This is a genomic window from Albimonas pacifica (assembly GCF_900113695.1).
Classification (GTDB): domain Bacteria; phylum Pseudomonadota; class Alphaproteobacteria; order Rhodobacterales; family Rhodobacteraceae; genus Albimonas; species Albimonas pacifica.
The window spans coordinates 1-407194 of record NZ_FOQH01000006.1 but is presented as its reverse complement, the minus strand read 5'-3'; the positions used below and the strand labels follow the sequence as shown (position 1 = coordinate 407194).

Sequence of the window (407194 nt, the reverse complement as noted above, 5' to 3'; positions counted from 1 at the left end):
CGAGGCGCCCCCCGCCCCCCCGCGTGAGACGCCGCCGGCGCCCCCCCCGGAGATTCCCGCGGAGGTCCCCCCCCCGCCCGCCGAGCCCCGGCGCGGCTTCTTCGCCCGCCTGCGCGGCGGCGAGACGGCGCCCGCCCCCGCGGCCCCTGCGCCCTCCGTCCCCGCACCCGCCCCCGTGGCCGCCCTGCTGATCGAAAAGCGCCGCGTCCTCGACGACGCGCTGCTCGAGAACCTCGAGGAGCTGCTGATCGCCGCCGACCTCGGCGTCGAGGCCTCGCTGCGCATCTCCGCCAACCTCGCCGAGGGCCGCTACGGCCGGAAGGTCGGCGCGAGCGAGATCAAGCGCCTGCTCGCCGCCGAGGTGGCCCGCGTGCTCGAACCCGTGGCGCGGCCCCTGCCGCTGACCGGCCAGAAGCCGCAGGTGGTGCTGGTGGTGGGCGTCAACGGCTCGGGCAAGACCACGACCATCGGCAAGCTCGCCTCCCAGCTCCGCGGCGCCGGCAAGAAGGTGGTGATCGCCGCCGGCGACACCTTCCGCGCGGCCGCCGTCGAACAGCTCCAGGTCTGGGGCGAGCGGGCGGGCGTGCCGGTGCTGACCGCCCCCCAGGGCTCCGACCCCGCCTCCCTCGCCTTCGACGCGCTGACCAAGGCCCAGGCCGAGGGCGCGGACCTGCTGATGATCGACACCGCCGGGCGCCTGCAGAACCGCGCCGACCTGATGGCCGAGCTCGAGAAGATCGTGCGCGTGATCCGCAAGAAGGACCCCACCGCGCCCCACAACACCCTGCTGGTGCTGGACGCGACCGTGGGCCAGAACGCGCTGAGCCAGGTGGAGCTGTTCCGCAAGGCCGCCGACGTCTCGGGCCTGGTGATGACCAAGCTCGACGGCACGGCGAAGGGCGGCGTGCTGGTGGCGCTCGCCGATCGCTTCGGCCTGCCGATCCACGCCATCGGCGTGGGCGAGACCATCGAGGACCTGGCCCCCTTCGACCCCGACGAGTTCGCCCGCGCCCTCACCGGGGCCGACGCGTGAGGCATCCCTCGGCCGCGTCCGGCGCGCCGCGCCCGACAGCCCGCAGCCGGCCGACCCGGGGCGGCCCCGCCGCCCGCGCTCCCGATCCGGCCTCCGCCGCCACGCCCGCCGCCGGCCCCGCCCGCCCCGCGCCCGACCTCGCCCCGCCGCCGCGGGCGCCCGGCCCGCCCCTGGCGCGCCCGTCGCGCGGCGGCGCCCGGCGTCAGCCGGGCCCGGGCCGGCCCCGGGCCTCGCGCCCGCATGCCGGGGGAGCCGCCGCGCCGCCCGCCCGCCCGGGGCCGGCGGGGCGCCCGCGGCGGCAGGCCGGCGGCGCGCCCGGGGCGGATGGGGCGAGCGGCGGGGCCTGCGCGTGACCGACTGGATCCTCTCCGTCGAGGGCACGCCCCTCGCCGGCAGCGTCGCGCTGGGGCTGGCGCTGGTCTCGGCCGTGGCGCACGCGATCTTCGGGGCCCTGCAGAAGTCGCGCTACGGCCCCTGGGACAGCCGCGGGGCGATCGACTTCTTCGTCTTCACGATCTCGCTGACCGCCGGCCTCTTCGTCCTGCCCTGGCCGCAGCCCGGGCTCTGGCCGATCCTGCTCGGCGTCTGGGTGATCCACACCGTCTACAAATGCGTGCAGGCCATGGCATACACGCGGGGCGCCTACACCGTGGTCTACCCCGTCGCCCGCGGCGCCGCGCCGATCTGCACGGTGATCTTCGCCTCCCTCGCGCTGGGCGAGCGTTTCACGCCCGGCCAGTGGGCCGGCGTCGCCCTGCTCTCGGGGGGGATCATGGCGCTCTCGGGCCTCAACCTGCGCGGAAAATCGCTGCAGTCCGAGACGATGCTCGCCGCCATCGGCCTGGCGCTTCTGACCGGCGTCCTGATCGCCGCCTACACCACCTACGACGCCTGGGGCATCCGCCAGTCGGCCGACCCGCTGGTATTCCTCGCCTGGTTCTTCGTGGCCGACGGCTGGACCTTCCCGATCCTCGCGATCCGCCGCCGCCTGCGCATGGCGCCCGCCGACCGCCTGCCCCTGCCGCCGCTGCTGCTGCGCGGCTTCATCGGCGCGCTGATCGCCTTCGTCTCCTTCGGCGCGGTGATGCTCGCCACCCGGCTCGACAAGGTCGGCGAGGCGGTGGCGATGCGCGAGACCTCGGTGATCTTCGCCGCCCTCATCGGCTGGGCGATCCTGCGCGAGCCGGTGGGCCCCGCCCGCGCCGGCCTGATGGCCCTGATCGCCGCCGGCGCGGCGCTGGTCCAGATCGCCGCCTGAGGCCCGCGCTCCCGCGCCCCTCCCGGCATCGTGACGCGACCGCGCTGGACCGGGCGGGCGGAACGCCCGACCTTCTCCCCCACCGTCCCCACGACCCACCGGCCCCGGGAGATCCGCCATGCACGCCCTCCGCCTGCCCCTCGGCGCGGCGCTCGTCGCCGCCCTCGCCCTGCCCGCGCTCGCCCACCACGGCTGGCGCTGGACCACGGGCGACAACATCGAGCTCACCGGCGTGATCCGCGAGGCGCGGCTGGGCAACCCCCACGGCGTGCTGACCGTCGAGGCCGGGGACGAGACCTGGACCGTCGAGGTCGGCCAGCCCTGGCGCAACGAGCGCGCGGGCCTGACCGAGGCGATGCTCGCCCCCGGCGTCGAGGCGACCTTCGTCGGCGAGCCCTCCGCCGACGTCGGCGACCGGCTGATGAAGGCCGAGCGCATCGTGATCGACGGCCGCACCCACGACCTCTACCCCGACCGCACCTGAGCCGCGGCCCATGTGGGACTGGCTCGCCGCCCTCCCCCCGGCCGAGGCGATGCGCAGCGGGCGCTGGCTCTACGCCTGGGTCAGCGCGGCGCATGTGGCGGGGCTGGCGCTGCTGGTGGGCGCGATCGCGCCCCTGGACCTGCGCCTGATCGGCCTGCGGCGGGACCTGCCGCTGGCGCCGCTCGCGGCGCTGCTGGTCCCCGCGGCGGCGACGGGGCTGGCGCTCGCGCTCGTCTCCGGCGCGCTGCTGTTCCTGGCCGCGCCCGCGGACTACGCCGCGCAGCCGCTGTTCTGGGGGAAGCTGGCGCTGGTGGCGCTCGGCGCCGGCTCGGCGCTGGCGATGCACCTCGGGCCGGGACTGGCGCTCGCCTCGCCGGCGAGCCTGCGGCGGGCGGGCGCGATCTCCCTCGCCTGCTGGGCGCCGGCGCTGGTCGCGGGGCGGATGCTGGCCTTCGTGGACTGAGCGCCGCGCGCGACCGCCTCCGTCCCCGGCCGCCCGCGCGGCTTCGGAAACAGGCGCGGCCGGCGCCGGGGGAGACGCCGGCCGCTTCCCCGGACCCCGCCATGCGGGAGTGGGTGCGAGCGAAGACCGGTAGGACGGGCTCCGGGGTTTGCGGGACGCGGGCTCAGCCCTTGGGCAGCAGCACCGTGTCGATCACGTGGATCACGCCGTTCGACTGCACGACGTCTGCGATGGTGACCGAGGCGACGTCGCCCCGCTCGTCCTCGATCATGATCATGCCGTCGTTGTTCCACACCCGCAGGGTGCAGCCGCCCAGGGTCGGCACCGGGTGCACGCCGCCGTCGTCGGCGATCATCCCCTTGATCGCCTCCGACATGGCCTTGGCCGAGACCACGTGGCAGGCGAGGATCTTCTGCAGCGTCGCCTTGTTCCCCGGCTCGAGCAGGGTCTGCACCGTGCCCGCGGGCAGCGCCTCGAAGGCGGCGTCGGTGGGGGCGAAGACGGTGAACGGCCCCTCCCCCGACAGGACCTCGACCAGGCCCGCGGCCTTCACCGCGGCGACCAGCGTCTCGTGGTCCTGGCTGTTCACGGCGTTCTGCACGATGGTCTTGTCGGCGTACATCGGCGCGCCGCCCACCATCGGGTTCTCGCCCGCCATGTCGGAGGAGGCGAGCGCCGCCGCCCCCATCGAGGCGACGAAGGCGAAGGCGGTCAGCGCCGAGGCGCGGCGGATGTCGGTCATCGAACCTCTCCTGTCTTGCGCGGCCCCGTGCATGCGGCGCCGGTCGAGGAGAGCTACGCCCCCGGATTGGAAAGGTTTCCCATTCACGCAGCCGTGATCGGAACCCCGCCCCTCAGGGCTGCACAGGTCCGGTCAGGAACGACACGCCGGCCTTCTTCAGCTTCGCGGTCACGTCGCTGCGCCGCGGCTCGGTCGGCCGGGCGTTGGTCACCGCGAGGCGGATGTCGTAGAAGGCCATCAGCCGCGCCAGCCGGGGCCCGTGCCGCTCGAGGTCGAAGCTCTCCGGCGAGAACTGGTCGCGCACCGCCGCCGCCGCCTCGCGCAGGCGGCGGGGCACGTCGGCGACCACCGGGTCCACCTCCACGTCCGCGTCGCGCAGCGCCTGCAACTGGAGGTCGAGCGCGTCGGCGTCGTCCTCCATGTTCTGCGCCAGGGTGCGGGTCAGGGCGGGGACCTCGTCGATCTCGGTCTCGCCGCCCCGCACCGACCAGGCCTTGTCGTCCACGTAGAGGATCTCGCCCGTCTCCCGGTTCACCCCCAGCAGGTCCGAGCCGGGGGCGTTGGGCTCGTTGCGGGTGGCGTGCGGGCCGCGGTCGGGGTCGGGCTCCTGCGCCCATTTCAGCACCGCGAAGGGGGCGTCGACGGGATGCACGTCGCCGTCGATGGGCACGCCGAAGGTCTGGAAGGCGCTCTCCACCTCCGAGACGCGGGGAAGCTGGGTGCGCCGCTGGTGGCCGCGCATGTAGCCCAGGAAGCCCTCGGCGGTGATCTCGCGCGGGGTCGCGCCCGCCTCCAGCCCGCGGTTGTGGGCGGCGACGTGGTCGCGATAGGCGCGCCACTGGGCGAGGAGGTCCCACTCCCCCGCCGCATCGGGAGGCATGGTGGCGTAGGCGAAGCGGCGCAGCGCCTCGCCGTCGGGGTGGTCGAGGGCGCGGGCCAGCTCCTCGCGCCCCTCCACCTGCACGGCGGGATCGTCCAGCCGCTCGCGCGCGGCGGCGAGCACGGGGGCCTCGGCCTCCGCCATCTCGTCGCGCCGCAGGCGGCCGTAGCCGTAGCGCTTCGTCGCCCCGTCGAGCTGCGCCGAGGGATCGTCGTAGAGCCGCGCATCCGCCGCCAGCATCGCCTCGACCTCGTCCGCGCCCATGCCGTGCTCGGACCAGCGGGCGAGCCGCTCGGCCGCCTCGCGCCGGAGCTCGGCCTCGGGCGCGTCGGGGCGGTCGTCGCGGGCGCGGGCGACCAGCACCTCGGCCAGCGCCTCCGCCTCCGTCTGCGACAGCCGCCGGCCCAGCGGTTCGGCCAGCCGCTCGGCCAGGCGCTCGCGGGCGCGCAGCCGGCCGTCATGCGTCTCGGCCAGCAGCATCCGGCGCATGTCGTCGCCGCCGACCAGCAGCAGCTCGTCGAGGCGCCGGGCGGCGGCGGGGCCCATGCGCGCCTCGATCATCTCGCGCACGCGGGCGACGGCGGCGTCGCCGGCGGCGCGCATCTCGGGCGTCTGGGCGGCCGGCTCGGCGGGCGGCGGCGCGCGGGGGCGTTCGTCGACGCTCCAGTCGATCTCGGCGAAGGCCCGGTCGACGGGCGACATCGCCTCGCGCGCCGCCGCGCCCGGGGCCGCGCCCGCCGCATCCGCCGCCGCCGCCAAGGCCTCGGCGGAGGCCTCGGGCGCCGGACGCCGCGCGGCCTCGGCCGCCTCCGCCTCGGCCAGCGCCCCGCGGGCGGCGGGCGCCGCCGCTGCAGCGTCGGGCTGCGGGCCGGGCGGGCGCGGCCCCGCCTCCGCCGGCGCGGGCGGGCCGTTCCCGGCGTCGCCCGCAGGCGTGCGGGGGAGGTCGGGGGGCAGCGGCGCCTCGCGCGTGGCCGGCCCCGCCTCCAGCGCCCGCGAGACCCGCCGCGCGGCGCGGGGCGAGCGGATCATCACCTGGTCCCCGGTCCCCGTCCCCGTGGTCCCCAGCCCGCCCAGGTCCCCCACCACCACGTCGGGGTCGAGGCCATGGGCCCGGAGGAAGGCGTTGAAGGCCTCGGACCGGTCGCCCCGCGTGGTCACGTGCACCCAGTGCGAGGGATAGCCCCCCGGATCGGCGATCACCGCCTCGATCTGCGCGCGGGTCATCGCGGCGCCGATCGGCAGCAGCGGCCGGCCGAGGAACTCGATCCACAGCTCCCGGTGCGCGCCCCCCGGCCGCACGTCCACCACCGAGCCGAGCTCGGAGAGCGGCAGGCGCGCGCGCATCACCTCCGGCGCCGCCGTATGGCGGGGGTCGTCGGGGCCGCGCGCCTCCGCCTGCGCGAGGCCGCGCGCGCTTCGCGTGGTGCGCTCGGCATAGGCGAGGCCGTCGGCCTCGGTGCGCGCCATGTAGAAGCCCTGCCCGAAGTCCTGCTCCGCCGCCGCCGCCCGGGCCACGTCCACGCCCTCGCGCCGGATGGTCCCGGCGTGGCCGGAGTGGGTGCCGTGCAGCAGCGTCTGCGCCGGGCCCTCGTCGAAGGCGGTGGGCATGGCGCGGCCCGTCTCGGCCATGAACCAGCGGGCGTAGGCGTCGAGCGTGGGGAAGGCGTGCGCCTCCGTGCGCCCGGTGCGGGGGTCGTGGAACTCGACCCGGAAGCGGGCGTCGGGGCTGTCGGGGTCGTAGGCGAAGCGGGTCGAGGGCTGGAGCTCCCCGCCCACGTTGATCTCGGAGACGCGCGCCCCGCCGCCCGCGGCCCGGCTCTCGCCCATCAGCACCCCGAAGTCGCCGTCGGCGCCCGAGGGCAGACGGTGCGCGCCGAGCCGCCCGTCGGTCGGGTCCACGCCCGGCTGGTGGTGCGCCTCCAGCTCCCAGCGCCCGGCGTCGGCGTCCAGCAGCTCCTTCCAGCGCTGGGCCATGCCGGCGGCGGCGGGACCGGCGAGCCCCTCCTCCCCGGTTCCGACCGAGACCACCCGTTCCTCGCCCTGCACCACGATGTATTCGCCGGTCTCGGCGTTGCGGTAGATCGCGGCCTCGCGGGCGGGGTCCTCGCCGATGCTGGCGCGGTACATGGTCAGGTGGTCGTCGAGCGAGGTCGCGTCCGCCGACTGCATCACCGTGCCCTCGGGCATCGGGTCGTGGCGGGTCAGCGGGCGGGGCGGGCCGCCCATCGCTTCGGGCAGCGGCGGGGGACCGCGGCGGCCCGGGGGCGCGCCCTCGCCCGCCATCCGCGGGGCGGCGGGCGCCTCCGCCGGCAGGCGCGGGGACGCAGGCGCCTCCGCGGCGGCGCCTGCGGCCGCGGGCGGCGCCTCGGCCTGCGGGCGCGGCGCCGGCGGGACCGGGGCGGCCTCCGGCTCGGGCCCGGGGATGCGGACGGGGGCGACCTCCTCCGGGCTCAGGCCCAGCTCCATGCCCACGCTCATCGCGTCGAGCGTCTCCGCAAGCTCGCGCGATTCCGAGCTGGTGGGCGGCCTGCGCGCCGGGGGCGGCGCCGCCTCGCCCTCCGGGCGCGGGCGCGGCGCGGCCTCCACCGGGGGCGCCTCCGCCGCCGCGGGCGGACGGGGGGCCGCGGGCGCGAGCTCGGGCGCCGCTTCGCCCGCCCCCGTGGGCCCCGAGGGGCCGGAGGGCCGGCGCACCCGCCGCGGCACGATCCGGCGGTGCATGGCGCGCGCAAGCCCGCTGTCGTCGCCGTAGCGCTCCGCATGGGCCTCGCCCCAGCCCTGCACCGCCGCCTGCCCCCCGGCCTGCAGCACCGCCGTCACCCCGTCGTGAAAACTGCCCACGTCCTTCCCGCGGGAGTGGTCGTAGGCCCGCTCGAACGCCGCCGTGCCAGAGCCGGTCACGCCCGAGCCCACGCCCCGGATCAGCGCCTGCGCGCCGACCCCGTAGCGCTCGGCCCCGCCGGCGGCGGCCGAGAACGGGCGCATCGTCCCGGCCGAGATCCCCCCCGACATGAAGCCGCGCAGCATGGCATGGGTGAATTCCTCGCCGAAGCGCCCCTCCTCCCAGGCCTTGTCGTCCAGCAGCGCCTGCCCGCCCGAGCCCATCGCCCCCGAGATGCCCCCCACCAGCACCTCGTCCATCAGCCCCAGCGAGCCCGCGAAACGCCCCCCCTGGGACACCACGAAGCGCTCCAGCGCCTTCTCCCCGACCGAGAGCCGGCCCGAGAGCGCGCGCACCGCCGTGCCGCCGCCGCGCATCCCCGCGCCGATGGCCGCCCCCGCCCCCGCGGTCGCGGCCTGAACCACGGTCATGGCGAAGTCCTGGGCCATCTCCTCGTGCCCGTAGCGGTTGCCCTTGATCGCGGCGTTGACGCCCATCGCGGCGACGCCCGCCCCCATCGTCACCAGCACCGGCAGCCAGATCGAGGCCGCAGCCCCCCCGGTCAGCGCCGTGGTCGCCACCGCCGCGGTCAGCACGATCGCCGTCGAGATCACGTTGGCGACGCTGTCGACGGCCTGCTTGTAGCCCTCGGCCGCGCCCTTGGCGCCGATCATCGCCTGCGCCAGCGCGGTGGCGTCCGTCCCCGGCGGCGGCCGGAAGCCGCCCGTCTCGTCGAAATTCCCCAGCGTGACCGTGCCGCCGTCGCCGTCGGGGATGCGCAGGCGGCCGTGGGCGTCGAAGTCGCCCTCCTCCACCCCCGCCGCGTCCAGAAGCGCCCGGTAGTTGGCGCCCAGCCGCTCGTACTGCTCGCCCCCCGCGGTCGGCCCGAACCAGGAGCTGTCGGCGCTTTCCTGCTGCTGGCGGGCGGTCAGGGCCGCCGCCTCCATCCGCTCGCGGTCGTTGCGGGGCACGCCGAGGCTCAGCACCTCCAGCTCGTTGGCCGCGTCGCCGGAAGTCTCGGAGTCCCACCAGTTCCCCTCGTCGAAGAGCCCGATGCGCTCGTAGAGCGGCGGGCCCCCCGGGTGGGCCGCGTCGTAGGCGCGGGTCGCCGCGTCCACCTGCTCGCGCGACATCGAGCCGAACTGGGCCCTGAGCACCTCGACGCGCGTGCCGGCGCCGTCCATGGCGTAGTTGAAGGCGGCGACCGCCACCGCGGGGTCGTGCAGCTCGCCCGTGGCCATCGCGCGCAGGTACTCCCCGCGGGAGGGGTCGTCGGTCCCCTCGGCGAGGCTGTCGCCCAGCTCCCGCCGGATCTCCTCGGGGTCGCGGTCGGGGGCGTCGGGGCCGTTGCGGTAGAGGTTCAGGAGGCGGAAGGTGTAGTCGCGCCGGGCCCGCGCCTCGGCCGCCCGGTCGCCGGCCGCGGCCACCGCCTCGGGGTCGAGCGGGTTGGCGAGCCCCGCGTTCAGCTCCGGATCGTCCAGCGCCTGGCGCACCCGCTCGTCCTTGGCGCCGCCGGCGCGGCTGTCCTCGACCAGCAGGGTCGCGGCGCGGACCTCGGGGCTGTCGGAGGGGAACTCGGCGAGGTTGCGGATCAGCAGCCGCTGCTCGTCGCGCACCCGGTCGACGCGCCGCTCGTAGCCGCCGCCGCCTTCGGGGCCGCCGGTGTTCTCGTAATAGACCACGTCGCGCGTGGCGTAGGCGATCAGCGCCTCGCGCCCGGTCAGCGGCTCGCCGTCGGCGCCGCGCTGGACGGGGGCGGCGTTTCCCGCGGCGGTCAGGATCTCCTGCCAGGCGGCCTCGCGGCGGGCCTCGGTCTCCTCGGCGGTGTCGAACTCGGTCGCGCCGGCCAGCGCCGAGCTTCCCGCCCGCCCCTCCGCCTGACGCATCAGGTCCACCGTCGCGTCCGCACGCCGGTCGCCGCGCTGGCGGGCGAGCTCGGCCATGCGGTCCTGCATCCGCAGCCCCTCGGCGGCATTGACGTCGCCCTCGAGCAGCAGGTCGAAGACCTCCCGGTCCTCCTCGTCGAGATCCTCCGCCACCTCCGTCAGCAGGCCCGAGGCCTCGGCGCTCTCGCGGAAGGCGGCCATCTGCACGGGGTCGAGGGAGGCCATCACCTCGTCCACCCGCTCGGAGTCGTTCCACAGCACCACCGCCGCCTCCAGCTCCTGGCGCACGGCGTCCTGCGGGCGGCCGTCGAGCCAGGCCATGGCGGCGGCGATGTTGCGCCGGATGGTGGCGCCGGTGTGCAGGCCGTTCCACATCTCGCGCCGGATCTTGGCGCGCAGGTCGCCCGAGTGCTGCTCCTCCACCGCCGCGCCCCGCGCCGCGGTCAGGCCGCGCAGGGGGCGCAGGATGGTCTCGCCGTCGGGGAACACCGGCGCGAAGGCGGAGCGCAGCTCGTTGTAGCGCTGGGCGACGTTCGAGGTGACCGTGTCCCGCCCTTGCGTGATGCGCGCGCCGACCGGGGCGTCGCCGGTCTTCGCGTCCTCCCCGGTCGCGCGGGCGCGCGCGGCGAAGACGCTGGGCGCCTCGACGGTGGCGGCGGGCTGCGGGGGGCCGGCGGGGGTGGTCTCGGCCCCCTCCCCCTCGCCGCCACCGCCGCCCTGGGTGGGCTCGGTGCTCCAGGCGCCTTCCAGCGTGGTCCAGGCGTCGCGCAGGTCCGCCTCCAGCGCCAGCACCATCGCGTCGAAGCTCTCGCTCGGCTCCTCGGGATAGCGCGCCAGCACGGCGGCGACGGGCTCGGCCATCCGCCGCACGCCGGGGCGGGAGGACTCGGCGGCCTCTGTCAGCCCCTGCGCGGTCTCGGACCCCATGGTCGCCAGCGCCTGCGCCGCGCGCGAGGCGGCCTCGACCAGCCCCGCCGCCGCCTCCGCCGTCTGCGCCCGGGCGCGGTCGAGCGCCCCGGTCGCGCCGCGGTCGAGGGTCGAGGTCTGGTCGTGCACCTTGCGCGCCGCGGTCTCGGCGGCGGTCCGCACCGTCTCGCGCACGATGCGCGCGAAGACCTCGGGCGGCTGGCCGCGGTTGGCGAGCAGGCTCTCGCGCAGCATCCGCAGCGTCGCCGGCTGCGCCTCGGCGAGGCCCCGGCGCGCCTCCAGCGACGCCTGCCCCGCGGCCTCCAGCGCCCCGGTCTGGGCGCGCGCCGCGCCGCGGGCGGTGGCGACGAGCCCGTCGCGCTGGGCCGCGTGCTGCGCGGCCATCGCCTCGCGGGCCGCCCCGGCGCTCTCGCGCAGGCTCCGCTTCAGGCGCTTCTCCGCCGTCTCCAGCCCGCCGAGCGCCGCCGTCTCCTGGCGCGCCACGTCCGCGGGCCCGCGGGTGCGGAAGCCCGCGAGCAGTTCGTCGAAGGGCGCCAGCGCCGCGATCAGGTCCTGCTGGAGCTGCAGGCCCGCGTTCAGCAGCCGCGCCGCATGGGCGTCGCGGTCGATCCCCATCTTCTCCGAGCGGGTCTCGGCGACCGGCGGCACCCGGGTCTGCAGCACCTCGTCGACCGCGCCGCGCATCGCCTCGCCGCGGATGTTTCCCGGCCAGGGCGGCGCGGGCGCCTCGGCGAGCCCGGTCAGCGCCGCCTCCCCGTCGTCGCCGGTGTCGGAGATCTCGTCGCCGCGCTCGGCGGCCCAGGTCTCCATCGTCGCGCCCTCGTCGCGGTGGTCCCGGGTGGCCGTCTCCACCGCCTCGGCGCGCTCGCGCAGCACGTCGCGCACGTGCTGGGCGGCGCCGGCGATGCGCCTGCGCCCCGCCGTCGCGATCCGCCCGGCGAGCGCCTTCGCCGCGGTCTCGCCCGCGTCGACCTCGGCCAGAGCCGCCTCCAGCCCCCGGTCCGTGGTTTCCAGCGCCGCGTCGAGCGTCGCCTGCCGCCGGTCCGCGAGCGTCTCGGCCAGCGCCCGGAACCGGGCCTGATCGGCCTGGGCCTGGGCGCCGATGCGCCCGTGCAGGCGGGCGAGCTCCGCCGCCGCCCGCTCCCAGACCTGCGCCGGATCGGGGCCCCGGTCCTCCGCCGGCGGGGCCTCGCCCTCCTGGCGCGGGATCGTCCGGGGCGCGACGTCCAGCCGCCGGGGCGCGTCGAAGCCCGCCACCGAGGCGTCGAGCGACAGCCGCCGGCGGGCGAGCGGCACGCTCCCCCGCGCCGCGGCGACGACCGTCCCGCCGCCGCCGCCCGCCGCGCCGCCGCCGCCCCGTCCGCGCCGGCGCCCCCCGGGCCGAGCCCGTTCCTCCGGCGACGCCTCCTCCTCCCCGTCCGAGCCCGCCGCCCCGTCGCCTTCCGCCGCCGCTTCTCCGTCGCCTTCCGCCGCCGCCTCCGACCCATCCGCGCCCGCGGCGCCCGCCTCGCCGCCCCCGGCGGCCGCGTCTCCGCCCTCGGCAACCGCCTCTCCGGCATCCTCGCCCGGGGTCTCCGCGGCGTCCGTCGCCGCCTCGGCCACGGTCCCATCCCCGGAGACCGGCGCCGCCGTCTCCCCGGCCGCGGGCGTCTCGGCCGTGGCGGCGGCCGGCGCCCGCAGCCCCGTCGCCGACGCGCCGTCCGGCGGCGCCGGGTCCTCCCGCGCCTCGCCGAGCGCGCTTCCCGCCCGCGCCTCCGCCGGCCCCCGCGCGATGCCGCGCGGCGCCGGCGTTCCCCGCTCCCGCTCCCCGTGGCGCGCCTCGCGGCGGGCGAGCGCGCGGGGATCGCTCTCGGGCGGGGCGCCGGGGCCCTCGGGCGGGCGCAGGTAGGCGGGGCGCGGCAGGCGGCCGCCGGCCTCCGCCCCGCCGGCCCCGAGCCCCGCGTCCAGCGTCGCCGCGATCCGCGCGTCGAGCCGCGCGTCCGTCCCCGCCGCCAGCCGCCCGGGCTCTGCGCGCGCCTCGAGCCGCGCCTCCAGCGCCGCCGCCCCCTGCAGGCGCGGGACCGGCGGGCCGGACGCCTCCCGGCGGCGGGTCAGAAGCGGCGGCCGGCTCATCTCCCGCCTCCCCGTGCGCGGGGCGCGATGCGGGCGGGCGCCGGGCGGCCCAGCTTGGCGTATTCCTCCGCGATCCCCTGCCAGAGGTCCGCGGTCTCGATCCCCCGCTCCGCCGCGGCGGCCCGTGCGGCGGCGGCGAAGACCGCGTTGCGGATGTGCCCGCCCGCAAGGTCCGCCCCGATCGCCAGCGCGTCGATCTCTGCCGCGGGGACCGCGCAGGCCTCGCCCAGGTGCGCGCGCCACAGCGCGGCGCGGGCCGGCGCCTCGGGCATCGGGAAATCCAGGATCGCGTCCAGCCTGCGGGTGAAGGCCGGATCGAACCGCTCGCGGTTGTTGCTGGCCAGGATCGCCACGCCCTCGAAGCTCTCGATGCGCTGCAGCAGGTAGTTGGTCTGCGCGTTCGCGTGCCGGTCATGGGCGTCGCCCACGTCGGTGCGCGCGGCGAAGAGCGCATCCGCCTCGTCGAATAACAGCACCGCGTCCGCCCGCGCCGCGGCCGTGAACAGCCCGTCGAGGTTCTTCTCCGTCTCCCCGATCCACTTCGAGGTCAGCGCCGCCAGATCCGCGCGGTAGAGCGGCAGCCCCAGCCGGGCGGCGAACCAGCTCGCGGCCAGCGTCTTGCCGGTGCCGCTCTCGCCCGAGAACAGCGCCGCGAGCCCGGTCCGCGGCCGCGCCGCCGCCGCGGGGCCGAGCCCGAGATGCAGCCGGTCGCGCACCCGCGCCCGCGCCACCAGCGCGGCCATCGCCTCGCGCAGGGCGGCGGGCAGCACCAGCGCCGCGTCCGAGGGCGAGCCGGGGACCAGCCGGGCGGCCGGCGCCAGCCCCGCGGCCCCGCCGGCGGCCGCGAGACGCAGGTCCTCCCACCCCGGCGCGTCGGCGCCGCGGGCCTGCGCGCGCGCCCGGGCCCCCGCCGCCACCTCGGCGATGCGGGCGGGGCCCTGCCGGAACCCCTGCGCCGCGCGCAGGGCGTCGTCGGGCGCGAGGCCCGCGCCGCGCCACAGCCGCGCCCGCTCCCCGGTCGAGAGCGCGGGGGGCGTCCAGTCGACGGGGGGCGGGTCGGCCTCGACCAGCCCCTCGCTCCCCGCCAGCGCGACCCAGGGGCCGGCGTAGCCCGCAAGCGCGGGGGGCGACCAGCTCTCGCCCGCCGCGAGGGCGGGGGAATAGACCGGCGCGAGACCGCTCGCCAGCAGCCAGGGGCCGAGACCCGCGGGCGGCGGCGCGTCGGCGGGGACCTCCGCCCCCGCCAGCCCCGCCGCGCGCAGCGCCACGGAGGCCAGGCGCAGCCCCTCCGCCCGGGCGCCGGCGCGGATCACGAGGCCGGGCGTCCCCGCCATCGCCGCCCCGCGCCCGGCGGCGGAGGCGAGCGTCGCCTCGGGCAGCGCCAGGCGCGTCTCGGCCAGGCGGCGCGCGCCCGGCGGGGCCAGCGGGCCGCCGCGCAGGGCCGAGACCACCGGCAGCGGGATCGAGAGGCTGCGCTCCGGCAGGGCCGCGGGCTCGTCGCCCGGCACGATCAGGCCTGCGGCGGCGGCGCGGCCGGCGGCCAGCCCCTCCGGCGTCGCCCCCAGCGCCTGGAAGCAGCGCGCCGCCAGCCCCGCCAGCGGGCGCGAGCCGCCCAGCGGCGCCTGCGCCTCGGCCACCGCGCGGGCGGCCTCGGCGTCGGTCTCGGCGGCGAGGATCAGGGCCGCCGCCATCAGCTCCGCGTCCGACAGCCCCAGCGCGTCGGCGAGGCGCGCCAGCGCCCGGTCCCCCGGCTCCGGCTCGGCCCGCAGCGCCGCGACCGCGGCCGGCAGCGCCAGATCCGAGAACGGCTGCACCGCCGCCGTGACCGCGCCGAGCGCCGCCAGCGCCAGCTCCGGCAGGGCGGCGCGGGAGATGGGGGCGGGGGCGTTCATCGGCGTCTCCGGAAGAGGATGCAGGTCATGGGGCGGGCGCGTCGTCGAAGCGGTAGCGCAGGCTGCGCCCCAGCCAGGGGACCCAGCCCGGATCGGCGTCGAGCCCCCGGCGGCGCAGCGCGAGGTCGGCGGCGGCGGCGGGATAGCGCGCCTCGATCCGCCCCTCGGTCCAGGTCAGCCAGCCGCCCCGCCCGGCGAGGTCGTGCAGACGCCGCCCCGCCCGCCGCCGCAGCCAGCTGTCGAGCCCGCGCCGCCAGGCCCGCGCCCAGCCCGGGTCCGCCGCCGGCGCCCCCGCCCAGGGCGCGAGGCAGTCGAGCAGCGGATCCGCCGCGTCCCGCGCCTGGACCCGCGCGAGATGCCACAGGAACGCCGGCCCGAAGCCCGCGGCCGCGAGATCGCCCCGCCCCGCCAGCCAGTCCGCGAACCCCGCCTTGCGCAGCGGCGTCGCCGCCAGCAGCAGCCCGGCGGAGGGGCTGAAGACCTCCGCATCCGGCGGCGGCGCCGGCTCGGGCGCCGGCGACGGGGTCGCGTCGCTCTCCGTCGCCTCTCCGTCCGTCCGGCGCGCGGGGCGCCCCCGGTCCGGCGCCGCGGCAGGCGCGCCCGGCGGCGCAGGCGGCGCCGGATCGGCGCGCGCTCCGGCTCCGCCCACCGCCGGCGCCGCCCGCGGGCCGCGCTCCGGCCCCCTGGGCGCGGCGGGGAGGGTCAGCGCCCCGGCCAGCGTCTCCAGCCGCCGCGGCGCCGCGGCGAGCCCCGGCGCGGCCGCCAGCAGGGCCGCGCGGCGCAGCCAGGCCGGCGGCGCGGACGTTCCCGGCGGGCGGCGCAGAAGCCGCCGCAGCGGCCCGGCGACCGCCTCGGGAGCGGCGTCGAGAAGGCGGCGCGCCTCGGCCTGCGCCTCCACCGAAGCCGTCGGCGCCGCGGAGGGCGCCTGCGGCCCGGCCGCGCCGACGGCGGCCGGGGTCTCGGCCGCGCCGCCCCGGGCGGCGAGCAGCAGCGCGACGAGGGCCGGCGCGGCGCCCTGCCCGGCGGCCTCGCGGAGCAGGCGGGCGAGCTCCTGCTCGGCCTCCGCCGAGCGCGCGGCCTCGCCCAGCAGCGCGGCGGCGGCGGCCGGCGCCGGATCGGCGCCGCGCGCGGCGCCGGGCACGGCGAGGCGCCAGAACCAGGCGTCGGTCGGCGCGCCCCGGGCCCGGCGCAGCAGCAGCAACCGGCGGGCCTCGGCGAGGTCGCGGAACCACACCGCCCCGGCGGCGCCCGCATGGGGCGCGCCGCCATGCACGGCGGTCAACGCCGCGCGGCGCAGCGCCTCGTCGGCGCGGCGGGCGAGGGCCGCGCGGGCCGGATCCCCGCCCGCGCCCCGCGGCGCGGCGAGGCCCAGGTCCAGCCGGCGCAGCAGCAGCAGCCGCCCCCCCGGATCGGGCGCCGTGCGCAGCGCATCCGCCGCCAGCGCCGTGAGCCGCCCGGCCGAGCCCTGCGGCCCCCGCACCCGGCAGCGCGCCGCACGCGCCTCGGCCATCAGGCCCTCCCCCCGGAAAGCGGCCCCGGCCTCGATCCCGAGACCGCGCGTCCCCGCCCGCGACGCCCGGCCCCCCCGACCGTCCGCGACGATCGCCCGCGCCGGCCGTGCGCGCGTGGGCGACGCTCGCTCCCGTCTGGAGGACAGCGCAGGCGCGCGGGCCGGCCGGCCGCGCGCGGCGGGCGGCCGGGCCGGGCCTGCGTGCGCGGCGGGCGCGCCGGCGGCGGGACGCCGGCGGCGCTCACGACGGCCCCTCGCCCAGCAGCTCCAGCCGCATCCCCGCGGCGGCGACGGAGGGGGCGCCGCGGGCGACCCGGACCACCTCGGCCCGGGCGCCGTCGTCGCCCAGGTCCACGATCCGCGCCCGCATCACCTCCTGCCCGCCCGCGTCGCGCATCACCGCGGCCATGCCGGCGCGGGCGCGCGAGAGATCCACCGCCAGCACCCAGATCGCCCCGGGCTTCAGCGGCGCCGGCGCCGCCAGCCGCGCCGGGACCAGCGCCCCCGCCGGCGCCAGCGACGCGGTCAGCGCGCAGATCCGCACCAGATCGTCCATCGCCGCGCGGGCCTCCGCCTCGCCGGGCGCGAGCCGGGCGTAGAGCCAGTCGGCCACGTCCTGCAACGCCCGGCGCAGCTCCAGCGGCAGCGCCCCCCAGCCGGGCAGCGTCGAGAGATCGCGCATCGGCGCGGGATCGTCGAAGGCGCTCAGCGCCTGCGCCCAGCCCAGCCGCACCGCCGGCGAGGCCTGCGCGAAGCCCGCGTGCAGGCAGGCGGCCGCGTCGCCGATCCGCTCCACCTCCTCGGCCACCCGCCGGGCGAGACCCGCCCGCCGCACCGCCGCCTGCGCCAGATCGGCCAGCGCCGCGCGCGCCAGCAGGCTCGCCTGCGCGGCGGCGAGGTCGAGGCGCGCGGCGGCGGCGAGGTCGATCTCCGCCGCCTTCGTCCGCCGCGTCTCCGCCCCCGCGCGCCGCGCCTTCAGCGCCCCGCGCACGGCGCGTCCGCCCGGCGTCTCCTGCGCGGCGATCCAGCCCGAGGCCGCGGCCGCCATCGGCATCGCGGCGCGGGCCTGGACCATGACCAGCGCCTCGCGCGCGGCCTGCAGGCGGTCGAGCCGCGCGATCTCGGCCACGCCCGCCTTCCACCAGCCGGCCGGCGTCTCGGCCAGCAGGGCGAGGTAGTCGCGGATCTCCTCGGGGGCCGAGCCGTCGTCGGGCGGGCAGATCAGGTCCCGCGCCCGGCTCGCCGCGGCCGAGACGGCGGCCACGGGAACCTCCCGCACCAGCGGCGCCCGGCGGGGGCGGCGGAAGACGAAGCCCGCCACATGGCGCTCGATCACCGCGGCGCGGCGGGCGTTGACGGCGTCCACGCGCGCCTGCTCCTCGGCCAGCAGCGCCGCGGCCACGGCGGCGTCGTGGCGGGCCTCGGCCACCTCCACGTCGATGGCGGTCAGGCGGGCGTCGGCCCGGCCGATCAGCGCCCGCAGCGCCTTGCGCACCGCGGTCGCGTCCGCGAGCGCCTTGCGGTAGACGGCCACCCGCGCCTCGATCAGCCGCAGCAGCGAGACGGTGCTGTCGATCGAGGCCGCGCCCGAGGCGAAATACGACGCCTCGTGCCGCCCCGCCGCCGCGTCCCGGTCGCGGAAGGCGGTGGGGTTGGCGAGCACCGCGGCCACGCTCGCCTCGCCCTCGCCCGAGGCGGGGACCCAGCCCGGGGCCGCGAGGTCGCCCAGCGCCACGCCCTCGCGCTCCGCCCCGCCGCCGATCAGGGCGCCGACGACGCCCAGCGCCTCCATCTTGCCGGCGACGGCGTATTGCTGCGCCTCGACGGCGGGGGCGATCTCCAGCCGCTCGGCCACCGTCGCGGTGCGCTCCACCGCGCCCGGCAGCGGCGCCTGGTCGAGCACGTCGTCGGTCCCGAAGTCGACGCCCGCGAAGCTCGCCTGCAGCCCCGCGAGGCCGAGCGTCGGCTCGCGCAGGGCGAAGGTCCCCTCGGCCAGGGTGAAGTCGCGCTCGAAGAGCATCCCCTCGAAGGCGCCCGCCGAGATCGCGGAGAGGCTGGCGCCCGAGGACAGCGCCGCCCGCGCCGAGGCCAGCGCGTCGCCCGCGCCCGCGGTCCCGCCCGGCGCCGCCGTGCGGGCGGCGGCCGTGATCACCCCGTCGTCGGGGATCGGCTGGCGGCTCAGCGGATCGTCGGGATCGCGCAGCGGGCTCGCCACATAGGCGGCCTTGAGGAACTCCGACAGGTTCTCGGCGGTGGCGCGCGCACCCTCCTCGCGGGTGGCGAGATCGGCGAGCGCGGGCGAGGTCACCAGCTTCGCCGCCGCGTCCCCGCCCAGCATGAAGCGCCGCAGCCGGTAGATGTCGGCGCGCGCCCGCACGAAGCCGAAGTCGACCCGGTCGTTGGTGCGGTCGATGCGCCGCTTCATCAGGTCGAGGAAGGCGTCGAGCCCCTGCGCGCGCAGCACCGCGAACTCGTCGGCGAGATAGGGCTGCGGCCAGCGGGCGACCAGCGCCTCGACCGCCTGCACCGCGGGCTCCCCGGCCGCGTCGGGGGCGATGCCGAAGCCGTCCTCCTCGGGCGGCGTGCGCAGGGCGGTCCACTCCCAGACCTCGTCGCCGTCGATCCAGCTCTGCACCGCGCCCGCGGGGACCGCGTCGCGCAGCCAGACGCGCATCCGGCCCGCGGCGTCGATCACCCCCGCGGGCCCCCACTCCACCGCCGTCCCCGCCGACTGGGAGAAGCCAAGCCCCCCGAGCCGGAGCGAGGCCACGTCCGGCCCCGCCGCCGCCCAGAGGGCCGCCGCCGGCGCCTCCAGCCGCAGCCATTCGCCCGTGGCGGGCATCGCCCCCAGCCGGAAGGCGGGGTTCTGGCGCAGCCAGTTCAGCCCCTCGGGCGCGCCCCAGCCGAAGCCGAGCACGCCCTCGTGGTTGTCGGCGCGCATCTGCACGCCCAGCGCCGGGGCGGGGCCGCCCGCCGAGACGCGCACCCAGCAGAACAGGCGCTCGCCCGGGCCGAAGGGGAACGCGCGGCCCGCGTCGCGGAAGCTGTGGCCCTGCTCGCCCTCGGCCGCGGGCACGCGGCGGATGCGGTTCGCCGACAGCGGCGCCCCGTCCTGCACCATCTCGGCGGGGGGCGAGAGCGCCTCGTCCCAGCCCGGGATCTCGCCCGAGATCTCGGCGGCCAGCCGGTCGCGGCGGGCGCGCACCGTCTCGCGCCGCGCCAGCCACTCGGAGCGGTCGCGCTCGATCGCGCGGATCGCGGCGGCGAAGGCCGGGTCGACGGCCTCGATCTCGAAGAGCCTCGGCTCGTAGACCGCGGCCGGCACCGGGGCCAGCAGCTCCACCGTCTCGGGCCGGTCGAGGCGCAGGGGGGCGAGCGGCGCGGACTCCGCCACCGCCATCTCGATCTCCTCCGCCGGCGCCGGGCGCAGCGAGACGCGGGCGGTCGCGGGGAACAGGCTGCGTCGCCGGGTGGCGAGGTCGATCGCATCCCGCGGCAGCCCCCCCGCCGGGGGCAGCGTGCGGAAGGCGCTCGCGAAGGCCTCGGCGGTCAGCTCGGGCAGGTCGGCCAGATGCTCGGCGAACTGGGCGACGCGGGCCTGGTGGAGGGCGGGGCTCCCCTGCCCCTCCAGCGCCGCCGTGCGCGGCGCGGGCGTGCCCCCCATGCGGCGCACCGCGGCGCGGTCGACGAATTCCAGCGTCCAGTCCGGCGCGAAGCCGACCAGCGCCAGCGGCAGGCCCAGCCCCTCCCACGGGTGGGCGCCGCGGGGGCCGAGGCGCGCCTCCATGGCGAAGACCCGGTGGGCCAGCGCGTTGCGCTTCAGGGGCCCCTCCGGCACGGCGCCGTAGTCGGGCCCGCCGTCGCCCGCCAGCATCTCCGACGGCCAGAAGGCGAGCGCGAGGCGCGCGCCGTCGATCAGCTGCAGGTCGTCGTAGGGGTCGTTGCGCGGATCCGGCGGGCAGTCGTCCACGCCGCTCGCCAGGATCGCGACGGTGGCGGGCTCCAGCACCAGCACGGCGGCGCGGGGCAGCGCCTCGGCGGCCGGCGCGGCCAGCGCGTCGGCGAGCGACGGCCCGAGACGGCGCGGCAGCGGCGGGCGCAGGCCGGGAAAGGCGGGATCGTCCGGGCCGGGCGCGGGGAGCGGCGGCGGCGGCGCCCCGTCGGCGACGGCGTCCAGCAGGTCCGCCCAGGCCCAGACCGGCAGCGCCCCCAGCGCCGCCCGGCGGTCGGCGGGAACCCGCAGGTCCTCGCCCGAACGGGCGAGGCCCGCGCCCGCGGCCAGCCGCAGCCAGGCCTCGCCCGGCGGCGCGCCCAGCGCCTCGATCTCGGCGACCGCCTCCAGCCCGTCGATCACGCCGGGAAAGACCGAGCGCCCGCGCAGGCGCTGCACGCCCGCGTTGGCGGCCTGCTCGGCGGTCAGGGCGCGGTGGCCCAGCGCCCGGCCAGGAAAGGCGTTGATCCGCCGCCGCCAGACGTCGGCCACGGGGGCCAGCGGCGGGTCCGCGGCCAGCACATGCTCGTCGCGGAGCGGGGCGTCGATCGGAACCGTCACGCGCATCGGGGCGCCCTCCTGCTGTCCGGGCCGCTCACAGGGCCTGGTCGATCAGTTTCGCGAGCGCCTCGGCGTCGCGGGCCTTGGCATGGTCGAAGACCCCGGCGGCGGTCTTCTCGAGCACCTCGCCCGACAGCCGCAGCCCCAGCCGGTCGAGGTCGAGCGCATGGCCCGCCTCCCCGATCCAGGCGGCGTCGAGCGGGGCCAGCGGATCGTCCATCGCCGCCTCCAGCCGGGCGAGGCCCAGCCCGAGGTCCGCGAGGTCGAAGTCCGAGGCCACGTCCAGGACGTCCGCCTCGGTCAGCACCGCGGGCCCGTCGTCCGCCTCCGCCGCGACCAGGATGCGCGAGACGGCGATCCGCTCCGCCCCCGTGCGCAGCGTGAGGGCGGAGCGGCGCAGCTCCATCGGGTCGTGGCCCGCGGTCACCGCGGCCGGCGCCGTGGCGCCGCGCAGGTCTGCGACCGGCGCCGCCACGGCGACCCGCGCCGGCGACGCCCCCCCCGCGCCCCGCAGGGCCGAGAGCGCATCGATCCGGCTCGCCAGACTGCTTCCCGAGGCGGCCTCGCGCAGCGCGCCGGCCGCGCTCTCGCGCAGGGCGCCCGCCGCGCTCTCGCGCACCGAGGCCGTGTCGCCCGTGTCCCCCCGGGTGGGGGGCGTGGTCCCCTCCCGCTCGGGCGTCGCGGCTTCCAGCAGGCTCACCGCCTCCCCGGTCAGGGGCGCGCTGGCGAGCATCGCCGGGGCCGAGAGGAAGGCCGAGATCCGGTAGCGCGCGGCGGAGGTGGCGCGCTCGGCCACCGCCTCCAGCCGCTCGCGCAGGCCCAGCGCCTCGGCCCGGTCGCGCACCGCCGCGTCGGCGCGGGCGTCGTCGCCGGCGATGGGGACCGCCACGCCGGTCAGCGCCGCCTCGCGCGGGACCGCGCGGCGGCGCGCATACCACACCGTCGGGGCGCCGCCCTCGGGCGTCGGCAGGGCGGCCACCGCCTCCTCCCAGGCGGCGATCCAGGCGTTGAGCTCGGCGCGCTCGGCCGCGGTCAGCCCGTCGGGCGCGGTCGTGGGCGTCAGCCGGCGCGCCCGCCGCCCCAGCAGGGCCGTCAGCCCGTCGGCGGGCGTGCGCGTCCCCGCCGCCTCCGCCCCCGGCGCGGCCTTCACGCTCAGCCCCGCCAGCGCCGCCTCGAACCGCGCCAGCCGCGCGCGGGAGACCGGCGCGATCACGCTCACCCCCACCCCCTCCAGCGCCCCCTCGGCCACCAGGTCGAGGGGCGGCAGGGCGAGGCTCTCCTCGGCGATGGCGGCGAGCTCGTCCTCCGGCGCGAAGGCGAGCGTCACCTCCACCTCCGGCGGGAACCACAGCTGCCGGAACCCGTCGGCCAGCGGCAGGATCGCGGCGGCCGGCATCGGCCCCGACGGCGGCAGCGCCGCGAAGGACTGGGAGGCGGCGAAGGCCCCGCCCCGCCCCGCGTCCCCCCGCGCCGCCATCACCTCGGCGAGGTGGTCGCGATGCTGGATCAGGAACGCCTCCGCCAGCGCCCGCGGCCGGGCCCCGAGGCTGACCTGCAGGGGCGTGTCCGCCCCCGTCTCGCGGCGCACCATCGCCCGGTCGATCCAGCGCAGCGATCCCCGGTCCAGCGCCACCATGGCGATGGGCAGGATGTCCTGGGGCATCCCCGCAGGCTCGCCCAGGAAGATCTCGCGCGCCGCCAGCCGGCGCGCCTCGGCGAGCCCCGCGGTCTCGCCGATCTTCCACGGGACCAGCGTGATGGCGGTCGCCTCGATCACGTCCCCGTCCTCGACCTTGCGCCGCCCGCCGATCGAGGTCGGATAGGCCGCGATCTCGTTCGCCGTCCACTCCACCGGCCGCAGCCCCAGCACGAAGAGGCCCGAGCGGCGGCCCAGCGGCTGGCGCGGCTCGAGGTTCAGCCCCAGCACCGCGTTCAGCCGGCGCACCTCGCCCAGGTCCAGCAGCGCCACCTCGCGCCGCGTCCCGATCATCACCAGCTCGCCCGAAGGCGTGATCCCGTGCCCGGGCTCGATCACCAGCCCCGCCCCGCGGCTGTCGGAGGAGGCCGAGACCTCCAGCCCCTCCGTCACCCCGGTCCCCGAGGCGCGGGCGAGGTCCGCCTGGCGCTGGCGGACATAGTCCTGGTCGCGCGTCAGGTCGGCGCCGGTCAGGAACCGCCCGTCGAACCAGCGCGGCCGACGCCGCAGGCCGTCGAGCAGCAGCGCCCCCTCGCCCAGCGCGTCCTCCAGCGCCCCGCGCTCCATCAGGTCGGGGTCGTCGGGGCGGGCGAGGCGGGCGATCTCGCGCGCCTCGGCGGCCTCGATCAGGGTGCGGGCTCCGGCCTTCGTCAGGTCCGCCATGGCGCGTCCTCCTTCACGGCTCGATCAGGGCCGAGGTTGCGAGCCCCGCCCCCTGCCACCGCCCCGGCAGGGCGACGAAGGGGCGGAGCGAGTTGTCCACCTGCGTGCGCAGGGTCAGGTCCAGCTGCGGGCGGGCGCCGGGCTCCTCGCCCACCGTCACCGGGATCGCCACGCGGGCGAGCAGCGCGGCGGTCGGATCCTCGCCCGGCACGTGCTCGGCCAGCGGCTCGGGCACGCCGAGGGGCGTCCAGGCGGCGAGCACCGCCTGCAGCCGCTCCTCGGCCGTCGCCTCCGCCCCGGGCCAGAAGTTCTGCGGCGCCGGGATCGGGTCGGCCTCGGCCCGCGGGACCACCGTCAGGCGCGGCGTCTCGGCGAGGCGGGCGGGCGCGGTCGCGTCCCGCCCCTCGAACGGTCCGGTGGCGAAGCTGGGCGTCAGGCCGGTGGCGCAGGCGCGGGCCGAGATGAACACGTCCACCACCACGCAGGGATCCAGCGGGGCGCTGTGCAGGATCGAGCGCAGCGCCGCCGTCTCCTGCCCGTCGAACCAGCGGGTCAGGCGCAGGCACCAGGGCGCCGGCAGCTCCATCAGCCGCCCGGCGCGGTCGAGCGCGAGGCCCGGCTCCACCCGGATCTCCAGCTCGCCGTCGCCCTCCGCGGGCGCACGCACCCGCAGGCCCGCCAGCGTGCCGAACCCGTGCAGCGCGCGCAGCGCCGCGGCGAGGCGGCCGCGATGATAGGTCTGCTCGTCGCGGAAATCCGCGGCGTCGAGCAGGATGCCGGTCTCGTAGTTCACCCGCTCCGCCGCGGGGGCGGCCTCGAGCGGGTCGGCGGGGACCAGGGGATCGTCCAGGCTCATCGGGTCCTCCAGGCGTTACAGGCGGCGGGGGAAGCGGGTCGAGAAATCGCCCAGGCGCAGCAGGCGCAGGCGCTCGTTGAGCAGCGGCTCGGGGTCGTCGGCGACCTGCACCACCAGCTCGGCGGGCCTGCTCTCGTTCCCGGCCCCGTCGACCACCGTCAGGCGGAAGCGCCAGCGGCCGACCTTCAGGCGGTTCTCCACCAGCAGGTCGGGCGACTTCTGCGCCAGGGTCTTGCCGGGAACGAGCTCGGCCATGGCTCAGCCCTCGACCAGGGTGAAGCGGTATTCCACCACCCCCGAGCCGCCCGCCGGCAGGTCGGTCGAGCGCGCGCCCGAGAGGATGAAGTTCGACCCGAAGCCCACCACCGGCTCGATCCGCACCCCATCCGCGTTGCGGATGTCGAGCACGGCCGTCGGGGCCTGGTCGTCCTGCACGATCACCTCGAGGAAGGCGGGGGCGGAGGCGTTGCCCGCCTCGTCCACCACCACCAGCCGGAAGCGGTGGCGCCCGATGGGCAGCGCGCCGTCGCCGGAGGACTCGACGAGGACGTCCGTCTCCTTCTGGACGACGGGCTCGTTGGGCTTGAACACGGGCATGGGAGGTCTCCTTCAGTCCCAGAGGAAGATGCTGCGGGCGAGGCCGCGCCCGCCGAAGGCGGCGGAGCGGGCGGACGAGAGCCGGAACTCCCGCCCCAGCCCCACGAAGGCGGGGCCGTCGAGCACGGCGACGGGCGGGCGCGGCGCCGGCCCCTCGGCGCGGGCGTCGAGCCGCCCTGCGCCGGCGATCACGTCCCCGTCCGCGAGGCGCGTGCGATGGTCGAGCCGGGCCGGTTTCACGGCCTCGGGCGGGCTCAGATAGGTGTCGACCCCCACCAGCGAGGCGACGGCGACGCGCAGGGGTCGGTCGGCGCGCAGCACCTCGACCTCGACATGGGCGGGCGCCTCGGCGCGGGCGACCTCGGCCAGCCGCTCGAGGTCGCGGGTCGGCGCGCTCTCGCGCACCAGCACCAGCGCGCGGTGGGCGAGCCCGTCGAGGAACGCCTCCACCTGCCGCCGGCCCCGCGGGGTCGAAGAGGTCAGCGCGTTCAGCAGCCGCTTCGCCCGCCGGGTCCCCAGGATCAGCGTGTCGCCGACGATGGAGTTGCCCGACGGCTCGCCCCCCAGCGTCAGCGGGTCGTCGCGGTCGCTCAGGTCGGCCCCCAGGATCGTCGCGAAGCTGCGGCGCAGGCGGAAGCCCTCGACCATCACGATCTCGCCCCCCGTCACCCCGCCCCCGAAGAGGAACGCCGCCTCCCCCCCGTTGCGCGGGTCGGCGAGGCCGAGCGTCAGCACCCGGTGCGCCACGTCCCCGTCGCGGGCCAGCGCCAGGGCGCCGGGGGCCGGGGTTTCTCCAAGCGGATCGACGGGCGCGCCGGCGACGGCGACGCCCCCGGTCGCCAGCTCCAGCGCCGCCAGCACCCCGCCGGCGGTCCCGTGCAGCCGCGCGGTCCAGGGGGCGGCCTTCAGGCGCTCGCGCATCCGGGCGGGGGCCTCGCCGGGGATTTCCGCGATGCCCACCCAGGAGGCGAGCCAGGGCAGCGCCTCGTCCGGGGTGGAGGCGGGATCGGTCAGCAGCCAGGCGGCGGCGATGCGGTCCTCGATCTCGGTGAAGCGGGATTCGAAGAGCGCCAGCAGCCGCTCCATGAAATCGGGCGGCGTCGCGGGCCCGGGCGCCGCGGCCTCGGCGCCCGAGAGCGTCTCGTGGAACATCGCCGGCAGGTAGCGGTCGCGGTAGGAGAACCGCCCGCCGAGCATCCGCAGCGAGGCGATCCGCGGCGTCGAGCGCCCGTCGCCGATCAGCTCCAGATGCAGATGCAGGAACCGCCCCGCCAGCCGCCGCACCGCCCGGCCGGGGCGTTGCAGCAGCAGGGAATGGGGAAGGCCGTCCTCCAGCACGCCCTGATGAAACTCCGGCTCCGAGGCGCGCGAGGTCGCCGCCGCCCGCGCGGCGTCCACCGCGACCTCCGCCGCTCCGGCCCGGCCGAGCAGGTGGGGCGCCCAGTCGGGCGCCTCCGGCTCTCCGGGCGCGGGGGGCGGGGTGGGGTCCTCGGAGGCGTGCGCCCAGAGGATCGCGCCGGCGCCGTCCGGAACCTCCGCCTCGAAGGCCGCACGGTGCCAGACGAACCCGTCCGAGCCCCCGTCCATCACCGAGGCGCGCGTGGCGCCCCGCCTGGCGAATGTCGCGAAGGAGAGCGGACGCAGGGCGCGCAGCGAGGCGGGCTCCTCGGCGCCGGCCTCGGCGGCGAGATACCGGGGCGTCGCGTCCAACGCATTGCAGAAGGCCGGCAGGAACGGCGACAGCACCCGGTGCACCGCCCCCAGCGGGCGGGCGAGCCCGTCGCCCGACAGGGCCGCGTCCACCTCGTAGACCAGCGCCTGCGGCCCCACGGCCTCGCCCTGCGAGACCATCACCGCCACCGAGGCCTCCCCCACCCAGGCCATCGAGAACGGCCGGCGCACCCCCTCCATCGCGAAGCGCAGCACCAGGCGGCCCTCCGAGAGTTCCCACAGTTCTGCCGGCCGTCCCTCGTCGCGCCAGGCGACCACGGCGAGGCGGCCGGCGGGGGAGCCTGCGATCAGCGCGGCCTCGCGGCCCGCAGGCAGGCGGGCCTCGGGCAGCGGGACCAGGCGCGGCGGGTCGGGATTGGGCTCGACCGGCTGGAAGATCTCCTCCGAGGGGCCGGGGCGGGCGCCCGTCACCCGCAGCGGCCGGCCCAGCAGGCGGGCGACCTGCCCGCGGGCGCGGTCCAGCGCCCAGGCCCCGCCGTCCGGCGCCGGCGACAGGCGGCGCACGTCGAAGGCGGGGTGGGCGACGCGGGCCGGCCGCCACCGCTCGCGCCGGTCCACCAGCGTCACGGCGCCGTTGCGCGCCACGTAGAGGACGTCGTCGGTCCCGAAGGCGAGGTCGTGCGGGCGCAGCACGCCGGGCGGGATCTCCTCCGGCACGACCAGCGGCGCCGAGCCGGGGCGGAACCCGCCCGAGCGCAGCATCTCCCCGTCCCACCACGCCCAGGACCCCGCCGGATCGCAGACCGGCGAGGGCCCCGCGGCGGCGCTGCGCGCCCAGGCGAGGTCCTCGGAGAGCACGGGCGCCGCCTGCCGGCGCGCCAGCCTCAGCCCCGCGCAGTCCGCCTCCCAGGCGACGTCGCGCGGCGCGAGCTCGCCCTCCCGCGCCATCCCTAGGGCGGCGCGGTCCATCAGGGGCCAGGTGCGCAGGCCGTTGACGTCCATCAGCAGAGCTCCGGCACGACGGGCACGGCGATCGAGTCATCCCCCGCCGACGAGGCCGGCGGCAGGGTCGACGAGGCCGCGTCGCCCTCGGCCACCGCCAGCATGGCGAGTTCCGGCAGCTGCCAGCGCTCCAGCCGCAGGCGGGCGCGGCCGGTGGCGTCCTCGGGCACGGGGCGCCAGGCGCCGCCGGCGGCGGGGTCGCGGACGAAGAGGCGGGCGGGAGCCACGGCGCGCACGCCCGGCACCCGGCCGACGGCGACCTCGATCTCGCGGTCGTCGAGCGCCCGGCCCAAAGGCCAGCCGCGGCCGTCCGGCCCTCCGGGCGCCAGCGCCCACAGATGCGCGCGGATGGCGGTGGAGACGGCGTCGAGCACCGCCTCGCGGTTTTCGGAGTCGCTCAGTTCCACGGCGGCCGAGACGCCCACGGGCACGTAGTCGGTCCCCACCACGAAGAGCTGGGTGGCCAGCGGCCGGCGGGCGTCGAGCCAGTCGTGCACCGCCTCCAGCGTCGGCCGGTCGGCGCGGGGCGCAGGGCCCAGCAGGCCGGCCCGGCGCGGGATCGCCATCACCGACACGGCGCCGGGGGCGGAGACGAAACGCTCGTTGGGATCGAAGCGCTCCAGCACCTCCACCCGCCCGATGCCCGCGCCGGGGGTGGCCAGCGCCAGCTCGCGATAATCGTCGGCCGTCACCGCGCGGTCGGAATGGCGCAGGACCGCCGGAAGCCGGCGCTCGGCCTCGGCCAGGCTCTCGGCGTCGGCGCCGCCCAGGGTGGGCAGCGGCTGGGTGACCTTCAGACGGGGCGCGCCGCCGGGCCGGGTCACGGCCGTGATCGCCCCCGCCGGCAGGTTCCCCGCCGCCCCGCCGCCGGAGCGCATGTAGGCCGCCTGAACCTGACGCCCGGCCGCGGGCGCCATGCCGCGCACCCCGCCGCCGAAGCGGATCGTCCCGGCCTCGGCGTCCAGCGCATAGACCCGGGCGCCGGCGGGGGCCGAGCCCACGTCGGCGACCTGGCGCCAGGGGCGCATCCCCTCCTCCTCCTCGACCTCGATGCGCAGGGTGGAGGGTTCGACGGAGGTGGCGCCCAGCGACAGCTCCAGGTCCGAGGCGCCGGTCCCCTGCCCCAGGGTGCGGCGGCCGTGGGCGCGAAGCTGCTCGATCTCGACCGCGTTGATCCCCGCCCAGGCCAGCGGCAGCGAGGTCAGGCGCAGGGCCGGATCGGGGGTCATCTTCAACCAGCACACGAGACGCGCGGCCGCGTCCTCGTCGTCGAGCCGCGGCGGCCGGCCGCCCACGCCGGCCTGGTGATCGGCCAGCACGTCGTTGGTCGGCGCGCCGATATCGTCCGCGCCCGGCAGCAGCAGCCGGATCACGCCCGTCCTGCGCAGCTCCGAGGCGCCGTCCGACAGCACCTCCAGCGGCAGGCGGCCGCCGTCGGGCGTGGTGACCTCCCAGCGGTGGGGGATGCGGCGCCCGGGGCCGACCTCCTCCAGCGGGCCGGGAGGCGTGGGGACGGGCGCGACGCCCACCGAGATCGCCCGGCGGCGGCCGTCGGCGCCGCCGCCCAGTTCCAGCCGCACGGCGTCGAGATGCGCCGGCGCGGGCGACGCCGCCAGCAGCGCGATCCACAGCGCGCCGTCGGTGGTCTCGGCGGCGATGTCGCGGGCGCCCGCCCCCTCCTGGAACACCGGCGTGGAGACGTAGCCGGAGGGGCGCGTCGCCAGGCCGTAAAGCTCCTGCAGATCGGGCAGCAGCTCGTCCAGCGCCGCCTGCTCGTCGGGGTCGGGACGGCGCTTGAGCACGCACATACCCTCGACGGCGTGGACCAGCGTCTCGGTGCGGGCGGCGAAGGGGACCGGCTTCTCCGCGATCGGGCCGGAGGGGACCAGCGCCGGGGCGACCGCCGCGCGGTCCTCCAGCGACAGGGCCAGCAGGCCGGAGGCGGGGGCGGCGGGGCGCAGGCCGGCGCCGATCAGGCGCAGGAAGGCCAGCCGCTGACGCTCGGGGATCAGGTTGGCGCGGTAGAGGATCGTGTCCGCGAGCCACGCGAACAGGTCGATCATCACCCGGCCCGGATCGCCCTCGCGGGCATGGGTCCACTCGGGCGTATGGGCCGGGATCCGGCGCAGCAGGTCGGCGACGAGATCGTCGAAGCCGCGGTCGTCGAGGGCGGGGGGACGGATCGGCATCAGGCTCCTCCGACGGGCGCGCGCGCGGTCAGGGTCACGGGCGTTCCCGTGGGCCGCAGGCGATAGGACAGGGTGATCAGCAATTCGCGCGCGTCCTGGCCGGGATCGACCGCGACGGCGTCGAGCAGGATGCGCGGCTCATGCCGGCGCAGGGCCTCCACGATCGCGGCCTGCGCCCGGGCGCGGGTCTCGAGCGTGTTGGGCTGGTGGACCAGCGCCTCCAGCCCCGCCCCGAAGGCGGGCCGCATCAGCCGCTCCCCGGGCGTGACGCGCAGGATCATCTCGATCGACTGGCGCACCGAGGCGTCGAGCGAGGGCCAGCCCAGCCCGCCGTCCGCATCGGGAACCGGCAGCAGCGGCCAGCCGATCGAGGGACGCGGACCCACGGGCCGCGACAGGGTGGGACGCGGGCCGCTCATCCTCCGCTCCTCGGCTTGGGGAAGGGCAGGCAGATGCGGATCCACAGCAGCCACTGGAAGATGATGTTGAAGAGGCTGAGGAAGATGTTGAGCACGATGAAGGCGCAGATCGTGATGATCGGGATCGAGAAGCAGCACAGCCACCCGATCTCCATGCCGCCGCCGCCGGACTTCTCCCCGTCCTTGAGCTTCTTCATGTCCGCCTGCAGCAGGTTCGCCAGCGCCGGCGGCATGGCGAAGGCCACGCCCGGCTTCACCTGCCGGGCCTGCGCGACGTCGGGCAGCGAGATCCGGGTCGGCGGCGCGTCCGAGTCCCACCATGGCCGGATCCGGAACGGCTCCGACTCGGCGCTCCACACCAGCTTCGGCGGGCAATCCTCGTGCCCCGTCACCCGGCAGAAGGCGCGCACGCGGTAGCGGGCGGCGTCGTCGTCGAACTTGGGCTGCTCGGGCGCCACCTCGGCGAAGCGCTCGCTCAGGCAGGCCCGGGCGAGGGAGAGCAGCGCGTCCTCCTCCGCCTGCGTGATCTCGGGCCAGCGCCAGGGCATCGTCAGGCCGGAGGGGTTGGGCGCCTCGCCCACCAGGATCTCCACCGCCTGCGCGCAGTATTCTGCGGCGCCCATCGTCTCCGTCGCCTCGCCGTCGTCGTCCAGGCGCATCGGCAGGCGCAGCCGGTCGAGGCGCGCGCGCAGCCGCCCCGCGGCCTCGCCCTCGCCGAAGGCCCCCAGCTCGGTCGAGAGCTGCCGCAGAAGCTGCGCGAAGCGGAACAGCGTGCGGTCGTCCCCCTCCGCGTCCGAGAGGTCGAGCGGCCGCCACGCCGGGTCCAGCGCCTGGCCGCGCCGGGGCAGCCGGCGCGCGGCGCGCTTCTTGAGGAAGGGCGAGAAATGGTCGGTCAGCCGCCGGTTCTCGGCGGTCGACAGGTTCTCCAGCGGCGGCGGCGCGGCGGTGGTCTCGGCCGAGGTCACCGGCACGAGGCCATAGAGGATCGTGCGCCGCCGCGCGGCGCAGATCTCGGGCGGCGCGACGAACAGGGGCGCGATCTCCTCCGTCAGCCGCGGCGCCGTCCCGCGGCGCTCGGCCAGCGCCCGCTCCAGCGCGCGCGTGGCCCGCGGCGCGCCGTCGGGGACGAGGGCCGCGGCCGCCGCGGGATCGGGGTCGAGCGCCTCGGTCCCCGCCAGCGGCAGCCAGCCCCGGCCCTGCCCGCGCTCGCGCATCCAGCCGCGCGGTCCGTTGCGCGTCTCGCGCCGCAGCACCAGGCCCATCCCCGCCAGCTTGTCGGGATCGACCCGCGGAAAGCCCGGCTCGCGGCACACGGCCTCCAGCAGCACCAGGTGGAAGCGGCGGTGGAGGGGCTGCGACAGCTCCATCACCCCGTCCGCGCGCCCGCGGCGGGTGGAGCGGCGGGCGGCGAGCCGGTCGCGCCAGTCCTCGGCCCCCAGGTCGGCCAGCAGCGCCGGCAGGAAATCCGCCTCCGCCACGTCCACGATCAGGGTCTGGTCCGCCCCGCCCAGCGGGCGCAGGACCACCGAATGGGGCGGCGCGGGGGGCCGCTCGGCCGCGCGGGCGCGCCGCGCGGCGCGGCCCGAGGCGCGGGCGACCCGGCGGGCCTCGCGCGCCTCGCGGCGCGCGGCGGGGGCCTCGGCCCGGCTCACCAGATGTTCCCCGCGCCGGGCGAGTAGCTCGCCGACATCACCGCGGTCGAGGTGAGCGTCTGGCAGTTCACCACGCCCGAGAAATTCACATAGGGGCAGTCCACCGTCATCATCGAGGCCGAGATCGCGACGCTCGAGGCGTCGACCGTCACCCGCGCCCCGGTCTGGACGCTGACGCCGGAGGGCGAGAGCTTCACCGTCGCCCCGCCCGCCTTGATCGTCGCGCGCCCGCCGCCCTGGTCGGAGAGGGTGATCTTCGCGCCGCCGGGCGTCTCGATCTCCACCCGCTCCGATCCGCCCTGGTCCTCCAGGATCGCGAGCCGGGTGCCGGCCTTGCCGGTGAAGGACCAGCGGTCGACGGCGCCGGCCACCTCGTCGGGCGGCAGGTCGCGGCCGTTCCAAAGGCTCCCCGCCACGATGGGCGCGCGCAGGTCGCCGCCGACGAAGACCACCAGCACCTCGTCGCCCACGTCGGGGATCAGGAAGGCGCCGCGGTCGCCGCCGGCGAAGGGCACGGCCACGCGCGCCCAGCTCTCGGCCTCGCCGTCGGGGTCGGCGCCGTGCAGGCGCACGCGCACCCGGGCCAGCCCCTCGGGGTCGTCGACCGAGGTCACCTGCCCCAGCCGCGGCTGGGCGGCGCGGGCGGCGGCGAGCGAGATCGTCTGCTGGAAGCTCATGCGCCCGCCCCCAGGTATGCGCATTCGGCGATGAACTCGGTCACGTATCCGTCCTCCCGGTCGAAGCGGTGGATGGCCGAGGTCACGCAATAGGCGTTCTCGAACATCGGGTTGACGCCCACGAGCGCGACGCGCGAGCCGACCCGGATCCCCGGGTCCCCCATCGCCAGGCCGTCGGCGGTGACGAAGCCGCGCGCCGAGGCGCCCTGCGCGGCGCGGGCGAGCGCGTCGGCCTCGGCCTGGCTGAGCGCGCCGAGGTCGCCCAGGTGGGCCTGCCAGCCCTCGAACTCGGCGGCGAGGATGTCGGCGGCCCCGCGCCCCTCCCCCGGCCCGAGCTCGGGGTCGGCCGAGGTCGCGCTCACCGCCTCCCCGGTCAGGGGGTCGAAGCCCGCGGCGGTGGTCTCGGCGGCCTGGCGCGCAAGGTCGGCGGTGATGCGCACGCGCAGCAGGTCGCGGGGATAGGCCAGCTCCCGCTCCGTGCGCCGGTCCCGCGCCCGGGGCCCGGCCTGCAGAGTCTGCGCCACCGCCTGCGCGTCCGCGTCGACCGAGGCGAGCACCCGGCGCAGGAAGGCGAGGTCCGTCTCGTCCACCTGCGCCCAGGCGGCGAGCGGCGCGTCCAGCCCGTCGCGGATCTCCGGCGTCAGGCCGTGGTCCTGGGCGACGGCGCGCACGATGTCGGCGGGGCTCGCGTCCTCGAACAGGCGCCGGCGGCGGATGCGGCGGGCGGGGAACAGGGCGTCCTCGGCGAGGATCGTGATCCGCGGCGGCCCCTGGCGCGGGCTCTCGGCCTCCAGCGCGGTGATCCGGCCGGCGAAGATCTGCTGGGGGGAGCGGACGTCGCCGCAATAGATCTCGATCGGCGCGCCCAGCTTCAGCGGATTGTCGGAACCGGCCGCTGCATACCCCGCCCGCCCGTCGGGGGCCGAGGACCAGTCGACCAGCGTCAGCTCCAGGCTGGCGAGCCCGCCCACCTGCTCGCGCGCCGTCATCGCCAGGATGGCGCGGTCGAGCACCGGCATCTCCAGCCCGCGGATGCGGACGGTGGGGCGCAGGTTCGAGAGGGCCTCGTCGCGGGGCATGGCTCAGTCCGCCTCCAGCCGGGCGCGGCGGTGATCCTCGCGCCGCAGCATCTCGCGGAACTCATGGCGCGAGAGCGGGCGCTGCGGGCCGGGCGCGCGGGGGGCCGCCTCGCCCTCGCCCCTCGGCCGGGCCGCCTCCACCTGCACTTCGTCGATCACCACGGGCATCGCCTATCCTTTCGTCGTCGAGAAGCTGACCGAGCGCCGGACCCCGGCGTTCAGCCCCGAAGAGCCGCCGGCCGTCGCCCGCCCCGTCACGTCGAACCCCGCCGTGCCCGAAGGCGGCGGCGGCAGCAGGCGCGAGGGGTCGAGCGTGCTCGCCAGCGGCGTCTTCGACCCGCCCAAGCCCGAGAACGCCCCCGCCGAGGCCGAGGCCCCCGCCGACGCCGAACTCCCGAACGCCGCCCCCGCCGTCGCGCCGAAACTCCCCCCGGCCGAGGCCCCGAAGCCCCCGCCCGCCGACGCCCCGAACCCACCGCCGGCGGACGCCCCGAACCCGCCTCCAGCCGAAGCTCCGAACCCGCCTCCGGCGGAGGCGCCGAACCCGCCTCCGGCCGACGCTCCAAAGCCTCCGCCCGCGGAGGCGCCGATCCCGCCGCCGAAGCCGCCGGAGACGCCGGCCGAGGCGCGCGCGCCCACGCCGAAACCCACGCCCGCGGTCGCCGAGGCGCCGAAGCCCGCGCCCGCGGACGCCCCGAACCCCGCGCCGGCCGAGGCGCCGAACCCGGCCCCCGCCCCGGCCGAGGCCCCGAAGCCCGCCGAGACCCCCGCCCCCACGGAGGCCGAGGCCTGGAACCCCGCCGCGGCCCGCAGCGTCACCCCGCCGCCGACGCCCACGGCCCCGCCGCCGGGCATCCGCATGCTCTCGAGCCCGTTGTCGGCCGCCACCCTGCGCCCCGCGCCGGGGTCGCCCGCGTCGGTCGCCACCTGCGCCGCGCCGAAGCCGCCCTCGGGCGCCGTGCGCACCGCCGCGCTCTCGGGCGAGCCGGGGGCGACCTGGTCGCCCACCTCCGCCTCGCCCACCTGCTGCATCACGATCTGGACGGCGGCGCGCAGGGGCACGCCCTCGGCCGACCAGAACTCCAGCGTCTCGTTGAGGCTCTCGATCACGCCCGCGAACAGGAACCGCCCCCAGGTGAACGACACCCGCGGCGGCTGGGTGGGACTGGCCGTCGCCACCACCGCCATCGCCTTGATCGCGCCGGTCTTGTCGCGCACGTCGGCGCCGTCCTCGGTGGAGTCGAAGACCAGCTCCATCTCCAGCTTGGCGGTGGTCGAGCGGGTGTGCTGCGCGGCCGTCCCCTCGCCCCCGCCCTGCCCCTCCTCCTGGAGCTTGTTGGTCAGCGAGACCTTCAGCGTCGCGGGGTTGAAGTCGACCGCCTGCTCCGCGCCCCCGTCGAGGTTGCGGAACTTGCCGAGCGCGAGGTCGGTCATGACGCGACCTCCATCTCCAGCCCCTCGTGGACGAGGTGCAGCTCCTCCACCGCCAGGTCCGCCGACTGGGCGTTGAGGTCGCCCGCGCGGAACTTCACCGGCATCGCCCGGCGGAGCGTCCAGCCGAACACCGGCTCGGCGCCGCGCAGCATGGTCACGGTCACGTCGCCCCGCATCCCCCAGGCCCCGTTGAGGGCGGCCGCCTCGCCCGACGCCCCCGGCGCGGGCGGCGCGCCGGCGAAGGCCGCGAACCACGACCACAGGTGCCGGCTCTCGACCACGCCGCGCTTGAGCACCACGGTCGCGAAGGTCACCGGCCCCGCCTTCTGCACCGGCCCGTAGTTGCGCCCCCCCGCCGGGATCGCGCGCGCCTCCATCGTGGCCTCGAGCCCGGTCACGTCCGAGAACCCGCCCAGCAGCGGCCCGTCGACCCGGGCGAAGGCCGGCAGGTCGAAGCTGACGTGGAACTGGAAGGCCAGCAGCGGGACCGAGCGGTCCTCCCCCGAGGGCGCGACGACGGCCATCAGACCAGCCCCTCCCGGGCGCGCGAGAGGGCGAGCGAGACCGTCACCTGCTGGATCGGCTGGGCGGCGCGGAAGGTCACCTCCGCGATCACCCGGCCCTGGTCGAGATCGGCCTGGGTCATCGTCTCCCGCCCGCAGCGCACGGTCCAGGCGGGGGCGCCGGCGAAGGCGCCGGCCTCGCGCAGCCGCTCCATCAGCGATCCCAGCGCGGCGCGGGTCTCGGCCCACAGCGCCTCGCCCGAGGGCTCGAAGAGGTGGTCGTGGCCAAGCTCGCGCGCCGCCCGCTCGATCACCCCGATCAGGCGCGAGACGCCGCCCGCCCGCCCCTCGCGCGCCACCGCCGCGGTGGCGTCGGAGACGAGCTTGAAGCCGGAGGTTCCGCGCGCCAGCAGCGTCAGCCGGTCGCCCGCCCAGTCCGCCCCGCCCGCGGCCCCGGGCGCCAGCCCGCGGGCCAGCTCCCCCGAGCCCAGCTCGGGCGAAAGCCGGCTCGCCTGCAGCGCCTCGCGCCCCGCGGCCGAGCGATGCGCGCCCAGCGCCAGGGCGGAGCGGGCGATGAGCCCCGCCGCGATCCCCTCCGCCCCCTCCAGCCCCTCGGGACCGGAGGCGGCGCCGGGGGTGGCGACCCAGGGGTAGGCGAGCTGCAGCCGGCGCGAGCCCAGCCAGCTTTCCGACAGCGCCGAGGTCCCGTCGCCGATCGGCTCGACGGCCGCCAGCACCTCGAGCGGGGCCAGCGGATCGCCCGCGCCCGGCGCGGGGCGCGGCAGGCTCGCGACCAGGATCGCGTCGCGGCGGTGATGGGCGCCGCCCGGCGCCTCGGCCAGCGCCAGCGCGTGGCGCAGGGCGCGGGCCCAGGTGGCGAAACCGTCGGCGTCGAGGCGCGGCGCCTCCAGCGGCAGGGGCGCGGGCGTGGCGGCCTCCTCCGATACCAGCGGCCCGCAGGGGCGGAAGGCCTCGGGCGGGGGCGGCGGCGCGGGGATCACGGCGGCGGGGGCCGGGGGGCCGGCGCAGAGCTCCGGCAGGTCCGGCAGCAGCAGCATCGCCGCCTCGTCGATCCCCAGCAGATGCGCCGCGCCCCGCCAGGTCCCGGGGTCCTGGGCGGAGACCGGCATCCCGATCCCCTCGAACCCCGGCAGCAGGGGCGCGAACTCGGCGGTCAGCTCGTCGATGGCGGCGAGCGACAGGCGCCGCCGACGCACGAGGCGATGGGCGGCCGCGTCCTCGCCCGGCACGACGACCGGCAAGGGATCGCCGGTGCGCACGATCCAGGCCTTTCGCCCGCCCTGCGCGAAGAAGCTGCGCACCGCGAGGCCCATCGGGCTCGGAACCGGCCGCGCATCCCCCGGCGAGGCCGTGCGCCCCCGCCAGTCGAACAGCGCGTCGAAAGCGTCCCAGCTCTCCACCGGCACGGGGCAGTCGAGCAGCGCCTCGACCGCCGCGGGGCCGCGGGCGAAGGGGCCGGCGCCGGCCCAGCCGGCCTCTTCCAGCAGGGCCAGGAGAGCCTCGGGCACGGGGGCCTCGCGCCGCGCCAGCAGCCCTGCGAACAGGGCCACGTCGGCGCGCGCGCTCAGCCCCGCGCCGGGGGCGGGGAGGTGGGAGAAGAAGACGCCCGGGCGCGGCATGGTCTCAGACGTCCGCCCACTCGAAGCCCTCGGCGGCGATGACCAGCTCCTCCATCGCCACGTCGGAGCCGCCCTTGGCCGCGAAGGTCGGGCCGGTCCACTTCATCGGCCGCGCATTGATCAACTTCCAGCGCAGCACCGGCTCCTGCATCTCGTCCATCATGGTGATCAGCACCGGGCGGGCGGTGAACGGGCTGGTGCGGGTCGCCTTCACCCAGTCCCAGAAGTTGGTCAGTCCCATCACGCCGCGCTTGAGCGTCACGTCCGAGACCTTGTGGAGCCCGGGCAGCTTCCGCACCCGGTTCTCCTTGTCGTTGCCCTGCCGGTACTCGATCAGGGTGATCTCGGTGCCGAGGCCCGAGACGTCGGTGAACCCGCCCAGCGCCGAGCTTTCGTCCGGCCCGTCGCCGATGTTCACCAGGAAATTCGTCGCCGCCCAGGGCGTCTCGCGAACAGCCATCTCTCAGCCCTTTCTCAGCCGTCCGCTCCGGCCGTCTTCTGGCCGATGCGGAAGATCACGAACTCGGCGGGCTTCAGCGCAGCCACGCCGACGAGGCAGACCAGCCGCCCGTTGTCGATGTCGTTCTGGGTCATGGTGTCCCGGCCGCAGCGCACGAAGAACGCCTCCGCGGGCGTCGCGCCCAGCAGCGCGCCCGAGACCCATTCGTTGTAGAGGAAGTCGGCGACGGTCGTGCGGACGTTGTCCCACAGCCGCTCGCCGTTGGGCTCGAACACCGCCCACTGCGTGCCCCGGTCGATCGAGGCCTCGAGGTAGAGGAAGTAGCGCCGCACCGGCACGTATTTCCACTCGGGGTCGGACGACGCGGTGCGCGCCCCCCACACCCGGATGCCGCGGTTGGGCAGCGCCCGGATGCAGTTGATCCCCAGCGGGTTCAGCACCTCCTGCTCGCCGAAGCGCACGTGGCGCTGCAGGCCCACGGCGCCGGTGACGGTCTCGTTCGCCGGCGCCTTCCACACGCCCCGCTCGATGTCGGTGCGCGCGTAGATCCCGCAGACCGCCCCCGCCGGCGGCACGTCGATGCGCCCCGGGGCCAGCGGATCGGTCGCCGCCAGCGGATTGGAGATGGTGATCCACGGGTAATAGAGCGCGGCGTGGGAGCTATCGAGCCCGCTCTTGGTCGTCCGCACCTGGGCGATGGTCTGCTGGGAGGCCGTCTCCAGCACCGCGATGCGGTAGGAGCGCCGGGTCTCGGCCGAGGCGATCAGCGCCTGGTTGATGCCCGCCGCGCTGCCGATCTCGGCTCCACCGGGGGCCGCGATGATCGACACGTCCTCCAGCGCCAGCAGGGTGTTCAGCGCCTCGGTGTAGACCGCGGGCGTGGGGGCGGCGTTGCCGTCCGTGCCCCCGCTCAGCGCCACCGTGCGCCCGGAGCCGTTCGCCCGGCACAGCGCCTGGCGCAGCACCGGGGCGGTGGTGTCGTCCTCGACGTCGAGGCGCACCGGATTGGCCAGCGCGTCGTCGCCGTTGGGCGGGCTCGCCCCCATCACCGTGCCCGCATAGCGCGGATGCAGCGGGTGGAAGCCGAGGTCCGCGGCCTCCCAGATCACGCCCGAGGGATCCTCGACCGTGACCGCGCAGCTCACCAGCGACAGCGCGCCCGCGTCGGCCAGCCCGTCGAAGGCGGTGGCGTCGGCGGCCGAGGTCACCATCGGGTTGGTGCCGATCACGTAGTAGTCGTCCGCGATCCGCACCATCGTTCCCGCCGGCTTGCGCAGGGCGATGGCCTTGGTGGACTCGGTCTGCACCTGGGCGAAGGCCACGCGGAAGTTGGCCTCCGACCCCGCGATCCGGGCCCCGCCGGGCGCGCGCGCGCTCAGCGACACGCCCGAGTCCGCCGGCCCGAACTCGCCCGAGGCCGCGGTCGCCGCCGCCGCCCCCGCGATCCGCGCGACGTAGAGCCGCCCGCCCCCGTTGGCGAAGAACGCCTGCACGGCGAGCGCGAGGTAGTTGGGCGTCGCCGCCCCGTTGATCCTCAGCGGATCGGGCCCGCCGTAGACCCGCTCGAAATCCGAGACCGAGGTCAGCAGCGGCGGGACCACGGCGTTCGCGCCCGAGCTGATCGGGCCCCGCGCGCAGGGCCCGACGAAGGCGGCGGTCGAGGTGCCGACCCCCGCGATGGATTTTGCGCGGAAGCTGGTCTCTTCCACGTAGACGGCAGGAGCGAGATATTCCGGCATCGGGCGCCTCCAGGCGGTGGTCGTCAGGGCGCTCGGGCCCAGGGGTTGCAGGTCAGGCGGTCAGGCGGGGGTCCAGGTCAGGGCGGCGGTCGCGAGCCGCCCGGGGCGGAGCTCGACGGTCGCGGTCGGCGTGGTCTCGATCGCGGGGTCCGCGATCAGCAGGGCGGCGAGGATCGCGTCGGGGTCCGGGAACCCCGTCCGCCGGGCCGCGAAGGCGGCGCGGGCGGCGGCGATCTCCCCGGGCGCGTGCAGCCGCACGCCGGGCCCGTCGATCGCCGCATCCACGTCCACCTCGAGATCCGCGAGCACCGTGGCCCCCGGCCCGGGCGAGGCGATGGGCAGGCCCGCGAGGCGCACCAGCGCCTCGCCCGCGGGCCCGGTGATCCCGAGCGCCTCGGCATGGGGCCCGCCGGGACGCACGCGCACCACCGCGCCCTCGACCGCGCGGCCGTCGACATGGCGCACCGCGACCAGCAGCGCGGCCTCCAGCCCCTCCGCCCGGGCGCGCTGGCCGGGAAGCAGGCGGATCTCGGCGGGGCTGAGCAGGCTCTCGCCCGCCTCCGGGTCCGGGTCGCGCGGCAGGGCCAGCGCGGCGCGGCGCGGGGCGAGCGCCGGGTCCACCGGGCGCAGGTCGAGCGTCAGGATCTCCGCGCCGACCGCCGGGGCGCCGGGCAGGACGTCGAAGGCCGCGGCGTGCTCTTCCAGACCCGGCGCGCGCAGCAGCAGCAGCGCGCCGTCGCGCTTGCGCGACCAGCGCAGGGACCGCGGATCCAGCCCCTCGGCCCGCGCCTCGACGGGCGAGGTCACCGGGGCCCCGACGGCGTCCACGAAGCGCAGGGCGGCCAGCAGTCGGCGGTCGAGCAGCTCGAAGACCGTCATGGCGTCCCCTCCGTCAGGGGGTCCGCGTCGGCGAAGCCGAAACGGGTGGCGACCACCGGCGGGCCCGTCTCCGGCCGGCCGTAGCTCAGCCGGATCACCCGGGCGCGGAAAGTGGCCGACAGGCGATAGCGCAGCTGCAGCGCCGACCAGATCCGGAACAGGTCGTCGGTCGCGAGGCTCTCGGGCACGATCTGGAGGGTCTCGTCGCGCTCCCACGCGTCGCCGGCCAGCAGGGACCGGTCGAGCAGCGAATAGCGGCTCAGCTCCAGCATCGCCCAGGCGAGCACCCCGTGCTCCTCGGCGGCCGAGGACGCCCAGGGCACCACCAGATACCCCAGCTCGACGGCGATCGAGACGCGGTCGGCCTTCTCGCGCGCCGGCAGGCGGGCCACCGGCTGCTCGGAGCGTGTCACGCTGTAACAGCAGATCGTCAGCCCCGCGTTCGGCGGCTGGGCCGAGGTCAGCCGCGCGGTGCCGACCTGGGAGATGTCGAGCCCAGCCGGCACCGGCCCCAGCACGTCCTGCTCGGCCATCAGGTCGCGGCGCGCGCGCAGCAGCTGCACGACGCTCTCGCCCGCCTGGTGGATCGCGGCGAGGCCGGCCATCAGCCCTCCCCCCCCTGCGGTCCCAGCGCGCCGTAGCGGCGTTCGTAGTCGGCGATGGCGGCGGCGAGCGCGTCGCGGAACAGCGGCATGTTCGCCGGCGCCGTCACCAGCCGCGCCCCGGCCACGGGGACGGGCCCGCCGAAGGCCTGCAGGAAGTCGAGCGTGAACTCGGCCAGCGTGAACTCCACCGCGAGCGCGTTGACATAGGCGCGGGGGGCCGCGTCCTGCGTCTCGTTGCGTCCATGTTCGGTGGTCTGGGCCATGCCATGCTCCGATCCGGTGTCGGAGGATGAAATGGCAAGCGCCGTGCCAAGGGCGCAAAGCTTTGAAATCGCTGAGAAAGAAATTTCGGTGCGGGCCGGGCGTTACAGCCCGGCGTTACAGGTGCGTCTCGCGGGCGTAACGGGAGTTACGCAGGGTGAGACAGGGGGCGGGAGAGGGGCCGCCGGACGGGATCCGGCGCCCTGCCCCGCGGCGCTCAGACCGGCAGCGCGGCGGCCTCGGCGGCGAGCGTCTCGATCCCCGCCCAGTCCCCCGCCGCCATCAGCTTCGCGGGCGCGACCCAGGATCCGCCCACGCAGACCACGTTGGACAGGCCGAGGTAATCCTTCGCATTGCCCAGCCCGATCCCCCCGGTGGGGCAGAAGGAGACGCCGGCGAGCGGGCTCGCCCAGGCCTTCAGCACCGGCGCGCCGCCATTGGCCTCGGCGGGGAAGAACTTCAGATGGGTCAGCCCCCGCTCCATCCCCGCCATCGCCTCGGAGGGCGTGGCGACGCCGGGCAGCATCGGCAGGCCCGCATCCTCCGCCGCGTCCAGCACCCGGTTCGAGAGGCCCGGCGAGACGCCGAACCGCGCCCCCGCCTCGACCGCCGCGTAGACGTCGGCCGGCGTCATCAGCGTGCCCGCGCCGACCACGGCGTCGGGGGCGGCGTCGACCATGGCGCGGATCGCGTCCAGCGCGCAGGGGGTGCGCAGGGTCACCTCCAGCGCCTTCAGCCCCCCGGCCGAGAGCGCCCTGGCCAGCGGCGCGGCATGGGCCAGCTCCTCGACGATCAGCACCGGGACGACGGGGGCGAGGCGGCAGACGTCCTCGATCTTCATGGCGTTTCCTTTCGATCCGCGGGGCGCGCGGGGGACGGCGCCCGATGTTCAGGCCCGCGCCCGGCCCGGGGGGCGGGGGCGCCCCGGGGCCTGACCCGGGACCTCCCGCGGTCCGCCGCCGGGCGCCCTCCCCGCCGGGTCGCCGGAGGCCCCGGGTCAGGCCCGGGGCCCGCAAGGGGCGCGCAGGCCTCGCTCAGACCACCACCGCCGCGCCGGTCTCGGCGGCGCCGACCGAGGCGCGGAAGGCGGCGAAGAGCTCGCGCCCGATGCCCTCGTGATTGGCGCTCAGGTCCGGGCGGGCGGGCTCGCGCGCTTCGAATTCCTCGGCGGGGACCAGCACTTCCAGCGTGCCGGCGGTCGCGTCCAGCCGGATCATGTCGCCGTCGCGGATGCGCGCGATCGGGCCGCCGTCGGCCGCCTCCGGCGAGAGGTGGATCGCCGCGGGCACCTTGCCCGAGGCGCCCGACATCCGCCCGTCGGTCACCAGCGCCACCTTGTGCCCGCGATCCAGCGTGACGCCCAGCGGCGGGGTCAGCGAATGCAGCTCGGGCATGCCGTTGGCCCTGGGCCCCTGGAAGCGGACCACCACGATCAGGTCGCGGTCGAACTCGCCGGCCTTGAAGGCGGCCTTCACCGCCTCCTGGTCGTGGAAGACGCGGGCCGGCGCCTCGATCACATGGTTCTCGGGCTTCACCGCCGAGACCTTGATCACCGCCTTGCCCAGGTTCCCCCCCAGCAGCCGCAGCCCGCCGGTCTTCTGGAAGGGCTCCGAGGCGGGGCGCAGGATGTCGCGGTTCAGGCTCTCGCCCGCGCCCGCCTCCCAGGCCACCCGCTCGCCCGCCAGCTTCGGCTCGGCGGTGTAGCGGCTCAGGCCCGGGCCGGCGACGGTCTTCACGTCCTCGTGCAGCAGGCCGGCCGAGAGCAGCTCGCCGATCATGCAGCCCAGGCCCCCGGCGGCGTGGAAGTGGTTCACGTCGGCGATCCCGTTGGGATAGACGCGCGCCATCAGCGGCGTGACGGCGCTGATCTCGGCCATGTCCGACCAGTCGATCAGCACCCCCGCCGCGCGCGCCATCGCCACCAGGTGCAGCACCAGGTTGGTCGAGCCGCCGGTGGCGTTCAGCCCCACCATGCCGTTGACGAAGGCCTTCTCGTCCAGCACCTCGGAAACCGGGGTGAATTCGTTCCCCTTCGCCGTGATCGCCAGCGCCCGGCGGGCGGCCTCGGCGGTCAGCGCGTCGCGCAGCGGCGTGTTGGGGTTCACGAAGCTCGCGCCCGGCAGGTGCAGGCCCATGAACTCCATCAGCATCTGGTTGGTGTTGGCGGTGCCGTAGAAGGTGCAGGTGCCGGGACCGTGGTAGGAGGCCATCTCGGCCTTCAAGAGCTCGTCCCGCCCGATCTCGCCCGCGGCGAAGAGCTGGCGGATGCGCGACTTCTCGTCGTTGGGCAGGCCCGAGGGCATCGGGCCTGCAGGCGCGAAGATCGCCGGCAGGTGGCCGAAGGTGGCGGCCGCGATCACCAGGCCCGGCACGATCTTGTCGCACACGCCCAGGTACATCGCCGCATCGTAGCAGTTGTGGCTCAGCGCCACCCCGGCCGCCAGCGCGATCACGTCGCGCGAGAAGAGCGACAGCTCCATCCCCGGCTGGCCCTGGGTGACCCCGTCGCACATCGCCGGCACCCCGCCCGCGACCTGCGCCGTGCCGCCGGCCTCGCGCGCGGCGGCCTTGATCAGGTCGGGGAACCGCTCGAACGGCTGATGGGCCGAGAGCATGTCGTTGTAGGCGGTGACGATGCCGATGTTGCCGCCCCGCTCCTCGGCGATGGGCGCCTTGTCGGGGCCCATGGCGGCGGTGACATGGGCCATGTTCCCGCAGCTGAGATGCGCGCGGGCGGGGCCCGCCTCCACCGCCCGCTCGACGCGGGCGAGATAGGCGCCCCGCGCGGCGGCGGATCGGGCGCGGATACGGTCGGTGACGGCCTCGATGGTCGGGTTCATGACGTCCTCCTGCCGGCCGGGTCCGATGTCCGAGGGGGCCCCCGGCCTGGTGGGTCTCTAGTCGGCGTAATGCACCGTCGCGCCCTCCAGCACGGCGCAGATCGGGGCGCGGGTCGGGTCGCCCAGCGCCACGGCGCGCTCCAGCGCGCGCATCTTGTCGTGGCCCTGGATCAGGATGTGCCGCTCGGCGGCGCGCAGCACGCGGGCCGAGAGGGTGATGCGCGGCTCCTCCGCCCCCGGCGCGCGGATCGCGACGGCGGGGGGCGCGTCGGGCGACAGCGCCTCCTCCAGCCCCAGCGCATCGGGGAACATCGAGGCGGTGTGCATGTCGTCGCCCATGCCCAGCACGGCGACGTCGAGCGGCAGCGCCACCTGCTCGAGCGTCAGGTTGACCGCATGCAGCGCCTGCGCGGGCTCCGCCCCGCCGCCGTAGAGGGGCACGAACTCGGCCGCCGCGGCGGCGCCGTGGAACAGCGTCTCCCCCAACAGCTTCTGGTTCGAGCGGGCCGAGATCGGCGGCACCCAGCGCTCGTCCGTCAGGGTCACCGCGACCAGGCCCCAGGGCGCGTCGCTCTCGCCCAGCAGCTTGAGCATCAGGCCCGGCGTGGTCCCGCCGGGCACGGCGAGGCTGGCGGAGTTCTTCGCCTTGACCGCCGCGCTCAGCCGCCCCGCCACCAGGTCGGCGAGGCCGCCCGCCTGGTCGTCGCGGCTGTCGTAGGCGATGATCTGGGGCATGGTCATGGCATCGGGCCGGGCCTCGGTCATGTGGCGATCTCCCTCCAGCGCCGCCCGTCGCGATGCAGCAGCATCAGCGCGTCCTCGGGACCCGACGAGCCGGGATCGTAGGAAACGGGGCGGTCCCCCCTTTCTTCCCATCCCGCGATGATCGGGTCGACCCATTCCCACGCCGCCTCGACCTCGTCGCCGCGCATGAACAGGGTCTGGTCGCCGCGGATCACGTCCATCACCAGCCGCTCGTAGGCGTCGGGCATCCGCAGCTTCGACGACGACATGGCGTCGGCGAAGGTCATGTCCAAGACCGCGGGCGCAAGGCGCATGCCCCCCGGGCCCGGGTCCTTGATGGTCATGCCCAGGGTGATGCCCTCGTCGGGCTGCAGGCGGATCGCCAGCACGTTCTGCGCCCAGCGCCCGGAGGCGGCGGGGAAGATCGAGTGCGGCGCCTCCTTGAACACCACCGCGATCTCCGAGACGCGGGTGCGCAGGCGCTTGCCGGTGCGCAGGTAGAAGGGCACGCCCGACCAGCGCCAGTTGGCGACCTCGGCCTTGAGCGCCACGTAGCTCTCGGTGCGGCTGTCGGGGGATTCCGCGTCCTCGCGGTAGCTCGCCGTGCCGTTGGCCGCCGCATACTGGCCGCGCACCACGTCCTCGGGGTGGTCGTGGGGGGCGAGCGCGCGGAGCACCTTGAGCTTCTCGTCGCGCACCGCGTCCGGCTCGAAACGGCCCGGCGGCTCCATGGCGATCAGGCACAGAAGCTGGAGCATGTGGTTCTGCACCATGTCGCGCATCGCGCCGACGCCGTCGTAATAGGGGCCGCGCCCCTCGACGCCCACGGATTCAGCCACCGTGATCTGCACGTGGTCGATGTGGCGGGCGTTCCACAGCGGCTCGAACAGCGCGTTGGCGAAGCGCAGCGCCATCAGGTTCTGGACCGTCTCCTTCCCCAGGTAATGGTCGATCCGGTAGACCTGATGTTCGTGGAAATGGGCGGCCAGCGTGGCGTTGAGCTCGCGGGCCGAGGCGAGGTCGTGGCCCAGCGGCTTCTCGATCACGATGCGGCTGTCGGCGCCCGACAGGCCGGCCTCGTGGATGCGCTCGGCCATCGGGCCGAAGAAGCGGGGCGCGACCGAGAGATAGAAGGCCCGCGGCCGCCCCTCGCGCGGGGGCATGGCGGCGGCGAGGTCCGACCAGCCCTCCGACGAGGTGGCGTCGACCTGGGCGTAGTCGATGCAGGACAGGAACCGCTTCTGCGTCTGCGCGTCGAGATCGGCGGGGCGCACGAACTCCTCCAGCGCCTCGGCGGCCATGTTGCGGAACGCGTCGGCCGAGAGGTCCGAGCGGGCGGCCCCGACGATGCGGGCCGCGTCGGGCATCTGGCCGTCGTGCAGGCGGTGGTAGAGCGCCGGGATCAGCTTGCGCCGCGCGAGGTCTCCGGTGGCGCCGAAGACCACCAGGTCGAAGGGATCGACGGGAACGACGCGGGCGACCATCAGCGGTCCTCCGTGCGGGGGGCTGGAGAGGCGAGCTCGGCGCGCCGCGGCAGGTCCGCGCCGCGGCGCGAACAGGTGACGGCGGCGGCGCGCACCGCGAAGTCGAGCAGCGCCGAGACGTCGTCCGCCCCAAGGGCTTCGACGGCGGCGCGGGCGGTGGCGCCGCGCTCGGCCAGCCCCGCGATCAGGGCGGCCTGGAAGGTGTCGCCGGCGCCCACGGTGTCGATCACCTCGACCCGGCGCCCGGGCGCCTCGATCCGCCCGGCGGGGCCGAAGGCGACCGCGCCCTGCGCGCCCCGCGTGACCACGACCAGCGCCGCGCCCTTCGCGCGCCAGTCCGCGGCGATCTCGTCGATGGTGCGGCCGGGATGGAGCAGGCCCAGGTCCTCGTCCGAGACCTTCACCACGTCCGCGCAGGCGAGGAACGACTCGAGCCGCGCCAGCCAGACGCCGATCTCCGGCTCGATGGTCAGGCGCACGTTGGGGTCGAGGGTCAGCAGGCGGCGGCCGCGCTCGCGCTCGAACAGCGCCAGCAGCGTCGAGCCGACGGGCTCGACCACCAGCGAATAGCTGCCCGCGTGCAGGCCCCAGGTCTCCGGTCCCGGCGTCGGCAGGTCGGAGAGGGTCAGCGCGCGGTCGGCGGCGCCCTCGCCATAGAACGCATAGCGCGGGGAGCCGTCGGCGCCGAGGTCCACCAGGCTGATCGTGCTGGGATTCGCGGTGCGCACCAGGGCCGAGGTCCCCACGCCCTCGCGCTCCAGCGCCGCCGTCAGCCGCTCGCCCAGGCGGTCGGTCGACAGGCCCGTGAACAGCGCGACGCCCTGCTCCAGCCGCGCCAGACCGACGGCCACGTTGAACGGCGAGCCGCCCACGCGCGCATCGAAGGAAAGCCCCGCGCCCTCCCCCGCGCCTTCGATCGCGAACAGGTCCCACAGGGCCTCGCCGCAGACGAGAAACATCGACCGTCGCCTCCCTGACCAGCGCCTCCCCGAACCCTCGCCGCGCCCGCCGCCGCGCGCAAGCCTGTTGCAGGCGCGACCGGTCCGCGGCCCCGCGGCAAGAGCGCAGGAGCCGGCGGACCCGGCCACACAGCCCCTCGATTCGTCAACAAATAAATCAGATCGGTTGATTTAATCGAACTCCTGCGGATAGCGTTCGGTCGACGGGATGGAGAGGGGGGACGGAGCGATGCGGGGGGGGGATGCGGGCGGGCTGAGGGCCTTCAACGAGCGGCGGGTGATCGACGCCGTGCTGCGCGCCGGCGCCCTGTCGAAGGCGGAGGTCGCGCGCGCCACGGGGCTCAGCGGGCAGTCCGCCTCGGTGATCGTCGAGCGGCTGGTCGAGCAGGGGCTGCTCGCCAAGGGCGACAAGGTCCGGGGACGGGGGCAGCCCTCGACCCCGGTCTCGGTCGCGGGCTCGGGGGCGTTCTCGCTGGGGGTGAAGATCGGACGACGCTCGGTCGAGGCGCGGCTGATCGACCTGACCGGCGAGACGGTGGCCGAGCGCGCGACCCGGCTCGAGGCCCCCCTGCCCGGCCCGGTGATGGAGGCCGCCACCGGCCAGGCGCGCGAGCTGCTGGAGGCGATGAGCCCCGCCCACCGCGCGCGCCTGTGCGGCGTGGGCCTGGCCCTGCCCGGCGAGATGGACGCCTGGGCGGACGAGCTGGGCGCCCCCAAGGCCGCGCTCGCCGGCTGGCGGGCGGTCGACCCCGGCGCGATGCTGGCGGCGGCGACGGGGGCCGAGGTCTCGGTCTTCAACGACGCCGCGGCGGCCTGCGCGGCCGAGATGCTGACCGGCGAGGCGCTGGAGGCGGGCTGCGCGCTCTACGTCCATGTGGGCGCCTTCATCGGCGCGGGCGTGGTGCTCGACGGGCGGCTCTACCGCGGGGCGCGGCTGAACGCGGGGGCGCTGGGCTCGATGCCGCTGGCCGGGCGGGTCCCGGGGGCGAAGGGGCGCCAGCTGATCCACGCGGCCTCGGGCGTCGGGCTGGCGCGGCGGCTGCGCGCGGCGGGGATCGACGTCACCCGCGCCATGGCGGGCCTCGGCGGGGCGGAGGCGGATGCGCAGTTCGCCGACTGGCTGGCGGGCGCCGCGCCGGCGCTGGCGCGCGCGGTGGTCTCGGCGATGGCGGTGATCGACTTCGAGGCGGTGGCGATCGACGGCGTGCTGCCCCCCGCCTGGCGGCTGCGGCTGCTGGACGCGACCCACGAGGCGGTGCTGCGTTTCGACCGCACCGGGCTGAGCCCGGCGGAGCTGCGCGAGGGCACGATCGGGGGCGAGGCGCGGGTGCTGGGCGCGGCGCTTCTGCCCCTGCAGGCGCGGTTCTCGCCGGAGCCGGACCTGCTGATCAACCGCCGCCGCGCACGGGCCGCCGCGGGGCCGACGGCGCTGGACCCGGCGCCGGGCTTCGAAGCGCCCTCGCCCCATCTCGACCGGTGGAGGAGCTAGGCGCATGGGCCCGGGATTGCTAAGACACCGCCCGTCCAGGCCGGGAGGGGGCGCGATGCGGCGGATCGATCTGGTGATCTTCGACTGCGACGGGGTGTTGATCGACTCCGAGGCGATCAGCGCGCGGATGCTGGTCGAGGAGATGCGCACGCGCGGCATCGAGATCGACCTGGAATACGTCGCCCGCCACTTCCTCGGCCGCAGCTACCCGGTGGTGCTGAAGGTGATCCGCGAGGATTTCGGCGTCGACCTGCCCGAGGCCTTCGAGGCCGACTACCGCCGCCGCCTGCTGGCCGCCTTCGAGGCGGAGCTGACCGTCATGCCCGGGGTCGAGGCGGCGCTGGACCGCCTGGCGCGGCCCTACTGCCTCGCGACCTCGTCGAGCCCCGCGCGGCTGGCGCGCAGCCTCGAGATCACCGGGCTGAGCGGGCGGTTCGCGGGGCGGATCTCGACCGCCTCGGAGGTCGCGCGGGGCAAGCCCGCGCCGGACCTGTTCCTGCTGGCGGCCGAGCGCGCCGGCGTCGCGCCGGAGAACTGCCTGGTGATCGAGGACAGCCTGAACGGGGTCAAGGCGGCGCTGGCCGCGGGGATGGAGGCGTGGCGCTTCACCGGGGGCGCGCATTTCCGCGACATCGCCCTGCCCGACCCCGGCGAGCTGCGCGCGCACCGCGACTTCGCCCGATTCGAGGACTTCTTCGACCCCCGCCCCGAGCTCGCCCGCCCGGAGCGCGCGGCATGAGCGGCCGGCGCGAGGAGGAGACCGCGACGCCGCTCGACCAGGCGGCGCGGGCGGCGTGGCTCTACTACGTCGGCGGGGCCACGCAGGACCAGATCGCCGCCGAGATGGGGATCTCGCGCCAGCGGGCGCAGCGGCTGGTGGCCAAGGCCGTGGCCGAGGGGCTGATCCACGTGCGCCTCGAGCATCGGGTCAGCCGCTGCATGGAGCTGGAGCGGGCGCTGACCCGCAAATACGGGCTGAAGCGGGCGCGGGTGGCGCTGAGCCTCGGCAAGGGCGCCGATCCGGTGAAGGCGATCGCCCCGGTGGCGGCCGAGGAATTGGAAAGAATCTTCGCGACGCCGGAGCCGCTGGTGGTGGCGCTGGGGACCGGGCGCACGCTGCGCGCGATGGTCGAGGAGATGCGGGCCATCGACTGCCCGCAGCACCGCATCGCCTCGCTGAACGGGAACATGGCGCCGGACGGCACCGCCTCGGCCTTCGACGTGATCATGCGGGTCGCCGACAAGGTGCGCGCGCGCCACTACCCCATGCCCCTGCCGCTGGTGGCGGCGACGCCGGAGGAGCGGGACCTGTTCATCTCGCTGCCCCCCGTGGTCCGCGCCCGGGCGCTGGCCGAGAACGCCGACGTGGCCTTCGTGGGGGTCGGCGAGATGGGGGGCGAGCCGCCGCTGCTGAAGGACGGGTTCCTGACCGCCGAGGAGATCGGGGAGCTGCGCGCGCAGGGCGCGGTCGGCGAAATCACCGGCTGGGCCTACGACGATTCGGGGACCTACCTGCAGACCGGGGCCAACGCGCGCATCGCCGGCGTGCGGCTGGAGCGGGTCGCGGAAAAACTGATCGTGGCCATCGCTGCGGGCGCGAAGAAGCGCGCCGCGATCAAGGCCGCCCTGAAAGGCGGGCTGGTCAACGGGTTGATCACCGACGAGATCACCGCCGAGGCGCTGCTGTCCTGAGACGGCGCGTCCGGCCCTGAAATCATGCTGCACCGCAAAAGGCCCAAGGCCTTGACAGCGCTCGGCCGCATATGAGCAATTATTCGCAACCTAAGCAAGTTCTCATCCAGGGAGGAACACATGAGCTTGCGGACCAGCGCCCTCATGGGCGCCTGCGCGGTCATGGCTCTGGCCACGGCGGCGTCGGCCGAGACGACCATCACCGTGGCCACCGTGAACAACGGCGACATGATCCGGATGCAGGGGCTGACCTCGGACTTCGAGGCCAAGCACCCCGACATCAAGGTCGAGTGGGTGACGCTGGAGGAGAACGTGCTGCGCCAGCGCGTGACCACCGACGTCGCCACCAAGGGCGGCCAGTACGACGTGATGACCATCGGCACCTACGAGGTCCCGATCTGGGGCAAGCAGGGCTGGCTGGTGGGCCTGAACGACCTGCCCGAGAGCTATGACGTCGACGACCTGCTGCCCGCGATCCGGGGCGGCCTGACGGTGGACGGCACGCTTTACGCGGCGCCGTTCTACGGCGAGTCCTCGATGGTGATGTACCGCAAGGACCTGGTGGAGGCGGCCGGCCTGGAGATGCCCGAGGCGCCGACCTGGGACCAGGTGCGCGAGATCGCGGCGGCCACGACGGACAAGGCCAACGAGGTCTACGGCATCTGCCTGCGCGGCAAGGCCGGCTGGGGCGAGAACATGGCCTTCCTGACCGCCATGTCGAACTCCTTCGGCGCGAAGTGGTTCGACATGGAGTGGACCCCCCAGTTCGACAGCCCCGAGTGGAAGCGGACGCTGACCTTCTACCTCGACCTGATGGAGAACTACGGGCCTCCGGGCGCGTCTTCCAACGGGTTCAACGAGAACCTGGCCCTGTTCCAGACCGGCAAGTGCGCGATGTGGATCGACGCCACGGTGGCCGCGTCCTTCGTGACCAACCCCGACGAGTCCGAGGTCGCCGACCAGGTGGGCTTCGCGCTGGCGCCGGACAACGGCCTGGGCAAGCGCGGCAACTGGCTGTGGGCCTGGAACCTCGGCATCCCCGCGGGGACCGAGAAGGAGGAGGCCGCGAAGGCCTTCGTCGAGTGGGCGACCTCGAAGGAATACACCGAGCTGGTGGCCGAGAAGGAGGGCTGGGCGAACGTGCCGCCGGGCACGCGCACCTCGCTCTACGAGAACCCCGCCTACCTGGAGGCGGCGCCCTTCGCGCAGATGACGCTCGAGTCGATCGAGGCGGCCGATCCGCAGAACCCCACCGTGGACGAGGTTCCCTACGTGGGCGTGCAGTTCGTGGCGATCCCGGAGTTCCAGGGGCTGGGCACCGCGGTCGGGCAGCAGTTCTCGGCCGCCCTGGCGGGCCAGGTGACGGCGGAACAGGCGCTGGCCAACGCCCAGACCCTGACCGAGCGCGAGATGAAGCGGGCCGGCTACTGACCCGCTGAGGTCGGCGCCGCGGTTCCGGCCCACACCCGGACCGCCCGCTTCGGGGACCGGCGCGCGCTTCCTCGGCGCCGGTCCCCCAGCCCCAGGGACGGGGCTGGCGTCCTTCCCCCGAGGGCCGGCCCCGACCGCTCCCCCCCTTCGCCCCGCCGGGCGCGCGACGCGCCCGGCCGGACGGCGGGAGGACCCCCCGCGACGCGACCCCCTGTTCGCGCCCCCTCCCCGGCCGAGGCCGGGCGGCGGCGCACCAACCGGAGACCCCGGGCCATGGCGACCCAGCATTCCCGCGCCGCCGCGCGGACGATGATCTCGCCGGCGGTGATCCTGCTCCTGGGATGGATGCTGATCCCGCTGGGGCTGACGATCTACTTCTCGTTCCTGCGCTACAACCTGCTGATGCCCGGCGCGAACCCGTTCGTGGGGTTCGAGAACTACGCCTATTTCTTCACCGACCCCGCCTTCTGGCCGGCGGTGATCAACACGCTGCTGCTGGTGGGAGGCGTTCTGCTGATCACCATCGTCGGCGGGGTGCTGCTGGCGCTGCTGCTGGACCAGCCGATCTGGGGCCGCGGGATCGTGCGCATCCTGGTGATCGCGCCGTTCTTCGTGATGCCCACCGTCTCGGCGCTGGTGTGGAAGAACATGTTCTTCCATCCGGTCAACGGGCTGTTCGGGCAGCTCGCCAAGGGACTGGGGTTCGAGCCGTTCGACTTCCTCGCCCAGGCGCCGCTGGCCTCGATCATCCTGATCGTCAGCTGGCAGTGGCTGCCCTTCGCCACCCTGATCCTGCTGACCGCGCTGCAGAGCCTCGACAGCGAGCAGCTGGAGGCGGCCGAGATGGACGGGGCGGGCGCGCTCTCGCGGTTCCGGCACATCGCGCTGCCGCATCTGGCGCGCGCGATCACCGTGGTGATCCTGATCCAGACCATCTTCCTGCTGTCGGTCTTCGCCGAGATCCTGGTGACCACCAACGGGGGCCCGGGCAACGCCTCGACCAACCTCACCTACCTGATCTACGCGCAGTCGCTCCTGCAGTTCGACGTGGGCCTCGGCTCGGCCGGGGGCGTCTTCGCCATCCTCCTCGCCAACATCGTCGCATTCTTCCTGATGCGGATGATCGGCAAGAACCTGGACCTCTGACCATGGCCCGCGCCGTCACCACCAACCGCAAGGTCGTCTCGACCGTCTTCGGATGGGCGATCGCGATCCTGATCTTCTTCCCGATCCTGTGGACCATCCTGACCAGCTTCAAGACCGAGGCGGAGGCGATCGCCTCGCCCCCCTCGTTCCTGGTCTTCGACTGGACGCTGGAGAACTATTCGACCGTGCAAGAGCGGTCGGACTACTTCCTGCACTTCATGAACTCGGTGATCCTGTCGCTGGGCTCGACCGTGCTGGGGCTGCTGATCGCCATCCCGGCCGCCTGGTCGATGGCCTTCGTGCCCGCCAAGCGGACGAAGGACGTGCTGATGTGGATGCTCAGCACCAAGATGCTGCCGCCCGTGGGCGTGCTGGTGCCGATCTACCTGATCTTCCGCGACATCGGCCTGCTGGATACGCGGCTGGGTCTGGTGATCGTGCTGACGCTGATCAACCTGCCGATCATCATCTGGATGCTGTTCACCTACTTCCGCGAGATCCCGGGCGACATCCTGGAGGCCGCGCGGATGGACGGCGCGTCCCTGCGCGACGAGATCATCCACGTGCTGACGCCGATGGCGGTGCCGGGGATCGCCTCGACGCTGCTGCTGAACGTGATCCTGGCGTGGAACGAGGCGTTCTGGACCCTGAACCTGACGGCGGCGAACGCCGCGCCGCTGACCGCCTTCATCGCCTCCTACTCCAGCCCCGAGGGGCTGTTCTACGCCAAGCTTTCGGCCGCCTCGACCATGGCCATCGCGCCGATCCTGATCCTGGGCTGGTTCTCCCAGAAGCAGCTGGTGCGCGGGCTGACCTTCGGCGCCGTGAAATAAGAACAAGGGACGGAGAAACCCCATGGGACGCATCGTTCTGAAGGACGTGGCCAAGAGCTTCGGGGACGTCCACGTCATCCCGCCCCTGAACCTCGAGATCGAGGATGGGGAGTTCGTGGTCTTCGTCGGCCCCTCGGGCTGCGGGAAGTCCACGCTGCTGCGCCTGATCGCGGGGCTGGAGGACGTCTCGGGCGGCGTGATCGAGATCGACGGCGAGGACGCGACGGGGATGCCGCCCGCCAAGCGCAGGCTGGCGATGGTGTTCCAGAGCTATGCTCTGTATCCGCACATGACCGTGCGCAAGAACATCGCCTTTCCGCTGAAGATGGCGGGCATGGACAAGGCCGAGCAGGCGCGGCGGATCGAGAACGCGGCGAAGGTTCTGAACCTGACCGACTATCTCGACCGCCGGCCGGGGCAGCTTTCGGGCGGCCAGCGCCAGCGCGTCGCCATCGGGCGGGCCATCGTGCGCGAGCCTGCGGCGTTCCTCTTCGACGAGCCGCTGTCGAACCTCGACGCGGCGCTGCGCGTGGGGATGCGGCTGGAGATCTCGGAGCTGCATGAGCGGCTGGAGACCACGATGATCTACGTCACCCACGACCAGGTCGAGGCGATGACCATGGCCGACAAGATCGTGGTGCTGCAGGCGGGGCGGATCGAGCAGGTGGGCTCGCCGCTGGAGCTTTATCACACGCCCCGCAACCGCTTCGTGGCGGGGTTCATCGGCAGCCCCAAGATGAACATCCTGGAGGGGGCCGAGGCCGAGAAGCGCGGCGGTCATGCCATCGGGATCCGGCCGGAGCATATCGCGCCCTCGGCCACGACAGGGACCTGGAAGGGCGTGGTGGGGGTGTCGGAGCATCTGGGCTCGGACACGTTCTTCCACGTGCACATGGACGGCCGGCGCGAGCCGCTGACCGTGCGCGCGGGCGGCGAGGTCAGCCTTCACCACGGCGACGCGATCTTCCTGACGCCGGACGAGGAGAAGATCCACCGCTTCGACCACGAGGGGCTCAGGATCGCATGAGCGGCGCGGGGCGGCTGCAGGGCCGGCGCGCGGTGATCACCGGCGCCGCACGGGGCATCGGGCTGGCCTTCGCGGAGGCCTATCTGGCCGAGGGCGCGCAGGTGGTGCTGGCCGATCTCGACCAGGCCCGCGCCTCGGCCGAGGCGGCGCGGCTGGGCGAGGGCGCCCATGCCGTCGCGCTGGACGTGACCCGGCAGGAGAGCATCGAGGAGGCGATGGACGTCTCGGCCGCCCTGATGGGGGGGATCGACGTGCTGGTCAACAACGCCGCCCTGTTCACCGCCGCCCCGATCGTGGAGATCGAGCGGGCGGATTACGAGCGCATCTTCGCGGTGAACGTGGCGGGGGTGCTGTTCTGCCTGCAGGCGGCGGCCCGGCGGATGATCGCGCAGGGGACCGGCGGGCGGATCATCAACATGGCCTCCCAGGCGGGGCGGCGGGGCGAGGCGCTGGTGGGGGTCTACTGCGCGTCCAAGGCGGCGGTGATCTCGATCACGCAGTCGGCGGGGCTCGACCTGATCCGCCATCGCATCAACGTCAACGCCATCGCGCCGGGCGTGGTGGACGGCGAGCACTGGGACGGGGTCGACGCCTTCTTCGCGCGCTACGAGGGCAAGGCCCCCGGGCAGAAGAAGCGCGAGGTCGGCGCGGCCGTGCCCTACGGCCGGATGGGGACCGCGCGGGACCTGACCGGCATGGCCGTGTTCCTGGCCTCGGACGAGGCCGACTACGTCGTCGCCCAGACCTACAACGTCGACGGCGGAAACTGGATGAGCTGAGGCGGGCCCGGCGCCTGGCGCCGCCCGCCTTGTTTTCGTGATCGACCAACCGAAAGGGCCTGCTCCCGTGTCGACGCGCCTATCGAACGCTTCTCTGGCCTCCCTGCCCGCGGGGGTCTCGGCGCCCGCCTACGACCGATCGGCCTTGCGGCCGGGGATCCTGCATGTGGGGATGGGAAATTTCCATCGCGCCCACCAGGCGGTCTATGCCGACGATCTGCTGCGGGCCGGGGGGGACCCGGCCTGGGGGATCCTCGGGGCCGGGGTGATGCCGGCCGACGAGCAGATGCGCGCGGGGCTGGCGGCGCAGGACCACCTCTACTCGGTGACCGAGATGGGGCCGGAGGGCGACGCCGTGCGCGTGATCGGCGCCATGGCGGGGTTCCTGCCGGTCGCCGAGGGGCATGGGCCGATGATCGCGGCGATGGCGGATCCGGGCGTGCGGATCGTGTCGCTGACGGTGACGGAGGGCGGGTATTTCGTGTCCGCCGAGACGGGCGGGTTCAATCCGGAGCATCCCTCGATCCGCGCGGACATCGCGAGCCCCGACCGGCCGAGGACCGTGTTCGGGGCGATCGTGGCGGGGCTGCGCGCGCGCCGCGCGGCCGGCGTGCAGCCCTTCACCGTGATGTGCTGCGACAACCTCCCCCACAACGGGGCCGTCACGCGCGCCGCCGTGGTGGGGGTGGCGAGAGGCCAGGACCCCGAGCTGGCGGCCTGGATCGAGGCGGAGGTGGCGTTCCCCAACGGCATGGTCGACCGGATCACCCCGGCGACGACGGAGGCCAGGCGCGCGCATCTGGCGAAGGCCCACGGGCTCGACGACGCCCGGCCGGTGTTCTGCGAGCCGTTCCGGCAGTGGGTGCTGGAGGACCGGTTCCCCGCCGGCCGGCCGGCGTTCGAGGACGTCGGCGTGCAGTTCGTCGACGACGTCACCCCCTACGAGCACATGAAGATCCGGATGCTCAACGGCGGACATGCGATGATCGCCTATCCCTCCGGCCTGCTGGGGCTGGAGTTCGCGCACGATGCGATGGGGGACGCGCAGGTTTCGGCCTTCTTCGAGAAGGTGGAGCGGGACGAGGTTTTCGGCGTGGTCGAGGCGGTGCCCGGCGCCACGCAGGAGCAGTATCTCGCGAGCCTCAAGGAGCGGTTCGGGAACCCGCGGATCGAGGACACGATCCGGCGGCTGTGCCTGGACGGCTCGAACCGGCAGCCGAAGTTCATCGTGCCCTCGATCGAGGACAATCTCGCCGCCGGGCGGACGGTCGAGGGGCTGGCGCTGGAGAGCGCGCTGTGGGCCCGCTACTGCCTGGGCGTGGACGAGGCGGGCGCCGAGATCGCGCCGAACGATCCCGACTGGGACCGGCTGGTCGCCCACGCCCGGCGGGCGAAGGACGCGCCCGAGGCCTGGCTGGAGCTGCGCGACGTCTACGGCGCCGTCGCCGATCATCCGGGCTTCCGCGAGCCCTTCGTGCGGTGGCTGAGCGCCCTGCACGCGCACGGAGTCCGCAAGGTCCTGGCCGACTATCTCGGCCGGGACTGAGCGGGCGGCGGCCCGGACACGTCTCCTCCCCCCAGGTCGCTGCGCCTTGCCCCGCCGGTCCCTCCGGCGGGGCTTTTTCATGGGCCGGCGGCCCGGGCCCGGGCCCTCTCGCATTCACGAACCGCGATCCGATGCTGCGGCTTGAGGCACGTCAAGGCGGGCGCGGGGACGCGCGCGCAGGATCGGCGCACGCGGCGCGGGATCGGGAGAGGGCGGATGCGGAATCGGATCGGGTTGGCGGCCCTGCTGGCGCTGGGCGCGGCGGGGGCTGCGGCGGCGCAGGGCTGGGAGGTGCGGCCGGTCGAGATCGCCGACCGCCGCCCCGTCTTCGGCCAGGTCGAGAGCGTGAAGCGCGCCTATGCCCGCGCCCGCCTCACCGGCGAGCTGGCGGAGCTGAGCGTCACCGAGGGCGACGCGGTGGCCGCCGGACAGGTGATCGCGCGGGTTCGCGACGACAAGCTGGATCTCCAGATCGCGGCGCTGGACGCGGGGCTGCGGGCGCTGGAGGCGCAGGCGGCGCAGGCGCGCATCGACCTCGACCGGGCGCGGGAGCTGCGGGAGCGGGGCGCGGTCGCGGCCGCGACGCTCGACCAGGCGCGCACGGCGATGAACGTGATCGAGGAGACCCGCGCCGCCCGCGAGGCCGAGCGCGCGGCGCTGGTCCGGCGGCGGGACGAGGGCGCGGTGCTGGCCCCCGAGGCCGGCCGGGTGCTCTCGGTCCCCGTGGTGCAGGGGATGACCGTGACCCCCGGCGAGACCGTGGCCGAGATCGCCGCCGAGCGCTTCGTCCTGCGCGCCCGCCTGCCCGAGCGCCATGCGCGCTTCCTGGGCGAGGGCGACGTCGTGCAGATCGCCGAACGCGGCCCCCTGACCGGCGGCGAGGCCGGCGAGGGGCGCATTGCGAAGGTCTATCCGGAGCTGGAGGCGGGCCAGGTGGTGGTGGACATCGCCGCCGCGGGCCTGGGCGATTTCTTCGTGGGCGAGCGGGTGAGGCTCTCGGTCGCGACCGGGGTGCGGGAGGCGCTGGTGGTTCCGCCGGCCTATCTGCGGCTGCGTCACGGGGTGGCCTTCGTGCGGCTGGAGGGCGGGGGCGCTCCGGTCGAGGTGGTGGTGCAGCCGGGGGGGCCGGTGGACGGGGGCGTCGAGGTGCTGGCGGGCCTGAAGCCGGGCGACGTGCTGGCCGCCTGGGAGGCGGGGGAATGAGCGCGCGCGAGCCGGGGCCGGGGATCGCGGGCGCGATCAGCCGGGCCTTCATCGCCTCGCCGCTGGCGCCGCTGCTGCTGGTGGCGGCGATGGCGCTGGGCGCCGTGGCGCTGGCGCTGCTGCCGCGGGAGGAGGAGCCGCAGATCTCGGTTCCCATGGTCGACGTGTTCGTCGAGGCGAACGGGCTGGCGGCGGACGATGCGGTGGAGCTGGTGGCGAAGCCTCTGGAATTGCTTCTGCAGCGGCTGCCGGGGGTGGAGCATGTGTATTCCCAGACGCTCGACGACCGGGTGATGGCGACGGCGCGCTTCGAGGTGGGCGTGCCGGAGGACGACGCGGTGGTGCGGGTGCATGCCGAGATCCGGGCGAACCTCGACCGGCTGCCGGTGGGGATACCGGAGCCGCTGATCGTCGGGCGCGGGATCAACGACGTGGCGATCCTGGTGCTGACGTTGTCGCCTCGGGCGGACCTGGCCCCGGAGGCGGCGGGGCGCTGGGACCGGGCGACGCTCGGCGAGGTGGCGAGCCAGCTGCTGGCGGAGCTGGCGAAGACGCCGGAGGTGGGGCGGACCTACCTGGTGGGCGACAGCCGGGCGGAGATCCGCATCCAGCCCGACCCCGCCGCGCTGGCGCTTTATGGGGTCACGCTGGAGCAGCTGGTTGGAAAAGTGCGGAGCGCCAATCGCTCGGCGCTGCTGGGCAAGGTGCGGCGGGAGGGGGAGAGCCTGGACATTCTGGCCGGGCGGAGCCTGGTGGGGGTTCCGGACGTCGGGCTGCTGGTGGTGACCACGCGGGATGGGCGCCCCGTTTACGTAAAGGACGTGGCGCAGGTGATCTCGGCGCCGGCGGATGCGGATCGGCGGGCCTGGACGATGCGGGCGGGCGCCCTGCCCCGGCCCGCGGTCTCGGTGGCGCTGGCCAAGCGCGAGGGGGCCAATGCGGTCGACGTGGCGGCGGGGATTCTTGCAAGGCTGGAGGCGGCGCGGGGGGAGCTGGTGCCGGAGGCCCTGGAGGTCGAGGTCGCCCGCAACTACGGGGAGACGGCGAAGCGCAAGTCGGACGAGCTGTTCAGCCATCTGACGGGGGCGAGCCTGTCGATCTTCGCGATGATCGTGGTGTTCATCGGCTGGCGCGAGGGGGTGGTGACGCTGGTCATCATTCCGGCGACCATCCTGCTGACCTTCGCGGCCAGCTACGCGATGGGCTACACGATCAACCGGGTGTCGCTGTTCGCGCTGATCTTCTCGATCGGGATCCTGGTGGACGACGCCATCGTGGTGGTGGAGAACATCGCCCGCCACTGGCGGCTGGATCCCGAGGGCGACCGGATGGCGGTGGCGCTGAGGGGGGTGGCCGAGGTCGGCAACCCCACGATCGTCGCCACGCTGACCATCGTCACGGCGCTGCTGCCGATGCTGTTCGTCTCGGGGATGATGGGGCCGTACATGAGCCCGATCCCGGTGAACGCCTCCGCCGCGATGATCCTGAGCTTCTTCGTGGCGGTGATCTTCGCGCCGTGGATCATGCTGAGGTTGCAGCGGGTCGCGCCCTCGCGCGGGGGGCATGACCCCGAGAAGCCGGGGCGGATGGCGCGGATCTACCGGGCGGCGGCCTCGCCGGTGCTGGCCTCGCGCGGGCGGGCGCTGGGGTTCCTGCTGGTCGTGTTCGCGGCGACGGTGGGGTCGGTCGGGCTGTTCGCCACGCAGGACGTGACGGTGAAGCTGCTGCCCTTCGACGACAAGTCGGAGCTGCAGGTGGTGGTGGACCTGCCCGAGGGCGCGACCCTGGAAGACACCGAGCGGGCGCTGTTCGCGCTGGCGCGGGTGGCGGGGGAGCTGGCGGAGGTCGAGAGCGTCCAGGCCTATGCCGGGACCGCGGCGCCCTTCAATTTCAACGGGTTGGTGCGGCACTACTATGTGCGCGCGAACCCGGAGATGGGGGATCTTCAGGTCAATCTCGCCCCCGTGGAGGCGCGGGAGCGGCAGAGCCACGCGGTCGCGCTGGAGCTGCGGGAGCGGCTGGCGGGGGTCTCCGTCCCCGAGGGGACCGCGATCCGGGTGGTCGAGGCGCCTCCCGGCCCGCCGGTGCTCGCGACGCTGCTGGCGGAGGTCTACGGGCCGGATGCGGAGGTGCGGCGGGCGGTGGCCTCGAAGCTGGTGGAGATCTTCCGGGGGATCGATTTCATCGTGGACGTGGACGACAGCTTCGGCACGCCGCCGAAGCGGCTGCGGGTGGAGATCGACCAGGCGAACCTCGACTATCACGGGGTGGAGCAGTCGGCGGTGCATGACACGCTGGCGTTGCTGTTCCGGGGGACCACGGTGGGCTACTCGCAGCGGGGCGAGGGCGTGCGGCCGATCCCCATCGCGGTGCGGCTGGACGAGAGCCAGAGGCAGGTGACCGAGGCGCTGCTGGCCGTCCCCGTGCCCGCCCGCGGGCCGGCGGGGGTCGGCGAGGGGAACGTCGAGCTGGGCGAGGTGGTGACCGCGCAGGTCGTGCCGGGCTCCTGGCCGGTGTTCCGCAAGAACGGGCATGCGATCGAGATGGCGACGGCCGAGCTCGCCGGGCGCTTCGAGGCGCCGATCTACGGGATGATCGCGGTGCAAGACGCGATCGAGGCCGAGGACTGGGGAGACCTTCCGAAGCCGGAGATCAGGCTCTACGGGCAGCCGGAGGACAGCCGGAACCCGGTCCTGCTTTGGGACGGGGAGTGGGAGGTGACCTACGTCACCTTCCGCGACATGGGGGCGGCCTTCGGGGCGGCGCTGCTGGGGATCTACCTGCTGATCGTGGGGCAGTTCCGCAGCTTCACCCTGCCGCTCGCGATCATGGCGCCGATCCCGCTGACGCTGATCGGGATCGCGCTGGGGCACTGGGCCTTGGGGGCGCCGTTCACGGCGACCTCGATGATCGGGTTCATCAGCCTCGCGGGGATCATCGTGCGCAACTCGATCCTGCTGGTGGATTTCATCAGGCGCGAGCAGGCGCAGGGGCGGCCGCTGCATGACGCGCTGCTGGCGGCGGGGGCGGTGCGGTTCCTGCCGATCTTCCTGACCGCGATCACCGCCATGTCGGGGGCGGCCTTCATCCTGGTCGACCCGATCTTCCAGGGCCTGGGCATCTCGCTGCTGTTCGGGCTGGCGAGCTCGACCGCGCTGACATTGCTGGTGATCCCCGCCATATACAAGGTGATGCGCGGCGGCAGGGAGGGCGCGGCATGACCGACGACGGAGGGGCGGAGCGACCGGGCTCCACCATCGGCGACCTCGCCGAGGAGGAGGGGCCCGCCAGCCCGCCGCCCGGCGCGCCGGGCTGCTCGCCGAAGGCGGCCTGCGACGATCCCGCGGCGCCGGCGCGGGTCGCGGCGCTGATGGCCTCGCCCGGCTACCGGCTGGCGGACGAGGACCTGGGCTTCCTGCAGTCGGACCTCGCCCGCGGCGTGCGGCTGGAGCTGGAATACTTCAAGGCCGAGGCCGCGCTGCGGGCCGAGGGCATCGCGCATTCGATCGTGGTCTTCGGCTCCTCGCGCATCCCCGAGCCGGCGGCGGCCCTGCGCGCGCTGGAGGCCGCGCGCGCCGCCGCCGCCGCGGCGCCGGGCGACCGGGCGGGGCGCAGGGCGCTGCGGGTGGCGGAGCGGATGGTCTCGGCGTCCCGCTGGTACACGGTCGCGCGGGAGTTCGCGGCCCTGCTCGCCGAGGCGGCCGAGCGCCCCCACGGCCAGCGCGTCGCCATCGTCACCGGCGGCGGCCCGGGGCTGATGGAGGCGGCGAACCGGGGGAGCTTCGAGGCGGGCGCGATCTCGGTCGGGCTGAACATCGACCTGCCGCACGAGCAGTATCCCAACCCCTATCTCTCCGACGGGCTGGCGCTGCGCTTCCGGTATTTCGCGCTGCGCAAGATGCACTTCCTGCAGCGGGCCCGGGCGCTGGTGGCGTTCCCCGGCGGCTTCGGCACCTTCGACGAGCTGTTCGAGACGCTGACCCTGCTGCAGACCCGCAAGGCCGAGCCCCTGCCCGTGGTGCTGGTGGGGCGCGCGTTCTGGTCGCGCGCCGTCGATTTCGAGTTCCTCGCCGAGGAGGGCGTGATCGCGCCCGAGGACCTCGAGCTTTTCGTCTACGCCGAGACCGCGGCGGAGATCCGCGATCACATCGCCCGCTGGCACGCCGCCCGGCGTCTGCCGCTGCTGGACTGAGCGGGCGGCGCGGCCACAGGACCGCCGGGGAACGGCGGCGCAGGAGGAGGCAAGCATGCGCATCACCTTTCACGGGGCGGCGGGGGGCGAGGTCACCGGCTCGTGCCACATGGTCGAGGTCGCGGGACGGCGGATCCTGATCGACTGCGGGCTGTTCCAGGGCTCGCACGAGCTCGACGAGGACAACGCCGACGGCTTCGGCTTCGAGCCGTCCCGGGTCGACGCGCTGCTGCTGACGCATGCGCATCTCGACCACTGCGGGCGGATCCCGCTGCTGGTGAAGCGGGGCTTCGCGGGCGAGATCGTGGCCACCCCGCCGACGCGGGACCTGGCGCGGCTGGTGATGCTCGACAGCGCCCATCTGCAGGAGGAGGAGGCCGCCCGCCGCGCCCGCCATCGCGGGCGGGGGGAGACCAGGCCCGCGCCCCTCTACGACTCGCTCGACGTGATGGACGCGATCGAGCGCTTCGGGCGCACGGCGCGCTACGCCAGGCCATTCGTGCTGTTTCCCGGCGTGCGGGTCACGTTCTTCGACGCGGGGCACATCCTGGGATCGGCCTCGATCCTGCTGGAGCTGGAGGAGGGGGGCGAGCGGCGCTCGGTCCTGTTCTCGGGCGACGTCGGACGGCCGGACAGCCCGCTGATCGGGCCGGCCGCGCCGCCCTCGGACGTGGACGTGGTGGTGATGGAGACCACCTACGGCGACCGCGACCACCGCTCGCGCGCGGAGTCGGTGGCGGAGTTCGAGGCGGCGGTGGGCGAGGCGGCGGCGCGGGGCGGCAACATCGTGATCCCCACCTTCGCGCTGGAGCGGGCGCAGGAGCTGCTGTGGCATCTGCTGGACGGGATGAGCTCGGGGCGGATCCCGCGGGAGATGGAGATCTTTCTCGACTCGCCCATGGCGATCTCGGCGACCCGGATCTTCGCCCGGCATCCGGGGTTCTTCCGCGAGGAGATCCGGGGGATGATCGCGCATCACGACGACCCGTTCGCGCCGCCCAACCTGCATTTCGTGCACGAGGCGGCGGAGTCGATGCTGCTGAACCGGGTGCGCTCGGGGGCGGTGCTGATGGCGGGCTCGGGGATGTGCACCGGCGGGCGGGTGAGGCATCACCTGCGCTACAACCTGCCCCATGCGGACTGTTCGGTGATCTTCGTGGGGTTCGCGGCGCGGGGGACGCCGGCGCGCAAGGTGATCGACGGGGCGAAGACGCTGCGGCTGTTCGGCGAGGACGTGCCGGTGCGCGCGGCGATCCACACGATCAACGGCTTCTCGGCCCATGCCGACGCGACCGAGCTGGCGGCCTGGCATGCCGCGGCGGCCGGCCCGCGGACCCGCACCTTCCTGGTGCATGGCGAGGACGAGGAGCGCGCCGCCTTCGCCCGCCGCCTGACCCAGGGCCGCCGCGACGCGCCGCAGGTGGAGACGCCGGCGATGCACGAGAGCTTCGAGCTTTAGGCGGGGGCCGGGCCTGGGCCGGCGGGGATGCGGGGCTCCGACCCGCGGAGATGCGGGGGGGGCGCCGAGCTTCCGGCCTTGCCCTTCCGCCGGCCCGGCCGCGGGGCGCCGGGCCGGCGGCGCGGCGGCAGGGCCGGCGGCGGGGCCCGGCTTCGGGGCGGCGCGGGCGGCGGGCGTTGACCGGCCGGTCGGTCGCTTCTACTCCTGCGGTCCCTGTTCCTGGCCCGGAGGCTCCCCCGATGACCCGCGCGATCGTGCTGCGCCGCCAAGGCGGCCCCGAGGTGCTGGCGGAGGAGGATCACGACCCCGGCCGCCCCGGCCCGGGGGAGATCCGCGCGCGGGTGACCGCGGCGGGGGTGAATTTCCATGACGTCTACGTGCGCTCGGGCCTCTACCGGACGCTGCCGCTGCCGGGGGTTCCGGGGATCGAGGCGGCGGGCGTGGTCGAGGCGGTGGGCGAGGGGGTCGCAGGCTGGGCGCCGGGCGACCGGCTGGCCTGGGTGACGCGGGGCTACGGGGGCTATGCGCAGGCCGCGGTGATCCCGGCGGCGCTGGCCCTGCGGCTGCCGGAGGGGGTGAGCGACGTGGAGGCGGCGGCGCTGACGCTGAAGGGGCTGACGGCGCGGATGCTGGTGAAGGACGCCTGGCCGCTGGAGGCGGGCCAGGTCGCGCTGGTGCATGCCGGCGCGGGCGGCGTCGGGCAGATCCTGGTGCGCTGGGCCAGGGCGCTGGGGGCGGAGGTGATCGCGACCGTGGGCTCGCCGGCCAAGGCCGAGGTGGCGCGGGCCTGCGGGGCGGACCACGTGGTGCTTTATCGCGAGGAGGATTTCGTCGCGCGGGTGCGCGAGATCACCGGCGGGCGCGGGGTGGACGTGGCCTATGACTCGGTGGGCAAGGACACGTTCGAGGGCTCGCTGGACTGTCTGGCGCGGCTGGGGCGGCTGGTGAACTTCGGGCAGAGCTCGGGGGCGGTGGCGCCGCTGGAGGTGTCGCGGCTGTTCAAGGGCTCGAACTCGCTGGCGCGGCCGTCGGTCTTCGCCTATCTCGCCGATCCCTGGCGGGCGGAGGCGATGGCCGCCGATCTCTTCGCGGCGATCGAGGCGGGGGTGGCGCGGACGCGGGTGGAGCGGGAGCTGCCGCTGGCCGAGGCCGCCGAGGCGCACCGGCTGCTGGAGAGCCGGACGCTGGCGGGGGCGGTGGTGCTGCGGCCCTGACGGCGCGAGGCCCCCGGGCGTTGCGAGGGGACGCGGGCGCCCCGGCGCGTCCGCTGCGCGGCCGCGACCGCCCCGCCCTGCGTCCCCGTCGACGGCGGGGCGACCGCGCGGGGCCGCTGGGGCGTCGGCTCAGGCGTCGACCTTCGCGTTCTCCTTGAAGAAGCGGGCGATGCGGGCGCCCAGCGCGGGGGAGGTCAGCGGCTCGGACATGCGCGAGAGGGCGGCGTCGGCCAGCGCGTCGTCGTAGGTCGCGCCGCGGCGCATCTCGATCAGCTGGGAGGTGAAGGCGGGGCTCATCTCGGGGTGGGGCTGCCAGGAGATCGCGGGGGTCTCGGTCCAGGCGAGGCCGGCGATCGGGCAATGGTCGGTCTGGGCGATGATCCGCGTCGCGGGGGGCTGCGTCGTCACCTGGTCCTGGTGGACGGCGATGATGCGCATCGGCTCGCCGATCTCGAGGTCGCGGTAGTCGACGGGGCCGAGGCCCCAGCCGCGGTCGGATTTCTCGACATGCCCGCCCAGCGCCTGCGCCATCAGCTGGTGGCCGAAGCAGATGCCCACCATCGGCAGCTTCGCCGCCGCGATCTCGCGCACCAGGTCCATGGAGCGGGCGATCCAGGGCTCGTCCTCGTAGACCCCGAAGCGCGAGCCGGTGATCAGCCAGCCGTCGGCCTCCTGCGGGCCCGCGGGGAACTCGTCCTTCAGGACGGGCCAGGCCCGGAACGCGAAGCCGTGGCCGGCGAGCAGCCGCGCGAACATGTCGGGGTAGGTCCCGTGCGCGTCCTGGAGCTCGCGCGGGGGGAAGCCGGTCTCGAGGATGCCGATGCGCATGAAGAGGTCCTGTCCGCTTTCCTTCGCCGTCAGGGCAGGCAATATAGGGGTTCGACGCGCCGGCGAAAGCCCCGGACGAACCGGGGGCGTTGCGGGCGCGGCCTCACGCGGACCCGAACCCTCGGACCGGATTTCATGACCAAGCTCACGCCCGAGATCTCGCTCTCGGTCTCGCCCGACCTCGCCTCGCCGGACCTCGAATCCCTGCGCGACTGGATCCGCGCCCACCGGGTCGAGGAGATCGAGTGCGTCACCCCCGACTTCGCCGGCATCGCCCGCGGCAAGGTGATGCCCGCCGCCAAGTTCCTTCGCGAAAGCGAGATCCGGCTGCCGGTCTCGATCTTCTTCGCGGGCATCACCGGCGAGTACGCCGACGTCGACCACCCCGAGCTCTACTCGGACGGCGACATCACCCTGATCCCCGACCTGACCACGGCGCGCGCGGTGCCCTGGGCGGGGGAGGCCAGCCTGCAGATCATCCACGACGTGGCCGACCGCCACGGCGAGCCGATCCCCTTCGCGCCCCGCGAGGTCCTGCGCCGGGTGCTGCGCGCCTACGAGGAGAAGGGCTGGACGCCGGTGGTGGCGCCGGAGCTCGAGTTCTACCTCACCAAGCCCAACACCGACCCCGACTATCCGCTGGAGCCGCCGGTGGGCCGCTCGGGCCGCCAGTCGACGGGCAGCCAGGCGTTCTCGCTGTCGGCGGTGGACGAATACGACTCGGTCATCGAGCACATCTACGACTACGCCGAGGCGCAGGGGCTGGAGATCGACACGATCATCCAGGAGGCCGGCGCGGCGCAGCTGGAGGTGAACATGATGCACGGGGACGCGATGAAGCTCGCGGACCAGGTGTTCCTGTTCAAGCGGCTGATCCGCGAGGCGGCGCTGCGCTGCGGCTCCTACGCCACCTTCATGGCCAAGCCCATGGCGCGCCAGCCGGGATCGGCGATGCACGTCCACCAGTCGGTGCTGGACGCGCAGGGGCGCAACATCTTCAGCGCCGAGGACGGGGAGCCCACCGCGCTGTTCGGCCATTTCATCGGCGGGCAGCAGAAATACCTGCCGGCCTGCTCGGCGCTGAGCGCGCCCTACGTGAACTCCTACCGGCGGCTGATCAAGTACATGTCGGCGCCGGTGAACCTGGAGTGGGGCTACGACAACCGCTCGACCGGGCTGCGGGCGCCGCGCTCGGATCCGCGCGCGCGGCGGGTGGAGAACCGGGTGACCGGGGCGGACGCCAACCCCTACCTCGCGCTGGCGGGCTCGCTGGCGGCGGGGTTCCTGGGGATGGTCGAGGAGGTCGAGCCGCGGCCCGCCGTCTCCGGCGGGGCCTACGACAACGAGCGCGACCTGCCCTATTCGCTGCTCGAGGCGGTGGACCTGCTGACCGAGTGCGCGCCGCTGACCGCCCTGCTGGGCGAGGACTTCGTGAAGATCTACGGGACGCTGAAGCAGTTCGAATACGATCAGTTCATGACCGTGATCAGCCCCTGGGAGCGCGAGCACCTGCTGCTGAACGTCTGAGCCCGCGGCCGGCGGCGGGACGCCCCCGCGCGCCCGCCGTCGACCGCGCCCCACCCGCCCGCCCCGGCGCGGCCGACGACGGGCGCGCGGGGGCGGGCGCGCGGGGGCGGACCGGGCGGCGGGGCCTCGGCTTCGCCTGTCCGCGCCCCGCCCCCCTGTCCGGCGGCGGGGAGGGCGGGCGGGAGCCGCCGGACAGGGGGGCGGCCGGGCCCCCGGCCCGGCCCTGCGGCCGCCCCCGCCGCCCCGACCTGCGCCGGCCTGCGGCGCCGGCGGCCCGACCCTCCTGCCGGAGCGCCCGATGAACCTGCTCTACGCCAACGAGACCCCAGGCGCCCTGCCGCCCAGCTGGTACGCCGAGAGCGCCGCCCCCTTCCCCCCCCAGCCGCCGCTGGCGGGCGAGACGCGGGCCGACGTCTGCGTGATCGGGGGCGGGTTCACCGGCCTCTCGGCCGCGCTGCATCTCGCCGAGCGGGGCGTGCGCGTGGTCCTGCTGGAGGCGCACCGGGTGGGCTGGGGCGCCTCGGGGCGCAACGGCGGCCAGATCGGCGTGGGCCAGCGGGTGGACCCGGAGACGATCGCCAGGCTCTCGGACCCGGGGCTGGCGCGCGAGGCGTTCGGGATCGGCCGCGACGCCGCCCTGATGGTGCGCGAGCGGGTCGCCCGCCACGCCATCGACTGCGCGCTGAAGCCCGGGGTGATGTATGTGAACCACCGCGCCCGCTACGACGCGGGCACGCGAAAGCATGTCGAGCACCTGGCGCAGGCCTACGGCCACGACGCCGTCTACCTGACGCCCGAGGAGGTCTCGGCCCGGCTCGGCGCCCGGGGCGTCTCGGGGGGGATGCTGGAGCCCTCGGGCGGGCATCTGCATCCGCTGGCCTATGCGCGCGGGCTGGCCCGGGCGGCGCTGGCCGCCGGGGCGACGCTCCACGAGATGAGCGAGGCGACCGCCATCGAGGGCACGCGCGTGCGCACCGCGGCCGGCGGGGTCGTCGCCGACCAGGTGATCGTCGCCTGCAACGGCTACCTGGGCGCGCTGCTGCCCGAGGCGGCGGCCAAGGTCATGCCGATCAACAACTTCGTGCTCGCCACCGAACCGATGGGCGAGCGGCGCGCCCGCGCCCTGATCCGCGACGACGTGGCCGTCGCCGACAGCCGCTTCGTGGTGAACTACTACCGCCTGTCGGAGGACCGCCGGATGCTGTTCGGCGGCGGCGAGAGCTACGGGTGGATCTTCCCCAGGGACCTCAAGGGCTTCGTGCGCAGGCGGATGCTGGAGGTGTTCCCCCAGCTCGAGGACCTGAAGGTCACCCACGCCTGGGGCGGCACGCTGGCGATCACGCCGACCCGCCTGCCGGTCTGGCGCGAGCTGCGGCCGGGGGTGTTCAACGCCTCGGGCTACTCGGGCTCGGGCGTGGCGCTGGCGACGATGGCGGGGGCGGTGCTGTCGGAGGCGATCGCCGGCGACCGGCGGCGGCTGGAGGTCATGGCCCGCCTGCCGGTCCCCGACTTCCCCGGCGGCGCGCGCCTGCGCCAGCCGATCCTGGTGGCGGCGATGCTGCTCGCGCGGCTGCGCGACGCGCTGTGATCCGCCCGCCTGCGACGCGCTGACAGGGGCGCCGGGGGGCCGCTTGACCCGCGGGCGCGGCCTCGCCAGAAGGGCCGCGTCCCTGACCCCGGCGCCGGAGCCTCCCATGCAACCCTCCTCCCGCATTCGCGCGATCCTCGGCGGCGGCGCCTCGGGCTGGGAGGTGGTGCACCGGGCGCGGAAGATGCAGCGGCAGGGCGTGCGGATCATCGACCTGACCGTCGGCCAGCACGAGGACCCGACCCCCGCCCCGATCCTGGAGGCGATGCACGCCTCGGCGATGGGCGGGAACACGCGCTATTCGGACGTGGCGGGCTCTTCCGAGCTGCGCGCCGCGATCGCCGAGCGCGCGGCGGCGCGCACCGGCGCCCCGGCGGGGCCGGAGAACGTGGTGGTCACCGCCGGCGGCCAGGCGGCGCTGCTGCACGCCTTCATGGCGACGCTGGACGCGGGCGACGCGGCGGTGATGATCGACCCCTATTACGTGACCTACCCCGGCACGATCCGCGCCACCGGCGGCGTGCCGCGGATCACGCCGGCGCGGGCCGAGGCGGGGTTCCAGCCCGATCTCGACGCGCTGGAGGCGGCCTGCGCGGGGGCGCGGGTGCTGCTGGTGAATTCGCCCAACAACCCCGCCGGGGCGATCTATTCGGACGAGACGCTCGACGGCGTCGCCGAGATCTGCCGCCGCCACGACCTGTGGCTGATCTCGGACGAGGTCTACGACGGCATGGCCTGGGACCAGCCCCACCGCTCGCCCCGCGCGCTGCCGGGGATGGCGGAGCGCACGGTGGTCATCGGCTCGCTGTCGAAGAGCCACGGCATGACCGGCTCGCGCATCGGCTGGACGCTGGCGCCCGAGGAGATCAGCGCGCTGATCGCCACCTATGCGCTGAACGCGACCTACGGGATCCCGGGCTTCATCCAGGACGCGGGCCTGTGGGCGCTGCGCGAGGGCGAGGCGATCGAGGCCGATCTCGCCGGGACCTTCCACCGCCGCCGCGACATCGCGATGCGCGCGCTGGCGGGGCGCCAGGCGGTGCGGCTGTCGCCGCCGCAGGGGGCGATGTACGTGATGGTGGACGTGCGGGCGACCGGCCTCTCGGGCCGCGACTTCGCCGAGCGGCTGCTGGAGGAGGCCCATATCGCGGTGATGCCGGGCGAGAGCTTCGGCGCCTCGGCCGCGGGCCATCTGCGCATCGCGCTGACGGTGGCGGACGCGGATCTCGCGACCGCGCTGACCCGCATCGCCGACCTGGCCGAGACGCTGGCCGCCGAGCGCGCCGCCGCGGGCTGAGGCGGGCTGAGGCGGGGAGGGCCCTCCCCCGGTCTACGCGACGGCCCGACCCACGGGCGCCCCGGGCTTGACCCGGGGCCTCTCCCCCACCTGCGCGGCGCGCGATGCGGCGGGGCCCCTGTCGCGGCCCGCGCCTCGCTCCCGACCCGCAGCGCCGGGGTCGCGCGGGGGCCCCGGGTCGCGCGGGGGCGCCGGGGGCTTCACGCGCGGTCCGCGTCGATCTGCCATTGCCCCGCGGGCTTCGGCCTCCTTATGTTCAGCCCGACAGATCCGGCCCCCATGGAGTCCCCGCCGATGCCCCTGCCCGTCGCGCTCGCCCCGCTCGCCAGTCCCTGGGCGATGAAGGCCGTCGCCGGCGCGGCGACGGCGCTGGCGGTCTACCAGGCCGCCCGCCGCGCCCGCTGGTCCGACGCCCGCCCCGCCGCGGCCGAGGCCACGCTCGACGCCGTCCCCGAGGGGATCGAGTGGGGCTGGTCGCGCGACGCCGGCCGCGCGCGGGCCGACGCCCGCGCCGGCCTGCGCGGCCAGCTGCGCTGGGGCGAGGACGGGCCGGGGATCGCCATGGACCTCTCGGCGCTGGCGCGCCTGAGGCTCGGCCTGCTCAAGGCCCGTTCGAAACCGTTCCGGAACCCCGCCCGATGATGAAGCTCCGCCACGCCGCCGCCTCGCCCTTCGTGCGCAAGGTGATGGTCCTGCTGCACGAGACCGGACAGGTCGACGACGTGGAGCTCGAGAACGGCTCCACCTCGCCGCTCGATCCCAACCCGGGCAACCTGGCGGTCAACCCGCTGGGCAAGATCCCCTGCCTGGTGCTGGAGGACGGAAGCTCGATCTACGACAGCCGGGTGATCACCCGCTATCTCGACACGCTGCACGCGGGCGCGAAGCTCTACCCCGAGGGGGAGGCGCTGTGGCCCGCCCTGGTGATGGAGGCGACCGGCGACGCGATGATGGAGGCCGGCGTCGGCATCATCTACGAGCGGCGCCTGCGCGAGGAGGCCAAGCGCTCGGAGGCCTGGATGGCCGCCCAGCGGGGCAAGATCGCCCAGGCGATGGACAAGCTCGAGACCGTTCGCTTCGCCGAGAGCCTGGACATGGGCCAGGTCTCGGTCGCCTGCGCGCTGGGCTACATCGATTTCCGCTTCCCCGAGTGGGACTGGCGCAGCGGGCGGAGCGCGCTGGCGGCCTTCGCCAGGCGGATGGAGAAGCGTCCCTCCTTCCAGGCGACGGCGCCGGCATGACGCGGCTGAACGCGCTGGGCCAGCCGATCGGCGAGGCGCTGCCCGACTGGACGCCGCCGCCCGTCCCCGCCCGCGCGCCGCTGGTCGGCCGCTGGGCGAGCCTCGAGCCGCTGGACCCCGCGCGCCATGGCGACGAGCTGTGGGACGCGGCCCTGCAGGACCCCGAGGGGCGCAGCTGGACCTGGCTCGGCGACGGGCCCTTCGGGAGCCGGGCCGAGTTCGACGCGCTGCTGGCGCGCAACGCGGCCTCGGCCGATCCGATGTTCTTCGCCCTGCGCTCGGCCGCGACGGGGCGGGCGGAGGGCTGGTGCTCGCTGATGCGCATCGCGCCCGCCGCCGGAACCATCGAGGTCGGCTGGATCTGGTGGGGGCCGCGGATGCAGCGCACCCCGGCGGCCACCGAGGCGATCTTCCTGCTGATGCGGGAGGTGTTCCGCCTGGGCTACCGCCGGTTCGAGTGGAAATGCGACACGCTCAACGCCGCCTCGCGCGCGGCGGCGATGCGCTTCGGCTTCTCCTACGAGGGGGTGTTCCGCCAGGCCGTGGTCTACAAGGGCCGCAGCCGCGACACCGCCTGGTATGCGATGATCGACAAGGAGGCGCCGCAGCTCGAGGCCGCCTACGCCGCCTGGCTCGACCCCGCCAACTTCGACGCCGAGGGGCGCCAGAAGACCCGGCTTGCGGACCTGACCGCGCCGGTGCTGGTCGCCCGCGGCTGAGCCGTCGCGCCCGGCCGCGCCGGGCGCGAACCTTGACTTGCCAGGCCCGGGGGCCGATCTGCGGACCCTGCCCAGCGCTCCCCCCCATACGCCCCCCGAGGACCGTTTTGACCGACGCAACCGCCCCGCTGATCTCCGCCGATCCCGCCGCGCTCGAATTCCTGCTCACGCGGCGTTCGCGGATCGCCAAGACCCTGACCTTCCCCGGCCCCGACCGCGCGACGGTCGAGACGATGCTGACCGCCGCCGCCCGCTCGCCCGACCATGGCAAGATGGAGCCCTGGCGCTTCATCGTGCTGGCGGGGGAGGAGGCCGCGAAGCTGGGCGCGCTGACCCGCAGCCTGGGGGCCGCGCGCGGCATCGACCCCGACCGGCTGGAGAAGCACGCCGAGCCCTTCGAGCTGACGCCGCTGACCCTCGCCGTGGTCGCGGCCCCCAGGGAGTCGGAGAAGGTGCCGGAGGTGGAGCAGACCCTGTCGGCGGGCGCGGTGTGCCTGGCGCTGGTGAACGCCGCGCTCGCCTCGGGCTGGGGCGCCAACTGGCTGACCGCCTGGATGGCCCGGGACCGGGAGTTCCTGGAGACGGGGCTCGGCCTCGCGCCCACCGAGTGGGTGGCGGGCTTCATCCATATCGGGACCCCGACCCGCCCGGTGACCGAGCGGCCGCGCCCGGACATGGAGGCGAAGGTCGAGTGGCGGGGGATGTGAGCCGATGATCGGGGATTTCCTGAGGGCCGTCGGGCAGATCGGCGACCCGCGCTTCCGCCGCGTGTTCCTGCTCTCGATCGGCCTGACGGTCGCCCTGCTGGTCGCGGCCATGTTCGGCTGGGGCCAGCTGGTGGCGATGATCCCCGACAACGGGCTGAGCGCCTTCGGCCAGGACCTGTCGTTCCTGGACGGGGCGGTGGACATCCTCGCCTGGACGGCGGGGGCGCTGGGGGCCGTGTTCCTGATGTTCCCGGTGGCCGCGCTCTTCATCGGCCTCTTCCTCGAGGAGATCGCCGAGGCGGTGGAGGCGAAGTTCTACCCCCACCTGCCGCCCGCGCGCTCGATGACCTGGCTCGAGATCCTGGCGGACGGGCTGATCTTCGCCGCCGCGCTGATCGGTCTGAACCTGGTGGGGCTGGTGATCTACTTCGCCGTGCCTCCCGCGGCGCCCTTCGTCTTCGTGGCGATCAACGGCTGGCTGCTGGGGCGGCAGTATTTCGAGCTCGCCGCCGCCCGGCGGGTGGGCGCGAAGGAGGCCCGCCTGCTGCGCAAGCGGATGGGCGGGCGCATCTTCGCGGCCGGCGTGCTGATGGCGCTGGCGCTGTCGATCCCGCTGGTGGCGCTGGCGATCCCGGTGCTGGCGGTGTCGACCTTCACCCACATGTTCCACCGTGCCCACGGGGAGATCCCCGCGGGCTGAGGTGTGGGTTCGGGCGCCTGGGCCCGGCGTCGCCGTCCGGAGGACGCCCCTCGGGCGCCTCCGGTCCGGCGGGGCCGCCTGGGCCGCGCGGGCGGCCCGGGTCAGGCGGGGTCCGTCAGGACCCTGCCGTCACGACCCGACGGTCGGCGTCGGCTTCGAGGCGGAGCCGCAGTCGCCGCCCCCTTCGGCCATGGCCGGGGCGGCGGAGAAGGCCGCCGCGCCCAGGACGAGCGTGGCGAGAACGGCGGCGAGGCGAAGTCGGATCATCGAGGAACTCCCTGAACCGGAGGATGGTTGACGGGAGCCTATCATGACGCCGCGTCGGGACCTCATCACGCGCGCGTGACGCAACGGCCGCCTGCGCTTCGGCGCGAGGCGGCCGTTTCGTGGTCGGATTTCGGGGGCGGCGTTTCGGGGGCGGCTTTTCGGAGGTCGGGGCCCGCGGAGCGGCCGGGGGTCAGTTGAACCGCACCGGCAGCAGGAAGCTGCGCCGCTGGTCGCCGAGGCCTGCGGGCGCCGAGGGGAAGGGCGCGGCGGCGGCGACGGCGCGCAGCGCGGCACGGTCGAGCGCGGCGCCGGCGCTGCGCTGGATGGCGTGGGAGAGCAGCGCCCCGTCGGCGGAGACCACCAGCTTGACCAGCGCCTCGCCCTGCCCGTCGCCGCGGTCGAGCTCGCGCCGGCCCTGCACCTGGTTGCGGATCCGGGCGCCCCATTCCATCACCAGCTGGCGCGCCGCGTCGGGGTCGGCGCCGGCCGCCTCGGGCCCCTGGCCGGACCCGGCGACCGCGCCGCCGCCGGCGCCGGCCGCGCGGCGCTCCTCGCTCGCGGCGCCGGCGGAGGGGGCGTCGGACTCGGACGCGGACTCGGACCGGGCCGCGGCGGTCTCCCGCGCGGCCTTGGCGGCGCTGGCGGCGGGGCGCTCGGGCTTGGGCTGCGGCTTGGGTTCGGGTTTGGGTTCGGGGCGCGTCTCGGCGACCTGCTGGCGGCGGACGGGGCGGGCCGGCGCCTCCGGGCGGACCGGGGGCGGGGGGACGGCGGCGGTTTCGGTTTCAGGCTCGGGCGCGGCCTCCGGCGCGGGCGGCGGCGGCGCGGGCGCCTGCGCGGCGGGGGGCTCGGCCGCGGGGGGCGCGGCGGGGGCCTCGGGGCGCGGGGCCTCGGCGCGCTCGGGCGGGGTCTCGGGCGCCCGGCTCGGCGCGGGCAGGTCTGCGGGCAGGCTGGGGGCGAGGCTCGGCGGCGCGGTCGGCGAGGGCATGGCCGTGCGCGCCGGCGCCTCGGCCGCGGGCGGCGGGGCCTCGGCGGGCTGCGGGGCGGGCGCAGGGGCGCGCGGCGCGCTCTGGGTCGGGGGGGCGTCGGCGGTCACGGGACGGGGCGGCGTCTCGGGGGCGAGGTCGGGCGCCTCGGCCTCGGGCGCCTCCGCGGTCTCGGGCGGGCGGTCCCAGTCCTCGACCAGGGCGGCGAGCCGGGGGGAGGCGGCGGCGACCGACAGGGCCTCGGTCCCGCCGGCGCCGGAGGCGGAGGCGGCGCCCTCGTCGTCCTGCCGGAAGCTTGCGAAGGCCGCCAGGTGCAGCGCCGCCGCCAGCGCCAGGAACAGGAGGAAGGAGCCCGTCCGCCGCATCGCGCTCAGCGTCCCGAGACGACGATGTCGGCGCGCGCCACGCCCCGTTCGCCCAGGCGGGTCAGCACGCGGGCGAGGGCCGCGGCCTCCATGCCCGCGTCGGCGCGCAGCGACAGGGGGGAGGCGCCCTGCCCGGCCCCGCCCACGGCTGCGGCGGCGGCGTCGAGCGCGGCCTCGCCCCGGGCCTCGCCGAAGGCCATGCGGCCGTCGGCGGCGAGGTGGAGGGTATCGGGCGTCTCGGTCGAGGCGGGCTCGGCCTCGGCGCGGGGGGGATCGACCTCGAAGGGGGCGGGGGGCGCGATGGTGGCGGTCATCAGGAAGAAGATCAGCAGCAGGAACACCACGTTGATCATCGGCGTGGCCGATTCGACGGGCGGTTTCGGCTGGGGGGCGTCGAGGCGCATCGGGCTCACTCCGCCAGGATCACGGGGCGCAGGCCGCCGCCCGAGGCGGCGCGGGCGACGTCGGCGAGGCGCTGCAGGGTGGCCCCGTCGCGGCCGCGCAGCACCACCGGGTCGGAGGGGGAGGCCGACAGGCGGTCGAGCGCGCCCGCCAGCGCCTCGGGCGCGATCGGGGTTCCGTTGAGGGTCACGCCCTCGGGGCGCACGTCCACGAGGCGGGGCGGGCCGCTCCAGCTCCCCCCGCCGCCGGCGGGGGAGACGGGCAGCACCCCCTCGACCCCGAAGCGGGCCGCGAGCATGAAGAACACCAGCAGCAGGAACACCACGTCGATCATCGGCGTGAGGCTGATGCGGCGGGGTCTGCGCGGGGCCTCGTCAAGCAGCATCGGCGCGGGTCCCGGGGGCGTCGGGGGCGAAGGCGGCGGGACGCGCGGCGGCGGCGGGGGCGAGGAACAGGCGGGCGCCGAGATCCTCCATGTCCTGTCGGGCGCGGTCGGCGACGCTCTCGAACCAGGTCAGGGCGGCGGAGGCGGGGATCGCCACGGCCATGCCGGCGGCGGTGGTCAGCAGCGCCTCCCAGATGCCGCCTGCGAGCATGGCGGGGTCGGCGCGCCCGCCGGCCTCCTGCAGGGTGCGGAAGGCGGCGATCATGCCCAGCACGGTGCCCAGCAGGCCCAGCAGGGGGGCGGCGGTGGCGATCAGCTCCAGCGCGCGCAGGCCGGTGCGGGCGTCGGCGAGCTCGCGTTTGGCGACGCGGGCGGTCTCCTCGCGGGCGGCCTCGGGGGGGAGGGCGGCGACCGCGGCGAAGCCGGTGCGCAGCATCCGCCCGCGCAGGCCGGGGCGGCGGCGCAGGGCGGCGAGACCGGCCTCGGGCCCGCCGGCCATGAAGGCGGCCATCGCCCGCTCGGAGCGCGCGCGCGACCAGGCGCCGAGCCGGATCAGCGTCCAGGTCTTCCACAGGATCAGCGCCACGGTGACGACCGAGAGCGCGGCGATCGCCCAGACCGCCGGCCCGCCGTCGTGGAGCATCTGGAAGGCGGAGTCGAAGGCGCCCCCGAAGAGCCCCGTCGCAGGCTCGGCGATCCCGTCGGGCGAGAGCGCCTCGCCCCCCGCCGGCAGGCCCGCGGCGTCCACGGGCGGCGCGACGGCGTCGGGGGAGGGCATGGTCCCGGCGGGCGCGGGGGTCCCGGCGCCGGCGGGGGCGTCCGCGGGCGGCGCCTCCGCGGCGGGCGCGGCGGGGGTTCCGGCGGCGGGGGCGTCGGCGGGGGGCGCGGCGGGCGCGGGGGCCTCGGGGCTGCCGGGCGCTTCGGCGGCGGGCGCGGGCGTGCCCGGAGCGGCCGGCGCCTGGGGCGCGGCGGGGGCCTGGGGCGCCACGCCCTGCGCGGGCGCGGTCGCGGCCTGGGCGAGGGAGATCTCGGCCATGCCGGTCATCGCGCGGCCCTCCGGCAGGGCATGGCGGCGCGGCGGGGCGTCTGGCGGAGGCGGCGGACGAGGCGCGGGGCGAGCATGCGGACCTCCTGGTTCTGGGATGTCGCGGATGGCTCGCGGCGGGGCCGCTGGCTGCGGGGGAGATCGCTTCTCCGACGAAACTTGTCAAGCATTCCGCCGCGCCGCGGGACGCACCGCCGCGCGAACGGATCGTTTCGGGCCGCCCCGGCGCAGGCTATGCTGGACGCGCGGGGGCGGCCGGCGTGAGGGACGAACGAGCATGCGTGCAGGAACGGGAACCTTGGCGCTGGCGCTCGTCGCCGGCCTGCTGGCGGGGAGCGGGGCGGAGGCGGGCGAACGCCGGGGCAGGCTCGGCACGGCGGTGCTGCGCCTGATCGACGCCGACGTCTCCGAGCGCGCCACCGGGGCGCTGGCGATGCTGGGGGTGACGGCGGTCCCCTCGGAGACGGCGAGCACGCTGCATCTCGATTCGAACGTGGGCGAGGGCAACCAGTTCTTCGCCTCGCAGCTCGGCGGCGCCTTCACGATCTCGGACGGGTTCCCGCTCTATCTCGAGGGGTTCGTGGGCTATTCGCGCTACGACCCGGTGTTCGTGTTCTCGGACGGGACCTCGCGCTCGCGCCTGCCGACGAAGTGGACGACGGTGGGGGCCGAGGGGGGGATCGGCTGGGACTTCCACCTGACCGACACGCTGGTGTTCCGCCCGATCGTCAACGTGGCGCTGGGGCATGTGGAGAGCGACGCCTCGCTGCTGGGGCGGATCGTGAACCGGCGCTACGGGCTGGACCTGAAGTTCCTCGAGGACGGGCGGCTGACGGCGGGGGGCTTCGGCGGCTCGCTGATGCTGGACTACGAGTATCATTCCGACGCCTACGACGCGGACGTGGAGCTGCGCTACACCCACCTGCACCTGGAGCCGATCGCGGGCTCGAAGGCGATCGACGCGAGCTCGACCGCCGCCACCCTGGGCACGTGGTCTCGGCTGCGCGTGCCCACGGGGGTGGAGATGTTCGGCGGCCCGCTGCGGGCGGTGTTCGAGGCCTCGGGCTCCTGGCTGCCGGGCGACCAGGGCGAGGTGCTGCAGACGCGCTGGCTGGCGCAGGCGGGGCTGGGGATCGAGTTCGACACCGAAAAGACCTGGGTGCCGCTGAGCCGGGTGCGCATCGTCGCCCGCCAGACCATCGGGCGGAACCTGACCGGCTACTCGCTGGGCCTGTCGGCGAGCTTCTGAGGGGCGCCGTCCCGATGCCCGCTCCGGCCGCCCCGGCGTTCCCGCCCCTGCGGCGGCGCGTCTGCGCCGCCTGCCCGCCGCGAAACGGCGCCGGCCCCCTGCGAGGGCGGCTTCGGCGTCTTCCTCCCCAGCCCGCAGGCATTCGTGGATCTCGAGGCGCGCCGTCCCGACCGGCGCCTGCCCGTCCCCGACGGCCTCTGACGCCGACCGGACGCGCCCTTCCCTGCCGCCTCCGGCCCCTGGACGCCGGGCGGCCGGCCCGGAGCGGGGTCGGCGGGCGGGCGTCCCGGCCGCGCAGCGGACGGCAGAGCCGTCCCGCCGGCCCCGGATCTCGTCGCCGTGTCGCTTGCGCGCTTGCATCCTGCGCAGACCTGCGCCATGCCGCGCAGATGCCCCGCCTCGCCCCGCCCGAAGCCCCGCTCTCGCCGCTCCAGAAAGTCCTGCGCTTTCACTGGGGGCTGGCGCTGCTGATCGCGGCGGTGGCCTGCGTGGGCTTCCTGATGCTCTATTCGGTGGCGGGCGGCGACCTCGACCCCTGGGCGTCTCGCCAGATGGTGCGCTTCGCCGCCGGCATGGCGCTGATGTTCGGCGTGGCGATGATCCACATCCGCTACTGGCGCACGCTGGCCCCGCTGAGCTACGTCGGCTCGCTCACCCTGCTGGCGGCGGTGGAGGTCGCGGGGCACACCGGCATGGGCGCGACCCGCTGGATCGCCATCGGCCCCCTGCAGCTGCAGCCCTCCGAGCTGATGAAGATCGCCGTCGTGCTGGCGCTGGCGCGCTACTACGACTGGCTGGGCGAGGGCCGCGTCTCCCGTCCCCTCTGGCTGCTCCCGCCGCTGCTGCTGATCCTGGTCCCCATGGCGCTGGTCCTCAAGCAGCCCGACCTCGGCACCGCGCTGCTGCTGGCGCTGGGCGGGGGCGCGGTGATGTGGCTGGCCGGCGTGCACTGGGGGTATTTCCTGGCCGCCATCGCGCTGGGCGCCGGCCTGGTGACGGCGGTGCTCGAGAGCCGGGGCACGGACTGGCAGCTCCTCAAGGACTACCAGTACCGCCGGATCGAGACCTTCCTGAACCCCGAGTCCGACCCTCTGGGCGCGGGCTACCACATCACCCAGTCGAAGATCGCCTTCGGCTCGGGGGGGCTGTCGGGCCGTGGCTTCATGCAGGGCACCCAGACCCGGCTGAACTTCCTGCCCGAGAAGCACACCGACTTCATCTTCACCACGCTCGCCGAGGAGTTCGGCTTCGTCGGCGCCCTGTCGCTGCTGATCCTCTACGGGCTGATCACGCTGTTCTGCATCGTCTCGGCGATGGCCAACCGGGACCGGTTCGGCGCGCTGCTGACCGGGGGCATCGGCGCCACGTTCTTCCTGTTCTTCTCGGTGAACATGGCGATGGTGACGGGGCTCGCGCCGGTGGTCGGCGTGCCGCTGCCGCTGGTCTCCTACGGCGGTTCGGCGATGCTGGTGCTGCTGCTGGCCTTCGGCCTCGCCCAGTCCGCCCACGTCCACCGCCCGCGCGGCTGACCGGGCCCCGCCCCGCCGCGCCGCCCCGCCGCAAGCGCCCCCGGCAGCGCCTGTTCTCCGGAGCCGTCCATCGCGGATGCCGATCAGAGCGACTCGTCCGCCCCGGTCAAGGATCGCGAAGCGACCCCCGAAGGGGGCTTGTCCTTGACCGGGGCGGACGAGTCGCTCAGGCGATCCAAGCGATGGACGGCTCCGGAGGACAGGCGCGGGCTTGTTCTTCGGTGAGTCAGGAGCCCGCCGGAGGCTCCCCCGTCGGCCCCCCTGGCCACCCCCCTGCCCCGGATGCGCCCCAGCTTGGCCCGCCCGCAGGGCGCCTGCAGACCGCGGCTCAGCCGAACGTGCCCTTGTAGCTCTCCCGCAGCACGTTCTTCTGCACCTTGCCCATGGTGTTTCGGGGCAGCTCGTCGACGATGAACACCGCCTTGGGCTGCTTGTATTTCGCCACCCGGTCGGCCAGCGCCGCCTTCACCGCGGCCTCGTCGACCGCGCCCGCGGCCTCGGGCACCACCACCGCGGCGACGCCTTCGCCGAAGTCGGGATGCGGCAGGCCGATCACCGCGCTCTCCTTCACGCCGGGCAGGTCGTCGATCAGGCCCTCGATCTCCTTGGGATAGACGTTGTAGCCGCCCGTGATCACCAGGTCCTTGGCGCGCCCCACGATGGTCACGTAGCCGTCCGGGGACCGGCTCGCGAGGTCGCCGGTGATGAAGAACCCGTCGGCGCGCTTCTCCTCGGCGGTCTTCTCGGGCATGCGCCAGTAGCCGAGGAACACGTTGGGGCCCCGCACCTCGAGGGTCCCGGTCTCCCCGTCGGGAAGCTCGGCGCCCGTCTCGGGATGGGTGATCTTCACCTCGACCCCCGGCAGCGGGAAGCCCACCGTGCCCGGCCGCCGCTCGCCCTCGTAGGGGTTGGAGCAGTTCATCGAGGTCTCGGTCATCCCGTAGCGCTCGAGGATGGTCTGCCCGGTGGCCGCGCGCCATTTCTCGTGGGTGTCGGTCAGCATCGGGGCCGAGCCGGAGACGAAGAGGCGCATGTCGGCCGCGGCCTCCGCCAGCCCCGGCAGCTCCAGCAGGCGGGTGTAGAAGGTCGGCACGCCCATCAGCGCGGTCGCCCGGGGCATCGCCTCCAGCACCGCCTCGGCCCTGAAGCCCGGCATGAAGATCAGCGAGCCGCCCGCGACCAGCGTCACGTTCAGCGCCACGTAGAGCCCGTGGGCATGGAAGATCGGCAGCGCGTGGATCAGCCGGTCCTGCGCGGTGAACCGCCAATAGTCCTTCAGCGTCTGCGCGTTGGACAGCAGGTTGCCATGGCTCAGCATCGCCCCCTTGGAGCGCCCGGTGGTCCCCGAGGTGTAGAGGATGCAGGCGAGGTCCCCCGCCGCCCGCGCCGCCGCCTGGAACCCGGGCGCCTGCCCCGCCGCCGCCTCGGCCATCGAGCCCCGGCCCTGCGCGTCGAGCGTCAGCGCCACGGCGCCGGCCTTCTGCGCCAGCGGCGCCAGCGCCTCCAGCCGGCCCGGATCGCAGACGAAGACGGCGGGCTCGGCGTCGGTGAGGAAATACTCGATCTCGGCGGGCACGTAGGCGGTGTTGAGCGGCAGGAAGGCGGCCCCCGCCAGCACCGCGCCGAGGTAGAGCTGCACCGCCTCGAGCGTCTTTTCGGTCTGCACCGCCACCCGGTCGCCGGGCTTCACGCCGGCGGCGACGAGGGCGGCGGCCATCTTCTCGGCCCCCTGCCAGAGCTCGCCGTAGCTCATCGAGGCCCGCCCCGCCTGCTCGGCGAACAGCCTCCCGTCGTCGCCCGCCGAGGGCGCGCGCAGGGCGGAGGCGAGCGTGTTTCCGGCGTAGGGCGAGGTCATGAGCGGGCTCCCGTCACGTTTCTGGCGTCGTCCCGTTTCCTGCCCCCTCTCCGCCCCCGGCGCAAGCGTCCCCCTGCCCCCGGGTTCGCGCGCGCCTCCGCGCCGCCGCCCGGGCCCTTCCCCCCGGCCCGCCCCATGCACCCCTGGCCCCATGCGCCCCCGGGAGCGCCTGTTCTCCGGAGCCGTCCATCGCGGGCGCCGATCAGAGCGACTCGCCCCCCGGGGTCAAGGATCGCGCAGCGACCGGCGAAGCCGGCTTGTCCTTGACCCCGGGGGGCGAGTCGCTCAGGCAGCCCAAGCGATGGACGGCTCCGGAGAACAGGCGCGGGCGCTTTGTTCTTGGGTGAGTCCGGAGCCCGCCGGAGGCTCCCCCCAACCCCATCCGTCCCGACGCCCCCGCAAGCGCGTCCCGGCCAAGCCCGCCCGCAGGGCGCCTGTAGACCGCCTCCTTGCCGCAAACGAAAGGGGCGGCCCGCAGGCCGCCCCTCGCAAGATCCCCGGTCGCGCCCGCCGTCAGGCCGCGCCGCCCGCCGCCGCGCCCAGCGGCTGGGGCTCGACGCCCAGCGCGCGGCAGACGTCGTAGGGCAGGTCGGGGTTGTTGAGCGTGTAGAAATGGATGTGCTCCACGCCCTCCGAGCGCAGGGCGTCGCACTGCTCGGCGCAGATCGCGCGGCTCAGGGTCTCGGTCATGCCCTGCTCGTCGGCGTTGGCGTAGGCGGTCTCGAGGCTCTCGGGCACCGAGGCGCCGCAGCCGGCGGCGAAGCGCTTCATCTTGGCGAAGTTCTCGATCGGCAGGATGCCCGGGTGGATCGGCGCGTCGATGCCGGCCTTCGCGGCCAGGTCGCGGAAGCGCAGGAAGTGGGCGTTGTCGAAGAAGAACTGGGTGATGGCGCTGTCGGCGCCCGCGTCGAGCTTGCGCTTGAGGTTGTCGAGGTCCGCCGCGGGCGAGGCGCTCTCGGGGTGGAACTCGGGGTAGGCCGCGACCGAGATGCGGTCGTGGCCGGCCTCGCGCAGGGCGCGGGTCAGCTCGGCGGCGTTGCGGAAGCCGTCGGGGTGGGGCTCGAAGCGCTCGGCCCCCCTGGGCGGGTCGCCGCGCAGCGCCACGATGCGCCGGGCGCCGAGGCGGCGGTAGCCGTCGGCCTCGGCCAGGGTCTCGGCGCGGGTGGCGCCGACGCAGGTCAGGTGGCCGGCGACCTGCAGGCGCGCGCGCTCGAGGATCGCCTTGATCGCGTTGCGGGTGCGGTCGCGGGTGGTGCCCCCGGCGCCGTAGGTCACGGACACGTAGTCGGGCGCCAGCGGGGCCAGACGTTCGACGGACCGCCACAGCCGCATCGCCCCCTCCGGCGTGGCCGGGGGGAAGAACTCGAAGGAAATCGACAGGCGTCGGCCGGTCTTGTCCGTCACGATGCAGCTCCTCTGGCAGGGGCGCGGCGAAGCGCGGCCTTCCCGCGCCCCGGATGGGCGCAAGGCGTCCGACCTTCTTACGATCTGGGAGGCGACGCTTCAACGGCCGTTTGCGGCGCCGCGGGGAACGGACCGTCGCGGGGGCGGGGCCGAATCCCTGCCGCGCGCAGCCCGGGCCGCGGGGCGGCGGCGGGGGCGGAGCCCGGGCGGCGGGCGCGGGGCCGGCCGGGTTTCGCGACGCCTTGCGCGCCGTTCGCGACATCCGCCCGCAGGTGCGGCAAGCCGTTGCGCCCGCGGCGTGTTTGCGACGCGAACCGATGTCGCGTTTCAGCTTCGCCCAGTCGCTCCCAAGATGCGCCCGCGCCCGGCGAGGGCGTATCCGGGGCCTTGCAGGCGGGCTGGTTCCGGAGCGGAACGCCCCGCCGGAAGGAGACGGGTTTGACGCAGGTGACGGTGGTCTGGTGGCGGGACATCCCCGCCCAGGTGATCGCGGGCAAGGGCCGGCGCGGCGGCGCGAAACGCCCGCTGCCCGAGCGCTTCGAGCAGGCGATCGACCGCTGCGCGATGAAGGTCGGGGCGAAGGACTCCGACGCCTACCTGGCCGAGTGGCGGCGCGCGGCGCCCTACGAGGTCGAGGCCGAGAGCGACGCGGCGGCGGCCGAGGCGGAGGCCGCGCGGCTCGAGGCCGAGTACGACGCCGGGCGGATCCGGGCGCTGATCGCCAACGACGGCTGGGAGCCGGCCTGAGGCGCCCGCCGCGGGCGGAAACCACATCGCTGAACCGGGCGGAAACCCCGGCGAGGCATCATCGGGCCGGCGCAGGGAGCGTCGGCCGCCATCGGAAGGGAGACGGGCATGTCGAAGGTCATCGATTTCTTCGCGCGGCGCACGCGCCAGGCGTCCAGGGCTCCGCTGTCCGAGGCGGCGCGGATCGCCGACATGATCCGCGGCTTCTCGATCGAGGTGATGCCGCGCACCGCCGCCAGGGTCGAGAGCTTCGCCGAGATCCTGCCCCGCGGCACCCGGGTCTACGTCGCCCATATCGACGGCACGCCCATCGAGGACATGGTCGAGACCGCGCGCCGCATCACGGCCGAGGGCTTCGAGGCGATGCCGCATTTCCCCGCCCGCTCGATCCCCTCGAAGGCGGCGCTGGCCGACTGGATCGCGCGCTACCGCGACGAGGCGGGCGTGCGCTCGGCCCTGCTGCTGGGCGGGGGCGTGGCGCAGCCGCGCGGCGCGTTCCACTGCTCGATGCAGCTGATGGAGACGGGGCTGTTCGACGCCGCGGGCTTCACGCGCCTGCATGTCGCCGGCCACCCCGAGGGCAACAGGGACATCGACGCCGACGGGTCGGAGGCCAACGTCATGGCCGCGCTGAAGTGGAAGCAGGCCTTCTCCGAGCGGACCGACGCCACGATGGCGATCGCCACCCAGTTCGTCTTCGAGGCGGGCCCGGTTGTCGCCTGGGCCGGGCGCCTGCGGGAGGCGGGCGTGGACCTGCCGATCCACGTGGGCGTCGCCGGCCCCGCCAAGCTGCAGACCCTGATCAAGTACGCCCTGACCTGCGGCGTGGGCCCCTCGGTCCAGGTGCTGCAGAAGCGGGCCGCGGACGTGACCAAGCTGATGCTGCCCTTCACCCCCGACCGGGTGCTGGCCGACATCGCCGCCGCCCGGGCCGCCGACCCCGCCCTGCAGATCGAGCAGGTGCATTTCTTCCCGCTGGGCGGCATCGGCAAGACCGCCGAATACACCACCGAGGCCGGCGCCTCGGGCCGCTCGGCCGCCTACGCCTGAGCGGCCGCGCGCGGGGGCGGGGGCTGACGCCTGCCGCGCCGTCGTGCTAACCGTCCCCCTCCGACGCGCGGGGGACCGCCCTCCCCTGCCCAGCCCTGACGCAACGCCCCGCCCGGGGCCTGTCCGAGGACGCCCCATGACCCGCACCGTCGTCGAGTCCCAGTCGAAGACCGTCGTGATCGGCTTCGACGAGCCGTTCTGCGTGATCGGCGAGCGGATCAATCCCACCGGCCGCAAGAAGCTGGCGGCCGAGCTGGAGATGGACGACTTCACCACCGTCGAGAAGGACGCGCTGGAGCAGGTGGCCTGCGGGGCGATGGTGCTCGACATCAACTCGGGGGCGGTGTTCTCCAACAAGATGGAGGCGGACCCGCGCTACGCCGACAACAACTTCGTCGAGCCGATGCTGATGACGGCGCTGATCGAGAAGGTGCAGGCGGTGGTGGACGTGCCGCTGTGCATCGACAGCTCGGTCCCCGGCGCGCTGGAGAACGGGCTGAAGGCCGCCAACGGCCGGCCGCTGCTGAACTCGGTCACCGGCGAGGAGGAGCGGCTGGAGCTGGTGCTGCCGCTGGTCAAGAAATACAACGTGCCGGTGGTGGCGATCTCCAACGACGACACCGGCATCTCCGAGGATCCGGAGGTGCGCTTCGCGGTGGCGAAGAAGATCGTCGAGCGGGCGGCGGATTTCGGCATTCCCGCCCATGACATCGTGGTCGATCCGCTGGTGATGCCGATCGGGGCGATGGCGACCGCGGGCCAGCAGGTGTTCGCGCTGGTGCGCCGGCTGCGGGCGGAGCTGGGGGTGAACACCACCTGCGGGGCGTCCAACGTCAGCTTCGGCCTGCCCAACCGCCACGGGATCAACGCGGCGTTTCTGCCGATGGCGATCGGGGCGGGGATGACCTCGGCGATCATGAACCCGGTGCGACCGCAGGAGATGGAGGCGATCCGCGCCGCCAACCTGCTGATGAACCACGACCCGCACGGCATGGCCTGGATCCGCGCCAACCGCGAGCCGACGCCCGAGGGCGAGGCCCCCGCCGGCGCCCGCGCCGGCCGCGAGGGCCGCCGCCGCCGCCGCGGCTGAGCCTCGCCCCGGCGTCGGCCGGGACCCGCCGCCGCGCACGCCCGCCGCGCCGCGCAGAGGCGCCCTGCCCCCCCGCCCCGGACCTCGGGGCCGGGAGGGGCGCCGGCCTGCCGGCGCGGGGCGCGCGGATCGACGCGACGTGCCGAACGCCCCGGTCCCCGGCCGGGGCGTTCGGCGTTTCGGAGCATGGGCGCGGGCGCGGGAACGAAGGACTCGCGCGGGCCCGCCCCCCTCGTTAGGCTGACGTTACGTGACACGATGAGGGGGGAGATCGGCGTGGCGACCAGCAAGCCCGGCCCGGAGACGTCCGAGGGAGAGGCGGCCCCGTCCGGCGCAGGCCCGGAGGCGCCCGGCGCAGGCCCGGAGACGCCCGGCGCAGGCCCGGAGACGCCCGGCGCAGGCCTGCAGGCGTCCGGCGACGGCGCGGGCCGGGGGGCGCCCGGCGCGGCGCCTCCCAGCCCGGCGGCGGCGGTCGCGGCGACGGCGGCGGCGGCGCGGCGGCGGCCGCGGCTCGACCCCTCCAACCTCGCGATGCTGCGCCAGCTCTACGTGAACCTCTGCGTCCAGCACGGGATGTGCGCGCCGGGCCCCGACGACGCGCCGGGCCTGGCCGCCCACCGGGAGGCGGAGGCGATCCTCGCCGCCGGGCGCGACCCCGACGCCCCCGACGAGGCGCTGAGCTGGGCGGCCGCCTACCGGGCCGAGCAGCTGATCGTGCGCAACCTGCCCACCTCGGAGCTGCGGGCCGAGCTCGCGCGGCGCGCCGCCGGCCAGGCGGGGTCAGACGACCCCGAGCGGCAGGCGCTGGCGAAGGCGGCCGAGACCCTGCTCGGCGCCGCCCCCTTCGACGAGCCGGAGGCGCGCGGGGTGCTGCTGCGCCTGGTCTCCGCGCGCCAGTGGGACAAGACCGAGCGCACCCAGATCCGCGAGCTCGCCGCGCTCTACCGCGAGCGGCTGAATCTGGTGTGCGTGGGGGCGCTGGGGGTGTTCCTGCTGGCGCTGTTCCTCAACATCGGCGTGGTGATGCCGATGGGCTGGACCTATGGCGTGGGGGGCGGCTACTCGGGCCTGGTGACGGCGATCGCGGCGGGGCTGTTCGGCGCCTCGTTCTCGGCGCTGGTCGGCTCGCGCAAGGTGACGGCGGTCAGCATCGAGGCGATGAAGACGATGGCCTCCGTCTCCCAGATCGCGGCGCGGCTGATGGTCGGCGGCGGCGGGGCGGCGATCGTCTATTTCTTCTTCGAGACGGGGCTGATCCAGGGCGTGGCGATCCCCGACCTCGACAACCTGGCCTTCGCGCGGATCGGCGCCGGCGCCGGGGGCGAGGGCGGGGGCGAGGGCCATGCCCGGACCTTCGGCGAGCTGATCCCCAACGCCGACGTCTCGTTGCTGATGATCTGGAGCTTCCTGGCCGGCTTCTCGGAGTCCTTCGTGCCGCGGATGCTGACCCAGGTCGAGGGCGCGGCGGCGGCCGGGGAGCGGCGCGCGGGCTGAGCTTGACCCCCGGCCCCCGCGCGCCCAGCCTGCACGGGCGAGACGCGGAACGGGAGGTCGAGATGCGCGCAACGATCCTGGCGGGCCTGGCGGCGCTGGCGGCGCCCGCGGCGCTGGCCGGCCCCGCCGACGGGACCTGGCGGACCGAGGCCAACGCGGACGGGGCCTATCTCGAGGTCGGGATCGGCCCCTGCGCCGACGATCCGGCCCGCACCTGCGGCGAGATCCTGCGCGCGATCACGCCCGAGGGGCCGAGGCCCGACTATCCCCACATCGGCCGGCTGATCATCGCCGACATGGTCCCTCAGGGCGAGGCGGCCTGGGAGGACGGCACGATCTGGGCCCCCGACGACGACAAGACCTACGACTCGACGATGGCCCTGACCCCCGCGGGGCTGACGGTCGAGGGCTGCGTGCTGGTGTTCTGCCGCGCCCAGGTCTGGACCCGGGCGGAGTGACCGCTGCGCCGCGCCCGCGGGTCGCGGCCCGGAGGCTCAGGCGCGGCGCGGCGGCGCTTGGCGGGGGCGGCGGGGCGATCTATGAGGGGCGGCCATGGTCGCCTCATCCTCTCCCGACTCCGTTCCCGACGATCGCCGCGCCAAGCGCAACGTCGCGGTCCTGTTCCTCGCCCAGGCGATCCTGGGCGCGCAGATGCCCGTGAACTTCGTGCTGGGCGGGCTGGCGGGGCAGATGCTGACCCCGATCGCCTGCCTCGCCACGCTGCCGATCTCGCTGATCGTGCTGGGCTCGATGATCTCGGCGCCCAACGTCTCGGCGCTGATGGGGCGGTTCGGGCGGCGGGCGGGGTTCTTCGCGGGCGCGGCGGGGGGCGCGGTCGGCTCGAGCCTCTGCGCGCTGGCGCTGTTTCTCGACAGCTTCGCGCTGTTCCTCGCCGGCGCGCTGTGCACGGGCGTCTACATGTCGGCGCAGGCCTTCTACCGCTTCGCCGCCGCGGACGCGGCCAGCGAGACCTTCCGGCCCAAGGCGATCTCCTGGGTGATGGCGGGGGGGCTGGCGGCGGCGGTGCTGGGGCCGCAGCTGGTCAAGGCCACCTCCGACGCGCTGGCGCCGGTGCCCTTCGCGGGGGCCTATGTGGTGGTGATCGGGCTGAACCTGGTCGGGTCGCTGCTGTTCCTCGCGCTCGACGCGCCGCGGCCTGCGCCGCGGGCGGCGGACGCGCCCCGCGGGCGCAGCGTGCCGCAGCTGCTGCGCACGCCGCGCATCCTGGTGGCGATGATCTGCGGCATGGTCAGCTACGCGCTGATGAACCTGGTGATGACCTCCACCCCGCTGGCGGTCGTGGGCTGCGGCTTCGGCCAGGGGGACGCGGCCGACGTGGTGATGGTGCACGTGCTGGCGATGTTCCTGCCCAGCTTCTTCACCGGCCACGTCATCAACCGCTTCGGGGTCGAGAAGGTGATCGCCGCGGGTCTCGTGATCCTCGCCGGCGCGGGCCTCGCGGGGCTGGCGGGGGTGGAGCTGGCGAACTTCTACGTGGCGCTGTTCCTGCTCGGGATCGGCTGGAACTTCGGCTACATCGGCGCGACCACGATGCTGGCGGGGGCGCATTCGGTCGAGGAACGCTCGCGCGTGCAGGGGATGAACGACTTCTGCGTCTTCGGGCTGGTGACGCTGGCCTCGCTGAGCTCGGGCGGGCTGATGAACTGCCTGGGCGGGGATCCGCAGACCGGTTGGGCGGCGGTGAACGTGGCGATGATCCCGTTCCTGACGCTGGCCGGCGGCGCGCTGATCTGGTTCGCCCTGCGCCGGCCGGAGGCGGGCTGAGCGGGCCCGGCCCCCGGCGGCGGCCCGCCTCCCGGACAGGCGAAAGGCGCGCCCCCTGCGGAGCGCGCCTTTTTTCGTGCCGGCGCCGCCTGCGGGCGGGCGGCTATTCGTTGAAGCCCTCGGCCAGCGTCGAGCCGACGTTGGAGATGTTGCCGAAGAGCTGCTCGAGCACCGTCAGCTCGCGCCCGAAGGTGGGCGTGGTGCGGGTGGCGAGGTTGATCACCCGCCCGTCCTCGAGCCCGTAGACGTCCACGCCCTCGACCAGCGCGTCGTCGCTGAAATGCACCGCCACCACGCGGCGCTCGACGATCTCGGGCGAGTTGTAGGCCATCGCCTCGGTCCGGGCGGAGACGTAGTACCAGGTGTTGTCGCGCACCACGCCGCCGGTCGAGGGGCGGCCGATCTTCTGGGCGACCGCGCCGGGGCCGTCCACGCCGACCTGGATCTGCTCGATCTGGGCGTCCTGGGGGGCGTAGCCGTGCACGCGCACGATCGGCTCGCAGGCGGCCAGGACGGCGAGCGCGGCGGCGCCCGCCAGCAGGGCGCGCGCGCGGCGCGGCGCTTTGGCTTCGAGGCGGTTCAGATGTGCGCGGCGCATGCTCGACAGCTCTCCCGACGACCCGGCGGTGGGCCAGACTTCGCAAGCCCGCGCGCCGGGACCCGGGGCCGGCCTTCCGCAGGGGCCTCGGAAATCGGCGCGCTCGCCGCTTGCAGCCACTGCCTAGCGCGCGCATGTTTGCAGTTCAAGCGGCCCCGCCGCGACGCGTCCCGCCCGAGGCCGCGACAGGCTCCGCGAAGGCTCCCCCGACGGTCCCGGATTTTCCGGGCCGGCCGGAGGGGTCCCCGCCGGGCGCCTGGCGCCGGACCGGGCCGCGCGGCCCGATGCGCGAGTGCGAAGGATCTCTTCCGACATGCGACCCCCCGCCTCCCCGCCCCTGTCCCAGTCCGCTCCCGGCGCCGGTCCCGCGCCGGAGTTCTCGCGTCCCGTGCGGATCGCCGATCTGGGGACCGAGGGGATCACGCTGGCCCAGAAGGCCGACTCGGCCGAGCGCGCGGCGCTGGCCCGCCGCTTCGGCGTCGCCGCCGTGGGCCGGATGTCCTTCGAGGCGCAGATCCGCCCCGCCGGCGACGGCTGGCGCGTCTCCGGCCTCGCGCGGGCGCGGGTGACGCAGCCCTGCGTGGTGACGCTGGTCGACATCGCCCAGGAGATCGAGGAGCCGTTCTCGCGCCTGTTCCTGCCCGGCGTCGAGCCCGCGGGCATCGGCGACATCGCCCCCAACGAGGACGAGGATCCGCCCGAGCCGCTGGGCACGCGGCTGGACCCGGCCGAGATGGCCTCGGAGGCGGTGGCGCTGGCGATCGACCCCTATCCGCGCGCGCCCGGCGCGCGCTTCGAGGGGGTCGGCGGGGCGCCGGCTGAGGAGGAGGAGACCGCGGGCGAGAAGAAGAAGCCCTTCTCCGCCCTCGCCGCCCTGCGCGAGCGCATGGAGCGCGACGAGGACAAGTGAGGGGCCGAGCCCCTGGCGCGGAGACGACGACGCCCGGGCCTCGCGGCCCGGGCGTCTCGCGTTCCGGGGGGGGCGGCCTGCCCCCGCCCCTGTCCTTGTCCCGGCGCTAGCCCGCGACCACCCGGCCGCCGTCGAGGCGCAGCACCCGGTCCATGCGGGCGGCGAGCTCGAGGTTGTGGGTGGCGACCAGCGCGCCGAGGCCCTCGGTCCGGGCGAGGCCGGCGAGCAGCTCGAACACCATCTCGGAGGTGCCGGGGTCGAGGTTGCCGGTGGGCTCGTCGGCCAGCAGCAGGCGCGGGCGGTTGACCAGCGCCCGGCAGATCGCGACGCGCTGCTGCTCGCCCCCCGAGAGCTCGGCGGGGCGGTGGGAGGCGCGGGGCGAGAGGCCCACCGCCTCCAGCAGCTCGGCCGCGCGGGCGTCGGCGGCGCGGCGCGAGGCGCCGGCGGCGCGCATCGGCAGGGCCACGTTCTCGGCGGCCGAGAACTCCCGCAGCAGGTGGTGGAACTGGTAGACGAAGCCGACGTCGCGCCGACGGATCGCCGTGCGGCGGCCGTCGGAGAGGCCCGCCGTCTCGGTCCCCGCGATGCGCACCGCGCCGCCGTCGGCCCGGTCCAGCAGCCCCGCGATATGCAGGAGCGTGGACTTGCCCGAGCCGGAGGGGGCGACGAGCGCCACCACCTCGCCGGCCGCGATGCGCAGGGAGGCGCCGTGGAGGACGCGGACCTCCTCGGCGAGGCCCTGGGAGTAGACGCGCTCGACGTCGGTCAGTTCCAGCGCGGCGGGTCCGGGGGCGGTTTCGGAGTTGGTTTCGGGGGCGGCTCCGGGGGTGGGGTCACTCATAGCGCAGCGCCTCCACCGGATGCAGGCGCGCGGCCTTGCGCGCCGGGAAGAAGGTGATGAACCAGCTCAGCGCCAGGGCGAGGCCGGCGGCCGAGGCCACGTCCTCCCAGCGCAGGACGGCGGGGAACTTGGTCAGCATGCGGATCTCGGGGTCCCAGATGCCGCCGCCGGCGAAGAAGTTCACCACGTCGAAGATCGGGTCGATGTAGATCACGAAGAGGATGCCGAGGCCGACGCCGATCAGCGTGCCCAGCGTGCCGATGCCCGCGCCGCAGAGGAAGAAGACCCGCAGGATCGCCCCCTGCGTCAGGCCCACGGTGCGCAGGATGCCGATGTCGCGGCCCTTGTTCTTCACCAGCATCACCAGGCCGGAGATGATGTTGAGCGCCGCGATCAGCACCACGAGCGAGAGGATCATGAACATCACCGCCCGCTCGGTATCCAGCGCCGAGAGGAAGGCGCCGTTGGCGTCCTTCCAGCTCCACACGATCGCGCGGGGGCCGGCGGCGGCGGCGAGGCGCTGGTCGAATTCGGAGCGCGAGGCGCGCGAGCCCAGGGCCTGGGGGTCCTCGACGATGGCCTCCACCTGGTCGGCCGCGTCGCCGCGGTTGAAGAAGTCCTGGGCCGCCTCGAAGGTCATGTAGACGCGGGTCTTGTCGACGTCGGTGCGCCCGATGCGGAAGATGTAGACGACCTCGAACCCCTTCACCTTCGGCGCGGTGCCGAAGGGGGTGGTCTGGCCGCCGGGCAGGATCATCGAGACGCGGTCGCCCACGTCCACGCCCAGCTCCTGCGCCACGCCCCAGCCGATGGCGATGCCGCGGGGAAGGTCGTCGAGCGCGCCGAGCGCCTCCTCGGGGTTCGCCACGTAGGGAAGGTCGCGCAGGTCCTCCAGCCGCTCGCCGCGGACCAGCGCGCCGGCGTTGGCGGAGCCCTTGGAGACCAGCGCCTGCGCCTCGACCATCGGGGCGGCGCGGATCACGCCCGGGACCTCGGCCACGCGGGCGGTCATGGCGTCGTAGTCCTCGATGGAGCGGATCACGTTCCCGTTCGCGTCGCGCACGGGGGCCGCGTAGAACTTCACGTGGCCCTCGGCGCCGAGGATGCGGTCGGTGAACTCGGCGCGGAAGCCGACCATCACCGCCATCACCACGATCAGCGTGCCCACCGCCAGCGCCACGCCGACGAGCGCGTACCACACGATCACCGAGATGCCGCCCTCGCGCCTGCGCGCGCGCATGTAGCGCCAGGCGATCATCCATTCGTGGGCGGCGAACGGGGGCGCGCCCCTCGGCCGGCCGCGGTCTGCGGCGTCGCTCATCGGGTTCTCCCGTCTGCGTCCGTGAACCCCGCCGGGCGCAGGCCCGGCCCGGGCGGCGAGGGGGTTCCCCCCCTCGTCGGCCGGAACCCCGTCCCGCAGGACAGGCGTCGGAGGATCAGAGAGCGCTCCAGATTTCCGCCAGTTTCGAGGCGGCGGCCTGCGGCGAAAGCGCCTCGGTCTCGCCGGTGCGGCGGCAGGTGAGCTCGACCTTGCCCTCGGCGAGGCCGCGCGGGCCCACGGTGATCCGCCAGGGCAGGCCGATCAGCTCCATGGTGGCGAACTTGGCGCCCGCCCGCTCGTCGCGGTCGTCGAGCAGCGGGTCGACGCCGGCCGCGGTCAGGGCCTGGTAGAGCTCGCCGCAGGTCGCGTCCACCGCGGCGTCGCCGGGCTTCATGTTGACGATGCCCGCGCCGAAGGGGGCGACGCTCTCGGGCCAGATGATGCCCTTGTCGTCGTGGTTCGCCTCGATCAGCGCGCCGACCAGGCGGGAGACGCCGATGCCGTGGGAGCCCATGTGGACCGGCACCCGCGCGCCGCTCTCGTCGGTGACCACGGCGCCCATCGGCTCGGAGTACTTGGTGCCGAAGTAGAAGATCTGGCCGACCTCGATGCCCCGGCCCTTCACGCGGCGGTCTTCGGGGATCTGGGTGTAGAGCGCTTCGTCGTGGGTCTCGTCGGTGCGGGCGTAGGGGGTGGTCCACTCGGCCTTGATCGCCTCGAGCTGGGCGCGGTCGTTCCAGTCGATCTCGCGACGGCCCAGCGTCAGGTCGGTGACGGCGCGGTCGTAGAAGACCTCGGACTCGCCGGTGTCGGCCAGCACCAGGAACTCATGCGTGTCGTCGCCGCCGATGGGGCCGCTGTCGGCGCGCATCGGGATCGCCTTCAGCCCCATGCGCTCGTAGGTGCGCAGGTAGGAGACCATGTGCCGGTTGTAGGCGTGCATGGCGTCCTCGTAGGTGAGGTCGAAGTTGTAGCCGTCCTTCATCAGGAACTCGCGCCCGCGCATGACGCCGAAGCGGGGGCGGACCTCGTCGCGGAACTTCCACTGGATGTGGTAGAGCGTCAGCGGCAGCGCCTTGTAGGAGCCGACGTAGCCGCGGAAGATGTCGGTGATCATCTCCTCGTTGGTCGGCCCGTAGAGCATGTCGCGGTCGTGGCGGTCGCGGATGCGCAGGAGCTCCTTGCCGTAGGCGTCGTAGCGGCCGCTCTCCAGCCACAGGTCGGCGGGCTGGAGGGTGGGCATCAGCAGGGGGATGTGCCCGGCGCGCTGCTGCTCCTCGTGCACGATCTGCTCGAGGCGGCGGAGCACCTTGAAGCCCATCGGCAGCCACGAGTAGATGCCGGCGGCCTGCTGGCGGATCATGCCCGCGCGCAGCATCAGCCGGTGCGAGGCGATCTGCGCGTCGGCAGGCGTTTCCTTGAGAACGGGCAGGAAGTAGCGGCTCAGGCGCATCGGGGTCCCTTCGACGACGGCGTCGCGCGGAACTCGCCCGCGCGCGGGAGCATCAGGGCGCGCGGAGCGCGCGCAGGGCGGATGACTAGGGGATGCGGGCGGTCCGCGCAATGGCGCGCCTGCGCAGGGGCGCGGGGCGCGGGGCGAATCGTCGGGCCCGCCGGAAGGCCCGCAGGGCGGGCCGCGGGCGCGCTGCAGGCGCGAAGAGCGGGGGCGGAAGCGGGGCGCTCCCTTCGCGCCCGCAGCGGACACATGTGGAACATTCTTTCGAGAGGCGTCCGAAATCGCAATTTTGTTGCGCGGGCCGTCCCTGTTGATAAAATCGCCACCAGAACGACACCGGCGCAAGTCTGGGGAGGAGAGCAAAGGCCCGCGATTCGCGGGCCTTTGGTTTTTCCGACGCGGCGGCAAGGGCTTGGGCTGACGCGCACGGCGCCCGGCGGGGGCGCGGCGGTCGTCGGAAACGCCTGTCGAAGCCCGGCCGGCGGGGCGTCGGCGCGCGGGACGGCTCGGCGCGGCGTCAGCCCGCGGCGGCGGCGGCGTCGTCCTCGATCAGCAGGCGCGGCGGGCGGCCGACGGTGTCGGCGACCGAGGCGAGGCGCTTCTCGACCACCTCGCCCGCCAGCGCCCCGGCGGCGCCGCGCAGGCGCAGGGTCAGGGCGTCGGGGTCGAGCGAGAGCGAGCACAGCGGCAGCACCCCGGGCGCGGAGCCGGTCAGCATCGCGCCCAGCCGGATGGTGCGGCCCAGCAGGCGCGCCTCGGCCTGCTCCGATTCCGAGAGCAGCGCCAGCGCCGGCGCCGCGGGCCGGCCCCCGCCCCCGGACTTGTAGCGATAGCGCAGCGCCGCCCCGATCCAGGCGCGCTCGGCATGGCCGATGCCCGAGAGGTTGGCGCGGTAGACGCTCTCGAACACCGCCTGGTCGCGGTAGTCGGGGTGGGCGTTCCAGGCGACGTCGTTGAGCACGCAGGCCGCCTCGATCAGGCGGCGGCGGGCGAGCGAGGCGTTGGGGAACAGCGGCCACACGAAGGCCGCGAGCTCGGCGCCGAAGCCGGGGAAGCGCGACAGCCGCCGCTCCATCTGCCGGGAGGCGGAGAGCAGCGGGTCCTGGTGGCGCAGCGCCTCGGGGAGGTGTTCGTAGAGCACCCCCTCCCGCAGGCCGAAGGCGGAGACGGCGACGCGGGCGGGCTTCGCGGCCCGGATCAGGCCGGCGAGCACCCGCGCGCCCATCGGCGTCACGGCGATGCGGTCGCGCGAGGAGGACATCTCCTTGAACAGGGTCTCGGGCGACATGGCGGCGACTTCCTCGGCGAGGCCCAGCATCTCCTCCGAGCTGAGCTCGAACTCGTGCAGCACCTGGATCGGGTAGCCGATGCGGGTCATGTGCAGCTTGGCGAGCGCGCGCCAGGAGCCGCCGACGAGGTAGATCCGCCCCCCCGGCGCGCCGAGGATGCCGCGCACCGAGGAGAAGGAGGCGTCGATCAGCGCGTCCTGCGCGGGCGCCCCGCCCTCGATCCCGATCAGGCGCAGGGGGCCGAGCGGCAGGGTCACCCCGCGGCCCACCTGCCCCAGCCCGACGCGCGAGAGCTCCAGCGAGGCGCCGCCGAGGTCGGCGACCAGCCCGTCGGCCTCCGGCCAGCCCATCAGCACGCCCTGGGAGGCGAGGCGGGCCTCGTCCTCGCCGGTGGCCACCCGCAGACGCAGGCCGGTCTCGCGCTCCACCTGCTCGACGAACTCGGCGCCGTCGGCGGCCTCGCGCACCGCGGCGGTGGCGACGCCGTCGAGCACGTCGATGTCCATCGCCCGCGCCAGCGCCGCGAAGCGGGCCAGGGCCTTGAGCGCGCGCTCCTTGCCCGGGGCCGAGAGCAGGCCGGTGGAGCCGAGGTCGGCGCCGAGGCCGCAGAGCACCTTCTCGTTGAAGAAATAGGCGGGCGAGCGCGAGAGCGCCTCGTAGACCACCAGCCGCACGGAGTTCGAGCCGACGTCGACCACGCCTACCCGGGCGTGTCCGCGCTTGGCCGATCCGACGCTCGCCACGCCCGCCTGGGCGCCCGAACGGGACTGTCGCCTGGGCTCGCTCATGCGCGCTCCTCCGCCGCCGTCGCGTTCCGTCGCTCGCACGGCGCGGGCGATGGGTCAAGGGAGAACGGTCCCGCCTGCGCTGCGGCGCCGCAATCGGGGCGCCCGGCCGGGCGGCGCGGGTTCCGCTTGCGCGACAGGGGCTTGCAGGCGGGACCGCAGACGGCGCGCGAAGCGCCGGCCCGCGCCGCGTGGCGGCGGGCGTTGCGGCGGGTTTCCGATTTATCGGGCAATGGCTTGCCGGCCGATCTTCAGACAGGACGCGAAGCGGCGGTCACTCGGCCGCCGCCACGTCCCCGGCCTTGCCCAACGCCGTTTCGCCCGGGGCGGGGAGCAGGCGGGGCGCATCCTCGGCGCCCGCCCGGCCCCGGCCGGAGAGGGAGGGGTGGGTCATGAAGAACTCGTGCGCCGAGAACGGCTCGCCCCCCTCGGGCGTGACCGCGCGCAGCCAGTGGCCGTCGGGCTGGAGGACCCAGCTCTGCGCCTCGTCGCGCAGGTTGGCGGCCATCACCTGCTCGAGGATCTGGGCGTGGACGGTGGGGTTGAGGATCGGGACCAGCGTCTCGACCCGGCGGTTGAGGTTGCGGCCCATCCAGTCGGCGGACGAGATCCAGACCTCCGCCTCGCGGGACGGCAGGCCGTGGCCGTTGCCGAAGCACACGATGCGGGAGTGTTCGAGGAACCGGCCGATGATCGACTTGACGCGGATGTTCTCCGACAGGCCCGGGACGCCGGGGCGCAGGCCGCAGATGCCGCGGGCGACGATGTCGATCTTCACGCCCGCGCGGGAGGCGGCGTAGAGCGCGTCGATCACCTCGGGGTCGATGATCGAGTTGACCTTGACCCAGACATGGGCGGGGCGGCCGGCGCGGGCGTGCTCGATCTCGCGCTCCAGGGCGTGGAGGATGTGCTGCTTGAGCGAGCGGGGGGAGAGCTTCAGCGCCTCCAGCCCTTCGGGCTCGGCGTAGCCGGTGACGAAGTTGAAGAGCCGCGCCGCGTCGCGGCCCAGCGTCGGCTCGCAGGTGAAGAGCGAGAGGTCGGTGTAGATGTTGGCCGTGATCGGGTGGTAGTTGCCGGTCCCGAAGTGGGTGTAGGTGACCAGCTGGTCGCCCTCCCGGCGCACCACCATCGAGACCTTGGCGTGGGTCTTCCAGTCGATGAAGCCGTAGACGACCTGGGCGCCCGCGCGCTCCAGCTGGCGGGACTGGCGGATGTTGGCGGCCTCGTCGAAGCGGGCCTTGAGCTCGACCAGCGCGGTGACGGATTTCCCATCTTCCGCGGCTTCGCAAAGCGCGGCGACGATCGGAGAATCCTTGGAGGTCCGGTAGAGGGTCTGCTTGATCGCCACCACGTCGGGGTCGCGGGCGGCCTGCTGGAGGAAGCGCACCACGATCTCGAAGGACTCGTAGGGGTGGTGGAGCAGCATGTCCTTCTGGCGGATCGCCGCGAAGATGTCGCCCTGGAAGTCCTTCACCCGCTCCGGCATCCGCTGGGTGTAGGGGTGGAAGAGCAGCTCGGGGCGGTCCTTGGTGACCAGCTCGGAGAGGTCCTTGATGCCGATGACGCCGTCGACGTCCACGACCTCGTGGCGGGCGACGCCGAGCTCGTCGGCGATCATCGCCTTGAGGTCGGCGGGCGCCCCGGCGGCGATCTTGAGGCGGATCACCTCGCCGCGGCGGCGGCGTTTGAGCGCCGTCTCGAACTCGCGCACCAGGTCCTCGGCCTCTTCCTCCACTTCGAGGTCGCTGTCGCGCAGGACCTTGAAGAGGGCGTGGCCGGCGAGACGGTAGCCGGGGAACAGGCGGTCGATGAAGAGCTTGAGCAGTTCCTCGAGGGGGAGGTAGCGCGTCTCGCCCTTGCGGCCGTCGTCGAGGCGGATGAAGCGGCGGACCTGCTGGGGGACCGGCAGGAGCGCGTCCAGCGGCTCGTCGTCCGAGAGACGACGGAGCTGGAGGGCCAGGGCGAAGCCCTCGTTGGGGATGAAGGGGAACGGGTGGGCGGGGTCGATCGCCAGAGGGGTGACGACCGGGAACACCTGCTCGAGGAAGTGCTTCTCGACCAGCGCCACGTCGGCCCTGGTCAGCGCGCGGCGGTCGAGGACCAGGATGCCTTCGGCCTTCAGGGCTTTCACAAGCTCGCCCCAGACCACCTGCTGGCGGGCCATCAGGGCGCGGGCGTCCTCGTCGATGCGCTCGAGCTGCTGGGCGGCGGTGAGGCCGTCGGCGGACTGGGTCTCGAGGCCCCCGCGCACCAGGCCGCGCAGGCCGGCGACGCGCACGGTGTAGAACTCGTCGAGGTTGCCGCCGGAGATCGACAGGAACCGCAGACGCTCCAGCAGCGGGTGGTTGGGGTTCTCCGCCTCCTGCAGCACACGCCAGTTGAAGCCCAGCCAGCTGAGCTCGCGGTTGATGAACCGCTCCGGCCCCTCGGGGTCGAAGGTCAGGCGGTGGTCTTCGGCGGGCGCGCAGGGCGCGTTGAGGAAATCGGCTCGCATGATGCGCAGTCTAGCGGATCTCGATGACGGTTTCATGCGGCGGGGCCCTGGGTTTCGGCCTCGCGCAGCACCTTGGCGGCGAGGCGCAGGCTGGGGCGCGAGCGGGCGGCCAGCGCGGCGCGGTCGATGGCGGCCACCGTCTCGGCGAGCCCGCGGTGCGAGCGGGGGCCGCGGGTGGCGAGATAGCGCGGCAGGCCCGCGTCGGCGGAGGCCAGCAGTTGGCGGTCGGCCAGCAGCTTCATCGCCAGCCCCTCCAGCAGGCGGTCGTCGGGGGGCGAGATGCGCGCGATGGGAAGGGCGGCGAGGCGGGTGGCGAGGTCGGGCAGCGCCACCGGCCAGCGGGCGGGGGGCGTGCGGCCGGTCAGCAGCAGGGCCGCCCCCTGCGCGGCGGCGAGGTTCACGAGGTGGAAGAGCGCGCGCTCGGCCTCGTCGAGGCCCGCGAGCCGGTCGGCGTCCTCGACCGCCAGCGCGCCGTGGGTCAGGAGCGCGCGCAGGTCGGCGCCGGGCAGCTCGGCGGCGGCGATGCGCGGGGCCCCGGTCTCCTGCGACCACACCGCGGCGAGGTGGGTCTTGCCCGCGCCCTCGGGGCCGACGAGGGCGAGGCGGCCGTCGGGCCACTCGCGCCAGCGGTCGAGCGCGGCGAGGGCGAGCGCGTTGGAGTCGGAGACGAAGAAGCTCTCGCGGTCGCGCGCGGCGCGCACCGGCAGGTCGAGGGGGAGCTGGCGGACCGGCGGCGTCACGGACCGAACCTCCGCTCGTCGGGGTCGAGGGGGGCGCCGGAGAGGTCGTCGGGGGCGGCGGGGGCGGGGGCGGGGCCCTGCTCGCGCTCGTAGATGGTGTGGCCGCGGTAGAGGCGGCCCTCCATGTATTCCTCGATGGCGAAGCGGCCGATGACGCCGATGGCGGCGGCGAGCGGCACGGCGATCAGCAGGCCGGTGAAGCCCAGCAGCGAGCCGAAGGCCGACAGCGCGAACATCAGCGCCACCGGGTGCAGCCCGACCGAGCCGCCGACCAGCTTGGGGGTCAGGAAGTTGCCCTCGACCGTCTGGCCGATCAGGAAGATGCCGGCGACGGCGAGGATCATGATCGGATCGTCCCAGAACTGGAACAGGGCGACCCCGATCGAGAGCGCGCCGCCCAGGATCGAGCCGATGAAGGGGATGAAGGAGATCAGCCCGGCGAAGAGCCCGATCACCAGCCCGAACTGGAGGCCCACGACCATCAGCGCGGTGGCGTAGAAGGCCCCCAGGATCACGCAGACGGTGAGCTGGCCGCGCACGAAGCCCGCCAGCACGCCGTCGATGCGCGAGGCGAGCTCGCGCACCGTGCCGACGTGGTCGCGGGGCACCCATGAATCGATCTTGGCGGTCAGCCGGTCCCAGTCCATCAGCAGGTAGAAGGCGACGACCGGGGTGATCACCAGCAGGGTCACGAAGTCGATCACCGCGAGGCCGCCGGTCCAGGCGGATTTCAGGGCCGCGACCGACCATTCCTCGGCCCGGCCCTTGAACGTCTCCAGCGCCTGCTCGACCGCGCCGCCCTGGTCGAGCACCTCGGGGAAGCGCCGCTCGACGAAGCCGCGGATGGCGTCGGCGTAGACGGGGGCCTGCTCGATGAACTCGCGGGCCTGCTCGATGAAGGCGGGGATCAGGACCAGCATGGCGACGATGAACAGCGTCGCCATCAGGATGGTGATGGTGGCGGTGGCGAGCGTGCGCGAGAAGCCGCGCGCCTCCAGCCGGTCGGCCAGCGGATCGAGGAAATAGGCCAGCGCGGCGCCGGCGAGGAAGGGCAGCAGCACCCCCGCCATGGCCCACATGAAGAGGAGCAGCGCGGCGAGCCCCACCAGCCACCATCTGACCTGTTCGCCGTGGCTCAGAGCCATGCCGTTCTCCCTGTCTCCGGAGCCTTGGGTTTGCGGCCTCGCGGGCGCGCTTGCAACCCCGGCGTGGCGCGAGGGGGGGATCGCGGGGCGGCGGGGCTCAGGGGCGCAGGGTCATGTCCACCCGGTCGAGGCCGGGTCCGTAGCCGTCGGGCGTGACGGCGACGACCTCGAAGCCGAGGCCCGCGTAGAAGCCGCGGCTCGCCGGCGTGGTGTCGAGCTTGAGGAGCGCCACCCCCGGCGCCCGCCGCATCGCCGCGAGCCGGGCGAGCGTCAGGCGGCGGCCGAGGCCCTGGCGGTGCAGCGCGGGCGCGACCATGCCCCAGCACAGGACCGCCGCCTCGCCCTCGCGCATCCAGCCGCCGCAGGCGAGGACGTCGCCCTCGCGCGCGATCACGAGGTGGTCGGCGCCGGGGGGCGGGGCGTCGAGCCAGGCCGTGAAGGCCGGGCGCTCGGAGGGGTCGAAGAAGCGGGGCGTGCAGGCGTCGAAGATCGCGAGGCAGGCGGCGCGGTCGGCGGGCGCATAGGGGCGAAGGGCGTCCACCTGCCCTGCCCCGCGCTCAGGCCCGCCGGCCGAAGGCGAGCCAGGCGGCGCCGCCGACCAGCGCCGCGGCCGAGCCGCGCGCCGTCCAGGCGCGCGCGCCGGCGCCGAGCCCCCGGCCGCCGGCGGCGCCGAGGCAGGCCCAGCCCGAGTCGAGGACCAGCGCCACGACCAGGTAGACCGCGCCGAGCAGCGCGAGCTGCGGGCCCGCGGGGGCGGCGGCGTCGACGAACTGCGGCAGGAAGGCCGCGTGAAAGGCGAGGCTCTTGGGATTGGCGAGGCCGGTCAGCAGGCCCCGGCGCGCGGCGCGCAGCGCGGCCTGACGGGGGGCCTGTGGCGCGGGGCGGCGCGCCTCGCGCCACAGGCCCACGCCGAGATACAGCAGCCAGGCGACGCCGAGCCAGCGCAGGACCTCGAAGGCCGCGCCCCAGGCTTCGGCGATCCAGGCGAGCCCGAAGACCACCAGCGCGATCTGCCCGGCGTGCGCCAGCGTCGTGCCGGCCGCCGCCGCCAGCCCCGCGCGCAGCCCCTCGCGGGCCGAGAGCGCCAGGATCAGCGCCACGTTGGGCCCCGGCACCGCGATGGACAGCGCCGAGACCGCGACGAATCCCGCCAGCAGGCCGGGATCGGGGACCAGCGCGGGGCCGGCGAGGGTCACGCGAACTGCTCGCGAATCAGCCGCTCCTCGAGGCCGTGGCCGGGGTCGAAGAGCAGGGTGTGGGAGATCGAGGGATCGAGCTCGACATGCACCTTCAGGGCGCCGCGCACCTCGACGTTGTCGGCGGTGGCCGAGACGGGGCGGCGCTCGGGGTCGAGGCACTCCAGCGTCACGCGGGCGTGGCGGGGCAGCAGCGCGCCGCGCCAGCGCCGGGGGCGGAAGGCGGAGATCGGCGTCAGGGCCAGGATCTCGGCCCCGATGGGCAGGATCGGGCCATGGGCGGAGTAGTTGTAGGCGGTGGAGCCGGCGGGGGTCGCGACCATCACGCCGTCGCAGACCAGCTCGGACATCCGCTCCTTGCCGTCGATCAGGATCCGGATCTTGGCGGCCTGGTGACGCTCGCGCAGCAGGCTGACCTCGTTGATCGCGTGGGCCTGGCGGACCTCGCCGTCGTCGCACTCGACCGTCATCTTCAGGGGATTGATGACGGCGGCCTCGGCGGCCATCAGCCGCTCCATCAGCCCGTCCTCGATGTAGTCGTTCATCAGGAAGCCGACGGTGCCGCGGTGCATGCCGTAGACCGGGCGCGGATCGCGGCGGGAGGCCTGCAGGACCTCGAGCATCAGCCCGTCGCCGCCCAGCGCCACGATCACGTCGGCGTCGTGCAGCATGGTCTGGCCGAAGCGGGCGACCAGCCCCTCATAGGCCGCGACCGCCTGCGGCGCGTCGGAGCGCACGAAGTGGATGCGGGGCTGCAGCAGCATCGGGTCCATGGTCGGGGGGCTCGGACATGGCGGAGAGGGGATGGGGGGCGGGCCCCCGGGGCCCGAGGGAGGCCGACCATGACCCCCCGCGCCCCGGCGCGCAAGCGCCACGGGCGGACCCGCCCTGCGGCGAGAGGGCGCCGCAGGGCGGGTCGCGGGCCGGGCGCGGGGCGCAGGGCCCGGGGCGCGGGGCGCAGGGCCCGGGGCGCGGGGCGCAGGGCCCGGGGCGCAGGGCCCCGGGGCGCGGAAACCCGACGCGGCGGCGCCCCCGCGACGCCGGGCGCGCGCGAAGCGTCGCCTCCGGGACGGGACAAACCCGTCGCAGGGGTGTATGGACGCCGGGAACCCTGAACCCCCGGCCGCAGGTGCCCCCAGAAGCGGGGCCCCGAGACAGGAGACGCGACATGGACGCCAGCACGCGCGATTCCGGCTTCTTCACCCAGGCGCTCGCCGAGCGCGACCCCGAGATCTTCAAGGCCATCGGTCTGGAGCTCGGTCGTCAGCGCGAGGAGATCGAGCTGATCGCCTCCGAGAACATCGTCAGCTACGCGGTCCTGCAGGCGCAGGGCTCGGTCCTGACCAACAAGTACGCCGAGGGCTACCCGGGCAAGCGCTACTACGGCGGCTGCCAGTTCGTGGACATCGCCGAGGAGCTGGCGATCGAGCGCGCCAAGGCCCTGTTCGGCGCGAAGTTCGCCAACGTGCAGCCCAACTCCGGCAGCCAGATGAACCAGGCGGTGTTCCTGGCGCTGCTGAAGCCGGGCGACACGTTCATGGGGCTGGACCTGAACTCGGGCGGCCACCTGACCCACGGCTCGCCGGTCAACATGTCGGGCAAGTGGTTCAACGTGATCTCCTACGGCGTGCGCGCCCAGGACAACCTGCTCGACATGGACGACATCCGCGCCAAGGCGCACGAGCACAAGCCCAAGCTGATCGTGGCCGGCGGCACCGCCTATTCGCGCGTCTGGGACTGGGCCGAGTTCCGCAAGATCGCCGACGAGGTCGGGGCGTATCTGATGGTCGACATGGCCCATATCGCGGGCCTGGTCGCGGGCGGGGCGCATCCCTCGCCGGTGCCCCATGCCGACGTGGTGACCACGACGACGCACAAGTCGCTGCGCGGCCCGCGCGGCGGCATGATCCTGTGCAATGACGAGGCGATCGCCAAGAAGATCAACTCGGCCGTGTTCCCCGGCCTGCAGGGCGGCCCGCTGATGCACGTGATCGCCGCCAAGGCCGTGGCCTTCGGCGAGGCGCAGCGGCCGGAGTTCCGCGCCTATGCCCACCAGGTCGTGGCCAACGCGCGCGCCATGGCCGACGAGCTGATGAAGGGCGGGATCGACATCGTCTCGGGCGGCACCGACAACCACCTGATGCTGGCCGACCTGCGGCCCAAGAAGGTGACCGGCAAGGCCGCCGAGATCGCGCTGGGCCGCGCCCACGTGACCTGCAACAAGAACGGCGTGCCCTTCGATCCGGAGAAGCCGATGGTGACCTCGGGCATCCGCCTGGGCGCCCCCGCCGGCACCACCCGCGGCTTCGGCGAGGAGGAGTTCCGCCAGGTCGCGCGGATGATCGTGAAGGTGGTCGACGGGCTGGCCGCGGCCGGCGAGGGCGGCGACGCCGAGATCGAGGCCGCGGTGCGCGAGGAGGCGATCGCGCTGTGCCGTCGCTTCCCGATCTACCCCGCGCTGTGATCCCCGCGCCCTGACCCCGCCCGCGCCGCTTCCGCGGCGGCGCGCAGGCGGGCGGGGCGGCGGGCGGCCGGCAGGCGAAGGGCGGCGCAGGACATCCCTGCGCCGCCCTCTTTGGGTCTCGGCGCGCCCGGCTGGGGTCGGGCGGGCGCCTTCCGAGGGAACGGGCCATGGCCGCTGGGGACGACCATGGCCCTTCCCGGCAAGTCCTCGGACGCTGACGAACGCTGCGTCCCCAACGGACGACGCTACGCGTATCCGCCTTGCCAGTGCGTCAATCTGGAACGCAGATTGCGGCAAGATCGTGATCGGCCCCGAACGGTTTTGCGGCGCAATTCATTGTAATGCATCCTTTCTCCGATGGGATTTCATCGTCGGAGCCCCGCCCGCGCAGGCGCGTGGAGGCCCCGGGGCGCCGGGATCCGCGCCACGATCCGGGCGCAATCGTTCCATGGGTCGGGCCGCGCTCCCGCAGGGTCGGCGCGGCGCGCGCGCGTCGGCGCGGGGCGGGGCGCCTGAGTCGGGCGGGACACGCATATCTCGCGCCGACCCGCAGGGCCTACCCAACCGCTGGGGGCGCCCCTATAATGACGGCGTCCGATGCGCGAGAGGGACCGATATGCGCTGCCCGTTCTGCGGAAACACCGAAACCCAGGTGAAGGACAGCCGTCCGGCCGAGGATCACGTCGCGATCCGCCGCCGTCGCTTCTGTCCCGCCTGCGGCGGCCGCTTCACCACCTACGAGCGCGTGCAGCTGCGCGACCTGGTGGTGGTGAAGAAGAACGGCCGGCGCGAGGATTTCGACCGCGACAAGCTCGCCCGCTCGATCCGCATCGCGCTGCAGAAACGCCCCATCGAGATCGAGCGCATCGAGCAGATGATCTCGGGCATCGTCCGCCGCCTCGAGAGCAAGGGCGACGTCGACATCGCCTCGGACGAGATCGGGCAGATCGTGATGGAGGCGCTGGCGCGCATCGACACGGTGGCCTACGTGCGCTTCGCCTCGGTCTACAAGAACTTCCAGGAGGCCGACGACTTCGAGGAGTTCGTCGCCGAACTGCGCCCCGTCGCCAAGGGCGAGGAGCCCTGACGCCCTCCTGACGCCGCCCCGGCGCCGACACGGAAACGACCATGGCCGACGAGCAGGACCTGCGCTGGATGCGCGCCGCGCTGAGCATGGCGCGCCGCGCGGTGGGGCGCACCGCGCCCAACCCCGCAGTGGGCTGCGTGATCGTGAAGGGGGGCGTGGCGCTGGGGCGGGGCTTCACCCAGCCCTCGGGCCGCCCCCATGCCGAGACCGTGGCGCTGGCCCAGGCCGAGGCGCTGTTCGGACCGGGCGCGGCGCGCGGCGCCGACGTCTACGTGACGCTCGAGCCCTGCGCCCACCACGGCCGCACGCCGCCCTGCGCCGATGCGCTCGCCGCGGCGGGCGTGGCGCGCGTGGTCTGCGCGGCGGGCGACCCCGACCCGCGGGTCGACGGGCGCGGCTTCGCCCGCCTGCGCGAGGCGGGGGTGGCGGTCGAGACCGGGGTGCTGGCCGCCGAGGCCGAGGCGATGAACGCCGGCTTCCTGTCGCGCCACCGCCGCGGGCGGCCCTGGCTGACGCTGAAGCTCGCGACCTCGCTCGACGGGCGCATCGCCACCGCCTCGGGGGATTCGAAGTGGATCACCGGCGAGGCGGCCCGCGCCCGGGTGCACCTGATGCGCGCCGAGCATGACGCGATCCTGGCGGGGATCGGCACGGTGCGCGCCGACGACCCCGCGCTGGACGTGCGCCTGCCGGGGATGGCGGACCGCTCCCCCCTGCCCGTCGTCTTCGACCCGCGCCTGACCCTGGCCGCGGCCACGCGGCTGGGCTCGGGCGCGCGGCCGGCGCTGGTGCTGCACCTGCCGGTGGGCGCGCCCGACGGCCCCGAGGCGCACCGCGAGACCGAGATGCGCGAGCGCGGCCTGACCCTGCAGGCGATCCCCCCCGCCCCCGGCGGCGGCGGCGGGCCGGCGCTGCTCGATCCGCGCGCCGCGCTCGAGGCGCTGGCCGAGGCGGGGATCACCCGCGCCTTCTGCGAGGGGGGCGGGCGGCTGGCGGGCGCTCTGCTGGCGGCCGGGCTGGTGGACGAGCTGGCGCTGTTCTCCGGCGGCGCGGCCATCGGGGCCGAGGGGCTGCCGGCGCTGGGGCCGCTGGGGCTGGGGCGGCTGGCCGAGGCCGCGCGCCTGCGCTGCGTGGAGACGCGCCGGCTGGGTCCGGACGCGCTGAGCCTGTGGCGGCCCGACCATGCTTGACCGAGGCCGCCCGCGAGGCCCCGCGCTCGCCTCCCCTGCCGCAGGAGCCCCGACGTGACCGAGAGAGCGGTCTCCGCCGAGACGCCGGACTGGACGCGCGAGCGGCCGCGGCGGTTCTGGGACCCTGCCCGGCGGCTGCTGCGCGCGATCCGCCGCTGGCAGGCCTGCGGGACCGGGCCGCTGGGGCGGCTGGCGAAGAAGCGCTGGGCGCTGTCGCACCGGTTCTGGTCGGCGGTGACCTCGGTCGAGGTGCCGCTGAAGACGCCGATCGCGGGGGGGCTGATGCTGCCGCATCCGACCGGGGTGGTGGTGCATCCCGACACGGTGATCGGGCCGAACTGCATCCTGTTCCAGAACGTGACGCTGGGCACCAACTACGGCCGCCGCGGCGCGCCGCGGCTGGGCGGGCATGTGGACGTCGGCCCCGGCGCGGTGGTGCTGGGGCCGGTGACGATCGGCGACCATGCGCTGATCGCGGCCAACGCGGTGGTGCTCTCCGACGTGCCCCCCGGCGCGGTGGTGGCGGGCGCGCCCGCGCGGGTGATCCGCTACCGCGCCGGCGCCGGCCCCGAGACCGGCCCGACCGGCGCGCCCTGACCCGCTCGACGGCGAGGGCGGCGAGGCGGCGAAGGGCCCCCGCCCGCCCCGGCGCGCGGGCGCCCCGGGCATGACCCGGGGCCTCTCGCGGCCCGCCGCCTGGGCGCCCCTTCGGCGCGAGGCGTGACGCCCGGTTCGGGCGCCCTGCCCCCGGCCGCCGGGCTCAGAGAATGAGCTGCGTCTGGGTGACGAGGGCGACGTTCTTCCCGTCCTCGCGGGTGATCTTCGTCTGCCAGACGCTGGTGCGCCCGCCCTTGTGGATCGGCGTGGCGGTTCCGGTGACGGTGGTCCCCTCCTTGGCGGCACCGAGGAAGTTGGTCTTGCTCTCGATGGTGGTGGTGCCCTTGGCGTCCCTGGGCATCGACAGCACCGTGCCCAGCGCGCCGAGCGCGTCGGCGAAGGCCATGATCGCGCCCCCGTGCAGGATGTGGCCGGCGGTGCACAGGTCCGGTCGGACCTCCAGCGTGGCGACCACCTCGTCGGGGCCGGCCGCGACCACCTTCACCCCCATCAGCTTCGAGAAGGGCATGCGGTCGGCCATGTTCTCGCTCATCTGTCGTCTCCTCCGGTTCGGCCCGCTCATCCTCGCCGGGCCCGGCGCGGAGCATCAACGACCCGGGAGGTAATCGGAACCGCAAAAAGGGGGCCCGCAGGCCCCCTTTCGCCGTCCCTCGCGAAGACGGGGCCCCTCAGGCGCTTTCGGCCTGCTTGTGGGCGGAGTTGGCGACCAGGTCGTCGACCACGGCGGGGTCGGCCAGCGTCGAGGTGTCGCCCAGGGCGCCGGTGTCGTTCTCGGCGATCTTGCGCAGGATCCGGCGCATGATCTTTCCGCTGCGGGTCTTGGGGAGCCCCGGCGCCCACTGGATGACGTCCGGTTTCGCGATGGGCCCGATCTCGGTGCGCACCCAGTCCGAGAGCTCCTTGCGAAGCGCCTCGGTGGGCTCGACCCCCTCCATCAGCGTCACGTAGCAGTAGATGCCCTGGCCCTTGATGTCGTGGGGGTAGCCGACGACCGCGGCCTCGGCGACCTTCTCGTGGGCGACGAGGGCGCTTTCGACCTCCGCCGTGCCCATGCGGTGGCCGGAGACGTTGATCACGTCGTCCACGCGGCCCGTGATCCAGTAGTAGCCGTCCGCGTCCCGCCGGCAGCCGTCGCCGGAGAAGTAGTAGCCCTTGAACATCTCGAAATAGGTCGAGACGAACCGCGCGTGATCGCCCCAGACGGTGCGCATCTGGCCGGGCCAGCTGTCCTTGATCGCCAGCACGCCGGTGGCCTCGCCCTCGAGCTCGTTGCCCTGGTCGTCGAGCACCACCGGGTTCACGCCGAAGAAGGGCCGGGTGGCGGAGCCGGGCTTGAGCGGGGTGGCGCCGGGGAGGGGCGAGATCAGGATGCCCCCCGTCTCGGTCTGCCACCAGGTGTCGACGATGGGGCATTTCCCCTTGCCGACGACGCGGTGATACCAGTTCCAGGCCTCGGGGTTGATCGGCTCCCCGACCGTGCCGAGGATGCGCAGGGTGCTCAGATCGCACTTGGTGATCCACTGGTCGCCCTTGCCCATCAGGGCGCGCAGCGCGGTGGGGGCGGTGTAGAAGATCGAGACCTTGTGCTTGTCGACCACCTGCCAGAAGCGCGAGGCGTCGGGCCAGGTGGGCACGCCCTCGAACATCAGCGTGGTCGCGCCGTTGGCGAGGGGCCCATAGACGATGTAGCTGTGGCCCGTGACCCAGCCCACGTCGGCGGTGCACCAGTAGACCTCGCCGTCGCGGTAGTCGAAGACGTGCTCATGGGTCATCGAGGCGTAGACGAGATACCCCGCCGAGGTGTGCACCACCCCCTTGGGTTTGCCCGTGGAGCCGGAGGTGTAGAGGATGAAGAGCGGGTCTTCCGCGTTCATCTCCTCGGGCTTGCACTCGGGCTCGACGATGGCGGCGAGCGTCTCGTAGTGGAAGTCGCGGCCCTCGACCCAGGTGGTCTGCTCGCCGGTGCGGCGCACCACCAGCAGCTTCACGTCGTCGCCGCAGCGGCGCAGGGCCTTGTCGGCGTTGGTCTTGAGCGGGGTCGAGCGGCCGCCTCGCGGAGCGTGGTCGGCGGTGATCACCAGCTTCGCGCCGCAGTCGTTCACCCGGTCGGCGAGCGCGTCGGGCGAGAAGCCCGCGAAGACCACCGAGTGGATGGCGCCGATGCGCGCGCAGGCGAGCATGGCGTAGGCGGCGGCGGGGATCATCGGCAGGTAGATCACCACCCGGTCGCCCTTGCGCACGCCCAGGGTCTTGAGGACGTTGGCGAACTTCGAGACCTCGGCGTGGAGCTGGGCGTAGCTGATATGCTGCGCCTCCTCCTCGGGGTCGTCGGGCTCGAACAGGATCGCGGTCTGCTCGGCGCGGTTCTCGAGGTGGCGGTCGATGCAGTTGGCGGCCACGTTCATCGTGCCGTCGCCGAACCACTCGATCTGCACGTCGGGGTAGGAATAGGAGACGTTCCTGACCGTCGAGTAGGGCCGGATCCAGTCCAGCCGGCGGCCGTGATCGTCCCAGAACTTCACCGGGTCCTGGATCGAGGCCTTGTACATGGCCTCGTATTTTTCGGCGTCGATGGAGGCGCCGTTGGCGACCTCCGGCGGCACGGGAACGACGGTGTCGGACATGGGCGTCCTCCTCCTGGACTGTCCGGGGCGCGCTTCGACCGCCAGACCTCCCTGCGGCGGCGCGCCCGCGATGATGGGGCCAGAGAAACTTAGGGCGGGGCGCGCGCATGTCGCCCCGTCCCAAGGTCTCAGATCGCCAGGTACTCCTGCCGCAGCGCGGCGTCATCGAGAACCTCCTGAGCGGTCCCGTCGAAGACCACCTGGCCCATGTCCAAGATGATCGCCCGGTCGGCAAGCTGCAAGGCGGCGATGGCGTTCTGCTCGACGATCACCGTGGTGATGCCGAGTTTCTTGATCTCGGCCAGCGTCTTCTCGATCTCCTGGACGATCACCGGGGCGAGGCCCTCGTAGGGCTCGTCGAGCAGCAGGAGCTTGATGTCGCGCGCCAGCGCCCGGCCGATGGCGAGCATCTGCTGCTCGCCGCCCGAGAGGGTGACCCCCTCCTGCTTGCGGCGTTCGCCGAGCCGCGGGAACAGCTCGTAGATGCGCTCGATCGACCAGCCGTGGGGCGGCTCGATCTGCGCGAGCTGCAGGTTCTCCTCCACCGTCAGGCCGGGGATGATGCGCCGGTCCTCGGGCACGAGCTGGATGCCGTTCTTGGCGGCGTCGTGGCTCTTCATCTCGTGGATCGGCTTGTGGTCGAGCCAGATCTCGCCGTGCTTGAGCTCGGGGTTTCCGGCGCGCGCGATGGTGCGCAGCGTCGAGGTCTTGCCCGCGCCGTTGCGGCCCAGGAGGGCCAGGATCTCGCCCTCGTGGATGTTGAAGCTGACGCCCTGGACGATGTAGCTCTCGCCATAATAGGCGTGCAGGTCCCAGGCGGAGAAATAGGCCGGCGGCGTGCCCGCGTTGCGCGGGTTGGGCGTCTTCTTGACCTTGGCGTAGGGATCGTCGGTCAGGGTCACAGGTGCGCTCCTCCGAGATAGGCTTCCTGAACTTTCGGGTTGCCCTTGATGTGCTGCGGCGCGTCCTCGACGATCACGTGGCCCTGGGCGAGGACCGAGATCCGGTCCGCCAGGGAGAACACCACGTGCATGTCGTGCTCGATCACCGCGAGCGTGATGCTCTTGGCGGCCACGATCTGCTTGAGCAGATCGATGGTGTTGTTGGTGTCGGCGCGCGACATGCCCGCCGTAGGCTCGTCGAGCAGCAGGAGCTTGGGCTCCTGCACCAGGCACATGGCCATCTCCAGCCGGCGCTTGTCGCCGCGCGAGAGGTTCTTGGCGAGCATCGCGCGCCGGTCGGCCATGTTGACGTCCTCGAGACAGGCGAGCGCCCGGTCGCGGATCTCGGCCTCGCGCGACATGCTCTCCCAGCCGTGCAGGCGGAAGGCGCCGTCGCGCTTGGCGAAGGCGGGGATCATCACGTTCTCGGCGACGGTGAGATCCTCGAAGATCTCGGGGGTCTGGAACACGCGGGAGACGCCGAGCTGGTTGATCTCGTGCGGCTTGCGCCCGATCAGGGACTGGCCGTCGAAGGTGACGGTGCCGGTGTCGGGGATCAGGCGGCCGACGAAGGTGTTGAGCAGCGTCGACTTGCCCGCGCCGTTGGGGCCGATGATGGCGTGGACGGTGTTTTCCATCACCGTGAGATTGACGTCGTCGAGCGCCTTGAGCCCGCCGAACCGCTTGTTGACGTTCTGGACCTGGAGGATGGGGGTTCCCATGGCGTGCTCCCTCACTCGGCCGGCGCGGGCGCGGGGCGCGCGGCCCCGTTCTCGCCCTTGCCGCGGTTGGTGACGAGGCGGCCGAGGCGCGAGGCGCCCTCGATCAGGCCGCCGGGCAGGAAGGTGACGATCACCATGAAGATCAGCCCCAGCGTCAGGTGCCAGCCCTCGCCCACGAAGAGCGAGGAGACCGAGACGACGGCGTGCTGCAGCGTCTCGGGGAGGAAGGACCAGAAGTCCATCAGCACGCCCTCGTTGATCGCGGAGAAGATGTTCTCGAAATACTTGATCAGGCCTGCGCCCAGCACCGGGCCCAGCAGGGTGCCGGCGCCGCCGAGGATGGTCATCAGGACGACCTCGCCCGAGGCGGTCCACTGCATCCGCTCGGCCCCCGCCAGCGGGTCCATCGCCGCCAGCAGCCCGCCCGCGAGCCCCGCGAACATGCCCGAGATCACGAAGGCCGCCAGCGTGTAGGGGCGGGTGTTGAGGCCGGTGTAGCTCATCCGGTTCTGGTTGGACTTCACCGCCTTCAGCATCATCCCGAAGGGCGAGCGGAACAGGCGCAGGGAGATGTAGAAGCAGCCGATCAGGATCGCGGCGCAGACGTAGAAGCCCGCGTTGAACTGCACCGCCATGCCCAGGATCGAGACTTCGGTCGTCTCGATCATGTTCAGGCCGAAGAGGTTGGAGAAGGGCTGCCCCGCGGCGCCGCCGTCGAGGATGCGGGGATCGTCCAGCGTCACCTGCAGGCCGGTCTCGCCGTTGGTGATCGGGGTCAGCACCGAATAGGCGAGGTTGTAGCTCATCTGCGCGAAGGCGAGCGTGAGGATCGAGAAGTAGATGCCCGAGCGGCGCAGCGAGATGTAGCCGATCAGCAGGCTGAACAGCCCGCCCACGATCACCGCGAAGACGATGGCGGGGATCACGTTCATCGACAGCAGCTTGAACATCCACACGGCGGCGTAGGAGCCGACGCCGAGGAAGGCCGCGTGGCCGAAGGAGAGGTAGCCGGTCAGCCCGAACAGGATGTTGAAGCCGATGGCGAAGATCCCGTAGATCGCGAACTTCTGCAGCAGGTCCGGATAGCCCGCCCCGAAGGGCGCGAGGATGATCGGTCCGGCGAGCACCAGCACGGAGAAGACCGCCAGCAGGATCCGGTCGTTGGTCTTGGAGCTGGTCATGGATCAGGCCTCCATCACGCCCTTGCGGCCCAGCAGGCCCCGCGGGCGGGTGAGCAGGATGACGACGGCGACCAGGTAGATGATGATCTGGTCGATGCCCGGGAGGAGCTGCTTGACCTCGTTCATCGAGGCGAAGCTCTGCAGGATCCCCAGCAGGAAGCCGGCCGCGACCGCGCCGGGCAGCGAGCCCATGCCGCCGACCACGACCACGACGAAGCTGAGCACCAGGAAATCCATCCCCAGGTGGTAGTCGGGCGAAAGGATGGGCGTGTACATCACCCCCGCGAGCCCCGCGACGCAGGCGGCGAGCCCGAACATCATGGTGAAGCGGCGGTCGATGTTGATGCCCAGCAGGCCCACCGTCTCGCGGTCGGCCATGCCGGCGCGCACGACCATGCCGAAGGTGGTGAACTGCAGGAAGGAGAACACCGCGCCGATCACGGCGGCGGCGAAGAGGAAGTAGACCAGCCGCCACATCGGGTAGACGACCGCGCCGGCCTGCATCCCCACCGCCGCCCCGAAGTCGGCCATGCCCGACAGCGCGTCGGGGGCGGGCTGGGGGATCGGGTTGGCGCCGAAGAAGGCCTTGATGATCTCCTGCAGCACGATGGCGAGGCCGAAGGTCACCAGGATCTGGTCGGCGTGGGGGCGCTTGTAGAAGTGGCGGATCAGCCCGCGCTCCATCACCAGGCCGACGAGCAGCATGAAGGGGATGGCGAGCAGGATCGAGACCAGCACCGACCACTCGTTCAGCCACTGGCCGAAATCGCCGAACCAGGCCTCGACGTAGAGGGTGCGGATCTCGAGCGGGGTGCCCCAGGCGGTGGTCTCGGTGGCGGAGAGGGCGACCATCTCCATCGAGAAGAGCTTGTCGATCGACACGGCGCAGAACGCGCCCAGCATGAACAGCGCGCCATGGGCGAAGTTCACGACGCCCAGCGTGCCGAAGATGAGCGTCAGACCCAGGGCGATCATCGCGTAGGCCGAGCCCTTGTCGAGACCGTTCAGAATCTGGAGGAGGATCGCGTCCATCGCGCCGGCTCCCATTGCAGGCGGCCCCGGGGGCAGGCCTTCGGATGTGAGACAAGGGTGGGGACCGTCGCGCCCGGGGAGGAGAGATCCAGGCGGGACGGCCCCCGGTGTCGTCGCCGGAAAGAGGGCTTCCGGCGACGTCTCCTCGGGCGCGCCCCGACCCCCGGGGCGCGCCCGTCGGGCCGCGCGCTGCGGCGCGCAGGCCCGGTGCGGTCAGGCGCGGATCACGCGCCCGGGTTGCACTGCCCCAGCTCGCCGCCCGCGAACATCGGGTGATCGGGGGCGTAGGTGACCTGCTCGGCCGGGGTGACGTCCACCACCTCGAGAAGGTCGAACTGGGAGGTCGGGTTCTCCTTGCCGCGCACCACCAGCACGTCCTTGAAGCACTGGTGATCCTCGGCCCGGTAGAGGGTCGGGCCGTTGCCCATGCCGTCGAACTCGAACCCCTCCAGCGCCGCGACGATGTCGCAGGGGTTGAACGAGCCCGCGCGCTGGGCGGCGTCGGCGTAGAGCAGCGCCTGCACGTAGCAGGTGTGGGCGGCCTGGCTGGGCGGGAAGCCGTACTTCTGGCCGAAGGACTTCACGAAGGCCTTCGAGCCCTCGTCCTGCAGCGACCAGTGCCAGTTGGTCGAGCCGTAGATGCCCTTCACCGCCTCGCCTGCGCCCTGCGCCATCAGGCGGGAGTAGAGGGGGACCACGATCTCGAAGTTCTTGCCGTTGACCTGCTTGCCCTTCAGGCCGAACTGCACCGCCTGGGTCAGCGAGTTGACCATGTCGCGGCCGTAGTGGTTGAGGATCAGCACGTCGGCGCCCGAGTTCAGGACCGGCGTGAGATACTGCGAGAAGTCGCCCGCGCCCAGCGGCGTGCGCACCTTCTCGACCGTCTGCCAGCCGAGCGCCTCGGTGGCGGCGGCGATCGACTCCTCCTGGGTCCAGCCCCAGGTGTAGTCGGCGGTCAGGTGATAGGCCTTGCGGTCGGAGCCGTAGTTGGACTTCAGCACCGGCGCCAGCGCCGCGCCCGACATGTAGGCGTTGAAGAAGTGGCGGAAGCCGTTGGCCTTCTTGTCCTTGCCGGTGGTGTCGTTGGAGTGGGTGAGACCGGCCATGAAGATGACGCCCATCTCCTGGCACAGACCCTGCACCGCCACCGCCACGCCCGAGGACGAGCCGCCGGTGATCATCGAGGCGCCGTCGCGCTCGATCATGCGCTTGGCCGAGGCGCGGGCGGCGTCGGACTTGGTCTGGGTGTCGCCGGTGACGAACTCGACCTTCTTGCCGTTGACGCCGGCGCCCGAGAGGGCCTTGGAGGAGAAGGTGGCGAGCATGCCCCCGTCGCCGCCGCCGTTGAGATGCTCGACCGCCAGCTCGTAGGCGCGCAGCTCGTCGGCGCCCTCGTCGGCATAGGCGCCCGTCTGGGGCACGTTGAAGCCCAGGATCACCGACGAGCCGGTCGGCTCGTTGGTGTAGGCGTAGGCCGGCCGGCGCCAGACCATCGGGGCCGCGAGGCCCGCGCCGGCGACCGCCGAGGTCTTCAGCAGCCCGCGGCGGCTGATGGTGAAGTTCGCCATGAATACCTCCCGAAGCATTGATTGCGCCGGTCGACGTCGCTCGCCCTCCCGAAGGCCTCCCTGGCGCGCGACGTCGACCGGACTGGGCTTGTGCGCCCTCCATGAACCCTGGGTCAGGTTCGTCAAGAAGTCAACAAGTCATTGTTATCGCTGGATTATTTTGTAAGTTTTTGACGTTGTGCAGGTGCGAGATTGTAAATAGTCTACAAGCGGCCCCGAAAGCGCCATGATCCCAGAGCCTTGCATGGGGTGCATGGCGGCTTTGCGCGCAGGTGCAGCATGGAGGAACCCGCATGCCGTCCACGATGATCGGTCTGCGCATCCGCGAGCGTCGACGCGCCGCCGGCATCCGCCAGGCGGAGCTCGCCGAGGCGATGGGAATCTCCGCCAGCTACCTCAACCTGATCGAGCGCGAGAAGCGCCGCGCCAGCCCCGAGCTGGTCTCGCGCGCCGCCCGGGCGCTCGGGGTGCCGGCCGCGGAGCTCGACGGCGCGATGGAGCGCAGGCTCGCCGATCGCCTGTCGGAGATCGCCGCCGAGCCGGAGTTCGCCGACCTCAGGCTCGACCCCGACGACGCGCGCGACCTGCTGGGCCGGCATCCCGACTGGGGCCGCGCCCTGACCCGCGCCTGGTCCGCGCGGCGCGAGGCCGCCCGCCTGGTGGAGGCGCTGTCGGACCGGCTGACCCACGACCCGGTGCTGTCCGATCACCTGCACCGGATGCTGACCCATGTCGCCGCCCTGCGCTCGACCTCCGAGATCCTGGAGGACGTCGACGACATCGACGACGCCCAGCGCCGGCGCTTCCACGAGATCCTGCTCAGCGAATCCACCCGCGCCTCGGAAGTGGCCGAGGGGCTGGCGCGGTTCTTCGACGAGGCCCATTCCGAGGCCCCCTCCACCCCCGTCGAGGACGTGGAGGACGCCTTCCTCGAGGCCGGCAACCGCTTCGAGACGCTGGAGATCCCGCAGGAGGAGGCGCCCGCCGACATGCACCCCGAGGCGATCTACGGGGCCCTGCGCGCGGCCCTGCCCGGGGGCGGCGCCTCGGTCGCGCCGCCCGAGGCGCCGCCGGTGATCCGGCGCCGCGCCCTCTCCACCGCCGTCGCGCGGCGGCGCTTCGCCGAGGCGATCGCGGCCGAGATCGAGGCCCGCCCGCGCCTGCACGACGGCGCGCCCCGCCGCCGGGCCGAGGCCGCTTTCGAGCAATACGCCGCCGACGCGCTGATGATGCCCCGCTCGCCCTTCGAGGCGGCGGGCGCGGCGCTGGGCTGGGACCTCGACGCGCTGGCCGCGAGCTTCGGGGTCGACTTCGACGCCGCCGCGCGCCGGCTGACCTCGCTCGCCCGCCCCGGCGGGCCCGCGCCGCGGGCGGCCTATGCGCGGATCAACGCGGCCGGGGTGACCCTGCAGCGGCGGCTTGCGGCCGAGATCACCCTGCCCCGCCACGGCGCGGCCTGCCCGCTGTGGGCGCTCTACGGCGCGCTCTCCTCCCCCGGGCGCACCCTGCGCCAGCTCGCCGAGTTCCCGGCGGGCGAGCGCGCGGTCTTCGTGGCCCGCGCCGAGCCCGCCGACCCGCCCGCCTGGGGACGGCCGGCGGTGCATCTCGCCTCGGTGCTGGTGCTGCCGGGCGAGGCCTCGGCCGCCACGGTCTACGCCCCCCGCCCGCGCGAGGCGCCCGAGCCCGTGGGCCCCAACTGCCGCGTCTGCGCCCGCGTCGACTGCCGCCACCGGGCCGAGGACCCGGTGGTCGGCTGACCCGGCCGGCCGCCCGGCGCCGCGCGCGCCCCGAGCCGCGCCCGCCGCCCCCCGCCCTGCCCCGCCCCATGCCTCGCCCCATGCCCCGCCCGTCGCCCCTTGCGGAACGCGACCCGCCCCGGGGTCTGGCGAAGGGGACGGCAGGGCGGGGCGATGCGGAGGCGCAGCCGACGCGAGGGCCGCCCGGCCGTCCTGCGCGCGTCCTTCGTCCGCCCGTCCCGGACGGATATTCCCTTCCCCCCCGTTCCGCTCTAGAGACGCCCCATGACCGACGCCGAAGACGCCGCCCGACTCGTCCTAGCCACCCCGCCGCGCGGGGAGCTCGACGCCATCGCCGCCGCCCTGCCCGGGGCGCTGGCCACGGGGCTCGTGGCCACCGTCCGCCTCGACATGCCCGGCGCCGCCGAGCCCGAGCTGCGCCGCGCCGCCGACCGGCTGCGCGAGATCTGCCACGCCGCCGACGTCGCCATCGTGATCCGCGACCACGTCGGCCTGGTCGAGCCGCTGGGGCTCGACGGCGTGCAGGTCTCCCTGCCCGGCGCCAACCTCAAGAAGGTGCGCGCCGCCATCGGCCCGGACGCGATCCTGGGCGTCGACTGCGGCGCCTCGCGCCACGACGGCATGACCGCGGGCGAGGCCGGAGCCGACTACGTGCTGTTCGGCCCGCTGGTCCCCGACCCCGCCGCGGGCCCGGTGGTGGAGCCCGCGCCCCTCGAGCTCTTCGAGTGGTGGGCGCAGATGATCGAGGTCCCCGTGGTCGCCGAGGGCGGCGTCGATGCGGCCCGGGCCGCGACCCTCGCCCCCTACGCCGATTTCGCCGTGCCCCCGGCCTCGGTCTGGGAGGGCGACCTCGTCGCCAACCTCAAGGCCATCGACGCCGCACTGCGCGGCTGATCCCCCCGACCCCCGCAGGCGAAACGGCCCCGGGCGCGCGCCCGGGGCCGTTTCGCTTGCGGGGGTCGCCTGCGGGGGCGGATGCGCCCGCTCAGACCTCGCGGTCGCGGTAGACGTCCTCGTGCCCGTGGCGGTGGTGAGGCAGGCGCGAGACCACGCCGTCGTGCACCGCCTGCCAGCTCGCATGAGCCAGCTTCTTGCGGTCGGGCATCTCGGCCACGCGGATCGGGTCGTGGAAGATCACCTCCGCCTCGCCCCCGAAGCTGAGCGTCAGCAGCGACCACACATGGGGGCCGAACTCCATGTCCGCCCACCAGCCGTAGAAGGTGTCGGGCAGCGTGCTCGCCGGGTTCACGTGGTAGACGACGGAGACGGGCTGCACCCAGGCGACGTCGCGCAGCTCCTCCGCCGTCAGGGCGGCGAAGAGGGTCGAGCGGAACTGCAGCACCCGGCGGTTGTCGGTCGAGGTGCCCTCGGGGAAGAACAGCAGCCGCTCGCCCGCCAGCATCCGGCGGCGCAGCTCCTCCTCCTGGGCGCGGGCGGCGGAGCGCTTGCGCTCCACGAAGACCGTGCCGCAGACCGCCGCGATCCAGCCCACCACCGGCCAGGACCGCACCTCGGCCTTGGAGACGAAGGTCATCCGCGCCGCCCCCACCAGCACGAAGATGTCGGACCAGGAGCTGTGGTTGGCGACCAGCGCGCCGCCGTGGGGCATCGGCTGGCCGGTGGCGCGCACGCTCAGGCCCACCAGGGTCCCCATCGCCCGCGCCCACAGGCGCTGCACCCGCTCGCGCGCGCGGAAGGCGGGGACCAGGCGCTCGATCGCCTTGAACAGCAGGTAGACCGAGAGCAGGACCACGGTGGTCAGCGCCGCCAGCCCCAGCCGCACGTAGGCCGCGATCACGCCCCAGGCGCTGGGGCGCGGCAGGGGCGGCGGCGGCGGGCCGGTCCAGGAGAAATCCGAGACCGGATCGCTCACCCGCCGGACCTCTCCGCGGCGCTCCCGTCCCCGGGGGTCCGGGCGGCGGGGGCGGCGGGCTTGCCCTCCTTCCCGTAGAAGTCGCGGTAGCGCGAGACCATCCGGGAGGTGTCCATCAGCAGGCAGACGTCGACGGTGTTGAAGTCGTGGTCCACCCAGGCGCCCTCGCCCACGAAGCCGCCCAGCCGCAGGTAGGCCTTGATCAGCGCCGGGATCTGGCGCGCGGCCTGCTTGCGGTCGACCTGCTCGGGGGGGAGCCGGTCCATGGCCGCGAAGTTCTCGGGCCGCGCGCGCACGCGCAGGTCCTCGGGCGCCAGGTGGTTGTAGTGCAGGAAGCTCAGCGCGTGGGCCAGCGGCGCGGGATCGGCGCCGTGGAACGAGGCCACGCCGAACATGATCTCGATCTTGCGCGCCGTGACGAACTCGCCCAGCCCCGTCCACAGCAGGTGCATCGCCGCCCCGCCCCGCACTTCCGAGCCCACGCAGGAGCGGCCGAGCTCCACCGCCGGCCGCCCGCAGGTCTCGATCAGGGTCAGGTCGTATTCGGTCGATCCGTAGAAGCCGATCCCCGCCTTCGCCCGGTCGTTGGTCATCAGGCGATAGGCGCCCGCGACCCGGTCGAGCGGGTCGGACGACTCGGTCTCCTTGTCGATCAGGATCAGGTGTTCGAAGTGGGGATCGTACTCGTCGATCTCCCGCCGAAGGGCGCGCTCCTCGTCGCTGGCCGAGGCGCCCAGTTCCTCCACGAACACGCGGTAGCGCAGGCGCTGGGCGGCGGCGATGTCCTGCTCGTCCCGCGCCAGGCGGACCGTGAACCGACCCGCGTCGATCTCCATTCCGAAGCTCCAGCCGGCGCGCCCGGTTCGGCGCGCGCGGCGGACCATATGCATTGCGCCGGATAGGCGCAACGGGGGGCGGACGCGCGATGTCGTGCGGGCGTCATCGAACCGTCGCACGGCGCGCAGGCGTTGACAGGGGCGCGCGCGGCGGCCGACGCTGGGTCAGTCGTGGACCTGTTCGAGCTCCACGCGGGAGCCGTCGATGACCTGCTTGCCGGCGTTTTCGAAGTTCACGGTGATCCGGCGCCCGATCACCGACTGCACCTGTCCCACGCCCCAGTCCGGGGCGGCGGGCAGGCGCACGCGGTCGCCGGGCTCGAGAAATTCATTCATTGTTAACCCTGTCCCTTCACCCTCGCAGCCCCGGATCCTGCTCCCGCACCCGCTCCAGCGAAGAGGCGCCCCATGACGGACCCCTGGTCGACGGACCCCTTCGCGCAGCCCGCGGCCTCGCCGGGCGGCGCCGGCGCGCCGCGGGCGGCGCCCGCCGCCGCCTCGCCCGCCCCGGGATCGGAGGCGCTGGGGGGCCTGGGGGCGGAGGATTTCGCGGCCCTGCTGTGCTCGCGCATCTGTCACGACCTGATATCGCCGGTGGGGGCCATCGGCAACGGCGTCGAGCTGCTGCGCGAGATCGACCGCGGGGCGGAGGGGACCGAGCTGCAGCTGATCTCGCGCAGCGCCGACATGGCCTCGGCCTACCTGCAGTTCCTGCGCATCGCCTTCGGGGCGGCGCCGCCGGGGGACCTGATGGGCCTGCCCGCCGCCCAGCGCACGGCGCGGGCGTGGTTCGAGTTCCAGCGCCCCGACCTCGACTGGGCCGTGCAGGGGACCGAGATCACCCGCGCCGGCGTCCGGCTGATGTTCAACTTCATGCAGATCGCGGTCTCGTCCCTGCCCCGCGGCGGCCTGGTGCGGGTCGAGACGGCGCCGGCCGAGGCCCGGGGCCTGACCATCGCGCTCGCGGCCGAGGGGCCGACGGCCGCCCCCGCCCCCGGCGCCGCCGACTGGCTCGCCGGCCGCGCGTCCGAGACCGCGCCCGCCCCGCGGGAGGTCCATTACATCGCCGCCGCCGCCCATGCCCGCGCCTGCGGCGCGCAGGTCGCCTTCGCCTCGCAGGACGGCGGCCTGACCCTGCGCGCGACCCTGCCTGCGGGGATCTGACGCCGCCCGCCCCGGGGCGCCCCCAAGGGGGACGGCCGGGCGGGGCGATGCGGAGGCGCAGCCGACGCGAGGGCCGCCCGCGCCGTCAGAGCGGGGTCAGGGTCTCGCGGAAATGGCGGCCGTTCTCGCGGTAGCGGCGGGCCGAGTCGAGCAGGCCGGCCTTCTCCGCCTCGGTCAGCTCGCGCACGGGCTTGGCGGGCGAGCCCACGGCCATCCAGCCGTCTGGGATCTCCTTGCCCTCGGTGACCAGGGCGTTGGCGCCGATCAGGCAGCCGCGGCCGATCTTCGCCCCGTTCAGCACCGTCGCCCCCATCCCGATCAGCGAGCCGTCGCCGATCGTGCAGCCGTGGATGATGGCGTTGTGGCCCACCGTCACGTTCGCTCCCACGCTCAGCGGCACGCCCGGGTCGGCATGGCAGATGGTCCCGTCCTGGATGTTCGAGCCCTCGCCGACCGACAGCCATTCCTTGTCGCCGCGCAGCACCGCCCCGAACCAGATCGAGACGCCCCGCCCCAGCCGCACCGAGCCCATCACATGGGCCCCGGGGGCCACCCAGACGTCGCCGTCCTCGGGCAGTTCGGGCACGCGGTCGCCAAGGGCGTAGACGGTCATCGCATTCTCTCCTGGAATTCCCGGTTCAGCGCCTGGACGAAGCCCACCAGCCCCGGGCGGCGCGCGCGGGCCAGCCGCTCGGCCGCGAGGATGCCGCGGATCTCCGCCTCGCAGCGGTCCAGGTCGTCGTTGATCAGCACGTAGTCGTAGGCGTCCCAGTGGCTGATCTCGTCCATCGCGCGGGCCATGCGCCCGCCGATCACCTCGGCCGAATCCTGGCCCCGCGCGCGCAGCCGCCGCTCCAGCTCCGCGATCGAGGGCGGCAGGATGAACACCGAGACCACCGCGTCCTTCAGGACCGAGTTGCGCAGCTGCTGGCCGCCCTGCCAGTCGACGTCGAAGATCACGTCGCGGCCCGAGGCCAGCGCCGCCTCCACCGGGGCGCGGGGCGTGCCGTAGAGGTTGCCGAAGACCTCGGCATGTTCGAGGAACTCGCCCGCCTCGATCATCGCCTCGAAGCGGGCGCGGTCGAGGAAGTGGTATTCCCGCCCGTCCTCCTCGCCGGGCCGCGGCGGGCGGGTGGTGGCCGAGACCGAGAACTCGAAGGCCCCGTCGTTGGCCAGGATCCGCCGCGAGAGCGTGGATTTCCCCGCGCCCGAGGGCGAGGAGAGGATGAACAGCAGCCCGCGGCGCGCATCCGCGCCGCGCCGGGCCCGGGCCACCGGGCCGTCGGCCGCGCGCGGCCCCTTGGTGTCGGTCATGTCCGCCGTGCCGGTCATGGTCGCGTCCCGCGGCCTCCCGTGACTGTCCCCGCGCCCCCGCCCCCGGGGGCCGCGCGCGGCGCGACCGCCGCGCGCCCTCTCATTCGATGTTCTGCGCCTGCTCGCGCATCTGGTCGATCACCGTCTTCAGCTCCAGCCCCGCCGCGGTCAGCGCGGTGAAATCGGCCTTGGAGCACAGCGTGTTGGCCTCGCGGTTGAACTCCTGCACCAGGAATTCCAGCCGCCGCCCCGAGGGGCCCTGGGCGTCCAGCAGGTCGCGCGCGGCGGCCACATGGGCGCGCAGGCGGTCGAGCTCCTCGCGCACGTCGCCCTTCACCGCCAGCAGCGCCAGCTCCTGGGCGAGGCGCTCGGACCCGACCTCGGCGGGCGCGCCGGCGGCGATCAGCGCCTCGACCTTGCGGCTCAGGGCGGGGCCGGCCTCGGCGGCGCGCAGGCGGGCGGCGTCCTCGGCCTGCCCGGTCAGCGCGGCGATGCGGTCCACCTGGGCCGAGAGGATGGCGTGCAGGCGCGCGCCCTCCTCGTCGCGCGAGGCGATCAGCGCCTCGAGCGCCAGCTCCCCGTCCGCCAGGATCGCGGCGTCCTGGGCCACGCGGCGGGCGGGATCCTCCTCCTCGATCTCGGTGGCCTCGATCACGCCGGGGCGCGCCATCAGCGCCTCGACCGAGAGGGGCGAGACGGCGAATCCCGCCTCGCGCGCCGCGGCCGAGACCCGGGCGGCGGCGTCGAGGGCCGCGGCCAGCGCCGCCTCGTTCACCTGGGCCGGGACCGCGCCGGGGCGGCGCGACAGGCGCAGCGAGGCCGAGACCGAGCCGCGCGCCAGCCTCGCCTTGACCGCCTCGCGGAAGGCGCGCTCGATGGCGTCGCGCCCCTCGGGTCCGCGCCAGCGCAGGTCCAGCCCGCGCCCGTTCACCGAGCGGAGCTCCCACCGCCAGGCGAGCTGCGCGTCGCCTCCCTCGGCGGCGGCGAAGCCGGTCATGCTCTGCATCGCGATCCCCTGGAACTGCACGCGCCCGGCGCGTCGGGGCCGGGCGCGCGGACCATAGCCGCGGGCCGCCGGCCGGGCAACCGACCCGCGTCCCGATCCGCCGCGCGCCGCCCCCGCGACGGCGCCGCCCCGCGCCGCGCGGCGCATCCGGGCATCTCCCGGCGCATCCGGGCGGGGCCCTGTCGCGGATGCGCCGGCGGCGGCGCGGATGCGTTAACGACGATTAGGATTTCGTTAACCTTCTCGTCTCTCCCGTTGATCGAAGATTCGAGGCAATTTGCGCATATGGACGACGGGGCGCCGACGCATTGCCGCGCACCGGACCGTTGGAGCGGGCGTCTTTCGCGGTGGGGACCGTGAATTCCTCTGGGACTGGCATGGGACGGGTGGAAATGATAAGAAATTATCGCAAAATCGAAAGCGTCATGGACCATCCGAACACCCAGGCCCTGTTTCGATACTGGAACGACCTTCGGGCCGGGCGCGACGCGCCGTCCCGGTCGGAAGTCGATCCGCGCCGGATCTCCGGCTGTCTTGAGACCATGTTCATCCTCGAAGCGCTCGAGAACGGGCAGCTCCGCTTCCGCCTCGCCGGCACGCGGCTGTGCGAGTGGCTGGGCATGGAGGCGCGCGGCTGCGTCGCCGAGACGGTGATGGCCCGGGGGCACGAGAGCGAGATGCCCGACCTCGCCCGCCGCGTGCTGCGCACGCCGGGCATCGGGGTGATGCGGGTGCGCGCCCTGGACGGCGCCGGGACCGACTGGCCGGGCGAGGCGCTGCTGCTGCCGCTGCGCTCCGAGATCGGGGACCTGGCGCGGGTGATCGGCTGCGTGAACCTCGAGGCCGAGGGCCCGCGCCGCCGGGTGGCGCCGCCGCTGCGCCTGCGCTGCCTGGGCGCGCGGCTGACGCCCATCGAGACCGACCCCGCGCTCGCCCGCAAGGATCCCGAGCGCCGCTTCGCCGACCCGCTGGGCGGCCTGGACTTCACCGAGGCGAGCGGCTTCGCCGCCCCCGCCCCGGTGTTCTCGCGGAGCCTCGGCGCGCAGGACGCGCGGCCCCGGCTGACCGCGATCGAGGGCGACGCGAGCGCCTCCCGCCCCCGCGGCGGGGGCCGTCGCCCCAATCTCCGCATCGTCAAGGACTGACGGGCGCGGAGCGGGGCCGGGGATCCTGGCCGCCGCCCGCCGTTCCCGATCGCCGAGGCCGGGTCGCTCCCGGCGCGCAGGACCGCGCGTGGGACGCGGTTCGTCGGCGAGGCGCCAGAAGGGCGCGGGAGAGGCGGGCCGCGCCGGCGCGCTTGGGGGCGCGCCGAGGTCCCCGGCTCCACCCGATCCGCGGCCGGATCGGACGGCGCCCGCAGGCGTGCCGGCCTGCGGGCGCATCTTTTTCCGACGGAGAGGCGGCCGAGCCCCCTGCCCTTCCGCCGCGCGGCCTGCCCCGTCGCGGGCGTCGGCGGCCGGGCTCGGGCCCGGGGATCAGGCGGGGATCATGCCCGGGGCTCGGGCCCGGGATCAGCCGCGGGGCGCGAGGGGGTCGTCCTCCGCGGGCGCGTCCCCGCGCTCGTCCCCGTCGCGGTCGTCGTCCTCGAACGGGGCGTCGTCGTCCTGCGCATAGGGCTCGTCGGGCGCGTCGGCGTCGAGGAAGGCGGCGGAGGGCGCGTCATCGGACGCCTCCGGCGCGGGGGCGTCGTCCTCGGCCAGGTCGTCGGCCAGGTCGTCGTCGAGCGCGCCGTCGAGATCCTCGTCGGGCTCGCCCGCGTCGTCGTCCTCGGCCTCTTCCTCGTCCGCCTCGTCGTCGTCCAGCGCCTCGCCCTCGGCGATCTCGCCGGCCAGGGCGCGGATCCGCTCGGCGGCCTCCTCCAGCGCGGCGAGGGCGGCGAGCTCGCTGTCGCGGGCGGCGGCGAGCGCGGCCTCCAGCTCGGCGATGCGCGCGGTCTGCACGGGGTCGTCGAAGAAGCCGGACTGCGAGGGGCCCCCGGTCTCCGCGCGCACGGCCTCCGCGCCGGCGGGGGCGTCGCCGAAGGCCGCGGCCTCCTCGGCCAGGTGCGCGCGGAAGCGGTCGCCCAGCATCAGCGAGGCCATCAGCAGCATCCGCGTCTCGGGCAGCGCGGCGAAGCGGGTCCCGAACTGCTCGCGCAGGCTCTCGGCCTCGGCGGCGACCAGGCGGGCGGCCTCGGTCAGGTTCTCCTCCTCGCCATCGGCGCAGGCGACGCGATAGCTGCGTCCGGCGATGGCGATGTCCAGGTCGGCCATGTCAGCGGGTCTCCTCGGGCGGGACGGCGGGGGCGGCGCAGGCGGGGGCGGTCGTCAGACCACGTCGCGCAGCTCGGCCAGCGCCTCCTCGATCATCGCGGCGTCTTCCTCGCGGGCGGCCTTCAGCGCGGCCACCTCGGCCTTCAGCGCGTCGACCTCGCCGGCGGCGGCGTCGCGCTCGGCCAGCGCCTTGTCGCGCGCGGCGCGCGCCGCCTCGCGCTCGGCCGCGGCGGCGTCATGGGCGGCCTCGGTTTCCGCAAGGCGGGATTCCATTTCCGCAACCCGCGCGAGCGCGGCGCGCGCGGTCGCCTGCGCCTCCTCCAGCCGCGGGTCGTCGTCGCCGAGCGGGGCCTGCGTCCGCGCCGCGGCCACCGCCGCCTCCAGTTCGCCCATGGCGGCGGACAAGGCCCGCCTCGCCGCCGCGATCTCCATGCTGCGCGCCTGCAATCGCCCGTGCTCCTCGATCCTGCCCCGTTACAGAAGCTTGGTCCCGATCCGACCACCGCGGCGCGGCCCCGTCAAGCGGCGCCGGCGCGGCGCGGGCGCCCGTTCGCAGGCGCCGAAACGCCCCAAGGCGGCTTGACCCCCCCGCGCGCGCGTTGCATAGCGCGCGCGCCCGTTCCCCTACGCCCCCAGCGACGAAAGGCGACGCCAGTGGACATCGCTACCCTCCGCGCCTCGCACCCCGAGCACTGGATGAAGGCCGCCGCGATCCGCGTGCTGGCCATGGACGCCGTCCAGGCGGCCAACTCCGGCCACCCCGGCATGCCGATGGGCATGGCCGACGTGGCCACCGTCCTGTTCGAGAAGCACCTGAAGTTCGACGCCGCCCACCCCGAGTGGGCCGACCGCGACCGCTTCGTGCTGTCGGCGGGCCACGGCTCGATGCTGCTCTACGCGCTGCTGCACCTGACCGGCTATCCGGGCATGGACCTGGAGCAGGTGAAGCATTTCCGCCAGCTGGGCTCGAAGACCGCGGGCCACCCGGAATTCGGCCATGCGCCGGGGATCGAGACCACCACCGGCCCGCTGGGCCAGGGCATCGCCACCGCCGTGGGCATGGCGATGGCCGAGGAGTCGATGGCCGCCCGCTTCGGGCGCAAGATCGTCGACCACCGCACCTGGGTGATCGCCGGCGACGGCTGCCTGATGGAGGGCGTCAGCCAGGAGGCGATCGGCCTCGCCGGGCGCCAGAAGCTCAACCGGCTGATCGTGCTGTGGGACGACAACGGCATCTCGATCGACGGCAAGGTCTCGATGTCCGACGCCACCGACCAGCTGGCGCGCTTCGCCGCCTCGGGCTGGGAGGTGCTGTCGTGCGACGGCCATGACCCCGAGGACATCGACCGCGCCCTGACCGCGGCCGCCAGGGCCGACCGCCCGGTGCTGGTCGCCTGCAAGACCCACATCGGCTTCGGCTCGCCCAAGAAGCAGGACACCGCCGGCGCCCACGGCTCGCCGCTGGGCGACGAGGAGATCGCCAAGGTCCGCGAGATCTACGGCTGGTCGCACGCGCCCTTCGTGATCCCCAACGAGGTCGCCGCCCAGTGGGCCGAGATCGGCAAGCGCGGCGCGGCCGAGCGCTACCAGTGGGAGGTCCGCCTCGACCAGCTCCCGGCCGCGAAGAAGGCGGAGTTCGAGCGGGTGATCGCGGGCGAGGCCCCCAAGAAGCTCGCCGGCGCGATCCGCAAGCTCAAGAAGCAGCTCGCCGAGGACGCGCCCAAGGTCGCGACCCGCAAGGCCTCGGAGATGGCGCTGGCCGCGATCAACCCGGTGATGCCCGAGACGATCGGCGGCTCGGCGGACCTCACGGGGTCGAACAACACGCTGACCGCGGATCTGGGGACCTTCGACGTCGACAGCCGCAAGGGCCGCTACGTCTACTACGGCATCCGCGAGCATGGCATGGCGGCGGCCATGAACGGGCTGGCGCTGCACGGGGGCTGCATGCCCTACGGCGGCACCTTCCTGTGCTTCGCCGACTACGCGCGGGGCGCGATGCGCCTGTCGGCGCTGATGGGGGCGCAGGTCACCTACGTGATGACCCATGACTCCATCGGCCTGGGCGAGGACGGCCCGACCCACCAGCCGGTCGAGCATGTGGCGATGCTGCGCGCGACGCCGAACATGAACGTGTTCCGCCCCGCCGACGCGGTCGAGACCGCCGAGGCCTGGGAGATCGCGCTGACCACCGCCGGCACGCCCTCGGTCCTGGCCCTGTCGCGCCAGAACCTGCCGACGGTGCGCACCAAGCATTCCTCGAAGAACCTCACCGCGCAGGGCGCCTATGTCCTGGCCGAGGCCGAGGGCAAGCGCCGGGTGATCCTGATGGCCACCGGCTCGGAGGTCGAGATCGCGCTCGCCGCCCGGGACCTGCTGCAGGCCGAGGGGATCGGCGCCCGCGTCGTCTCGATGCCCTGCTGGGAGCTGTTCGAGGCCCAGGACGAGGCCTATCGCAAGAAGGTCCTGCCCGCCGGCCCCGTGCGCGTCGCCATCGAGGCGCTGTCGGGCTTCGGCTGGGACAAGTGGCTGTCGGGCGAGCGCGGCGCCTCGAAGAAGGCGGGCTTCGTGGGGATGGAGGGCTTCGGCGCCTCGGCCCCCGCGCCCGAGCTCTACAAGCACTTCGGGATCACCGCCGAGGCGGCGGCCGAGAAGGCCCGGTCGCTGCTCTGAGAGCTTCGGACCCGGAGATGAGAAGGGCGCGGACCTGGCGGTCCGCGCCCTTTCTCTTTGCGCCCGGGCGGGGCCGGGGCCCCTGCCCTCTCAGGTGCGGAACAGGCGGTTGGCGATCGTGCCGACGACGAGGCCCAGCAGCACCACGCCGACGGGGGCGGCGATGAAGAAGCCGGGGCCCTCGAAGCCCGCCACCTCGGGCAGGATCACCAGCGCGGCGGCGGCGGGGACGGCGATCGCGGCGCCCAGAAGCAGCGCCGGGGTGGTCCGGGTGAGGGGAGGTCTCGACGCGGCCACGGCGGTCGCGCTCGACTCGGGGTGCGAAGCGCTCATCGGTCGTCCTTTCGGATCAGCATGCAGGGAAGGTTGCAGGGCTGATATAATAAGGTCGCCGAACCGCAACAGGCGCTGCGGCGCCCCGACGCGGAGGCCGGGGCGGCCGGATCAGTGCAGGGCCGCGCCGCAGTCCAGCCAGGCGCGGCCGAAGCTGCGCAGGGCGCCCATCAGGCCGGTCTCGCCGGCGGTCGGGGGCGCGTCCACGTCGGGGCGGCCGGCCAGCAGGGCGCGGGCGTCGCCGCGCAGGCGGCGGGCGGCGTCGCGGCGGCCGGAGAGCTCCTCGCGGCGCATCTGGGCGGCGGTCTCGCGGTCGAAGCGGTCGTAGGCGTCGAAACGATGAGCGTACATGGCTCGGCGTCTCCATCGGGCTCGGGTCGCGCCGGGGTGCGTCGACCCTTCGAGCGTGATCACCTTGCGTCAAGCTGCGTGACGGCTGCGTGACAGGGTGGAGCGGGCGACAAGCCTTTGAAAACGCGAACGCGCCGCCCCGGGTTCCGGGGCGGCGCGTCGATTCGTGCGGGTCGCGGCCGGGGCCGCGAAGGGTCAGCCGAGGGCCTGGTCGCAGCGGCCGCAGACGGCCTCGTGCCTGTGGGACCCGACGTCGGGGAGCACTTTCCAGCAGCGGGCGCATTTCTCGCCCTCCGCCTCGGCGAAGACCACCGCCACGCCGGGGACGTCCGGCAGGCGGAAGCCCTCGGCCGGGGCCGGGTCGCCGGTGACCTCGATGGCGGAGGTGATGCAGACGTCGGCGAAGTCGATCGTGGCCAGCGCCTCGCGCACCTCCGCATCGTCCACGTGCACCGAGGGGGCGGCCTCGAGGCTCGCGCCGATGCGCTTCTCGCGCCGCTCGATCTCCAGCGCGCCGGTGACCACGCGGCGGACCTGGCGGATCGTCTCCCACTTCGCGGCCAGCGCGGGGTCGCGCCAGTCGGGGGTGGCGGGGAAGTCGACCAGGTGGACCGAGCTGTCGGCGCCCGGGAACCGCTCCAGCCAGGCCTCTTCCATGGTGAAGACCAGCATGGGGGCGAGCCAGGTGACGAGGCGGTGGAAGAGCAGATCCATCACCGTGCGGCAGGCGCGGCGGCGCAGCCCGTCGGCGGGGTCGCAGTAGAGCGCGTCCTTGCGGATGTCGAAATAGACCGCCGAGAGGTCGACCGTGCAGAACTGGAACAGGCTCTGGAACACCTGGGAGTAGGCGTAGCGGCCGTAGCCCTCGCGCACCTCCTGGTCGAGCTCCGACAGGCGGTGCAGGACCCAGCGCTCCAGCTCCGGCATCTGCGCGGGGTCGACCCGCTCGGCCTCGTCGAACCCGTCGAGGGCGCCGAGGATGAAGCGCAGGGTGTTGCGCAGGCGGCGGTAGGAATCCGCCGTGCCTTTAAGGATTTCCGGGCCGATCCTCTGATCCGCCGTGAAGTCCGTCTGGGCCACCCACAGGCGCAGGATGTCGGCGCCGTACTGCTTGATGACATCCTCGGGGGCGATGGTGTTGCCCAGCGACTTGGACATCTTCATGCCCTTCTCGTCGAGCGTGAAGCCGTGCGTCAGCACGCCCTCATAGGGCGCGCGCCCCCGCGTCCCGCAGCCCTGCAGCAGGGAGGAGTGGAACCAGCCGCGATGCTGGTCGGTGCCCTCGAGATAGAGGGACGCCGGCCACAGCCCGTCGGGCCGGTCGCGCATCACGAAGGCATGGGTCGAGCCGCTGTCGAACCACACGTCGAGCACGTCGTCGACCTTGGTCCACGCTTCAATATCGTCCACCAAGCCGTTGAGGAAGCGCTGTTTCGCACCCTCCTTGAACCAGGCGTCGGCGCCCTCCTCGCGGAAGGCGGCCTCGATGCGGGCGTTGACCTCGGGGTTCTTGAGGACCTCGACCTGGCCGGGGCCGGTCTCGCGCATGAAGCAGGTCAGCGGCACGCCCCAGGCGCGCTGGCGCGAGAGCACCCAGTCGGGGCGCGCCTCGATCATCGAATGCAGGCGGTTTCGGCCGGATTTCGGCGTGAACTCAACCAGTTCGTCGATGGACTTCAGAGCCCGCTCGCGGATCGTCTCGCCATACTGGTCCTGCCCGTCGCCCAGCTTCACGTCGATGGCGGCGAACCACTGCGGCGTGTTGCGGAAGATCAGCGGGGCCTTGGAGCGCCAGGAATGCGGGTAGGAGTGCTTCAGCCGCCCGCGCGCGGCCATCGCCCCGACGCCGGCCAGCGCGTCGATGACCCGCTTGTTGGCGTCCTTTTCCTTGCCCTTGTGATCGAAGATCACGGCCCCGCCGAACAGCGGCAGGTCGGCGCGGAAGCTGCCGTCCTCGAGCACGTTGTAGGTCATCGGCAGGCCGAACCTGCGGCCCAGCTCGTAGTCGTCCGCGCCGTGGGAGGGCGCGGTGTGCACGAAGCCGGTGCCCGCGTCCTCGGTCACGTGATCGCCGGGCAGCATGGGCACGTCGTAGTCCCATTCGCCCTGCCCGTCCGCGACCTCGCGCAGGGGATGGGCGAGGGTGACGTCCTTGAGCTCCTCGGCCGGCACGTCGCGCACGCGCTCGAAGCCGGTGACCTTGGCCTGCGCCATCACCGCCTCGGCCAGGGCGTCGCCCAGCATCAGCAGTTCGCCGGCCGCGACCCAGTTGCCCTCGGGCGCCTCGGTGACGCGGTAGAGGCCGTAGGACAGCGTCGGGTTGTAGGCGACCGCACGGTTCTGCGGGATCGTCCAGGGCGTGGTGGTCCAGATCACCACCGAGGCGCGCAGCGCCTGGTGGCCGTCCACGAAGGATTTCGCGTCGGGCGCGGCGGGATCGTCGTCCCACTCCACACGGCTGGCGAAGGTTCGCACCACCGGGAATTTCACCCAGATCTGGTGGGACTGGTGCTCGTGGTATTCGACCTCGGCCTCGGCGAGGGCGGTCTTTTCGACCACGGACCACATCACCGGCTTCGACCCGCGATAGAGGGACCCGTTCATCACGAACTTCATGAACTCGGCCGCGATCACCGCCTCGGCGTCGTAGTCCATGGTGAGGTAGGGGTCGTCCCAGTTGCCGGTCACGCCCATGCGCTGGAACTCCTCGCGCTGGACGTCGATCCAGCCCTCGGCGAACTTGCGGCACTCGGCGCGGAACTCGTTGATCTCGACCTTGTCCTTGTCGAGGCCCTTGGCGCGGTACTGCTCCTCGATCTTCCACTCGATGGGAAGGCCGTGGCAGTCCCAGCCGGGGACGTAGCGGCTGTCGTGGCCCAGCATCTGCTGCGAGCGGACCACGAAGTCCTTGAGGATCTTGTTCAGCGCGTGGCCGATGTGCAGGTGGCCGTTGGCGTAGGGCGGGCCGTCATGCAGCACGAAGGGCGGGCGGCCCTGCGCCGTCTCGCGCAGGCGGTGGTAGATGCGCTGTTCGGCCCAGCGGGCGAGCCACTCCGGCTCGCGCTTGGGCAGGCCCGCGCGCATCGGGAAGTCGGTTTTCGGCAGGAACAGGGTGTCTCGATAGTCGACGGTCGCGTCGGTCGAGGTTGCGTCGGCGCACATGAGGGGCGCTCCAAGGCTGTCGATCCCCTGGTGGGATCCGGATCCGGGAGGGTGGGCGAACGGGTGCCGGCGGCGCTCCTGCTTTCAGGAGGCCGCGCCGGTAATTCGCCGGGACCGCAGGGGTCTGGAAAGGGCGCGCAGGTCGCTCATGGGCCCGGGTCTTACACCCCGCGCGGCAGGTTGGGAAGGCCTGCGAACGGGCCCGGGGCGGGCCGGCGGACCGCCCCGGAGGCCGGGGCCGCGCGGCGGCGCCGGGCGGGGGCGCGGGCCCTCCCCCGCCGGGCGGCGGAGGCGGGCGCAGGCGCGGTCTCAGGCGGCCTTGCGCATCGCCCGGCCGAGCGACTGCGCGGCGGCGGCGAGGCCGGGGCCGTGGGGCACCTCCATCGCCTCAAGCGCGCTCTCGACCGCGCCCAGCACGCCCATCACCATCGGCGGGTTCAGCCAGCCCATGTGGCCGATGCGGAACGAGGTCTGCGCGAAGCGGCCGAGCCCGATGCCCAGCGTCACGTTCATCTCGCTCTCGCACAGGGCGCGGAGCTTCTTGGGCTCGAAGCCGCGGGTGAGGATGGTGGTGACGGCGTTGGAGCGCGCGGCGGGGTCGACCACGTTGAACTCCATCGGGCCGTCGTTCATCCCCTCCGACCAGCCGGCGACGGCGGCGCGCACGGCGTCGCCCATGGCGCGGTGGCGGGCCCAGGCGGTCTCGATCCCCTCCTCCAGCAGCATGTCCAGCGCCTCGCGCAGGCCGAAGAGGTGGTGGGTGGGCGCGGTGCCGCCGAAGCGCTGGTAGGGCATCTCGGGGCGGATGCGCGGGCGCCAGTCCCAGTAGACCGAGACCAGCTCGCCCCGGTGCTCCCAGGCCTTCGGCCCGACGAAGCAGAAGGCGAGGCCCGGGGGCGTCATCAGGCCCTTCTGGGAGCCGGCGACCATCACGTCCACGCCCCAGTCGTCGAACTCGAAGGGCTCGGAGCCCAGCGAGGCGATGCAGTCGACCATGAACAGGGCCGGGTGGCCGGCGGCGTCGATGGCGCGGCGCAGGGCCGGGATGTCGTTGCAGGCCGAGGAGGCGGTGTCGACCTGCACCACCATCACCGCCTTGATCTCGTGGGCCTTGTCGGCGCGCAGCAGGGCCTCGAGCTGCTCGGGCGGCACCGGGCCGCGGTCGCCGGTCATCACCACCTGGGCGTCGACGCCCATGCCCTGCGCGGTCTGGGCCCAGCCTTCGGCGAAGCGGCCGCAGTCCAGCGTCAGGATCCGGTCGCCTTTCGAGAACAGGTTGGCGATCGCCGCCTCCCAGGCGCCGTGGCCGTTGCAGGTGTAGATGGCGACGCCCGCGTCCTTCGAGCGGGCCACCTTGCGCAGGTCGTCCGCCAGCCCGTCGACGAGGGAGACGATGGCGCCCTCGTAGATGTTGGGAGCGCCGCGGTGCATGGCGTTCAGCACCCGGTCGGGCATCACGGAGGGGCCGGGAATGGCCAGGAAATGCCGACCGTTGGCGAGCGACATGGCGGGTCTCCTGAGACAGGGGCGACCGCCGGATGTCTCGGCGGCGGCGACGAGGGACGGGCGCCGGGGCGGATGACGCGGCGCAGCGGGAATCGCTAGCGTCAAAACGCGGGCGCCGGAAGGGCCGCCGCCGCCGCGGGGCGCGGCGCGGGGCGGCCCGGCGCGGGCGCGGGGAGCGGGCGGAGGCGCCAGCCCCTTGGAATGGCGGGGCTTTCCGCGCCACCCATGACGGAACGTGATCGGCCTCACAAAGAAATGCGATGCGCCGTTTCGTGCCGCGCCCCCCCACGCGCTGCGGGCGACCGGCCCGCAGGCGCCGCGTCGGCCGTGGCGCCCGGCCCCAGGCTTCCGCCCGCGGCGCGCGGCGGGCGGGGCGACCGGCGCGACCGTCTCCCGGCGGCGGCCGCCTACGCGCTCGGCGCCGCGCGGCGCGCGCGGCGGGTCGGGACTCTCGCCGCCTCCCACGCGGCGCCCGGCGCTGCGCCCGCGACCGGGGCGAACGACAGGTCAGGAGCCAGATTCACCACAATATCTAGAGCCTTGATTGTTGACGCATTTTCCGGCGTAGTCTCCTAGAGCACTGTTTTTTCGAAGCTATCCGGCGCGACCGCCTGTTACTCGCCGCCAGCCAACGACAAAAACAGCCATATGATGTGTTGACACAGTGTTGACATGAGGAGCGCCGAGATGCCGGAGAAACTGACCGAAGCCGCCGCCCGGAAGGCCCTGCCGCCGGTGCGCGGGCAGAGCATGCTGTGGGACGCGGAGGTGAAGGGGTTCGCCCTGCGGGTGACGCCGGGCGGGGCCAAGTCCTTCGTCCTGGACTACCGCGCGGAGGGGCGGCAGCGCCGGATCACCATTGGCGCCTGGCCCGACTGGACCGTGGCCGCCGCGCGCCAGACCGCGAAGGACATGAAGCGCGAGGTCGATCTCGGGCACGATCCGATGGGCGAGCGGCAGGCGCAGCGCGAGGCGCCGACGGTGCAGGAGATGTGGGAGCGCTACGCCCGCGAGCACCTGCCCAAGAAGGCCGAGCGCAGTCAGGCCGACGAGCGCATGATGTGGGAGAAGATCATCCTGCCGCGCTTCGGCAAGATGAAGGTCGCGCAGATCACCCATGACGATGTGGACGCGCTCCACCGCGACATCACCGAGATCCGCGGCACGCCCGTCCGCGCCAACCGCACCGTCGAGGTGCTGCGCAAGGCGTTCAACCTCGCGATCCGCTGGAAATGGCGCGACGACAATCCCGCCTCGGGCGTGCGCCGCAATCAGGAGGAAAAGCGGAACCGCTATCTTAACCGCACCGAGATCGCGGCGCTGGCGCAGGCGCTGAACGACCATTCGGAGCCCATGTCCGCGAACGCGATCAAGCTCCTGATGCTGACCGGCGCGCGGCGCGGCGAGGTGCTGGGCGCGACATGGGAGATGTTCGACCTCGAGAACGGCGTCTGGACCAAGCCCTCGGCGCACACCAAGCAGCGCAAGCTGCACCGCGTCCCGCTCTCGGGCCCGGCCGTGCAGCTGCTGGTCGAGATGAAAGCCGCCGCCAAGGCGAAGGCGGAGGCCGAGGGCGTCCCGCCCAGCCCCTATGTCTTCCCCGGCCCGACCGGCAAACCGCTCACCGAGATCAAGCGCACATGGGTCTCGGTCTGCCGCCGGGCGGGGCTCGGCGCGGAGGTGCCGGTTCTGGACGCGAAGGGCAAGCCGGTCCTCGACCGCAAGGGCGAGCCCAAGACCGAGTTCAAGCCGAATGTCCGAATCCACGACATCCGCCATTCCTTCGCCAGCATCCTCGTGTCGGCGGGGGCATCGCTGCCCTTGATCGGCCAGATGCTCGGCCATACGCAGGTCCAGACCACCCAGCGATATGCCCATCTGTTCGACGATCCGCTGCGCAAGGCCGCCGAGACGGTGGGCGCCTTCGTGTTGCAGCGCTCGCCAGAGGAGTTCAGCGCAAACGAGGCAGAGCAGAAATGACCGACCAGAAGCCCTACGGGCCACCGCCCGACGCCATCCCGCTGTCCGACGCGATGAAGGAATACCTGCCCGCCGAGATGTGGGAGGAACATGCCCGCGCGACGGAGGCCCGCAAGAATGCGCCGAAGCGGCCGAGCTACCTCAGCATGTCGGTGCGGGAATGGGAGGCCGCGAACGCCTCCTACGAGGCCGCCAACCGGACGCGCTCGGCGCGGGCCGATCTGCACCGCGTCTGGAACGGCATGCTCGCCGCGATGAAGGCGAAGCTGGAGGCGGGCGAGCTGACCGCGTTCGGTCAGGAAGATCCGCCCTTCGGCCCCTGGCACGCGATCCCTGCGCCCGCGTGGCGGCAGCTGCGCATCACCAATGTCCGGAAGGGCGAGGCGAGCGTCGGCGCGAACATCGTGCACGACATCCACATCCTGCCGCCCGAAGCCGAAGAAATCACGCGCACCGGCATGCCGGGCTGCCCGACCAAGGGACGGGACATCATCGGCTACGAGTTTCAGCGCCGCGCAGAGGCTGGCGAGATCGCTGACAGTCTCGCCGCCGAAGCACGGGCGCTGCAGGCATGGTATCGCGAGACCTATCCGCGGCGGGATTGTCCCACCACCAAGACCATCGAGAACAACCTTCGCGACTCTTGGCGCGCAGTTCGTCTAAGGACTGCGTAATCCCCTGAAATTATTGCTCCGGGGGCATTTTCGGGGCGGTTTTTCGGGGGGCTGAACGTCGGCATCTCTCGGGCATCGGCGGCGCGTTGCGTCGCCTGGCACGAAGGAGACGCCGATGAACCAACCCCTTGCATCCGGAGGCGCCGAGAGGGCCGCCACCGTCGCCCCGCCCGCCGATTTCCTCGACGGTTTCATCTCGGAGGAGGAATACGCCGCTCGCCGCGGGGTCAGCTTGCGCACCTGCCAGCGCGACCGCCAGCTGCGCCAATCCCCGCCCTTCGTTGTGATCGGCCGGCGCGTCTACTACCGCATCGAGGCGGTGCGCGACTGGCTGCTCGCCCGCGAGCAGGAGGCCTCCCGCAAGCCGAGCGCCCCGCGTGCCGGGAGGGGCCGATGACCGCGCCCGCCACCCTTGCGCCCGACATGATGGTGGGCGCCGCCGAGATCGCCCGCTTCCTCTTCGACTCCGACGAGTTCCGGTTCCAGCGCCGCGTCTACTACCTCTGCACGCGCTCGAAGCGTCCGCTGCCGCATTTTCGGCTGGGCCACCGCATCGCCACGCGCCGCTCCACGCTGATGGACTGGATCGCCCTGCAGGAGGGCTTCGCCAATGCCTGACACTCCCATCCAGTTCACCGGCTCGATCCTCGAGCGTTTCGAAACCAAGGTCGCTGCGGATGCGCCGCACCTGCTGCCCATCGTCCACGCCATCCGCGATCATGGTGTCGGCTTCCTGGTGATCCCCCAGCACGCGACCGGGCTCGACCGCGGCATCAAGCTACTGCAACGGCCATTCATCGTCATGGTGGGCGACGAGACCGACTGTGCGCTCGGCCCCGATCAATTTGATAGCAAGGCGCTCGACCGGCTGATCGGCATGGCGGATGGCGTCGCGATCATCTCCTGCGCCCCGCCGCCCGAGGCCTATTCGAGCATCGCCCTGATGGCCATGGCGCAGCGCAACGGGCTGATCATCGAAACCCGGCCCGAGCAAGAGATCGCCTGGACCAACCGCGTGCAGGCGGTCTGCCCCGAAATGCCGATCCTGCTCTGCACCGTGAAGGGGCCGCGCCAATGACAGTGCAGGGGCAGCCTCTCGACTTCAACGGCACGCCGCCCGGCGGCCGCGCCGGTGCCGCCACCCGCATGTCCGTCGCCCAGCTGGCCGACATGCTGAAGGACCGCATCGCGGACCTGGCCCGCGAGTTGTTGGGCGAGCCGAACCGGGAGCTTTCCAGCGCGCAGACACTGCGCTTCGGCACCAAGGGCAGCGTCGCCGTGGAAATCGACGGCGCGAACAAGGGCCGTTGGTATGATCACGAGCACGGCGCCGGGGGCGCGGGGCTGGAACTGATCGGCGATCGCCTCGGACTGGACGACAAGGCCGCATGGAACTGGGCGCGGTCCTGGCTGGGCGAACCCGACGCCGGTCCGTCCTGGACGGCAACGCCGCCCGCGGCACCCTTGCGGTCCGCCTCGGGCTCGGGCAGGCCGAAGGAGCCGACGCCCGAGGAACGCGCCGAGAAGGTGGCCGAGATCGTGCGCCGCACGGAGACCCTCGTCTCCACGCCGGTCCTGGCCTACCTGCGCCATCGCGGGATCACCGCCACGCCGCCGGACTGCCTCCGCTATCGCCAGTACGCCTACCGCCAGTTCAGCGCCATGGTCGCGCTCGCCACCGACGAGGCGGGCGAGGTGCTGGCGCTCCAGCAGGTCTATCTGACGGCCGAGGGGCGGAAGGCCCCGGTCAAGGTGGTCAAGCGCACCAACAAGGCCGTCGATGGCTGGGCCGCGAAGGCCGCGGTGCGTCTCCCCGGTCGGGAACCGCTGATCCTCTGCGAGGGGGTCGAGACCGCGCTCTCGGTCTGGCAGGCGACCGGACAGGAAACCTGGGCCTGCCTCGGCATCTCGAACATCGGCCGCGCGCCGGTCCCCGAGAACGCCACGGTCATCATCGCCCGCGACGGCGACCTGCCCGGCAGCAAGGCCGAGGGTCAGATGACTCGCGCCGCGAGCCAGCTCGCGCATCGCGGCATGACCGTGCTGATCGCCACCCCGCCCGAGGAGCAGGATTTCAACGATGTGCTGGTCCGCGAGGGCGAAGCGGCCGTGCGCGACCGCATCGAGGCCGCCGAACGCTTCAGCGCCGATGAGGTCGACACCGAACGGAAGCGGCTTTTCATCGGCTCGGACGTCGAGATGTCCAAGCGTGTGCGCGAGGATCTGACCGAACGCCTCGGGCGCATCGTCCATGCCGAGGGCGAGTTCTGGCGCTACGGCGGCACGCATTGGGAGGCGATCCCCGATCACGAGTTGCGCCTGCCGGTCCACGCCTATGACGGCGCCGGGTTCCTCACGCCCGCGGGCGAGCCCTCGAACGTCAAGCTGACTAAGACCCGTGTCGACTCGGTCCTGCACGAATGCGCCGCGCTCTGCGCCGAGCCGGAATACTTTGAGAAGCCACCCGCGGGCATCAACTGCGCCTCTGGATTCATCCGCTTCGATGCGGAGGGCGTGCCGCACCTCGAGCCGCATCACCGCGAGCATCGCTGCCGCCACACGCTGCCCGGCCATTGGCAGCCCGGCGCCTCGGGCACGCCGCCCGCGGGCTCGCTGCTGGCACGACTGCTCGCCGGCAGCTTCAAGGGCGACCCGGACGCCGAGGCGAAGTGCGCGCTGCTGGCGGAGGTCTGCGGCGCGGCGGCGCTCGGCTACGCCACAAGGCTGATGCAGCCGCGTGCGGTGGTGCTGCACGGCAAGACCGCCGAGAACGGCAAGAGCCAGGTTCTCGAACTGGCCCGCGGCCTCCTGCCCGAAAGCGCGATCTGCTCGGTCCCCGCCTCGAAGATGGGCGACGAGCGGCATGTCATCGGGCTCGTCGGCAAGCTGCTCAACGCCTCCGACGAGCTCTCGGCCGAGGCCATCGCGTCCGATACCTTCAAGGCGGTCGTCACCGGCGATCCCATCGAGGGGCGCGACGTCTACAAGAGCCGGGTCGAGTTCCGCTCGGTCGCGCAGAACCTCTTCGCCGCGAACCAGCTGCCGAGCTTCAAGGGCGGCGTAGACCGGGGCGTGCAGCGCCGCCTGCTGCTGATCACCTTCACCCGCACCATCCCGCTGGAGGAGCGCGTCGAGGACATCGGCAAACGCATCGCCGCCGAGGAACCGGACCTGCTGCTGGCGTGGGCGGTGGAGGGCGCGTCACGCCTGATCCGCCAGCGCAACTACGCAATCCCGCAGAGCTGCCACGAGGAACTCCTCGAATGGGTGCTGAGCGAGGATCCCATCGCCGCCTGGGTGGATGCCTGCGTGAAGGTCGTGCCCATCGTGAACGGCGGGCCCACCATAGCCACGCGCGACGCCCATCTCCGCTTCCAGAACTGGGCGCTGGCCGAGGGCTACAAGCCCGAGAAGCTGCCCGCCATCAACGGCTTCGTGCAGCGCGTGCAGGCCCGCGTGGCCGGGATCCAGCACAAGCGCACCAGCTCCGGGCGGTTCTTCGTCGGGCTGACAGTGACGCAATGGTGACGCAAGAATGACGGACTTTGACGTGCAACCCATTGAAAGTGTTGAGATGACGCACTTGGCTTCAACCTTTTTGATAAGGGGGAAATCCCTCTCCCCCTTCTTCATCCCGTTCCCCCTATTGAAAAGGATGGCGGGGGAGGTGCGTCATCCCAACACTTTCAAGGACTTGCACCGGAAACCCCGTCATTCCTGCGTCACCGCTGCGTCATTCGAGGCGCCGAGCGTACCCGCCCGAGGCGCGGTCAAGCCGGAAGGATCGGGAACGCGGCGGTTCCTCCCGGGCCGATCCGTATGTGGGGACCCGCAGCGCATAAGCCCGCCAGCGTCAGGGGGCTGATATGACTAAACTCGACAGCCATGAGACCAAGACCGCCTTCGCCGCCCGCGTCGGTCTGACCAAGGGGCGCATCTCGCAGCTGGTGGCCGAGGGGCTGCCGGTGCGCGCGGACGGGCGGATCGACGTAGCGGTGGGGCTCGCCTGGATCGAGGACAACCTCGACCCCGCCCGGCGCAACAAGGGTGGCACTGCCATCCCGGCACGCGCCGCGACCACGCTGGCCGAGGCCAAGCGGCTGCATGAGATCGTCAAGGTCCAACGCGCCAAGCTGGCGTTCGAGCGTGAACAGGGCCAGCTGGTCGAAACCGCCGCCGCCACCAGGACCGTGTTCGCGCGCGCCCGTGCCGAACGCGACGCGCACATGGCGTGGGTGCAGCGCACGGCGCCGCTGCTGGCGGCCGAGCTTGGCGCCGATCCCCGCGCCACTTTCGCCGCGCTCGACCGGATGATGCGCGAGCATCTCGAACATCTGGCCGACCTGCCGCTCGGGAGCTTCGGTGATGGTGCCTGACATCGACCTCGCCTGGCGGCGCGGCATCCGCCCCGAACCGCCGATCCCGGTCTCGGACTGGGCCAACCGGCATCGCATCCTGCCGCCCACATCTGCGGAACCGGGCCGCTGGCGCACCGACCGCACGCCCCACCTGCGCGCGGTGATGGACGCGCTCTCAACAGCCAGCCCCTACGAGCGCGTCGTGCTGATGAAGGGCGCGCAGACGGGCGGCTCCGAGGCGGGGCTGAACTGGCTCGGCTACATCATCCAGAACGCGCCCGGCATCGCCATGCTGGTGATGCCCTCGCTCGACATGGTGCGCCGGAACACCACCGTGCGCATCGACCCGCTGATCGAGGCGACGCCGGCGCTCCGCGAACTGGTCGCTGCGCCCCGCTCGCGCGACGCCGGGAACAGCCTGTTCCGCAAGTCCTTCCCCGGCGGCCAGCTGGTGATGACCGGGGCGAACAGCGCGGTGGGGCTGCGATCCACGCCCGTCCGCTACCTGTTCCTCGACGAGGTGGACGGCTATCCGGGCGACGCCGATGGCGAGGGCGATCCGGTCGATCTCGCGATCCAGCGCACGGCCACCTTCCGCGGGCGGCGCAAGATCTACATGGTCTCCACGCCAACGCTGAAGGGCCATTCCCGCATCGAGGCCGCCTTCGAGCATAGCGACCAGCGCTTCTACCACGTCCCTTGCCTGCATTGCGGCGACATGGCGCCGATCGCCTGGGCGCGCATCCGCTGGCCCGAGGGGCGGCGCGACCAGGCGCATCTGGTCTGCGAGGCCTGCGGCGGCGTCCACCACGAGCACGAGAAACCCCGCCTGCTGGCGGCAGGAGAATGGCGCGCGACCGCCGAAGGCGACGGCCGCACCGCGGGTTTCCACCTCTCCGCGCTCTATTCCCCGTGGGAGACATGGGCCGAGATCGCCGCCGAACACGGCCGCGTCCGCAAGGATCCCGCCCGCCTGCAGGTCTGGGTCAACACCAAGCTGGGCGAATCCTGGGAGGACCAGGCGGGCGACACCGTGCCAGCCGACCCGCTGATGGCGCGGCGCGAGGACTGGGGCGAGGCGCTGCCCGCCTCCGTCGCCGTGCTGACCGCCGGCGTCGACGTGCAGGGCGACCGGGTCGAGGTGCAGATCCTCGGCTGGGGCCGCGACGAGGAGGCGTGGGTGATCGACTACCGCGTGCTCTGGGGCGACCCGTCCGGCCCGCGGCTCTGGTCCGATCTCGACATGGTGCTGCAGGCGACGTTCCCGCATCCCGCGGGGCTCGATCTGCCCGTGCGCGCGGCGGCCATCGACACCGGCGGCCACCACACCAAGATGGCCTACGAGTTCTGCCGCACCCGCCTCGCCCGCCGCATCTGGGCGATCAAGGGCCGCGGCGGGCCCGGCATTCCCGTCTGGCCACGCCGCCCGACGCGAACGAACAAGGGCAAGATCCCGCTGTTCATCGTCGGCGTGGATGCGGTGAAGGACGCCGTCTACGCCCGCCTGCGCCTGACCGAGCCCGGCCCCGGCGCGATCCACTTCCCCCGGCGCCTCGACGCCGACTACTTCCGCCAGCTGACCGCCGAGCGCGTGGTCACCCGCTTCGAGCGCGGCCGTCCGATCCGCTCCTGGCAACCCAAGCGCGACGGCGAGCGCAACGAGGCCCTCGACACCTTCGTCTACGCCCACGCCGCCCTGCACGGGCTGATCAGCATGGGGCTCAGACTGAACGAGGAGGTGGAGGGGGTGGCTGGCCAAGCTACGGCGCCAGCGCGCGAGGCAAATAGCGTGATCCGGTCGGCCTGGATGCGATGACGCAACAGGCCTAAGGCGATGAAACGTGCATCACTTTGTTGCGTCTCGATGCTGCAGAACATAACGTGATGGAAGGCCGAAGCGGAGTAATCGATGGCAGAGCGCCGTAAGAAAGCAACCAGGCTGACAGTCAGCATCGATGATGATGACTATGCCGTCCTGAATGCCATTGCGGCGAGGAGCGACGTTTCGCTCTCTTGGGTCATACGACAGGCAATTCACCGCTTCATTCAAGAGCACAGTGCCCATCCGGAGTTGCCGCTGACGCTTGCAGGGCAGGGCAACAAACGTGAAGGGTCAAAGGGATGAGTAAGCAGGAACCCAAGAAACGCGGTCGCAAGCCGAAGACTGGCTGCACCCAACTGACCCCGATGCCAGTACCCGATGCCGAAGAGCGCCCGACGGTGTATGCCGACCGTGTCGGCGAATGGTACGTGGCGCAGAAATCGGATGTCCACCGCAAGGGACACGGTCTCTATCTGACGCCGATCCTAGCCGCTGATTTCATGGCAGAGCAGATTCGAGCCGCTGGCGAAAGGCTCCGTCTCCTCGACCCGGCCGCCGGTGCGGGTATCCTCGCTTGTGCGGCCGTGGAAGAGCTTGTCTCACGCACGGCGAAACCGGCGGCCATCGAACTGGTTGCGTACGAGGTTGATGCCGAGCTGATCGCGCCGCTGCGTGCTGTGCTCGATTACCTTGTGGAATGGTGCAGTAGCGACCATGACGTGGCACTGAAGATCCGGATCGAGGTCAAGGATTTCATCCTAGCTCATGCCGAGGCGCTTCGCCTTTTTGGTGGCCTAATTCCCTACGATGGCGATGACAGCGATTTCGATGTCGTGATTTCCAACCCGCCCTATTTCAAGATTAGCAAGGCCGATCCACGCGCCGTCGCCGCATCAAGCGTCGTTCATGGGCAGCCCAACATCTACGGCCTTTTCATGGCAGTTAGCGCGGCCATCCTGAAGCCTGACGGGGACTTTGTCTTCATCGTACCGCGCAGCTTCGCGTCGGGACCCTACTTTAGGCAGTTCCGGTCCGTGTTTTTTGACATGATCTGTCCCACGGAGGTGCACGTCTTCGGGTCACGCCGCGATGCGTTCAGTCGGGACGAGGTTCTACAGGAGAACATCATCTTTTCTGGTCTGCGGAACGACCACTGGCATGCGCGCCAGCCAGAGGCGACCTTGACAGTATCCTCCAGTCGCGGCGTCCGCGACATCAGCAAGCCCGATCGGCGAGTGCTGCCGATGCCAACAGCCCTCGACCTCACGACTGCCGACAGGGTCCTGCGTCTGCCTCTGACCGAAGAAGACGATGCGGTGCTAGCGTTGATTGATTGTTGGCCGAGCAACCTGCACGACCTCGGCCTGAATATCTCCACCGGCCCTGTAGTGCCCTTCCGCGCCACCGAGCTGATCAGCACGGACGGAGACGTGCCAACGACCCACGTTCCGCATCTGTGGATGAACCATGTAAAGCCCATGGCAGTGACTTGGCCGCTCGATCGCCACAAACCAGAATATATTAAACGATCAGGTGCCGAAGCTCTCCTTGTCCCCAACAAGAATTATGTGCTGTTGCGTCGTTTTAGCGCCAAAGAAGAAGCCCGGCGCCTGACGGCTGCCCCATACGTCGCGGCGCGCTTTGATATTCCCGAGGTCGGCTTCGAGAACCATCTCAATTACATTCATCGGCCGGCCGGTTCGCTAACCGAAGACGAAGCTTGGGGCCTCGCGGCTCTCTACAACAGTCGGCTCCTCGACACATACTTCCGCGCCGTGAACGGCAACACGCAGGTCAGCGCGACCGAGCTGCGAGCAATGCCCCTGCCGCCGCGTGACACCATCATCGCGCTTGGGCGGAGGGTGAAGAACCTCCCCGACCCGCTCGACGGGCTCGACGACCTTGTGATGCGGCTGGTTGCCCATCCAGAGATGAAGGAGGCAGCCGTTGGCTAGCGTTGAAGAAGCCCAGGATATCCTCAAAGCCCTCGGGATGCCGCCCGCCCAATACAATCAGATGTCCGGCATGACGCTGATCGCGCTGTGCGGTCTGACCCCGGACAAACCGTGGTCGGATGCCAAGAGGGACCGCTGCACCGTGACCAAGGGCGTGATGGACTATCTGCGGGAGCACTACGGGACAGAGTATGCACCGAACACCCGTGAGACCTTCCGGCGCCAAGTCCTGCATCAGTTCGTGCAGGGGCGTATCGCCGACTACAATCCCTTCGACCCGGATCTGCCAACGAACAGTCCACGCGCCCACTACGCCATCACCGAAGCTGCCCTTGAGGCAGTTCGCCTCTACGGCACCAAGGGCTGGGAATCGGCAGTGGACAAGTTCAAGCGCGAGCAGGGTGCACTTGTCGAACGTTATGACCGCGAACGAAACCACAACATGGTCCCGATCAGGCTTCCTGACGGGCAAGAACTCCAGCTCTCGCCTGGCAAACACAATGAGGTTCAGAAAGCTATTGTAGAAGACTTTGCTCCTCGATTTTCTCCTGGCGCAAACCTCCTCTACCTCGGCGATACCGCCAAAAAGAACCTCTTTGTTGACAAGGACGGTCTTGCACGCCTAGGCATCCCCATTACTGACCACGACAAGTTGCCAGACGTGGTACTGTATGACAGCAAGCGGAACTGGCTGTTTCTTGTCGAGGCCGTTACCTCGCATGGCCCTATGTCGCCAAAGCGCATCGTCGAACTTGAGGAAATGCTGAAGCGTTGTGACGTCGGTCCAGTCTATGTCAGCGCGTTCCCAGATTTCGCCGAGTTCCGAAAGCACATGAAGGCCATTGCTTGGGAAACGGAAGTCTGGCTCAGCGATACGCCAGACCATATGATACATTACAACGGAGATCGCTTCTTGGGTCCAAGAAGTTAGCGATTTGGCTTTGGCCATTCCGCATTCTGTGCTGGTGGTCAACTAGCAACAAAAGATTCCCAATCTCTCTGAATAGCCATTCCATTGTCGCCGCGCGAAAATCGGTGGCATGCGGACCTTCCTCCATCGCCTTCTCGGCCTCGCGCGCGCTCGCGGCTTCGACGCTGCGGGTGGCGGGCGGCGTTGGGAGGGGGCGCGGACGGTCGACGGGCTGAACGCAGCGATCCTGGCGGGCGCGACCACGGCGGCGCGGCGGGCCGGGTGGTATGCGCGCAACAACCCGTGGGTCGCGGCGGCGGTGGACAGCCTGGTCGGCAATGTCGTCGGCGCCGGGATCAAGCCGCAGTCCACCCATCCTGACAGGGTGGTGCGCGAGCGGCTGCAGGCGCTCTGGCTGCGCTGGACAGATTACGCCGCCCCGGATGGGCTTGCGGATTTCTACGGGCTGCAGGCCATGGCCGTGCGCGCGATGGTCGAGAGCGGCGAGAGCTTCGCCCGGCTGCGCGTCGAAAGCGACGCCGCCGCCATTCCTCTCCACCTCGAGCTTCTGGATCGCGAGCAGGTTCCCATGGACCTGCACCGCGAGATCGGCGGCGGGGCGCGGATCCGCGCGGGCATCGAGTTCGATGCCGCGGGTCGCCGGGTCGCCACCTGGGTCTTGTCCTCCCGCCCGGGCGATCCGCTGGGGTCTCTCCGCATGGACCCGCTCCGCGTTCCTGCCGCCGATTGCCTGCACCTGTTCAAGCCGCTCGCGGCGGGCCAGCTGCGCGGCATCACCTGGCTCGCACCGGTGCTGCTCAGGCTGCACGAACTCGACCAGTTCGAGGATGCGGCCCTTGTGAAGGCCAAGGTCGCGGCCCTGTTCACCGGCTTCATCACCGATCCGGACGGCACGGCGGGCGGGCTCTCGGGCACCAACACCGGCGGCGCGCTGACAGTGGGCATGGAGCCCGGTAGCCTGATCCCGCTGCCGCCTGGCACGGACATCCGGTTTTCCAATCCGACCGAGCACGACGCCTACGCCCCCTTCGTGAAGAACCATCTGCGCGCCGTCGCGGCCGGGCTGGGCCTGCCCTACGAGTTGGTCTCGGGCGACCTCGAAGGCGTCACCTATTCCTCGATCCGCGCCGGGCTCATCGAGTTCCGCCGCCGCGTCGAGCAGCTGCAGCACAACGTGGTGGTGCATCTGTTCTGCCGGCCGGTCTGGGAGCGGTTCGTGCGGCTGGCGGTGCTGACCGGCGATCTGCCCGCGCGCGACTTCGACCGGAACCCGGACGCCTATCTCGGCTGCGAATGGCTGCCGCCGAAGTTCGACTACGTCGATCCGATGAAGGACGTGCAGGCCGAGATCATGGCGATCGGCGCGGGGCTCAAGAGCCGGTCCCAGGCGATCTCCGAGCGCGGCTACGACGCCGAACAGGTGGATGCCGAGATTGCCGCCGACCGCGAGCGCGCCGAGGGGCTGGGGCTCTCCTTCGGGCAGACGGCCGGGCCGCAGCAGAAGGAGGCCGCCGATGGCTGACACACAGGAATTGCTCACCCGCCGCGCGACGCTTGCGCCCGCGACCGCCGATCCGGAAGCCCGCACCGTCGAGGTGGTCTGGTCCACCGGCGCGCCCGTACGCCGCCGCGACATGGCCGGGCAATACATCGAGCGGCTCAGCCTCGCGCCCGAGGCGGTGGACCTGTCGCGCCTCGAAGGCGCCAGCGTCCTCGATGCACACCGCCAGACTGCCGTGCGCGACGTTCTGGGTTCCGTCCGCAGCGCCGCCGTCGACGGCAAGCGCGGCACGGCGCTCATCCAGTTCTCGGCCCGGCCCGAGGTGGAGCCGGTCTGGCAGGACGTGCTGGCGGGCATCCTGCGCCACGTCTCGGTCGGCTACTCGGTCGAGGACTGGGCCGAGACCGCTGAGAACGGCGCGCGCGTGCTGACCGCGGTGCGCTGGACTCCTCACGAGATTTCCCTGGTGCCGACGCCCGCCGACCCCGGCGCCCACATTCGCATGGAGATAGAGATGACCGAGACGACCACCCGAGAGGCCGCCGACACGGCGCCCACCACCGAGACCCGCGCCGCAGCGAATGCCGAGATCCGATCCATCGCCCGCATCGCCGGGCTCGACCAGACGTGGATCGACAGCCAGATCGACGGCGGCGCTGATCCCGACACCGCCCGCCGCGCGGCCTTCGAGGCGCTTGCCAATCGCAGCGCGCCCGCGATCCGCACCGAACAGGTCCGCGTCGATATGGGCGAAAGCCAGGACGACCCCTCCCTCCGCGCCCGGCAGATGGGCGAGGCGCTCTATGCCCGGATCAACCCGCGCCACGAGCTCTCCGAGCCCGCCCGCCGCTACGCCTATGCGACCCCTGTCGACATGGCGAAGGAACTGCTGACGCTCCGCGGCGAGTCCACCATGGCGCTGTCGCCCGCGAGCCTCGTGACCCGTGCGCTGCACACCACCTCGGACTTCCCGATCATCCTCGGGGACACGGTGGGCCGCGTCCTGCGCGACGCCTACCAGGCCGCGCCCTCAGGCATCCGCCGCCTCGGCCGCCAGACCACGGCACGGGACTTCCGTGCGGTGAACAAGATCATGCTGGGTGAGGCGCCGCTGCTGGAGAAGCTGAACGAGCACGGCGAGATCAAGGCCGGGACCATGGCCGAGGCGCGGGAGGCCTACAAGGTCGAGACCTGGGCGCGGAAGATCGGCATCACCCGGCAGGTGCTGGTGAACGACGACCTCGGCGCCTTCGCGGACCTCGCCCGCCGCATGGGCCAGGCCGCGGCCGAGACCGAAGCGCGGATCCTCGTCACCCTTCTCGAGGCGGGCAGTGGGAACGGGCCGACCATGTCGGACGGCAAGACGCTGTTCCACGCCGATCACGGCAACAAGGCGGGCACCGGCGCGGCCATCTCGGACGCCACCCTCTCGGCCGCCCGGCTGGCGCTGCGCACCCAGAAGGGCATCGAGGATCGCACGATCCGCGTGACGCCGCGCAACCTGCTGGTGCCGCCAGCACTGGAGACCACGGCCGAGAAGTGGCTGGCCAGCATCGCACCGGCGACGGCGGCTGACGTGAACCCGTTCTCGGGCTCGCTGTCGCTGGTGGTCGAGCCGCGCCTGTCCTCGGCCACGCGCTGGTACGTCACCGCGGATCCCGGCGAGATCGATGGCCTGGAATTCGCCTATCTCTCGGGCGCGGAAGGCCCGCAGGTCGAGAGCCGTTCGGGCTGGGATGTCGATGGCGTGGAGATCCGGGTGATCCTCGATTTCGGAGCCGGGTTCATCGACCATCGCGGCTGGTTCATGAATGCGGGCGCGTGATGGCCGACCTCGTCCAGCTCACCGTCTGGCGCGACGCCCTGATGGCCGCGCGCTACCGGGGCGTCCGCACCGTCGAATACGACGGCAAGCGCGTCACCTACGCGAGCGACGGCGAGATGGCCGCCGCGCTCGCGGACCTCAACCGGCAGATCACAGGGGCGACCGACCGAATCTCGGTCGTCCGCATCCAATCCTCGAAAGGGCTCTGAGATGAAGAACTACCTCCAGAACGGCCACATCGTCCGCGTCACCACGCCCGCGGGCGGCATCGCCTCGGGCGACGCGCTGATCGTCGGCAGCATCTTCGGCATCGCCGCCTACTCCTCGGCCGAGGGCGACCCGGTCGAGCTCTCCACCACAGGCGTGTTCCAGCTGCCGAAGGCCAGCGCGGCGGTACTCGCGGTCGGCGCGCGGGTGGCGTGGGACAACACGGCGAAGGCAGTGACCACCCCGGCCGCGGGGCGCTTTCCCATCGGCGTCGCGGTCGAGGCCGCCGGGAGCGGCATCACAAGCGTCGCGGTGCGGCTCGACGGCGTCGCGACGGCGGCGGCGTGAGGATCAGTATCTCGCAGATCAGTCGTTGTTCCGCGTTGTTCCGCTGCCATTGACGGACATCCTTCGGGGTGATATCCAGATCGGGCACCGGAACAACACGGAACAACGCTATGCCCCACCAGCTCTATACAGCATCAAAGTCACGCTCGAATCGCCCAGGGTGGTCGGTGACTTTTCGGCACCCCCTCCGCAATGACGCAAGAGGTAAGCCGGGCCTCAAAATGCGTCGTGGTCTCGGCACGACCGACGAGGCTGAGGCCGACCAGCTTGTTGCCGAAATGAATACCCTTCTTTCTGATTCATCTTGGTGGAACGCGGCCAAGCGTGCCGAGGCGGAGCGCAAGTTCTCGGTCGTTGTTGTCGGCGCCTTCTATGACGAAATCCAGGCCGGTCGCGACGACCCGGAAGCATTGCGTGAAGCGCTTATCCCACTGCCTGGCATGTCCGACGGATACTCGCGGGTGATGTTCGTGGGAACGACAGGCGCCGGGAAAACCTCTCTGCTGCGTCACCTGATCGGATCGGATCCGGACAGAGACCGCTTCCCATCAACAGCTCCGGCGAAAACGACCATCGCGGATATCGAGATCGTCCAAGCCGACGGAGATTACGAAGCCGTAGTCACCTTTTTCAGCGAGTTCCAGACCCAGGCAAGCATCGAGGAGTGCATCGTCGATGCCTGCCTCGCCGCGTATGAGGACGCGCCGATAGAGAAGGTGGCCGACAGATTTCTGAACCACCGCGATCAAAAGTTCCGGCTGAGCTATGTGTTGGGCGGCTGGCGAAAGGAAGTGGACAACGCTGAATCTGATGACAGTGAGGATGATTTCTCTTTCGACGGCGAAGGGCCGGTAGACGTCGCCGAAGAAGAGGCCGAACTGCCTGATACTGAGAGGGCCAAAAACCACGAGGTACTGCGCGGTTTCATCGACCGAGTGGTTCGGCTGAAGGAGAGGGTTGCAGGCCGGTTGTCCGCGGACCTAGGCATTGACGCACGGAAGCCTGAGGGTCCTGACCGTGAGGCAGCTGAGCAACTGATCGAGGAGAATCTTGAGGCCTACGTCATCGCCGACGAGGGCTTCCACGAACTCGTTCAGGATGTGCTAGACGCCGTTCGGTCGCGGTTCGACCTGATAGACTCAGGGGAAATCGATCGGCACCGCTCGGGCTGGCCGAGGCTTTGGACTCTGCGCACGGGCGACCGGGACGAATTTGTGCGGCAGATCCGTTGGTTCTCAAGCAACTTCTGGCCCCAGTTCGGGCGTCTCCTCACGCCCCTCGTATGTGGAATACGTGTTAAGGGCCCACTGTTCCCCACGTTCACCGATAAGGTACCGCGGCTCGTCCTAGTCGACGGTGAGGGCCTCGGCCACACGCCGGACACTGCGTCTAGCGTGACGACGCGAGTCACAAAACGGTTCGAGCAAGTGGACGTGATCCTTCTCGTCGACAACGCGAAACAGCCGATGCAACCGGCACCATTATCTGTTCTCAAGGCTGTTGCTGCGAGCGGGCACAATGCGAAACTAGCGGTCGCCTTCACCCACTTCGATCATATCAAGGGGAACAATCTACGGACGTCTGGCGACAAGCGGGCCCATGTAATGGCGTCGGTTTTGAATGCCCTTTCCAGCCTCCAAGACGTGCTCGGAGCCCCAGTCGTCAGAAGCGTTGAGCACGGCATCGACGATAGGTGCTTTATGCTTGGCGGCATCGACCAGACGCTAGCGCGTCTGCCGGCACGCGCGGCCGATTATATGCGTGGAGAGCTGGCGCGTCTGGTCGATTTCTGTGAGCGCGCGATCCTACCCCCACCCCCACCAAAGGCGGGACCTGTCTATGACCCCACGGGCGTCTCCTTTGCCGTGAGGGAAGCCGTCACCAAGTTCCAAGGCCCTTGGGGAGCCAGGCTCGGACAGGGAAGGCCCTACGAAGGCATTGGCAGGGAGCACTGGACCAGGGTTAAAGCACTGAACCGGCGCATCGCCGGAGAGTTGAGTGACGAATATGATAGACTACGCCCGGTAGCTGACCTGGTCGCCCGCCTCACGGAGTCCGTGTCGCGCTTTCTCGATGAGCCAATCGAATGGGAAGGTGATGCGGACGACGAAGAGGAAAGACAGGCCGCAATAGCGCGCATTCGTCGTGCAGTGTCAGCAGCAGTGCACGAACTTGCCAAGCGTCGACTGGTGGAAGAGCATCTGGGCGAGTGGCGTACGGCCTATGACTATCGGGGGGCCGGCTCAACTTTCGAGCGGGCTCGGGCAATCCACCGGATCTGCAACGAGGCTGCGCCAATGCCGGATGCCGTGATGCCGCCACCCTCGAAGCAGTTCCTCATCGAGGTGCGTCGAATTGTGAACGGAGCAATTGAGGCCAACGGCGGGCACGTACGCTTGAGCGACGTAGCCTAATCCTGATGTCGGCGCCGACTCGCGGAGATTGGCAGGCTCCCGGTCGGCGCCATTCGTTGACACGGGGCGTCGGGGTTTTGTTGACACAGTGTTGACACGGGCGCGGAACGCAAAAAGCCTCCCGTTTGGGAGGCTCTTAAGCGGCTGTATTCTTTGGGGATTTTGGTTGCGGGGGCAGGATTTGAACCTGCGACCTTCAGGTTATGAGACAGACGGTCCGCCCCGGGGCGGCGGCAGGTCCGGGCGCGCCCCTCGCCGCCGCGCCGCGGACGGGACCTCGGGATCGTCGCCACGCCCGACGCGGCGCCTGGCGCCGCGGCCGCCCCCGGGGGGCGGCAGGTCAGGAGACCGACCGCCCGCCCCGGGGCGGCGGCAGGTCCGGGCGCGAGCCTCGCCGCCGCGCCGCGGGCGAGCGCCCGGGGTCTTCGCCACGCCCGACGCGGCGCCTCCGACCCGGGGGCCGGGGGCGCCGCGGGCGGGCTCAGCGGCCCTTGAAGTTGGGCAGCTCGCGCGCCGCGGTGGCGCGCACGCCCTCGGCGAAGTCCTCGGTGTGGCGCAGCTCCTCCTGCACCGCGAGCTCCCGCGCGGTCGCCTTCTTCACCGCCTCGGCCAGGCCCTGGCGCAGGGTCTCGCGGGTGGTGTCGAGGCCCAGCGGCGAGTTCTCGGCGATCTCCCGCGCGAGGTCCCAGGCGACCTTGCGCTCCTCGCCCACGGGAGCCAGCACGTCGGCCAGGCCCCATTCCACCGCCTCGTCGCCCTTCACCCGGCGCGAGGTGTAGAACATCAGCCAGGCGCGCTGCTGGCCGATGGCGCGCGGCAGCACGTGGGTCAGGCCGAAGCCCGGGTGGAAGCCCAGCCGGGTGAAGTTGGCCGCGAAGCGCGAGGCCTCCGAGCAGACCCGGAAATCCGCCGACATCGCCAGCCCCAGCCCGCCGCCGATGGCCGCGCCGTGCACGGCGGCCACGATCGGCTTGCGGCAGGCGAAGATCCGCGTCGCCTCCTCGTAGAGGTTGCCCACGCCCAGCCGGTCGACCGCGTCGTCGTCCTCGCCCGAGGAGGAGAAATCCGCGCCTGCGCAGAACGCCTTGCCGTTGGCGCACAGCACCACCGAGCGGCACTCGGGGTCCTTGTCGAGCGCTTCGAGCGTGTCGGCGATCTGCTTGATCAGGTTGAAGTCGAAGAAGTTCAGCGGCGGGCGCTGGATCTCGATGGTGGCGACGAAATCCTTCAGCTCGATGCCGAGCTCGGGCTGCGAATAGGCGGTCATGGCGTCTCCTCTCCTGCCGGCGCGCGGGGCGCGGCGGATCGGGGCCGCCGTCCGCCCGGGCCGGTTCGCCGGCGACCTTACGGCCGGCAGGTCGGGGATGCCAGAGGGCGCGCGCGGGACCGTCCGCGGCGTCGCGGCGGCCTCGCCGCGCCGCCCGCGCGCGCCATATCGCCCTCGAGGGGGTCCCGTCCGCGGGCCCGCGCCCGCAGGAGCCCGCCGATGAGCCAAGCCGAAGCCGAGGACGAAACCGAGGACGAGATCCACCTCGACCGCCAGGAGCGCCAGCTGGTCGAGGAGCATTCCGAGGTGCCCTCGGAAGTGGTCTACGAAGCCATCCGCCGCGCCGGGCTGCACGAGCTCGACCGCCCGGTCTCGGGCCTGTGGTGGTCGGGGGTGGCGGCGGGGATCGCGCTGAGCCTGTCGGTGCTGGCCGAGGGGGCGCTGCACAGCCTGCTGCCCGACCAGCCCTGGCGCCCGCTGGTGGCGGCCTTCGGCTATTCGATCGGCTTCCTGGTGGTGGTGCAGGCGCGCATGCAGCTGTTCACCGAGAACACCATCACCCCGATCCTGCCGGTGTTCCTCAACCCCGGCTGGACGGTGCTGGGCCGGCTGCTGCGGTTGTGGGCGGTGGTGCTGGCGGCCAATCTCGCCGGCTGCGCGGTGGCGGCCGGGGTGATGAGCCTTCCGGAGGTGGTCTCGGCCGAGATCGCGCAGGGCGTGCACGAGATCGCCACCGGCTATGCCGAGCTGACCGCCGCCGAGCAGTTCCTGCGCGGCATCCCCGCGGGCTTCATGATCGCGGCGATGGTCTGGATCCTGCCCCGCCAGGACGGCGCGGGGGAGATCCTGGTGATCGTGCTGCTGACCTGGACGATCGCGGCGACGGAGATGTCGCACGTGGTCGCGGGCTCGACCAAGCTGTTCCTGCTGGCCTTCGCGGGCGAGCTGGAGCTGGGAGCGGCGCTGCTCGACGACACCGCGCCGGCGCTGGCGGGCAATGTGCTGGGGGGCACGGGGATCTTCTCGGCGCTGGCCTATGCGCAGGTGCGCGAGCGGGTCTGAGGCGCGCGCGGCGCTTGACGGCGGCGCGCGGAACGGGTCTAGGAGGGCGCATGACGACCTCCGCCGCCCGCTTCGCTTCGGTCTATCGCCCGCTGCCCTAGGCAGCGGAGCTCGTCGTCGTGCTCGCCGCCGCCTTCGCGCCAGCGGTCGAGCTCCAGCCCTTCCCGACCCCTGGCCCCTCTTTCCGGACCAGGATCATGGACGCCCCCCTTCCCGTTGCGACCGCCCGCCGCCTGCCGGCGGGGCCCGCCCCTTCCGTCGACGCGCCGCCCGCCGATGCGCGCCCCGCCGATTCTCCCCCCGCCGATGCGCGCCCCGTCGATGCGCGCCCTGTCGAGGCCTCTCGCCTCGACGCGCCGCCCGGCGACGCGCCCTCGGTCGCCCTCATCGGCTTCGGGGCCTTCGGACGGCTGCTCGCCGCCGCGCTGTCGCCCCACGCGCGGATCTCGGTGCTCGATCCCCGCGCCGGGGCCGAGGCGGCGCGGCTGGGCCATGCCGCGCTCGACCACCCGCGGCAGGCGACGGCGGAGATCGTGATCCTCGCAGTCCCCCTGCCGGCGCTGGAGGGGGCGTTGCGCGGGCTCGCCCCGCACCTGCGGCCGGGGCAGCTGGTGGTGGACGTGTGCTCGGTGAAGGAGGAGCCCGCCCGCCTGATGCGCGAGCTCCTGCCCGAGGGGGTGGAGCTGCTGGCCAGCCACCCGATGTTCGGCCCCGCCAGCGCGCGCGACGGCATGGCGGGGCGCCAGGTGGTGCTGTGCCCGCTGCGGGGCCGGCGCTGGCGGCGGCTGGCGGCGTTCCTGCGCGGGCGACTGGGGCTGGAGGTGATCGTGACCACGCCCGAGGCGCATGACCGCGAGGCGGCGCTGACCCAGGGCCTGACCCACCTTCTGGCCCGCGCGGTGGCGAGCCTCGAGGGCGTCTCGCGCGACGCCGCCCGCCCGCGGCCCCGCCCCCGGATCCGCACCCGCAGCTTCGAGCTGATCGCCGAGGCGCTGGCGATGGTCGCCGACGACGCGCCCGAGGTCTACGAGGCGGTCACCCGCGCCAACCGCCACGTGCCCCCCCTGCGCGAGGCGCTGCTGCGCGCCCTCTCCGCCGAGCCGCCCCCCGACCCGGGCCGCTGACCCGCCCGCCCGCCGCCCCCGCACGACGTCCCGCCGCCTTCGGGCAACCGCCGGCCGCGCGCCGCTCACCGCCTGCCCACCCCCGGCCCACCGCCGGCCGCTCCTTCCTTCGCCCGCCTCCCTCCCTTCGGCGCCGCCCACGCGCCCGCCTCGCCGCGCGGGCCGCCCCCCTGCTCCGCCCCCTGCCCCGTCCCGCGCCCCGCCGTCCGCCCCGCCTGCCCCGCCCGCCTCCACCCGTCGTCGCGGAGCGCCGCCCGCCCCACGTCCGCCTCACGCGCCCCGGGGAGCGCCTGTTCTCCGGAGCCGTCTCTCGCGGATGCCGAAAAGAGCGACTCGTCCGAAGGGGTCAAGGATCGCGCAGCGACCCCGCGAAGCGGGGCTTGTCCTTGACCCCTTCGGGCGAGTCGCTCAGGCATCCATCAGCGAGAGACGGATCCGGAGGACAGGCGCGGGCGCTTTGTTCTTGGGTGAGTCAGGAGCCCGCCGGACGCTCCCCCGCCAGCCGCTCCCTCGTCTCCTGTCCCCCCATGCGCGCGCCAGCCAAGCCCGCCCGCAGGGCGCCTGTAGTCCGCTGGCCAATGCGTCGTCGCCCTCGGCCCCGCCGACACCTTGGGGCCTCAATGGAAGTCGCGGGACGGAAAGAGCTTCCGGGCCTGGTGGCGCGGGTGGCGGGCGGGAGAGCCGGGGCTGGGGGCGTCGCGGCGCGGGTCGCGGGGCGGCGCGGCGGCCTTGCCGCGGGCGGCGCCGTGGACCGGGCGGCGGACCTCGTCGACGGGCCCGGCGGGGTCGGGCATGTCGCGCGCCCCGCGGGCGAGGTCGTCGAGCATCGGCGAGAGGTCCTCGATGGTCTCGGCCACCACGTGGATCACCGCGCCGTCGCGCTGCATCCGCCCCGTGACCCGCAGCAGCCGGCCGGCGATGACCTGGCGGCGGAAGGTCTCGTAGACGCGGGCCCAGACCACGATGTTGGCGACCCCCGTCTCGTCCTCGAGCGTGATGAAGATCACGCCCCCCGCGCTGCCCGGGCGCTGGCGCACGATCACCAGCCCCGCCACCGAGACGCGCGCCTTCTCGGGCGGCGCCTCGAGCTGGGCGGCGGTCAGGCAGGCGGGCGGGCGCGGCCAGGGGGCGCCGGCGCGGCCGTCGAGCGTGAGGGCCCCGGGCGGGGTCAGGCGCGCGCGCAGCAGGGCCACGGGGTGGGCGCGCAGGGTCAGGCGGGCGGCGACGTAGTCCTCGACCACCTCCTCGCCCTCGGTCATCGGGGGGAGGGGGGTGGGCGGCTCCTCGATCCCCTCGCCTTCCAGCAGGCCCGCGAAGAGCGGCAGCGGATCGCCGCCGGGCACGGCCCTGGCCTGCCACAGCGCCTGGCGGCGGTCGAGACCGAGCGCCGCGAAGGCGTCGGCCTCGGCCAGCGTGGCGAGCGTCGAGGCGGCCAGCCCCGCCTTGCGCCACAGGTCGTCGACCGAGCGGTAGCCGTTGCCCCGCGCGCCGGTCAGCCACAGGGCGTCCTCCTCCTTCATCGCGCGCAGCTGGCGGAAGCCGAGCCGGAGCGCCAGCCCGCCGGTGGAGCGGGGATCGGGCTCGAGCGTATTGTCCCAGTATGAGGCGTTCACGCAGACCGGCCGCACCGCGACCCCGTGGGCGCGGGCGTCGCGCACGATCTGGGCGGGGGCGTAGAAGCCCATGGGCTGCGAGTTCAGCAGCGCGCAGGCGAAGGCCGCGGGGTGGCGGCGCTTGATCCAGGCCGAGGCGTAGACCAGCAGGGCGAAGGAGGCGGCGTGGCTTTCCGGGAACCCGTATTCGCCGAAGCCCTCGATCTGGGAGAAGCAGCGCTCGGCGAACCCGGCCTCGTAGCCGTTGCGGGCCATGCCGGCGAGGAAGCGGTCCCGGAAATTGTGGATCGTGCCGGACTTGCGGAAGGTCGCCAGCGCCCGGCGCAGGAGGTCGGCCTCCTCCGGGGAGAAGCCCGCGCCGATGATGGCGATCTGCATCGCCTGCTCCTGGAAGAGCGGCACGCCGAGGGTCTTGCCCAGCACCTTGCCGAGTTCGTCGGAGGGGAAGGAGACCTGCTCCTCCCCCCGCCTTCGGCGCAGGTAGGGGTGGACCATGTCGCCCTGGATGGGGCCGGGGCGGACGATGGCGACCTCGATCACCAGGTCGTAGAAGCAGCGCGGGCGCATCCGCGGCAGGAAGTTCATCTGCGCGCGGCTCTCGACCTGGAAGACGCCGATGCTGTCGGCCTCGCACAGCATGTCGTAGACGGCGGGGTCCTCGGGGGGGAGGGTGGCGAGGCTCCAGCGCTCGCCGGCGTGGCGCTCGATCAGCTCGAAGGCCTTGCGGATGCAGGTGAGCATCCCCAGCGAGAGGACGTCGACCTTCAGGATGCCCAGCGCGTCGATGTCGTCCTTGTCCCACTCGATGACCGTGCGGTCCTCCATGGCGGCGTTCTCGATGGGGACCAGTTCGTCGAGCCGCCCCTTGGTGATGATGAAGCCGCCGACGTGCTGGGAGAGGTGCCTCGGAAAACCGATCAGCTCGGCGACCAGCTCGAGGGTGCGGCGCAGGCGCGGCTCGGTGGGGTCGAGGCCGATCTCGCGGATTCTTTCTTCGCGGATGGATTCCGACGACCAGCCCCAGATCTGGGAGGCGAGGGCGTTGATGGCGTCGGCCGAGAGGCCCATGGCCTTGCCGACCTCGCGCACCGCCCGGCGGGCGCGGTAGTGGATCACGGTCGCGCAGAGGCCGGCGCGGTGGCGGCCGTAGCGCTGGTAGATGTGCTGGATGACCTCCTCGCGGCGCTCGTGCTCGAAGTCGACGTCGATGTCGGGGGGCTCGTCGCGGGCCTCGGAGACGAAGCGCTCGAAGACCATCGAGGCGACCTCGGGGCCGATGGCGGTGACGCGCAGGGCGTAGCAGACGATGGAGTTGGCGGCCGAGCCGCGGCCCTGGCAGAGGATGCCGCGGGACTCGGCGAAGGCCACCAGGTCGCGGACCGTCAGGAAATAGGGCGCGTAGTTCAGGCGCGAGATCAGGGCGAGCTCGTGGGCCGCCTGGTCGCGCACCCGCGCGGGCACGCCGTCGGGGTAGCGGGCGCGCAGGCCCTCGGCGGTCAGACGCTCGAGCCGGGCCTGGGGGTCTTCGCCGCCGGCGACCTCGTCGGGGTATTCGTAGCGCAGCTCGTCGAGGGAGAAGCGGCAGCGTTCGGCGATCTCCCGGGCGCGGGCCAGGGCGTCGGGGTGGTCGGCGAAGAGGCGGCGCAGTTCGGGTTCGGCGCGCAGGCGACGCTCGGCGTTGGGCTGGGCGCGGCGGCCGAGCTGGTCGATCGTGGTCCCCTCGCGGATGCAGGCGAGCACGTCGGCGAGGCGGCGGCGGGCGCCGACGTGCATGATCGGGGCGGCGGAGGCGACCATGGGGGCGCCGGCGGCCCCGGCCAGCCTCGCCAGCGCGGCGAAGCGGGCGGCGTCGCGGCCGTCGTAGGCCGGCGCGGCCAGCACGAAGACCTGGCCGGGGAGGCGGCGCGTCCACCGTCGCAAGGTCCGCAAGGTCCCGCCCGCGCCGCGCGGCGGGCGCGGCGCCGGCTGGCGGGCGGACGCGGGCCGGCCGGATGCGGCGGCGGTCGGCAGGCGCTCGGCCGCGGCCTGCGGCGCGCCGGGGGACGGGGCGGGGGCGTGGGCCGCGGGCGCGGCTCGCCCGGGGGGGCCGGGGGGAGCGGCCTGCGGCGGGGCGGCGGGGGCCCGGCGGGCCGCGGGGCGCGCGTCTGCGGCGGGAGAACGGGCGTCGGGCGAGGGGGCGGCAGGGGGCGAGCTGCGGGCGGCAGGGGGCGAGCTGCGGGCGGCGGGCGCGGTGGCAGACGCGGGCGAGGGGGCGGAGGCGGGGGCGCCGGGGTCGAGGTCCTCGGGGTCGGCCTCGGGCGAGGGGCGCCACAGCAGGATCAGCCCCTCGGCATGGTCGACGACGTCGGCGGGGTCGAGCCAGCACTCGCCCTTCGGCGCCCGGCGCTTGCCCAGCGTCAGCAGGCGGGTCAGGCGCGCCCAGGCGGGGCGGTCGGTGGGCAGGGCCACCAGCTCCTGCCCGTCGCGCAGGACCAGCAGCGCGCCGGGGATCAGGCGAGGCAGCGTCAGCGGGGCCACGGGGGCGAAGACCGGCGGCTCGGGCTTGGTGGGCCCGTCGGGCGTGTCGTGGCCGAGCGGGCGGGGCGGAGCGGGAGCATGGCCGGGATCCGCGAGGGCTGCGTCCAGGGACGTCTCGGGGGCCCCCTCGGGCGGCGCGCCTGGGGTCGCGCCTGGGGTCGCCTCCGGGGCCGCGTCCCGTTCCCCTGCCCCGGAGGCGGCGGGGCGAGGGCCGGGCCGGCCGGCGGCGCGGGCGGCGGCGAGGCGCAGGGCCTCCTGGCGGCGGGCGTGGTCCTGGGCGCTGTCGTCATGGGCGTCGCGCGCGTCCCCCTCGCGGCGGGCGAGAGCGCGGGCGACCACGTCGCCATGGCCGATGCGGTCGGTGGCGCGCACCGCGCCCAGCCCCGCGCGGGCGAGGTCCCGCAAGGCCTGGTGCGCGCGCACCACCCCGGCCACCGAGTTGCGGTCCGCCACCGCCAGCGCCGACAGGCCCAGGGCCGCGGCTTCGCGGGCGAACTCCTCGGGGTGGGAGGCGCCTTCGAGAAAGCTGAAGTTGGTGGTGACGTGAAGCTCGGGGATCGGCATCTCTGCGGGACGGCTGCCAGGGGCTGCGGGGGAGTCGGGGCCGGAGGCCTCCGCCCAGAATATTCCCCTTTTGTTCTCTTTTCCATCCGCGTGCGACCCTCTCCCGCAGGCCGCAGGCCGGCGCCGCGCGGAGGGGGGTCGATCCCCCCTTCGCACGGCCCGTGGACCGCTCGCGCGGGGGGTCAGCGGCCCTCGAACCGGGCGGGGCGGCCCTCGGCCTCGGCGAGCGCGGCGGAGAGGAAGTCGCGGGTGCGGCCGGCCTGGGCCTGGAGGTCGGCCTCGCGCTCCAGCTGCTCGGACCAGGAGAGCTCGAGGCCCGAGCGCAGCGCCTCGCGCGTCAGGCGGTGGCCCTGGGTGGGGCCGGAGGCGAGGGCGCGGGCGCGGGCCTCGATCCGCTCGGCGAAGGCGGCGTCGGGGACGGCCTCCCAGATCAGGCCCCAGTCGGCGGCCTGGCGGGCGGAGATCGGCTCGCCCAGCATCGCGAGGCCGCGGGCGCGGGCGGGGCCGACCAGGCGCGGCAGCCAGAACGACAGGCCCGCGTCGGGGATCACGCCGACGCGCGAGGAGGTGACGGCGAAGCTCGCGCCCTCGGCCGCCACCGCGACGTCGGCGGCGAGGACCAGCGCCAGCCCCGCGCCGGCGGCGACCCCGTTGACGGCGGCGAGGATGGGCAGCGGCGAGGCGGCCATCGCCTCCAGCAGGGGGCGGGTCTCCTCGCGCATGGTGCGGCCGAGGTCGAGTTCGCGGATCCGCGGCGCGTCGCCGAGCGCGTGGCCCGCGCAGAACGCCTCGCCGAGCCCGGTCAGCACCACCGCGCGCGCCTCCGAGCCGGCGCGGCGCAGGGCGTGGATCAGGTCCGCCTTGGCCTGCGCGTCAAGGACGTTGAGCCGCTCGGGCCGCGCGAAGGCGAGGGTGGCCACGTCGTCGCGCAGGTCGTAGCGCAGCGTCTCGTAGGGGGAGCGGCCGGGGGCGTCGCCGCCCGGCGCGGCGGCCGCGAAGGCGGGCTGGGGGGCGGGGGTCATCGGCGGGGCCTCCGGCTGAATCGGGCGGAGGCCGGATGCGCGCCCCCGCCTTTCGCAGCTAGGGGGCGCGAGCGGCGGACGCAAGCGTCAGGGACGCCGGGCCGCATCCGGGCGCAGGCCCGCCCGCCTCAGGCCCCGCCCTGCTTCGGTCGCCGTCCTGCTTCAGGCCCGCCCGCCTCAGGCTCCGTCCTGCTTCATCAGGGCGTCGAGGCGGGCCTTCTCCTCGGCGGAGAGGGGGGCGGCCGTGGCGGCGGCCTCGGGGCGGGCGCGTCGGATCCAGAAGAAGGCGAGGACCCCGCCCCCGATCAGCAGCGCGGGCCCCCCGAACCACAGCACCGCGTTGCCCGCCGAGAAGGTGGGCTTGAGCAGCACGTATTCGCCGTAGCGCTCGACCAGATAGGCCTTCACCTCAGCGTCGCTGTCGCCGGCGACCAGCCGCTCGCGCACCAGCACCCGCAGGTCGCGGGCGAGGTCGGCGTTCGACTCGTCGATGCTCTCCGAGCGGCAGACCAGGCAGCGGATCTCGGCCGAGAGCGCGCGGGCCCGGGCTTCGAGCGCGGGGTCGGCCAGCACCTCGTCGGGCTGCACCGCGGGGGCGGCGAGCGGCGCCAGCAGGGCCAGCGCCAGCAGGAGGGGGCGGAGGGCCCTCATTCCGCGGGGACCGCGGCTGCGGGGGCGCGGCGGGCGGCGGCGCCGACCCGGTAGCGGCGGTCCGAGAGCGAGGTCAGCCCGCCGAGCGCCATCACCAGCGCCCCGATCCAGATCCAGTTGGCGAAGGGCTTCACGTAGATGCGCACCGCCCAGGCGCCGGCGCCGGCCTGCTGTCGGTCGCCCAGCACCACGTAGAGGTCGCGGGTCAGGCCCGCATCGATGGCGGCCTCGGTCGTGGGCATCCGCTGCACGGGGTAGAAGCGCTTCTCGGGGCGCAGGACGGCGACCTCCTCCCCGTCCCGGAAGACGGTGAAGGCGCCGCGCTCGATCGAGTAGTTGGGGCCCTGGGCGCGGTCGACCGCGTCGAAGCGGAAGGCGTAGCCGCCGGTCTCGACCGTCTCGCCGGGGTGCAGGGCGCGGACGGCCTCGGTCTCCCACGCGGTCAGGGAGGCGATGCCGAAGATGGTCAGCGCGAGGCCCGAGTGGGCGATGGCCTTGCCCCAGTCGGCCCGCGGCAGGCCCGACAGGCGCCGCCAGCGTCCGGGACGCGAGAGGCCCGCACGCTCCCAGATCTCGACGGCCACGCCGGCGAGGATCCAGACCGTCAGCGCGATGCCCACGGGCGCCAGCGCGCTGCGCCCGGTCTGCAGCGCCCAGACCAGGGCCGCGACGGCGAAGGCGAGCGCGGCCGCGGGCCAGAGGCGGCGGATCACCCGGCCCAGGCGCGCGCGCTTCCACGGCGCCAGCGCGCCGATGGGCAGCAGGACCGCGAGCGCGACCATGAAGGGCGTGAAGGCGAGATCGAAGAAGGGCGCCCCGACCGAGATGCGCCCGCCGTCCCAGGCCTCGCGGATCAGGGGCATCAGGGTCCCCAGCAGGACCACGGCGCAGGCGACGGTCAGCAGCAGGTTGTTGGCCACCAGCAGGGATTCGCGGCTGACCATGGCGAAGACCCCGCCCGGCGCCAGCTTCGGCGCCCGCCAGGCGTAGAGGGCGAGAGAGCCGCCCACGGCGACCACCAGGATCCCCAGCACCACCACCCCGCGGGTGGGGTCGGAAGCGAAGGCGTGGACCGAGGTCAGCAGGCCCGAGCGGACGATGAACGTGCCCAGCAGCGAGAGCGAAAAGCCCAGGATCGCCAGCAGGATGGTCCAGGATTTCAGGCTGTCGCGCTTCTCGACCACGATGGCGCAATGCAGGAGCGCGGCGGAGGCGAGCCAGGGCATGAACGAGGCGTTCTCCACCGGGTCCCAGAACCACCAGCCGCCCCAGCCGAGCTCGTAATAGGCCCAGTAGCTGCCCAGTGCGATGCCCACGGTCAGGAACATCCACGCGGTCAGCGCCCAGGGCCGCACCCAGCGCGCCCAGGCGGCGTCGACCCGGCCCTCGATCAGCGCGGCGACGGCGAAGGAATAGGCGGTCGAGAGGCCGACGTAGCCGAGGTAGAGGAACGGCGGGTGGAAGGCGAGGCCGGGGTCCTGCAGCAGCGGGTTCAGGTCGGCCCCGTCCAGCGGCGGCCGGGCCAGGCGCAGGAACGGGTTCGAGGTGAACAGCATGAAGCCCAGGAAGGCCGCCCCGATCGCGCCCTGCACCGCCAGGGTGCGGGCTTTCAGCGACTCGGGCAGGTTGCCGCCCAGCCCCGCGATCATCGCGCCGAAGAGGGTCAGCATCAGCGTCCACAGCAGGAGCGAGCCCTCGTGGTTCCCCCAGACGCCGGAGACCTTGTAGAGCATGGGCTTGGCGGAGTGCGAGTTCTCGGCCACCAGCGCCACCGAGAAGTCGGAGGTGACGAAGGCGACCGTCAGCGCGACGAAGGCCAGCAGGGTGAGGACGAAGGCGATGCCGGCCGCGGGCGTCGCCAGACGCATCCAGTCCGACCAGCCCTTGCCGGCGCCCACCAGCGGCACGACGGTCTGGGCGAGGCTCGCCACCAGGGCGAGGATCAGGGCGAAGTGGCCCAGTTCGGCGGTCATGGTCGGCCTCCCCCGATCGTATTCGGCGTCATGCACGCGTATCCCCGGACCATGCCGCGGACGGGCGGGTGGTGCAATTCAGGACCTCGCGAGGCCATCCCGCCATTGGTCGCGGCGCCCTTTTCGCCCGGCCCGGGCCGGTTTTTCCCCGGGCGCCCGCCGGGGCAATCGTTTTTGCGGAGTCCGGGCAACAGTCTTTGTCACGGCCCTGTCACGCGGCGAGGGCGAAACCGGAGGGGCGAGAGCGGCGATCCCCGCCGCTGCGCCATTCGAGGCAGACCGATGTTCGACCGCAGCTCCAGACTGCCGCAACTGACCGGCGCGCCCTTCCTGACGGATGCCGGCGTGGAGACCGATCTGATTTTCAACCGCGGCGTGCCGATCCGGGCCCTCGCCGCCCATACCCTGCTGCCCGACCCCGAGGGGCGCGCGGCGCTGGCCGACTATTTCCGCGGCTTCCTGGCGCTGGCCCGCGAGACGGGCTCGGGCTTCATCCTCGACGCGCCGACCTGGAAGGCCCACCCGTGCTGGAGCGCGGAGCTGGGCGAGGACGCCTCCGCCCTGCGCCGCGCCAACCACGAGGCGGTGGCCTTCGTCGCCGCCCTGCGCGACGAGTTCGCCGGGCGCGAGTCCTTCCCGATCCTGCTCAACGCCCCCGTCGGGCCGCGCGCCGGCGCCCGCGGGCGGCCGGGCGAGATGACCGCCTCGGAGGCGCGCGACTACCATTCCGTGCAGCTCGAGTGGCTGGCCGAGACCGACGTCGACATGGTCACCGCGACCACGCATGTCTCCTCGCAGGAGGCGACGGGCTTCTCGCGCGCGGCCTCCGACGCCTGGCTGCGCCACGTGATCAGCTTCACGGTGGAGAGCGACGGCCGCCTGCCCTCGGGCGAGACGCTGGCCGAGGCGATCCGCAAGGTCGACGTCGCGACCAACAAGGCCCCGGCCTACTTCATGGTGAACTGCGCCCATCCGGACCATTTCGCCGGCCGGCTGGAGGACGCGGACTGGGCGCGGCGGATCCGGGGCGTGCGCTGCGACGCCTCGCGCCGCCGCCGCGCCGGGGGCGAGGGCTGCGATCATGCCGGCGACGACGACCCGGAGGCCTTCGCCCGGCTCGCCGCGGAACTGAAGGCGCGGATGCCGTGGATGAACGTGTTCGGCGGCTGCTGCGGCTCGGACCTGCGCCACGTGACCGAGCTGGCCCGCGCGCTGCGGGTTCCCGCCTGAGGCGCTCCCGGTCCGCGCCGCGCGGGCGACGGGCCGTCGGCGCCCTCCCGGGCCGGGGGGGGGCGCCGAGGGTCCGTGCCACGGCGCCGACGCCCGGGGGCCGCGCGCCGGCCGCCGGCCCCGGGCTCAGACCCGCAGTTCGCCGCGCATCAGCACCACGCCCGAGCCCGCCACCCGCACGCCCGAGACGTCGTCGCGCGGCCCCAGCGCCTCGACCTCGGCCCGGCCGGGACGGCCGAGCCAGTGGCCCTGTTCGGCGGTGAAGCGGGGCTCGGGGATCAGACCCTCGGACCACAGGTAGGCGCCCATGCAGCCGGTGGCCGAGCCGGTGAACGGGTCCTCCGCCGGGCTGGGGGGCGCGAGCAGCAGGCGCGAGAAGACGTCGCCCGCCGGCGTCTCGCCGCCCAGCGTGACCAGGAACGGCTCCATCAGGCCAGCATCGGGGCGCCCGGTGGAGGCGCGCCAGTCCTCCAGCCTGCCGAGGTCGAGGCGCGCCCGGCGCAGGGCGTCCTTCGAGCGCAGGAGCGTGATGCAGAAGGGCGTGCCGGTGGAGACGATGCGTGGCGGGTGGGCGACGTCCTGCGGCGACAGGCCGTAGATCGCGGCGATGGGGGCGGGGTCCAGGGGCTCGCCGATCGCGGGGCGGGCCTGGGTCATGGCGACCCGGATCCGGCCGGCCGCGTCGCGGGCGGCCTCGATGGGCAGCACCCCCGCGCCCACCTCCAGCGTGAAGCGGGCGCGTCCGGCGGAGACGTCGACCAGGCCGCGGTCGACGAGGCTCGCGACCGTGGCGACGGTGGGGTGGCCGGCCATCGGGATCTCGCGATGCGCGAGGTAGTAGCGGGCGCCGAAGTCGGCCCGCTCCGAGGGGACCAGGTAGGCGCATTCGCTGAGGCTGGTCTCGCGCACCAGGGCGAGGCGGGTCTCGACGGGCAGGTCGCCCGCGTCATGGACCACGGCGCAGGCGTTGCCGCCGAAGGGGGCGTCGGCGAAGGCGTCGACCCAGTCGAAGCTGTAGGGCATGGGAGATCCTGCGGGCGGAGGGAGACGGGCGAGCGCGCCCCGGGGCGGGCGGCGCCGGGGGCGCTCGCCGCTCCGGGCGTCCGGCGCGGCGCGGCGCAGGCGTCAGCCGTCGGCGTCGGCTGCGGTGGCCTTGCCGGCGCCTTCGGGGGCGTTGGCGCCGTAGTCGCCCTTGAAATGCCCTTCGGTCTTCAGGGTCTCGGCGATCTCCTTGGGCATGTACTTCTCGTCATGCTTGGCGAGGACTTCCTCGGCCACGAAGATCCCGCCGGGCTGCAGGCGGCCCTCGGCGATGATGCCCTGCCCCTCGCGGAACAGGTCGGGGAGGATGCCGGCGAAGGCGATGCGCTGCTCCATCGCGCCGTCGGTGACGGTGAAGGCGACCGAGCCGTCGTCCTCGCGCGTCACCGAGCCCTCGACCACCAGCCCGCCGACGCGCAGGCGCTGGTCGGGGCCCGGCGCCTTCTCGGCGATCTCGGAGGGGGAGAAGAAGAACACGATCTGGTCGCGCATCCCCACGCCCACCAGCAGCGAGGCGGCCAGCACGAAGCCGGCGCCGATGCCGATCAGGATGATGCGCCGCCGTTTGCGGGTCATGGCCATGGCCGGTCTCCGTCCCTCGTCCTCAGGGCGCGGCCGGGCCCTCCCGCTCGGCCTGCGCCTTCGCCATCGCCTCGGCCTCGCGCCGGTGGATGGCCGCGTTGATCTCCGCCCCGAAGAGGATCACCGCCCCCGACAGGTAGAAGAACAGGAGCGTGACGATCACGCCCGCGAGCCCGCCGTAGGTGACCGTGTAGGTCGGGAACCGCGCGAGGTAGACCGAGAAGGCCGAGGCCGCGACGGTCCACAGCAGGATCGTGGCGGTGATCCCCGGCCAGAGCCGGCGCGCGCGCGGCCGCCCGGAGGGCAGGATCGCGTGCATCATGTAGAGGAAGAGCGCGAAGGCCACCAGCGCGATGATGTAGCGCAGCACGCCCATGCCGAAGGGCGGCGCGCGGCCGAACAGCATCTCCGAGACCTCGATGATCAGCGGCGCGAGCACGACGGCGAAGCCCATGATCAGCGCGGCCCCGGCCCCGATCAGCACGAAGACCAGGCCCACCGCCCGGCTGATCACGAAGTTGCGCACCGAGGGCGGCTGGTAGGCGCGGTCGAAGCCCAGCCGGAAGGCCTCGACCCCGTTGGAGGCGGCCCAGATCGCGCCGAGCCCCGAGATGGTCAGCAGGCCGCGGCGCTCGACCCCCAGCGCCTGCTCGAGGATCGGGCGCATGGCGTCGGCGACCTGGGCGGGGGCGATGTCGAACATCAGGTCGATCAGCGCCTGCAGCTCGGCCGGGCCGATGGTCGCCGCGGCGACGGAGGTGCAGAAGATGAGGAAGGGGAACAGCGCCAGCAGCGCCGAGTAGGCGATGTGGCCCGAGAGCATGAAGCCCTCGTGCGCCTGGAAGCGGTTGATCGCGTCCCAGAAGACCTTGAGCGCGGCGAGCGAGAACACCAGCCCCAGCGAGCGGCCGGCCCAGATGAAGAAGCGCTCGACCTTGGTTCGGCGGCGGGCGAACGGGTCCTCGGGCGCGTCGGCCCAGAACTCGCGGGCGACGGGGTCGCGGCGCTCGGGGTCGGAGGGCAGATGCGAGCGGCTGGGCGGGGGGCCGGCGCGGGGGGCGCGCTGGCCGGCGAGGGCGGCGTCGGCGTCCTCGCCCCGCGGCGAGGCGCCCAGGGGCCGCGCCGGCGGGGCGCCGCGGCGGGCGGGGGCGCTCCGGCTTTCGGGCGGGGAACGGGGCGTCGACGCGGCCTCGCGCTCCTCCGCGGCCTCGGCGGCCGCGATGGGATCGGGGGCGCCGCCGGGCAGGCGCGCGCGGAAGAAGGCGCCGACGTTCATGGACCTTCAAGGTATCGGGCGGCGACGAGGAGGCAACCCGCAGCGCCCCCGGGCGCGGAGGTCACGCCCGCGTGAGGCGCCGGCGCCGCAGGCGCCGCCGCGGCGCCCGCCTGCCATACGCGCCCCCCTGCCCCCTCCCGCGCCTCCGCCGCCGCGGCCCCCCGACGCCCGCGGCCTGCGCGCGCGTCGGGCGCGCCGCGACCCCGGTCGCGCCCGGCGCGGGCGTCCGGCCCGCGGCGCGGGGCGAGGGTCGGCGCCCGGCCCGACGGTCGCCCGAGGCCCGCGGCGCGCCGGGCGCCCGGCCTGCCGCGCGCCGCGGGCGGAACGCCGGGCCTCGCGCCACGCCCGACGCGGCGCCTGTGGGCAGCGGGTGGCGGGCGACGCCGAGGAGGCTGGAACGCGCGCGGCCGGCGCCCGTCTCCGGGCGCCGGCCGCGGCGGGCCGTCCTGGCGGACGGATCAGGGGAACATGGGGGCGAGCTCGAGGCCCGCGGTCTCCGGCTGGCCCAGCATCAGGTTGGCGCACTGCACCGCCTGGCCCGAGGCGCCCTTCACCAGGTTGTCGATCACCGAGACGATCACCGCCCGCCCCTTGCGCCGGTCCGGCGTCACGCCGATGCGGCAGAGGTTCGAGCCGGTCACGTGCTGGGTCAGCGGCGCCGAGCCCATCGGCAGCACCTGCACGAAGGGCTCGTCGGCGTAGCGCGTCGCCAGCGTCGCCTGGATCTCGTCCGCGTCGCCCTTCACGTAGATCGTGCCCAGGATGCCCCGGTTCATCGGCAGCAGGTGGGGGGTGAACATCACCGTCACCTCGCGGCCCGCGGCCTTCGTCAGCTCCTGGTCGAACTCGGAGGTGTGGCGGTGCGTGCCGCCGAGGCCGTAGGCCTTGGTCCCCGCCGTCACCTCGGAGAACAGCTTCCACTCGGCCGACGAGCGCCCCGCCCCGGTGATCCCGGTCTTGGAATCGATCACGATCTCGTCGAGGTCGATCACCCCCTTCTCGACCAGCGGCACCAGCGGCAGCAGGCCGTTGACCACGAAGCAGCCGGTGCCGGCGCACAGGCGCGTGGCCCGGATCTCCTCACGGTAGAACTCGGGCAGGCCGTAGACCGCCTCCGCCTGGAGGTCGAGCGCGTGGTGCTCGTGGCCATACCACGTCTCGTAGATCTTGGGATCGCGCAGCCGGAAGTCGGCCGAGAGGTCCACCACCTTGAGGTCCCGCGGCAAGCCGCCGATCACCGCCTGGGCGGTGGCATGCGGCAGACCGCAGAAGGCGAGATCGATGCCGGCGAAGTCGATCTCCTCGGTCTTCACCACCGTCGGCAGGTCGAGGTGGGAAAGATGCGGGTAGATCTCGGCCAGCGGCTTGCCGGCGTTCCGGTCGGCCGCCAGGGCCGCGATTCGCATCCCCGGGTGCGTCGTGACGAGACGCACGAGCTCGGCGCCCGTGTACCCGCTGGCCCCGATGATCGCGATGCGCGCCTTGTCCATGATCCCGTCTCCGCTGGAGGAAGTGCCGGCCGCCCTTACACCCGGCGGCCCCGCCGCGCAACGGAGCGTCGGGGGACGCGGCGCATCGGGCCCGCGGCCGTGGCCGCGATCCCCCCGCGGCGGCGGTCGCGCCCCAGGGGCCGCCCCTGCCGGAGGACCCGCGCACGAAAACGCCCCGCGCCGGGGGCGCGGGGCGTGTCTTTCGGCTCCAGTCGGGCGCGGCGCGGAGCCGGCCCGAGCGCGATCAGCGCTTGGAGAACTGGAAGGAGCGGCGGGCCTTGCGGCGGCCGTACTTCTTGCGCTCGACCACGCGGCTGTCGCGGGTCAGGAAGCCGGCGGCCTTCAGCGCGGGGCGCAGGGACGGATCCCACAGCGTCAGCGCCTTGGAGATGCCGTGCTTCACGGCGCCCGCCTGGCCCGACAGGCCGCCGCCCTTGACGGTGCACATCACGTCGAACTGGCCGTCCACGCCGGCCACGCCGAAGGGCTGCGCGATCACCATCTGCAGCACCGGGCGGGCGAAGTAGGCGTCGGCCTCCTTGCCGTTGACGGTGATCTTGCCGGTGCCGGGCTTCACCCACACGCGGGAGACGGCGTCCTTGCGCTTGCCGGTCGCGTAGGAGCGGTTCAGCGCGTCGCGCACCGGCTCGCGCGGGGCGGCGGGCTCGATCGAGGTCGCGTCGCCGTCCACGGTCAGGTCGGCCAGGTCGTCGAGGGTCTTAACGTCGTCGGCCATCGTCAGGCGCTCCGGGTGTTCTTGGAGTTCAGGGCGGCCACGTCGATCGCCTCGGGGGTCTGGGCCTCATGCGGGTGCTCGGCGCCCGCATAGACGCGCAGGTTCGACAGCTGCTTGCGGGTCAGCGGACCGCCTGGCATCATGCGCTGCACGGCTTTCTCGATCACCCGCTCGGGGAACTTGCCCTCGAGGATCTGGCCGGCGGTGCGGGACTTGATCCCGCCCGGGTAGCCGGTGTGCCAGTAGTAGTTCTTGTCGGTGCGCTTGCGCCCCGTCAGCTGAACTTTCTCGGCGTTGATCACGATCACGTTGTCGCCCATGTCCATGTGCGGCGTGAACGAGGGCTTGTGCTTGCCACGCAGGCGCATGGCGATCAGGGACGCGAGGCGGCCCAGCACCAGCCCCTCGGCGTCGATCACGACCCACTTCTTGTCGATGTCGGCCGGCTTGGCGGAAAAGGTCTTCATCGGTTCGTCGTCTCTTTCATCTCCGGGCCCAGACGCTCCCGGAGGAACGGGGCGGCCGGCGGCGTCAGGGGCGAGGCGCGATGGCTTCGCCGGACGGATGCGCGCCTTCTAAGCGATCCCACGGCCGAGTCAACCGCTTCGACGCCGGACCTTCCCAGAATTTCGCCCTGTTTTCAGGCGGTTCGCAATGGGGTGTATGGATACCCCAAAAATCGCAAGGCCGAACCGGCGCCTGCTCCGACGCGACGGAAGGCGGCGGAGCGCCGGGCGTCGGCTAAGGCTCTGGAAAATCAGGGGTGGGGTCGGCGCCGCGGGAGAAGGGCGCGCCCGTCCGTCGACGGCGCGCCGCTCCTCCCGCTCGACCGCGGCGCGGATCGCCCGCCCCAGCAGGGCGACCGCGAGGGTCGGGAACGGGCGCGACCTGCGCAGCGCCGTGCCGGGCGTTCCGGCGGTCGGCGTCCCGTCCGCGAAGCGGCCGGGCGACAAGTCCGGCGGCGACGCGCTGCGATGTGGACTCCCCGCCGTCCCGACGGCAATCTGCGTTTCGCGAACCGCGGCCGCCTTTTCGCAGATGACGATCGATATATGAGCCTTTCCAGAACCATGCATCTGGCGCTTCGTGAACTGCGGACGCGCCTGAGAAGCGGCAGGCTGTGGATGACCTTCGCCTGCACGGTGGCGCTGTTCTGCGTGGCGAAGCCGTTCGGCACGGGCGACCAGCTCCCCCCCGCCGCGCTGATCGCATTCTGGACCCTGCTGCACGCCGGCTGCTGGAGCGTGGGGATCCTGTGCGGCGCTCTGGTCGGCGCCCTGCGCCCGCAGTCGCAGCTCGTCGAGCGGGTGGCGCTGACCGTCGCGATCGCCGCCCTGCCGATTTCGTCCGTGGTGGCGGGGATGCGGTCGCTGTTCCTCGATTCGCCGTTCACGCCGTCGGCGGTGCTCGCGGTGCTGCCGATCTCGGCGGGGCTGACGCTGATCCTGGCGGTGAACGCCCGCGCCGCGACCACCCTGTTGGGCGACGCCGGCGGCCTGGGCCCGCGGGAGGCGTCCGCGCCCCCTGCCCCGCCGCCCCCGGTTCCGCTCCCCGCCGCGGCCGCCGCGCCCCCGCCGGAGGCCCCGCCAGCCCCCGACGCGCCCGCCGCCCGCATCCTCGAGCGGCTGTCGCCCGAGCGGCGCGGCGCCCTGCGCCGGCTGTCGATGCAGGACCACTACGTCCAGGTCGCCACCGACCGCGGGACCGAGCTGGTCCTGCTGCGCCTGGGCGACGCCATCGCCGAGTGCGACCCGGTCGAAGGCCTGCAGGTGCACCGGTCGCACTGGGTCGCGCGCGCGGCGGTGGTCGCCGCCTGGCGCGACGGCGACCGCGCGGTGCTGGAGCTGGCGGGGGGCGAGCGCATCCCCGTCAGCCGCGGGCGGGTGCAGGCGCTGCGCGAGGCGGGCTGGCTGCCGGGCCGCGCGGGCGGACCCGGCGCGGGCGCCGCCGGCGGGCTCAGCGGGCCGGAGGGATCGAGTAGGTGAGCGTGGCGTGCGCCACCGGCCCCTCGACCCCTGGCGAGAAGATCGTGCAGTCCCCCACCGCCAGCGCCCGGCCCAGCTTGAGGATCCGCGCCTCGCAGGTCAGGTCCCTGGGCTCGGGCTTGCGCATGAAGTTGATCGCGCACGAGGTGGTCACCGCCAGCGCCTGCCGCCCGATCATCGCCAGCGTCACCGCGTAGAAGGCGCAGTCCGCGAGGCTGAACATCGTGGGACCCGAGACGGTGCCCCCCGGGCGCAGGTCGTCGGGCGTGACCCTGCGCCGGACGCGGGCGAACATCGGGCTCACCTCCTCGATGACGAACTTGCCCTTCATCTCGGGGAAGACCTCGTCGAGATAGGTCGCAAGCTCGGTCTCGGTCATCAGCGGCTGCATTCGGTTCCTCCCCTTCGGCGCTGGACGCTCTCGGGGGGGATTGATCGCGGGCGCGGCGGGCGGGGTCAAGCGCGGGGCTTGGGCGCGGGGCCGGGCGGCGTTATGGTCGCGCCCGAAACCCCAGGACCCGGGAGGCCCGCCATGACCGCGCAGACCCAGATCGCCGCCGCCGAGACGCTCGTGCTCCGCGAGGATCTCGGCCCCGTGGCGCGGCTGACGCTGAACCAGCCCGCGAAGATCAACGCGCTCTCCGAGGCGATGCTGACCCGCCTGCAGGCGGAGCTCGACCGGCTGGCGGGCGACGGGTCGGTGAAGGCGGTGGTGCTGCGCGGCGCCGGCAAGGCCTTCTGCGCCGGCCACGACCTGCGCGAGATGCAGGGCGCGCGCCAGGCGCCCGACGGCGGCCGGGCCTATTACACCGCGCTGTTCGCGCAGTGCGCGCGGATGATGACCTCGATCACCCGGCTGCCGCAGCCGGTGATCGCCGAGGTGCACGGGGTGGCGACGGCCGCCGGCTGCCAGCTGGTGGCGACCTGCGACATGGCGGTGGCGGCGGAGACGACGCGCTTCGGGGTCAACGGGGTGAACATCGGCCTGTTCTGCTCGACGCCGATGGTGGCGCTGACCCGCAACGCGCCGGCCAAGCACGCCTTCGAGATGCTGACCACGGGCGAGTTCATCGACGCCGCCCGCGCCCGTGAGATCGGCCTGGTGAACCGGGTGGTCCCCGAGGGCGAGCAGTCCGAGGCGGCGCTGGCGCTCGCCCGCACGGTGGCCGACAAGCTCGGCGTCGCGGTGCGCATCGGCAAGGAGGCGTTCTACGCCCAGGCCGGCATGAGCCTCGAGGCGGCCTACGCCTACACCGGCCGGGTGATGGCCGAGAACATGCTCCACCGCGACACGGCCGAGGGCGTGCAGGCCTTCCTCGAGAAGCGCGACCCCGACTGGAAGGCCTGACCCCCGCCCCGCCCGCGAGGGCGGTGCGTCGGGGGGGCCAGGCGGCGCCCCTCGCTCCCGGCTCCCGATGCGGAGCGGCGCGGGCCCGTCCCGGCGCAGGCCCGTCCTGGCGCAGGCTCGTCCCGGCGCGGGCCCGTCTCAGCGGAGGCTCGTCTCGGCTCGGCGCACGTGCATCGCCCCGCAGAGCACGCTCCTCTCGGCGAGGCGGAGGCGCCGACCGTCCCTGCGTCGGCCCAGAGCAGCGCGACGCGCGCGCCGGACGGGCCCGGCTGCAAACAGGTCCTGAGGGCTCGGAGGTCGGGTGTTGCGGGCCGGGACCCCGATCCTCGCGGGAGGGGCGCGGGGGCGCCGCCTGGCGGCTTCGGGCCGCGGGGGCGGGCCGAGCGCTGAGCCCGTCTTCGCGCGGCCCGCTCAGCCGGCGGCGCGAAGGCGGGCCCGAAGCTCTGGCGGGCCGGCGCGCAGCGAGGCGCGGTCGGAGGAGGCGCGCGCGGCCGGCTCGGCGGGCGGGAGCGCGGCGTCCCCCTGCCCGAGCGCGCGGGCGCGCTTGACGCGCAGGTGGTCGGCGAAGGCCAGCATGTCGTTGAGGTCGGAGGTCTTGCGGAACACCGCGACGATGTTGGTCGACATCCCGAACAGCTCCCCATGGGGGTAGTCGGCCTGGCCGGTGACCACGATCACCGCCGCGCCCGGGGCGCGGATCGCCGCGCTCTGCGCCACCGTCAGACCGGAGCCGTCGGGCAGACCGAGGTCGGCGATCACCAGGTCGAACGGGGTCAGCAGCATATGGGCGAAAGCGGCTTCGGCGGAATGCACCGCCACCGCCTCGAACCCGAGGTCCGCCAGCTCGAGCCGCCAGAGCTCGGCCAGTTCGACATAGTCCTCTACGATCAGACACCGCATCGCTGTTCCCATCGGCCCGCTCTTCGCCTCGTCTTCAGGTTATGTCCGCCTTGGTTGAAGAAGCGTTGCCCCGGCGGCCAGGCAGGGCGGCCGCGACCGCCCGTTCGTTTCGAATTTTCGCGGAATGCGACGCTTCAGGCGCCCACCGCATCGCCCAGAATCGGTCCCGGACGCAGGTTCGCCCGGGTCCAGTAGCGGCGCACCTCCGCCAGCAGCGCCTCGAGCGCGGAGAAGTCGGCGGTCTTGCACACATAGGAATTGGCGTGGCCGTCGAGCGCGCGCGCCACGTCCTGGCGTGCGCGCGAGGTGGTCAGGATCACCACCGGGATCCGGCGCATGCGCGGATCGGACTTGATCGCCGAGAGCGTCTGGAACCCGTCCATGCGCGGCATGTCGAGGTCCAGCAGCACCAGGTCGGGCAGATGCGCCGCGGGATCCTGGCGCGCGCCGGCGAGATGGGCCAGCGCCGCCTCCCCGTCGCAGCAGCGGCGCACGTCGACGCGCGCGGACGCATCCTCGAGGATCTCCATGATCAGCTCGGCATGGTCCTCGTTGTCCTCGACGAGGAGGATGCGGAAGGGGGTCTCTTCGGTCACGCCGCGCTCCTTTCTTCCGCGCCCTGGCCGCCGCCGGGCGGCGGGGGGTCCTGCGGATCCGGAGAAGGGGTCCCGGCCGACCCGGAGGCGGCCCCGCCGCCCGGGGCCTGCGCGGGCGCGGACCGGTCGGCCGGGGGCTCGCCGCCGGGGGCCGCGAAGGCGAAGGGGCGCGCCTCGAAGCTCTGGCCGGGGGGAAGCCCGGCGGCGCCGGCGGCATGTTCGGCGAGCGTCGCGTCGGGGCCCACGGGGAGCCCGATCCAGAAGGTCACGCCGCGGCCGGGGCGCGAGTCGAGCCCGACCCGCCCGCCATGCCGCTCGGCGATCTTGCGCACGGTGGCGAGGCCGAGACCCGCGCCCTCCTCGCTCGCGGCCGAGGCGCCGAGGCCGCGGCGGTAGAGGTCGAAGATCCGCTCGCGGTCCTTCTCCGGCACGCCCGGCCCCTCGTCGCGCACGCCGATCTCGACCAGGCCGCCGCGGCTGCGGGAGATGATCTCGACCGTCATCCCCGGCTCGAGGCAGCCGTAGCGCAGCGCGTTCTCGACCAGGTTCTGCAGGGCCTGGCGCAGCAGGACCTCGTCGGCGCGCACCACCGGCAGGGGGCGCATCACGATCAGGCGGGCGCGCGCCCGCTCCAGCCGGCCGGCGAGCGCCTCGGCGACGGAGTCGGCCACGCGGTCCACCTCGACCCAGTCGAGCCGCGCCTCCCCCGCGCCGGCGCGCCCGAGGCGCAGGATGCCCTCGATCAGCTCCGACATCGCCTGGACGTTGCGCGAGATCCGCTCGGCGGCGGAGCGGGCCTTCTCCGGGTCCCCCTGCTCGAGATGCCGGTCGAGGCGGCGCGCGAAGCCGCCGATCGAGACCAGCGGGCTCTTGAGATCGTGGGAGACCACGTAGAGCAGCCGCTCCATGTCGCGCGAGCGCGACTCGAGCTCGGCGTTCTTGAAGGCCAGCGCCTCGGCGAGGCGCGCCTGCTCGGCGCCGAAGCGTCGCGCCTCGGCCAGGCGGCCGGCGCGCTCGCGCTCGCGCACCTGCCACAGCAGGCCCGCGCCCAGGACCAGCGCGCCCGCGAGCGTCGCGGCGGAGACCCAGGCGATGCGGGCGCGGGTCCACCAGGAGGGGGGCGCGCCGAACCAGCGGTCCTCGATCTCGGCGAGGCGGCCGCCGGCCTGCATCCCCTCGATCGCCTGGTCGAACCGGCGGGCGAGACCCGGCAGGCGGCGGTCGACGGCGATGGCCATGGGCGTCACCCGCAGCCAGGGCCCGACGCGCGCGAAACGGCCCTGCTGGTCGAGCGCGAAGACCCCGCGGTCGAACGCCTCCTCGAGCAGGACCACGGCGTCGACCCGGCCGGAGGCGAGCTGCTCCATCAGGTTGGAGAAGCCCACGATCGAGCGCGGCTCGGCCCCCGGCAGCGCCTCGGCCAGGCTGCGGCCGAGGCCGCCGGCCTGGTAGCCCACGCGCGCGCCCTGCAGGTCGCCCGCCGCCCGCGCGGCGGCGAGCGTCTCGGCCATGCGCGCGGAGGAGAACAGGCCGCTGCGCACCTCGACGAACGGGCGGGTGTATTCCACCGTCGCCAGACGCTCCTGCGAGACGCCGAAGACGGCGAGCGCCTGCACCCGCCCGTCGCGCAGCGCCTCCAGCGCCTCCGCGGGGCCGGAGAGGGCGCGGAACGCCGGACGCAGGCCCGCGTCGCGCGCGGCCTGCGACAGGACCTCGGCGCCGAAGCCGCTGGGCGGCCCGTCCTCGGTCGCGATGATGTAGGGGGGGAGCGGGAACCAGCCGACCGCCACCTCCGCCGCGGCGGGGCCGAGGGCGCCGGCCTGCGTCGTCCCCGCCTCCTGCGCCGGGGCGGGGCGGGGCCAGGCGATCGCGGCCAGCAGCGCCAGCGCCAGCGCCGCCCCGAGCGCCGCGCGCAGCGCGGCGGCCGGGGGGCCGGGCGCCCGGCGTCGCGCCAGGGCGCGTCCGGACCGGTCGAGGGGGGCGCGGGACATGGCGGCTCCTTCCGGTTCGCCCGCGGGGCTCCCCGCCGGCGCCGCAGCCTGGCGCCGGGAGCGTTGACAAGCGGTAAACGAGGCGACAAGGCGCGAGCCGCAAGGGCGAAATTCAACCAAGGGTTGCTCTCGCCACGCCGAATTCGGTTGGACTTTCGCGGCGCCGCATCCTAAGCCATCCTTATGGCGATCATGACCACCGACCCCTCTCCCCGGCCCCGCCGCCTGTTCGACCGACGGACCCCGCCCACGCTGCTCACGCTGGTCGCGATGGCCGGCATGGGCGCGCTGAGCATGAACATCTTCCTGCCCTCGATGCCGGGGATGGCGAAGGACTTCGGGGTCGCCTACTCGGACATGCAGCTGGCCGTGTCGGCCTATCTGCTGGTGATGGGCGCGCTGCAGCTGGTCATCGGGCCGCTGTCGGACCGGCTGGGCCGTCGGCCGGTGCTGCTGGGGGGGATCGCGATCTTCGCGCTGGCCACCGTGGGCTGCCTGCAGGCCGAGTCGATCGAGAGCTTCATGGCCTTCCGGATGCTGCAGACCGCCTCCTCGGCGGGGCTGGTGCTGTCGCGGGCGATGGTGCGGGACATGTCCACGCAGGAGACCGCGGCCCAGATGATGGGCTATCTCGCGATGTGCATGGCGGTGGTGCCGATGATCGGCCCGCTGATCGGCGGCTGGCTGCAGGAGCTCTACGGCTGGCACGCCAACTTCACCGTGCTGCTGGTCGCCTCGCTGTCGGTGTTCGCGCTGTGCTGGGCGGACGCGGGCGAGACCAACATGAACCGCACCGCCTCCTTCGGCGAGCAGTTCCGGGCCTATCCCGAGCTGGTGCGCTCGCATCGCTTCTGGGGCTACGCGCTGGCCTGCGCCTGCGCCTCGGGCGCCTTCTTCGCCTTCCTGGGCGGCGCGCCCTACGTGGCGAGCGAGGTGCTGGGCCTGAGCCCCAGGGAGCTGGGCGCCAATTTCATGTTCATGGCCGGCGGCTACATGGCCGGCAACTTCCTGACCACGCAGCTGGGCGCGCGGCTGGGGATCGACCGGATGATCGTGATCGGGGCGGTGATGACCGTGGCGGCGATGTCGGTCTCGACGCTGCTGTTCCTGGCGGGGGTGATGCATCCGCTGGCGCTGTTCGGCCCGACCGCCTTCGTGGGCATCGGCTGCGGCATGGCGATGCCCAACGCCATGGCCGGCCAGCTCTCGGTGCGTCCGCATCTGGCGGGCAGCGCCTCGGGGCTGGGCTCCACGCTGATGCTGACCGGGGGCGCGGCGCTGTCGTGGGTGACCGGCTGGCTGCTCGACGTCTCCGGGAGCGCGCTGCCGCTGCCGCTGATGCTGGTGGGCACGGGGCTGGCGATGCTGGGCTCGATGATGTTCGTGTTCTCCGCGAACCGCCGCCGCGGCCCCCTGCCCGGCAGCGAGCCCCGACGGAGCGACGAGCCCGGCGGCCCGCTCTGAGCCCGGCCCCGCCCCCCTGACCGGGCGGCGCGCGGGGCCTGCGGCGCGCGAAAGCCGTTCATCGCGATATTGCGCCGCGGCGCCGGCATGACTAGCTTCCGGCGGTCCCGCGCGCGCATCGCGCGGGGCGCCCGACGTTCGCCCTCCCGGTCCGCCCCTGCGGCCCGTTCGCCCTCGCGGCCGCCCGCCCGTCGGGACCGCCCTCGACCTTCAGGACACGCTCCTCCATGGCCGTTTCGCCGCGCAGCTCCAGCAAACGTTCGTCCCGGCGCGGGCTGTTCCAGCGCTGGCGGGCGAATTTCCTCACCGGGCTGGTGATCGTCGCCCCGGTGACGCTGACGCTCTACCTGGTGTGGACGGTCATCACCTTCGTCGACGACAAGATCGTCCCGCTGGTGCCGGACCTCTACAACCCCTCCACCTGGATCGGGGTCGACGTGCCGGGCTTCGGGCTGGTGGTGTTCCTGGTGTTCACGGCCGTCGTGGGCGCGCTGACCAAGAACCTGTTCGGCCGCCAGCTGGTGCTGCTGGCCGAGCGCTGGGTCGACCGGATGCCCATCGTGCGCTCGGTCTACAACGGCGTGAAGCAGATCATCGAGACGGTGCTGACCCAGAGCTCGGGCGCCTCGTTCAAGCAGTCCTGCCTGATCGAGTATCCGCGCCGCGGCCTGTGGGCGATCGCCTTCGTCTCCACCGAGGCCCGCGGCGAGGTCCCCGCCCGCGTCGCCGCCTTCAACGGCGACGACGCGCCGCAGGCCGGCACGATGATGTCGGTGTTCCTGCCGACCACGCCCAACCCGACCTCGGGCTTCCTGCTGTTCGTCCCGCGCGAGGACGTGGTGATCCTGGACATGACCGTCGAGGAGGCCGCCAAGCTGGTGATCTCCGCCGGCCTCGTCGTCCCCCCCACGCCCGAGGAGCGCGCCGCCGGCCAGGCCCGCCGCCTGCCCAACGGCAAGCCCCGCGCCGGGGCGCCGCGCACCGGGGCCGCGCGCCCGCCGGCCGCGGCCCGGCGCGACTGAGCCCTCCCCCGCCACGGAGTTTCCCGCCATGACCGCCGCCGGCGCCTGGGCGGCCGGCGCGACCGGCTTCGCCACGGGCTTCTCGCTGATCCTCGCCATCGGGGCGCAGAACGCCTTCGTGCTCCGCCAGGGGCTGCGGGGGCGGCATGTGTTCTGGGTGTGCCTGACCTGCGCCGTCTCGGACGCGGCGCTGATCGCGGCGGGGGTGGCGGGGTTCGGGGCGGCGGCCGGGCGCTGGCCCTGGCTGGGCCCTGCGATGGCGCTGGCGGGGGCCGCGTTCCTCGCGGTCTACGGGGCCCTGCGCCTGCGCGCGGCGATGGGCCCGGCCGAGACGCTCGCGACGGGCGGCGGGGCGGATCTGGGGCTGCGGGCGGCGCTGCTCCAGACGCTCGCCTTCACCTGGCTGAACCCGCATGTCTACCTCGACACGCTGGCGCTGGTGGGGGCGGTGGGGGCGCCGTTCCAGGGGGTCGAGAAGCTCGGCTACGGGATCGGGGCCGCGGGCGCGTCCTTCGTGTTCTTCTTCGGGCTGGGCTATGGCGCGCGGCTGCTGGCGCCGGTCTTCGCGCGGCCCGCGGCCTGGCGGGCGCTGGACGCGGGCATCGCGGTGGTGATGTGGGCGATCGCGGCGAGCCTGGTCCTGCACGCGCTGGGCTGAGCGCTCAGTCGGCCGGCCGGACCACCAGCCGCGCCACCAGCCGGCGGGTCAGCGGCGCCACCACCAGCACCGCCGGGAAGGCCACCGCCCAGGACGACAGCCACGCCCCGAGCCAGAGCATCGGAAAGCCCGCGTCCACCGCCTCGGCCGCGCGGAACGTGGCGATGCCCGAGACCATGCAGGACATCAGCCCGCTGAGGATCAGGCCGAACAGGACGTTTGCGTAGCGGGCCGGGATCATGGCGGGGCTCCGTCGGGGGAGCCTGAAGCCTAGCGAGGGTCGCCCGCGGCGCCAGTGCGACGCGGCGCCTCCGGCCGCTACGTCAGTTGGGCGCGCCTCCGGTGGTTCAGCGGGGCGCGAGCGCGGCCAGCAGCGCGTCGTGCCCGGGCAGCTCGGCGGCGAGGCGGCGGGCCTCGGCCGCGAGCTCGGGATCGGGGGCGAGGGGCGGCCCCCCGGCCGGCCCCAGCGCCCGCGGCCGCCAGCCGAGACCGTGGAGGATGAACTCCCAGTTGCGGTGGTTGAAGGCCTGCAGGCTGCTGGGGAAATCGGCCGCGACGGGAGGGCGCGCCTCCCACAGCTCGAGCAGATGGGCCACCCGGTCGGTGCGCCGGGCGGGGTCGGCGGCGTCGCGCCAGAAGGGCGTGTCGCGGCGGGGCGAGGCCGCGTAGTGCAGGTTCACGAAGTCCACCACCTCGTCATGCGCCGCCGCCAGCAGGGCGTTGTAGGCGCGCGCCAGGCCCGGGTTGGGGCCGGCGAGCGGCGCGTTCTCGGCCAGCAGCCCCGCGGCGAGGTCGGCGAGATGCAGGCCGGTGGACTCCAGCGGCTCGACGAAGCCGGCCGCGAGGCCGACCGCCACGACGTTCGCCTGCCAGGGCTGCGCGAGGCGGCCCACCTGGAAGCGCAGGCGCCGGGCCTCGCCGGCGCCGGGGGTCTCGGCGCGCAGGGCGTCCTCGGCGGCCTCGGGCGCAAGATGCGCGGTGGCGTGGACGTAGCCCCGCCCGCGGCGCGTGCGCAGCGGGATGTCCCAGGTCCAGCCGCCCTCGCGGGCGGCGGCGACGGTGAAGGGGCGCGTGGGACCGGGGGCGCAGGGCGCGCGCAGGGCCACGGCCGCGTCGCAGATCAGGTGGCGCGACTGGTCGAGAAAGCCCCCCTGCCCGATCAGCAGCCGCCGGAAGCCGGTGGCGTCGACGAAGAGATCGGCGGCGAAGCGCCGGCCGTCCGTCGCCTCGACCGCCTCCAGCGGCCGGTCCGGCGCGCGCTCGGGCGGGCGCAGGTGGGCGGAGACGCGCGCCACCCCGCGGGTCACGGCGCGGGCGGCCAGCAGCTCGGCGAAGGCCTCGGCGTCCATGTGGTAGGCGTAGGGCAGCGGGCCGACGTAGTCGGCGTCCCCGGCCCGGCGCGGCCCGCGGAAGGCGGCGGCGAGCGCCGGCTGCGGGGTCACCAGGTCGGCGAAGGGCGTGCGCCCGTCGGAGCGCAGGAAGCGGGCCGCGGCCTGCTCGGCCCCGTCGCCGGGGCGGGTGTGGAACGGGTGGGCGAAGCCCGAGCCCGGCCCCGACCAGTCGGCGAAGACGATGGCCTGCTTGAAGGTCGCCTCGGCGGCGGCGAGGAACTCCGCCTCCGGGATCCGCAGCCGGCGCAGGGTCCGGCGGATCGTGGGGATGGTCGCCTCTCCGACGCCGATGCGGGGCGTGTCGGGGCTTTCGACCACGGTGATCGCCACGGCGCGCGCGCCGCCGCGGTTCAGCGCGGCGTCGAGCGTCGCCGCCGCCATCCAGCCGGCGGAGCCGCCGCCGGCGACCAGCACGCGAAGGGGATCCGGGCCCCCGGACATGGCCGTCATGGGGCCCGGACCTGTCCGCTCAGCCCTCGACGGGCTCGGGCGCGGTCTCGGGCGCCGCCGCGGGCGCCGCGGCCGCCAGCCGCTGGGCCATCGGCGTGATGTTGGCCAGCGAGTGCAGGTGGGCGTGGATGAGCTCCAGCTCGTCCGAGCGCGCCAGCTGCAGCAGCGTCTCGTCGGGCAGCTTCTTCAGCCGCTCGCGGTCCACCGTCATGAAGCCCGAGAGCGAGGGCGTCTGCCCGCCCGGCAGGCGGAACTGCGCGGTCGCCGGCTGCAGCAGGTCCAGCTCCTTCAGGCGCTGGCAGAAGCGGCCGGTGGCGGCGAACTGGGTCTGATACTGGGTCACGAACTCCAGGATCGTGTTCAGGTACTGGGTCCGGTTCCCCTCGGAGTCGAAGAGACGCTCGCCCCTTCCGTCCTGGTTCAGGCCCTCGAACTCCTCGTCGATGCACAGCGAGAAGGTCTTGCCGTCGGCCGAGCGCGAGAACACGAACGGATAGCGGCGCAGGAAGGCGGGGATGTAGCGCCCGCCCCAGGAGCCGTCCTGCGCGACGAAGCTGTTCTCCTCGCCGCGCACGCCCAGCAGGGCCGAGGGCATGATCGCGTCGCCCTCGCCGGCGAAGACGATGGCGTATTCGAGCGACGCCGGCAGGAACTCCGCCGCCACCAGCGGCGCCGCGTTGATGCCGCGGGCGAAGGCGTAGGAGCGGCCCGTCGCCACCGACCAGTCGCGATGACGCTGCGCCGAGACGCTGACCGCCCGTTCGTAGATGAGAAGCTGCTTGGCCATGGACACCGGCCCTTTCGTTCAGGTTTCGTTCACGCTTTTTGCCGGATCCCCCCCGGCGATCGTCGTTCACGCTACGGGCTTGGTTTCCCAAGAGGCAAGAGAGAATCCCCCTCCCATCCGAAGCGGTCGACATAGGCGGCGTTCAACCCCAGGCACTGCTGCGAGGCGCAGCGCTCGCGGTGAACGCATTGGTGGAATCCGTTGCGCTCGAACTCGGTCCAGAAGGCCGGATCGATCAGCAGCAACGGCTGGTCGTTGACCAGCGCATCGCCCAGCCCCTCGGCGACGAGCAGGCAATGCGGGAAGTTCTTCACCTCGACGAAGCGGCCCAAGGCGCGCGCCCGCCGGATCGCGGCGGCGAGGTCCGGCAGGATCGCGGCATGGGGGGCGCAGAGGGATTTCTCGTCGGTCTCGGACATCGGCCAGTAGACCCAGAACTCCATCTGGACCAGGCGCTCGAGGTGCGAGAGCGCGTCCACGAGATCCACGAGCAGCGGATGCGACAGCCGCGTGACCACGGTGTTGGTGAACAGCCGCGCGCGGGGATCGGCGTCGAGCCGCTCGAGCCCGCGCATCATCCGCGACCAGGCGCCCGGGACGGCGGTGATGCGGTCGTGGCTCTCGGCGTCGGAGCCGGCGACGGAGACGAAGAACTCGTCCACCCCCGCGTCCAGCAGCCGGTCGGCGAAATCGGGCTTGGCGAGCGCCATGCCGTGGGTCTGGATGCGCACATGCTCGAACCCCGCGGCGCGGGCGCGCCGCGCGAGGTCGGGGAGGTCGCGGCGCAGCGTGATCTCCGAGCCGGTCAGGATCAGCCCCTTCCAGCGTCGGTTGCGGCTCTGCTCGTCGAGCACCGCCTGGAACTCGCTGTCGGGCTGCGGGGTCAGGCGGTCCATGGTCCCCTCGATCATGCAGTGCACGCAGGCGAGGTTGCAGCGGAACTCCATGGTCAGGGAGACGTAGTCGGCGTGGTCGCGCAGCGAGATGCGCGGCTGGTCGGGGACCTGCGCGGGGGCGTCAGAGAAGGCCATAGACGCTCCCCTTCTCGACCGTCACGGCGCCGTCGGGGCCGATGGAATGGTCGTAGCCCGCATCGAACAGGTGATGCGAGAGGGCGGGCAGATGCGCCTGCGTCCACGCCGCCAGCGCCGGCGGGAAGCCCGCGCGGCGCAGGAAGGCGAGCAGGGCGTCGGCCTCGATGCGCGAGAAATAGATCCCGTCGAACAGGCGCTTCTGCGCGACGACGAGGGTGGCGGCGCGCATCTCGGGCCAGAACAGCGCCTCGGGCGCCACCCGGCGGGCGTCGAAGCGCGGCGAGGCGAGGGCCTTGGCCAGGGCGTCCTGCGCCTGGGTCGCCGCGTCGTGGAACCAGTAGAGGTTGCGCAGCTCCAGCCCCTCCGGCCCCAGCCCGTGGCAGATGCCGGCCGAGATCCCGTCCGAGGGCAGCCCGGTGTAGAGGTCGAGCCGGTCCAGCGGCGCCCGGCCGCGCGCGATGGCCTCGTCGATCTCGAAGGAGAACATGAACCACGGCGCGTCGTCGGCGGTGGGGGCCGTGACCTCGATCAGCGGGCGCAGGGCGTCGAGCACCGCGGCCGAGGGGTGCGCCCGCTCCCGCCGCGCGTAGTCGTAGACGTAGAACTCCCACGACAGCCGGCCGGCCATGTGCTTGAGCCCCCAGACGGTGGCGAAGCGGCCGAGGCGGGCGCGGATCGCCTCGACGATGGGGGGCATCACGTCGCCGACCCCGGCCAGCGCGAAGGAGGCGTCGAGCAGCGCCTCGGTCCGCAGCGCCCCGGGGGCGGGCGGGCGCGGCCGCGCATAGGGCCAGAGGCAGAAGTCGAGCGCGGGGTCCGACGGCTTGGCGGCCAGCGCCGGGGCGAGGGGGGCGTGCAGGGTCATCCCGGGCCGCCCCCGAAGTAGATCGTCGCGAAGGGCGCGCCGTCCCGCGACACGCCGGCGGCGACATGGCCCAGCGGCTCGGCCCCGTGGGCCGCGAGCAGCGCGTCCGCGCCGGGGGCGGACAGGGCCGCGTGCAGGGCGCGGATCTCCGCCGCGGCCTCGGCCAGCGTCAGATCTGCGTCGTAGACATTGAGGTCGAGGGAGAGACGGGGCGAGGGCGGCTCGGCCACCTCCAGCGCCCGCGGCGGGGTCTGCGTCCGCGCGGCGAGGGCGCGGAGCGGCGCGTGCAGGGGTGCGGGGGCGAGGCGCGCCAGCAGGCTCTCCAGCGGCTCGTCCCGGCGGGAATAGGTGGCGAGCGCCCGCGGCGCGGCCCCGTCCACCCGCCACTTGGCGGCGAGGAACACGAGGTCCGCGCGCCGCGGCGGCGGGGCCGCGAACTCGAGATAGAGCTTCGCGGTCGCCGGCGGCTCGGCCCCCACATGCAGGTGCGAGGCGGCGCCGGCCCAGGGGAGCAGCGGCGCCACGGCGGCCTGCGGGGCCCCGAGCGCCTCGGCGGCGGCGAGGAGCTGGCCGCGCGGGTCGGGCCCGAGCGCAAGCGAGAAGAGGGCGCGGCCGTGGCGCGCCTCGCCCGCGCGGAGTTTCACCGACCGCTCGGCCCCGAAGGGGAGGCCGAAGCCCGCCACGACCGCGCGCAGCCGCTCGGCGAGTTCGTCGCCGGGGGCAAGCGCGTGCGCGAGGGGGGCGTGCGCGGTCATGGTCAGTTCGACGGCGGGCCGGGGAACACCACCTTGCAGCGGTGGCCGCCGGGCAAGGCGCCGTCGGGGTTGGGCAACTCCAGCCGCACGCCGAAGGTGCCCGAGGCCGCGTCGAAGACCCGGTCGACCACCTTCACGGTGGCGGTGTGGGCGCCTTCGACCGGGGCGGCCGGGAGCACCGTCGCCTCGTCCCCGATGGCGATGGAGCCGTAGAGCTCCACCGGCACGAAGGTCTCGACATGCAGGGGGTCGAGCTGGACCACCACGGCCACGTGGCTCTCCTGGTGCATGTATTCGCCGGGCGAGAGCGTGCGCTCCTGCACGATGCCGTCGATGGGGCTGTGGATCTCGCGCAGGGCCACCGCGGCCTCGGCGCGGGCGAGCTCCTGGACGGCGATGGCCTGCTCGGTCTCCACCTCGTTGAGGATCGAGCGGGCCTCGATCACGGCGCTGTCGATCTCGTCCAGCGTCTCCTGGGTGGCGACGCCGCGGGCGAAGAGCTCGCGCACCCTCTGCTGCCGGCTCTCGATGAAGGCGAGGCGGGCGGACTGGGCCTCGATCGCGGCGGTGGAGGCGACGCGGGTGCGCAAGAGGTCGCGGGTGGCGCGCTCGAGCGTCGAGTCCAGCCGGGCGACGAGCTGGCCGGCCCTCACATGGTCCCCGCGGGAGACCGCGACCTCGGTCAGCAGGCCCGGCACGGAGGAGGCGAGCGCGATGACCACCGGCGGGTCGATGACGCAGTCGTGCCGCTCCCCCTCCTGCGCCGGCGACGCGAGGGGGGCGAGAGCCAGAAACGCAGCGGCCGCCATGGGTTTCATACGCAGGGATCCTATTCCATCTGGCCCGAGAGCGCGAGCATGTCGGCCAGCCGCTTGTCGGTCTCGAGCAGGTCGCGGCGCATCACGGCGTGGGCGTGCTCGACCGCCTTCTGCCGCCGGCGGATGCAGGCGGCCGCCGCCCGCTCCCCCGCCGCGCCGGGCAGCAGGGCGAGCGCGAGGCTCGCCAGCGCGCGGGAGGGGGCGGCCGCCCTGCCCTGCAGCAGCTCGTCGTCGAGGCTGAGGAAGGTGGCGACGCGCCCCGGGTCTCCCTGGCGCCCGCAGCGCCCGGCGAGCTGGAGGTCGACGCGCCGGCTGTCGTGACGCTCGGCGATGATCACGTGCAGGCCGCCGCGCTCGGGCACGCCCGGCCCGAGGCGGATGTCGGTGCCGCGCCCGGCCATGGCGGTGGCCACCGTCACCGCCCCCGGCGCGCCGGCGCGGGAGATCTTCTCGGCCTCGTCGGCGTCCTGCGCGGCGGAGAGGACCTGGTGGGGGACGTTCAGCGAAGCGAGGCGGGCCGAGGCCTCCTCGGCCGCGGCGACCGAGCGGACGCCGAGCAGGACGGCGCGGCCGTCGGCCTGGAGCCGCGCGATCTCCTCGGCCAGCGCCTGCCAGCGGCGGTCGCCCGCGCGCCAGACGCGGGCGCGCGCGAAGCGGCGGGCGTCGGGGCGATGGGTGGGGATGCGCGCCACGGCGAGGCGGTAGACCGACCAGAACTCCCAGGCCGAATCCCGGCCGGTGCCGGTCATCCCGCACAGGCGGTCGTAGCGGCGGAAGAAGCGCTGGAAGGTGATGCGCGCCTCGGTGCGGTGGGGGGGCGTCGGCTCCAGCCCCTCCTTCAGCTCGATCATCTGGTGCAGGCCGTCGGACCAGGTGCGGTCGGGCTGCGGGCGGCCGGTGAACTCGTCGACGATGGCGACCTTGTCGTCGCGCACGATGTAGTGCTCGTCGCGCCGGAACACGAGATCGGCGGCCAGCGCCTGGACCACGGCGTGCTCGCGGATCACGGGGATGCGGAAGGCGCGCGGGGCGTCTTCCTCCTCGGCCAGGTCCTCGAGCCGGTCGCGGCCCTTCTCGGTCAGCTCCACCCGGTCGCGGCGGGGCGAGAGGCGGTAGTCGCGCCGCTCCTCCAGCGTGCCCGCCACGGCGCGGGCGTGGCGGAAGAGAGCGAGGTCGGCGGGCTCGGAGCCCTTGCCGGAGATGATCAGGGGCGTGCGCGCCTCGTCGATCATCACGCTGTCGGCCTCGTCCACGACGGCCACATGCAGGCCGCGCATCCGCAGGTCGCCGCGGGCGTCGGTTCCCAGCAGCCGCTCGGCCTTGCGGCGCAGGTTGCCGGGGCGCCGGCGTAGATGGATGCGGTCGCGCAGGTAGTCGAAGGCGAGATCCTTGCCCGACGCATGCACCACGTCCGCCGCATAGGCCCGCTGGCGCGCGTCGGGGGGCTGGTCGGGGACGATGACGCCGACGCTCAGCCCCATGCGGGCGTACAGCGGCGCCAGCTCCTCCCCGTCGCGGGCGGCGAGGTATTCGTTGGCGGTCACCACATGCACCGGGCGGCCGGCGAGCGCGTGGACGGTGGCGGCGAGGGCGGCGACCAGGGTCTTGCCCTCGCCCGTGCGCATCTCCGCCACGCAGCCGCGCAGGAGGGCGCGGGCCCCCTGCATCTGCACGTCGTAGGGGCGGCGGCCGAGGCTGCGCCAGGCGGCCTCGCGCACCTGGGCGAGCGCCAGCGCGAGATCGGCGTCCGACAGCCGGTCCCGCGCCCGCAGGCGCTGGCGCAGGGCGGGGAGGCGGGCGTCGAGCGCCGCGTCCGACAGCCCCTCGAACTCCGGCGCGAGGGCCGCGGCGCGGGCGAGGAAGCGCGAGGCGCCGGCGGCGCGCAACCGGGCGATGCGGCCGGTGACGGGGGCGGCGACGCGCCGGCCCCAGCGGTCGAGGGATTCGTCGATCTCGTCGCCCCGCTCGGCATAGGCGACCGGGTGCGGCAGGCGCAGGGGGCGCAGGGGGCGCCGGACGGGGATCGCCGCGTCAGACATTGAAGCGGGCCAGGAACAGCTGCCGGGCGGCGCGCCAGATGCGCGGCGCCAGCGGCTCGTAGCCATGGTCGAAGCGGATCAGCGCCCGCTCGCCCACCATCTCGACCGGCAGGGGGTCGAGGGGCGCCACGTCGAAGCGGAAGGCGACGTCGAGCGTGGTCAGCCCGTCGGGGTCGTTGGGCAGCGTCGCGAACGGCCCGCCGGCGGCGGTGGAGAGGGCGCGCGACGGCAGCCGCGCCTCGCCCTCGGGCGCGGCGCGAAGGATGGCGGCGGGGATCTCGCGGTCAAGCCGCCGCTCGAACCGAAGGGAGACGGCGCGGGTGTCGCCGCGCACCAGCTCCGCCTCGGTCTCCGGCACGGCGACGGAAAGGACGGCGGGCTCGTCCGACAGCAGCCAGCCCACCGTCTCGCCCTTGGCGAGCCACTTGCCCTGCAGGCGGTCGGCGTCGCGCAGCACCACCCGGCCGGCGGCGGGGGCCAGCAGCTCGAGGGCGGCGGCCTTCTCGCGGATGTCGACGACGCGGGCCTCGAGATGGGCGACCTGCACGCGGAAGAGCTCGGCCTGCACCCGGTCGAGCACCAGGACCGAGCGCAGGCGCAGGCGCATCTCGGCGAGCCGCGCCTCCAGCAGGCGGGTCTCGGCGGCGAGCGCCGGGTCTTCGAGCGTCAGGATCGGGGCCTGCGGGCCGACCTCGCCCGAGGGGGCGTGGACGGCGGCGACGAAGCCCGCCGCGCCGGCGCGCAGGATCCGCTCCTCCTCGATGCGCACGACGCCCTGGGCGATGGAGCTGTGGGGCAGCGGCACGGCGAAGAGCGCCCCCGCGATCAGCGCCAGCAGCAGCCCCACGGCCGAGACCGCGCGCACCCGCCGCCCGCGCAGGTGGGGCGAGGCGATCACGTGCCAGCCCCCCTTCAGGAGCGGCCACAGGAAGGCGTTCGACAGCGACCAGATCGCCAGCGCCACGCCGATGAAGAAGAACTTGGTGGCCACGAAAAGGCTGATCGCGACGGCGATGAACAGCCGGTAGACGAAGGCCGCGACGGCGTAGACGACGAACCACGCCGCCTCGCCCCGCGCGGTCACCACCGAGTCGACGTCGCGCCGCCCGAAGGCGTAGCGCTGCACCAGGTTCAGGAAATGCCGGTTGGCGCGGGTGCCGAGGTTGGGGATCTCGACCAGGTCGCAGAGCACGAAGTAGCCGTCGAAGCGCAGCAGCGGGTTGCCGTTGAAGAACAGGGTCGAGACGCCCCCGATCAGCATCACGTTGAAGCAGAAGGCGCGCAGCAGGCCCGGCTCCGCCTCGACCCAGACCAGCGCGGCGAGGGAGGCGAGCGCCAGCTCCACCATGATCCCCGCGCCCCCCACCACCGCGCGCCGCCACTTGGAGGCGAAGGCGGAGGAGGCGGAGGCGTCCACGTAGGGCACCGGGATGAACACCAGGAACATCACGCCCACCTCGTGCACCTCGCCCCCCCAGACCTTGGAGGCGTAGGCGTGGCCCAGCTCGTGGATCATCTTGATCAGCGGGTAGGCGATGGCGACGAGGGCCAGGTTCTCGACCGTCAGCACCCGGTCGGCGAGGCCGGAGGTCAGCGGCTCCCAGTTCAGGGCGACCGCGACGCCGCCCCAGACCAGCAGCGCCAGCCAGGCGAGGAAGCCCCAGACCGTGAAGATCGGCCGCGCCAGCCAGGCGGTCGCCCCGAGGAAGGCGTCGGGGTCGAGCAGCGGGATCCGCATCGCCATGGGATTGCGGATGCGCATCAGGAGGTTGCGACGCGCCTGGCTCTCGGCCCGGCGGGCCAGTTCGTCGAGGTCGGGCGTGGCCCCGCCCGCCACCAGGTCGGAGTTGTGGAGCTGCGAGAGCAGCCGGATCACCTCGTCCTGGGTGGGGGGATCGTCCTCGAACCGCTCGCAGGCGGTCTCCCAGATCTCGGCCACGGTGCGGCGGCCGTTCATCAGGTTGAGCATCAGGTTCCCGGCCGGCCCGACGCGGTGATAGCGGCCGTTGTGGCGGTCCTGGACGATGTGCCAGACGCCGCCGCGGAACACCTGGCGGTGGATCTCCACGTGGGCGGCGAGGCGCGGCGTCAGGTCGGCCACGCGATACCAGTCGGACGAGAGGAACCCTTTCGGCATCTCAGAACGTCCAGGGCGACCAGCGCCAGGCGGTCAGCCGGGCCCAGTCGATCAGCGGGCGCATCCAGATCGCGATCAGGCGGCGCTCGTCCACCGCGATGCGCCCGGCGCCCGCCATGCCCGGCGCCAGCCGCGAGGCGTCGCCGAGCACGCGGGCCTCGACCTCGAAGGTGGTGGCGCCTTCCGCGTAGCGGGCGACGGGGGTGACGGCGACCACCTCGATCTCGAAGGGCTGCTCGGGCAGCGCGGCGACCAGCAGGCTGCCGCCCTGCCCGGGCGCGATGTCGGCGATGCGGCGCTCGTCGACCTGCATCACCACCCGCCAGCTGTCCAGGGGCGCGACGTCGAGCAGGCTCTCGCCCCGCGCCACGGCGCCGCCGATGGACTGGGAGAGGTCGCCCGACACCACCACCCCGTCGAAGGGGGCGCGCAGCTCCGAACGGGCGATGCGGGCGTCGATCAGCTCGATCTGCGCCTCGGCCTGGTCGATCTGGGTGGACTTGATGCGCGCCTCGGCCCGGTCGCGGCGGGCCAGCGCCTGCTCGTATTCGCGCACCCGGCGCTGGCGCTCGGTGACGAGGCGCAGGCGCTCGAGCGCGAGGTCGCGGTCGTCGAGCTTGGCCAGCAGGTCGCCCTCCGCCACCCGGTCGCCGGCGCGCACCGGCGCTTCGGCGAGGAAGCCCTCGAAGGGGGCGACGACGGCGCGCTGCACCTCGCCCTCGACCACCGCGTCGGCCGAGACGCGGTAGGGCGCCTTCGCGACCCAGAAGAAGGCGACCACGGCCAGCAGCGCAAGCACCGTCAGCTTGCGCGCCAGCCGCCCCGGCCCCAGCAGGCGGCCGAGATGGGCGAGGGTCACGTCGCCGGCCCGCTGGATCAGCCAGCGGTCGTTGGCGCGCTTCTCCTCCAGCACCGGGGCGAGGACGGTGACCGAGGCCTCCAGCGTCTCCGCCTCCGCCTGGCTGAAGGGACGGTCGGCGGGACGCTCGAAGGTGACGGCGCCGACGTAGCGGTCGACGGCGTAGAGGGGCACGGTCAGCACGTGGCCGGCGCCATGGGCGCGGGCCAGCGCCTCGGCCGCGCGGGTGGCGAGGGGGGCCTCGGCGGTCGCCTCGGGGTGGAGGGTGACGGCGCGCTGGTCGATCGCCTCGTCCATCGCGGCGGCGATCAGGCGGACGAGGTCCATGCGCCGTCCGAACTGGGCGGCGTGGGAGATCGCGCGCACCCGCGTCGCGCGCCCGCGGCGCACGCCGATGGCGACCCGGTCGCAGGCGAAGCGGGCGGCGAGATCGGTGGCGGCCGCGCGGGCGGCGCTCTCGAACCCCTCCCGCTCGGCGGCGGCGACGACGACGTGGAGCGCGTGGCCGACCTGCTCGTATCGGGTGCGCTCGGCCGCGGCGGCGTCGGCGCGGGCCGCGTCGCGCAGCCAGGCGCAGGCCCATTGCAGGGAGCGCATGGCGCGGCGCATCCCCTCGGGCCCCTGGGGCGACATCTCCAGCACCCCGGCGCCCAGCGCCCTGCCGTCGACGAGGATCGGCACGGCCATGGCGACAGGCTGGTCGGCCGCGTCGGGGCCGGCGGCGCCGCGGATCACGCCGCGCGCCTGGGCGAGGGCGCTCTCGGCCGCGGCCAGCGCCTCGCCCGAGGGCAGTCGGGTCGCGGGATGGGCGGCGGCGACGCGCAGCGGGCGCCCGTCGCCGGGATCGAGCATCACCGCCGCCGCCTGCGCGCCGCGGATGCGCGCGCAGGCCATCGGCGCCCAGGCCTGCGCCGTGGCGGCGAGGCCCTCGGCCGCCGAGAGCTGCGCCCAGAGCGCCCGCTCGGACGCGTCGAGGCCCGAAGGCGGAGGGGACTGCGGCTCTGCCGGGCCGTCCATGGCGGCCCGCCTCAGCCGCCGTCGACCTTGAGCGCGCCGTGGCGCTGCTCGTACTCGCGCAGCACGCGGGTCAGGATCGCGTGCAGCCGCTTGGCGGCCAGCGGCGTGAGGATCATGCGGTTGGTCAGCTCGACCCGCAGCGCCGCGTCGTCCTTGATGTTCCAGGTGCGGTTGGTGCCGAAGAACAGCTCGATCTGCTCCCGCGTGCCCTGGATGTTCACCACGTTGGCGAAGTTCGTCGCCATGCCGGCGTCGTCCCACTCGATGGTGGAGTCGCGTCGGGCGGCCTCGCCCTGCGGCCCCGCCGACGCGTCCGCGTCGCCGTTCTTCATCTCTGCCCCCTGCCCGCCTTCATGGCGGTTCCTGTCGTTGTCGCGCGATGCCCGGCCGCCGCGGGCGGCCAGGTCCCGGCCGCCCGCGGCGGCTCAGTCATCGTACCAAGGCTTGCCTTTCCCGTCATCGATGGGCGGGGTCGGCACCACGCCCTCGTAGATCCAGGCGTCGTCGGCGTCGTCGGCCCAGCCGCCCGGCGGGCGCTGCTCGAGATCGTCGATCACCCAGATCCCGCCCAGCTTGTCGACATAGGCGAAGACCGACCCGTCGGCGTCGAGCAGCGTGTAGAGCGCATCCTCGCGCGGCGGCGCGGTCGGAGAGGCCGCCGCCGCGACGAAGCTGTCGCTCGCCTCGTCGTAGACGTAGGTCCCGCCGGAGGGGGGCGTGTAGCTCTTCTTCCAGCCGTGGCCGCTCCAGGTCCCTTCCAGGCTGATCACGATCTCGCTCGACTGGATCGCCGCGATGATCTCGTGAACCGAGGCGCGCTCGGCCGTGGTGGCGGTGATCGGCGGCTCGAGCCGGTCGTCGCGGGTCTCGGGCGGCGCGGCGCGGCCGGCCTCGTGGAGCATCTCGCCCACCCAGGCGGCCGGGTCGAGATCGTCCGCGGTCCCGGCCGGATCCACGATCCGCGAGCCGGCGCGGTCGAGATCCGCGCCCCAGGCGCTGAACCAGGGCCCGAGGTTGAAGTCCGGCGGCGGGCCGTCGTAGTCGACGTCGTCGTGATGATGCTCGCGCAGGCGGTCGTGGCCCGGTCCGCCGAACAGCACGTCGTCGCCGCTGTTCCCGTCCAGGTCGTCGTCGCCGAGCCCGCCCATCAGGATGTCGTCGTCGTTGCCGCCGTCGAGCTCGTCGTCGCCCTCGCCGCCGGCCAGCAGGTCGTCGTCCTTGCCGCCGTCGAGCTCGTCGTTCCCGAGGCCGCCGAGCAGCAGGTCGCGGCCGTACTCGCCCTCGAGCTCGTCGTCGCCCTCGCCGCCGTCGAGAAGGTCGTCGCCGTGGTCGCCGCGCAGGTGGTCGTTCCCGGCCTCGCCCAGCAGCACGTCGTCGCCGTCCTCGCCGTCGATGACGTCGTCGCCGCCGCGCCCGGCGAGCGCGTTGGCCCGGTCGTTGCCGTCGATCACGTCGGCGAACTCGGAGCCGGTGACGTCCTCGAACCCTTCGTCGGTGTAGAGCTGCAGGGCGAGGTTCAGGTCCCCGTCGGTGCGCTCGCCGTTCACCACCTGCAGCCCGCCGTCGTCGAGGTCGATCTCCACGCCCGCGCCGAACTGCGAGAAGTCGAGCCGGTCGTGGGGATCGTTGACGCCCGGGTCGTAGGGACCGGATTCGATCAGCCGGTCGGTCCCGAGCCCGAGACCCTCGAACCCGAACGCGTCGTTGCCGAACTGGCCGTAGATCACGTCCTCGTCCTGGTCGCCGAACAGATGGTCGTTGTCGCCGATGTCCTCGTCCAGCAGCTCCAGCCCGAACAGCTCCCACGGGGAGAAGTGGTTGTGGCCGTAGCCGTAGCCGTTGCCGTGGCTGATGTGGCCGTTTCCGTTGTCCTTGTCGGCGTCGTTGTGGCCGATGCCCTTGTCGTCCCACTCGACCCCCACGAGGCCGATGGGCTCGATCCCGGTCAGCAGCACCCGGGCGCCGTCGGCCAGGATCAGGTCGCGGCCCTCGCCGCCCCGGATCACGTCGCCCAGCACGTCGTCGAGGTCAGAGCCGCCGTCGCTGTCGCGGCCCGTGGTGCCGCCGATCAGCAGGTCCCGGTCGGCGCCGCCGCGGATCACGTCGTCGCCGCCCATGCCGGGATCGGTGGTGAAGACCTCGTAGGTCAGCCCCCCGAACCGGCGGCCGACGCCGTCGTCGCCCAGCACCACGTCGCGGTCCCAGTCGCCGCCCGTCGCAGGCCCGTCCACCACGGCGTCCTTGTCCGGCCCGCCGACCACCTGGATGCCCGCGATCGAGGGCACGGCGTCGTACTTGTGACCCGGATCCTCGACCCGCACCGAGAAGGCGTCGCCCGTCACGTTGCGGAACACCACGTAGTTGCCCGCGGCCGGCGCGTTCGGGTCGGTCGAGCCGCCCTCGACGAAGGTCCCGGCGAAGGTCTGCCCCTCCGGATCGTCGAGGTAGTAGGTCACCCCGCCGCCGGTGATCGCGCGGACCGAGTCGTCGTGGCGCGAGGCGTCGCGGTCGTCCGCGTCGAGGTAGACGTAGACGTCGTAGACCCCCGGGAACACCTCCGAGAGGCCCGTGAGCTTCGCGTCCAGCACGTCGCGGCCGGAGGCGGAGGCGTAGCCCTCGAAGAGGCGCGCGTTCTGGGTGTCGGGGTCCACGATCTCGTCGTGGCCGTCGACGTCGGCCGCGTCGGGGCGGTGGCCGTCGAGGTCGACGCCCCACTCCAGCGTCACGCCGGTCGCCTCGCCGCCGCCGTCGAGCTTGAAGCCCGTGGCCTTCTGCGCGCCGTCATGCTTGCCGCCGAAGAGCCAGTCGAACAGGCCCCAGTCCGCGTAGCCGTCGGACTTGCCGGTGGTCTTCTGCTCGCCGGGCAGGTTGTTCCAGTCGCCCGCCTGGACGACGCCGGCGACGCCGGTGACCTGGCCCTTGTCGACGTCGGCCCCGAAGTTGAAGCTCAGCACCGTGACGTCGCCGAGGTCGTAGGCCTGCTCGACCCCCGCCCCGATGTCGTCGTCGCCGGCGCCGCCGATCACGAGGTCGTTGCCGTTGCCGGTCAGGATCGCGTCGTTCCCGCCGATGCCCGCGAAGATCGAGCGGATCTCGCGCAGCTCGCCGCCCATGATCGTGCCGCGGCCGTGGTCGCCCACCACCACGTCGTCGTCGACGGCCCCGCGGCTGGGCGCCCCGAAGGCGTCGATGCGGTCGTCGCCCAGCCCGCCGATCACCACGTCGCCGCCGCCGCCCGTGAGGATCACGTCGTCGCCGCCGAACGCGGGGTCGGTGCTCTCGATCCGGTCGACCGGCAGGGACTGGCCCACCACCTGGATCGCCGAGATCGCGGCCTGGGTGAAGCGCGAGCCGTCGGCGGTCGCGATGCGCAGGTCGAAGACGTCGCCCGTCACGTTGCGGAACACCACGTAGGAGCCGGTCTGCGCCCCGCCCGCCGCGGTCGAGGTGACCTCGACGAAGGTCCCCTCGAAGGTGTTCCCGTCGGGATCGTTCAGGAAGAACGTCGTGGTCCCGTCCGAGAGGCTGCGGATCGAGGATCCGCCGCGCGAGTCATGGTCGTCGGCGTCGAGGTAGACGTAGACGTCGGCGCTGGTGAAATGCGCCGCCAGGCCGGAGATCGTGACCGCGACCTCCTCGTCGTCGCCGGCCGCGAGGTAGCCCTCGAACATCCGCTCGTCCTCGGTGGAGGGGTAGCGGATTTCCGAGTGCGTCTCGGCGTCGAGGTCGTCCTCGTAGCCGCCGGCCCGCACTCCGCGCCAGGCGATCGCCACGCCCGCGGCGATGGCGCCGTCGTCGAACGAGATCAGCTCGGTCGGGGCGTCGCCCCAGGTGGTCGGCCCGTCGCCCTCGAGGTTGTTCCAGTTCCCGACCTTCACGACCCCGGCCTCGCCGGTCACGTTGCGGTCGGGATGGCCCGCGCCGAAGTTGAAGGACAGGATCCGCTCGCTCTCGCCCGCGTCGTATTCGGCGGTGCCGAGGAAGGTGAGGAAGCCGTTGTCGCCCAGCACCGTGTCCTGCGCGTCGTCGTCGGCGGTGGTGGTCAGCGAGGCCACCAGCACGTCGTCGCCCGAGCCGCCCAGCACGATGTCGGGGCCCGAGCCGGTGACGGCCACGTCGTCCCCGCCATGCTCGGGGTCGGTGGTCTCGATCCGGATCAGCTCGCCCTCTTGCGTGAAGGTCGCGCGCCCGTTGTCGCCCACCACCACGTCGGCGGCGGAGTCGCCCGGGTCGATGGCGTTGTAGTCGCCGGCAGCCACCAGGGCCACGATCACGGCCACGTCGGCCGCGCCCCCGGCGGAGGCCGCCAGGATGACGTCGTCGCCCACGCCGCCGATGACGATGTCGGTCCCGAGCCCGGTGGTGATCACGTCGTCGCCGCCGAAGGCGGGGTCGATGCTCTGGATCAGGGTCAGGACGCCGGCGGCGTTGAACACCGCCTCGCCGTTGTCGCCGACCACGATGTCGAGCGCCGCGTCGTCGCCGCCCGCCAGCACCAGGTCGTCGCCCGAGCCCGCCAGCACGATGTCCGCGCCATTGCCGGTCAGGATCCGGTCGTCGCCGCCATCCGCGGGATCGGTGGTGAAGACATGGCGCAGCAGGCTCTCGGGGGAGGCGGGGTCGAAGATCGCCGCGCCGTTGTCGCCGATCACCACGTCGCGGTCGTTGGTCGAGTTGGCCCCGCCCGCCGCCGCGATCACGTCGTCGCCGACGCCGCCCAGCACGATGTCCGGGCCGTCGCCGGTGACGATCACGTCGTCGCCGCCGTCGGCCGGCGCGGTCGTCTCGATGCGCATCAGCTCGCGGGCGTCGGTGAAGAACGCCCGGCCGTTGTCGCCCACCACCACGTCGGCGGCGTCGTCGCCGGGGTCGATCGCCTCGAGCTCGCCGGCGAGCGCCAGCGCCACGATGGCGTCGACGTCCGCCGTGTCGCCGGCGGTGGCCGCCAGGATCACGTCGTCCCCGGCGCCGCCGATCACCACGTCCGGCCCGCGGCCGGTGGTGATCACGTCGTCCCCGCCCGAGGCGGGAACCGTGCTCTCGATGAAGGTCAGGATCCCGGCGGCGTTGAACACCGCCCGGCCGTTGTCGCCCACCGCCACGTCGGCGGCGGCATCTTCGCCGCCGGCGAGGATCAGGTCGTCGCCCAGGCCGCCGATCACCACGTCGGCGCCGCCGCCGGTGAGGATCAGGTCGTCGTCGCCGTATTCCGGCTCGCCAGGGATCGCGGGGTCGGTCGACCGGATCTCGCGCAGCACGCTCTCGGGGCTGGCCGGGTCGAAGACCGCCACGCCGTTGTCGCCCAGAACCACGTCATTGTCCGCGCCGCCGGCGGCCGCGATCAGGTCCTTGCCCGAGCCGCCCAGCACGATGTCCGCGCCGTCGCCCGAGATCAGGATGTCGTCGCCGCCATGCTCGGCGTCCGAGGTCTCGATCCGGATCAGCTCGCGCGCGTCGGTGAAGGCGGCGCGGCCGTTGTCGCCCACGATCACGTCGGCGGCGTCGTCGCCCACGTCGATCGCCTCGATCTCGCCGGCCTCGACCAGGGCCACGACCGCGGCCACGTCCGCCTCGGAGCCGCCGACGGCGGCGAGCACGATGTCCTCGCCCGCGCCGCCGATGACCACGTCGGCGCCCGCGCCGGTGGTGATCACGTCGTTCCCGCCCGAGCCGGGGACCGTGCTCTCGATCAGGGTCAGCACGCCGGCGGCGTTGAACACCGCCCGCCCGTTGTCGCCGACCGCGACGTCGGCGGCGGCGTCTTCGCCGCCCGCCAGGATCAGGTCGTCGCCCAGGCCGCCGATGACGATGTCCGCCCCGCCGCCGGTGAGGATCACGTCGTCGTCGCCGTATTCGGCCTCGCCCTGGACCTCGGGGTCGGTGGACCGGATCTCGCGCAGGACCGACTGCGGGGAGGCCGGGTCGAAGACCGCCTCGCCGTTGTCGCCCAGCACCACGTCCGCGTCGGCGCCGCCGCCGGCCACGATCACGTCCGCGCCCGAGCCGCCCAGCACCACGTCCGCGCCGTCGCCGGTCACGATCAGGTCCGAGGCGCCGAACTCGGGAGAGGTCGTGCGCACCCGCACGATCTCGCCCGCTTCGGTGAAGAAGGCCTCGCCGTCGTCGCCGACCACCACGTCGGCGGCCGCGTCGCCCACGTCGACGCCCTCGTAGTCGCCCGCCAGCAGCTGGGCCACGATCGCGTCCACGTCCGCCGTCTCGCCGGCGGTGGCCGCGAGCACCACGTCCTCGCCCGCGCCGCCCAGCACCACGTCGGCGCCGCCGCCCGCGGTGATCACGTCGCCCGCCCCCTGGTCGGGGTGGGTGGTGCGGATCTCGACCAGCACGCCGGCGGCCGAGAAGATCGCCTCGCCGTCGTCGCCCACCACCACGTCGATGGCGTCGTCCGAGCCGCCCGCGAGGATGCGGTCCGCGGCCCCGCCGCCGAAGGCGATGTCGCGCCCGTCGCCGCCGCGCAGGTCGTCCTCGCCCGAGCGGGTCGGGGCGAGCGTCACCACGCGGTCGACGAAGGCGATGTCGCCGTCGATGACCCCGAACTGGGCCATGCCGTGGTCGCCGATCAGGATGTCGGCGCCGGTCCCGGCGTCGGCCGTGTCGTCGCCGAGCCCCAGGATCACGATGTCGTCGCCCGCCCCGGAATTCACCCGGTCGTTGGCGCCGTCGTCGAAGCTGGTGCTCTCGACCTGGGTCACGTTCCCGGTGTTGGCCAGCCGCAGCGTGCCCTCGACCTGGGTGATGATGCCGAAGTCGCCGAGGATGATGTCGCGGCCCTCGCCGCCCTCGATGCTGTCCTCGCCCGGCAGGCGCTGGTCGGCGCTGTCGAGGCTGGGGGTCAGGTCGACGAAGTCGACGACCGTCAGCTCGCGGGTCACGAGATCGACGATGAAGCCGCCGTCGCCGTAGATGTGGTCGTCGCCGCCGAGCCCGAGGATCAGGTCGTCGCCGCCGCCGCCGGCGAGCTGGTCCGCCGCCGCCGAGCCGATGATCGTGTCGTCGCCGGCCCCGCCGTAGGCCGCGAAGCCCACCGCCGCGTCGGGATCGATGTCGAGCGCAGAGGCGTCGATCGTGTCGTTCCCGCCGCCGTCGAAGACATAGGCCCCGCCGGTGGGCGTGCCGCCGGAGAAGTCGTACTTGCCGCCGTCGGCGTCGGTGTCGCCGTGCACCACCAGCAGGCTGTCGGGGCCCGCGCCGCCGGTGACGGTGATCGCGTCGTCGCCGCCGCCGCCGTGGATCACGGTGATCGGCGCCACCGCCTCGCCGGTCCCGTTCGGGCCGGTGGTGCGGTCGGAGTCGTCGGTCGTCGTCTCGACGTAGAACGTGTCGTTCCCCGAGCCCAGCAGCAGGTCCACCGTCTCGATCCCCGAGAAGGCGATGCCCTCGGCGAAGGTGCTCAGCTCGGAGCCGTCCTGTGCCTCGGAGATGTCGAAGGTCCGCACGCCGGTGCCCATGCCCAGGCCGTTGACCAGGGTGAAGCCGGCCCCGTTGGGGTTCTGCTCGGCGGCGACGCCGTTGGCGTCATAGGCCGCGCCGGCGGTGGTCATCCAGCCGACGTCCGGGGTCTCGGAGCTGTCGTTGAAGATCTCCAGGCTGTCGAGCGACTGGCTCTCGTCCAGGGTCGCGTCGACGTCGACCGGGGCCTCCGGCGTCTCGGTCGGCAGCATGATCGCCACCTCGAGGCTGCGGTCGGCGTCGGTCGCCCCGCCCTCGATCACCAGCGGGCCGTTGAGCTTCGAGAGCAGGTGCGGCTCGCCCGGGAAGGCCTTGGTCACGTAGGAGCGGTCGCCGGCCACGAAGTCCGTGTCGGCCTCGATCTGCACCTCGACGTCCTGGTCCCAGTTGGAGGCGTCGAAGACCACCACGCCCACCTCGGCGAAGAGGCGGCCCGAGGTCATCGCGCCGGCCGCGAACTCCACCCCGCCCGCGAAGGTCAGGGTCCGCCCGTCGGAGGAGATCGCGAGGATCTGGTAGCGGCCGTCGTTGCCGGCCGAGCCCTCGATCTCGATCACCAGGCCGACCGAGAAGCCGTCCGCCCGCCAGTCGCCCGAGGCGCGCGACAGCGTCGGCGTCTCGGCGTCGGGGGCGAAGGTCAGCGGCGTGACCGCGGCGTCGGTCGCCGCGATCTCCTGCAGCGAGACGCGCGCGTCCTCGATGAAGCGGGTCTGGCCGTCGGCGAAGAGGCGCACCTCGACCGGGTCGGTCGGCGCCGAGGTCAGGCGCACGAGGTAGCTGTCGGACTTGCCCCCCGCCCCGTCGACCGGGGCGTAGACCACGGTGTCGCCGTCGGTCTCGCGGATCACCACGCCGGCGCCGTCGCCGTCGAGCGTCTCGACGCGCACCGTCTCCTCGGCCACGCCGGCGAAGGCGCCGCCGGTGGAGGTGGTGGCGTGGACCAGCTTCAGCCGCTCGGGGTTCTCGCGCAGGCCGTCGGCGTCGGCCGAGACCACGACCGTCTGCGCCACGTCCCAGTTCGAGGCGTCGAAGGTCAGCACCAGCCCGTCGCCGGACTGCGCGCCCGAGGCCAGCGTCAGCTCGCCCGCCTGGGCCGCGACGCTCGCGTCGTCGAGGTCGATGGCGACGCTGACCGTCTCGCCCGCGTTGGGCGTGCGGCTGAGGCGGACCGTGTAGTCGTCGGAGAAGCCCGAGGCCCCCTCCAGCACCTCGGTGGCGCCCTCGCTTTCCTCGATGATCAGGTAGGCGCGGTCGTTGTCGTCCACCGTCACCTCGACGTTCGCCACGTCCGCGCCGTCGAAGCGGGCGTCGTCCGAGGCGACCGAGTGGTTGATGAACACCGTGCGCCGGCCCTCGTCCGCGGCGTCGTCGACGGCGCGGATCTCGACCGTCTGCTCGATGTTCCAGTTCGAGGCGTCGAACTCCAGCACCAGCGCGTCGGTCCAGGCGCCGCCGTTCGCGCGCACCAGCACGGTGTCGGCGGGCAGAGCCTCGATCGTGATGCCCGAGAGGCCCGCGGCCGCGGTCAGCGCCACGTCCTCGGCGCCCGAGGCGAGGGTGAGCTGGCCCGCGGTCACGGCCGTGACCTTGTAGACGCCGTCCTGCCCGTCGGTCCCGCTCAGGCGCACCGACATGAAGCGGTCGAAGCCGTCGGCGATGAAGCTGCCGCCGTCGTTGCGCGCGATCCCGTAGGCCGAGAGGCTGACGGAGGCCGGCGAGGCCGAGGGCAGGACCTGGTCGCGGTCCTCGGTCGAGGACCGCGCGGCCGAGACGGTCACGAAGACCGGCCCCGCCACCGGCGCCACCGCGAGCGCGACGGTGTAGTCGTCGAGGGTGCGTCCCTCCTCGGAGACCGCGGCGAAGCCGTCGGAGGCCTCCTGGCTGATCTGGACCACGCCGAGGGTCTCGTCGGCGATGGTGGTGCCCAGGCCCTCGATCGGCACGCCGTCGTAGGCGTCGTCGTCGCTGGCCGCGGCGTGGTTGATCAGGCCGGAGCGGCCGTCGACCTCGGCCGAGTCGATCTCGGCCGTCACGTCGCCGGCGACCTTGAAGCTGTCGGAGCCGAGGCCGCCGATGATCCGGGTCACCGCCTGCTCGGGCGTGGAGAGGATGAAGAAGGTGTCGTCGCCCTCGAGCCCGTCGATCTCGAGCGACTCCTCGGCGCCGGAGATGGTGACGTTGAGGCCGGTGCCGAAGACGCCGTCCTCGGTGATCACGAACTCGTCCCCGAACTCGGAGCCCAGCGCCACGACTGTGTCGAAGCCCGTGCCGCCGTCGATGTCGACGGGGGCGTTGATGTTGTACTCGATCTGGTCGTCGCCGGCGCCGGCGGCGATCTGGGCGCGGATCTGCGCCGTGGTCTGGCCGTCGGCGAGCTTGACGAAGGCGCGCACCACGAAGGTGTCGTTGCCGGCCTCGCCCTCCATCCGCAGCACGGCCTGGTTGGAGTAGACGTTGAAGATGTCCTGGCCAGAGCCGCCGTAGATCACGGTGGCGTAGGAGATGCCCTTCGAGAGCCACCCGCGGGTGATCCGGGTCGCGTCGATATCGTCGCCCGGCGCGATCCCCATGATGCCCGCGATGGGCTCCAGCCCGAACACCTGGCCGATCTGGAAGTCGTCGTTCCCGGCGCCGCCGTCGAGGGTCATGATCGTGGCGTTGTCGTCGGAGATGAACACGTCGTCCCCGTCGAGGCCTTCCAGCGTCAGGCGGCCGTTGACGGTGCGGTCGTAGTTGATCCGCTCGACCGTCGTGGGCCGGGCGCCGGCGCCCTCAAGGCCGCGGGCCTGGTCGGGGGTGCCGTGCATCAGCGCCACGAAGTTGGCGCGCGAGAGGAAAATGTCCGCCTCGGTCGTGCCGCGGACCACCATCGTGTCGGCCCCGTCGCCGCGCGCGCCGCTGTCGGAGACGTCGATCACGTAGTCGATCGCGTCGTCGCGCCCGGTCAGCGAGCCGTGGGTCAGGATCAGGATGTCGTCCGCCCCGGCCCCGCCGTCGAGGCGCAGGCTGTCGTCGGCGTCCTGGGTGGACAGCCGGTCGATGAAGATCAGGTCGTCGCCGGTCCCGCCGAAGACGGTGGCGGCGCCGTCGACGTCGGCCATCTCGTCGAGCTCGATCAGGTCGTCGCCCGCGTCGCCGCCGATGGCGATGACCGGGGCCGAGAGCGCCGCCTGCGTGAAGGTCAGGCGATCCTCGCCCGCCCCGCCGGAGACGGTGATCGCGTCGCCCGCCTCGATCTCGCCGGTGACGTCGAGCGTGTCGTCGGCGTTCCCGAGCGCCATCGAGACCTCGCCGTTCACCGCCACGATGGAGCCCGCGACGATCACCGCGTCCTCGTCGCCGCGGGTGGAGACGGAGACGTCGCGCGCCGCCGTGATCGAGGCGGCGGCCGCCACCAGCACCACGTCCGCGGCCGAGCCCGTCAGCAGGTCCACGTCGCCCGCCGAGGTCAGGATGTCGCCGAAGATCGAGAGCGCGTCGCCCGTGGAGGGATCGGCGTCGCCCGCGTCGGTCTCGATCGAGACGTCGTCGCGCGCCAGGATCCGCGCCCCGGCCGAGAGGGTGAAGTCGTCGCCCGCCTCGATGCGGACCGAGCCGCTGTCGGCCTCGACCGTCACGCCGGGCGCGATCAGGACGAAGTCGGCCTCTGGGTCGGCGTCGTCGTTGGCGGTGATCAGGATGTCGCCGCCCAGGGTGGTCACGCCCGCGGCCGGGGCCGAGGTCGAGGTCTGGTCGGCCGAGATGGTGATCGGCGAGGAGGCCGAGATCACGATGTCCCCGCCCGCGATCTGCCCGACCGCGGTGGGATCGGCGAAGGCCGAGACGGTCAGCCCGCCCAGCGCCCAGTCGTCGACCTCCAGCGCCTGGTCGTTGTCGAGATGGGTCGAGCCCTGGACCGAGCGGGTCTGCAGCAGGTCGATGCGCGCCAGGATCGGAGCGCCCTCGGCGCCGATGTCCTGGGCGGCCACCAGGTAGAAGGCGTCGCCGATGATGTTGCGCCCGCCCCAGGTGGGGGTCCCGGCGTTGATCGAGCCGGTGGTCGCCACGATGAAGGCGCCCAGCGAGCCGGTCCCCGTCAGCTCCACCGAGCCCAGCGTCAGGTCGCCGTTGGTCTCGATCAGGTAGAGGTTCTCGTCCACCAGCACGTCGAGCACGCCGCCCTGGCCGGAGCGGGTGTTCACGTCGAGCGGGTTGCCCGCCGCGCCGATCTGGCCCGCCAGCGAGGTCAGGAAGATCGACCGGCCGGAGACGTCCGCCCGCGGCAGGGTCGAGGGGCCCGTGAGCTCGGCGCTGTCGGGATCGGTCGGGTCGCTGAGGTCGACCGCGTCGAGGATCGAGCCGAAGGCCAGCAGGCTGACGTCGCCGCCCGAGGAGTGGACGGTGCGGATGTTCATCGCGCTCTCGGTCTCGGCGAGCGCGATGTCCCCGACCGCGACCGCGGTCAGCAGGCCGATCTCGCCCGGCGCGACGTCGCCGCGCGTCTCGATCTCCAGCGGATTGAGGAAGGTGCCGATCGAGCCGCCGGCCCGCAGGTCGAGGTTGGTGGCCTTGATGTTGATCAGCTCGTTGCCGATGGCGTCCAGGATCGAGCCCTGCGCCACCAGCTTGATGTCGTCCTCCAGCGAGAAGGCGGTGAACAGGTTGATGTCGCCGTCCAGCTCCTCGACGAAGATGTCGTCCTGGGCGCGCAGGGTCAGGGTCGCGTCGGACTGCAGGTCGAGCAGGATCGGCGCGTCCTCGGTCCCGATGCCGCCCGAGCCGGACTCGAGCACCAGGTCGCCGGTGTCGAGGTTCCAGGTCCCGTCGTCGGTGCCGTTGGTCAGGTCGCCCGCGGCCTTGACCCGCGCGCTCTCGCCCGCCGTGAGCTCGCCGAGGTCGATGGCCCCCTCGGAGCCGATGTAGAATTCGCCGCCCGCCGAGCCGGAGATCTGGCCGGAGACGGTGACGTCGAGGTCCTCGCGCTGCTGGATCTGCAGGAAGGTCAGCTCGACGAACTGGTCGACGGTGAAGATCTCGGCCGCGCCGAAGTTGGACAGCGGCGAGCCGACGAGGGTCAGCGTCGAGCCGTCCGCCGAGACGGAGTCCACCTGATAGAGGGATTCCGAGTCGTTCTCGTTGGCCTCCGGACCGCCGACGATCAGCACCTTCATGCCCGCGGCGAAGGCGGAGAAGTCGCCCGCCTGGCCCACGATGGCGTCGCCGCCCGTGACCGTCGCCTCGACCTCGGCCGAGACGCCGCGCGGGTCGAGGGCGATGCCCGAGATGGTCACGTCGACGATGTCGAAGCCCGCGATCCGGGTGCGCGTCTCGTCGAGCGTGATGACCGAGCCCGCGACCGACTTGATCGTGTAGAACGGCCCCTCTTCGGTGGCGTTGGCCGTGGGGCCCTCCACCTGGATCACCGTGCCGGGGGTCAGGTCCGCGGCCCAGCCCAGCCCGTCGGTGCGGGTGATCGTGTCCACGCCGCCGACCGTGCGGAACACGACCTCGGTCGTGTAGCGCCCGGTGGTCCCGTAGAACAGGTCGTTGCGCTCGGCGGCGCCCAGCAGGATGCGCTGTTCGTCGGTCAGGGTCGCGCCGGGCACGATGTCGATGACCTGCGAGCCCGAGGTGCGCCCGATGTCGTCGCCCGCCTCGATGTAGACATTGCGCCCGACGATGTTGGCGTCCTCGATGGTGGTCGCGGTGTCCGAGATCTCGGCCAGCAGGCCCGCGCCGATGGCGTTGACCAGCTCCTGCTCGCTCCACAGGCGCACGCCGCCCTCGAGCTCGGCGATCTCGTCCGCGGTCAGCGTGTAGGCGTAGTCGGGATCGTAGGCCGCGGTCTCGTCGCCGTAGGTCTCCAGCAGCACCCGGTAGCGCTGGGTGCGGGATTCCCGCAGCGTCTCGATGGCGGTCGCCACATAGGCCTGCACGGCCGCCGGATCGGTGATCGGCTCGTCGAGGTCGGCGGCCTGCTCGGCGTAGAACGCCTCCAGCGAGGCGAGCTCGGCGGGGTCGATCGCCAGCAGCGCGGCCGCGTCGTAGGACGGGTGCGAGGGGTCGAAGACGTCGGGATCGGCCTGCTCGCCGCGCCACTTCCAGTAGGTGCGGTACTCGTCGGTCTTGGCCGCCGCCTTGGCCGCGATCAGCACGTCGACCTTGTCGTTGCGCTCGTCCCCGTCCACGTCCGTGGTCAGGTCCAGCGCGCCCCAGACGGTGGAGCGCAGGGTCTCGACCGCGCGGTCGTCGACCTCGATCGAGTCGTCGCCGTCGAAGATCGAGGCCGGCGCGATCAGCTCCACGTCGCCGCCCGCGATCAGGTTCTCGACCGTCAGGTCGCCCGCGACCTCCTCGAGATAGGCGCCGCCGGCCGCGTCCACGTTCAGCTTGGAGGCCGCCGAGGTCCCGGCGTCGATCTCCAGCCGGTTGCCGTCGCCCGAGGCGCCGATGTCGCCCGCCTCGGTCGCCAGGGTGATGGCCTGGCCGGTGACCCGGCCGCCCGCCGCCGCCTGGATGTCGCCCTGCGAGACCAGCACCGCGTCGCCCGCGGCGGTGATCTCGGCGACGCGCGCGCCGCCGATCTCGCCGTCCAGCGACAGGGCCAGCTCGTAGATCGCCACGTCGCCGAACTCGGAGGTGGCGATCAGCGCGCCCGGGCCGCCGTCGGTGACGTCGGTGCGCAGCAGGGGCGTGACGGCCGCGTCGGCCTTGGGGGACTCGATCCCCAGCGCCTGCAGCAGCGTGCGGTTGGGCGCGGTGCCCACGCCCAGCTTGCCGTGCAGCTCGACGTTCTCGCCGCCCACCCGGGCCTCCTCGCCCTCGGAGGTGATGTAGCGGTCGGACGAGATGTAGGTGTCGCCGGTGGCGTTGGCGATCGGGCCGCGCACGATCACGTCGGCCTCGTTGCCGTAGATCGTCACCCGGCCGCGGTCGTAGCCGATGAAGTCGATGTCGATCGGGTAGTCGGCCTTGATCGAGTGGGTGTCGACCGTCGAGGTGAACCGGGTCTCGGTCGTCTCGGTGTAGTAGGTCTTCTTGCCGTACCAGGTGGAGGTGGTCCAGCGACGCTCGGTCTCGATGGGATCCTCGAGGTCGGACTCGGTCTCCGAGTGGATGTAGGGATCCGCGACCTGATCGGGCTTGTAGGAGAAGTAGTTCGAGTTCGGCACCAGCGTCGCCGGCCCGAGCGGCGTGACCGAGGGGCCCGAGACGATGTCGTCGGGGTCGGGCACCAGGAAGTCGATGTCGAGCCAGGTGGCGGTGGCGTAGGTGGTCACCGTGCGCTCGCGCGCCTCCAGCGCCACCGACCAGCCGTAGCGCCAGCCGGCCTTGGGATCGTAGTCGGGGATCGCGCCGCGCGCGTAGTCGGTCGAGCCCGGGTTCTGGGTCTCGTTGACGTTGATCGTGCCGTCGTCCTGGAGCTGGTAGATCGTGGTGAAGGGAACCGTGGCCTCCTGGGTCTGCACCACGCCCTCGTCGTCGATGTACTCGACGTCGGCGGTGATCTCGCCCTTGGCCTTGTCCTTGATGATCAGGGCGCCCTGCCCGCCCTTCTCGATGTCGAGCCGCTGGATCACCAGGTCGACGTCGGGCTCGGCGCCGAATTCCATGTCGTTGGTGATCAGCACGTCGGCATAGCCGCCGAACACCCGGATCTCGCCGCGATGGGTGTTGAGGATGTGGCCGGTCAGGTCCACGTAGCCGCCCGAGGGGGTCAGCTCCTCGATCAGCACCTCTTCGGTGGCGGTGTCGTAGCGCACCAGGAAGTCGTCGCTGTCGACGTCGAGCACCTTGATGCCCGTGGCCCCGGCGGCGCGGTAGTCGAGGATCTGCTGCTTGACGTCGTCGGTCAGGGTCAGGGCGTAGTCCGCCTTGCCCGACTGCATGATGCCGTTGATGTTGATGTATTCGGCGTCGATGGTGATCCGGTCGGCCAGCAGGTCGGGCTCGGCGTCCGCGCCGTAGCCCGGGCCGTTGATCTCGGAAATGTAGGCGTTGAACTCCGCGAGCTGGGCCGAGATGAAGGCCGCCTTCTGCACCGAGGTCAGCGAGGTGTTCGCCGCCGCCTGCGCCGGCTCGCCCAGCACCACCAGCAGGAAGTCCTCGTAGCTGTAGCCGTATTCCTGGCCCAGCGAGGCGAGCAGCGCCACCATCCCGTCGTAGAGCGCGCGGTTCGTGGCAGTGTCCGCCGCCGGCGAGGCCGGCGTGCCGGTGAAGGCGAGGTATTCGTCCGTCGACAGCCCCTGCCCGTCCGCCGGGATCGTCCCCGCCAGCGTGGTGGCGAAGAGCCCGTCGGGCGAGGTCAGCGGCAGCCAGTTCGAGGACGGCTCGCCCTCGACCGAGAAGGAGGTGACCCCCTCGAGGAAGAAGCTGCCGCCCGCCGAGATCGACAGGTTCGCCGCCACGATCGGCGCGGTGACCACGATGTCGCCGTTGCCGCCCGGGATCGCGGTGGACAGGATCACGTCGCCGCGCAGGTTGCGGATGCCCTCGATCTGGGTCAGCCCGTCCTCGTCGGTGACCTCCAGCCCCTCGACGATGATGTCGGGCCAGGGCGGCAGGGTCGCCGGCTGCGGGTCGAGGGTGGCGAGGTTGAGCGTGTTGCGCACCGAGATGACGGGCGCGCCCGAGTCCGCGGTCGGCGCGTTCACCGCCGAGAAGTCCGCCTCCTCCTGCACCTGGTTCGCCTCGCCGGCGAGGTTCAGGCGGTTGTCCTGCGTGACCGCGGCCTCGTTGATCGCGTCGATGGCGAGGTTCATCGCGGCGAGCCCGCCGGCGCGGCTGACCTCGGCGCCCATGAAGAACACGCCGCCGTTGACCTCGGGGATCTCCAGCGTGGTGATCTTCAGGAAGGCGGTGGTGTCGTTGATGATCTCGATGGACGCGTCGCCGGGCGTGTCGAAGGATCCGGCGCCGTAGAGCTGGTCGCCGAAGATCTGCACCGTGCCCGCCTGGGCCACGGTCGGATCGACCACGATGGTCAGCGCATACTGCTCGATGGGCTGGATCACGGTGCCGGCGCCGGTGGTCACCTCCTCGGCGACGCCCTCGGCCAGCATCCGCGCCTCGAGCCGGGCGATCTCGGCCTCGTAGAAGTCCACCAGGTCCTGGTCGACGTAGTCGTTGGGATCGGCGGTGTTGGTGTTGGGGATCTTGTAGCGGTTGAGGTTCTCGATCGCGTCGCGCCAGGACTTCTCCAGGCTCGACTGCACGGCCTCGACCTCGACGGTGAAGCCGATCTCGGTCTCGCCGTTGGTCGGCGCCTCGGTCACCACGGTGACGTTGGCCGCCGCCGCCTCGGCCGAGGCCGCGTCCTCGGAGAAGGCGCCCGAGGACGACCCGCCCGAGCCGTTGTCGACGATGTCGGTCAGCTTGAGGTACTTGGCCCGCTGCGCGCCGGTCTTCAGCTCGCCGTCGTTGCGCACCTTGCCGTAGGCTTCGTAGGTGGCGGTCCCGGAGAACAGCTCCTCGGTGCCCGAGAGGCTGTTGATCCCGTCGGCGATGGAGGAGGCCCAGTTCACGCCCTTGGCGCGGCCGACCAGATCGGCGATGCCGGTGTCCTCGGCCACGATGCGGATGTTGCGGTAGCTCTCGATGGTCGAGTCCGCGCCGATGTCGACCACGTTGTCGGTCAGTAGGAAGGCGTTCGCGGTCAGCTTGTTGATCGGGATCGCCGAGCCCGCGAAGTTGTCGGTGCGCACCTCCATCTTGTGGGAGTCCGCGCGCAGGTCCACGTCGCCGCCGGTCGAGACGTTCAGGTTCCCGCCCGCGATCAGGTCGACGTCGGTCCCGAAGATCACCTCGTTCAGCGGGCGGATGTCGGACTCGCCGATGCCCTTGGCCACGGTGGCCGCGCCGTAGGTCTCGGAGTTCGACTTGATGTAGACGTCGGAGGAGGCGTTGGCCGTCAGGTCGACGTCGCCCTCCACCTCCACGTCGGCGCTGTTGGCGATCTTCACCCGCGCCTGGAAGGCCTTGGTCTCCAGCGTCGAGAAGGCGCCCGCGCCCGACAGCGCGCCCGCGGTCCACAGGTTGACCGAGTCGTGATGCACGACCTCGTTGTAGGCGCTCATCGTCAGCGTGCCGGGGTCGAAGGCGCTGTTGAACACGTCGACCTCGGCGTCGGTCCCGATCACCGACTTGGTCACGAAGGTCAGGTCGGTGTCACTGTCGGCCGAGGCGCCCGCGGCCAGGCCGCCGGTGTCGCCCTCGATGTTGTCGCCCACGTCGGGCTTGTCGGCCTTGTTGGCCGAGGTGATCTCGACCGACTTGGCGTCCACGTCCGCATTCGCGCCGATCTTGGCGACCACGGTGGAGACCACGTCGTGCTCCACCTCCGCGCCCGCGCCGGCGAGGATGCCGACGGAGAGCGCGTCGATCTCCGCCGAGAAGTAGGAGCCGTGGTCCGCCCCGATGATCAGCGCGCCCGAGCCGCCGCCGGTCAGGTCGATGTCGGCGTCGCCGATCTCGGCCCGGGTCTCGGCGAGCGTGTCGCTCTCGGCCGAGCCGGCGGCGCCGGCGACGAGGCCGCCAGAGCCGGTGACCACCTCGAGAAGCTGGGAGTCGTCGCCGGTCGCCGCGATCTCGAGCGAGTCCGCGGTCACGCTCGAGCCGTCGGCGACGCGGGCGAAGGTGTCCACCTCGGCCCGGGTCTGCGCGTCGGCCGAGCCAGCGCCGATCAGGCCGAAGGCGGCCGCCCTGGCCTCGGCCCAGAGGTCGACGTCGGACTTCGCGATGATCCGCACGTCGCCCGCCGTCATCGTGCCGCCGGCGTAGGTGGCGACCGCCTCGCCGATCACCCGGGCGTCGGCCTCGGTCGAGCTCGCGCCCAGCAGCAGGCCGCCGGCCGAGGCGGTGGAGATCGCCGAGGCGTTCTCCCCCTCGAAGGAGCTCAGCAGGCGCGCGCGCACCTCGACGTCGCCGCCGGTCACCGTGCCGCCGAGCGTGGCGACGGCGTCGGACTCCACGTCCACGTCCGCCAGCGAGCCCGCCATCGACAGGCCCGAGGAGACCGAGAACCCGTAGGCCTCGGCCGCGCCGCCGGCGCGGCTGTCGGCGTGGACCGTCAGCGTGTCGTCGACCCGGAAGGTCGCGTCGATCGCCTCGGCGGTCACGTCGCCCAGCACGTCGACCTCGACCTCCGAGCCGCTCTCGGCCGCCGAGATCAGGCCCAGCGAGACGGAGGCGACGCCGGTGTAGCCCTCGGCCCAGGCCCGGCTCTCGGCGTCGACCAGCATGTCGCGGCTCAGGTCGATCAGCTTGCCGTCGCCGTCCACAGAGGCGGTGACGTCGGTGTCCGAGGTGGCCGTGATCCGCGCGCCGCCGCCGGCGATGGACAGGCCCAGGCTGATCGCCACGGCGACCGCGGCCGCCTCGCCCGCGCCGGAGATCGAGCCTTCGTCGAGGGCTGCGACCGTCAGGTCGCGGGCCTCGATCTTCACGTTCTTGACCGTGGCGTCGACCGCGTTCTCGACCGTGTTGGTGGCCTCGGCGGCGCTGATCGCGATGGAGCCGGTGAAGGCGCCCGCCGAGCCCGCGATGGAGGCGGCGCCGACGTAGGAGTCGATCTGCGCGTCGTCCATCGCCTCGACCGTCACGTCGCGCGCGTCGATGCCGTCGCCGAGCTGGCCGGCGATGGACGCCTCGACCCCGTAGGCGATGGCGTTGGTCGCCTCGGTGATCTGCGCGGCCACGGCCGCGCCCACGAAGCCGCCGGCGATGGCGACCGAGAAGCCCGCCACGTCCGCGTCGATGACCGCGTCCGCCTCGGCGCGCACGGTCAGGTCGCGGGCCGCATCGACCCGGCTGCCGGAGATGCGCGCGAAGACGCCCGAGGTGGCCGCGCCGTCGCCGATCTCGTTGCGCGCCTGCGAGGAGCCGATGGAGATCCCGAGCCCCGCGAGCCCGACGCCCAGCGACACCGCCGCCGAGACGACCAGCGCCTCGATGGTGGCCTCTCCGGTGGCCTCGACCAGCACGTCGCCCGCGCCCAGCGCGCCGCCGTCGGCGGTCAGCGTCGAGGCGATCAGGTCGGCCGTGACCGTGGTGACGATGGTGTTGGAGGCGAAGGCGCCCGCCCCCGCCACCCCGATCCCCGCGCCCAGCGAGAAGCCGGCGGCGAAGGAGGCGGCCGCGGTGAAGGCCCGCACTGTGGAGCTGTCGTCGGCCGTGACCGCGATGCCGCCGGCGTCGGCGGTGACGGTCGCGTTGGAGATCGAGGCATGGGCCCCGCCGGAAATCTCGTTCTCCGCCAGCGCGATGGCGATGGAGAAGGAGGCGCCGGCGGTGTAGCCGATGGTCGCCGCGACGGCGACCGCGGCGGTCGCCGCCTCGATGCGCGAGGTCTCCTCGGCCGAGACCTCGACCGCGCCGGCGGTCACGCCCTGCGCGAAGCCGTAGGCGCCGTCGCCGTCGCCGTCGATCCAGGCGTCGACGCTGGAGGCGATGCGGTTGGCGCCGCCGACGCCCGCGCCGGCCCCGCCGACGCCGAAGCCGCCGCCCGCCACCGCCGCGGCGCCCGCAAACAGCACCGTGCGGATGGTCCGCTCGGCCTCGGCATGGACCAGCAGGCCGCCGACCGCGTCGAGGCTGGTGTCCGCGACATAGGCGGTCACGTCGCCCGCGCCGGTCACCAGGTTCCCGGAGAGATCGCGGCCCAGGAAGTTGCGCGCGACGCCCACGCCGATCGAGACGCCGACCGCCCCGCCGCCGGCCGCGACCGAGACCGCCGCCGCCAGCACCGCGGCGTTGATCGCGCTGGCGCTTTCGGCGGTCACGCTCACCCCCGCGCCGCTGTCCACGCGGCCCACGTCGGCGATATGCGCGTCCACCGTCGAAAGCACCGAGTTCAGCGACACAGCGCCCGCGCCGGCCACCGAGACCCCGATGGCCCCGACCGAGATCGCCAGGGCGGCGGCGGCGGAGATCGCGTTGATCGAGGCGCGCTCGGCGGTGAAGGAACTCCCGTCGCGGAACAGATTCCACGCGTGGCCCATCTCGTCGACCGCGACCCAGGCCGCGCCCTTCTCGATGACCGCGAGGCGGATCTCGCCCACCACCTCGGCGCCGGCCGCGGTCAGCAGGTCGCGCACCGCGCCCAGCACGATGGCGTCGCGGGTGGCGTCGGCGGCGGTCTGCTCGCCCTCGACCGCGCCGGCGATGGTGGCGCCGGAGCCGTCCTGCACGCCGGCCGCATCGTCGTCCTGGTCGGCGTAGACCTCCTGCGTGGCGGCGTTGTCGAGGTAGTCGGCGGCCGTCGGGTTCTCCGGCAGGCGGCCGTCGTCCTCGTCGGGATCGTCCGAGTAGGTCGGCGCGACCAGGCCGTAGCCCGTCGGCAGGTCCGCGAGATCCGAGAGGTCGAAGGGCGTCGCCCCCGCCTCGGGGCTCCTGGCCGCGACCGTGACGCCCTGCGCCCCGGCGTCCACATGGCGCACGCCCACGATTTCGGCGGTCACGTCGTTGGCGATCTCGTTGATCGAGACCGCGATGCCCAGCGACACCGCGACGCCCACGCCCGCGAAGGAGGCCGAGACGGCGGCCGCCCCGGTGAAGCTGTCGATGGTCGAGTCGTCGTTCGCCTGAACGAAGACCCCGTCGGCCTCGATGGTGGTGGTCCCGTCGCGCGTCTCCGTCTCGCCGACATAGCCGTCGATGGAGGCCAGAACCTCGGTCGCGATCCGGTTCTCCGACCCCGCGCCGGCGCCCGAGACGCCCACGCCCACGGTCCCGCCGGAGACGGCCGCGGTCGCCGCCAGCACCGCCGAGACGATGCCCTGCTCGCTGTCCGCCTCGACGCTCAGCGTTCCGCCCGCGTCGATGGAGGAATTCTTCACGACCGCCGAGACCTCGCCCGGGGCGGCGCCGCGGCTGACCAGCTTCCACACGTCCGGGTTGCCGAAGTCGAGGTCCTGCAGGCGCACCACGTCGTTGCGCGCGTCGTAGAGGTCGGGGTTGTCCGGATCCTCCACGTCGTAGTCGGCGCCTACGTATTCGTAGACGTCGCCCTCGCGCACGCCGTCGGAGATCTCGACCAGCGTCGGGGTCGGCCCGCCCGCGTGATCGGCCGCGGCGAGGTCGCCCAGCCGGATCGTCGTCGCCTCCATCTCGAAGGTCAGCAGGTTGAAGGTCGAGGTGCCCACGGGCGTGCCCGCCACCGTGCGCTCGCCATAGCCGATGAAGTTGCGCGCGACCGAGAGGCCCAGCGCCGGGGCCACGCCCGCGGTGCCGCCCACGCCCAGCGCGAAGGCGACCGAGGCGACCAGCGCCGAGACGTCGCCCGAGGATTCCGCGCGCACCGTCACGTCGCCGGCCGCGTCCACGTCCGAGCCGTCGACCCGCGCCCGCACGTCCGAGAGGATGGTGTTCTCCGACCAGGCGCCCGCGCCCGCGATCGAGACGCCCGCCGTGCCGCCGACCGCGAAGGCCACCGCCGCCGCCGCCGAGAGCGCCGAGATGTCGCCCGCGTCCGTCGACTCGACCCGCACCAGGCCGGTCTCGGCGTCGACGCCGTTCACGTCCTCGATCACCGCCTCGGTCACGCCCTCGATGGTGTTCATCGCCACCGAGACGCCCAGCGACACCGCCACCGAGGCGCTGCCCGAGAAGGCGCCCGAGACCGCGACCGCCGCCGCCAGCGCCGAGATCGAGGCCGCGTCGTCCGCGTCCACCGTCACGCTGTCGGCCGTGATCGCCGGCGCGGCGCCGCCGTCGTCGCCCGAGATGGCGGCGCGCACGTCGGTGTCGATCTCGTTGATCACCACCACGCCGGAGCCCGCGACGCCGATGCCGTTGCCCCCGCCCGCCGCGATGGCGACCGAGCCCGCCACGACCAGCGACTCGATGGTCTGGGTCGAGGTCGCGAGCACCGCCAGCGCCCCCTCGGCGTCCACGCGGCTGTCCACGATCTGCGCCGAGACGCCCGCGTCGGCGGAGGTCCCGTCGCGCTCCTTGCCCATGAAGTTGCGCGCGACCGAGATGCCGATCGAGGCCCCGATGGCGTTGCCCGAGCCGCCCGCGAAGGACAGCGAGGCCGCGACCACCAGCGCCTGGATCGAGGCGGCGTTGGTCGCCGTCACGCTCACGTCGCCCTCGACGTCGAGGCCGCTGCCCGAGACCAGCGCCGAGGTGGTGGAGTTGATCACGTTCTCCGAATAGGCGCCCGCGCCGGCCACGGCGACCGAGTTGCCCCCCGAGATCGCCGCCGCGAAGGCCGCCGCCGCGGAGACCGAGGAGATGGTCGCCCGCTCGATCTCCAGGTCGCCGGCCTCGGTCAGGCCCAGGCGATGCACCACGCCGTCGAGGGTGATCAGGGTCCAGCCTTCGCCGTCCGCGGCGCCGGAGAAGCGCAGGATGTCGGAGGTCTCGATGTCGAGCCCCGCCGCGCGCAGGTCGGCGGTCAGCGCGTCGAGGATCGCCTGGTCCTGGGCGCGGTCGTCCTCGAACTCGTTCGCGGGCGAGGTCGAGGCGTCGTCCGGCGTCTCCTCGGCGGCGTCGTCGAGGTCGGCGGCGGTCACGCTCAGGTCGCCCGCGGCGACGGTGGTCAGCTCGCCGCCCGAGGTCGTGGCGGTGACGCTGACGTCGTCCTCCGCGTCCGTGCCGGTGGAGGCGAAGGAGGCGACGCCCACGATCTCGGCGGCGACGTCGTTCTCGATCTCGTTCATCGCGATCGAGAGGCCGATGGCGACCGAGGTGGCGTTGCCCGTGCCGATGGCGACCGAAATCGCCGCGGCCCCGGCCAGCGAGCCGATGGTCGAGCCGTCCTCGGCGTTCACCGTGGCCGACGAGACCACGATCCCGTCCGTGGCGCCGCCCGGCGCATCGGCGCCCGAGACCCGGGCCGAGACGTCCGTGCCGATGCGGTTGCGCGCGAAGACGCCCGCGGCCGAGATCGCCGCGGCGTTGCCGCCCAGCCCCACCGCGACCGCGCCCGCGGCCGCCAGCACCGAGGCGGAGATCGACTGCTCGCCCGTCGCCTCGACCAGCAGGTCGGCGTCGTTCGCGCCGTTGTCGAGGATCGCGGTGTTCTCCATCAGCGCCTGGACGACGAAGCCGTCGCGCGCGATGTCGAGCCGCTTCCACAGGTCGGGGTTCGAGTAGTCCTGCAGCGACAGGTCCACGTCCTCGGGCGGGGTCTCGCCCACGAACTCGAAGACCTGGCCCAGGCGCAGGAAGTCGCCGACGATGCGCACCACGTCGCCGGTCTGCAGCGCCACGGTTTCGGAGCTTTCGAAGATCTCGGCCGGGGCGAGGATGTCGGACTCCTCCACCGCGACCGTGCCGAAGCCGATGTCGTTCTCCGCGATGGAGAGGCCCACGGCGACCGCCGTGGTGTTGTTGAGCGCGCCCGCCGCGGTGACCGCGGCCGCCAGCACGTCGGCGTCGATGGCGGCCAGGCTGGTCGCGTCGACCGTGACTGCGCCCGCCTGCACCACGCTGTCGATCAGCCGCGCCGTGGTCGAGCCCTGGATGGAGTTGGCCGAGATCGCGCCCCCGCCCGAGGCCCCGAAGGCCCCGCCGCCGCCGACCGAGACCGAGGCCGCGACCGCGCGCACGATCGCCTCGATCGTGGCGTTCTGGGAGGCGAGGACCGAGACCCCGCCCGCGACCGCCGAGACCGGAACCGCGTCCGTCCCCGTGCCGAGGATCGCCGCGTCCACGATGGCGTCGATCTGGTTGCGCGCGATGGAGGCCGCGATGGCGAAGCTGAGCGACTTGCCCGAGCCCAGGTTCAGCGAGACCGAGGCCGAGGCCGCCAGCACCTCCGCCCGGATCGTCGCCGTGTCGGCGGCCGAGACGGTGATCGAGCCGCCGGTCGAGCGCAGTTCGTCCGCGTCCACCACGTTGGCGACCGCGCCGGAGGCGACGCGGTTGAGGGTGACGATGGGGGCGACGGAGATCGCCTTCTCGTCCTCCTCCGAGCCGATGGAGATCGAGGTGACGACGACGGTGTTCTCCACCTCCGCCGTGATCGCGCCGGCGTTGGTCGCGGTCACGCTCAGCGCGTCGTCGGCGACGGCCGAGCCGCCCTCGACGCCCGCGTAGGCGCGGGCCCGGTCGACGTCGCCGATGCCGGTGCCCAGCAGCGCGTCGACGCTGTTGAACAGGATGTTCTGCGGCTCGACCCCCACCGAGTTGAAGGCCAGCGCCACGCCGATGCCGATGGAGCTGCCGCCCCCGCCCTGCACGCGGGTGGTGGTGGTGGTGGTCGCGTCGATGGTGGCGGAGTTGTCGGCCGCGACCGTCAGGTCGCCCCCGTCGACGCCCCCGGCCGCGTCCAGCGCGGTCAGGTCGGCGTCGCGGGCGACCGCGCGGGCCTCGGCCAGCACGGTGTTGGTGGCGATGATCGCGTTGACCGCGAGCACCGTGCTCGACTCCTCGCCCGCCCCGAAGACCGAGCCGCCGTCGGCCTCCACGATGCCGGTGTTGGTCGAGGCGATATGCGCCGTCTCGCCGGCCGTGATGGCGATCGAGCCGTCGGTCGTGTCCACGTCCGAGCGCCCGACGATGGCGTCGGTGGCGGCGCGCAGGTCGTTCAGCGCGATCAGCCCGCCGGCGGCGGTCGCGTCGCTCTCGGTGATGTTGAAGTTGAAGCCGACGTCGTTGAGGATCCCGAAAAGACCCGCCAGATCAAGCGGATCGATCTCGATCCACAGGCTGTCGTCGCTGAAGTCGGTGGTCGAGAGATCGACGGTCACGTAGCCGTCGATGTCGTCGAGCAGGCTGTCGGGGTCGTCGCCCACGAAGACGTAGAGCTTGTCGTCCGCGGCGTCCGCGGTGCCGCCCGCGTCCAGCACCTTCTGGCCGAAGCGGATCCGCCGCTCGCCCGAGTTCTGGGTGAACTGGTACTCGTTGGCCATGGCGTCGAGCGCGCCGAGCGCGGTCGAGATGCCGCCGTCGTTGGAGACGGTGGTGATCGCCTCCATGGTGTTGTCGGCCTCGAGCGTGGCCGCGTCGGTGGCCGAGACGCTCACGCCCTGGGCGCCGTCGACGTCGTTGCGCTGCGCGAGGCCGCCCGCGACCAGGCTCCAGCCGCCTTCGACGGCGGGGTCGAAGTCGTCGTCGAAGTCGACGCGGCGGTCGTCGCCGGTCAGCTCGTAGATCGCGCCGGCCTCGGTCTCGAACCGGTCGCCGGTGCGCGCCCAGCGCTTGCCGTCGCCCTCGCGCCAGTCGGCGACGTCGACGATCGCCCGGCTCTCGGACGACAGGCGGTTGTAGGCGATCACGCCGCCGAAGGCCTTGCCCGAGGCGCCCTTCAGCGCGCTCGCCGAGGAGGTCGTGTCGCCCGACGTGTCGGCGTCGATCAGCGAGGTGTTGGTCGCCGTCACCTCGACCGACCCGGTGGCCGTGAGGTCGGAGTTGATCACCCGCGCGGTGGCCGAGACCGGCTCCTCCCCCGCGAAGCTGTCGGTGAACTCGGCGTCCGAAACCTCGGGCGAGCCGATCAGCGCCTCCAGCGCCAGCAGGTAGCGCGAGGTCGGCGACCAGCCGGCGCTGTTGAAGGCCATGACCACGCCCACGCCGGTGTCGCCGGAGGAGGTGTCGGCCCTGGTCTCGGCGATCAGCTCGCCGGTGTTGGAGGCGCGCACCGAGATGTCGCCGCCGCCGCCGCCGCCGGCCTCGAGGTCGCTGTCGACCACCGTCGCCTCGGCCGAGGCCAGAAGCAGGTTGGTCGCGATCACGCCGTTGACCGCGAGCGAGGTGCCCTCGCCCAGCGCGCTGCCGCCCGAGGAGGAGGCGACGGAGTCGGTCTTCGCCTCCATCCGCGCGTTCTCGACCGCCTCGACCAGGATCGCGCCGTCGGCCGCGTCCACGTCCGCCTTCACGATCCGCGCGCTCGCCCCGCCGCGCAGCTCGTTGTAGACGAGCAGGCCGGCCGCGCCGGTGGAATCCGAGTCCGAGACGTTGAAGCCCGTGGGCACGATCGACGAGAGCAGGAACTCCTTCCAGAAGTTCAGGTCGGTGTAGTCGGCCGTGGCCAGGTCCGTCTCGACGTCGTCGTCGCCGAGCCAGACGTAGACCTTGCCCGCCTCGCCCGAGCCCGCGAAATCGTCGGACAGGCGCACGATCTGGCCGTGCTGGAGGAACACCTCCTGCGCGTCGTTGGTGGCGACCCAGTCGGCCGGCGTCAGGTCGTTCAGCGTCTCCTGGAAGACCGCCGCGCCGCCGTCGTTGGAGGTCGAGCTGTCGGAGGTCAGCTTGGTGTTGGCGAAGGCGCGGATGTCGTCGCGCGCCACCACCGAGACGCCCAGCGCGCCCGAGACCTCGGTCCCCGGCGCCGCGCCCGAATTGTCGATCTCGGCGACCGCCTTGCCGGCGATCTTGTTGGAGGCGATGGCGAAGCCGATCGACTTGCCGTTCGCGCCCTTGAGGGCGGAGGCCTCGGAGACGGTGGAGTTGGAGAGCGTGGCGTTGAGCAGCTCGTCCGAATCCGCGGTCACCGAGATCGCGCCCGTCGCCTCGACGTCGGTGTTCGTCACCAGCGCCCGGGCGGAGGAATAGGTCAGCCCGTCGAGCAGCTCCTCGGAGATCAGCGGATCGGTGAGGACCGTCTCGATCAGGTTGAAGAGGACGTTCGAGGACTCCCAGCCCAGCGTGTTGAAGGCCAGCGTCACCGAGATCGCCGTGTCGCCCGACTTGGTCGAGGGCGCGAGCGTGGCGTCGAGCGTGGCGGCGTTCGTCGCCGAGATGTCGACGTTCCCCAGCGCGCCGACGCCGGTGGTGACGATGTCGCTGTCCGTGACCTCGGTCAGCGCCTGGCTCTGCACCAGGTTGGTCGCGATCTGGCCGTTGTAGGCGATCGAGTCGCCCGTGCCCCAGGCGCTGCCGCCCGAGGAGGAGACGTTCGACAGCAGCGTCGACAGGATCGCCGTCTGCGCCTCGGACGTGACCGAGACCGGCCCGCCCGCCTCGACGTCCATGCCCAGCACGCCGGCGTAGACCTCGCCCCGCGCGTCGTTCAGCGCGATCAGCCCGCCCACCGCGCGCGAGTTGCTGTCCGCGAGGTTGCCCAGGTTGGGGAAGGCGTCGGCGATCACGTCGTCGAGCGTGGTGACGTCGACCCAGCCGATCTCGGAGAAGGTCACCGCGTCCCAGTCGGTCACGACGGTCGGCAGGCCCGCGCCCATCCACTGGAACACCCGGCCCTTGATCGCGTCGTCGCCCGCATGTTCGGCCGCCACCCGCACCCGCTGGCCGTCGAGCACGATCTGCTCGCCGGAGTTGGTGGTGTAGTCGTAGTCCGCCGTCAGCAGGTCGACCGCCACCGCCACCAGCCCGTCGGCGTTGTTGGAGACCGACGAGGAGACGTCGAGCGAGACCTCGGCCACGATGTTGGCGCTGTCGACCGCGTCGACGTTCAGCGCGCCGCCCGCCTCGACCGTGCCGCCGCCGAAGGCGGAGGCCGCGCGCCAGTCGGCGCTGGCGGCGTAGCCCTGCACGGCGTCGGAGAGATCGACCGCGATCGGCGTGTTGATCACCGTCCAGTCGCCGGGGACGCCCGCGATCAGGTCGACCAGCGCCTCGCCGTCGTAGGTCTGGAAATCCTCGGGCGCCGAGACCAGCAGCGCGGCGATGTCGGGCGCGGCGACCGTCTCGCCCACGTAGCGCAGCAGCTCGCCCGCGACGAAGCCGCCGACGTCCGCCGCGACCTCGACGATGGCCTCCGTCGCCAGGCTCGCGGGGCTCGCGTCGCTCGCGATCCGGGGCTGGGCGGCGATGCCGGCGCCGTCGTAGCGCAGGATGTCGCCTTCCGAGAATCCGCCCGCGTCCTCGTGCAGGCGCACGGTGATCGGGCCGTCGACCTCGATCAGGCGGGTGCGGGAGGTGTACTCGAAGCTTTCGACCGGGGCCTGGTCGTCGCCGACGTACTCGTAGACCGCGCCGTCGTGCAGCACCCGGTCGCCCTCGCGCAGGGCGCCCACGGTCTCGGTCGACTCGTAGTCATGGGACGTCGCGGAGATCACCGCGGAGGTCGAGGAGTTGATCCGGTTCGTCGCCAGCGCCCCGCCCGAGGCCTGGCCGTCCGCGCCGTACTTCAGCTTCTTGTCGGTGTCCTTGGACTTCTCCAGCTTCTGCTGGGCGAGCACCCGGTCCACGATCACCTTGTTGTTGGTGACCGACTGGGCGACCTCGTTGCCCACGCGGGCGTTCACGAGGTTGACCAGCGCCACCTCGAGCACGTCGTCGGAGGCGTCGCCCGAGAGGTCCCCGAAGTCGCGCTTCACCTGCCAGGCCCGGCCCTCGGCGTCGGTGACGAACCAGAAGGCGCCCGTCTCCACCGTCTCGACCTTCAGGCCGGCGACGGCGTCGAACTCGATCCCCTCGGTCGTGAAGCGGTCGGCCAGGGCCTGCAGGATCGCGGCGTCGCCGTCCTCGTCGTCGCTGTCGCCGTCCTCGGTCCCGGCGTCGTCCAACGCCTGGGCCATCGCCTCGACCTCGGTCGAGTCGAATTCGAACAGCACTTCGCGGCTGTCGGCGGTCACCGCCACGTCGCCGCTCGCCAGCAGGTCGGTGTTGAGCGCCGAGGCGGAGGCGGAGGCGGGGGTCTTCTCGAGCAGGTAGTCGGAGCCGAGCAGCGCGTCGAAGACCTGGAAATAGAGGATCGAGCTGTCGAAGCCGACCGCGTTCAGGGCGATGGTGGCCGCGGCGCCCTCGGTGGTCGCCGCCATGGTGGTCATCACCTTGGCGTCGAGCGCGGCGAGGTTCAGGGCCGAGATCTCGATGTCGGCGTCGACGCCGGCGGTGGTGTCGAGGGAGCTGTCGATCACCGTCGCCTCGGCGGACGAATTCAGCTCGTTCATCGCCAGGATGCCGCCGGTCGCCTTCACGGCCGAGATCGAGGAGGTCTCGATCGCCGAGAGGGTCGCGCGCTCGGTCGCGGTCACCGTGATCGGGCCGGTCGCCTGGACGTCGATGTTCTCGACGCGGGCCACGGCGCCGCCGCGGGCCTCGTTGCGGGTGACGAGGCCGGTCAGCGCCTCGGAATCGCCGGCCGAGAGCTCCAGCTTCTTCATCAGCGAGGAGGCGATCACGCTGGGCACGATGTTGGTGGCGTCGATCGGCTTCCACCAGTCGGCGTCGCTGTAGGCCCGGTCCGCCGGCAGCGCGCCGAGGTCGAGGACGGTCCCGTCCGGGCCCATCCAGCGATACATCTGGCCGGTGTTCTCCTCGCCCGGCACGTCGGAGCCGACCCAGACGCGGTCGCCGAACTGCAGGCTCTGCAGCCCGGATTCGTCGGTGTACTCGTAGGTGTCGAGCAGGCTCTGGGCGTAGTCGTTGATCAGCCCGGCGCCGAGGTCGTTGGTCTTCTTGACCTGGGTGTCGAGGTCGGTGCGCGTCTTCAGCAGCACCTGGTCGGAGGCCGAGACGGTCACGGAATCCAGGAAGTCCGCGTCCGGCGCATCCTCGGTCCGGCTGCCGATCACGCCGCGGGTGGAGCCGTCGAGCTCCTCGACCACCGCGACCGCGGAAGCGGAGATGCGGTTCGAGGCCATCACGCCCGTCGCCGCGAAGCCGGAGGCGCCCCAGAAGGCGGCCGCGTCGGCCTTGGCCCTGGTGTCGATGGTCGCGTCGATGGTCGCCGCGTTCTGCGCGGTGACCGCCACGTCGCCGTCGGCGTGGATCGCGAAGCCCGAGACCTTCGCGGTCACGTCCGAGGGATCCTCGGAGGCGATGTCGGTCTTGTAGTAGGTGTCGAGCGCCTGGGTGACGATGTCGCCCGGCTTGTAGCCCACGGTGTTGAAGGCGACCACGATGCCCACCGCGTCGCCGCCGGTGGTGGTGGCGTTGTGGACCTCGGCGTCGAGCAGCCCGGTGTTCTTCGCCGCCACCGTGACGTGGCGCCCGGCTGTGGCCGAGCCGTCCTCGACCCGCGCCGTCGCCTCGTTCTGCACCGAGTTGAAGGCGAGGATGCCGTTGCCCGCCACGGACTCGCCCGTGCCCCAGACGCTGCCGCCCGAGGACTCGACCGAGGTGTCGAGGATCGCCGAGATCTCGGCGCCCTGGGTGGCCGAGACTTTCACGTCGCGCTCCGCCACCAGGTCGGAGCGCAGCGCGCGCGCCTCGGTCTCGACGTCGAGCAGGTTGCGCGACAGCGTGGCGCCCAGCGCGATGGAGTCCGAAGTGGTCAGGTTGTAACCCGTGGGAATCGTGGAGGTCTCGGGAACCTCCTGCCACAGGTCGAGATTGGTGAAGTCGGTCTCGTCCAGGTTCACGCCGGTGGCGGCGTCGCCCATGAACTTGTAGATCAGCCCCTCGGTCCCGGCGCCGGCGCCGGCGGGCACGTAGCCCCGCGTCAGCCGCACCCGGTCGCCGTATTCGAGGTCGACCGAGGTCACGTCCGCGGTCCCGCCGCCGCCGAACGTGTCCGGCGCCCCGTCGCCCGCGACCACGAAGTCGCTGGGCAGGAACAGGCCCAGCGTCTCGTTGATCTGCGTCAGCCCGCCGTCCGAGGAGGTGGCCGAGCTCGCCACCAGCGTCACCTCGGACAGGATCTTCGAGAGGTCCTCGGCGGCGATCGACAGGTCGCGCCCGGCGCGGATCCCGGTGGTTCCGTCGTCGTCGAGGTCGACCGCGGCGGTCCGCGCGTCCTCGACATAGGCCTCGGTCTGCGCCTCGAGCACGTTGAACGCGATCACCGCGCTCGCGCCCATGCCCTGCGCGCCGTAGAGGTAGTCGCCGTCCGTGCCGCCGGCGCTGGACTCGGCGGCGTTCGAGGTCACCGCGTCGATCAGCATCTCCGAGGTGGCCGCGACCGTCACATGGCGGGCGGCCTCGACGTCGGAGTCCTCGATATAGGCGCGCGTCGCGGTCGGGTCGCCCGAGAGGCCGAGGTCGGTGCCGAAGAAGAAGTCCACCGCCTGCCCGGCGATGTTGGTCACGTCGCGGCCCAGCACGTTCACCGCCACCGCGATGCCGCCCGCCACGTTGGAGCCGCCGATCGCCTTCTGCGTCGCCTCGGTGCGCGCGGCGATCAGCTGGGAGTTGGTCGCCTTGACCCGCACGTCGGCGCCGGTCCCCAGCGCCCGCACGCCGGAGGCGGCGATGAACGCCACCACGTCGCCGCGCATCTCGTTCGAGGCCAGCACGCCCCCGAAGGCGAGCCCGATGTTGGGCGCGGTCAGGTCGACGTCGGAGTTGTTGGAGATCGCCAGCACCTCGGTGACGGCGACGAGCATCATGTCGTTGGAGGCCTCGATCTCAACCGAGCCGTCCTGGGCCAGCACCTCGGAGCCGGAGACCGAGGCCTCGACGTCGCGGGCGATCTCGTTGATCGAGGCGGCGACCTCGAAGGTGATGTCGGGGAAGCCGACCACGACCTCGAACACGGTGTCGAGGATGGTGTCGACGTCCTCCTCGAGCCCGGCCGAGGTGGCGAAGAAGCTCGCGGAATCCGTCGCCGTCGCCGAGACGCCGGCGCCCGAGACCACGTCCGAATTCACGATCCGGGCCCGCGTCTCGCCGGCCACGTCGTTGCTGGCGATCTTGGATTCGCTGTAGAACTGGGTGGCGTTGGCCGCGATCAGCGTGACCGAGGACATGTCGACGTCGGCCCGCACCAGCCGGGCGATGGCCGCGTCGTCGGTCACGGTGATCGAGGTCACGCCCACGAAGTTCGAGACGACCGTCGCCCCGAGCGTGCCGCTGTTGGTCGCCGAGATCGTAAGCCCGCCGCCCAGCGCCGCGCCGGGGCCGCCGACCACCACGTCGGCCGAGGCGTCGCCGACCCGCGCCACCGTGCGCCGGTCCATGTCGATGGCGGCGAAGAGCACGTCGAAGCCGGTGACGTCCGACAGCGCGCCCGCCGTCACCGTCACGTCCACCGTGGTCTCGTTCGACGCCGTGACCGAGACGGCGCCCGTCACGTCGAGCGCGGCGCCGCCGAGCACCTCGGCCCGCGTGTCGGCCACGACCTCGCCCGTCGCCCCGCCCAGGCTCAGCGTCGCGCCCGCCGTCACCGTGTTCGTCGTCGTGGCCGAGAGGCTGAGCGAGCCGGCCCGGATCGTCGAGCCCGCGCCCACCTGCACCGTCGCCGAGGTGGTCGAGGAGACCGTCTGCGCGGGCGACAGCGAGTTCAGGATCCCCGCCGTCGCGCTCGCCGACGCGTTCAGCGTCACCGCGCCCGAGGCGTGGATGTCGCCCAGCACCACCACCGAGGCCGTCGCGGAGGCCGAGGCCCCCGACGAGAGCGGCGCGCCGGAGGCGGCCGTGGCCGTGTCGACCGCGCTCAGCGTCACGAAGCTCATCGCGCCGTTGGCGCCCAGGTTCGCGGCCGCGTCGACCAGGATCGACTCCGCCTCCACCAGCAACGAGCCGGTGTAGTTCGGGTTGAAGCTCAGGATCTCGATGGAATCGAAGCCCGTGCCGCCGCGGATGGTGATCGAGTCGGTGACGTCGAAGGTCATCATCTCGAAGCTGGAGCCGTCGAGCGTGAACTCGGACCCGTCCCAGCTCAGCGTGGCGTCGGGATCGGCGTCGTTGCTGAGGTAGACTTCGACGTCGGCCACCGTGTCGGTGATGATGATCGGCTCGAAGCCCGAGAAGGCGAGCCCGGTGGCGCCGCGCCAGATCACGCCCGACTGCGGCCCGTCGACGTCGTAGCGCAGGGCGCCGATCTCGCCGTCGAAGGTCAGCGTGTCGAAGCCGCCGTCGCCGCCCTCGATTCCGCCGGAGACGGTGGCGGCGTCGACCAGCACGAACTCGTCGCGGTTGCCGGCCGCGCCCTCCAGCCGCTCCACCCCCGTGAAGCTGACGCGCCCGCCCGCGGCGGAGCCGCCGCCGAGCTGGTCGACGGTCCACAGCATGTCGTCGGCCGTGGCGAAGCCCAGCAGGTCGGCGCCCGCGCCGCCGTCGAAGCTCAGCTCCGGCACGCCCGCGTCGCCGAAGGAGAGGGCGTCGATGAAGACGGACTCGTCCCCGTCCCCGCCCAGGATCGACACCGACGTGATCTCCGCCAGGTCGCCGAAGGCGAGCAGCGCGCCGCCGTCGCGGTCCAGGACCTCGACCCGCTGGACGACGGCGGCCGCATCGCCTTCGCCCTGCGCTTCCTCGTGCATCCGGATCAGCAGGTCCGCCTCGCGGCGGTCCGGGAACAGCGCGCCCACGTCCAGCGCCAACACGTCCGCGTTGAGCAGGATGCGCGGCTCCAGCGGGTCCAGCGTCAGCCGTCGGGCGGCTTCTTCAAGGCGTCGGAAGCGTCGCGGGTCGCGTCGGCGGAGCCTCGCCCTCACCCCCCGGTTGATGGGCAGACGGGGAAGCGAGCCAGCTTCCTGCGGCTTGAACGGCGACGACATGAACCCGATCCTCCCCCTGAACGCCTCGCATCGAATTCATGTTGAATTCATGTGCGATCAACGCCTTACACCCCCGCCTCCCTGCGACCGGAGGTTGGGGAGCGCCATATTCATGTCGCGTTTCCCCCGGGGCAAGACAAAATTCAGCCTCTTTTCGGCAGAGACGGACCCGAATTTTGGAATTCATTGGAAGCCGTGGAGGAATGGTTGGAAAACCGCAACGATCCGATACGGCTCAACCGCCGGATGTGAACGCGGCCTGAACCAGATCCGCCTGAACGCCGGGCGACGATTCGCCGTCGATCGTCAGGTCCGCGAGCGGACGCACCTGTTCCGCCTGGCGTTTCAGGGCCGGACGGACGATCCGGGCATAGGCCGCGAGCCAGCCCTGCAGCCAGGCCGCGGGCATCCCCGGATGAACGGCGAGGGCCGACAGCTTGCGCGCCAGCGCGAGATCCGCGGGGATCTCGATCCAGGCCATGCGGTCGATCAGGGCGCCGGTCCCGGGGTGGGCGCGGCCGAAGGGCGTCTCGAGCAGCACCGGCCCGCGGGCGGCGGCGGCGCGGATCGCCTCGGCGAGGCCGGGAACCGCGATCTCGGCCGGGTCGGCGCCGCGGGCGAGCCAGGCCTCCACCGCCTCGGGGGGCTGGTGGGTGAAGGTCTCGTGATCGTCCCAGTCGAGCCGGGCGGCCCCCGGCATCCGCGCGGCCAGCCGCGCGGCGAGCGTCGACTTGCCCGCCCCCGGCGGCCCGCAGATCGCGATCACCGGCCCGCTCACGGCGCCCGCCCCGCGATCACGAAGAAGGGCAGCGAGGGGTGGGCGCGCCGCGGCGGCCCGGGGACCAGGCCCACGCGGGCCATCATCGCGGCGTAGGCCTCGGGCGGACGGAAGAAGGGGGCGAAGACCAGCTCGGCCGCGAGGTGGAAGGGCGCGGGGGCCGCGGTCTCGATCGGGCCGCGCTCGGTCACGATCACCGGGGCGCCGGGGGCGGCCGCGGCGCGGGCGCGGGCGAGCAGCGCCTCGGCCTCCTCGGGCGGCCAGTCGTGCAGGACCGACTTGAACAGCACCGCGTCGGCGGGCGCGGGCCAGGCATCGCGGCGGGCGTCGCCGGCGAGGAAGCGCAGCCGCTCGGCCCCCGGCCGGCCGGCGCAGCGCTCCCGCCCCAGGGCGCAGACGGCGGGCAGGTCGAGCACGGCGGCGCTCAGCCCGGGACGGGCGGCGAGGATCGCCAGCGCCATCTCGCCGGCGTTGCCGCCGATCTCCAGCAGGCGGCCGCGCTCGGGCAGCGGCAGGGCGGGGACCAGGCGCGGGGCCTCGGCCTCGGTCAGGGCGCAGACATGCTCGACCCAGGGGCGGGCGGCCTCGCGCCCGGCGGCGTCGTCGGCCTGGGCGAGGTCGTAGCGGTAGAGGCGGAAGGTCTCCGAGCGCGCCATGTGCCGCGGCAGGTCGGCGAAGACCGCCGCCGGGTCCGCCAGCAGGTCGGCGGCGGCGCGGGCGAGGAAATCGAGCCGCGCCCGCAACGCCCGCCCCCGCGCCGCGTAGACCGGCGCGAAGCGGGGGGCGAGGGCGACGCGCGCGCCGTCGCGCGCGATCACGCCCTCGGCCGCGAGCAGGTCGAGCAGCTCCGCCGCCGCCGGCCCTTCGGCGGCGAGCGCGGCGGCCTCCGCCGGGGCGGCGGCGAGCCGGTCCAGCCAGCCCAGCGCCAGCGCCGCGCGCAGGGCGGCGACGCCGGTGAAGCGCTCGAGCCAGGGATCTTCGGGGTAGGGAGGGTCGTGCATGGGCGCCTGTCCCGCGGGGAGGAAGGCCATCATGCACGCGCGCAGGCCGGGGGGCGAGCCCCCTGCCCCGCGGATCGCCGCCGGCGGGGCGCGGACAGGGGGGACCGGCTGGTCGGGGCGGCGAGATTCGAACTCGCGGCCTCCGGTACCCAAAACCGGCGCGCTACCAGGCTGCGCTACGCCCCGACCGGCCCCCGATACCCCGCCGCCGAGGCAGGGGCAAGCCGCCCCGGTCGGCGGCGCGGAAGCGGGGGCGCGAGCGGGGTCAGAGACGCTCGAGCGTCACCTGCTCGGGGTCGAAGGCGATGTGGCCGGCCAGCGCCTCGGCGCCGGCGGCGGGGCTCTCGAGGATCCAGGCCGCGGCGCGCAGGGCCGCGCTGACGCCGATCACGTCCAGAAGCCGCGCCCGGCCCAGGCCCGGCAGCTCGAAAGTCGCCTCGGTGCGCTCCAGGAACGGCTCGCCGGCCTCGGCGCGGGGCAGCCAGACCATCGGCGCGTCGTCGGCGCCCAGGCGCGATTCCAGCGCATGGGCGCTCTCGGCGATCACCGCGTCGGCGGCGCGGACCACGCGCACCCCCTCGGCCGGGCGGATCGTGGCGAGGGGGGCGGCGCCGGGGGCGGACTCGGGGTGGGGCATGGGTCTCTCCCTCAATCGGCGAGCGGCGCGCAGGCCGCGGCCAGCCAGTCTCGGTCGGCGGGATCGGGCAGCAGGGGCGTCAGCGCCTCCGCCACCCGGGCGTGGTAGGCGTCGAGCCAGGCCCGCTCCGGCGGGTCCAGCAGCGCAGGGACGATCAGGCGGCGGTCGAGAGGGGCCAGCGTCAGGGTCTCGAAGCCCAGCATCTCCCGCTCGCCGCCCTCCGGCACGGCGGGCGGCGTGACGGCGACCAGGATCTCCAGCCGGATCCCCCATTCGCCCTCGCGGTAGCAGCCGGGCTCGTCCGAGAGGATCATGCCCGGCTCCAGCGGAACCAGGCCCCGGCGCGAGATCGAGGCCGGCCCCTCGTGCACGCCCAGGTAGGCGCCGACCCCGTGGCCGGTGCCGTGGTCGTAATCGAGCCCGCCCTTCCACAGCGCCTGGCGGGCCAGCGCGTCGATGTCGCGCCCGGCGAGACCGGCGGGCCAGCGCGCCATGGCGATGGCGATCATGCCCTTGAGCACCAGGGTGAAGGCGCGGGCCGCGCCCTCCGGCGCGGGGCCGGTCGCCATCGTGCGGGTCACGTCGGTGGTCCCGTCGGGATACTGGGCGCCCGAGTCCACCAGCAGCAGCTCGCCGGGGACCAGGGTGCGGTCGGTGTCGCGGGTGACGCGGTAATGCACGATCGCCCCGTTGGGCCCCGCGCCGCAGATCGTGTCGAAGGAGATGTCGCGCAGCTCGCCGGTCTCGGCGCGCAGGGATTCCAGCTTCTCGACGGCCGCGATCTCGGTCATCGCGCCGGTCGGCGCGGTCTCGTCCACCCAGCGCAGGAAGCGCACCAGCGCCGCGCCGTCGCGCAGGTGGGCGGCGCGGGCGCCGGCGAGCTCGGCGGCGTTCTTGCGCGCCTTGGGCAGGATGCAGGGGTCCTGGCCCCAGTCGATCCTCGCCCCCGCCGCCTCCAGCCGGTGGGCGATCCACACCGGGCAGGTGGCGCGGTCGAGCAGGATCGTGCGCCCCGCCAGCGCGTCGAGCGCGGGCCCCAGCGCCTCGGGCGCGGCGATCTCGACGGCGTTGCCCAGGTGCCGGCGCACCGGATCGGTCAGCTTCGCGGCGGCCACGAACAGCGTCGCGGTCCCGTCGGCGCGCAGCAGGCCGAAGGCGTGGGGCGCCGGCATCCGAGTCACGTCCGAGCCGCGCACGTTGAGCAGCCACGCCAGGCTGTCGGGCAGCGTCAGGACGGCCGCGTCGCGCGCGGCCTCGGCCAGCTCGCGCCCCAGCCGCGCCCGCTTGGCGGCCGAGGGCTCGCCCGCCAGCGCGTCCGGGTGCACCGACAGCGCCCCCATCGGGGGGCCCGGCTGGTCGGGCCAGGCGGCGTCGACGAGGTTGGCGGTGGGCGCCAGCTCGGCCCCCGCCTCGGCGCAGGCGCGCTCCAGCGCCTCCACCTGCTCGCGGCCATGCAGCCAGGGATCGTAGGCGAGGCGCTGGCCGGGCCGCAGCGCGGTCTTCAGCCAGGCCGAGAGGGGCGTCTTCTCGATGGCGACCCGCTCGAACGCGGGGTCGACCTGCTCGCGGGCCTGGATCGTGTAGCGCCCGTCGATGAACAGCGCCGCGCGGTCGACGAGGACGGCGCAGGTCCCGGCCGAGCCGGTGAAGCCCGTCAGCCAGGACAGGCGCTGGTCGCGCGCGGCGACGGTCTCGCCCATATGGGCGTCGCCGCGCGGGACGAGGAAGCCGTGCACGCCCTGCGCGGCCATGCGCTCGCGCAGCGCGGCCAGCCGGGCGGGGCCCGCGGCGCGGTTCCCCTGGGTCTCGAAGCTCTGGAACATGGACGGCCTCTTCAGGTTCGCGCGGAGGCTAGGGCGAAAGCGGCGGGGGCGAAAGGGCCGGCGGGGGCCGCGCGGGCCCCCGCCGTCGCCGGCTCAGGCCCCGGTCCAGCGGGTCAGGCGGCGGCGCTCGGCGGCGTAGGCGACGGGATCCCAGCCGACCGAGAGGATCGCGCGCGCCCCGTCGTCGCGCACCAGCGCGATGCGCTCGCGGAAGCGGCCGCGCGACAGGCCCTCGACGGTGCGCGAGCCGGTCCACTCCCGCCCGTGCAGCAGCATCCGCGCGCCGCCGTCGGGCGCAACCAGGATCAGCGCCGGCGTGCCGGGCGAGGGATAGAGGGCCAGCAGACGCTCCCCGTCCGGGGCCGCGGATTCGGAGGCGGCGAGGTCCACGTCGATGTCGAGATCGGGCGAGACCAGCCGCGCCGAGACCCCGGGCGCATAGTCGAAGACCGCCGGCGGGGCGAGCGCGGCGTCGTCCAGCGCCACCGCCCGGCAGCCGCAATCCGCCCCCGCGCCGGCGGCGGCCAGCGCGTCGAAGCAGGCCTCGAGCGCGGCCTGCGCCGCGGACCGGGGGTCGGCGCCCGCCGCCTCGATCCGCGCGGGGCAGCTCTGCGCCGGCTCGCCCAGGGCGAAGGCGCGCGAGCTCCCGCCGCCGACGGGACGCGACAGGAACCGCCGCCCCTCGGGCGAGCCGTAGAGCAGCGGCAGCGCCGCCGCCTCGGCCGGGCGCGGGGGGCGGGGGCCCATGTCGGAGGGGGGGCGGGTCGCGATTCGAGCGGCCCGGTCGGCGACCTCGGCGACGGCGGCGCGGTCGGGGGCGATCAGCGCCTGGGGGGCGGCGCCGAAGGCGGCGAATCTGAACGAAACCGGCCCGGGATTCGGCTGGCGGTCGGCAGGATGAACGACGCTGCACGCGCCCGCTGCGAGGAGGGCGATTCCGGCGAAAATTTTAACCGTCTGGATTTTCAACGCTTTTTCCGATCTCGGACGGGCGACGATGGGTCCGAAGCGGCCGGACTCGCATTTTGTTGCGGCACGTCACATGAATGACGTATATCGGCGTGACGAGTAAGGCACGTTCAGAGTCTGGGGTTAGGTAGTTGACTGGGGAAGTCGTCAAGGTGTCCCGCTTCGTGACCGGCAAGGTCAAGTGGTACGACGCCGAGAAGGGATATGGCTTCGTCGTGCCGTCCGAGGGCGGTCCGGACGTCATGGTGCACGCCGCCTGCGTCCGCGCTGCGGGTCTGTCTTCGCTCGACGAGGGCGCGACCGTGTCGCTGACCGTGGTCAGGGGGGACCGCGGACTGCAGGCGACGGAGGTCATCAGCGTCTCGGCGGGCGAAGCCGCGACCGTAACGGACGAGCCGAAGGAGGCGCGGCCGACGGAGATCGCCGCCGAAGCGCAGGCGGAGGGGGAGTTCCTTCCCGCCCGCGTGAAATGGTTCAACAAGCAGAAGGGGTTCGGGTTCCTCAACGTGTTCGGGGATCCCGCCGACGTCTTCGTGCACATGGAGACCCTGCGCCGTCACGGCTTCCAGGATCTCCAGCCCGGCGAGGCGCTGTGCGTGCGCCTCGTCACCGGTCCGCGCGGCAACATGGCCGGCGAGATCTGCCGCTGGGAGGAGGTCGTGCGGGTCTGAGACCTGCGCGGCGCCCCCGACGGCCCAGCGACCGACCCCGCGAGGTCGGCGCACGCTGAAGACGTTGCGAACGCCTCGACGCCCCCGGCCGCCGCCCGCGGCCGGGGGCGTCGTGCTGCGTGCCGTCCGGCGCGCGGCTCGGCGGCGCCCCGAAGGGTCGCCCCGCCCTGTGCGGGACGCCCTGCCCTGTCCGGGACGCCCTGCCCGGTGCGGGACGCCCTGCCCTGTCCGGGGCGACGTGCCCTGTGCAGACCGTCTGCGGGCCCGCCCTCTCCGCCCCGATCCGCTTTCCCCGCGGCGCCCGGGCTCGGCGCGCGCCGGCGACGCGCCTCGCGCGCGTCGGGGGCCTCTCGCGCGGCGCCGAAACCGTGCGGGCGCGGAGCTTGCATTGCGCCGGCCGGGGGCGAAGATGCGGGCCATGAGCATCTGGACCGCATCGATTCTCGGGCTGGCCGTCGCGGCGAGCCTGCACGCGCCCGCCCTCGCCGCCTGCCGCGAGGATGTCGTCGACCTGAAGGCCGGCGACGCCTCGGCCCGCTTCACCGTCGAGATCGCCGACGACATGGTCGAGCGCGCCCGCGGCCTGATGCATCGCGAGGAGATGCCGCTCGGCCACGGCATGCTGTTCCTGTTCGATCCGCCCCGGGCGGTGGCGTTCTGGATGAAGGACACGCCCCTGCCGCTGGACATGATCTTCATCGACGAGACCGGCACCGTGCTGAACGTCATCGCCAACGCCGAGCCCTTCACCGAGGACCCGCGCCCCTCCGAGGGCGTGGCGATGGCGGTGCTGGAGGTCAACGGCGGGCTGGCCGAGCGCTATGGCATCGGCAAGGGCGCGGTGGTGCGCCACCCCTCGTTCGGCGAGGCCGCCGCCTGGCCCTGCGGCTGACCGAGCGGGCCTGATCCGCAAGGCCGTCGCCGAAGGGATTCAGGGCCTTGTCGCCAAACGCACCGGGCCCCGCGGGCGTCCGCCCGAACCTCGCACGGAGGTCGGGCGGGCGCCCGCGGGGCCCGGCCGCGTCCCGCCCCTGCGCCTGAAGCGCGGGGCGGGATGCAGGTTCGCGCTCGCGTCACACCGGCGGACGGCCGCGGACGGCGCGGGCGATCATCGCGATCAGGAACAGCGCGATGAACACGAAGAACAGGATCTTGGCGATCCCCGCGGAAGCGGCCGCGAGCCCGCCGAAGCCCAGAACGCCGGCGATGATCGCCACGATCAGAAAAGTCAGGGCCCAACCCAGCATCGGTATTACTCCTCTCTCATCTTGCCTGCGCGGCGCATCCCGCCGCGTCGGCCTGAGGAAGAAGGTGGGGGCCGGTTGCGGCGTCTTGGCGCCAGCGGCGGGAAATTTGCGGGGCGCATTGTGGCGTTTTCGCCATCACAAGGGCGAGAGCCGCACGCGAGCGCGCGCGGCCCCGGGCGCTCAGGAATGCTCCTCGCGGTGCGCTTCGACCAGGGCGCGGTTGTAGGCCTTCAGCGCGTCGAGGTGGAAGACCGCGCCCAGCAGCTCGGGCTTGCCCTCGGGCGTCTGCTCGACCACCGGGATGAAGGGGCCGGCGCCGCGCCGCTCGAACTGCGGCAGGGCCTGTTCGAGCGTGTCGGTGGGGGCCAGCGTCACCCCCTGCTCCACCAGGCTCCAGCACATGCCGTCGGGCGCCCCGTCGTCGGCGCCCCGCAGGCGCATCACATGGGTCACCGCGATGGTCCCCGGCAGCCAGGACTCGAGCCCGCCGGCGAGATGCACGTTGCGGCTCTCGAGCAGGGAGAGGAAGAAGCTCTTGTCCACCATCCGCGCGCTGACCACGGTCGCCATCGAGACCGAGGCCATCACCGCCACCCCGGTCTGCCAGTCGCCCGTCAGCTCGAAGATGATCAGCCCGGTCGAGAGCGGCGCGCCCAGGAACGAGGCCGCCACCGCCCCCATCCCCGCCAGCGCATAGAGGATCTCGGAGCCCGAGACGCTGGGGAACACCCCCACCGCGATATAGCCGAAGGCGAGCCCGGTCAGCGCGCCGAGCATCAGCGAGGGCGAGAACACCCCGCCCCCCATCCGCCCGGCCAGCGTGATCGCGAGCGCCGCGGCCTTGATCAGGGCGAAGATCACCGCCTCGTGCAGGCCCAGGTCGCCGGTCAGCGCGCGCGAGGTCGTCTCGTAGCCCACGCCGATCACATGGGGGAACTGCAGCGCGATCAGGCCCAGCAGCAGGCCCGCCACGCCGGGACGCAGCCAGCGGGGGCATCGGCTCCAGCGCTCGAAGCGGTCGCCCCAGGCCTCGGTTACCAGGATCGCCTTCATCGCCGCCACCGCCGCCAGCCCGCAGACCAGGCCCAGGATCAGGAAGGCCGGCAGCTCCTGATAGAAGGCGAGCGAGTGGTCGGGCAGGTCGAACTCGGTGATGTCGCCCAGGTGCACCCGGCTGACCACGGCGCCGGCGATCGAGGCGATGACGATCGGCGCGAAGGCGTGCAGCGCGAAGTGGCGCAGCACCACCTCCATGGCGAAGAGCGCGCCGGCGATGGGGGCGTTGAAGCTCGCCGACACCGCCGCCGCCACCGCGCAGCCCATCAGGTCGCGCGCCGTGATCGGCGAGGCGCCGATGCGGTCCGAGACCCAGGACGACAGGGTGGCGGCGAGGTGCACCACCGGCCCCTCGCGCCCCGTCGAGCCGCCGGTGGACAGCGTCACCAGCGAGGCCGCCGCCGAGGCGAGCCCCGTCTTCATCGGCAGCCGCCCGTTCTTCAGCGCCGCCGCCTCGATCACCGAGGCGACCGAGCCCGCGCGCCCGTCGGCGGTGAACAGGTGCAGGATCACCCCCACCACCAGCCCGCCGATCACCGGCGTCGCCACGATCACCAGCGGATCGAGCCCGGTCAGCGTGCTGTGCAGGCGGTGGTCGTCGGCGCCGTAGATGGCGTTCTGGATGGCGGCGATGGCGAGGCGGAAGCCGATGGCCGCATAGCCCGCCGCCACCCCCACGGCCAGCGCCAGCAGCCAGAAGAACAGGCCGGTGGGGCCATGCTCGACCGCCCAGGCCCGCAGCGCCCGACCCTGCCCGCAGGCCTGCGCGGCCAGCCGTTCGCGCCAGCCCCCGCCCCGTTCCCCGGGGTCCTGAGAGGGGTCCTCGCCCGCTTCGTCCCTGCCCGCCATGGCGCCGTCGTCGCTCCCTGCACGTCCCCTGCCGGCGGGGCGCCGCATCCCGCGCCGGCCCGCCTCGGGGGCGGATCGTTCCGTCCTCGCCGGGGCGACCGCCTCCCGTCCTCGCCCGGCGCGGCCCGCGGCCGGTCCGGCTCCGGTGCGGAGCGCCTCCGGTCGCCGCCGGGCGGCGGATCGCCGCCGGCCCCGTCGGGGCCGGAGCGCATTTCCTCCGCGCGGAGGATCGCCGGCCGGTCCGCCGGCGCCGGCCGCCTCGCCTCTCCGCCGGGGAGGCGAGGCGGCGGCGGGGCGCTGCCGTCGCCCGGGACCGCCCGGGCCGGCCTCAGCCCTTGCGGCGGATGCCGATGACGGCGCCCGCAAGCTCCGGGCGCGGCAGCCCGGCGTGGGCCTTGCCCAGCGCGTCGATCCGCGCCTGGGCCCAGTCCGGATAGGGGGCCGAGCGACGCTTCACAAGGTCCACGTTCATGCCCATCGTCTCGGTGTAGGCGGCGGTGGAGCCGTCCTCGAGGTTGATCATCTCGCCGAAGAAATGCAGGCGCTTCGTGTCCCAGTCGAGCAGCTGCCAGTGGCACTGGAAGCGCTCGCCCTCCAGCAGCTCGCCGACGAAATGGATCTGCTGCTGCAGGATCATCGGGCCCATCTTGAGCTGTTCGGCATAGGCCCCGCCGACGCCCAGCACCTCGTCGAAGATCACGTCCGAGCTCTTGTCGAAGGCCATCGAGTAGTAGGCCACGTTCATGTGGCCGTTGTAGTCGATCCACGCCGGCGGCACCCGCATCTCGGGGGTGGCCAGGGGCGCGGCCTCGAAGGTGGGGATGGGCGCGTCGATCAGGAGTTCGGACATGGGGCTCCTCCGTCAGGGATGGGTCGTTTCTAGTGTCGGACAATGCAACGCCCCGCGAGGAAGGTCGAGCCCGCCCGCGACGCCGAGGCGACGACGCGCGCCGTGCGCGCGCCCCGCGCCGCCCCGCGGCCGCGGACCGACCGCGCGCCGCCGCGCGCCCCCGAAGCCTCCGCCCCCGCGCCAGCCACGGCCCCGCCGCAGGGCCCAAGGGGCGCGACCTCCGCCCCGCGCCGCGGGCGGACCGTCCGCCCCGGGCGCAAGGCCCGACGCGGCGCTCCCCCGCCCGCCGAAGGTCCGCGCTCCCGACCGAGGCGCGAGGCTCGTCCCGGGGCGAACGGCGAGACCTCGGCCTCGCGCCGCGAGGGGGCCGCCCGCCAAGGGCGCGCGGCCCGACGCGGCGCCCGCGCCTCGCGGGGGCGCGCCCGGCTCAGGTCAGGGGAGGGACCAGGCGGTTGCGCAGGACGCCGATCTTCTCGATCTCCAGCTCCACCACGTCGCCGTCCGAGAGATAGCGGTCGAATTCCAGTCCGCAGCCGTCGCCCACGGTGCCGGATCCGAAGAACTCGCCCGGGTGCAGGGTCTCGCCGTGGGAGACCCACTCGATCACCTGCTCGAAGCTCCAGTACATGTCGCCGGAGTTGCCGCGCGACATCTCGACCCCGTTGATCCGCACGATCATGTCGAGGCCCTTGTAGTCGCCCAGATCCTCCAGCGGCACGATGCAGGGGCCCATGGCGTTGGCCTTGTCGAAGTCCTTGCCCTTCGCAGGCCCCAGCCGGCCCTGCATCTCCAGCCCCTGCGCGTCGCGCGCGGAGAAATCGTTGAACACGGTGAAGCCGAAGATGTGCTCGCGCGCCCGCTCGGCCTTGATGTTCACGCCGCCCTTCCACAGGAAGCAGCCCAGTTCGCACTCGTAGTCCATCTTGCGGCTGTAGGGCGGGCGCGGCACGTCCTCGCCCGGGCCCGAGACGGCGAAGCGGTTGCCCTTGTAGTAGATCGGTTGCTTGTACCACTGCTCCGGCGCCATCGGCAGCTCGATCGCGTCGATCTCCGCCTGGCTGGCGCCGCGCTTTCGGGCGGCGACCACCTGCGCCGTGCGGGCGCACTGGCGCACGTGCTTCTCGAACAGCATGAAGTCGCGCATCTGCGCGGGAACCGGCGACGGGGCGCGCAGGCTCACCGCCTCCATCGGGCGCCGCTGGGCCGAGACCGCCATCCTGCGCGCCTTCTCCAGCGCCGCCGGCCCGCCCTCGATCAGCGCCTGCATCGAGACGAAGCCGTCCTCGCCGGTGGCCGAGAGGTCGGCGACCGTGTCGTCCTCCATCCAGACCCCCACCCGGTCGCGCGCGTCGTCCGCGCTCGAAAAGCGGAACGTGATCAGTCGCATGTCATTCTCCCGTCGCCTCGCCGCCGGTTGTCCCGGCGGTCCGCTCAGCTCTCCAGCACCGCCACCGCGCGGATGAACCCCGCCGAGGCCGCCTTGATCTTGTAGGGGAAGCAGATCACCTCGAACCCGTGATCAGGCAGCTGGTCGAGGTTCGCCAGCTTCTCCATGTGGCAATAGCCGATGTCGATCGAGGCGCGGTGACCCTCCCAGATGATCGAGGGGTCGCGCGTCTCCTCCCACTTGCGCTTGGTCAGCGCGAAGGGCGCGTCCCAGGACCAGCCGTCGGTGCCGGTGACGCGCACGCCGCGCTCGAGCAGCCACAGCGTCGCCTCGCGCCCCATTCCGCAGCCGCGCAGCACGTAGTCGTCCTGCCCGTAGCGCCCGCCGGCGGCGGTGTTGACCACCACGATGTCGAGCGGGCGCAGCTCGTGCCCGATGCGCTTGAGCTCCGCCTCGACGTCGCCCGGCGTTGCGACGTAGCCGTCCGCCATGTGGCGGAAGTCGAGCTTCACGCCCGGGTTCCAGCACCACTCCAGCGGCACCTGGTCGATGGTCCACGCCGGCTCGCCGCCGTTCAGCCTGCGGTTCATGGTCGAGTGATGGTGGTAGGGCGCGTCGAGATGCGTGCCGTTGTGGGTCGAGATCGCCAGCCGCTCCACCGCCCAGCCGTCGCCGCCGGGCAGATCCTCGCGCGTCAGGCCGGGGAAATGGGCGGCGAGCTGCGGGGCGGTCTGCGCATGGGGATGGTATTCGATCTCCGGCAGGCTGCCCGGCGGATCCGAGGCGATGCCCGCCTCCAGCGCCACCGACAGGTCCACGAGCTTGCGGGGCATCTTCGGCCCTCCCTGCGTCCCAGCGCCTGTATGAAGCGCTTGTTTGAATCGCAGGGAGAGTGCCGCAGCGACGCGCGGGCGTCCAGCCTTTCCGAGACCGGAGGGAAGCGGCCCGCAGGCGCCCTGCGGGCGGGCATGGCTGCGGCGCGTCCTGGGGCAGCGGGGCGCCGGGAGACGCGCAGGGCGCTTCTGAACTCACCAGAGAACAAGGGCCCGCGCCTGTTCTCCGGATCCGTCCGTCGCTGAAGATGCCTGAGCGACTCGCCCGCCCCGGTCAAGGACAGGCCGCCTTCGGCGGTCGCTTCGCGATCCTTGACCGGGGCGGGCGGCGGCGCGGGAGTTGAGGCGCGCGGCGCGGGGGGATAGGGAGAAGGCTCCTTTCGGCGATCCGCGGAGACCGCATGAGCCAGTCCAGCCTCGAGGCCGCCTCGGTTCCGCTCTTGCGGCGGCTGCGCTTCGGGCGGGGGCGCGGGCCGCGGGCGGCGTCGAGCCGGGGGCTGACCTGGCCGGCCTGGGCGCTGGCGGCGCTCTGCGCGCTGCCGGCGATCTCGGTCGCGGTCTCGGCCGTGACCGGGGACTGGTCGCTGTGGTCGCTGCTGATGGCCACCGTGCTGCCGCGCTACGCCTGGACCACGGTGGAGCTGGCGCTGCTGGTCGCGGCCGGGTCGCTGCTGATGGGCGTGGGCTCGGCGGTGCTGGTCACCGCCTGCCGCTTCCCGGGGCGGCGCTTCTTCGAGGTGGCGCTGATCGCGCCGCTGGCCTTCCCCGCCTATGTGCTCGCCTACGCCTACACCTGGGCGCTGGACCATCCCGGGCCGGTGCAGAGCGGCCTGCGCGCGCTGATGGGCTGGGGACCCCGGGACTACTGGTTTCCCGAGATCCGGTCCCTGGGCGGCGCGGCGCTGATGCTGTCGCTGGTGCTCTATCCTTACGTCTATCTCCTGACCCGGGCGGCGTTGATCCACCAGTCGGTGACGGCGGCGCAGGTGGCGCGGACGCTCGGGCTCGGACCCTGGGGGGTGCTGTTCCGGGTGACGCTGCCGATGGCGCGGCCGGCCATCGTCGGGGGCCTGGCGCTCGCGATGATGGAGACCATCGCCGACTTCGGCGCGGTCTCCCATTTCGGCGTGCAGACCTTCGCCACCGGCGTCTACCGGGCCTGGTTCTCGATGGGCGACCGGGTGGCGGCGGCCCAGCTCTCGCTGTGCCTTCTGAGCCTCGCCGTGGCCCTGGTGGCGCTGGAGCGCGCCCAGCGCGGCCGCGCCCGTCGCCACCAGGCGGGCCGGCGCTACGAGCGGCTGACCGAGGTGGCGCTGAGCGGCTGGCAGGGGCGCGCCGCGGCGCTCGCCTGCGCCGTGCCGGTCGCTTTCGGCTTCGCCGTGCCGCTGGGGATGCTGGGCTGGATGGCCTGGAGCTCCTGGTCCGGGCTGGGGGTCGAGCGCTACTGGGGGTTCGCCGCGAACACGCTGATGCTCTCGGCCTCGGCCGCGGCGCTGGTGATGGGGGCGGCGCTGCTGATCGGCTACGCGGTGCGCCTCGCGCCCGGGCCGGGGGCGAAGGCGGCGCAGCTCGCGGCCTCGGTCGGCTACGCGGCGCCCGGCTCGGTGATCGCGGTGGGGCTGCTGGGGCCGCTCGCCTTCACCGACAACGCCGTCGACGCCTGGGCGCGCGAGGCGCTGGGGGTCTCGACCGGGCTGATCCTGACCGGGACGGTAGGGGGGATCCTGCTCGCCTATCTCTCGCGCTTCATGGCCGCGGGGCTGAACGCGGTCAGCGCGGGGTTCGAGGGGCTGGGGCCGAACCTCGACAGTTCCGCCCGCGTGCTGGGCTGCAACGTCTGGGGCGTGGTGGCGCGGGTGCATGCGCCGCTGCTGCGCGGCTCGCTGCTGACGGGGGCGCTGATCGTCTTCGTGGACGTGACCAAGGAGCTGCCGGCGACCCTGATGCTGCGGCCCTTCGATTTCGACACGCTCGCCGTGCAGGCCTATCGGCTCGCCTCGGACGAGCGGCTGACCGAGGCGGCCGCGCCGTCGCTGGCCATCGCCGCGGTGGGCATGGCGCCGGTGCTGCTGCTCGCCCGCTCGATCAGGAAGAGCCGGCCGGGGAGCTGAGCCGGCGCCGCCGGACCAGCGCCAACGCGCCCAGGGCAAGCGCCAGCAGCCCGCCCGCGGCGGGCGCGGGGACGGCTGTGGCGAAGGTCCCGGGCGGGCCCGGCAGGGGCGAGGCCGCGAAGGCCTCCAGGCTCGAGGTCGAAAAGGTCGTCGCCGGCGTGGCCGACGGGACCGGCTGCATGATGAACCCCGACACGGGGGCCAAATTCCCGTCCCCGTCATGCCGGGCCCCGAGGATATGTCCCAGCTTGTGGGCGAACAGGGCCGTGCTGGCGCCGAGCGAAAAGTCGGGGGTCGCCTGCATCACCCCGTAGGGCCGCAGGGCCGCCCCGACATAGGCGAGGCCGATCGTGTTCCCCGCAATCTCGGGCGTGCCGCCGATCCAGGCGGTGTGCGCCGCGGTCGGCGGCACGCCCAGCGCCGCGGAGAAATCCTCGAGGGCGGCGAAGGCGTCCACCTCCCCGCCCGAGAGCGTGAAGTCGAAGTCGGGAAGCTCGATCGGCGCCGGCAGCACCAGCCGGATGCCGGCCGGGTCGAACATCGTCTGCAGCAGCGCCGCGTCGATCTGCGGCGTCCAGCAGGCCGCCCCGGCGTCGACGCAGATCGTCACCCGCTGCACCGCCAGTTCAGACGTGTAGACAGGCGTCGCCCGCGCGGCCTCGGCGCCCACTCCCGCGACGCTCCCCGCGAGGATCGCCGCGACGAGCGCCGCCGCGCGCCCCGGACGCGCCGCCGCGATCCGGCGCGCGGCCCAGGCCCGCCCGCGCCCGATGGCGCGCCGCGCCGAAGCGCCTGTTCCGATGGTCATTCGCCGTCTCCCCTCGTCGCCCCGCCGTCGGAGCCTTTCCGCGGCGGAAGACTGCCGGCCGGAGTTTGTACGGCGGATGAACCTGCCGCGCACGTCAGAACACGGAACCGCGACGGGAGAGGTCGGTGACGCGCCCCTGGCCCGCCGCCTCCAGCGCCGCCAGCATCGCGGCGACGGTGACGCGCTTTTCGGCCAGCGCCGCGGCCTCGGCCGCGGTGACGCCGAGGGCGAGCAGGAACGCGACCTCGCCATGGGGGGTGTCGGCGGCCTCCAGCTCCGGATCGGGGACCATCAGCAGCGCGGTGATCTCGCCCTCGGGCGACAGCGGCGCCTCGAAGGCCGCGAGGAAGCCGGGGACCAGCGCCTCCGGGTCGCGCAGGGCGTAGCGGCCGAGACGGGTCATCATCTCGGGCGGCCAGGTCGGGGCGGCGCCCGGGTCCGGGGCGGCGGCGGCGAGGCGGAACACCGGCTCCGCGCCCAGTCCGCTCGCCTCGCCGCCCGCGGCCTCGGGCGCGTAGCCCAGCGTCGAGAAGCCGAAGCCCACGTAGAGCAGATGCGCCGGCGCGCCCTCGGCCGCGGGCCGGGCCCAGATCGCGACGCTGTCGATCGGCTCGGCCTCGGCCTCGGGGTCGAGCGCCGCCTTCAGCCTGCGCGCGGCCGGCAGGGGCAGGCGGCGATGCGCGGGGCCGAGCCGGGCGGCGAGATGGGCCTCCAGCGCGTCCTGCCCCGGCGTGTCGTCGGGCGAGAAGCGGCGCGCATAGTCGTCGGGGGTCATGGCGGGCTCCGGAAGGCGGCATGGAAACGGGGCGCGGCCTGCGCCGCGCCCCGTGCTTGTGGCATGTCGGTCCGATCGAGGCGACGTCAAGCCGCCCCGCGGGCCCGGATCACTCGTAGCCGACGCTGTCGTAGATCATCTGCGCGCGGGCCTGGTTGCGGCCGAGCTCCGCGAGGTTCAGCTCGTCGGCCTTGAACTCGCCGAGCTGGGCGGTGGAGTCGGCCTGGGTCACGCCCTCGACGGCCGGATACTCGTCGTTGCCCTTCGAGAAGTACTCCTGCGCGGAGTCGGAGGCGAGGTACTCGAGGAACGCCTTCGCGGCCTCGGGATGGGGCGCGTGGGCGGCCATGGCGCCGGCCGAGACGTTCACGTGGGCGCCGTTCCCGTCCTGGTCGGGGAACACCCAGCCGATGCGGTCGACATGGGCCGTGACGCCGTCCACCTCGGTGCGCAGGGCGCGGGCGAAATAGTAGGTGTTGGCCAGCACCACGTCGCACTCGCCCGAGACGATGGCGCGCAGCTGGTCGGTGTCGCCGCCCTGCGGGTCGCGGGCGCGGTTGTCCCACAGGCCCTGCGCCCACTCGGTCGCGGCCGCCTCGCCGTCATGGGCGATCTTCGAGGCCAGCAGCGACAGCATGTAGATGTTGGAGCCCGAGCGGGTGCACACCCGGCCCTTCCACTTCGGATCGGCGAGCTCGGCATAGGTCTGCGGCGGCTCGGTCACGTCCTGCTTGTCGTAGAAGATGATCCGCGCGCGCTGCGAGAAGCCGAACCACAGGTCGTCGGGGTGGCGCAGATGCTCGGGGATCCGCTCGTCGAGGATCTCGCTTTCGACCGGCGCCAGGATCCCGGCCTCCTCGGCGCGCCACATGCGCCCGGCGTCGGTGGTCAGGAACACGTCGGCGGGGGAGTTGCGCCCCTCGGCCTTCATCCGCTCGATCAGTTCGTCGGCGCCGGCCTCGATGCGGTTCACCTTGATGCCGGTGGCCTTCTCGAAATCGGTGTAGAGCCGCTCGTCCGTGTCGTAGTGGCGGGAGGAATAGAGGTTCACTTCCTGCGCCGAGGCGGCGGCGGCGGCCAGCGTCAGCGCGCCGGCGAGAATGGAGCGGGCAAGGGTTCGAGGCATGTCGGATCGCTCTCCTGCGTTCGACCTGTCCGGCCGGTCCCGCAGGACCGGCGCGCCCGAGGGGAGGGCGCGCCGATTACCTGACCGTTTCGCAAGGTCATGTCAATTCCTACGCGATTCGTCAGGAATTGACGCCTGCGTCGACCGTCCGGCGGGGGCGGCCGATCACATCTCGATGGTCGCCTCGAAGCCCTCGAACTGCGGCGGGCCGAGGTAGAGCGACTTGGTCTCGCCGGCCCCGGCATGGGCGGCGCGGAACTGCTCTGACTTCGTCCACGCCTCGAAGGCGGCGCGGGAAGTCCAAGTGGTATGAGAGACATAGAGGATGCTCTCCTCCGTCTCCGGCCCGCGCAGCAGGCGGAAGGAGACGAAGCCCGGAACCTCGCGCAGGCGGCTGTCGCGGCGCCGCCAGACCTCCTCGAACTCGGCTCCGCGACCCGGGGCGACGCGGAAGCGATTCATGGCAATATACATGGGGGAACTCCTGAATGTCGGAGCCGGTCGGGTCCGCTCCTCCCCTGAGGTCGCCCGCGGGGGCGATCCGCGTCAAGATCGCCGTGCGCCCCCTAAGATCCGCGCGAGCGGGGGAAATTCCCGCGCGCCGGCTCAGATTCGCCCGTCGTAGCCCCCCGGCGGGATCCGCGCGGCGATCACGCTGAAGCCGGGGGCGGCGAAGGCTTCCGCCAGCGCCGCGCGGAGCGCGGGGGCGTCCTCGACCGTGGCGCCGCGCCCGCCGAGCGCGCGGGCCACGGCGGCGTAGTCGGTGGTCCCGAAGGCGACGCCGGCGGACGGCAGCCCCTCGGCCCGCTGCTTGAGCGCGATCAGCTCCAGCGAGCCGTCGACCAGCACCACCACCACCACCGGCAGGCCGAGGTCGCGCAGCGTGGCGAGCTCGCCGAGCGTCATGTCGAGGCATCCGTCCCCGATCACGCACAGCACCGGGGTCCCGGGCCGGACGAGCTTCGTGCCCACGGCCAGCGGCAGGGCGCAGCCCATGGTGCACAGGCCCGAGGACTGCAGCAGCTCGCCCGGCGCCCCGCAGGTCCAGACCTGGCTGAGCAGGATGCGGTGCGCGCCGCTGTCGACCGTGGTCACCGCGCCGGCGGGCTTCATGGCGTTCAGCACATGCATCACCTGCGCGGGGCCCCAGGCCTCGCCCGGGGCGAAGGCCTCGGCGAGGGCTGCGCGGACGCGGGCGGGCGCGCCGTCGGGCCAGGCGGCGGCGGGGGCGAGGCCCGCGGTCAGCGCCTCGAGCCCCGCCGCGATCCCGCAGCACCAGGAGACGGCGGCGTGGTGGAGGTACTGGCGGTCGGGGGCGTGGGCGATCTCGACCGCGCGGGCGGGGTCCCAGGGGTCGCGCCAGCCCGCGCGCATCTCGATCGGATCGTAGCCCGCGCAGATCACCAGGTCGGCGGCGCGCAGCAGCGGCAGGATCGCCGCGTCCGACTTCGGCGAGAGGCCGTGCCCCCCGAGGCTCAGCGGATCGTCCTCCGCCAGCGCGCCCTTGGCCTTGTAGGTGGTCGCGACCGGGATGCCGTGCGCGGCCGAAAGCGCGCGGATCGCTGCCACGCCCTCGGGCTCGCCGAGCAGGTCGAGGCCGGCGAGGATCACCGGGCGCGTCGCGCGGGCGAACATCTCCCGCGCCCGGTCGAGATCCGGCCCCGGCCCGGGGGCGGCCGGCGAGAGAGCGGGGCGCAGGGGGGCGCCGTCGGCGCCGGGCTCGGGCGCCGCGGCGACGGGGATCGGCAGGTCGACGTGCACGGGGCCGGGGCGGGGGTCGAGGGCGAGGCGCACGGCCTTGTCGATCATCGGCGCGCAGGCGCCGGCGCGGGCCTCGAAGCTGGCCTTGACCAGCGGGCGCAGCACCGCCTGGTGGTCGAGCACCTGGTGCGAGTAGGTCAGGGCCTGCGCGTCGGGGATGCGGCCCGAGATCACGATCAGCGGCACGCGGTCCTGCTGGGCGTTGGCGACGACGTTGACGGCGTTGGCGATGCCGGGCCCGACGGTGGCGACCAGCACCCCCGGCGCGCCGGTCGCGTGCCAGGCGGCCTCGGCCATGAAGCCGGCGGCGTTCTCGTGGCGGGCGAGGTGGAAGGCGACGCCGGCCCGCTCCAGCGCCGCGATCAGGGCCAGCACCTCGCCGCCGGGCACCCCGAAGGCATGGCGCACGCCCGCCGCGTGCAGGCGCCTCGCGATGGCGTCGGCGGAGGTCGTGGCGTCGGCGCGCGGGAGGTCGGGGGTCTCGGCGAGGGTCTGGGTCGGCTGGACGGTCATGGCGGGCTCCGGCTGCTCCCCGCGATCCTGACGCCGCGCGGGGGCGGAGGCGAGGGGCCGCACGCAAAGGTGAGGGGCGGGGAGCGCCCTGCCCCGCGGCGCGCGTGCCGGCGGCGGGCGTCGGTAGGGTCGGCGAGCCGTGCGCCCGCGGCGGGCCGCGAGAGGCCCCGGGTCGAGCCCGGGGCGCCCGCGGGGGCGGCGGGCGGCAGGAGATCGACGCCCCCGGAGCAGAGAGCCCTGTCCCCGGACTCGCAGACCCGCAGCAATCGCTCACCAATACGCACGTATGCGTCTTGCGGTCGCTCCGCCGCCTTCCCGCTCGCGCCGGGGCGTGGAGCGGCTAGGCTGCCCTCCAGCGCGGCCCGCGCCGGGCCGCGCCCCCCTCTCCGCCCGCCGGGACCGGCGCCCGGCGCGGCCGCCCGCGCCCGCCGCCCGCCGCTCCGCCTGCCCGGAGCCGCGGCCCCCGGCGCGCCCGGACGGCCCGCCGCCCTGCCCCGCGCGGGCCTGCAACGCAGGAGCGCGCGCATGTCTTCCGAACTCTGGTCCTGGACGGCCAGCGAGCTGGCCTCGGCCATCGCCGCGGGCAAGATCACCTCGGTCGAGGCGACCGAGAGCGCGCTGGCGCGGATGGAGGCGGTCAACCCCGCCCTCAACGCCGTCGTCGACCCGCTGCCCGAGCAGGCGATGGAGGCCGCGAAGGCCGCCGACGCCGCCCTGCGCGCGCACGGCCCCTCCGGCCCCCTGCACGGCGTGCCGGTGACGGTGAAGATCAACGTCGACTACAAGGGCCGCGCCACCACCAACGGCGTGGTGAAGTTCAAGGACCTGATCGCGCCCGAGGACGGCTCGGTCGTGCGCGGGATCAAGGCGGCGGGCGGCGTCATCATCGGGCGCACCAACACGCCCTGCTTCTCGATGCGCGCCTTCACCTCGAACGACCTGCACGGGATGACCGTGAACCCGCACGATTCCACGATCACGCCGGGCGGCTCGTCGGGCGGCGCGGGCTCGGCCACCGCGGCGGGCATCGGCGCGATGGGGCACGGCAACGACATCGGCGGCTCGGTCCGCGGGCCGGCCTATCACTGCGGCCTCTACGGCCTGCGCCCGACGGCGGGGATCGCGGGGGCCTACAGCCCCTCCCAGCTCGCCGAGCGGATGATCGTGAGCCAGATGAGCTCGGTGCAGGGCCCGCTCGCCCGCTCGGTCGAGGACGTGCGGCTGGCGATGCTGGCGCTGGCCAAGCCCGATCCGCGCGACGTCTGGCAGACGCCCTCCACCGGCCTGTTCGCCCCCCTCGGCCACGCGCCCTGCAAGGTGGCGCTGGCGGCCGAGAGCCCCGACTTCCCCACCGACCCCGCGGTCTCGGCCGCGATCCGCAAGGCCGGCGCGATCCTGGCGGATGCGGGCTACGAGGTGGTCGAGGTCCCCACGCCGTCCTTCCAGGAGGCGGTGGAATACTGGCGCATCGTGCTGGGCAACGAGATGCGCGCGGGCCTCGCGGGCCTGATGCAGGAGATCGGCGACGCCAAGATGAAGAAGGCGCTCGAGGTCACGCTGCGCGGAGTGCCCGAGATTTCCGACCGCGACGGGATGCTGAAGCTGATCGCGAAGCGCTCGACGATCCTGCGCGAGTGGCAGGCGTTCCTCGCCGACTACCCGCTGATCCTGACCGCCACCTGCTGGTCGAAGCCCTTCGAGGAGGATTACGACCAGCGCGACGACCTCGACGCCGACGCCTTCTTCGCGGCGATGGCGCCCCTGACCGGCACGCCCACCATCGGCCTGCCCGGCTTCTCCGTGCCCGTCGACACGGTTCCCGGCAAGCCGATGGGGGTGCAGCTGATCTCGGCCCGCTACGGCGACCGGGCCCTGCTCGAGGCCGGCGCGGTGATCGAGCGCGGCATCGGCCCCATCGCGCCCATCGACCCGCGGGGCTGAGCGCCGCCCCAAGGACAGGCCGCCGCGGTCCCCCGCGGCGGCCTGCTGCGGTCCTCAGAGGTCCGCGAAGCGCTCGGTCGCCCGCAGCAGCCGGTCGCGGATGCCGGGCTCCATGGCCGAGTGGCCGGCGCCCTCGACGATGTGCAGGGTCGAGTCCGGCCAGCGCTTGTGCAGCTCCCACGCGCTGCGCAGCGGACAGGGCATGTCGTAGCGGCCGTGGATGATCTCGCCCGGGATTCCCGCCAGCTTGTGCGCCTCGTCCAGCAGCTGGTTCGGGCGCAGCCAGCAGTCGTGCAGGAAGAAGTGGTTCTCCAGCCGCGCGAAGGCGAGCGCGAAATGCGGGTCGCCGAACTTCGCCTGGGCGTCGGCGGGCAGCAGGTTGATCGTCGTCCCCTCCCAGATCGACCAGGCGCGGGCGGCCGCCAGCCGCACCGCCTCGTCGTCGCAGGTCAGCAGCTTGCGATAGGCGGCCACCAGGTCCCCGTCGCGCTCGGCCGGCGGGATCGGGGCCAGGAACTTCTCCCACGCGTCGGGGAACATCTCGGAGACGCCCCGGCGGTAGTACCAGTCGATCTCCGCCCGGGTGACCGTGTAGATGCCGCGCAGGATCAGCGCGCCGACCCGCTCGGGATGCGCCTGCGCATAGGCCAGCGCGAGCGTCGAGCCCCAGGAGCCGCCGAAGACCAGCCAGCGCTCGCAGCCGACCAGCGCGCGCAGCCGCTCTATGTCGGCCACCAGCCGCCAGGTGTCGTTCGCCTCCAGCGCGGCATGCGGCTCCGAGCGGCCGCAGCCGCGCTGGTCGAACAGCAGGAGGTCGTAGCGCGACGGGTCGAAGAAGCGGCGGTAGTCCGGCGCGATCCCGCCCCCCGGCCCCCCGTGCAGGAACACGGCCGGCTTGGCGCCGGGCGTGCCGACGCGCTCGTAATGGATGCGGTGGCCCTCGCCGACGTCGAGAAAACCGGTCTCGTAGGGCTCTACGGGCGGGTGGAGGTCGCGCAGCTCGGTCATGAGATCCTTCCTCGGCAGGCGGCGCGACGATGGCCGCGCCGCGCCGCCTGCGCAAGGCTCAGCCGCCCCAGGCCCGCGCCGCCGCCTCCAGCCGGGCGGGCTTCGCAGGCCAGGAGACGGCGATGAAGGCGCCTGCGTCGCCGAGGTCGCGCCGCCATGCCGACGAGACCGGCAGCGGGCATTCGAAGGTCCCGTTGCAGCCGTGCCCGAAGATGAAGACGTCGCCCCGCCCCGAGAGCGCCAGGCGCTCGTCCACCCGCCGGGCGAAGGCGTCGCCCGCGGCGGCGACGGCGGGGTCCTCGGGCAGGATCGCGGGTAAGTCGGTCGGGCCGGCGGGGAGGATGCCGACCTCCTCGACCGAGGCGACCGAGATGGTGCGCGCGGGCCGGCGGCCGGTGACGTAGAGCAGCTCGTCGAGCCGCGCATAGTCCCGCGCATCGAGCCCTGCGAACGGATCCACTGCCCCGACGAATAGAGCGCCGGCGGCCCCAGCCGCTCCGGCTCGTCACAGGACCCCGCGCAGCCCGCCGGCAACAGCGCCGCGACGGCGGCCGCCGCGACCGTACGCACCGATGAGCGCGGCGAGGACAGGAGAGTCTATGGCGAGGGCCGGCGATCCGGCCCGCCGCCGAAGCCCTTGCGATCCCGGCATCTCGCCCCGCCTCGTCCAGAGAACCGGCCGAGCCCAGCAGGCGCTTCCGCTTCGCCGAAGCGCGATCGCAAACCGGCGACGAGCGTCCCCGACGCGCCCATCTGCATTCGGCTGGAAACGCAGGCCCGACGGGAGAGGTCAGGCGTAAGACTTTATCACCGCCTCGATCTGGTCGACGTACTGATAGAGGTCGTCCGGCCCGGAAACCTTGTGCCTCGCCTCCGCTTTCTCGGCGTCGAAGATTCCGACATGCCGCGTGGTGGCCGAGTTGAAGTAGAGCCGACAGATCGGCTTGCGGTTGTTGTCGTCCATCAGGATCGCGCAATAGCTCTTGGCATCGCGGATCGCGATGCGGTCGACCGGGACATGGCGCGCAGCGATGGCGCGCACGATGAGGTGGCCGGCGAGCTCCTCGGGCGTGGTCACGACGTCGCCGGGGCTCGGCTCGTCCGCCTCCGCGGCGGGCTGCGGCTCCGGGGCGGGCTTTCGATCTTCGCGGAAGCTGATGCTGAGCTTGTCCTGGATCCGGTCGCGGATGATCTCCTCGAGCGCGGACTGAATGGCGGGCCGCAATTGCTCCGACACGGCCTTGGTTATCGAGCCTTCATGGATCCGCCGGCCGATCAGCCGGACGAACTCGTCCTCTGGATCCCCGAGCTGCTGTTTGAGGTAGGTCGCGGCCGCGCGCGTGTACTTGAGGTTGGAGGCCGCCTCGACGATCGCCTCGATCTCGAAATTCGGCTTCTGGAAGCGGGCCAGCTCCTCCACCTGGGCGCGGTCGTAGTTCTGGAAATCGAAGCGAAAGAAAGGTTTTCCGTCCATCTTGTTCGGCGCATCGGTATCGGAGAAGAACCAGGCCTCGCGCCCATTGGTCAGGATCGCGAGCCGCGCCTCCGTGACGGAGAAATAGCGGAAGAGCTGGCTGTACTGGACGTCGCCCAGCTTCGCGCCGATCGGCTTCGCCTCCACCAGCATGGCGATCTTGCCGTCGATCTTGACGGCGAAGTCGACCTTCTCGCCCTTCTTCGTGCCGACGTCGGCCACGAACTCGGGGATCACCTCGTCGAGGTTGAAGACGTCGAACCCCAGCATCTGCAGAAATGGCAAGATGACGGAGGTCTTGGTGGCCTCCTCGGTTTGGGCCTGCCGCTCGGCGACCTTGGAACGACTGGAAATCTGCGCCACGCGCTCAAAGAAATCAGACACCGTCTTTTCCTCCCCTGGTTGCAACCAGTGGTGCGAGGAAGTGGTCGTAACGTCAAGGCATTTGCATCGGCCAGCCGGCGCGCCGCCGCGCGCGACCGGAAGCCTCTTTCCCCGCCGGGCGAGGGGGGCGAGAGTGGGGGACGATGACCGATCTCGAAGAGCTTCTTGCCCAGGCGCAGCTGCTGCTGCCCTGGCTGCGCAACGAACTGGTGGCGATGGCCCAGCCCTGGCGGCTGGCGCAGCTGGGGCTGATCGCGCTGCTGGCGCTGCTTGCCTGGGGGATCGGGCGCGCGGCGCATCCGCGGATGGACGCCTGGATGCGCGGGCGCCCGCTGACGCCGCCGGCGGCGCGGGCGCTGGTGCTGGTGCGCGACCGGCTGGGGCTGATCGCCTTCGCAGTCCTCGGCTGGGCGGTGGCGGCGGGGATGGCCGAGGTCACCTGGCCCTCGCGCTCGCACCTGCTGGGGCTGGCGGCGCAGCTCGCCGCGGTCTGGGCGGGCGTGGGCATCGCCGTGCGGCTGATCCGCAACCCGCTGCTGCGCCGCTTCGCCCGCTGGGGGGCGCTGATCTTCGCCACCGCCCTGGTGCTCGGCCAGGCGGGCGCGCTGATGGAGGCGCTCGACGGCGTGGCGGTGACGGTGGCCGAGCGGCGCGTCTCCCTGCTGACCGCCGCCCGCGGCCTGCTGGCGCTGATCGCGCTGATCTGGCTGGCGCGCTGGGCGCTGGCGGTGCTGCGGCGCAGGCTCGCGGGGGTCGAGGAGATCTCGCCCTCGATGCGGGTGCTGACCGAGAAGGTCGCGGCCTTCGCCATCTTCGTGGCCGCCGCGGCGGCGGCGCTGAACGTGGCGGGGTTCGACCTGACCTCGCTCGCCGTGTTCTCGGGGGCGATCGGGCTCGGCGTGGGCTTCGGGCTGCAGAAGGTGGTCTCGAACCTGGTGTCGGGGGTGATCCTCTTGGTGGACAAGTCGATCAAGCCCGGGGACGTGATCTCGCTCGGCGAGACCTTCGGCTGGATCTCGGGGCTGAACGCCCGCTACGTCTCGGTCGTCACCCGCGACGGGCGCGAGTATCTGATCCCCAACGAGGACCTGATCACCGGCCAGGTGGTGAACTGGTCCTATTCCTCGGAGCTGGTGCGCCTCGACGTGACCTTCGGGGTGGCCTACGCCTGCGACCCCCACGCGGTGCGGCGCATCGCGGTGGAGGCGGCGAAGGGGGTGACGCGCGTCTCCCACGACCCCGCGCCGGTCTGCCACGTGACGGCCTTCGGCGACAGCTCGGTCGACTTCGTGCTGCGGTTCTGGATCCATGACCCCGCGCAGGGGCTGACCAACGTGCGCGGGGCGGTGTTCCTGGCGCTGTGGGACGCCTTCCAGGCGAACGGGATCGAGATCCCCTTCCCCCAGCGCGACGTCCGCATCGTCGAGACCCCGTCGCGTCGCCGCGAGGCCCCCAAGGACTGACCCCCGGCCCCCGGGCGCGCCCCGCGCCACAGGCCCAAGCCCGCCCGCAGGGCGCCTATGGGCCGGGGAGCCCGGCCCTCGTCATTGCAGTCCGGGGCGCCCGGCCCTCAGGGCATCGGGATCGCCTCGCCGATCTTCGGCACGTCGTAGCCGCGCTGCACCGCCTCGCGCTCGGCGATGCGGCGGTACCAGGCGAGCACGCCGGGGAACTCGCTCAGGTCGATCCCCTGCCGTTCGAACCGCGCGGCCCAGGGCCAGATCGCCATGTCGGCGATCGAGTAGGCCCCCGGCCCCTGCCCCGCCACGAAGTCCCGCCCCCGCAGGCGGGCGTCGAGCACGCCGTAGAGCCGGCGCGCCTCGGCTCCGAAGCGGGTCTCGGCGTATTCGGACTTGCCGGGGTTGAAGAAGCGGAAGTGGTGCACCTGGCCGAGCGTCGGGCCGAAGCCCGCCATCTGCCACATCAGCCACTCGACCACGCGCCATTCCTCGCCGCCCTCGGTCAGGAACTTCCCGTGGCGCTTGGCGAGGTAGAGCAGGATCGCCCCGCTCTCCATCAGCGTCTGGCCGGTCTGGCGGTCGACGATGGCGGGGATCTTGTTGTTGGGCGCGACCGAAAGGAACTCGGGCGCGAACTGCTCGTCGCGGCCGATGTTCACGGCGTGGATCTCGTAGGCGACGCCCAGCTCCTCGAGCAGGATCGAGACCTTGCGCCCGTTGGGCGTCGACCAGGTGTAGAAGTCGATCATCGCTCAGTCCGCCGGCAGCAGCCGGTCGACCAGCGCCAGCCAGTAGGCCACGCCCAGCGGGATCGAGGCGTCGTTGAAGTCGTAGTCCGGGTAATGCAGCCGGCCCGAGACATGGTCGTCCGACCCCGTCCCCATCCAGATGTAGTGCCCCGGCCGCGCGTTGAGCATGAAGGCGAAGTCCTCGCCCGCCATGCAGGGCTCGGCGGTGCGGGAGACGGCGGCCTCGCCCACCACGCTCTCGGCGACCTGGGCGGCGATCTCGGCCTCGGCCTCGGGGTTGATGCAGGGCGGGTAGTTGCGGCGGTAGTCGATCACCGCCTCGCAGTCGAAGGCCTCGGCGACCGAGCCCGCGAGCTTGCGCAGCCGCGCCTCCGTCTTGTCGCGCGCGGCGTCGGAGAAGAAGCGGACCGAGCCGCCCACGACCGCCCGGTCGCCCATCACCACGTAGGCGTCCGAGCCCTTGATCATCGAGATGCCGACCGTCACCGCCTCGAAGGGCGAGAGGTTGCGGGCGGGGATCGACTGCACCGTGGTGACGAAATGGGCGGCGGTCAGCACGGTGTCGACGCCGGCATGGGGGACGCCCGCGTGGGTGCCCTGCCCCTCGAAGGCGATGTCGAAATAGTCGATGCCGGCCATGGTCGGCCCGGGCAGCGCGGTGAAGGTCCCCAGCGGCTGGTCGGGCATGTTGTGCAGGCCCCAGACGGTCTCGCACGGGGCCTTGTCGAACATCCCGTCCTCGACCATCTCGCGCCCGCCGCCGCCGCCTTCCTCCGCCGGCTGGAAGATCAGCGCGACCGAGCCTGCGAAGTCCCGCGTCTCGGCCAGGATCTTGGCGGTGGCGAGGAGCATGGCGGTGTGCCCGTCATGGCCGCAGGCGTGCATCTTTCCGGGGTGGGTCGAGGCGTGCGGCAGGCCCGTGCGCTCCTGCATCGGCAGGGCGTCGATGTCGGTGCGCAGGCCGATCATCTTGCCCTTGGCCTTGCCATGCACGATGCCGACGACGCCGGTGCGCCCCAGGCCGGTCAGGATCTCGTCGACGCCGAACGCCTTCAGCTTCTCCTGGATCAGGGCGGAGGTGCGGTGCTCCTCGAAGCCGATCTCGGGATGGGCGTGGATGTCGCGGCGCCAGGCGGTCGCCTCGGCATGGACGGCGGCGATGCGGTCCTGGTGACGGCCGAGCGGGCTGGGCGAGGACGACATGTCGTTCATGGGCGGATCTCCTGCGGCCCGCGCAGGGAGGCGGAACGCGCCGCGCGGGCGCATGCGGGCCGGAGCGCGGAGCCTGCGGCGCCGAGCGCCCCGCGGTCAAGGCGGGCCGCAGCCGGCCGGCGGGGCGACGCGACGCGGCCCTGGACGCGCGGATGCCGGCGCGCCCCCGCCGTCTCCCGCCCGGAGCGTCCAGGCGACGCGCGGGGCCGGAGGGTCAAGGCGGAGGAGACGCCGGCCGATCTCCCGCCGGAAGAGGCCGCTCCGTCGCCGCCGCGCGACGGGGCGGCCGCGCGGCCCCGGACCTTCCCCGTTCCCCTGAGGGGGCGGCGTCACAGGATGAAGTCGTCCAGCGTCATCTGCGCCTTCGTCAGCCCGATGATCTGGATCGAGCCGTCGCCGCCCAGCTTGTCCAGATCCACCATCACCGAGTTGCCGGAGAGGGTCTTGGAGGCGTCCTTGATCGCCGTCAGCTCGTCGCCCGTGATGACGAGGCGCGAGAGGTCGATGCGGTCGAGCCCGTTCTGGAAGTCGGTGATCAGGTCGTCGTCCGTCCTGCGGCCGAAGCGGAAGAAGTCCCCCGCCGCGCCGCCCACAAGCCGGTCGTCGCCGCGGCCTCCGACCAGGTTGTCGGCGTCGTCGCCGCCGTAGAGCTCGTCCTCGCCCCCCTGCCCGCGCAGCAGATCGTCGCCGGCGCCGCCCACGAAGGTCTCGTCCGCCGCGCCGCCGTAGGCCCGGTCGTCGCCGTCGCCGAGGTCGACCGAGCCCAGGACGCGGCCGTCGCCGGCGCGGAACACGTCGTAGCGGTCGCCCATGAACACGTCGCCCTGCACGAGGCCGTGGCCCAGCTTCACGCTGTCCGAGCCGCCCCCCATGTCGATGGAACCGTCCACCTCGCCGGTTCCGATGCGGAGCTGGTCGTTGCCGCCGCCCAGCGTCGCGACGCCCTGCAGCAGTCCCGAGGCCAGCACGACCGTGTCGGCGCCCAGGCCCGCGTCGAGGTCGCCGCTCACCGTCCCGGTTCCGAAGCGCAGCACGTCGTCGTGGTCGCCGAGCCGCACGTCCCCCTGCACCACGCCGGCCGCCAGCACCACCCGGTCGAAGCCCGACCCCGCATCGACGTCGCCGGCGATCTCGCCCCCGCTCATGCGCAGCAGATCGTCGCCGCCGGCGAGCAGCACGTCGCCGCCCATGCGGCCCGAGTTCAGCACCGTGTCGATGCCGGCGCCGCCGGAAAAGGCGCTGGCGGCGAGGCTCGCGATCTCGCCGAAGTTGCGCAGGATCACGTCCGTTCCCGCCACGAGGACCGCCGCCCCGGACGCGGTGATGGTCCCGGTGTTGACGATCCGGGCGTTCGTCGAGGCGGTCACGCCCGACGAGGTATGGCCGTGGATCATGCCGTGGTTGACCAGTTCGGCGTCGTCGCCGTCGAGGACCACGCCCCGCAGGCCCGTCATGGCGCCGAAGTTGGAAACCTTGCCGTCCGCGCCCAGCAACTGGACCGCCGCGTCGGAGAGGCCCTTGATCACGCCGCTGTTGAGCACGACGTGGCTGTTCCCGTTCAGCTCGACCCCGTCGCTGGCGCCGATGATCGTGCCGCCGGCGTCGACCGAGACCTTCAGCCCGCCCGAAGCCACGTCCGAGCTGACGGCGTCCCCGTCCTCGGAGAAGATCGCGCCCTGCACCACCAGCGAGACCGAGCTCAGCCCCGCGAAGTTGAAGGCGTCCCCGAACCCGGTGATCGAGAGCCGCCCGGTCGCAACCACCACGACCATGTCGCCGGATGCGGCCGCGGTGAAGCCGTCGGTATCCGTGCCGATGAATGCAAGCGTCACTGGAAGTCTCCCCTTCCCCAACGATCCCGCGGTCCCCCCGCGGGAACTCCCCAGGCGCGCGGGGCGATGCGCCGCCCCGATCCGCGCGCGGCAGAGCAGACAGCAAGCCGAGTGAACGGCATGGGAACCAGACGCGGCCCCGCCCAGGGCCCGGGCGCCGGACGGCCTCGCCGCATCGGCCGGAAACGGCCGACCGGCCCTCCCCCGTCCCCCCGTCGCTCCGCTCGTCTCAGGGCGGCGGACTTCGGCGACGATTGCGCGCGCGCCCGTCGACCTCGACAATCGACTGCACGACTCGCCCTTGAGTTGCAACGCGATTGGAAAGCCCGTGCCTGTGTACGAGATCGACGTCGTCTACTTCGGACCTGGCGGGCGCTATTACGCCCGACCGCACTACGGCGCGGTGATCGACGGCGACCAGAGCCCGCCGGCAGGCAGCGCATACGTCGCCGTCCTCCCGCCCGAGGGCATCCCCCCGACGAGCCCCGAGGGGTTCTCGACCGTCTACGCCGGCTTCATCCTCTCAGGGGACGGCGTGCTCCAGGATTTCCGCGGCGTGGGCTTCGAGAATGCCGGGCAGCTGACCGTCGCCCTGACGAATTCGACCGTGTTTCTCCCCGACGATCTGCCGCTGGAGATCGATTACTATTCGGCGGAGGTCACCGGCAACACGATCCATGCCGGCGACGGTGACGACGCCATCGTGTTCTACGGCGACAACACCCTCTACGGCGGCGACGGGAACGACACCCTGATCAACGTGGACCACGCCGTCGGCGGGCGGGGCGACGATCTCTTCCGGTCGGTCGAGGAGGCCTACGGCGGCGGCGGAGACGACGTCGCGCAGGGAACCGTGTCGACCTTCTACGGCGGGCGGGGGTTCGACGAAATCCGCCCCTCGGGCCTGGCCCCGGCCATCGCGGTCCTGAAAGGCGTCGAGCGGCTCACGGCCCAGTCCGCCTTCAAGCTGCTCGAGGCGACCGTCGACCGCCCCCGCATCTCGATCGACGCACGCCTCGAGGGGGTCGAGCTGGTGTTCCTCGATGACGGCCGCACGCCGGCCATCAAGCTCGACGGCGCGGCGTCGCGCGTGATCGGCCCCCGTTTCGTCCGTACCGATTCCGCCGACACGCTGCTCCTGGACCTGGGGGGCGGCGACGACGTCTACCGGGCGCAGCGGCGCCCCGACGACCACCTGTGGGTCGACGGCGGCCAGGGAGACGACCGGCTGATCGGCTCCCGCGGCGCGGACGCGCTGTCCGGCTGGCTGGATTCGGACCTCCTAGAGGGCCGCGGCGGCGCGGACAGCCTCGACGGCGGCTCCGGCGACGACGTGGTTCGAGCGGGCAACGGCGCCGACCTCGTCCATGGCGGCGTCGACGACGACCGGCTGCTGGGCGGCGAGGGCCACGACGCGCTGCATGGCGACGACGGCGACGATCGCCTGGTCGGCGGCGACGGGCGCGACGCGCTGTTCGGCGGCGCGGACGACGACGCGTTGCTCGGAAGCTCCGGCGACGACGAGCTCTTCGGCGGCGAGGGATCGGACCGGCTGTTGGGCCAGGCGGGCCGGGACTTGCTCGAAGGCGGGACGGGCGGCGACCTGTTCCGCGGCGGCGGCGGCGACGACCTGCTGCGGGGCGACGCCGGGGACGACGTCATCAGGGGCGACGCCGGCGCCGACCGGATCTCCGGGGGCGATGGATCGGACCGGCTCTTCGGCGGCCGGGGCAACGACGTGCTCTTTCTGGGGGCCGGCGACGACTCCGCCTCGGGGGGCCGAGGGTCCGACGTGCTGGTCGGCGCGCTCGGATGCGGGATCGACGTCATCCTCGGATTCGACGTCCGTCGGGACCTGTTCCGCATCGAGAGCGGCGCCCAGCGGTTCGGCGAGCTCGACATCTCGCAGCGCGGCGATCGGACCTACGTCACCTATGGATCGAGCAGCGACATCCTGGTCCTCATGAACATCGACGCGAGCGAGTTGGACGCCTCCTGCTTCGTCTTCTAGAGGTGGACGATGCCCGAGATCGCGCATCCGACGCCCAAGCCCCGCGCGACGCGTCGCAGCCGGCAGGCAGCCCCGGCGCGACCGCAGGCCGCTACGGATGCGTGACGGCATCCCGGGCCTCACGCGCGCGGGCCTTTCCCTGGGACGCCCAACGGATCCGTCGTCTCGAGCTGATCCGCCGCGGCGTTGCGTGGACTGACGATGCAGCAGGAGCAGGGGAAGACAGCCCCCGGCGAGCCCGAATCGGGAACCGGAATCGCGACGAGCCACAAGCGCCGAATTGAAACAGCGGGCTCGAAACTTGGCTAATGTATTGGCGCACCGGGGAGGATTCGAACCCCCGACCCCCAGATTCGTAGTCTGGTGCTCTATCCAGCTGAGCTACCGGTGCAGGGCGCTGCGGTCGTTCCCGCGGCGCTGCGGGGCTTCTAACGGGGGGGCGGGGGGAGTGCAAGAGGGGTTTCGCACTCCCGACGCAACGTCGCGCAAGAAAGTTCGGGACGCCCCCAGCGAGGGCCCCGGAGCGCAGGCGCGGCAAGGCGCGGGCGCCCGCCGGAGCGAGGCTCAGCCGAGGTCCCGCCAGGCCGGGCGGCCGCCCGGGACCGCCACGGCCGCGTGGACCGCCCGGGCGACGGAGCGGGCCACGCAGTCGGCCGCCGCCGAGCCCACCGCGGCGAGGCGCAGGGCGCGCTCGCGGCCCGAACCGGCGCAGACCCGCTCGGTCGAGAGGGCGAAGATCGTGTCCCCGTCCATCGGCGTGTGAGAGGGGCGGATCGCGCGGGCCAGCCCGTCCTGCGCCATCATCGCCAGCCGGCGGCACTCCGCCGGGGTCAGGGCGAGGTCGGTGGCCGCGAGACCGATGGCGGTGGCCCGGCCGGGCTCGGCCGCGGGCGCGTCCGCCGGGGCGAAGGCGAGCCGGCCCTCCCCGGGCAGCGGATCGAGGGGGCGCGGAGCGGCGGGGTCGGGCCGCTCGCCCCCGAACTCCCAGGCGCCGTCGGGGCCCTGCATCTCGAAGGGCCAGGCCCAGAAGGCGCGGGAGCCGGGCATCAGGACCGAGCCCACCGGGTTCGCCGCCACCAGCGCCGAGACGGTCACGTCCCGCCCGCCCTCGCCCAGCCCCGGCAGCACCGCCGAGGCGGAGCCGAGGCCCCCCTTGATGCGCCCTGCGTTGGCGCCGGTCCCCGCGCCGACGGAGCCGATCTCGAACTCGGCGCGCGCGGCCTCGAGCGCCTGGCGGGCGAGGCGGGGGTGGGGCGGGCCGCCCTCCGCCGCGAAGGTCTCGGCGAAGCCGGGGGCGAGGTCGAAGAGGATCGCCGAGGGCACGATGGGCACCGACGGCAGGCCGGGCGCCATGGGCAGGCCCTCGCCCCGGGCGGAAAGGGCGGCGGCGACCGCATCGCCCGCGCCGAGCCCCAGCGCCGAGCCGCCGGAGAGGACCAGCGCGTGCAGCCCGCCGACGAGGTTCTCGGGCGAGAGGGCCTCGATCTCGCGGGTGCCGGGGCCGCCGCCGCGGACGTCGGCGGCGGCGGGGACGCGGCCGGGGGCGAGGATCACGGTGACGCCGGTCGCGAGCGTGGCGTGGCGGGCGTGGCCCACCCGCAGGCCGGCGACGTCGGTCAGCAGGTTGCGGGGGCCGGGGCGGATGGAAGCGGACATCGGGACTCCGGAGGCCGGGAAGGGTCGCGGCGACCATAGGCGCGGCGGGCGGGCGAGGGGAAGGCGTTCGGCCGGGAGACCTGCCCTCTCACTGGACGACCCGACCTCCGGGCGCGCCGCCCGCCCACGAGCCCAAGCCCGCCCGCAGGGCGCCTATGGGCCCGGGAGTCCGCGCTTCTCTACTAGCGGTCTACAGGCGCCCTGCGGGCGGGCTTGGCTGCGTCGCACCGCTGGCGAGCGGGTGCAGGGCGCCCCCAGAGCAGGTTCTCCGGCGACGGCGGGAAGGAGGCCCCGGGTCAAGCCCGGGGCGCTGCTGCGTGTTGGGCAGGCGAGAGGCGGCGGGCGGAGGGCGAAGGATCAGACGGCGCTCGGCTCGGCGGCTCGCCGGAGGGCGGCGGGGTCGATTTGCGAGCAGCGAGGCCCATGCGCCGTCGCCGTCATCCGCGCCCTGCAGACACAGGACGGCGGGCGGGAAGGATCGGGCGGAGGGGTAGGCCGACGTGGGCTCGCCCGCTCCCCCGACGCCGCTCTCAGGCGGCGGAGCGGCGGTCGGGGCGGCCGCCGGGGGCGAGGCGGGGGCCGGCGGGGAGAGTGACCCGGAAGGACGCGCCCTCGGTGGTGGAGGCCGCGAGCTCCACCCGCCCGCCATGGGCGCGGGCTAGCTCGGCGGCGATGGCGAGGCCGAGCCCCGCGCCGCCGCGCGTGGCGCCGCCCTTGAAGGGGGTGAAGAGGTTCGCGCGCGCCTGCTCGGGCAGGCCGGGCCCCTGGTCGGAGACCTCGATCACCACCGTCTCGCCCGACCGCGCGGCAGAGATCCGCACCTCGCCCGAGCGGCCGGCGTTCTCCATCGCCTGGCGGGCGTTGCGCGCGAGGTTGACCAGCACCCGGTGGAGTTGGTCGGGATCGGCCGGCGCGGTCAGCCCCTCGGGCGCGGCGTTGACGAAGCGCACGCCGCCCGCGGCGGGCTCGGCGACGTTGCGGTCGGGGAAGACCACGTCGCCCACCTCCTCGGCCAGCGCCCTCAGCGCCACGGTGCGGATCACCGGCGCGGGCTCCTCGGTCTTGCCGAAATCCAGCGTCGAGGCGCAGAGCGCCGCCGCCCGGTCCAGCGAGCGGATGATCTTCGGCCCCACCCGCGCCACCCGCGGATCGGCCGACCCCTCCAGCCGGTCGGCCAGCAGCTGCGCCGTGGTCAGCAGGTTGCGCAGGTCGTGGGAGACCTTGGCCAGCCCCTCCCCCATCGCCGCCAGCCGCGCCTTCTGGCGGAGCGCCGAGCGCAGCTCGGTCTCGAGCCCGGCGAGCGACTTCTCGGCCTCGGCGATCTCGGCGATGCCGGAGCCGGGGCGGATCACCCGGTCTGGGTCCTCGGGGTCCTCGGCGAAGCGGCGCATGTTCTCGATCACCCGGGTCATCGGGCGCACCAGGAAGCGGCGCAGGGCCATCCAGATCAGCAGGCCGGTCAGCAGCGCGATGACCGCGGACATCGCGAGGATCCGCAGGGCGTAGGCGATCATCGCCTCGCGCAGGCGCGCCTCCTCCAGCGTCGCCTCGATGGCGTCGCCGCCGCCGTTCACCGGCATCCCGATCACCCGGATCACCCGGTCCCCGCCCATCGCCAGCACCCGCCCGGCGTGGCGCCACTGGGCGAAGGCGTTCTCGGTGCGCAGGTCGTAGGTGGCGTCGATCGGGCGCGGCGCGGGCTGGGCGAGGATCAGCACCCGCGCCTCGTCGCGCTGGAGCACGATGTTGAGCACCTCGGCGGTCTTCAGCAGCTCCTGCTCCAGGTCCGGGGTGACCATGTCGTCGGGGGTGGCCAGCAGCGCCAGCGAGGCGATCTGGGCGCGGTCCAGCCGCTCGCGCAGGTAGTTCTCGCGGAACGAGACCACCGAGGGCGCGAAGAACAGCGCCTCGATCAGCATCACGAAGGCCGCGGTCAGCAGCAGCAGCCGCCCCGACAGGCTTCGGATCAGCATGGCCGCGCGCGCGTGGGCATCGCGCCTCCCTTCCGCCCGCGGGTCCCGGGGGACGGCGGGACCGGCGGCGCCCCTGCGCCGCCGAGTTGCCCCGATTGTAGGGCTGAGGTAGGACGCGCGCCAGTGGCCGCGTCGACCTGCCCCCTTCGGGGGCGGGTCCGCGCGCAGGCCGCCGGCGGCGGGACCGGGGAGGATCAGCCGATGCCCACGACCCTCGAGGTCATGCTGAAGGGAAAGCGCCTGCGGGTTCAGGCGCGCAGCGAGATCGAGCGCGCCTTCTGGGCCCCCTTCGCGCAGGGCGAGGCGCATGTGGGCTGGGAGGACGAGACGCTCGACTTCGTCGCCGCCCGCGCCGCCCGGGGCGTGGTCTTCGTCGACATCGGCGCCTGGATCGGCCCGGTCAGCCTGCTCGCCGCCTCCCGCGGGGCGCGGGTGCTGGCGCTGGAGCCCGACCCCGTGGCCCGCGCGGCGCTGGAGGAGAACCTCGCCCTCAACGGCCTGCGCGCCGAGGTGATCCCGGCCGCGCTGCACGCGGACGGCGGCGGGCTGACCCTGTTCGGCGGGCGGCGGGGCCTGGGCGGCTCGATGACCTCGGCGCTCGGCGTGCACCGGGGCGAGCCAGTGCACGTGCCCACCGTCACGGTCGAGGAGGTCGCCGACCGCGCGGGCGAGGGCGCGGCGCTGATGAAGGTCGACATCGAGGGCCACGAATATGCGCTGGGCCCGGAGCTCGCCCGCCTGCGCGCCCGCCTCGGCGGACGGCCCGAGGGGGCGGCCCTGCACCTGTCGCTGCACCCGCGGCTGCTGACCAAGAAGCTGCGCCGCTCGTGGACGCTGTTCGCCTCCCGCCGCGCCTTCGAGGCGACGCGCGACCTGCTGGCCTGTTTCGGCGACGCGCCGGTCTCGGTCTCGGGCGAGGGGGGCGGCCCGCTCGACGAGGCCGCCCTGCGCGAGCGCTTCGCCCGCCGCGGCGGCGTGCGCAACTTCGCCGTCGAGATCGGCGGCTGAGCCGAGGTCTCCGCCGGCGGCCCCCCGTCGGCGGAGACCCGCCCGCCGCCCCCTCCGCGGGCCGCGCCGGGCGCCCTTCCCCAACGTTTCGCGACGAGATGAACGCAAATCGCCTGCGGTTTGCGCAGGCGCGCCTGTCGAAAAGGCGCCCGTCTTCGTTGGCGCGCGAATGAAAGGCGCCCCGGTCCGCTTCGCTTGACAGGCGCGTAAGGCGAGTCGCAGCCTGTTCCCGCCCCGTCGTCCGGCGGCGGCGAGACGCCATGCAGCCCCCCTCCCAGGCCGCCTATCAGCCCCGAGTTCCGCAGCTCACTCCAGGACATCAAGAGGACCGCATGAAACGCCAGTTGCTCGCGAGCGCTTCGCTCTGCGCCGTCGCGACCGTATTCGCGACCGCCGCCGCCGCGCAGGAGTGCCCGACCGTCACCGTCGCCGACCCGATGGGCGTGGCGCCCGGCGCCTACCCGCAGCAGTACGACCTGGCCGAGTTCCAGGAGCTGGCCTCCTGCGCGCTGACCTTCCAGGAGAACCCGGAGATCGGGGCGCTGAACGCCCGCATCACCGGCAACCCCGCCGAGCTGCCCCCGGTGGCCGAGCGCCTGCCCGAGGAGCCCCTCGTCGTCGCCCCCTACACCAGGATCGGCGTCTACGGCGGCGTGCTCGACGGGCTCTCGAACGCGACCGAGGCGGGGACCTCGGACCTGCTGTCGGTGCGCCACGTGAACCTGGTGCGCTTCTCGGACGACCTGCAGACGATCGTGCCCAACGTCGCCAAGTCCTGGGCGTGGAACGAGGACTTCACCGAGCTGACCTTCGTCCTGCGCCGCGGCCACAAGTGGTCCGACGGCGCCCCGTTCACGGCCGAAGACGTGGCGTTCTGGTACAACGACGTCACCATGAACCAGAACCTGGTGGAGAAGCCGCGCGACCTGTGGTTCGCCGGCGGCGAGCCCTTCACGGTCGAGGTCGTGGACGAGACGACGGTGAAGTTCTCGATGGCCGCGCCCAAGCCCGGCCTGCTGGCGAGTTTCGCCACCGACTTCGCCCAGCCGTTCCTGCCCAAGCACTTCTTCGGCCCCTTCCACCCCGACGTCTCGCCCGACGCGGACGAGAAAGCCAGGGCGCTCGGCTTCGAGAACGGCTATGAGCTGATCAACTTCTACTACGGCGCCTCCGACTGGAAGGACGTGCCCTCGCCGTATCTCAAGGACCCGGCGAAGATCCCCTCCCTGCCCGCGGCGGTGGCCCCGACGCTCGAGAGCCACATCACCGTCGAGGACACCACCGAGGGGCGGCGCGTCGTCGCCAACCCCTACTTCCACATGGTGGACACGGCCGGCAACCAGCTCCCCTACTTCAACGAGATGGCCGAGCTCTACGTCAACGAGAACGAGGTGCGCATCCTCAAGATGGTCAACGGGGAGATCGACTACAAATCCCAGTCGATCACCCTGCCCGACGCGCCCACGCTGCTGGATGGGCAGGAGGCCGGCGGCTACGTCGTCGACCTGCGCCCGCAGATCGCCTCGCCGACCATCACCTTCAACCTCACCGACGCGGACGAGGGCAAGCGGGCGCTGTTCGGCGAGAAGGACTGGCGCCTGGCGATGTCCACGGCGATCAACCGAGACGAGATCAACTCGGTCGCCTATTTCGACCTCGGCACGCCCAAGCAGATGCTGACCTTCGCCCCCACCCCGTCGTTCGCGACGGAGGCGCAGGCGAGCTTCGCGACCGAATACGACCCCGACGGCGCGAAGGCCAAGCTCGACGGGCTGGGGGTGGTCGACAAGGACGGCGACGGCTGGCGCGACCTGCCCGACGGCTCGCCCCTCACGCTCAACATCCAGTTCGCCACCCAGGGCGTGGCGACGGCGGTGATCGAGCTGGTGGCCCAGCACTGGAAGGACGTGGGCGTGAACGCCACCATCAAGGAGGTGACGCCCGACGAGTACCGCGCCGCCCAGTCGGCCAACGAGCTTTCGGTTCACGTCTGGCTGCACGGCGCCCCGATCCCGGTGATCCTGGGCGACCCGCAGCCCTTCATCGCGCCCTTCGGCAGCTACTTCTTCCTGCGCAACGGGATGCTGTGGGCCCAGTACATCGACACCGACGGCAAGGAGGGCGTCGAGCCCCCCGCCTGGGTCGGCGAGTGGAAGGACCTGGTCCTGTCCTGGCAGCAGCACCTGCCCGGCACGCCCGAGTCCGACGAGATCGGCGCGAAGCTGATCGAGGCGCAGCTCGACCAGTTCATCTTCATCGGCCTCGTCGAGGCGCCGAACCCGATCTACCACTCCGCCAAGCTGGAGAACTGGGAGACGCCCAAGACCTGGTCCTACGAGTACTACCGCGTCTACCCCTACCGCCCGCAGCAGTGGTCGCTGGCGGACTGACGCCGCAGGCGTGAGACCCGCGCGCGGCCGGCTCCACCCGGCCGCGCGCCCCCTTTCCCGATCCCAGCCCGCGCGGCCCCGCCGCGCCACGTCCCAGCCCGCGCGGCCCCGCCGCGCCATGTCCCAGCCCGCGCGGCCCCGCCGCGCCATGTCCCAGCCCGCGCGGCCCCGCCGCGCCTGAGCGCCAGGAGCCTCCGCCCCGCATGGCTTTCCTCCGCTTCATCGCCGTGCGCCTGGTCAGCTCGCTGGCCACGCTGCTGATGATCTCCTTCATCGTGTTCTCGCTGATGGAGCTGGTGCCGGGGAACTGCGCCGAGCGCTACATCGCCTACAAGAACACCCAGGGGCAGACGATCACCGAGGCCGACATCCGCGCGATGGAGGTCACCATGGGCCTCGACCGCCCGTTCGTCGAGCGCTGGGCCGGCTGGGTCTGGGGGGTGTTCGCGGAGGGCGATTTCGGCACCTCCTGCCTGATCCGCGCCGACGTCGCCACCATCGTGGGCGACAAGTTCTGGCTCTCGCTCGCGATCTGCCTGGGCGCGCTGGCGCTGGCCTACCTGATCGCGGTGCCGGTGGGCATCCTCTCGGCCCGCGTCCGCGGCGGGTGGGCGGATTCGATCCTGCGGTTCGCCTCCTACCTCGGTCTCGCGCTGCCGAACTTCCTGCTGGCGCTGATGATCCTGCTCTCGGCCACGGTGTTCTGGAAGACCGACCTCACCGGCCTCTTCTCCGCCGAGTTCCGCGAGGCGCCGTGGTCCTGGGACAAGTTCGTGGACATGCTGAGCCACGCCTGGGTTCCCATCGTGATCCTGGGCTGGTCCGCGACCGCCTTCGCGCTGCAGACCGTGCGGGCGCTGGTCTCGGACGAGCTCGACAAGCTCTACGTCACCGCCGCCATGGCCCGCGGCGTCGCCGGCCGGCGGCTGCTGTGGCGCTATCCGGCGCGCCATGCGCTGGGGCCGCTGGTCAATTCCGTGGGCTTCGACCTCAACCGGGTGTTCAACGAGCTGCCCATCGTCGCGGTGGTGCTGATCCTGACCGACGCGGGAAAGCTGCTGTTCGACGCGCTCGCCCGCTCCAACGACCAGGAGCTCGCCGGCGCGATCATCTTCATGCTGACCGCCTCCATCGTGGGACTGAACTTCCTGACCGACATTCTCCTCGCGGTGATCGACCCGCGCGTGCGCAAGGGGCTGTTCAAATGATCGCCCGGGTCTTCGGCCGCGGCGCGGCCCAGTCGAAGGAGGACTATTTCACCGCCTCCCAGAGCCAGCTGATCTGGGCGCGGTTCAAGCGAAAGCGCTCCTCGATGGTCGCCGCCGCGATCCTGCTTCTGTTCGTGCTGTGCGGGGTGTTCGCGGATTTCCTGTCGCCCTACGATCCCACGTCAGCGGGCCGCAATCCCGACTACACCAACGGCGCCCCGCAGCTGCCGCAGTTCTGCGACGACCGCGGCTGCTCCGTCGTGCCCTTCATCAAGGGGGTCGAGCGCTACCGCGGCGCCGACACCAACTTCCGCTGGGTGACGCGGGAGACGGACGAGCGCAACTACGTCGCCTTCTTCACGGAAGGCTGGACCTACCACTGGTTCCGCATCGACTGGACCATCCCCGTCCTGGGCCGGATCTTCGTCCCCGGGATCGAGATGAACACCCACCTCTTCGGGCTGGAGGGCGAGGGCTTCATCCACATCGCCGGCACCGACGCGCAGGGGAAGGACATCTTCTCGCGCACCCTGCACGCTATCGGCGTGTCGCTGGCGGTGGGGACCATCGGCGTGGTGATCTCCTTCGTTCTGGCCCTCGTGATCGGGGGCACCGCCGGCTATTTCGGCGGGGCCTACGACACCGTCGTGCAGATGATCACCGACGCGATCCGGACGGTTCCAACGATCCCCCTCTTCATGGCGCTCGCGGCCTTCGTGCCCGACGAGTGGTCGGCCGAGACGCGGTTCTTCTTCATCTCGATGATCATCGGCCTGATCAACTGGCCCACGCTGGCGCGGCGCGTGCGCACCCATATCCTGGCCGAGCGCAACGCCGACTACGTGCTGGCGGCCGAGCTCTGCGGCGCCCCCGCGGGCCACGTCATCCGCCGCCACCTGCTGCCCAGCTTCGCGAGCTACATCATCGTCGATCTGGTGATCTCGTTCCCCTACATGGTGCTGTCGGAGACCGCCTTGTCCTTCATCGGCCTCGGCCTGAAGGATCCGGTGAACTCGCTCGGCGTCATGCTGCAGAACACCACCAAGGTCGACGTGCTGCTGAACTACCAGTGGTACTTCATCCCCGTGCCGGTCTTCGTGTGCCTGGTGCTGGCCTTCGTCTTCGTCGGCGACGGGCTGCGCGACGCCGCCGACCCCTACTCGGAGCGCAAATGACCCTGCTGTCCGTCCGCGACCTGACGGTGCGCTTCGCCACCGACGAGGGGCTGGTGACCGCGGTCGACCAGGTCTCCTTCGATCTCGAACCCGGCGAGGTCATGGGTCTCGTGGGCGAGAGCGGCTCGGGCAAGTCGGTCACCGCCAAGTCGATCATGCAGCTCAACTTCGGCGGCATCCGCTATGGCGAGACCTCGCAGATCCTGCTCGACGTCGACGGCCGCCAGACCGACGCGCTGAAGCTGAAACGCCCCCGGGACCTCCGCCTCGTGCGCGGCGGCGCCGTCTCGATGATCTTCCAGGAGCCGATGGCGAGCTTCGCCCCCGCCATCACCATCGGCGACCAGATGGTCGAGCAGCTGATCCTCCACAAGCGCGTTTCGAAAGCGGAGGCCAAGAAGACCTCGATCGAGTTCCTCGATCGCGCCGGCATCTCCGACGCCGCCCGCCGCTTCGACCAGTATGCCTTTGAATTGTCCGGCGGCATGCGCCAGCGCGCCATGATCGCCATGGCCCTCTCCACCCGCCCTCGCCTGCTGATCGCCGACGAGCCCACCACCGCCCTCGACGTCACCATCCAGGCCCAGGTGATCGACCTGATGAAGGAGATCGTGGCCGAGTTCGGCATGGCGATCATCTTCATCACCCATGACCTCGGCGTCATCGCCCAGACCGCCGACAAGGTGGCGGTGATGTATCTCGGCAAGATGGTCGAGCAGGGGCCGGTGCGCGAGGTGATCCGCACCGCCGCCCACCCCTACACGCAGGGGCTGCTGAACGCCCTGCCCGACCTGAGCGACCTCGACAGCCCCCTCAAGCCCGTGCCCGGCGACATCCCCAGCCCGCTGGAGCGTCCCGCGGGCTGCGTCTTCCACACCCGCTGCCCGGAGAAGATCCCCGGCCGCTGCGACGCCGCCGTGCCGGCCATGGCGCCCGTCGCCCCCGGCCACGCCTGCGCCTGCTTCGCGCGCGAGACGGAGGGCGCGGCATGAACCGGCCGCTGATCCGGATCGACGGCCTCTCGGTCCACTACCCCCTCAAGGGCGGCCTGCTGGGCGAGCCGGTGGTGCTGCGCGCCGTCGACCGCGTGTCGCTGGAGATCCCCAGGGGCAGCTTCTTCGGGCTGGTGGGCGAGAGCGGCTCGGGCAAGACCACGCTGGGCCGGGCGATCCTGAAGGCCGCCCCGATCACCGAGGGACGCATCGAATACGACGACGGCGAGGGGCGCCACGACGTCGGCGCGATGAAGAACAAGGGCGAGATCCGCGACTTCCGCAGGCGCGCCCAGCTGATCTTCCAGGACCCCTACGCGGCCCTCTCGCCGCGCATGACCGTGCGCGACATCATCGCCGAGCCCCTCGAGGTCATGGGCATCACCAGATCCCGCGCCGAGACCGACGCACGGGTGCGCGAGATCGCCGCCCGCTGCCGCCTGAACGTCGAGCATCTGCGCCGCTTCCCCCACGCCTTCTCCGGCGGCCAGCGGCAGCGGATCTCCATCGCTCGCGCCCTGGCGCCGACGCCCCGCTTCCTGGTGGCGGACGAGAGCGTGGCGGCGCTGGACGTCTCGATCCAGGCCGACATCCTCAATCTTCTCAAGGGCCTGCAGCGGGACCTGGGGCTGACTTTCCTGTTCATCAGCCACGACCTCTCGGTGGTGGCCCATGTCTGCGACCACGTCGCGGTGATGTACCTGGGCCGGCTGGTCGAGACGGCGCCGACCCGCGCCCTCTTCGCCCGGCCGCTGCACCCCTACACGCGGGCGCTGCTGTCGGCGATCCCCTCGCTCGACCCCGACGACCGGGGCCGCGCCTGGAAGCTGCAGGGGGAGATCCCCTCCCCCGCCGACCCGCCCTCGGGCTGCCGCTTCCGCACCCGCTGCCCCTTCGCCCGCGAGCGCTGCGCAGCCGAGGAGCCCGCCCTGCGCCCGCTGGCCAGCGGCCACGAGGTCGCCTGCCACTTCGCCGAGGAGCTGGAAGGCGCGGTCCCCGCCTGAGCCTCCGCCCGGGGCGCGCCCTGGCGGATGCTAAGTTTCCGTTAGGTCATTTCGATTGACCCCCGTCCGCGGCCGGCGCCATGCTTCGCGGCCCGCAGCGTATCGGGTGGAAACTGGGAGGAAGCGACATGCCTGAAGATGGCGTCCGGGGTCTGGATCTGGGCAGCCTCGCCAAAGCGACGGCCGCCAGGGGAGGCGACGTGGACGATGCGATCCAGCTCGCTCTCTCGACGCTGAACCTCGGCCGGCTGCGCGACACGGTGCGCCCGCAGGACGAGCCGGCGGACGACCCGGGCTTCGACCTCGGCGACGCCTTCCCGGATGGAAGCGGCGACCTGGTCTGAGGCCCCGCCTCGCGCCCGCTCCGCCCGACCGGCGGGGCGGGACCCGCTCAGGCCCCGACGCGCCGCCAGGCGGCGGGCAGCGCCGGGCCGAACCGCTCCCGGCACCAGGCGTATTGCGGGGCGAGCGCCCGGCGGAACGCCGCCTCCGCCTCCGCGGGCAGCGCGGCCTGCAGGCGGGTGACGTTCACCGGACCGTCGTCCCCCTCCTCCGCCGGAGGCGCGAGGCCCAGCGCCGCGCGCAGGGCCGGCAGCCCCGTCTCCGCCAGCGTCTCGTGAAACAGCGGCAGCACCGTGCCGGGCGCCATGACCGCCTCGAGGTCCTCCAGCGTGCCGCGGTAGTCCGAGCGGGCGATGACCGCGGGGTCCTCCAGCAGCGCCGGCCAGTCGGTCAGCGGGTCGACCGCCTGGCCGAGCTGGGGCAGGAAGCGCATGTGCGACCACAGCCGCGCGACCGGGTCGCGCATCACGAAGACGATCTTCAGCGCCAGGCCGCGCGCCTCGCAGCTGCGCCGCATGAAGGCGAAGCCCTCCCGCCCGATCACCGCATAGGCCGGGGTCAGGTCCGCGAAGACCCGCGTGCCGGGCCCGGCGAGGGAGGCGAAGTGGTCGAAATAGGCGGCGTCGTCGTAGATCATCCGGACCCGGTCGACGCTCGCGCGGAAGGCGGGGCGGGCGCGCAGGTTGGCGGCCGGATCCCCCTCCTGCCCCATGTGCCAGGCGAGCCGGCGCAGCGCATAGCCGTCCACGTCCAGGATCGCCAGCCGCGGGAAGCGGGCGTCGAAGAAATGCACCTCCTTGAGGGGCGAGGGCGCGCAGCCCGGCGTCCGGCGCAGCCGTTCGTGGAGCCAGCTCGTCGAGGCCTTCATCGCGCCGGCGCAGATCAGGAGCGTGCGGCCGCAGAGCCCGGCCTCGCCCGGGGCGTCGGGCCGCGGCGCGCACGGGTCGGTCATCCGGCCTCCCCCCCTGTCGGTCTGCGAAGGGCCGTCCCGGCGGACCGGGGCGGCGGACCGCCTCAGGCGGCCTTGCGGACGACGCCGAAGACCCGCTCGGCGAACTCCGGGTAGGGGTTGGCGATGGTCTGCGCGATCTCGGAGCGGATCACGCCCAGGGTCTCGGCCGAGGGCAGCTCGGTCGTCGGCACGCTCTGCGGCAGGTCGAAGTCGAAGCCGGTGTTGTCGCGCACCTCCTCGACCGTGACGCCGGGATGCACCGACCTGAGCGTGAACCGCGCCCGCGCCCGGTCGAAGTCCATCACGCACAGCCCCGTCACCAGCGCCCGCGCCCCGCCCGGCCGATGCACCCCGGGCTCGGAGGCGCCGGGGGCGGAGATGAAGTCGACCTTCGGCACGAAGACCCGGCGGGTGTGCTCCTCGCGGAACAGGATCACCCGCGGGACCTGGAAATAGAGAAAGGCCGAGCCGAAGGCCCCCGACCAGCGCACGTCCCCGCGCGGGTAGTCGCCCGCCCCGGTGAGGTTGATGTTGCCCTGCCCGTCGATCTGCCCGCCCGACAGGAAGAACCCGTCGACGCGGCCCTGGGCGGCCATGTCGAACAGCTCGACGCCCCCGTCCATCCGGTGCGCCGGCAGGTCCGAGCCGATGATCGTCACCCGCCCGCCCGAGCGGCGGGCCGCCAGAAGCGCCCCCGCGCCGGGGATCGGCGACAGCGCGCCGACGGCGACGTGCCGCGCGCCGTCCAGCAACCCGTCGATCACCGAGATCAGCAGCTCCTCGCGCTTCACGTCGCCCATCGGGTTCGTCTCCGCGCTCATTCCGCCGCCTCCGCGTGGCCGGGGGTCAGCAGCCGCAGCCATTCCTCGCCGCCGCCGGAGCGGGCGGACTGGCGGGCGGCGGAGGCGTAGGCGCGCACCGCGCCGGGGTCGAGCGCATAGTCCGGCGGGCAGGCCAGCGGCCAGGAGCCGCCGGGCGCCTCGGCCAGCGCCTCGACGTAGATCGGGGTGATCAGGTTCGCGGCCTTCGCCTCGTCCTCGCGCAGGTCGTGGTCTACGATGCGCTCGGCCGTGACCAGCGTGCAGTGCGCGGCATGGGCCATGGTCTTGAGCTCGTGGCGCCCGCCGATCCAGGCGTTGCCGAAGCGGTCGGCCTCGGAGACATGGACCACCGCGACGTCGGGCCGGATCGCGGGGATCAGCACGATCGGGTCGCCGCCCGCCTCGAATGGGTTGTCGATCACCTTCCAGTCGGGCCGGTTGGCGAGGATGTCCGAGCCGATGATGCCCCGGATCGGCATGAAGGGGATGCCCTTCTCGCCCGCCTGCAGGCCGGTGTAGACGGCGGGACAGGTGGCGTCGCGGATCTCGACCGCGCCGGACTTCACCGCCTCGGCGAAGAAGGGCGCGGGGCCGAACTCGCCCAGGCTGACGCCCGAGGTCTCGACGATCTTCACGCAGCCGCCCCCGATCAGCGCGTCGGCGAAGACGCCGGCGGTGGGCAGCGTGACCAGGTGCAGGTCCTTCGCGCCGCGGCGGATCAGCTCGCGGGCCAGCGCCATCGGGGCGTTGGGCTCCTTGGCGACGGCGAGGAGGGCGCCGTCGGGGATCCGGGCGGCGAGGTCGGCGAGGTCGAGCACGGGCGGGCGCATGGGGTCTCCTCCGGGAGGGGCCGTCTTCGCGGCGGGTCGCGGGGCGCCGCTTCGGCGCGAGGTTGACAGCCGTCAACTCGGGCGCGGAGAGACTCTCCACGCCGCGGCTGTAAAATCGGCTCTGCCTGCCGGTCGGTCAAGACCCGCCTTCGGGCGCCCTTCCGTCAGCCCCGGGGCGGCGACGCCGGTTCGCGGCCGCGCGGCCCCGCGGGGGAGGCGTCTGCGGGCCGCGTCACACCCCGTCGCGCGGGGCGGTCGTCTCCCGGTCGGGGGCCGAGGGCGGGGGGGTGTCGGCGACATAGGCGCCGCGCTCGCCCATCGGGCGGTCGCGGCCGGCGGTGGTGTCGACGCGGGTCTGCAGCTCGGTCTCCGCGTTCAGGGCCGCCCCGATCAGCACCGCGTAGGCCGAGAGCCACAGCCACATCAGCAGGATCACCACCCCGGCGAGCGCCCCGAAGCTCTCGTTGTAGGAGGCGAAGTTGGAGACGTAGACCGAGAAGCCGATCGAGGCCGCCAGCCACAGCCCGCAGGCCGCGACCGAGCCCGGCGTCAGCCAGCGCCACTTGGCCCCGCGCCGGTCCGGCCCGAAGCGGTAGAGGATCGAGAGGCCCAGGATCGTCAGCCCCATCAGCAGCAGCCAGCGCGCGCCGCGCAGCAGGATCTCGGCGGTCACGCCCAGGTCGACGATGGCGAAGATCGTGGGCAGCACCAGCGCCGCCCCCAGGCCCGCGAGCAGCCCCACCACCATGCACACCGTCAGCGCCAGCGTGACCGCGGTGCGCAGGAAGAAGCCGCGGGTCTCGCGCTCGCGGTAGGCGACGTTGAGGCCCTCGATCAGGCTCGCCACCCCGCGCGACGCCGACCACAGCGCCAGCGCGATGCCCAGCGCCGCGGCGAGCCCCAGGCCGTTCTGCCGGCCGGCGACGTCGCGGGCCTGGCCGAGCACGATCTCCGCCGCCTCCTGCGGCAGGACGCCGGCGAAGGCCTGGAGCTGCTCGGTCACCCGCGGCGGGTCGAGCACCAGCCCTCCCAGCGCCATCGAGGCGGTGATCGCGGGGAACAGCGCCAGCAGCCCGTAGAAGGCGACGCCCGCCGCGATCAGCCCGACGTGGTCGAGCGTGACCGCCCGCCAGACCCGGCCCAGCACCTCGCGCCAGCCCGGGCGGGGGATCTCGGCGGGCCGCTCGGCCCGCTGGCCGCGCGCGGCGGGCGAGGGGGTCTCGCCCGTTCCGGGGAGGGCGGCGCGGTCGGGCGTGTCGGGCTCGGTCGAGGTCATCGGGGTCGGTCTTCCAGCGGCGCGGGCGGCGGAGCGGCGGGGACGCCGCGGGCGGAGGGGCCGCCCGTCGGGCGGGCGGAGCGGGAGGCGGCGGCTCAGCCGCCGGGCGCGGGGCCGGGCTCGGGCTCCGGTTCGTTGCGGGCCGCGCGCCGCTGGGCGGCGGGGTCGGCGCCGTGGACGGCGGCGGCGAAGGCGCGGAACAGGCGGCGGTGGGGACGGCGCCAGAGCAGGAACTCGGGGTGCCACTGCACGCCGAAGCGGAAGTGGGCCTCGGGGTCCTCGACCGCCTGCACCACGCCCCACTCGTCGCGGGCGGCGACGCGCAGGCCCCGGCCGAGCTTGTCGACCGCCTGGTGGTGGAGGCTGTTGACCCGGAAGGTCTCGCGCCCGATCACCTCGCGCAGGCGCACGCCGGGTTCGGTGGTCACAGTCTTCACCGGCAGGGGGGTCCACATCCGGGGCACGTCGGCATAGACCTCGCGCACCTCCTGGTGGATGTCGCCGCCGCGGTGGATATTGAGCATCTGCGCGCCGCGGCAGATGCCCAGCACCGGCACGTCGCGGGGAAGGGCGTGGTCGAGCACGCGCATCTCCATCGCGTCGCGCGCCTCGTCGATGCGCACGTCGAAGAGGGGCTTGGCGCCGTAGAGGTCGGCCCCGATGTCGTCCCCGCCCCCGATCAGGAAGCCGTCGAAGGCGTCGAGGTCGACGTCGCCCGCCAGCGGCGCGGTCAGCCGCACCGGGCGCAGGCCCATCAGCCGCAGCCCCAGCCACGACAGCCACCACATCCAGCGCCCGCCCTTCGCCGAGGCCGTGACCCCCACCCTGAGCCGCCGCCCGCGCCGCTGCCGCAGGGTGCGCCCGTCGCCCGCGTCCCCGGGCCCCGGGCGCGACCTCGCCTGCGCCGCGCGGCGCGACGCGGCCGCGGGCGGGACCTGCTGCGCGGCGCCCTCGACCGCCTTGCGCTCCCCCCCGGTCATTCGAGCAGCATCCACTCGGTCGACAGGATCGCCCAGGGGGAGGGGAACATCTTGCGCGCGTTCTCCGACCAGGCGCGGCCCATCGCCTCCAGCCGCTCGGGGCGCTCGGCCATCTTCTCGACCATCCGCCAGCGGTTCCATTCGACCGAGACGTTCCAGCCCGCGCGGCCGAGGTCCGCGTTGGGCAGGCGGTAGTGGAAGGTGGGGCGGGCGTGGATCTTCTCGTCCGGCAGGGCCGAGCGCACGCGCTCCTCGTCCAGCCAGCAGAACAGCGGCAGCATGTCGAGCTCGCGGTTCCGGGTGGGGTTGTCCTCGAGATAATCGTCGATCAGCCCCTCGAGCGTGGGGGCGTAGCCGGGCTCCACGATCCGCTCGACGTATTCCTTGGGGAAGGGGTCGGCGAAGGCCGCGATGCGGCGGGTGGCGTCGAGCTCGGTCACCTCGCGCAGCCAGTCCGAGAGCAGCACGTAGGCGCGCAGCATCGAGGTCAGCCACGCGGGGTCCGTCGTGGCGATCTCGGGGTTGAGCTGGGCGCCGAAGGCGTGCAGCGGGCTGTCGTCGGTGCCCACCGCGCCTGCGCCGCGCAGCGCCTCGACCAGGTCGTCGACGCGCGGCAGCGCGGTCAGGGGCACCGGCGGGCAGACGATCTCGCAGGGGACCAGCAGCGAGGAGACGTCGCCGTAGAGGCTGCGCAGCTCCTCGCCCATCTCCTCGAAGAAGCGGTCGATGCCCTTGCGGGTCTCCTTCTCGGTGGGTTTGGAGCGGTGGGCGTGGCGGGTGTCGAGCTCGACGGTGAAGTCGCCCAGCTCCGCGTCCCTGACGTGGTAGCGGTGGGGGTCCTCCTCGTAGATGTCGCCGCCGAAGAGGTCGCGCACCAGCCGCGCGCCCTCGTGCGCCGAGATGGCGGCGAACTCCAGCTCCACGCCCACACGCCGCTCCTCGCCGTCTTCGCGGGTCAGGCGGGGGGGCGGGAGGAAGTCTCTGCCGGGCAGCGTGGAGCGGGTCATCGGGCCTCGTCGCGTGGGTTTCGGTCGGATCCGCGGATCTCGCGGCCGGGCGGTCGGCCGTTCACCTATGGCGCTGGCGCGCGTCGTCCACCCCCCGGCGGCCGGTTCCGCGGCGCGGAGGCGGCCGCGCGCCGTTTTCGCAGGGGCCGCTCCCGGGCCCGGAGGCGCCCTGCGGGCGGGCTTGGGCCCGACGCAGGCGCCCCGCTTGCGGAGCAGGGCGGAGCGCCCGCCGCCCCGCCGCCCGCGGCGGGCGTCAGTCGAAGCAGGCGGCGGCGGCGCGGATCGCGCGGAGCTGCGCCGCAAGGTCCGGCGGCGCGCCGCGGAAGGCGCCGTCGAGCGCCGCGGTCCCCACCGTGAACCCCGCGCAGCCCGCCCGCGCCATGGCCTGCACCCGTTCGGGCCGGTCGATCGAGCCCGCGGCGATCACCGGCTTGCCGGCGGCCGCGCAGACCTCCGCCGCCAACGCCTCGGCGGGGACCGCGCCGCGATAGGCGAGCAGGTCGAGCCCCGCCACCTCCGGCCGCGCGGCGAGCGCCCGGGCCGACGCGGCGATCTCGGCCGCGTCGCCCTCCAGCACGCTGGGATGGCCCACCACCCGGCCGGGGAACGGGTAGTAGCCGATCCCGGTCCCCGCCAGCAGGGGCGCGGCGACCTCGGCGCGGCAGCCGCCCAGCAGCCGGTCGACGCCGATCTCGACGCCCGCGCGGATCGAGGCCGCCTCGGAGGCGGCGTCGAGCGAGACCACCTCCAGCCAGCACGCGCCCCCCGCCTCGCGGATCCGGGCGGCGAGGGCGCGCAGCGCCTCGAAGGGCAGGCCCACGTCCTTGAAGCCGATCTGGCGCACGCCGGCGGCGAGCGCCGTCTCCAGATGCGCGGGGGCGTCCGGCACGGTCAGGTCGTTGCGGGTCAGCATGAAGATGAAGCCGGGGCGCATGGCGGAGGCTCCTTGGCGGCGGCGCGGCGGCCGCCAGCATAGGCCGGCCCGCCGCCCCGGCGCGACCCTTATCGGCGCGGCGCCCGTGGTCCCGCCCGGCCCCGCCGCGTCCCCGTCTCCGCCGCGGGCGCCTGCCCCGGCGCGCCGCCCGCGGCGCCGCCCGCCGCGCGCCTGCGCCCTCGCGGCCCTCCGCCTGCGCCCTCGCGGCCCTCCGCCTGCTCCCTTGCGGCCCTCCGCCGACGCGCTCGCGGCCCGCTCGCGCCGCCCGGCGCGACAGGGCCCCGCCCGACGGCGCGACCGCGCGCCGCCGGGCGGCCTCGTCCCGGACCGTCCCGGTCCCCCGGCGTCCCCCGGCGCCCGCGCCCGCCGCAAGCCCCGCGCCCGCCGTCGACGGGGACGCAGGGCGGGGCGGCCGCGGCCGCGCAGCGGACGCGCCGGGGCGCCCGCGTCCCCCGGCGGCCTGCAAGCCCCGCCCTGCCCCGTCCGCGCGGCGGCCTGCCGCTCTGGCCTCCCCCCGCCGGGCGTGGCAAACTGACCGTCCGGCCGGTCGCGATCCCTTCGCGGTCCGGCCCTGCGCGCCGCGGGCGGCGCGGTCCGGATCGGGCGCTCGTCGCTCCCGACGAGGCCCGCCCCGCCCAGCGCGCGCCACAAGGAACTCAGCCGGCGCCCAATGCCGGCACGGGAGGATGCATGACCGAAGACGCCGGAGGCCGCACGGGCTTCCTCGCCCCCTATCGCGCCCTGGACCTGAGCGACCGTCGCGGTCTGCTCGCAGGCCGGATGCTCGCGCAGCTCGGCTGCGACGTGCTGCAGATCGAGCCGCCGCAGGGCTCCGACGGCCGCCGGGTCGGCCCGTTCGACGCGGCCGGCCGCTCGATGCACTGGGCCGCCTACGCCGCGGGCAAGCGCAGCCTCGCGCTCGACCCCGCGGACGAGGGCGACCGCGCCACGCTCGAGGCGCTCGTCGCCAGGGCCGATTTCGTCATCGAGTCCCGCGGCCCCGGCGAGCCCGCCCGCCTGACCCCCGAGCAGATCGCCGCGATCAACCCGCGCGCCATCCACCTGCTGATCACCCCCTGGGGGGAGACCGGGCCGAAGGCGGACTGGGCGGAATCCGACCTCGTGCTCTGGGCCTCGGGCGGCCCGCTGGCCCCGACCGCGATGGCCGGCGGCGTCCCGACCCGGATCTCGGTCCCCCAGGCCTGGCACTTCGCCGCCTCCGACGCGGTCTGCGGCGCGCTCGTCGCGCTCTTCCACCGCCACGCCACGGGCGAGGGGCAGAAGGTCTCGACCTCGGTGCAGCGCTCCTCGACCTCGGCCACGCTCTCGGGCAGCCTCGCCTCGGTCGTGGGCCACCCCGACTTCTCGCTGCGCCCGCGCTACACCGGCTCGAAGAAGCCGCTGGACCTCTCGGGCTCCGGCGCCCGCACCGCCCGCTCGAAATGGGAGGGCAAGGACGGCCTGCTGGAGATCCATCTCGCCATGGGTCCCGCCACCGGGCGCTTCACCAACAACTTCATGAAGGTGATGAAGGCGAAGGGCGCCCTCAGCGAGCGCTTCCACGCCTGGGACTGGTCCACGATCCATGAGCGGATCATGGCCGACGAGATCGACGAGGACGACCTCGAGGCCTGCCGCACCGAGGTGGGCGCCTTCCTGCGCACCGTCTCCCAGGACGAGGCCGTGGAGCTCGCCATCGCCAACCGGCTGCTGCTGGCCCCGGTGACCACCACCGACAGCCTGTTCCACAGCCCCCACGAGACCGCCCGCGGCTTCTTCCGCAAGGTGACCGACGGCGAGGGCCGCGAGACCCTGCTGCCCGGCCCCTTCGCGATGACCGCGGCCCCCGCCTTCGCCCCCGACGCCGCCGCCCCCGCGCTGGGCGAGGGCGGCGACGCGGCGGTGGAGGAGTGGCTGGGCTCCCGCCCCGCCGCGCACACGCAGATCACTCAAGGAGCGGCGGAATGAGCGGCCCCCTCGCGGACATCAAGGTCCTGGACCTCGCCTGGGTCGTGGCCGGCCCGATGATCGGGCGCAGCCTCGCCGACTTCGGCGCGACGGTCGTGCGGGTCGAGCATCCCAAGCGCGTCGACACCGCGCGCGCCATCGGCCCCTACTACGGCGGCGGCTACGACGTGCAGCGCTCGGCCTGCTACGCCAACGGCAACGCCGGCAAGCTGGGCCTCGCGCTCGACCTGCAGAACGAGGACGCGCGCGACGTGGTGCGCGAGCTCGCCGCCTGGGCCGACGTGGTGGTCGAGAGCTTCGCCCCCGGCCAGGTGAACCGCTGGGGCCTCGACTACGAGACGCTCAAGGCGATCAACCCGCGCATCATCATGGTCTCGACCTCCCTGATGGGCCAGTCGGGCCCGTGGAAGGCGCTGGCGGGCTTCGGCAACATCGGCGCGGCCATGTCCGGCTACCAGGGTCTGGTGGGTCCCGAGGAGGGGCTGCCGACCGGGCCCTTCGGCCCCTACACCGACTACGTGGCGCCGCGCTTCGGGATCCCGATGGTGCTCGCAGCCCTCGACTGGCGGGCGCGCTCGGGCGAGGGCTGCTACATCGACCTCGGCCAGGCCGAGACGGGGATGCAGTTCCTCGCCTCCGCCTTCGCCGACTACGGCGCGACGGGGCGCATCGCCAAGGCCGAGGGCAACCGCGACCCCGACATGGCCCCGCACGGCGTCTACCCCGCCCTGACGAAGGAGGGCGAGGACCCGCGCTGGATCGCGATCGTCGCCCAGGACGACGCCGCCTGGAAGGCGCTGGCGGGCGAGATCGGGGGCAAGGCGCTCGACGCCCGCTTCGCCACGCTCGAGGGGCGCAAGGCGGCGGAGGTCGAGCTCGACGAGATCGTCGGCGCCTGGACCGCGCCGCTCGATCCCACCGCGACGGCCGGGAAGCTGCAGGTCCTGGGCGTCGCCGCCTCGGTCGTGGCGACCGCGGCCGACCTCGCCGAGGACCCCCAGCTCGAGCACCTGGGCCACTGGGAGCGGGCGCCTCATCCCCAGATCGGCGTGGCCACCGTCGAGGGCAGCCGCTTCGTGCTGTCGAAGACGCCGGCCCATGTCGCGCGCCCCGCGCCGGAGTACGGCCGCGACCAGGAGACGGTGCTCAAGGGCATCCTGGGCTACGATTCGGCGAAGCTCGACGCCCTCAGGGCCGCCGGCGCCATGCCCTGACGTCGCCCCGCGGCGCAGGCCGCCTTGACCCTGCGGCCGGCGGTTTCGACCGCCGGCCGGCGCCCTTCACGACCCCCGCCCGCGATCCCGCGGGCGGGGGTTTTTCGTCGCGGAGACAGAGACTTGCCGGCGTTCACGAGACGCTCTCGACGGCTCGCGGATCGTTCATGGTGCGGCGCCGAAGAATTTCCCGTTCCCGCCGTTGACCGCTTCGCTCCCGCGGGATATCCAACCGCTTGGTCGGAAAAACCATCAGGCGAAGCGACTTCTCTTGGGACGAAAACGCGCCATACCCGACGCCCAGCTCCTGGACGCGGCCGAAAGCGTGGTCCGCCGCGACGGCGCGGCGCGGCTGACGCTGGACGCCGTGGCGGCGGAGGCGGGGATCTCCAAGTCCAGCGTGCTCTATGCGGTGGGCTCGAAGCGCGGACTGATCCGCGCCATCGTCGAGCGGCGCATAGACGAGTGGCACGGCCGCTGCGCCATGCTCGAGGAAGCGCTGGCCGATCGTCCCAACCGCACCATCGAGGCGGTGCTGGAGCTGATCGCCGAGCCGATGCCGCAGGCCGACCGCTCGGTGGCGGTGTCGCTGTCGGCGGCGGTGTTTTCCGACGAGACGGTGCGCGCGCCGATCCAGCGCGACGTCGCCGAGCGCTTCCGGCGCGTCGCGCGCGACGCCCCTGCCCCCACCGGCGCGGTCTGCGCGCTGCTGGCCATCGAGGGTCTGCTGTCGCTGGAGCGCTTCGACCTTCTGCACTTCGAGCCGGAGCAGCGCGCCCGGCTTCTCGCCGCGATCTCCTGGCTCGCGGAACAGGAACCCGGCGTCGGGCGTCTCGGCCCCCACGCCGCCATGGATGAAGACGACGGCGCGCCGTCGGGAGGGGCCTTCGCCCGTACCCGCTGCGGCGGCCAGGGCTGAGGAGCCTCAGATCATGACCGAGCAGACCTCGCGCGCCGCGCGCGCCCTCCTTCCACGATCCCGGCCCTCGCTGCCCGCGATGGTCGCGGCCTTCCTGCTGGCCGCCACCGGCGGCGCGCTGGGCCAGGCCGGCGGCGGCGCGCCGCCGCCGCAGGCGGTCTCGGTGGTCACCGCCACGCCCGAGGCGATCCCGGTGGTCAACGAGCTGCCCGGCCGCATCGCCCCCACCCGCATCGCCGAGGTGCGCCCGCGGATCTCGGGCATCATCCAGGAGCGGGTGTTCACCCAGGGCGCGCTGGTCCAGGAGGGCGACGTCCTCTACCGCATCGACAGCGCCCCGTTCGAGGTGCAGGTGGACCGCGCCCAGGCCGCCGTCGCCCAGGCCGAGGCCGCGCGCAAGCGCGCCGAGCAGGCCTCCGCCCGCCAGGAGGAGCTGCGCGAGCGTCGGGTCGTCTCGGCCCAGCAGTTCGACGACGCCGCCGCCGAGCTCGCCCAGTCCACCGCCGCCGTGGCCGTGGCCGAGGCGGAGCTGCGCGCCGCCGAGCTGGACCTGCATTACGCCGAGGTGCGCGCCCCGATCTCGGGCCGCATCGGCCGGGCGCGGATCACCGAGGGCGCGCTGGTCTCGGCCTCGGGGGAGAACCTCGCCACGATCCAGCAGCTCGACCCGGTCTACGCCGACTTCACCCAGTCGGCGACCGAGCTCCTCGCCCTGCGCAAGGCGTTCAAGGCCGGCGCGCTGACCCGCTCGGACAGCGGCGACGTGGCGGTGCAGCTGATGTTCGACGACGGCTCGCCCTACGGCGAGGAGGGGCGGCTGCTGTTCTCAGAGTCGACGGTCGACGAGACCACCGGCCAGGTGACCCTGCGCGCCGAGTTCCCCAATCCCGACGACGACCTGCTGCCGGGCATGTACGTGCGCGTGCAGATCGAGCAGGGCGTCGAGCCCGAGGCGCTGGCGGTGCCGGTGCAGGCGATCCAGCGCGGCTCGGACGGCCAGGCGATGCTGTGGATCGTGACCCCCGAGAACAAGGTCGAGGCCCGCCCGGTGGAGACCGACCGCATCGTCGACGGCCGCTGGGTGATCGCCCGGGGCCTTTCGGCCGGCGAGCAGGTGGTGGTCGAGGGATTCCAGAAGACCGGCCCCGGCGCGACCGTGACCCCCCAGCCCTGGCGCCCCGAGACCGCCTCCGCCGAGGGCGCGACGCCCGCGGCGACCCCCGCGGCGGACGCGCCCGCGAACGACGGCTGAGAGAGACCCGATGCCCCGTTTCTTCATCGACCGGCCGATCTTCGCCTGGGTCGTCGCGATCTTCATCATGATCGGCGGCGCGCTGGCGATCCCGCAGCTGCCGATCGCGCAGTATCCCAACGTGGCGCCGCCCTCGGTCCAGATCACCGCGACCTACCCGGGCGCGGCGCCCGAGGACCTCTACCAGGCCGTCACCCGTCCCATCGAGGACGAGCTGAACGGCATCGACGGCCTGCTCTATTTCGAAAGCACCTCCGAGGCTTCCGGCCAGGTGCAGATCACCGCCACCTTCCAGCCGGGCACCTCGCTCGACCAGGCGCAGGTGGACGTGCAGAACCGCATCCGGCGCGTGGAATCCCGCCTGCCGGAGACGGTGACGCGGCTGGGCATCGACGTCGAGACCTCGGCCTCGGGCTTCCTGATGGTGGTCTCGCTGACCTCCACTGACGGGACCGTGGGGCCGGTGGCGCTGGGCGACTACCTCAGCCGCAACGTGGCCGGCGAGATCCGGCGCATCGACGGCGTGGGCGGGGCGACGGTGTTCTCGGCCGAGCGGGCCATGCGCATCTGGCTCGACCCCGACAAGATGCTGGGCCTCAACCTCACCACCAACGACGTGCTGGCCGCGATCCGCGCCCAGAACGCCCAGGTGGCCGCCGGCGCGATCGGCGCGGCCCCCAATCCCGACGACCAGTCGATCACCGCCACCGTGGTGGTGCGCGGCCAGCTCAGCTCGGTCGAGGCGTTCGAGCAGATCCTGCTGCGCGCCAACGCCGACGGCGCGGTGGTGCGGCTGAAGGACGTGGCCCGCGTCGAGATCGGGGCGGAGAGCTACAACTTCTCCTCCCGCCTCAACGGCCAGCCCTCGGCGGCGCTGGGCGTGCAGCTCTCGCCCGAGGGCAACGCCATCAACACCTCCGAGGCGGTCCGCGAGACCATGGAGGAGCTGTCGCGCTACTTCCCCGAGGGGATCGAGTACTCGGTGCCCTACGACACCTCCCCCTTCGTGGAGCTGTCGATCGAGAAGGTGCTGCACACCCTGCTCGAGGCGGTGGGCCTGGTGTTCCTGGTGATGCTGCTGTTCCTGCAGAGTTTCCGCTACACCGTCATCCCGACGCTGGTGGTGCCCGTGGCGCTGCTGGGCGCCTGCGCGGTGATGCTGGTGGCGGGCTTCTCGATCAACGTGCTGACCATGTTCGCCATGGTGCTGGCGATCGGCATCCTGGTCGACGACGCCATCGTCGTCGTCGAGAACGTCGAGCGCATCATGTCCGAGGAGGGCCTGCCCCCGAAGGAGGCGACGCGCAAGGCGATGGGCCAGATCTCGGGCGCCATCGTGGGCATCACGCTGGTGCTCTCGGCCGTGTTCATCCCCATGGCCTTCTTCCCGGGCGCCGTGGGCGTGATCTACCGCCAGTTCTCGCTGACCATGGTGGTCTCGATCCTGTTCTCGGGGTTCCTGGCGCTGTCGCTGACGCCGGCCTTGTGCGCGAGCTTCCTCAAGCCGGTGAAGGCCGGGCACCAGATGGCCAAGAAGGGGCCGCTGGGCTGGTTCAACCGCAACTTCGACCGGGCCACCAACCGCTACGCCCGCTTCGCGGGGCTGGCGGCGCGGCGGGCGGGGATCATGATGATCCTCTACCTCGGCCTGGTGGGCTTCCTGGGCTGGAGCTGGACCAACCTGCCCTCCTCCTTCCTGCCCAACGAGGACCAGGGCTTCCTGATCGTCGACATGCAGACCCCGCCGGAGGCGAGCTTCAACCGCACGCTGGAGTTCGTGAAGACCATGGAGGGCGTCGCCTCCTCCCAGGAGGCGGTGCAGGACATCGTCGCCATCCAGGGCTTCTCCTTCTCGGGCGGCGGGCAGAACGCGGCGCTGGCCTTCATCACGCTCAAGGACTGGTCCGAGCGCGGGCCCCAGGACTCGGCCCAGGCCATCGCCGGCCGGATCACCGGCATGCTGTGGGGGGAGAAGGACGGCTTCGCCTTCGCCCTGTCGCCGCCGCCGATCCAGGGGCTGGGCACCTCCTCGGGCTTCGACTTCCGCCTGCAGGACCGCAACGACGCGGGCATCGCCGCGCTCTATGCCGCGCGCGACCAGCTTCTCGCCGCCGCGGCGCAGTCGCAGATCGTGACCGGGCTGCGCGTCTCGGGCCTGCCCGACGCGCCGCAGCTGCGGGTGACGCTGGACCGCGAGAAGGCCAACACCTTCGGCGTCGCCTTCTCCGACATCAACGCCACCCTGACCTCGTTCCTGGGCTCGGCCTACGCCAACGACTTCCCCAACTCGGGTCGGATGCAGCGCGTGATGTTGATGGCCGAGGACGAGGCCCGGATGACCCCGGACGACGTGCTGAGCCTCAACGTGCGCAACTCGCTGGGCGGGATGGTGCCGCTGTCGGCCTTCGCCACGGTGGACTGGATCCGCGGGCCGCTGCAGATCGTGGGCTACAACGGCTATCCCTCGGTGCGCATCTCCGGCCAGGCGGCGGAGGGCTATTCCTCCGGCCAGGCGATCGAGGAGATGGAGCGGCTGATGGGCGAGCTGCCCCAGGGCTTCGGCTTCGAGTGGACCGGCCAGTCGCTGCAGGAGATCCAGTCGGGCAGCCAGGCGCCGTTCCTGATCGCGCTGTCGGGCGTCTTCGTGTTCCTGCTGCTGGCCGCCCTTTACGAGAGCTGGGCGATCCCGCTCTCGGTGATGCTGGTGGTGCCGCTGGGCGCGATCGGCGCGGTGCTGGGCGTGACCTGGCACGGCATGTCGAACGACGTCTACTTCAAGGTCGGCCTGATCGCGATCATGGGCCTGTCGGCGAAGAACGCGATCCTGATCGTGGAGTTCGCCAAGGACCTGCGCGAGGAGGGGATGAGCCTGCTCGACGCCACCGTCGAGGCCGCCAAGCTGCGCTTCCGCCCGATCATCATGACCTCGCTCGCCTTCACGCTGGGCGTGACGCCGCTGGCGATCGCGACGGGGGCGTCCTCGGCCTCCCAGAACGCGATCGGCATCGCGGTGCTGGGGGGCATGATCTCGGCCACCCTGCTGGCGGTGATCTTCGTGCCGGCCTTCTTCGCCTTCGTGATGAAGTGGATGGGGGGCAAGCCGAAGACCCCGCCCCGCAACGACGCGCCCCCGCTGCCGCCGCGGGACGCGGAAGGCAACCTCTTCAACGCCTGAAGACACGGACGGCCGCCCCCCAGGGGGCGGCCGTTTCGCTTGCGGGCCCGCAGGCGCCCTGCGGGCGGGCTTGGCTGCGTCGCGAGGGTCGCGGGGGAGGGAGAGGCCGGCAGGGGGAGGGAGAGGCTGGCAGGGGGCGGGAGCCTCCGGCGGGCTCCTGACTCACCAAAGAACAGGGCCCGCGCCTGTCCTCCGGATCCGTCTCTCGCTTCTGATGCCTGAGCGACTCGCCCGCAGGGGTCAAGGACAAGCCGGCTTCGCCGGTCGCTGCGCGATCCTTGACCCCTGCGGGCGAGTCGCTCCGATCGGCATCAGCGAGAGACGGCTCCGGAGAACAGGCGCTCTGCGAGGCCCGGCGGGCGTCGCGCCATGGGCCCCGGCGGCGGGCGGGGCGCCTCGGGTCAGTAGCCGGTGAGCTCCATGTAGCCGACGCCGTCGTGGGTGCCGGCGAAGGAGATCGGCCCCTCCCAGTAGGGAAAGGAGTCGCCCATCCAGGCCTGCGGGTTCAGGGGGGCGGTGACCACCTCGAGCCCGCGGGAGGGAACCGAGAGGCGCCAGCGCACCGGCACGTCGCGCCCCGCGACGCGGGCGGTCTCGATCGGCGCCATCGCCACCTGGGGGCCGGAGAGCGCCTCGACCGCGCCGTCGGCGGAGATGAAGGACGAGGCCTGGTAGCCGCCCCCCCCGGCGCGGCGCAGGCGGTAGAGCATCAACTTCTCGCCCCGCGGCAGGTGCAGGGCGAACCAGTCCCAGCCGGGCTGGTCGCCGGCCAGAGGCTGGCTCGACCACTCGCGGTCGAGCCAGGCGCGGCCCGTCACCTGCACCGTCTCGCCGTCGAGCGTGAGGGCGCCCGTGACGGCCAGGAACGGGTGGGAATAGTAGTAGCTCGCCTGCCCGCCCTCGGACTTCAGGGAGAAGCCGTTCTCCCCCTGCAGGACCAGCGGGCCCTCGGCGGCGAGCGTCAGGTCGTAGGCGAAGCCCGGCCCGTGGGCGGCGAGGCGCAGGGGGGAGAAGCCCTCGCCCCGGCTCTCCAGCCGCCAGTCGTCGAGCCAGGCGCGGAACGGCTCCGCCCGCACCCCCGCCTGGCCGACGCCGCCGCGGCCGAGCTTCTCGGCGGTGCGGTGAGCCTGCGCGGAGGTGACGGCGGCGTGGGCGAGCCAGACCTGGGGGGCGGACCAGCCCTCGGACGCCGGATCGGGGGAGAGGGCCTGGCGGAACAGGGTCCACTGCACCCCGAAGGCGCGGCCGTCGGGCGCGGCGAGGTTGGCGGTGACGTACCACCACTCGATCCGGTGGCCCGGGTGGGGGCCGTGGTCGGCGGGGAAGGCGAAGCGGCGGCCGGGGGAGACGGGCGCGTAGCCCTCGCCCCCGCCCGAGAGGCCGGCGTAGCCCTGGCCGGCCGAGGTCCCCTCGCCGGTCATGCCGGAGAGGCCCGAGGCGCCCTGCCCCTGCGCCTGCGCCTGCCCCTGGGCCCCGACGGGCGCGTCGAGGCCCAGCGCCAGCGCCAGCGCCGCGGCGCCCAGCAGTCGGATCAGGCGATCAGCGTTCATCGGCGAAGACCTTGGCGAGCCGCGCGGGCGGGGTGCGGGCGAGGCGCAGGAGCGGGACCGCGGCGGCGAGGCCGGCCGCGGCCACCGCCAGCAGGGCGAGGCGCGCCCACTGGCCGGGGAACAGGTGCAGGGGCAGGCGCCATCCGAAAGCCTCCACGTTCACCACCGCCGTCAGGGCCCAGGCGACCAGCACCCCCAGCGGAACCGCCAGCGCCGCGGTCAGGGCCGCGAGCGCCAGGATCCGGCCGAGCTCGATCGCCGCCAGCCTGCGCCGGCGCACGCCCATCGCCCACAGCGGCGCCACCTGGGGCAGACGCGTCTCGGCCAGCGTCAGCAGCGCGGTCAGCAGCGCGATCCCCGCCACCCCCAGCGTCAGCGCGTTCAGCGCGGCGGTGACCGCGAAGGTCCGCTCGAACACGGCGCGGCTGAGGCGGCGGATCTCGCCCTGGTCTGCGGCTTCGGCCAGGCCCGCATCCTGCGCGCGGCGCAGGTCCGCGAGCAAGGGGGCGACGTCGGCGGGGGGCAGGCGCAGCGCGAAGCGGCCGCGCTCGGCCTCCGGCCAGCGGGCGGTCAGCGTCCCGGCCGAGAGGCGCACCTGCCCCCGGGCGTTGCCGTAGTCGGCGAAGACCCCCGCCACCTCCAGCGGCGCGCCGGGGCCGATGACCAGCGCGTCGCCGGGGGCGAGGCCGAAGCGGCGCGCGGTCTGCTCGGAGATCAGGGCGCCCTGCCCGGCCGCGACCCGGTCCCAGGCGTCCGGCAGGCCCGAGAGCAGCGGCCAGGAGCTCCGCCAGGTGGGGTGGTCGGCGAAGCCTGCGAGCTCCACCGGCCAGCCGTCGACGACCGTCTCGGCGCGGGGCTCGGGCAGCACCGCCTCGATCTCGGGGCGGGCTTCGAGCCAGGTCTGCAGACGATCGGCGGCGCCGGGCTCGGCGCGCACGTAGACCTCGGCGGCGAGACGGTCGTCGAGCCAGCCGAGGAAGGTCAGCCGGAAGCCGTCGACCATGGTCCCCACGCCGATGTTGACCGCCAGCGCGAGCAGCAGCGAGGTCAGGGCCAGCGACAGGCCGGGAAGCTGCTGGCGGCCGTCGGCCAGCGCCCAGCGCAGGAGCGGCGCGCGGGCGCGGCCCTGCGCGCGCGCCAGCGCCCAGCCCAGCAGCGGCGGCAGGCCCAGCGCGGCGGCGGCGAGGATCGCGCCCAGCAGCGCGAACCCCGCCGGCAGCCCCCGCCCGAAAAGCGCGAGCCCGGCCGCGGCCAGCGCCGTCGCCACGGCGGCGGCGGCGCGCAGGCGGGCGGCGCGGGCCGAGGCGGCGCGCCAGGCCTCGGGGCGGGCGCTCTCGAGCGGGGGCGCGGCGGCGGCGCGGGCCAGCGCCGGACCCGCGGCGAGGGCGGCGCCGGCGAGGCTCATGCCCAGCCCCGCCGCCCACCAGGCGGGCGACAGCGACAGCGCGCCGGGCACGCGCGCGCCGTAGAGGCCGCGCAGGCTTGCCGCCACGTCCGGCAGAAGCGCCGCGGCGACCGCGTAGCCCAGCGCCACGCCGATCAGGCCGGCGAGGAGCGCGGCGGCCCCCAGCTCGATCGCCAGCGCCGCGGCGAGCCCCCGGGCGGAGAGGCCGCAGGCCCGCAGGGTGCGGAACAGGGGGCGGCGCTGCTCCACCGCAAGCCCCACCGCGCCGTGGACGATGAACAGGCCGACGATGAAGCTCAGCCCCCCGAAGGCCGTGAGGTTGAGGTGGAAGCTGTCGGCGAGGCGGCCGGGATCGACCCGCGGCTCGGGCGCGAGGCGCCGCCAGCCCTCGGGCGCGCCCTGCGGCGCGCGCTCGGGGTCCAGCAGCAGGCGGGAGATGCGGCCCTCCATCCCCAGCAGCGCCTGGGCGAAGCCGATGTCGGCGATGGCGAGGCCGGGGGCCGGGGCCGAGGAGGCGGCGAGCGGCGGCAGCGGGCCGCGGGCGGTCTGCGGGCGGTCGCCGGGCGACCAGCCGTTGGCGCGCAGGGTCTCGGGCGCGAGGAACAGGCGGCCGGGGGGCAGGATGAAATCGGGATAGGCGCGCGCGTCCTCGGCCTCGCCCGCCAGAGCCTGCTCGCCGGCGAAGGCGAGGCCGGCGGCGGGCGGCAGGGTGACGGGCTCGATCCCCATCAGGCGCAGGCGCTCCCCGCCGACGGTGATCCAGCCCTCGACCAGCGGCGACACCGGCCAGCCGGCGCGGCGCAGCTCGGCGAAGGCGGCCTGGGAGATCGGCCCGCCGTCGACGGGGACCAGCGCGGGCGCCTGCGCGCCCGAGAAGGCTGAGGCGGCGCGGGCGTAGCTGTCGCGGGCCTGGGCGTTCAGCGCCTGCACCCCCGACCACAGCGCCGTCGCCGCGGCCAGCCCCGCCAGCAGCGCCAGCAGCTGCAGGGGCCGGCGGCGCCAGTGCGAGGTCAGCACGCGCAGCGCCCAGGGCAGCGCCGCCAGCGTCGCGCGGGCGGAGGCGCCGGCGGGCGCAGGCAGGCGCGCGGCCGCGGTCATCGCGGGGCCTGCGCGCCGTGGGGGACGATGCGGCCGCTCACGAGCGGACCGCCCCGGGGGCGGGTTCGGCCGCCGGCGGCTCGGCGAGGCCGCCAGCGTGCAGGTGCAGGCGACGGTCGAGACGCGCGGCGAGGCGGGGCGAGTGGGTGACCATCAGCAGCGCGCCCCCGGCCTCGGCCGTCAGCTCCAGCAGCAGCGCCAGCGCCGCGTCTGCGGCGGCCTCGTCCAGCGCGCCGGTGGGCTCGTCGGCCAGGATCAGCGCCGGGCGCGCGGCCAGCGCCCGGCCGATGGCGACCCGCTGCTGCTGGCCGCCCGAGAGCTGCTCGGGCCAGCGCGAGAGGAGGTCGGCGATCCCCAGGCGGCGGGCGAGCTCGGCGGTCCAGGCGGGATCCTCGCGCCGGGAGAGGCGGGCCTGGAAGGCGAGGTTCTCGGCCACGTCGAGGGAGGGCGCCAGGTTGAACTGCTGGAACACCAGCCCCACACGGTCGCGGCGCAGCGCCGCCCGCCCGCCGTCGTCGAGGCGGGAGGTCGCCTGCCCCGCCACGCGGATCTCGCCCCCGTCGGGCGTGTCGAGCCCGCCGGCGAGGTGCAGGAGCGTGCTCTTGCCCGAACCGGATTCGCCGGTCAGGGCCAGGCTCTCGCCGCGCGCGAGGGTCAGGGAGACGCCGCGCAGCACCTCCAGGCGTCCCTGGGGCGTGGCGTAGCCCTTGCGGACGTCGCGGAGGTCGAGGGCGGGCGAGGCCGGATCGGCGAGAGCGTCGGTCATGGCGCGGACCCTGCGCCGGGCGGGCGGCCCGGGCAAGTCCGCCCGGGCGCGCAGGGGCGGATCAGCTCCGCCCCATGCCCAGCGCCTGGAGGATGGCGACGCCGCCCCCGGCCGAGACCGCGGTCAGGACCCCGCCCCAGACGGTGTCGAAGGCGACCGTCTGCCAGCTCCAGCCCTTGAGGGTGGCCATGTTCACGAACTCGTAGGTGCCGTAGGCCAGCACGCCCAGGATCGCGCCGTTCAGCGCGGCCGCGCGCCAGCCCCCGCCCTCGGGCCCCAGCGCCGGCCAGGCGGCGAACCACAGGATGCCGCCGACGTAGACGACGTAGAAGGCGCCGGCGACCGAGAATTTCGGATCCTCCAGCATCAGATGCCCGATATGCCGGTCGAACAGCGGTTTCATCACCGTCGTCAGCATCAGCGCGTCGAGCACGAGGAACACCGCGAAGGTGGCGAGGTATAGCGCGCCGAGGGTCATCCGATCTCCCCTGTCTGGATCGTGAAGGAGAATACGCGGCCGGGGCCGGATCGGATCAGCGCCGCTCACTCGGCGGCGAACAGGTTCTTCTGGGCGGGGGCGGCGCGGCGCGCGCGCGGGGCGCGGCGGTCCGCGGGCGCGGCGGCGGGGGCCAGCGCGCCCTGCCCCGCCGGCGCCGCGCGGCGCGAGACCAGGGCGAACATCGGCGGCGTGAAGTAGAAGCTGACCACGGTCGAGAGCAGCACGCCGCCGGCGATGGACATCGCGAAGGGCGGCCAGAAGCCGCCGCCGCCCAGGATCAGGGGCAGGAAGCCGCCGAAGGTGGTGACGGTGGTCGAGACGATGTGGCGCGAGGCGCCCAGCACCACCTCGGCCATCGCCTCGCGGTCGCCGGCGGCGGCCCGCGGGTCCTGCTGCAGGGCGGTGAGGATGATGATGCAGGCGTTGACCGAGACGCCGATCGAGCCGATCACGCCCACCACCGCGGTGATCCCGAACGGATAGCCGCAGATCGCCAGCGACAGGATCGAGAGGCCGGCCGAAAGCCCCATGACCCCGGTCGCCACCGCGCCCAGCCGGAAGCTGTCGAAGGTCAGCACCACCGCGGCGATCGAGAGGGTCACGATCAGCCCCAGCGGCGCCATCAGGTTCGCGATCGTCTCGTTGCGCGCATCCGCGTCGCCGCCGACCTCGAGGCGCACGCCCGGGGGCGGCGCGAAGCCGGCCTCGTCCAGCAGCGCCTGCGCCTGGGCGAGCGCCGCCTCGGGCAGGACGCCGTAGCGCACGAAGGCCTGGACGGTGTTCACCCGCTCCCCGTCGCGGCGCGAGATGGCGCTGTCGGAGGGGACCACGTGCATCTCCCCCAGCGTCGAGAGCGGCACCAGCCGGCCGTCGGGGGCGACCACGTCGAAGGTCTCGACGAAGCCCGCGTCGGCGCGCCGGGCGGCGCCGACGCGCACCCGCACCGGCAGCTCCTCGGAGCCCTCCACCAGGCTGCCGCCGACGACGCCCTCGAGCGCGGCGTCGAGCTGGCGGGCGACGGAGACGAGGTCGAGCCCCACGAGCCGCGCCTTGTCCTCGTCGAGCACGAAGTCGAGCTTGGGCGCGCCGCCCTCCATGGTGGTCTGGACCGAGGTGATGTCGGGGGAGCTCTCGACGATGCCGCGGACCGCGTCGCCGGTCCGGCGCAGCAGCGCGAGGTCGTCGCCGTGCAGGCGCAGCTCCACCGGGGCCTGGACGGGGGGGCCCTGCACCAGGTCGCGCACCAGGATGCGCGCGCCGGGGGCGACGGCGCCGAGGGTGGACTGCAGCTCGGGGATCAGGCGCGCGGTGGCCGCGTTCGACTCGGTGGTGATCAGGGCGCGGGCGAAGCCGGGGGCGCCGACGCGGTTCATGGTCATGTTGTAGTAGAAGGAGGGCGCGCTCTCGCCGATCACCCAGGCGGTCTGGAGGATGCCGTCCTCGCGCGCCAGGGCCGCGTCGACCGCCTCGGTCGCCGCCTCGGTGGCGGCGAGGGCCGCGCCGGCGGGCATCTCCACGTCGATGTAGAACTGGTCGCGGTCGACGCCGGGGAAGAACTGCGGGGTCAGGGAGGGGAAGGCCAGGAAGCCCATCACCGGCAGCGCCAGCGCCCAGGCGACCGCCGGCACGGGGTTGCGCACCGCGAGCCGCAGCGAGCCCGCGAAGGCCCGTCCGAGCGCGCCGCCGGAGATGCCGTTCGCCACGATCCCCCCGCCGCGGGCGGGATCCGGCAGCAGCCAGCCGGAGAGGGCGGGCGTGATGGTCATCGCCACCACGAAGGACCATGCCAGCATCGCCACCACCGAGATCGCGACGGCGCCGACGAAATCCCCCGCCGGCCCCGGCAGCAGGATCATCGGCATGAAGGTCAGCGCGGTGGTGACGGTGGAGGCGAGCAGCGGCGCGGCGAGCCGCCCGACCGCGTCCCCCACCGCCTCGACCCGGGCCATGCCGGCGGCGAGGCGGCGGCGGATCTCGTCGGTCATCACGATGGCCGCGTCCACCAGCAGCCCCAGCGCCACGATCATGCCGGTGACCGACATCTGGTGGATCGGAACGCCCATGAAATTCAGGGTGGCCAGCGTCGCGAGCCCCACCAGCGGCAGCACCGCCGCCACCACCAGCGCCGCGCGGAAGCCAAGCGTGAGGAACAGCACCGCCACCACCAGCCCCACGCCCACCGCCATGTTCCACGCGACCTCGGAGAGGCGCTCGGCGGTGTAGCCCGACTGGTCGAAGATCAGCCGATGCTCGAGCCCGCCGGGCAGCGTCGCCTCGTAGTCGGCGAGCGCGGCTTTCACGGTCCGGATCCAGGCGTCGACCTGGCGGCCCTCCTCCATCTTCGCGGCGACGAGCACCGCCGCGCGGCCGTCGATCCGCGCGAGCGAGGGAGCGGGGACGCGGGCGGTCTTCTCCACCGTCGCCACGTCGCCCACGCGCGTCGCATGGCCGGCGGCGTTGGCGGCGAGCGGGATCTCGCGGATCCGGTCGAGGGAGCGGATCTCCCCCGAGACCTCGATCAGCAGGTCGGTCGCCGCCCCGCGGACCCGTCCGGCGGAGACCTTGGGGTCGGCCTGCGAGATCGCCGCGGCGACCTGCGCGGCCGAGAGCCCCAGCGGCCCCAGCGCCTCGGGGTCGACGGTCACCAGCACCTCCTCCTCCGGCATCCCGTAGGAGGCGACCAGCGAGACGCCGGGCAGCGCGCGCAGGCGGTCCTCCAGCATCTCCGCATGGCGGGCGAGGATCGCAGGGGGGACGTCCGCGTCGCGGGGGGTGACGGCCGAGATCGCCGAGAAGGCGCCGGTGCGGTCGTCGTCGAACTCGGGCTCGGGCACGCCCTCGGGCAGCTCGCGGGCGACGTCGCGCAGGGCCTGGCGGATGTCGGCCCAGGCGACGTCGATGGCCGCGTCGTCGAGGAACTCCGAGAGCTCGATGTTGATCACCGAGATGCCGGTCGAGGAGGTGGAGGTGATGCGCTTGATCTGCGCGATCTCGCGCAGCTCGGCCTCGATCTTCTCGGTCACCAGCGCCTCGACCCGGGCCGGGTCGGCGCCGGGATAGGGGGTGAAGACGTTGGCGAAGATGTTGGTGATGGTGGGGTCTTCCTGCCGGCCGATGGTCAGGAAGGCCGAGGCCCCGGCGGCGACCAGCACCAGGATCGCGAGCGCCGTGAGGCGGGCCTGGCGGTAGAACAGCGTGCGCATGGCGGGCTCCGTTGGCGGCTCGCGGGGCGGGGGACAGGCCCGCGCGCCCCGGGCCGGGCCCGGAGCCTCGGGCGCGGCGGTCAGTCGGCGGAGGCGAGGGCGGCGGGGGCGTGGTCCCCCAGCGCCTTGGCGAGCGGGATCTCCTCGGGCGCGAGGCGCAGGCCGGGGGCGAGCTTGTGGGCGCCGGCGGCCACCACCAGGTCGCCGGGCGAAAGCGTGCCGCGCACGAAGGCGCGCTCGCCGTCCACATGCAGGATCTCGACGGATTCGACGCCCGCCACCGGGCCGCCGGGGCGCTCGGCGACGGTCAGCACCGTCCACAGGCCCTTGCCCCCCTCGCGCAGCGCGGCGACGGGAAGCCAGAAGCCCGCCTCGTCGCGCGTGCGCTCGACGATCACCGAGACGGCGGCGCCGTAGGCGACGCGGCTGCCGGCGGGGACCAGCAGGTCCAGCAGGGCGGCGCGGGTGCGGGTGGCGGGGTCGACGTCGGGGCGCACGGCCGCGACCGCCGCGGTCAGGCGACGGCCGTCGATCTCCACCTGCATCAGCGTGCCGGGGGTGAGGCGGGCGGCGGCGGCCTCGGGCAGGCCCACGCGCACCCGGGGGCGGTCGACCTCGATCAGCTCGATGATCGGCTGGCCGGCGGAGACCACGGCCCCCTCGTCGACCGAGCGGGAGGCGATCTCGCCCGCGAAGGGCGCGCGCAGCTCGGAATGGTCGAGGTCGATGCGCGCCGCGCGAAGGCCGGCGTCGATCTGACGGAGCGAGGCCGCGATGCGGTCCGCCTCCAGCCGCGCCTCGTCCCAGCGCTGGTCGGAGGCGAAGCCGCGCGCGCGCAGCGTCTCCTGCCGCTCGAGCGTCAGGCGGGCGAGCTCGGCCTGCGCCTCGGCCGCGGCGCGCTGGGCCTCGAGCTCGGCGATGCGGGCGCGGATGCGGGCGCCGTCGAGCCGGGCGAGGAGCTGGCCCGCCTGCACGCGGTCCCCCTCCTGCACCGCCACCGTCTCGACCGTTCCGGAGAGGTCGAAGGCGGCCTGAACCTGTCGGGCGGGCTCGACGACGCCCAGCCTGCGGGTCTCGACCCGCAGGCCCTCCGCCCGCCGGGCGGCGACCACGGGGGCGGCGGTGGGGGCGGAGACGGCGATCGCCTCGGCCGGCGCGTTGCGCTCCTGCAGGGCCTGGGCGCCGAGGACGGCGGCGACGCCGGCCCCGGCGGCGAGCCCGGCGGAGAGGGTCAGCCGGCCCGCGCCGCGGGCGAGGCGCCGGCCGAAGCCGGGCCGGCGGGCGGATGCGTCGGCGGGGTCCGCGTCGGGGGGGGCCGCGTCGGGGGCGGGGCGCTCGGCGGTCATCGACTCTCTCCACGCGATGTTAGCGTTGCTAACTTATGTTAGAGACACTAACTTGCATTGCAAGCCTCGAGCAGCGAAAAATGAGGCCGAAAATGGCCGATGCGTCCGATCTCCCGACCGATTCTTCCCCGCCGGCGCCCCAGGCGCCGGCGCCGCGCGAGCGTGCGCGCTATCACCACGGCGATCTCGCCCACGCCCTGCTGGGCGCGGTGCGCGAGCTGGTGGAGCGCGACGGCGCCGACCGCATGTCGGTGTCCAAGGCCTGCCGGATGGCCGGCGTCTCGACGGCGGCGCCCTACAAGCATTTCGCCGACCGCAACGACATCCTCCGCTCGCTGTGCGACATCGGCTTCGACGAGCTGCGCGCGGCGATGCAGGCCGCGCACGACGGCGTCGCGGATCCGGGCGAGGCGCGGGTGGCCGAGATCGGCAAGGCCTACGTCGCCTTCGCCGCCGCCAACCCGGGCCTGTTCCGGGTGATGTTCGGCATGAAGCGGGAGCTGATCTCCCCCTCGGACGAGGACTACGGGCTGGAGGCCAAGGCCTGCTTCCAGGTGGTGATCGGGGACGTGGCCGAGGCCTCGGGGCTCGAGCCGGGCTCGGAGCCCGCGATGCGCCTCGCAATCATGCTGTGGACCTTCGTGCACGGGGTCTCGACCCTGCTGATCGACGGCGACTACGAGGTGACCGAGGTTCCGGTGAACACCGACGCCCTGGTCGAGGCCGCCGCCCGCGGCCTGCTCCAGGGCGGCCCGCCGCGGGCGGGCTGAGGCGGCCCCGCTTTTCTTCTCCCGGCCGCGGGTCTATCGTCCGCCGCCGCAGGGAGGACGCCATGACCATCCAGACCGCCGTCGAGCAGCTCAGGACCCTCCTGGGCGATCGCCTGTCCACCGCCGACTCGGTGCGCGACCTGCACGGGCGCGACGAGAGCTGGCACCCCGACGTCCTGCCCGACGCGGTGGCGTTCCCGCAGAGCACGCAGGAGGTCTCGGAGATCGTGAAGATCTGCGCGGCGCAGGGCTGCCCGATCGTGCCCTGGGGCGTGGGCACCAGCCTCGAGGGGCACGCGCTGGCGGTGAAGGGGGGGATCTCCCTCGACATGACCCGCATGGACCGCGTGCTGGAGGTGCATGCCGAGGACATGGACGCCGTCGTCCAGCCCGGCATCACCCGCGAGGCGCTCAACGAGCACCTGCGCGCCACGGGCCTGTTCTTCTCGGTCGATCCGGGCGCCAACGCCACGCTGGGCGGGATGGCGGCGACACGGGCCTCGGGCACCAACGCGGTGCGCTACGGGACCATGCGCGACAACGTGCTGGCGCTGGAGGCGGTGCTGGCCGACGGGCGGATCATCCGGGCGGGCTCGCGCGCACGCAAGTCCTCGACCGGCTACGACCTCAAGGCGCTGCTGGTCGGCTCCGAGGGCACGCTGGGGATCATCACCGAGCTGACGGTGAAGCTGTGGGGCACGCCCGAGGGGATCTCGGCCGCCACCTGCGCCTTCGACAGCCCCGAGGGCGCGGTCGCCGCGGTGATCCAGACCATCCAGATGGGCGTGCCGATGGCGCGCATCGAATACGTGGACGAATGGTCGATCGGCGCGGTCAACGCCTGGGCCAAGATGTCCCTGCCCGAGAAACCGCATCTGTTCGTCGAGTTCCACGGCACCCCCGAGGGCGTGAAGGAGCAGGCGGCGATCTTCGGCGAGATCGCCGCCGAGCACGGCGGCGGCGACTTCAAGTGGACCACCAACGCCGAGGAGCGCGCGAAGCTCTGGCACGCGCGCCACAACTTCTATTACGCCGGCCGGGCGCTACGGCCGGGATGCCGGGGCATCTCGACCGACGTCTGCGTGCCGATCTCGCGCCTCGCCGAAGCGGTGATCGAGGCGCGCCGCGACATGCAGGCGGCCGGGCTGACCGGCGGGCTGATCGGCCACGTGGGCGACGGCAACTTCCACGCCGGCCTCTACTTCGACCCGGAGGACCCCGAGGAGCTGGTCCGCGTGAAGGAGGTGGCCGCGAAGCTCGCCAGGACCGCGCTGCGGCTGGGGGGCACCGTCTCGGGCGAGCACGGGATCGGCGTCGGCAAGAAGGCCTACATGGAGGCCGAGCATGGCGAGGCGCTGGGCGTGATGGCCCAGATCAAGCGCACGCTGGACCCGCAGGGGATCCTCAACCCGGGCAAGATGCTGGACCTGAACTGATGGAAGAGGCGGCCGCCGAGGAGACCGCCTGCGAGGCTGCGCGGGCCGAGGCCGCGCGCCTCGCCCGCGCCTTCCTCGCCGCCTGGTCGGCGCATGACGCGGCGGCGCTGGGCGCGCTCTTCGCCCCGGACGCGGATTTCGTCAACGTGACCGGCCTGTGGTGGCACGGGGCCGAGCGCATCGCCCGCGTCCACGGCGTCGCCTTCAGCTCCTACTTCGCCTCCGCCGTCCTGACCGAGGAGCGGCTGGAGACCCGGGCGCTGGGGCCCCGCGCGGCGCTCGTCCGGGCGCGGGTGCGCATGGAGGGGCAGCGGGCGCCCGACGGCTCCGTGGCCGGGGCGCGGCGGGCGATGCTGCTGTTCGTGGCGCAGGCGGGGGCGGCGGGCTGGCGGCTCGTCGCCGTGCAGAACACCGACGTGGTCGAGGGGGCCGAGACGATGCTCGCCGGGCCCGAGGGCCTGGGCGGCGCCCGCTACGCCTGAGCGCGACGGCTCGCCTCGGCGCGCGCAGGGCGCTAGGACTCCCGGGAAGCAAGGGGCGGAACGCCCCGCAACGGGAGGAGAGATCCGAATGACCGACGCCCCCAGCCCCGACCGCTGCGTCGACCCCGACCGCGCCCAGTGGGAGGCCTTCAAGGCCCTGCCCCGCGACGAGCCGGTGCAGATGCTGAACCTGGTCCGGTTCCGCGAGAGCGCCGCCTACCCCGAGGGGCACGCGCTGGCGGGCCGCGGGCTGACCGGGGCGCAGGCCTACGCCGAGTACGGGCGCGAGAGCGGGCCGGTCTTCGCAGGGCTCGGCGGCCGGATCGTCTGGCGCGGCGGCTTCCGCACGGTGCTGATCGGGCCGCAGGACGAACGCTGGGACGAGGTCTTCGTCGCCGCCTATCCCGCCGCCTCGGCCTTCATCGAGATGATGATGAACCCGGACTACCAGAAGGCCGTGGTGCACCGGCAGGCGGCGGTGCTGACCTCGCGCCTGATCCGGACGGCGCCGGCGGAGGCGGGCGGCGGCTTCGCCTTCGGTTGAGGGGCGGGTCCGCAGGCGCCCTGCGGGCGGGCTTGGCTGCGGCCCGCTTGCTGCGTGCGTCGGGGCGGAGCGTCGGGGGCGGGAGCCTCCGGCGGGCTCCTGACTCACCCAAGAACAAGCCCGCGCCTGTCCTCCGGATCCGTCTCTCGCTTGCGATGCCTGAGCGACTCGGCCCCCGGGGTCAAGGACAAGCCGCGCTTCGCGCGGTCGCTGCGCGATCCTTGACCCCGGGGGCCGAGTCGCTCCGGGCGGCATCCGCGAGAGACGGCTCCGGAGAACAGGCGCTTTGCGAGGGCTGCCGGCGTCGCGAAGGGGCGCCCGGGCGATCTGCGGGGCGGCAGGCGGCGGGGGGTGGGCTCAGCCCGCGAGGAGGGCGCGGGCGGCCTCGCGGGCGGCGTCGGTGACCGTCTCGCCGGCGAGCATGCGGGCGATCTCGGCCTCGCGCTCGGGGTCGGGGAGGCGGTGGACGTCGGTGCGGGTGCGGCCGTCGGCGACGGATTTCTCGATGCGGAAGTGGCGGTCGGCGCGGGCGGCGACCTGGGGGGAATGGGTGACCACCAGGACCTGCGCGCCGGAGGCGGCCAGCGCCGCGAGGCGGGCGCCGACGGCGGCGGCGGTGGCGCCGCCGACGCCGCGGTCGATCTCGTCGAAGATCATCGCACGGCCCTCGGCCGCGCCCGAGAGGCATACCTTCAGGGCCAGCAGCACGCGCGAGAGCTCGCCCCCCGAGGCGACGCGCGCCAGCGGGCCCGCCGGCGCGCCGGGGTTGGCGGCGAGGCGGAATTCCACCCGGTCGACGCCCTCGGGGCCGGGGGCGCCGGGGGCGACCTCGGTCGCGAAGCGGGCGCGCTCCAGCTTGAGGGGGGCGAGCTCGCCGGTCACGGCGGCGTCGAGGCGGCCGGCGGCCCCGGCGCGCGCCTCGGTGAGGCTGGCTGCCGCCGCCTCGTAGGCGCGGCGGGCGGCGGCGGCCTCGTGCTCGAGGTCGGCGATCTGCGCCTCGGCGCCGTCGATGGCGGCGAGGCGGGTCGCGAAGCTCTCGGACAGCGCGGGCAGGTCGTCGGGCGCGACGCCATGCTTGCGCGCAAGGCCGCGGATCGCGAAGAGGCGCTCCTCCACCATCTCGAGCCGGCCGGGATCGAAGGCGAGCGCATCGAGCGCGGCCTCGACGCCGACCTGGGCCTCGCCGAGCTCGGCCATGGCGCGGTCGAGGGCGGCGAGCGCGCCTTCGAGACGACCCTCGGCCGCGTCGGCGGCCCCGTCGAGCCAGCGGATCGCGTCGAGCATCCGGCCCTCGGCGCCCTCGTCCGCGCCGAGCGCCTGGTTGGCGCGGGCCACGTCCTCGCGGATCTTGGCGGCGGACCTGATCAGGCGGCGCTCGGCGTCGAGCGCCTCGTCCTCGCCGGCCTCGGGGGCGAGCTTGCCCAGTTCCTCGACGGCGTGGCGCAGGAACTCGGCGTCGCGGGCGGCGGCCTCGGCCTCGGCGCGGGCGGTCTCCAGCGCCATGTCGGCGCGGCGCATGGCGTCCCAGGCGGCGCGGGTCTCGTCCACCAGGGGCAGGCTGCCGGCGAAGGCGTCGAGGATGGCGCGGTGGCCGCGGGGGTTGAGAAGGCCGCGGTCGTCGTGCTGGCCGTGGATCTCGACCAGCGTCTCGCCGAGCGCGCGCAGCACCTCGGCGGGGGCGCGCTGGCCGTTGACGAAGCCGGTGAGGCGGCCACCGGAGAGGCGGCGGCGCAGGATCACCTCGTCGTCCTCGGCCGAGAGGCCGGCCTCGGCCAGGATCTCGCGGCCGGGGTGGTCGAGGGGGAAGTCGAAGACGGCGGCGACGGCGCCTTCCGAGGCCCCGGCGCGCAGCATGTCGGCGCGCCCGCCGGCGCCGAGCGCGAGGCCCAGCGCATCGAGCAGGATCGACTTGCCGGCCCCGGTCTCGCCGGTCAAGGCGTTCAGGCCGGACCCGGGTTCCAGGTCCAGCCGTTCGATCAGGACGATGTCGCGGATCTCCAGCGACCGAAGCATGGGCTTGCGATCAGATCGTGTCGCCGGTGGTCACCCGCCGGAACAGCTTCGAGATCCAGCTCTCGCGATCCTCGAAGGGCGCGATGTCGGCGCCCTGCATCAGGTCGTAGGCGCCGGCATACCACTCGGAGCCCGGGAAGTTGTAGCCCAGGATCGCGGCGGCGGTCTGCGCCTCGGAGTTGATGCCGAGGCTCAGGTACGCCTCCACCAGCCGGTACAGCGCCTCGGGCGCGTGGGAGGTGGTCTGGTAGAGCGCCAGCACCGTCTTGAAGCGGTTGATCGCGGCGATGTAGTTGTTCTGGCCTAGGTAGTAGCGGCCGATGGTCATCTCCTTGCCCGCCATCTGGTCGCGGGCGAGATCGATCTTCAGGCGCGCCTCGCGGGCGTAGTCGGAGTTGGGGTAGCGGCGCACCACCTCCTCGAACTCCTGGATCGCGCGGAGCGTCGAGCCCTGGTCGCGCTGCACGTCGACGATCTGGTCGTAGAAGGACATGCCGATCAGGTACTGGGCGTAGGCCGCGTCCTGGTCGGAGGGGAAGAAGGCGATGTAGCGCTGCGCGGCGGTGACCGCGCTGTCGTACTCGCCGCCCTGGTAGTAGCCGTAGGCGGCCATGATCATGGCGCGCTTGGACCACTCGGAATAGGGGTGGACGCGCTCCAACTCCTCGAAGGTGTGGGCGGCGTCGACGGGGTCGCCGGAGTTGAGCTGCGACTCGCCCTCCGCGAAGATCGAGGCGGCGGTGCGCTGCGAATAGGGATCGTAGAACGGATCGTCGGACCCGTCGTCGGAGCAGGCGGCGAGCGCCAGCAGGGCCATGAGGGCGAGCGCGGGGCGGCGGATCATCGCTGTTCCTTTGGTCCGACGTCAGGTGGTCGTCTGCGCCGGCCCCGGGGTCCGGGCGCGCGCTAAGGGTTTACGGCCTTGGGGCGGGGAGCCGCAAGGGCGCCGAGAAGCCGCGGGGCCGGTTGGCGCCCCGCGACGGCCCGGAACGCAGCGGCGCCCTGCCCTGCGCAGGCTCATGCCGCGCGCCCCGCGACCCGCGCGGCGACGCGCGCGGCGAGGAAGGGCGCGAAGATCACCCCGGGATGGGCGCAGGCGAGCGTCAGGCCGGCGACGCCCGCGTCCAGCGGCGCGAACGGCCGCGTCGCGGGCATCGGGCGCTGCGCCAGCAGCGCGCGGGCGGGCGCCCCGGCGCGCGGCGCGAAGGGCGTGTGCAGCAGGTCGCGCAGGGCCTCGGCCCGCCGCTCGGCGAAGGCGCGCAGGGCGGCGGGGTCGGCGGCGTCGGCGGGCGGATCCTCGGCGGTCACGATCGCGGCGCCGGGCGCGACGCCGTCGCCGCAGGGGGTGGCGCGGGCCTCGAGCTCGGGCCCGCAGAGGATTCGCGACAGCGCCCGGCCGCCGGGAACCCGCACCAGCACCGAGGGCGAGAGGCCCAGCCCCGCCGCCGCCTCGGGGGCGAGCGGCGCCAGCAGCCGGGCGGAGGCCGCGCCCGCGGCCAGCACCACGTGGTCGGCCTCGAGCTGGCGCGGATCGGGACCGCCCAGCACCACGCCCGCGACCCGGCCCGAGCGCTCCAACAGGCTCTGCACCGGGGCCTGGAGGAGACCCAGCGCGCCCGACGCGCGGGCCGCGGCGAGGAGGAGGGCCGCGGTCTCCGTCGGCTCCACCGCGCCCTCGTCGGGGGCGAAGACGGCGAGCGCGGGCGGGGCCCGCAGTTCGGGCGCCAGCGCGGCGGCCTCGGCGGCGGCGACCATGCGGGCGGCGGGATCGTGGGGGCGCAGGCGGGCGAAGAGCGCCTCGGTCGCCTCGGGGGCCTGCTCCCAGACCAGGGCGCCGCGGCGGTCGGCGAAGCCGGGGGCCGCGCGGGCGGCGGCGAGCGCCCGGGCGCGCAGTTCGAGATCGTCGCCGGGCCCGGAGACCGAGAGGTTGAGCCAGCCGAAGGAGGCGGCCGAGCAGCCCTGCCCCGGGGCGGCGGCGGCCTCGACCAGCGTGACCTGCGCGCCGGCGCGGGCCAGCGCCCAGGCGCAGGCGGCGCCGATCACGCCGGCGCCGACGACGATCGTGCGCGGACCGCTCATGCCGGCCGCCGACGCGGGATGCGCGCGACGGGCCGGGCGCGGCCGCGGATCGGGTGCGGGGCCCCCCGGGTCGAGGCGCGGCGCGATGCGGGAAGCGACATCCCTTGGGCCCTGCCGGAAAAGAGAACGGCCGCGCGATCGGGTCGCGCGGCCGGGGATCGGGGGTCGGCGTCAGGCGCGGCGCCGGCGGCCTCAGGCGGCGGCGCGCAGGCCGAGGCCCAGGCCGTGGCGGGTCGGCTCGGCCGCCACCTCGACGCGCCAGGCGTCGGGGTTGGCGAACAGCGCGCGCAGCACCTTGTTGTTCATCTCGTGGCCCGCGCGGCGGCCCACGTAGCGGCCGATGATCGGCGCGCCGGCGAGCGCGAGGTCGCCCACGGCGTCGAGCATCTTGTGGCGCACGAACTCGTCCGGGCGGCGCAGGCCGCCGGGGTTCAGCACCGTGTCGCCGTCCACCACGATGGCGTTGTCGAGCGAGCCGCCCAGCGCCAGCCCGGCCTTCTGCATCGCCTCGACCTCGGCCTGGCGGCAGAAGGTGCGGCAGTCGGCCAGATGCTCCATGAAGGCGCCGTTGACCAGCGTCAGGGTCAGCGACTGGGCGCCGATGGCGGCGTCCTCGAAGTCGATGCCGAAGTCGATCTCGAAGTTGTCCGCGGGCTCCAGACGGGCCAGGCGGCCGTTGTCCTCGACCTCGATGGGCTTGAGGATGCGGATCGCGCGGGCCTCGCCGCGCAGGCCGACGAGGCCGGCGCCGCGGATCGCCTCGGCGAAGGCCACGGCCGAGCCGTCCATGATCGGCACTTCCGGCCCGTCGATCTCGACCAGCGCGTTGGTCACGCCGCAGCCGGCGAGCGCGGCCATCACATGCTCGATCGTCGAGACGGAGACGCCGTCGCGGTTGCGGATCACCGTGCACAGGCGGGTGTCGGCCACCAGGTCCCAGCGGGCGTGGATCATGGAGTCGCGGCCGGAGCCGTCGGCGTCGACGTCCACGCGCTTGAACCAGATGCCGTAGTTGACGGAGGCGGGCAGGATGCGCAGCCGGACGGGCCGGCCGGAATGGAGGCCGAAGCCGCGGAACTCGATCGCCGATCTGACGGTGGCCTGCACTGTCTCGCCCTCTCTCTCACTGCTCGCCTGCCGGGAAGTCTGTCGCCGACTTCTTTGTTGACCTGCAGGTAGGCCCATGGGGGTTTCCATACAAATCAAGCTTTGCAACGCTTTGCGACAGGGCCTCACGCAGCGCGGCAAGTCCTTGGGACGTCGGCGTTTTCAGGCTCGCGGAGGGGGCGGGAAACTGCGGCCGCGCGGGCGGGATCAGTCGGCCCGCAGGGCGTCCCAGGCCTCGAGCATATCGGCCAGCGCGGCGCGGTCGGCGCGGGGGAAGGGTTCGTCGCGCCCCTCCTGCATGCCCTGGAAGCGCAGGATCGCGTCGTCGGCCCGGGCCAGCCGGCGCAGGATCTCGACCTGGCCGGGGTCGGGGCGCTCGTCGCGCCACTCGTAGGCGGCGGCGCCCTGCTGACGCTCGAACCAGCCGAAGGCGAGGGTGTCGGTGGTCCCGCCGTGGGAGACCTTCACCTGGTCCACGAACAGCCAGCTCCGGCCCGCGTAGACGGTGCGCATCTCCAGCCACGGCGGCCCGTCGCCCTTGCGGCCGATGGCGAGCGTGACGGTCGAACGGTCGCCGAGGGCGCGGGGGCGGTCGGGATGCTCGAGCCAGATCGTCCCGTCCTCGTCCTCGCGCCGGTCGAGCCGGTCGACGAGGTCCACCGTCTCCACCCGCTCGGCGGCGGCGGCGAAGCTCTCGGCCTTCTCGGGATAGGTGGCGTCGGCGGGGTCGAGGGCCGCGAGCAGCAGGTAGCCGTCGCGGGCCGAGGCGGGGTCGGAGGGCGGGACGCCGCGCACCCGCGCGCGGGCCGCGCGCTCGGCCGCGACCAGGGTCTCGCCGAGGTCGAAGCCGCCGCCGCGCAGCTCGGCGAGCCCGCGGGAGGCGGCCTGCCACTTCGCGGCGTCGATCGCGGCCATCAGCGCGCCCACCGCGGCCGGGGGCGGCGCGGGGGCCGCGGCCGCCGGGCCGGGCGCGGCGAGGGCGGCGGGCGTCGCCTCGGCCGCCTCGGCCGCGCGCGAGGCGGCGAGCGCGGCGGCCTCGGCCGCGACGCGCTCGGCGCGGGTGCGCCCGGCCGCGTCGCGCTCGACGGGCACGGCGACGAGCTGGTCGTCGACGTTCAGCGCGGAGCGGTCCTCGCCGGGGTCGAGGCGCACGGGCGCGTCGGTCAGGATCGCCGCGCCGAACATCGCGGCGACCGCGCACAGGAAGCTCAGTCCCACGCCCCGCAGCGCGCTCAGGCGGGTGCCGAAAGGCCTGAACGGGCGCACCAGGGCCGCCGCGGCGGCCAGAAAGCCGATCGCGGCGATGGCGAAAACGCCCACGAGCACCTCGAACATCGTCTCCCCCAAGCCGGCATGCGGGCGGTCCCGGCGCCCGTCGGATCAATCAAGATGAACAGACTACATGAACAGACCGGGGTCGCGCGACCCCCCTCGATCCCCTCCTCGCGACGGGCCGGAGGCGGCCCGAACGCGAAACCGCCCGGCCTCGATCGCGCGAGGCCGGGCGGCAGGGGTCGGCGCGGCGTCGCCGGCCCCGCAGGGCCGGCGGCGGAGGCTCAGTTGGCCTGGCGGCGCAGGAAGGCCGGGATCTCGCGCTGGCGGTCGGCCTCGGCCTGGTCGTCGCCCCGGCCGTGCAGGCTGGGCTCGCGGCTGGCGGGACGGGCGGAGGAGTCGCCCGAGCCCGTCATGCGGTGGATCAGGCTGTTGATGCCGAAGCGGGTCTCCTGGCGCGCGGCGGGCTGGGCCGCGGGCGCCGGACGCGCGGCGGGCGTCGGCTGGGCGGCCGGGGTCTCGCGCCGGCGCGCCGCGGGATCGGCCGGGTGCGAGACGGCGGCCTGCAGGCGGGCCAGCGTCTCGGGCGTGGGCTCGCCGGCGACGCGGGGCGCGGCGGCGGCGGGCGCCGGTTCGGCCTCGGCCTCCTCCGCCGACTGGGCGGCGGGAGCGATGAAGGCGCCGTCCTGCTCGAAGCGGTTGGCGGGCGCGGCCTCGGGGGCGGCGGCGGGCGCTTCGGCCAGCGGACGCTCGTCGAAGTCATGCACGCGGGCGACCGGGGTCGGCTGGGCGACCGGCTGCGGCGCGGGCTGGGCCTGGGCGGCGACCGGCTCGGCCGCGGGCGCGACCTCCAGCGGGCGGGCGTCGGCGGCGCGCACCGGGCGCGGGATGTCGCGCACGGTCTCCTCGGCCTCGATGCCGGTGGCCACGACCGAGACGCGCATCACGCCGTCGATGTCGGGGTCCAGCGTCGAGCCGACGATGATGTTGGCGTCGGGGTCGACCTCCTGGCGGATGCGGTTGGCGGCCTCGTCGAGCTCGAACAGCGTCAGGTCGTAGCCGCCGGTGATGTTGATCAGCACCCCGCGGGCGCCCTTGAGGCTGATCTCGTCCAGCAGCGGGTTGGCGATGGCCTTCTCGGCGGCCTGCACGGCGCGATCATCGCCCGCGGCCTCGCCGGTGCCCATCATCGCCTTGCCCATCTCGTCCATCACCGAGCGGACGTCGGCGAAGTCGAGGTTGATCAGGCCGGGGCGGACCATCAGGTCGGTGACGCCCTTGACGCCCTGGTAGAGCACGTCGTCGGCCATCATGAAGGCCTCGGCGAAGGTGGTGCGCTCGTTGGCCAGGCGGAACAGGTTCTGGTTGGGGATGATGATCAGCGTGTCGACGACGCGCTGCAGCTCCTCGATCCCCGCCTCGGCGAAGCGCATGCGGCGCGCGCCCTCGAAGTGGAAGGGCTTGGTGACCACGCCGACCGTCAGCACGCCCATCTCGCGCGCGGCGCGGGCGATGACCGGGGCGGCGCCGGTGCCGGTGCCGCCGCCCATGCCGGCGGTGATGAAGCACATGTGCGCGCCGTGCAGGCTCTCGACGATCTCCTCGATCGACTCCTCGGCGGCCGAGCAGCCGACCTGCGGCTTCGCGCCCGCGCCCAGGCCCTGGGTCACGGTGGTGCCCAGCTGGATGCGGCGCGTGGCCTTGGACTGCTGCAGCGCCTGCGCGTCGGTGTTGGCGGCGACGAAGTCGACCCCGTCCAGCGCCTGCTCGATCATGTTGTTGACGGCGTTGCCGCCCGCCCCGCCCACGCCGAAGACGGTGATGCGCGGAGACAGCTCGGTCTGCTCCGGAATCATGAGAGTGAGGGACATGTCGCCCGCCTGTATGTTCTGGACCCGCCCCGAGCCGCCTGCCTCGGGCTTGCGCGTTCGCGCGGGACGAAGTCCCCCGGACACGCGGATTTGGGATGGGTCGGTTGCCGCTCGATTCACCGACGCGCCGGTCTTTTTGTTTCGCCGTCCGCGCCTTGTTGTATTGGCAAGCAGGTTAACCCAACCCGGCGGCCCGGTCACGCGAAAATGCGTTAATTACATGGGTTTCGCCGCCATGGTTGCCCTGTTGTGGCCACGTTTCGCCAAAAGCTCGCGCACTCAAGTAGATGGGAGGTGAAGTTGATCTCACGGATCAATTGGACGCTGCGGGACGCTGCGTCAGCTTCGGCCCGCAACGCCCACTGCGCGGGACGCGATTGCACGTTTGCGGATGAACGGACGGCCAGCCGGCTCAGGCCTGCGCGGTGACGATCCAGGCGCCGCAGGCGAGCTCCAGGCGCCCCGGCGCGGCCCGCTCGGCGAAGCGCGCGCGCAGGCGCGCCGCGGCCGCCTCGCGCAGGGCCTCGGGCGCGTCGCGCAGGCGCCCGGCGACGGGACCGGACTCGAGCGCGCGGGTCGTCGCGCTCTCCACCGGGTCGGGGTCGTCGGGCGCGGCGGCGGGCGTCGAGAGGTCGAGGGGCGCGAAGGCCACCTCCCGCCAGCCCGCCCCCTCCAGCCAGGGGCGCACGACCTGCGGGTCGCCCCAGCCGAAGGGTCCCGGCGCGCCGGGGGGCGCGGCGGGGGCGAAGGGCTCGCCCGCCTCCTCGAAGGCCTCGCGCGCGGCGGCGAAGCCCAGCGAGGCCCACTCGTTCTCCTCCAGCGTCCGCCAGGCGACCGCGGTCAGCCAGCCGCCGGGCGCCATGCTCCGGCGCAGGGTGCGCCAGGCGGGCTCGGGGGCGTCGAAGAACATGCAGCCGAAGCGGGAGAACAGCCGGTCGTAGGGGCCGGGCGGCGGGGCGAGGGCGGCGTCCGCCTCCACCGCCTCGGCGGCCTCCCCGGAGAGGCCGGCGGCCGCGATCCGCGCGCGGGTCATCGCAACCAGGTCGGGCGAGACGTCGAGGCCGGTGACCCGCGCCCCCGCCTGCGCGAGCTGCACGGTGGTGGCCCCCGCCCCGCAGCCCAGGTCGAGCACGCGCAGCGCCGCGACCGGGCCCTGGGCGGTCATCGCGGCCTCGCCGAACGGGGCGAGGAACCGGTCCTGCGCCTCGGCGCCCTTCGCCCAGCGCCTGCCCTGCGCCCCGCGCCATTCGTCCGCCGCGTGCATGCCGGTCCTCCGTCCGTGTTCCGTTCTGGTTGAGGATCAATGTGGGGCGGCCCGCGCCGCCCGCAACCGCAGGGGCCCGCGGCGGCGCGTCGATGGACGCGGCGGCGGGCGGATGCTATCGCCGCGCCATGAGCCTCGCCACGCTTTCCCCCGACCCCGATCCCGACGCCCTCCGCCGCGCCTTCGCACGGGTGGAGACCTGGGTGTTCGACCTCGACAACACGCTCTACCCCCCGCAGGAGCGGCTGTTCGACCAGATCGAGGCGAAGATCGCCGCCTTCGTGATCCGCGAGCTGGGGGTGGACGAGGCCGAGGCGAGCCGCCTGCGCCGCGCCTACTGGCACGACCACGGCACCACGCTGGCGGGGCTGATGATCCATCACGGCATCGACCCGGACCCGTTCCTGGAGTTCGTGCACGACATCGACTTCGCGCCCTTGAAGCGCAACGCCCGCCTGCGGGCGGCGATCGCGGCCCTGCCCGGCCGCTCGATCGTCTACACCAACGGCACCGCGCGCTACGCCCGGCAGGTGACCGAGGCGATCGGCATCGAGGACCTGTTCGAGGCGTTCTACGGGGTGGAGAGCGCCTTCTACACCCCCAAGCCGGCGCCCGCCGCCTACACCCGCATCTTCGGCGCCGACGGGCTGGACCCGAAGCGCGCGGCGATGTTCGAGGACGACCCCCGCAACCTCCGCGCCCCCCGCGAGCTGGGCCTGGAGACGGTCTGGGTCGATCCCGCCGCCGGCGAGGCGGAGGCGCCGCCCCACGTCCAGCACCAGACCGACGACCTCGCGGGCTTCCTCGAAAAGCTGGTCTGAGCCGCGGTCGCCCGGCCCCGCTCGGGCGCCGGCGCCCGAGGACCCGTCACGACCCGGCGGCGTCGCCCGGGGGCCGGCCCCGACCCGGCGCAATGCCCCGTGTCCGCGACCGACCCCGCAGTCGGCCGGAACGGTCGGACAGCGGCGGCGGCGTCTCGACAAGCCCCCCGCCCCTGCCCGCCTGGCCACAGGAGCTCGACGCCCCGTCGGCGCGGCGCCCGTGCCCGCTCGCGGAGGCCGAGATCAAGGACTCGCGCCGGAGGGCCTGCGCGGTCGCTCCCCGATAGATCCCGCCCCGATGGATCCCGCCCCGATGGTTCCCGCCCCGATGGTTCCCGCAAGGCGTCGGGCCGGGCGGGCGGGCTCGCGGGCCGCGCAGCGGCGCGCGGGGCGCCCGACCGGCCCGCTCAGGCCTTCGCCCGGACCGCGTCTCCGCCGCCGCCGGCCGCAGGCTCGGCCGGGGCGCGCTCGACCGCGCGGCGCACCTTGTGGCCGGGACGGTGGGAGGCGATGCGCTCGGGCCGCTCGAAGCTGTCGGCGCGCGCGCGCCGCCAGCGCGACATCAGCGCCTCGACCTCGCAGGTGCCGTCCAGCAGGCTGCCCTCGGGGATCGGGTTGAAGATCAGGTCGCCCTCGATGGTCTCGCCCATCTTCTGGCGGAAGTTGAAGTGATAGGGGCTGATCTCGCCCGGATGCTCCAGCCCCGCCGCCCCGATCATGTGCGCCACGGCCTTCAGCGTGTTGCGGTGGAAGTTCGCCACCCGCACGGACTTGTCGGTCACGTCCACCGCCCGCTGGCGCAGCTTGTCCTGGGTGGCGACGCCGGCCGGACACTCGTTGGTGTGGCAGGCCTGGGCCTGGATGCAGCCGACCGCGAACATGAAGCCGCGAGCCGAGTTGCACCAGTCGGCCCCCATCGCCATCGTGCGGCAGATGTCGAAGGCCGAGACCACCTTGCCCGAGGCGCCGATGCGGATCCGGTCGCGCACCCCCGCCCCGATCAGGGTGTTGTGCACGATCGCCAGCCCGTCCTGCAGCGGCATGCCCATGTGGTTGGAGAACTCCAGCGGCGCCGCCCCCGTGCCCCCTTCCGAGCCGTCGACCACGATGAAGTCAGGATAGATCCCCGTCTCCAGCATCGCCTTGACGATGCACATGAACTCCCGCCGGTGCCCGATGCAGAGCTTGAAGCCCACCGGCTTGCCCCCCGACAGCTCGCGCAGCTGGCCGAGGAAGTCGACCATCTCCAGCGGCGTCGAGAAGGCCGAGTGCGAGGGCGGCGAGATGCAGTCCTCGTCCATCGGCACATGGCGCGCCTCGGCGATCTCGGGGGTGATCTTGGCCGCGGGCAGCATGCCGCCGTGCCCGGGCTTCGCGCCCTGGCTCAGCTTCAGCTCGATCATCTTCACCTGCGGGTCCGCCGCCTGCTCCTGGAAGAGCTTCGGCGAGAAGTTCCCGTTCTTGTCGCGGCAGCCGAAATACCCCGTCCCGACCTGGAAGATCAGGTCGCCCCCGCCCGCGCGGTGATAGCGCGAGATCCCGCCCTCGCCGGTGTCATGGGCGAAGCCGCCCATCCGCGCGCCGGTGTTCAGCGCGGTGATGGCGTTGCCCGACAGCGCCCCGAAGGACATGGCGGAGATGTTGTAGAGCGAGATCTCGTAGGGCTGCCGGCACTCCGGCCCGCCGACCTCGACGCGGAAGTCCCAGTCCTCGACATGCTTGGTGGCGACCGAGTGGGTCATCCAGGCGTAGCCGGGGTCGTAGACATGCTCGTGGGTGCCGAAGGGCTTCTTGTCCTCGACGTTCTTGGCGCGCTGGTAGACCAGCGAGCGGGCCTCGCGCGAGAACGGCTCCTCGTCCTCGTCGCTCTCGATCAGGTACTGGCGGATCTCGGGGCGGATGCCCTCGAACAGCCAGCGCATGTGGCCGATGACGGGGTAGTTGCGCAGGATCGCGTGGCGGGTCTGGACCAGGTCGCGGATGCCCACGACGAACAGCGCCAGCATCGCCGCCGAGCCGATCCACAGGATCACCTGCCAGGCGAGGATCTGGGCGAAGGCGGCGAGGATCGCGAAGACGACGGCCATGACGGCGGTGAGGGCGAAGACGCTGTAGCGTTCCATTCAGGCCTCCGGAGGGGGGACGTTGCCTTGGCCTAGCATGACTGGGAGACGTTTTCCCAACCCTAACGCCACGCCCCCGCCGGCCGTCCGGCGCAGGCGCCCCGCCCCGCCGGGAGCGCCTGTTCTCGGGTGGGTTCCAGAAGCGCCCCCGCCGGCGCCCGCCGGCGCGCGCCGCGAGGCGCGCAAGGCCGAGCGAGCCCCGCCTCGCGAGGCCCGCGCCCCAGGCCCGACCTCCGCCGCGCGCCGCGGGCCGGACGCCCCCCACATGCGGGACGCCCGACGCGGCGCCCCGCGGGGCCGGCGCTCAGCGCGACATGCGCGCGTCCGGCGCCCGGTCCTTCACCGCCGCCAGCAGGTCGGGCTTGAGCACCTTGCCCACCGCGTTGCGCGGCAGCGCCTCCATCACGTGCAGGGCCGAGACGCGCTGGGTCTTGCCCAGCCTGGCGTTGGCCGCGTCCAGGATCGCCTGCGCGTCGGCGCTCGCGCCCGCGCGCAGCACCACGCCCGCCACCGGCGTCTCGCCCCACTCCTCCGAGGGCGCGCCCACCACGCCCACCTCGGTCACGTCGGGATGGGCGTGCAGGGCGTCCTCGAGGTCGGTGGCGTAGATGTTGAAGCCGCCGGAGATGATCATGTCCTTCTTGCGGCCCACGATGTAGAGGAACCCGTCCGCGTCGATCCGCCCGAGGTCGCCCGAGCGGAACACCACCCGCCCGTCCTCGAGCCGCATCAGCGCCTTCTCGGTCAGGTCGTTGCGCCCGTGGTAGCCCGCCATCATCGCGGGCGAGCGGCCGACCACCTCGCCGACCTCGCCCTGGGGCACGGGCCGGTCGTCGTCGTCGAGGATCGCCAGGTCCGAGTTCAGCGCCGGCTGCCCGACCGAGCCCGCCTTGTCGGGGAACGCCTTGAGGTCGAGCATCGCCGAGACCCCGCCCTCGGTCAGCCCGTAGAGCTCGATGAACCGCCCGGGCCAGCGGGCGATGATCTCGGTCTTGGTCGCGGCGGCGAGCGGCGAGGAGGTGCAGATCGTCAGCTCCAGCGAGGAGATGTCGGTCTTCGCCAGTTCCTCGGCCTTGAACAGGCGCTGCACCAGCACCGGCACCAGCATGCAGCAGGTGATCTTCTGGGCCTCGACGGTCGAGAGCCAGGTCTGCGTGTTCCACTTGGGCAGGAACGTCGCCGTGCCGCCCTCGGCGAGCGTCGCGATCATCGCGACCAGCGTGGTGTTGGAATAGAGCGGCGTGGTCAGCAGGGTGCGGCTCTCGCCCGAGACCCCGTTCATCGTGAACCGCGGCATCTGGCGCGAGCGGAACAGGTGCGTGTGCACGATCCCCTTGGGGATGCCGGTGGTGCCCGACGAGTAGATGATGTTGAACAGGTCCTCGGGCTCGATCTGCGGCAGTTCGCCCGCCGCCGGCGCCGGCAGGTCCATGTCCAGCAGCTTCGTCCAGCCGTCGGCCTCGAAGTCGAGCGAGAGCTTCGCCACGCCCGCGAGCTCGGGCTTCGAGGCGAGGATCGCCTCGACCCGGTCCTTCTGGGAGGCGGAGGCGACCACGCAGGGCGCCGCGGCGTCGGCGATCATGGTCGCCAGCGTCTCGTCCGAGGCGGTGACCGGCATCGGCGCCACGCAGCCCCCGGCCGCGAGCCCCGCCAGATAGGCCACGCAATAGTCCATCGGCGTGTCGGCGACGATCGAGACGACGGCGCGCCGGGTCAGGCCCTTCGCGATCATCAGCTTCGCCGCCCGCTCGGCCAGCGCGCAGGTCTGCGCCCAGGTCAGCGTCCGCTCGCCCTCGCGGATCGCGGGATGGTCGGGCCGCTCGGCCGCGTGGCGGCGCATGCGGCCCGGCAGGGTGCGGAACTCGTGCTCGGGCAGCGGAAGCGGCTCGATGGTCAGCGGGGCGGTGTCGGGCATTCGGTGCGTCTCTTCCCTGGCGTGGGGGCGCCCTCGCGCAGGGAGGGGCGGAGGGCGCGTCCTGTCGTTGCGGCGCGTCCCGCCGCCCGCGCGATCCGGCGCGGTCGAGGGACCGGCGGCCGGGATTGCGGGGGGGCGGACACGCGCAGGCATCCTGATGGCTCGCCGCGTCCGCTGCAAGCCGGTCGGCCGGGAAGCGACGCCGCACGGGACGCTCACGTCAACGTCGTCCGGGGAGCGTCCGCGCCCCGGCCGCGCGCGCCGCACGGACCCGTCGCCGCCTTGCCCTGACCCGCCGCCCAGGGCCGCCTCCCAGACCCGCCGCACCGACGAGCGGCGGGGCGGCGGGCGGGAGCGGGGCGCGCGGGCGTGGGTTCAGGCCGCCTTCTCCTGCGACTTCAGCAGGCGCTTCACGCCCGGCGCCGCGGCCACCGCGCCCTCCTTGGCGAAGGCCTCGTGGCGGGCCTCGATCCGGTCGAGGTCGTAGAGGTAGTTCACCATCGCCCCGCAGCCTCGCTCGATGCCGCTGTCCGAGAGGTCCGCGGGCCAGTGCACCTCGGCCAGCATCGCGCCGTTGCCCAGGTGGAAGCGGGCGACGGGATCCTCGGGGCGCCCGTCGCGGCGCTTGCCCTCCAGCAGGTACTGCGCCGTGCGCCGCTCCATCCGCGGGACCAGGGCCTTGCGCTCGGCCTCGTCCTCGCGCCAGGCGCCGGCGGCGAGGCGCGCGCGCAGGTCGGCGGCGAGCGGATCGTCCTGTGCCGTGCGCTCCAGCCAGGCGGCGAAGCCGGGCACGGGGGAGAGGGTGACGAAGGTCTTGAGGTTGGGGAGCTCCCGCGACAGTTCCTGCACCACCTGCTTGATCAGGAACGAGCCGAAGGTGACCCCCTTCAGCCCCCCCTGGCAGTTGGAGATCGAGTAGAACACCGCCGTGTCCGCGTCCCGCGGGTTCATCGCCCCGCCCCCCTCCAGCACCGGCGCGATGGCGCCCGGCACGCCGTCGGTCAGCGCCACCTCGACGAAGACCAGCGGCTCGTCGCCGGTGGCGGGGTGGAAGAAGGCGAAGCAGCGCCGGTCGGCCGGGTCCAGCCGGCGGCGCAGGTCGTCCCAGTCGCGGATCTCGTGCACCGCCTCGTAGGCGACGATCTTCTCCAGGATCGCGGCGGGCGTGTTCCAGTCGATCTCGCGCAGCACCAGGAAGCCGCGGTTGAACCACGAGGCGAAGAGGTGGGCGAAGTCCACGTCCAGCGGCGCCAGCGAGGGGTCGGCCTTCGCGGCGGCCAGCAGGTCCTCGCGCATCCGCACCAGCGCGATGGTGCCCCCCGGGCAGAGGTTGAGCGCGCGCAGCAGGCCCTGCCGGCGCGGCTCGACCGCCTCGAAGAGGCGCGCGAAGGCGGCCTCCGGGCTCTCCTGCTCGGGGGCGTCGGGGGCCTCGGTCCGGCGCGCGGCCATCGCGGCCTCCCAGGCGGCGTAGGCGCCGCGCAGGGCGTCGACGTCGGGGCCGAGGTCGTCGAGCAGCCGGCGGAAGAAGGCGGCGCGCTGGGCGGGGTCGAGCCGCTGCCAGGCCTCCAGCGCCTCCGCCGCCGCGGCGATGCGCGAGGCCTCGCCCCCCGGCTTCATCAACCGCGCGCAGGCCTCCTCCAGCCGCCGGTCCGGGGCGCCGCCGGAGGCGCCCGACCACGGCCGGTCGTTCAGGCGCAGGGCCGACAGCAGATCCTGGACGAAATCGATGTTGATGCTGGGCATCGGCGGACCTCCGGCAGGGGCGAGACGAGGGCGCGATGCTAACCCGACTCGGGCCCGCCGGTCGAAGGAAGCTTGGCGACGAATCCGTGGCGGAGGCCGCCCCGGGATTAATCGGTTGCTAACGGCCTGCGAGGCAGAACATGGCGGAAAGGCGCCGTTATCGGTTGACGTTCCGCTACGGCTGGGGCCTTTCTTTCCTGAGAGGAAACGCTGTGATTGCGAGTCGAGAGCCCATGGTCCGCCGAACGCCTCAGGTCCTGGCCGTGCTGTCCGCGGCCATGCTCGCCACGGCCGTCCCCGCCGCCGCCGACGGGACGGAGGACGCCTCGGCTTCGGCAGGGGACGGCGCCTGCTGCAGCGCCCTCTCCGAGGCGCCCCGCCGCTGGGGCCCGCGCCTGCCGCGCCCCCTGCGCGAGCTGCGCCGCGAGGAGCCGGTGTGGCTGTTCCCCGAGCCGACGCCGACCGGGCGGCCGATCCACTTCGCTCCCGCCGCTTCCGCCACGCTGACCACGCCGGAGTTCTCGGTCTCGGGCGCCTATTACGGCGCCCTGCCTTTCGGCCTGCCGGATCGCCTGCCCAAGGCGCAGATCACCGCCTCGGGCGCGACGCCGGACTTCGAGATGCCGGCGGACCTGTCGCTGGACACGCTGCTGGGCTCCCTCCGCGCGCTGCACCTTCCGGAGGGCGAGGCGCGCATCGACGTGGCCGGGCACTGGGCGAGCGCGCGCTACGACGCGGACGCGGGCCGCCTGAGCCTGACCGCGCCGCTGCTGGGGCTCGACCGCGACTTCGCCGCCGAGACCGGGCGCGACGCCGAGCGGATCCTGCGCCGCCTGTGGCGCAAGCACCGCTCGACGATCGAGACCGCCTACCTGCAGTGGTCGGCGGCCCACAATTCGAGGGACCCGGTGGCGGGCAACCCCTGGTCGACGATGACCCTGATGGCGACGGGCGGGATCGACTCGTTCTTCTACACCTCCAGCCTGACCGAGAGCGGCGGGCGCCCGGTGATGATGCTCCGCGGCCTGGGCGCCGGCGACCAGGACCTCCGCGGCGCGGGCTGGCGCGGCGAAAGGGGCGGCCTGCCGGGCGCGGGGCCCGTGGAGGCGGGCGCGCCCGACGGCTTCTCGGGCACGGCCACGGCGGCGGCGCCGCTGGGCTACGGCGGACGGGCGCAGGTGGTGTTCTCGGCCCCGGTCAGCTGGGCCGCGACCGGCGGCGCCCACCGGCTGAACGGCGCCGCCGGCGTCGGCCTGCTGGCCGAGGTGACGCCCAACTGGACGCTGGGCCTGATGGCGCAGGGCGGCCTCGGCGCGCAGACCGACGCGGGCGCGGCCTGGATCGCCGGCGGCTCGGTCGCCTCGCGCTACACGCTGCAGGCCGCCGACGGGACCTCGGTGAGCGTGCTCAACAGCGTCTCGAGCCTGACCACCCTGCCCTTCGAATACGCGGGCCGGCGGGTCGACTACGACCTCGACAACATCGCGATGCGCAACGCCGTGGCGGCGGAGCGGCCGATCTCCGCCCCCGACGGCATCCGCCCGATGCACCTGCTGGGCGTGGAGCTGTCGGAGACCCGCTTCACCGGCGACGCCCTCTACATCGAGCAGAGCTGGGAGGCCGCGATCACCTGGCGGCGCGTCGATCCCGGCCTGGGCGAGGTCGCGGCCGCCCGGCTCTCGGCGCTCGCCACCGACGCCGGCGACACCGGCGCCCGCCTGTCGCTCGACCTCGCTTTCTGAGCAAGCGGGCGGAGCGCCGACCCGCGCCCCGCCGCCCCCCGCGCCTCCCGCCGGGAGGGCCGTGCGCAGCCGCGGGAGGACCGGACGCCGCCGCAGCCGTCGGTCGCGCGCAGCGTGACGTCGACCGTCGGCGCCGGCGGGCGGACCCTCGCGGCGACCGCCGACGATCCCGCAGCGACGGCGGTCACGAACGACGGGACCCGGGAAGCGGAGCGTCGAGGACGCGCCGCCGAAGGCCCGCGGCGGGAACCGCGCCGCCCACGGCATCCCGTCCAAGGCGCGTTTCCGGCGGATCGCGGCGGGCCCCCTGCAGACGCCTGGCCGCTGCAACGCGGCCCGCGGGGCCGGTCCCCCGCGCCCGTCGCCCGGGATCGCCCCCCGAGCGACGGCCCGCAGGCGGGGCGCCGGCAGGACAAGCCTGGGATCTCCCGGAGGAGCGGCCCGGCGTCGCGCCGGCGGGGGCTTTCGGGGCGCGCGGCCGGGCAGCTCCTCCTGCGGCCGGACGGGGCATTCGCGGGGGGGCGGCGGGCCTCGGGAAGGTCGCCATGAAGCAGCGGCTAATCATCATGGGAATTCTTTCAACAAACGCCGCGCTCGTCTGGAATCACGGAAATCGCCTTCTGGCGAACACGCCGCAGCGGAAGTTCGCGACTGGGCGCTAATAAAGATTTTCAAGTCATCTTCATGCCACTATAGACCAAGAGCGGTAGGCCTCCCCGGTCGACCGCGTGTCCCAAGCCTGTCGCCACGGACCCGCCGCCCGGCCGGGCGCGGTGGCCGGGGCGCTCGTCCGATCCTGATTCCCGAACGCCCCACATGACGTCATCCTCCGCCCCGTCCCGAAGGCCCCCTGCCCGCCGCCGCGCCGCCGAACGCGGCCTGAGCCGGCCCCAGGCGATCGCCGAGACCCTGAAGGACTGGATCGTGGAGCAGGCGCTCGCCCCCGGCGACCGCCTCCCCCAGGAAGCCCAGCTGATCTCGATCCTCGGCGCCTCCAAGGGCACCGTGCGCGAGGCGCTGCGGGTGCTGGAGACGCAGGGCCTGATCCGCACGCGCACCGGCCCCGGCGGCGGCGCCTTCATCACCCCGGTGAGCGGCGATCACGCCGCCCTGCTGCTCGCCAACCTGTTCTATTTCGAGCGGCCCGAGCTCGCGGACCTGCTGGCGCTGCGCCGCGCGCTGATGCCGGTGCTCGCCGCCGACCTGGCCGCGACGACGGCCCCTGCAGACGTCGATGCGCTGGCCGAGGCCGCGGGCCCGGTGCTCGCCGCCGTGCGTCCGGACGTGCGCCGCGCCGCCGGCCTCGCCTTCGACGAGGCGCTGGCCGCGGCCAGCGCCAACCCCCTGATGCGCTTCACCTGCGGCTTCGTCGCGCGGATGCTGGGCGAGCTGGTCGAGATCCCGGCCGCCGCCCTCGACGTCGGCGACGGGGCCTGGGCGGCGGAGCTCCTGGCCGCCCTGCGCGCCGGCGACGGCGCCGCGGCGGCCCGGGCGATGGAGATGCGGCTGGATCGGGAGGGGGCGGCCCTGCTCGCCGCCCAGGCCGTCGTCGCGCGCCGGTTCCTCGGCGCCCGCGCGCCGCGCTGAGCGGCGCGGAGCCCGGCCTCAGCCCTCGGCCGAGCGCAGCCGCGCGCGGATGTTGCGCGGCGTGATCCGACGTCCGCTGCGCGCGTCGACCATCACCGGCTCGATCCGCGCGCCGTCGTCGCGGAACTCGTAGACCAGCGGCGGGCCGCCCTCGACCGGCACATGCGCGTCCGCCCAGCCCACCAGGCTGAGCAGCACCGGCTGCAGGTCGAGGCCCCGCTCGGTCAGCCGGTATTCGTGGCGCGGCGGACGCTCCTGGTACGGCACGCGCTCCAGCACCCCGGCCGCCTCCAGCTTGCGCAGGCGATCCGCGAGCACGTGGCGGGTGACGCCCAGGCTTTCCTGCAGACGCTCGAACCGGCGGGTCCCGCGGAAGCAGTCCCGCAGGATCAGCAGCGTCCAGCGGTCCCCGATCACCGACAGGGCCCGGGCCACCGGACAGGTCTCGTCGCTCAGCTCGTTCCAGCGCATGGCTGGGATATAGCACGGCTTGACACGTTCCGAAAGGGAACGCACTGTCGGGGTGCGTTCCGAAACAGAACCCACATGCCGCGCCCGAGGAGCCCCGATGACCGACGCCACGCCCCCCGTCGCCACCCGCAGCCGGACCTACGACTACGAGGTCGCCAGCTTCGACCCCACCGCCGCGATGCGCCTGAGCGGGCTCGACTACATGCGCGCCCTGGTGGCGGGGGAGATCGGCTCGCGCCCCTCGATCGGGGCCACCATCGGCATGGGCATCCCCTACGACATCGAGCCCGGCTCGGTGCGATTCGACGCCGAGCCCTCGGATTTCCTGCTCAACCCGCTGGGCACGGTGCATGGGGGCTTCGCGGCGACGGTTCTGGATTCGGCGCTGGGGGTGGCGGCGCACACGGTGCTGCCGCCGGCGCATGGCTACACCACCGCCGAGCTGAAGGTGAACTACACCCGCGCGATCCTGCCCACCACCGGCACGCTGACCTGCACCGGCACGGTGATCCACGCCGGCCGGCGGATGGTGACCACCGAGGCGCGGCTGCACGGCAAGGCGGACGGCAAGCTCTACGCCCACGGCTCGGCCACGCTGTTCGTGATGCCGATGGGAAAGGCCGCCTGAGATGACCCTCGCCGCCGTCCCCACCCGCGCCGAGGCGCGCGAGACCGCCCGCGCCGCCCGCACCCGCCGCCTGCTGACCGGGCCCATCGCGCCGACGCTGGCGCGCATGGCCGCGCCCAACGTGCTGGCGATGGGGGTCACCGCCGCCGTCTCGATCGCCGAGGCCGGCTTCGCGGGACGGCTGGGCGTCTCGGCGCTGGCGGGGCTGGCGATGGTGTTCCCCTTCGTGATGCTGACCCAGATGCTGTCGGGCGGGGCCTTCGGGGGCGCGATCTCGGCCGCCGTGGCCCGCGCGCTGGGCGCCGGAGACCTGCGCCGGGCCGAGCGGCTGGCGCTGCACGCCTGCGTCATCGCGCTGGTCGCCGCCGCCCTGACCGCGACGCTGATGGCGGCCTTCGGCGAGCCGTTGTTCGCGCTGCTGGCGGGCGTGCGGGGCGAGGCCGGCGGCGGCGCGGTGGCCGCGGCGCTGACCTATGCGGCGGTGTTCTTCCCGGGCTGCTTCGCGCACTGGCTGTGCAACGCCATGCTCTCGGCCGTGCGCGGCACGGGCGACATGGCGACGCCCTCTCTGATCCTGCTGCTGGCCGCGCTGGGCTCGATCCCCGCCGCCGGCGCGCTGTCGCTGGGCTGGGGGCCGTTCCCGGAGTGGGGGATGGCGGGCCTCGCGGCCGGTCAGGTGATCGCCTATTCCATCGGCTCGCTGGCGGGGCTGGCGGTCTGGGCGTCGGGCCGGTCGGGTCTGAGCCTGCGGGGCGCGATCGCGCCGCTGCAGGGGGCGCTATTCGCCGACATCCTGCGGGTGGGGCTGGTGGCCTCGCTCTCGGCGATCCAGACGGTGACCACGATTGTGGCGATGGTCGGCCTCGTCGGCCGCTTCGGGGAGCCGGCGCTGGCGGGCTACGGCCTGGGCGCGCGGCTCGAATTCCTGATGGTCCCCGTGGTCTTCGGCATCGGCGCGGCGATGACCGCGATGGTCGGCGCCTGCGTGGGCGCCGGGGACGTGGGCCGGGCGCTGCGCGTGGCCTGGACCGGCTCGCTCGCCGCGGCGGCGATCGTGGGGGGCGTGGGGCTGGTCTGCGCGCTGGCCCCCGACCTCTGGCTCGGCCTGTTCCTGCCGGTCGAGGCCGAGGCCTCGCGCGCCGCGGGGCGGGCCTATTTCGCCATCGTCGGCCCGTTCTACGGCTTCTTCGCGCTGGGTCTCGCGCTCTACTTCGCCTCGCAGGGCGCGGGGCGGGTGCTGTGGCCGGTGCTGGGGGGCTTCGCGCGCCTGTTCGTGGCCATCGGCGGCGGGCTGCTGGCGGTCGAGGTCTTCGACCTCGGGCTGCGCGGGGTGTTCGGCGCCGTGGCGCTGGGGATGCTCGCCTACGGCCTGATGACGGCCGCCGCGATCCGGATGGGGGCCTGGGGCCGACCCTGACGGCCGCTCGCCCCTTCTCCTGGGCGTCGCCTCCGGGCGGCGCCCTTTTTCGTGCGCGAAGGCCCCGCGCCTACTGGGCCGCGCTGCGCCCGGCGGCGCGCAGGCGCGCGGTCTCGGCCGGCGACAGCACCGGCTGGCCCAGGCTTTCGGCCCGCGCGGCGGCGACGGCGGCCTCGACCTTCAGGCTCTCGGCGAGCTGGGCGCCGGCGACGGGATCCGGCGCGCCCGGGCCCACGACGCCCGGCGGCGGCATGTCCGGAACGTCCGCCAGCCGTGGCCAGGCGTCGCCCTCCACCTCCGGCGTCTCAGGCAGGTCGAGACCGGCGAAGGCCCCTCTGGGCCCGGTCAGCGGGTCGTCGAGCCCGCAGCCGGAGACGACGATTCCGCAAAGCAACATTGTTGCTGCGATGCACAATGACGCAGTGGTCCGCACGGGTTTGTTCGCCTGCTCGATTGGATGCATTATGTCCCCGAGCATAACGACCGTCGGCAGGCCAGACCAGAGCCCTGGCCCGCGCGACCCGAAGCTTCGGCCGCCTCAAAGAGCCGGAGCTCGACCCGGAGGACGACCAGATGGAAGAACGCGACCTTGCATCCCAGGCCGCGGACGTCGCCGCGGACTACACCGCCTTCGCCGGCAACATGGCCAAGGTGATGGAGCAGAGCCACGGCATCTGGATGCGCCTGATGCAGGCGCAGGCCAGGGACGACCGGCCGATCCACGCCGACCCGCTCAACGCCCTGCCCGCCATGGCCGAGCTGCAGCAGGCCTTCCTCAACCATCCCCACCAGGTGGCCGAGCGCTCGTTGCAGCTCTGGCTCGCCCAGGCCGAGCTGATGCGCCGCGCCACCGCCCAGTGGTTCGGGACCGAGACGCACAAGCCCGTCGCCGCCCCCGCCCGCGGCGACAAGCGCTTCAAGCACGACCGGTGGACCGACGACCGGATCTTCGACTACATCAAGCAGTCCTACCTGCTGACCGCGGAATACCTTGAGCATGTCGCCGACGACGTGGGCGAGGAGATGGATCCCCGCGACCGCAAGAAGATCGCCTTCCTCACCAAGCAGTTCGTCGAGGCGATGTCGCCGACGAACTTCGCCGCCATGAACCCCGAGGTGCTGGAGGCGACGGTCGAGCAGAAGGGCGAGAACCTGGTGCGCGGCCTGAAGATGATGGCCGAGGACCTGGAGCGCGGGAAGGGCAGCCTGATCATCCGCCAGACCGACATGGACGCCTTCCAGGTCGGCCGCGACATGGCGGTGACAGACGGCCAGGTGGTGTTCCAGAACGAGGTGATGCAGCTCATTCAATACGCGCCGACGACCGAGCAGGTCCACGCGACGCCGCTGCTGTTCATCCCGCCCTGGATCAACAAGTACTACATCCTCGACCTCAACACCCAGAAGTCGCTGGTCAAGTGGATGACCGAGCAGGGGTTCACCGTCTTCCTGATCTCCTGGGTCAACCCGGACGAGCGGCAGAAGGACGAGACCTGGGACAGCTACCTTGAAAAAGGCGCGCTGACCGCGATCGACAAGGTGCTTGAGGAGACGGGGCAGAAGACGCTCAACGTCACCGCCTACTGCATCGGCGGCACGCTGGCGGCGACGATGCTCGCCTACATGAAGAAGACCGGCGACAAGCGGGTGAAGTCCTGCACCTTCTTCACCGCGCTGACCGACTTCGAGGATGCGGGCGACCTGCAGGTCTTCGTGGACGAGAACACCCTGCGCGTGGTCGACGAGCAGATGACCAAGGGCTACCTGCCCGCCGAGGCGATGGCGACCACCTTCAACATGCTGCGCGCCTCGGACCTGATCTGGAACTACGTCGTCTCGAACTACTACCTGGGCAAGGATCCGTTCCCGTTCGACCTGCTCTACTGGAATGCGGATTCCACCGCGATGCCGGCGAAGGTCCACCACTACTACCTGGAGAAGTTCTACCACGGGAACGCCCTGACCCGGGGCGAGCTGCGGGTGCTGAACATGCCGGTGGCGCTGTCGGACGTCTCGGTCCCCGTCTACCACGTCGCCTCGAAGGAGGATCACATCGCCCCCGCGGCCGCCGTCTACCGCGGCGCGCGGCTGATGACCGGGGTGAAGGAGATGCGCTTCGTGGTGGCGGGCTCGGGCCACATCGCGGGCGTGGTGAACCCGCCGGCGATGAAGAAGTACCAGCACTGGGTGGACGGCGACATGAACGCCGAGAGCGTCGAGGGCTACCTCGCCACCGCCGAGGAGCGTCCCGGCTCGTGGTGGCCCGACTGGGCGGCGTGGCTGGGCAAGAAATCCGGCCGCATGGTCGCCGCGCGCGAGCCCGGCGCGGTGCTGGGCACGATCGAGCCGGCGCCCGGCAGCTACGTGAAGCGGCGCTTCGACCAGGACTGAGCGCTTTGACTGAGCGCCCGGGGCCCGGGCGCGGCGGGGCCTGCCGCAAATCGGGGCTTGCGATGGATCGCAAGCCCCGTTTCAGTTTGAAAAGGTCCGATGGAAATCACGCTGGCCCGGATCTCCCGGAGCCTGAACCCGATGCGCGATCCCCGTCTGCGGCGGGGAAGGCGGAACGCAGGGCCCGTCGGGGACGGGCGGCCCGGCGCAAGCGGCGCGGACGGCGGGGGAGACGCTCCGGCGTGACGAGGACGATGCCCGACCCTTTCCCCTCGGGTCCATGTTGGCCCTGCGAGGGGCGGGTCAGAAGGTATCGAAATCGATACCTTCCGCGCCGGCGGCTCAGATCAGCCCGCGGGTCAGGGCGATGGCCAGCGCCTGTTCGCGCGTGCGCGCGTGCAGCCGCCTGCGGGCGGAGGCGAGGAACTTGCCCGCCGTCACCGGCTGCACCCCCATCCGCTCGGCGATGCGCTGGACCTGGAAGCCCTCCGACAGCCAGCGCAGCGCCTCCGCCTCGCGCGAGGTGAGGGCCGGGCTCGAGCGGTGGACGTCGCGCGTCCCCGCCGGCGCGCCGCGGGGATCGTGGCGGGTGGCGAGCAGCGCCGCGGCGAAGCGGGCCCGGGCCACGGTCTCGGGCCGCGCGATCTCCTCGGCCCGGTCGGCGCTGCCGGCCAGCAGCGCCACCCCCGCCGCCTGCCCCTGCACGCCCGTGGGCGCGAGCAGCGAGGCGCGCACGCCGCGCCCCTCGAGGAAGCGGCACAGCCGCTCGACCGAGCCCACCGGCCGGTCGACGGCGCGGGTGGCGACGTCGAGATGGACCGGCTGCACGTTGCGGCGGCAGTAGCTCAGCCAGGGATCGGCGAGCTGCACGCCGTCGGACATGTATTCCGCCATCGCCTCGGGCGGCAGGGTGGTCTGCACCACCACCTCGCACGAGCGCGCGTCGAGCCCCACGCCGAAGGAGAGGTCGTCGGCGCCCAGGCGCTCGAACACCGCGGCGGCGACGCTCCATACCGCGGCGGCGCCGGAGGCCCCGTCGAAGGCGTCGATGGCGTCGATCAGGAAGCGGTCCATGCGGTCTCTCCCGGCCGGGCGCCTCTCCTGCCACGGGGGCGCTTTCCGCGAGGGTAAGGCCGGCACGGGGTCCGGGTCAAAACCTTAAACCGAAAATGAACGGACGCGAGGTCGCGCCCCTCCCCGATCAGGCCCCGGAGAGGGCGGGGCGGGCGCGGTTGCGGTTCGAGAAGGGGAACGGCTCCGACGGCTCGGGCCGGCCGAGGAAGGCGCACAACGGGCCCCACTCGGCGGCCTGGGTCAGGCCGAAGCTGAGGAAGTTGGGATCGCCGCGGAAGGTCTCGGCCACCTCCTGGCCATGGCGGCGATAGGCGGCGCGGTACTTGTCGGCGTCGTAGAGGATCGAGCCGTAGAAGGCCTGCGAGACTTCGAGCGGGAAGAAATTCCGTTGCCGCACCCGCGCTTCGGCCATCTCCAGCGTGAAATGGCGACGGCAGGAATCGAGCCAGGCGTCCTCCGGCCGCAGGGTGTGGATGAACTTCGCCCGCGGGAAGGTGGCCTTCAGCTCGCGGAACAGCACCGCGACGGTCATGTCGGTCGCCGCGTCGAACTTAGACACCCACCAGGGCCAGTCGAGCGAGATGCGGCCCGACCGGTCGACCGAGGCGATCGGCGGCAGGTGGATCGACCGGTAGCCCAGGATCTGCAGCGCCTGGTCGAGCGAGGTCGTGCCGGTCTTGGACAGACCGATGCCGAAGACGAACTCGCGGTTGCGCGGGACATATCCCAGTTGTTTGTAGACGATGTTCTCGACGATGCGTTTCAAGCGCCGGCCCCCCTCTACCCGTCCCCCCGGACCGCCTCGCGGCGGAGACTACTCCGCCGCGACCGCCTCTTCCTCGTGAGCCGCGATGAAGCGCTCGGCCTCGAGCGCGGCCATGCAGCCCATGCCGGCCGAGGTCACGGCCTGGCGATAGACGTGGTCGGTGACGTCGCCCGCGGCGAAGACGCCGGGGATCGAGGTCGCCGTCGTGCCCGGCTCGACCTTCACGTAGCCGCCGTGGTGCAGCTCGAGCTGGCCCGCGACCAGCTCGGAGGACGGCGAGTGGCCGATGGCCACGAAGACGCCCGCGCAGTCGCGCACCTGCTCGACGCCGGTCCTGACGTGGCGCAGGCGCACGCCGGTGACGCCCAACGGGTCGCTCTCGCCGATCACCTCGTCGAGCAGATGGTCCCAGATCACCTCGACCTTGGGGTTCTTGAACAGGCGGTCCTGCAGGATCTTCTCCGAGCGCAGCGAGTCGCGCCGGTGCACCAGCGTGACCTTGGAGGCGAAGTTGGTCAGGAACAGCGCCTCCTCGACCGCGGTGTTGCCGCCGCCGATGACCATCACCTCCTTGCCGCGGTAGAAGAACCCGTCGCAGGTGGCGCAGGCGGAGACGCCGAAGCCCTTGAACTTCTCCTCCGAGTCGAGCCCCAGCCAGCGCGCCTGCGCGCCGGTCGCGAGGATCACCGCGTCGGCCAGCAGCACGTCGCCGCCGTCCAGCTCGGCCCGGAACGGTCGCTGCGACAGGTCCAGGCGGCCCACCAGGTCCGAGATGATCTCGGTCCCCATGGCGCGGGCGTGGGCCTCCATCCGCTCCATCAGGGCGGGGCCCATGACCTCGGTGTCGCCGGGCCAGTTCTCGACCTCGGTGGTGATCGTGAGCTGCCCGCCGGGCTGGATGCCCTGCACGAGCACCGGCTCGAGCATCGCGCGCGAGGCGTAGACCGCCGCGGTGTAGCCCGCGGGGCCGGAGCCGATGATCAGAACCTTCACGCGCCGAACGTCGCCCATGTCCGCCTCCGCCGTTTCGAGAGAAGGGTTCCCATATAGAGAAGCCTTGGCCCCGCCGAAACCCCGCCCCGCGCAGTTGCGCGTCACGGCCGCGGGAGGGGCGGCGGCGGCGCCCCCGCGCCGCTCAGCCCAGCCGTTGCGCAAGCTGCGCGGCGGCGGCTTCGGCCTGGGCCAGGGGTTCGACCTCCCAGGTCAGCAGGCGGCCGTCCCATTCGCGCGCGGCGCCGGCGCGGGCGAGCTGCTCGTGGAAGCGCTGGAGCTTGGGGGAAAGCCCATCCATGCCAAGCACATGCACCGGCACGCCGGCCGAGGCGGCCTCGGAGGCCATGTTCACCGAATCCGCCGTCACCAGCGCCGCGGTCGCCAGCCCCAGGATGCCGGGATAGGGGTTCGCCCCCGCCCCGTCCCAGATGAAGGCGCGGGGCGCGGCGCGGCGCAGCGCCAGGTTCAGCCCCAGGGGAGAGCGGCGCGAGAGCGTGGCCATGATGCCCCACCCCTTTGCCGTCGCCTGCTCCAGCGCCTCGACGAGGCGCATGGTCAGGGTCGGCGACCAGCGGGCCGAGCGGCTGGGCCCCCCGACCAGCACCGCCAGCCGCGGCTCGGGCAGGCGGGCGAGCGCCGCGGACCACAGGCTCGCCTCCGCCGCCGCCAGCTCCGGCGTCACGCGCGAGAGCGAGCCCAGCGTCTCGATCACGTTCTCGCCCGCCAGCCGGTCGTGCCGGGGGACGATCACCGCGTCGAAGGCCGAAAGGCGCATGCCGGGGTTGAGGATCTGAACCGCCCGCGTCGCCCCGCCCGACAGCCGGCGCATCGCGGCCGCCACCGGGGCCGAGCGGCGCCCGGCCGAGATCACCAGCTCCGGCCAGGGCCGCGCCAGCGCCGCCCCCCGGTCCTCGAGCGCCGAGAACGGCCAGCCGCCCTCGCGCGCCGGCGCGGCCGCCCAGGCCAGCGCCGGCAGGCGGGCGGGGCCGGGGCGCGGGGTGGCGCGGCGGATCTCCGCCGGAGCCCAGCCATGCGGCTCCAGCGCCCGGGCGAGCGCCAGCGCCGGCCCCTCGTTCCCCGGACGGCCGTCGGTGACCACCCAGACCTCGCGCAGGTTCGTGCCCTGCTTCAACGCGTGCCGTCCGTCATGCCGTAAGAGGGCTCCCTTTCCGAATCTTGCGCTTTCGCGCAACATCATTGCATTGTCCGGGCCAACCGGAGCAATCCGGCCCCTCCGCCGCTTCGCCGGCGCCTTGATTCCCGCGCCCGGCCGCGCTCCGCGCCGGGCGCCCCGTCGCCCAGGAACCCGAATGCCCCCCGCCAAGCTGGACCCGATCGACCGCAAGATCCTCGCAGAACTGCAGGCGGACGGCCGCATGACCAACGTCGAGCTGTCGCGACGGGTCGGCATCTCGGCGCCGCCGTGCCTGCGCCGGGTCCGGGCGCTGGAGGAGACGGGGTTCATCGAAGGCTATCATGCGAGAGTCGATTCCCGGGCGCTGGGGTTCGAAGTCGCGGTATTCGCAATGATATCCCTGCGCAACCAGGCGGAACGGGACCTGAACGAATTTGAAGAACGCGTGCGTTCGTGGCCGCTTGTGCGCGAATGTCACATGCTGAATGGTGAAATCGACTTCATCCTGAAGTGCGTGGCGCCGGACCTGTCGACCTTCCAGCGGTTCCTGACCCGCGACCTGGTGTCCGCGCCCAACGTCGCCTCGGTGAAGACCTCGCTGGTGATCCGCGAGACCAAGTGGGAGCCGGGCGTCCCCTTCGACGTGCTCGAGGCGCGGTCGGAGGAGTGACCGCCCTCCGTCCCGCCGCGGCGCGGCCGCGATGAACGATTTCGACCTCGACCGTTTCGCGGTGATCGCGGATGTGCACGGCAACGCCGATGCGCTGGCCGCGGTGCTGGCGGACATCGACGCGCTGGGCCTGCGCTCGATCTTCAACCTCGGCGACCACGTCAGCGGACCGCTCGCCCCTCGCGAGACGCTGGCGCTGACGATGGCGCGCGAGGGCATGGTCTCGATCCGCGGCAACCATGACCGCTGGGTCGTGGCGGGGGGCGAGAACATGTATCCCTCCGACCGGTTCGCGCGCGACGAGCTGGACGAGGGCCAGCTCGCCTGGCTCGCGGCCCTGCCCGCCACCCGGCGGATCGGCGACGTGTTCCTGTGCCACGGCACCCCGCGCGACGACCTCGAATACTGGCTGGAGACGGTGACGCCCTCGGGCGACGTGGTGTTCCGCGGCATGGCCGAGATCGCGCGCGCCGCGGTGGGCGTGGATGCGGGGCTCGCGCTCTGCGCGCACACCCATCTGCCGCGGCGGGTGGACCTGCCCGACGGGCGGGTGATCCTGAACCCCGGCTCGGTCGGCTGCCCGGGCTACGAGGACGTCGATCCCGTCCCCCACGTCGTGCAGACCGGCACGCCGCTGGCGAGCTACGCCGTGGTCGAGCGGCGGGGCGAGGCCTGGGCGACGAGCTTCCGCCAGGTGCTCTACGATCCGACCCGCATGGCCGGCATCGCCCGCGCGGCGGGACGCGAGGGCTGGGCGCGGGCGGTCTCCACCGGCTGGCTGCGCGGCGCCCCGGTCATTCCCCCAGCACGATGACCGAGGCGAGGCGGCCGTAGTCGCCCTCGTCCCGGTGCACCGCGCGGCGGTTGGAATAGAAGCGGCCCTCGTCGCGATAGGTGCAGTGGCCGGTCCAGGCGGCCTCGGCGACGCCCGCCTCGCGCAGGCGGCGCAGGGCGTAGCCGGGCAGGTCGAACATCGGGCGGCCGTTGGGGCCGCCGGCGAAGAAGCGCTCGGCCTCCGGGTCGTCGAGGGTGAAGTCGTCGAAGAACTCCGGCCCGACCTCGTAGGCGGCCTGGGAGATGCAGGGGCCGACGGCGGCGCGCACCCGGCCGCGCTCGGCGCCCAGCCGCTCCATCGCCGAAAGCGTCGCCTCCAGCACCCCGCCCAGCGCCCCGCGCCAGCCGGCGTGGGCGGCGCCGATCACCTTCGCCTCGGGGTCGTGGAACAGGACCGGCGCGCAGTCGGCCGAGAGCACGGCGAGCGCGAGGCCCGGCTCGGCGGTGACCATGGCGTCGGCGCGGCGATCGGCGTGCTCGGGCCAGGGGGCGGCCACGACCAGCGCGCGGTCGGAATGGACCTGGTGGAGGAACATCAGCCGCTCGGGCGCGACGCCCATCGCTTCGGCGATGCGGGCCTTGTTGGTCGCCACCGCCGCGGCGTCGTCCTTGGAGCCGGCGCCGGCGTTGAGCCCGCCGCCCCCCTCGCCCCCGTAGATGCCGCCCGAGGCGCCGCCGCGGCGGGTGAAGAAGCCGTGGCGGACGTCGCCCAGGTCCCGCGTGGTCAGCGTCTCGATCCCGTTCATGCCCTGCCTCCTGTCGTGTCCCTGCGGCTCACCCGCCGCGATTCCGGGGCGCGGGTCAACCGCGCCCGCGCTCCGGCTCGAGGTCGGCCCCACCCGCCCGCCCCGCCGACCTCGACCCGGAGCGCGGGCGCGGGCGCGGGCGCGGGCGGCGGCAAGCTGGACAGGCCGGGGGCCCGGCCCCGCCTACACGCCCGGCGGGCGCGGCTGGCCGGGGCCGGTCAGCGCCAGCGCCTTGAAGAGCGTCCCCATCTCTTCGGGATGGGTGAGGCGACGGTGGGCCGAGACGATGGCCTCGACGGGGTCCTGCGCCGCCGCCGCGCGCTCCGGGCCGGTCGGCGGCGGGGGGGGCGGGCGGGAGCCGCCGGCCGGGCCGGGGCGCGCGGCGGCGGCGCGCGCGAGGGCCTGGGCGCGCGCGGTGATCCCCAGACGCTCCAGCAGCAGCCCCTGCCCCACCGCCGGCCAGGCCCGCGCGCCCGCCGCCTGCGCCGCCCGCGCCAGCGCGGCGAAATCCACATGCGCCGTCAGGTCCGCCTGGCCCGGCGCCGCCAGCGGATCGGCGTAGCCATGCGCCCGCATCGCCTGGAACGTGTCCGCCCCGCCCGGCGCCCGGACCGCATAGCCATAGTCGACCAGCAGCGCCGCCCCGCCCTGCGCGGCCAGCCGCCCGCCGATCCAGGCCGCGACCGCCTCGCCCGCCGGGCAGGTCTCCACCACCGACCCGTCCGGCTCCTCGGCCTCCCACGGGACCACGGCGCCGAGGCCGAAGGCGAAGCGGCCGGCGTCGTCCATCGTCACCGCCCGCTCGCGCCAACGCCCGGCGGCGCGCACCAGCTGGCGGATCGGCAGGGCGTCGAAGAACTCGTTGGCGAGCAGCAGGAGCGGGCCGTCGGGCAGCGCCTCGACCCGCTCGGCCCATTGCACGCCCCACCCCTCCAGCGCCCGGGCCTGGCGGGCGCGCAGGGTCGGCGAGATCTCCACCAGCCAGGGCGAGACCGCCTCGGCGAAGCCCGGAACCCGGCCGGCCGCCCGCAGCGCGTCGGCCATCAGCGTGCCGCGGCCGGGGCCGAGCTCGGCCAGCACCGCGCCCCGCGGCGCGCCCATGTCCGCCCAGGCCTGGGCGATCCAGAGGCCCAGCAGCTCGCCGAACATCTGGCTGATCTCGGGCGCGGTGGTGAAGTCGCCGGCCGCCCCCAGGGGATCGCGCGTCGTGTAATAGCCATGCTCGGGGTGGGCGAGGCAGAGGCCCATGTATTCCGCGAGCGGCATCGGCCCGCCCTGGGCGATGCGCCGGCGCAGGATCGGGGCGAGCGGGCCCTCCCCCGCGCCGCCCCGGCTCATGCCGCCTCCCGCGCCCAGCGGCCGCGGCGGGCGGCGAGCAGGACCGCGAGGCCGATCGCGATCATCGGGATCGACAGGATCTGGCCCATGGTCAGCCCCGAGGTCGTTCCCCATTGCCAGGCGAGGCCTAGCGGATTGCCCTCGGTCTGCAGGAAGGCGTCGGGCTGGCGCACCAGCTCGACCAGGCTGCGGGCGAGGCCGTAGCCGATCAGGAACACCCCGATCATCGCGCCCGGCGTCTTCAGCCAGCCGCGGCGGGTGGCGAGGATCCACATCACGAGGAACAGCAGCGCCCCCTCCAGCGCCGCCTCGTAGAGCTGGGAGGGGTGGCGCGGCTCCGGTCCGCCGTTGGGGAAGACCACGGCCCAGGGGAGGTCGGTCGCGCGGCCCCAGAGCTCGGAGTTGATGAAGTTCGCGACCCGCCCCAGCAGCAGGCCGATGGGGGCGGCGCAGGCGACGGCGTCGCCGACCTCCATCATCGGGCGGCCGCGCGCGCGGGACCAGGCGACGATGCCCGCGACGACGCCCGCGAAGCCGCCGTGGAAGGACATGCCGCCGTTCCAGATCGCCGGGATCTGGGCGGGGTTCGCGAGGTAGTAGCCCGGCTGGTAGAACAGCACGAAGCCCAGGCGCCCGCCCAGGATCACGCCCACGACCATCCAGGTCAGCAGCTCCTCGGCCTCGGCCGGCGCCATCGGCGGATCGTTCCGCCACAGCGCCGGGCGCTTCATCATCCAGGCCACGTAGCGCCAGCCCAGCACCAGGCCGACGATGTAGGCCAGCGCATACCAGCGCAGGGAGAAGGTGAAGTCGCCCAGCGACAGCGAGAACACGGCCGGGTCGATGTTCGGGAACGGGATGGCGAGCATGGGTCCTCCGGCAGGCCGACGCGCCCGCGGCGCCTTTCTGGCAAAGGGGGCGGCCGATGACCAGAGGGCCGCGGCTCGCGGGATCGCGAGGATGGGCCCGCCCGAAGAGGGGCGGGCCGCCCCCCTGCCGAGGCTCCCGCCCGCCCACCCTGCCTCGCCAGGGGGGCGGGCGCGGACCGGCGACGACAGCCCCCCGCGCAGGCCGGGCCGGAGCGCGTCCGGACCCCGGGCGCGGCGGGGTGGGCGGGCGGGAGCCGCGCCCGGGGTCCGGACGCGCGGCTCGCGCAGCGTCCGCGGAAGGGGGCGAGACCTAGCCCACCAGCTCCTCGGCCCGCTCCAGGTCCACCGAGACCAGCTGGCTCACCCCCTGCTCGGCCATGGTCACGCCGAACAGGCGGTCCATGCGCGCCATGGTGACCGCGTGGTGGGTGATGCACAGGAACCGCGTCGCGGTGCGCTGGCGCATCTCGTCGAGCAGGTCGCAGAACCGGGTCACGTTGGCGTCGTCCAGCGGCGCGTCCACCTCGTCGAGCACGCAGATCGGGGAGGGGTTCGCGAGGAACACCGCGAAGATCAGCGACAGCGCCGTCAGCGTCTGCTCGCCGCCCGAGAGCAGCGACAGGGTCGAGAGCTTCTTGCCCGGCGGCATGCACATGATCTCGAGCCCAGCGTCCAGCGGGTCGTCGCTCTCCACCAGCACCAGGTTCGCGGTGCCGCCGCCGAAGAGCCGCGTGAACAGCTGCGTGAAGTTCGCGTTGACCTCCTCGAAGGCCGCCAGCAGGCGCTTGCGCCCTTCCGAGTTCAGGCTGGCGACGCCCTGGCGCAGCTTGGCGATGGCGGCCTCGAGATCGACCTTCTCGGCGTCGAGCGTGTCCTTCTCCCCCGCCAGCTCCTTCGCGTCCTCCTCGGCGCGCAGGTTCACCGCGCCCAGCGCATCGCGCTTGCGGCGCAGGTTGACGATGTCGATCTCGACGTCGCCGGCGGGGGGGCAGGCTTCGGCGTCGAGCTCCAGCTTCGCGGCCAGCGCGTCGGGCGTGCCGTCGGTCTCCTCCTCGATGCGCTCGGCGGCCTCCGCCACGCGGGCGGCGGCGGCCTCGGCCAGCGCCTCGACCCGGGCGCGGGCCTCGCGCGCCTCCGAGGCGGCGCGCTCGGCCTCGCGCTGGGCGGCGTCGGCGGCGCGCAGCGCGGCCTCGCCGGTCGCCAGCGCGTCGCCGGCGGCCTTGCAGCGCATCTCGCCCTTGGCGATCGATTCCATCAGCTCGAAGCGGCGCCGCTCCAGCTCGCCGGGGATCTCGCGGGCGCGGCCCAGCTCCTCGACCGTGTCCTCGATGCGGATCTCGAGCTCCGAGATCCGCTGCCCGGCCGTCTCCTTGCGGCGGTGCCAGCCGGCGCGCTCCTTGCCGATGTCGGCGAGCCGCTTTTCGCGCGCCTCGCCCTCCCGCCTGCGCTCCTGCTCGGCGGAGCGGGCGGCGAGCATGGCGGCGCGGGCGTCGGCGACGACGGTCTTGGCGGCTTCGGCGGCGGCGCGGGCCTCGTCGAGGTCCTCCAGCTCCGCCTGCATCTCTTCCGCTTCGACCATCGCCTCCTGCGCGGCCTCGGCCTCGCCACGACGGGCCTCCAGGCTGTCGGCGAGGGCGGCGTGGCGGGAGCGGCGCAGGTCCAGCTCGCCCTCGGCGCGGGTCAGGGTCTTTTCGGCTTCGGCCAGCGAGGAATCCGCCTGGCGGCGCGCGGCGCGGGCGGCGCCGTCGGCCTGGGTGGCGGCGGCGAGGCGGGCGCGGCTTTCCTCGTGGGCCTCGCGGGCGACGGCGAGGGTCTCTTCAGCCGCCTCCAGCTGTTCGCGCAGGGCGGCGAGGCGGTTGCGCTGCTGCAGCCGCAGGGCCGCGGCCGAGGGCGCGTCGGCGGCCGAGGCGCGGTAGCCGTCCCAGCGCCACAGGTCGCCCTCGGCGCTGACCAGCCGCTGGCCGGGGCGCAGCAGGGCCTGAAGACGGTGACCCTCGGCAGGGTCCGCGACCAGGCCGATGCGGGCGATGCGGCGGGCGAGGGCGGCAGGCGCGGTCACGTAGGCCGCGATCGGCTCGGCGCCCTCGGGCAGCGGTTCGGGGTCGTCCGCGTAGTCGGGGAGGGGGCGCCAGCCGGCGCCCGTCTCCTCGACTTCCGGCGCGCGCAGATCGTCGCCGAGCGCCGCGCCCAGGGCGGGCTCGTAGCCGGGCCGGACCTCGACGCGGTCGAGCATCTGGCCCTCGGCGCCCTTGTCGCGCGCCAGAAGGCGGTCGAGCGCGTCGGTCTCGGCCTTCACCGCGCCGGCCTCGGCCTGGGCGGAGGAGGCGGCGGCGCGGGTCTCGGATTCTTCCTGCTGGGCCTCGCCCCGCTCGGCCTCGGCGGCGGCGAGCGCTTCTTCCGCGGCCTCGGCGGCTTCGCGGGCGGCCTCGGCGCCGGTCTCGGCGGCCTCCAGCGCCTCCTCGGCGCGGGCGGCGGCGTCGGCCTCGGCCGCGAGGCCCTGTTCGGCGCGCAGCAGCTCCGCCTCGGCCTTGGCGCGCTGACCGCGGGCCTCTTCCATGCGGCGGGCGGCGGACTGGTGGCGGGCGGCGAGGCGGGCGGCGTCGCCGGTCAGGCGGTCGAGCTCGGTCTCCTCGAACTCCACCGCGACCGTGGCCGCGCGCGAGGTCTCGGCGGCCTCCGCCAGCCGGTCGGCCTGGCCGTCCTGCGCCTCCTTGAGCTGGGCTTCCTCCCAGTCGAGCCGCTCCACGCTCTCGTCGGCGTCGCGGCCCAGCGAGCTCTCGCGCTCCAGGTCGCGGTTGAGCTGCACGGCGCGGGCCTCGAGGCGCGCGATGTCGGAGGCGGCCTGGCGGATGCGCTCGTCGACCTGGTCGCGCTCGACCAGGGCGCGCTGCAGGATCGCGGCGGCGACGGCGTCCTCTTCGCGAAGCGGCGGCAGGGCCTCGTCGGCCTCGATGCGGGCGGCGGCGCGGGCGGCGGCCTCGGTCTGGGCGCGGGCGGCGAGCGCGGTGGCCTCGGTCAGGCGGCGCTGCGCCTCGGTCGCCTCGGCCCCGGCCTCGCGCCAGCGCAGCCACAGCAGCATCCCCTCGGCCCGGCGCAGCTCGGCCGCGATCTCGCGGTAGCGGGCGGCCTGGCGGGCCTGGCGCTGCAGCTGCCCCAACTGGTCGCCCAGTTTCTCGAGCACGTCGGAGACGCGGGTGAGGTTGTCCTCGGCGGCGCGCAGCTTCAGCTCCGCCTCGTGGCGGCGCTGGTAGAGGCCGCCGATGCCCGCGGCTTCTTCAAGGATCGCGCGGCGGGCCTTGGGCTTGGCGTTGATCAGCTCGGAGATCCGCCCCTGGCGCACCAGCGCCGGCGAATGCGCGCCGGTCGACGCGTCCGCGAACAGCATCTTCACGTCGCGGGCGCGGAGTTCTTTTCCGTTCAAACGGTAAGCCGACCCCGCGTCGCGGGTGATGCGGCGCGAAATCTCCAGGTCGTCGGCGTGGTTGAACTCGGCCGGCGCGGTGCGGTCGGCGTTGTCGATGCGGATCGCCACCTCGGCGTAGCTGCGCGCGGGGCGGGTCGAGGCGCCGGCGAAGATCACGTCCTCCATGTCGCCGCCGCGCATCGCCTTGGCCGAGGTCTCCCCCATCACCCAGCGCAGCGCCTCGAGCAGGTTGGACTTGCCGCAGCCGTTGGGGCCCACCACGCCGGTCAGGCCGGGGGCGATGACCAGCTCGGTCGGATCCACGAAGCTCTTGAAGCCCTGAAGGCGCAGCCGGGTGAAATGCATGGATCGCTCGGGGTCCCAGGGGCGCCGAGTCGCGCCCGGCCGATCCATGGAAGCCTGCGGGCTGCAGCCCTCAAGGTCAAGGGGACGCCCTCTGCATATAGCGAGAGGCCCCTAGCGTTACGCAAGATATGGGGACAATCCGGCCAAAGCTGCGCCCCCCGGAACGCAGGAGGCGGGCGTCCGGCCGGACGCCCGCCTCCCGTTGCGCCCCGAGGGCTGCGATCACATCTCGGCTTCGATGGCCTTGGCGAGGTTCTCGTAGCTGGGGTTCTCCACCTTCTCGTCGCCCACGATCAGGGTGGGGGTGCCGGTGAAGCGCGGATCCTCGCGATACTCCTGATACATGCCGACCAGGGCGCGCTGGGCGTCGGTGTCGGCGAGGCAGGCGTTCACCTGCTCCTCGGTCATGCCGCCCTGGCGGCCCATCTTGGCGAGCTCGGCGGGGATGTCGTCGGCGCGCGCCCAGCGGGACTGGCGGGTCAGGAACAGGTCGATGAAGCCGAAGTAGCGCTCGGGCCCGCCGCAGCGGGCGACCACGGCGGCCATCAGGCCGAAGCGGTCGAAATAGGCCTCGCGCACCTCGTAGGTGATCTTGCCGGTGTCGATGAAGTCCTTCTTGAGCTGCGGGAACACGTCGGCCTGGAAGGCCGCGCAGTGCGGACAGGTCAGCGAGACGTATTCGATCACATGCACCGGGGCGTCGGGCGAGCCCTCGGTCTGGATGCCCAGCAGAACGCCGCTCTCGGACGTCTCGACGGCGTCCTGGGCCCGGGCGGGGGCGCCCGAAGCCACGGCGGAGACGGCGAGCGCCGCCGCGGCGGCGGCGGCGAGGAGGATGCGTTTCATCGGCGGCCTTTCCTGTCGACCTTCGAACCTGCTCCGCCAGGGGAGACGGACCGTGCAGGTCATAGCGCGCCGGGGCCGCGGGCTCAAATCCCCCCGGGGGCGCGCGGAATCACGTTCTCGAAAGCGGGCTCAGTCCCGCGGCGCGCGCACCCGCCGGCCGAGCCGGGCGAGCGCCGCGCGCAGCCCCTCGTCCTCGACCTCGCCGATTCCGGGGACGGGCTCGGCGCCGGGGCGGTCGAAGGCGGCGGGCGCCTCGGCCATGCCGGGCGCCGGGCCGGCCAGCGCGTCGCGCGCGGCGGAGGAGAGGCGGCCCGCCTGCTGGATGCGCACCCGGGAGACGGCGCGATAGCCGTAATGGGCGTTCACCCGCTCGATGATCCGCGGGCCCTGCATCTCGACCTCGGCGGCGCGGGCGCCCTCGACCTCGAGGTAGAGGGTCGCGCCGAAGGAGGCGCCGGAATAGCCGATCTTCAGCGGCCGGCAGTGGGCCGAGAGCGCCTCGCCCGCGATCGCCACCCAGTCGGTGAGGATGCGGGTCTCGGCGAAGCCGCGCCTGGCCGAGACCTCGCGCACGGGGGCCGAGGTCAGCGAGCCCACCTGCAGGAAGCCCATCTCGCGCCGCTTGGGCGGGGGCGGGGCCTTGCGGGCGGCGTCCCTGGAGCGGGCGGCCTTGGCCGGCGCGGCGGCGCCGGCCCCGGAGGGCGAAGCGGCGGGGGCGTCCGGGCCGGCGGCCGCCGTCGCAGGAGCCTTGGCGGCAGGCCTGGCGGGCGCCTGGGGGCGCACGCCGCCCATCGGGCCCGAACGCGCGCCCGGACGCCGCACGCGGCCCGCGCCGTAGCCTGGCCGCTTGCCTCCGCCGCCGTCCTTGTCGAGGGTGTCGACCATGTCCGCGCTCCGTGCCAGAACCGCCCCAGCCTGCCTGCTTCGCCATGCCCTGCCTAGGGGCTCCGTCGCCTCCCGTCAGGAGAGCCGGCGATGAGCCGCGCCCCCCGGCCCGCCGGCCCTGCGCGCCCCGCGGGCCCCCGCCGGCCCGCGCGCCCCGGCCGCGCCGAGGCGCAGGCGACGCCCGCCGTCGCCGCCTCCGTGCCGCCGCCTCCGCCCGAGGCCGCCGCCGCGCCGAAGCCCCGCCGCGGCCGGCCCGCGGGGCCGAAGCCCGCGGCGCCGGCGCCCGGGCCGCAGACGCCGCAGGACGCCGCGATCTCGGCCGAGCTGCTGGGCTGGTACGACCGCCACGCCCGCGCCCTGCCCTGGCGGGTGTCTCCCGCCGACCGGGCGGCGGGCGTCCTGCCCGATCCCTACCGGGTGTGGCTGTCGGAGATCATGCTCCAGCAGACCACGGTGCCCCACGCAGCCCCCTATTTCCTGCGCTTCACCCAGGCCTGGCCGACGGTGAGCGACCTCGCCGCCGCGCCGGACGCCGAGGTGATGGCCGCCTGGGCGGGGCTCGGCTACTACGCCCGCGCCCGCAACCTGCTGCGCTGCGCCCGCGCCGTGGCGCAGGAGCACGACGGCCGTTTCCCGGACCGGGAGGAGGCGCTGCTCGCCCTGCCCGGCCTCGGCCCCTATACCGCCGCCGCCGTCGCCGCCATCGCCTTCGACCGGCCCGCCGCGGTGATGGACGGCAACGTGGAGCGCGTGGTCTCGCGCCTGTTCGCGGTCGAGACGCCGCTGCCCGCCTCGAAGCCCGAGCTGCGCGTCCTGACCGCGCGCCTGACCCCGCAGGCGCGGCCCGGCGACCACGCCCAGGCGATGATGGATCTCGGCGCCATGATCTGCACGCCGCGCTCGCCCGCCTGCGGCATCTGCCCCCTGCGCGAGCCCTGCGCCGCCCGCGCCGCCGGCCTCGCCGAGACCCTGCCCCGCAAGGCGCCCAAGGCCGCCAAGCCCACCCGGCGCGGCACGGTGTTCGTGGCGCTCTCGCCCTCGGGCGCGCTGCTGCTGGAGACGCGGCCCGACAAGGGCCTGCTCGGCGGCATGCCCGGCCTGCCCGGCACCGCCTGGGACCGGCGCGGCGCGGGGGAGGAGGCGCCCTCGGCGGCCGAGGTCGCCGCAGCCGCGCCGCTCGCCGCCGAGTGGCGGCGGATCCCCGCCCAGGCCCGCCACGTGTTCACCCATTTCCAACTGATCCTCGACATCATGGTCGCAACGACGGCGGAGGAGTCCCGGCCTGCGCGCGGGTCCTTCGTCCCTCGGGCCCGCGCGCAGGCCGACCGCCTGCCGACGGTGATGAAGAAGGCGCTGCTGCTGGGCCTGTCGGCGCTGGAGGACTGAGGGCGAGGAGAGGGACGGGGGAGCGGGCGGCGCTTCGCGAACGAAGCGCGAACTTCCCGCTTGCGCGACTCGCGCGCGGAGGCGATTCTCCCGGCTCCACGCCCGGAGATCGCCCGATGACCGCCCATGCCGGCCGCTGCACCTGCGGCCACGTCCGCTACCGCCTTCTGGCGGACCCGATGATCGTGCACTGCTGCCACTGCACCTGGTGCCGGCGGGAGACCGGCTCGGCCTTCGTGCTCAACGCGGTGATCGAAACCTCGGCGGTCGAGATCGAGGCCGGCGCGGTGGAGACCGTGCTCACCCCATCGGCCAGCGGCGCCGGCCAGCGGATCGACCGCTGCCCCACCTGCCGCACCGCGGTGTGGAGCGTCTACGCCGGCGCCGGCCCCGCGATCCGCTTCGTGCGCGTGGGCACGCTGGACGAGGCCGGGCGGTTCCCGCCCGACGTCCACATCTTCGCCGCGAGCGCCCTGCCCTGGCTGAGCCTGCCCACGCCGGGCTCGCGGGTCTTCGACGCCTTCTACGCGTTCGAGGACGTCTGGCGGCCCGAGGCCCTGGCCCGCCGCCGCGCGGCGCGGGGCTGAGCCCCGCTCAGGTCCGCTGCAGCCCGAAGACCGAGGAGCCGTAGCGGTTGTCGCGCGTCGAGGTCGGCCGCGTCAGCAGCCACAGCAGGTAGAGGTTGCCCAGCACCGGCACGAAGCCCGCCAGCAGCAGCCAGCCCGGCTTGCCCACGTCGTGCAGGCGGCGGCTGGAGACGGCCAGCGTCGGCAGCGCCAGCAGCGCGACGGTCAGCGCGCTCAGCGGGTGGCCGGCGCGCATCGAGAACATCTCGAAGCCCAGCAACGGGGCGCTGACGATATTGTCGACGAGCACCATCGCCACCAGCGCGAGGGCGACGAAGAGGCACCACCACCAGTACTCGTGGCGCCCGGCCCGGCCCCGGAACTCGGCGAAGTTGGAGAAGACGTTCGAGATGGCGTAACTGAACTTCATGGCGAGACACCGTGTCAGGAAACGCGAGGACGCCGCCCGCGACGCGAGGGGAACCACGGGGCGACGCTGAACTTTGCCGGAAAGTAGACACATTTCGCTGCGGCGCCGCAATAGAGACGTAAGCGGTTGAATTGTCACGCCTCCTGTTGGTTGCGTGACATAAACGCCCTCGCTCCGCAGTTGTCGCCAAGGCGGCGACAGGGCCATCGCGCGCGTCTGCGCCACAGTCTCGCCACAGAGGCCCGGACGTCTCCTGACCGGCGACAGGCGAACGCGCGGAGCGAAACGCGAACGGCCCCGGGCGGGGCGCCCGGGGCCGTTCGGATCTCGACGGAAGGGGTCGGCGGGCGCCCCCGGGATCAGGCCTCGACCTCGGCCAGGATCTGCTGGCGCAGCCAGTCGATGGGCACCAGCGCGCCGTCCTTCTCGAAATGCCAGAAGGTCCAGCCGTTGCAGCTCGGCGCCCCCTGCACCGCGGCGCCGACCTGGTGGATCGAGCCGGTGGTCCCGTCCGCGGACAGCGTCGCGTCCGCCCGCAGCTTGGCCTTGCGCCGGCCGTCGGCCGAGGTCAGGACCATGCCCGGGCGCAGCATCCCCCGCTCGACCACCTGGCCGAAGGGGATCCGCGGCGCGGCGCGGCGCGAGCGCGTGGTCTGCAGCGCCTCCATGTCGTAGGGCTTCACCTCGGCGATGCGCTTGGCGGCGGCGGTGCGGTAGCCCTCCTCCCGCTCGATCCCGATCCAGGCGCGGCCCAGGCGGCGCGCGGCGGCGCCGGTGGTGCCCGAGCCGAAGAACGGGTCCAGGATCACGTCGCCCGGCTGAGTGGCGCCCAGGATGATGCGGTGGAGCAGCGCCTCGGGCTTCTGGGTCGGGTGCACCTTGCGGCCCGCCTCGTCCTTCAGCCGCTCGCCGCCCGAGCAGATCGGCAGCACCCAGTCGGAGCGCATCTGCACGCCGTCGTTGAGGCTTTTGAGCGCCTCGTAGTTGAAGGTGTACTTGCCGCCCTCGTCCCGCGCCGCCCAGATCAGCGTCTCATGGGCGTTGGTGAACCGGCGGCCGCGGAAGTTCGGCATCGGGTTCGACTTGCGCCAGACGATGTCGTTGAGGATCCAGAAGCCTTCGTCCTGCAGCGCGGCGCCGACCCGGAAGATGTTGTGATAGCTGCCGATCACCCACATCGTCCCGCCCGGCTTCAGGACCCGGCGCGCGGCCTTCAGCCAGGCGCGCGAGAAACGGTCGTAGGCCGAGAACCCGTCGAAGCGGTCCCAGGCGTCGTCCACCGCGTCGACCTTGGAGTTGTCGGGCCGGTGCAGGTCGCCGCGCAGCTGCAGGTTGTAGGGCGGGTCGGCGAAGATCATGTCCACCGAGCCCTCGGGCATGGCGTTCATCCGCTCGACGCAATCGCCCGACAGGATCTGGTTCAGCGGCAGCGCCTGGGCGCCGACGACGCGCGACCGCGGCGCCTTGCGGGGCCGCGCGGCGGCGGCCGGGCGAACGGTCTTCGCGTCGCGCGGGACGACGGTCTGGCTGGTCTCGGCCGGCATGTCGCGGCTCCCTCTGTTTCGAACCCTTGGTGCGAATCAGGTATGCGGGAAACACGAATCGGGGTCAATATCCTTTCGAATCAGCGCGTTGCGCGAGACTCTTCAAGCAAGATGTTGTGTATGGGTTTGAAGGAACGCCGATGATGTGGGGTGACCCCCAAGCGCTTGAGGGCATCGGCATGGGCCGCGGTCCCATATCCGCGGTTGCTTTCCCATCCGTAACCCGGGTGCTCCAGCGCCAGGCGGTCCATCTCCGCGTCCCGCGCGACCTTGGCCAGGATCGAGGCGGCGGCGACGCTGAAGCTCCTGGCGTCGCCCTTCACCAGCCACTCCCCGGGCTGCCTGAGCCCCCGCGGCAGGCGGCGCCCGTCGACGATCACCCAGGCCGGTTCCACCCCCAGCGCCGCGATCGCCCGCACCATCGCCAGATCCGCCGCCGGTCCCAGCCCCAGCTCGTCGATCTCCGCCACCGAGGCCGCCCCCACCCCGCAGGTCGCGCCCTCCAGCAGCGCCGCGGCCAGCGCTTCGCGCCGCCGGGCGCTCAGGGCCTTGGAATCCGCCAGCCCCTCCGGCACGGCCGCCGGGTCGAGGATCGCGGCGCCGGCGTAGACCGGGCCCGCCCAGGGTCCGCGGCCCGCCTCGTCGACCCCGCAGACCAGGGCGCCCGCGCCCAGCCGCTCCCGCGCCGCCGTCTCGAAGGCGCCGTCGGCGACGATCTTCGGCTCGCGCATATGGGGAAGGGAGATCTTGGCCATGGGTCCTCCGCGCCTCTGGGGAGGCGGAGAATGCCCAAGCCGGAGCCGAAGGTCACCCCGCGACCCCGGCGACAAAGCCGCCGCGCGCCCCGTCGGGAGGGGGGCGGGGGTGGGCGGGCGGGAGCCCCCTGCCGGCGGGGCGCGCGGCGGCGCTCCGCCCTCAGAGGTCGAGCGCGAGCTGATCCCCCCGCCGCTCCGGCCGCCGGAACAGGTCGCAGCGCAGCGCCGGCAGCTCGCGATCCAGGCCGTAGCGTTTCGCCGCCCCGCGGAATCGCCGCCGCAGCAGGTCGGCCCAGACCCCCTGCCCCGACAGCCGCCGCCCGAAGGCCGCGTCGTAGTCGCGCCCGCCGTGGATCTCGCGCACCCGGCCCATCACCCGCTGGGCCGCGTCGGGGCGATGCTCCTCCAGCCACTCCACGAACAGGTCGCGCACCTCGCGCGGCAGCCGCAGCACGATGTAGCCGGCCGAGCGCGCGCCGGACTGCGCGCAGGCCTCCAGGATCCGCTCCAGCTCGTGGTCGGTCAGCGCCGGGATCACCGGCGCCACCATCACCCCCGTCGGCACCCCCGCCCGGGCCAGCGCCGCGATGGCGCGCAGGCGGGCCTGGGGGCTGGCGGCCCGCGGCTCCAGCGTGCGGCTCAGGCGATGGTCGAGCGTGGTCACCGACAGATACACCCGCGCCAGCCCCTGCCGCCCCATCTCGCCCAGGATGTCGAGGTCCCGAGTCACCCCCGCCCCCTTGGTCACGATCGAGACCGGGTGGCGGTGCGCGCGCAGCACCTCGAGGATCCTGCGGGTCACCCTGCGGTCCCGCTCCAGCGGCTGGTAGGGGTCGGTGTTGGTGCCCATCGCCATCGGCCGGCAGGCATAGCCCGTCGCCCGCAGCTCCTGGGCCAGACGCTCGGGCGCGTCGGGCTTGACCAGAATCCGGGTCTCGAAGTCGAGCCCCGGGGACATGCCCAGCCAGGCGTGCGTCGGCCGCGCGAAGCAGTAGACGCAGCCGTGCTCGCAGCCCCGGTAGGGGTTCACCGAGCGGTCGAAGGGCAGGTCCGGAGAGGTGTTGCGCGCGATCACGCTGCGGGAATGGTCCAGCAGCACCTCGGTGCGCAGGGGGGCCTCGTCCTCCTCCCGCTCCCAGCCGTCGTCGGCGGGGGCGCGGGTCTCGCGCTCGTAGCGGCCCACGCGGTTGGTGCCCGCGCCCCGCCCGCGCCTGCGGGCGGCGTCCACGGGCGCGCGCTCGGCGAAGCCGTAGCCGCCGGGGTCGGGGGGGAGCTCGAACGGTTCGAAAAGGTCTTCCATGGGACTCGCGCCTCCTGGGGACAGGATGGCGCGAGGGCGCGAACATTACAAGAACATCCGACGGCGGCGCGCCGCCGCGCCGCTCAGGTCCTGGCGGCGCAGGCGGTGCAGAGCGCGGCGTGGGGCACCAGCGCCAGGCGCTTCTCGTCGATCGCCTCGCCGCAGTCCACGCAGGCGCCGAAGGTCCCCTGGGCGACCCGGTCGAGGGCGGCGCGGATCTGGCGGATCTCGTTCAGCCCGGCGGCCCCCAGCTCCTCCAGCACCTCGTCGTTGCCGCGCTCGGTCGCGCGATCCTCGAAGTCGGCGACAGGGGTCGCGTCGAGGTCGGTCTCGATCCGGCGCAGCCGCGCCTCCAGCTCCGCGAGGCGCGTTTCGAGCACGCTCTTGAAATGCGGGACGTGGATCATGGCGGGTCTCCCTTGCGCACGGGCCGCGGCTCCTCTTCCGGCGAGGGCCGGCCCGGGATCCGTCTAGCCCCTCCGCGCGGGGGCGACCTTGACCGGGATCAACCGGAGACGGTTTCCGCAGCGGGCTCCGGCGGGTGGCCGGCCGGGCGCAGCCAGCCGTCGAGGAAGACCGCCTCCTCGCAGCCGGCGAAGCGGGCCATGCGGGACAGCTCCGCCTCCAGCCGCGCCATGCGGCCCTTGCCGAAGGCGACGCCCGCCTCGGGCCACAGGGCCGAGACCTCGAGCCGCCCTTCGCGCCGCTTCATGTCGATGCGTCCCACCAGCCGGTCCCCCTCCAGCAGCGGGAACACATAGTAGCCCCAGCGCCGCCGCGGGGCGGGGACGTAGATCTCGATGCGGTAGTGGAAGCCGAACAGCCGCTCCGCCCGCTTGCGGTCGCGCAGCGCCGGGTCGAAGGGCGACAGCGCCCGCAGCCGCCCCGGCGGCGGCGGGGCGGCGGCCGCGGCCTCGTCGATCCCAGGCCAGGCGAAGGCCCGGCGCGGCGAGCCGGAGGCGGTCTCGATCTCCACCTCCTCGATCTCGCCGGCGGCGAGGCGGGCCACGCACCAGTCCCGCGCCTCGGCGGGCGCCACCGTCTCCCAGAAGGCCGCGATCTCGCCCGAGGTCGCGAAGCCCAGCCGGTCGAGCGCGCCGCGGCAGGCCCAGTCGATCGTCTCCTCGCGGTCGGGGTGGCGGTCGAAATGCTCGGCCGGGATCACCCGCTCGGCCAGGTCGAAGCGCTTCTGGAAGCCGGAGCGCGAGCAGACCGCAAGCTCGCCCGAGCGCCACAGGTATTCCACCGCGGTCTTGGAGGGGGTCCAGGACCACATCTCGCCGGTGCGCGCCTCGTCCGCGCCCTCCATGTCGCGGGCCTGGGCGGGGCCGTGGCGGCGGATGTGCTCCAGCACGTCGTCGAAGCGGTGGGCGAAGTCGCCCTGCCAGTTGCGATACGCGGCCGCCAGCCGCTCGCGATCCCGGGCGAAGCGGGGGCGCCAGTGGGGGAAGAACTCGGACGGGATCAGCGAGGCGTCGTGGGTCCAGTGCTCGAACAGCGCCCGGTCGCGCTCCAGCAGGGGCGCGAGGTGCCGGGGACGGTAGGAGCGTCTGCGCGCCGCGAGGATCATGTGGTGGGCGCGCTCGACGGTGGCGATCGAGTCCACCTGCACGAAGCCCAGGCGGCGGATCAACTCCATCAGCCCGGCCTTGCCGGGAACCTCCGGCCCGGGGTCGGAGAGGGCATGGCGGTGCAGGAACAGGCGGCGGGCGTCGGCGTTGGTCAGCCGCGGTCGGGCAGGCTCGGTCATGGCCGCATCCCGCCCCGGCCGGCGCGCAGGGTCAACCCGAATCCGGCGCGGCCCGCTCAGTCCATGACGGCGGCTGTCACCCGGTCGCTGGGCCGCTCCTCGATCACCCGCAGCAGGCGGCGCAGGGTCACGTCCCAGGGCAGTCGGTCCTGCTCCTCGCAGGTGGCGCTCGCCGCGGCCTCGGCGGCGGCGGTGTATTCGAGGCCGCAGGCCTCGAAGCTGGTCTTCGGCACGAAGTTCGCCGCCCGCGCGAAGCGGAGCGCGATCACCCGCTCGTCCGCCTCGCCCGCATGACGCTCGGAGAGGGTGGCGAGCGTGGTGCAGATCTTCTCCCGCCGGCTGATGCGGCGGGCCATCTCGCAGGTGCAGTCCTGGGTGACGAAGGCGGCGATGGCCGAGGCCGAGGACAGCTCCTCGTAGGCGCCGCGGAAGGCGATCTGGTCGGGGGGCGAGGCCTCGGCCTCCGCCACGCCCAGGGTGCTCGCCCAGGCCCAGAACTTGGTGAAGGTCGGCAGCTCGCGGCCCAGGTCGTTGACGTAGATCGCGTCGATCCGGGCCTGGCGGCGCAGCTCCTGCGTCACCGAGAGGCCGCAGATCGCCTCCACCCGCAGCCCGTCGGGCGAGACCGCCACCAGGTCCCCCGCCACGGCGAAGGAGGCGCCCGAGGCGCCGCGGTCGAGCTCGAAATAGGCGTAGATGTCAGGTTTCGAGATGTTGGTCGCCACGTGGTAGAGATAGGCGATCCCGATCAGGACCGCGACCAGGGCGAGGCGGACGCTCCAGGTCTTGGGCATGACGCGTCCTCACTTCGCGCAGCACGCCCCCCCGCAGGGGACGTGCGTGTCGGGGCAGCTCGGCGCCGTCGTCTGCGCGACGGCGCCGCCCCAGCCCAGCGCAAGCGCGGTGAAAAGGCCCAGCGCGAATGGCATGTCGCGTCCTTTCCGAAGCCGGGAAGGCGAACTTGACGCAACGTTCATAACATCCAACGCCTGTCCCCGAGATGAAGAGGCCCGCCCGCCTCCCGGGCGGCCGGGCCCCCGGGGCGCTCAGAGGATGAAATCGCCCCTCGAGATGTCGGCGATCTCCAGCCCTTCCAGCAGCACCGTGCCGCCGCGCTGGCCCTCGAGGTCGATCAGCACGCCGTCGTCTGTGTCCTCCATCAGCTTGTTCTTCAGCGGCTTCCAGCGCAGGTCGAAGGCGCTCAGGTCCACGTGGTCCTCGCCGTGGACGAGGTCGCGGATCTCGTCGTCGCCGTTGCGGCGGGCGATGACGAAGACGTCCGCGTCGGCGTTGCCGATCAGCTCGTCGTCGCCCTTGCGGCCGTGGATCTCGTCGGCGCCGTCGCCGCCGAAGACCAGGTCGTCGTTCCCGCCGCCGCGCAGCACGTCGTCGCCGCCCTCGCCCTGGATGCGCCCGTCGACTTCCGAGCGGCGGCCGCCGACGTAGACGTCCGCCCCGTCGCCCAGGCGCACGTCGCCGTCGACGTCGCCGCGGTTGCGCAGCACGTCGTCGTGCTGGGCGAGCTGGACCGCCGCTTCGTCGCCGGCGATCAGGCCGCGGTTGACGACCAGCGAGCCGGCGGGGGCGACGGCGATCGCGATCCCGTGCCCGCCGGCGCCGCCGATGATCTCGCCGCTGTTGAACAGGCGGTCGAAGACCACCTCGACGCCGCCCAGCGCGTCCACGTCGCCCAGGATCAGGCCGGTGTTGATCAGCCCGACCCCCACGGCCGAGGTCAGGTAGAGCCCCTCCTGCTGCATCCCCTGCAGCAGGCCGGTGTTGAGGATCGAGCCGCCGTCCCAGTCCTGCAGGAAGGCGCCCCAGTTTCCGGTCACCTCCCCCGCGTTCTGCAGCACCGAGTTCGAGCCGAGCATGTAGATCGACGAGTTGCCGGGAACGTTGAGCGAGCGCACCACGCCCGTCTCCCCGATCACCAGGCGGTTGTCGCCCTCGCCCAGGGCGTCGTCGCCCAGGATGATCGCGTTGCCGCCGCCCGAGATCAGGGCGCCGTCGATCGTCACCTCATGCCCGTTGGCGTCGCCGGCGTCGCCGACCACGGACGCCTGGTTGGGCACGGCGACGGTCACGTCGCGCGGAATATAGAGCCGGTCGCCGTCGCTCAGTTCGATCTGGGCGCCGCCGTCGGTGGCAAGAATGAAGGCCATGATGTCGCTCCTGCGCGCGGAGCGGACGAGCTCGGCGCGGCACGCTTCCCCAAGTCGCGCGCCGGCCTGCGGAGGCTCCGGGCGCGGACGCCCCGACCTCTCCCCATCGTCCCGCCGGCGCGGACGCTTCCCCCCCGGGGACAGCCTCGCGCCTGCAACGACGTTGCGTCAAGCGAAGCGGACAGGCGGGTCAGGCGGGGTTCATCCCGCCCACGGACGGAAGCGACGGCGCAGGGTTTCCGAGCCCGCGTGCCACGGGTTGCGGAGCGCGCCTTCGCCGTGGGTTGCGGAGCGCGCCTTCGCCATGGGTTGCGGAGCGCGCCTTCGCGCGGGGCCTCAGCCGCGCCGGCGGCGCAGCAGCAGCCCGCCCAGCGCCAGGCCCGCGCCCAGCATCGGCAGCGTGGCCGGGATCGGCACCGCCGAGGCGGCGGAGCTCTGCGAGAAGGTGTAGCTGGGGGTGACCGAGACGGGGTCGGGCGCGGTCTGGCTCAGCACCTGGCCGGTCGAGAAGGTGACCTCCATGGTCGCGTTCACGCTGCCGGCGTTGTTCCAGAACACGGTGTTGTAGTTGACCGTGTCGTTGAACGAATCCGGATCGACGTCGGCCACCATCGAGAACTCCTCCAGCGGATCGAAGCCGGTGAAGGAGAGGACGAACTCGTCGGTACGCGCGCCGCCGTTGGCGGTGTCGCCCACGTCGATCGTCGCCAGGTGGCTGGCGACCGGCGAGTAGGAAAAGCTGCTGACGTAATCGAAGTTGTAGCCGTCGGCCTGGCCGACGGTGAACCGGAAGCCGGTGATCTGCGCCGTGTCCGACGTGTTCGTCAGGGTGAAGCCGGGCAGGTTGGTGTTGGTGCCGATCTCCAGCGTGTAGCCGACGACGAGCGCCATCGCCGGCTGCGCGCCAAGCGCCAGCGATGCGCCGAGGGCGATCGATGCGAGTTTCATGAAGTCCCCCCAGGGGCCGAACAGCGCCCCCGCGATTTCCCCTCGCGACGGCCGACGACGCGCCCGACGCCGCGGGCGATGCATACGCTTGCGGCAGGATGCTACCTGATTCGATCTGACCTAGCGACAATCTCGTCGAGGCCGGGCCTGGAATCCGTTCCGCCCTGCAAAAGCACGGGGCCGGCGGAAGGTTCCGCCGGCCCCGGGTCGTCGTCGCTGGGACGAGGTTCAGCTGTCGAGGAAGCTGCGCAGCCGGCGCGAGCGCGACGGATGCTTGAGCTTGCGCAGCGCCTTCGCCTCGATCTGGCGGATGCGCTCGCGGGTCACCGAGAACTGCTGGCCGACCTCCTCGAGGGTGTGGTCGGTGTTCATGCCGATGCCGAAGCGCATGCGCAGCACGCGCTCCTCGCGCGGGGTGAGCGAGGCGAGGACCCGGGTGGTGGTGTCCTTGAGGTTCGCCTGGATCGCGCTGTCGAGCGGCAGGACCGCGTTCTTGTCCTCGATGAAATCGCCGAGCTGGGAATCCTCCTCGTCGCCGATCGGCGTTTCGAGGGAGATCGGCTCCTTGGCGATCTTCATCACCTTGCGCACCTTCTCCAGCGGCATCTGGAGTTTCGCGGCCAGCTCCTCGGGCGTCGGCTCGCGGCCGATCTCGTGGAGCATCTGGCGACCCGTGCGGACCAGCTTGTTGATGGTCTCTATCATGTGCACGGGGATGCGGATGGTCCGCGCCTGGTCGGCGATCGAGCGGGTGATCGCCTGCCGGATCCACCAGGTGGCGTAGGTCGAGAACTTGTAGCCGCGCCGGTACTCGAACTTGTCCACGGCCTTCATCAGGCCGATGTTGCCCTCCTGGATCAGGTCCAGGAACTGCAGGCCGCGGTTCGTGTACTTCTTGGCGATGGAGATCACGAGACGCAGGTTCGCCTCGACCATCTCCTTCTTGGCCTGCCGCGCTTCCTTCTCGCCCTTCTGGACGGTCTGGACGATGCGGCGGAACTCCGGGATGTCGACGCCGACGTGGTGGCCGATCTGGCCGATCTCGGCGCGGACCTCCTCGACGCGCTCGCCGTATTTCTCGGCGAACACGGCCCAGCCCTTGCCCTTTAGCTTGCCCACGCGCTCGACCCACATCGGATCGAGCTCGCTGTCGCGGTATTCCTGGATGAACTCGCGGCGGTCGACCCGCGCGAGGTCGGCCATCTTCACCAGCTGGCCTTCCAGCGTCATCAGGCGGCGGTTGATGCCGTAGAGCTGGTCGACCAGCGCCTCGATGCGGTTGTTGTGGAAGTGCAGCTCGTTGACGAGGATCACGATCTCGGAGCGCAGGCGCTGGTATTCCAGCTCCTCATGGGCGGAGAAGTGCTTGCTCTCCGACAGCGCGGCGCCGATGCGCGAGGTCTGCATCTCGCGCAGGCGCACGTAGTCCTCGGCGATGCGGTCGAGCTTGGCGAGCACGTCGGGCTTCAGCGCCGCTTCCATCGCGGCGAGGGACAGGTTCGCCTGCTCCTCCTCCTCGTCGGACTCGTCGGCCTCGACGCGGGGGGCGGGCTCGTCGTCCTCCTCGCCGTCGGAGACCGATTTCGCGGCCTCCTGCGGCTCGGCGCGGGCGGCGGCCTCGGGGCCGGCCTGCACCTCGGCGACGGCGTCCTCGCCCTCGGCCTCGGCGACCACGTCCTCGGCTTCCTCGTCCATCGAGGCGCCGAAGGTGGTCTCGAGGTCGATCACGTCGCGCAGCATGATGCGCTCTTCGACGAGCTCGTCGCGCCAGATGGTGATCGCCTGGAAGGTCAGCGGGCTTTCGCACAGGCCCGAGATCATCGTGCCGCGGCCGGCCTCGATGCGCTTGGCGATCGCGATCTCGCCCTCGCGCGAGAGCAGCTCGACCGAGCCCATCTCGCGCAGGTACATGCGCACCGGGTCGTCGGTGCGGTCGAGGCTCTCGCTCGTGCTCTGGGTCGGGACGACCTCCTTGGATTCCTCCTTGGCCTCCTCGACCTCGGCCTCCTCCTCCTCGACGACGTTCACGCCCATCTCCGAGAGAAGGGACATCACGTCTTCGATCTGTTCCGAACTGACCTGCTCAGGCGGAAGAACGCGGTTGAGCTCCTCGTACGTAATGAAGCCCTTGGCCTTGGCGGCGGCGATCATTTTCTTCACCGCGGCCTGGCTCATGTCGAGCATCGGCCCCGCGCTTTCGGCCTGTTCCTCTTCCTTGGAGTCGTCGACGTCTTTCGCAGCCATTCAAATCCTCCAGGGCGTCGCCCCCAGCCCGCGGGCGAATCACCTACTGACGCACCCGCGCCGTCCTGCTCAGTTCCGATATAGGCGATTCGGCCCCCGAATCACCATGCCCGGCGCTAGTTTCGCCGCCTGGGCCCTTTTCGCCACGGCTCGCGTTCGATGAACGCGCGCAGCCGCTGCGAGAGCTGATCGTCTCCCTCCGCGGAGCCGCCCTCGCCGCCGAGTCCCCGGCGCAGGGCTTCTTCCCGTTCGCGGGAGACATAGGCGAGGCGATGGGCGATTTCATCGACCGTGTCGAGGGAAATCTCCGCGATCGCGGCCTTTCCCTCCTCCCTGGCGGAGAGATGTCCCGCGTGGTGGTGGATCGCCTCGGTCAGCGCCGCGGCGGCCAGCTCCGAGGCCGCCTCCGGCCCCAGCGCCCGGGTCAGCGCCAGCGGCCCGGCCGAGAGCGCCGCGCGCGGGTCGCCGTTCATCTTCGCCTCCGCCGCCCGCGACAGCGCGGCGCGGGGGGTCTCGGTCTCCAGCGCCTCGGGCAGCGCGTCGAGCAGTGCGTCGCGCAGCCGCGCTAGGACGGGGTCCGTGAAGGGCATCTCGCGCAGCGCGTCCTCGTGGCGCTCGGCCGCCTCGGGGTGGTTGAGCACGCCCCACAGGATCACGCTCTCGCGGATCCGGGACTGCGCCTCGGCCGAGGCCGCCAGCGCGCTGGCCAGCGCCTCGGGCGAGGGGCCCTCCGCGAAGCCCTGCGCGAAGCCGCCGCCGCGCCCGCCGCGCGGGAACCGCCGCCCGCCGCCGCGGCCCTGGAAGCCGCCCTGAAAGCCGCCCTGGCGCGGGCCGCCCTGCCCGGCCGAGGCCGGCCCGCCGCCCTGGAACGCGCGGCCCTGGCGCCCGCTCTGGGGCGGCGCGTCGTCGGGGGGGAGGTCGTAGCCGGGATCGGGCGCATAGGCGCCGTAGTCCGGCCCGGGGTCCTCGGCGAAGGCGGCGGCGTAGTCGGGGGCGAGATCGGGGGCGAAATCGGGAACCGGCCCCGCCTCCGCCCGCGGCGTCGCGGGCCGGCCGAACAGCGCGTCGCGCCGCTCGCGCATCGCCTCGGCGTAGTGGCGGCGCAGGTTGCGGTCCTCGATCCTACGCAGCATCAGCCCCAGGTCGCGGTCGAGCGCCGCGCGCCGCTCGGGGCTGTCGAGATCGCGCCCCTCGGTCGTCGCGCGCCACAGCATCTCCACCAGCGGCAGGGCCGCGTCGATCACCAACTGCATGGCGGGCGCGCCCTCGGCGCGGATCAGGTCGTCGGGGTCCTTGCCCGGCGGCAGCAGGGCGAAGCGCAGGCTGCGCCCCGGCCCGATCAGCGGCAGCGCGAGATCCGCGAGCCGGCGCGCCGCGCGCAGGCCGGCCGCGTCGCCGTCGAGCGCCACCACCGGCTCGTCCGCGATCTTCCACAGCATCTGCAGCTGGTCGGCGGTCACCGCGGTTCCCAGCGGCGCGACCGCCCCCTCGAAGCCCGCGGCCACCAGCGCGATCACGTCCATGTAGCCCTCGGCCGCGATCAGCGCCGCGCCCTTGCCGGCGGCCTCCCGCGCGGGGCCGTGGTTGAACAGGCTCCGGCCCTTGTCGAAAAGCTCCGTCTCCGGCCCGTTGAGGTACTTCGCCCGCGCCTCCGGGCTCAGCGCCCGGCCGCCGAAGCTGATGCAGCGGCCGCGCGCGTCGCGGATCGGGAACATGATGCGGCCGCGGAAGCGGTCGAAGGGGCGCGCGCCGCGCCGGTCGCCCTCCTCGGGGCGGATCAGCATGCCCGCGCGCACCAGCATCTCGGCGTCGACGCCCTTGGCGGCCATCGCCTCCATGAGCCCGCCGCGCTCGTCGGGGGCGAAGCCGATCTCGAAGCGCTTCTGCTCCGCCTCGCCCAGGCCCCGGGTCTTGAGGTAGGCGCGCGCGTGCTCGGCCTTCGCGGTGCGAAGCTGCATGCGGAAATGCTGAACGCACTGCTCCATCACCTCGGCGAGGCCGCGCTTGGCCTCCGCCCGCTTCGCCTCGGCCGGGTCGCGGGCGGGCATCTGCATGCCCGCCATCTGGGCCAGCGCCTCGACGGCCTCCATGAAGCCCAGGTTCTCCGCCTCGCGCAGGAAGGTGATGTGGTCGCCCTTCGCCTGGCAGCCGAAGCAGTAATAGAACCCCTCGCGATCCTTCACGTGGAAGGAGGCGGTCTTCTCCTGGTGGAAGGGGCACGGGGCCCAGTAGTCGCCCTTGGCGGCGTTGGTCTTGCCCCGCTCCCACGACACTTTCCGCCCGACCAGCGAGGCCAGGCTGACGCGGTCGCGCAGCTCGTCGATGAATCCGGGCGGAAGAGACATGGCCCCATTCTCGGCCCCCCGCCCCGAGTCGACAAGCGCCCCCGCGCCGATCGGGCGCGCGGGGCGAAGGCGCCGCGGCCGCGCGCCTCACGCGCCCCCATGGCGCCACGCCGCCGGGAGGCGGGCGGCCGGGCGGGCGACGGCGCCCCGAAGGGGGGCCGAGTCCCGTCCCGGCCGCCCCCCGCTCAGGTCCAGTTGGGGACCTCGCCCCCGGGCAGCGTCGCGCGCGCGCGCATCGGCCGGTCGAACGGCAGGCCGTTCTCCTGGCAGAAGTCGATCAGCAGCGTCTCGTCCTGCAGCAGGAAATCGAGCACGAAGCCCAGGAACTCCGGCTCCGCGGCCCGCGCGCGCAGGTCCTCGGGGCTCAGGCCGGCGGCGGCCATGAACACCGTCAGCTCCTCGGGCCGCGAGGCCAGGAAGCCCAGCGCGGCCATCGCCACGCGCTCCGCCGCCTCGGGCGTCATCGAGGGACCGCCGGAGCGGCGGCCGCGCGGAGAGTCGGGCGGGACGGAAACCGGCAGCGGATCTTCATGACGTCGGGGCCTCGGCAATGTTCCGTTAACGCTTCTCAACCAGACTTCTCGCGCGCGGCCCCCGGACGCGCAAGTCATGGCGCATCGGCGCCGTCCCGTTCCCGGTCGTGAAAGGCTCCCATGCCCGGTCGAATCCTGATCGCCGGCGGCCCCGCCGTGCAGGCCCACCGCCTGGCGGAGCGTCTGTCCGACGCCTTCCTCGCGGTGCGCGCCGGCGCCGACGGGCGCGCCGCCCTCGCCCATGCGCTGGCGCACGAACCGGACCTGGTGATCGCCGACGCCCGCGCCGGCGGCCTGCCCGGCCTCGCGCTGTGCCGGGCGCTGAAGGGCGACGCCGCCCTCCAGCACGTGCCGTTGCTGATCGCGGGGAGCGGGCTCGCCCCCGGCGACCGCCTCGCCGCGCTCGAGGCGGGGGCCGACGACGTGCTCGCCCTGCCGGTCGACGACGGCCCCCTGCTCGCGCGCCTGCGCAACCTGCTGCGGGTGAAGGCGATGGTCGACGAGCTGCGCGCGCGCGAACGCACGGCCCGCTCGCTGGGCCTGGTCCTCGCCCCGCCGGGGGAGGATCCGGCCGGCCCCGACATCGCCGCCGCCCCCGGCGACCTGCTGCTGGTGCGCGGCGACGCGGCCGCGCGGCGACGCGGGGCCCAGCTCGCCGCCGGGCTCGGCTTCACGGTGCGCCGCGCCGCCGACGGCCGCACGGCGCTGGAGATGGTCGACGCCGCCCCGCCCGAGCTGGTGCTGATCGAGCCCGACCCCGACCGCGCGGAGGAGGTCGAGGCCGCCCTGCGCCTGGTCGCTGCCCTGCGCGCGCGCCCCGCGGCGCGCCAGGCCGGGGTGCTCGCCGCCCTGCCCGCGGCGGCGGCGGCGACCGCGCTCGACCTCGGCGCCAGCGACTGCGTGGCGGCGCCCGCGGACCTCGCCGAACTCGGGGCCCGCCTGCGCACCCAGCTTCGGCGCAAGCGCTGCTCGGACCGGCTGCGCGACGCGGTGCGCCAGGGGCTGGAGATGGCGGTGACCGACCCGCTGACCGGCCTCTTCAACCGCCGCTACGCCGAAACCCACCTCGCCGCGATGATCGCCCAGTGCGCCGCGGCCGGGCAGCCGCTGTCGCTGATGCTGCTCGATCTCGACCGCTTCAAGCAGATCAACGACCGCCACGGCCATCCCGCCGGCGACGCGGTGCTGCGCGGCTTCGCGGCCCGCCTGCGCGCGGCCGTGCGCGGCGTCGACCTCGTGGCGCGGATCGGGGGGGAGGAGTTCTGCGTGGCCCTGCCCGGCGCCGACGCCGCCGAGGCCCGCGGCGTGGCCGAGCGGGTGCGCGCCGCCGTCGCGGCCGAGCCCTTCCCCGCGCCCGAGGGTCCGCCGGTGCCCGTCACCGTCTCGATCGGCGTGGCGGTGGCCCAGGCGGGGGCCGCGGCGCGCGAGCCGGTCCTCGCCCCCCCGGCCGCCCCCCCGGCCCTGCGCCCCTGCCCCGAGGCGCCGCCCTGCGTCGCCGGCATGGCCGAGGCCCGGGCGGCCTTCCAGCGCCCGCCCGCGCCCCGCCTCGCCGGGGCCTGCGTCGGCGCGGCGGGCCTCGCCCTCGCCGCCATCCCCGACGCCGCCCCGCATGCGCCCGGGGGAGCGGTCGACTTCGGCGCCTCGCGGCTGATGGCCCTCGCCGACGCCGCGCTCTACCGCAGCAAGTCCCAGGGGCGCGACCGGGTCTCGTTCGCCCCGTTCTGAACGGCGCCGGTCCGAGCGGGGCCCGGATGGCGGGGACGGGTCGGGCGGGGGCGATCCCCGCCTCCCCGTCGACCCGCGGGCGGCGAAGGCTGCGGCGCGGGTCGCGGCCGAAGGACGGAACGCGAACCGCCCGCCGGTTAGGAACGGGCGGGCGGCGCGAAACGGGCGGGGCGAAACGAGCAGGGCGAAACGGGCGGGGCGAAACGGGCGCGGCGGGGGATCAGTCGGCGGGGCGGCCGGCCTCGTCGGTCTCGTTCCAGCGCCCATGGGCGCCCCTGCGGCGCCGCTCGCGCAGCGCCTCGGCGATCTCGGCGCGGGTCTCGGCGGTCAGGCCCGAGGCGACCTCGACCAGCAGGCCGTCGGCCACGTCGCGGCTGCGCCGCTCGGCCGCGCGGGCCTCGCTCAGCGCCGCCGCCAGCGCGGCGGCGTCGAAGGGCTGCGCCTCCATCGCCACGGCGATGCGCGCGCGGGCGGCGTCGCGGGCGCGGGCCAGCTCGCGCATCTCGCCGCGGCGGTCGTGGATGCGCGTGCGCGCATCCTCGCGCGCCGCCTCGGGCAGCGCGCGCACCATCCGCCACAGCGTCACCCGGTCGAAGCCGGAGGGCATCTCGCCCTCGGGCGGGCCGCCGTGGCGCAGGAACGCGCCCCCGGCGGCGCCCAGCAGCAGCAGGTTCACGCACACCGAGACCGCCAGCGCCCAGGCCACCCAGCGCCGCCGGCGCGGCGGGGTGGAGGCGGGCGGCGGCGCGCCGCCGGCGGCCTCGACGTCCACGGCGCTCATCGCACGCTCTCCGCGTCGGGGAAGGCGTCGTCGCTCAACAGCTCGACATCCAGCAGCGAGATCTCGTAGGCCGCCTCGTACTGGTCCATGGCCAGCGCCGCGAAGCCCTGCGAGAGCGGGTCGTCGCCCACGTAGCCCAGCGTCACCCCCAGCAGGGCCGAGGCGGCGAAAGCCGCCGGCGCCCCAAGCCGCGCGAGCGCGCCGAAGACGCGCGAACGGGCCCCGGGGCGCGCGGTCATGCGCGCGGCCGGGCGGCCGCGGCGCGCATCGGCGACCGGCAGGCGCCCGGGCGCGGCCGAGAGCACCGCGGCTGCGGCCCCGGCGGGCAGCGCCGCCTCGGCGTCGGCCGCCATGCGCGCGAAGAGGGCGTCGGGGAGCGGCGGCGCCTCGGCCGCCCAGGCCTCCAGCGCCGCGTCGAGGGCCGCGGCCTCGGCCAGCGCCGCGGCCGCGGCGGCGGGTTCGGCCTTGCGGAAGGCCAGGGCGGCGGGGCGCAGGTCCCCGGGCCAGGTCCCGATGTCGGGGCCATGCGCCAGCGCGTGGTCGTGGAAGGCCGCCGCCGACGGCAGGGCCGCGCGCCCGGAGCCGGGCGCAGCCTCGCGGCCCGCGGGGCCGAAGTTCATCCTGTCCGCATCCCTGCGCGTCATCGCGCCGTCCTCCTTGGCCGGGGCGGCGCCCCGGCGTCGTTCATCTCTTGCACGCGCCGGGGCGCGGGTTCCGTCGCCCGCTCCCGGATCCCGGGGCGGGCCTGTCTTCGCGCCGCCGGGCGGGCGGCGGTCATGCGTCGCCGGCGGGGTCGAGCCCCGCCTCCAGCCCCAGCGCGTCGCGCCGGTCCTTCAGCGTCGCCGCCAGGCTGCGGCGGGCGCGGGACAGCAGGCTCTCCACCGCCTCGACGCTCAGATCCAGCCGCGCCGCGATCTCGGGGTTCGAGAGCTCGGCGAAATGGCGCAGCGTCAGCGCGGCGCGCTGGCGGTCCGGCAGCGCCGCGATGGCGCCGCGCAGGGCCGAGGCGCGGTCGGCCTCGGCCAGGCGCGCCTCGGCGCCCGGCGCGCCGTCGGGACGCTCGGGCGGGTCGTCCTGGCTCCAGCGGCGGCGGCGGCGCAGGCGGTCGATGGCGAGGTTCTGCACCACCCGGTGCAGCCAGGTGCCCACCTGCGCCTCGCCCGGACGCCATTTCGGCGCCTGCTTCCACAGGCGCAGCATCGCCTCCTGGGCGACGTCCTCGGCCTCGGCCCGGTCCGAGAGCATCGAGACGGCGAGCGCAAGCGCCCGCGGCCCGTGGCGCGCGATCAGCGCCCGGGACGCGGCCTGCTCCCCGGCGGCTGCCCGGGCCATCAGCGCGTCGTCGTCGTCCATCCCCGTCCCAGGCCCGGCGGCGTCCCAGGGCAATCGCGCCTCCCCTCTCCGAGCCGCGGTGGAGGTCGCCCGGCGGCGTCGCGCCGCCGGGCCCATGTCGTGGCGGTCAGCTCTCGTCCCTGCGCGGGCCGGCGTCAACCGGCGCCGCGGGGACGGGGCCGATCAGTCGTCCTTCATGCCGCGGCCGGCGCCCTGGCGGGCGAAGGCCTGGGCCTCCTCGCGGCTGATGGCGCCGTCGCCGTTCTCGTCGGCGCGCTCCACCAGGCGATCGAGGCGGGCGGACATGCCCGAGGCGGAGAACTCGGCGCGGGTCACGAAGCCGTCGCGGTCGGCGTCGGCCTCCTCGAAGCGCTCCATCGGCTGGCCCCCGCGGCCGGCGGAGCCGGCGGCGGCGAGCTCGGCCTCGGTCAGGCGACCGTTGGCGTCGGCGTCGAGCGCGGCGAACTCCGGCGCCCTGCGCATGCGGCGCATGCGCTCGGCGGCGGCGTCGAACTCGGCCTTGCTCAGCGTGCCGTCGCCGTCGGCGTCGACGCGATCCATGATCTTCCCGGCGCGCTTCTCGGCGCGGGCCTCGCGGCGGTCGTCGCGCTTGTCGATCATCGCGGCCATCTCGGCGCGGGCGACGCGGCCGTCGCGGTTCGCGTCGAGCGCCTCGAACCGCGCGTCCGCGGCGGCCTGCAGCTCGGCGCGGGTGACGCCGCCGTTGCCGTCGGCGTCCAGCCGGTCGAAGAGGCGCGCGCCGCGGGGGCCGGGCTCGGCCAGGGTCGCGGCGGGCGCAAGCGCGGCGCCGAGGCCCACGGCCAGGGCCGCGGCCATCGCGGCGCGGGCGGGGTTCGGTCTCGTCATCGTCCGGTCCTTTCCAGATCGGCCGGCGGCGGCCGGCCTCTTGCCCCCTGGGGGCGGTGCGATCGGGTTCCAGGCTTCAACGCACGGGGGCGCGGGCTCCGTCGCTCCGGGGCGGAGAAATTCGCCGGCCGGGGCGAATTCGGCCGGGGCGGAGGGCGGGGCGGAGGGGGTGCGGAGCGCGTGCGGAGGGCGTGCGGAGGGCGCCGCGCCGATGCTGCAGCGCACCTGTCGAGGCCCCTGCGCCAACGGCGCAAGGGTCTTCCCGCGCGGGGAGGCGACACGCTGACGCAAGACGACTGGCGCACTGGCACGCGCGGCGGCGGCGGGTAGGCTCGCGGCCCATGAGACACGAACAGCATATCGGGCTCGACGCCTGCGGCGCCGCCACGGCGGGCGGCCGCGCCCTGCGCCGCGACGACGTCGGCGAGGCCCCGGCCGAGGCGCGCGACATGCGCCGCGCGCTGCGCCGCGGCTGGCGGCGCACCTGCCCCGCCTGCGGGGGCGGGCCGCTGTTCGACGGCTACCTGAAGGTGCGCGACCACTGCCCGGCCTGCTCCGAGCGGCTGGACCTGCATCGCGCCGACGACCTGCCCACCTGGATGACCATCCTGGTGGTGGGCCACCTGATCGCCCCGGCGATGCTGACGGTCTGGGACCTGTGGAACCCGCCGATCTGGGTGCACTGGGTGCTGTGGCCGCCGGCGGCGCTGATGCTGTCGCTGGTCCTGCTGCCCCGCTTCAAGGGCCTGGTGGTGGGCCTGCAGTGGGCCAAGCGCATGGCGGGCTTCGCCCAGCGGCCCTGATCGCGGGGCGCCTGGCGGCGTCTCGGATCCTCCGATCCCCCGATCGACCGGAACGCCCTGCGGGCGCAGCGGCTGCGCTCAGCCCGCCTTCGCCCATGCTCCTGAAGCGCCCCCCGGCCGCGGCGGCGCGGCGGGCGGCCTCGCCGTCTGTTTACGTCGCAGTCGACCGGCCGGCTGGACAGGGGATTTCGCGGCAGGCAGATTGCTCGCCAGAAGGAGCCACGAATGTCCCCCATGTCCGAGACGCCGGAGGCGGCCGCCGCCTCCCCCTCTTCCCAGCCCGGCCCGGCCGGCGGGAAGGCCCCCGCCCCCGCCCCCCGCGACGCCGCCACCGCGGTGATCGCGCGCCGCGACGGCGACCACCCGCGCATCCTGATGGGCCAGCGCGGCAAGGGGGCGAGCTTCATGCCCTCGAAGTTCGTGTTCCCCGGCGGCGCGCTGGACCCCGAGGATCACACCGCCCCCGAGGCCGCCCCCCTGCGCGCGGCCTGCGTGGCGCGGCTGGAGAAGATGTCTCCGCCGAACATGGCCGGGCCGCTGTCGCGCGCCGCGGTGCGCGAGACCTTCGAGGAGACCGGGCTGATCCTCGGCCGCCCCGACCCGCGGGCCGCCGAGCTGGCGGGCACGATGGAGGATCCCTCCTGGCGGGACTTCCTCGCCTCGGGGCACATGCCGGCCTGCGACCGGCTGACCTTCATCTTCCGCGCGATCACGCCGCCCTACCGGCCGAAGCGATTCGACGCGCGCTTCTTCCTGGTGGACGCGGACCAGCTGGCCTCCGACCCCGACGACCTGAGCCGCGCGTCCGGCGAGCTGAGCCACCTCACCTGGCTGACCATCCGCGAGGCCCGCGACCTGGACCTGCCGCTGATCACCGAGGTGGTGCTGGCCGAGGTCGAGGAGATCCTGGCCCAGACGCCCGCGGGCGAGCTGCCCGCCGACCGTCCCGCGCCCTTCTTCCACCACGAGAAGGACCGCAGCTTCTACGACGCCCTCTGAGGGGGCGTCGGCGCCGCGCCGTGGGGCGCGCGGGCGGCGGGGAGGCTTGACTCAGGCCTCTCATGCGGTAGATAGCGCGCTCCGAATTCAATCCACGACGCTCCGCCTGCCGGGGCGCAGCCGAGCCGAAAGGCGACCGGAGAGTCCGAGATGGCCAAGCCGACCACCGTCAAGATCCGCCTGAACTCGACCGCGGGCACCGGGCACTTCTACGTGACGAAGAAGAACAGCCGGACGATGACCGACAAGATGTCGGTGCGGAAGTACGACCCCGTCGCGCGCAAGCACGTCGAGTACAAGGAAGGCAAGATCAAGTGATCCGCCGGCCCCGCCCGGTCATGTGATCGGGGGGCCGCGGCGCTGATCGAGCGTCTTCGATGACTGCCGCAAGGGGCGGGCCGGAAACGGCCCGCCCCTTGCGCCTGCGCCCGCTCCCCCGCTCCTCGGTCCGCCGCGAACGCGGCGAGGCGCCGCGACGACCCGCGCGCCCGTGGCGGACCTCCCGCCCGCGGCGCCTCCCGAAGCCTGCGCCGGCGGCGACCGGGCCCCCGCAGCCCGCGTCCGGCTAGGCGCCGCGTCGACGGCGGCGCCCGCGGCGCGGAGCGTCAGCTGCGCACGGGGCGGCCGGGCGACCGGCGCCTCGCCCGCCCCCGCGCCGCGGGCGGCACGGTCCCGCCGGCACGACGCCCTACGCGGCGCTTCCCCGGCCGGCCCGAACAGCTGGCCGCGCCGGCTCGCCCGCCACGCGCGCAGCGCCCGCCCCCGCGCCGCGGGCGCGCCGCCTCCCGCAAGCGCACCCGTCGACGCGGCGCTCCGCGGCCGGTCGCGCAGCGCCGGCCGCGCCCTCGCGGCGCCGAGGGCGCCCCGTCTGCCGCGCGCCGCGGACCGGACGCCTCGCCCGACGCGGCGCCCGAAACGAAAAGGGCCGGGGAAGATCCCCGGCCCTTCGACGTTCGGTCGGCGCGCGCGGTTACTCGCGGTTGCCCATGAACTGCAGCAGGAACATGAACATGTTCAGGAAGTCGAGGTAGAGGCGCAGCGCCCCGCCGATGGCGGACTTCGCCACGTAGGCCTCGCCCTGCGGGCCCATGGCGCGCAGGTCCAGATACTCGTTCTTGATCTGCTGGGTGTCGTAGGCGGTCAGGCCCGCGAACACCAGCACGCCCACCACCGAGATGGCGAACTGCAGCGCCGAGGACTCGATGAAGATGTTGATCACCGAGGCGACGACCAGCCCGATCACGCCCATCAGCAGGAACGTGCCCATGCCGGACAGGTCCTTCTTGGTCGTGTAGCCGTAGAGGCTCAGGCCGCCGAAGGCGATGGCGGTCGCGAAGAAGGTCTGCGCGATCGAGATGCCGGTGTAGACCGCGAAGATCGAGGCGATCGACAGGCCCATCAGCGCCGCGAAGGCCCAGAAGAACAGCTGCGCGCCCGAGTCGGACATCTTGCGCATCGCGGCGCCGAAGAGGAACACCATGCCGAGCGGGGCGAGCATGATCACCCAGCGGATCGGGCCCGAGTACATCGAGACCAGGACCTCGCCCGGGATGATCGCGGTCGGCTGACCGTTCATCACCGCCTTGAGGTCCATGCCGAAGACATAGGCGACCACGCCCGAGATGACCATGGCGACCGCCATCAGGCCATAGACGCGGTTCATATACCCGCGCAGACCTTCGTCGATCGCGGCCGAGCGTGCGCCGGCTCGGCGAACGGCGTCGTACTGCTGCATGTGCGTTTCCCTGTTCTGCTCTGCATCCATGCGGAATGGCGGCCCCCGAAAGGGGTCGCCAAGGTTTCGACATGATATCGTGATTCACGCGCCGGCGTTCAAGGTTTTCGCATGCGGCGCGATCACGTCCTCGCGGGGTCGTGCACCGGGTCCTGCACGGGCGCGCGCACGGGGGCGAGCGGGGTCTCCGCAGGCCGTTCGCGCGGGGGCCGCGGCGGGCCCGCGATCACTCCCGCGCGCGCAGCACCTGGGCGGGCCGGGCGGCCAGCGGGCGCACCGCGAAGACCAGGCCCGCGACCAGGCTCGCCGCCGCGCCGCCGGCCACGATGACCAGCGCCGAGACCGGCTCGAACCGGTAGGGCGCGTCCATCACGAAGACCATCACCGCCCAGCCCGCGACCACGCCCGCGACCAGCGCCACCCCGCCCGCCGCCGCCCCGAGCAGGGCCGAGCGCAGCGCGAAGCTGCGCAGGATCAGCCCGCGCGCCGCGCCCACGGTCTTGAGCACCGCCGCCTCGTAGACGCGCCGCCGCTCGCCCGCGGCCGCCGCCCCGATCAGCACCACGATGCCGGTGACCAGCGTCACCGAGGCGCCCCAGCGGGTCGCCTCAGCGAGCTGGCCCAGAGCCTCCGAGACCCGGTCGATGGCGTCGCGCACCCGGATCGCGGTGATGTTGGGATAGGCGCCGGCAAGCTCGCGCAGCAGGCCCGCCTCGGCCGAGGGCTCGGCGTAGACGGTGGCGATATGGGTGTGCGGCGCGCCGGCCAGCACGCCCGGGCTCATCGCCATCAGGAAGTTGATGCCCATGTCGCGGAAGTTCACCACCCGGAAGTTCGCCACCCGCGCGGTGATCTCGCGCCCCAGGATCGAGACGGTGACGGTGTCGCCCAGCTCCAGCCCCAGGCCCTTGCCGTGCTCCTCGGAGAAGGAGACCAGCGGCTCGCCGGCGTAGTCGGCGGGCCACCACTCGCCCTCGGTGATCTCGGTCCCCGGCGGCGGCTCGGCGGCGTAGGTCACGCCGCGGTCGCCGCGCAGGACCCACTGGTAGTCCTCGGGCACCTGAGCGTCGCGGGCGGGGGTGTCGTTGAGCCGGGTGATGACGCCGCGCAGCATCGGCGCGGTCTCGATGTCCTCGACCCCGGGATAGGCCTGCGCCCGCTCGAGGAACCCGTCGAGCTGGTCGTTCTGCACGTCGACGAAGAAATAGGCCGGCGCCCGCTCGGGCAGGTCGGCGTCGATGATGTTGCGCAGGTTCCAGTCGATCTGGCCGACGGCGGCGAGCACCGCCAGCCCCAGCCCCAGCGACAGCACCACGCCCGAGGTCTCGCCCGACGAGCCGCCCACCGCGCCCAGCGCCAGCCGGGTCGCGGGGCGCCCGCGCACCGCCCTGCCCCGCGACAGCCGCCGCGCCAGCGCCTGCACGCCCAGGGCCGCGAGCCACAGCACCAGCAGCGCCCCCAGGACGCCCCCCGCGAAGCCCAGCGCCAGCTGCCAGATGCCCGAGAAGGCCACCGCCGCCGCCACCAGAACCGCCGTCAGCGCCGCGATCACGACCAGGTAGACCGGCCGCGGCCAGGCGCGCGCGCCCTCGCCGGCCTCGCGATAGAGCGCCGCGGCCCGCACGTCCCGCGCCCGCGCCAGCGGCCAGAGCGCGAAGATCAGGGCCGCGAGCAGCCCGTAGGTCCCCGCCTCCCACAAGGGCCGCGCGTAGACGTCGAAGAGCGCGGGGACCGGCAGCCGGTCCTCCAGCAGCGGCCCGGCGAGCGCGGGGATCAGCGCGCCCACGGCGAGCCCGATGCCCACCCCCAGCGCCGCCAGCGCGCCCACCTGGGCGAGGTAGATCGCGAAGATCACCCGCCCCTCGGCGCCCAGCGTCTTCAGGGTGGCGATGGTGTCGGTCTTGCGCTCCATGTAGCTGCGCACCGCGGCCGAGACGCCCACGCCCCCCATCGCCAGCGCCGCCAGCCCCACCAGCACCAGGAAGGCGCCGATGCGCTCGACGAAGTTCTGCACGCCCGGCGCGCCGTTGCGCCGGTCGCGCCAGCGCAGCCCCGCCTCGGGGAAGGCGGCGGTCATCGCGTTCGACATCTCCTCGAGGTCCACCTCGGGGGCGAGGCGCAGGCGGTAGTCGGTTTCGTAGAGCGTGCCGGGCGCGATCAGGCCCGAGGGCTCCAGCGCCGCGACCCGCATCAGCGTGCGCGGGCCCAGGCCGAAGCCGGCGGCGGCCTCGTCGGGCTCGCGCTCCAGCACCGCGCGCAGTTCGTAGTCGGCGGCGCCGATGCGCACCCGGTCGCCGGGGGCCAGCGCCAGCCGGTCGACCAGCGCCTGGGCCATGACCACGCCCCAGGTCCCGTCGCGGTTCTCCAGCGCCTCGTCCAGGGTCAGGCCGCCCGAAAGCCGCGCCTCGCCATAGAGCGGATAGGCGCCGTCGACGCCCTTCACCTGGGTCAGGGCGCGGTCCAGTTCGCCGTCCGGCGCCGGGGCCGCGACCATCGAGCGGAACTTGACGGTCTCCGACACCTCCTCGGCGCGCGCCTGCATCCAGGCGAGCTCCTCGGGGCTGGCGAAGCGATAGGTGAATTCGACCTCGGCGTCGCCGCCCAGGATCGCCTGCCCTTCGCGCGAGAGCCCCTCGGAGATCGCCGAGCGCACCGAGCCGACGGCGGCGATGGCCGCGACGCCCAGCGCGAGGCAGGCGAGGAACACGCCGAAGCCCTTCAGCCCGCCGCGCAGCTCGCGCCGGGCGATGGCGAAGGCGGGGCGGTATGTCGAACGGCGGCGGGGGGGCGCGCCCTCCGCCACGCTCATTCCGCGACCTCCGGGGCGCGGGCGCCGGGGGCGAGGGGGGCGGTGGCGTCCGCGCCCGCGCTCTCGCCCTCGATCAGCCCGTCGGCGACCCGAATCACCCGGTCGCAGCGGGCGGCGAGCTCGGGCGCGTGGGTGACCATCACCAGGGTCGAGCCGTGGCGGTCGCGCAGGCCGAACAGCAGCTCCATGATCGCGTCGCCGGTGGCGCCGTCGAGGTTGCCGGTGGGCTCGTCGGCCAGCAGGATCTGGGGACGCGGGGCTGCGGCGCGGGCGAGCGCCACGCGCTGCTGCTCGCCGCCCGAAAGCTGGGCGGGGTAGTGGTCGATGCGCTTGCCGAGGCCGACGCCCGCCAGCTCCTCCTCCGCCCGCTCGAAGGCGTCGCGGTGGCCGGCGAGCTCGAGGGGGGTGGCGACGTTCTCCAGCGCGGTCATGGTGGGAATCAGGTGGAAGGACTGGAAGACCACGCCCATATGATCCCTGCGGAAGCGCGCCAGCGCGTCCTCGTCCATCCGGGTCAGGTCCTGGCCAAGGGCCGCGACCCGACCGCCCGTGGCCCGTTCCAGCCCGCCCATCAGCATGAGGAGCGAAGACTTGCCCGAGCCCGAAGGCCCCACGATCCCCACCGTCTGTCCCCGCGCGACGGCGAGGTCGACGCCCTTGAGGATCTCCACCCGCCCGGCGCGGGAGGCGAGCGTCAGCTCCGCCCGGTGCAGTTCGATCACGGGCGGGTCGCCGGCGGCCTCGGTCATGCGGTCTCGTCCCCTGCTGCGGTGCATCATGGATGCGGGTTCTTGGGCATATGGGGCCGCGGCGCCCGGGCTCAAGGCGGCGGCGGCCTCCGTTTTCCTCACGCTGGGGCTCGCCGGTTCCGTCGCGGCGGCGGAGACCACGCTGCTGGCGCTCGGCGACAGCCTCACCCATGGCTACGGCCTGGCGGAGGAGGACGGCTTCGTCCCCCAGCTCGAGGCCTGGCTGCAGGCGCGCGGCCATGACGTGGAAGTGATCAACGCCGGCGTCTCGGGCGACACCACCCGCGGGGGGCTGTCGCGGCTGGAGTGGTCGCTGAGCCCGGAGGTGGACGCGGTGATCGTGGAGCTGGGCGGCAACGACCTGCTGCGCGGCATCGATCCGGCGTCGAGCAAGGCGAACCTCGACGCGATCCTGACCGCGCTGTGCGAGAAGGGCCTGCCCGCCCTGCTGACCGGGCTGCCGGCGCCGCGCAACTACGGCGAGGACTGGCAGCAGGCCTTCGACGCCATGTACCCCGACCTCGCCGAGACCCACGGCGCCCTGCTCTACCCCAACTTCCTGGCCGGCATCGGCGGTCTCGAGGACCGCGAGGCCGGCCGCGCCCTGATGCAGGGCGACGGCATCCACCCCAACGCCGAGGGCGTGAAGAAGGTGGTCGAGGGCATCGGCCCCAAGGTGGAGGAACTGATCGAGCGCGTCCGCGCGCAGGACTGAGCCGGGCGCTCCGCGCGAGCGGAGCGAGGCGCCGCGTCGACGGTCGCGCTCGTGGCCCGGTTGCGCCCGCGGCGCGTCGCGGGCGCCGCGCCCGGGGCGCCCGGCGCCCGGTCCGTCGGTCGCGACAAAACCCGCCCTCGCCACGCGCCGCGGGCCGAACGTCCGCCCCGCGCGCCCGCCTCGACGCGGCGCCTGGCGCGACCGTCGTCGCAGGCGCCCGTCGCCGCCGGTCCCCCGGATCCCCCGCGCCGCGAGCCTGACGCCGGCCCCGGGCGCCTCGGCCGGCGCGGCGCCTGGCCCGTCGCGCGCCCCGGGCTCCGGTCGCCGCAGGCGCCGCCCTCGCCCAGCGCCGCGGGCGAGACGCCCGCCACGGGCGCGATGCCCGACGCGGCGCCTCAGCCCTCCAGCGCGCCGAAGGCCGCCACGCGCAGCATCACCGTGCGGATGCGGTTCAGCAGGCACAGCCGGTTGCGGCGGATGATGGCGTTGTCGGCGTTCACCACCACGTCTTCGAAGAACGCGTCGATGGGCGCCCGGAGCGCCGCCAACGCCGACATCGCGGCCGAGAAATCCTCGGCGTTCAGGGCCTTGCCGATGGCGGGATCGGCGGCGTCGAGGGCGGCGAAGAGCGCCTTCTCCGCCTCCGCCTCGGCGAACTGGGGGTCGGGGTCGAGCGAGTATTCGATCCCGTCCTTCTTCTCCTCGGCCTCGAGGATGTTCACCGCCCGCCGGTAGCCCGCCAGCAGGTTCGCCCCGTCCTCGCTGTCCACGAAGGCCTGCAGCGCGCGCACCCGGGCCACCAGCAGCACCAGGTCGTCCTGGCCGCCGAGGCGGAAGCAGGCCTCGATCACGTCGTGGCGCACGCCCTCGGCCCGCAGGTGCACCTTCAGGCGGTCGGCGAGGAAGCCCAGCAGGTCGGGGACCAGCAGCTCCATCGGCCCGGCATGGTCGGCGGCGTCGACGTGATTGGCCTTGGCGCCCTCGGCGATCGGCCGGGTGAGGGCCAGCCGCAGCCCGTTCTCCAGCACGATGCGGATCACCCCCAGGGCGGCGCGGCGCAGGGCGAACGGGTCCTTGGAGCCGGTGGGCTTCTCGTCGATCGCCCAGAAGCCGGTCAGCATGTCGATCTTGTCGGCGAGCGCCACGGCGACGGCCACCGGCTCGGTCGGCACGGCGTCGGAGGGGCCCAGCGGCGCGTAGTGCGCGCCGCAGGCGGCGGCGACCGGCTCGGGCAGACCGGCGGCGCGGGCGTAGTAGGTTCCCATCACGCCCTGCAGTTCCGGAAACTCGTAGACCATCTCCGAGGCGAGGTCGGCCTTGGCGACGCTCGCCGCCTGCCCGGCCTGCGCGGGATCGGCGCCGACGTCGCGGGCGATCTCGCGCGCAAGCCTGGCGATGCGCGCGATCCGCTCGGCCTGCGAGCCGAGCTTGTTGTGGAAGGTCACCGCGGCCAGCGGGGCGGCCATCGCCTCCATGCCCCCCATTCCTTCTTTGGCCGCCTTCACCTTGCGCAGGTCGTTCTCCCAGAAGAACAGCGCGTCCGAGAGGCGCGCGGCCAGCACCCGGCCGTTGCCCGCCAGGATCGTGGCGCCGTCGTCGGCGGTCTCGCGGTTCGCCACCGTCACGAATTTCTCGATGCGCCCCGTGGCCGGGTTGCGCACCGAGAAGAACTTCTGGTGCTCCTTCATCGAGGTCTGCAGGACCTCCGGCGGCAGGTCGAGGAACCTTTCGCCGATGGGCCCCATCAGAACGACGGGCCACTCGACGAGGCCCGCGACCTCGGCCAGCAGGCCCTTGTCCTCGACCACCTCCAGCCCCTGGGCGAAGGCCATCTGGGTGGCGTCGTGCCAGATCTTCTCGGCCCGCTCGGCCGGGTCCAGCACCACCTTCGCGGCCGCCAGCTTGGCCTGGTAGTCCTCGAAGGAGCTGACCGCGAAGGCGCCCGGGGCCATGAAGCGGTGGCCCTGGGTGCGGTCGCCCGCGCGGATGCCTTCGACCTCCAGCGGCACCACCGAGGCGCCGGCCTCGTCATGGATGATGCACAGGATCGAGTGCAGCGGGCGCACCCAGCGCAGGGTGCCGGCGCCCCAGCGCATCGACTTGGGCCAGGGGAAGTTGCGGATCGCGGACTCGAGCGCCTCGGCGATCACCTCCGAAGCCTCGCGGCCCGGCTTCTCGATCACCGCGAAGAGGACGTCGCCCTTCTTGTCGGCGCGCACTTCAAGCTGATCGCGGGTCAGGCCGGTGGAGCGCAGGAACCCCTCCAGCGCCTTATCGGGGGCGTCCGCCCGCGGGCCCTTGCGCTCCTCCTTCGTGGCCTTGGTCGCCTTCGGAAAGTCCTGCACCGCCAGCGTCAGGCGGCGGGGCGTGGCGAAGGCGGCGGCGGCGGCGTAGGCGAGGCCCGCCTCGACCATCGCGTCGGTGACCAGGCGGCGAAGATCCTCGGCGGCCTTGGCCTGCATCCGCGCGGGGATCTCCTCGGAGAAGAGTTCGATCAGGAGGTCGGGCATCGGGCGAGGGTCCTAGAGGCTCAGGAAAAGGCGGATCGCGGCGGCGTTGGCCAAGTCCACGAAGAAGGCGGAGACCAGCGGCAGGATCACGAAGGCGGTGGGCGAGGGCCCGTAGCGCTTGGCGACCGCGGTCATGTTGGCGATGGCGGTGGGGGTGGCCCCCAGAGAGAAGCCGGCGAACCCGGCCGAGAGCACGGCGGCGCGGTAGGCCCCGCCCATCAGCGGGAACACCGCGAAGAGGATGAAGGCGACCGCCAGCCCCACCTGGAGCAGCAGCGCCGCGAGGATCATCGCGCCAAGCCCCGCCAGCGTCCACAGCTGCAGGCTCATCAGCGACATGGCGAGGAACACCGACAGCGAGAAATCCGAGATCACGTTCAGCCCCGGCGTGCGGCTGACCTGCGCGTCCGAGGGCGCCAGCGCCGACCACAGGTTCCCCACCAGGATGCCCATCAACAGACAGGGCACGAACAGCGGAAGCTTCACGCCCGCCGTCTCGATCGCCTGCGAGGCCGCATAGCCCAGCGCCACCGAGACGTTCAGCGCCAGCAGCGCGCGCATCAGGCCGCGCAGCGTGATGCGCTCGAACACCTCGTCCTCATAGGCGACGCCGACGGCGAGGTCCTCGGTCGGGCGGGCGGGCATCAGGTCTCGCCGCTCGATCAGGAAGCGGGCGATGGGGCCGCCGATCAGGGCGGCGGCGACGAGGCCGAGCGTCGCCATGGCGACGCCCAGCTCCGCCGCGCCCTCGCGCCCGAACTGGGCGGCGATCTCGGGCGCCCAGGCGATGGCGGTCCCGTGCCCGCCGATCAGCGCGGCCGAGCCCAGCAGCACGCCCAGGCCCGGCGGCTCGCCGAAGGCGAAGGCCACGCCCGCGCCGACCCCATCCTGCAGGGCGATGAAGGCGACGGTCAGGGCCAGCAGGATCGCCAGCGGCCGCCCGCCCTCCAGCAGGTCGCGGACCCGCGCGTTCAGGCCGATGCCGGCGAAGAACATCACCATCAGCGCGTCGCGCGTCTCCATGTCGAAGACGATCTCGGTTCCCAGCCCCTCGCGGATCCCCAGCAGGACGAGGGAGGCGAGCAGGCCGCCGGTCACCGCCTCGGGGATGTTCCAGTCGCGCAGCAGGCGCACCCGTCGCGTGAGGTCGGCGCCGACCAGCCACGTCACCAGCCCCACCGTCATCGACAGGTGGTCGGGGACCATGTGGACATAGGGCGCCGAGGGCTCCATCGCCTCAGTCCTCGGGCGGGGCGCCGCAGCCCTCGGGCGCGGGGTCGCCGTCGAAGGTCGCCTGGCCGCATTCGTTGAGCTGGCGCCACATCCAGCCGCGGCGGGTCGCGGGCTCGAAGGCCACGAAGCGGTCGAAGCCCCAGGGGGCGTTGCGCTCGGCCAGCGCGGCCAGCGCGCGGCCCTCGGCGAGCGCCTGCGTCACCGCCGGGGCGTCGAAGCAGTCGAACCAGTCGGGGGCGACGAGGGGGGTGGCCTCCCGCGCCGTGGGGTCCTCGGCCGCCGCAAGCAGCGCCGGCGGCGGGTCGAGCGCGAGGCGGAAGCAGGCGCGCAGCTTCAGGGGCGAGGTGTCGGCGTCGATCCCCTCCCACTCCTCCACCGGCAGGGCGACGCCGGCGACGAGGATCTCCTCCACCCCTTCGATGGGGGCGTAGTAGGCGCGGGTCTGGAACCACCACAGGGCGGCGCCGAAGACGGCGGCGAAGACCAGCAGGCCGAGGGTCAGCAGGCGACCGGACATCGAGAACTCCTGTCAGCCGCGCAGGGCCGATCCCCGGCGCGGTCGGCGCGGCCGCTCAGGCCGCCGGCGCCGCCTCCGCGCCCGCGGCCTCGGTGGTCGTGAAGGCGTCGGCGCACATCCTGGCCAGCGTCCGCACCCGGCCGATATAGGCCTGCCGCTCGGTCGGGCTGATCACGCCGCGGGCGTCGAGCAGGTTGAAGATGTGGCTGGCCTTGATGCACTGGTCGTAGGCGGGGTGGGCCATGACGATCTCGCGCCCCGTCTTCGGATCGGTCGCCGGATGCGCGAGGATCGCCGCGCACTCGGCCTCGGCCTCCTCGAAGTGGCGCAGCAGCACGCCGGTGTCGGCCACGTCGAAGTTGAAGCGGGAATACTCCCGCTCGGTCTGGCGGAAGATGTCGCCGTATTTCAGGGCGATGGGCGCCTGCGGGTCGTTGAAGGGCATATCCATCACGTGGTCGATGCCCAGCACATACATCGCCAGCCGCTCGAGCCCGTAGGTCAGCTCGCCCGACACGGGGCGGCAGTCATGGCCGCCGACCTGCTGGAAATAGGTGAACTGGGACACTTCCATGCCGTCGCACCAGACCTCCCACCCCAGGCCCCAGGCGCCGAGCGTCGGGCTCTCCCAGTCGTCCTCGACGAAGCGGATGTCGTGGAGGGACATGTCGATGCCGATCGCCTCGAGCGAGCCGAGATAGAGGGCCTGCAGGTCCGGCGGGCTCGGTTTGATCAGCACCTGGAACTGGTAATAGTGCTGCAGCCGGTTGGGGTTGTCGCCATAGCGCCCGTCGGTGGGCCGGCGCGAGGGCTGCACGTAGGCCGCGGCCCAGGGCCGGGCGCCCAGGCTCCGCAGCGTGGTCGCGGGATGGAACGTGCCCGCGCCGACCTCCATGTCGTAGGGCTGCAGCACGGCGCAGCCGCGCGAGGCCCAGTAGGTCTGCAGCCGCAGGATGATCTCCTGGAAGGAGCGGGGCTTGCCGGGCGCCTCGGACATCGGTCTTCCCATCCGTCTCCGCCGCGGGCCGGTCCCGCCGCGCGGGGGGACCGATAGCCGGGGCGGGGGCGCAGGTCAACGCGACGCGGGACCCGGCACGGGACGGGGCCGGGACGGGAGCCGCCTCGCGACAGGACGGGCGCGCGACCGGCGGGCGGCGGGCCCCGGCTCGGCGTCGGCGGAGCGTCGCCGAAGCGACATCGCACGTGCCCGCCGCGCGGCGGGCTTTCGCGCTGTCGGATCCCCCGGGCCGGCTCCGGCCGCCTCCCCCCTTCGCGGCCGACTTCCGGCGGCCGAGCCCATTCGTCTCAGGCGCCCTTCGCCCGGAGTTCCTTCATGAAGGTCGCTCTCGCCACGCCCGACGGCGCGACGCCCGTCGTCATCGCCCGCCACGGGGCCTCGGGCCACCGGCCCGGGCACACCATCGAGGCCTGAGAATACGCCGCCCGCATGGGCGTCGACGACATCGAGCCCGACCAGCCCATCGCCTCGGTCGGGGCGCATGCCGCCTCCGCCGTGCCGACGCCTGCCGCGCCGGGTCTGCTGGGCGCGGGCCTCGCCGCGCCGGGCCTGCTGGGCGCGGGCCTCGCCGCGCCGGGCCTCGCCGGGCGCCGCCGCGCGGCCTGAGCGCCGCAGGCGGGGCCTGCGCCCCGCCGCCCGTCCGCTCCCCGCAGGCGCGCCTGCGGGGAGGGCCGTCGGGGCCCGGGGCGCGCGGGCCGGGCCTCGGGTCAGGCGGCCTCGACCTCGGCCACGATCTTCGCCTCGAGCCGGTCGAGCGGCTCGTTGGTCAGGTCCTTGGCGAGCTCGGTCACCACCTTCTCCGCCACCGCCTTGTGGATCGCCTTGCGCAGGCGGCCCAGCGTCTGGGGCTCGGCGGCGATGTGGATGCGCGCGAAGTCGCCGCGATGGGCGCGGGCGTAGAGCCGGTCGGCGAGGTCGTCGGCGAAGCGGTCCTTCTCCAGCTCGTGCCAGTCGGTCTCCTGCAGGGCCGAGCGCTGCCCGACGCCGGCATCCGGCATTCGCCCGGGCCGGTCCGTCCCCTGGTCGGAGTCGGCGGGGTTCTCATGCTCGGTCTTGCGCCGCACGACGAGGTGGGGGTGCACCTCGTCGCCCTTGTTGACCAGGAACAGGGCCTTGCCGGCGTCCGCCACCAGCACCCAGTCGCCTTCCTTCAGCTCGGCCATGATCAGTCCTTCCCGTCTTCGGTCTTGTCGGCGCCCTGCACCCGGGTGGCCCCGGCGGGCCGCTCGAAGGCGCGCTTGAGGTGGTCGCGGGTCCCGATGTCGCGGGCGAGGTCCCCGCCCCCGCGGCCGCCGTCGGTCGGCTCGCCCTCGGCGCCCAGGATCTCGTCGGTGTCGCGTCCGCCGTGTTTGGATCTGCGGCGTTCGGCCATGGCTCCCTCCTTGCGTTGGTTGCGAGGGGGGAGGTGGGGGCCCGTCTTGGCGATTTCTTGTCGATCCGGCGCCGTCCCCTTGCCCTTGTCCCCCCGCTTGCCCGGCGCCGCGCGAGACGCTATCCGGACGGGAGCGGCAGGCCGGTCTAGCTCAGCTGGTAGAGCACCTGATTTGTAATCAGGGGGTCGGGGGTTCGAGCCCCTCGACCGGCGCCGCGATTTCAATAACTTAGGAAGGTCCACGCGGGTCATTCCGAAAACCCATCAGGTGCCATTCCGAATCCGCGTTCCCGGTTCAGCCCCCGGACTCGCGCCAGGCGCGGCGCTTCCGAGCGGCAGACAGGCGCTGCGCGGCGGTGCGCTTGACGTACCCGCGGTAGGCGCTTGGGGTCTTGTGGCCGCTGGTCGCCATGCCCTCGGCCTCGGTCACCTCAGCATCGCCCAGCTCGGTCAGGCCTCCATGTCGGCAGGCGTCGAGCGTGACGTGATCGCCCAGGCCCGCCGCCTTGCGCGCCTGGCGCACGAAGCCCGCGGCCTGCTTGGGATCGTAGGGCCGGGGCTTGCCCTTGCCCGGGCCCCGGGCGCCGACCTGCAGCACGATGGAGACGCCGAGCACGTCGAGATCGGCGAGCCATGCCTCCAGCTCGGGATAGAGCGGCGAGCCGTCCTCGTCGCTCAGCGGATGCTCGACACGCTCGCCGGTCTTGTGGTGCAGGATCATCGCCCGCTCGCCGGGAGCGTAGTCCGTCCACCGGATCCAGCCGGCGAGGATGTTCTCGGGTCGCTGAACCCACTCGAAGGCGATCAGGGCCGCGGCGCCCAGGTGCGGGTGCCCCATGTCGCGGAGCGCGGCGGCCAGGGCGTAGGCCTCCTCGAGGGTCGCGGCCGGCTTCACTTTCCGGGGCGACCGGATCCGCTCGATGCCGTGAAACGGCTGCGCCACGAAGCCGGCAGGCGTCTTCGGGAAGTGCTCGGGCTGGACGCGGGCGACCACGGACCAGGCGCGGCGGGCGATGTCTAGCGCCAGATGCGCCTGGCGAAGGCGCGGAACCTCCTCGACCACCTGACGGCCGTCGACCTCGCGCTCGATCCGCTTCACACGCAGGCGGCTGTAGATGCGATCGGCGGCGGCAGGCGTGATGGCCGCGAGCGGTAGGTCGCCGACCGTCGCCAGGCCCCGCGCCGGGCGCTCCAGCGGCATCTCGGCGATCATGCGCAGGTTGCGGGCATACTCGCCCCGGCTCCGCTCGCTGACGTTCTCACGCCAGGAGAGGCTCTCGGTCTGGTAGACGTGGAAGCACCAGCGCAGCGTCCCGACGCCCTGAGGGACCTTCTCGCCGCCCCTGCCCTTCCGCCAAGCGTCGACCTCGGCGTTCAGGATCTCCGCGCGGGTGACGGCGGCGGCATAGTCCCGCCCCAGAGGCTCGGCCCTCAACGCCAGACCCGCCTTGCGGTAGATGCCGGGCGGCTCCCAGAAATAGGCAGTGGCGCCCCCGGCGAGGCGCTTCTCCCGCATGTATCTGGGCCAGCCGGCGGGCTTCATCAGATGAGGTCCGCGCCGTCGAGCGGCCCCGCGTCGTGCAGGCGGTCGATCGCCGCCTCCAGATCCTTGGTCCGCCATCTGTCCCCCACGCCCGAGATTCGCCTCGGGGCAGGATACGGCTTTCCGTCTCCGCATTTGCGCTTGAACGCTTCGGCCGAGCTCTCGCCGACGAACCCGGCGGCGAGCGTGGCGTCGAGCTGGGCCGGCCAGGCGCCGGAAGGGATGCGGGCGGGGCGGGACATGGTCAGGCACCCTTGTCCTGGCGTGCGGCGGCCATGGTCATCGCCTTACCTCCAGCCCCTCCGGCCACGTCTCCCAGTAGACCCGCAGCTCCTCGCAGGTCCGGCGCACGATCTCGGCGTCGGAGAGCGGCAGGAATCCGGTCCCGCCACAGACGTTGCAGGGAACCTCAGGCCGGTTGATCGGCGCGGTGTCCTGCAGCTCCCGGCGCAGCTCGCAGGCCGGGCATCGGTCGTGGTTGCCGTAGAGGGTGGGGTCGGTCATCAGCTCTCCGGCATCTGGTCGATGTTGGAGCGGTGGACCTCGAAGGTCAGCGCCGCCACCCAGGGGTTTGCCTCCCAGCCGAGGCCGCGCTTGGCGTTGAGGCTGTCCCAGAGGGTCCGGAAGAGCGCGACAGGAGAGCCCGGCCACCAGAACCCATCGATGTCGATATCGGCCCCTGCCCGCCCTTGAACGCCTTCTGCGACAGCATCCGCGTCCGTGATCTCCTGCACCCGCTGCACGCGGACGTCGGTGACGGTCAGGGTCAGGCGGGAAGCCCAGCGGGGCATGAAGCGGGAGGAGCGCCACGGACCGGGATCGCAGCGGTCGAACCCCTCGCGGAAGTATGCGATCCGCGTCCGATCTGGCGAGAGCTGGGTCGGCAGTCCTCCCCACGGTCCCCACCGCTTGCCATCGTCGCGGTGCAGGCCGTGAGCGTTCCAGATGTTGTGCGCTTCCTTGACCCACAGGCGGTCGCCAGCGCGATAGGCCGCCCGGAGATCCCTCCAGCCCAGCCGCTGGCCGGGGTCCTTCTCCAGCGTGATCCAGTCGCCGTTCTCCGTGTCTTCCCAGCCCCAGCAGGTCGGATCGTTCTCGGCGCCCTTAGGGCCGCAGTAGCCAGGCAGGTGGCGGCCGAGCTTGATCACCCGCCTCGTCTGGATCTTCCGCCCCTCGAGGAGCGCGCGGACCATCGGCCCGCTGAAGATGATCGGTCGGTCGGTCATGCCGCGGTCTCCCTGCTGGACGTTCTCTGTCCGTTCCTACATCTCGAGCCATGCCCGGCACCGATCTCGACTCGCACGTCGTCCATATTCACTGCCGCGCCTGCGGGCGGACGGTGGACGTCTACGCCTCGGTGCTGGCGGCGCACGGGATCAAGGTCGGCCGGGACCTGGGATGGGCGCACCGCCTGCGCTGCCGCGGGTGCGGCGTGCGCGGGCAGTCCGAGGCGCGGATCCTGCCGAGCGTTGAGGGAACGCCGTTCAGGCCGGCGGGCGGAGAGCGGGACGGGTGAGCTGGTCATGCGGCAAGGTGCTCCCTGATCGCGTCGCCCCACTGGTCGGCGCAGGCGGCGGCGACCCCCTCGAAAGTGCGCGAGCGGAAGCGCCAGCGGTCGGGGCCCGGTGAGGCGCGGTGCACGGCGCTCCAGGCCTTGTGCGCCTCGGTCCCGGGGGCCGGCGGGGTGAGCTTGTCGGTCGGCGCGAGTGGCGGTAGGCCGCGGGTGTAGAGCCCGGTCGCCTTGAAGAACGGCTCGCCGAACCACCACGGCTGCACGATCTGCGGCTTGGGCAGGTCGGCGGGCATCCGCTCGCGGGCGTGCCGGTGCATCACGGGGTTCTCGACGGCGACGCGCTCGACCGGGGCGCGCCAGCAGGCGGCGAAGAGGTCCACCGCGTCGTCCAGCTCGGCCCACATCTCGGGTAGCGTGCGCCCGTTGGGCGGGGCCGAGAGCCAGCGGACCCCGGAATTGCAGAGGCGCGTGCAGGGCGGATGCATCACGCACAGCAGGTCCCAGCCGTCGGCGAGATGGTCGCGCACGTCGCCAGTGATGTGGCGGTTCGAACCGTCCTCGGCCGGGAGGAGGTCGCAGGACCAGACGTCGAAGCCGCGCGCGGCGAAGGCGCGGCGCATCACGCCCGACGTCTCGCAGCCGATCAGGACGCGGGCGGTCATCGGGACGCCTCGAGCTCATCGTCGAGGATCGCGTCGATCATGCATTCGTCGATCGCCACATCCACGATTCGTCGGGCCAGCTCGTTCGGCGTGATCCCGCGGCGCGCAGCGTGCGGACGCAGGCGATCCAGGACCTCCGCGGGAAACAGGACCGTCTTCCCGTTGACCTCCGCCGGGCGGGGTTCGCGACGGCGCTTCGCGGATGCATCGAGCGCGGAGACGGTCCCGAGCGAGATGCCGATCTCTTCGGCGATGCGCCGCATGCTCCAGCCCTGTTCGCGGAGCGCCTGCACCGCCGCCGAGCGGCTGGGATAGCCGAGGGTGGGTTTCGGAAGCGCCATCAGGATCGCGCCTCCGCTTCATCCTGCCGCTCGCGCAGGTGCGCCCGCTCGTCCGGTTCCGCCGCCCCGGGCTCGCCCAAGGCCCACCGCAGGCGGGCGATGGCGCGGTCGGTGGCCGGCATGTCCGCGGGGCGGGAGGCGGCGAAGGCCTCGCGGTAGGCGAGCAGGACGCCGAGGCCGTGGCGCAGCCGCGCGGGCGAGTGCTCGATGCGCTTCGGCGCGTGGAAGGCGAAGCCGGTCACGGTCAGCCCTCCTCGCCCGGTCCGAAGATGTCCGGGCGTTCCCGGACAGCGGCCCGGGCCATGCGCATGAGCTCTGGCGCCTGGTGGCCGGCCTGCTGGGGAGTCAGCCCAATGATCGCGCCGGCGACCATCGCGGCCGAGATCAGGACCGAGTATGTCGCGATCGGATCGCCGCCGGCGGTCTTGTGCGCCTGCATCAACAGGTCGAGGGTCTGGCGCTCGATCGGGCGGAATTTCACGGTGGCCTTGGGCATGGTCAGCCCTCCCGCTCCGAGCCCGCGGACCGGGGTCCAACGGGAGTCGCCGCCTCGCCGGCCGCGAGGATGCACGACATGCCCTCCGGCGCGGTGGTGATCAGGGTCCAGCCGCCGCCGGGCGCCACCAGCATCTCGACCACGACCTCGCCGGACAGGCCCAGGAAGACCGGGCGCTCGCCCCGCGCCGCCAGGGTCGCGAGGAGCGCCGGGCGCGGCCCGCAGATAGTCAGGGCCTGCGCGCGGGCGCAGGTGGTCAGGCCCCCGACCAGGAGGGCCCCCAGGATGGCGCCCGGGAGGATCCACCAGCCGGACGGCACGCAGGCGCCCCGGGGCGGCTTCGTGCGGTCGCTGCGGGTCTTGCGGCCGTGCAGCGGCGTCGCGCGCCCGTCGTCGGCGCGGCCATCGGCGGCGGGCAGGTCGGGCGAGGTCATGGCGTGGTCTCCGAACGGGCCGCGGCGGAGCCGGCGGGCCTTGGCGAGGGCGGGGGCGCGGGCGCGAAGGCCTCGGGCGAGCGGCCGCGGGGACCCGCGACGGCGACCGCCGCGGCGATGGCGCCCAGCACGCTGGCGGGGCGGGTCGCATCCTCGCCCCTCGCGGGGTCGGGCACGACGCCGAGGCTCTTGATCAGGTCGCCCGCCGCGCAGTCGTGCTGCAGCGCGAGGGACATCACCACGCAGGCGTCGGCGATGACGTGGGCGAGGTCGGAGCCCAGCCGGGCCCCGTCCGCGAAGACTTCGCGGGCGTGGCCGGCGTCGTCGAAACCGACCGTCACCGTCAGGTGCTGGCCCTGGTGCTCTAGGCCGACCGTCTCGTTCCGGCGGCGGTGCGGGAGGACGCGGCGGGTCATCATTCGGGCCCGCCGCGGGCCGCCCGCCGGTCGATCCGGTCGATCTCGGCGGCGATCAGGGCGCCGGCTCGAACGAGGTCCTCCCGCCGGCCCTTCGGTTTCCACCAGCGGTGCGCCCAGGGCCACCAGGCCGGGGGCCGCGGCGGAGACATCTGGTGGGCGCCGGTCATCGCCGACCAGATGTAGCAGAGAGCGGCGCCGGCGATTTCACCGGCCGCGTGCTCGTCGTCGTGCTCGCGCGTGAAGCCCTCGTCGCGGACCTGCCGATACCGCTCCGCAGCGATGCTCTCGATCCCGTTCATGCTGCGCCTCCGGTCTCGGCCGAGGCCTCGGCGGCGGCCCGGGCGCGCAGGTCCCGGCGGGCCCGGTAGACGCCGCGCACCATCGTCCAGGCCTGTCGGCGGTCGCGCTCGGCGTCGGCGTCCAGCGTCTCGGCATAGAGCCGCCCGCTGCCCTCGCAGGTCACGATCATCAGCGACGTCGGGGCCATGGCCCGCAGCGGCGCCCCGGGGCCGGCCTTCCGCGCCATCGCGGCGGCGAGGCTGGCTTCGCCTGCGGGGGTCATTCCTCGATGCTCCGGCCCAGAAGGGCTCGCGCGAACCGGGAGCTGTGGCCCTTCCTTCTCTCGGCTGCCCGCTCCTTGTCGGCCTCCGCCCTTTCGGCGAGATCGTCGAAGTGGCGTGCGCAGCGGTCCAGCGTCTCGATGATCGACTGGCTCGACGTGTGGCGCATCCGGTCGCGGCACTCGGCCGCCTGCGCGCGGGCTTCATAGGGGGTCATGCGGCGCGTCCTTCGTTCAGGGCAACGATCTTCCCCGCCTCGGCGGCGAGGGCGCTGGCGCGGGCGTCGATCGCCCGGAGGTGGGTGCGGAGGGCCTCGGCCTCCTGGGCGGCCCGGATCGCCTGCGCGGCGGCGAGGCGGAAGTCGGGCGAGCCCGGCGCCCGGCCCGCGGCGAGACCCTGCGCGTCGCGCAGGGTCCGCTCGACGTCGCGCAGCCGCGCTTCGGGCGAGATCGGGGTGAAGGGCGTCTGCGGTCGGGACATGACTCGGCCTCCTCTCGGTCAGGCGTGCGGGCACCAGCGCTCGTGCGCATCGGCCTCGGTGCGGTGGCAGTCGGTGCATCGCTTCGGGCGCGGCGCCGGCGAGAGCGGTGGGGCTGGGCGCTCGACGTCGACCTCGGGTGCATCGCCAGTGGCAGCACGAAACCCAATCGACGCATTGATCTTGAGGGCAGTTCCCCAATTCACGCTCGGGCGGTCGAGATAGTCTCCCGCGCCCACGGAAAGTTCCTTAAGAGGAACCTGTGCGTAGACGAGCAACCCGAAGGAGAGTCCCCCATGACCGACGACGACATCGCCTGGATCGGCGTGCGGGGCGCCGTGATTTCGTTCTTCGACGGCTTGCCGGACACGATCCGGGGTCTGGTTCTGACGTCCGTCGCCCTGTCGGCGATCGGGCCTGAGAACGCCGGCCGCTACGACCCGGCCTCCTCGATCGACGTATGGATCGGGGCGGACAGGCGCCTGTGCCGCCTCCGCCTCATCATCGTGTGCGCGCTGATCGACGAGGTTCTGCGGCCCGCCAGCGACCTCGACCGGATCGCGACGGAGATCATGGTCGAGTCTTCGAACCAAGGCTCGCTCGCCGCGTGGGAGGCCGGGGCCTCTCTGCGCCGGCGACATCTTGCGCAGGCCCGGCTTCGGTGGGCCTGCTTTCGATCCGCCGATCTCAGTCCGATGGCTCTCCACCGCCTGCCGGCGCTCCCCTCGTCCTGATCCACCGAGCCTCGGCGCGTCCCGGGGAGGCATCACACCAGCCCCTTTTCGATCAGCAGCGCCTCGGGCGCGCGCACGGTGATGCGCTGACCGCGCATCAGGGGTTCGGGCGGATCGAGCGTGATCGACGAGAGCGGCAGCCACACGTCGTCGGCGTCCTCGTCGGCGCGCACGCAGACGGCGCGCAGCGTGCGGATCTGAAACAGGACCTCCACGTCGAAGCGCTCGAGCTTGCGGGTCAGGCGGGCCATGCGTGCGCCTCCCCCTCGATCAGGACCGGGCGGGGGTCGGCCGGGGCGTCGTCGGCCGCGCCGGCCTGGTGCAGGGCGAACCGCTCCTCGCCCACCAGGTGGCGGGCGCGGGTCAGGTCCTCGATCTCGGCCTCGATGGCGGCGGCACGCGCCTTGAGCATCCGCAGGCGGGCGGCGGCGGGGGCGCCGTCGTCGCCGGCGGCCTCGAGCTTCAGCAGGTCGAGAATGTCCGAGAGGGAGAAGCGCATGCGGCGCAGCCGGACGATGCGGGCGATCCGCGCGACCTGGTCGGGACCGTAGAAGCGCGAGCCGCCCTTCTGGCGCGGGAGCGCCTCGATCAGCTCGCTGTATTCCCAGAAGCGCAGCGTGCGCGGGGTCAGGCCGAAGCGCTCGGCCGCCTCGGCGATGGTGAGCGTCGCCGGCGCGGCGGCGGGGGCCGGGGCGGTCATGCCGCAACCTCGGAGGGGGTCGGCCGGATCAGCCTGCGGGCGAGGCGCAAGCCGATCTCGACCTCGAGGCGGTGCGCGGCCTTCGCCGGGCAGGCGCTCAGGAGCGTGACCCGGACGGGCCCGTTGCGGAAGTCGCCGGCGATCGTGCCGTGCAGGGCGGCCCGGTCGGCGGCGGAGAGGTTCCGCCATTTCCGGATGTCGACGTCGCCGCTGAGGAGGCCCGTCGGCGCGCCCTTCTGGGTGTGGCCGATGCTGAAGCCGGCGGCGCGCAGCGCATCGCGGGCCTGGTCATAAGCGGCGAAGGCGCGGCCTGGGGCCTGGGTGAAGACCCACGACGCCGATCTGGCGGGGGGCTCGTGAGAGAGGGTCGACATGAGGTCCTCCGTCGGGGTTGGCGGAGGGGACGCTATTCGCGTTTTCGCAAATCGTCAATCTTACATTTGTATTTTTGCGAGCGCCCGGCATGCAAGGAGGCGACTCGCCCGCCGCCGAGCGGGGGCAGAAATAAGGCCCGCGCCCTTGCGGCGCAGGCCTCGCTTCTTGTTGGGCAAATTTAGCGTCAGGCTACTGAACGCTTGTGGTTGTCCCGCCGAGGCATTGATAGGTGATCGTTTCGCGGTACCTGGAGCAGATCCCGTAAGCACCTGACCTCACGCAGGTCGTAAACTTCGAGCCCAGCGGCTCGGCCCCAGTGTATCCCCATGCGCCACAGCGAGCGGTTGCCTCACTGACTGCATTCGACCAGTTCGGCTGCGTGCCATGCTCTGAGTATTCGGCCGCCAAGGTTACCGTGGCGTCCGCCTTTGATCCCGAGACCGGCACGGGATGTTGCGTCGCCGGCGCACAGGCGGCGGCCGACGCGATCAGCAAAAACGCAATACCTATCCTCATCTATCCCCTCTCCCTCACAGGCAGCGATGCTTGGCTGCACATTGAGCCGATGAATGAATTGTTAAGCTGAGAGCTTCAGGGCCGCAAGGAGTTCGGGATCTAGCGGCGCAGCGACTTGGAGTGCGCGATGAAGCGTCGGTAGATCAGCAGTTTGACCAAAACCCCGACGGTGACGAAAGCTGCCGCCCATTGGCGCACCGACGGGCGGGCACCTTGGACTATATGTTAGACGTGCTGAGCGACGGTCGCTGGGGAGCGATTCCTTAAGGTTGTTTCGAGGGGGGGGCGTATGCGCGACATTGGCCCAAGCACGCTGTTGAAGCTTTCGCCGCGGCAGCTGTCGCTGCTTATTGGGCTCGCGTTGGTGGCGCGTCGTTCGACGCCGCCAAAGCCTCCGCGATACGGATCAGCCGATCCTTCTCATCGGGCGGCAATTGCTCGAGGAGTCGCAGAAACGTGTGCTCAAGCGCGCGGTGCTCGGGCGTTTGAAACAAGTTCGCCACCGAAACCCCCAAGGCTCTAGCGCAGGCTGCGACGGTATCGACCCTGCAGTGGGCGACACGATCGCCGAACAGCTCGTAGACGCGTGTCGATCTCTCGGTGAAGCCGGCGGCGCGCGAAAGGTCCTTCTTTGTCCAGCCGCGCTCCGCCAGGAGGGCTGCGATATTGTCAGTGAGGATCTGCATTTCGGGTTCGCGCTGCATGCCATTGCATTTACACGACCTCACTCGCTGACCCCATTTGTTAATTTGCGATTGCGTTTTCGTAAAAACACGAATATCGAGAAGCATGGTTGATGATCCCGACATCCCTCACGCCGACCTCGTAGAGCGCATTGAGCGGTTTTGCGCGGATCGCGGCATGCACTTGACTGCGTTTGGGCGAGAGGCAGTCAACGACACGAGCTTTGTGTCCCGCCTGAAGGCTGGTCGTGAATGTCGTCGTCGCACATTGCAGCGCGTCGAGGCGTTCATGAAGTCCTATGCGGCGAGGCGAGCCGCATGACCCAAGCCCGCGCTGATCTCAAAGGTTCGCCAACACTGAGGGCGGGCAACTCCTCCAGTCTTGGCCCGGACGGGCGTCTGCGAGAGTTCCCTCACGCTTATCTCGGACGGAGAAACAGGGCCGCAAAACCCGTCACGAGCGTCCCCCCGAGCCAGATCGCATATGCCACCGGCGCCCCGATGCCGACGCCGAGTGCGAATGCAAATCCCAAGGTGATGTCGTCCGGCGTCGGGGCGTTGCCTGCGAACTGGACGAGCCTGACGACGACAGCAAGGGAGATGGCCTGCCATGCAACGAAAGGCGCGGCGGCCAAGGCGATCAGCAGGCTCACGCCGGGCGCCGGCTCTCCGCAGTGTGGGCAGCGGGTGGCGCGGGCCCCGATGGTTCCGTCGCACGCGCTGCACGGCATTACGCTCAAAGTCGTTCCTCCCTCTGAAATCGTCGCCCCCGCAGGAGACATCTCATGTGCATGCTGCGCCGCCTTCTTCGCCGTCGACCGGCGCCGCTTCAGATCCACGTCACCGTCGGGCGGGATTGGCGCCTATCGTCTGTTGCAGCGGATCCGAGAGGTTCTGCAGGTTCTTCTCGAAGGAGCGCATGGCGAGAGCTCTGGGCCTTTCCTCTTCGGCGTCGCCGGGTCCTCGAGCTTCGAAAAGCACCGTCGGACGACTAATCGTTCGCAACACCTCCCGCTGAAACGCCGCATCCTCGCGACGCAGCAGGTGCGCGCCAAGGGCGACGAAGGCGACCTCAAGCGCCATCATCCGCCCCTTCATCTCGGCCAATTCGTCCGGCGTGATGTCCGTCATTTCGCGTCCCCCTCTGAAATCCGCCCGCATGGTGGCCCCCGCGTCATCATCGGTCGAGTCCTTTCCGTCTTCTTCGCGCTCAGGCTGCACCCGTTCGGCCGCCTGATTTCTGCGGCGCGTCGCGTCTCGCCGCAACGCAACAAGCGCGGGGAGGTTTGACGATGGGCGCGCCCCGCATCCAGGCCGCCGGCTCGCCCACGGGCATGATCTCGGACGCGCTCGACGCCGCCCGCCGGCGCGCGGTGCAGGCCGAGCTGGGTTTCGACGCCTCGACCCTGTCGCACTGGTGCGACCCGGCCGAGACCAACGGCCGCCGCATGCCGGTGTCGGCGCTGCACGAAGTCGCCGTCCTGTCGCCCGCCGCGGCGCTGGTCGCCGCCCGCCACTTCGCCGCCCTTGCCGGCGCCGAGGTGCGCGAGCTGCGCGAGGATGACGGCTCGCTGTCCTCGGCCGTGGCGGCCCTGCTGCGGGCGACCGGCGAGATCGGCGCGCACATGCTCGAGGCGACCGACCCCGCGGGCCCCGGCGGCGCGGGGTTCACGCCGGCCGAGCTGCGGCGCCTGCAGGCCGACCTCGACCTCGCGGCCGAGAGCATCGCCACGGCCCGCGCCCGCTTCGCCCGGGAGGCGTCGTCGTGACCGCCCCCACCCGTCATCCCCTCCGGCCCGCGTCCGTCCCCTCGGCGCCGGCCGGTGCGCGCCCCGCCTGCCTGACCCCCTCGGCGGCGGGGCGCGATCCCCATCCCTGCGCGCGCGAGGTGGCTGTCGCCTCCCTCGATACGGGCGCGCAGGGCGACTGTGGCCGGGCGTGCTCGCCCGGCCGCGATTTCCAGACCCCAGGCGAAACCGGAGAGCGTCAGGACCACGGGGAGCGAGCCGACCGCACCGTGGGAGCGCCGGGAGTAGGCCCCCAGCCGGGCGGACGGCTGGCCAATGCGGCGTGCGGATATCGCCGAAGAGGGCCGCTCAGCGGCTCGCGCCCGGTGGGAGCCCGGGACCTTCGAATGCAGATGCCGGTCGGGCGCCTCCCTGCCTGGCCGGCGGCGGCGGAGGGCAGCCCCGCGGGCGCCTGCGGGGCCAGCGTCACGGCCCCCGCCGCCACCAACCCCGGGGTGGTGACGTTGCTGGACCGGGCTGCTAAGGTCGCCTTCCTGTCGGACTTGCCCGCTGGCCGCTCGCCTCGCGGTCGGTGGGCGCTTTTCGGTCAGGAATCTCTCCGAGAAATTAGGTGTTGCGCGGCATGTTCGCTCGCGCGAACACTGTTCGGGCCGTCACGCTTGGACCTGCGACCCCAGCCTGGCGGTAGAGGACGGCTTTCCTGCAGCCGTCCCGAGAGCGGCCCGTGTCTCCGGTGTGGGGTAGGCACGGGTCGTCTCACGGCCGAGCGTCCGCGCCTTCGGCCCCGAGGCTGGCGTCATCATCACATCCGTTCCGGGCGCGTCCCGGTCACCGCGTCCGGCCAGGAATGGCCGGTCGGCAGCGGGAAGCTCTTCCCCGCCGTCTCCTCCCCGTCGGACCTGCCCGCCGGTCGGCTCTCGCGCCGCCGGCGGGCTTTTTCGTGGAGGTCGACATGAGCGAAACGAGAACCATCAGTCTCGGCGGACCGGAGTGGTCCCGGGGCGCGGTCGCCGCCGGCGCCGTGGTCGCCGAGCCTGAGGTCGAGGCCCGACGCCGCGACGCCGCGACGGTGGCGCGGCGGGTCGAGGAGGTGCGGGCGCTGCTGTTTTGCGGCTGGTCGCGCGCCGAGATCCGCCTCCAGCTGCACGTCGGGACCGAGCTGGTCGACCTGGCGCTGTCGCGGATGAGCCCGTCCGATCGGGCGCGGCGGGACGCGGCCGTCCAGGCCCGCAGCCGCAGCAAGGCCGAGCCGGTGCGCGTCTTCGCGGTCCCGACCCCGACCGGCGGCCGCATCTACGGGCGCCTCGACGCGAACGCCGACGTGGTCGAGGCCGTGCGACGCCGCACGGGGCTCGACCCCTGGGACTACGAGGAGCGCGCGGCGTGAACGGCAACCAGTCCTCGGCCGTGCGTCAGCAGCGTTCCGAGCGTCGCGGCGATAAAGTCGCCAGCGGCCGCGTCGAGATCCGCGTCGGCGACTGCCGGGAGCTCCTGCGCGAGATGCCGGAGTCTTCGGTGCAAACCGTGGTGACGTCGCCGCCCTACTTCGGGCTGCGCGACTACGGCGTCGACGGGCAGATCGGCCTCGAAGCGACGCCCGCCGAGTTCCTGTCCGCCATGGTCGAGGTCTTCCGCGAGGTCCGCCGCGTCCTGCGCGACGACGGCACCTGCTGGGTGAACATGGGCGACAGCTACGTCACCACGCCGCCGGGCAACAAGGCCCCGCCGAAGGACGCCGACGGGGCGTTCGCGCGTCGCTCGGCGCTCCAGACCGGCCATGGTGAGGACGCCGCCGCCATCTGGTCGCCGGCCAAGGCGTCGGGCCTGCCTAACAAGAGCCTGCTGGGCATGCCCTGGCGGCTCGCCTTCGCCCTTCAGGATGACGGCTGGATTCTCCGGCAGGACATCATCTGGGCGAAGCCCAACCCGATGCCGGAGAGCACGAAGGATCGCTGCACCAAGGCTCACGAGTACCTGTTCCTGTTCTCGAAGCGCCAACGCTACCACTACGACGCCGATGCGATCCGGGAGAAGGCGGCTCAAGACGAGTTCCGTCCTTCGTTCCGAGGCGGCGCCTACTGCAACTCCAGTACCTTCGCGAATGGGGAGGGAGGTAAGAGCCTCGTGGTGGGCAACGTCCGGCGCGGCGTGCCCCCGCGCCACGCAGATTACCCCTCATCCGACCAATCTGGGCTGGATGCCGTCGGCCGAGGCGGCACGCGCAACAAGCGCAGCGTCTGGACCGTCGCCAGCGAGCCCTTCTCCGGCGCGCACTTCGCCACCTACCCGCCGAAGCTGATCGAGCCGTGCATCCTCGCCGGCTGCCCGAAGGGCGGCACGGTTCTGGACCCCTTCGGCGGCGCGGGCACGACGGGGCTTGTCGCGGCGCGGCACGGACGCCGGGCGATCCTGCTTGAGCTGAACCCGGCCTATGCGGAGATCGCACGCGACCGGATCGCCGGCGAGTGGTCGGAGCCGTCGTCTGCCGCACTGCTTGGTGACCACGATCTCGGCCCCCTGTTCTCGGCGGCCGCGCAATGAGCGCGCCCGAGGGATACGAGGCGCTCGCGGCCGTCGTCGCGGAGGCCCTCGAGCAGGCCGCGCACGGCAAGGGCCGGGAGCGTCATGCGCAGGGCGAGACGCCCTTCGACCGTCAGCCCATCTGCGAGATCGCCCGAATGGTCGGCCCCGGCTTCAACGTCGGGCAGGCGATGAAGAAAGGGCAGGAGGCGATGCGCCTGCCGCCCGGGCGCGACGACGGCGGCTCGCTGGTCGAGAGCGCCGACGACATGCTCCGCGAGGTGGTGCGCGACGTCACCCGCTACGGCAAGTCCGGCAAGGTGACGGTGACGCTCACCGTCGAGCCGAACGGCGAGAGCGCGCTCAAGGTCAAGGCGGACGTCAAGGCGACGCTGCCCAAGCGGCCGCAGGGCGAGGCCTTCTACTGGCCCACCGAGGATCATGACCTCACCCGCACCCCGCCGAAGGACGAGCTGGATTTCGGTCCCCGCCCCGTCCCCGGCGGCATGGCCAAGGCCTGACGCCGCCGCTGGCCCCGACCAGGGCCGCCGCCTTTCCCGTCCAAGGATCATCATCATGGAAAACGACACCCGCACGCTGATCGACGCCGCGGCTGAGCATGTCCCGCAGGCGCGCCTGGAGGAGATTGCACTGCCCGACGGCGCGCTGGCCGTCGTCACGCCCGCTGGCGCGACGGTCCGCTTCGAGGATCTCGAGAAGTTCCGCGCGGCGCCGCGCCGTGTCCGCGCCGAGGTGCGGCACGAGACGCCTGCGAGCTTCTGCGCCTACGTGAAGGCCTATTCCGACAAGGCCCGGACCCGGGTCCTCGCCTCGCTCGAAAATCGAGAGATCGTGGCGCATCTGGACTGGCACTCGGCGGGCGAGGGCGGCGCCTCCTGGGCGACCCATCGCGCAGTCTGGCCGGCGGCGCTCACGCCCGCCTTCGAGGCCTGGCATTCGGTGCACGACAAGCCGATGACCCAGCGCGAGTTCGCCGAGTTCCTGCAGGACCGGTGCTTCGACGCGCTCGCCCCCTCGGCCGCCGACCTGATGGAGGTGGCGCAGAACTTCGAGGTCATCCGCGACGTGAAGTTCCGGCAGGCGATCAACCTCTCCACCGGCGAGCGGCAGTTCCAGTTCACCGAGGATGACCAGACCCGCGGGGCCGTGACCTGCCCGAAGCTGATCCGTCTGCGCACGGGTGTCTTCTGGGGGTGCGACCCGGTCGAGTGGGCGGCTCGCCTCGCCTACAACATGCTCGACGGGAAGCTGACTTTCCGCGTGCAGATCGTGCGGCTGGACGAGCTGCTCGACGCCGAGTTCGAGCGGCTGGTGGACGCGATCGCGGTCGACCTGCCCGACGTGCCGGTGCATCGCGGCCGCGTCGTCGCGCGGGCCTGAGGGCGCCATGGCGTCCCTGGCGCTCCAGTCCGGCACGTTGACGGGAGCCGCGCCGTTGCGCGGCCCCGTGGCGCTTGACCGTCCGGCCGACGCCGACCTGTTCCAGCGCGCGCAGTCGCTCGCCGTGGAGCACGTCATCTGGGCCGCGGCCGCCGGCCTGCACCCCAACGACGTGCTGCAGGCGATCCGCTCGCGGCACCAGACCGGCGACTGGGAGCGCGTGCGGGTCGAGGTCGCCCGGGCGGCGGTGGAGCTGTTGAGGGAGCGCGGCCATGGATGACGACTTCCATGGCGACGCGGAACCGCCCCCCGGCCTCGACCAGTATCCCCTTGCGCTCGGCCAGCGTCTGAGCGGTTCGTGGATCCAGTTCGACGTCGAGGCGCTGAACAACTCGAGCTGGCGCGGCGAGGTCGATCCCGCCGCGGGCTTCTACGGTCACCTGCTCTGGGGCCGCGCCGCCAAGCAGGATACCGCCGGCACGCTGCCGGACGACGACGCGAAGCTCGGCGAACTCGCCGGGATCGGACCGGCACGCAGCGCCGCGACCGTCGAGGCGTGGCGCATCCATCGCGCCAACGGGGCGCTGCGCGGCTGGGAGCCGGTCCTGTGCCTCGTCGAGCCCGGGTTCATCTCGGCGGGCTGGGAGGTGCGCCTGCACCATCCCGAGCTCACCCGGGCCGTCGTGGCCGCCGTCGATGGGATCGAACGGCGCAAGAGCCGGGCGCAGGAAGGCGTCCTCTCCAAACACCTGGAGCGGGTCCGCAAGCAGATGGCGTGGAACAAGCTCCCCGGCCGCGTCATCGCCGACCAGTCGCTGCAGATGCGCGTGCTGGAGCACGTCCAGGGCCACGGCAGCGACATCACCCGGAAGGCCGTTCGCGCGGCGCTGATCTTCCTGGGCTACGCCGAGATGATCGGCGCGCAAGTCACTGACATCGAAGAGGAACGCAGGCGCCGCGAAGGGCGCTGAGAACTGTCGTCACGACAGTGACGGACAGTGTCGCGACACCGTCTCCGACAGCTGTCGCCGACCTAGAGAACACCTGATGTGAATCTTCCCCTTACCCCTTCGGACAGCAGGAGGCCGAAATGACCGAGACCGGGGAACTGGCTGAGAAGGATATGCCGGGCCGGACCCGCGTGCGAACCCTGCTGATCGAGCCGCTGGAGGCGCAGGGGATGCGCCGCAAGGCGAGCGTGACGGTCGAGGCCCACCGGGAGCGGCTGGGCAAGCTGGCCGAGCGCCTGGCGTACATGAGCCCCTCCGGCCTGCAGGCGCTGCGCGAGGTGCTCGCCCGGCTGGGCGAGGGGCCGCGGCGCGACGTGTGGCCGTCCGACCTCGTGATCCTTCGCTACGCAGAGGGGATCGAGACCCCGCCGCCGGCGGGGAACCGCCTGCTGATCAGCTACATGCGCTCGGCCGCCGGCCGCGAGGCCTGGGCGCGGAGCCCGTTCGAGGCCGCGGAGCTGGCGCGATACCTCGTGCGCTCGAAGCGGCCGCCGCCGGGCGAGGACGCCCGGCGCGGGATAAGGAGCCGGGCTGCCGAGCGCGCGAAGGACGTCGCCTCGGCCGAGCGGCGGAAGGGGCAGGGCCGCGCGAGCGAAGACGACCTGCGCCTGCTCGCCGAATGGGAGATGGGGCGGGCGCGGGTCCATGCGCTGGTGTTCCCGAGCGAACCGGAGATGGGGGGTGGATGATGCGGCGTGAGGCGAAGAGCAGGGCGAAGCGGGCAGGAGCGCCATGCGGCGGCGAGGCTGATCAGGCGCTCCGGATCGACTGGTCAGCCGCCTACGGCGTCCGCGTCGCGCCGGAGGAGGCGGCGCTCGCGAAGCACGTCGAGCGGGTGATGACCGGCGCGCGCGACCGGCTCGACGGCCCCTTGAACGACGTCGGCCCGCGCGGCCCGGCCCGGCCCGAGCTGCGGCGCGAAGAGGTCGAGGTCGCGGCCTATGCCCCCGCGGCGCGGGTGATGAAGACCACCACCCAGCAGGTGATGCGCCGCGCGCCTGCGCGGGTGCTGCGAGGGCTGCCGGACGGCTGCCAGGCCGCTGCCCGCGAATACGAAGGGCTCGTCGAGCGCATTGCATCGATCCGTGGCCCGGGCGAAGGGCGGGGCGGCGGGCTGAGCGACGGCGGCGCGACGACCCGCTGCGCCTGGGCGGAGCGGCTGCGCACCTGGGAGGACGTGATCGGGCAGGAGGTGGTGATCGCCCAGCGGGGCGTGCATGCCCATGCCGACCGCGGGCGGCGGGCGATCACGCGGCTCGACGTGGTGCGGGCCGTGGTGCTCGACGGGAAGGGGACCGGCGACGTGCTGGCGCGGTTCGGGTGGTCGAGGAAGTCCACCAACCAGGCGGCGCTCGGCGAGGCGCTGTCGGACGCCCTGACCGACCTCGCGGTGCACCTTGGGCTGATCGATCCGCGCGAGCGACGGCGCGCTTGACTGAAAGTCGCATTCGCGGCATCTTCCCCGTCACGCTGTAGAACCGCGCCCGGATGGCTCCCGCCGCCCGGGCGCGTCTCGTTCAAGCCCCCCGCCATCGGAGATCGACCATGTCTCGCGTGACCGTTCGCGGTTCGCTGAGCCGCTCGCCCGTGGCGCGGCAGATGCGCTTCGCCGCGGCGGTGGCGCTCACCCGCACCGCGCAGGACGTCAAGGCGGCGACGCAGACGATGCTCCAGCAGAAGCTCGACCAGCCGAGCCGCTGGACGCTGAACTCGGTCGCGATCACGCCGGCGACGAAGGCGAACCTGACCTCGCGCGTGTTCTTCAAGGAGTGGGCCGGCAAGGGCGTCGCGGCGGGGAAGTACCTGATCCACATGGAAACGGGTGGGGTGCGACGGGCGAAGCGGTTCGAGGCTGCGCTGATCCGGGCGGGCATCCTGATCGAGGGTCAGCGGGTCATCCCGGCCGATGGCGGGAGCCTGGACGCGCCCGGGCGGAACGTCGGCGGGCGCTACACGCGGCTGCTGTCCGCCCTTCGTGCGTCATCCGACCCCTACCAGAACGCCAGCCTGGCCAACATCCGCAAAGGCAAGAACGGGCTGCGCAAGCGATCGGCCTACACCGCATGGGTGCAGCGCGACGATGCCGGCCAGGCGGTCGCGATATGGGAGCGCGGCACGTTCACCCATGACCGATCCGATGGGACCTCGAGCAGGATCTACACGGCCCGCCCGGTGCTCCTCGTCGTAGGCGGGGCCCGGTATGCGCCGACCCTGGACTTCCGGGGCCTCGCCGCCCGAACCGTCCGCGATCGCTGGCCCGCCCGGATGCGCGAGGCGCTCGATCGGGCCATCAGCACGGCCCGGTGACGCTGGTGGGTCCTTCCCGGCAGGGTCGTGTCACGGGATATTCGAACCCTGTTGGTTCTGAAGTGCGAGCGATTTCAAAGGGTGCAACACGCAACAGCGGCGCAACACCATGCAACAGGATCGTGTAACGCCGGCTGAGGCGGCGCGGCAGCTCGGATGCAACCGCGCGACCGTCGGCCGCTGGATCAAGAAGAACGAGGCGCTCGCCGACACCGAAGGGTTGGTGAGCGTCGACGAGCTCCGGCGCTACCGCGCGGAAGTCCTCAACCCCGGCAACGTCACCCGCGGTCCGAACGTCGGGGAGAGCGAAGCGGCGGCGCCCGCCCGCGGGCCGTCGATGAACGATCATCGGGCCCGGCGGGAGCGGGCGCAGGCGGACGAGGCGGAGCTCGACCTGGCCGAGAGGCTGGGCCGGACGCTCGACCGCCGGCAGGTCGAGATCGCGATCGGAGAAGCGGCCGAACGGATGCGCCAGGCCGGCTTGCAGGCCGCCCGCGACAACGCCGAGGCGCTGTCGCGGATCGAGGATCCGAGGGAGATGGAGCGCGCCTTGGTCGCCTTCTTCGACGGGGCGCTGTCCGCCGCCTCGGAGGCGCTCGAGAAGGAACTCGCGGGAGACGTCGTCGCCGATGCCGCTTGACGCCCTCGACCAGCTGCCGGAGGCGCGGCCGATCATCTTCGGCGCCTTCGCCCGGGCCTTCGCGCCGCGTCCGACCCGGCGGGTGTCAGAGTGGGCCGAGGAGGTCCGCGAAGTCTCCGCGGAGTCGGGCTCGCGGTATCCGGGCCGGTGGCGGAACGACCGCGCGCCGCATCTCGAGGAGATCATGGATGCGCTCGGGCCGCAGGACCCGTGCGAGGACGTCGTGGTGGTGGCCTCTGCGCAGGTCGGCAAGACCGAGATCGGGCTGAACTTCTTCGGCTACGTGGTCGATGTCGACCCCGGGCCAATGATCACGGTTCTGCCGTCGATCGAGGAGGCGTCGAAGTTCAACAAGACGAAGCTGCAGCCCAGCATCGACGCCACGCCGGCGCTCCGGCAGAAGGTCCTGGAGTACACGGACAAGAGCGAGCGCGGGTCGACCGTCAACTTCAAGCGCTTCGCGCGAGGGTTCAACCAGCTCACCTTCGCCGGCAGCTCCAAGGGACTGCAGATGATCTCGGCCCGCTACACCTGGGGCGACGAAATCTCGGAGTGGCCGTCCGAAGCGGGCCAGCGCGGCGGACCGATCGATCAGCTGAAGAAGCGCACGGTGATCTACGAGCGGGATCGCAAGCGACTTTGGACCTCGACGCCCTCGATCAAGGGCTCGTGCAAGATCACCGAGCTCTACGATGAATCCGATCAGCGGAAGCGCTACGTGCCGTGCCCGCACTGCGGCGCCTACCAGCTGCTGAAGTTCGACAACCTCAAATGGGACAGCGATGAGTGGCCGCACCGCGCATGGTTCCGCTGCGCCGCCCACGGCTGCGTCATCGAGTCGACCGAGCGCCTCGAGATGCTGCGGGCTGGCGTCTGGATCCCGACGGCGGGCGAAGGCCCGGGCGACTGGATCGAGGCCGCGGAGGTCGAGACCTGGTGCGCCCGACCCGCATCGAGCCGAGTCCGCGGCTACCACATCTGGGCCGCGTACAGCCTCATGGTCAGCTGGGACCAGATCGTCGCCGACTGGCTCGGCGCCGAGGGCAAGGAACAGCGTCTGAAGGCCTTCACCCAGCAGGTGCTGGGCGAGGCGTTCGAGGAGAAGGGCGACGCGCCGGATCCCGAGCTCCTGCTGGCTCGTCGGGTTCCCGGTCTACAGCGGGGCGTCCCGGGCATCGGCCCGCTGATCTTCACCGGCGCCGTGGACTGCCAGGCGAACCGGATCGAGTGGGCGGTCTGGGGCTGGTCGGAAGGCATGACGCGCTGGCTGGCCGACTGGGGCGTGATCGAGGGCGATCCCCACGGCGCCGAGGTCTGGGCGGCTCTCGCCTCGGAGGTGCTACCGCGCCGTTACAGCCCCTCGGGAGGCGAGCCGATCGACGTCGAGGCCTGGGCGGTCGACAGCGGTTACGCCACGAACAGCGTCTACGCGTTCTGTCGGGGCCGGCCGCGGGTGTTTGCGGTCGATGGGCGCAAGGGCCGGACGTTCCCGATGATCGGGACGCCGTCGAAAGTCGACATCACCATCCGCGGCGTGAAGCGGAAGAAGGGCGCGCTGCTCTGGCCGGTAGGGGGCTGGTCGCTGAAGAGCGACCACTACGCCTCCGCCCGGCTGACGCTCGACAGGGATCCTGCCGAGGGCGGTCCCTGGGCGCCGGGCTCGATGATCCTTCCTGGCGACGTCGATCTCGCCTACTGCCGGCAGCTGACCGCCGAGTACCTCGCCACGGTCGAGGTGAAGCGAACCGGCCAGAGCTACCAGGAGTGGCGGAAGCTGGCCGGGCAGGCGAACGAGGCGCTCGACATCGCCTGCTACGCCCGCGCGATGGCGAACCATATCGGCGTCGATCGTCTGACCATCCAGCAGTGGGCGACGCTTCGGGCGCAGCGCGCCGCGCCGCCAGAGAAGCCGCAGGGCGACCTGTTCGCGGTCGAGGTCGCGCCTGCCGTCGAGCCCGCACGGCCCGCCCGCGCCGCGAAACCAGCCCGGCGGCGGCGCAGCGGGCGGTCAAGCTACCTGCGGGATTGAGAGGAGCCGTCATGGCGACACTGAGCGAACTCCAGGCCCGCCGCGAGGCTCTCGAAAAGGCGCTCGCGAGCGGCCATCGGCGCGTCGAGTACGACGGCAACAGCGTCGAGTACCGCTCGGTCGCCGAGATCCGCTCGGCGCTCTCGGTGGTGAGCAACGACATCGCCCGTCTCTCCGGCTCCCGTCGCCGGAAGCGGATCTTCATCTCGGCCGCCCGCGGCTACTGATCACATCGAGGTCCAGGATGAAGCGGCTCGAACAGATCCTGCTGGCGCAAACAGCCCGGCCCGGCAGCGTCGAGCGAATGGTGCAGGATGCACTGAAGCTGCCAGCGCAGAACCACGCGGCGACGAACGGCGATGAGTACGCCGGGGCGGTCGAGCGGTTCGCGATGGACGACGCGTTCGAACCGCTTCTTGAGGAGGCCTTTGACGAGCACTTCAGTTGGTTGAGCAACGGCGCTGCGGTCGACGAAGTCGTCGACGGAATTTCGCGTTTCGTCTTCCGTCTGCCTCTTGGCTCGTTCTGGCTGGACTGGAAGACGAACGGCTTCTTCGCCAGCCCGGGCCGGGTGCTGGCATTCAACCTCATCAAAGGCCGGAAAGTCGCCGCGACGTTCCCTATGCATCTGGAGGAGACGCCAGCTGGTTGGCGTATCGTTCTTCCGCCGGACGACCTGGAGAGAATGCGTCGCGACGCGCCGTATGACGCGATGGCATGGGTGTCGATGGCGGTTCGGTTCGCTCTTCTCTGCACGATGCTGTCGCAGCACAATATCAGAACCGTTCGGCGCGTCGCCCCTGCGCGCGCGTCCGCTGCCGCCCGGCGAGCTTTTCGAGTTTCGATGCAGCGTGGCCGGCCGTGGTTCTCGCACAACGTCGTCACTATGAAGGCGGGTGACACGTCCATTCACCGAGGCGAGGTGAGCGCCGGATGCCTCGGCGTCGGGCGTCGGGCGCATCGAAGCATCGGCCACTGGCGCCTGATTATCCCAGCGAGCGGCGAGCCGGCCTATTTCACCTGGGTGATGGACAGCGAGCGTGGCGACCCCGCGCTCGGCCGGGTCAGCAAGACGCGCGTCGTCAAGGCGAGCGCCGGCAGCCTCCGGCGGAAGGGGTTCCCGGTTCCCGGCTTCGCCGGTGAGAAGGGCATGCGCGTGGACGCCGCGAGCGGCGACATCATCTCGCAGGCCCCGGCGCAGTCCGCCATGGGTCCGGCAGGCCGGCTCTCCGGCTGGTTCTAACGACAACCCCACCAGGAGATCGCAGCGTGACCAAAGCCACGGCGCCCTCGCCAGAGGGCTTTCCGCGCATGTCCGCTCCGCCGGCCAGCGCGCGCGACGTCGCGCGGCTGAGCCGCCAGGTGCGGGCCTATGCGCGCCTGGCGGCCGGGCAGTCGGCGCGCCGGCTGCGGTCCTGGAACCCGCCCCTCGAGCACATCAACACCGCCCTCAGGAACGGGGGCGAGAAGCTCCTCCAGCGCGCGCGAGAGATGGAGGCGTCGAACGCCTATGCGGCCCGCGCCGTGGAGATCTGGTCGGGCTACGCGGTCCGCGACGGCATCCGGCCCACGATCCGGAACGCGAGGGCCCGTGCGGCCTGGGAGGACTGGGTCGACGACTGCGACTTCGACGAAATCGACGGCCTGGCCGGCCTTCAGGACCTGGTGGCGCGCGAGGTCTACGTGGGCGGCGAGGCCTTCGTTCAGAAGGTGATGGTCGGCGACCGGCTGACCATCAAGGTGCTGCCCTCGGAGATGCTGCCCCTTCGCGATCTGGGCCTGCCCTCGACGGCAGGCGGCGAGGTCCGCTCGGGCATCGAGTTCGACGCCTCGGGCCGGCGTGCGGCCTACCACTTCTATTCGCGTCATCCCGGCGACCTGAGCAGCGGGAAGGTCACGGCGCCGCCGACGATCCGCGTGCCGGCGTCCGAGGTGATCCACGTCTACGAGCGCCGCAACGCCGGTCAGATCCGCGGGCTGTCGCGCCTCGCGGCCGGGATGATCCGGCTTTGGCTGCTGGACGGCTACGACGACGCCGAACTCGACCGCCAGCGCATCGCGGCGCTGTTCGCCGCCTTCGTCACGCGCCCGGCCGACGAGGAGCCTTCCTCGCTGCTAGGCGAGGATGCCGACAACCCCGGCGCGCCGGCGACCGCCGACACGGGGGCCGACGACCAGGCCGCGGTGCTCGACCTGGCGCCGGCGCTGGTTCAGTTCCTCGAGCCCGGCGAGGAGATCACCTTCACGAACCCGCCGCAGCTGCAGGGACAGTACGAGGCCTTCCAGTACCGGAACCTGCTGGCCGTCGCGGCCGCCTTCGGCGTCCCCTACCACTCGCTGACCGGCGACGTGGAGAAGGCCAATTACTCGGCCTCCCGCGCCGCGCAGCTCGACTTCAAGGTCGGCATCACCCGCTTCCAGAACCGGTGCCTGATCGGCCAGCTCGGCGCCGGGCTGCGCCGCTGGTTCCTGGCGGACGCCGCGCTGCTCGGCCGGGTCTCCGCCGCAGCGGCGCGCGAGCGCTGGGTCTGGAACTCGCCGCGCTGGGACTGGGTGGACCCGAAGGCCGACTCGGAGGCCGCCGCGCTCGAGGTCGAGCGTGGCTTCACGTCCCGGCGGCGCGTGGTGGAGAGCCGCGGCTACTCCCTCGAGGAGATTGACCGCGAGATCGAGGAGGACCGCTTCCGCGTCGGTCCCGGCAACGAGGAAAGGATCCACGATGAAGAAGCGTAGCGTCCTGCGGACCGCCATGGCGCGGTTCTTCGCACTGGCCGACGAGCGGCCTGCCGCGATCGAATTCGAGGGGCTGGATGCCGCCATCGCGGCGGCGGCCCGGGTGGCGCGGCTGATGTCGCCCCAGGCGAAGGGCGGCTGGAAGGCGCAGGCCGCGGGCGGCGAGATCGCGATCTTCGGCGAGCTGACGCCCGGCTTCTTCGATGCGACCGGCTTCCTCGCCGAGCTCGCGGCCCGCAACGGCGAGCCTGTCACCATCTCGATCATGTCGCCCGGCGGCGACGCGCTTCTGGGGATCGCGCTCTACAACGCCCTGGTCCGCTACTCCGGCGAGGTCACGGTCCGGATCGAGGGCATCGCCGCCTCGGCCGCGTCGCTGGTCGCGATGGGCGGCGACAAGATCGTGATGCCGGAGAACGCCTGGCTGATGATCCACACGCCCTACTCCTACGCGTTCGGGCGGTCGGACGACTTCGAGCGCGTCGGCGCCCAGCTGAAGCGCCTCGAGGAGACCTATGCCGCGACGTACGCGGCGCGGAGCGGGCAGGATCAGGCGCGCGTCACCGAGATGATGGAGGCGGAGACCTACCTCGACGCGGCGCAAGCGGTGGAGCTGGGCTTCGCCGACGAGACCGAGCAGCCGATGAAGCTCGCCGCGCGCCTCGACCCCGGCCGCCTGCCGGGCTCGCCCCCGGAGGCGCTGGCCCGCTCGCTGGGCGAGATCGAGAACCCCGCGCCGCCGAACCCGGCCGCATCCCCTGCCGCGACGCCCGCGCCCGCGGCGACGCCGAGCCCGCTCGCGCAGGCCCCGGCCGACGCCGGCGCGGCTGTCGCCGAGGCGGAGAAGCGGGCGCGGAACCGCGCGACCGAGATCGCGGACCTCTGCGAGCTGGCGGGGCGCCCGGACCGCATCCGCGCGTTCCTGGCGAGCGAGAAGACCATGGAAGAGATCCGGGCGGAGCTTCGCGGCGCCGCCCGTCCGGCCGCGTCCCCGGACGCGCGCCTCAACACGCCGTCGTCGGCCCTGGCGCGGGCCTCGGCCGACGACCTCTGGAATGCGTGGCGGAAGCCCCGCGGCAGCAAGGGAGCCTGACATGGCGACGAAAACCGAAACCGCCCATGCGGGCGAGTTCATCGCGAGCGAGGCCTCGGGGCGCCGCTCGCGCGACGTGGGCACGGTCCTCTCGGGGACGCCCGCGATCCGGGCCGGCGAGGTGCTGGGCAGGGTGACCGTCGACACCACCGACATCGTGGCGGCGGCCTTCGCCGGCAACGCGGGCGGAACGGGCGCCATGACCCTGGCCGACCCGGCCTTCGCCGCCGGAGTGAAGGCCGGCGTCTACCGGGTCACCTGCATCGAGCCGGCCACCAACGCCGGAAAGTTCGAGGTGGTCGATCCGGACGGCGTGGCGGTGGGGATCGCCACGGCGGGCGTCGCCTTTGACGGCGTGATCAAGTTCACGATCGCCGACGGGGCGACGGACTTCGTGGCCGGCGAGGGCTTTACGGTCACGGTCGCGGCGGGCGCGCTGAAGTGGACCGTCTGCGATCCCGACGCCTCCGACGGCTCGCAGGTCGCGGCCGGCGTGCTCTACGAGGCGGTCGACGCGTCTGGCGGCGACATCTCGGGCGTCGTGGTCGTCGTTCGCGACGCGGAGGTCACGAAGTCGCTGCTGTCCTTCCAGGACGGCGTGGACGCCGGCGAGAAGGCCGCCGCCTACAAGCAGCTGGCTGCCGTCGGCATCATCGTCCGCTGAGCGGGCCGCCGGAGCCGGCGGGGGCGCGGCCGCGCCCTCGCCACCCCACGGCGCAAGCGCCGACCCCCCCTTCCACGACATCTCCAAAGGAGACATCGCCATGGCGAATCTCGCCGATGTGGTGAACGACGAAGCGTTCGCCGTGACGGCCCTGACGGCCGCGTTCGTGCAGCAGGATCACGTCCCCGGGCGCGCCGGGGAGCTGGTCTTCCAGAACGTGGGCGAGGGCGTGCAGACCCTGACCGCGTCCTTCGAGGTCGACCAGGACGTCATCACGCTCCTGCCCACCGCGCCCCGCGGCGGTCCGGGGAATCGCGAGGGCCGCAGCAAGCGCAAGCTGCACTCCGTCCCGATCCCGCACGTGCCGGATGACGATACGATCCACGCCTCCGAGGTGGCGGGGATCCGCGAGATGGGCACGACCGACGCCGTCCAGACGGTGCAGAGCAAGGTCAACTCGCAGCTGCGCAAGATCGGCCTGCGGCACGATCTGACCCTCGAGAACCTGCGCTTCGGCGCACTGCAGGGCGTGGTGCGGGACGCCGACGGCGTCGCGCTCTACAACCTCTTCGACCTGTTCGGCGTCACCCAGGAGGCGGCGGTCAACTTCGCGCTCACCACCTCGGCCACCGAGGTCCGCACGAAGTGCCACTCGGTGATCCGGGCGATGCGGAAGAACGCCAAGATGGCGATGCCCAGCACCGCCAAGGTCTGGTGCTTCGCCGGCGACAACTACTTCGACGCGCTGGTGGAGCATCCGAACGTCAAGGGCGTCTACGACGGTTACGCGGCCGCGGAGCGTCGTCTGGGCGAGAGCTACGCCTACGGGGTGTTCGAGTTCGGCGGCATCTTCTTCGAGAACTACCGGGGCTCCGACGGGGTGAGCGGCGCCGCGAACACCGCGGCAGGCGGCGCCGTCGGCATCGGTCCGGACGAGGCGATGTTCTTCTGGTCGGACGCCCCGGGCATGTACGGCGAGTACTACGCCCCGGGCGACTTCGTCTCGGAGATGGGGTCGACGGGCCTTCCGCGCTATGCCTCGATCGCCCTCGATCCGCTGCACGGCCGCTACATCGACGTCCACACCGAGCAGAACCCGCTTCCGGTCTGCCTGCGGCCCAAGACGCTGATGAAGGCCACCAAGGCCTGAGGGGCTCGCCGTGAGCTCTCCCTTCGACGGTTCGCCCGACGCATTCATCGCGGCGTTCGGGCGGACCGTCACCTTCGTGGACGCCCTCGGCCGGACCCGGGAGGTCCAGGGCATCTTCCGCCGTCCGAGCGTCGACGACTTCGAAACGACCTACCGCCGCTCGACGCTCGACGTGCGGGATGCCGACGCCGAGCACATGGCCGACGACGGATCGTGTCTGATCCTGGTGGGCGACGAGTGGTTCGAGCCGAAGTCCGCGCAGCCCGACGGCTATGGGATGACCCGGTTCGAACTGAAGCTGAGATCCAACGCATGACTCTCGCCCGCAAGCGCCTGCGCGACGCCGCCAAGACCGCGCTGCGCGCGATCCCCGGGCTGACCGTCGATGGGCCCCGCGCCTTTCTGCAGAACCTCGACCGGTTGCCGTCCGCCGGCGTCCTCACCACCGAGGAGGGCCGGAGCCGCCTCGACAAAGCCGGGACCGTGTCGCGACGGATCGACCTGGCGGTGCGGCTTCGTGCGTCCGGCGACAACGTCGACGACATGCTCGATGCCCTGGCCGAGCAGGTGGAGGCCGCGTTGATGGCGGACGCCGCCCTGCAGGAGATCACCGGCGATGACGTCCCCTTCGAGGCGGTCGCCGCCTCGTTCGAGCTGGCCGAGATGGCGGGCGAGGTCCCGGTCGGTCAGCTGACCCTGGTATTCGTGGCGGAGGTGCTGGAATGAGCTGGCCCAACTTCGACGGCCGCGTGGTGGTGATCGCCGCCTCGGGCCCCTCGCAGCGCGAGGACGATCTTGCGCTCCTTCAGGGCGAAGACGTCGACGTCATCGCGATCTCGGAGACGTGGCGCCTCGCGCCCTGGGCCCGCTGCCTCTACGCCTGCGATCTGGACTGGTGGGCGCTCCGCGAACCTGCGGCCGACGCCTTCGATGGTCAGCGCCTGATCGGCTATGGGCAGCGCGCCGGCTGCACTCCCTGCCGCGTGCAGCCCCACGCCGAGATGCTGTGGGACGGCGAACGCCTTGGGGGCGGTGCGAACAGTGGCTACCAGGCGCTGAACCTGGCCGCCGTGATGGGCGCCGCCCGCGTCGTCCTGACCGGCTTCGACTGCAAGGGCCCCGGCGAGCACTGGCACGGCCGGCACGCGGCGCCGCTCCGCCAGACCAACGCGCTCTGCGTGGCGCGCTGGATCGAATACTTCGACGCCGCCGCGCCGGTCCTGGCCGAGCGGGGCGTCGAGGTCCTTAACGCGACTCGGGACACGGCGCTGTCGTGCTTCCCGCGCGCGTCCCTCCCCGAAGCGATCACGATCTGAAGGAGAACCCACGATGGCCATCAGGGGCTCGAAAATCGTCGTCAAACAGGGCGACGGCGCTTCGCCGGTGGAGGCCTTCACGGCCATCGCCGGCGGCCGCACCACGAACTGGACCCTCGGTGGGTCCGAAGCCGACACCACCGACTGGTCGAACACCAACACGACCTACCTCGACAGCATCCCCGACTTCGGGGTCACCTGCGAGGTGGTGTTCAAGGACAAGGCGGTGATCAACGGGCTGATCGCGGACCGCATGGCCGGGACCGAACGCACCCTTCAGGTCGACCTGGGCTTCGGCGTGTTCGAGGGTCCGATGATCCTCACCAGCCTCACGGGCTCGGGCGGCATGTCGGACGTCGCCACCTCGAGTGTGTCGATCCGGGCGACGGGCAACGTCAGCTACACGCCCGCCGCCTGATGCGGACCGAACTGGAGGAGCGCATCGCTGGCGAGCGAGTGCGCGTCGCCGTCCCGATCTCCGTCGCCGAGGCGGTGGCGGAGGTCGAGGATCGCATCGCCGTCGCCCTGGCTGCGCTGCGCGGCGGGTCCGTCCGCCTCACTCGCATCGTGATCCGCGACGGGATGAAAGCGGCCGGCCGCCAGGGCGACCTCGACGCCTTCTACGACGATCTCGTCGAGCGGGCCGGCTTCCTGCCGGTCTCGGCCTTCGCCTACCGGGCGCTGGCGGACTTCTACTCCAAGGCTGGCGAGACGGCCGCCGCGGGAAATGGGGACGCCGCGGAGGGGACGGCGGAGGCGACGACGGGCGCTTCCGGATCGACCGGCTGATCGGCCTCGGCCAGCAGCTGGGGCGGAGCGCGGCCGAGGTCCGCGGCTCCTCCCTCTCCGACCTCTTCGCGGCGATCAACGGCCACAACGAGATGCACCGTGGCGACCGCCTGAGCGACGCCGAGGTCCAGGACCTGCGCACCGAACTCTGGGGGGCGTGATCATCATGAACATCGCGACCGGGGCCGCGCTGGATGTCGACATCCGGGCGCGGCTCGACCCGTTCGAGGCGCAACTGCGCGAGACCGACGCCATGCTGGCCCGCGCCGGCGCGTCCATGGCCGTGAAGGCCGAGGCGCTGGACCGTGCGCTGGCCGATGTCGGCAAGCGCTTCGGCAAGGAAATCGACTTCTCGGACATCGACCGGGATCTCGCCCAGATGCAGGCGCGCATCGACGCGGCCTTCTCGGGCGGGAGCTTCGAGAACCCCGACCTGCCGGGCGTCATGGCCGAGTTGAGCGCGGCCCAGGAGGCGTTCTCGCGCCTGCAGGCGCAGGTTGACCCTGCGGCGGCCGCGCTGCGCACCTACGAGGCGGCGCAGGAGAAGGTGGCGCGTGCGGTCGAGCTGGGCATGGTCAGCCAGCGGGAGGCGAACGACGTGCTCGCGCGGGCCGGGCAGGCCTATGAGACCGCGATCTCCGGCCTGCAGCGATATGAGGCGGTCGCCCAGACCAGCGCCCGCGCCTCGGCGCAGGTGTTCCAGGAGTTCTTCGCTGCCGGCGACGCCGTGGCGGCGGTCGAGCGGCAGCTCGATCCCGCGGCGGCGGCGCTGCGGCAGTACGAGACGGTGCAGGCGGAGGTCGCCCGCGCGGTGGAACTCGGCGCCGTCACGCAGGCCGATGCGAACAGGGTCCTCGCCCAGGCCGGCCAGCGCTACGAGGACGTGATCAGCAGCCTGCAGCGGGTCGAAGCGGCGAACGCGGGCAGCGCCCGCGCCTCGGCCGAGGTGTTCCAGCAGTTCGACGCCGCGGCGGACTCGGTCGCCGGCCTCGAGCGGCAGCTCGACCCGGCCACCGCAGCCCTGCACCAGTACGAAGCGGCCCAGCAGACCGTGGCGCGTGCCGTCGAGCTGGGGGCCGTTTCGCAGGCTGACGCGAACCGGGTCCTCGGACTGGCGGGGCAGCGCTACTCCGCCCAGATGGCCGCATTGGGCCGAGGAGCGCAGATTGGATCGCGCAGTTTCAACCGCTTCTCCGGCGAGATCCAGCAGGCCGGATACCAGGTCGGCGACTTCGCAGTGCAGGTCGCAAGTGGTCAGAACGCACTGGTCGCGCTGACCCAGCAGGGCGCGCAGCTCCTCGGCGCGTTCGGCCCTTGGGGCGCCGTGATCGGCGCGGCCGGCGCCATCGTCGGGGCCTTGACGATCTCCCTGATGGACGGTGAGACCGAGGCGAAGTCATTCGAGGATCGCGCGCGCGACCTGTCGAAGGTCGTGCAGGCGTATCGGGACGCGGCGGAGGGCGCCAAGGCTTCGACGGTCGACTTGGCCAAGACCTACGGCGCGGCGTCGGGCGCCGCTCAGATCTTCCTGAACACGCTTGCCGGGATCAGCAAGGCCGACGCGATCAAAGAGGCCAACGAGATTTTCGCCGAACTTGGCGAGACCTTGCAGCGCTTCGACGCTGGTTCCCCGCAGGCGTATCTGAAGGTCGCCGATGCGCTTTCGGCCGTCTACGAACGATTTGCCGAACTCGGTTCCAAGCCATCCGGGTTGGCTATCGAGGACGCCCTCAAGGCCACGGGCGTCGCCGACGCGTCGGTTCTGGCCGGTGAGATCGAGCGCCTTTCCGAGACCTTTGAAACCACCATCGCGAGGGCTGGCGAACTCGCGTCGGCGCTCGCGACCTTGCAGGGCGCGAAAGGTCCTCGCGAGCAAGCGGAGGCTGCCAAGGCGCTCCTAGCAGCGATGGAAGCTGCGCTGGGTCCGGTCGACGAAATGAACGGCGAGGCGCGCGGTCTCTATGAGGCTCTCGCGGAAGCCGGGCGCGCGGCAGCCGACCTGGCCGGGGCAGGACAGGGCGCCGGAAACGCGATCGCGTACGCAGTCGAGAAGGCCGAGGACCTCGTTCAGCGCCTCCGCGAAGCGGTCGATCAGGCGGCCGAGCTCACCAGATCCAGCATTTCAGGACTTGTCGAGGCCCGCATCAGGTACGAGCTCCGAGACGATCCAATCTCGCGCGCGAAGGCGCTAGCCGGACTCGAATTCGACCGCCGGACCGGAGACGTCAGCGGTGCGGACCCGATCCTGCAGCAGGGACTGGCGCTCCAGCGCGAAGAGTTCATCGCGACCGCGGCGGCGGCAGCTGAATACGAGCAGAAGCTCGCCAACTGGAAACGCGCCTCAAAGTCCGGATCGAAGGACGCCGACCAACTCGCCGACGCGGTATTCAACGCGAAGGCCCGCCTCGAGGAGATGACGGCCGCCCTCGGCGACGACGGCGCGCAGCTCGGCCTGACGGGCGACGCGCTCGTGCGCCATCGCGCGCAAACCGAAGCCGCCGCGGTCGCGCAGAACCTTCTCACGCGGGCCAAACGGGAAGGCTGGACGGTTTCGGCCGAGGAGCTCGAGCAGCTCGACGATCTCCAGAAGAAGTACGTGGAAGCCGCCGTCGCCAACGACGACCTCCGCCGTTCTCACGAAGCCAACGAGCAGGCGACGCGCGACGTCGCCGACAGCTTCCAGGACGCCATCCTCAGCGCCGACAGCTTCGGTGACGCGATCAAGAACCTGACGGTGGCTTTCGCCGAGCTGCTGGCGGAGTGGATCAAGGCGGCGGCGATCGAAGGCGAGGGCCCGCTTGCGGCTCTGCTAGGTGGAGGTTCCTACGGCGCAGGCGGAAGCGGCATTGTCGGCATGATCGGCAGCGCGGTTCTGCGCGGCGTGGTCGGCGGCTACTTCGGCGGACCGGACCTGACGGCCGACCCCACGCCCGGAATGTTTGGCCGCGCCATGGGCGGCGGTGTGCGTGCGGGCGAACCCTACTACGTGAACGAGCACCTGCACGGCGGCGCGAGGGAGGAGATTTTCGTGCCATCGGTGAACGGCGCGGTGCTCAACGTTCCTCAGGCGCAGGCTGCGCTTCGCGACGGCGCGGGCGGGAGCCGCGTCATCTTCAAGAACTACGGCGCCGACGTCTCGGTCGACACCTCGGGCCTCGACACGATCATCGCCGCCCGCGTCGACACCGCCACCCAGCGCGCGGTGCAGGCCGTCGAGAAGGCGGTCGCCGCCCCCGGCTCGGGCATGGACCGCGCCATGTCCGGGCGCGGCCAGAAGCGGGGGTCGCTGTCGTGACGCTCGACGCCCAGCTCGCCCGTCTCTACGCCAGCACGCCCGACGGACAGATCGGCGTCGCCGGCGTGAGCTTCGCGCATCCCGGCTTCTCCCGCGTCTGGCATCTCACCGACTGGCCATGGGCGTGGACTGGCGGCGACGGCGGCGGCGGGTCGGTGACCTACCAGCCCGGACCGATCGCCGTGGCGCCCCAAGGCCAGGACGAGAGCGGCCGGGGCCAGATGCCGGTCCGCCTCGTCGCCACGGCCGAGGTCTGCGCGGAGCTGGTCGCCGCCGCCGCCAACTCCGCGGCGCCGCTCCTGCTCACTGCGCGCACCTACATCGCCACGGCTCCGGCGACGGTCCCGGCCCCGACGCCGCGCCTGGTGATCAGCGCGCAGCTCACGGGCGTGGAGGTCGACCCGGATGCGAGCGTGATCTCCGGCATCGCGTCCATGCCGCGGCTCGACGGCATGGCCTTCGGACGGCTCCACTATCGCGACCAGTTCCCGGGGCTCGACCGGGCATGACCGATCGGGTGGTTCGCCCCACCGCCTGGGTCGGGGCGCCGTGGATGCGCGGCGGGCGGGACCCGGTGCGCGGCCTCGACTGCTGGGGGCTGGTGCTGCTGTGCCTGCCGGGCGTGCCGGACTACGCGGGCGACGCGACCGCCCGCGCGGCGCTGGCCCGGGCCACGGCCGAGGGCTGGGCCGATCCGCGGTGGCGTCCGCTGGCCACCCCGCAAGACCTGTGCCTCGTGATGCTGGACCGGACCCATGCCGGCGTCTGGTGGCGCGGCCACGCGGTCCACGCGACCGAGACCGACGGCGTCCGCGCCGACCCCGCCCGCGACCTCGCGCGGCTGGGCTTCCCTTCCCCGACCTTCCTGGAGTGGGTCCCATGACCTGCCGCATCGTCCTGATCGAGGATCTCGCCGCACCTCACGCGGCCGAGGCGGCGGAGCACGTCGGCCCGCTGGGCGGCTGGCTCGACGAGCGCCTGCCGGGCTGGCGCACGTCGGCCCGGCCGGTCTTCGTCCGGCGCGCCAACGGCGAGGAGATCGCCCGCGACGACGACCCCGAGCGGATCGCCAGGCTGACGCCGGACGAGGGCGAGATCGTTTCGGTGCTGGTCCTGCCGGCGGACCCCGTCACGATCGGCATCACGATCGCGATCAATCTCGCGATCAGCCTGGCCCTGACGGCGCTCTCGTCGATCCTGTTCCCGCCGCCGGAACAGCCGGCCTTCGAGAAGGCCCCGAAGGCGGGCACGGTCTTCGCGTCCAGCGTCCCGCCCAACCCGAACCGGCGCCACGAGCCCCTTCCGATCCTCTACGGCGCCCTGACCTACACGCTCGACCTCGCTGCGGCGCCATACTCCTACTACGAGGACAACGAGCAGTACGTGGTCGCGCTGCTCTGCGTCACCTGCGGCGAGTGCGAGATCAACGCCGTGCTGGCGGGCGAGACGAACGTCGACGACCTGCCGGACGGCGTGGCGGAGTGGAAGGCCTACGGCCCCGCCGATCACGGCCAGGTGCATGGCCGCATCGGCGACGACTTCGGGATCTGGGAGGACATGGTCACCAGCCCCGACGTCGACTCGCTCGACCTGCGCAGCGCGACGCAGGAGCAGAAGCTCGACATCCCGACCGAGTTCATCGCGCCCGACACCATCCGGCTGCTTGCGGCCGGCGACCGCGTGGAGGCCTTCGAGGCGGGCGCCACGATCGTCGTCAGCGGCAGCGCTTCGAACAACGGCGGCTTCACGATCGCCGCGGTGACCAAGGCGGCGGGCCACACCGACCTCGACGTGACCTCGGGCGTCGCCGACGAGGCGCCCACGCCCTCGCTGCTGCGCGCGTTCTCGAACGACGCCATCGCGACGCGCAACGGCCGGCAGCAGGTGTGGAAGATCGCCGAGGACCCCGCCCTCGGGACGCTCGGCCTCGCCGCCGGCGACGTGGTGCAGGTGACCGCCGCAGGCGGCGTCGACCAGACCGGCACGGTGGTCGAGTACAGCTACCGCCCGGACTACACCGAGGGCGAGACCGTCGCCGGAAACCACACGCTGAAGCTGCGGAACCCGGCCGGCGGGCTGGAGGTCGGGGTCTTCTCCGACTTCACCGTCTACGAGATGTCGGACCCGCCGACCTTCGACGTCAGCGGCATTCCCCGCTGGACCGGCCCGTTCCGCGTCACCAAGGCCGGGCAGAGCATCAACCGGATCGGCCTCGACCTCGTGTTCCCGGCCGGGCTCTACAAGGCGAGCCCCACCACCGGCGAGCTGATGGAGGACACGGCCGAGTTCCGTTTCCAGTGCCAGCAGATCGACACCGACGGGAATCCGGTCGGCGACTGGCAGACGGTCGACTACGCGATCTCGACCACCGACGTGCTCGGGTCCGGCGCGGGAGCCGACCCGCTGAACACGCCTATCCGGCTCACCGAGACCATCTTCGTCGGCACGGGCGAGTGGCGGATCCGCGGGCGCCGGACCAACGAGGAGTCGGCCGAGGCGAGCGACCAGAGCCGGTGCGTCTGGGAGTTCCTCAAGGGGCAGCGGATCCTCCGCAACCGGCCCGTCTACGGCCCGACCACGATCCTCGCCTGCCGGTTCAAGATCTCGGCGGGCCTCTCGGGCAAGGCCGTCGGCAGCATCCGGGCGAGCGCGCAGCGTCGCCTGCCGCAGATCCGCACGCCCTACGACGGGACCACGCTCGGCCTGTCCCGCTCGCCGGTCCGGGCGCTCTACGACATCTGCTGCAACCCGGACTATGGCCTCGGCCTCGACCCCGCCGTGTTCCTCAACCTCTCCGAGCTGCGAGCCGCGCGGACGCTGCACACCGGCGCCGGCCTGCACTTCGACCACGTCTTCACCAGCCAATCCTCGGCCTGGGAGGCGATGGCCATCGCCCTGCAGCCGGCGCTCGCGAAGCCCTCGATCGTCGACGGGCGGGTGACGGTGCTGCAGGAGGGGCCGAAGGCGGCGCGGACGATGATGTTCAGCCCCATCAACGTGCTGCCCGGCACGCTCAAGGTGGCCTTCGGCTTCCGGAACGACGGCGACCCGGACGGAGTGCGCATCATCTCGCACCAGGCCGACAGCCTCGCCGAGGTGGAGTCGATCTTCCCCGCGACCAGCGTGCGGCCCACCGAACAACGGATCTATGGCCTGACCGACAGCGCCGTGGCCGACGACCTGGCCAAGGTGCGCTGGCGCGAGCGAGCGAGGGCGCAGACGCTGGTCGAGCTCTCCGTGCGCGGCGACGGGCGCATCCCGCGCCGCGGCGACCGCGTGGGCCTGAGCTGGCCGACGTTCGGCTGGGGCGACGCCTGCGTGCTGGTCGAGGTCGACGGCCTCGACCTGCTGCTCGACCGTCCCGTGCCGGACATCTCCGGCGGCTCGCGCTGGGCGGCGATCCGGACGGAGACGGGTGGCGTGGTGGGGCCGGTCGCGATGACCAAGACGGGGCCGCGCAGGATCACCCTGGCTGCGGATCCGGGGGTGGAGCTCTTCGTGCTCGGCGGCGCGCAGGAGCCCACGCATATCGCCATCGGCCGCGGGTCGGGCTTCCTGATGGACCTGACCGTCGAGGAGATCGCCCAGGGCGACGACGGCGGCGCCCGGATCCGGGCGAAGGGCTATGTCGAGAGCGTCTGGGACGGCACCGTCTTCGAGGCGTTGGAGACCTGAGCCATGGCGACCTGGCCCGCCTCCGTTCCCGCTGCGCTGGTCCGCGGCTACGGCCCCCGCGTGGGCCTGCCGGCGGCCCGCCCGGACTTCGGGCGGGGCTACACCGGGCAGGTGCGGCTCGCCCGGCGGCTGACCGTCGTTCAGCCGGCGAGCTGGCATCTGACGCCCGAGCAGATGCGCGACCTGACCCTCTTCCTGCGCGACCACGCGGACGCCTGGGCCGTGATGCCGCTCCGGATGGTCGACGAGGACGACGCCGTCACAACCGCCAAGGCGCGAGTCACCGGCCCCGTCTCGCTGGGCGAGGAGGGTCGCGGCTGGCTGGCCTCGGCCGAGCTGGAGATCGCCCGATGAACGTGTTCCCGACCCTCGCGAAGCAGCTCCCGCTGCGCCAGGGCTATGGCGTCGAACTCGGGACCGGGGTCACCCGCCACCCCATGTCCGGCGCGCACGCGCGGCGCGAGCGCGGCTGGCTGCACTTGCCGATGGACGTGCGGGCGACCTGGGCCGTCACCCGCGCCGAGCGCGCGACGCTGGTCGACTTCCTCGACGCCGTCGGCGTCGCCGAGTTCTGGGTCCCGCTCCGCGTGCCTGGTGACCCCAGGGCCTGGCGATCGGTCCTCGCTCGCTGGGCGTCCGGGTTTGAGATCGGCCATCTCTCGCCGTCTCACGACACGGTCGCCGCGGCTCTGACCGTGCTCCACGTCCCGATCGTTCTCGACTTCGGCGGCCTGCTCACCCCCGGCGGCGACGATGCGCTCGCCCCGGACGGCAGCCCCGCCAACTGGGAGGTTCTCGCCTGATGGTCATGCCCGCCGACCGTGAAACGCCCATCCGCCTGGGCGAAGTCTTCGCCGGCCCCGCCGCCGCCGGCGCCGAGATCCCCCTGGGCGGCCTCGTGATGCGCAAGGCGGACGGCCGCCTCACGCATGGCGCGGTCGCCACCGGCGCGATCGGGGTCGGCCGCGCCGAGGCCCGCGTCGACAATTTCGGCGGCCTCGACGGCGCGCTGAAGGTCCCCTACCGCCCCGGCGTCTTCATCTTCGA

The 407194-nt window shown here is 73.6% G+C and carries 337 protein-coding genes, 3 tRNA genes and 1 pseudogene; 140 read left to right on the top strand and 201 right to left on the bottom strand.

Annotated elements, in window-relative coordinates; all coding sequences use genetic code 11:
* From ftsY to BM064_RS15400, 4 genes are all read left to right on the top strand, one after another.
* On the top strand, nucleotides 1-1033 hold a 1033-nt coding region (gene ftsY, locus BM064_RS15415), incomplete at its 5' end, for a signal recognition particle-docking protein FtsY (RefSeq protein ID WP_092860815.1).
* Nucleotides 1034-1382: 349 nt separating this feature from the next.
* A complete protein-coding gene (locus BM064_RS15410) occupies nucleotides 1383-2291 on the top strand; it encodes a DMT family transporter (RefSeq protein WP_092860813.1) in 909 nt (302 codons plus the stop codon).
* Between the two features lie 118 nt (nucleotides 2292-2409).
* The gene (locus tag BM064_RS15405) at nucleotides 2410-2775 is read left to right on the top strand and encodes a DUF6152 family protein (RefSeq protein ID WP_092860811.1); all 366 of its coding nucleotides are present in this window, start codon (nucleotides 2410-2412) and stop codon (nucleotides 2773-2775) included.
* A 10-nt stretch (nucleotides 2776-2785) separates the two neighbouring features.
* A complete protein-coding gene (locus BM064_RS15400) occupies nucleotides 2786-3238 on the top strand; it encodes a hypothetical protein (protein ID WP_092860808.1) in 453 nt (150 codons plus the stop codon).
* 163 nt (nucleotides 3239-3401) lie between these two features.
* Here the strand turns inward: BM064_RS15400 and BM064_RS15395 are convergent, their stop codons facing one another.
* The 29 genes from BM064_RS15395 to BM064_RS15260 all read right to left on the bottom strand — a co-directional run bounded on the left by BM064_RS15395 (nucleotide 3402) and on the right by BM064_RS15260 (nucleotide 46666).
* Complete coding sequence (locus BM064_RS15395; protein WP_218161050.1) at nucleotides 3402-3980, bottom strand: fasciclin domain-containing protein; 579 nt, start codon at nucleotides 3978-3980, stop codon at nucleotides 3402-3404.
* Between the two features lie 112 nt (nucleotides 3981-4092).
* On the bottom strand, nucleotides 4093-12663 hold the full coding sequence (locus tag BM064_RS15390; RefSeq protein ID WP_092860806.1) for a hypothetical protein: 8571 nt from the start codon (nucleotides 12661-12663) through the stop codon (nucleotides 4093-4095).
* Complete coding sequence (locus BM064_RS15385; protein WP_092860804.1) at nucleotides 12660-14555, bottom strand: ATP-binding protein; 1896 nt, start codon at nucleotides 14553-14555, stop codon at nucleotides 12660-12662. The genes BM064_RS15390 and BM064_RS15385 overlap by 4 nt, the downstream gene beginning before the upstream one ends.
* Before the next feature lie 25 nt (nucleotides 14556-14580).
* Nucleotides 14581-16065, bottom strand: a complete 1485-nt coding sequence (locus tag BM064_RS15380; protein WP_092860802.1) for a hypothetical protein — start codon at nucleotides 16063-16065, stop codon at nucleotides 14581-14583.
* Between the two features lie 241 nt (nucleotides 16066-16306).
* On the bottom strand, nucleotides 16307-20623 hold the full coding sequence (locus tag BM064_RS15375; protein ID WP_092860800.1) for a hypothetical protein: 4317 nt from the start codon (nucleotides 20621-20623) through the stop codon (nucleotides 16307-16309).
* A 28-nt stretch (nucleotides 20624-20651) separates the two neighbouring features.
* Nucleotides 20652-22976 (bottom strand): hypothetical protein, encoded by a 2325-nt coding sequence (locus BM064_RS15370; protein ID WP_092860798.1) that lies wholly within the window; start codon nucleotides 22974-22976, stop codon nucleotides 20652-20654.
* 13 nt (nucleotides 22977-22989) lie between these two features.
* On the bottom strand, nucleotides 22990-23832 hold the full coding sequence (locus tag BM064_RS15365) for a hypothetical protein (protein ID WP_092860796.1): 843 nt from the start codon (nucleotides 23830-23832) through the stop codon (nucleotides 22990-22992).
* Between the two features lie 15 nt (nucleotides 23833-23847).
* Complete coding sequence (locus BM064_RS15360) at nucleotides 23848-24087, bottom strand: hypothetical protein (RefSeq protein ID WP_092860794.1); 240 nt, start codon at nucleotides 24085-24087, stop codon at nucleotides 23848-23850.
* A gap of 3 nt (nucleotides 24088-24090) precedes the next feature.
* Nucleotides 24091-24429, bottom strand: a complete 339-nt coding sequence (locus BM064_RS15355; protein WP_092860792.1) for a hypothetical protein — start codon at nucleotides 24427-24429, stop codon at nucleotides 24091-24093.
* Between the two features lie 12 nt (nucleotides 24430-24441).
* On the bottom strand, nucleotides 24442-27102 hold the full coding sequence (locus tag BM064_RS15350) for a phage tail protein (RefSeq protein WP_092860790.1): 2661 nt from the start codon (nucleotides 27100-27102) through the stop codon (nucleotides 24442-24444).
* Entirely contained in the window at nucleotides 27102-29291 is a 2190-nt protein-coding gene (locus tag BM064_RS15345) for a putative baseplate assembly protein (RefSeq protein WP_092860788.1), read from the bottom strand. The genes BM064_RS15350 and BM064_RS15345 overlap by 1 nt, the downstream gene beginning before the upstream one ends.
* On the bottom strand, nucleotides 29291-29710 hold the full coding sequence (locus BM064_RS15340) for a GPW/gp25 family protein (protein ID WP_092860786.1): 420 nt from the start codon (nucleotides 29708-29710) through the stop codon (nucleotides 29291-29293). Before BM064_RS15340 ends, BM064_RS15345 begins: the two co-directional genes overlap by 1 nt.
* Entirely contained in the window at nucleotides 29707-31362 is a 1656-nt protein-coding gene (locus tag BM064_RS15335; protein WP_092860784.1) for a hypothetical protein, read from the bottom strand. Before BM064_RS15335 ends, BM064_RS15340 begins: the two co-directional genes overlap by 4 nt.
* Nucleotides 31359-32039: a phage baseplate assembly protein V gene (locus BM064_RS15330; RefSeq protein WP_092860782.1), complete on the bottom strand. Its 681-nt coding sequence runs from the start codon at nucleotides 32037-32039 to the stop codon at nucleotides 31359-31361. The genes BM064_RS15335 and BM064_RS15330 overlap by 4 nt, the downstream gene beginning before the upstream one ends.
* Nucleotides 32036-33118 carry a phage late control D family protein gene (locus BM064_RS15325; protein ID WP_092860780.1) on the bottom strand — a complete coding sequence of 361 codons (1083 nt, stop codon included), beginning with the start codon at nucleotides 33116-33118 and terminating at the stop codon, nucleotides 32036-32038. The genes BM064_RS15330 and BM064_RS15325 overlap by 4 nt, the downstream gene beginning before the upstream one ends.
* Before the next feature lie 3 nt (nucleotides 33119-33121).
* Nucleotides 33122-33286, bottom strand: coding sequence for a hypothetical protein (locus BM064_RS27505; protein ID WP_177236274.1), 165 nt, complete (start codon nucleotides 33284-33286; stop codon nucleotides 33122-33124).
* Between the two features lie 3 nt (nucleotides 33287-33289).
* On the bottom strand, nucleotides 33290-34552 hold the full coding sequence (locus BM064_RS15320) for a CIS tube protein (RefSeq protein WP_092860778.1): 1263 nt from the start codon (nucleotides 34550-34552) through the stop codon (nucleotides 33290-33292).
* A complete protein-coding gene (locus BM064_RS15315) occupies nucleotides 34549-35076 on the bottom strand; it encodes a phage tail protein (RefSeq protein WP_092860776.1) in 528 nt (175 codons plus the stop codon). Before BM064_RS15315 ends, BM064_RS15320 begins: the two co-directional genes overlap by 4 nt.
* Nucleotides 35076-36695 (bottom strand): hypothetical protein, encoded by a 1620-nt coding sequence (locus tag BM064_RS15310; protein ID WP_092860774.1) that lies wholly within the window; start codon nucleotides 36693-36695, stop codon nucleotides 35076-35078. Before BM064_RS15310 ends, BM064_RS15315 begins: the two co-directional genes overlap by 1 nt.
* A 4-nt stretch (nucleotides 36696-36699) precedes the next feature.
* Nucleotides 36700-37155: a phage tail protein gene (locus tag BM064_RS15305; protein ID WP_092860772.1), complete on the bottom strand. Its 456-nt coding sequence runs from the start codon at nucleotides 37153-37155 to the stop codon at nucleotides 36700-36702.
* Between the two features lie 14 nt (nucleotides 37156-37169).
* Nucleotides 37170-38894, bottom strand: coding sequence for a phage tail sheath family protein (locus tag BM064_RS15300; protein ID WP_092860770.1), 1725 nt, complete (start codon nucleotides 38892-38894; stop codon nucleotides 37170-37172).
* Nucleotides 38895-38954: 60 nt separating this feature from the next.
* Nucleotides 38955-39773 (bottom strand): hypothetical protein, encoded by an 819-nt coding sequence (locus BM064_RS15295; RefSeq protein WP_092860768.1) that lies wholly within the window; start codon nucleotides 39771-39773, stop codon nucleotides 38955-38957.
* Nucleotides 39770-40378 carry a Pvc16 family protein gene (locus BM064_RS15290; protein ID WP_092860766.1) on the bottom strand — a complete coding sequence of 203 codons (609 nt, stop codon included), beginning with the start codon at nucleotides 40376-40378 and terminating at the stop codon, nucleotides 39770-39772. Before BM064_RS15290 ends, BM064_RS15295 begins: the two co-directional genes overlap by 4 nt.
* Complete coding sequence (locus BM064_RS15285; protein WP_092860764.1) at nucleotides 40378-40641, bottom strand: DUF3467 domain-containing protein; 264 nt, start codon at nucleotides 40639-40641, stop codon at nucleotides 40378-40380. Before BM064_RS15285 ends, BM064_RS15290 begins: the two co-directional genes overlap by 1 nt.
* A 215-nt stretch (nucleotides 40642-40856) precedes the next feature.
* A complete protein-coding gene (eda, locus tag BM064_RS15280) occupies nucleotides 40857-41480 on the bottom strand; it encodes a bifunctional 4-hydroxy-2-oxoglutarate aldolase/2-dehydro-3-deoxy-phosphogluconate aldolase (RefSeq protein ID WP_092860762.1) in 624 nt (207 codons plus the stop codon).
* 193 nt (nucleotides 41481-41673) lie between these two features.
* Nucleotides 41674-43479: a phosphogluconate dehydratase gene (gene edd / locus BM064_RS15275; protein ID WP_092860760.1), complete on the bottom strand. Its 1806-nt coding sequence runs from the start codon at nucleotides 43477-43479 to the stop codon at nucleotides 41674-41676.
* Between the two features lie 57 nt (nucleotides 43480-43536).
* On the bottom strand, nucleotides 43537-44244 hold the full coding sequence (gene pgl, locus BM064_RS15270) for a 6-phosphogluconolactonase (protein ID WP_342741372.1): 708 nt from the start codon (nucleotides 44242-44244) through the stop codon (nucleotides 43537-43539).
* Nucleotides 44241-45707 (bottom strand): glucose-6-phosphate dehydrogenase, encoded by a 1467-nt coding sequence (zwf, locus tag BM064_RS15265; protein WP_092860758.1) that lies wholly within the window; start codon nucleotides 45705-45707, stop codon nucleotides 44241-44243. The genes pgl and zwf overlap by 4 nt, the downstream gene beginning before the upstream one ends.
* The gene (locus BM064_RS15260) at nucleotides 45707-46666 is read right to left on the bottom strand and encodes a carbohydrate kinase family protein (protein WP_092860756.1); all 960 of its coding nucleotides are present in this window, start codon (nucleotides 46664-46666) and stop codon (nucleotides 45707-45709) included. The genes zwf and BM064_RS15260 overlap by 1 nt, the downstream gene beginning before the upstream one ends.
* A gap of 229 nt (nucleotides 46667-46895) precedes the next feature.
* Here BM064_RS15260 and BM064_RS15255 point away from each other — a divergent pair, with 229 nt between their 5' ends.
* From BM064_RS15255 to BM064_RS15190, 14 genes are all read left to right on the top strand, one after another.
* On the top strand, nucleotides 46896-48155 hold the full coding sequence (locus BM064_RS15255; RefSeq protein WP_218161049.1) for an ROK family transcriptional regulator: 1260 nt from the start codon (nucleotides 46896-46898) through the stop codon (nucleotides 48153-48155).
* 55 nt (nucleotides 48156-48210) lie between these two features.
* Complete coding sequence (locus tag BM064_RS15250; protein ID WP_092860752.1) at nucleotides 48211-48894, top strand: HAD family hydrolase; 684 nt, start codon at nucleotides 48211-48213, stop codon at nucleotides 48892-48894.
* Nucleotides 48891-49847, top strand: a complete 957-nt coding sequence (locus BM064_RS15245) for a sugar-binding transcriptional regulator (protein WP_092860750.1) — start codon at nucleotides 48891-48893, stop codon at nucleotides 49845-49847. The genes BM064_RS15250 and BM064_RS15245 overlap by 4 nt, the downstream gene beginning before the upstream one ends.
* 120 nt (nucleotides 49848-49967) lie before the next feature.
* Entirely contained in the window at nucleotides 49968-51278 is a 1311-nt protein-coding gene (locus tag BM064_RS15240) for an ABC transporter substrate-binding protein (protein ID WP_092860748.1), read from the top strand.
* A gap of 273 nt (nucleotides 51279-51551) precedes the next feature.
* Nucleotides 51552-52424 (top strand): carbohydrate ABC transporter permease, encoded by an 873-nt coding sequence (locus BM064_RS15235; protein ID WP_092860745.1) that lies wholly within the window; start codon nucleotides 51552-51554, stop codon nucleotides 52422-52424.
* Between the two features lie 2 nt (nucleotides 52425-52426).
* A complete protein-coding gene (locus BM064_RS15230; protein WP_092860743.1) occupies nucleotides 52427-53257 on the top strand; it encodes a carbohydrate ABC transporter permease in 831 nt (276 codons plus the stop codon).
* Between the two features lie 22 nt (nucleotides 53258-53279).
* Entirely contained in the window at nucleotides 53280-54284 is a 1005-nt protein-coding gene (locus BM064_RS15225) for an ABC transporter ATP-binding protein (RefSeq protein WP_092860741.1), read from the top strand.
* Complete coding sequence (locus BM064_RS15220; RefSeq protein WP_092860739.1) at nucleotides 54281-55063, top strand: L-iditol 2-dehydrogenase; 783 nt, start codon at nucleotides 54281-54283, stop codon at nucleotides 55061-55063. Before BM064_RS15225 ends, BM064_RS15220 begins: the two co-directional genes overlap by 4 nt.
* A gap of 37 nt (nucleotides 55064-55100) precedes the next feature.
* Entirely contained in the window at nucleotides 55101-56609 is a 1509-nt protein-coding gene (locus tag BM064_RS15215) for a mannitol dehydrogenase family protein (protein ID WP_425426171.1), read from the top strand.
* 216 nt (nucleotides 56610-56825) lie between these two features.
* Complete coding sequence (locus BM064_RS15210) at nucleotides 56826-57812, top strand: efflux RND transporter periplasmic adaptor subunit (RefSeq protein WP_092860737.1); 987 nt, start codon at nucleotides 56826-56828, stop codon at nucleotides 57810-57812.
* Nucleotides 57809-61033, top strand: coding sequence for an efflux RND transporter permease subunit (locus BM064_RS15205; RefSeq protein WP_092860735.1), 3225 nt, complete (start codon nucleotides 57809-57811; stop codon nucleotides 61031-61033). The genes BM064_RS15210 and BM064_RS15205 overlap by 4 nt, the downstream gene beginning before the upstream one ends.
* Nucleotides 61030-62004: an LOG family protein gene (locus tag BM064_RS15200; protein ID WP_092860733.1), complete on the top strand. Its 975-nt coding sequence runs from the start codon at nucleotides 61030-61032 to the stop codon at nucleotides 62002-62004. Before BM064_RS15205 ends, BM064_RS15200 begins: the two co-directional genes overlap by 4 nt.
* A gap of 55 nt (nucleotides 62005-62059) precedes the next feature.
* Complete coding sequence (locus BM064_RS15195) at nucleotides 62060-63463, top strand: MBL fold metallo-hydrolase RNA specificity domain-containing protein (protein ID WP_092860731.1); 1404 nt, start codon at nucleotides 62060-62062, stop codon at nucleotides 63461-63463.
* Between the two features lie 239 nt (nucleotides 63464-63702).
* Nucleotides 63703-64677, top strand: a complete 975-nt coding sequence (locus BM064_RS15190) for a quinone oxidoreductase family protein (RefSeq protein ID WP_092860729.1) — start codon at nucleotides 63703-63705, stop codon at nucleotides 64675-64677.
* A gap of 129 nt (nucleotides 64678-64806) precedes the next feature.
* On the opposite strand, the gene BM064_RS15185 is transcribed toward BM064_RS15190, so the two are convergent.
* Nucleotides 64807-65505 (bottom strand): type 1 glutamine amidotransferase, encoded by a 699-nt coding sequence (locus BM064_RS15185; protein WP_092860727.1) that lies wholly within the window; start codon nucleotides 65503-65505, stop codon nucleotides 64807-64809.
* Between the two features lie 135 nt (nucleotides 65506-65640).
* Here BM064_RS15185 and BM064_RS15180 point away from each other — a divergent pair, with 135 nt between their 5' ends.
* From BM064_RS15180 to BM064_RS15145, 8 genes are all read left to right on the top strand, one after another.
* Nucleotides 65641-67032: a glutamine synthetase family protein gene (locus tag BM064_RS15180; protein WP_092860725.1), complete on the top strand. Its 1392-nt coding sequence runs from the start codon at nucleotides 65641-65643 to the stop codon at nucleotides 67030-67032.
* 298 nt (nucleotides 67033-67330) lie between these two features.
* Nucleotides 67331-68620 carry an NAD(P)/FAD-dependent oxidoreductase gene (locus tag BM064_RS15175; RefSeq protein ID WP_092860723.1) on the top strand — a complete coding sequence of 430 codons (1290 nt, stop codon included), beginning with the start codon at nucleotides 67331-67333 and terminating at the stop codon, nucleotides 68618-68620.
* A 106-nt stretch (nucleotides 68621-68726) separates the two neighbouring features.
* Nucleotides 68727-69917, top strand: coding sequence for a pyridoxal phosphate-dependent aminotransferase (locus BM064_RS15170; RefSeq protein WP_092860721.1), 1191 nt, complete (start codon nucleotides 68727-68729; stop codon nucleotides 69915-69917).
* 294 nt (nucleotides 69918-70211) lie between these two features.
* Nucleotides 70212-70559: a hypothetical protein gene (locus tag BM064_RS15165; protein WP_092860718.1), complete on the top strand. Its 348-nt coding sequence runs from the start codon at nucleotides 70212-70214 to the stop codon at nucleotides 70557-70559.
* Nucleotides 70556-71158, top strand: a complete 603-nt coding sequence (locus tag BM064_RS15160; protein WP_342741371.1) for a glutathione S-transferase — start codon at nucleotides 70556-70558, stop codon at nucleotides 71156-71158. Before BM064_RS15165 ends, BM064_RS15160 begins: the two co-directional genes overlap by 4 nt.
* Complete coding sequence (locus BM064_RS15155) at nucleotides 71155-71877, top strand: GNAT family N-acetyltransferase (protein WP_092860715.1); 723 nt, start codon at nucleotides 71155-71157, stop codon at nucleotides 71875-71877. Before BM064_RS15160 ends, BM064_RS15155 begins: the two co-directional genes overlap by 4 nt.
* 107 nt (nucleotides 71878-71984) lie before the next feature.
* Entirely contained in the window at nucleotides 71985-72584 is a 600-nt protein-coding gene (locus BM064_RS15150; protein ID WP_425426170.1) for a nitroreductase family protein, read from the top strand.
* 4 nt (nucleotides 72585-72588) lie between these two features.
* On the top strand, nucleotides 72589-73284 hold the full coding sequence (locus BM064_RS15145; protein WP_092860713.1) for an EI24 domain-containing protein: 696 nt from the start codon (nucleotides 72589-72591) through the stop codon (nucleotides 73282-73284).
* Between the two features lie 129 nt (nucleotides 73285-73413).
* Here the strand turns inward: BM064_RS15145 and BM064_RS27500 are convergent, their stop codons facing one another.
* The 5 genes from BM064_RS27500 to BM064_RS15125 form a co-directional block, all read right to left on the bottom strand.
* Complete coding sequence (locus BM064_RS27500; RefSeq protein WP_177236273.1) at nucleotides 73414-73551, bottom strand: hypothetical protein; 138 nt, start codon at nucleotides 73549-73551, stop codon at nucleotides 73414-73416.
* A gap of 190 nt (nucleotides 73552-73741) precedes the next feature.
* Entirely contained in the window at nucleotides 73742-74899 is a 1158-nt protein-coding gene (locus BM064_RS15140; protein WP_092860711.1) for a TonB family protein, read from the bottom strand.
* 5 nt (nucleotides 74900-74904) lie between these two features.
* Nucleotides 74905-75303 carry an ExbD/TolR family protein gene (locus tag BM064_RS15135; protein ID WP_092860709.1) on the bottom strand — a complete coding sequence of 133 codons (399 nt, stop codon included), beginning with the start codon at nucleotides 75301-75303 and terminating at the stop codon, nucleotides 74905-74907.
* A 5-nt stretch (nucleotides 75304-75308) separates the two neighbouring features.
* A complete protein-coding gene (locus BM064_RS15130; RefSeq protein ID WP_092860707.1) occupies nucleotides 75309-75686 on the bottom strand; it encodes an ExbD/TolR family protein in 378 nt (125 codons plus the stop codon).
* Nucleotides 75676-76731: a MotA/TolQ/ExbB proton channel family protein gene (locus tag BM064_RS15125; RefSeq protein WP_092860705.1), complete on the bottom strand. Its 1056-nt coding sequence runs from the start codon at nucleotides 76729-76731 to the stop codon at nucleotides 75676-75678. Before BM064_RS15125 ends, BM064_RS15130 begins: the two co-directional genes overlap by 11 nt.
* A gap of 298 nt (nucleotides 76732-77029) precedes the next feature.
* Here BM064_RS15125 and BM064_RS15120 point away from each other — a divergent pair, with 298 nt between their 5' ends.
* Together BM064_RS15120 and rodA are read left to right on the top strand one after the other, a co-directional pair.
* Nucleotides 77030-77980, top strand: a complete 951-nt coding sequence (locus BM064_RS15120; RefSeq protein WP_092860703.1) for an autotransporter outer membrane beta-barrel domain-containing protein — start codon at nucleotides 77030-77032, stop codon at nucleotides 77978-77980.
* 389 nt (nucleotides 77981-78369) lie between these two features.
* Complete coding sequence (rodA, locus tag BM064_RS15115) at nucleotides 78370-79509, top strand: rod shape-determining protein RodA (protein ID WP_092860701.1); 1140 nt, start codon at nucleotides 78370-78372, stop codon at nucleotides 79507-79509.
* A 328-nt stretch (nucleotides 79510-79837) separates the two neighbouring features.
* Here the strand turns inward: rodA and BM064_RS15110 are convergent, their stop codons facing one another.
* Both BM064_RS15110 and metF read right to left on the bottom strand, forming a co-directional pair.
* Nucleotides 79838-81364, bottom strand: a complete 1527-nt coding sequence (locus BM064_RS15110; protein WP_092860699.1) for a malonate--CoA ligase — start codon at nucleotides 81362-81364, stop codon at nucleotides 79838-79840.
* A 513-nt stretch (nucleotides 81365-81877) separates the two neighbouring features.
* Complete coding sequence (gene metF, locus BM064_RS15105) at nucleotides 81878-82768, bottom strand: methylenetetrahydrofolate reductase [NAD(P)H] (RefSeq protein WP_281244870.1); 891 nt, start codon at nucleotides 82766-82768, stop codon at nucleotides 81878-81880.
* Nucleotides 82769-83206: 438 nt separating this feature from the next.
* Between metF and BM064_RS15100 the strand changes: the two genes are divergently transcribed.
* The 6 genes from BM064_RS15100 to BM064_RS15075 all read left to right on the top strand — a co-directional run bounded on the left by BM064_RS15100 (nucleotide 83207) and on the right by BM064_RS15075 (nucleotide 88934).
* Entirely contained in the window at nucleotides 83207-83515 is a 309-nt protein-coding gene (locus tag BM064_RS15100; RefSeq protein WP_092860697.1) for a virulence factor, read from the top strand.
* Nucleotides 83516-83623: 108 nt separating this feature from the next.
* A complete protein-coding gene (locus tag BM064_RS15095; RefSeq protein WP_092860695.1) occupies nucleotides 83624-84565 on the top strand; it encodes a methylenetetrahydrofolate reductase in 942 nt (313 codons plus the stop codon).
* 136 nt (nucleotides 84566-84701) lie between these two features.
* Complete coding sequence (locus BM064_RS15090; protein ID WP_092860693.1) at nucleotides 84702-85655, top strand: methyltetrahydrofolate cobalamin methyltransferase; 954 nt, start codon at nucleotides 84702-84704, stop codon at nucleotides 85653-85655.
* Nucleotides 85656-85931: 276 nt separating this feature from the next.
* Nucleotides 85932-87149 carry a hypothetical protein gene (locus BM064_RS15085; RefSeq protein WP_092860691.1) on the top strand — a complete coding sequence of 406 codons (1218 nt, stop codon included), beginning with the start codon at nucleotides 85932-85934 and terminating at the stop codon, nucleotides 87147-87149.
* 62 nt (nucleotides 87150-87211) lie between these two features.
* Nucleotides 87212-87607: a DUF2147 domain-containing protein gene (locus BM064_RS15080; protein ID WP_092860689.1), complete on the top strand. Its 396-nt coding sequence runs from the start codon at nucleotides 87212-87214 to the stop codon at nucleotides 87605-87607.
* A gap of 94 nt (nucleotides 87608-87701) precedes the next feature.
* Entirely contained in the window at nucleotides 87702-88934 is a 1233-nt protein-coding gene (locus tag BM064_RS15075; RefSeq protein WP_092860687.1) for an MFS transporter, read from the top strand.
* A gap of 103 nt (nucleotides 88935-89037) precedes the next feature.
* Here the strand turns inward: BM064_RS15075 and BM064_RS15070 are convergent, their stop codons facing one another.
* Nucleotides 89038-89532 (bottom strand): outer membrane protein assembly factor BamE, encoded by a 495-nt coding sequence (locus BM064_RS15070; protein WP_092860685.1) that lies wholly within the window; start codon nucleotides 89530-89532, stop codon nucleotides 89038-89040.
* 388 nt (nucleotides 89533-89920) lie between these two features.
* Here BM064_RS15070 and BM064_RS15065 point away from each other — a divergent pair, with 388 nt between their 5' ends.
* Entirely contained in the window at nucleotides 89921-90442 is a 522-nt protein-coding gene (locus BM064_RS15065) for a YceD family protein (protein WP_177236272.1), read from the top strand.
* A 106-nt stretch (nucleotides 90443-90548) separates the two neighbouring features.
* Here BM064_RS15065 and BM064_RS15060 read toward each other — a convergent pair whose 3' ends face one another.
* From BM064_RS15060 to BM064_RS15015, 10 genes are all read right to left on the bottom strand, one after another.
* Nucleotides 90549-91283, bottom strand: a complete 735-nt coding sequence (locus BM064_RS15060; protein WP_092860681.1) for an ABC transporter ATP-binding protein — start codon at nucleotides 91281-91283, stop codon at nucleotides 90549-90551.
* On the bottom strand, nucleotides 91276-92604 hold the full coding sequence (locus BM064_RS15055; RefSeq protein ID WP_092860678.1) for a lipoprotein-releasing ABC transporter permease subunit: 1329 nt from the start codon (nucleotides 92602-92604) through the stop codon (nucleotides 91276-91278). The genes BM064_RS15060 and BM064_RS15055 overlap by 8 nt, the downstream gene beginning before the upstream one ends.
* Nucleotides 92605-92719: 115 nt before the next feature.
* A complete protein-coding gene (gene proS, locus BM064_RS15050; protein ID WP_092860676.1) occupies nucleotides 92720-94057 on the bottom strand; it encodes a proline--tRNA ligase in 1338 nt (445 codons plus the stop codon).
* 520 nt (nucleotides 94058-94577) lie between these two features.
* On the bottom strand, nucleotides 94578-96137 hold the full coding sequence (locus tag BM064_RS15045) for a Ppx/GppA family phosphatase (protein ID WP_092860674.1): 1560 nt from the start codon (nucleotides 96135-96137) through the stop codon (nucleotides 94578-94580).
* Between the two features lie 271 nt (nucleotides 96138-96408).
* Entirely contained in the window at nucleotides 96409-98631 is a 2223-nt protein-coding gene (locus BM064_RS15040) for an RNA degradosome polyphosphate kinase (RefSeq protein ID WP_425426172.1), read from the bottom strand.
* A gap of 29 nt (nucleotides 98632-98660) precedes the next feature.
* Nucleotides 98661-99368, bottom strand: a complete 708-nt coding sequence (locus BM064_RS15035) for a P-loop NTPase family protein (protein ID WP_245779177.1) — start codon at nucleotides 99366-99368, stop codon at nucleotides 98661-98663.
* The gene (locus tag BM064_RS15030) at nucleotides 99365-100513 is read right to left on the bottom strand and encodes an AI-2E family transporter (RefSeq protein ID WP_092860670.1); all 1149 of its coding nucleotides are present in this window, start codon (nucleotides 100511-100513) and stop codon (nucleotides 99365-99367) included. Before BM064_RS15030 ends, BM064_RS15035 begins: the two co-directional genes overlap by 4 nt.
* 97 nt (nucleotides 100514-100610) lie before the next feature.
* A complete protein-coding gene (locus tag BM064_RS15025) occupies nucleotides 100611-101054 on the bottom strand; it encodes a GNAT family N-acetyltransferase (protein WP_092860668.1) in 444 nt (147 codons plus the stop codon).
* A 16-nt stretch (nucleotides 101055-101070) separates the two neighbouring features.
* Entirely contained in the window at nucleotides 101071-101709 is a 639-nt protein-coding gene (locus BM064_RS15020) for a LysE family translocator (RefSeq protein ID WP_092860666.1), read from the bottom strand.
* Nucleotides 101706-102482, bottom strand: a complete 777-nt coding sequence (locus BM064_RS15015) for an NAD kinase (RefSeq protein WP_245779176.1) — start codon at nucleotides 102480-102482, stop codon at nucleotides 101706-101708. The genes BM064_RS15020 and BM064_RS15015 overlap by 4 nt, the downstream gene beginning before the upstream one ends.
* A gap of 395 nt (nucleotides 102483-102877) precedes the next feature.
* On the opposite strand from BM064_RS15015, the gene glyA reads away from it, so the two are divergent.
* From glyA to BM064_RS28370, 4 genes are all read left to right on the top strand, one after another.
* On the top strand, nucleotides 102878-104173 hold the full coding sequence (gene glyA / locus BM064_RS15010; protein WP_092860664.1) for a serine hydroxymethyltransferase: 1296 nt from the start codon (nucleotides 102878-102880) through the stop codon (nucleotides 104171-104173).
* Between the two features lie 616 nt (nucleotides 104174-104789).
* On the top strand, nucleotides 104790-105260 hold the full coding sequence (gene nrdR, locus BM064_RS15005) for a transcriptional regulator NrdR (RefSeq protein WP_092860662.1): 471 nt from the start codon (nucleotides 104790-104792) through the stop codon (nucleotides 105258-105260).
* A gap of 41 nt (nucleotides 105261-105301) precedes the next feature.
* A complete protein-coding gene (gene ribD / locus BM064_RS15000; protein WP_092860660.1) occupies nucleotides 105302-106450 on the top strand; it encodes a bifunctional diaminohydroxyphosphoribosylaminopyrimidine deaminase/5-amino-6-(5-phosphoribosylamino)uracil reductase RibD in 1149 nt (382 codons plus the stop codon).
* Nucleotides 106451-106504: 54 nt separating this feature from the next.
* Nucleotides 106505-107047 carry a serine O-acetyltransferase gene (locus BM064_RS28370; RefSeq protein WP_092860658.1) on the top strand — a complete coding sequence of 181 codons (543 nt, stop codon included), beginning with the start codon at nucleotides 106505-106507 and terminating at the stop codon, nucleotides 107045-107047.
* 163 nt (nucleotides 107048-107210) lie between these two features.
* Here the strand turns inward: BM064_RS28370 and BM064_RS14990 are convergent, their stop codons facing one another.
* The 7 genes from BM064_RS14990 to BM064_RS14960 form a co-directional block, all read right to left on the bottom strand.
* Nucleotides 107211-107600, bottom strand: a complete 390-nt coding sequence (locus BM064_RS14990) for a PaaI family thioesterase (protein ID WP_218161048.1) — start codon at nucleotides 107598-107600, stop codon at nucleotides 107211-107213.
* A 136-nt stretch (nucleotides 107601-107736) separates the two neighbouring features.
* Complete coding sequence (gene acs / locus BM064_RS14985; RefSeq protein ID WP_092860654.1) at nucleotides 107737-109692, bottom strand: acetate--CoA ligase; 1956 nt, start codon at nucleotides 109690-109692, stop codon at nucleotides 107737-107739.
* Between the two features lie 128 nt (nucleotides 109693-109820).
* Nucleotides 109821-110588: an ABC transporter ATP-binding protein gene (locus BM064_RS14980; protein WP_177236276.1), complete on the bottom strand. Its 768-nt coding sequence runs from the start codon at nucleotides 110586-110588 to the stop codon at nucleotides 109821-109823.
* A 2-nt stretch (nucleotides 110589-110590) separates the two neighbouring features.
* Nucleotides 110591-111355 carry an ABC transporter ATP-binding protein gene (locus BM064_RS14975; RefSeq protein WP_092860650.1) on the bottom strand — a complete coding sequence of 255 codons (765 nt, stop codon included), beginning with the start codon at nucleotides 111353-111355 and terminating at the stop codon, nucleotides 110591-110593.
* 11 nt (nucleotides 111356-111366) lie between these two features.
* The gene (locus BM064_RS14970; RefSeq protein ID WP_092860648.1) at nucleotides 111367-112536 is read right to left on the bottom strand and encodes a branched-chain amino acid ABC transporter permease; all 1170 of its coding nucleotides are present in this window, start codon (nucleotides 112534-112536) and stop codon (nucleotides 111367-111369) included.
* A gap of 3 nt (nucleotides 112537-112539) precedes the next feature.
* Nucleotides 112540-113568 (bottom strand): branched-chain amino acid ABC transporter permease, encoded by a 1029-nt coding sequence (locus BM064_RS14965; protein WP_092860646.1) that lies wholly within the window; start codon nucleotides 113566-113568, stop codon nucleotides 112540-112542.
* Nucleotides 113569-113792: 224 nt separating this feature from the next.
* Nucleotides 113793-115136, bottom strand: coding sequence for a substrate-binding protein (locus BM064_RS14960; protein WP_092860644.1), 1344 nt, complete (start codon nucleotides 115134-115136; stop codon nucleotides 113793-113795).
* 293 nt (nucleotides 115137-115429) lie between these two features.
* Here BM064_RS14960 and BM064_RS14955 point away from each other — a divergent pair, with 293 nt between their 5' ends.
* Together BM064_RS14955 and BM064_RS14950 are read left to right on the top strand one after the other, a co-directional pair.
* Nucleotides 115430-116893, top strand: coding sequence for an XRE family transcriptional regulator (locus tag BM064_RS14955; RefSeq protein WP_092860642.1), 1464 nt, complete (start codon nucleotides 115430-115432; stop codon nucleotides 116891-116893).
* Between the two features lie 264 nt (nucleotides 116894-117157).
* Nucleotides 117158-117787 (top strand): thiamine phosphate synthase, encoded by a 630-nt coding sequence (locus BM064_RS14950; protein WP_092860640.1) that lies wholly within the window; start codon nucleotides 117158-117160, stop codon nucleotides 117785-117787.
* 91 nt (nucleotides 117788-117878) lie between these two features.
* Here the strand turns inward: BM064_RS14950 and BM064_RS14945 are convergent, their stop codons facing one another.
* The 3 genes from BM064_RS14945 to BM064_RS14935 all read right to left on the bottom strand — a co-directional run bounded on the left by BM064_RS14945 (nucleotide 117879) and on the right by BM064_RS14935 (nucleotide 119938).
* Nucleotides 117879-118766 carry a lysophospholipid acyltransferase family protein gene (locus tag BM064_RS14945; protein ID WP_092860638.1) on the bottom strand — a complete coding sequence of 296 codons (888 nt, stop codon included), beginning with the start codon at nucleotides 118764-118766 and terminating at the stop codon, nucleotides 117879-117881.
* Nucleotides 118763-119602 carry an L-ornithine N(alpha)-acyltransferase gene (gene olsB, locus BM064_RS14940; RefSeq protein WP_092860636.1) on the bottom strand — a complete coding sequence of 280 codons (840 nt, stop codon included), beginning with the start codon at nucleotides 119600-119602 and terminating at the stop codon, nucleotides 118763-118765. Before olsB ends, BM064_RS14945 begins: the two co-directional genes overlap by 4 nt.
* 165 nt (nucleotides 119603-119767) lie before the next feature.
* Nucleotides 119768-119938 (bottom strand): DUF3553 domain-containing protein, encoded by a 171-nt coding sequence (locus BM064_RS14935; protein ID WP_092860634.1) that lies wholly within the window; start codon nucleotides 119936-119938, stop codon nucleotides 119768-119770.
* Nucleotides 119939-120010: 72 nt separating this feature from the next.
* Between BM064_RS14935 and BM064_RS27490 the strand changes: the two genes are divergently transcribed.
* Nucleotides 120011-120766 (top strand): histidine phosphotransferase family protein, encoded by a 756-nt coding sequence (locus BM064_RS27490; protein WP_092860632.1) that lies wholly within the window; start codon nucleotides 120011-120013, stop codon nucleotides 120764-120766.
* Nucleotides 120767-120851: 85 nt separating this feature from the next.
* Here BM064_RS27490 and BM064_RS14925 read toward each other — a convergent pair whose 3' ends face one another.
* From BM064_RS14925 to BM064_RS14915, 3 genes are all read right to left on the bottom strand, one after another.
* Nucleotides 120852-121379, bottom strand: coding sequence for a gamma carbonic anhydrase family protein (locus BM064_RS14925; RefSeq protein ID WP_092860630.1), 528 nt, complete (start codon nucleotides 121377-121379; stop codon nucleotides 120852-120854).
* Entirely contained in the window at nucleotides 121376-122098 is a 723-nt protein-coding gene (gmk, locus tag BM064_RS14920) for a guanylate kinase (protein WP_245779175.1), read from the bottom strand. The genes BM064_RS14925 and gmk overlap by 4 nt, the downstream gene beginning before the upstream one ends.
* An 82-nt stretch (nucleotides 122099-122180) precedes the next feature.
* Nucleotides 122181-123086 (bottom strand): YicC/YloC family endoribonuclease, encoded by a 906-nt coding sequence (locus tag BM064_RS14915; RefSeq protein WP_245779174.1) that lies wholly within the window; start codon nucleotides 123084-123086, stop codon nucleotides 122181-122183.
* A gap of 425 nt (nucleotides 123087-123511) precedes the next feature.
* Between BM064_RS14915 and BM064_RS14910 the strand changes: the two genes are divergently transcribed.
* Nucleotides 123512-124231 carry a PAS domain-containing protein gene (locus BM064_RS14910; RefSeq protein WP_177236271.1) on the top strand — a complete coding sequence of 240 codons (720 nt, stop codon included), beginning with the start codon at nucleotides 123512-123514 and terminating at the stop codon, nucleotides 124229-124231.
* A gap of 366 nt (nucleotides 124232-124597) precedes the next feature.
* Here the strand turns inward: BM064_RS14910 and BM064_RS14905 are convergent, their stop codons facing one another.
* Both BM064_RS14905 and BM064_RS14900 read right to left on the bottom strand, forming a co-directional pair.
* On the bottom strand, nucleotides 124598-125338 hold the full coding sequence (locus BM064_RS14905) for a cell division protein ZapA (RefSeq protein WP_092860626.1): 741 nt from the start codon (nucleotides 125336-125338) through the stop codon (nucleotides 124598-124600).
* A 54-nt stretch (nucleotides 125339-125392) separates the two neighbouring features.
* Entirely contained in the window at nucleotides 125393-125785 is a 393-nt protein-coding gene (locus BM064_RS14900) for a hypothetical protein (protein WP_092860624.1), read from the bottom strand.
* 207 nt (nucleotides 125786-125992) lie between these two features.
* Here BM064_RS14900 and tkt point away from each other — a divergent pair, with 207 nt between their 5' ends.
* On the top strand, nucleotides 125993-128011 hold the full coding sequence (gene tkt, locus BM064_RS14895) for a transketolase (protein ID WP_092860622.1): 2019 nt from the start codon (nucleotides 125993-125995) through the stop codon (nucleotides 128009-128011).
* A gap of 90 nt (nucleotides 128012-128101) precedes the next feature.
* Here the strand turns inward: tkt and BM064_RS14890 are convergent, their stop codons facing one another.
* From BM064_RS14890 to BM064_RS14875, 4 genes are all read right to left on the bottom strand, one after another.
* The gene (locus BM064_RS14890) at nucleotides 128102-128344 is read right to left on the bottom strand and encodes a hypothetical protein (protein WP_092860620.1); all 243 of its coding nucleotides are present in this window, start codon (nucleotides 128342-128344) and stop codon (nucleotides 128102-128104) included.
* 111 nt (nucleotides 128345-128455) lie between these two features.
* Nucleotides 128456-128695 (bottom strand): hypothetical protein, encoded by a 240-nt coding sequence (locus BM064_RS14885; RefSeq protein ID WP_092860618.1) that lies wholly within the window; start codon nucleotides 128693-128695, stop codon nucleotides 128456-128458.
* Nucleotides 128696-128890: 195 nt separating this feature from the next.
* Nucleotides 128891-131857 carry an isoleucine--tRNA ligase gene (gene ileS / locus BM064_RS14880; protein WP_092860616.1) on the bottom strand — a complete coding sequence of 989 codons (2967 nt, stop codon included), beginning with the start codon at nucleotides 131855-131857 and terminating at the stop codon, nucleotides 128891-128893.
* A 309-nt stretch (nucleotides 131858-132166) separates the two neighbouring features.
* A complete protein-coding gene (locus BM064_RS14875; protein WP_092860614.1) occupies nucleotides 132167-133363 on the bottom strand; it encodes a pyridoxal-phosphate-dependent aminotransferase family protein in 1197 nt (398 codons plus the stop codon).
* Between the two features lie 687 nt (nucleotides 133364-134050).
* Between BM064_RS14875 and BM064_RS14870 the strand changes: the two genes are divergently transcribed.
* The 16 genes from BM064_RS14870 to BM064_RS14795 all read left to right on the top strand — a co-directional run bounded on the left by BM064_RS14870 (nucleotide 134051) and on the right by BM064_RS14795 (nucleotide 151378).
* A complete protein-coding gene (locus BM064_RS14870) occupies nucleotides 134051-135343 on the top strand; it encodes a tyrosine-type recombinase/integrase (protein ID WP_092860612.1) in 1293 nt (430 codons plus the stop codon).
* The gene (locus BM064_RS14865; RefSeq protein WP_092860610.1) at nucleotides 135340-136017 is read left to right on the top strand and encodes a hypothetical protein; all 678 of its coding nucleotides are present in this window, start codon (nucleotides 135340-135342) and stop codon (nucleotides 136015-136017) included. The genes BM064_RS14870 and BM064_RS14865 overlap by 4 nt, the downstream gene beginning before the upstream one ends.
* Before the next feature lie 115 nt (nucleotides 136018-136132).
* Nucleotides 136133-136414, top strand: a complete 282-nt coding sequence (locus BM064_RS14860; RefSeq protein WP_245779173.1) for a transcriptional regulator — start codon at nucleotides 136133-136135, stop codon at nucleotides 136412-136414.
* Complete coding sequence (locus BM064_RS14855; RefSeq protein ID WP_092860608.1) at nucleotides 136411-136635, top strand: hypothetical protein; 225 nt, start codon at nucleotides 136411-136413, stop codon at nucleotides 136633-136635. The genes BM064_RS14860 and BM064_RS14855 overlap by 4 nt, the downstream gene beginning before the upstream one ends.
* Nucleotides 136628-137095, top strand: coding sequence for a hypothetical protein (locus tag BM064_RS14850; RefSeq protein ID WP_092860606.1), 468 nt, complete (start codon nucleotides 136628-136630; stop codon nucleotides 137093-137095). The genes BM064_RS14855 and BM064_RS14850 overlap by 8 nt, the downstream gene beginning before the upstream one ends.
* The gene (locus BM064_RS14845) at nucleotides 137092-139545 is read left to right on the top strand and encodes a DUF7146 domain-containing protein (protein WP_092860604.1); all 2454 of its coding nucleotides are present in this window, start codon (nucleotides 137092-137094) and stop codon (nucleotides 139543-139545) included. Before BM064_RS14850 ends, BM064_RS14845 begins: the two co-directional genes overlap by 4 nt.
* A gap of 338 nt (nucleotides 139546-139883) precedes the next feature.
* Nucleotides 139884-140393 carry a hypothetical protein gene (locus tag BM064_RS14840; RefSeq protein WP_092860602.1) on the top strand — a complete coding sequence of 170 codons (510 nt, stop codon included), beginning with the start codon at nucleotides 139884-139886 and terminating at the stop codon, nucleotides 140391-140393.
* A complete protein-coding gene (locus BM064_RS14835; protein WP_092860601.1) occupies nucleotides 140383-142191 on the top strand; it encodes a phage terminase large subunit family protein in 1809 nt (602 codons plus the stop codon). The genes BM064_RS14840 and BM064_RS14835 overlap by 11 nt, the downstream gene beginning before the upstream one ends.
* 93 nt (nucleotides 142192-142284) lie before the next feature.
* Nucleotides 142285-142500: a ribbon-helix-helix protein, CopG family gene (locus BM064_RS14830; RefSeq protein WP_092860599.1), complete on the top strand. Its 216-nt coding sequence runs from the start codon at nucleotides 142285-142287 to the stop codon at nucleotides 142498-142500.
* Nucleotides 142497-144152 (top strand): Eco57I restriction-modification methylase domain-containing protein, encoded by a 1656-nt coding sequence (locus BM064_RS14825; RefSeq protein ID WP_092860597.1) that lies wholly within the window; start codon nucleotides 142497-142499, stop codon nucleotides 144150-144152. Before BM064_RS14830 ends, BM064_RS14825 begins: the two co-directional genes overlap by 4 nt.
* Entirely contained in the window at nucleotides 144145-145083 is a 939-nt protein-coding gene (locus tag BM064_RS14820; protein ID WP_092860595.1) for a BsuBI/PstI family type II restriction endonuclease, read from the top strand. Before BM064_RS14825 ends, BM064_RS14820 begins: the two co-directional genes overlap by 8 nt.
* Nucleotides 145084-145192: 109 nt before the next feature.
* Entirely contained in the window at nucleotides 145193-146605 is a 1413-nt protein-coding gene (locus BM064_RS14815) for a phage portal protein (protein ID WP_092860593.1), read from the top strand.
* The gene (locus tag BM064_RS14810; protein ID WP_092860591.1) at nucleotides 146598-148409 is read left to right on the top strand and encodes a prohead protease/major capsid protein fusion protein; all 1812 of its coding nucleotides are present in this window, start codon (nucleotides 146598-146600) and stop codon (nucleotides 148407-148409) included. Before BM064_RS14815 ends, BM064_RS14810 begins: the two co-directional genes overlap by 8 nt.
* Nucleotides 148409-148618, top strand: a complete 210-nt coding sequence (locus tag BM064_RS14805; protein ID WP_092860589.1) for a phage head-tail joining protein — start codon at nucleotides 148409-148411, stop codon at nucleotides 148616-148618. The genes BM064_RS14810 and BM064_RS14805 overlap by 1 nt, the downstream gene beginning before the upstream one ends.
* A 1-nt stretch (nucleotide 148619) precedes the next feature.
* A complete protein-coding gene (locus tag BM064_RS14800) occupies nucleotides 148620-148964 on the top strand; it encodes a DUF2190 family protein (RefSeq protein ID WP_092860587.1) in 345 nt (114 codons plus the stop codon).
* A 110-nt stretch (nucleotides 148965-149074) separates the two neighbouring features.
* Complete coding sequence (locus tag BM064_RS14795; RefSeq protein WP_143103342.1) at nucleotides 149075-151378, top strand: hypothetical protein; 2304 nt, start codon at nucleotides 149075-149077, stop codon at nucleotides 151376-151378.
* 481 nt (nucleotides 151379-151859) lie between these two features.
* Here BM064_RS14795 and BM064_RS14790 read toward each other — a convergent pair whose 3' ends face one another.
* Complete coding sequence (locus BM064_RS14790) at nucleotides 151860-152645, bottom strand: enoyl-CoA hydratase/isomerase family protein (protein WP_092860583.1); 786 nt, start codon at nucleotides 152643-152645, stop codon at nucleotides 151860-151862.
* 219 nt (nucleotides 152646-152864) lie between these two features.
* Here BM064_RS14790 and BM064_RS14785 point away from each other — a divergent pair, with 219 nt between their 5' ends.
* Nucleotides 152865-153707, top strand: a complete 843-nt coding sequence (locus BM064_RS14785; RefSeq protein ID WP_092860581.1) for a formate/nitrite transporter family protein — start codon at nucleotides 152865-152867, stop codon at nucleotides 153705-153707.
* A gap of 197 nt (nucleotides 153708-153904) precedes the next feature.
* A complete protein-coding gene (locus BM064_RS14780) occupies nucleotides 153905-154831 on the top strand; it encodes a prephenate dehydrogenase (protein WP_218161047.1) in 927 nt (308 codons plus the stop codon).
* Between the two features lie 617 nt (nucleotides 154832-155448).
* Here BM064_RS14780 and BM064_RS14775 read toward each other — a convergent pair.
* From BM064_RS14775 to BM064_RS14760, 4 genes are all read right to left on the bottom strand, one after another.
* Nucleotides 155449-159525: an error-prone DNA polymerase gene (locus BM064_RS14775; RefSeq protein ID WP_092860579.1), complete on the bottom strand. Its 4077-nt coding sequence runs from the start codon at nucleotides 159523-159525 to the stop codon at nucleotides 155449-155451.
* Between the two features lie 182 nt (nucleotides 159526-159707).
* Entirely contained in the window at nucleotides 159708-160547 is an 840-nt protein-coding gene (locus tag BM064_RS14770) for an enoyl-CoA hydratase-related protein (RefSeq protein ID WP_092860577.1), read from the bottom strand.
* A gap of 177 nt (nucleotides 160548-160724) precedes the next feature.
* A complete protein-coding gene (locus BM064_RS14765) occupies nucleotides 160725-161198 on the bottom strand; it encodes a cytochrome c-type biogenesis protein (protein ID WP_092860575.1) in 474 nt (157 codons plus the stop codon).
* Nucleotides 161195-163171, bottom strand: a complete 1977-nt coding sequence (locus BM064_RS14760) for a heme lyase CcmF/NrfE family subunit (RefSeq protein WP_092860573.1) — start codon at nucleotides 163169-163171, stop codon at nucleotides 161195-161197. The genes BM064_RS14765 and BM064_RS14760 overlap by 4 nt, the downstream gene beginning before the upstream one ends.
* A 282-nt stretch (nucleotides 163172-163453) precedes the next feature.
* Between BM064_RS14760 and BM064_RS14755 the strand changes: the two genes are divergently transcribed.
* The gene (locus BM064_RS14755; protein ID WP_177236270.1) at nucleotides 163454-164401 is read left to right on the top strand and encodes a homocysteine S-methyltransferase family protein; all 948 of its coding nucleotides are present in this window, start codon (nucleotides 163454-163456) and stop codon (nucleotides 164399-164401) included.
* 126 nt (nucleotides 164402-164527) lie between these two features.
* Here BM064_RS14755 and BM064_RS14750 read toward each other — a convergent pair whose 3' ends face one another.
* The 6 genes from BM064_RS14750 to rplM all read right to left on the bottom strand — a co-directional run bounded on the left by BM064_RS14750 (nucleotide 164528) and on the right by rplM (nucleotide 169993).
* Nucleotides 164528-165424, bottom strand: coding sequence for a PhzF family phenazine biosynthesis protein (locus BM064_RS14750; RefSeq protein ID WP_092860569.1), 897 nt, complete (start codon nucleotides 165422-165424; stop codon nucleotides 164528-164530).
* A 102-nt stretch (nucleotides 165425-165526) separates the two neighbouring features.
* Nucleotides 165527-166024: a cytochrome c maturation protein CcmE gene (gene ccmE, locus BM064_RS14745; RefSeq protein ID WP_245779172.1), complete on the bottom strand. Its 498-nt coding sequence runs from the start codon at nucleotides 166022-166024 to the stop codon at nucleotides 165527-165529.
* Nucleotides 166025-166046: 22 nt separating this feature from the next.
* A complete protein-coding gene (locus tag BM064_RS14740; protein ID WP_092860567.1) occupies nucleotides 166047-167300 on the bottom strand; it encodes a YihY/virulence factor BrkB family protein in 1254 nt (417 codons plus the stop codon).
* 458 nt (nucleotides 167301-167758) lie between these two features.
* Entirely contained in the window at nucleotides 167759-168790 is a 1032-nt protein-coding gene (argC, locus tag BM064_RS14735) for an N-acetyl-gamma-glutamyl-phosphate reductase (RefSeq protein WP_092860565.1), read from the bottom strand.
* A 244-nt stretch (nucleotides 168791-169034) separates the two neighbouring features.
* Nucleotides 169035-169526: a 30S ribosomal protein S9 gene (gene rpsI / locus BM064_RS14730; RefSeq protein WP_092860563.1), complete on the bottom strand. Its 492-nt coding sequence runs from the start codon at nucleotides 169524-169526 to the stop codon at nucleotides 169035-169037.
* A 2-nt stretch (nucleotides 169527-169528) separates the two neighbouring features.
* Complete coding sequence (rplM, locus tag BM064_RS14725) at nucleotides 169529-169993, bottom strand: 50S ribosomal protein L13 (RefSeq protein WP_092860561.1); 465 nt, start codon at nucleotides 169991-169993, stop codon at nucleotides 169529-169531.
* A 585-nt stretch (nucleotides 169994-170578) separates the two neighbouring features.
* Between rplM and BM064_RS14720 the strand changes: the two genes are divergently transcribed.
* Nucleotides 170579-171511, top strand: coding sequence for a LytTR family DNA-binding domain-containing protein (locus tag BM064_RS14720; protein WP_218161046.1), 933 nt, complete (start codon nucleotides 170579-170581; stop codon nucleotides 171509-171511).
* Here the strand turns inward: BM064_RS14720 and BM064_RS14715 are convergent.
* On the bottom strand, nucleotides 171483-171902 hold the full coding sequence (locus BM064_RS14715) for a PaaI family thioesterase (RefSeq protein WP_092860557.1): 420 nt from the start codon (nucleotides 171900-171902) through the stop codon (nucleotides 171483-171485). The genes BM064_RS14720 and BM064_RS14715 overlap by 29 nt on opposite strands.
* Before the next feature lie 141 nt (nucleotides 171903-172043).
* Between BM064_RS14715 and BM064_RS14710 the strand changes: the two genes are divergently transcribed.
* Nucleotides 172044-172859: an enoyl-CoA hydratase gene (locus BM064_RS14710; protein ID WP_092860555.1), complete on the top strand. Its 816-nt coding sequence runs from the start codon at nucleotides 172044-172046 to the stop codon at nucleotides 172857-172859.
* A 411-nt stretch (nucleotides 172860-173270) separates the two neighbouring features.
* Here the strand turns inward: BM064_RS14710 and BM064_RS14705 are convergent, their stop codons facing one another.
* The 3 genes from BM064_RS14705 to BM064_RS14695 form a co-directional block, all read right to left on the bottom strand.
* Nucleotides 173271-173771, bottom strand: a complete 501-nt coding sequence (locus BM064_RS14705) for a response regulator (RefSeq protein ID WP_092860553.1) — start codon at nucleotides 173769-173771, stop codon at nucleotides 173271-173273.
* Nucleotides 173772-173893: 122 nt separating this feature from the next.
* Nucleotides 173894-174355 (bottom strand): response regulator, encoded by a 462-nt coding sequence (locus BM064_RS14700; RefSeq protein ID WP_092860551.1) that lies wholly within the window; start codon nucleotides 174353-174355, stop codon nucleotides 173894-173896.
* Nucleotides 174352-176346 carry a sensor histidine kinase gene (locus BM064_RS14695; RefSeq protein WP_092860549.1) on the bottom strand — a complete coding sequence of 665 codons (1995 nt, stop codon included), beginning with the start codon at nucleotides 176344-176346 and terminating at the stop codon, nucleotides 174352-174354. The genes BM064_RS14700 and BM064_RS14695 overlap by 4 nt, the downstream gene beginning before the upstream one ends.
* A gap of 183 nt (nucleotides 176347-176529) precedes the next feature.
* Between BM064_RS14695 and BM064_RS14690 the strand changes: the two genes are divergently transcribed.
* The 3 genes from BM064_RS14690 (at nucleotide 176530) to BM064_RS14680 (ending at nucleotide 179490) form a co-directional block, all read left to right on the top strand.
* The gene (locus BM064_RS14690) at nucleotides 176530-177810 is read left to right on the top strand and encodes a multidrug effflux MFS transporter (protein WP_245779171.1); all 1281 of its coding nucleotides are present in this window, start codon (nucleotides 176530-176532) and stop codon (nucleotides 177808-177810) included.
* Between the two features lie 227 nt (nucleotides 177811-178037).
* Nucleotides 178038-178832, top strand: a complete 795-nt coding sequence (locus BM064_RS14685) for a DUF502 domain-containing protein (RefSeq protein ID WP_092860547.1) — start codon at nucleotides 178038-178040, stop codon at nucleotides 178830-178832.
* Between the two features lie 28 nt (nucleotides 178833-178860).
* Entirely contained in the window at nucleotides 178861-179490 is a 630-nt protein-coding gene (locus BM064_RS14680; protein WP_092860545.1) for a LysE/ArgO family amino acid transporter, read from the top strand.
* A gap of 4 nt (nucleotides 179491-179494) precedes the next feature.
* Here BM064_RS14680 and BM064_RS14675 read toward each other — a convergent pair whose 3' ends face one another.
* From BM064_RS14675 to BM064_RS27485, 18 genes are all read right to left on the bottom strand, one after another.
* Nucleotides 179495-179731 carry a DUF2798 domain-containing protein gene (locus BM064_RS14675; RefSeq protein WP_092860543.1) on the bottom strand — a complete coding sequence of 79 codons (237 nt, stop codon included), beginning with the start codon at nucleotides 179729-179731 and terminating at the stop codon, nucleotides 179495-179497.
* 106 nt (nucleotides 179732-179837) lie between these two features.
* Nucleotides 179838-181295, bottom strand: coding sequence for a tryptophan 7-halogenase (locus BM064_RS14670; protein WP_177236269.1), 1458 nt, complete (start codon nucleotides 181293-181295; stop codon nucleotides 179838-179840).
* Between the two features lie 55 nt (nucleotides 181296-181350).
* Entirely contained in the window at nucleotides 181351-182118 is a 768-nt protein-coding gene (locus tag BM064_RS14665; RefSeq protein ID WP_092860539.1) for a SapC family protein, read from the bottom strand.
* Nucleotides 182119-182189: 71 nt separating this feature from the next.
* On the bottom strand, nucleotides 182190-183149 hold the full coding sequence (locus BM064_RS14660) for a radical SAM protein (protein ID WP_218161045.1): 960 nt from the start codon (nucleotides 183147-183149) through the stop codon (nucleotides 182190-182192).
* The gene (locus tag BM064_RS14655; protein WP_092860537.1) at nucleotides 183136-184017 is read right to left on the bottom strand and encodes a hypothetical protein; all 882 of its coding nucleotides are present in this window, start codon (nucleotides 184015-184017) and stop codon (nucleotides 183136-183138) included. The genes BM064_RS14660 and BM064_RS14655 overlap by 14 nt, the downstream gene beginning before the upstream one ends.
* On the bottom strand, nucleotides 184014-184772 hold the full coding sequence (locus tag BM064_RS14650) for a hypothetical protein (protein ID WP_092860536.1): 759 nt from the start codon (nucleotides 184770-184772) through the stop codon (nucleotides 184014-184016). Before BM064_RS14650 ends, BM064_RS14655 begins: the two co-directional genes overlap by 4 nt.
* Nucleotides 184773-184774: 2 nt before the next feature.
* Nucleotides 184775-185590 carry an efflux RND transporter periplasmic adaptor subunit gene (locus BM064_RS14645; protein WP_092860535.1) on the bottom strand — a complete coding sequence of 272 codons (816 nt, stop codon included), beginning with the start codon at nucleotides 185588-185590 and terminating at the stop codon, nucleotides 184775-184777.
* Between the two features lie 11 nt (nucleotides 185591-185601).
* Nucleotides 185602-187629, bottom strand: a complete 2028-nt coding sequence (locus BM064_RS14640) for a preprotein translocase subunit SecA (RefSeq protein WP_092860534.1) — start codon at nucleotides 187627-187629, stop codon at nucleotides 185602-185604.
* Nucleotides 187622-189766: a PqqD family protein gene (locus tag BM064_RS14635; RefSeq protein ID WP_092860533.1), complete on the bottom strand. Its 2145-nt coding sequence runs from the start codon at nucleotides 189764-189766 to the stop codon at nucleotides 187622-187624. The genes BM064_RS14640 and BM064_RS14635 overlap by 8 nt, the downstream gene beginning before the upstream one ends.
* 1 nt (nucleotide 189767) lies before the next feature.
* A complete protein-coding gene (locus BM064_RS14630) occupies nucleotides 189768-191642 on the bottom strand; it encodes a GAF domain-containing protein (RefSeq protein ID WP_092860532.1) in 1875 nt (624 codons plus the stop codon).
* A gap of 11 nt (nucleotides 191643-191653) precedes the next feature.
* Complete coding sequence (locus BM064_RS14625) at nucleotides 191654-191974, bottom strand: DUF3467 domain-containing protein (RefSeq protein WP_092860531.1); 321 nt, start codon at nucleotides 191972-191974, stop codon at nucleotides 191654-191656.
* Nucleotides 191975-192067: 93 nt separating this feature from the next.
* The gene (locus tag BM064_RS14620) at nucleotides 192068-225382 is read right to left on the bottom strand and encodes a calcium-binding protein (protein ID WP_143103341.1); all 33315 of its coding nucleotides are present in this window, start codon (nucleotides 225380-225382) and stop codon (nucleotides 192068-192070) included.
* 235 nt (nucleotides 225383-225617) lie between these two features.
* A complete protein-coding gene (locus BM064_RS14615; protein ID WP_143103340.1) occupies nucleotides 225618-226160 on the bottom strand; it encodes an AAA family ATPase in 543 nt (180 codons plus the stop codon).
* Nucleotides 226157-227161: a methyltransferase gene (locus tag BM064_RS14610; protein ID WP_143103339.1), complete on the bottom strand. Its 1005-nt coding sequence runs from the start codon at nucleotides 227159-227161 to the stop codon at nucleotides 226157-226159. Before BM064_RS14610 ends, BM064_RS14615 begins: the two co-directional genes overlap by 4 nt.
* Before the next feature lie 109 nt (nucleotides 227162-227270).
* Nucleotides 227271-227347: transfer RNA gene (locus BM064_RS14605), tRNA-Pro, on the bottom strand.
* 79 nt (nucleotides 227348-227426) lie between these two features.
* Nucleotides 227427-227798 carry a DUF427 domain-containing protein gene (locus tag BM064_RS14600; protein WP_092860527.1) on the bottom strand — a complete coding sequence of 124 codons (372 nt, stop codon included), beginning with the start codon at nucleotides 227796-227798 and terminating at the stop codon, nucleotides 227427-227429.
* An 11-nt stretch (nucleotides 227799-227809) separates the two neighbouring features.
* A complete protein-coding gene (locus BM064_RS14595; RefSeq protein WP_092860526.1) occupies nucleotides 227810-229621 on the bottom strand; it encodes an aminopeptidase P family protein in 1812 nt (603 codons plus the stop codon).
* A 93-nt stretch (nucleotides 229622-229714) separates the two neighbouring features.
* Nucleotides 229715-230590, bottom strand: a complete 876-nt coding sequence (locus BM064_RS27485) for a hypothetical protein (protein WP_092860525.1) — start codon at nucleotides 230588-230590, stop codon at nucleotides 229715-229717.
* A gap of 152 nt (nucleotides 230591-230742) precedes the next feature.
* Between BM064_RS27485 and BM064_RS14585 the strand changes: the two genes are divergently transcribed.
* Both BM064_RS14585 and BM064_RS14580 read left to right on the top strand, forming a co-directional pair.
* A complete protein-coding gene (locus tag BM064_RS14585; RefSeq protein WP_245779170.1) occupies nucleotides 230743-231261 on the top strand; it encodes a cold-shock protein in 519 nt (172 codons plus the stop codon).
* Between the two features lie 418 nt (nucleotides 231262-231679).
* On the top strand, nucleotides 231680-232153 hold the full coding sequence (locus BM064_RS14580; RefSeq protein ID WP_092860837.1) for a DUF192 domain-containing protein: 474 nt from the start codon (nucleotides 231680-231682) through the stop codon (nucleotides 232151-232153).
* Nucleotides 232154-232334: 181 nt separating this feature from the next.
* Here BM064_RS14580 and BM064_RS14575 read toward each other — a convergent pair whose 3' ends face one another.
* The 5 genes from BM064_RS14575 to BM064_RS14555 form a co-directional block, all read right to left on the bottom strand.
* A complete protein-coding gene (locus BM064_RS14575) occupies nucleotides 232335-232508 on the bottom strand; it encodes a DUF1328 domain-containing protein (protein WP_092860524.1) in 174 nt (57 codons plus the stop codon).
* A gap of 180 nt (nucleotides 232509-232688) precedes the next feature.
* Nucleotides 232689-234413, bottom strand: coding sequence for a chloride channel protein (locus BM064_RS14570; RefSeq protein ID WP_092860523.1), 1725 nt, complete (start codon nucleotides 234411-234413; stop codon nucleotides 232689-232691).
* Nucleotides 234414-234741: 328 nt separating this feature from the next.
* Nucleotides 234742-235263 carry a thioesterase family protein gene (locus BM064_RS14565; protein ID WP_092860522.1) on the bottom strand — a complete coding sequence of 174 codons (522 nt, stop codon included), beginning with the start codon at nucleotides 235261-235263 and terminating at the stop codon, nucleotides 234742-234744.
* Between the two features lie 427 nt (nucleotides 235264-235690).
* On the bottom strand, nucleotides 235691-236650 hold the full coding sequence (locus tag BM064_RS14560) for a fumarylacetoacetate hydrolase family protein (protein ID WP_092860521.1): 960 nt from the start codon (nucleotides 236648-236650) through the stop codon (nucleotides 235691-235693).
* Between the two features lie 44 nt (nucleotides 236651-236694).
* On the bottom strand, nucleotides 236695-237483 hold the full coding sequence (locus tag BM064_RS14555; RefSeq protein ID WP_092860520.1) for a cyclase family protein: 789 nt from the start codon (nucleotides 237481-237483) through the stop codon (nucleotides 236695-236697).
* A 401-nt stretch (nucleotides 237484-237884) separates the two neighbouring features.
* Between BM064_RS14555 and BM064_RS14550 the strand changes: the two genes are divergently transcribed.
* Nucleotides 237885-239594 (top strand): ABC transporter permease, encoded by a 1710-nt coding sequence (locus BM064_RS14550; RefSeq protein ID WP_092860519.1) that lies wholly within the window; start codon nucleotides 237885-237887, stop codon nucleotides 239592-239594.
* Here the strand turns inward: BM064_RS14550 and BM064_RS14545 are convergent.
* From BM064_RS14545 to BM064_RS14525, 5 genes are all read right to left on the bottom strand, one after another.
* Nucleotides 239569-240402, bottom strand: coding sequence for a PEP-CTERM sorting domain-containing protein (locus tag BM064_RS14545; protein WP_092860518.1), 834 nt, complete (start codon nucleotides 240400-240402; stop codon nucleotides 239569-239571). The two genes, BM064_RS14550 and BM064_RS14545, sit on opposite strands and share 26 nt — an antisense overlap.
* 94 nt (nucleotides 240403-240496) lie before the next feature.
* Nucleotides 240497-241177, bottom strand: a complete 681-nt coding sequence (locus tag BM064_RS14540; protein ID WP_092860517.1) for a suppressor of fused domain protein — start codon at nucleotides 241175-241177, stop codon at nucleotides 240497-240499.
* Nucleotides 241178-241286: 109 nt separating this feature from the next.
* A complete protein-coding gene (locus tag BM064_RS14535; protein WP_092860516.1) occupies nucleotides 241287-242303 on the bottom strand; it encodes an extracellular solute-binding protein in 1017 nt (338 codons plus the stop codon).
* A gap of 165 nt (nucleotides 242304-242468) precedes the next feature.
* Complete coding sequence (hmuQ, locus tag BM064_RS14530; protein ID WP_092860515.1) at nucleotides 242469-242777, bottom strand: heme-degrading protein HmuQ; 309 nt, start codon at nucleotides 242775-242777, stop codon at nucleotides 242469-242471.
* 132 nt (nucleotides 242778-242909) lie between these two features.
* Nucleotides 242910-244577, bottom strand: coding sequence for a thiamine pyrophosphate-binding protein (locus BM064_RS14525; RefSeq protein WP_092860514.1), 1668 nt, complete (start codon nucleotides 244575-244577; stop codon nucleotides 242910-242912).
* A 525-nt stretch (nucleotides 244578-245102) separates the two neighbouring features.
* Between BM064_RS14525 and BM064_RS14520 the strand changes: the two genes are divergently transcribed.
* Complete coding sequence (locus BM064_RS14520; RefSeq protein ID WP_092860513.1) at nucleotides 245103-246518, top strand: amidase; 1416 nt, start codon at nucleotides 245103-245105, stop codon at nucleotides 246516-246518.
* Nucleotides 246519-246572: 54 nt separating this feature from the next.
* On the opposite strand, the gene pip is transcribed toward BM064_RS14520, so the two are convergent.
* The 3 genes from pip to BM064_RS14505 all read right to left on the bottom strand — a co-directional run bounded on the left by pip (nucleotide 246573) and on the right by BM064_RS14505 (nucleotide 249384).
* The gene (pip, locus tag BM064_RS14515) at nucleotides 246573-247526 is read right to left on the bottom strand and encodes a prolyl aminopeptidase (RefSeq protein WP_092860512.1); all 954 of its coding nucleotides are present in this window, start codon (nucleotides 247524-247526) and stop codon (nucleotides 246573-246575) included.
* 58 nt (nucleotides 247527-247584) lie between these two features.
* Entirely contained in the window at nucleotides 247585-247986 is a 402-nt protein-coding gene (locus tag BM064_RS14510; protein WP_092860511.1) for an alpha/beta hydrolase, read from the bottom strand.
* A gap of 330 nt (nucleotides 247987-248316) precedes the next feature.
* Complete coding sequence (locus BM064_RS14505; RefSeq protein WP_092860510.1) at nucleotides 248317-249384, bottom strand: type I restriction endonuclease; 1068 nt, start codon at nucleotides 249382-249384, stop codon at nucleotides 248317-248319.
* 143 nt (nucleotides 249385-249527) lie between these two features.
* Between BM064_RS14505 and BM064_RS14500 the strand changes: the two genes are divergently transcribed.
* On the top strand, nucleotides 249528-250847 hold the full coding sequence (locus BM064_RS14500; RefSeq protein ID WP_092860509.1) for a mechanosensitive ion channel family protein: 1320 nt from the start codon (nucleotides 249528-249530) through the stop codon (nucleotides 250845-250847).
* Nucleotides 250848-250954: 107 nt separating this feature from the next.
* Here BM064_RS14500 and BM064_RS14495 read toward each other — a convergent pair whose 3' ends face one another.
* The 3 genes from BM064_RS14495 to BM064_RS14485 all read right to left on the bottom strand — a co-directional run bounded on the left by BM064_RS14495 (nucleotide 250955) and on the right by BM064_RS14485 (nucleotide 254637).
* On the bottom strand, nucleotides 250955-251593 hold the full coding sequence (locus BM064_RS14495; protein WP_092860508.1) for a glutathione S-transferase family protein: 639 nt from the start codon (nucleotides 251591-251593) through the stop codon (nucleotides 250955-250957).
* A gap of 3 nt (nucleotides 251594-251596) precedes the next feature.
* Nucleotides 251597-252805, bottom strand: coding sequence for an amidohydrolase (locus BM064_RS14490; protein WP_245779169.1), 1209 nt, complete (start codon nucleotides 252803-252805; stop codon nucleotides 251597-251599).
* Nucleotides 252806-253134: 329 nt separating this feature from the next.
* The gene (locus tag BM064_RS14485; RefSeq protein ID WP_092860507.1) at nucleotides 253135-254637 is read right to left on the bottom strand and encodes a calcium-binding protein; all 1503 of its coding nucleotides are present in this window, start codon (nucleotides 254635-254637) and stop codon (nucleotides 253135-253137) included.
* A 328-nt stretch (nucleotides 254638-254965) separates the two neighbouring features.
* Between BM064_RS14485 and BM064_RS28365 the strand changes: the two genes are divergently transcribed.
* Nucleotides 254966-256648, top strand: a complete 1683-nt coding sequence (locus BM064_RS28365) for a calcium-binding protein (RefSeq protein WP_143103338.1) — start codon at nucleotides 254966-254968, stop codon at nucleotides 256646-256648.
* Nucleotides 256649-256962: 314 nt separating this feature from the next.
* Here BM064_RS28365 and BM064_RS14475 read toward each other — a convergent pair.
* From BM064_RS14475 to BM064_RS14465, 3 genes are all read right to left on the bottom strand, one after another.
* Nucleotides 256963-257039, bottom strand: a tRNA-Arg gene (locus BM064_RS14475).
* A gap of 173 nt (nucleotides 257040-257212) precedes the next feature.
* Nucleotides 257213-258304, bottom strand: a complete 1092-nt coding sequence (locus BM064_RS14470; protein ID WP_092860505.1) for a P1 family peptidase — start codon at nucleotides 258302-258304, stop codon at nucleotides 257213-257215.
* A gap of 530 nt (nucleotides 258305-258834) precedes the next feature.
* On the bottom strand, nucleotides 258835-260277 hold the full coding sequence (locus BM064_RS14465) for a sensor histidine kinase (RefSeq protein ID WP_342741370.1): 1443 nt from the start codon (nucleotides 260275-260277) through the stop codon (nucleotides 258835-258837).
* A gap of 201 nt (nucleotides 260278-260478) precedes the next feature.
* Between BM064_RS14465 and BM064_RS14460 the strand changes: the two genes are divergently transcribed.
* The 7 genes from BM064_RS14460 (at nucleotide 260479) to BM064_RS26915 (ending at nucleotide 268398) form a co-directional block, all read left to right on the top strand.
* Nucleotides 260479-261285, top strand: coding sequence for an FkbM family methyltransferase (locus BM064_RS14460; protein WP_092860504.1), 807 nt, complete (start codon nucleotides 260479-260481; stop codon nucleotides 261283-261285).
* 332 nt (nucleotides 261286-261617) lie between these two features.
* Nucleotides 261618-263675, top strand: coding sequence for an ABC transporter substrate-binding protein (locus BM064_RS14455; protein ID WP_092860503.1), 2058 nt, complete (start codon nucleotides 261618-261620; stop codon nucleotides 263673-263675).
* Between the two features lie 203 nt (nucleotides 263676-263878).
* The gene (locus BM064_RS14450) at nucleotides 263879-264883 is read left to right on the top strand and encodes an ABC transporter permease (protein ID WP_092860502.1); all 1005 of its coding nucleotides are present in this window, start codon (nucleotides 263879-263881) and stop codon (nucleotides 264881-264883) included.
* Nucleotides 264880-266058 carry an ABC transporter permease gene (locus BM064_RS14445; RefSeq protein WP_092860501.1) on the top strand — a complete coding sequence of 393 codons (1179 nt, stop codon included), beginning with the start codon at nucleotides 264880-264882 and terminating at the stop codon, nucleotides 266056-266058. The genes BM064_RS14450 and BM064_RS14445 overlap by 4 nt, the downstream gene beginning before the upstream one ends.
* Nucleotides 266055-267050, top strand: a complete 996-nt coding sequence (locus BM064_RS14440; protein WP_177236268.1) for an ABC transporter ATP-binding protein — start codon at nucleotides 266055-266057, stop codon at nucleotides 267048-267050. The genes BM064_RS14445 and BM064_RS14440 overlap by 4 nt, the downstream gene beginning before the upstream one ends.
* The gene (locus BM064_RS14435) at nucleotides 267047-268054 is read left to right on the top strand and encodes an ABC transporter ATP-binding protein (protein ID WP_092860500.1); all 1008 of its coding nucleotides are present in this window, start codon (nucleotides 267047-267049) and stop codon (nucleotides 268052-268054) included. The genes BM064_RS14440 and BM064_RS14435 overlap by 4 nt, the downstream gene beginning before the upstream one ends.
* Nucleotides 268055-268182: 128 nt before the next feature.
* Nucleotides 268183-268398: a hypothetical protein gene (locus tag BM064_RS26915; RefSeq protein WP_143103337.1), complete on the top strand. Its 216-nt coding sequence runs from the start codon at nucleotides 268183-268185 to the stop codon at nucleotides 268396-268398.
* A gap of 47 nt (nucleotides 268399-268445) precedes the next feature.
* Here BM064_RS26915 and BM064_RS14430 read toward each other — a convergent pair whose 3' ends face one another.
* From BM064_RS14430 to BM064_RS14400, 7 genes are all read right to left on the bottom strand, one after another.
* Nucleotides 268446-269348, bottom strand: a complete 903-nt coding sequence (locus tag BM064_RS14430; RefSeq protein WP_092860499.1) for a hypothetical protein — start codon at nucleotides 269346-269348, stop codon at nucleotides 268446-268448.
* A 62-nt stretch (nucleotides 269349-269410) separates the two neighbouring features.
* Nucleotides 269411-270169 carry a CoA-transferase gene (locus BM064_RS14425; RefSeq protein WP_245779168.1) on the bottom strand — a complete coding sequence of 253 codons (759 nt, stop codon included), beginning with the start codon at nucleotides 270167-270169 and terminating at the stop codon, nucleotides 269411-269413.
* A complete protein-coding gene (locus tag BM064_RS14420; protein WP_092860498.1) occupies nucleotides 270166-270999 on the bottom strand; it encodes a CoA transferase subunit A in 834 nt (277 codons plus the stop codon). The genes BM064_RS14425 and BM064_RS14420 overlap by 4 nt, the downstream gene beginning before the upstream one ends.
* A gap of 232 nt (nucleotides 271000-271231) precedes the next feature.
* Complete coding sequence (locus BM064_RS14415; RefSeq protein WP_092860497.1) at nucleotides 271232-272275, bottom strand: YihY/virulence factor BrkB family protein; 1044 nt, start codon at nucleotides 272273-272275, stop codon at nucleotides 271232-271234.
* Nucleotides 272276-272370: 95 nt separating this feature from the next.
* On the bottom strand, nucleotides 272371-273255 hold the full coding sequence (locus BM064_RS14410) for a gamma-glutamyl-gamma-aminobutyrate hydrolase family protein (protein ID WP_177236267.1): 885 nt from the start codon (nucleotides 273253-273255) through the stop codon (nucleotides 272371-272373).
* On the bottom strand, nucleotides 273252-274262 hold the full coding sequence (locus tag BM064_RS14405) for an amidoligase family protein (protein WP_092860495.1): 1011 nt from the start codon (nucleotides 274260-274262) through the stop codon (nucleotides 273252-273254). The genes BM064_RS14410 and BM064_RS14405 overlap by 4 nt, the downstream gene beginning before the upstream one ends.
* Nucleotides 274263-274515: 253 nt before the next feature.
* Nucleotides 274516-275196 carry a 4-hydroxythreonine-4-phosphate dehydrogenase gene (locus tag BM064_RS14400; RefSeq protein WP_092860494.1) on the bottom strand — a complete coding sequence of 227 codons (681 nt, stop codon included), beginning with the start codon at nucleotides 275194-275196 and terminating at the stop codon, nucleotides 274516-274518.
* Nucleotides 275197-275886: 690 nt separating this feature from the next.
* On the opposite strand from BM064_RS14400, the gene BM064_RS14395 reads away from it, so the two are divergent.
* From BM064_RS14395 to BM064_RS14375, 5 genes are all read left to right on the top strand, one after another.
* Nucleotides 275887-277164 (top strand): CoA transferase, encoded by a 1278-nt coding sequence (locus BM064_RS14395; RefSeq protein ID WP_092860493.1) that lies wholly within the window; start codon nucleotides 275887-275889, stop codon nucleotides 277162-277164.
* Nucleotides 277161-278378 carry a CaiB/BaiF CoA transferase family protein gene (locus BM064_RS14390; RefSeq protein ID WP_092860492.1) on the top strand — a complete coding sequence of 406 codons (1218 nt, stop codon included), beginning with the start codon at nucleotides 277161-277163 and terminating at the stop codon, nucleotides 278376-278378. Before BM064_RS14395 ends, BM064_RS14390 begins: the two co-directional genes overlap by 4 nt.
* Before the next feature lie 271 nt (nucleotides 278379-278649).
* The gene (locus BM064_RS14385) at nucleotides 278650-279297 is read left to right on the top strand and encodes a TetR/AcrR family transcriptional regulator (RefSeq protein WP_177236266.1); all 648 of its coding nucleotides are present in this window, start codon (nucleotides 278650-278652) and stop codon (nucleotides 279295-279297) included.
* A 13-nt stretch (nucleotides 279298-279310) separates the two neighbouring features.
* Complete coding sequence (locus BM064_RS14380) at nucleotides 279311-280549, top strand: efflux RND transporter periplasmic adaptor subunit (protein WP_092860490.1); 1239 nt, start codon at nucleotides 279311-279313, stop codon at nucleotides 280547-280549.
* 10 nt (nucleotides 280550-280559) lie between these two features.
* Nucleotides 280560-283724, top strand: coding sequence for an efflux RND transporter permease subunit (locus BM064_RS14375; RefSeq protein WP_092860489.1), 3165 nt, complete (start codon nucleotides 280560-280562; stop codon nucleotides 283722-283724).
* A gap of 401 nt (nucleotides 283725-284125) precedes the next feature.
* Here the strand turns inward: BM064_RS14375 and BM064_RS14370 are convergent, their stop codons facing one another.
* The 6 genes from BM064_RS14370 to BM064_RS14345 all read right to left on the bottom strand — a co-directional run bounded on the left by BM064_RS14370 (nucleotide 284126) and on the right by BM064_RS14345 (nucleotide 293591).
* On the bottom strand, nucleotides 284126-285274 hold the full coding sequence (locus BM064_RS14370; protein WP_092860488.1) for a lipocalin-like domain-containing protein: 1149 nt from the start codon (nucleotides 285272-285274) through the stop codon (nucleotides 284126-284128).
* Entirely contained in the window at nucleotides 285264-287777 is a 2514-nt protein-coding gene (locus BM064_RS14365; protein ID WP_092860487.1) for an FtsX-like permease family protein, read from the bottom strand. The genes BM064_RS14370 and BM064_RS14365 overlap by 11 nt, the downstream gene beginning before the upstream one ends.
* A 37-nt stretch (nucleotides 287778-287814) precedes the next feature.
* Entirely contained in the window at nucleotides 287815-288543 is a 729-nt protein-coding gene (locus tag BM064_RS14360) for an ABC transporter ATP-binding protein (RefSeq protein WP_092860486.1), read from the bottom strand.
* A 61-nt stretch (nucleotides 288544-288604) separates the two neighbouring features.
* On the bottom strand, nucleotides 288605-289021 hold the full coding sequence (locus BM064_RS14355) for a DUF2177 family protein (protein WP_092860485.1): 417 nt from the start codon (nucleotides 289019-289021) through the stop codon (nucleotides 288605-288607).
* A 65-nt stretch (nucleotides 289022-289086) separates the two neighbouring features.
* Complete coding sequence (locus BM064_RS14350) at nucleotides 289087-292245, bottom strand: efflux RND transporter permease subunit (protein ID WP_092860484.1); 3159 nt, start codon at nucleotides 292243-292245, stop codon at nucleotides 289087-289089.
* 80 nt (nucleotides 292246-292325) lie between these two features.
* A complete protein-coding gene (locus BM064_RS14345) occupies nucleotides 292326-293591 on the bottom strand; it encodes an efflux RND transporter periplasmic adaptor subunit (RefSeq protein WP_092860483.1) in 1266 nt (421 codons plus the stop codon).
* Nucleotides 293592-293683: 92 nt separating this feature from the next.
* Between BM064_RS14345 and BM064_RS14340 the strand changes: the two genes are divergently transcribed.
* From BM064_RS14340 to BM064_RS14325, 4 genes are all read left to right on the top strand, one after another.
* The gene (locus tag BM064_RS14340; protein ID WP_177236265.1) at nucleotides 293684-294361 is read left to right on the top strand and encodes a TetR/AcrR family transcriptional regulator; all 678 of its coding nucleotides are present in this window, start codon (nucleotides 293684-293686) and stop codon (nucleotides 294359-294361) included.
* A 62-nt stretch (nucleotides 294362-294423) separates the two neighbouring features.
* Entirely contained in the window at nucleotides 294424-295797 is a 1374-nt protein-coding gene (locus BM064_RS14335) for an FAD-binding oxidoreductase (RefSeq protein ID WP_092860481.1), read from the top strand.
* Complete coding sequence (locus tag BM064_RS14330; RefSeq protein WP_092860480.1) at nucleotides 295797-296279, top strand: SgcJ/EcaC family oxidoreductase; 483 nt, start codon at nucleotides 295797-295799, stop codon at nucleotides 296277-296279. Before BM064_RS14335 ends, BM064_RS14330 begins: the two co-directional genes overlap by 1 nt.
* Nucleotides 296280-296367: 88 nt before the next feature.
* Entirely contained in the window at nucleotides 296368-296823 is a 456-nt protein-coding gene (locus tag BM064_RS14325; RefSeq protein ID WP_092860479.1) for a DUF1330 domain-containing protein, read from the top strand.
* 357 nt (nucleotides 296824-297180) lie between these two features.
* On the opposite strand, the gene recN is transcribed toward BM064_RS14325, so the two are convergent.
* The 7 genes from recN to BM064_RS14290 form a co-directional block, all read right to left on the bottom strand.
* On the bottom strand, nucleotides 297181-298836 hold the full coding sequence (gene recN / locus BM064_RS14320; protein ID WP_092860478.1) for a DNA repair protein RecN: 1656 nt from the start codon (nucleotides 298834-298836) through the stop codon (nucleotides 297181-297183).
* Nucleotides 298837-298846: 10 nt separating this feature from the next.
* Entirely contained in the window at nucleotides 298847-299680 is an 834-nt protein-coding gene (locus tag BM064_RS14315; protein ID WP_092860477.1) for an outer membrane protein assembly factor BamD, read from the bottom strand.
* Nucleotides 299681-299853: 173 nt separating this feature from the next.
* Entirely contained in the window at nucleotides 299854-300915 is a 1062-nt protein-coding gene (locus BM064_RS14310; RefSeq protein ID WP_092860476.1) for an FAD-dependent oxidoreductase, read from the bottom strand.
* A 192-nt stretch (nucleotides 300916-301107) separates the two neighbouring features.
* The gene (gene lpxC, locus BM064_RS14305; protein ID WP_092860475.1) at nucleotides 301108-302022 is read right to left on the bottom strand and encodes a UDP-3-O-acyl-N-acetylglucosamine deacetylase; all 915 of its coding nucleotides are present in this window, start codon (nucleotides 302020-302022) and stop codon (nucleotides 301108-301110) included.
* Between the two features lie 207 nt (nucleotides 302023-302229).
* Complete coding sequence (locus tag BM064_RS14300) at nucleotides 302230-303357, bottom strand: hypothetical protein (RefSeq protein WP_092860474.1); 1128 nt, start codon at nucleotides 303355-303357, stop codon at nucleotides 302230-302232.
* A 221-nt stretch (nucleotides 303358-303578) separates the two neighbouring features.
* On the bottom strand, nucleotides 303579-305165 hold the full coding sequence (gene ftsZ, locus BM064_RS14295) for a cell division protein FtsZ (protein WP_092860473.1): 1587 nt from the start codon (nucleotides 305163-305165) through the stop codon (nucleotides 303579-303581).
* Between the two features lie 412 nt (nucleotides 305166-305577).
* Nucleotides 305578-306429 (bottom strand): class I SAM-dependent methyltransferase, encoded by an 852-nt coding sequence (locus BM064_RS14290; RefSeq protein ID WP_092860472.1) that lies wholly within the window; start codon nucleotides 306427-306429, stop codon nucleotides 305578-305580.
* 128 nt (nucleotides 306430-306557) lie between these two features.
* On the opposite strand from BM064_RS14290, the gene BM064_RS14285 reads away from it, so the two are divergent.
* Complete coding sequence (locus BM064_RS14285; RefSeq protein WP_092860827.1) at nucleotides 306558-307250, top strand: pyrimidine 5'-nucleotidase; 693 nt, start codon at nucleotides 306558-306560, stop codon at nucleotides 307248-307250.
* Between the two features lie 407 nt (nucleotides 307251-307657).
* Here the strand turns inward: BM064_RS14285 and BM064_RS14280 are convergent, their stop codons facing one another.
* The 3 genes from BM064_RS14280 to BM064_RS14270 form a co-directional block, all read right to left on the bottom strand.
* Nucleotides 307658-309373 (bottom strand): FMN-binding glutamate synthase family protein, encoded by a 1716-nt coding sequence (locus tag BM064_RS14280; protein WP_092860471.1) that lies wholly within the window; start codon nucleotides 309371-309373, stop codon nucleotides 307658-307660.
* A gap of 304 nt (nucleotides 309374-309677) precedes the next feature.
* Complete coding sequence (locus BM064_RS14275; RefSeq protein ID WP_177236264.1) at nucleotides 309678-311288, bottom strand: class I adenylate-forming enzyme family protein; 1611 nt, start codon at nucleotides 311286-311288, stop codon at nucleotides 309678-309680.
* A gap of 375 nt (nucleotides 311289-311663) precedes the next feature.
* On the bottom strand, nucleotides 311664-313031 hold the full coding sequence (locus tag BM064_RS14270; RefSeq protein ID WP_092860469.1) for a malonyl-CoA decarboxylase: 1368 nt from the start codon (nucleotides 313029-313031) through the stop codon (nucleotides 311664-311666).
* 233 nt (nucleotides 313032-313264) lie between these two features.
* Between BM064_RS14270 and BM064_RS14265 the strand changes: the two genes are divergently transcribed.
* Nucleotides 313265-314773: a hypothetical protein gene (locus BM064_RS14265; RefSeq protein WP_092860468.1), complete on the top strand. Its 1509-nt coding sequence runs from the start codon at nucleotides 313265-313267 to the stop codon at nucleotides 314771-314773.
* A gap of 816 nt (nucleotides 314774-315589) precedes the next feature.
* Nucleotides 315590-316360: a FadR/GntR family transcriptional regulator gene (locus tag BM064_RS14260; RefSeq protein ID WP_092860467.1), complete on the top strand. Its 771-nt coding sequence runs from the start codon at nucleotides 315590-315592 to the stop codon at nucleotides 316358-316360.
* 18 nt (nucleotides 316361-316378) lie between these two features.
* Here BM064_RS14260 and BM064_RS14255 read toward each other — a convergent pair whose 3' ends face one another.
* Nucleotides 316379-316831 carry a winged helix-turn-helix transcriptional regulator gene (locus BM064_RS14255; protein WP_092860466.1) on the bottom strand — a complete coding sequence of 151 codons (453 nt, stop codon included), beginning with the start codon at nucleotides 316829-316831 and terminating at the stop codon, nucleotides 316379-316381.
* A 97-nt stretch (nucleotides 316832-316928) separates the two neighbouring features.
* Between BM064_RS14255 and BM064_RS14250 the strand changes: the two genes are divergently transcribed.
* Nucleotides 316929-317459: a PaaI family thioesterase gene (locus tag BM064_RS14250; protein ID WP_092860465.1), complete on the top strand. Its 531-nt coding sequence runs from the start codon at nucleotides 316929-316931 to the stop codon at nucleotides 317457-317459.
* Between the two features lies 1 nt (nucleotide 317460).
* A complete protein-coding gene (locus BM064_RS14245; RefSeq protein ID WP_092860464.1) occupies nucleotides 317461-318876 on the top strand; it encodes an MATE family efflux transporter in 1416 nt (471 codons plus the stop codon).
* Between the two features lie 70 nt (nucleotides 318877-318946).
* Here the strand turns inward: BM064_RS14245 and BM064_RS14240 are convergent, their stop codons facing one another.
* Nucleotides 318947-319273, bottom strand: coding sequence for a hypothetical protein (locus tag BM064_RS14240; RefSeq protein ID WP_092860463.1), 327 nt, complete (start codon nucleotides 319271-319273; stop codon nucleotides 318947-318949).
* A gap of 176 nt (nucleotides 319274-319449) precedes the next feature.
* On the opposite strand from BM064_RS14240, the gene BM064_RS14235 reads away from it, so the two are divergent.
* A complete protein-coding gene (locus BM064_RS14235; RefSeq protein ID WP_092860462.1) occupies nucleotides 319450-321267 on the top strand; it encodes a PHA/PHB synthase family protein in 1818 nt (605 codons plus the stop codon).
* Between the two features lie 342 nt (nucleotides 321268-321609).
* Here the strand turns inward: BM064_RS14235 and BM064_RS14230 are convergent, their stop codons facing one another.
* From BM064_RS14230 to BM064_RS14215, 4 genes are all read right to left on the bottom strand, one after another.
* Nucleotides 321610-322341 (bottom strand): helix-turn-helix transcriptional regulator, encoded by a 732-nt coding sequence (locus BM064_RS14230; RefSeq protein WP_092860461.1) that lies wholly within the window; start codon nucleotides 322339-322341, stop codon nucleotides 321610-321612.
* 127 nt (nucleotides 322342-322468) lie between these two features.
* Nucleotides 322469-323107, bottom strand: coding sequence for a sulfotransferase family protein (locus BM064_RS14225; protein ID WP_092860460.1), 639 nt, complete (start codon nucleotides 323105-323107; stop codon nucleotides 322469-322471).
* A gap of 48 nt (nucleotides 323108-323155) precedes the next feature.
* Nucleotides 323156-324118: a thioredoxin-disulfide reductase gene (gene trxB / locus BM064_RS14220; protein ID WP_092860459.1), complete on the bottom strand. Its 963-nt coding sequence runs from the start codon at nucleotides 324116-324118 to the stop codon at nucleotides 323156-323158.
* A gap of 124 nt (nucleotides 324119-324242) precedes the next feature.
* Nucleotides 324243-325232 carry a mitochondrial fission ELM1 family protein gene (locus BM064_RS14215; protein WP_177236263.1) on the bottom strand — a complete coding sequence of 330 codons (990 nt, stop codon included), beginning with the start codon at nucleotides 325230-325232 and terminating at the stop codon, nucleotides 324243-324245.
* Between the two features lie 178 nt (nucleotides 325233-325410).
* Here BM064_RS14215 and BM064_RS14210 point away from each other — a divergent pair, with 178 nt between their 5' ends.
* Entirely contained in the window at nucleotides 325411-325905 is a 495-nt protein-coding gene (locus BM064_RS14210; RefSeq protein ID WP_092860825.1) for an Lrp/AsnC family transcriptional regulator, read from the top strand.
* 31 nt (nucleotides 325906-325936) lie between these two features.
* A complete protein-coding gene (locus BM064_RS14205; RefSeq protein ID WP_092860457.1) occupies nucleotides 325937-326719 on the top strand; it encodes a metallophosphoesterase family protein in 783 nt (260 codons plus the stop codon).
* Here the strand turns inward: BM064_RS14205 and pgeF are convergent.
* The 6 genes from pgeF to BM064_RS28085 form a co-directional block, all read right to left on the bottom strand.
* Nucleotides 326700-327485 carry a peptidoglycan editing factor PgeF gene (gene pgeF / locus BM064_RS14200; protein WP_092860456.1) on the bottom strand — a complete coding sequence of 262 codons (786 nt, stop codon included), beginning with the start codon at nucleotides 327483-327485 and terminating at the stop codon, nucleotides 326700-326702. The two genes, BM064_RS14205 and pgeF, sit on opposite strands and share 20 nt — an antisense overlap.
* A 183-nt stretch (nucleotides 327486-327668) precedes the next feature.
* Nucleotides 327669-328823: a class I SAM-dependent methyltransferase gene (locus BM064_RS14195; protein WP_092860455.1), complete on the bottom strand. Its 1155-nt coding sequence runs from the start codon at nucleotides 328821-328823 to the stop codon at nucleotides 327669-327671.
* On the bottom strand, nucleotides 328820-329692 hold the full coding sequence (lgt, locus tag BM064_RS14190) for a prolipoprotein diacylglyceryl transferase (protein ID WP_092860454.1): 873 nt from the start codon (nucleotides 329690-329692) through the stop codon (nucleotides 328820-328822). The genes BM064_RS14195 and lgt overlap by 4 nt, the downstream gene beginning before the upstream one ends.
* Before the next feature lie 310 nt (nucleotides 329693-330002).
* Entirely contained in the window at nucleotides 330003-333461 is a 3459-nt protein-coding gene (locus BM064_RS14185; protein ID WP_092860453.1) for a chromosome segregation SMC family protein, read from the bottom strand.
* Nucleotides 333462-333683: 222 nt separating this feature from the next.
* A complete protein-coding gene (locus BM064_RS14180) occupies nucleotides 333684-334307 on the bottom strand; it encodes a DsbA family protein (protein WP_092860452.1) in 624 nt (207 codons plus the stop codon).
* A gap of 129 nt (nucleotides 334308-334436) precedes the next feature.
* On the bottom strand, nucleotides 334437-335192 hold the full coding sequence (locus BM064_RS28085; protein ID WP_245779167.1) for a DUF721 domain-containing protein: 756 nt from the start codon (nucleotides 335190-335192) through the stop codon (nucleotides 334437-334439).
* A 90-nt stretch (nucleotides 335193-335282) separates the two neighbouring features.
* On the opposite strand from BM064_RS28085, the gene mutY reads away from it, so the two are divergent.
* The gene (gene mutY, locus BM064_RS14170; RefSeq protein ID WP_092860451.1) at nucleotides 335283-336578 is read left to right on the top strand and encodes an A/G-specific adenine glycosylase; all 1296 of its coding nucleotides are present in this window, start codon (nucleotides 335283-335285) and stop codon (nucleotides 336576-336578) included.
* A 116-nt stretch (nucleotides 336579-336694) separates the two neighbouring features.
* Nucleotides 336695-337165 (top strand): GFA family protein, encoded by a 471-nt coding sequence (locus BM064_RS14165; RefSeq protein ID WP_092860450.1) that lies wholly within the window; start codon nucleotides 336695-336697, stop codon nucleotides 337163-337165.
* Nucleotides 337166-337172: 7 nt separating this feature from the next.
* Here the strand turns inward: BM064_RS14165 and BM064_RS14160 are convergent, their stop codons facing one another.
* From BM064_RS14160 to BM064_RS14105, 13 genes are all read right to left on the bottom strand, one after another.
* Nucleotides 337173-337574 carry a DUF805 domain-containing protein gene (locus BM064_RS14160; protein ID WP_177236262.1) on the bottom strand — a complete coding sequence of 134 codons (402 nt, stop codon included), beginning with the start codon at nucleotides 337572-337574 and terminating at the stop codon, nucleotides 337173-337175.
* Between the two features lie 359 nt (nucleotides 337575-337933).
* The gene (locus tag BM064_RS14155; RefSeq protein WP_092860448.1) at nucleotides 337934-339118 is read right to left on the bottom strand and encodes a site-specific DNA-methyltransferase; all 1185 of its coding nucleotides are present in this window, start codon (nucleotides 339116-339118) and stop codon (nucleotides 337934-337936) included.
* A gap of 80 nt (nucleotides 339119-339198) precedes the next feature.
* The gene (locus tag BM064_RS14150; protein ID WP_245779166.1) at nucleotides 339199-339873 is read right to left on the bottom strand and encodes a ribonuclease HII; all 675 of its coding nucleotides are present in this window, start codon (nucleotides 339871-339873) and stop codon (nucleotides 339199-339201) included.
* Between the two features lie 160 nt (nucleotides 339874-340033).
* The gene (locus BM064_RS14145) at nucleotides 340034-341173 is read right to left on the bottom strand and encodes a PA0069 family radical SAM protein (protein ID WP_092860447.1); all 1140 of its coding nucleotides are present in this window, start codon (nucleotides 341171-341173) and stop codon (nucleotides 340034-340036) included.
* A gap of 83 nt (nucleotides 341174-341256) precedes the next feature.
* Entirely contained in the window at nucleotides 341257-341580 is a 324-nt protein-coding gene (locus BM064_RS14140) for a TraR/DksA family transcriptional regulator (RefSeq protein WP_092860446.1), read from the bottom strand.
* A 98-nt stretch (nucleotides 341581-341678) separates the two neighbouring features.
* On the bottom strand, nucleotides 341679-342923 hold the full coding sequence (locus tag BM064_RS14135; protein ID WP_092860445.1) for a winged helix-turn-helix domain-containing protein: 1245 nt from the start codon (nucleotides 342921-342923) through the stop codon (nucleotides 341679-341681).
* 56 nt (nucleotides 342924-342979) lie between these two features.
* Complete coding sequence (locus BM064_RS14130; RefSeq protein WP_092860444.1) at nucleotides 342980-343717, bottom strand: hypothetical protein; 738 nt, start codon at nucleotides 343715-343717, stop codon at nucleotides 342980-342982.
* Between the two features lie 9 nt (nucleotides 343718-343726).
* Complete coding sequence (locus tag BM064_RS28360; RefSeq protein WP_281244865.1) at nucleotides 343727-343852, bottom strand: hypothetical protein; 126 nt, start codon at nucleotides 343850-343852, stop codon at nucleotides 343727-343729.
* Between the two features lie 117 nt (nucleotides 343853-343969).
* Nucleotides 343970-345088 (bottom strand): calcium-binding protein, encoded by a 1119-nt coding sequence (locus tag BM064_RS14125; protein WP_092860443.1) that lies wholly within the window; start codon nucleotides 345086-345088, stop codon nucleotides 343970-343972.
* A 336-nt stretch (nucleotides 345089-345424) separates the two neighbouring features.
* Nucleotides 345425-346036 carry a PEP-CTERM sorting domain-containing protein gene (locus BM064_RS14120; RefSeq protein WP_177236261.1) on the bottom strand — a complete coding sequence of 204 codons (612 nt, stop codon included), beginning with the start codon at nucleotides 346034-346036 and terminating at the stop codon, nucleotides 345425-345427.
* A gap of 228 nt (nucleotides 346037-346264) precedes the next feature.
* Nucleotides 346265-348280, bottom strand: coding sequence for an RNA polymerase sigma factor RpoD (gene rpoD / locus BM064_RS14115; protein WP_092860441.1), 2016 nt, complete (start codon nucleotides 348278-348280; stop codon nucleotides 346265-346267).
* Nucleotides 348281-348396: 116 nt separating this feature from the next.
* Nucleotides 348397-350625 carry a DNA primase gene (gene dnaG / locus BM064_RS27790; RefSeq protein WP_218161044.1) on the bottom strand — a complete coding sequence of 743 codons (2229 nt, stop codon included), beginning with the start codon at nucleotides 350623-350625 and terminating at the stop codon, nucleotides 348397-348399.
* Nucleotides 350626-350810: 185 nt separating this feature from the next.
* Entirely contained in the window at nucleotides 350811-351089 is a 279-nt protein-coding gene (locus BM064_RS14105) for a DUF3572 domain-containing protein (RefSeq protein ID WP_092860440.1), read from the bottom strand.
* 189 nt (nucleotides 351090-351278) lie between these two features.
* Between BM064_RS14105 and BM064_RS14100 the strand changes: the two genes are divergently transcribed.
* The gene (locus BM064_RS14100; RefSeq protein WP_092860439.1) at nucleotides 351279-352883 is read left to right on the top strand and encodes a diguanylate cyclase; all 1605 of its coding nucleotides are present in this window, start codon (nucleotides 351279-351281) and stop codon (nucleotides 352881-352883) included.
* 220 nt (nucleotides 352884-353103) lie between these two features.
* On the opposite strand, the gene BM064_RS14095 is transcribed toward BM064_RS14100, so the two are convergent.
* The 4 genes from BM064_RS14095 to BM064_RS14080 all read right to left on the bottom strand — a co-directional run bounded on the left by BM064_RS14095 (nucleotide 353104) and on the right by BM064_RS14080 (nucleotide 355863).
* Complete coding sequence (locus BM064_RS14095) at nucleotides 353104-353664, bottom strand: periplasmic heavy metal sensor (RefSeq protein ID WP_092860438.1); 561 nt, start codon at nucleotides 353662-353664, stop codon at nucleotides 353104-353106.
* Nucleotides 353661-354308, bottom strand: coding sequence for a hypothetical protein (locus tag BM064_RS14090; protein ID WP_143103332.1), 648 nt, complete (start codon nucleotides 354306-354308; stop codon nucleotides 353661-353663). Before BM064_RS14090 ends, BM064_RS14095 begins: the two co-directional genes overlap by 4 nt.
* Nucleotides 354309-354438: 130 nt before the next feature.
* Nucleotides 354439-355113, bottom strand: coding sequence for an RNA polymerase sigma factor (locus BM064_RS14085; RefSeq protein WP_092860436.1), 675 nt, complete (start codon nucleotides 355111-355113; stop codon nucleotides 354439-354441).
* A 66-nt stretch (nucleotides 355114-355179) separates the two neighbouring features.
* Nucleotides 355180-355863 (bottom strand): EF-hand domain-containing protein, encoded by a 684-nt coding sequence (locus tag BM064_RS14080; RefSeq protein WP_092860435.1) that lies wholly within the window; start codon nucleotides 355861-355863, stop codon nucleotides 355180-355182.
* 341 nt (nucleotides 355864-356204) lie between these two features.
* Between BM064_RS14080 and BM064_RS14075 the strand changes: the two genes are divergently transcribed.
* The 3 genes from BM064_RS14075 to rpmG all read left to right on the top strand — a co-directional run bounded on the left by BM064_RS14075 (nucleotide 356205) and on the right by rpmG (nucleotide 357983).
* A complete protein-coding gene (locus BM064_RS14075) occupies nucleotides 356205-356666 on the top strand; it encodes a DUF983 domain-containing protein (protein ID WP_092860434.1) in 462 nt (153 codons plus the stop codon).
* Nucleotides 356667-356891: 225 nt separating this feature from the next.
* The gene (locus BM064_RS14070; protein WP_092860433.1) at nucleotides 356892-357665 is read left to right on the top strand and encodes an NUDIX hydrolase; all 774 of its coding nucleotides are present in this window, start codon (nucleotides 356892-356894) and stop codon (nucleotides 357663-357665) included.
* Nucleotides 357666-357815: 150 nt separating this feature from the next.
* Entirely contained in the window at nucleotides 357816-357983 is a 168-nt protein-coding gene (gene rpmG, locus BM064_RS14065; RefSeq protein WP_092860432.1) for a 50S ribosomal protein L33, read from the top strand.
* Between the two features lie 652 nt (nucleotides 357984-358635).
* On the opposite strand, the gene BM064_RS14060 is transcribed toward rpmG, so the two are convergent.
* The 3 genes from BM064_RS14060 to BM064_RS14050 all read right to left on the bottom strand — a co-directional run bounded on the left by BM064_RS14060 (nucleotide 358636) and on the right by BM064_RS14050 (nucleotide 362958).
* On the bottom strand, nucleotides 358636-359400 hold the full coding sequence (locus BM064_RS14060) for a Bax inhibitor-1/YccA family protein (RefSeq protein WP_092860431.1): 765 nt from the start codon (nucleotides 359398-359400) through the stop codon (nucleotides 358636-358638).
* Nucleotides 359401-359626: 226 nt separating this feature from the next.
* Complete coding sequence (locus tag BM064_RS14055; protein WP_092860430.1) at nucleotides 359627-362209, bottom strand: ABC transporter permease; 2583 nt, start codon at nucleotides 362207-362209, stop codon at nucleotides 359627-359629.
* Nucleotides 362206-362958, bottom strand: a complete 753-nt coding sequence (locus BM064_RS14050) for an ABC transporter ATP-binding protein (protein WP_092860429.1) — start codon at nucleotides 362956-362958, stop codon at nucleotides 362206-362208. Before BM064_RS14050 ends, BM064_RS14055 begins: the two co-directional genes overlap by 4 nt.
* On the opposite strand from BM064_RS14050, the gene BM064_RS14045 reads away from it, so the two are divergent.
* The gene (locus tag BM064_RS14045; RefSeq protein ID WP_245779164.1) at nucleotides 362957-363673 is read left to right on the top strand and encodes an arylesterase; all 717 of its coding nucleotides are present in this window, start codon (nucleotides 362957-362959) and stop codon (nucleotides 363671-363673) included. The two genes, BM064_RS14050 and BM064_RS14045, sit on opposite strands and share 2 nt — an antisense overlap.
* Nucleotides 363674-364068: 395 nt before the next feature.
* Here BM064_RS14045 and glyS read toward each other — a convergent pair whose 3' ends face one another.
* From glyS to BM064_RS14025, 4 genes are read right to left on the bottom strand one after another with little or no spacing between them, the layout of a single operon-like run.
* Complete coding sequence (gene glyS / locus BM064_RS14040) at nucleotides 364069-366183, bottom strand: glycine--tRNA ligase subunit beta (protein WP_092860427.1); 2115 nt, start codon at nucleotides 366181-366183, stop codon at nucleotides 364069-364071.
* Between the two features lie 12 nt (nucleotides 366184-366195).
* Nucleotides 366196-367416 carry a sodium/glutamate symporter gene (gene gltS, locus BM064_RS14035; protein ID WP_177236260.1) on the bottom strand — a complete coding sequence of 407 codons (1221 nt, stop codon included), beginning with the start codon at nucleotides 367414-367416 and terminating at the stop codon, nucleotides 366196-366198.
* A 4-nt stretch (nucleotides 367417-367420) separates the two neighbouring features.
* Nucleotides 367421-367933: a DUF6446 family protein gene (locus tag BM064_RS14030; protein WP_092860426.1), complete on the bottom strand. Its 513-nt coding sequence runs from the start codon at nucleotides 367931-367933 to the stop codon at nucleotides 367421-367423.
* A gap of 55 nt (nucleotides 367934-367988) precedes the next feature.
* Entirely contained in the window at nucleotides 367989-368930 is a 942-nt protein-coding gene (locus BM064_RS14025; RefSeq protein WP_092860425.1) for a glycine--tRNA ligase subunit alpha, read from the bottom strand.
* 450 nt (nucleotides 368931-369380) lie between these two features.
* Between BM064_RS14025 and BM064_RS27480 the strand changes: the two genes are divergently transcribed.
* Complete coding sequence (locus BM064_RS27480; RefSeq protein WP_177236259.1) at nucleotides 369381-369557, top strand: hypothetical protein; 177 nt, start codon at nucleotides 369381-369383, stop codon at nucleotides 369555-369557.
* 101 nt (nucleotides 369558-369658) lie between these two features.
* Here the strand turns inward: BM064_RS27480 and BM064_RS14020 are convergent, their stop codons facing one another.
* Nucleotides 369659-370114, bottom strand: coding sequence for a host attachment family protein (locus tag BM064_RS14020; protein WP_092860424.1), 456 nt, complete (start codon nucleotides 370112-370114; stop codon nucleotides 369659-369661).
* A 2-nt stretch (nucleotides 370115-370116) separates the two neighbouring features.
* Nucleotides 370117-370323 carry a hypothetical protein gene (locus tag BM064_RS14015; RefSeq protein ID WP_092860423.1) on the bottom strand — a complete coding sequence of 69 codons (207 nt, stop codon included), beginning with the start codon at nucleotides 370321-370323 and terminating at the stop codon, nucleotides 370117-370119.
* A 140-nt stretch (nucleotides 370324-370463) separates the two neighbouring features.
* Here BM064_RS14015 and BM064_RS14010 point away from each other — a divergent pair.
* A tRNA-Thr gene (locus BM064_RS14010) sits at nucleotides 370464-370536 on the top strand.
* Nucleotides 370537-370618: 82 nt separating this feature from the next.
* Here the strand turns inward: BM064_RS14010 and BM064_RS14005 are convergent.
* The 4 genes from BM064_RS14005 to BM064_RS13990 are packed head-to-tail and all read right to left on the bottom strand — an operon-like array spanning nucleotide 370619 to nucleotide 373092.
* Nucleotides 370619-371866, bottom strand: coding sequence for a site-specific integrase (locus BM064_RS14005; protein WP_092860422.1), 1248 nt, complete (start codon nucleotides 371864-371866; stop codon nucleotides 370619-370621).
* A complete protein-coding gene (locus BM064_RS14000) occupies nucleotides 371866-372108 on the bottom strand; it encodes a hypothetical protein (RefSeq protein ID WP_092860421.1) in 243 nt (80 codons plus the stop codon). The genes BM064_RS14005 and BM064_RS14000 overlap by 1 nt, the downstream gene beginning before the upstream one ends.
* 37 nt (nucleotides 372109-372145) lie before the next feature.
* On the bottom strand, nucleotides 372146-372370 hold the full coding sequence (locus tag BM064_RS13995) for a hypothetical protein (RefSeq protein WP_092860420.1): 225 nt from the start codon (nucleotides 372368-372370) through the stop codon (nucleotides 372146-372148).
* On the bottom strand, nucleotides 372370-373092 hold the full coding sequence (locus BM064_RS13990; protein ID WP_092860419.1) for a hypothetical protein: 723 nt from the start codon (nucleotides 373090-373092) through the stop codon (nucleotides 372370-372372). The genes BM064_RS13995 and BM064_RS13990 overlap by 1 nt, the downstream gene beginning before the upstream one ends.
* Nucleotides 373093-373142: 50 nt before the next feature.
* On the opposite strand from BM064_RS13990, the gene BM064_RS13985 reads away from it, so the two are divergent.
* Nucleotides 373143-373382 (top strand): hypothetical protein, encoded by a 240-nt coding sequence (locus BM064_RS13985; RefSeq protein WP_092860418.1) that lies wholly within the window; start codon nucleotides 373143-373145, stop codon nucleotides 373380-373382.
* Nucleotides 373383-373387: 5 nt separating this feature from the next.
* Here the strand turns inward: BM064_RS13985 and BM064_RS13980 are convergent, their stop codons facing one another.
* The 10 genes from BM064_RS13980 to BM064_RS13935 are packed head-to-tail and all read right to left on the bottom strand — an operon-like array spanning nucleotide 373388 to nucleotide 376771.
* On the bottom strand, nucleotides 373388-374041 hold the full coding sequence (locus tag BM064_RS13980; RefSeq protein ID WP_092860417.1) for a hypothetical protein: 654 nt from the start codon (nucleotides 374039-374041) through the stop codon (nucleotides 373388-373390).
* The gene (locus tag BM064_RS13975) at nucleotides 374038-374382 is read right to left on the bottom strand and encodes a hypothetical protein (protein ID WP_092860416.1); all 345 of its coding nucleotides are present in this window, start codon (nucleotides 374380-374382) and stop codon (nucleotides 374038-374040) included. The genes BM064_RS13980 and BM064_RS13975 overlap by 4 nt, the downstream gene beginning before the upstream one ends.
* Complete coding sequence (locus tag BM064_RS13970; RefSeq protein ID WP_092860415.1) at nucleotides 374382-374624, bottom strand: hypothetical protein; 243 nt, start codon at nucleotides 374622-374624, stop codon at nucleotides 374382-374384. Before BM064_RS13970 ends, BM064_RS13975 begins: the two co-directional genes overlap by 1 nt.
* Nucleotides 374625-374626: 2 nt before the next feature.
* Nucleotides 374627-374878 carry a hypothetical protein gene (locus BM064_RS13965; protein ID WP_092860414.1) on the bottom strand — a complete coding sequence of 84 codons (252 nt, stop codon included), beginning with the start codon at nucleotides 374876-374878 and terminating at the stop codon, nucleotides 374627-374629.
* 2 nt (nucleotides 374879-374880) lie between these two features.
* Complete coding sequence (locus tag BM064_RS13960) at nucleotides 374881-375312, bottom strand: hypothetical protein (RefSeq protein ID WP_092860413.1); 432 nt, start codon at nucleotides 375310-375312, stop codon at nucleotides 374881-374883.
* On the bottom strand, nucleotides 375309-375731 hold the full coding sequence (locus BM064_RS13955; RefSeq protein ID WP_092860412.1) for a TSCPD domain-containing protein: 423 nt from the start codon (nucleotides 375729-375731) through the stop codon (nucleotides 375309-375311). Before BM064_RS13955 ends, BM064_RS13960 begins: the two co-directional genes overlap by 4 nt.
* Entirely contained in the window at nucleotides 375728-376030 is a 303-nt protein-coding gene (locus BM064_RS13950; RefSeq protein ID WP_092860411.1) for a hypothetical protein, read from the bottom strand. The genes BM064_RS13955 and BM064_RS13950 overlap by 4 nt, the downstream gene beginning before the upstream one ends.
* Entirely contained in the window at nucleotides 376027-376293 is a 267-nt protein-coding gene (locus BM064_RS13945) for a hypothetical protein (protein WP_092860410.1), read from the bottom strand. The genes BM064_RS13950 and BM064_RS13945 overlap by 4 nt, the downstream gene beginning before the upstream one ends.
* Nucleotides 376290-376508, bottom strand: coding sequence for a hypothetical protein (locus tag BM064_RS13940; protein ID WP_092860409.1), 219 nt, complete (start codon nucleotides 376506-376508; stop codon nucleotides 376290-376292). Before BM064_RS13940 ends, BM064_RS13945 begins: the two co-directional genes overlap by 4 nt.
* Nucleotides 376505-376771 carry a hypothetical protein gene (locus BM064_RS13935; protein ID WP_092860408.1) on the bottom strand — a complete coding sequence of 89 codons (267 nt, stop codon included), beginning with the start codon at nucleotides 376769-376771 and terminating at the stop codon, nucleotides 376505-376507. The genes BM064_RS13940 and BM064_RS13935 overlap by 4 nt, the downstream gene beginning before the upstream one ends.
* 294 nt (nucleotides 376772-377065) lie before the next feature.
* On the opposite strand from BM064_RS13935, the gene BM064_RS13930 reads away from it, so the two are divergent.
* Entirely contained in the window at nucleotides 377066-377503 is a 438-nt protein-coding gene (locus tag BM064_RS13930) for a hypothetical protein (RefSeq protein WP_092860407.1), read from the top strand.
* A 32-nt stretch (nucleotides 377504-377535) separates the two neighbouring features.
* Here BM064_RS13930 and BM064_RS13925 read toward each other — a convergent pair whose 3' ends face one another.
* From BM064_RS13925 to BM064_RS13910, 5 genes are all read right to left on the bottom strand, one after another.
* Complete coding sequence (locus BM064_RS13925; protein WP_092860406.1) at nucleotides 377536-377754, bottom strand: hypothetical protein; 219 nt, start codon at nucleotides 377752-377754, stop codon at nucleotides 377536-377538.
* On the bottom strand, nucleotides 377742-378203 hold the full coding sequence (locus BM064_RS13920; RefSeq protein ID WP_092860405.1) for a helix-turn-helix domain-containing protein: 462 nt from the start codon (nucleotides 378201-378203) through the stop codon (nucleotides 377742-377744). Before BM064_RS13920 ends, BM064_RS13925 begins: the two co-directional genes overlap by 13 nt.
* On the bottom strand, nucleotides 378200-378577 hold the full coding sequence (locus tag BM064_RS13915; RefSeq protein ID WP_092860404.1) for a hypothetical protein: 378 nt from the start codon (nucleotides 378575-378577) through the stop codon (nucleotides 378200-378202). The genes BM064_RS13920 and BM064_RS13915 overlap by 4 nt, the downstream gene beginning before the upstream one ends.
* A gap of 190 nt (nucleotides 378578-378767) precedes the next feature.
* Nucleotides 378768-379094, bottom strand: a complete 327-nt coding sequence (yecR, locus tag BM064_RS28500) for a YecR family lipoprotein (RefSeq protein ID WP_143103330.1) — start codon at nucleotides 379092-379094, stop codon at nucleotides 378768-378770.
* A gap of 347 nt (nucleotides 379095-379441) precedes the next feature.
* A complete protein-coding gene (locus BM064_RS13910) occupies nucleotides 379442-379885 on the bottom strand; it encodes a helix-turn-helix domain-containing protein (protein ID WP_177236258.1) in 444 nt (147 codons plus the stop codon).
* On the opposite strand from BM064_RS13910, the gene BM064_RS27475 reads away from it, so the two are divergent.
* Complete coding sequence (locus BM064_RS27475) at nucleotides 379884-380099, top strand: hypothetical protein (RefSeq protein WP_177236257.1); 216 nt, start codon at nucleotides 379884-379886, stop codon at nucleotides 380097-380099. The genes BM064_RS13910 and BM064_RS27475 overlap by 2 nt on opposite strands.
* Nucleotides 380100-380196: 97 nt before the next feature.
* On the opposite strand, the gene BM064_RS13905 is transcribed toward BM064_RS27475, so the two are convergent.
* The gene (locus tag BM064_RS13905) at nucleotides 380197-380430 is read right to left on the bottom strand and encodes a hypothetical protein (protein WP_092860402.1); all 234 of its coding nucleotides are present in this window, start codon (nucleotides 380428-380430) and stop codon (nucleotides 380197-380199) included.
* Between the two features lie 187 nt (nucleotides 380431-380617).
* Nucleotides 380618-380908, bottom strand: a complete 291-nt coding sequence (locus BM064_RS13900) for a hypothetical protein (RefSeq protein ID WP_092860401.1) — start codon at nucleotides 380906-380908, stop codon at nucleotides 380618-380620.
* Nucleotides 380909-381069: 161 nt separating this feature from the next.
* Between BM064_RS13900 and BM064_RS13895 the strand changes: the two genes are divergently transcribed.
* The 30 genes and pseudogenes from BM064_RS13895 to BM064_RS13750 form a co-directional block, all read left to right on the top strand.
* Nucleotides 381070-381546, top strand: a complete 477-nt coding sequence (locus BM064_RS13895) for a hypothetical protein (protein ID WP_092860400.1) — start codon at nucleotides 381070-381072, stop codon at nucleotides 381544-381546.
* A gap of 931 nt (nucleotides 381547-382477) precedes the next feature.
* Nucleotides 382478-382912, top strand: a complete 435-nt coding sequence (locus tag BM064_RS13890; RefSeq protein WP_092860399.1) for a hypothetical protein — start codon at nucleotides 382478-382480, stop codon at nucleotides 382910-382912.
* Nucleotides 382909-384066 carry a DNA-methyltransferase gene (locus BM064_RS13885; protein WP_218161043.1) on the top strand — a complete coding sequence of 386 codons (1158 nt, stop codon included), beginning with the start codon at nucleotides 382909-382911 and terminating at the stop codon, nucleotides 384064-384066. Before BM064_RS13890 ends, BM064_RS13885 begins: the two co-directional genes overlap by 4 nt.
* Nucleotides 384063-384566 (top strand): hypothetical protein, encoded by a 504-nt coding sequence (locus BM064_RS13880; RefSeq protein ID WP_092860398.1) that lies wholly within the window; start codon nucleotides 384063-384065, stop codon nucleotides 384564-384566. Before BM064_RS13885 ends, BM064_RS13880 begins: the two co-directional genes overlap by 4 nt.
* A 55-nt stretch (nucleotides 384567-384621) precedes the next feature.
* Nucleotides 384622-385446 carry a DUF2303 family protein gene (locus BM064_RS13875; protein WP_177236256.1) on the top strand — a complete coding sequence of 275 codons (825 nt, stop codon included), beginning with the start codon at nucleotides 384622-384624 and terminating at the stop codon, nucleotides 385444-385446.
* Between the two features lie 55 nt (nucleotides 385447-385501).
* On the top strand, nucleotides 385502-385726 hold the full coding sequence (locus BM064_RS13870) for a hypothetical protein (protein ID WP_143103329.1): 225 nt from the start codon (nucleotides 385502-385504) through the stop codon (nucleotides 385724-385726).
* A complete protein-coding gene (locus BM064_RS13865) occupies nucleotides 385719-386417 on the top strand; it encodes a hypothetical protein (protein ID WP_092860395.1) in 699 nt (232 codons plus the stop codon). The genes BM064_RS13870 and BM064_RS13865 overlap by 8 nt, the downstream gene beginning before the upstream one ends.
* 119 nt (nucleotides 386418-386536) lie before the next feature.
* Nucleotides 386537-387145 carry a hypothetical protein gene (locus BM064_RS13860; RefSeq protein WP_092860394.1) on the top strand — a complete coding sequence of 203 codons (609 nt, stop codon included), beginning with the start codon at nucleotides 386537-386539 and terminating at the stop codon, nucleotides 387143-387145.
* Complete coding sequence (locus BM064_RS13855) at nucleotides 387142-387891, top strand: hypothetical protein (RefSeq protein WP_092860393.1); 750 nt, start codon at nucleotides 387142-387144, stop codon at nucleotides 387889-387891. Before BM064_RS13860 ends, BM064_RS13855 begins: the two co-directional genes overlap by 4 nt.
* 110 nt (nucleotides 387892-388001) lie before the next feature.
* The gene (locus tag BM064_RS13850) at nucleotides 388002-388763 is read left to right on the top strand and encodes a hypothetical protein (RefSeq protein ID WP_092860392.1); all 762 of its coding nucleotides are present in this window, start codon (nucleotides 388002-388004) and stop codon (nucleotides 388761-388763) included.
* A 109-nt stretch (nucleotides 388764-388872) separates the two neighbouring features.
* Nucleotides 388873-389403 carry a helix-turn-helix domain-containing protein gene (locus BM064_RS13845; RefSeq protein WP_092860391.1) on the top strand — a complete coding sequence of 177 codons (531 nt, stop codon included), beginning with the start codon at nucleotides 388873-388875 and terminating at the stop codon, nucleotides 389401-389403.
* Nucleotides 389393-391432, top strand: coding sequence for a phage terminase large subunit family protein (locus BM064_RS13840; RefSeq protein ID WP_092860390.1), 2040 nt, complete (start codon nucleotides 389393-389395; stop codon nucleotides 391430-391432). The genes BM064_RS13845 and BM064_RS13840 overlap by 11 nt, the downstream gene beginning before the upstream one ends.
* Before the next feature lie 11 nt (nucleotides 391433-391443).
* Nucleotides 391444-391659, top strand: a complete 216-nt coding sequence (locus BM064_RS13835; RefSeq protein WP_092860389.1) for a phage head-tail joining protein — start codon at nucleotides 391444-391446, stop codon at nucleotides 391657-391659.
* 17 nt (nucleotides 391660-391676) lie between these two features.
* The gene (locus BM064_RS13830; RefSeq protein ID WP_092860388.1) at nucleotides 391677-392675 is read left to right on the top strand and encodes a hypothetical protein; all 999 of its coding nucleotides are present in this window, start codon (nucleotides 391677-391679) and stop codon (nucleotides 392673-392675) included.
* 26 nt (nucleotides 392676-392701) lie between these two features.
* Entirely contained in the window at nucleotides 392702-394165 is a 1464-nt protein-coding gene (locus BM064_RS13825; protein WP_092860387.1) for a phage portal protein, read from the top strand.
* Nucleotides 394152-395258 carry a head maturation protease, ClpP-related gene (locus tag BM064_RS13820; protein WP_092860386.1) on the top strand — a complete coding sequence of 369 codons (1107 nt, stop codon included), beginning with the start codon at nucleotides 394152-394154 and terminating at the stop codon, nucleotides 395256-395258. The genes BM064_RS13825 and BM064_RS13820 overlap by 14 nt, the downstream gene beginning before the upstream one ends.
* Nucleotide 395259: 1 nt before the next feature.
* A complete protein-coding gene (locus tag BM064_RS13815) occupies nucleotides 395260-395922 on the top strand; it encodes a head decoration protein (protein WP_177236255.1) in 663 nt (220 codons plus the stop codon).
* Nucleotides 395923-396022: 100 nt separating this feature from the next.
* Nucleotides 396023-397072, top strand: coding sequence for a major capsid protein (locus tag BM064_RS13810; RefSeq protein ID WP_092860384.1), 1050 nt, complete (start codon nucleotides 396023-396025; stop codon nucleotides 397070-397072).
* A gap of 10 nt (nucleotides 397073-397082) precedes the next feature.
* Nucleotides 397083-397388: a head-tail joining protein gene (locus BM064_RS13805; RefSeq protein ID WP_092860383.1), complete on the top strand. Its 306-nt coding sequence runs from the start codon at nucleotides 397083-397085 to the stop codon at nucleotides 397386-397388.
* Nucleotides 397385-397798, top strand: a complete 414-nt coding sequence (locus tag BM064_RS13800; protein ID WP_092860382.1) for a hypothetical protein — start codon at nucleotides 397385-397387, stop codon at nucleotides 397796-397798. The genes BM064_RS13805 and BM064_RS13800 overlap by 4 nt, the downstream gene beginning before the upstream one ends.
* Nucleotides 397795-398388 (top strand): hypothetical protein, encoded by a 594-nt coding sequence (locus tag BM064_RS13795; RefSeq protein WP_092860381.1) that lies wholly within the window; start codon nucleotides 397795-397797, stop codon nucleotides 398386-398388. The genes BM064_RS13800 and BM064_RS13795 overlap by 4 nt, the downstream gene beginning before the upstream one ends.
* A 13-nt stretch (nucleotides 398389-398401) precedes the next feature.
* Nucleotides 398402-398806, top strand: coding sequence for a phage tail protein (locus BM064_RS13790; RefSeq protein ID WP_092860380.1), 405 nt, complete (start codon nucleotides 398402-398404; stop codon nucleotides 398804-398806).
* Entirely contained in the window at nucleotides 398806-399177 is a 372-nt protein-coding gene (locus BM064_RS13785; RefSeq protein WP_143103328.1) for a hypothetical protein, read from the top strand. Before BM064_RS13790 ends, BM064_RS13785 begins: the two co-directional genes overlap by 1 nt.
* Before the next feature lie 166 nt (nucleotides 399178-399343).
* Nucleotides 399344-402472, top strand: coding sequence for a coiled-coil domain-containing protein (locus BM064_RS13780; protein WP_177236254.1), 3129 nt, complete (start codon nucleotides 399344-399346; stop codon nucleotides 402470-402472).
* Entirely contained in the window at nucleotides 402469-402981 is a 513-nt protein-coding gene (locus BM064_RS13775; protein WP_092860377.1) for a hypothetical protein, read from the top strand. Before BM064_RS13780 ends, BM064_RS13775 begins: the two co-directional genes overlap by 4 nt.
* Nucleotides 402978-403355 (top strand): hypothetical protein, encoded by a 378-nt coding sequence (locus tag BM064_RS13770; RefSeq protein WP_143103327.1) that lies wholly within the window; start codon nucleotides 402978-402980, stop codon nucleotides 403353-403355. Before BM064_RS13775 ends, BM064_RS13770 begins: the two co-directional genes overlap by 4 nt.
* A complete protein-coding gene (locus BM064_RS13765; RefSeq protein ID WP_092860375.1) occupies nucleotides 403352-406147 on the top strand; it encodes a host specificity factor TipJ family phage tail protein in 2796 nt (931 codons plus the stop codon). Before BM064_RS13770 ends, BM064_RS13765 begins: the two co-directional genes overlap by 4 nt.
* Before the next feature lie 3 nt (nucleotides 406148-406150).
* Nucleotides 406151-406501, top strand: coding sequence for a hypothetical protein (locus tag BM064_RS13760; protein ID WP_092860374.1), 351 nt, complete (start codon nucleotides 406151-406153; stop codon nucleotides 406499-406501).
* The gene (locus BM064_RS13755; RefSeq protein WP_092860373.1) at nucleotides 406498-406950 is read left to right on the top strand and encodes a hypothetical protein; all 453 of its coding nucleotides are present in this window, start codon (nucleotides 406498-406500) and stop codon (nucleotides 406948-406950) included. The genes BM064_RS13760 and BM064_RS13755 overlap by 4 nt, the downstream gene beginning before the upstream one ends.
* Nucleotides 406950-407194 (top strand): annotated as a pseudogene (locus BM064_RS13750) (hypothetical protein); the annotation flags it as partial. The gene BM064_RS13755 and the pseudogene BM064_RS13750, both read left to right, overlap by 1 nt.

Excerpts from the sequence above, each read along its gene's own strand:
- BM064_RS15405 (WP_092860811.1), top strand. The coding sequence starts at position 2,410 with ATGCACGCCCTCCGCCTGCCCCTCGGCGCGGCGCTCGTCGCCGCCCTC.
- BM064_RS15400 (WP_092860808.1), top strand. The coding sequence starts at position 2,786 with ATGTGGGACTGGCTCGCCGCCCTCCCCCCGGCCGAGGCGATGCGCAGC.
- BM064_RS15395 (WP_218161050.1), bottom strand. The coding sequence starts at position 3,980 with ATGACCGACATCCGCCGCGCCTCGGCGCTGACCGCCTTCGCCTTCGTC.
- BM064_RS15390 (WP_092860806.1), bottom strand. The coding sequence starts at position 12,663 with ATGAGCCGGCCGCCGCTTCTGACCCGCCGCCGGGAGGCGTCCGGCCCG.
- BM064_RS15385 (WP_092860804.1), bottom strand. The coding sequence starts at position 14,555 with ATGAACGCCCCCGCCCCCATCTCCCGCGCCGCCCTGCCGGAGCTGGCG.
- BM064_RS15380 (WP_092860802.1), bottom strand. The coding sequence starts at position 16,065 with ATGGCCGAGGCGCGTGCGGCGCGCTGCCGGGTGCGGGGGCCGCAGGGC.
- BM064_RS15375 (WP_092860800.1), bottom strand. The coding sequence starts at position 20,623 with ATGCGCGTGACGGTTCCGATCGACGCCCCGCTCCGCGACGAGCATGTG.
- BM064_RS15370 (WP_092860798.1), bottom strand. The coding sequence starts at position 22,976 with ATGGCGGACCTGACGAAGGCCGGAGCCCGCACCCTGATCGAGGCCGCC.
- BM064_RS15365 (WP_092860796.1), bottom strand. The coding sequence starts at position 23,832 with ATGAGCCTGGACGATCCCCTGGTCCCCGCCGACCCGCTCGAGGCCGCC.
- BM064_RS15360 (WP_092860794.1), bottom strand. The coding sequence starts at position 24,087 with ATGGCCGAGCTCGTTCCCGGCAAGACCCTGGCGCAGAAGTCGCCCGAC.
- BM064_RS15355 (WP_092860792.1), bottom strand. The coding sequence starts at position 24,429 with ATGCCCGTGTTCAAGCCCAACGAGCCCGTCGTCCAGAAGGAGACGGAC.
- BM064_RS15350 (WP_092860790.1), bottom strand. The coding sequence starts at position 27,102 with ATGGACGTCAACGGCCTGCGCACCTGGCCCCTGATGGACCGCGCCGCC.
- BM064_RS15345 (WP_092860788.1), bottom strand. The coding sequence starts at position 29,291 with ATGCCGATCCGTCCCCCCGCCCTCGACGACCGCGGCTTCGACGATCTC.
- BM064_RS15340 (WP_092860786.1), bottom strand. The coding sequence starts at position 29,710 with ATGAGCGGCCCGCGTCCCACCCTGTCGCGGCCCGTGGGTCCGCGTCCC.
- BM064_RS15330 (WP_092860782.1), bottom strand. The coding sequence starts at position 32,039 with ATGAGCTTCCAGCAGACGATCTCGCTCGCCGCCGCCCGCGCCGCCCAG.
- BM064_RS15325 (WP_092860780.1), bottom strand. The coding sequence starts at position 33,118 with ATGCCCCGCGACGAGGCCCTCTCGAACCTGCGCCCCACCGTCCGCATC.
- BM064_RS27505 (WP_177236274.1), bottom strand. The coding sequence starts at position 33,286 with ATGCCCGTGGTGATCGACGAAGTGCAGGTGGAGGCGGCCCGGCCGAGG.
- BM064_RS15320 (WP_092860778.1), bottom strand. The coding sequence starts at position 34,552 with ATGACCGACCTCGCGCTCGGCAAGTTCCGCAACCTCGACGGGGGCGCG.
- BM064_RS15315 (WP_092860776.1), bottom strand. The coding sequence starts at position 35,076 with ATGGCCGTCGTCGCGCCCTCGGGGGAGGACCGCTCGGTCCCGCTGCTG.
- BM064_RS15310 (WP_092860774.1), bottom strand. The coding sequence starts at position 36,695 with ATGCCGCGCCCGGGCGTCTTCTTCTCCCACCTCCCCGCCCCCGGCGCG.
- BM064_RS15305 (WP_092860772.1), bottom strand. The coding sequence starts at position 37,155 with ATGGCTGTTCGCGAGACGCCCTGGGCGGCGACGAATTTCCTGGTGAAC.
- BM064_RS15300 (WP_092860770.1), bottom strand. The coding sequence starts at position 38,894 with ATGCCGGAATATCTCGCTCCTGCCGTCTACGTGGAAGAGACCAGCTTC.
- BM064_RS15295 (WP_092860768.1), bottom strand. The coding sequence starts at position 39,773 with ATGACGGTCTTCGAGCTGCTCGACCGCCGACTGCTGGCCGCCCTGCGC.
- BM064_RS15290 (WP_092860766.1), bottom strand. The coding sequence starts at position 40,378 with ATGGCCGGCCTCGCCGCGATCCACCAGGCGGGCGAGAGCGTCGTGCAG.
- BM064_RS15285 (WP_092860764.1), bottom strand. The coding sequence starts at position 40,641 with ATGGCCCAGACCACCGAACATGGACGCAACGAGACGCAGGACGCGGCC.
- eda (WP_092860762.1), bottom strand. The coding sequence starts at position 41,480 with ATGAAGATCGAGGACGTCTGCCGCCTCGCCCCCGTCGTCCCGGTGCTG.
- edd (WP_092860760.1), bottom strand. The coding sequence starts at position 43,479 with ATGAACCCGACCATCGAGGCCGTCACCGACCGTATCCGCGCCCGATCC.
- pgl (WP_342741372.1), bottom strand. The coding sequence starts at position 44,244 with ATGACCGAGGCCCGGCCCGATGCCATGACCATGCCCCAGATCATCGCC.
- zwf (WP_092860758.1), bottom strand. The coding sequence starts at position 45,707 with ATGGTCGCCCGCGTCGTTCCCGTCGATCCCTTCGACCTGGTGGTCTTC.
- BM064_RS15260 (WP_092860756.1), bottom strand. The coding sequence starts at position 46,666 with ATGTTTCTCGTCTGCGGCGAGGCCCTGTGGGACCTGTTCGCGATCGAA.
- BM064_RS15255 (WP_218161049.1), top strand. The coding sequence starts at position 46,896 with ATGCGGGGGGGGGATGCGGGCGGGCTGAGGGCCTTCAACGAGCGGCGG.
- BM064_RS15250 (WP_092860752.1), top strand. The coding sequence starts at position 48,211 with ATGCGGCGGATCGATCTGGTGATCTTCGACTGCGACGGGGTGTTGATC.
- BM064_RS15245 (WP_092860750.1), top strand. The coding sequence starts at position 48,891 with ATGAGCGGCCGGCGCGAGGAGGAGACCGCGACGCCGCTCGACCAGGCG.
- BM064_RS15240 (WP_092860748.1), top strand. The coding sequence starts at position 49,968 with ATGAGCTTGCGGACCAGCGCCCTCATGGGCGCCTGCGCGGTCATGGCT.
- BM064_RS15235 (WP_092860745.1), top strand. The coding sequence starts at position 51,552 with ATGGCGACCCAGCATTCCCGCGCCGCCGCGCGGACGATGATCTCGCCG.
- BM064_RS15230 (WP_092860743.1), top strand. The coding sequence starts at position 52,427 with ATGGCCCGCGCCGTCACCACCAACCGCAAGGTCGTCTCGACCGTCTTC.
- BM064_RS15225 (WP_092860741.1), top strand. The coding sequence starts at position 53,280 with ATGGGACGCATCGTTCTGAAGGACGTGGCCAAGAGCTTCGGGGACGTC.
- BM064_RS15220 (WP_092860739.1), top strand. The coding sequence starts at position 54,281 with ATGAGCGGCGCGGGGCGGCTGCAGGGCCGGCGCGCGGTGATCACCGGC.
- BM064_RS15210 (WP_092860737.1), top strand. The coding sequence starts at position 56,826 with ATGCGGAATCGGATCGGGTTGGCGGCCCTGCTGGCGCTGGGCGCGGCG.
- BM064_RS15205 (WP_092860735.1), top strand. The coding sequence starts at position 57,809 with ATGAGCGCGCGCGAGCCGGGGCCGGGGATCGCGGGCGCGATCAGCCGG.
- BM064_RS15200 (WP_092860733.1), top strand. The coding sequence starts at position 61,030 with ATGACCGACGACGGAGGGGCGGAGCGACCGGGCTCCACCATCGGCGAC.
- BM064_RS15195 (WP_092860731.1), top strand. The coding sequence starts at position 62,060 with ATGCGCATCACCTTTCACGGGGCGGCGGGGGGCGAGGTCACCGGCTCG.
- BM064_RS15190 (WP_092860729.1), top strand. The coding sequence starts at position 63,703 with ATGACCCGCGCGATCGTGCTGCGCCGCCAAGGCGGCCCCGAGGTGCTG.
- BM064_RS15185 (WP_092860727.1), bottom strand. The coding sequence starts at position 65,505 with ATGCGCATCGGCATCCTCGAGACCGGCTTCCCCCCGCGCGAGCTCCAG.
- BM064_RS15180 (WP_092860725.1), top strand. The coding sequence starts at position 65,641 with ATGACCAAGCTCACGCCCGAGATCTCGCTCTCGGTCTCGCCCGACCTC.
- BM064_RS15175 (WP_092860723.1), top strand. The coding sequence starts at position 67,331 with ATGAACCTGCTCTACGCCAACGAGACCCCAGGCGCCCTGCCGCCCAGC.
- BM064_RS15170 (WP_092860721.1), top strand. The coding sequence starts at position 68,727 with ATGCAACCCTCCTCCCGCATTCGCGCGATCCTCGGCGGCGGCGCCTCG.
- BM064_RS15165 (WP_092860718.1), top strand. The coding sequence starts at position 70,212 with ATGCCCCTGCCCGTCGCGCTCGCCCCGCTCGCCAGTCCCTGGGCGATG.
- BM064_RS15160 (WP_342741371.1), top strand. The coding sequence starts at position 70,556 with ATGATGAAGCTCCGCCACGCCGCCGCCTCGCCCTTCGTGCGCAAGGTG.
- BM064_RS15155 (WP_092860715.1), top strand. The coding sequence starts at position 71,155 with ATGACGCGGCTGAACGCGCTGGGCCAGCCGATCGGCGAGGCGCTGCCC.
- BM064_RS15145 (WP_092860713.1), top strand. The coding sequence starts at position 72,589 with ATGATCGGGGATTTCCTGAGGGCCGTCGGGCAGATCGGCGACCCGCGC.
- BM064_RS27500 (WP_177236273.1), bottom strand. The coding sequence starts at position 73,551 with ATGATCCGACTTCGCCTCGCCGCCGTTCTCGCCACGCTCGTCCTGGGC.
- BM064_RS15140 (WP_092860711.1), bottom strand. The coding sequence starts at position 74,899 with ATGCGGCGGACGGGCTCCTTCCTCCTGTTCCTGGCGCTGGCGGCGGCG.
- BM064_RS15135 (WP_092860709.1), bottom strand. The coding sequence starts at position 75,303 with ATGCGCCTCGACGCCCCCCAGCCGAAACCGCCCGTCGAATCGGCCACG.
- BM064_RS15130 (WP_092860707.1), bottom strand. The coding sequence starts at position 75,686 with ATGCTGCTTGACGAGGCCCCGCGCAGACCCCGCCGCATCAGCCTCACG.
- BM064_RS15125 (WP_092860705.1), bottom strand. The coding sequence starts at position 76,731 with ATGACCGGCATGGCCGAGATCTCCCTCGCCCAGGCCGCGACCGCGCCC.
- rodA (WP_092860701.1), top strand. The coding sequence starts at position 78,370 with ATGCCCCGCCTCGCCCCGCCCGAAGCCCCGCTCTCGCCGCTCCAGAAA.
- BM064_RS15110 (WP_092860699.1), bottom strand. The coding sequence starts at position 81,364 with ATGACCTCGCCCTACGCCGGAAACACGCTCGCCTCCGCCCTGCGCGCG.
- BM064_RS15095 (WP_092860695.1), top strand. The coding sequence starts at position 83,624 with ATGTCGAAGGTCATCGATTTCTTCGCGCGGCGCACGCGCCAGGCGTCC.
- BM064_RS15090 (WP_092860693.1), top strand. The coding sequence starts at position 84,702 with ATGACCCGCACCGTCGTCGAGTCCCAGTCGAAGACCGTCGTGATCGGC.
- BM064_RS15080 (WP_092860689.1), top strand. The coding sequence starts at position 87,212 with ATGCGCGCAACGATCCTGGCGGGCCTGGCGGCGCTGGCGGCGCCCGCG.
- BM064_RS15075 (WP_092860687.1), top strand. The coding sequence starts at position 87,702 with ATGGTCGCCTCATCCTCTCCCGACTCCGTTCCCGACGATCGCCGCGCC.
- BM064_RS15070 (WP_092860685.1), bottom strand. The coding sequence starts at position 89,532 with ATGCGCCGCGCACATCTGAACCGCCTCGAAGCCAAAGCGCCGCGCCGC.
- BM064_RS15060 (WP_092860681.1), bottom strand. The coding sequence starts at position 91,283 with ATGAGTGACCCCACCCCCGGAGCCGCCCCCGAAACCAACTCCGAAACC.
- BM064_RS15055 (WP_092860678.1), bottom strand. The coding sequence starts at position 92,604 with ATGAGCGACGCCGCAGACCGCGGCCGGCCGAGGGGCGCGCCCCCGTTC.
- proS (WP_092860676.1), bottom strand. The coding sequence starts at position 94,057 with ATGCGCCTGAGCCGCTACTTCCTGCCCGTTCTCAAGGAAACGCCTGCC.
- BM064_RS15045 (WP_092860674.1), bottom strand. The coding sequence starts at position 96,137 with ATGAGCGAGCCCAGGCGACAGTCCCGTTCGGGCGCCCAGGCGGGCGTG.
- BM064_RS15030 (WP_092860670.1), bottom strand. The coding sequence starts at position 100,513 with ATGGCTCTGAGCCACGGCGAACAGGTCAGATGGTGGCTGGTGGGGCTC.
- BM064_RS15015 (WP_245779176.1), bottom strand. The coding sequence starts at position 102,482 with ATGGACCCGATGCTGCTGCAGCCCCGCATCCACTTCGTGCGCTCCGAC.
- glyA (WP_092860664.1), top strand. The coding sequence starts at position 102,878 with ATGGACGCCAGCACGCGCGATTCCGGCTTCTTCACCCAGGCGCTCGCC.
- nrdR (WP_092860662.1), top strand. The coding sequence starts at position 104,790 with ATGCGCTGCCCGTTCTGCGGAAACACCGAAACCCAGGTGAAGGACAGC.
- ribD (WP_092860660.1), top strand. The coding sequence starts at position 105,302 with ATGGCCGACGAGCAGGACCTGCGCTGGATGCGCGCCGCGCTGAGCATG.
- BM064_RS14990 (WP_218161048.1), bottom strand. The coding sequence starts at position 107,600 with ATGAGCGAGAACATGGCCGACCGCATGCCCTTCTCGAAGCTGATGGGG.
- acs (WP_092860654.1), bottom strand. The coding sequence starts at position 109,692 with ATGTCCGACACCGTCGTTCCCGTGCCGCCGGAGGTCGCCAACGGCGCC.
- BM064_RS14975 (WP_092860650.1), bottom strand. The coding sequence starts at position 111,355 with ATGGGAACCCCCATCCTCCAGGTCCAGAACGTCAACAAGCGGTTCGGC.
- BM064_RS14970 (WP_092860648.1), bottom strand. The coding sequence starts at position 112,536 with ATGACCAGCTCCAAGACCAACGACCGGATCCTGCTGGCGGTCTTCTCC.
- BM064_RS14965 (WP_092860646.1), bottom strand. The coding sequence starts at position 113,568 with ATGGACGCGATCCTCCTCCAGATTCTGAACGGTCTCGACAAGGGCTCG.
- BM064_RS14960 (WP_092860644.1), bottom strand. The coding sequence starts at position 115,136 with ATGGCGAACTTCACCATCAGCCGCCGCGGGCTGCTGAAGACCTCGGCG.
- BM064_RS14955 (WP_092860642.1), top strand. The coding sequence starts at position 115,430 with ATGCCGTCCACGATGATCGGTCTGCGCATCCGCGAGCGTCGACGCGCC.
- BM064_RS14950 (WP_092860640.1), top strand. The coding sequence starts at position 117,158 with ATGACCGACGCCGAAGACGCCGCCCGACTCGTCCTAGCCACCCCGCCG.
- olsB (WP_092860636.1), bottom strand. The coding sequence starts at position 119,602 with ATGGAGATCGACGCGGGTCGGTTCACGGTCCGCCTGGCGCGGGACGAG.
- BM064_RS14935 (WP_092860634.1), bottom strand. The coding sequence starts at position 119,938 with ATGAATGAATTTCTCGAGCCCGGCGACCGCGTGCGCCTGCCCGCCGCC.
- BM064_RS27490 (WP_092860632.1), top strand. The coding sequence starts at position 120,011 with ATGACGGACCCCTGGTCGACGGACCCCTTCGCGCAGCCCGCGGCCTCG.
- BM064_RS14925 (WP_092860630.1), bottom strand. The coding sequence starts at position 121,379 with ATGACCGTCTACGCCCTTGGCGACCGCGTGCCCGAACTGCCCGAGGAC.
- gmk (WP_245779175.1), bottom strand. The coding sequence starts at position 122,098 with ATGACCGGCACGGCGGACATGACCGACACCAAGGGGCCGCGCGCGGCC.
- BM064_RS14915 (WP_245779174.1), bottom strand. The coding sequence starts at position 123,086 with ATGCAGAGCATGACCGGCTTCGCCGCCGCCGAGGGAGGCGACGCGCAG.
- BM064_RS14910 (WP_177236271.1), top strand. The coding sequence starts at position 123,512 with ATGGACCATCCGAACACCCAGGCCCTGTTTCGATACTGGAACGACCTT.
- BM064_RS14905 (WP_092860626.1), bottom strand. The coding sequence starts at position 125,338 with ATGGCCGACCTGGACATCGCCATCGCCGGACGCAGCTATCGCGTCGCC.
- BM064_RS14890 (WP_092860620.1), bottom strand. The coding sequence starts at position 128,344 with ATGAGCGCTTCGCACCCCGAGTCGAGCGCGACCGCCGTGGCCGCGTCG.
- BM064_RS14885 (WP_092860618.1), bottom strand. The coding sequence starts at position 128,695 with ATGTACGCTCATCGTTTCGACGCCTACGACCGCTTCGACCGCGAGACC.
- ileS (WP_092860616.1), bottom strand. The coding sequence starts at position 131,857 with ATGTGCGCCGACGCAACCTCGACCGACGCGACCGTCGACTATCGAGAC.
- BM064_RS14875 (WP_092860614.1), bottom strand. The coding sequence starts at position 133,363 with ATGTCGCTCGCCAACGGTCGGCATTTCCTGGCCATTCCCGGCCCCTCC.
- BM064_RS14870 (WP_092860612.1), top strand. The coding sequence starts at position 134,051 with ATGCCGGAGAAACTGACCGAAGCCGCCGCCCGGAAGGCCCTGCCGCCG.
- BM064_RS14865 (WP_092860610.1), top strand. The coding sequence starts at position 135,340 with ATGACCGACCAGAAGCCCTACGGGCCACCGCCCGACGCCATCCCGCTG.
- BM064_RS14860 (WP_245779173.1), top strand. The coding sequence starts at position 136,133 with ATGAACCAACCCCTTGCATCCGGAGGCGCCGAGAGGGCCGCCACCGTC.
- BM064_RS14855 (WP_092860608.1), top strand. The coding sequence starts at position 136,411 with ATGACCGCGCCCGCCACCCTTGCGCCCGACATGATGGTGGGCGCCGCC.
- BM064_RS14850 (WP_092860606.1), top strand. The coding sequence starts at position 136,628 with ATGCCTGACACTCCCATCCAGTTCACCGGCTCGATCCTCGAGCGTTTC.
- BM064_RS14845 (WP_092860604.1), top strand. The coding sequence starts at position 137,092 with ATGACAGTGCAGGGGCAGCCTCTCGACTTCAACGGCACGCCGCCCGGC.
- BM064_RS14840 (WP_092860602.1), top strand. The coding sequence starts at position 139,884 with ATGACTAAACTCGACAGCCATGAGACCAAGACCGCCTTCGCCGCCCGC.
- BM064_RS14835 (WP_092860601.1), top strand. The coding sequence starts at position 140,383 with ATGGTGCCTGACATCGACCTCGCCTGGCGGCGCGGCATCCGCCCCGAA.
- BM064_RS14830 (WP_092860599.1), top strand. The coding sequence starts at position 142,285 with ATGGCAGAGCGCCGTAAGAAAGCAACCAGGCTGACAGTCAGCATCGAT.
- BM064_RS14825 (WP_092860597.1), top strand. The coding sequence starts at position 142,497 with ATGAGTAAGCAGGAACCCAAGAAACGCGGTCGCAAGCCGAAGACTGGC.
- BM064_RS14815 (WP_092860593.1), top strand. The coding sequence starts at position 145,193 with ATGCGGACCTTCCTCCATCGCCTTCTCGGCCTCGCGCGCGCTCGCGGC.
- BM064_RS14810 (WP_092860591.1), top strand. The coding sequence starts at position 146,598 with ATGGCTGACACACAGGAATTGCTCACCCGCCGCGCGACGCTTGCGCCC.
- BM064_RS14805 (WP_092860589.1), top strand. The coding sequence starts at position 148,409 with ATGGCCGACCTCGTCCAGCTCACCGTCTGGCGCGACGCCCTGATGGCC.
- BM064_RS14800 (WP_092860587.1), top strand. The coding sequence starts at position 148,620 with ATGAAGAACTACCTCCAGAACGGCCACATCGTCCGCGTCACCACGCCC.
- BM064_RS14795 (WP_143103342.1), top strand. The coding sequence starts at position 149,075 with ATGCCCCACCAGCTCTATACAGCATCAAAGTCACGCTCGAATCGCCCA.
- BM064_RS14790 (WP_092860583.1), bottom strand. The coding sequence starts at position 152,645 with ATGACCGCCTATTCGCAGCCCGAGCTCGGCATCGAGCTGAAGGATTTC.
- BM064_RS14785 (WP_092860581.1), top strand. The coding sequence starts at position 152,865 with ATGAGCCAAGCCGAAGCCGAGGACGAAACCGAGGACGAGATCCACCTC.
- BM064_RS14780 (WP_218161047.1), top strand. The coding sequence starts at position 153,905 with ATGGACGCCCCCCTTCCCGTTGCGACCGCCCGCCGCCTGCCGGCGGGG.
- BM064_RS14775 (WP_092860579.1), bottom strand. The coding sequence starts at position 159,525 with ATGCCGATCCCCGAGCTTCACGTCACCACCAACTTCAGCTTTCTCGAA.
- BM064_RS14770 (WP_092860577.1), bottom strand. The coding sequence starts at position 160,547 with ATGACCCCCGCCCCCCAGCCCGCCTTCGCGGCCGCCGCGCCGGGCGGC.
- BM064_RS14765 (WP_092860575.1), bottom strand. The coding sequence starts at position 161,198 with ATGAGGGCCCTCCGCCCCCTCCTGCTGGCGCTGGCCCTGCTGGCGCCG.
- BM064_RS14760 (WP_092860573.1), bottom strand. The coding sequence starts at position 163,171 with ATGACCGCCGAACTGGGCCACTTCGCCCTGATCCTCGCCCTGGTGGCG.
- BM064_RS14755 (WP_177236270.1), top strand. The coding sequence starts at position 163,454 with ATGTTCGACCGCAGCTCCAGACTGCCGCAACTGACCGGCGCGCCCTTC.
- BM064_RS14750 (WP_092860569.1), bottom strand. The coding sequence starts at position 165,424 with ATGCCCTACAGCTTCGACTGGGTCGACGCCTTCGCCGACGCCCCCTTC.
- ccmE (WP_245779172.1), bottom strand. The coding sequence starts at position 166,024 with ATGGCCATGACCCGCAAACGGCGGCGCATCATCCTGATCGGCATCGGC.
- BM064_RS14740 (WP_092860567.1), bottom strand. The coding sequence starts at position 167,300 with ATGAACGTCGGCGCCTTCTTCCGCGCGCGCCTGCCCGGCGGCGCCCCC.
- argC (WP_092860565.1), bottom strand. The coding sequence starts at position 168,790 with ATGGACAAGGCGCGCATCGCGATCATCGGGGCCAGCGGGTACACGGGC.
- rpsI (WP_092860563.1), bottom strand. The coding sequence starts at position 169,526 with ATGGCCGACGACGTTAAGACCCTCGACGACCTGGCCGACCTGACCGTG.
- rplM (WP_092860561.1), bottom strand. The coding sequence starts at position 169,993 with ATGAAGACCTTTTCCGCCAAGCCGGCCGACATCGACAAGAAGTGGGTC.
- BM064_RS14720 (WP_218161046.1), top strand. The coding sequence starts at position 170,579 with ATGAGCCTTTCCAGAACCATGCATCTGGCGCTTCGTGAACTGCGGACG.
- BM064_RS14715 (WP_092860557.1), bottom strand. The coding sequence starts at position 171,902 with ATGCAGCCGCTGATGACCGAGACCGAGCTTGCGACCTATCTCGACGAG.
- BM064_RS14710 (WP_092860555.1), top strand. The coding sequence starts at position 172,044 with ATGACCGCGCAGACCCAGATCGCCGCCGCCGAGACGCTCGTGCTCCGC.
- BM064_RS14705 (WP_092860553.1), bottom strand. The coding sequence starts at position 173,771 with ATGGGAACAGCGATGCGGTGTCTGATCGTAGAGGACTATGTCGAACTG.
- BM064_RS14695 (WP_092860549.1), bottom strand. The coding sequence starts at position 176,346 with ATGTCCCGCGCCCCCCTCGACCGGTCCGGACGCGCCCTGGCGCGACGC.
- BM064_RS14690 (WP_245779171.1), top strand. The coding sequence starts at position 176,530 with ATGGCGATCATGACCACCGACCCCTCTCCCCGGCCCCGCCGCCTGTTC.
- BM064_RS14685 (WP_092860547.1), top strand. The coding sequence starts at position 178,038 with ATGGCCGTTTCGCCGCGCAGCTCCAGCAAACGTTCGTCCCGGCGCGGG.
- BM064_RS14680 (WP_092860545.1), top strand. The coding sequence starts at position 178,861 with ATGACCGCCGCCGGCGCCTGGGCGGCCGGCGCGACCGGCTTCGCCACG.
- BM064_RS14675 (WP_092860543.1), bottom strand. The coding sequence starts at position 179,731 with ATGATCCCGGCCCGCTACGCAAACGTCCTGTTCGGCCTGATCCTCAGC.
- BM064_RS14665 (WP_092860539.1), bottom strand. The coding sequence starts at position 182,118 with ATGGCCAAGCAGCTTCTCATCTACGAACGGGCGGTCAGCGTCTCGGCG.
- BM064_RS14660 (WP_218161045.1), bottom strand. The coding sequence starts at position 183,149 with ATGGCCTTCTCTGACGCCCCCGCGCAGGTCCCCGACCAGCCGCGCATC.
- BM064_RS14655 (WP_092860537.1), bottom strand. The coding sequence starts at position 184,017 with ATGACCCTGCACGCCCCCCTCGCCCCGGCGCTGGCCGCCAAGCCGTCG.
- BM064_RS14650 (WP_092860536.1), bottom strand. The coding sequence starts at position 184,772 with ATGACCGCGCACGCCCCCCTCGCGCACGCGCTTGCCCCCGGCGACGAA.
- BM064_RS14645 (WP_092860535.1), bottom strand. The coding sequence starts at position 185,590 with ATGAAACCCATGGCGGCCGCTGCGTTTCTGGCTCTCGCCCCCCTCGCG.
- BM064_RS14640 (WP_092860534.1), bottom strand. The coding sequence starts at position 187,629 with ATGTCTGACGCGGCGATCCCCGTCCGGCGCCCCCTGCGCCCCCTGCGC.
- BM064_RS14635 (WP_092860533.1), bottom strand. The coding sequence starts at position 189,766 with ATGCCGAAAGGGTTCCTCTCGTCCGACTGGTATCGCGTGGCCGACCTG.
- BM064_RS14630 (WP_092860532.1), bottom strand. The coding sequence starts at position 191,642 with ATGGACGGCCCGGCAGAGCCGCAGTCCCCTCCGCCTTCGGGCCTCGAC.
- BM064_RS14625 (WP_092860531.1), bottom strand. The coding sequence starts at position 191,974 with ATGAAGAACGGCGACGCGGACGCGTCGGCGGGGCCGCAGGGCGAGGCC.
- BM064_RS14620 (WP_143103341.1), bottom strand. The coding sequence starts at position 225,382 with ATGTCGTCGCCGTTCAAGCCGCAGGAAGCTGGCTCGCTTCCCCGTCTG.
- BM064_RS14610 (WP_143103339.1), bottom strand. The coding sequence starts at position 227,161 with ATGCACGACCCTCCCTACCCCGAAGATCCCTGGCTCGAGCGCTTCACC.
- BM064_RS14600 (WP_092860527.1), bottom strand. The coding sequence starts at position 227,798 with ATGCCCCACCCCGAGTCCGCCCCCGGCGCCGCCCCCCTCGCCACGATC.
- BM064_RS14595 (WP_092860526.1), bottom strand. The coding sequence starts at position 229,621 with ATGTTCCAGAGCTTCGAGACCCAGGGGAACCGCGCCGCGGGCCCCGCC.
- BM064_RS14580 (WP_092860837.1), top strand. The coding sequence starts at position 231,680 with ATGAGCATCTGGACCGCATCGATTCTCGGGCTGGCCGTCGCGGCGAGC.
- BM064_RS14575 (WP_092860524.1), bottom strand. The coding sequence starts at position 232,508 with ATGCTGGGTTGGGCCCTGACTTTTCTGATCGTGGCGATCATCGCCGGC.
- BM064_RS14570 (WP_092860523.1), bottom strand. The coding sequence starts at position 234,413 with ATGGCGGGCAGGGACGAAGCGGGCGAGGACCCCTCTCAGGACCCCGGG.
- BM064_RS14565 (WP_092860522.1), bottom strand. The coding sequence starts at position 235,263 with ATGTCCGAACTCCTGATCGACGCGCCCATCCCCACCTTCGAGGCCGCG.
- BM064_RS14560 (WP_092860521.1), bottom strand. The coding sequence starts at position 236,650 with ATGCGACTGATCACGTTCCGCTTTTCGAGCGCGGACGACGCGCGCGAC.
- BM064_RS14555 (WP_092860520.1), bottom strand. The coding sequence starts at position 237,483 with ATGCCCCGCAAGCTCGTGGACCTGTCGGTGGCGCTGGAGGCGGGCATC.
- BM064_RS14550 (WP_092860519.1), top strand. The coding sequence starts at position 237,885 with ATGAGCCAGTCCAGCCTCGAGGCCGCCTCGGTTCCGCTCTTGCGGCGG.
- BM064_RS14545 (WP_092860518.1), bottom strand. The coding sequence starts at position 240,402 with ATGACCATCGGAACAGGCGCTTCGGCGCGGCGCGCCATCGGGCGCGGG.
- BM064_RS14540 (WP_092860517.1), bottom strand. The coding sequence starts at position 241,177 with ATGACCCCCGACGACTATGCGCGCCGCTTCTCGCCCGACGACACGCCG.
- BM064_RS14535 (WP_092860516.1), bottom strand. The coding sequence starts at position 242,303 with ATGCCTCGAACCCTTGCCCGCTCCATTCTCGCCGGCGCGCTGACGCTG.
- hmuQ (WP_092860515.1), bottom strand. The coding sequence starts at position 242,777 with ATGTATATTGCCATGAATCGCTTCCGCGTCGCCCCGGGTCGCGGAGCC.
- BM064_RS14525 (WP_092860514.1), bottom strand. The coding sequence starts at position 244,577 with ATGACCGTCCAGCCGACCCAGACCCTCGCCGAGACCCCCGACCTCCCG.
- BM064_RS14520 (WP_092860513.1), top strand. The coding sequence starts at position 245,103 with ATGTCTTCCGAACTCTGGTCCTGGACGGCCAGCGAGCTGGCCTCGGCC.
- pip (WP_092860512.1), bottom strand. The coding sequence starts at position 247,526 with ATGACCGAGCTGCGCGACCTCCACCCGCCCGTAGAGCCCTACGAGACC.
- BM064_RS14500 (WP_092860509.1), top strand. The coding sequence starts at position 249,528 with ATGACCGATCTCGAAGAGCTTCTTGCCCAGGCGCAGCTGCTGCTGCCC.
- BM064_RS14495 (WP_092860508.1), bottom strand. The coding sequence starts at position 251,593 with ATGATCGACTTCTACACCTGGTCGACGCCCAACGGGCGCAAGGTCTCG.
- BM064_RS14490 (WP_245779169.1), bottom strand. The coding sequence starts at position 252,805 with ATGAACGACATGTCGTCCTCGCCCAGCCCGCTCGGCCGTCACCAGGAC.
- BM064_RS14470 (WP_092860505.1), bottom strand. The coding sequence starts at position 258,304 with ATGTCCGCTTCCATCCGCCCCGGCCCCCGCAACCTGCTGACCGACGTC.
- BM064_RS14465 (WP_342741370.1), bottom strand. The coding sequence starts at position 260,277 with ATGCTGATCCGAAGCCTGTCGGGGCGGCTGCTGCTGCTGACCGCGGCC.
- BM064_RS14460 (WP_092860504.1), top strand. The coding sequence starts at position 260,479 with ATGCCCACGACCCTCGAGGTCATGCTGAAGGGAAAGCGCCTGCGGGTT.
- BM064_RS14455 (WP_092860503.1), top strand. The coding sequence starts at position 261,618 with ATGAAACGCCAGTTGCTCGCGAGCGCTTCGCTCTGCGCCGTCGCGACC.
- BM064_RS14450 (WP_092860502.1), top strand. The coding sequence starts at position 263,879 with ATGGCTTTCCTCCGCTTCATCGCCGTGCGCCTGGTCAGCTCGCTGGCC.
- BM064_RS14445 (WP_092860501.1), top strand. The coding sequence starts at position 264,880 with ATGATCGCCCGGGTCTTCGGCCGCGGCGCGGCCCAGTCGAAGGAGGAC.
- BM064_RS14440 (WP_177236268.1), top strand. The coding sequence starts at position 266,055 with ATGACCCTGCTGTCCGTCCGCGACCTGACGGTGCGCTTCGCCACCGAC.
- BM064_RS14435 (WP_092860500.1), top strand. The coding sequence starts at position 267,047 with ATGAACCGGCCGCTGATCCGGATCGACGGCCTCTCGGTCCACTACCCC.
- BM064_RS26915 (WP_143103337.1), top strand. The coding sequence starts at position 268,183 with ATGCCTGAAGATGGCGTCCGGGGTCTGGATCTGGGCAGCCTCGCCAAA.
- BM064_RS14430 (WP_092860499.1), bottom strand. The coding sequence starts at position 269,348 with ATGACCGACCCGTGCGCGCCGCGGCCCGACGCCCCGGGCGAGGCCGGG.
- BM064_RS14425 (WP_245779168.1), bottom strand. The coding sequence starts at position 270,169 with ATGAGCGCGGAGACGAACCCGATGGGCGACGTGAAGCGCGAGGAGCTG.
- BM064_RS14420 (WP_092860498.1), bottom strand. The coding sequence starts at position 270,999 with ATGCGCCCGCCCGTGCTCGACCTCGCCGACCTCGCCGCCCGGATCCCC.
- BM064_RS14415 (WP_092860497.1), bottom strand. The coding sequence starts at position 272,275 with ATGACCTCGACCGAGCCCGACACGCCCGACCGCGCCGCCCTCCCCGGA.
- BM064_RS14410 (WP_177236267.1), bottom strand. The coding sequence starts at position 273,255 with ATGACCGGGGGGGAGCGCAAGGCGGTCGAGGGCGCCGCGCAGCAGGTC.
- BM064_RS14405 (WP_092860495.1), bottom strand. The coding sequence starts at position 274,262 with ATGACCCGCTCCACGCTGCCCGGCAGAGACTTCCTCCCGCCCCCCCGC.
- BM064_RS14400 (WP_092860494.1), bottom strand. The coding sequence starts at position 275,196 with ATGCGCCCCGGCTTCATCTTCATGCTGACCCGCAACGACCTGACCGTG.
- BM064_RS14395 (WP_092860493.1), top strand. The coding sequence starts at position 275,887 with ATGACCGAAGACGCCGGAGGCCGCACGGGCTTCCTCGCCCCCTATCGC.
- BM064_RS14390 (WP_092860492.1), top strand. The coding sequence starts at position 277,161 with ATGAGCGGCCCCCTCGCGGACATCAAGGTCCTGGACCTCGCCTGGGTC.
- BM064_RS14380 (WP_092860490.1), top strand. The coding sequence starts at position 279,311 with ATGACCGAGCAGACCTCGCGCGCCGCGCGCGCCCTCCTTCCACGATCC.
- BM064_RS14375 (WP_092860489.1), top strand. The coding sequence starts at position 280,560 with ATGCCCCGTTTCTTCATCGACCGGCCGATCTTCGCCTGGGTCGTCGCG.
- BM064_RS14370 (WP_092860488.1), bottom strand. The coding sequence starts at position 285,274 with ATGAACGCTGATCGCCTGATCCGACTGCTGGGCGCCGCGGCGCTGGCG.
- BM064_RS14365 (WP_092860487.1), bottom strand. The coding sequence starts at position 287,777 with ATGACCGCGGCCGCGCGCCTGCCTGCGCCCGCCGGCGCCTCCGCCCGC.
- BM064_RS14360 (WP_092860486.1), bottom strand. The coding sequence starts at position 288,543 with ATGACCGACGCTCTCGCCGATCCGGCCTCGCCCGCCCTCGACCTCCGC.
- BM064_RS14355 (WP_092860485.1), bottom strand. The coding sequence starts at position 289,021 with ATGACCCTCGGCGCGCTATACCTCGCCACCTTCGCGGTGTTCCTCGTG.
- BM064_RS14350 (WP_092860484.1), bottom strand. The coding sequence starts at position 292,245 with ATGCGCACGCTGTTCTACCGCCAGGCCCGCCTCACGGCGCTCGCGATC.
- BM064_RS14345 (WP_092860483.1), bottom strand. The coding sequence starts at position 293,591 with ATGACCGCCGAGCGCCCCGCCCCCGACGCGGCCCCCCCCGACGCGGAC.
- BM064_RS14340 (WP_177236265.1), top strand. The coding sequence starts at position 293,684 with ATGGCCGATGCGTCCGATCTCCCGACCGATTCTTCCCCGCCGGCGCCC.
- BM064_RS14335 (WP_092860481.1), top strand. The coding sequence starts at position 294,424 with ATGACCATCCAGACCGCCGTCGAGCAGCTCAGGACCCTCCTGGGCGAT.
- BM064_RS14330 (WP_092860480.1), top strand. The coding sequence starts at position 295,797 with ATGGAAGAGGCGGCCGCCGAGGAGACCGCCTGCGAGGCTGCGCGGGCC.
- BM064_RS14325 (WP_092860479.1), top strand. The coding sequence starts at position 296,368 with ATGACCGACGCCCCCAGCCCCGACCGCTGCGTCGACCCCGACCGCGCC.
- recN (WP_092860478.1), bottom strand. The coding sequence starts at position 298,836 with ATGCTTCGGTCGCTGGAGATCCGCGACATCGTCCTGATCGAACGGCTG.
- BM064_RS14315 (WP_092860477.1), bottom strand. The coding sequence starts at position 299,680 with ATGATCCGCCGCCCCGCGCTCGCCCTCATGGCCCTGCTGGCGCTCGCC.
- BM064_RS14310 (WP_092860476.1), bottom strand. The coding sequence starts at position 300,915 with ATGAGCGGTCCGCGCACGATCGTCGTCGGCGCCGGCGTGATCGGCGCC.
- BM064_RS14300 (WP_092860474.1), bottom strand. The coding sequence starts at position 303,357 with ATGTTCGAGGTGCTCGTGGGCGTTTTCGCCATCGCCGCGATCGGCTTT.
- ftsZ (WP_092860473.1), bottom strand. The coding sequence starts at position 305,165 with ATGTCCCTCACTCTCATGATTCCGGAGCAGACCGAGCTGTCTCCGCGC.
- BM064_RS14290 (WP_092860472.1), bottom strand. The coding sequence starts at position 306,429 with ATGCACGCGGCGGACGAATGGCGCGGGGCGCAGGGCAGGCGCTGGGCG.
- BM064_RS14285 (WP_092860827.1), top strand. The coding sequence starts at position 306,558 with ATGAGCCTCGCCACGCTTTCCCCCGACCCCGATCCCGACGCCCTCCGC.
- BM064_RS14280 (WP_092860471.1), bottom strand. The coding sequence starts at position 309,373 with ATGGAACGCTACAGCGTCTTCGCCCTCACCGCCGTCATGGCCGTCGTC.
- BM064_RS14275 (WP_177236264.1), bottom strand. The coding sequence starts at position 311,288 with ATGCCCGACACCGCCCCGCTGACCATCGAGCCGCTTCCGCTGCCCGAG.
- BM064_RS14270 (WP_092860469.1), bottom strand. The coding sequence starts at position 313,031 with ATGCCCAGCATCAACATCGATTTCGTCCAGGATCTGCTGTCGGCCCTG.
- BM064_RS14265 (WP_092860468.1), top strand. The coding sequence starts at position 313,265 with ATGGTCCGCCGAACGCCTCAGGTCCTGGCCGTGCTGTCCGCGGCCATG.
- BM064_RS14260 (WP_092860467.1), top strand. The coding sequence starts at position 315,590 with ATGACGTCATCCTCCGCCCCGTCCCGAAGGCCCCCTGCCCGCCGCCGC.
- BM064_RS14255 (WP_092860466.1), bottom strand. The coding sequence starts at position 316,831 with ATGCGCTGGAACGAGCTGAGCGACGAGACCTGTCCGGTGGCCCGGGCC.
- BM064_RS14250 (WP_092860465.1), top strand. The coding sequence starts at position 316,929 with ATGACCGACGCCACGCCCCCCGTCGCCACCCGCAGCCGGACCTACGAC.
- BM064_RS14245 (WP_092860464.1), top strand. The coding sequence starts at position 317,461 with ATGACCCTCGCCGCCGTCCCCACCCGCGCCGAGGCGCGCGAGACCGCC.
- BM064_RS14240 (WP_092860463.1), bottom strand. The coding sequence starts at position 319,273 with ATGTTGCTTTGCGGAATCGTCGTCTCCGGCTGCGGGCTCGACGACCCG.
- BM064_RS14235 (WP_092860462.1), top strand. The coding sequence starts at position 319,450 with ATGGAAGAACGCGACCTTGCATCCCAGGCCGCGGACGTCGCCGCGGAC.
- BM064_RS14230 (WP_092860461.1), bottom strand. The coding sequence starts at position 322,341 with ATGGACCGCTTCCTGATCGACGCCATCGACGCCTTCGACGGGGCCTCC.
- trxB (WP_092860459.1), bottom strand. The coding sequence starts at position 324,118 with ATGGGCGACGTTCGGCGCGTGAAGGTTCTGATCATCGGCTCCGGCCCC.
- BM064_RS14210 (WP_092860825.1), top strand. The coding sequence starts at position 325,411 with ATGCCCCCCGCCAAGCTGGACCCGATCGACCGCAAGATCCTCGCAGAA.
- BM064_RS14205 (WP_092860457.1), top strand. The coding sequence starts at position 325,937 with ATGAACGATTTCGACCTCGACCGTTTCGCGGTGATCGCGGATGTGCAC.
- pgeF (WP_092860456.1), bottom strand. The coding sequence starts at position 327,485 with ATGAACGGGATCGAGACGCTGACCACGCGGGACCTGGGCGACGTCCGC.
- BM064_RS14195 (WP_092860455.1), bottom strand. The coding sequence starts at position 328,823 with ATGAGCCGGGGCGGCGCGGGGGAGGGCCCGCTCGCCCCGATCCTGCGC.
- lgt (WP_092860454.1), bottom strand. The coding sequence starts at position 329,692 with ATGCTCGCCATCCCGTTCCCGAACATCGACCCGGCCGTGTTCTCGCTG.
- BM064_RS14185 (WP_092860453.1), bottom strand. The coding sequence starts at position 333,461 with ATGCATTTCACCCGGCTGCGCCTTCAGGGCTTCAAGAGCTTCGTGGAT.
- BM064_RS14180 (WP_092860452.1), bottom strand. The coding sequence starts at position 334,307 with ATGAAACGCATCCTCCTCGCCGCCGCCGCCGCGGCGGCGCTCGCCGTC.
- BM064_RS28085 (WP_245779167.1), bottom strand. The coding sequence starts at position 335,192 with ATGGTCGACACCCTCGACAAGGACGGCGGCGGAGGCAAGCGGCCAGGC.
- mutY (WP_092860451.1), top strand. The coding sequence starts at position 335,283 with ATGAGCCGCGCCCCCCGGCCCGCCGGCCCTGCGCGCCCCGCGGGCCCC.
- BM064_RS14165 (WP_092860450.1), top strand. The coding sequence starts at position 336,695 with ATGACCGCCCATGCCGGCCGCTGCACCTGCGGCCACGTCCGCTACCGC.
- BM064_RS14160 (WP_177236262.1), bottom strand. The coding sequence starts at position 337,574 with ATGAAGTTCAGTTACGCCATCTCGAACGTCTTCTCCAACTTCGCCGAG.
- BM064_RS14155 (WP_092860448.1), bottom strand. The coding sequence starts at position 339,118 with ATGCCGGCCGAGACCAGCCAGACCGTCGTCCCGCGCGACGCGAAGACC.
- BM064_RS14150 (WP_245779166.1), bottom strand. The coding sequence starts at position 339,873 with ATGGCCAAGATCTCCCTTCCCCATATGCGCGAGCCGAAGATCGTCGCC.
- BM064_RS14145 (WP_092860447.1), bottom strand. The coding sequence starts at position 341,173 with ATGGAAGACCTTTTCGAACCGTTCGAGCTCCCCCCCGACCCCGGCGGC.
- BM064_RS14140 (WP_092860446.1), bottom strand. The coding sequence starts at position 341,580 with ATGATCCACGTCCCGCATTTCAAGAGCGTGCTCGAAACGCGCCTCGCG.
- BM064_RS14135 (WP_092860445.1), bottom strand. The coding sequence starts at position 342,923 with ATGACCGAGCCTGCCCGACCGCGGCTGACCAACGCCGACGCCCGCCGC.
- BM064_RS14130 (WP_092860444.1), bottom strand. The coding sequence starts at position 343,717 with ATGCCCAAGACCTGGAGCGTCCGCCTCGCCCTGGTCGCGGTCCTGATC.
- BM064_RS28360 (WP_281244865.1), bottom strand. The coding sequence starts at position 343,852 with ATGCCATTCGCGCTGGGCCTTTTCACCGCGCTTGCGCTGGGCTGGGGC.
- BM064_RS14125 (WP_092860443.1), bottom strand. The coding sequence starts at position 345,088 with ATGGCCTTCATTCTTGCCACCGACGGCGGCGCCCAGATCGAACTGAGC.
- BM064_RS14120 (WP_177236261.1), bottom strand. The coding sequence starts at position 346,036 with ATGAAACTCGCATCGATCGCCCTCGGCGCATCGCTGGCGCTTGGCGCG.
- rpoD (WP_092860441.1), bottom strand. The coding sequence starts at position 348,280 with ATGGCTGCGAAAGACGTCGACGACTCCAAGGAAGAGGAACAGGCCGAA.
- dnaG (WP_218161044.1), bottom strand. The coding sequence starts at position 350,625 with ATGTCTCTTCCGCCCGGATTCATCGACGAGCTGCGCGACCGCGTCAGC.
- BM064_RS14105 (WP_092860440.1), bottom strand. The coding sequence starts at position 351,089 with ATGACGCCCGAGGCGGCGGAGCGCGTGGCGATGGCCGCGCTGGGCTTC.
- BM064_RS14100 (WP_092860439.1), top strand. The coding sequence starts at position 351,279 with ATGCCCGGTCGAATCCTGATCGCCGGCGGCCCCGCCGTGCAGGCCCAC.
- BM064_RS14095 (WP_092860438.1), bottom strand. The coding sequence starts at position 353,664 with ATGAGCGCCGTGGACGTCGAGGCCGCCGGCGGCGCGCCGCCGCCCGCC.
- BM064_RS14090 (WP_143103332.1), bottom strand. The coding sequence starts at position 354,308 with ATGACGCGCAGGGATGCGGACAGGATGAACTTCGGCCCCGCGGGCCGC.
- BM064_RS14085 (WP_092860436.1), bottom strand. The coding sequence starts at position 355,113 with ATGGGCCCGGCGGCGCGACGCCGCCGGGCGACCTCCACCGCGGCTCGG.
- BM064_RS14080 (WP_092860435.1), bottom strand. The coding sequence starts at position 355,863 with ATGACGAGACCGAACCCCGCCCGCGCCGCGATGGCCGCGGCCCTGGCC.
- BM064_RS14075 (WP_092860434.1), top strand. The coding sequence starts at position 356,205 with ATGAGACACGAACAGCATATCGGGCTCGACGCCTGCGGCGCCGCCACG.
- BM064_RS14070 (WP_092860433.1), top strand. The coding sequence starts at position 356,892 with ATGTCCCCCATGTCCGAGACGCCGGAGGCGGCCGCCGCCTCCCCCTCT.
- rpmG (WP_092860432.1), top strand. The coding sequence starts at position 357,816 with ATGGCCAAGCCGACCACCGTCAAGATCCGCCTGAACTCGACCGCGGGC.
- BM064_RS14060 (WP_092860431.1), bottom strand. The coding sequence starts at position 359,400 with ATGCAGCAGTACGACGCCGTTCGCCGAGCCGGCGCACGCTCGGCCGCG.
- BM064_RS14055 (WP_092860430.1), bottom strand. The coding sequence starts at position 362,209 with ATGAGCGTGGCGGAGGGCGCGCCCCCCCGCCGCCGTTCGACATACCGC.
- BM064_RS14045 (WP_245779164.1), top strand. The coding sequence starts at position 362,957 with ATGCGGTCTCGTCCCCTGCTGCGGTGCATCATGGATGCGGGTTCTTGG.
- BM064_RS14050 (WP_092860429.1), bottom strand. The coding sequence starts at position 362,958 with ATGACCGAGGCCGCCGGCGACCCGCCCGTGATCGAACTGCACCGGGCG.
- glyS (WP_092860427.1), bottom strand. The coding sequence starts at position 366,183 with ATGCCCGACCTCCTGATCGAACTCTTCTCCGAGGAGATCCCCGCGCGG.
- gltS (WP_177236260.1), bottom strand. The coding sequence starts at position 367,416 with ATGGAGCCCTCGGCGCCCTATGTCCACATGGTCCCCGACCACCTGTCG.
- BM064_RS14030 (WP_092860426.1), bottom strand. The coding sequence starts at position 367,933 with ATGTCCGGTCGCCTGCTGACCCTCGGCCTGCTGGTCTTCGCCGCCGTC.
- BM064_RS14025 (WP_092860425.1), bottom strand. The coding sequence starts at position 368,930 with ATGTCCGAGGCGCCCGGCAAGCCCCGCTCCTTCCAGGAGATCATCCTG.
- BM064_RS27480 (WP_177236259.1), top strand. The coding sequence starts at position 369,381 with ATGGGCGTCGACGACATCGAGCCCGACCAGCCCATCGCCTCGGTCGGG.
- BM064_RS14020 (WP_092860424.1), bottom strand. The coding sequence starts at position 370,114 with ATGGCCGAGCTGAAGGAAGGCGACTGGGTGCTGGTGGCGGACGCCGGC.
- BM064_RS14015 (WP_092860423.1), bottom strand. The coding sequence starts at position 370,323 with ATGGCCGAACGCCGCAGATCCAAACACGGCGGACGCGACACCGACGAG.
- BM064_RS14005 (WP_092860422.1), bottom strand. The coding sequence starts at position 371,866 with ATGAAGCCCGCCGGCTGGCCCAGATACATGCGGGAGAAGCGCCTCGCC.
- BM064_RS14000 (WP_092860421.1), bottom strand. The coding sequence starts at position 372,108 with ATGTCCCGCCCCGCCCGCATCCCTTCCGGCGCCTGGCCGGCCCAGCTC.
- BM064_RS13995 (WP_092860420.1), bottom strand. The coding sequence starts at position 372,370 with ATGACCGACCCCACCCTCTACGGCAACCACGACCGATGCCCGGCCTGC.
- BM064_RS13990 (WP_092860419.1), bottom strand. The coding sequence starts at position 373,092 with ATGACCGACCGACCGATCATCTTCAGCGGGCCGATGGTCCGCGCGCTC.
- BM064_RS13985 (WP_092860418.1), top strand. The coding sequence starts at position 373,143 with ATGCCCGGCACCGATCTCGACTCGCACGTCGTCCATATTCACTGCCGC.
- BM064_RS13980 (WP_092860417.1), bottom strand. The coding sequence starts at position 374,041 with ATGACCGCCCGCGTCCTGATCGGCTGCGAGACGTCGGGCGTGATGCGC.
- BM064_RS13975 (WP_092860416.1), bottom strand. The coding sequence starts at position 374,382 with ATGGCGCTTCCGAAACCCACCCTCGGCTATCCCAGCCGCTCGGCGGCG.
- BM064_RS13965 (WP_092860414.1), bottom strand. The coding sequence starts at position 374,878 with ATGCCCAAGGCCACCGTGAAATTCCGCCCGATCGAGCGCCAGACCCTC.
- BM064_RS13960 (WP_092860413.1), bottom strand. The coding sequence starts at position 375,312 with ATGACCTCGCCCGACCTGCCCGCCGCCGATGGCCGCGCCGACGACGGG.
- BM064_RS13955 (WP_092860412.1), bottom strand. The coding sequence starts at position 375,731 with ATGATGACCCGCCGCGTCCTCCCGCACCGCCGCCGGAACGAGACGGTC.
- BM064_RS13950 (WP_092860411.1), bottom strand. The coding sequence starts at position 376,030 with ATGAACGGGATCGAGAGCATCGCTGCGGAGCGGTATCGGCAGGTCCGC.
- BM064_RS13945 (WP_092860410.1), bottom strand. The coding sequence starts at position 376,293 with ATGACCCCCGCAGGCGAAGCCAGCCTCGCCGCCGCGATGGCGCGGAAG.
- BM064_RS13940 (WP_092860409.1), bottom strand. The coding sequence starts at position 376,508 with ATGACCCCCTATGAAGCCCGCGCGCAGGCGGCCGAGTGCCGCGACCGG.
- BM064_RS13935 (WP_092860408.1), bottom strand. The coding sequence starts at position 376,771 with ATGTCCCGACCGCAGACGCCCTTCACCCCGATCTCGCCCGAAGCGCGG.
- BM064_RS13930 (WP_092860407.1), top strand. The coding sequence starts at position 377,066 with ATGACCGACGACGACATCGCCTGGATCGGCGTGCGGGGCGCCGTGATT.
- BM064_RS13925 (WP_092860406.1), bottom strand. The coding sequence starts at position 377,754 with ATGGCCCGCCTGACCCGCAAGCTCGAGCGCTTCGACGTGGAGGTCCTG.
- BM064_RS13920 (WP_092860405.1), bottom strand. The coding sequence starts at position 378,203 with ATGACCGCCCCGGCCCCCGCCGCCGCGCCGGCGACGCTCACCATCGCC.
- BM064_RS13915 (WP_092860404.1), bottom strand. The coding sequence starts at position 378,577 with ATGTCGACCCTCTCTCACGAGCCCCCCGCCAGATCGGCGTCGTGGGTC.
- yecR (WP_143103330.1), bottom strand. The coding sequence starts at position 379,094 with ATGAGGATAGGTATTGCGTTTTTGCTGATCGCGTCGGCCGCCGCCTGT.
- BM064_RS27475 (WP_177236257.1), top strand. The coding sequence starts at position 379,884 with ATGGTTGATGATCCCGACATCCCTCACGCCGACCTCGTAGAGCGCATT.
- BM064_RS13910 (WP_177236258.1), bottom strand. The coding sequence starts at position 379,885 with ATGCTTCTCGATATTCGTGTTTTTACGAAAACGCAATCGCAAATTAAC.
- BM064_RS13900 (WP_092860401.1), bottom strand. The coding sequence starts at position 380,908 with ATGACGGACATCACGCCGGACGAATTGGCCGAGATGAAGGGGCGGATG.
- BM064_RS13895 (WP_092860400.1), top strand. The coding sequence starts at position 381,070 with ATGGGCGCGCCCCGCATCCAGGCCGCCGGCTCGCCCACGGGCATGATC.
- BM064_RS13890 (WP_092860399.1), top strand. The coding sequence starts at position 382,478 with ATGAGCGAAACGAGAACCATCAGTCTCGGCGGACCGGAGTGGTCCCGG.
- BM064_RS13880 (WP_092860398.1), top strand. The coding sequence starts at position 384,063 with ATGAGCGCGCCCGAGGGATACGAGGCGCTCGCGGCCGTCGTCGCGGAG.
- BM064_RS13875 (WP_177236256.1), top strand. The coding sequence starts at position 384,622 with ATGGAAAACGACACCCGCACGCTGATCGACGCCGCGGCTGAGCATGTC.
- BM064_RS13865 (WP_092860395.1), top strand. The coding sequence starts at position 385,719 with ATGGATGACGACTTCCATGGCGACGCGGAACCGCCCCCCGGCCTCGAC.
- BM064_RS13860 (WP_092860394.1), top strand. The coding sequence starts at position 386,537 with ATGACCGAGACCGGGGAACTGGCTGAGAAGGATATGCCGGGCCGGACC.
- BM064_RS13855 (WP_092860393.1), top strand. The coding sequence starts at position 387,142 with ATGATGCGGCGTGAGGCGAAGAGCAGGGCGAAGCGGGCAGGAGCGCCA.
- BM064_RS13850 (WP_092860392.1), top strand. The coding sequence starts at position 388,002 with ATGTCTCGCGTGACCGTTCGCGGTTCGCTGAGCCGCTCGCCCGTGGCG.
- BM064_RS13845 (WP_092860391.1), top strand. The coding sequence starts at position 388,873 with ATGCAACAGGATCGTGTAACGCCGGCTGAGGCGGCGCGGCAGCTCGGA.
- BM064_RS13840 (WP_092860390.1), top strand. The coding sequence starts at position 389,393 with ATGCCGCTTGACGCCCTCGACCAGCTGCCGGAGGCGCGGCCGATCATC.
- BM064_RS13835 (WP_092860389.1), top strand. The coding sequence starts at position 391,444 with ATGGCGACACTGAGCGAACTCCAGGCCCGCCGCGAGGCTCTCGAAAAG.
- BM064_RS13830 (WP_092860388.1), top strand. The coding sequence starts at position 391,677 with ATGAAGCGGCTCGAACAGATCCTGCTGGCGCAAACAGCCCGGCCCGGC.
- BM064_RS13820 (WP_092860386.1), top strand. The coding sequence starts at position 394,152 with ATGAAGAAGCGTAGCGTCCTGCGGACCGCCATGGCGCGGTTCTTCGCA.
- BM064_RS13815 (WP_177236255.1), top strand. The coding sequence starts at position 395,260 with ATGGCGACGAAAACCGAAACCGCCCATGCGGGCGAGTTCATCGCGAGC.
- BM064_RS13810 (WP_092860384.1), top strand. The coding sequence starts at position 396,023 with ATGGCGAATCTCGCCGATGTGGTGAACGACGAAGCGTTCGCCGTGACG.
- BM064_RS13800 (WP_092860382.1), top strand. The coding sequence starts at position 397,385 with ATGACTCTCGCCCGCAAGCGCCTGCGCGACGCCGCCAAGACCGCGCTG.
- BM064_RS13795 (WP_092860381.1), top strand. The coding sequence starts at position 397,795 with ATGAGCTGGCCCAACTTCGACGGCCGCGTGGTGGTGATCGCCGCCTCG.
- BM064_RS13790 (WP_092860380.1), top strand. The coding sequence starts at position 398,402 with ATGGCCATCAGGGGCTCGAAAATCGTCGTCAAACAGGGCGACGGCGCT.
- BM064_RS13785 (WP_143103328.1), top strand. The coding sequence starts at position 398,806 with ATGCGGACCGAACTGGAGGAGCGCATCGCTGGCGAGCGAGTGCGCGTC.
- BM064_RS13780 (WP_177236254.1), top strand. The coding sequence starts at position 399,344 with ATGAACATCGCGACCGGGGCCGCGCTGGATGTCGACATCCGGGCGCGG.
- BM064_RS13770 (WP_143103327.1), top strand. The coding sequence starts at position 402,978 with ATGACCGATCGGGTGGTTCGCCCCACCGCCTGGGTCGGGGCGCCGTGG.
- BM064_RS13765 (WP_092860375.1), top strand. The coding sequence starts at position 403,352 with ATGACCTGCCGCATCGTCCTGATCGAGGATCTCGCCGCACCTCACGCG.
- BM064_RS13760 (WP_092860374.1), top strand. The coding sequence starts at position 406,151 with ATGGCGACCTGGCCCGCCTCCGTTCCCGCTGCGCTGGTCCGCGGCTAC.
- BM064_RS13755 (WP_092860373.1), top strand. The coding sequence starts at position 406,498 with ATGAACGTGTTCCCGACCCTCGCGAAGCAGCTCCCGCTGCGCCAGGGC.